The sequence below is a fragment of the Beduinella massiliensis genome (genome assembly GCF_900199405.1).
GTDB classification, from domain to species: domain Bacteria; phylum Bacillota; class Clostridia; order Christensenellales; family Aristaeellaceae; genus Beduinella; species Beduinella massiliensis.
Genome location: NZ_LT963430.1, coordinates 2,538,457 through 2,999,829, shown reverse-complemented (window position 1 = coordinate 2,999,829; position 461,373 = coordinate 2,538,457). Strand labels below are relative to the sequence as shown.

General features: G+C 59.6%; 419 protein-coding genes, 11 tRNA genes, 3 rRNA genes, 4 riboswitches and 1 other annotated feature (2 of these 438 cut by a window edge). Of the genes, 348 read left to right on the top strand and 85 right to left on the bottom strand.

Annotated elements, in window-relative coordinates; genetic code table 11:
* From infA to mreB, 20 genes are all read left to right on the top strand, one after another.
* A protein-coding gene (infA, locus tag C1725_RS14545) for a translation initiation factor IF-1 (RefSeq protein WP_102412287.1) crosses the window boundary here: on the top strand, window positions 1-209 show its 3' portion. The gene continues 13 nt to the left of window position 1, outside the view; only the last 209 of its 222 coding nucleotides appear in the window; the start codon falls outside the window, past its left edge; it ends in the stop codon at window positions 207-209.
* A gap of 31 nt (window positions 210-240) precedes the next feature.
* A complete protein-coding gene (gene rpmJ / locus C1725_RS14540; protein ID WP_025434559.1) occupies window positions 241-354 on the top strand; it encodes a 50S ribosomal protein L36 in 114 nt (37 codons plus the stop codon).
* Between the two features lie 190 nt (window positions 355-544).
* Complete coding sequence (gene rpsM, locus C1725_RS14535; RefSeq protein WP_102412286.1) at window positions 545-922, top strand: 30S ribosomal protein S13; 378 nt, start codon at window positions 545-547, stop codon at window positions 920-922.
* Between the two features lie 15 nt (window positions 923-937).
* On the top strand, window positions 938-1,339 hold the full coding sequence (gene rpsK, locus C1725_RS14530; RefSeq protein ID WP_102412285.1) for a 30S ribosomal protein S11: 402 nt from the start codon (window positions 938-940) through the stop codon (window positions 1,337-1,339).
* 19 nt (window positions 1,340-1,358) lie between these two features.
* Window positions 1,359-1,985, top strand: a complete 627-nt coding sequence (rpsD, locus tag C1725_RS14525) for a 30S ribosomal protein S4 (protein WP_102412284.1) — start codon at window positions 1,359-1,361, stop codon at window positions 1,983-1,985.
* 52 nt (window positions 1,986-2,037) lie between these two features.
* Complete coding sequence (locus tag C1725_RS14520) at window positions 2,038-2,982, top strand: DNA-directed RNA polymerase subunit alpha (protein WP_102412283.1); 945 nt, start codon at window positions 2,038-2,040, stop codon at window positions 2,980-2,982.
* 29 nt (window positions 2,983-3,011) lie between these two features.
* A complete protein-coding gene (locus C1725_RS14515) occupies window positions 3,012-3,524 on the top strand; it encodes a L17 family ribosomal protein (protein WP_102412282.1) in 513 nt (170 codons plus the stop codon).
* Between the two features lie 1,243 nt (window positions 3,525-4,767).
* A complete protein-coding gene (locus C1725_RS14510) occupies window positions 4,768-6,864 on the top strand; it encodes an SH3 domain-containing protein (RefSeq protein WP_102412281.1) in 2,097 nt (698 codons plus the stop codon).
* Window positions 6,865-6,949: 85 nt separating this feature from the next.
* The gene (locus tag C1725_RS14505; protein ID WP_102412280.1) at window positions 6,950-8,875 is read left to right on the top strand and encodes a Cna B-type domain-containing protein; all 1,926 of its coding nucleotides are present in this window, start codon (window positions 6,950-6,952) and stop codon (window positions 8,873-8,875) included.
* Complete coding sequence (locus C1725_RS14500; protein ID WP_102412279.1) at window positions 8,803-13,338, top strand: Spy0128 family protein; 4,536 nt, start codon at window positions 8,803-8,805, stop codon at window positions 13,336-13,338. The genes C1725_RS14505 and C1725_RS14500 overlap by 73 nt, the downstream gene beginning before the upstream one ends.
* 81 nt (window positions 13,339-13,419) lie before the next feature.
* On the top strand, window positions 13,420-15,450 hold the full coding sequence (locus tag C1725_RS14495; protein WP_346026700.1) for an ABC transporter substrate-binding protein: 2,031 nt from the start codon (window positions 13,420-13,422) through the stop codon (window positions 15,448-15,450).
* A gap of 207 nt (window positions 15,451-15,657) precedes the next feature.
* On the top strand, window positions 15,658-17,133 hold the full coding sequence (locus C1725_RS14490) for an alkaline phosphatase (RefSeq protein WP_102412277.1): 1,476 nt from the start codon (window positions 15,658-15,660) through the stop codon (window positions 17,131-17,133).
* Between the two features lie 172 nt (window positions 17,134-17,305).
* The gene (locus C1725_RS14485) at window positions 17,306-18,472 is read left to right on the top strand and encodes a YibE/F family protein (protein WP_102412276.1); all 1,167 of its coding nucleotides are present in this window, start codon (window positions 17,306-17,308) and stop codon (window positions 18,470-18,472) included.
* A gap of 110 nt (window positions 18,473-18,582) precedes the next feature.
* Window positions 18,583-18,699, top strand: a riboswitch (FMN riboswitch).
* A gap of 138 nt (window positions 18,700-18,837) precedes the next feature.
* Window positions 18,838-19,689: an energy-coupling factor transporter ATPase gene (locus C1725_RS14480; protein ID WP_102412275.1), complete on the top strand. Its 852-nt coding sequence runs from the start codon at window positions 18,838-18,840 to the stop codon at window positions 19,687-19,689.
* The gene (locus C1725_RS14475; RefSeq protein WP_102412274.1) at window positions 19,665-20,525 is read left to right on the top strand and encodes an energy-coupling factor transporter ATPase; all 861 of its coding nucleotides are present in this window, start codon (window positions 19,665-19,667) and stop codon (window positions 20,523-20,525) included. Before C1725_RS14480 ends, C1725_RS14475 begins: the two co-directional genes overlap by 25 nt.
* Entirely contained in the window at window positions 20,518-21,333 is an 816-nt protein-coding gene (locus C1725_RS14470; RefSeq protein WP_102412273.1) for a CbiQ family ECF transporter T component, read from the top strand. The genes C1725_RS14475 and C1725_RS14470 overlap by 8 nt, the downstream gene beginning before the upstream one ends.
* Window positions 21,320-22,105 (top strand): tRNA pseudouridine(38-40) synthase TruA, encoded by a 786-nt coding sequence (gene truA / locus C1725_RS14465; RefSeq protein WP_102412272.1) that lies wholly within the window; start codon window positions 21,320-21,322, stop codon window positions 22,103-22,105. Before C1725_RS14470 ends, truA begins: the two co-directional genes overlap by 14 nt.
* A gap of 63 nt (window positions 22,106-22,168) precedes the next feature.
* Window positions 22,169-23,437, top strand: coding sequence for a WG repeat-containing protein (locus tag C1725_RS14460; RefSeq protein WP_102412271.1), 1,269 nt, complete (start codon window positions 22,169-22,171; stop codon window positions 23,435-23,437).
* Between the two features lie 98 nt (window positions 23,438-23,535).
* Complete coding sequence (gene spoIIID, locus C1725_RS14455; RefSeq protein ID WP_102412270.1) at window positions 23,536-23,802, top strand: sporulation transcriptional regulator SpoIIID; 267 nt, start codon at window positions 23,536-23,538, stop codon at window positions 23,800-23,802.
* Window positions 23,803-23,826: 24 nt separating this feature from the next.
* Window positions 23,827-24,843: a rod shape-determining protein MreB gene (gene mreB, locus C1725_RS14450; RefSeq protein WP_102412269.1), complete on the top strand. Its 1,017-nt coding sequence runs from the start codon at window positions 23,827-23,829 to the stop codon at window positions 24,841-24,843.
* Window positions 24,844-24,917: 74 nt separating this feature from the next.
* On the opposite strand, the gene C1725_RS14445 is transcribed toward mreB, so the two are convergent.
* Window positions 24,918-25,658 carry a PP-loop family protein gene (locus tag C1725_RS14445; RefSeq protein WP_102412268.1) on the bottom strand — a complete coding sequence of 247 codons (741 nt, stop codon included), beginning with the start codon at window positions 25,656-25,658 and terminating at the stop codon, window positions 24,918-24,920.
* 128 nt (window positions 25,659-25,786) lie between these two features.
* Between C1725_RS14445 and C1725_RS14440 the strand changes: the two genes are divergently transcribed.
* The 6 genes from C1725_RS14440 (at window position 25,787) to C1725_RS14415 (ending at window position 34,449) form a co-directional block, all read left to right on the top strand.
* Window positions 25,787-26,305: a small multi-drug export protein gene (locus tag C1725_RS14440; RefSeq protein WP_102412267.1), complete on the top strand. Its 519-nt coding sequence runs from the start codon at window positions 25,787-25,789 to the stop codon at window positions 26,303-26,305.
* Window positions 26,306-26,389: 84 nt separating this feature from the next.
* Window positions 26,390-26,494: riboswitch (SAM riboswitch) on the top strand.
* Between the two features lie 81 nt (window positions 26,495-26,575).
* On the top strand, window positions 26,576-27,754 hold the full coding sequence (metK, locus tag C1725_RS14435; protein ID WP_146009259.1) for a methionine adenosyltransferase: 1,179 nt from the start codon (window positions 26,576-26,578) through the stop codon (window positions 27,752-27,754).
* A gap of 180 nt (window positions 27,755-27,934) precedes the next feature.
* Complete coding sequence (gene recD2 / locus C1725_RS14430) at window positions 27,935-30,142, top strand: SF1B family DNA helicase RecD2 (RefSeq protein ID WP_102412266.1); 2,208 nt, start codon at window positions 27,935-27,937, stop codon at window positions 30,140-30,142.
* A gap of 386 nt (window positions 30,143-30,528) precedes the next feature.
* Window positions 30,529-30,813, top strand: coding sequence for a zinc-ribbon domain containing protein (locus C1725_RS14425; RefSeq protein WP_102412265.1), 285 nt, complete (start codon window positions 30,529-30,531; stop codon window positions 30,811-30,813).
* A gap of 466 nt (window positions 30,814-31,279) precedes the next feature.
* Window positions 31,280-31,966, top strand: a complete 687-nt coding sequence (locus tag C1725_RS14420; RefSeq protein WP_102412264.1) for a YjjG family noncanonical pyrimidine nucleotidase — start codon at window positions 31,280-31,282, stop codon at window positions 31,964-31,966.
* 125 nt (window positions 31,967-32,091) lie between these two features.
* Window positions 32,092-34,449 carry a peptidoglycan-binding domain-containing protein gene (locus tag C1725_RS14415; RefSeq protein ID WP_346026699.1) on the top strand — a complete coding sequence of 786 codons (2,358 nt, stop codon included), beginning with the start codon at window positions 32,092-32,094 and terminating at the stop codon, window positions 34,447-34,449.
* Window positions 34,450-34,640: 191 nt separating this feature from the next.
* Here the strand turns inward: C1725_RS14415 and C1725_RS14410 are convergent, their stop codons facing one another.
* Complete coding sequence (locus C1725_RS14410) at window positions 34,641-35,507, bottom strand: hypothetical protein (protein WP_102412262.1); 867 nt, start codon at window positions 35,505-35,507, stop codon at window positions 34,641-34,643.
* 337 nt (window positions 35,508-35,844) lie between these two features.
* Between C1725_RS14410 and C1725_RS14405 the strand changes: the two genes are divergently transcribed.
* Window positions 35,845-36,411 carry a manganese efflux pump gene (locus tag C1725_RS14405; RefSeq protein ID WP_102412261.1) on the top strand — a complete coding sequence of 189 codons (567 nt, stop codon included), beginning with the start codon at window positions 35,845-35,847 and terminating at the stop codon, window positions 36,409-36,411.
* 2 nt (window positions 36,412-36,413) lie between these two features.
* On the opposite strand, the gene C1725_RS14400 is transcribed toward C1725_RS14405, so the two are convergent.
* Entirely contained in the window at window positions 36,414-36,899 is a 486-nt protein-coding gene (locus C1725_RS14400; RefSeq protein ID WP_102412260.1) for a hypothetical protein, read from the bottom strand.
* 138 nt (window positions 36,900-37,037) lie between these two features.
* On the opposite strand from C1725_RS14400, the gene C1725_RS14395 reads away from it, so the two are divergent.
* The 4 genes from C1725_RS14395 to C1725_RS14380 are packed head-to-tail and all read left to right on the top strand — an operon-like array spanning window position 37,038 to window position 40,259.
* On the top strand, window positions 37,038-38,285 hold the full coding sequence (locus C1725_RS14395) for a DNA methyltransferase (RefSeq protein WP_146009257.1): 1,248 nt from the start codon (window positions 37,038-37,040) through the stop codon (window positions 38,283-38,285).
* Between the two features lie 10 nt (window positions 38,286-38,295).
* Entirely contained in the window at window positions 38,296-38,883 is a 588-nt protein-coding gene (locus tag C1725_RS14390) for a hypothetical protein (protein ID WP_102412258.1), read from the top strand.
* The gene (trmD, locus tag C1725_RS14385; RefSeq protein ID WP_102412257.1) at window positions 38,880-39,683 is read left to right on the top strand and encodes a tRNA (guanosine(37)-N1)-methyltransferase TrmD; all 804 of its coding nucleotides are present in this window, start codon (window positions 38,880-38,882) and stop codon (window positions 39,681-39,683) included. Before C1725_RS14390 ends, trmD begins: the two co-directional genes overlap by 4 nt.
* Before the next feature lie 27 nt (window positions 39,684-39,710).
* A complete protein-coding gene (locus tag C1725_RS14380) occupies window positions 39,711-40,259 on the top strand; it encodes a DUF308 domain-containing protein (protein WP_102412256.1) in 549 nt (182 codons plus the stop codon).
* A gap of 65 nt (window positions 40,260-40,324) precedes the next feature.
* Here C1725_RS14380 and C1725_RS14375 read toward each other — a convergent pair whose 3' ends face one another.
* Genes C1725_RS14375 through C1725_RS14365 form a run of 3 tightly spaced genes read right to left on the bottom strand, consistent with a single transcriptional unit; the run spans window position 40,325 to window position 43,234 of the window.
* Complete coding sequence (locus C1725_RS14375) at window positions 40,325-40,675, bottom strand: cupin domain-containing protein (protein ID WP_102412255.1); 351 nt, start codon at window positions 40,673-40,675, stop codon at window positions 40,325-40,327.
* A 24-nt stretch (window positions 40,676-40,699) separates the two neighbouring features.
* Window positions 40,700-42,265 (bottom strand): autoinducer-2 kinase, encoded by a 1,566-nt coding sequence (lsrK, locus tag C1725_RS14370; RefSeq protein WP_102412254.1) that lies wholly within the window; start codon window positions 42,263-42,265, stop codon window positions 40,700-40,702.
* Window positions 42,266-42,301: 36 nt separating this feature from the next.
* Window positions 42,302-43,234, bottom strand: a complete 933-nt coding sequence (locus C1725_RS14365; protein ID WP_346026698.1) for a sugar-binding transcriptional regulator — start codon at window positions 43,232-43,234, stop codon at window positions 42,302-42,304.
* 260 nt (window positions 43,235-43,494) lie between these two features.
* Here C1725_RS14365 and C1725_RS14360 point away from each other — a divergent pair, with 260 nt between their 5' ends.
* From C1725_RS14360 to C1725_RS14335, 6 genes are all read left to right on the top strand, one after another.
* On the top strand, window positions 43,495-45,018 hold the full coding sequence (locus tag C1725_RS14360; RefSeq protein WP_346026697.1) for a sugar ABC transporter ATP-binding protein: 1,524 nt from the start codon (window positions 43,495-43,497) through the stop codon (window positions 45,016-45,018).
* Window positions 45,011-46,018, top strand: coding sequence for an ABC transporter permease (locus C1725_RS14355; RefSeq protein WP_346026696.1), 1,008 nt, complete (start codon window positions 45,011-45,013; stop codon window positions 46,016-46,018). Before C1725_RS14360 ends, C1725_RS14355 begins: the two co-directional genes overlap by 8 nt.
* Window positions 46,015-47,049 (top strand): ABC transporter permease, encoded by a 1,035-nt coding sequence (locus tag C1725_RS14350; protein ID WP_346026695.1) that lies wholly within the window; start codon window positions 46,015-46,017, stop codon window positions 47,047-47,049. The genes C1725_RS14355 and C1725_RS14350 overlap by 4 nt, the downstream gene beginning before the upstream one ends.
* 55 nt (window positions 47,050-47,104) lie before the next feature.
* Entirely contained in the window at window positions 47,105-48,160 is a 1,056-nt protein-coding gene (locus C1725_RS14345; protein WP_102412252.1) for a substrate-binding domain-containing protein, read from the top strand.
* Between the two features lie 103 nt (window positions 48,161-48,263).
* Entirely contained in the window at window positions 48,264-49,148 is an 885-nt protein-coding gene (lsrF, locus tag C1725_RS14340) for a 3-hydroxy-5-phosphonooxypentane-2,4-dione thiolase (RefSeq protein ID WP_102412251.1), read from the top strand.
* A gap of 42 nt (window positions 49,149-49,190) precedes the next feature.
* Complete coding sequence (locus C1725_RS14335) at window positions 49,191-50,123, top strand: AEC family transporter (RefSeq protein ID WP_102412250.1); 933 nt, start codon at window positions 49,191-49,193, stop codon at window positions 50,121-50,123.
* Between the two features lie 3 nt (window positions 50,124-50,126).
* Here C1725_RS14335 and C1725_RS14330 read toward each other — a convergent pair whose 3' ends face one another.
* On the bottom strand, window positions 50,127-51,041 hold the full coding sequence (locus C1725_RS14330; protein WP_102412249.1) for a helix-turn-helix domain-containing protein: 915 nt from the start codon (window positions 51,039-51,041) through the stop codon (window positions 50,127-50,129).
* Window positions 51,042-51,189: 148 nt separating this feature from the next.
* On the opposite strand from C1725_RS14330, the gene uxuA reads away from it, so the two are divergent.
* From uxuA to C1725_RS14295, 7 genes are all read left to right on the top strand, one after another.
* Window positions 51,190-52,242 carry a mannonate dehydratase gene (uxuA, locus tag C1725_RS14325; protein ID WP_102412248.1) on the top strand — a complete coding sequence of 351 codons (1,053 nt, stop codon included), beginning with the start codon at window positions 51,190-51,192 and terminating at the stop codon, window positions 52,240-52,242.
* A gap of 19 nt (window positions 52,243-52,261) precedes the next feature.
* Window positions 52,262-53,113 carry an SDR family NAD(P)-dependent oxidoreductase gene (locus C1725_RS14320; protein ID WP_102412247.1) on the top strand — a complete coding sequence of 284 codons (852 nt, stop codon included), beginning with the start codon at window positions 52,262-52,264 and terminating at the stop codon, window positions 53,111-53,113.
* 1 nt (window position 53,114) lies between these two features.
* Window positions 53,115-53,537: a GNAT family N-acetyltransferase gene (locus C1725_RS14315; protein ID WP_102412246.1), complete on the top strand. Its 423-nt coding sequence runs from the start codon at window positions 53,115-53,117 to the stop codon at window positions 53,535-53,537.
* 221 nt (window positions 53,538-53,758) lie between these two features.
* On the top strand, window positions 53,759-54,697 hold the full coding sequence (rsgA, locus tag C1725_RS14310) for a ribosome small subunit-dependent GTPase A (protein WP_346026694.1): 939 nt from the start codon (window positions 53,759-53,761) through the stop codon (window positions 54,695-54,697).
* 5 nt (window positions 54,698-54,702) lie between these two features.
* Window positions 54,703-55,068, top strand: coding sequence for a DUF4180 domain-containing protein (locus C1725_RS14305; RefSeq protein WP_102412244.1), 366 nt, complete (start codon window positions 54,703-54,705; stop codon window positions 55,066-55,068).
* Between the two features lie 219 nt (window positions 55,069-55,287).
* On the top strand, window positions 55,288-56,076 hold the full coding sequence (locus tag C1725_RS14300) for an inositol monophosphatase family protein (protein ID WP_346026693.1): 789 nt from the start codon (window positions 55,288-55,290) through the stop codon (window positions 56,074-56,076).
* Window positions 56,073-57,017 carry an alpha/beta fold hydrolase gene (locus C1725_RS14295; RefSeq protein WP_102412242.1) on the top strand — a complete coding sequence of 315 codons (945 nt, stop codon included), beginning with the start codon at window positions 56,073-56,075 and terminating at the stop codon, window positions 57,015-57,017. The genes C1725_RS14300 and C1725_RS14295 overlap by 4 nt, the downstream gene beginning before the upstream one ends.
* 75 nt (window positions 57,018-57,092) lie before the next feature.
* Here C1725_RS14295 and C1725_RS14290 read toward each other — a convergent pair whose 3' ends face one another.
* The 12 genes from C1725_RS14290 to polA all read right to left on the bottom strand — a co-directional run bounded on the left by C1725_RS14290 (window position 57,093) and on the right by polA (window position 71,721).
* Complete coding sequence (locus C1725_RS14290; protein WP_102412241.1) at window positions 57,093-58,994, bottom strand: rod shape-determining protein; 1,902 nt, start codon at window positions 58,992-58,994, stop codon at window positions 57,093-57,095.
* Between the two features lie 2 nt (window positions 58,995-58,996).
* Window positions 58,997-60,001: a hypothetical protein gene (locus tag C1725_RS14285; RefSeq protein ID WP_102412240.1), complete on the bottom strand. Its 1,005-nt coding sequence runs from the start codon at window positions 59,999-60,001 to the stop codon at window positions 58,997-58,999.
* Between the two features lie 72 nt (window positions 60,002-60,073).
* The gene (gene asnA, locus C1725_RS14280; RefSeq protein ID WP_102412239.1) at window positions 60,074-61,081 is read right to left on the bottom strand and encodes an aspartate--ammonia ligase; all 1,008 of its coding nucleotides are present in this window, start codon (window positions 61,079-61,081) and stop codon (window positions 60,074-60,076) included.
* Window positions 61,082-61,236: 155 nt separating this feature from the next.
* Window positions 61,237-61,449 carry a DUF6199 family natural product biosynthesis protein gene (locus C1725_RS14275; RefSeq protein WP_102412238.1) on the bottom strand — a complete coding sequence of 71 codons (213 nt, stop codon included), beginning with the start codon at window positions 61,447-61,449 and terminating at the stop codon, window positions 61,237-61,239.
* A 233-nt stretch (window positions 61,450-61,682) separates the two neighbouring features.
* The gene (locus C1725_RS14265; RefSeq protein WP_102412236.1) at window positions 61,683-62,276 is read right to left on the bottom strand and encodes a hypothetical protein; all 594 of its coding nucleotides are present in this window, start codon (window positions 62,274-62,276) and stop codon (window positions 61,683-61,685) included.
* 255 nt (window positions 62,277-62,531) lie between these two features.
* Window positions 62,532-63,797 carry a TRAP transporter large permease subunit gene (locus C1725_RS14260; RefSeq protein ID WP_102412235.1) on the bottom strand — a complete coding sequence of 422 codons (1,266 nt, stop codon included), beginning with the start codon at window positions 63,795-63,797 and terminating at the stop codon, window positions 62,532-62,534.
* Window positions 63,797-64,294 carry a TRAP transporter small permease subunit gene (locus C1725_RS14255; RefSeq protein ID WP_102412234.1) on the bottom strand — a complete coding sequence of 166 codons (498 nt, stop codon included), beginning with the start codon at window positions 64,292-64,294 and terminating at the stop codon, window positions 63,797-63,799. Before C1725_RS14255 ends, C1725_RS14260 begins: the two co-directional genes overlap by 1 nt.
* Before the next feature lie 113 nt (window positions 64,295-64,407).
* Window positions 64,408-65,388, bottom strand: coding sequence for a DctP family TRAP transporter solute-binding subunit (locus C1725_RS14250; RefSeq protein WP_102412233.1), 981 nt, complete (start codon window positions 65,386-65,388; stop codon window positions 64,408-64,410).
* A 721-nt stretch (window positions 65,389-66,109) separates the two neighbouring features.
* Window positions 66,110-67,753 carry an ABC transporter substrate-binding protein gene (locus C1725_RS14245; RefSeq protein WP_102412232.1) on the bottom strand — a complete coding sequence of 548 codons (1,644 nt, stop codon included), beginning with the start codon at window positions 67,751-67,753 and terminating at the stop codon, window positions 66,110-66,112.
* Window positions 67,698-68,399 carry a lytic transglycosylase domain-containing protein gene (locus C1725_RS14240; RefSeq protein WP_346026692.1) on the bottom strand — a complete coding sequence of 234 codons (702 nt, stop codon included), beginning with the start codon at window positions 68,397-68,399 and terminating at the stop codon, window positions 67,698-67,700. The genes C1725_RS14245 and C1725_RS14240 overlap by 56 nt, the downstream gene beginning before the upstream one ends.
* A 113-nt stretch (window positions 68,400-68,512) precedes the next feature.
* Complete coding sequence (coaE, locus tag C1725_RS14235; protein ID WP_102412230.1) at window positions 68,513-69,118, bottom strand: dephospho-CoA kinase; 606 nt, start codon at window positions 69,116-69,118, stop codon at window positions 68,513-68,515.
* 50 nt (window positions 69,119-69,168) lie between these two features.
* Window positions 69,169-71,721, bottom strand: a complete 2,553-nt coding sequence (gene polA, locus C1725_RS14230; RefSeq protein WP_346026691.1) for a DNA polymerase I — start codon at window positions 71,719-71,721, stop codon at window positions 69,169-69,171.
* Window positions 71,722-71,912: 191 nt separating this feature from the next.
* On the opposite strand from polA, the gene C1725_RS14225 reads away from it, so the two are divergent.
* From C1725_RS14225 to C1725_RS14130, 19 genes are all read left to right on the top strand, one after another.
* On the top strand, window positions 71,913-73,637 hold the full coding sequence (locus C1725_RS14225; protein ID WP_102412229.1) for a phosphohexomutase domain-containing protein: 1,725 nt from the start codon (window positions 71,913-71,915) through the stop codon (window positions 73,635-73,637).
* A 132-nt stretch (window positions 73,638-73,769) separates the two neighbouring features.
* Window positions 73,770-74,315 carry a hypothetical protein gene (locus C1725_RS14220; RefSeq protein WP_102412228.1) on the top strand — a complete coding sequence of 182 codons (546 nt, stop codon included), beginning with the start codon at window positions 73,770-73,772 and terminating at the stop codon, window positions 74,313-74,315.
* 259 nt (window positions 74,316-74,574) lie between these two features.
* Window positions 74,575-76,866: an ABC transporter substrate-binding protein gene (locus tag C1725_RS14215; RefSeq protein ID WP_102412227.1), complete on the top strand. Its 2,292-nt coding sequence runs from the start codon at window positions 74,575-74,577 to the stop codon at window positions 76,864-76,866.
* Window positions 76,867-77,182: 316 nt separating this feature from the next.
* On the top strand, window positions 77,183-78,169 hold the full coding sequence (locus C1725_RS14210; RefSeq protein ID WP_102413352.1) for an ABC transporter permease subunit: 987 nt from the start codon (window positions 77,183-77,185) through the stop codon (window positions 78,167-78,169).
* Between the two features lie 14 nt (window positions 78,170-78,183).
* Complete coding sequence (locus tag C1725_RS14200; protein WP_346026690.1) at window positions 78,184-79,917, top strand: ABC transporter permease; 1,734 nt, start codon at window positions 78,184-78,186, stop codon at window positions 79,915-79,917.
* A gap of 178 nt (window positions 79,918-80,095) precedes the next feature.
* Window positions 80,096-81,115, top strand: coding sequence for an ABC transporter ATP-binding protein (locus C1725_RS14195; RefSeq protein WP_346026898.1), 1,020 nt, complete (start codon window positions 80,096-80,098; stop codon window positions 81,113-81,115).
* Entirely contained in the window at window positions 81,108-82,112 is a 1,005-nt protein-coding gene (locus C1725_RS14190; protein ID WP_102412225.1) for a dipeptide ABC transporter ATP-binding protein, read from the top strand. The genes C1725_RS14195 and C1725_RS14190 overlap by 8 nt, the downstream gene beginning before the upstream one ends.
* Complete coding sequence (locus C1725_RS14185) at window positions 82,096-82,380, top strand: hypothetical protein (RefSeq protein ID WP_102412224.1); 285 nt, start codon at window positions 82,096-82,098, stop codon at window positions 82,378-82,380. Before C1725_RS14190 ends, C1725_RS14185 begins: the two co-directional genes overlap by 17 nt.
* Before the next feature lie 144 nt (window positions 82,381-82,524).
* Window positions 82,525-83,361 (top strand): MerR family transcriptional regulator, encoded by an 837-nt coding sequence (locus C1725_RS14180; RefSeq protein ID WP_102412223.1) that lies wholly within the window; start codon window positions 82,525-82,527, stop codon window positions 83,359-83,361.
* Window positions 83,362-83,445: 84 nt separating this feature from the next.
* Complete coding sequence (locus C1725_RS14175) at window positions 83,446-83,925, top strand: TrmO family methyltransferase domain-containing protein (protein ID WP_102412222.1); 480 nt, start codon at window positions 83,446-83,448, stop codon at window positions 83,923-83,925.
* A gap of 17 nt (window positions 83,926-83,942) precedes the next feature.
* Window positions 83,943-84,734: a GNAT family N-acetyltransferase gene (locus C1725_RS14170; protein WP_102412221.1), complete on the top strand. Its 792-nt coding sequence runs from the start codon at window positions 83,943-83,945 to the stop codon at window positions 84,732-84,734.
* Window positions 84,735-84,858: 124 nt separating this feature from the next.
* Window positions 84,859-86,019 (top strand): BMP family ABC transporter substrate-binding protein, encoded by a 1,161-nt coding sequence (locus C1725_RS14165; protein WP_102412220.1) that lies wholly within the window; start codon window positions 84,859-84,861, stop codon window positions 86,017-86,019.
* A 114-nt stretch (window positions 86,020-86,133) separates the two neighbouring features.
* Complete coding sequence (locus tag C1725_RS14160) at window positions 86,134-87,657, top strand: ABC transporter ATP-binding protein (RefSeq protein ID WP_428829603.1); 1,524 nt, start codon at window positions 86,134-86,136, stop codon at window positions 87,655-87,657.
* Complete coding sequence (locus C1725_RS14155) at window positions 87,654-88,769, top strand: ABC transporter permease subunit (RefSeq protein ID WP_102412218.1); 1,116 nt, start codon at window positions 87,654-87,656, stop codon at window positions 88,767-88,769. The genes C1725_RS14160 and C1725_RS14155 overlap by 4 nt, the downstream gene beginning before the upstream one ends.
* Window positions 88,766-89,746 (top strand): ABC transporter permease subunit, encoded by a 981-nt coding sequence (locus C1725_RS14150; protein ID WP_102412217.1) that lies wholly within the window; start codon window positions 88,766-88,768, stop codon window positions 89,744-89,746. The genes C1725_RS14155 and C1725_RS14150 overlap by 4 nt, the downstream gene beginning before the upstream one ends.
* 26 nt (window positions 89,747-89,772) lie before the next feature.
* On the top strand, window positions 89,773-90,627 hold the full coding sequence (locus tag C1725_RS14145) for an orotate phosphoribosyltransferase (RefSeq protein ID WP_102412216.1): 855 nt from the start codon (window positions 89,773-89,775) through the stop codon (window positions 90,625-90,627).
* A 260-nt stretch (window positions 90,628-90,887) separates the two neighbouring features.
* Window positions 90,888-91,424 carry a GNAT family N-acetyltransferase gene (locus C1725_RS14140; RefSeq protein WP_102412215.1) on the top strand — a complete coding sequence of 179 codons (537 nt, stop codon included), beginning with the start codon at window positions 90,888-90,890 and terminating at the stop codon, window positions 91,422-91,424.
* Window positions 91,425-91,480: 56 nt separating this feature from the next.
* Complete coding sequence (locus tag C1725_RS14135; RefSeq protein ID WP_102412214.1) at window positions 91,481-92,350, top strand: pseudouridine synthase; 870 nt, start codon at window positions 91,481-91,483, stop codon at window positions 92,348-92,350.
* Between the two features lie 169 nt (window positions 92,351-92,519).
* Window positions 92,520-93,443: an SH3 domain-containing protein gene (locus tag C1725_RS14130; protein ID WP_102412213.1), complete on the top strand. Its 924-nt coding sequence runs from the start codon at window positions 92,520-92,522 to the stop codon at window positions 93,441-93,443.
* Window positions 93,444-93,531: 88 nt separating this feature from the next.
* Here the strand turns inward: C1725_RS14130 and C1725_RS14125 are convergent, their stop codons facing one another.
* From C1725_RS14125 to C1725_RS14110, 4 genes are all read right to left on the bottom strand, one after another.
* The gene (locus tag C1725_RS14125; protein ID WP_346026689.1) at window positions 93,532-94,965 is read right to left on the bottom strand and encodes an ArnT family glycosyltransferase; all 1,434 of its coding nucleotides are present in this window, start codon (window positions 94,963-94,965) and stop codon (window positions 93,532-93,534) included.
* Between the two features lie 78 nt (window positions 94,966-95,043).
* Window positions 95,044-95,595, bottom strand: coding sequence for a folate family ECF transporter S component (locus C1725_RS14120; protein WP_346026688.1), 552 nt, complete (start codon window positions 95,593-95,595; stop codon window positions 95,044-95,046).
* 61 nt (window positions 95,596-95,656) lie between these two features.
* Window positions 95,657-95,756, bottom strand: a riboswitch (THF riboswitch).
* 77 nt (window positions 95,757-95,833) lie between these two features.
* Window positions 95,834-96,277 (bottom strand): HD domain-containing protein, encoded by a 444-nt coding sequence (locus C1725_RS14115; RefSeq protein ID WP_102412210.1) that lies wholly within the window; start codon window positions 96,275-96,277, stop codon window positions 95,834-95,836.
* A 23-nt stretch (window positions 96,278-96,300) separates the two neighbouring features.
* Window positions 96,301-97,176 carry a zinc dependent phospholipase C family protein gene (locus tag C1725_RS14110; RefSeq protein ID WP_346026687.1) on the bottom strand — a complete coding sequence of 292 codons (876 nt, stop codon included), beginning with the start codon at window positions 97,174-97,176 and terminating at the stop codon, window positions 96,301-96,303.
* A gap of 154 nt (window positions 97,177-97,330) precedes the next feature.
* Between C1725_RS14110 and C1725_RS14105 the strand changes: the two genes are divergently transcribed.
* The 8 genes from C1725_RS14105 to C1725_RS14070 all read left to right on the top strand — a co-directional run bounded on the left by C1725_RS14105 (window position 97,331) and on the right by C1725_RS14070 (window position 106,392).
* On the top strand, window positions 97,331-97,786 hold the full coding sequence (locus C1725_RS14105; protein ID WP_102412208.1) for a MarR family transcriptional regulator: 456 nt from the start codon (window positions 97,331-97,333) through the stop codon (window positions 97,784-97,786).
* Window positions 97,783-99,516 carry an ABC transporter transmembrane domain-containing protein gene (locus C1725_RS14100; protein ID WP_102412207.1) on the top strand — a complete coding sequence of 578 codons (1,734 nt, stop codon included), beginning with the start codon at window positions 97,783-97,785 and terminating at the stop codon, window positions 99,514-99,516. Before C1725_RS14105 ends, C1725_RS14100 begins: the two co-directional genes overlap by 4 nt.
* A complete protein-coding gene (locus tag C1725_RS14095; protein ID WP_102412206.1) occupies window positions 99,513-101,339 on the top strand; it encodes an ABC transporter transmembrane domain-containing protein in 1,827 nt (608 codons plus the stop codon). The genes C1725_RS14100 and C1725_RS14095 overlap by 4 nt, the downstream gene beginning before the upstream one ends.
* 187 nt (window positions 101,340-101,526) lie before the next feature.
* Window positions 101,527-102,696 (top strand): ABC transporter substrate-binding protein, encoded by a 1,170-nt coding sequence (locus C1725_RS14090; protein ID WP_102412205.1) that lies wholly within the window; start codon window positions 101,527-101,529, stop codon window positions 102,694-102,696.
* Window positions 102,697-102,899: 203 nt separating this feature from the next.
* Window positions 102,900-103,775 (top strand): ABC transporter permease subunit, encoded by an 876-nt coding sequence (locus C1725_RS14085; RefSeq protein ID WP_102412204.1) that lies wholly within the window; start codon window positions 102,900-102,902, stop codon window positions 103,773-103,775.
* 13 nt (window positions 103,776-103,788) lie between these two features.
* Window positions 103,789-104,835: an ABC transporter permease subunit gene (locus C1725_RS14080; protein WP_102412203.1), complete on the top strand. Its 1,047-nt coding sequence runs from the start codon at window positions 103,789-103,791 to the stop codon at window positions 104,833-104,835.
* A gap of 50 nt (window positions 104,836-104,885) precedes the next feature.
* Window positions 104,886-105,683 (top strand): ABC transporter ATP-binding protein, encoded by a 798-nt coding sequence (locus C1725_RS14075; RefSeq protein ID WP_428829602.1) that lies wholly within the window; start codon window positions 104,886-104,888, stop codon window positions 105,681-105,683.
* A gap of 7 nt (window positions 105,684-105,690) precedes the next feature.
* Window positions 105,691-106,392, top strand: coding sequence for an ATP-binding cassette domain-containing protein (locus C1725_RS14070; RefSeq protein WP_102413349.1), 702 nt, complete (start codon window positions 105,691-105,693; stop codon window positions 106,390-106,392).
* Between the two features lie 65 nt (window positions 106,393-106,457).
* Here the strand turns inward: C1725_RS14070 and C1725_RS14065 are convergent, their stop codons facing one another.
* Window positions 106,458-107,915, bottom strand: coding sequence for an aminotransferase class I/II-fold pyridoxal phosphate-dependent enzyme (locus tag C1725_RS14065; protein WP_102412202.1), 1,458 nt, complete (start codon window positions 107,913-107,915; stop codon window positions 106,458-106,460).
* Between the two features lie 117 nt (window positions 107,916-108,032).
* Here C1725_RS14065 and C1725_RS14060 point away from each other — a divergent pair, with 117 nt between their 5' ends.
* From C1725_RS14060 to C1725_RS14030, 7 genes are all read left to right on the top strand, one after another.
* Window positions 108,033-108,938, top strand: a complete 906-nt coding sequence (locus C1725_RS14060) for a LysR substrate-binding domain-containing protein (RefSeq protein WP_102412201.1) — start codon at window positions 108,033-108,035, stop codon at window positions 108,936-108,938.
* Window positions 108,939-109,655: 717 nt separating this feature from the next.
* Window positions 109,656-110,324: a thiaminase II/PqqC family protein gene (locus tag C1725_RS14055; protein ID WP_102412200.1), complete on the top strand. Its 669-nt coding sequence runs from the start codon at window positions 109,656-109,658 to the stop codon at window positions 110,322-110,324.
* Between the two features lie 31 nt (window positions 110,325-110,355).
* On the top strand, window positions 110,356-111,174 hold the full coding sequence (gene thiD / locus C1725_RS14050; protein ID WP_102412199.1) for a bifunctional hydroxymethylpyrimidine kinase/phosphomethylpyrimidine kinase: 819 nt from the start codon (window positions 110,356-110,358) through the stop codon (window positions 111,172-111,174).
* A complete protein-coding gene (thiE, locus tag C1725_RS14045; RefSeq protein ID WP_102412198.1) occupies window positions 111,164-111,802 on the top strand; it encodes a thiamine phosphate synthase in 639 nt (212 codons plus the stop codon). The genes thiD and thiE overlap by 11 nt, the downstream gene beginning before the upstream one ends.
* Window positions 111,803-111,921: 119 nt before the next feature.
* The gene (locus tag C1725_RS14040; protein ID WP_102412197.1) at window positions 111,922-113,043 is read left to right on the top strand and encodes an aldo/keto reductase; all 1,122 of its coding nucleotides are present in this window, start codon (window positions 111,922-111,924) and stop codon (window positions 113,041-113,043) included.
* A gap of 253 nt (window positions 113,044-113,296) precedes the next feature.
* Window positions 113,297-114,100 (top strand): ABC transporter permease, encoded by an 804-nt coding sequence (locus tag C1725_RS14035; RefSeq protein ID WP_102413348.1) that lies wholly within the window; start codon window positions 113,297-113,299, stop codon window positions 114,098-114,100.
* A gap of 1 nt (window position 114,101) precedes the next feature.
* Entirely contained in the window at window positions 114,102-114,875 is a 774-nt protein-coding gene (locus C1725_RS14030) for an ABC-2 family transporter protein (RefSeq protein ID WP_102412196.1), read from the top strand.
* Between the two features lie 69 nt (window positions 114,876-114,944).
* On the opposite strand, the gene C1725_RS14025 is transcribed toward C1725_RS14030, so the two are convergent.
* Window positions 114,945-115,895 carry an NAD-dependent epimerase/dehydratase family protein gene (locus tag C1725_RS14025; RefSeq protein WP_102412195.1) on the bottom strand — a complete coding sequence of 317 codons (951 nt, stop codon included), beginning with the start codon at window positions 115,893-115,895 and terminating at the stop codon, window positions 114,945-114,947.
* Between the two features lie 174 nt (window positions 115,896-116,069).
* Between C1725_RS14025 and C1725_RS14020 the strand changes: the two genes are divergently transcribed.
* From C1725_RS14020 to C1725_RS13965, 12 genes are all read left to right on the top strand, one after another.
* Window positions 116,070-117,557, top strand: coding sequence for a type 2 periplasmic-binding domain-containing protein (locus tag C1725_RS14020; protein WP_102412194.1), 1,488 nt, complete (start codon window positions 116,070-116,072; stop codon window positions 117,555-117,557).
* Between the two features lie 166 nt (window positions 117,558-117,723).
* Window positions 117,724-118,770, top strand: a complete 1,047-nt coding sequence (gene tdh / locus C1725_RS14015) for an L-threonine 3-dehydrogenase (protein WP_102412193.1) — start codon at window positions 117,724-117,726, stop codon at window positions 118,768-118,770.
* A 21-nt stretch (window positions 118,771-118,791) separates the two neighbouring features.
* Entirely contained in the window at window positions 118,792-119,982 is a 1,191-nt protein-coding gene (locus C1725_RS14010; protein WP_102412192.1) for a glycine C-acetyltransferase, read from the top strand.
* 100 nt (window positions 119,983-120,082) lie between these two features.
* Entirely contained in the window at window positions 120,083-120,409 is a 327-nt protein-coding gene (yabP, locus tag C1725_RS14005; protein ID WP_346026686.1) for a sporulation protein YabP, read from the top strand.
* Window positions 120,406-120,780 carry a spore cortex biosynthesis protein YabQ gene (gene yabQ / locus C1725_RS14000; protein WP_102412190.1) on the top strand — a complete coding sequence of 125 codons (375 nt, stop codon included), beginning with the start codon at window positions 120,406-120,408 and terminating at the stop codon, window positions 120,778-120,780. Before yabP ends, yabQ begins: the two co-directional genes overlap by 4 nt.
* 105 nt (window positions 120,781-120,885) lie before the next feature.
* Window positions 120,886-121,308 carry an FtsB/FtsL family cell division protein gene (locus tag C1725_RS13995; RefSeq protein ID WP_102412189.1) on the top strand — a complete coding sequence of 141 codons (423 nt, stop codon included), beginning with the start codon at window positions 120,886-120,888 and terminating at the stop codon, window positions 121,306-121,308.
* Between the two features lie 50 nt (window positions 121,309-121,358).
* Entirely contained in the window at window positions 121,359-122,261 is a 903-nt protein-coding gene (locus C1725_RS13990; RefSeq protein ID WP_102412188.1) for a Ppx/GppA phosphatase family protein, read from the top strand.
* Window positions 122,262-122,317: 56 nt separating this feature from the next.
* A tRNA-Met gene (locus C1725_RS13985) sits at window positions 122,318-122,394 on the top strand.
* A 3-nt stretch (window positions 122,395-122,397) separates the two neighbouring features.
* Window positions 122,398-122,474: transfer RNA gene (locus C1725_RS13980), tRNA-Met, on the top strand.
* 154 nt (window positions 122,475-122,628) lie between these two features.
* Complete coding sequence (locus C1725_RS13975; protein WP_102412187.1) at window positions 122,629-123,531, top strand: metal ABC transporter solute-binding protein, Zn/Mn family; 903 nt, start codon at window positions 122,629-122,631, stop codon at window positions 123,529-123,531.
* Window positions 123,528-124,280: an ATP-binding cassette domain-containing protein gene (locus C1725_RS13970; protein WP_102412186.1), complete on the top strand. Its 753-nt coding sequence runs from the start codon at window positions 123,528-123,530 to the stop codon at window positions 124,278-124,280. The genes C1725_RS13975 and C1725_RS13970 overlap by 4 nt, the downstream gene beginning before the upstream one ends.
* Entirely contained in the window at window positions 124,277-125,110 is an 834-nt protein-coding gene (locus tag C1725_RS13965; RefSeq protein WP_102412185.1) for a metal ABC transporter permease, read from the top strand. Before C1725_RS13970 ends, C1725_RS13965 begins: the two co-directional genes overlap by 4 nt.
* A 26-nt stretch (window positions 125,111-125,136) precedes the next feature.
* Here the strand turns inward: C1725_RS13965 and C1725_RS13960 are convergent, their stop codons facing one another.
* A complete protein-coding gene (locus tag C1725_RS13960; protein ID WP_102412184.1) occupies window positions 125,137-125,997 on the bottom strand; it encodes a PocR ligand-binding domain-containing protein in 861 nt (286 codons plus the stop codon).
* Between the two features lie 200 nt (window positions 125,998-126,197).
* On the opposite strand from C1725_RS13960, the gene C1725_RS13955 reads away from it, so the two are divergent.
* The 9 genes from C1725_RS13955 (at window position 126,198) to glmS (ending at window position 135,763) form a co-directional block, all read left to right on the top strand.
* Entirely contained in the window at window positions 126,198-127,433 is a 1,236-nt protein-coding gene (locus C1725_RS13955; protein ID WP_102412183.1) for an extracellular solute-binding protein, read from the top strand.
* Between the two features lie 83 nt (window positions 127,434-127,516).
* A complete protein-coding gene (locus C1725_RS13950; protein WP_102412182.1) occupies window positions 127,517-128,422 on the top strand; it encodes an ABC transporter permease subunit in 906 nt (301 codons plus the stop codon).
* Between the two features lie 13 nt (window positions 128,423-128,435).
* Window positions 128,436-129,338 (top strand): ABC transporter permease subunit, encoded by a 903-nt coding sequence (locus C1725_RS13945; RefSeq protein WP_102412181.1) that lies wholly within the window; start codon window positions 128,436-128,438, stop codon window positions 129,336-129,338.
* 22 nt (window positions 129,339-129,360) lie between these two features.
* A complete protein-coding gene (locus tag C1725_RS13940; protein ID WP_102412180.1) occupies window positions 129,361-130,458 on the top strand; it encodes a phosphotransferase in 1,098 nt (365 codons plus the stop codon).
* 131 nt (window positions 130,459-130,589) lie between these two features.
* Entirely contained in the window at window positions 130,590-131,558 is a 969-nt protein-coding gene (aac(6'), locus tag C1725_RS19440; protein ID WP_346026685.1) for an aminoglycoside 6'-N-acetyltransferase, read from the top strand.
* 10 nt (window positions 131,559-131,568) lie between these two features.
* Complete coding sequence (locus C1725_RS13930) at window positions 131,569-132,045, top strand: GNAT family N-acetyltransferase (protein ID WP_102412179.1); 477 nt, start codon at window positions 131,569-131,571, stop codon at window positions 132,043-132,045.
* Between the two features lie 74 nt (window positions 132,046-132,119).
* Entirely contained in the window at window positions 132,120-132,872 is a 753-nt protein-coding gene (locus tag C1725_RS13925; RefSeq protein WP_102413347.1) for a GNAT family N-acetyltransferase, read from the top strand.
* A 125-nt stretch (window positions 132,873-132,997) separates the two neighbouring features.
* A complete protein-coding gene (locus C1725_RS13920; protein ID WP_102412178.1) occupies window positions 132,998-133,741 on the top strand; it encodes a peptidoglycan DD-metalloendopeptidase family protein in 744 nt (247 codons plus the stop codon).
* 189 nt (window positions 133,742-133,930) lie between these two features.
* A complete protein-coding gene (gene glmS / locus C1725_RS13915; protein ID WP_102412177.1) occupies window positions 133,931-135,763 on the top strand; it encodes a glutamine--fructose-6-phosphate transaminase (isomerizing) in 1,833 nt (610 codons plus the stop codon).
* 105 nt (window positions 135,764-135,868) lie between these two features.
* Here the strand turns inward: glmS and C1725_RS13910 are convergent, their stop codons facing one another.
* The gene (locus tag C1725_RS13910) at window positions 135,869-136,153 is read right to left on the bottom strand and encodes a helix-turn-helix domain-containing protein (RefSeq protein ID WP_102412176.1); all 285 of its coding nucleotides are present in this window, start codon (window positions 136,151-136,153) and stop codon (window positions 135,869-135,871) included.
* A 185-nt stretch (window positions 136,154-136,338) separates the two neighbouring features.
* Between C1725_RS13910 and C1725_RS13905 the strand changes: the two genes are divergently transcribed.
* The 21 genes from C1725_RS13905 (at window position 136,339) to C1725_RS13805 (ending at window position 158,653) form a co-directional block, all read left to right on the top strand.
* On the top strand, window positions 136,339-137,250 hold the full coding sequence (locus C1725_RS13905) for a hypothetical protein (RefSeq protein ID WP_102412175.1): 912 nt from the start codon (window positions 136,339-136,341) through the stop codon (window positions 137,248-137,250).
* Window positions 137,251-137,465: 215 nt separating this feature from the next.
* Window positions 137,466-138,257, top strand: a complete 792-nt coding sequence (locus C1725_RS13900; RefSeq protein WP_146009255.1) for a hypothetical protein — start codon at window positions 137,466-137,468, stop codon at window positions 138,255-138,257.
* 5 nt (window positions 138,258-138,262) lie between these two features.
* Window positions 138,263-139,489 carry a PIG-L deacetylase family protein gene (locus C1725_RS13895; protein WP_346026684.1) on the top strand — a complete coding sequence of 409 codons (1,227 nt, stop codon included), beginning with the start codon at window positions 138,263-138,265 and terminating at the stop codon, window positions 139,487-139,489.
* Window positions 139,486-140,535 (top strand): phosphodiester glycosidase family protein, encoded by a 1,050-nt coding sequence (locus C1725_RS13890; RefSeq protein ID WP_346026683.1) that lies wholly within the window; start codon window positions 139,486-139,488, stop codon window positions 140,533-140,535. Before C1725_RS13895 ends, C1725_RS13890 begins: the two co-directional genes overlap by 4 nt.
* A gap of 158 nt (window positions 140,536-140,693) precedes the next feature.
* Window positions 140,694-140,966: a hypothetical protein gene (locus tag C1725_RS13885; RefSeq protein ID WP_102412171.1), complete on the top strand. Its 273-nt coding sequence runs from the start codon at window positions 140,694-140,696 to the stop codon at window positions 140,964-140,966.
* On the top strand, window positions 140,963-141,208 hold the full coding sequence (locus tag C1725_RS13880) for a pro-sigmaK processing inhibitor BofA family protein (protein ID WP_102412170.1): 246 nt from the start codon (window positions 140,963-140,965) through the stop codon (window positions 141,206-141,208). The genes C1725_RS13885 and C1725_RS13880 overlap by 4 nt, the downstream gene beginning before the upstream one ends.
* 125 nt (window positions 141,209-141,333) lie before the next feature.
* On the top strand, window positions 141,334-142,362 hold the full coding sequence (locus tag C1725_RS13875) for a sugar-binding domain-containing protein (RefSeq protein ID WP_102412169.1): 1,029 nt from the start codon (window positions 141,334-141,336) through the stop codon (window positions 142,360-142,362).
* Between the two features lie 177 nt (window positions 142,363-142,539).
* On the top strand, window positions 142,540-143,727 hold the full coding sequence (locus C1725_RS13870) for a phosphoglycerate kinase (protein WP_102412168.1): 1,188 nt from the start codon (window positions 142,540-142,542) through the stop codon (window positions 143,725-143,727).
* Between the two features lie 93 nt (window positions 143,728-143,820).
* Window positions 143,821-144,567: a triose-phosphate isomerase gene (tpiA, locus tag C1725_RS13865; RefSeq protein WP_102412167.1), complete on the top strand. Its 747-nt coding sequence runs from the start codon at window positions 143,821-143,823 to the stop codon at window positions 144,565-144,567.
* A gap of 85 nt (window positions 144,568-144,652) precedes the next feature.
* Window positions 144,653-146,197, top strand: coding sequence for a 2,3-bisphosphoglycerate-independent phosphoglycerate mutase (gpmI, locus tag C1725_RS13860; RefSeq protein ID WP_102412166.1), 1,545 nt, complete (start codon window positions 144,653-144,655; stop codon window positions 146,195-146,197).
* Window positions 146,198-146,283: 86 nt separating this feature from the next.
* Complete coding sequence (locus C1725_RS13855) at window positions 146,284-147,084, top strand: YdcF family protein (protein WP_102412165.1); 801 nt, start codon at window positions 146,284-146,286, stop codon at window positions 147,082-147,084.
* Between the two features lie 63 nt (window positions 147,085-147,147).
* Window positions 147,148-148,104 carry an NAD(P)H-dependent glycerol-3-phosphate dehydrogenase gene (locus C1725_RS13850; RefSeq protein ID WP_102412164.1) on the top strand — a complete coding sequence of 319 codons (957 nt, stop codon included), beginning with the start codon at window positions 147,148-147,150 and terminating at the stop codon, window positions 148,102-148,104.
* 26 nt (window positions 148,105-148,130) lie between these two features.
* Window positions 148,131-149,171, top strand: coding sequence for a Gfo/Idh/MocA family oxidoreductase (locus C1725_RS13845; RefSeq protein ID WP_102412163.1), 1,041 nt, complete (start codon window positions 148,131-148,133; stop codon window positions 149,169-149,171).
* Between the two features lie 225 nt (window positions 149,172-149,396).
* Window positions 149,397-150,779 (top strand): MATE family efflux transporter, encoded by a 1,383-nt coding sequence (locus tag C1725_RS13840; RefSeq protein WP_102412162.1) that lies wholly within the window; start codon window positions 149,397-149,399, stop codon window positions 150,777-150,779.
* Window positions 150,780-151,154: 375 nt separating this feature from the next.
* The gene (locus tag C1725_RS13835) at window positions 151,155-152,345 is read left to right on the top strand and encodes an aminotransferase class I/II-fold pyridoxal phosphate-dependent enzyme (protein WP_102412161.1); all 1,191 of its coding nucleotides are present in this window, start codon (window positions 151,155-151,157) and stop codon (window positions 152,343-152,345) included.
* 20 nt (window positions 152,346-152,365) lie between these two features.
* Window positions 152,366-153,589: a tyrosine--tRNA ligase gene (gene tyrS, locus C1725_RS13830; RefSeq protein WP_102412160.1), complete on the top strand. Its 1,224-nt coding sequence runs from the start codon at window positions 152,366-152,368 to the stop codon at window positions 153,587-153,589.
* Window position 153,590: 1 nt separating this feature from the next.
* Window positions 153,591-154,241 (top strand): YigZ family protein, encoded by a 651-nt coding sequence (locus C1725_RS13825; RefSeq protein ID WP_102412159.1) that lies wholly within the window; start codon window positions 153,591-153,593, stop codon window positions 154,239-154,241.
* A gap of 354 nt (window positions 154,242-154,595) precedes the next feature.
* Window positions 154,596-155,648: a hypothetical protein gene (locus C1725_RS13820; RefSeq protein WP_346026682.1), complete on the top strand. Its 1,053-nt coding sequence runs from the start codon at window positions 154,596-154,598 to the stop codon at window positions 155,646-155,648.
* A 152-nt stretch (window positions 155,649-155,800) separates the two neighbouring features.
* The gene (locus tag C1725_RS13815) at window positions 155,801-156,643 is read left to right on the top strand and encodes a TraX family protein (protein WP_346026681.1); all 843 of its coding nucleotides are present in this window, start codon (window positions 155,801-155,803) and stop codon (window positions 156,641-156,643) included.
* 4 nt (window positions 156,644-156,647) lie between these two features.
* Window positions 156,648-157,319: a response regulator gene (locus C1725_RS13810; protein ID WP_102412156.1), complete on the top strand. Its 672-nt coding sequence runs from the start codon at window positions 156,648-156,650 to the stop codon at window positions 157,317-157,319.
* The gene (locus tag C1725_RS13805; RefSeq protein ID WP_102412155.1) at window positions 157,298-158,653 is read left to right on the top strand and encodes an ATP-binding protein; all 1,356 of its coding nucleotides are present in this window, start codon (window positions 157,298-157,300) and stop codon (window positions 158,651-158,653) included. Before C1725_RS13810 ends, C1725_RS13805 begins: the two co-directional genes overlap by 22 nt.
* Window positions 158,654-158,838: 185 nt before the next feature.
* On the opposite strand, the gene C1725_RS13800 is transcribed toward C1725_RS13805, so the two are convergent.
* Window positions 158,839-159,033 carry a YlcI/YnfO family protein gene (locus tag C1725_RS13800; protein WP_102412154.1) on the bottom strand — a complete coding sequence of 65 codons (195 nt, stop codon included), beginning with the start codon at window positions 159,031-159,033 and terminating at the stop codon, window positions 158,839-158,841.
* A 391-nt stretch (window positions 159,034-159,424) separates the two neighbouring features.
* On the opposite strand from C1725_RS13800, the gene secA reads away from it, so the two are divergent.
* From secA to spo0A, 21 genes are all read left to right on the top strand, one after another.
* Window positions 159,425-162,175, top strand: coding sequence for a preprotein translocase subunit SecA (secA, locus tag C1725_RS13795; protein WP_102413346.1), 2,751 nt, complete (start codon window positions 159,425-159,427; stop codon window positions 162,173-162,175).
* Window positions 162,176-162,242: 67 nt separating this feature from the next.
* A protein-coding gene (gene prfB, locus C1725_RS13790; RefSeq protein ID WP_102412153.1) for a peptide chain release factor 2 occupies window positions 162,243-163,338 on the top strand; the annotation gives its coding sequence in 2 pieces (ribosomal slippage) (window positions 162,243-162,317 and window positions 162,319-163,338; 1,095 coding nt in all).
* Window positions 163,339-163,414: 76 nt separating this feature from the next.
* Entirely contained in the window at window positions 163,415-164,167 is a 753-nt protein-coding gene (locus tag C1725_RS13785) for a lipoprotein intramolecular transacylase Lit (protein ID WP_102412152.1), read from the top strand.
* A gap of 70 nt (window positions 164,168-164,237) precedes the next feature.
* Window positions 164,238-165,296, top strand: coding sequence for a tRNA (adenosine(37)-N6)-threonylcarbamoyltransferase complex transferase subunit TsaD (gene tsaD / locus C1725_RS13780; protein WP_102412151.1), 1,059 nt, complete (start codon window positions 164,238-164,240; stop codon window positions 165,294-165,296).
* Window positions 165,297-165,661: 365 nt separating this feature from the next.
* Window positions 165,662-166,417 (top strand): N-acetylmuramoyl-L-alanine amidase, encoded by a 756-nt coding sequence (locus C1725_RS13775; RefSeq protein ID WP_102412150.1) that lies wholly within the window; start codon window positions 165,662-165,664, stop codon window positions 166,415-166,417.
* Window positions 166,418-166,510: 93 nt separating this feature from the next.
* Window positions 166,511-166,939, top strand: a complete 429-nt coding sequence (locus tag C1725_RS13770) for a Mini-ribonuclease 3 (protein WP_346026680.1) — start codon at window positions 166,511-166,513, stop codon at window positions 166,937-166,939.
* A 22-nt stretch (window positions 166,940-166,961) separates the two neighbouring features.
* Window positions 166,962-167,735 carry an FAD-dependent thymidylate synthase gene (thyX, locus tag C1725_RS13765; protein WP_102412149.1) on the top strand — a complete coding sequence of 258 codons (774 nt, stop codon included), beginning with the start codon at window positions 166,962-166,964 and terminating at the stop codon, window positions 167,733-167,735.
* Window positions 167,736-167,739: 4 nt separating this feature from the next.
* Window positions 167,740-168,954 carry a 23S rRNA (guanosine(2251)-2'-O)-methyltransferase RlmB gene (gene rlmB / locus C1725_RS19435; RefSeq protein ID WP_346026679.1) on the top strand — a complete coding sequence of 405 codons (1,215 nt, stop codon included), beginning with the start codon at window positions 167,740-167,742 and terminating at the stop codon, window positions 168,952-168,954.
* Window positions 168,951-169,457 (top strand): NYN domain-containing protein, encoded by a 507-nt coding sequence (locus C1725_RS13755; protein ID WP_102412148.1) that lies wholly within the window; start codon window positions 168,951-168,953, stop codon window positions 169,455-169,457. Before rlmB ends, C1725_RS13755 begins: the two co-directional genes overlap by 4 nt.
* Before the next feature lie 142 nt (window positions 169,458-169,599).
* A complete protein-coding gene (sigH, locus tag C1725_RS13750; RefSeq protein ID WP_428829588.1) occupies window positions 169,600-170,223 on the top strand; it encodes an RNA polymerase sporulation sigma factor SigH in 624 nt (207 codons plus the stop codon).
* A 70-nt stretch (window positions 170,224-170,293) separates the two neighbouring features.
* Window positions 170,294-170,367 (top strand) — tRNA-Gly (locus tag C1725_RS13745).
* Between the two features lie 69 nt (window positions 170,368-170,436).
* Complete coding sequence (tuf, locus tag C1725_RS13740) at window positions 170,437-171,651, top strand: elongation factor Tu (RefSeq protein ID WP_102412146.1); 1,215 nt, start codon at window positions 170,437-170,439, stop codon at window positions 171,649-171,651.
* A gap of 204 nt (window positions 171,652-171,855) precedes the next feature.
* Window positions 171,856-172,020 (top strand): 50S ribosomal protein L33, encoded by a 165-nt coding sequence (gene rpmG, locus C1725_RS13735; protein WP_102412145.1) that lies wholly within the window; start codon window positions 171,856-171,858, stop codon window positions 172,018-172,020.
* A gap of 36 nt (window positions 172,021-172,056) precedes the next feature.
* Window positions 172,057-172,326 (top strand): preprotein translocase subunit SecE, encoded by a 270-nt coding sequence (secE, locus tag C1725_RS13730; protein WP_102412144.1) that lies wholly within the window; start codon window positions 172,057-172,059, stop codon window positions 172,324-172,326.
* 89 nt (window positions 172,327-172,415) lie between these two features.
* Window positions 172,416-172,937: a transcription termination/antitermination protein NusG gene (gene nusG / locus C1725_RS13725; RefSeq protein ID WP_102412143.1), complete on the top strand. Its 522-nt coding sequence runs from the start codon at window positions 172,416-172,418 to the stop codon at window positions 172,935-172,937.
* Window positions 172,938-173,089: 152 nt separating this feature from the next.
* Complete coding sequence (gene rplK, locus C1725_RS13720; RefSeq protein ID WP_102412142.1) at window positions 173,090-173,518, top strand: 50S ribosomal protein L11; 429 nt, start codon at window positions 173,090-173,092, stop codon at window positions 173,516-173,518.
* An 80-nt stretch (window positions 173,519-173,598) separates the two neighbouring features.
* On the top strand, window positions 173,599-174,288 hold the full coding sequence (rplA, locus tag C1725_RS13715; protein ID WP_102412141.1) for a 50S ribosomal protein L1: 690 nt from the start codon (window positions 173,599-173,601) through the stop codon (window positions 174,286-174,288).
* A 57-nt stretch (window positions 174,289-174,345) separates the two neighbouring features.
* Window positions 174,346-174,485 (top strand) — a sequence feature (ribosomal protein L10 leader region).
* A 45-nt stretch (window positions 174,486-174,530) separates the two neighbouring features.
* Window positions 174,531-175,034 (top strand): 50S ribosomal protein L10, encoded by a 504-nt coding sequence (gene rplJ, locus C1725_RS13710; RefSeq protein WP_102412140.1) that lies wholly within the window; start codon window positions 174,531-174,533, stop codon window positions 175,032-175,034.
* 66 nt (window positions 175,035-175,100) lie between these two features.
* Window positions 175,101-175,478 carry a 50S ribosomal protein L7/L12 gene (rplL, locus tag C1725_RS13705; RefSeq protein WP_102412139.1) on the top strand — a complete coding sequence of 126 codons (378 nt, stop codon included), beginning with the start codon at window positions 175,101-175,103 and terminating at the stop codon, window positions 175,476-175,478.
* A gap of 138 nt (window positions 175,479-175,616) precedes the next feature.
* Window positions 175,617-177,110 (top strand): glycerol kinase GlpK, encoded by a 1,494-nt coding sequence (gene glpK, locus C1725_RS13700; RefSeq protein ID WP_102412138.1) that lies wholly within the window; start codon window positions 175,617-175,619, stop codon window positions 177,108-177,110.
* 281 nt (window positions 177,111-177,391) lie between these two features.
* Window positions 177,392-178,174, top strand: a complete 783-nt coding sequence (spo0A, locus tag C1725_RS13695; protein ID WP_102412137.1) for a sporulation transcription factor Spo0A — start codon at window positions 177,392-177,394, stop codon at window positions 178,172-178,174.
* 68 nt (window positions 178,175-178,242) lie between these two features.
* Here the strand turns inward: spo0A and cysS are convergent, their stop codons facing one another.
* Entirely contained in the window at window positions 178,243-179,664 is a 1,422-nt protein-coding gene (gene cysS, locus C1725_RS13690; protein WP_102412136.1) for a cysteine--tRNA ligase, read from the bottom strand.
* A gap of 382 nt (window positions 179,665-180,046) precedes the next feature.
* On the opposite strand from cysS, the gene C1725_RS13685 reads away from it, so the two are divergent.
* From C1725_RS13685 to C1725_RS13650, 8 genes are all read left to right on the top strand, one after another.
* Complete coding sequence (locus tag C1725_RS13685; protein ID WP_346026678.1) at window positions 180,047-181,579, top strand: DUF3794 domain-containing protein; 1,533 nt, start codon at window positions 180,047-180,049, stop codon at window positions 181,577-181,579.
* 68 nt (window positions 181,580-181,647) lie between these two features.
* Complete coding sequence (locus C1725_RS13680) at window positions 181,648-182,532, top strand: 4-(cytidine 5'-diphospho)-2-C-methyl-D-erythritol kinase (RefSeq protein ID WP_346026677.1); 885 nt, start codon at window positions 181,648-181,650, stop codon at window positions 182,530-182,532.
* Window positions 182,533-182,600: 68 nt separating this feature from the next.
* Window positions 182,601-183,188 carry a stage II sporulation protein R gene (locus tag C1725_RS13675; RefSeq protein ID WP_346026676.1) on the top strand — a complete coding sequence of 196 codons (588 nt, stop codon included), beginning with the start codon at window positions 182,601-182,603 and terminating at the stop codon, window positions 183,186-183,188.
* On the top strand, window positions 183,185-183,871 hold the full coding sequence (sleB, locus tag C1725_RS13670) for a spore cortex-lytic enzyme (RefSeq protein ID WP_346026675.1): 687 nt from the start codon (window positions 183,185-183,187) through the stop codon (window positions 183,869-183,871). The genes C1725_RS13675 and sleB overlap by 4 nt, the downstream gene beginning before the upstream one ends.
* A gap of 31 nt (window positions 183,872-183,902) precedes the next feature.
* Window positions 183,903-185,225 carry a germination protein YpeB gene (gene ypeB, locus C1725_RS13665; protein ID WP_102412132.1) on the top strand — a complete coding sequence of 441 codons (1,323 nt, stop codon included), beginning with the start codon at window positions 183,903-183,905 and terminating at the stop codon, window positions 185,223-185,225.
* Between the two features lie 118 nt (window positions 185,226-185,343).
* Window positions 185,344-185,772, top strand: a complete 429-nt coding sequence (locus tag C1725_RS13660) for a DUF1934 family protein (RefSeq protein WP_102412131.1) — start codon at window positions 185,344-185,346, stop codon at window positions 185,770-185,772.
* The gene (locus C1725_RS13655) at window positions 185,769-186,359 is read left to right on the top strand and encodes a hypothetical protein (RefSeq protein ID WP_102412130.1); all 591 of its coding nucleotides are present in this window, start codon (window positions 185,769-185,771) and stop codon (window positions 186,357-186,359) included. Before C1725_RS13660 ends, C1725_RS13655 begins: the two co-directional genes overlap by 4 nt.
* Window positions 186,360-186,371: 12 nt before the next feature.
* The gene (locus C1725_RS13650; protein WP_102412129.1) at window positions 186,372-187,043 is read left to right on the top strand and encodes an MBL fold metallo-hydrolase; all 672 of its coding nucleotides are present in this window, start codon (window positions 186,372-186,374) and stop codon (window positions 187,041-187,043) included.
* Between the two features lie 333 nt (window positions 187,044-187,376).
* On the opposite strand, the gene C1725_RS13645 is transcribed toward C1725_RS13650, so the two are convergent.
* Window positions 187,377-187,853 (bottom strand): hypothetical protein, encoded by a 477-nt coding sequence (locus C1725_RS13645; RefSeq protein ID WP_102412128.1) that lies wholly within the window; start codon window positions 187,851-187,853, stop codon window positions 187,377-187,379.
* A 260-nt stretch (window positions 187,854-188,113) separates the two neighbouring features.
* Here C1725_RS13645 and C1725_RS13640 point away from each other — a divergent pair, with 260 nt between their 5' ends.
* The 14 genes from C1725_RS13640 to C1725_RS13575 all read left to right on the top strand — a co-directional run bounded on the left by C1725_RS13640 (window position 188,114) and on the right by C1725_RS13575 (window position 197,308).
* Complete coding sequence (locus C1725_RS13640) at window positions 188,114-190,207, top strand: glutamine synthetase III domain-containing protein (RefSeq protein ID WP_102412127.1); 2,094 nt, start codon at window positions 188,114-188,116, stop codon at window positions 190,205-190,207.
* Window positions 190,208-190,306: 99 nt separating this feature from the next.
* Complete coding sequence (locus tag C1725_RS13635; RefSeq protein WP_102412126.1) at window positions 190,307-190,738, top strand: HutP family protein; 432 nt, start codon at window positions 190,307-190,309, stop codon at window positions 190,736-190,738.
* Between the two features lie 29 nt (window positions 190,739-190,767).
* Window positions 190,768-191,436, top strand: a complete 669-nt coding sequence (gene cmk, locus C1725_RS13630; RefSeq protein WP_102412125.1) for a (d)CMP kinase — start codon at window positions 190,768-190,770, stop codon at window positions 191,434-191,436.
* Window positions 191,433-192,071 carry a 1-acylglycerol-3-phosphate O-acyltransferase gene (locus C1725_RS13625; RefSeq protein ID WP_102412124.1) on the top strand — a complete coding sequence of 213 codons (639 nt, stop codon included), beginning with the start codon at window positions 191,433-191,435 and terminating at the stop codon, window positions 192,069-192,071. The genes cmk and C1725_RS13625 overlap by 4 nt, the downstream gene beginning before the upstream one ends.
* A gap of 95 nt (window positions 192,072-192,166) precedes the next feature.
* Window positions 192,167-194,167, top strand: coding sequence for a bifunctional 4-hydroxy-3-methylbut-2-enyl diphosphate reductase/30S ribosomal protein S1 (locus C1725_RS13620; protein WP_102412123.1), 2,001 nt, complete (start codon window positions 192,167-192,169; stop codon window positions 194,165-194,167).
* A 143-nt stretch (window positions 194,168-194,310) separates the two neighbouring features.
* Window positions 194,311-194,748, top strand: a complete 438-nt coding sequence (gene aroQ / locus C1725_RS13615; RefSeq protein ID WP_346026674.1) for a type II 3-dehydroquinate dehydratase — start codon at window positions 194,311-194,313, stop codon at window positions 194,746-194,748.
* 132 nt (window positions 194,749-194,880) lie between these two features.
* A tRNA-Pro gene (locus tag C1725_RS13610) sits at window positions 194,881-194,957 on the top strand.
* A 19-nt stretch (window positions 194,958-194,976) separates the two neighbouring features.
* Window positions 194,977-195,051: transfer RNA gene (locus C1725_RS13605), tRNA-Glu, on the top strand.
* 19 nt (window positions 195,052-195,070) lie between these two features.
* Window positions 195,071-195,147: transfer RNA gene (locus tag C1725_RS13600), tRNA-Ile, on the top strand.
* Between the two features lie 6 nt (window positions 195,148-195,153).
* Window positions 195,154-195,230, top strand: a tRNA-Asp gene (locus C1725_RS13595).
* Window positions 195,231-195,274: 44 nt separating this feature from the next.
* Window positions 195,275-195,350, top strand: a tRNA-Thr gene (locus tag C1725_RS13590).
* 9 nt (window positions 195,351-195,359) lie between these two features.
* Window positions 195,360-195,444 (top strand) — tRNA-Tyr (locus C1725_RS13585).
* A gap of 4 nt (window positions 195,445-195,448) precedes the next feature.
* A tRNA-Leu gene (locus C1725_RS13580) sits at window positions 195,449-195,536 on the top strand.
* A gap of 731 nt (window positions 195,537-196,267) precedes the next feature.
* A complete protein-coding gene (locus tag C1725_RS13575) occupies window positions 196,268-197,308 on the top strand; it encodes an LD-carboxypeptidase (RefSeq protein WP_102412121.1) in 1,041 nt (346 codons plus the stop codon).
* A 480-nt stretch (window positions 197,309-197,788) separates the two neighbouring features.
* Here the strand turns inward: C1725_RS13575 and C1725_RS13570 are convergent.
* Window positions 197,789-197,875: transfer RNA gene (locus C1725_RS13570), tRNA-Leu, on the bottom strand.
* Window positions 197,876-198,016: 141 nt separating this feature from the next.
* Here C1725_RS13570 and C1725_RS13565 point away from each other — a divergent pair.
* The 5 genes from C1725_RS13565 (at window position 198,017) to C1725_RS13545 (ending at window position 205,886) form a co-directional block, all read left to right on the top strand.
* Entirely contained in the window at window positions 198,017-198,406 is a 390-nt protein-coding gene (locus C1725_RS13565; RefSeq protein WP_102412120.1) for a desulfoferrodoxin family protein, read from the top strand.
* Between the two features lie 186 nt (window positions 198,407-198,592).
* Window positions 198,593-199,462 carry a TolB-like translocation protein gene (locus C1725_RS13560; protein ID WP_102412119.1) on the top strand — a complete coding sequence of 290 codons (870 nt, stop codon included), beginning with the start codon at window positions 198,593-198,595 and terminating at the stop codon, window positions 199,460-199,462.
* Window positions 199,463-199,681: 219 nt separating this feature from the next.
* Entirely contained in the window at window positions 199,682-202,282 is a 2,601-nt protein-coding gene (locus C1725_RS13555) for a family 78 glycoside hydrolase catalytic domain (RefSeq protein WP_102412118.1), read from the top strand.
* 126 nt (window positions 202,283-202,408) lie between these two features.
* Window positions 202,409-204,136 carry an ABC transporter transmembrane domain-containing protein gene (locus C1725_RS13550; RefSeq protein ID WP_102412117.1) on the top strand — a complete coding sequence of 576 codons (1,728 nt, stop codon included), beginning with the start codon at window positions 202,409-202,411 and terminating at the stop codon, window positions 204,134-204,136.
* Window positions 204,117-205,886 carry an ABC transporter transmembrane domain-containing protein gene (locus C1725_RS13545; RefSeq protein WP_102412116.1) on the top strand — a complete coding sequence of 590 codons (1,770 nt, stop codon included), beginning with the start codon at window positions 204,117-204,119 and terminating at the stop codon, window positions 205,884-205,886. Before C1725_RS13550 ends, C1725_RS13545 begins: the two co-directional genes overlap by 20 nt.
* Before the next feature lie 97 nt (window positions 205,887-205,983).
* Here C1725_RS13545 and C1725_RS13540 read toward each other — a convergent pair whose 3' ends face one another.
* Window positions 205,984-207,177 (bottom strand): DNA glycosylase AlkZ-like family protein, encoded by a 1,194-nt coding sequence (locus C1725_RS13540; protein WP_102412115.1) that lies wholly within the window; start codon window positions 207,175-207,177, stop codon window positions 205,984-205,986.
* Between the two features lie 47 nt (window positions 207,178-207,224).
* Window positions 207,225-209,309, bottom strand: a complete 2,085-nt coding sequence (locus C1725_RS13535) for a diguanylate cyclase domain-containing protein (protein ID WP_146009253.1) — start codon at window positions 209,307-209,309, stop codon at window positions 207,225-207,227.
* 241 nt (window positions 209,310-209,550) lie between these two features.
* Between C1725_RS13535 and C1725_RS13530 the strand changes: the two genes are divergently transcribed.
* The 8 genes from C1725_RS13530 to C1725_RS13495 all read left to right on the top strand — a co-directional run bounded on the left by C1725_RS13530 (window position 209,551) and on the right by C1725_RS13495 (window position 219,384).
* A complete protein-coding gene (locus C1725_RS13530; protein WP_102412113.1) occupies window positions 209,551-210,489 on the top strand; it encodes a DDE-type integrase/transposase/recombinase in 939 nt (312 codons plus the stop codon).
* Between the two features lie 103 nt (window positions 210,490-210,592).
* Window positions 210,593-210,675: riboswitch (glycine riboswitch) on the top strand.
* A 159-nt stretch (window positions 210,676-210,834) separates the two neighbouring features.
* On the top strand, window positions 210,835-211,932 hold the full coding sequence (gene gcvT, locus C1725_RS13525; protein WP_102412112.1) for a glycine cleavage system aminomethyltransferase GcvT: 1,098 nt from the start codon (window positions 210,835-210,837) through the stop codon (window positions 211,930-211,932).
* Window positions 211,933-211,988: 56 nt separating this feature from the next.
* Entirely contained in the window at window positions 211,989-212,369 is a 381-nt protein-coding gene (gcvH, locus tag C1725_RS13520; RefSeq protein WP_102412111.1) for a glycine cleavage system protein GcvH, read from the top strand.
* A gap of 1 nt (window position 212,370) precedes the next feature.
* Entirely contained in the window at window positions 212,371-213,684 is a 1,314-nt protein-coding gene (gcvPA, locus tag C1725_RS13515) for an aminomethyl-transferring glycine dehydrogenase subunit GcvPA (protein WP_102412110.1), read from the top strand.
* Window positions 213,681-215,093 (top strand): aminomethyl-transferring glycine dehydrogenase subunit GcvPB, encoded by a 1,413-nt coding sequence (gcvPB, locus tag C1725_RS13510; protein ID WP_102412109.1) that lies wholly within the window; start codon window positions 213,681-213,683, stop codon window positions 215,091-215,093. The genes gcvPA and gcvPB overlap by 4 nt, the downstream gene beginning before the upstream one ends.
* On the top strand, window positions 215,090-216,079 hold the full coding sequence (lplA, locus tag C1725_RS13505) for a lipoate--protein ligase (RefSeq protein WP_102412108.1): 990 nt from the start codon (window positions 215,090-215,092) through the stop codon (window positions 216,077-216,079). The genes gcvPB and lplA overlap by 4 nt, the downstream gene beginning before the upstream one ends.
* A gap of 16 nt (window positions 216,080-216,095) precedes the next feature.
* Window positions 216,096-217,472, top strand: a complete 1,377-nt coding sequence (lpdA, locus tag C1725_RS13500) for a dihydrolipoyl dehydrogenase (RefSeq protein ID WP_102412107.1) — start codon at window positions 216,096-216,098, stop codon at window positions 217,470-217,472.
* 376 nt (window positions 217,473-217,848) lie between these two features.
* Window positions 217,849-219,384: an ATP-binding cassette domain-containing protein gene (locus C1725_RS13495; protein ID WP_102412106.1), complete on the top strand. Its 1,536-nt coding sequence runs from the start codon at window positions 217,849-217,851 to the stop codon at window positions 219,382-219,384.
* Window positions 219,385-219,480: 96 nt separating this feature from the next.
* Here C1725_RS13495 and C1725_RS13490 read toward each other — a convergent pair whose 3' ends face one another.
* Window positions 219,481-220,392 (bottom strand): YARHG domain-containing protein, encoded by a 912-nt coding sequence (locus C1725_RS13490; RefSeq protein WP_102412105.1) that lies wholly within the window; start codon window positions 220,390-220,392, stop codon window positions 219,481-219,483.
* 41 nt (window positions 220,393-220,433) lie between these two features.
* Window positions 220,434-221,537, bottom strand: coding sequence for an ROK family protein (locus tag C1725_RS13485; RefSeq protein WP_346026673.1), 1,104 nt, complete (start codon window positions 221,535-221,537; stop codon window positions 220,434-220,436).
* 168 nt (window positions 221,538-221,705) lie between these two features.
* Here C1725_RS13485 and C1725_RS13480 point away from each other — a divergent pair, with 168 nt between their 5' ends.
* The 7 genes from C1725_RS13480 to C1725_RS13450 all read left to right on the top strand — a co-directional run bounded on the left by C1725_RS13480 (window position 221,706) and on the right by C1725_RS13450 (window position 230,188).
* Window positions 221,706-222,731, top strand: a complete 1,026-nt coding sequence (locus tag C1725_RS13480) for an alcohol dehydrogenase catalytic domain-containing protein (RefSeq protein ID WP_102412103.1) — start codon at window positions 221,706-221,708, stop codon at window positions 222,729-222,731.
* A 15-nt stretch (window positions 222,732-222,746) separates the two neighbouring features.
* Complete coding sequence (locus tag C1725_RS13475) at window positions 222,747-223,784, top strand: alcohol dehydrogenase catalytic domain-containing protein (protein ID WP_102412102.1); 1,038 nt, start codon at window positions 222,747-222,749, stop codon at window positions 223,782-223,784.
* A 144-nt stretch (window positions 223,785-223,928) separates the two neighbouring features.
* Window positions 223,929-224,966, top strand: a complete 1,038-nt coding sequence (locus C1725_RS13470) for a substrate-binding domain-containing protein (RefSeq protein ID WP_102412101.1) — start codon at window positions 223,929-223,931, stop codon at window positions 224,964-224,966.
* Window positions 224,963-227,170, top strand: coding sequence for a TIM-barrel domain-containing protein (locus tag C1725_RS13465; protein ID WP_102412100.1), 2,208 nt, complete (start codon window positions 224,963-224,965; stop codon window positions 227,168-227,170). The genes C1725_RS13470 and C1725_RS13465 overlap by 4 nt, the downstream gene beginning before the upstream one ends.
* 4 nt (window positions 227,171-227,174) lie before the next feature.
* Entirely contained in the window at window positions 227,175-228,071 is an 897-nt protein-coding gene (locus tag C1725_RS13460) for an ABC transporter permease subunit (RefSeq protein WP_102412099.1), read from the top strand.
* Between the two features lies 1 nt (window position 228,072).
* Entirely contained in the window at window positions 228,073-228,900 is an 828-nt protein-coding gene (locus C1725_RS13455) for a carbohydrate ABC transporter permease (protein WP_346026672.1), read from the top strand.
* Between the two features lie 55 nt (window positions 228,901-228,955).
* Window positions 228,956-230,188: an ABC transporter substrate-binding protein gene (locus C1725_RS13450; RefSeq protein WP_346026671.1), complete on the top strand. Its 1,233-nt coding sequence runs from the start codon at window positions 228,956-228,958 to the stop codon at window positions 230,186-230,188.
* Between the two features lie 60 nt (window positions 230,189-230,248).
* Here C1725_RS13450 and C1725_RS13445 read toward each other — a convergent pair whose 3' ends face one another.
* From C1725_RS13445 to C1725_RS13420, 6 genes are all read right to left on the bottom strand, one after another.
* Complete coding sequence (locus C1725_RS13445; protein ID WP_102412096.1) at window positions 230,249-231,580, bottom strand: glycoside hydrolase family 30 beta sandwich domain-containing protein; 1,332 nt, start codon at window positions 231,578-231,580, stop codon at window positions 230,249-230,251.
* 53 nt (window positions 231,581-231,633) lie between these two features.
* On the bottom strand, window positions 231,634-232,287 hold the full coding sequence (locus tag C1725_RS13440; protein WP_487042805.1) for an HD domain-containing protein: 654 nt from the start codon (window positions 232,285-232,287) through the stop codon (window positions 231,634-231,636).
* A 65-nt stretch (window positions 232,288-232,352) separates the two neighbouring features.
* A complete protein-coding gene (locus C1725_RS13435; protein ID WP_346026670.1) occupies window positions 232,353-233,504 on the bottom strand; it encodes a VanZ family protein in 1,152 nt (383 codons plus the stop codon).
* Between the two features lie 219 nt (window positions 233,505-233,723).
* Window positions 233,724-235,385 carry a divergent polysaccharide deacetylase family protein gene (locus C1725_RS13430; RefSeq protein WP_102412094.1) on the bottom strand — a complete coding sequence of 554 codons (1,662 nt, stop codon included), beginning with the start codon at window positions 235,383-235,385 and terminating at the stop codon, window positions 233,724-233,726.
* A gap of 127 nt (window positions 235,386-235,512) precedes the next feature.
* Window positions 235,513-236,883 carry a sodium-dependent transporter gene (locus tag C1725_RS13425; protein WP_102412093.1) on the bottom strand — a complete coding sequence of 457 codons (1,371 nt, stop codon included), beginning with the start codon at window positions 236,881-236,883 and terminating at the stop codon, window positions 235,513-235,515.
* A 30-nt stretch (window positions 236,884-236,913) separates the two neighbouring features.
* Window positions 236,914-237,996: a hypothetical protein gene (locus C1725_RS13420; RefSeq protein WP_102412092.1), complete on the bottom strand. Its 1,083-nt coding sequence runs from the start codon at window positions 237,994-237,996 to the stop codon at window positions 236,914-236,916.
* A 286-nt stretch (window positions 237,997-238,282) separates the two neighbouring features.
* Between C1725_RS13420 and rplU the strand changes: the two genes are divergently transcribed.
* The 4 genes from rplU to C1725_RS13400 all read left to right on the top strand — a co-directional run bounded on the left by rplU (window position 238,283) and on the right by C1725_RS13400 (window position 240,028).
* Window positions 238,283-238,591 carry a 50S ribosomal protein L21 gene (gene rplU / locus C1725_RS13415; protein ID WP_102412091.1) on the top strand — a complete coding sequence of 103 codons (309 nt, stop codon included), beginning with the start codon at window positions 238,283-238,285 and terminating at the stop codon, window positions 238,589-238,591.
* A complete protein-coding gene (locus C1725_RS13410) occupies window positions 238,591-238,932 on the top strand; it encodes a ribosomal-processing cysteine protease Prp (RefSeq protein WP_102412090.1) in 342 nt (113 codons plus the stop codon). The genes rplU and C1725_RS13410 overlap by 1 nt, the downstream gene beginning before the upstream one ends.
* Before the next feature lie 4 nt (window positions 238,933-238,936).
* Window positions 238,937-239,221 carry a 50S ribosomal protein L27 gene (rpmA, locus tag C1725_RS13405; RefSeq protein WP_102412089.1) on the top strand — a complete coding sequence of 95 codons (285 nt, stop codon included), beginning with the start codon at window positions 238,937-238,939 and terminating at the stop codon, window positions 239,219-239,221.
* A gap of 105 nt (window positions 239,222-239,326) precedes the next feature.
* Window positions 239,327-240,028, top strand: a complete 702-nt coding sequence (locus C1725_RS13400) for a DUF554 family protein (RefSeq protein WP_102412088.1) — start codon at window positions 239,327-239,329, stop codon at window positions 240,026-240,028.
* Between the two features lie 57 nt (window positions 240,029-240,085).
* On the opposite strand, the gene C1725_RS13395 is transcribed toward C1725_RS13400, so the two are convergent.
* Genes C1725_RS13395 through C1725_RS13385 form a run of 3 tightly spaced genes read right to left on the bottom strand, consistent with a single transcriptional unit; the run spans window position 240,086 to window position 244,652 of the window.
* Window positions 240,086-240,790: a VTC domain-containing protein gene (locus tag C1725_RS13395; RefSeq protein ID WP_102412087.1), complete on the bottom strand. Its 705-nt coding sequence runs from the start codon at window positions 240,788-240,790 to the stop codon at window positions 240,086-240,088.
* Window positions 240,791-240,802: 12 nt separating this feature from the next.
* Window positions 240,803-241,480: a DUF4956 domain-containing protein gene (locus tag C1725_RS13390; protein WP_102412086.1), complete on the bottom strand. Its 678-nt coding sequence runs from the start codon at window positions 241,478-241,480 to the stop codon at window positions 240,803-240,805.
* A gap of 34 nt (window positions 241,481-241,514) precedes the next feature.
* Window positions 241,515-244,652 (bottom strand): lamin tail domain-containing protein, encoded by a 3,138-nt coding sequence (locus C1725_RS13385; protein WP_102412085.1) that lies wholly within the window; start codon window positions 244,650-244,652, stop codon window positions 241,515-241,517.
* Window positions 244,653-244,929: 277 nt separating this feature from the next.
* Here C1725_RS13385 and C1725_RS13380 point away from each other — a divergent pair, with 277 nt between their 5' ends.
* Window positions 244,930-245,769, top strand: a complete 840-nt coding sequence (locus C1725_RS13380) for a patatin-like phospholipase family protein (protein ID WP_102412084.1) — start codon at window positions 244,930-244,932, stop codon at window positions 245,767-245,769.
* Here the strand turns inward: C1725_RS13380 and C1725_RS13375 are convergent, their stop codons facing one another.
* Complete coding sequence (locus C1725_RS13375; protein WP_102412083.1) at window positions 245,770-247,317, bottom strand: CHAT domain-containing protein; 1,548 nt, start codon at window positions 247,315-247,317, stop codon at window positions 245,770-245,772.
* Between the two features lie 344 nt (window positions 247,318-247,661).
* On the opposite strand from C1725_RS13375, the gene C1725_RS13370 reads away from it, so the two are divergent.
* Complete coding sequence (locus C1725_RS13370; protein ID WP_102412082.1) at window positions 247,662-248,447, top strand: aspartate dehydrogenase domain-containing protein; 786 nt, start codon at window positions 247,662-247,664, stop codon at window positions 248,445-248,447.
* A gap of 86 nt (window positions 248,448-248,533) precedes the next feature.
* On the opposite strand, the gene C1725_RS13365 is transcribed toward C1725_RS13370, so the two are convergent.
* The 7 genes from C1725_RS13365 to mutY all read right to left on the bottom strand — a co-directional run bounded on the left by C1725_RS13365 (window position 248,534) and on the right by mutY (window position 255,239).
* Entirely contained in the window at window positions 248,534-249,742 is a 1,209-nt protein-coding gene (locus C1725_RS13365) for an oxygen-binding di-iron domain-containing protein (RefSeq protein WP_102412081.1), read from the bottom strand.
* A gap of 406 nt (window positions 249,743-250,148) precedes the next feature.
* Entirely contained in the window at window positions 250,149-251,048 is a 900-nt protein-coding gene (locus tag C1725_RS13360) for an NAD(P)-dependent oxidoreductase (protein WP_102413341.1), read from the bottom strand.
* Between the two features lie 88 nt (window positions 251,049-251,136).
* Window positions 251,137-251,310 (bottom strand): hypothetical protein, encoded by a 174-nt coding sequence (locus C1725_RS19430; RefSeq protein WP_346026669.1) that lies wholly within the window; start codon window positions 251,308-251,310, stop codon window positions 251,137-251,139.
* Between the two features lie 188 nt (window positions 251,311-251,498).
* Window positions 251,499-251,777 carry a zinc ribbon domain-containing protein gene (locus C1725_RS13355; RefSeq protein WP_102412080.1) on the bottom strand — a complete coding sequence of 93 codons (279 nt, stop codon included), beginning with the start codon at window positions 251,775-251,777 and terminating at the stop codon, window positions 251,499-251,501.
* Between the two features lie 79 nt (window positions 251,778-251,856).
* Window positions 251,857-252,762, bottom strand: coding sequence for a helix-turn-helix transcriptional regulator (locus C1725_RS13350; RefSeq protein ID WP_346026668.1), 906 nt, complete (start codon window positions 252,760-252,762; stop codon window positions 251,857-251,859).
* 16 nt (window positions 252,763-252,778) lie between these two features.
* Window positions 252,779-254,176 (bottom strand): GNAT family N-acetyltransferase, encoded by a 1,398-nt coding sequence (locus C1725_RS19425; protein ID WP_346026667.1) that lies wholly within the window; start codon window positions 254,174-254,176, stop codon window positions 252,779-252,781.
* A gap of 1 nt (window position 254,177) precedes the next feature.
* Complete coding sequence (gene mutY, locus C1725_RS13340; protein ID WP_102412078.1) at window positions 254,178-255,239, bottom strand: A/G-specific adenine glycosylase; 1,062 nt, start codon at window positions 255,237-255,239, stop codon at window positions 254,178-254,180.
* A gap of 256 nt (window positions 255,240-255,495) precedes the next feature.
* On the opposite strand from mutY, the gene C1725_RS13335 reads away from it, so the two are divergent.
* The 42 genes from C1725_RS13335 (at window position 255,496) to C1725_RS13140 (ending at window position 294,519) form a co-directional block, all read left to right on the top strand.
* Complete coding sequence (locus C1725_RS13335; RefSeq protein WP_102412077.1) at window positions 255,496-255,780, top strand: co-chaperone GroES; 285 nt, start codon at window positions 255,496-255,498, stop codon at window positions 255,778-255,780.
* Between the two features lie 47 nt (window positions 255,781-255,827).
* Window positions 255,828-257,459: a chaperonin GroEL gene (gene groL, locus C1725_RS13330; RefSeq protein ID WP_102412076.1), complete on the top strand. Its 1,632-nt coding sequence runs from the start codon at window positions 255,828-255,830 to the stop codon at window positions 257,457-257,459.
* A 114-nt stretch (window positions 257,460-257,573) separates the two neighbouring features.
* Window positions 257,574-258,728 (top strand): MFS transporter, encoded by a 1,155-nt coding sequence (locus C1725_RS13325; protein WP_346026666.1) that lies wholly within the window; start codon window positions 257,574-257,576, stop codon window positions 258,726-258,728.
* 145 nt (window positions 258,729-258,873) lie between these two features.
* On the top strand, window positions 258,874-259,032 hold the full coding sequence (locus C1725_RS19420) for a hypothetical protein (protein WP_346026665.1): 159 nt from the start codon (window positions 258,874-258,876) through the stop codon (window positions 259,030-259,032).
* A complete protein-coding gene (locus C1725_RS13320) occupies window positions 259,029-259,601 on the top strand; it encodes a stage V sporulation protein AA (RefSeq protein WP_102412074.1) in 573 nt (190 codons plus the stop codon). The genes C1725_RS19420 and C1725_RS13320 overlap by 4 nt, the downstream gene beginning before the upstream one ends.
* The gene (locus C1725_RS13315; protein ID WP_102412073.1) at window positions 259,594-260,001 is read left to right on the top strand and encodes a stage V sporulation protein AB; all 408 of its coding nucleotides are present in this window, start codon (window positions 259,594-259,596) and stop codon (window positions 259,999-260,001) included. Before C1725_RS13320 ends, C1725_RS13315 begins: the two co-directional genes overlap by 8 nt.
* A 147-nt stretch (window positions 260,002-260,148) precedes the next feature.
* On the top strand, window positions 260,149-260,766 hold the full coding sequence (locus C1725_RS13310; protein ID WP_102412072.1) for a recombinase family protein: 618 nt from the start codon (window positions 260,149-260,151) through the stop codon (window positions 260,764-260,766).
* A gap of 493 nt (window positions 260,767-261,259) precedes the next feature.
* A complete protein-coding gene (locus C1725_RS13305; protein ID WP_346026664.1) occupies window positions 261,260-262,174 on the top strand; it encodes an LCP family protein in 915 nt (304 codons plus the stop codon).
* Between the two features lie 90 nt (window positions 262,175-262,264).
* A complete protein-coding gene (locus C1725_RS13300) occupies window positions 262,265-262,840 on the top strand; it encodes a hypothetical protein (protein WP_102412070.1) in 576 nt (191 codons plus the stop codon).
* A gap of 166 nt (window positions 262,841-263,006) precedes the next feature.
* Window positions 263,007-263,798: a YveK family protein gene (locus C1725_RS13295; protein WP_346026663.1), complete on the top strand. Its 792-nt coding sequence runs from the start codon at window positions 263,007-263,009 to the stop codon at window positions 263,796-263,798.
* The gene (locus C1725_RS13290; RefSeq protein ID WP_102412068.1) at window positions 263,795-264,571 is read left to right on the top strand and encodes a polysaccharide biosynthesis tyrosine autokinase; all 777 of its coding nucleotides are present in this window, start codon (window positions 263,795-263,797) and stop codon (window positions 264,569-264,571) included. The genes C1725_RS13295 and C1725_RS13290 overlap by 4 nt, the downstream gene beginning before the upstream one ends.
* Complete coding sequence (locus C1725_RS13285) at window positions 264,568-265,299, top strand: CpsB/CapC family capsule biosynthesis tyrosine phosphatase (RefSeq protein WP_102412067.1); 732 nt, start codon at window positions 264,568-264,570, stop codon at window positions 265,297-265,299. The genes C1725_RS13290 and C1725_RS13285 overlap by 4 nt, the downstream gene beginning before the upstream one ends.
* Window positions 265,300-265,378: 79 nt before the next feature.
* Window positions 265,379-266,059 carry a sugar transferase gene (locus C1725_RS13280; protein WP_346026662.1) on the top strand — a complete coding sequence of 227 codons (681 nt, stop codon included), beginning with the start codon at window positions 265,379-265,381 and terminating at the stop codon, window positions 266,057-266,059.
* 1,359 nt (window positions 266,060-267,418) lie between these two features.
* Window positions 267,419-268,465 carry an NAD-dependent epimerase/dehydratase family protein gene (locus C1725_RS13270; protein ID WP_102412066.1) on the top strand — a complete coding sequence of 349 codons (1,047 nt, stop codon included), beginning with the start codon at window positions 267,419-267,421 and terminating at the stop codon, window positions 268,463-268,465.
* 74 nt (window positions 268,466-268,539) lie between these two features.
* The gene (locus C1725_RS13265; protein ID WP_102412065.1) at window positions 268,540-269,796 is read left to right on the top strand and encodes a nucleotide sugar dehydrogenase; all 1,257 of its coding nucleotides are present in this window, start codon (window positions 268,540-268,542) and stop codon (window positions 269,794-269,796) included.
* A gap of 23 nt (window positions 269,797-269,819) precedes the next feature.
* Complete coding sequence (locus C1725_RS13260; RefSeq protein WP_102412064.1) at window positions 269,820-271,085, top strand: glycosyltransferase; 1,266 nt, start codon at window positions 269,820-269,822, stop codon at window positions 271,083-271,085.
* 14 nt (window positions 271,086-271,099) lie between these two features.
* A complete protein-coding gene (locus C1725_RS13255; protein ID WP_346026661.1) occupies window positions 271,100-272,725 on the top strand; it encodes a phospho-sugar mutase in 1,626 nt (541 codons plus the stop codon).
* A complete protein-coding gene (locus C1725_RS19415; RefSeq protein WP_346026895.1) occupies window positions 272,691-272,792 on the top strand; it encodes a hypothetical protein in 102 nt (33 codons plus the stop codon). The genes C1725_RS13255 and C1725_RS19415 overlap by 35 nt, the downstream gene beginning before the upstream one ends.
* Window positions 272,793-272,808: 16 nt before the next feature.
* Complete coding sequence (locus tag C1725_RS13250; protein ID WP_102412063.1) at window positions 272,809-274,119, top strand: sugar phosphate nucleotidyltransferase; 1,311 nt, start codon at window positions 272,809-272,811, stop codon at window positions 274,117-274,119.
* 15 nt (window positions 274,120-274,134) lie between these two features.
* Window positions 274,135-274,404: a type I phosphomannose isomerase catalytic subunit gene (locus C1725_RS19410; RefSeq protein WP_346026660.1), complete on the top strand. Its 270-nt coding sequence runs from the start codon at window positions 274,135-274,137 to the stop codon at window positions 274,402-274,404.
* A 72-nt stretch (window positions 274,405-274,476) separates the two neighbouring features.
* Entirely contained in the window at window positions 274,477-275,100 is a 624-nt protein-coding gene (locus C1725_RS19405) for a class I mannose-6-phosphate isomerase (RefSeq protein WP_346026659.1), read from the top strand.
* Between the two features lie 10 nt (window positions 275,101-275,110).
* Window positions 275,111-276,253: a glycosyltransferase family 4 protein gene (locus C1725_RS13240; RefSeq protein ID WP_346026658.1), complete on the top strand. Its 1,143-nt coding sequence runs from the start codon at window positions 275,111-275,113 to the stop codon at window positions 276,251-276,253.
* Complete coding sequence (locus C1725_RS13235; RefSeq protein ID WP_102412062.1) at window positions 276,250-277,338, top strand: glycosyltransferase; 1,089 nt, start codon at window positions 276,250-276,252, stop codon at window positions 277,336-277,338. The genes C1725_RS13240 and C1725_RS13235 overlap by 4 nt, the downstream gene beginning before the upstream one ends.
* A 27-nt stretch (window positions 277,339-277,365) precedes the next feature.
* The gene (locus C1725_RS13230; protein WP_102412061.1) at window positions 277,366-278,445 is read left to right on the top strand and encodes a glycosyltransferase; all 1,080 of its coding nucleotides are present in this window, start codon (window positions 277,366-277,368) and stop codon (window positions 278,443-278,445) included.
* A complete protein-coding gene (locus C1725_RS13225) occupies window positions 278,442-279,638 on the top strand; it encodes an O-antigen ligase family protein (protein WP_102412060.1) in 1,197 nt (398 codons plus the stop codon). Before C1725_RS13230 ends, C1725_RS13225 begins: the two co-directional genes overlap by 4 nt.
* The gene (locus tag C1725_RS13220; RefSeq protein WP_102412059.1) at window positions 279,622-280,788 is read left to right on the top strand and encodes a glycosyltransferase; all 1,167 of its coding nucleotides are present in this window, start codon (window positions 279,622-279,624) and stop codon (window positions 280,786-280,788) included. Before C1725_RS13225 ends, C1725_RS13220 begins: the two co-directional genes overlap by 17 nt.
* Before the next feature lie 273 nt (window positions 280,789-281,061).
* Entirely contained in the window at window positions 281,062-281,367 is a 306-nt protein-coding gene (locus C1725_RS13215) for a serine O-acetyltransferase (protein ID WP_346026657.1), read from the top strand.
* Window positions 281,364-281,900: a serine acetyltransferase gene (locus tag C1725_RS13210; protein ID WP_102412057.1), complete on the top strand. Its 537-nt coding sequence runs from the start codon at window positions 281,364-281,366 to the stop codon at window positions 281,898-281,900. Before C1725_RS13215 ends, C1725_RS13210 begins: the two co-directional genes overlap by 4 nt.
* Window positions 281,900-282,349, top strand: a complete 450-nt coding sequence (locus C1725_RS13205; protein ID WP_102412056.1) for a DapH/DapD/GlmU-related protein — start codon at window positions 281,900-281,902, stop codon at window positions 282,347-282,349. Before C1725_RS13210 ends, C1725_RS13205 begins: the two co-directional genes overlap by 1 nt.
* Before the next feature lie 99 nt (window positions 282,350-282,448).
* Window positions 282,449-283,852: an oligosaccharide flippase family protein gene (locus C1725_RS13200; RefSeq protein WP_102412055.1), complete on the top strand. Its 1,404-nt coding sequence runs from the start codon at window positions 282,449-282,451 to the stop codon at window positions 283,850-283,852.
* A 17-nt stretch (window positions 283,853-283,869) separates the two neighbouring features.
* Window positions 283,870-284,289, top strand: a complete 420-nt coding sequence (locus tag C1725_RS19650) for an acyltransferase family protein (RefSeq protein ID WP_102412054.1) — start codon at window positions 283,870-283,872, stop codon at window positions 284,287-284,289.
* Window positions 284,290-284,369: 80 nt separating this feature from the next.
* On the top strand, window positions 284,370-284,855 hold the full coding sequence (locus C1725_RS13190) for a hypothetical protein (protein ID WP_102412053.1): 486 nt from the start codon (window positions 284,370-284,372) through the stop codon (window positions 284,853-284,855).
* 353 nt (window positions 284,856-285,208) lie between these two features.
* Complete coding sequence (locus C1725_RS13185; RefSeq protein WP_346026656.1) at window positions 285,209-285,910, top strand: DUF3990 domain-containing protein; 702 nt, start codon at window positions 285,209-285,211, stop codon at window positions 285,908-285,910.
* The gene (locus tag C1725_RS13180; protein ID WP_102412052.1) at window positions 285,873-286,505 is read left to right on the top strand and encodes a helix-turn-helix domain-containing protein; all 633 of its coding nucleotides are present in this window, start codon (window positions 285,873-285,875) and stop codon (window positions 286,503-286,505) included. Before C1725_RS13185 ends, C1725_RS13180 begins: the two co-directional genes overlap by 38 nt.
* A gap of 40 nt (window positions 286,506-286,545) precedes the next feature.
* On the top strand, window positions 286,546-286,836 hold the full coding sequence (locus C1725_RS19400) for a TnpV protein (RefSeq protein WP_102412051.1): 291 nt from the start codon (window positions 286,546-286,548) through the stop codon (window positions 286,834-286,836).
* A 1,211-nt stretch (window positions 286,837-288,047) separates the two neighbouring features.
* Window positions 288,048-288,329, top strand: coding sequence for a hypothetical protein (locus C1725_RS13170; protein WP_346026655.1), 282 nt, complete (start codon window positions 288,048-288,050; stop codon window positions 288,327-288,329).
* Window positions 288,330-288,385: 56 nt separating this feature from the next.
* Window positions 288,386-289,588 (top strand): nucleotide sugar dehydrogenase, encoded by a 1,203-nt coding sequence (locus C1725_RS13165; RefSeq protein ID WP_102412049.1) that lies wholly within the window; start codon window positions 288,386-288,388, stop codon window positions 289,586-289,588.
* A gap of 389 nt (window positions 289,589-289,977) precedes the next feature.
* Complete coding sequence (gene spoVAC / locus C1725_RS13160) at window positions 289,978-290,409, top strand: stage V sporulation protein AC (RefSeq protein ID WP_102413337.1); 432 nt, start codon at window positions 289,978-289,980, stop codon at window positions 290,407-290,409.
* A 6-nt stretch (window positions 290,410-290,415) separates the two neighbouring features.
* Window positions 290,416-291,465 (top strand): stage V sporulation protein AD, encoded by a 1,050-nt coding sequence (spoVAD, locus tag C1725_RS13155; protein ID WP_102412048.1) that lies wholly within the window; start codon window positions 290,416-290,418, stop codon window positions 291,463-291,465.
* A gap of 6 nt (window positions 291,466-291,471) precedes the next feature.
* A complete protein-coding gene (spoVAE, locus tag C1725_RS13150; protein WP_346026894.1) occupies window positions 291,472-291,828 on the top strand; it encodes a stage V sporulation protein AE in 357 nt (118 codons plus the stop codon).
* Between the two features lie 229 nt (window positions 291,829-292,057).
* Entirely contained in the window at window positions 292,058-293,461 is a 1,404-nt protein-coding gene (locus C1725_RS13145; protein ID WP_102412046.1) for an undecaprenyl-phosphate glucose phosphotransferase, read from the top strand.
* A 104-nt stretch (window positions 293,462-293,565) separates the two neighbouring features.
* Window positions 293,566-294,519 carry a glycosyltransferase gene (locus C1725_RS13140; protein ID WP_102412045.1) on the top strand — a complete coding sequence of 318 codons (954 nt, stop codon included), beginning with the start codon at window positions 293,566-293,568 and terminating at the stop codon, window positions 294,517-294,519.
* Here C1725_RS13140 and C1725_RS13135 read toward each other — a convergent pair.
* The gene (locus C1725_RS13135) at window positions 294,424-294,852 is read right to left on the bottom strand and encodes a GNAT family N-acetyltransferase (RefSeq protein ID WP_346026654.1); all 429 of its coding nucleotides are present in this window, start codon (window positions 294,850-294,852) and stop codon (window positions 294,424-294,426) included. The genes C1725_RS13140 and C1725_RS13135 overlap by 96 nt on opposite strands.
* Window positions 294,853-294,994: 142 nt before the next feature.
* On the opposite strand from C1725_RS13135, the gene C1725_RS13130 reads away from it, so the two are divergent.
* The 19 genes from C1725_RS13130 to sppA all read left to right on the top strand — a co-directional run bounded on the left by C1725_RS13130 (window position 294,995) and on the right by sppA (window position 317,243).
* Window positions 294,995-295,996: a hypothetical protein gene (locus C1725_RS13130; protein ID WP_102412043.1), complete on the top strand. Its 1,002-nt coding sequence runs from the start codon at window positions 294,995-294,997 to the stop codon at window positions 295,994-295,996.
* 39 nt (window positions 295,997-296,035) lie between these two features.
* Window positions 296,036-296,311, top strand: coding sequence for an ACT domain-containing protein (locus C1725_RS13125; RefSeq protein ID WP_102412042.1), 276 nt, complete (start codon window positions 296,036-296,038; stop codon window positions 296,309-296,311).
* An 11-nt stretch (window positions 296,312-296,322) separates the two neighbouring features.
* On the top strand, window positions 296,323-297,672 hold the full coding sequence (locus tag C1725_RS13120) for a DUF711 family protein (RefSeq protein ID WP_102412041.1): 1,350 nt from the start codon (window positions 296,323-296,325) through the stop codon (window positions 297,670-297,672).
* 57 nt (window positions 297,673-297,729) lie between these two features.
* Window positions 297,730-299,538, top strand: a complete 1,809-nt coding sequence (pepF, locus tag C1725_RS13115; protein WP_102412040.1) for an oligoendopeptidase F — start codon at window positions 297,730-297,732, stop codon at window positions 299,536-299,538.
* 32 nt (window positions 299,539-299,570) lie between these two features.
* A complete protein-coding gene (locus tag C1725_RS13110) occupies window positions 299,571-299,909 on the top strand; it encodes a hypothetical protein (RefSeq protein WP_102412039.1) in 339 nt (112 codons plus the stop codon).
* Window positions 299,909-300,400 carry a hypothetical protein gene (locus tag C1725_RS13105; RefSeq protein ID WP_102412038.1) on the top strand — a complete coding sequence of 164 codons (492 nt, stop codon included), beginning with the start codon at window positions 299,909-299,911 and terminating at the stop codon, window positions 300,398-300,400. Before C1725_RS13110 ends, C1725_RS13105 begins: the two co-directional genes overlap by 1 nt.
* Entirely contained in the window at window positions 300,390-301,760 is a 1,371-nt protein-coding gene (locus C1725_RS13100) for an aminotransferase class V-fold PLP-dependent enzyme (RefSeq protein WP_102412037.1), read from the top strand. Before C1725_RS13105 ends, C1725_RS13100 begins: the two co-directional genes overlap by 11 nt.
* A 58-nt stretch (window positions 301,761-301,818) precedes the next feature.
* A complete protein-coding gene (gene tmk / locus C1725_RS13095) occupies window positions 301,819-303,096 on the top strand; it encodes a dTMP kinase (RefSeq protein WP_102412036.1) in 1,278 nt (425 codons plus the stop codon).
* Window positions 303,097-303,120: 24 nt separating this feature from the next.
* Window positions 303,121-304,224, top strand: coding sequence for a tRNA 2-thiouridine(34) synthase MnmA (mnmA, locus tag C1725_RS13090; protein WP_346026653.1), 1,104 nt, complete (start codon window positions 303,121-303,123; stop codon window positions 304,222-304,224).
* A gap of 254 nt (window positions 304,225-304,478) precedes the next feature.
* Window positions 304,479-306,006, top strand: a 16S ribosomal RNA gene (locus C1725_RS13085).
* A 356-nt stretch (window positions 306,007-306,362) separates the two neighbouring features.
* Window positions 306,363-309,265, top strand: a 23S ribosomal RNA gene (locus C1725_RS13080).
* A 150-nt stretch (window positions 309,266-309,415) separates the two neighbouring features.
* Window positions 309,416-309,532: ribosomal RNA gene (gene rrf / locus C1725_RS13075) — 5S ribosomal RNA — on the top strand.
* The 16S, 23S and 5S rRNA genes sit together here, the layout of an rRNA operon.
* Window positions 309,533-309,733: 201 nt before the next feature.
* Complete coding sequence (locus C1725_RS13070; protein ID WP_346026652.1) at window positions 309,734-311,116, top strand: peptidylprolyl isomerase; 1,383 nt, start codon at window positions 309,734-309,736, stop codon at window positions 311,114-311,116.
* Window positions 311,117-311,225: 109 nt separating this feature from the next.
* The gene (locus tag C1725_RS13065; RefSeq protein WP_102412033.1) at window positions 311,226-312,611 is read left to right on the top strand and encodes a polysaccharide biosynthesis protein; all 1,386 of its coding nucleotides are present in this window, start codon (window positions 311,226-311,228) and stop codon (window positions 312,609-312,611) included.
* Window positions 312,612-312,637: 26 nt separating this feature from the next.
* Window positions 312,638-312,793: a hypothetical protein gene (locus tag C1725_RS19395; RefSeq protein ID WP_346026651.1), complete on the top strand. Its 156-nt coding sequence runs from the start codon at window positions 312,638-312,640 to the stop codon at window positions 312,791-312,793.
* 93 nt (window positions 312,794-312,886) lie between these two features.
* Window positions 312,887-313,975: an RNA polymerase sigma factor RpoD gene (gene rpoD / locus C1725_RS13060; protein WP_102412032.1), complete on the top strand. Its 1,089-nt coding sequence runs from the start codon at window positions 312,887-312,889 to the stop codon at window positions 313,973-313,975.
* A 128-nt stretch (window positions 313,976-314,103) separates the two neighbouring features.
* Entirely contained in the window at window positions 314,104-315,609 is a 1,506-nt protein-coding gene (locus C1725_RS13055) for an O-antigen ligase family protein (protein ID WP_102412031.1), read from the top strand.
* A 5-nt stretch (window positions 315,610-315,614) separates the two neighbouring features.
* Window positions 315,615-316,334, top strand: coding sequence for a GNAT family N-acetyltransferase (locus C1725_RS13050; protein WP_102412030.1), 720 nt, complete (start codon window positions 315,615-315,617; stop codon window positions 316,332-316,334).
* A 3-nt stretch (window positions 316,335-316,337) separates the two neighbouring features.
* The gene (gene sppA / locus C1725_RS13045; protein ID WP_102412029.1) at window positions 316,338-317,243 is read left to right on the top strand and encodes a signal peptide peptidase SppA; all 906 of its coding nucleotides are present in this window, start codon (window positions 316,338-316,340) and stop codon (window positions 317,241-317,243) included.
* A gap of 41 nt (window positions 317,244-317,284) precedes the next feature.
* Here sppA and C1725_RS13040 read toward each other — a convergent pair whose 3' ends face one another.
* Window positions 317,285-318,157, bottom strand: a complete 873-nt coding sequence (locus C1725_RS13040) for a polysaccharide deacetylase family protein (RefSeq protein ID WP_102412028.1) — start codon at window positions 318,155-318,157, stop codon at window positions 317,285-317,287.
* Window positions 318,158-318,229: 72 nt separating this feature from the next.
* On the opposite strand from C1725_RS13040, the gene C1725_RS13035 reads away from it, so the two are divergent.
* Both C1725_RS13035 and C1725_RS13030 read left to right on the top strand, forming a co-directional pair.
* Window positions 318,230-318,991: a serine hydrolase gene (locus C1725_RS13035; RefSeq protein ID WP_346026650.1), complete on the top strand. Its 762-nt coding sequence runs from the start codon at window positions 318,230-318,232 to the stop codon at window positions 318,989-318,991.
* Window positions 318,988-319,980 carry a DUF3048 domain-containing protein gene (locus tag C1725_RS13030; RefSeq protein WP_102412026.1) on the top strand — a complete coding sequence of 331 codons (993 nt, stop codon included), beginning with the start codon at window positions 318,988-318,990 and terminating at the stop codon, window positions 319,978-319,980. Before C1725_RS13035 ends, C1725_RS13030 begins: the two co-directional genes overlap by 4 nt.
* Before the next feature lie 29 nt (window positions 319,981-320,009).
* Here C1725_RS13030 and C1725_RS13025 read toward each other — a convergent pair whose 3' ends face one another.
* Window positions 320,010-321,065, bottom strand: coding sequence for a hypothetical protein (locus C1725_RS13025; protein WP_102412025.1), 1,056 nt, complete (start codon window positions 321,063-321,065; stop codon window positions 320,010-320,012).
* A gap of 210 nt (window positions 321,066-321,275) precedes the next feature.
* Here C1725_RS13025 and C1725_RS13020 point away from each other — a divergent pair, with 210 nt between their 5' ends.
* The 9 genes from C1725_RS13020 (at window position 321,276) to C1725_RS12980 (ending at window position 333,409) form a co-directional block, all read left to right on the top strand.
* Window positions 321,276-321,737 carry a MarR family transcriptional regulator gene (locus tag C1725_RS13020; RefSeq protein ID WP_102412024.1) on the top strand — a complete coding sequence of 154 codons (462 nt, stop codon included), beginning with the start codon at window positions 321,276-321,278 and terminating at the stop codon, window positions 321,735-321,737.
* A complete protein-coding gene (locus tag C1725_RS13015) occupies window positions 321,734-324,700 on the top strand; it encodes an acyl-CoA dehydratase activase-related protein (protein ID WP_346026649.1) in 2,967 nt (988 codons plus the stop codon). Before C1725_RS13020 ends, C1725_RS13015 begins: the two co-directional genes overlap by 4 nt.
* Window positions 324,697-326,001 carry a 2-hydroxyacyl-CoA dehydratase gene (locus C1725_RS13010; protein WP_102412023.1) on the top strand — a complete coding sequence of 435 codons (1,305 nt, stop codon included), beginning with the start codon at window positions 324,697-324,699 and terminating at the stop codon, window positions 325,999-326,001. Before C1725_RS13015 ends, C1725_RS13010 begins: the two co-directional genes overlap by 4 nt.
* 255 nt (window positions 326,002-326,256) lie before the next feature.
* Window positions 326,257-326,928 (top strand): hypothetical protein, encoded by a 672-nt coding sequence (locus tag C1725_RS13005; RefSeq protein WP_102412022.1) that lies wholly within the window; start codon window positions 326,257-326,259, stop codon window positions 326,926-326,928.
* 275 nt (window positions 326,929-327,203) lie between these two features.
* Window positions 327,204-328,487 (top strand): HD domain-containing phosphohydrolase, encoded by a 1,284-nt coding sequence (locus C1725_RS13000; RefSeq protein ID WP_102412021.1) that lies wholly within the window; start codon window positions 327,204-327,206, stop codon window positions 328,485-328,487.
* Between the two features lie 13 nt (window positions 328,488-328,500).
* The gene (locus C1725_RS12995; RefSeq protein ID WP_102412020.1) at window positions 328,501-329,076 is read left to right on the top strand and encodes a DUF5317 family protein; all 576 of its coding nucleotides are present in this window, start codon (window positions 328,501-328,503) and stop codon (window positions 329,074-329,076) included.
* Window positions 329,063-329,914 carry a 16S rRNA (adenine(1518)-N(6)/adenine(1519)-N(6))-dimethyltransferase RsmA gene (gene rsmA / locus C1725_RS12990; protein WP_102412019.1) on the top strand — a complete coding sequence of 284 codons (852 nt, stop codon included), beginning with the start codon at window positions 329,063-329,065 and terminating at the stop codon, window positions 329,912-329,914. The genes C1725_RS12995 and rsmA overlap by 14 nt, the downstream gene beginning before the upstream one ends.
* 169 nt (window positions 329,915-330,083) lie before the next feature.
* Window positions 330,084-331,661: a phosphoenolpyruvate carboxykinase (ATP) gene (gene pckA / locus C1725_RS12985; RefSeq protein ID WP_102412018.1), complete on the top strand. Its 1,578-nt coding sequence runs from the start codon at window positions 330,084-330,086 to the stop codon at window positions 331,659-331,661.
* Window positions 331,662-332,029: 368 nt separating this feature from the next.
* Complete coding sequence (locus tag C1725_RS12980) at window positions 332,030-333,409, top strand: MATE family efflux transporter (protein WP_346026648.1); 1,380 nt, start codon at window positions 332,030-332,032, stop codon at window positions 333,407-333,409.
* Window positions 333,410-333,532: 123 nt separating this feature from the next.
* Here the strand turns inward: C1725_RS12980 and C1725_RS12975 are convergent, their stop codons facing one another.
* From C1725_RS12975 to C1725_RS12965, 3 genes are all read right to left on the bottom strand, one after another.
* Window positions 333,533-334,609 (bottom strand): hypothetical protein, encoded by a 1,077-nt coding sequence (locus tag C1725_RS12975; protein ID WP_102412016.1) that lies wholly within the window; start codon window positions 334,607-334,609, stop codon window positions 333,533-333,535.
* A complete protein-coding gene (locus tag C1725_RS12970) occupies window positions 334,606-335,076 on the bottom strand; it encodes a sigma-70 family RNA polymerase sigma factor (RefSeq protein ID WP_102412015.1) in 471 nt (156 codons plus the stop codon). The genes C1725_RS12975 and C1725_RS12970 overlap by 4 nt, the downstream gene beginning before the upstream one ends.
* Before the next feature lie 138 nt (window positions 335,077-335,214).
* Window positions 335,215-335,586 (bottom strand): winged helix-turn-helix transcriptional regulator, encoded by a 372-nt coding sequence (locus tag C1725_RS12965; protein ID WP_102412014.1) that lies wholly within the window; start codon window positions 335,584-335,586, stop codon window positions 335,215-335,217.
* A gap of 262 nt (window positions 335,587-335,848) precedes the next feature.
* Here C1725_RS12965 and C1725_RS12960 point away from each other — a divergent pair, with 262 nt between their 5' ends.
* From C1725_RS12960 to C1725_RS12950, 3 genes are all read left to right on the top strand, one after another.
* Entirely contained in the window at window positions 335,849-336,250 is a 402-nt protein-coding gene (locus tag C1725_RS12960) for a pyridoxamine 5'-phosphate oxidase family protein (protein ID WP_102412013.1), read from the top strand.
* 180 nt (window positions 336,251-336,430) lie between these two features.
* Window positions 336,431-337,222, top strand: coding sequence for a protein-ADP-ribose hydrolase (locus C1725_RS12955; protein ID WP_102412012.1), 792 nt, complete (start codon window positions 336,431-336,433; stop codon window positions 337,220-337,222).
* Complete coding sequence (locus C1725_RS12950; RefSeq protein WP_102412011.1) at window positions 337,167-338,051, top strand: SIR2 family NAD-dependent protein deacylase; 885 nt, start codon at window positions 337,167-337,169, stop codon at window positions 338,049-338,051. Before C1725_RS12955 ends, C1725_RS12950 begins: the two co-directional genes overlap by 56 nt.
* Window positions 338,052-338,175: 124 nt before the next feature.
* Here the strand turns inward: C1725_RS12950 and C1725_RS12945 are convergent, their stop codons facing one another.
* The 3 genes from C1725_RS12945 to C1725_RS12935 are packed head-to-tail and all read right to left on the bottom strand — an operon-like array spanning window position 338,176 to window position 342,757.
* Entirely contained in the window at window positions 338,176-340,644 is a 2,469-nt protein-coding gene (locus C1725_RS12945; protein WP_346026647.1) for a transglutaminase domain-containing protein, read from the bottom strand.
* Window positions 340,641-341,813 carry a DUF58 domain-containing protein gene (locus tag C1725_RS12940; protein ID WP_102412009.1) on the bottom strand — a complete coding sequence of 391 codons (1,173 nt, stop codon included), beginning with the start codon at window positions 341,811-341,813 and terminating at the stop codon, window positions 340,641-340,643. Before C1725_RS12940 ends, C1725_RS12945 begins: the two co-directional genes overlap by 4 nt.
* Window positions 341,810-342,757, bottom strand: coding sequence for an AAA family ATPase (locus C1725_RS12935; RefSeq protein WP_102412008.1), 948 nt, complete (start codon window positions 342,755-342,757; stop codon window positions 341,810-341,812). Before C1725_RS12935 ends, C1725_RS12940 begins: the two co-directional genes overlap by 4 nt.
* A gap of 221 nt (window positions 342,758-342,978) precedes the next feature.
* Here C1725_RS12935 and C1725_RS12930 point away from each other — a divergent pair, with 221 nt between their 5' ends.
* The 16 genes from C1725_RS12930 (at window position 342,979) to C1725_RS12855 (ending at window position 363,367) form a co-directional block, all read left to right on the top strand.
* A complete protein-coding gene (locus tag C1725_RS12930; protein ID WP_102412007.1) occupies window positions 342,979-343,944 on the top strand; it encodes a biotin--[acetyl-CoA-carboxylase] ligase in 966 nt (321 codons plus the stop codon).
* A complete protein-coding gene (locus C1725_RS12925) occupies window positions 343,937-344,866 on the top strand; it encodes a P1 family peptidase (protein ID WP_102412006.1) in 930 nt (309 codons plus the stop codon). Before C1725_RS12930 ends, C1725_RS12925 begins: the two co-directional genes overlap by 8 nt.
* Window positions 344,863-345,231 carry a holo-ACP synthase gene (gene acpS / locus C1725_RS12920; RefSeq protein ID WP_102412005.1) on the top strand — a complete coding sequence of 123 codons (369 nt, stop codon included), beginning with the start codon at window positions 344,863-344,865 and terminating at the stop codon, window positions 345,229-345,231. The genes C1725_RS12925 and acpS overlap by 4 nt, the downstream gene beginning before the upstream one ends.
* Window positions 345,232-345,233: 2 nt before the next feature.
* Complete coding sequence (locus C1725_RS12915; RefSeq protein WP_102412004.1) at window positions 345,234-346,703, top strand: NAD(P)H-hydrate dehydratase; 1,470 nt, start codon at window positions 345,234-345,236, stop codon at window positions 346,701-346,703.
* Window positions 346,704-346,810: 107 nt separating this feature from the next.
* A complete protein-coding gene (locus C1725_RS12910) occupies window positions 346,811-347,164 on the top strand; it encodes a type II toxin-antitoxin system PemK/MazF family toxin (RefSeq protein ID WP_102412003.1) in 354 nt (117 codons plus the stop codon).
* A gap of 57 nt (window positions 347,165-347,221) precedes the next feature.
* Window positions 347,222-348,076, top strand: a complete 855-nt coding sequence (locus tag C1725_RS12905) for a YitT family protein (protein WP_102412002.1) — start codon at window positions 347,222-347,224, stop codon at window positions 348,074-348,076.
* 146 nt (window positions 348,077-348,222) lie between these two features.
* On the top strand, window positions 348,223-349,281 hold the full coding sequence (locus C1725_RS12900; protein WP_102412001.1) for a BMP family ABC transporter substrate-binding protein: 1,059 nt from the start codon (window positions 348,223-348,225) through the stop codon (window positions 349,279-349,281).
* A gap of 156 nt (window positions 349,282-349,437) precedes the next feature.
* Window positions 349,438-350,955, top strand: coding sequence for an ATP-binding cassette domain-containing protein (locus C1725_RS12895; RefSeq protein ID WP_102412000.1), 1,518 nt, complete (start codon window positions 349,438-349,440; stop codon window positions 350,953-350,955).
* A gap of 5 nt (window positions 350,956-350,960) precedes the next feature.
* Window positions 350,961-352,088: an ABC transporter permease subunit gene (locus C1725_RS12890; RefSeq protein ID WP_102411999.1), complete on the top strand. Its 1,128-nt coding sequence runs from the start codon at window positions 350,961-350,963 to the stop codon at window positions 352,086-352,088.
* On the top strand, window positions 352,089-353,048 hold the full coding sequence (locus tag C1725_RS12885; protein ID WP_102411998.1) for an ABC transporter permease subunit: 960 nt from the start codon (window positions 352,089-352,091) through the stop codon (window positions 353,046-353,048).
* A 180-nt stretch (window positions 353,049-353,228) separates the two neighbouring features.
* Window positions 353,229-353,612 carry a BlaI/MecI/CopY family transcriptional regulator gene (locus C1725_RS12880; RefSeq protein ID WP_346026646.1) on the top strand — a complete coding sequence of 128 codons (384 nt, stop codon included), beginning with the start codon at window positions 353,229-353,231 and terminating at the stop codon, window positions 353,610-353,612.
* A 39-nt stretch (window positions 353,613-353,651) separates the two neighbouring features.
* Window positions 353,652-356,894, top strand: a complete 3,243-nt coding sequence (locus C1725_RS12875; protein WP_346026645.1) for a M56 family metallopeptidase — start codon at window positions 353,652-353,654, stop codon at window positions 356,892-356,894.
* A gap of 30 nt (window positions 356,895-356,924) precedes the next feature.
* Complete coding sequence (locus C1725_RS12870; RefSeq protein ID WP_346026644.1) at window positions 356,925-360,464, top strand: M56 family metallopeptidase; 3,540 nt, start codon at window positions 356,925-356,927, stop codon at window positions 360,462-360,464.
* 192 nt (window positions 360,465-360,656) lie between these two features.
* Entirely contained in the window at window positions 360,657-362,321 is a 1,665-nt protein-coding gene (gene pyrG / locus C1725_RS12865) for a CTP synthase (RefSeq protein WP_102411994.1), read from the top strand.
* Window positions 362,322-362,492: 171 nt separating this feature from the next.
* A complete protein-coding gene (locus tag C1725_RS12860) occupies window positions 362,493-363,068 on the top strand; it encodes an ANTAR domain-containing protein (RefSeq protein ID WP_102411993.1) in 576 nt (191 codons plus the stop codon).
* 47 nt (window positions 363,069-363,115) lie between these two features.
* Entirely contained in the window at window positions 363,116-363,367 is a 252-nt protein-coding gene (locus C1725_RS12855) for a glutaredoxin domain-containing protein (protein WP_102411992.1), read from the top strand.
* Between the two features lie 88 nt (window positions 363,368-363,455).
* Here C1725_RS12855 and C1725_RS12850 read toward each other — a convergent pair whose 3' ends face one another.
* On the bottom strand, window positions 363,456-364,181 hold the full coding sequence (locus C1725_RS12850) for a P-II family nitrogen regulator (RefSeq protein ID WP_102411991.1): 726 nt from the start codon (window positions 364,179-364,181) through the stop codon (window positions 363,456-363,458).
* Between the two features lie 8 nt (window positions 364,182-364,189).
* Complete coding sequence (locus C1725_RS12845) at window positions 364,190-365,668, bottom strand: DUF1538 domain-containing protein (RefSeq protein WP_428829601.1); 1,479 nt, start codon at window positions 365,666-365,668, stop codon at window positions 364,190-364,192.
* 231 nt (window positions 365,669-365,899) lie between these two features.
* Between C1725_RS12845 and dapF the strand changes: the two genes are divergently transcribed.
* From dapF to C1725_RS12720, 25 genes are all read left to right on the top strand, one after another.
* On the top strand, window positions 365,900-366,733 hold the full coding sequence (dapF, locus tag C1725_RS12840) for a diaminopimelate epimerase (RefSeq protein WP_102411989.1): 834 nt from the start codon (window positions 365,900-365,902) through the stop codon (window positions 366,731-366,733).
* A 196-nt stretch (window positions 366,734-366,929) separates the two neighbouring features.
* Window positions 366,930-368,552 (top strand): SH3 domain-containing protein, encoded by a 1,623-nt coding sequence (locus C1725_RS12835; protein WP_346026642.1) that lies wholly within the window; start codon window positions 366,930-366,932, stop codon window positions 368,550-368,552.
* Between the two features lie 173 nt (window positions 368,553-368,725).
* Complete coding sequence (locus C1725_RS12830) at window positions 368,726-370,000, top strand: adenylosuccinate synthase (RefSeq protein ID WP_102411987.1); 1,275 nt, start codon at window positions 368,726-368,728, stop codon at window positions 369,998-370,000.
* A 248-nt stretch (window positions 370,001-370,248) separates the two neighbouring features.
* Window positions 370,249-371,310 carry a carbamoyl phosphate synthase small subunit gene (locus C1725_RS12825; RefSeq protein ID WP_102411986.1) on the top strand — a complete coding sequence of 354 codons (1,062 nt, stop codon included), beginning with the start codon at window positions 370,249-370,251 and terminating at the stop codon, window positions 371,308-371,310.
* 16 nt (window positions 371,311-371,326) lie between these two features.
* Window positions 371,327-374,539, top strand: coding sequence for a carbamoyl-phosphate synthase large subunit (carB, locus tag C1725_RS12820; protein ID WP_102411985.1), 3,213 nt, complete (start codon window positions 371,327-371,329; stop codon window positions 374,537-374,539).
* 69 nt (window positions 374,540-374,608) lie between these two features.
* The gene (hisH, locus tag C1725_RS12815; RefSeq protein ID WP_102411984.1) at window positions 374,609-375,220 is read left to right on the top strand and encodes an imidazole glycerol phosphate synthase subunit HisH; all 612 of its coding nucleotides are present in this window, start codon (window positions 374,609-374,611) and stop codon (window positions 375,218-375,220) included.
* Window position 375,221: 1 nt separating this feature from the next.
* Window positions 375,222-376,007: an imidazole glycerol phosphate synthase subunit HisF gene (gene hisF / locus C1725_RS12810; RefSeq protein ID WP_102411983.1), complete on the top strand. Its 786-nt coding sequence runs from the start codon at window positions 375,222-375,224 to the stop codon at window positions 376,005-376,007.
* Window positions 376,008-376,316: 309 nt separating this feature from the next.
* On the top strand, window positions 376,317-376,697 hold the full coding sequence (gene gloA2, locus C1725_RS12805) for an SMU1112c/YaeR family gloxylase I-like metalloprotein (RefSeq protein ID WP_102411982.1): 381 nt from the start codon (window positions 376,317-376,319) through the stop codon (window positions 376,695-376,697).
* 30 nt (window positions 376,698-376,727) lie between these two features.
* A complete protein-coding gene (locus C1725_RS12800) occupies window positions 376,728-377,384 on the top strand; it encodes an alpha/beta fold hydrolase (protein ID WP_102411981.1) in 657 nt (218 codons plus the stop codon).
* Between the two features lie 108 nt (window positions 377,385-377,492).
* Complete coding sequence (gene purC / locus C1725_RS12795; RefSeq protein WP_102411980.1) at window positions 377,493-378,212, top strand: phosphoribosylaminoimidazolesuccinocarboxamide synthase; 720 nt, start codon at window positions 377,493-377,495, stop codon at window positions 378,210-378,212.
* On the top strand, window positions 378,209-379,507 hold the full coding sequence (gene purB / locus C1725_RS12790) for an adenylosuccinate lyase (protein WP_102411979.1): 1,299 nt from the start codon (window positions 378,209-378,211) through the stop codon (window positions 379,505-379,507). Before purC ends, purB begins: the two co-directional genes overlap by 4 nt.
* 154 nt (window positions 379,508-379,661) lie before the next feature.
* Complete coding sequence (locus tag C1725_RS12785; RefSeq protein ID WP_102411978.1) at window positions 379,662-380,444, top strand: response regulator; 783 nt, start codon at window positions 379,662-379,664, stop codon at window positions 380,442-380,444.
* A 67-nt stretch (window positions 380,445-380,511) separates the two neighbouring features.
* The gene (gene trmL, locus C1725_RS12780; RefSeq protein WP_102411977.1) at window positions 380,512-381,027 is read left to right on the top strand and encodes a tRNA (uridine(34)/cytosine(34)/5-carboxymethylaminomethyluridine(34)-2'-O)-methyltransferase TrmL; all 516 of its coding nucleotides are present in this window, start codon (window positions 380,512-380,514) and stop codon (window positions 381,025-381,027) included.
* Between the two features lie 133 nt (window positions 381,028-381,160).
* Window positions 381,161-382,813 (top strand): Na/Pi symporter, encoded by a 1,653-nt coding sequence (locus tag C1725_RS12775; protein ID WP_102411976.1) that lies wholly within the window; start codon window positions 381,161-381,163, stop codon window positions 382,811-382,813.
* Between the two features lie 83 nt (window positions 382,814-382,896).
* Window positions 382,897-383,109: a hypothetical protein gene (locus C1725_RS12770; RefSeq protein WP_102411975.1), complete on the top strand. Its 213-nt coding sequence runs from the start codon at window positions 382,897-382,899 to the stop codon at window positions 383,107-383,109.
* Window positions 383,110-383,308: 199 nt separating this feature from the next.
* On the top strand, window positions 383,309-383,884 hold the full coding sequence (locus C1725_RS12765; protein WP_102411974.1) for a uracil-DNA glycosylase: 576 nt from the start codon (window positions 383,309-383,311) through the stop codon (window positions 383,882-383,884).
* Between the two features lie 11 nt (window positions 383,885-383,895).
* Entirely contained in the window at window positions 383,896-384,480 is a 585-nt protein-coding gene (locus C1725_RS12760; protein ID WP_102411973.1) for a uracil-DNA glycosylase family protein, read from the top strand.
* 103 nt (window positions 384,481-384,583) lie between these two features.
* Entirely contained in the window at window positions 384,584-385,096 is a 513-nt protein-coding gene (locus C1725_RS12755; RefSeq protein WP_102411972.1) for an NfeD family protein, read from the top strand.
* 100 nt (window positions 385,097-385,196) lie between these two features.
* Window positions 385,197-386,195, top strand: a complete 999-nt coding sequence (gene floA / locus C1725_RS12750; protein WP_428829600.1) for a flotillin-like protein FloA — start codon at window positions 385,197-385,199, stop codon at window positions 386,193-386,195.
* 66 nt (window positions 386,196-386,261) lie between these two features.
* Window positions 386,262-386,804 carry a hypothetical protein gene (locus C1725_RS12745; RefSeq protein ID WP_102411970.1) on the top strand — a complete coding sequence of 181 codons (543 nt, stop codon included), beginning with the start codon at window positions 386,262-386,264 and terminating at the stop codon, window positions 386,802-386,804.
* Entirely contained in the window at window positions 386,801-387,568 is a 768-nt protein-coding gene (locus C1725_RS12740) for a response regulator (protein ID WP_102411969.1), read from the top strand. The genes C1725_RS12745 and C1725_RS12740 overlap by 4 nt, the downstream gene beginning before the upstream one ends.
* A 195-nt stretch (window positions 387,569-387,763) precedes the next feature.
* The gene (locus tag C1725_RS12735) at window positions 387,764-388,420 is read left to right on the top strand and encodes a redox-sensing transcriptional repressor Rex (RefSeq protein ID WP_102411968.1); all 657 of its coding nucleotides are present in this window, start codon (window positions 387,764-387,766) and stop codon (window positions 388,418-388,420) included.
* Window positions 388,421-388,446: 26 nt separating this feature from the next.
* Entirely contained in the window at window positions 388,447-389,970 is a 1,524-nt protein-coding gene (locus C1725_RS12730; protein WP_102411967.1) for a VanW family protein, read from the top strand.
* A gap of 203 nt (window positions 389,971-390,173) precedes the next feature.
* Window positions 390,174-390,863 (top strand): TetR family transcriptional regulator, encoded by a 690-nt coding sequence (locus tag C1725_RS12725; protein WP_102411966.1) that lies wholly within the window; start codon window positions 390,174-390,176, stop codon window positions 390,861-390,863.
* Between the two features lie 20 nt (window positions 390,864-390,883).
* Window positions 390,884-392,692, top strand: a complete 1,809-nt coding sequence (locus C1725_RS12720; protein WP_102411965.1) for a hypothetical protein — start codon at window positions 390,884-390,886, stop codon at window positions 392,690-392,692.
* Window positions 392,693-392,770: 78 nt separating this feature from the next.
* Here the strand turns inward: C1725_RS12720 and C1725_RS12715 are convergent, their stop codons facing one another.
* Entirely contained in the window at window positions 392,771-393,643 is an 873-nt protein-coding gene (locus tag C1725_RS12715; RefSeq protein ID WP_346026641.1) for a diacylglycerol/lipid kinase family protein, read from the bottom strand.
* Between the two features lie 231 nt (window positions 393,644-393,874).
* On the opposite strand from C1725_RS12715, the gene C1725_RS12710 reads away from it, so the two are divergent.
* The 5 genes from C1725_RS12710 to C1725_RS12690 all read left to right on the top strand — a co-directional run bounded on the left by C1725_RS12710 (window position 393,875) and on the right by C1725_RS12690 (window position 397,499).
* Complete coding sequence (locus tag C1725_RS12710; RefSeq protein ID WP_102411963.1) at window positions 393,875-394,627, top strand: transporter substrate-binding domain-containing protein; 753 nt, start codon at window positions 393,875-393,877, stop codon at window positions 394,625-394,627.
* Between the two features lie 125 nt (window positions 394,628-394,752).
* Window positions 394,753-395,502, top strand: coding sequence for an amino acid ABC transporter permease (locus C1725_RS12705; protein ID WP_428829585.1), 750 nt, complete (start codon window positions 394,753-394,755; stop codon window positions 395,500-395,502).
* Window positions 395,489-396,211 carry an ATP-binding cassette domain-containing protein gene (locus C1725_RS12700; RefSeq protein WP_102411961.1) on the top strand — a complete coding sequence of 241 codons (723 nt, stop codon included), beginning with the start codon at window positions 395,489-395,491 and terminating at the stop codon, window positions 396,209-396,211. The genes C1725_RS12705 and C1725_RS12700 overlap by 14 nt, the downstream gene beginning before the upstream one ends.
* A 137-nt stretch (window positions 396,212-396,348) precedes the next feature.
* Window positions 396,349-396,651 (top strand): hypothetical protein, encoded by a 303-nt coding sequence (locus C1725_RS12695; protein WP_102410455.1) that lies wholly within the window; start codon window positions 396,349-396,351, stop codon window positions 396,649-396,651.
* A gap of 2 nt (window positions 396,652-396,653) precedes the next feature.
* Window positions 396,654-397,499, top strand: coding sequence for an IS3 family transposase (locus C1725_RS12690; RefSeq protein ID WP_102410756.1), 846 nt, complete (start codon window positions 396,654-396,656; stop codon window positions 397,497-397,499).
* A 124-nt stretch (window positions 397,500-397,623) separates the two neighbouring features.
* On the opposite strand, the gene C1725_RS12685 is transcribed toward C1725_RS12690, so the two are convergent.
* Window positions 397,624-398,628 (bottom strand): hypothetical protein, encoded by a 1,005-nt coding sequence (locus tag C1725_RS12685; RefSeq protein ID WP_102411960.1) that lies wholly within the window; start codon window positions 398,626-398,628, stop codon window positions 397,624-397,626.
* Window positions 398,629-398,674: 46 nt separating this feature from the next.
* Window positions 398,675-399,883 carry a nucleotidyltransferase gene (locus C1725_RS12680; protein ID WP_102411959.1) on the bottom strand — a complete coding sequence of 403 codons (1,209 nt, stop codon included), beginning with the start codon at window positions 399,881-399,883 and terminating at the stop codon, window positions 398,675-398,677.
* Between the two features lie 170 nt (window positions 399,884-400,053).
* Between C1725_RS12680 and pta the strand changes: the two genes are divergently transcribed.
* From pta to C1725_RS12655, 5 genes are all read left to right on the top strand, one after another.
* Window positions 400,054-401,052, top strand: coding sequence for a phosphate acetyltransferase (pta, locus tag C1725_RS12675; protein WP_102411958.1), 999 nt, complete (start codon window positions 400,054-400,056; stop codon window positions 401,050-401,052).
* Between the two features lie 71 nt (window positions 401,053-401,123).
* A complete protein-coding gene (locus C1725_RS12670) occupies window positions 401,124-402,320 on the top strand; it encodes an acetate/propionate family kinase (RefSeq protein ID WP_102411957.1) in 1,197 nt (398 codons plus the stop codon).
* An 85-nt stretch (window positions 402,321-402,405) separates the two neighbouring features.
* Window positions 402,406-402,918, top strand: coding sequence for a YceD family protein (locus tag C1725_RS12665; protein WP_102411956.1), 513 nt, complete (start codon window positions 402,406-402,408; stop codon window positions 402,916-402,918).
* 3 nt (window positions 402,919-402,921) lie between these two features.
* Window positions 402,922-403,119, top strand: coding sequence for a 50S ribosomal protein L32 (gene rpmF / locus C1725_RS12660; protein ID WP_102411955.1), 198 nt, complete (start codon window positions 402,922-402,924; stop codon window positions 403,117-403,119).
* A gap of 77 nt (window positions 403,120-403,196) precedes the next feature.
* Complete coding sequence (locus C1725_RS12655; protein WP_102411954.1) at window positions 403,197-404,231, top strand: alcohol dehydrogenase catalytic domain-containing protein; 1,035 nt, start codon at window positions 403,197-403,199, stop codon at window positions 404,229-404,231.
* A 75-nt stretch (window positions 404,232-404,306) separates the two neighbouring features.
* On the opposite strand, the gene C1725_RS12650 is transcribed toward C1725_RS12655, so the two are convergent.
* Complete coding sequence (locus C1725_RS12650; RefSeq protein WP_346026891.1) at window positions 404,307-405,770, bottom strand: ATP-binding protein; 1,464 nt, start codon at window positions 405,768-405,770, stop codon at window positions 404,307-404,309.
* Between the two features lie 5 nt (window positions 405,771-405,775).
* Entirely contained in the window at window positions 405,776-406,459 is a 684-nt protein-coding gene (locus tag C1725_RS12645; protein ID WP_102411952.1) for a response regulator, read from the bottom strand.
* Between the two features lie 156 nt (window positions 406,460-406,615).
* On the opposite strand from C1725_RS12645, the gene C1725_RS12640 reads away from it, so the two are divergent.
* The 12 genes from C1725_RS12640 (at window position 406,616) to C1725_RS12585 (ending at window position 416,671) form a co-directional block, all read left to right on the top strand.
* On the top strand, window positions 406,616-407,434 hold the full coding sequence (locus C1725_RS12640; protein ID WP_102411951.1) for a hypothetical protein: 819 nt from the start codon (window positions 406,616-406,618) through the stop codon (window positions 407,432-407,434).
* An 82-nt stretch (window positions 407,435-407,516) separates the two neighbouring features.
* A complete protein-coding gene (locus C1725_RS12635) occupies window positions 407,517-408,056 on the top strand; it encodes a hypothetical protein (protein ID WP_102411950.1) in 540 nt (179 codons plus the stop codon).
* Window positions 408,057-408,153: 97 nt separating this feature from the next.
* A complete protein-coding gene (locus C1725_RS12630; RefSeq protein ID WP_102410379.1) occupies window positions 408,154-408,504 on the top strand; it encodes a helix-turn-helix domain-containing protein in 351 nt (116 codons plus the stop codon).
* Entirely contained in the window at window positions 408,501-409,343 is an 843-nt protein-coding gene (locus C1725_RS12625) for an IS3 family transposase (protein ID WP_102411949.1), read from the top strand. Before C1725_RS12630 ends, C1725_RS12625 begins: the two co-directional genes overlap by 4 nt.
* A gap of 163 nt (window positions 409,344-409,506) precedes the next feature.
* Window positions 409,507-409,827 carry a helix-turn-helix transcriptional regulator gene (locus C1725_RS12620; RefSeq protein ID WP_102411948.1) on the top strand — a complete coding sequence of 107 codons (321 nt, stop codon included), beginning with the start codon at window positions 409,507-409,509 and terminating at the stop codon, window positions 409,825-409,827.
* Entirely contained in the window at window positions 409,817-410,437 is a 621-nt protein-coding gene (locus C1725_RS12615) for a DUF1700 domain-containing protein (RefSeq protein WP_346026640.1), read from the top strand. The genes C1725_RS12620 and C1725_RS12615 overlap by 11 nt, the downstream gene beginning before the upstream one ends.
* The gene (locus tag C1725_RS12610; RefSeq protein ID WP_102411946.1) at window positions 410,434-411,264 is read left to right on the top strand and encodes a hypothetical protein; all 831 of its coding nucleotides are present in this window, start codon (window positions 410,434-410,436) and stop codon (window positions 411,262-411,264) included. The genes C1725_RS12615 and C1725_RS12610 overlap by 4 nt, the downstream gene beginning before the upstream one ends.
* A gap of 122 nt (window positions 411,265-411,386) precedes the next feature.
* Window positions 411,387-412,181: a MerR family transcriptional regulator gene (locus tag C1725_RS12605; RefSeq protein ID WP_102411945.1), complete on the top strand. Its 795-nt coding sequence runs from the start codon at window positions 411,387-411,389 to the stop codon at window positions 412,179-412,181.
* 95 nt (window positions 412,182-412,276) lie between these two features.
* Complete coding sequence (locus C1725_RS12600) at window positions 412,277-414,058, top strand: flavocytochrome c (RefSeq protein ID WP_102411944.1); 1,782 nt, start codon at window positions 412,277-412,279, stop codon at window positions 414,056-414,058.
* A 163-nt stretch (window positions 414,059-414,221) separates the two neighbouring features.
* On the top strand, window positions 414,222-414,671 hold the full coding sequence (locus tag C1725_RS12595; protein ID WP_102411943.1) for a MarR family transcriptional regulator: 450 nt from the start codon (window positions 414,222-414,224) through the stop codon (window positions 414,669-414,671).
* Window positions 414,668-415,993, top strand: coding sequence for an MATE family efflux transporter (locus C1725_RS12590; RefSeq protein ID WP_102411942.1), 1,326 nt, complete (start codon window positions 414,668-414,670; stop codon window positions 415,991-415,993). The genes C1725_RS12595 and C1725_RS12590 overlap by 4 nt, the downstream gene beginning before the upstream one ends.
* Before the next feature lie 18 nt (window positions 415,994-416,011).
* Entirely contained in the window at window positions 416,012-416,671 is a 660-nt protein-coding gene (locus C1725_RS12585) for a GNAT family N-acetyltransferase (protein ID WP_102411941.1), read from the top strand.
* Between the two features lie 57 nt (window positions 416,672-416,728).
* Here the strand turns inward: C1725_RS12585 and feoB are convergent, their stop codons facing one another.
* From feoB to C1725_RS12570, 3 genes are all read right to left on the bottom strand, one after another.
* Window positions 416,729-418,864, bottom strand: coding sequence for a ferrous iron transport protein B (gene feoB, locus C1725_RS12580; RefSeq protein ID WP_102411940.1), 2,136 nt, complete (start codon window positions 418,862-418,864; stop codon window positions 416,729-416,731).
* Window positions 418,855-419,124 carry a FeoA domain-containing protein gene (locus C1725_RS12575; RefSeq protein WP_102411939.1) on the bottom strand — a complete coding sequence of 90 codons (270 nt, stop codon included), beginning with the start codon at window positions 419,122-419,124 and terminating at the stop codon, window positions 418,855-418,857. The genes feoB and C1725_RS12575 overlap by 10 nt, the downstream gene beginning before the upstream one ends.
* Before the next feature lie 355 nt (window positions 419,125-419,479).
* On the bottom strand, window positions 419,480-420,061 hold the full coding sequence (locus C1725_RS12570) for an AAA family ATPase (protein ID WP_102411938.1): 582 nt from the start codon (window positions 420,059-420,061) through the stop codon (window positions 419,480-419,482).
* Window positions 420,062-420,262: 201 nt separating this feature from the next.
* On the opposite strand from C1725_RS12570, the gene ylxM reads away from it, so the two are divergent.
* From ylxM to C1725_RS12535, 7 genes are all read left to right on the top strand, one after another.
* On the top strand, window positions 420,263-420,628 hold the full coding sequence (gene ylxM, locus C1725_RS12565) for a YlxM family DNA-binding protein (protein WP_102411937.1): 366 nt from the start codon (window positions 420,263-420,265) through the stop codon (window positions 420,626-420,628).
* Window positions 420,618-421,949: a signal recognition particle protein gene (gene ffh / locus C1725_RS12560; RefSeq protein WP_102411936.1), complete on the top strand. Its 1,332-nt coding sequence runs from the start codon at window positions 420,618-420,620 to the stop codon at window positions 421,947-421,949. The genes ylxM and ffh overlap by 11 nt, the downstream gene beginning before the upstream one ends.
* A 66-nt stretch (window positions 421,950-422,015) precedes the next feature.
* Entirely contained in the window at window positions 422,016-422,264 is a 249-nt protein-coding gene (rpsP, locus tag C1725_RS12555; RefSeq protein ID WP_102411935.1) for a 30S ribosomal protein S16, read from the top strand.
* A 36-nt stretch (window positions 422,265-422,300) separates the two neighbouring features.
* Window positions 422,301-422,528, top strand: coding sequence for a KH domain-containing protein (locus tag C1725_RS12550; RefSeq protein ID WP_102411934.1), 228 nt, complete (start codon window positions 422,301-422,303; stop codon window positions 422,526-422,528).
* 68 nt (window positions 422,529-422,596) lie between these two features.
* A complete protein-coding gene (rimM, locus tag C1725_RS12545; protein ID WP_346026639.1) occupies window positions 422,597-423,148 on the top strand; it encodes a ribosome maturation factor RimM in 552 nt (183 codons plus the stop codon).
* A gap of 65 nt (window positions 423,149-423,213) precedes the next feature.
* Window positions 423,214-424,548: a hypothetical protein gene (locus C1725_RS12540; RefSeq protein WP_102411932.1), complete on the top strand. Its 1,335-nt coding sequence runs from the start codon at window positions 423,214-423,216 to the stop codon at window positions 424,546-424,548.
* A gap of 59 nt (window positions 424,549-424,607) precedes the next feature.
* The gene (locus tag C1725_RS12535; RefSeq protein WP_102411931.1) at window positions 424,608-426,122 is read left to right on the top strand and encodes a hypothetical protein; all 1,515 of its coding nucleotides are present in this window, start codon (window positions 424,608-424,610) and stop codon (window positions 426,120-426,122) included.
* 52 nt (window positions 426,123-426,174) lie between these two features.
* Here C1725_RS12535 and C1725_RS12530 read toward each other — a convergent pair whose 3' ends face one another.
* Both C1725_RS12530 and C1725_RS12525 read right to left on the bottom strand, forming a co-directional pair.
* The gene (locus C1725_RS12530; RefSeq protein WP_102411930.1) at window positions 426,175-427,818 is read right to left on the bottom strand and encodes a CotH kinase family protein; all 1,644 of its coding nucleotides are present in this window, start codon (window positions 427,816-427,818) and stop codon (window positions 426,175-426,177) included.
* A gap of 90 nt (window positions 427,819-427,908) precedes the next feature.
* The gene (locus C1725_RS12525; protein WP_102411929.1) at window positions 427,909-428,322 is read right to left on the bottom strand and encodes a hypothetical protein; all 414 of its coding nucleotides are present in this window, start codon (window positions 428,320-428,322) and stop codon (window positions 427,909-427,911) included.
* A 212-nt stretch (window positions 428,323-428,534) separates the two neighbouring features.
* Here C1725_RS12525 and C1725_RS12520 point away from each other — a divergent pair, with 212 nt between their 5' ends.
* Window positions 428,535-429,449: a TIM barrel protein gene (locus C1725_RS12520; RefSeq protein ID WP_102411928.1), complete on the top strand. Its 915-nt coding sequence runs from the start codon at window positions 428,535-428,537 to the stop codon at window positions 429,447-429,449.
* Window positions 429,450-429,540: 91 nt separating this feature from the next.
* On the opposite strand, the gene C1725_RS12515 is transcribed toward C1725_RS12520, so the two are convergent.
* The 3 genes from C1725_RS12515 to C1725_RS12505 all read right to left on the bottom strand — a co-directional run bounded on the left by C1725_RS12515 (window position 429,541) and on the right by C1725_RS12505 (window position 434,002).
* On the bottom strand, window positions 429,541-430,998 hold the full coding sequence (locus C1725_RS12515) for an SPFH domain-containing protein (RefSeq protein WP_102411927.1): 1,458 nt from the start codon (window positions 430,996-430,998) through the stop codon (window positions 429,541-429,543).
* Between the two features lie 108 nt (window positions 430,999-431,106).
* The gene (locus C1725_RS12510) at window positions 431,107-432,903 is read right to left on the bottom strand and encodes a histidine kinase (protein ID WP_102411926.1); all 1,797 of its coding nucleotides are present in this window, start codon (window positions 432,901-432,903) and stop codon (window positions 431,107-431,109) included.
* Between the two features lie 118 nt (window positions 432,904-433,021).
* Complete coding sequence (locus C1725_RS12505) at window positions 433,022-434,002, bottom strand: uroporphyrinogen decarboxylase family protein (RefSeq protein ID WP_346026638.1); 981 nt, start codon at window positions 434,000-434,002, stop codon at window positions 433,022-433,024.
* A gap of 204 nt (window positions 434,003-434,206) precedes the next feature.
* Between C1725_RS12505 and C1725_RS12500 the strand changes: the two genes are divergently transcribed.
* From C1725_RS12500 to C1725_RS12460, 9 genes are all read left to right on the top strand, one after another.
* Entirely contained in the window at window positions 434,207-435,460 is a 1,254-nt protein-coding gene (locus C1725_RS12500) for an extracellular solute-binding protein (RefSeq protein WP_102411924.1), read from the top strand.
* A 26-nt stretch (window positions 435,461-435,486) separates the two neighbouring features.
* Window positions 435,487-437,067, top strand: a complete 1,581-nt coding sequence (locus C1725_RS12495) for a response regulator (RefSeq protein WP_102411923.1) — start codon at window positions 435,487-435,489, stop codon at window positions 437,065-437,067.
* 20 nt (window positions 437,068-437,087) lie between these two features.
* Window positions 437,088-438,362, top strand: coding sequence for an L-serine ammonia-lyase, iron-sulfur-dependent, subunit alpha (locus tag C1725_RS12490; protein WP_102411922.1), 1,275 nt, complete (start codon window positions 437,088-437,090; stop codon window positions 438,360-438,362).
* A gap of 149 nt (window positions 438,363-438,511) precedes the next feature.
* Window positions 438,512-439,741, top strand: coding sequence for an extracellular solute-binding protein (locus C1725_RS12485; RefSeq protein ID WP_102411921.1), 1,230 nt, complete (start codon window positions 438,512-438,514; stop codon window positions 439,739-439,741).
* A 95-nt stretch (window positions 439,742-439,836) separates the two neighbouring features.
* Window positions 439,837-440,724, top strand: a complete 888-nt coding sequence (locus C1725_RS12480) for an ABC transporter permease subunit (RefSeq protein WP_102411920.1) — start codon at window positions 439,837-439,839, stop codon at window positions 440,722-440,724.
* Window positions 440,721-441,605 (top strand): carbohydrate ABC transporter permease, encoded by an 885-nt coding sequence (locus C1725_RS12475; protein WP_346026637.1) that lies wholly within the window; start codon window positions 440,721-440,723, stop codon window positions 441,603-441,605. Before C1725_RS12480 ends, C1725_RS12475 begins: the two co-directional genes overlap by 4 nt.
* A gap of 34 nt (window positions 441,606-441,639) precedes the next feature.
* Window positions 441,640-442,557: an aldo/keto reductase gene (locus C1725_RS12470; RefSeq protein WP_102411918.1), complete on the top strand. Its 918-nt coding sequence runs from the start codon at window positions 441,640-441,642 to the stop codon at window positions 442,555-442,557.
* 173 nt (window positions 442,558-442,730) lie between these two features.
* Window positions 442,731-443,324, top strand: coding sequence for a TetR/AcrR family transcriptional regulator (locus C1725_RS12465; RefSeq protein ID WP_346026636.1), 594 nt, complete (start codon window positions 442,731-442,733; stop codon window positions 443,322-443,324).
* Window positions 443,325-443,370: 46 nt separating this feature from the next.
* Window positions 443,371-444,021, top strand: a complete 651-nt coding sequence (locus C1725_RS12460) for a CPBP family intramembrane glutamic endopeptidase (protein ID WP_346026635.1) — start codon at window positions 443,371-443,373, stop codon at window positions 444,019-444,021.
* A 98-nt stretch (window positions 444,022-444,119) separates the two neighbouring features.
* Here the strand turns inward: C1725_RS12460 and C1725_RS12455 are convergent, their stop codons facing one another.
* Entirely contained in the window at window positions 444,120-445,484 is a 1,365-nt protein-coding gene (locus C1725_RS12455; RefSeq protein WP_346026634.1) for an MATE family efflux transporter, read from the bottom strand.
* 126 nt (window positions 445,485-445,610) lie between these two features.
* Here C1725_RS12455 and C1725_RS12450 point away from each other — a divergent pair, with 126 nt between their 5' ends.
* Together C1725_RS12450 and C1725_RS12445 are read left to right on the top strand one after the other, a co-directional pair.
* On the top strand, window positions 445,611-447,026 hold the full coding sequence (locus tag C1725_RS12450; protein WP_346026633.1) for a Sapep family Mn(2+)-dependent dipeptidase: 1,416 nt from the start codon (window positions 445,611-445,613) through the stop codon (window positions 447,024-447,026).
* Between the two features lie 233 nt (window positions 447,027-447,259).
* The gene (locus tag C1725_RS12445) at window positions 447,260-449,053 is read left to right on the top strand and encodes a sulfatase-like hydrolase/transferase (protein ID WP_102411913.1); all 1,794 of its coding nucleotides are present in this window, start codon (window positions 447,260-447,262) and stop codon (window positions 449,051-449,053) included.
* 40 nt (window positions 449,054-449,093) lie between these two features.
* Here the strand turns inward: C1725_RS12445 and C1725_RS12440 are convergent, their stop codons facing one another.
* The 8 genes from C1725_RS12440 to C1725_RS12405 all read right to left on the bottom strand — a co-directional run bounded on the left by C1725_RS12440 (window position 449,094) and on the right by C1725_RS12405 (window position 459,670).
* Window positions 449,094-449,777 (bottom strand): DnaJ domain-containing protein, encoded by a 684-nt coding sequence (locus C1725_RS12440; protein ID WP_102411912.1) that lies wholly within the window; start codon window positions 449,775-449,777, stop codon window positions 449,094-449,096.
* Window positions 449,770-450,615 (bottom strand): DUF5685 family protein, encoded by an 846-nt coding sequence (locus C1725_RS12435; protein ID WP_102411911.1) that lies wholly within the window; start codon window positions 450,613-450,615, stop codon window positions 449,770-449,772. Before C1725_RS12435 ends, C1725_RS12440 begins: the two co-directional genes overlap by 8 nt.
* A 3-nt stretch (window positions 450,616-450,618) precedes the next feature.
* A complete protein-coding gene (gene dnaK / locus C1725_RS12430) occupies window positions 450,619-452,253 on the bottom strand; it encodes a molecular chaperone DnaK (RefSeq protein WP_102411910.1) in 1,635 nt (544 codons plus the stop codon).
* A gap of 355 nt (window positions 452,254-452,608) precedes the next feature.
* The gene (locus tag C1725_RS12425; protein WP_102411909.1) at window positions 452,609-453,637 is read right to left on the bottom strand and encodes a hypothetical protein; all 1,029 of its coding nucleotides are present in this window, start codon (window positions 453,635-453,637) and stop codon (window positions 452,609-452,611) included.
* A gap of 107 nt (window positions 453,638-453,744) precedes the next feature.
* A complete protein-coding gene (locus tag C1725_RS12420) occupies window positions 453,745-455,670 on the bottom strand; it encodes a GHKL domain-containing protein (RefSeq protein WP_346026632.1) in 1,926 nt (641 codons plus the stop codon).
* Between the two features lie 80 nt (window positions 455,671-455,750).
* A complete protein-coding gene (locus C1725_RS12415) occupies window positions 455,751-457,058 on the bottom strand; it encodes an alpha-L-fucosidase (protein WP_346026890.1) in 1,308 nt (435 codons plus the stop codon).
* A gap of 45 nt (window positions 457,059-457,103) precedes the next feature.
* Window positions 457,104-459,023, bottom strand: coding sequence for an ATP-binding cassette domain-containing protein (locus tag C1725_RS12410; protein ID WP_102411906.1), 1,920 nt, complete (start codon window positions 459,021-459,023; stop codon window positions 457,104-457,106).
* Window positions 459,020-459,670, bottom strand: a complete 651-nt coding sequence (locus tag C1725_RS12405; RefSeq protein WP_102411905.1) for a DUF6483 family protein — start codon at window positions 459,668-459,670, stop codon at window positions 459,020-459,022. Before C1725_RS12405 ends, C1725_RS12410 begins: the two co-directional genes overlap by 4 nt.
* Window positions 459,671-459,808: 138 nt before the next feature.
* Between C1725_RS12405 and C1725_RS12400 the strand changes: the two genes are divergently transcribed.
* Together C1725_RS12400 and C1725_RS12395 are read left to right on the top strand one after the other, a co-directional pair.
* Complete coding sequence (locus C1725_RS12400) at window positions 459,809-460,663, top strand: AAA family ATPase (protein ID WP_102411904.1); 855 nt, start codon at window positions 459,809-459,811, stop codon at window positions 460,661-460,663.
* Window positions 460,650-461,373, top strand: partial view of a DUF4435 domain-containing protein gene (locus C1725_RS12395; RefSeq protein ID WP_346026631.1) — the 5' portion only. Its footprint extends 95 nt past the window's final position; the window shows 724 of its 819 coding nt (coding positions 1-724); the start codon lies at window positions 460,650-460,652; its stop codon lies off the right edge, out of view. The genes C1725_RS12400 and C1725_RS12395 overlap by 14 nt, the downstream gene beginning before the upstream one ends.

Below are 461,373 nucleotides of genomic sequence, written 5' to 3'. Positions count from 1 at the left end.
ATAATATCGAAGTAGAAGGCACCGTCATCGAAGCGCTGCCCAACGCAGTATTCCAAGTGGAGCTGCCGGGTGGGCACCGCATCATGGCCCATATCTCGGGAAAAATGCGCATGAACTTCATCCGCATCTACCCGGGCGATAAGGTAACCATTGAGCTCTCTCCCTATGATCTGACCAGGGGACGCATCACCTGGCGCAGCAAGGGCTGAGGCTGACACATTGGATTAGGAGGATCTTGGCATGAAAGTCAGACCGTCGGTCAAACCCATTTGCGAAAAGTGCAAGATCATCAAGCGCAAGGGCCGCGTGATGGTCATCTGCGAGAACCCCAAGCACAAGCAGAAGCAGGGCTGATTTCCGCGGCGGACGCCGGAGGAATTGCTTTGCGGCGTACATGATGCACTCGCCGTCACGCGGCGGGCGCATGGTCATGACAGGAAGGATCGCTTGGGCGGCTGCGCAAGCATGAGCTTGTGTTCCATGCGACTTTTCATACATTTCACTGTATTTTAAGAAGCGAACTATCTGGAGGTGCATGTAGAACATGGCACGTATTTCGGGTGTAGACCTGCCGCGCGACAAGCGCGTTGAAGTTGGCCTTACCTACATCTTCGGTATCGGACTGAAGACCGCCCAGGCCACGCTGAAGGCCACGGGCGTGAACCCCGATACCCGCGTGAAGGACCTCACGGAGCAGGAAGTCGGCAAGCTGCGTGAGTATATCGAGCACAACCTCAAGGTGGAGGGCGACCTTCGCCGCGATGTGTCTCTGAACATCAAGCGCCTTGTGGAAATCGGTTGCTATCGTGGCGTTCGTCATCGCCGCGGCCTGCCGGTACGCGGACAGAACACCAAGCAGAACGCGCGTACCCGTAAGGGCCCGAAGAAGACGATTGCTGGCAAGAAGAAGGCCACGAAGTAATAGGAGGGATTCACAATGGCACCTAAGCAGAAGCTGAAGAAGACGGCCCGCAAGCGTCGCGAGCGCAAGCTCGTGGAACGCGGCGCCGCCCACATCCGCTCCTCTTTCAATAACACCATCGTCACGCTGACCGACACGCAGGGCAACGCCCTGTCCTGGGCGTCCGCTGGCGGCTTAGGCTTCCGCGGCTCCAAGAAGTCGACGCCCTTTGCCGCCCAGACGGCTGCCGAGACGGCCGCGAAGGCCGCGATGGAATACGGTCTGAAGACCGTCGAAGTCTACGTCAAGGGCCCGGGCTCCGGACGCGAAGCGGCGATTCGTTCGCTGCAGGCGGCGGGTCTGGAGGTCAACATGATCAAGGACGTTACGCCGATCCCGCACAACGGCTGCCGTCCGCCCAAGCGCAGAAGAGTGTAATTTAGGAGGTATAGACAAAATGGCTAGATATACAGGTTCCGTTTGCCGTCTGTGCCGCCGCGAGGGTACGAAGCTCTTCTTGAAGGGCGAGCGCTGCTTCTCCGCGAAGTGCGCTGTGAGCGCGCGTCCCACCCCTCCCGGCCAGCATGGTCAGGCTCGTCAGAAGAAGATGAGCGAGTATGGCACGCAGCTTCGCGAGAAGCAGAAGGCCCGCCGCGCATACGGCGTGCTGGAAGGCCAGTTCGTTCGCTACTACGAGAAGGCGGCCAGCATGAAGGGCGTCACCGGCGACAACCTCCTGCAGCTGCTGGAGCGCCGTCTGGACAACGTCGTGTACCGCCTTGGCCTGGGCGCGTCCCGCCCGCAGGCCCGCCAGCTTGTCCGTCATGGCCACATTCTGGTCAACGGCAAGAAGGTGGATATTCCTTCCTATCTGGTGTCCGCGAATGACGTGATTACCGTTCGTGCCCGCAGCAAGGAGCAGGTTCACTTCAAGAACCTGCGTGAAGGCACTGGCCGCATCGTCCCGAAGTGGCTGACCCTCGATGCCGAGAACCTGACGGCTACCGTCACTGCTCTGCCGACGCGTGAAGATGTCGATCTCTCCATCGAAGAGCACCTCATCGTCGAGCTTTACTCTCGTTAATGAGAGTTACCTTTCTCCCTCGACGACGGCTATATTGAGGAGGGTTTGTTGAATGATCGAAATCGAAAAGCCCCGGATCGAACGACTGGAAACCGGTGAGAACAATTGCTACGGTAAATTCGTCATCGAGCCCCTGGAACGTGGTTTCGGCCACACGCTGGGCAACTCGCTGCGCCGCGTGCTGCTCTCTTCGCTTCCGGGCGTCGCGGTCTCCAGCATCCGCATCGAAGGGATTCAGCACGAGTTTTCGGCTGTGCCCGGCGTGAAGGAAGACGTGACCGAGATCATCCTCAACCTCAAAGAACTCTCTGCTCGGCTGTATAGCGAAGGCACGAAGCTAATCAGCATCGACGTGAAAGGACCGTGCGAGCTCACCGCCGCCGCGCTTGAGGTGGACGACGAGGTGGAGGTCATCAACAAGGACCTGCACATCGCCACCCTCAACGAGGATGCGCATCTGGTGATGCACGTGACGCTTGAAAAGGGTCGTGGATACGTTTCCGCGGATCGCAACAAGCAGCCCAATACGCCCATCGGCGTCATTCCGGTGGATTCCATCTTCACCCCCATTCGCAAGGTGAACTACGTGGTGGAAGACACGCGTGTGGGTCAGATCACGGACTTTGACAAGCTGACGCTGGAAGTATGGACGGATGGCAGCATTCTGCCGGACGAAGCCATCAGCCTGGCGGCGAAGATCCTTTCGGGCCATCTGACGCTGTTCGTAAACCTCACGGAGCATGTGATGCCCGTCGACTTTAACGAGCCGGAAGATGACAAAAAGGAAAAAGTTCTTGAGATGACCATTGAGGAACTGGATCTTTCGGTCCGTGCCTACAATTGTCTGAAGCGTGCGGGCATCAACACCGTGGCTGAACTGGTTCAGCGCAATCAGGAAGACATGATGAAGGTCCGCAATCTGGGCAAGAAGTCCCTGGAAGAGGTCGAGCAGAAGCTGGCCGCGCTGGGATTGGCCTTGCGTGCCAACGACGAATAAGCACTGTGATTTGAAGGAGGTTTCCACTCATGGCATATCAACGCAAACTGGGCCGGACCGCCGACCAGCGGAAGGCGCTGCTGCGCAACCAGGTCACCAACCTGATCTGGTACGGCCGCATCGAGACCACGCTGGCCCGCGCGAAGGAGGTTCGCTCCGCCGCCGAGCGCCTGATCACGCTGGCCGTGCGCGAGTGCGACAACAATATCGAAGCTACCAAGACCTTCAACAACGACAAGGGTCAGACCGTCACCGTCACGGTGCGCAACGACAGCCCCTCCAAGCTGCATGCCCGCCGTCTGATCATGGCTTACCTGTACAACATGCAGGAGCAGAAGAAGGCGGACGAGAGCAAGTCGGAGTACCGGGAGCGCACGAAGGACGTGAAGTATCCCTGCGTAGAGAAGCTCTTCACCGAGATCGGTCCCAAGTACAAGAAGCGCAACGAAGAGAAGAACTGCGCCGGCGGCTACACCCGCATCGTGAAGAAGGGCCCGCGACGCGGCGACGCGGCCGAGATGGTCATTCTGGAGCTGGTGTGATACGTCAAGCGTCCTTCCGCTGGGAGGGGCGCTTTTCTTGTATGCAATAAATCATATCGCTGTGCCGGGTAAACGCACGGAGCCGTTATGGGGGCAATCCCGTAGCGGCTTTTTTGTATCTCTTCAGAAGAGGGACGTAAATCCATAGTCATAAACCGGCTTGAAGAACTGCGCAATGCTTTCTGTCCAAGCGGATGTTTTCAGATTAAACACAGTTTTGTCCTTAAAGGCAGTCGATAGGGCATCGTTGGTCGCTGGTCTGCGCATACAGACTACTGGTCTTTATGCGCAAACTGCTTTAGACGATAGCTTGTGAAAACAACCCGTAAGGGCCGGAAAGCGTATAAATAACGGAGATTACGAAAGATAATTTTAGTATAGACTTTAGGTCTGTTTGCTGCGCAAACGGGGGGATAAAACGCCAAAAACGTGAAGTATTAAGTAAAAATTAATACCTCCGCAAAGCTGCCAAGCATTGACATGTGAGGAAGCGTTGGGATAAAATAAGATTGGATTGAAATCCATCCATTCTTGCTGCGCTACGAAATATCGCAGCGAGGCTTGGCAATAAAAGCATAAGTTTTGTGATGGGTAAAAAAAGAAATAGCCGGAATTATGCGAAGCAAGTTTGCTTCTCACAATCCCGACTTACGGATCAACACGATACATATGCTTTTTCTGATAAGACGCGAATATCTGGCGTGGATCAGCGGAATGCGGGGAAGATGGAGGTGCGGCGATGAAGGGGACAGGAAAACGATTCTGTGAAGAAACGGCCGGAAGCCATGGATATTGGCGCACCTTTCGCCAAAATATCGGCAGCATTCACCTGCCAGACAGAGACGGGCTGGAATGCATGGCGACGAGAACAGTTCGGAGCATCTGTTCGGGCGGCAGTCCTGGCTTTTATCATGTTCCGCGAGGGGCGTGTTGGCTGTTAAATCAGCCGCGATGCGATAGCCTCGCGATAGGGCGAAACATGAGGAACGAACGACAGCGGCGCATCTGTAAAAGGTCTGCGATTGTCTGCGGCAGCCTCAGCGAGGAACAGGCAGGGCAGACTTTGAGAGAAGAACGGCCAGCCTTTAATAGAAAGGCGGCAACACGCGGACAGCCTCCACAGAAAAAGATAGGGGCGGCAAACGATTCCTTCTCGACGAGCGTATCCGGAAGGATCAGAACAGATTAGACGTAAATCCGCTTTAGAACATACAAATCGATCGCATGGAAGGATGGTCAGAATATGAAAAACAAGAAGTTTTACGAAACCAAGGCGTTCAGATGGATTCTCGCGGGCCTGCTCGCGTTTATCCTGATTTCAAACGACGCCATCGACAAGATGATCCACATCTACGCCAACGAGGACGGTCAGGTGGAAGAAGTGGACAACAGCGCAGCTGAAGAAGCGGCACGCGAGGCCGAGGAAGCTGCGCGCAGAGAAGCTGAAGAAGCTGCTCGCAGGGCCGAGGAGGAGGCCGCGCGTAAAGCGCAGGAAGAGGCCGAGCGTAAGGCTGCCGAGGAAGCGGCCCGCAGGGCTGAGGAAGAAGCAGCGAGAAAGGCCGAAGAAGAAGCAGCGAAGAAGGCCGCCGAGGAGGAAGCAGCTCGCAAGGCTGAGGAAGAAGCGGCGAAGAAGGCTGCCGAGGAAGAAGCAGCGAGAAAGGCTGAGGAAGAAGCGGCGAAGAAGGCTGCCGAGGAAGAAGCAGCAAGAAAGGCCGAAGAAGAAGCGGCGAAGAAGGCTGCCGAGGAAGAAGCAGCAAGAAAGGCCGAAGAAGAAGCGGCGAAGAAGGCTGCTGAGGAAGAAGCGGCGAAGCAGCAGGCAGAAGAGGTGAAACCGACCGATGTTCCGGCGACGGAAGCGCCGGTGACTGAGCCGACGGAAGCGCCGACGGCACCAGCGACTGCGGAGCCTACCTCGGAGCCTACGCCGGAAGCTGCCCCGACGCCAGTACCCACCGAAGCACCGGCGGTCGAACCGACCGAGGCACCCGAGCTGCCGACCGGCCGGGCGATCTTCATGCTGATGATCGACGGCGAGTATGAAGAGATCGGCAAGATGGACATCGAGCGCGACGGCGGCGTCTGCTATGTGAGCAAGGACGACCTGCGCGCGATGCTAAAGGAATACGACCTGAAAGCAAACGACCTGCGCAACGCCTGGAAGTGGTGCGTAGAGAAGGACGACGTAAAGCTCTCCGAAGCCAAGCAAGATTTCAGATTGCAGAACGATCGCTATGAGATCCTCGGTTATGACGGCATCGCCCAGGGCGAGGACATCGTGCTCTTCGCGGACAAGGCGTTCCAGATAAAGACGGAAGAGGAAAAGAACGAAGCGACGATTGAGCCTGAAGCGACGGCGGAACCTGAAGCGACGGCGGAACCGGAAGCGACGGCGGAACCGGAAGCGACGGCGGAACCGGAAGCGACGGCGGAACCGGAAGCGACGGCTGGGCCTGAAGCGACGGTGGAACCGGAAGCGACGGTTGAGCCTGAAGCGACGGTGGAGCCCGAAGCGACGGTGGAGCCTGAAGCGACGGTTGAGCCCGAAGCGACGGCTGAGCCCGAAGCGACGGTGGAACCGGACAAGGTTCTATATCTGGGAAGCATCACTGTGAATGGCGCATCCGTGAATGTGCGCGAGGCGGCCAATTCGGATTCTGCACTCATTGGCCGTATATATGACACGACAGGGATTGAGGTGCTGGGCGAAGCGGACGGCTGGTATCGGGTGCGTGGCATGAGCATCGAACGCGAAGAGATTACGGGCTATGTGGCCGCGAAGTTCGTGAAGTTAGGTGAACTTCCTGCTGCGACTCAGGAACCGGAAGCGACGTTGGAGCCGACGGCGACGCCAGAGGAGCTAGAAGGATATGACGCCATTATTAAAGCGCAGGAGGAAGATGCTTTCGTTAACGTCTATGCTGAACCGGCGGTAGAATCCGAAGTTCTGGCCCAGTTGATGAGTGCATCTGCGATAAAGGTGCTTTCTGTAGAGGGAGACTTTGCGAAAATTTCTATCGGAGATTTAATCGGTTATGTGGAAGCAGGGTTCCTTGGCCATAACGAAACGGGCGCTGAGCGCAGCGCCTATATCGTTATGGACATTCCGCAGGATTTCCGGCTGGGCGACTCAGTCACCTTGCGGTGTATTCTTGGCGGATATGAAGAGGCAAGCTATACTTTGCAATGGCAGTTTGCTGCAACCGATTGGAACGGAAATATTACCGGACACTGGCAGGATCAGCCTGAAGCGAATGCGGATGAATATACCGTAGTACTGACTGAAAGCAATTTGCTGACAGCTTGGCGCGTCAGGATTGATGTGGCGGAGGAACTGAAATAAGAGGATATCGAGGCGAAAGCGAAGGAATCGCTTTTGCCGGTTCCCTGCTCATAAGCTTTACAGTACGCGATAAGGAGGGCTATCCATGAAATATCGTATAAAGCAAATCCTGGCAATCATGACGGCGGTCATGCTATTGCTGAACACCATGCCCGTTAGTGCATTGGCCGATGCAAGCGGTGCCATGGCTATTATGAATGCGCTGAAAGGCGCCGGGGTGACGGTAGAAAAACAATTAACCATTTACAAAAATACCGTTGATTCCGCAAATGCCCAAATAGTAACTGTGCGCGGTGTAAACGGACAGAAGATTGATCCGGGTTCCCCTATTTATGTTACCGACACAGGCGATCTAAATATGGATTGGCTTGTGGCACAGAGGAGCGACGGACAGCAGGTGGGGACTGTTGCGTATTTCGCCATAAAAAACGGTGAGGTTGTTCCTACAGGTAGCGCAGGCCAGGATCTGAGCGGAAACAATCTGGTCGCGCTCGAAGAGCAAACCACCCCAACGGTGGTAGCTGCTGAGATCGGATTGCGAGAGCTCACGAGGGTCACAACTTACGATTATACGAATAATACGAGCACAGACGCTTACCAGCTTTATGATGATTCTGACGTTGTAATCAGCCTCTATGGTCAAGTTGGCGATACTTTTGCGCTGACAAATCTGACGGATGGCTCAAGCTTTATCCTGGTCGACGAGCAGAATGCCTATCAGGGAGCATGCACAAAGGTGCAGGTTGTTCAGGATAATGACGCGTATAAGCTGGCGCCCTTAGATAGCGAAGGAAACGTATCTTCTTATGCAGTCGGCAAGGTGGTCGAGCATAAGTATGCTTTTGAGTTTCCGACGACCAAATTGCCGCAACAGTACGCCGAGGACGACGGCAGCGCGTGGCTCTGGAGAGGGAATACTGAGGCGGAGATCGCCAAGTACGTTTCGTCTGGCAGCATCACGATTCCGGCAAATTATATCGGTCAGATATTCTATGCCAGCCAGTTGACGGGGACAGACCCGCTAGGAATTGTTTATGCGACGAACCAGCCTTTCTACACGGGAGAAAAACAATGGATCGGCCGTTTCAGCAATATAAACGGCCAACGCAACGGCGCGAACCTGACGAATTATCTGCAGGTTAGCGCATACAAGGAAAAAGTGGCATATTACCAAATCGTAAAAGACGGTACGGACGGGGCTAAACTGGTTGCGGTGCGTGCTGACGGAACAAGTGCAGACGTAGCCGACACAGCCATGTATGTCCCCCAAAAGACGACTACGCCGCCGAATCAGAAGCTTACGCATATCAATGTTCGGCTTGACGGCAACGTGGTGTATATTGACGACGAAACAAAGACGATCTATACCGGCCAAGTATCTGTCACCAATCCGGTTCTCAACGTTACAGTTGAGGGTAAGAAGCTTGTTACCAATGATTCGATGAAACCGCAAGACAATAAAGGCGGAATCATGGAATATGAAACAAAATTTTCGACGAGTTTAGACCGAAAGACAGCGATCGATCCAGATAAGACGAAGATTACGCTTCACTTTAACGTAAGCGGCGTGCTAAAGACAAGCAACGGCGATGAATATGCAATCGACAAACCGTTTGACGTATCGCTCAACGGCGCACAGTTGGCTGCGGCGATCGAGGCGTGCCCGAATAACTGGGGCTATGATGTAATCCTTGATATTTCTGAGCTGCTGAATTTGGAACATGAAGAGCAGGATACGGTCATCACCGTAACGAAGATTTGGGATGACGTAAACGATGCTCAGAACAAGCGGCCCGATGCTGTAACCGTAACGCTTAAGAGGACCTCTGATCCTGTAAATCCGAAAGACGATTGGTCTAAGAAAGTTACCCTTTCTAAGGATCAAGCGTCTGATTCCAATGCTAACATTTGGATGCTGAAGGTGTCCGATCTTGAAAGGTGGTATACCTACGAAATTGGCGGCGCCACGAAGCGCGGTATAATTATTATATCGCATCGGAAGATAATGTAAATCCTCAAGGGGAAGCGGTCTATCTTGATCCCGATATTTCGGGTACCAGTGTGACCAATAAGAGCGTATATGATGGCGACCGTACTGTAAAGGTAGAGAAGCTTTGGCGTGACGGCGAGGATAGCACAAACCGCCCAAGCGAGCTGTCCATCTATTTGCTGCGCAATGGCCTAAGATACTCCGAACAGAAAATGAACGCGACGAGTGGCTGGACGGTGACATTTGATAAACTTCCGGCTAAAGACAGAAACGGGAACCCGTACACGTATACCGTAGAGGAACCGCTGGTAGACGGCTATGCAGAGGGGGTAATCAAGCAGACGACGGACGGCTTTGCGATTACCAATGTGCAACTCACGACGATCAACGGAGAGAAAAAATGGGAGGGCGATACGGATCACGAAGATGCACGCCCCGCGTCCATTCAGGTTCAACTGTTGGCTGGCGGCAGCGTCGTTAAAACAACCACAGCCACTGCGTCTGATGAGTGGAAGTTCGTATTTGAAGATGTGCCGAAATACGATAACGATGGCAAGCTGATCATTTATACGGTGAAAGAGGTACGTCCGGACACGGAAGAGTGGACCAAGCTGTACACCACGACCTACAATCAGACGGACTATACGATTATCAATACGTTGACGAATGCTTGGCTTGTATTGACCAAGAAGATCGTTGATCCGACGGGAGAAGATAGCAGCAATATCGCTTTTAAGTTCCAAGTTAGCGGTATTACGACCGACAATACACCGATTAATTTGAAGTCTGGCCAGAGCAGCACTCATTTGGTCAAGATCGGCCAGAGCTATCAAATTACAGAGACCGTGCCCAACGGCTGGACGCTTTCGAAGGTCGAGGGTACAAATGGGAACAGGAACGGATCATCTGTAGCCATTGTACCGGGAACAAATAGGGTGACCTTTACGAATACGCGTAAAACAGCTGATGTGAGGGCCGAGAAGAAGTGGATCCCGGAAAGCCTGTCGCAGGATAATAACTTGAATGTGCAAGTTCAGTTGATGCGCAATACGAACACGCGCGTGGGAGAGCCCAGATTGCTGAATAAAGCAGGTGGTTGGTCGACCACGTGGTCCAGTTTGCCCGCAACCTCTGCAGATGGTAAAACCAACTATACCTATACCGTTAGCGAATTGACGATAAACGGGGTAGCAGTGGTTGGAAATGCGGCGACTGTAAACGGTGTGAAGTATACGGTGGCGGTCAGCGGCAGCGAGAACAGCGGCTATACCGTTATCAACACACAGCAAACCGGCAGTTTGACGATCACCAAGACCATCGGCGAGAATGACGACGGTAGCATCCATTGGCCGCCGGTTGGAAGTAAGTTTGAAATCCAATATGGAAGCACACCTGTATCGGGCAGTCTGTTTGCAGTCTATGAAGGAAATGGTGGATTTTCTTATCAAGACGCGAACGGTAACTCAATATCCAACACGATTGACGGAATACCGATCGGCACCCGTATTGCGGTTACCGAAATACTTCATGGCGGATGGAACGTTGGGTATAAGATTAATGGAGGGACCGAAAGCGGTTCGAACACTATCGAGATCGGAAATGATTCCAATACGGTCGAAGTCGTAAACAGGTATGCTGTAAGCCCGACGACGCTAGGGCTAAGCGGAACGAAGACGCTGACAGGGCGAGCGTGGAAGCCCGGAGAGGAATTTACGTTTAGCGTCAAGGAAAACGGGAATGAAGTGGCGACGGGCGTAGCGAGAGCAAATGGAGCGATAGCATTTACGCCGTCGAGCATCACGTACACGGAAGCGGGAGAGCACACGTATACGGTGACGGAGAACGTACCGGATGGCGTGAATGCGGGGAACCCGCGGAAAGACGGAACGACGTACGACTTGAGCGAGAAGACGATAAGCGTAACGGTAAGCGACAACGGAGATGGGACGCTGACGGCTAACGCGATAGGAAGCGCGGACTTCGAGAATGTGTACAGTGTGGATGAGACGACGCTGGAGCTAAGCGGAACGAAGACGCTGACAGGACGCGAATGGACAGAAGAAGACGAATTCGAGTTCACATTGACAGAGACGACGTCGGGCGAGGTGGCGGATAAGCTGACCGCCCCGCAGAAGACGACGGCGACAGAAGCGAACCGGAATCTGCGCTTCGATCTGGCCTACACGAAGCCGGGAGTGCACACGTATGAAGTGAAAGAAACGAACGTGAACAGAGCCGGCATCACGGTAGACGGGACGGTCTATACGGTGACGGTAACGGTAAGCGACAACGGAGACGGGAGGCTGAGCGTGACGCCGAGCGCGAACTACAACGCGCTGAACTTCACGAACGGGTACGAGGCGGAAGGCAGCCTGACGCTTTCGGGCGAAAAGACGCTGAACGGACGAGACCTGAACGCGAACGAGTTTGAGTTCACGGTAACGGAAGTAGACGCCGAGGGCAACGCCATTGAAGGCGGCTACACGCAGACGGCGGGCCACACGGAGGACGGAGCGATAGGTTTTGCACCGATCGTGTACGACCTGACGGGCGTAGGAACGCATCACTACCGGGTGGCAGAGACCGCGGGAATGCTGGGCGGCGTGACGTACTCCGACGCGGCGTATACGGTAGACGTGGACGTGACGGATAACGGAGACGGGAGGCTGAGTGTGACGCCGAGCGCGAACTACAACGCGCTGAACTTCACGAACGGGTACGAGGCGGAAGGCAGCCTGACGCTTTTAGGCGAAAAGACGCTGAACGGACGAGACCTGAACGCGAACGAGTTTGAGTTCACGGTAACGGAAGTAGACGCCGAGGGCAACGCCATTGAAGGCGGCTACACGCAGACGGCGGGCCACACGGAGGACGGAGCGATAGGTTTTGCACCGATCGTGTACGACCTGACGGGCGTAGGAACGCATCACTACCGGGTGGCAGAGACCGCGGGAACGCTGGGAGGCGTGACGTACTCCGACGCGGCGTATACGGTAGACGTGGACGTGACGGACAACGGAGACGGGAGGCTGAGCGTGACGCCGAGCGCGAACTACAACGCGCTGAACTTCACGAACGGGTACGAGGCGGAAGGCAGCCTGACGCTTTCGGGCGAAAAGACGCTGAACGGACGCGACCTGAACGCGAACGAGTTTGAGTTCACGGTAACGGAAGTAGACGCCGAGGGCAACGCCATTGAAGGCGGCTACACGCAGACGACGGGCCATACGGCGGACGGGGAGATAGAGTTCGGCCCGATCACGTACGACCTGGCGGGCGTAGGAACGCATTACTACCAGGTGACGGAGGTCATAGGAAGTACGCAGGGCGTGACGTATGACGGAACGATGTACACGGTAGAAGCGAGCGTGGCAGACGCCGGAGATGGAAGCCTGACGACGAGCGTGACGAAGATCACGAAGCCGGGAGAAGGCGGAGAGCCGGAGACGGCAGAAGTGATCGAGTTTGCGAACGAGTATGAGGCGGAAGGCAGCCTGACGCTTTCGGGTGAAAAGAGGCTGAACGGACGCGACCTGAACGCGAACGAGTTTGAGTTCACGGTAACGGAAGTGGACGCAGAGGGCAACGCAATTGAAGGCGGTTACACGCAGACGGCGGGCCATACGGCGGACGGAGCGATAGGTTTTGCACCGATCACGTACGACCTGACGGGCGTAGGAACGCATCACTACCGGGTGGCAGAGACCGCGGGAACGCTGGAAAGCGTGACTTACGATCAGGCAACCTATACGGTGGTAGTAAACGTGGCCGACAACGGAGACGGGACGCTGAGCGTAACGCCGAGTGCGAACTACGACGCGCTTAACTTTACGAACGCGTATCTTACAACGAGTGTTTCTGGCCGGAAGACGTGGATCGATGGGAACAACGACTCTCTGACACGTCCGCTGGAGATCACGATTAACCTGCTGCAAAACGGCGTGGTATACGCCGCACAGACGGTGCGCGCGAACCCGAACGGCGAGTGGCTGTATAGCTTTGACGAACTGCCCTTGAATGATGAGGCGGGTGTGGCCTACACGTACGCGATCACCGAGGATCAGGTGGAGGGCTACAGGGCGCCGGAATACGACGGCTACGACGTCACAAACCGCATCGCGCAGGAGACGATCAGCTACACGGCGAACAAGATCTGGGTGGACGACCCGAACGCGAACCACCCGACGATCACCGTAAGGCTGTACCAGAACGGGATCCAGATGGCGAGCGCTGAGCTGCCGAACGGAACGCTCCAGTACACCTTCACGGGTCTGCCGATGTACAATAGCGCGACGGGCGAGCTGTACAACTACACGGTTACTGAAGACGAAGTCGCAGGATATGACACGGCCATTGTGGGCAACGCCATCTACAACTACACGGTGGATAACGGAGGCGGCGCGACACTGTTGAACATCGACGAACTGGCGGTACCGCTCGGATTCGGCGGGACGATCATGAACGTCGGCGACTGCTTCGAATAAACCCACAAGAGACAGCGCCCCCTGACCCGGGCGGTTTCCGCCCGGGTCGGAGGGCCCTTTAAGGAAAGCGAGGGAATGTCCGTGAAGAGGCTTCTGTCTTTGGTGCTGACTGCGCTGCTGCTGGCGCTGCCGGTTCTGCCCGGCCTGGCTGAGGATGAGATCTTGAACCCACTGGCCGGCAAGGAGGCTGCACAGCCGGAGGCGCTGCCGGACGGCGCGGCGCAAGAAGAGATGACAAAATTGGTCGTGGGCTCCACGACGGAAATGAGCGGAAACTTTTTAGGGGATATTTGGGGGAACAATACGGCGGACATCGACGTGCGCACGCTTTTGCACGGATATGACGTGGTGGCGTGGACACAGGAGGCGATGTACACGATCAACCCGTCCGTCGTGCTCAGCGCAACGGTTGTGGACGACCGCGAGGGCAACCGCACCTACGTGATGGAGCTGCGCCGCGGGCTGATGTACAACGATTCGACGCCGATCACGGCGCGGGACTACGTGTTCTCGCTGCTGCTGCGCGGTGCGCCGCAGATCAAGGCGATCGGAGGCGAGACGAGCGGGGTGTCGCACATCCTCGGATACGACGACTACGCAAACGGGACAACCCCGTACTTTTCGGGCGTGCGCTTCTTGAATAACTTCAGTTTTTCGATCACGATCAAGGCGGAATACCTGCCGTTCTTCTACGAACTGACGATGCTCAGCACCGTGCCTTATCCGATCAGCGTGATTGCGCCGGGCTGCACGGTAGCGGACGACGGAAACGGCGCTTACGTGACGAACGCGGACGCGGCGGTCGCAGAGCCGGTCTTCACGCCGGAACTGCTGAAAGAGACGCTCCTCGCGCCGGAAACGGGCTATGTGTCGCACCCCACGGTGTCGAGCGGCCCGTACAGGCTGACAAGCTACGACGAAGAGGCGCGCGTCGCGCAATTTGAAATTAACGAATACTATCTGGGCAATTACGAGGGCCAGAAGCCGGTCATCCCGGAACTGGAATACCGTCAGGTGAGCAACGAGGAAGCGATCGGCAAGCTACTAAGCGGCGAGATCGGACTTCTGAACAAGGGAACGGACAGCGAGGTCATTGCGGCGGGGCTGGAGCAATTCGCACAAGATGCGTTGGGCTCGCAGAACTACCCGCGTTCGGGTCTCGGCTTCATCAGTTTCGCATGCGAACAGGGACCGGCGCAGTTCGAGGCGGTGCGCAAGGCGGTGGCCTACGCGCTGGATCGGGACGCGATGACGGCTGATTTCACAGGCAATTACGGCCAGACGGTAGATGGCTACTATGGCTTCGGTCAGTGGATGGTGCAGATGGTGAACGGGACGCTCTCGCATCTGGCGGAGGGGGAAACGGAAACCGCGGCACAGACGCAGGCATGGGATGAGCTTTCACTGGAAGGGCTGGAGCACTATACGAAGGACCTTGAGAAGGCGGAAGCGCTGCTCGTCGCGGACGGATGGACGCTCAACGAGAAGGGCGAAGCCTTTATAAAGGGTACGGACGCCGTGCGCTACAAGGACGTGGACGGCGAGCTGATGCGGCTGAGCCTGAAGTGGGCGAAGCTGCCGGACAACAGGGCTGCTGATCTTCTGGAAGAGGCGCTGGTGCAGCCGCTCGCAGCGATCGGCATGGAGATTCTCGCGGAGGAGGTGCCGTTCTCGCAGCTCCTGCGCCACTACTACCGTCAGGATGCGCGCACCTACGACATGTTCTACATGGCGACGAATTTCGTGCTGGTCTTCGATCCGTACGCGATCTACAACGCGGGCGAGGACTACAACGGAGCGCTGATGAACACCACGGGCTATGTGGACAAGAACCTGCAGAAGCTGGCGCTGGACATGCGGCAGACGGAGGTGGGGGACTACCTGAGCTACTGCAAGAAGTGGGTGGCGTTCCAGGAGTACTGGAACAGCGTGCTGCCGGCGGTGCCGCTATACAGCAACGTGTACTTCGACTTCTACACGACGAAGCTGCAGGACTACGCGGCGACGTCGAACCAGACGTGGGCGGACGCGATCCTCTACGCCTGGCTGGGCGATCCGGTCGAGACGCCGGAGGATGAAATCACCACGGACGACATCATCATTCTGCCGTAAGGCATTTTGTGGGCCGTTCGCCTGAAAAGGCGGACGGCCCGCTTTTTTAGTTTATGGAGAATTGCAGATACGGACGGGCGTGTATGCGCGTGGCACAGCCTTTACATATAGAGACCCATATTTAACCCATGCTTTACCAGATGCACAAGCAGGGTTCATGCGGCGATGGTATACTCCCAACGAACCGAAATGAGGGAGGAATAAAACATGATGAAAAAGATCTTATCCCTGCTGCTGTGCGCAGCAATGCTTCTGGCGTCCTGCGCGGTCTTCGCGGAAGAGGCGAAGGCAGCCATCCCGAAGTACGTCTTCATGTTCATCGGGGACGGCCAGGGCCTGCCGCAGATCAATGCCACGCAATACTATCTGGGTACTCTTGCCAATCCGGAAGCGGTAATGCCTACGCCGCAGGCGCTTTCGTTCACGCAGTTCCCGTATACGGGGATCATGACGACGTATGACGCCACGTCGTTCTGCCCGGACTCCGCCTCCACGGCCACGTCCATGGCGAGCGGCCAAAAGACGCTTTCCGGCGTCATCAACTACAACACGGAACTGACCGAGCCCTTCAAGCTGATCACGGAATACGCGAAGGAAGCGGGCAAGAAAATCGGCGTCGTGACGAGCGTGTCCCTCGACCACGCGACCCCGGCGGCCTATTACGCCAAGGTGAAGAGCCGCAAGGACATGTACGACATCGCTGTGCAGGGCTTGACTGGCACCACGCTGGACTACCTCGCGGGCGGTTATTACGCGCAGCCGGCCGGCAAGGACGGAGATCAGCAGGACGTGATGGAGGTCGCCAAGGAGAACGGCTGGACGATCGCCAACACCAACGAGGACATCCGCGCGCTGAACGCTGACAGCGGCAAGGTGCTGGCCGTCGTGCCGGACCTTGCGGGTGACGCTGCAATGCAGTACGAAATCGACCGCAGGAACATCGAGGCGGGCGGCGGCGACTCTCTCTCCCTGGCGGAGATGGTCGAAGCGGGCATCCGTGTGCTCGACGGTAACGACGGCTTCTTCCTGATGACCGAGGGCGGCAAGGTAGACTGGTCCTGCCACGCCAACGACGCCATGACGGCCATCGACGAGACGATCGCCTTTGACGACGCGGTGCAGGTCGCGATCGACTTTGCTAAGGAGCACGCGGACGAAACCCTGATCATCGTTACCGGCGACCACGAAACCGGCGGACTTACGATCGGCTTTGCGACCACCGGTTACGACACGCACTTCCAGTATCTCGCAAACCAGAAGATGTCTTATGAAGCCTTCGACGGCGAGATCGCGAAGCTGCGCGAGAATCAGGCGACCTATGAAGACGCGCTGACCCTGATCGAGGAGAACTACGGCCTCACCCAGACGGCGGACAAGGAGCTCACGCTGACGGCGGACGAACTGGCGAAGATCAAGACCGCGTACGAGCTGAGCATGCTGCCGAAGGACGAGCGCGTGATCGGCGACGCGGAAGCGCTTGCCTACGGCGGGTATGAGCCGCTTTCCATGGCGGTCTGCCACATCCTGAACAACAAAGCGGGCGTAGCCTTCACCTCTTATTCGCACACCGGCCTGCAAATCCCGGTTTACGCTACGGGTGTGAACGCCGAGCTCTTCGCAGGCGCATACGATAACTGCGACATCTTTACGCGCAGCATGAACGCGATGGGCCTTGCGCAGTAAGCTGCGGCGGAAAGCGATAGCAGAAAGAGAACAGCCCGGGAACGGGCGGCCCGGGGACCGCGCGTCCCCGGGCCTTTTTACCTCGTAGGAAATTGGAAGCCGCGCCTGCGCACGGAAGCGCGCGATGAAAGCGGCGGGTACGGCCCGCTTTTGGTAAAAGGGAGGAAACGGCATGAATAAGCTGCAAATGCACAAGGACAAGCGCCGCAACTGGATCTTTTGTATCGTCGTAGGGCTGCTCTGTATCGCGCTGGGTTACCTGCCCAGCGGATACCCTGCGCGCATGCCTGCGAATTCCACGCGGGAGCGCGTCAAGGTGCTGTCGGTCGACAACGCCAACCTGGCCCCTCTGGGCATCGTGTACTCCGGCGCGCAGGAGGTGGGGATCGAGATTCTATCCGGAAAATGGAAGGGCAGCGAGATGAACGCGGCGAATACGCTGAATTCCGCGCTGGAAAAGGACAAGCTCTTCGCGGCGGGCGACGAAGGACTTGCGATCATCCATGCGGACGAAGACGGACCGACGAGCGCGACGATGGTGGATCATTACCGACTGGGCAACGAAGGCATGCTCTTTGCGCTGTTCGGTCTACTGCTGATCCTGTTCGGCGGCGTAGCGGGCGCGGGGGCGCTCGTTTCGCTGGTGGCCAGCGTGATGGTGGTGTGGAAGCTGCTGATCCCGGCACTGCTCAAGGGGGATTCGCCCATTCCGGTGGCGCTGGGCGTGGTGCTCCTGCTCACGGCGCTGATCATGTTTCTGGTCGCAGGGTTTACTCCAAAGGCGCTGTGCGCCCTGATAGGCTCGCTGCTGGGCACGTTCGTCACCTGCCTGCTGGCGACCGGCTTTGGTGCGCTTTTAAAGCTCGACGGAAGCAACCTGCCGTACGTCGTGCCGCTTCTCTCGCAGAGCGCGATGCAGCTCGACATCCGCGAAATTTTCCTCGCCATGGTCTTCATCGCGAATTCGGGGTCGCTGATGGATCTGGCGATGGACGTGTCCGCGTCCTGTCAGGAGGTGTGCGTGCACCATCCGGAGATTACGCGTCGGGAGCTCGTCCGCTCGGGCTTTTCGGTCGGCCGCAGCGTCATTGGCACGATGACCACGACGCTCATGCTGGCGTACTCCGGCAGCTATCTTTCGATGATGATGTACTTCATGGGGCAGGGGACGCCCGTGGTCGACATCCTGAACTTCAAGTACGTGGCCTGCGAGGTGCTGACGACGTTGGTGGGTTCCTTTGGCCTGGTGAGCGTCGCGCCCTTCACGGCGTTGATCGCCGGCTTCGTGATGCCGAGGAGGCAGGCGGCGGATACGGGAGCGTTGCCGGAGGTTCGGTAAAGCGGAGAAGCGGACGGAGGCAGTCCGCCGCACCCCTGATCGCGAAATTCCTCGCGCAGGGGATTGTACATGGAAAGGTATCGTGCTATAATAACCGCGGACAACCGAATAAATGTCTTCAGGGCAGGGTGAAATTCCCGATCGGCGGTAAAGTCCGCGAGCGCTGCGCGCAGAATTGGTGTGATTCCAATACCGACAGTTAAAGTCTGGATGGGAGAAGAGCGTTTTTCGCGAAGCGAACAGGCACCTGAAGGGCATTTCCTTTTGGGTGTTTCTTTTATGGCGCTAAGGCTTGAGCCCGCGGCGCATGCTATCATCAGGCAGCGGGCGCGATGCCTGCAAGGCCAAAGGAGAATACAGTCGACATGGAAAGACGCGAAAGCGACAAGATCGTAGCGGAGGGCGTGCACTATACGTACCAGGATGCCGACGGCGCGGCGCTTGGCGGCGTGGATATGTCCGTGCACGCGGGCGAATTCCTCGCCGTGCTGGGGCATAACGGCTCGGGCAAGTCCACCCTCGCCAAGCTGATGAACGCGCTGTACGTGCCCACGCAGGGCAATCTGTGGGTCGTGGGCCTCGACACGCGAAACGACGACCTCGTCTTCGACATCCGCCAGCACGCGGGCATGGTATTCCAAAACCCGGACAACCAAATCGTCGCGACGGTGGTGGAAGAGGACGTCGCCTTCGGCATGGAAAACATGGGCGTGCCGCCCGCGCAGATGCGCATCCGCGTGGACGAGGCGCTGCGCGCGGTCAACATGCAGGATTTTCGCAAGAGCGCGCCGCACATGCTGTCCGGCGGGCAAAAGCAGCGCGTGGCCATCGCGGGCGTCATCGCGATGAAGCCGGACGTCATCATCCTGGACGAGTCGACGGCGATGCTCGATCCTTCGGGGCGGCGTGAGGTGCTTTCAACCGTGCGCAGGCTTCAGCGGGAGGAAGGCATCACGGTCGTGTGGATCACGCATTACATGAGCGAGGCGACGCAGGCCGACCGCGTCATCGTGATGAGCGAGGGGAAGATCGTCCTGTCCGGTACGCCGCGCGAGGTCTTCCCGCAGGTGGAGCGGCTGCGCGAGCTGCGCCTGGACGTGCCGCCCATGACGGAGCTGGCGAAAAATTTGCGCGAGGCAGGCGTCGGCGTGCGTGCGGACGTGCTCACGGTAGAGGAAATGGTGGAGGAAGTATGCCGATTGTCATCGAAAAACTGACCCATACGTACATGCCCGACAGTCCGTTTCAGGCGACGGCCATTCACGACGTCGATCTTACCATCGAGGACGGCGCCTTTATCGGCCTGATCGGCCACACGGGCAGCGGAAAGTCCACGCTGATTCAGCACCTCAACGGCCTGCTGCGCCCCACGTCAGGGCGCGTGCTGGTGGACGGCAAGGACCTGTTTGACAAGGAAACCGACAAACGCGAGGTGCGCCGCAAGGTGGGGCTCGTGTTTCAATACCCGGAAAACCAGCTCTTTGAAGAGAACGTCGCCGCGGACATCGCCTTTGGACCGAAAAATCTCGGCCTTTCCAAAGAGGAAATCGCCGCGCGCGTGAAGGAAGCCTGCCGGCAGGTGCAGATCGATTACGAGGCGTTTAAGGATCGGTCGGTCTTCGAGCTGTCCGGCGGGCAGATGCGCCGCGTTGCGATCGCGGGCGTGCTGGCCATGCAGCCGGAAACCCTGATTCTGGACGAGCCCTGCGCAGGGCTGGATCCGCAGGGACGCGACGAAATCCTCTCGCTCATCCGGCGGCTGCACGAGGAAAAGGGGACGACCGTCATCATGGTTTCCCACAGCATGGACGACGTCGCCGCGCTGGTCGACCGCGTGATCGTGATGAACAAGGGCGGTATCGCCATGGACGGCACGCCGCGCGAGGTGTTTCAGCGCGGCGAGGAGCTGCGCGCGATGGGGCTGGACGTGCCGGAGGCGGCTCAGCTTGCCGCCAGACTCCGCGAAAAGGGCTTTGACGTGCCAGAGGACGCCTATCTGCCCGAAGAGCTGCTGCAGGCCATCCGGCGGATTGTAGGAGGTGCCCATGCTTAAGAACATCACGCTCGGCCAGTATTATCCCGGCGATTCCCCGATACACCGGATGGACCCGCGCATGAAGATTTACCTTACGATCGCCTACATCGTGTCGGTCTTCCTCGTAAAGGACCTGCTTGGCTACGCGCTGGCTTTTGCGTTTCTGCTGGGCATGGCCCGCATCGCCCAGATCAACATGAAGTTCCTGATGCGCGGCATCAAGGCGCTGCGCTTCATCATCGTCTTTACGTTCATCATCAACCTGCTGTTTTCGAGCGGCGAGACGGTGATCTTTGCCTGGGGCTTTATCAAGCTCACGCAGGAGGGGCTGCAAAACGCCGTCTTCTTCTCCCTGCGGCTGGTGTTCCTCGTGATGGGCACCTCGATGCTGACGCTGACCACGTCGCCCGTCGTGCTGACGGACGGTCTGGAGCGCATGATGCGCCCACTTTCGAAGCTGCATTTCCCTTCGCACGAGCTGGCGATGATGATGACCATCGCCCTGCGCTTCATCCCCACGCTGCTGGAAGAGGCCGATAAGATCATGAAGGCCCAGATGGCGCGCGGCGCGGACTTTGAAAGCGGAAATCTGGTGACGCGCGCAAAGGCGATGATTCCCCTGCTGGTGCCGCTGTTCGTGGGCGCGTTCCGGCGGGCGACGGATTTGGCGATGGCAATGGAGGCGCGCTGCTACCGCGGCGGCGAGAACCGCACGCGCATGAAGGAGCTGGGCTATACGCGCGTCGACTTCGCTGCGCTTTTCGTGATGGCCGCCTTCATCGCGCTGATCGTCGTGCAGGGGAGGCTGCTTCATGTCCTCTTCTGAAGCGCGGCGCATCCGCCTGATCCTCGAGTACGACGGCACGAGCTACTCCGGGTGGCAGCGGCAGATCAACGCGCCCAGCGTTCAGCAGACGCTGGAGGAAAAGCTTTCGCGGCTCCTGGGCGAAGCTGTGTCGGTGACGGGCTCCAGCCGTACGGATGCGGGCGTGCATGCGCTGTGCCAGAACGTGCACTTTGACACGACCTCCCGCATCCCGGGCGACAAATTCGCCTTTGCGCTCAATACCCTGCTGCCGGACGACATCCGCGTGCGCGAATCGATGGACGCGCCGCCAGACTTTCACGCGCGGTTTTCCGCCACGGGTAAGGTCTACCGTTACGCCATCCAAAATACGCGTCACGCGCCCGCTGTCGACCGCCTGACGCACGCGCATGTCCCCCTGCCTCTAAATGTAGATCGGATGGACGTGGCCGCGCAGGCCATGGTCGGCTATCACGACTTCGGGGCGTTCGCTGCGGCCGGTTCTGTGGTGCGCGACACGCGCCGCACGATTTACCGCGTGAAGGTGTACCGGCACGCGGAGCGCGTCTACCTGCTGGTGCACGGCGACGGCTTCCTGTACAACATGGTGCGCATTCTCGCAGGCACGCTCATCGGCATCGGGAACGGCAAGCTGCCGCCGGCGGCGCTTTCGCGGGCCATCGAAACGGGCGACCGGCTGGATTTGGGCATGACCGCGCCCGCAAGGGGCCTTACGCTGCTTCGCGTCTTTTACGGAGACGACGAGAAGGCGGCGGTGTATTTCGACGTATAGCCAACCTTTTACCTCCCAATTCGCTCTAACAGATGAAGACGAGGGCGAAAGGGAGGTTTTTTTATGAGGAAAAGGCTGTTCGTTATATTGTTGCTGCTCGCGAGCCTGGCGCCGCGGGCCGTGTCTGCGCACGAGGACGCGCAGGCGTACCTTGCGTGCGGGGCGTACAACGAGGCGTATATCATGGCCCGGGCGTCCGGCGACGAGAAGGTCATGGGCTTGGCGCTCGCGCAGATCGCGGAGCGGCCGGAGCTCTGGCGCGTGCGCTGGGAGGAGGGCAAAGCGGGCTACGCAGACGTGAGCGGTACGTGGCGCATCGCGCCGCAGTTTTTCTTCGCGCGGAACTTCAGCGAGGAAGGCTACGCGCCCGCCAAGCAGGCGCGGAACCGGATGGGTGTAATCGACCGGACGGGCGCGTTCGTCGTGCCGCCCGAGTGGGAGGCGGTAAGGGAGATTCGTGACGGGTACGTTCTGGTGAGCGAGAGAGAGAACGGCCGGGGGCGCTGGGGATGCGGCATCATAGATCTGGCGGGCCGCGTGATCATCGAGCCGAAGTACGAGTATCTGGAGCTTCCGAGCGAAGGGCTCATCGTCGCGGGCAGGCTAGACTACCGCATGGGCTATCTCGATCTCACGGGGAAGTGGGCGATCGGGCAGCGCTTTTCGCGGGTATCCTCGTTCCATGACGGCGTGGCGCGCGCCTGGGAGGCGGGAGCAGAGAAGTACGCCCGGGCAGGAAAGATTGACAGGGAAGGCAACTGGATTGAGCGCCCCAAATGGCAGGATATTACAGAGCCGGACGCCGAGGGAAGGCGCTTTGTGTGCAAGCAGTCAGGGGGACAGTGGGGGCTGATCGGCGCGGATGGACTTTGGCTGATACGACCCCGCTGGGACGTTTTGCACGAGCCGGATGGAATGGGCAACCGCGCCGCGCGTGCGGACGACCTGTGGGGCCTGATCGATGCGAACGGGGGCTGGCTTGTAAAGCCCTGTTGGCTTAATGTAAGCTTACCGGACGATCAGGGCGTGCGCGCCGTACGAGCTGCAGACGGCCTGTGGGGGATGATCGACGCGAACGGGAACTGGCTGATGCAGCCTGGGTTTCACTGTGAATGGCTGAGCGCATTCTCTGCCTACGGCTACGCGCTGTATCGCGATGCGGAGGGCGTCGGCGCGCTGGACCGCGGGTATCAGGAGGTCTGGTACGTTCCCTGCGAATCATTCGGAAAGTTTCAGGACGGCGTCGCTGCTTTCACCCGCGCGCAGGGATGTGAGGAGGGCTGCATCGATTTCCTCGGCAATCTGCTGTGGATGGGCAAAAAAGAGATTTAGGGACGTGCATGGGCTTTCTTTGTGCCCCTGCGGCGTGCTATAATAAGGGAACCCCTGCATAGACTGGCAGCGAAGTGTCAACTATGGAGGGGAGCAGGGTGAAGGATTATATAGAGGAGCGCGTGCTGCGCGTGGCGCAGTATATCGTAGACACGGGGGATACCGTCCGGCAGGCGGCCAGGGTTTTCCGCGTGTCCAAATCGACCGTGCACAAGGACCTGGACGAGCGCCTGCCGGAGCTGGACGCGGAGCTGTTCGAGCGCGCTCAGGCGGTGCTCCTTAAAAATAAGGCCGAACGTCACCTGCGCGGCGGGGAAGCGACGCGGGGAAAGTACATCGAAAAGCGCAGGGCGGCGGAGACGTGAGGCGTACCAAAGGAGAGAAAGACGATGTTTGGATCGGATGATATTGCCATCGACCTGGGCACGGCGAGCGTGCTGTGCGTCATCAAGGGGAAGGGAATCGTCCTGCGCGAGCCCGCGGTGGTGGCGGTGGACAAGGCGACGCGCGGGATCCTCGCGGTGGGCGAGGACGCGCAGCGCATGCTGGGACGCACGCCCGCCGGCATTCTGGCGATTCGCCCCCTCAAGGAGGGCGTCATCGGGGATTACGACCTCACGGAAAAGATGCTGCGCTACTTCATGCGCAAGGTCGTCGGCAAGCGCACGCTGTTCAGGCCGCGCACGGTGGTCTGCGTGCCGGGCGGCGTCACCGAGTTCGAGCGCCGTTCGATGGTCGACATCCTGCTGGACGCGGGCGCGCGCAAGGCGCAGCTCGTGGATGAACCCCTGGCTGCGGCGGTGGGCGCGGGCTTGGATGTGACGCAGGCCTACGGCACGATGGTGCTGGACGTGGGCGGCGGCACGGCGGATCTGGCGGTGCTCTCCCTGGGGCGCGTGATCGTGGGCAACACGGTCAAGATCGCGGGCGACCGCTTCGACGAGGCGATCACGCGTTACGTGCGGCGCAAGCACAACCTGATGATCGGCGAGCGCACGGCCGAGGAACTCAAAATCACCATCGGCGCGGCGATGACGCGCGGCGACAAGCTGACGATGGAGGCGACGGGGCGCAGCCTGATCACGGGCCTGCCCAAGACGATCAGCCTCGGTTCGGACGAGATGGTGGAGGCGCTGGACGAACCGCTGCAGGAGTTCATCGAGAACGTGCACGCGCTGCTGGAGCGCACGCCCCCGGAGCTGGCGGCGGATATCTTCGAGCGCGGCATCACCATGACCGGCGGAGCATCGCAGCTGTTCGGATTCGACCAGTACATCACGAAGTATTTGAAGGTTTCCTGCCGCGTGGCGGAGGACCCCGAAGGGTGCGTTGCCATCGGCATGGGACGCATGCTGGAGGACAAGGATGCGCTGGGCGGCCTGCTCAGCGAGGGGAAGAGAAGATAAAAAATTGCGCGCGGCGTGCGGCGGACGAATCCGCGCGTGCTGCGCGCTTTGCTGCGTGAGGGAGAAAAGGACGCTCATGCCTCCTCCGGTTTTCCGACGATCCGCTTGTCCCAAAGGCCGTACTGCTCCCTGTTTTGCAGGGCCTTGAGCATATATTCCTTCAGGTGCGGATAGGTATGGGAGAGGGTCGCGAGCAAATCCTTCATCTCCTGGCGCTTGGTGTTGCCGTCCGCCGGACAGGGGTTGTGCACGACGGGCAGGGCGAGCTCCCTCGCCATGTGGATGACGTGCTTTTCGGGAAGGTAGACCATCGGCCGGATGGCCGTGATGCCCGTGCGCGAGAGGTACGTATTCGGGTGAAAGGTGTGCAGGCGCGCTTCAAAGACGAGGCTGAGCAGGAGCGTTTCGATGACGTCGTCACGGTGATGCCCCAGCGCAACCTTGTTTGCACCCTGCGCGACGGCTGCGTCGTAGAGCGCGCCGCGGCGCATCTTGGCGCACAGCGCGCAGGGATTGGGCTCTTTGCGAATGTCGAAGATCACCTGCGCGATCTGCGTCTCGACGACGGTGTAGGGCACCTCGATCCGCTCGCACAGAGCGCGGATGCCGCTGACGTCGAATGGACGCAGGCCCATGTCGAGCGTGATTGCTGAAAGCGCGAAGTTTTTATGGCTGAACCTGCGATATAGGGAAAGCGCGTAGAGCAGCAGCAGGCTGTCCTTGCCGCCGGACACGCCCACAGCGATGCGATCGCCGTCCCCGATCAGTGAAAAGTCTTCGTCCGCGCGGCGGATGCAGCCCAGAACGGTCTTCAAATAGCAGTCCCCTCTTCCATACCGTGAAATCTGTCAGGAGAATAGTATAGCAGTCATTGACACCGGGCGCAAGAAATGTTATCCTAAAAAACGTTGTGATTCGATAAAATCATACCGGGAGGAATTGCATGCATCCTGCACTTTATTCGCTGGCCGCCGCCGCGCAGAATACGTTTATCTGGTCCGAGCACATCGGAAAGGTGATTACGACGGCGCTGCTCAGCATGGTGCCCGCTTTCGAGGGCCGTTACGCGATTTCAGTGGGCCTGGCCATCGGCATGCCTGTCGTCTTCACCTACCTGCTGGCGTTCGTCTTTTCGACCCTGCCGATGCCGTTTATCATGTGGCTGCTTCGCCCCATCCTGAAGTGGCTCTATTCCCTGCCGATCAGGCCCCTGCAGCGCTTTGCCGCGTGGGTTGAAAATCGCTCCATGCGCAAGTCCAAGGAGGTTGACACCAAGGGGCTGCTGGGTCTTTTCCTGTTCGTCGCCATTCCCCTGCCGGGCACGGGCGTATGGACGGGCACCGCGATCGCAACGCTGCTTGAGATGAACCGGAAACAGGCGGGCATCGTGATCGTGCTGGGCAACCTGGTCGCCTGCCTGATCATGACGCTTTTGACCACCGGCGTGCTTTCGTTTTTCTGAGCCGGACGGTGACACATGGGGCAACCTGTCACTTGACAGGGCAGGGACCGCCCTGTTATAATGCGAAGCGATGACAAGTGAATAACCTTATCCAGAGTGGCGGAGGGACTGGGCCCGATGAAACCCGGCAACCGGACGGAGACGTTCAGGTGCTAATTCCCACAGCGGTTTTCCGCTGAAAGATGAGGTGTGGGTTATCCGCTAATCCGCCTCGTCTTAGGACGAGGCGTTTCTTATGACCGGCGCTGCAAGGCGCAAGAGCAAAGGAGAATGTACGTGAGAAGACTGTTTACTTCCGAATCCGTCACCGAGGGACATCCCGACAAAATGTGCGACCAGATCAGCGACGCGGTGCTGGACGCGATCCTGGCGCAGGACCCGACTGCGCACGTCGCCTGCGAGACGGCCACGACGACCGGCCTTGTGATGGTGATGGGCGAAATCACGACCACCGCTTACGTGCCGGTGGACGATATCGTCCGCAAGGTGGTCACCGACATCGGTTACGACCGCGCCAAGTACGGCTTTGACGGCACCACCTGCTCGGTGCTCACCGCGCTGCACGAGCAGTCGCCCGACATTGCCCAAGGCGTCAACGCGGCGCTGGAGGGACGCGCGGCGGGCGAGAAGGAAATCGGCGCAGGCGATCAGGGGATGATGTTCGGCTACGCCTGCGACGAAACACCGGAGATGATGCCCATGGCCATCGCGCTGGCGCACCGCATAACCCGCAAGCTGACCGAACTGCGCAAGGACGGCACGCTGCCGTGGCTGCGCCCGGACGGCAAAAGCCAGGTGACGGTCGAGTACGAGGACGACAGGCCCGTGCGCGTGGACGCGGTGGTCGTCTCCACGCAGCACGATCCCGACATCGCCTACGAGGAGCTGCGCGAGGAGATCATCGAGCGGGTCATCCGTTCCTCCGTTCCGGCGGACCTGCTCGACGGCAATACCAAGTTTTACGTGAACCCGACCGGCCGCTTTGTCATCGGCGGCCCGATGGGCGATTCCGGCCTGACCGGCCGCAAGATCATCGTCGATACCTACGGCGGCTACGCCCGCCACGGCGGCGGCGCGTTTTCCGGCAAGGACCCGACGAAGGTAGACCGCAGCGCGGCCTACGCGGGCCGTTACGCCGCCAAAAACATCGTGGCGGCGGGGCTTGCAAAGCGCTGTGAGATCGAGCTTGCGTACGCCATCGGCGTAGCGCACCCGGTGAGCCTGCTGGTGGATACATTCGGCACGGGGGTGATTCCGGACGACCGGCTGGCGCAGATCGTCGCGGAGGCGTTTGACCTGCGGCCCGCGGGCATCATCGAGATGCTCGACCTTCGCCGCCCGATCTACCGCCAGACCGCGGCCTACGGCCATTTCGGCCGCACGGATGTCGACCTGCCGTGGGAGCGCGCCGACAGGGCGCAGCTGCTGCGCGAAAAGGCCGGGCTGTAAAACGGAACAGAAGCCGCGCGGCGGGAAAGAAGTTTCCTGCCGCGCGGCCTTTGAATTTGCCCGCTGGCCCACCGCGCGGTTGCAAGCGGGGAACGGCTTTGGTATAATAGGCATATCGCGGAAACTGCCGCTTCACTTCGCATGGGGAAGCGGCGTTTTCGTTTCGGAAGGGGGATTTGCGTGGAGGACTTCGAGGCCGTCGTGGAGGAGACCGTCTTTCGCAACGAGGAAAACGGCTACAGCGTCCTTCAGGTGCGCGTGGGCAAGGCTCGTACGTCCGCGGTAGGCGTGCTGCCCTCGCTTGGAGCGGGCGAGCATCTGCTGATACACGGGGACTGGGTCGAGCACCCGGTCTACGGCAAGCAGATCAAGATCGCCGCCTGCGAGGTCGTCAAGCCTACGACGATCACCGGCATTGAGAAGTACCTCGCTTCCGGCCTGGTGCACGGCATCGGCCCGGCGACGGCCAAGCAGCTCGTGCAGCACTTCGGAAAGGACACGCTGGACGTGCTGGCCTGCGCGCCGGAGCGGCTGCTGGAGCTGCCGGGCATCGGCAAGAAGCGCGCGGCCATGATCGCGGAAAGCTATCAGGAGCAGGCCCAGCAGCGAGACGCGATGGTCTTCCTGCAGACCTACGGCGTGAGCCCTTCGCTCGCGGTCAAGATCTTCAAGGTGTATGGAGAGCGCGTGCAGGACGTCATCCGCAAGAATCCCTATCGCCTCGTGGAGGACGTGACCGGCGTGGGCTTTAAGACTGCCGACCGCATCGCCTTTTCGCTGGGCGTGGAGAAGGAGAGCGATTCCCGCCTGTGCGCGGGCGTCAAATACGCGCTGGAGGACGCGGCGGGCGGCAGCGGGCACACGTATCTGCCAAGGCCCGTGCTGCTCCAGCGTGCCGCCCGGCTGCTCGAAGTGGAACCGGAGCTGCTCGAGCGCGCGATCGACGCGCTGATCCTCGGTCACGAGCTGGTAGCGCGTGAAATGGAGCAGGACGGGGAGCCGGTGGTGGCGGTGTACCTGCCTTCTTATTACAGCGCAGAGGGGGAGGTCGCGCGGCGGCTGCGCGAGCTGCTGGAGGCGATGCCATCCGGCGGGTTTGAGGACGTGCAGGCGCAGATCGGGGAGCTGGAGCGCGTCGAGGGCATCGCCTTTCACAGCCAGCAGCGCCTGGCGATTGAGACGGCGGTGAGAAGCGGCATGACCGTCATCACTGGCGGTCCCGGCACGGGCAAGACCACGATCATCAACTGCATCATCCGCCTGCTCTCCATCGAGGGCGAGGTGGCGCTCGCCGCGCCCACCGGCCGCGCCGCCAAGCGCATGACCGAGGCGACGGGCGTGGAGGCGAAGACGCTGCACCGCCTGCTCGAATACGGCGGCGAGGAGGGCAGCTTCGCGCGCGGGGCGGACAACCCCCTGGAGTTCGATACGCTGATCGTAGACGAGATGTCCATGGTGGACATCTTCCTGATGCGCTCCCTCCTGCGCGCGCTGATGCCTGGCACGCGCCTCATCATGGTAGGCGACGCGGATCAGCTTCCCAGCGTCGGGGCGGGCAACGTGCTCTCCGACATTCTGGACAGCGGCGTGGTTCCTTCGGTACGCCTGACGGAAATCTTCCGCCAGGACGAGAGCAGCATGATCGTCGTCAACGCCCACCGCATCAACCGCGGGGAGATGCCGCGCCTGAACGTGAAGGGCAGCGATTTCTTCTTCGAGCGCCGGGAGTCGCCCTCCGTCGCGGCGCAGACGGTCGTGGAGCTGTGTGCGCGGCGCATTCCGGGTTTCCTCAAGGTCGATCCGGTGCGCCAGATTCAGGTGCTCGCCCCTACGAAGAAGGGCGAATGCGGCGTATGGGCGCTTAACACCCTGCTGCAATCCTGCTTCAATCCGCCGCGACCCGGCAAACACGAGCGCGTGGTGGGCGAGGTCACCCTGCGCGAGGGCGACAAAGTGATGCAGACGCGGAATAACTACCAGCTCGAATGGAAGAAGGAGGGCGTCTTCGGCTGGGAAAACGGACAGGGTGTGTTCAACGGTGACATGGGATTCGTTCAGCAGGTGGACGAGGAGGCGCGCACGCTGACCGTCTGCTTTGACGACGACCGTATCGCCTCCTACGAGGGCGAGCAGATGGACGATCTGGAGCTGGCCTACTGCGTTTCGGTGCACAAGAGCCAGGGCAGCGAGTTCCCGGTCGTGGTGCTGCCGGTGGTCGGCGGGCCGCCGATGCTGCTCACGCGCAACCTCTTTTACACCGCGGTGACGCGCGCCCGGCGCATGGTGATGCTCGTAGGGCGGGAGAGCGCCATCCGCACGATGGTGGAGAACGCCTATATTTCCAGGCGATACAGCGCGCTATGCCAGCGGCTGCGCCAGGGCGTTTGAGGCCGGCGCAGCCGCGGCGCGAAAGAAGACCTCCTGTTTGCAGAAAACCCATATTTCGCATGAAAAAACAGGAAATATGTCTCCGTTTTTCATGAAAGCTTCTTGCTTTTTTAAGCAAGAGGGACTATAATGACAATGGTTTCAATCTACCGGGTCTGTGGTTGAAAGTCGATGCCAGTCGCAGGCGAAGCGATCCACGTAAACCGGCCAAAGTGCTGGCGAGCATGGTGCGGCTTAGAGGTAAGACCGTCCGGGCGATGTCCGAGAGGCTTAGTAGTGGGGCGCCAAGGCGTAGGAGCGAACGGCCCAGGCGGCGAGTGTGGGGTCAAAGACCAGGTCAGCCGGCGGAACGAATACCTATCTATTTTTGCGGGGGGAAACTATCCATGTATCAAGACAAGACGCTGGTATGCAAGGACTGCGGAGCTGAATTCGTGTTCACCGCAGGCGAACAGGAATTCTACGCGGAGAAGGGCTTCCAGAACGAGCCGTCCCGTTGTAAGAGCTGCCGTCAGAACCGCAAGGCCAGCAGAAACGCCAACAACGGTGAAGCGCGCGAAATGTACGAAACGACCTGTGCTGCATGCGGCGCACCCACGCGTGTGCCCTTCATTCCCAAGAACGACCGCCCCATCTACTGCAGCGAGTGCTTCGCCGCGCATCGTCGGTAATCCCCTCGTGCACTGCATTTGATGAAAAGACCCGCCCTGTCATGGGGCGGGTTTTTTTCCTTGCTGTAAAAGATTTTGCGATCTGTTTTCGCGCGGAAACGGATGTTTGGAAAGGAACGGCGACAGCCCGTTTTTCCGATGCCGGATGGAACAGGTTGTCTTTCGTCGCCGGGGTATCGCCCGTCTTATCGCGCAAACCGACCTTTTAGGGAAGCTTATCCACAGGAAATGTGAAGAAAATATTAAGGAAATAAGACAATCCACGGATTTATCCACAGATTCCACAGGCGGTGTGCAGAATCTCTTTGTGCGTGAAATGTGGAAAAGACGAGCGCAAATGTGCACAAAACGAAAGAGGTTTGTGGAAAACCTGTGCAGAACCCGTAATCCCTGTTCGGATGCTTTACCGGCGGCATGCGGATGTGTTACAATACAATGACTGAAGATAAAAGAGGAGATTACGCGCATGAAAAAATACGGCGTGCTGCTTTGCGACGCGGACGATACGATTTTTGATTTCGGCAGGGCGGAAGTCGCCGCCTTTCGGGAAGCGATGCGCTCCTTTGACTTGCCGCAGGACGATGCGTGGCTCCTGCGCTATAGCGAGATCAACAAGGCGCTGTGGAAGGCCTTTGAGCGCGGAGAGGTGACGCAGCCTGTGCTCCGCGTGAAACGCTTTGAGCAGCTGCTTTACGAGATGCGGGCTTCCCGCGACGCAAAAGCGCTGAGCTATGCGTACTCGGAGGCGCTGGGGCGTTGTCCGGCGACGCTTGCGGGCGCAGAAGAGGCTGTCGAGCGATGGAGCCGCCGGGTGCCGGTCGTCATCGTCACCAACGGCGTCGCTGCGGTGCAGCGCGGGCGCATGGAGCGTTCGCCCGTGCGCCATTGCATCCGGGGAATGGTGATTTCCGAAGAGGTCGGCGCGGCGAAGCCCGACCCCAAGATGATCGAGGAAGCGCTTCGCATGGTGGGCTGCAGCGATAAGTCGAGCGCGCTGATGCTGGGCGACTCGCTTACGTCGGACATCGCGGGCGCGGCTAATGCGGGGGTGGATAGCTGCTGGTTCAACCCGCAAGGTAAAGAAAACGCGACCGCCATCAGGCCGACCTATGAAGTGCGTTCGCTTTGTCAGGTGGACAGCCTTCTGGGATAAATTGTTTGGCGGGTAATTTTTGCCGTGCAGGAACAAAGCGGCATTCTGATGCGTCTTTGAAGGAGAATAAACAGGCAGCGGCGCGGGCCACAGGGCCGCGCTTGCGGAAAGGTGAGGTGCAGGGGATGAAGGACAGGATGAGGCGAAGGGGAAAACGGGCGGCGTTGTGCGCGGGGCTGCTCGTCCTCACGCAGGCGCTGGGCGGATGTTTTTTGGCGCCCGATCCGACGCTTGACCCGCTGGCGATCGATCCGAACCAGACGCCGATCCCGTTCGGCCCAACCGAGACGGCGGGCCCGACGCTCGCCCCGACGCCGCAGCCCTCCACGGGCACGTCCGGCGGATGGGAAGAATGGGCGCCCGTCGAACATCTTCCCACGCCTGGCCCGACGCCCACGCCGGTCGCCGTAAAGCCGACGGCGACGCCGTCGAGTTGGAAGACGAGCACGGACGACTATTACGCGGGCTATCCGGTGCTCAAAGTGGGCTCCTCAGGTTCCGACGTCAGCGACATGCAGACGCGCCTCAAGGAGCTGGGCTATTACACCGGCTCGATAGACGGACGATTCGCGGGCGGCACGCAGGACGCCGTGAAGGCCTTCCAGAGCGCGAATGGGCTCACAGCCGACGGCATTGCGGGACGCGCGACGCAGGACAAGCTGTATTCCACGGGCGCGGTCGCGAAGACAATTACCACTTCCGGCACGTCGAGCGCCTATTCGCTGCTCAAAGACGGCTCTTACGGCACGGAGGTGCGCAAGCTGCAGGCGCGGCTGACGGAGCTCGGCTACTACGCGGGCGGTGTCGACGGCGTGTACGGCTCCTCCACAGAAAGCGCGGTCAAGTCCTTTCAGCGCGCAAACGGACTGTCCGCGGACGGCCAGGCGGGCGAGGCGACGCAGAAGAAGCTGTACAGCTCCTCGGCCAAGTCCAACAGCCGCCCCGTGACTACCGCAGACCCGACGGCGACGCGCTCGCTCTCCGTCGGAATGGAGGGCAACGACGTATACAGCGCGCAGGAACGTCTTATCACGCTGGGTTACCTGTCGGGCGTGGCGGACGGCGTTTTTGGCGCGGAAACCGAAAGCGCGGTCGTTGCCTTCCAGAAGCGCAACAACCTGACGGCAGACGGCGTCGTCGGCGCTTCCACGCTTAAGAAGCTGAACAGCTCCGGCGCCAAGAAGGCGGCCAGCGCGTCGGCGACCGCGACGCCCAAGCCGGGCACGTACGTGGTGATCCGCGAGGGGGATTCGGGCACGCTCGTGTTCGACCTGCAGGAACGCCTGTACGAGCTGGGATATTACTCGGGGCGCGTCGACGGGCGCTTCGGCGCGGGCACGACCTCCGCGGTCAAAGCTTTCCAGGCTGCCAACGGGCTTTCGTCGGACGGCATTGCGGGCCAGGCGACGCAGAAGAGGCTGTACGCATCCGACGCAAAATTCAACCCGGATCTCATTGGAAACGTGACGCCTGTTCAGCCGACCGCGACGCCGGGCGTTTCCACGGACAAGCTGCTCAAGCGCGGCTCGACCGGAGACGACGTGCGCCGTCTGCAGCAGGCGCTGCTCAGCCTCGGGTATTACGAGGGGCAGGTAGACGGCACCTACGGCGCGTCCACCGAGGCGGCGGTTCGTCTGTTCCAAACGTATAACGATATGCGCGCGGACGGCGTGGCGGGCGCGCAGACGCTCACGACCCTGTACGGCGGCCATGCCGCCGCCTACCCCGGCGGACAGGTGAAACCGACGGCGACGCCGCAGGGAAGCTACGCCACCCTCAGGGAGGGCGACGTGAGCGAGCAGGTGAGGCTCATGCAAAAGCGCCTGTATGCCCTGGGATACCTGCCGGAGTATCTGACGGACGGCGACTTCGGTGAGCGGACGGTGGAGGCGGTGAAGAACTTTCAACGCCGCAACGGCCTGAACGACGACGGCGTAGCGGGCCCCGGGACGCTCGCGATTCTCTACGCATCCTCCGCGTTGCCGTACCAGGGCGGCGAGACCTCCTCGGGGGGCGTGGAGCTCGACGCGCTCAAGACCGGCAGCCAGGGAGACGAGGTGACGCAGCTGCAAAAAGCGCTGGCGGACATCGGCTGTTACATGGGCACGGCGGACGGCATCTTCGGCGCGTCCACCGCGACTGCGGTCAAGCTCTTCCAGGCGCTGAACAGCCTGACGCCGGATGGCGTTGCGGGCAGGGAAACGCTCGTGCTGCTCTACAGCGGGGATGGTAAGGGGATCAAGAACCTGACGCTGACCGATCTTTCTATCGGCGCGACGGGCGAAGCGGTCAAGGCGCTGCAGATCATGCTGATTTCGCTCGGCTATTTACAGACGGAGGACATCGGCACGTTCGGGGATTTGACCGCGGCTGCGGTCGTCCGCTTTCAAAATGCCTATGGTCTGGAACAGACGGGCGTCGCTACGGTTGCGATGCAGACGCTGCTCTACAGCGGACAGGCGGCGGGCGGGCCCATAGACTGATAAAAAAGAACAGACACGACAAAGGGGAGGCCTTACGGCATCCCCTTTGTCGCGCCCTAACGATTCGCGTCCTTGCCGGGCGGGGCTTTGTCCGAAGCAAAATGCCATTTGCGGAAAAAGCATTGCCCGCTGTATTCCTCTAAAATGAGCGTTCATTCTGCACGAGGCCATCGGTGAAGCGGCGGCAATATTCAGAAGAAATTACGCCGGGCGGCATAGTAGCTGTCGATTTCTTCCTGCGCGCCGGACATGGGCTCCATCGTGTCGTGCGGCGCATCTTGCGGTATATCCCCCGGCGTAAGCGGTGGCGGATCGACGACGTCTTTGAGCAAAAGGCAGACGGTCGCGAGAAACCATGCTTCCAGCGCGCTGCTGAGCGGAAAGCGCACGAGCCAGGAGACGACGAGCGGCGGCAGCAGTTTGCCAGCCAGCAGCGTGACGAGATGGACGGGCAGGCAGAGCAGCAGCAGCCCGGCCGAAGCAAAGAGCAGCGGGACATAGACGGATTGTTGGGGACACAGCATGTTGCGCACACGGCAGCGCGCTTTCGTACCGACCAGACGTACCGCGGCGGAAAGAACCAGCATGCCCATTGTACAATAAAACAGAATGGAATAGAGGAACTGAACGAAGCTGTTTACTTCGGTCATGATGAAGAAAAAAGCAGCAAATATCAGCAATTCGAGAAGCAGCGCGACGAAGACGAGCAGCAGGCACTTGGGATAGGCGGCGGGCCAGCGAAAGGGCTCGAAGAAGCGCGCGGAACGGAAGCGTTCGCCCTTGATGAAAACGCACACGGCGAGGCGCATTTTTCCCAGCAGGAGGACGAGCGCGAGGGTGAGCACGAGCGGCACGCCCACGTAACCGAGCCAGACGGGCGGGGTTTCAAAAAACAGAGCGGGCAGCACTGCCGCCAAGGTTAGAAGGGAGAGGAGCAGCGACAGCGCGATGTCCAGGACGATCCAGAGGAGCAGGCTCCGCCGGCGGGTGCGCAGAAGATGAAAGGAAAAAGCGTATGTATCCCGGCAGGTGAAAAAGCAATCCTGAAGTCTGTTCATTCCCGCAACCTCCCTGTCTTTTAAAATGAGGAACAAATGTTCTGTAAAGAGTATAGCATAATGCCAGAACTGCGTAAAGAGAGGCAGGCGAAATTTTCCTTGACATGCGCGCCGTCCGGTCATATAATATACAAATCAATCATTCCTGAGCTATGCGGGAGTAGTCGGCGCGGCAGCGCGGCGGGGTCAACACACTGGCGGGCTTGCCCGTCTGGCTTTGCCTGAAACGACGAGACGCTTGAAACGGATGAAGAGGAGGCTTCCTCTGTCCGTTTCGGGCGTCTTTCTTTGTCTCGCGCGACATAAGCTGACATAGACAGGGACAGGAGGAAACGAAATGAGCACGACGATGCTGCTCCTGACGGCGGTAGCGCTCTCCATGGACGCGCTGGCCGTATCGATCTCCAACGGGATGACGATTCACGATCTGAAGGCGCGCGACGCGCTGAAGACGGGTTTCTTCTTCGGCGCATTCCAGGCGCTGATGCCCGCGATCGGATGGCTGGCCGGGACGAGTATACGGGACATGATCGTCTCCGTGGATCACTGGGTGGCGTTTGGGCTGCTGGCGGTCATCGGCGGCAAGATGATCTGGGATACGTTTCACGAGCAGGGGGACGACAGCGTCGCGAACCCGACGGACACGCGCGTGCTGCTGATCATGGCCGTTGCGACGAGCATCGACGCGTTGGCCGTGGGCATCAGTCTTGCGATGGAGCAGGTCGCCATCGTGCCGGCGGCGCTGACCATCGGCGCCGTCACGTTTTCGCTCTCCGCGTTGGGCGTGCTGCTGGGCAAGAAGCTGGGCGAAACCTGCCAAAAGCGCGCTGGGCTGATCGGCGGCATCATCCTCATCCTAATCGGCCTGAAGATCTTGATCGAGCATATCACCCAGGGCGTATAGGCTTAAAGCGAGCAGGCGCGAAAGAGATCTATAAGGTAGGCGCGGTATCCCTCGTCCGCAAAGAGCAGCGCATAGGCATCCTGCCCCGCCTGGATGAAGGCTTGCGAGAGCCCCTTGAGCCCGTAAGCGTAAAGAGGACAGAGCGCGTGCGCGCGGGCGTCCAGGCAAACGGAAAAGCGATCCGCCTCCGCGCGACAAAAGAGCGGGAACAGGCGGCAGGCGAGCGGGCGGTTCTGCCGCGGGCAGGCCCCTGCGCAGGTGAAAAGCCGCGCCCTTTTCCCGCCGAGGTCATAGGGAAGCGGCGTCACGCGGGCCCAGGCGGCTGTCTCGTAAAACGCTTCCTCGCCGGGAAAGAGCAGCATGCCGTTTTCGTCCGCCTGTTCGCCCTGGCAGCATGCGTGCGCGCAGAGCCGCCCGCAGTCCGCCAGGAGAGGCGTCACGCCTTCCAGAAGGTCGCGGGCTTTTGCGAGGACTTCTTTTGAATACATAAGCTTTCTTCCTTTGGGGCAGGGCCCCTTTTTTGTTTGCGCATATACGATTCGCCGTTCGCCGATGCAAACCCTTTATCCTCTTGCACCCTTTGCGCACGTCATGTATAATAAAAGGAAACGTAAGGGGGGAGCACCGTGCAGTTATGTCAGCATGCGTGCACCAAAGAGGTGCATTTGGGCAGCGGGGCCGGCGGCCTGCTGCTGCAGCGCAGATTGCCGGACTGCGTGGACGAGCTGCTCAGGCGCTTCGGCGGTCAGGTGCAGATGATTTACATCGATCCGCCCTTTAACACGGGTCAGCGCTTCGACATGAAGATGCGCGTGGGCGAGGAGGACTGGAAGCGTTCCCGCGCGAGGCTGACGCTGCCGGCCTACGACGACCGCTGGCCGAGTGAAGAGGAATACCTTTCCATGATGCGAAGCGCCCTTACGCTCGCGCGGGAGCTGCTGCGTGACGAGGGCACGATCTTTCTGCATATCGATTCGCGCATGCACGCGCGCCTTCGCCTGATGATGGATGACATCTTTGGCCCCCAGAACTTTTTAAACGAAATCATCTGGGCCTATCAGAGCGGGGGACGGGCGCTCAACCACTTTTCCCGCAAGCACGACATCATCCTCTTTTACAGAAAGAGCCGTCTGTATTACTTCAATATCCGGTCGGTGCCCGTGCCGCGCGCGGAAAACCGTTCCAACCACATGCGCCGCTGCGTGGACGCCGACGGGCGGACGTATCGCACGATCCGTTCCGGAGGCAAGGAGTACGTCTATTACGACGACGAACCCGCCTATCCCGGCGACGTATGGGACGACGTGAGCCATCTGCAGCAGAAGGACCCGCAGCGCACGGGATACGACACGCAAAAGCCCGTCAAGCTGCTGGAGCGGATCGTCCTCTGCGCGTCGAGGCCGGGCGATATCGTCTGCGATCTGTTCTGCGGTTCCGGCACGACGCTGGTCGCGGCGGCGCAAAACGGCCGGCGCTTTCTCGGCGTCGATCAGAGCGTGACCGCGCACGCCGTCGCGCGTAAGCGGCTGCTCGGCCGAAAGCTGGAAATTGAGACGCAGGCCCAGCCCGTAAACGCGGAGGTTTCGGCGACGTTGATGCCGGGTATCGGTTTTTACACGGTGCAGCTTTTAAAGTACGAGATCGAAGCGGAACTGGGGTGCTTTGACGGGCTGGACGCGGTGGATCAATGGTCCGCGGGCTTCCTGCGCGAGGGCGCGTTTCTCTCCTACGCCAACGCGGTGCGCAGCAAGCAGAGCCCGTGCCTCGCGAAGACGCTGGAAATTCCCGTGCTCTCCGGTACGCCGTGCATCGAGACGGTGGACGTGCTGGGGCGGCGCGCGTTTTACTGTTTTACCGAAACGTCGGGTCAATGAGGAGACGCAAATGAACAACGGATATACGCAATACATCCTGCGGCTGATCGCCGCGCAGGGGGCGCTGGCCTCCGTCTACACGGACCCGCGCGACCCGGACGGCTTTTGCGCGGGCTTTGTGGAATGCGTCAGCAGCCGGCACCTGCTGATGGCGGAGGTGACGCCCTGGGGCAAGCTGGACGGATGGTGTCTGCGGCGCACGACGGACGTATACCAGGTGCTTTCAGGCGAAGAGTACGAGCAGCGCCTGGCAATGCTCCTCTCCCACTATCATCAGCAGCACGTGACGTTCTTTGAAGCGCCTCTGGATGAGGAGGACGACATCCTGCAGTGCGCGTTGAAGTGCTGCAGGGAAAAGCAGCGCGTCGTCAGCGTGCTGATCGCGGACGAGATGATCACCGGGCGCGTGACCGACCTCAACGACCTGCGGGTTACGCTGCGCCTGATGGACTTCTTCGGGCGCCCAGCGGAGGAAGAAACGATTCCGCTGCGCGACGTCGAGGTGCTTTCCATCGACACCGAGGAGGAGCGCATGTACGAGCTGCTGGAGCGGTTGGATGCGCAGCGCCCGCAGATTTTGCCTCCGGAGGAAAGATGAAGATCAAGATTTTGACGATATTCCCGGAGATGTTTGCGCCGGTGCTCGGAGCGAGCATGCTGGGGCGCGCGCAGGAGAACGGACTCCTCTCCTTTGAGGTGATCGACATCCGGCCTTTTTCTTTGCGCAAGCACAAGAACACGGACGACGACCCCTTCGGCGGCGGCGCGGGCATGGTGATGCTGGCGCAGCCGATCGTGGACGCGATGCGCTTCGCGATGGGGGAGAGCTTTCGTGGCCGGCGCATCTACATGTCCCCGCGCGGCCAGACGCTGACGCAGCGCAAGGTGGAGGAGCTCGCGAAGGAGGAGACGCTGATCCTTCTTTGCGGCCATTACGAGGGCGTGGATCAGCGCGCGATCGACCTGTGCATCGATGAGGAGCTATCCATCGGGGATTACGTGCTCACGGGCGGCGAGCTCGCGGCCATGGTGGTGGCGGACAGCGTGGCGCGGCTGATCCCCGGCGTGCTCGGGTGCGAGGAGAGCGCGCAGACGGAATCCTTTTCCTCCGGTCTGCTCGAATACCCGCAGTACACGCGCCCTCGGGTCTTCGAGGGGCTGGAGGTGCCGGAGGTGCTTGTGGGCGGAAACCACGCGCTGATCGAGGATTGGCGCTTCGAGCAGGCGCTTCGCCTTACGCTGGAAAGGCGTCCTGAAATGCTGCGGGGGCTCCCCATGGACAAGCGCCAGCGCAGGATTTTCAACCGCGTGATGGCGTCCAGGGAGCAGCTCTCAGACGGCCAGAGCGACAAATCAGCGCTTATCCCTTCTAACGAAGCGGAGAATCGCGTATACTAAAACAAACAAAAGAGGAGGTCTTGTGGTATGTGGGGTGAAGGAAAGAAAGCGAAGGGCGCTTTTATCGCGCTGTCCGTCGGATACATCGTGCTGGGGCTGGTGTTGCTGCTCTGGCCGCAGATATCCATGAACATCATCTGTTACGTGTTGGGCGCGGCGGCGGTAGCGCTGGGCGCAATAAAACTCTGGCGTTACTTTACGGCGGACGGGCTGGAGCTCATCTTCATGGACATGTCCGCCGGTGTAGTCGCCCTGCTGATCGGCCTGGTGCTGCTCATAAAGCCGGCGCTGCTGCTGGGGCTCATCCCGATCATCCTGGGCGTGATGATCGCCGTAGATGGCACGGCCCGCGTCCGCACGGCGCTCGACCTGCGCACCGTGGGATACAACAACTGGGTGATCGAGCTCATCCTGGCGGTCGTGTCGGTCGCGTTGGGCATCCTGCTGATCGTGAACCCGATGTTCTCTTTGGGGCTTGCGACCGCCTTCATCGGCGCCGCGCTGTGTGTGGACGGCATCATCAACCTGTGGGACGTCTTTTACATCTCCCGTCAGCTCAAAAAACTGCGGGGCTGAAAGACAAAAAATGGACGGCTGTAGCATTCAGCCGCCCATTTTTTTGTCCAACGGAAAGTTGCCGCTCAGTAGGTGTAATTTTCCACCTCAACCTTGTCGGGGTCGGTATAGGGGGCGAGCGTCGAAATCATCTTGACCGGCGCGCTTGAGTTGTTCTTAACGTAGTGGATTTCGCCCGGCTCGATGTGGATGAGCTGACCGGGTTTCATAGGATGTACGACGCCGTCCACCACGATGTCCACCTCGCCCTCCAGAACGAAGAAATTTTCTTCCATGACGTTGTGGTAGTGCGCCTTAAAGTCCTCGCCAGCCTGAAACTGCACCACCGCGAAGTTGATACGCGGTCCCTTCATCAGGTACTTGGGGCCGCTGTTCCCAAAACGGTATTCCCGTTCGTTTTCATCGATGATAAACATAGCCTTTTTCTCCCTTCTACTGCCTTAAACGCCCGGAGCCGCCCACAGGAAGCGCGTCACGCGCTCATCCGCCAAGTGCAGCTGCGCGGCGTACATCTCGCGCCAGGTATCGTACATTTGCCTGTATACGCCGTTATTTTCCATGTTGGGCGTGAAGACGCGATCCCATTTCACGAGCCTTCGCGCCGCCGCCGGAATGTCGTCGTAAATGCCCACGCCGTAACCCGCGAGGATCGCCGCGCCCAGCGCGGTCGCCTCCTTAACCACGGGGACCTTCACCGGCACGCCCAGCATGTCTGAGACGATCTGACACCACAGCGCGCTCTTGGATGCGCCGCCCGCAAAGACGATCTCCGTGGGCATGCCGCCGGTTGCCTCGCGCACGAGCTCCATGTGCCCCCGGGTCACCATCGCGGTGTTCTCCATGATGGCCCTGTAGAATGTGTATCGGTTGAAACGTTCGGGATCGAGGTCAAAGTTAGTGAACGTTGGCGCAGCGTGGCGCCAGGAGATATAGTTCATGACGTCCGAAAATGCGCACATCATGCCATAGCAGCCTGCGGGAATCTTTTCCGCCTGCTCGTTCATGACGTCGTAAGTGTCGCGGCCCGTCGCCTTGGCGATTTCATGTTCAGGCGCGCAGAATGCATCCCGATACCAGCGCATGACGAGACCGGGCTTAAAGGCCAGCGCCTCGTACTGCCAGACGCCCGGCACGGCGTGGCAGTTGACGCGCACGCGGCAAGCAGGATCGGTCTGCCCGCTCGTGGTGTTGAACTCGTACTGCCAGAAGCTGCCGCCGAAGACGGCAGCCTGGCCCGCATCCACGACGCCTACGCCTACGCAGCCCAGCTGCGCGTCGCCGCCCCCGGCGACGACGGGCGTGCCCGCGGCAAGCCCTGTCGCTCCGGCGCCCGCCTCGCTGACCGGGGCCACGACGCTGCCGCACTCGTAGACGGGCGGGAAGATGCCCGTCTTGAGGCCCACGCGCGCTGCGATTTCCTCGTCCCATGCGCGTTTTTGCAGATCGAAGATGCCCGTCGTGCAGCCGTTGGAGGGCTCGGTGGACAGGACGCCCGTGAGCTTGTAGATCAGCCAGTCGTTGAACATCGTGACGTAGGCTGTCTTTTCGTACACGTCCGGCATCTTGTTCTTGACCCAGAGGATGCGGGGCAGTGCGCCCAGCGCATAGGTTTGACCGGACCTGCGGTAGAGCTCCTTTTCAAGCTGCGGATCCCTGCGCACGAGCTCGGCGACCTCGTCGTCGCTGCGTGCGTCGACGTTGGCGCAGGCCCAGATTTCGCGGCCGGCTGCGTCGTAGAGCACGATGCCCTCGCGCATGCAGGTCGTGCTGACCGCCGCGATGCTCGCGGGATCGATGCCGCTTTGTTCGATGACGCCCCGAATGCACGCGCGGGCGAGCTCCCAGTTGTGCACCCAGTCAAAGTCCATGCTGCCGGGGTAGCGTGGGTCCTCCTTGTGCTCCCATTCCTGCTGAACACAGCCGATCTGAATGCCTTCCGTGTTGAACAGAACGGCGCGGACGCTTCCGGTGCCTGCGTCCACGGCCATCAGGTGACGCATTGACATAGAGCTTTCCTTCCTTTCCTGATGATGCAAAAAAACTTACAGCGAAGCGCAGGGGGGCTCTTCGCTGACGAGTTGTGAAGCGGTCTGCTCATCCGTGATGAGCACGTCGAGATAGCCCCCGCGCAGCACGGCGCGGATCGCCTCGACCTTGTGCAAACCTGCGGCGACACCGATGACATTGCTCAGCTCGCGCAGGGTGGAGAGCGGCGTAGAGATGAGACGATTCTCCAAAGGGGTTTGAACGAGGTTGCCGTCGCGGTCGATGAAGTGGCTGAGCACATCGCCCACAGCGCCGTTCATCGTGAGGTAAAGGATGTCGTTATGGCTGAGTATGCCGGAACGGATGACGGTCGCGCTCTCGTGCGTCGATCCGATCCCGACGACCGTGAGCTGCGACAGACCGATCATCCGGCTGATTTCCACGATGGAAGCCTCTTGACAGATGGCGTCCGCCATCTCCTTGGTACTGACCAGCAGCGGCGCGGGCATGAGGTAGAGCTTGGCGTTGAAGACATTTGAACGGGTGTTGGGCAGGTAATAGCTGACCCCGCCCGTGAGCGAGACGCAGGTAAGCGGGGTCTCCGCCATCATCGCCAGGTGGTTGAGTACGCGCCCTGGCGTGTCGCCATAGCCCATGTTGATGCACGGGTTGCCCTGCAGACGGTCCGCGATGTACATGGCGGCCGCCTTGGCGATGCTTTCGTTGAGCTCCGTCGCGTCCGGCGTGCTCGGAATGACGAATACGTCCTTTAAATGGAAGCGGTCGATCATCGCGCGCTCCAGTTCCATGCGGCCGATGCCGTCCGAACGGAGACGAAACTGGATGATGCCGCACTGGCGTGCGCGCTCTAGCAGCTTGATGACGCGCATCCGGCTGATGCCCATCAGGTCAGCGATGGTTTGCTGGGTCAGGTTTTCAAAGAAATAGTACCAAGCCGCCTTGACCATCAGCGATTCTTCGTAGTTCATCCGCATCCTGCCTTTATCGCAGCAGGACAAACAATTATTTGCCCCACAAACAAATGTTTTATAAATAGAGTATAGCATCCGCGCTTGATGATGTCAATTCTTTTTAGAAAAGCGTGGTAAATATTCGTGAATAAAGGAATAATTGCGAAAAGATGTGGATAAATAGTTGACAAGTCTGCTGAATTATCGTATGATGGGAATGGGAATAAATTGTTTAGATGATAAACATTTGTTATCGATGGGCAGGTGAATCACGCACCATGGAAAACGACATGCAGGGCGCTTGTCCAAACACCATGATCTCCGTGCGCGGCATCCGCAAGGCCTTCGGGCAAAATGTCGTGCTCAAGGGCATCGACTTGGATGTGCGGGCGGGCGAGGTGCTTGCGCTGATCGGCGGCAACGGCGCCGGAAAATCGACGCTCATGAAGATCGTCATGGGCATTTACCAGCAGGACGATGGGGATATCTACGTCGGCGGGCAGCCCGTCAAGCTGGGGCGGCCGGCGGCTTCGCTGGCACAGGGCATTTACCTCGTGCCGCAGGAGCCGATGCTCTTTCCCAACATGTCCGTAGAAGAAAACGTAACCATGGGTTTTTCGCAGAAGAAGACCGAGCTGCACCGGCGCCTCGTCACGCTGTGCAGCCAGCTGGGCTGGAAGCTCGACCTTTCGCGCCGGGCGGACAGCCTTTCCATCGCGGAACAGCAGCTCGTGGAGATCCTGCGCGGGCTGATGCGCGAGGCGCGCATCCTCATCCTGGACGAGCCGACCAGCTCGCTTACCTTTAACGAGGTGGAGTCGCTCTTTCGCACGATTGAGGATCTCAAAAAGAAGAACATCAGCATCATCTACATCACACACCGCCTGACGGAGGTATTTGAAATCGCGACGCACGTGGCGATCATGCGCGACGGTATCATCACGCTCTCGGGTCCGGTCGCGGATTTTGACCGCGAGATGCTCGTGCGGGGCCTGCTGCCGCCGGATACGAAGGAGCGCGAACAAAAGGAAGCGCACCGTGAGATCGACTACGCAGGCTTAAAGCCCGTCCTGCAAGTGCAGCACCTTTCGGGCTATGGCTTTGACGACGTGAGTTTTGAGGTATATCCGGGCGAGATCCTGGGCCTCGCGGGCGTCGTAGGCGCGGGGCGCACCGAGATCGCGACCACAATCTTCGGCAAGGACATCGTGCGGGGCGGCAAGGTGCTGTTGCTGGGCGAGGACATCACCGGCATGAAGACCAAGCAGGTCATGCGAAAGGGCCTCAGCTACGTGGCCGAGGACCGCTTTCTGCACGGCATCTTCCGCATCAGCGACGTGGCGGCCAACACCTCGGCCTCGAGTCTTTCAAGCATGGGCCGCTTCTTCATGAACTTCGGGCGCGAGAGAAGGCTCACGGACGAATACGTGCGGTCCTTCCGCACGAAGGTGACAGGGTGCGACCAACTCATGGGTTCGCTCTCCGGCGGCAATCAGCAGAAGGTCGTCATCGCCCGCTCGCTGTCGACGCAGCCCAAGCTGCTCATTCTGGACGAGCCTACGCGCGGCATCGACGCTGCGGCGCGCGGCGACGTATACGCGATCATCCAGCAGCTGCGCGAGCAGGGGCTCGCGATTCTGCTCATCTCCTCCGACATGGAGGAAATCGTGGAGCTCTCCGACCGTGCGGTGACGATGTACTGCGGGCGGATCAACCACTGCTTTGAAAAGCACGAGATCAATCAGGACAACCTGATGGCCGCCGCCTTTGGCGTGTACGAGGGAGGGGTGAAGGGTGCTTAAAAAACTCCTGAAATCGCGCGAAATGACCTCCATCGTCTTCATCGTCGTGCTGTTTCTGGGCGTGGGGATCGTCAATCCTGCCTTTCTCTCCAGCCGCAACATCATGCTGTGCTTCAACGGCGGCGTGGTCTATACGATCATGGCGATGGGCATCGCGTTCGTCATCATGACCGGGGAGATCGACGTCTCCGTGGGCGCGACTATGGGCATGGCCGCGGCGGTCTCCGCCACCCTGATCAGGGATGGGGCGCCTTGGACGCTGGCGATCGGTGCGGCGCTGCTCATCGGCGTCGCGGTCGGGCTGGTCAACGGTTTTGGCGTGACGGTGATCGGTATCCCATCGATCATCATGACGCTAGGCGTCAACGGCATCGTGCGCGGCCTCATCTACGTGTACACGGGCGGCAAGTGGGTCGAAAACCTTCCTTACGAGTTCAAGGCGCTCTCCCAGGCGAGTTTGGGCTCGATCACCTACTTTTACCTGTCGGCTCTGGTTGCGATGGTCGTCATCCATCTGGTTCTCACGCGGTCGAGACGCGGGCGCTACCTGGCGGCCGTGGGCGACAACATCGGCGGCGCGACGCTGCTGGGCATCCCGGTCACCGGCACAAAGATCGCCTCGTTCGTGCTGTGCGGCGTGGCGGCGGCCGTGGGCGGCGTCCTGTACGTCAGCCGCGTAGGCTTCGTGACGCCCACGGCAGGCAGCGGATACGAAATGAAGGTCATCGCGGCCTGCGTGCTGGGCGGCATCAGCCTTTCAGGCGGCGTAGGCTCCGTGATCGGCGCGACGGTAGGCGCCGCTATTATGGCCTCTATCAGCCGCGTTCTGGTCTTCCTTGGCTTTTCTTCCGACTATGACGACACGATTACCGGCATCCTTCTGATCACGATCGTCGTGTGCGACGCGCTGCTGCAGCACAGGGCTGCAGAGAAGGCGCGCCGGGAGCGGCTTTCGGCAAAGACGGCGAACGCGGGTGCAAAGGAGGCGGCGGCGCAATGAAACGGATGAAGAAGCTGCTTTGCCGCTGGGAGACGTTCCTCGTCGTCCTGCTGCTGCTGGAAATCGTGGTCTTCGGCGGAATCAATCCCAAGTTTTTAAAGCCGCGCGTGCTGCTGGGCAGCATCAACGACTTCATGTCCATCTGCATCATCTCCCTGTTCGTGACGTTCGTGCTCATCACGGGCGGCATGGACATTCAGGCGGGCTCGATCGTGGGGCTCACGTCTATCTCCATCGGCGTGCTCTGGAACGACGTAGGCATGAACATCTGGGTCGCCTGCGCCGTCGGGCTCGTGATCGGCGCGTTGTGCGGCACGCTTTCCGGTTTCTTCGTAGCCTACGCGGACGTGCAGCCGATGGTCGTCACGCTGGGCGGGTCGTTCCTCTATTCGGGTCTGGCGCTGGCGGTCACCAACCTGTCGGCCACGGAGTCGTACAAGGGCATCAGCGGCTTCCCAGAAGCGTTTACAAGGCTGGCGAAGGGACGCGTCTTCCAGGTCGTTCCCTATCAGCTGCTCATCTTCCTGGGACTCGTGGTGATCGCCTACCTCTTGCTGCACCGCACGACGTACGGCCGCAAGGTGTTCCTGTGCGGCGTCAACCGCCACGCGGCGGAATACTGCGGCATCAAGACGAAGCTCGTCACCATGAGCACGTACACGCTTTCCGGCATGAGCGCTTCGCTGGCCGGCATCCTGCTGACCGCTTACCTGGGCACCTCGAAGGCGGATCTGGGCAAGGAGCTCACGCTGCCGATCATCACGGCCGTCGTCCTGGGCGGTACGTCCAATCTCGGCGGCACGGGCGGCGTCATCGGCACCGCGCTCGCGGCGCTGGTCATCGGCATCCTGCGCTTTGGCATGTCGATGGCGGGCGTCAACACGCAATATCTGGACATTCCGGTGGGCGTGCTTCTCGTCGTATCCGTAGCGCTGCGCTTTGCGGGCAGCAACCCCAGGCTCGCTGCGCTCGTGCAGAAGCTGCGCGCAAAGCGCAGGCGTTCCTCCCCCAAAGGCGGGGTTCAGGCATAAATAACCGGGCAGGCGCAGGGGCTGCACGGTTAAATAATGTAGGAGGTTCCCAATTATGAAAAAGTTTCTCGCTGTCATGATGGCTTGCATGCTGCTCGTCGCCTGCAGCGCTTCCGCTCTGGCGGCCGACATCACGGTTGTTTTCGTACCCAAGCTGACCGGCAACGCGTTCTTCGAGTCCGCGAACGACGGCGCGCAGGAATACGCCTCCAAGATCGAGGGCATGTCCGTCAAATATGACGGCAACCCCGAAGCCTCCATCGCCAATCAGGTTACCGTCATCAACAACGCGATCCAGCAGGGCGCCGACGCACTGTGCGTGTCCTCCGTGGACGCGACCGGCCTGGACGACGCGATGCGCGAAGCCAAGGAAGCCGGACTTGCGGTCGTCACGTGGGATTCCGACGTGTCCGGCGACTGCCGTACCGTCATGGTCTCCCAGGGCACGCCCGAGCAGCTCGGCCAGATGCTGGCCGACATGCTGGCTGAATCCCTGAAGAGCCGCGGCAAGGATCCTGAGAAGGACGCCATCAAGTATTGCTGGCATTACTCCCAGGCGACTGTCGCCGACCAGAACAGCTGGCAGGTAGCCGGCGAAAAGTACATCGCCGAGAAGTACCCGAACTGGGTCAACGTCGCGCCCGACAACTACTACTCCATGCAGGACGCTGAAAAGGCCATCAGCGTGGGTGAGTCCATCCTGACCGCGCATGCGGACATCGACGGCATCATCTGCAACGACTCCACCGCTCTGCCGGGCCAGTGCCAGGCAGCGCAGAACCTGGGCCTCACGAAGGACAACGTCTCCATTACCGGTTTTGCATCCCCGAACTCCATGAAGGACTATTGCCGCGCGGGCATCCTCGAGCGCTGGGGCCTGTGGGATTGCAAGGTGCAGGGCGCGCTGGGTTGCTATCTGGCGTACTACATCGCTTCCGGCAACGACGTGAAGGTCGGTGACAAGATCGACGTTCCGGAAATCGGCACCGTCGAAGTCATGCCCAACACGGTTCTGGACCCGAACGCGTACACGGCGGAGGATTCCGGCGTCGTACTGCTGCCGGAGCGCACCGTCTTCACCGCGGAGAACATGGACAACTATAACTTCTAATATCTTCGGATATTGAAGCCATAAAGCCGAAGTATGGCTGCGGTCCTGCGCCGCAGTCATACTTCGCGTAATGCAGGAAAAAGGAATAAGGAGGAAATCCGCTATGGCAGACAAGGACGGATTGAAAGTCGCAAAGGATTATCACGTAAGCGAACCCTTCGCAAATCAGGGCAGCTTTCACGTCAAGGGCGCGAACAACCTGGATTGGGGGATGAAGAAGCATCTCTCCAATATTTTTGATCCGAAAAGCGGGAACACCGTGATGTTTGCGTTCGACCACGGCTACTTCATGGGTTCGACCGCCGGGCTGGAGCGTCTGGACCTGATCGTGCCCAGGCTCATGCCCTACGTGGACGTGCTGATGGGCACGCGGGGGGCGCTGCGCACCTGCATCCCGCCGACTTGCCGCAAGGCCGTGGCGCTGCGCGTCTCCTCCGGCTCCTCGATGCTGAACGACGATTTGAGCCACGAGGTTCTGGCGGTAGACATCGAAGACGCCATCCGCATGAACGCGGACTGCATCGCCGTCCAGACGTTCATCGGCGCGGACGGGCAGCTTTCCAGCATCGACAACCTCTCCAAGGCGATCAACACGGGCATGCGCTACAGCATCCCCACGCTGGGCGTCGTGGCCGTCGGCAAGCAGATGGAGCGCACGGATCGTTTCTTCAAGCTGGCCACCCGTATCGTAGCGGAGATGGGCGCGAACATCATCAAGACGTATTACTGCGAAAACTTTGAGGAAGTCGTCGCGGCCTGCCCGGTGCCGATCGTCGTCGCGGGCGGCAAGAAGCTGCCCGAGGACGAGGCGCTGACGATGGCTTATCGCTCCATCGCGGGCGGCGCGCGCGGGCTTGACATGGGCCGCAACATCTTCCAGAGCGAGCACCCGGCAGAAATGGCGCAGGCCATCCGCAAGGTCGTTCACGAGGGATACACGGACAAGGAAGCCTACGAATTCTATACGGACGCGATTCATCAGGCATAAAGTCGGAACGGACGGCATCTTGCAGAGGAAGGAGAGAGGCCCATGGCGGAACAAATTCTCAGCCTCGTGCTGCCCGTGCTCGTGATGATCGCGCTAGGGCGGCTGTGCTGCGCTCGCGGCGTTCTAAACGACGAACGGCACCGGGGGCTCAAGGATCTTATTGGGAACGTCCTGCTGCCGGTCGTGCTCTTCAACGCCTTTTTTACGGCGGATTACAGCGCGCGCATGCTGCTCGTGTTTGCCGCCGTCTTTTTAAGCTGCGGGGCCGCGCTCGCGGCGGGCTACGCACTGCGGCGCTTTGCCGCACCGTACGGGCGCTTCATGCCGCTGCTGATGACCGGGTTTGAGGGCGGCATGCTCGGCTACGCGCTGTTCGGCCTGCTCTACGGACAGGGGAGCCTCTCGACCTTCGCCATGGCGGACGTGGGGCAGACGACGTTTGCTTACACCGTGTTTCTGGCGGCGCTCAGGTCGGCGGCTGGGGAACGGACGGACGCAAAAAGCATCATGCGCGGCATGCTGACGAACAGGGCCTTCCTGGGGATGCTGCTGGGCATTCTGCTCGGCGCGCTGGGCGTAGGCAGGCGGCTTCTGCCCACGGCGGCGGGCACCGTGCTGTCCGCGATCATCTCGTTCGTTTCCGCGCCGACCTCCGCGCTGATTCTGCTCGTGGTCGGCTACCAACTGAACCTGTCGCGCGCGCTGCTGCGTCCGGTGCTCACGACCATCGGCCTGCGTCTCGCGGTAATGGCGGCGCTGTGTGCCGTTACGAGCTGGATCATCTTCACGCTTACGCCTTTTGACCATCGCCTGATGACGGCGCTGTTGCTGCTCTTCTCACTGCCCGCGCCATTTATCATCCCGCTTTTTGCTGACGTGGGCGACCAGGGGGAGTACATTTCTACGACGCTTTCGCTATCCACGCTCGTCACCGTGGCGCTGTACGCGCTCATTGCGGCGTACGCGATGGCGTGACGTCTATGCTTCGGGCGCCTGCGGATGCGGGCGCCCGCTTTCTTCCTCCGCGGCGCCCGGCTCCAGGGCGAAAAATGCGCTGGGGCTGATGCCGTATTGCGCCTTGAAGGCGCGGAAGAAGCTGCTGTAATCCGCAAAGCCGCAGGGGCGGCACACCTCGGTGGGCGGCGTCCCGTCCAGCAGCATCTGACGCGCGATAAGCAGGCGCTTTTGCATGACGTAACGATAGACCGACGTGCCGACCGCCGCCTTGAAGGCGTGGCACAGGTGGTACTTGCCCACGAAGAAGCGCGCGGAGAGCGCATCCAGAGACAGCGGTTCGCCGTAGTGCGCGTTGATGAAGTCGAGCACGCGCGCGATCATGGGGTCGGGCAGCGCCTGCGCAGGCGCGCGGCGCGCCAGGTCGGCAAAGAGCCGGTTGACGAGCACGAGCAGCTCCAGCAGACAGCAGCGCGCGGTAATGTCGCAGCCGTACCCGCGCTGGGCCGTCTCCTCGAGCAGGCGCTCCATCAGGTTCGTCAACGCGGCGCGGGAGGCGGCGTCCGGACGGAGCAGGTTGGTGCGGCCATCCCCCTGCGCGCGAAAGCAAGCCTCCAGGTCGGTCTGCCCGGTGGAAAGGCTCTTCATGAACGGACGGCTTACCCACAGAACGATGCGCTCATAGGGCTCGTGGTCAGGGCGGATGAGCGGCTGATGCAGTTCACTGGGGGAGATGAGCAGCAGGTCGCCCGGCTGCAGGCGATAGCTTCGGCTTTCGACGATGTAGCTGACGTCGCCCGAAAGGAAGAGGTACAACTCGTAAAAGTCGTGGTGGTGCAGCGCCACGTCGGCAAGGTAGCTGTCGCGGTAACGAAAGATTTCGTAGGGACATTCCAGCATATACTGGCGCACGTTGAAAGGCTGGGGGCGTTTGGGCATGGCGGCTCCTCCTACCACGGCATCTTTTTTTGCCATCATACGATAAAAACGCAAGATTTGCAATGCGCTGGGCAATGAAAGCGATGGGAATTGCATTTTGTGTGCGGTATAATGCCTGTAAAGAGATTCCATAGGAGGTTGGTTGCCGATGAAAATGTCATTTCGCTGGTATGGCGAGACGGACCCGGTGACGCTTTCGCAGATTCGCCAGATTCCGGGCATGCGCAGCATCGTGAGCGCCGTGTACGACGTGCGCCCCGGCGAGGTGTGGCCGGAGGAGAGCATCGCCCGCCTGAAGCAGCTCTGCGAGGAAGCGGGGCTCGTCTTCGACGTGGTGGAGAGCATTCCCGTACACGAGGACATCAAGCTTGGCCGCGATACGCGCGACCGCTATATCGACGTGTACAAGGAAAATATCCGCCGGGTGGCTCGCTGCGGCGTGAAGTGCGTCTGCTACAACTTCATGCCGGTGTTCGACTGGACGCGCACGCAGCTGGACAAGGTGGGTGCGGACGGCTCCACGAGCCTGGTCATGTACATGGATCAGCTGCGCGGGCTCGATCCCCTGAACGACGGGCTGTCCCTGCCGGGCTGGGATTCCAGCTACGAAAAGGACGAGATGAGGGCGCTGTTCGCGGCTTATCAGGAGGTCGGCGAGGCGGGGCTTTGGCGGAATCTCGAATACTTCCTCAAGGCCGTCATCCCGGTGGCGGAGGCGTGCGGCGTCATGATGGCCATCCATCCCGACGACCCGCCCTATCCCATCTTCGGCCTGCCGCGCATCATCACCTGCGAGGAAAACCTGGACCGCTTCCTGAAGCTGGTGGACAGCCCGGCCAATGGCCTGACGCTCTGCACCGGCAGTCTCGGGTGCGCGAGCAGCAACGACGTCGTGCGCATGGTGAGAAAGTACAGCGCCATGGGCCGCATTCACTTCATGCACATCCGCAACGTAAAGAACATGGAGGACGGCAGCTTCGAGGAGCGCGCGCACCTCTCCTCCTGCGGCAGCCTGGACATGTACGAGATCGTCCGCGCGCTGGTGGAGACGGGCTTTGACGGCTACGTGCGCCCGGATCACGGCAGGATGATCTGGGGCGAGACGGGAAAGCCGGGCTACGGCCTGTACGATCGGGCATTGGGCGCCACGTACCTGAACGGCCTGTTCGAGGCCTGCGAAAAGCAAAAGCGCAGGGATTAAAGAAAGAGGCGATTTGAAAATGATGAAAAATCCGATCAATACCGACCTTCACGGGAAGGTGGCGGTGGTAACGGGCGCGGGCGGCGTGCTTTGCAGCAGCTTTTCCAAGGTGCTCGCGCGCGCGGGCGCGAAGGTCGCGCTGCTCGACCTCAACGAAGCGGCGGCGGCGGGTTTTGCCGCAGAGATCGAGGCGGAGGGCGGCGTCGCGAAGGCGTACAAGTGCAACGTGCTGGACAAGGACATGTGCAAGGCGGTCGCGGAGCAGGTGAAGGCCGGCCTCGGTCCCTGCGACGTGCTCGTCAATGGCGCGGGCGGCAACAATCCGCGCGCGACGACGGACAAGGAATATTACGAGGAAGGCGACCTGGACGCGGACACGAAGAGCTTCTTCGATTTGGAAGCCTCCGGCGTGGAGTTCGTATTCAACCTCAACTTCCTGGGCACGCTGCTGCCCACGCAGGCGTTCGCGGCGCAGATGGTCGGCCGCAAGGGCTGCTCCATCGTCAACGTCAGCTCTATGAACGCCTTCTGCCCGTTGACGAAGATTCCCGCCTATTCCGGCGCGAAAGCGGCGGTTTCTAACTTTACCCAGTGGCTTGCCGTGCACTTCTCCAGGGCGGGCATTCGCGTCAATGCCATCGCTCCGGGCTTTTTCGTGACCAAGCAGAACGAAAAGATGCTCTTTCATGACGACGGCACGCCGACGCCGCGTACGGGGAAGATCCTCGCCGCCACGCCCATGGGCCGCTTCGGCAAGGCGGAGGAGCTCGACGGCGCGCTGCTGTTCCTGCTCAACGAGGAGGCGGCGTCCTTCATCACGGGCGTCGTGCTGCCCATTGACGGCGGCTTCTCGGCCTATTCCGGGGTGTAAAATGCAGGTAAGGATTGCGCGCGAAGCGGACGCGCAGGCGCTGTGTGTTCTCAATCGCGAGTTTAACGGGGAAGGAACCGCGAGCGCACACCAGATCGCCCGCGCGCTTCGGGAAAGCACGGAGGAGATCGCCGTGCTGGCGCTGGAGGCGGACGAACCCGCCGGGTTCCTGTGTGCGCGGTGTATTCGCTCCCTTTGCTATCGCGACCCCAGCGGACAGATCGCGGAGCTGTACGTCCGGGAGGCGTACCGGCGAAGGGGTTTCGCGGCAGAGATGCTGCGCCTGGCGGAGCGGGAGCTGTCGCGGCGCGGCGTCCGCGAAGTCTTTTTGCTCACGGGCGGAAATAACGCGGCAGCCCAGGCGTTTTACGCGTCCAGCGGATACGCGCCGGAGGACGAGCGAATGTTCATAAAGTGCCTGTAGGGACTGGACAACGGGCGATACTTGTGCTATACTGCGTTCCGGTTGAGCCAAATGGACGATGAGAAAGGAGCGGTGGATATGAAGGATTTGGATAGGAAGGCCTTTGAAACACGGCTCCCGGCGTGTTTGGCCCATTAACCGCGCGGCAAGAAATGTGATTGCCCGGGAGAGATCCAACCCTCCCGGGCATTTTTATGCCCAAAATGAAAAGGAGCATCTCTTTGAAGACCATTTTGGGAACAGTTTTAAGCCAGCACCACGAACTCTACAGCGTACTTTGCGAAGAAACCGGGCGCGAAATGCGCGCCCGCGTCGCGGGCAAGCTCGCCCATCGGCTGCGGTCAGCTGCGGATTTCCCCGTCGTGGGGGATCGCGTCGCGCTCGACCGCGATGAGGACATCCAGGGTGACGCCGTCATTTTGGAGATTCTGCCGCGGCGCAGCCTGCTGCTGCGCACGGCGGCGGGCCCGAAGCGATACAGCCAGCCCATCGCCGCCAATCTGGACGTGCTGTTCATCTGTACGTCGCTCAATCAGGAACTGCGCCAACGCCGGTTGGAGCGATACCTCGCCGCAGCGCGCGGTGCGGGCATCGCACCGGTGATCGTGCTCACCAAGGCCGATCTATGCGCGGAGGCAGGCGCGCGACGGGCTCAGGTCGCACAGGACAATCCGGGCGTTCAAATCCTCTGCTGCTCCGCAAAGGACGGGGCAGATGTGCGGCAGGTGCGCGCGCGCATCGGGACGGGGCAGGCGGCGTTCGTCGGCTCTTCCGGCGTGGGAAAATCCACGCTTTTAAACGCGCTGATCGGGGAGGACGCCCTGCGCACCAGCGCCGTCCGCGAGGAGGACGCGCGTGGCCGCCACACCACGACGCACAGGCAGCTCGTTCGCCTGCCGGGCGGCGGCGCGGTCATCGACACGCCGGGCATGCGCGAATTCGCGCTGGACGAGAGCGACGTGGACGCCGCGTTTGAGGACATCGAAGCGCTGGCCGCTTCGTGCCGGTTTGCAGACTGCGCGCACGGGCAGGAACCCGGCTGCGCGGTGCGCCGGGCGGTGGAAAGCGGCGCGATCGAACGCGGACGCTACGAAAATTACCTGAAACTGCGCCGGGAGGAGGAAAGGCGAGGCCGGCGTGGAAGGGAGAAAAGGAGATAAGAAGGATGGAAATAAAGACATTCCCCTGCGGCGGACGTTCGGTTGCCGTCGTAAATGCGGGCGAAGCCGTCATAAAGAGCGGTCAGGACGCGCTTGACCTGATGATGACGGTCAAATATGAAAGCGGGTGTGAGGCGATCGTCCTGGGCAAGGAGGCGTTCGCGCCGGCGTTTTTCACGCTTAGCAGCGGGCTTGCGGGTGAGGTCCTGCAAAAGTTTGTGAATTACAGGGTGAAGCTTGCGATCTACGGGGATTTTACCGGTTACAAAAGCAAGCCCCTGCAGGACTTTATTCGGGAAAGCAATAAAGGCAAGAACATCTTTTTTGCCCCGGACGAAGCTTCGGCGGTCGAAATGCTGGCCGGAGCCTGAGCGAAAGGGGCGAGGCCGCCGCTTGACACGCCCGCGGTTTGTCCGGCGGCGCCCAAAGAAAGGGAAGAATTGGACGCGTCATGCTAAAACGGTTGACGCCGGCCCCGTACCTTGCTAGAATGGCGTATACCCCGCAGACAGGGGCGCGGCGGTCGCGTTCGCGCAGGTACCCTGGTGCGCCTGTTTGGGGCGTTAACGAACGATCGAGGGATGATGTATATGGAAGCACTGCTACAGAAGGTGTGCGCCGTCGCCCGTGCGGCGGGGGCGCGCATGTTGGAAGCCGGAGCGCTCAGCATCCATGAAAAAGAGGGGCACGCGAACTTCGTGACCGATTTGGACGAGGCCGTTCAAGCGCAGGTGATCGAGGCGCTGACCCCGCTCGTACCGGGCGCGCAGTTCGTCGCGGAGGAAAAGCGCAACGAGGCCGTGACGGCGGGCTGCGCCTGGGTCATCGATCCCATCGACGGCACGCAGAATTTCATCAGCGGCCTGCGCCACAGCGCGGTCTCCATCGCCCTGCTGGACGGGGGAAGCCCGGTGCTGGGCGCGGTGTACGATCCCTATGCGGACGAGCTGTTTTCGGCGCGGACGGGCGGCGGCGCATTCCTCAACGGCAGCCCCATTGCCGTGAGCTCGCGCGGGCTTTCCCGCGCGGTGATCTTTTTCGGCACCGCGCCGTATAATCTGGAGCTGACGGATCAGTCGTTTGCGGCGGCTAAAGCGATCTTCCGCGCCTGCTGCGACGTGCGCCGCTCCGGCAGCGCGGCGCTGGACCTGTGCGCGGTCGCCGCGGGGCGGAGCGAGGGGTATTTTGAGCTTCGCCTTTCGCCTTGGGATTACGCCGCCGGGTCGCTGCTCGTGCAGGAGGCGGGCGGACGCGTAGGCGCGCTTTCGCCGGACGTATGGGGCTTTGAGCGGCCGATCGGTGTATTGGCCGCGCCCGCGCAGACATACGGCGCGCTCGAAGAGCTCATTCAAAACGCGCGCGAAGGGGGCGCGCTATGAAGGCGGCGCTGATCGTGCTGGGGGCTTTGCTGCTCTTGTGCTTCGCTGCCGCAGTCGTGCTCTTTCAGACGATGCTGACGCGCCGCAAGACGACCGAGCCCGGCGAGGACGACGAAAAGAAGGAATCGAGCGCGTGGCTCACGTACAGGCGGTACGCGCTTGTCTGCAAGCGGGAACTGCTCAAGAGGCCGCACGAGGAGATCGCGATTACGTCCTTTGACGGGCTGAAGCTGAAGGCGCGGTACTTTCCGGCGGATCGTCCGGACGGGCGCATCGCCCTTTGCATTCACGGCTACACGAGCACGGGGCTCAACGAGTTCGCGGCGTTTTCAAGGTTTTATCTGGATCAGGGCGTCGGTCTGCTGCTGCCCGACGATCGGGCGCACGGCGAAAGCGAGGGAAAGGTCATCGGCTTTGGCTGGCGCGACAGGCTGGACGTGAAGCAATGGTGCGAGCTCCTCGCCGAACGTTTTGGGCCTGAATGCCGCATCCTGCTGCACGGCGTCTCCATGGGGGCGGCGACGGTCATGATGGCGTCCGGAGAATCGCTGCCGCCGGAGGTGAAGGGCATCGTCTCCGACTGCGGCTACACCAGCGCCTGGGATGAATTTGCGACGCAGATGAAGAAGATGTTTCATCTGCCGGTCTACCCGATCCTGCCCATGGCCAGCCTCGTGTGCCGCCTGCGCGGCGGCTATACGTTCAGGGAGTGCAGCGCGCTGAGACAGCTCCCCAAGGCAAAGGTGCCCTTCCTCTTTATTCACGGCGGGGACGACGGCTTCGTGCCGACCGAGATGGTCTACAGGGTCTACGAAGCGTGTCCGACGGACAAGGAATTGCTGGTGGTGAAGGGCGCGGCGCATGCGCTGAGCTATCACACGGATCCCGTTTCGTACGAGGCGGCGCTTGTCCGCTTCATACGGCGGATTGGAATGGAATAAAAATGCGGGCGCCGTCCTGGAGCCGTCGCGGGAGCGTATCTTCCGAAACGGCGCCGGGACGGCGCTTTTTAAGGGCTATTCGAGCTGCATCTGCGCTTCATCCACGAGCCGGGAGATCGCGTCTTTAAGGGAACTCGAAACGGAGGCGCACAGCTTTTGTGCAAAGTCTCCCTGCTCGTCGGAAAAAGAGGCGAGAAGCAGCCTTGTGAGCTCGTCCTGCTTGCCGCGCATCTGCCAGGCCAGCACAGAACGGGGCACGAGCTTGCGCACGGGGCGGGGCAGGTTGGCGTCGCGCAGGAGAGAGCGCGCGCTCGTCCAGCCGACAAACGCGGCGAGCATCGCCAGAATCGCGCCGGCGAGCCAGCCCATGGGACCGGCCGCGACCAGCGCCACGCCGCTTCCGCCGCATAGGGTGCCGGCGATGAGCCCGGCGATCAAGGCGACGAGCGTACCGATGTAGTCGAGCGCAAACGCGCCCGGCATGTCCGGCGTGACGGCAGGGCTCGGCAGAGCGGCGACGTTCGTCAGACGCATGTCTTCCGCGGGCACGCTGTAGCGCGCGCAGATGGGCAGAAGCTGACTTTGCAGGCCCTGCAGGACGCCCTCCGTCCATGTGCGGCTGATGGCGGTGAGCTGAGCCCTGGCTTCCTCCTGCGAAAGCACCTGTTCGATGCGGGCGGCGAGCATGCTGTCCAGCGCGCTCAGACGCTCGATGCGGCCGTTTCGCCATTCATCTATTACGGGCAGGGCGGCGCGTTCGATCATCTCCTGCGACAGCCAGGCGGAAAGCGGGCGCGCGAGGCCGGGCAAGCGCTCCCGAACCGTCCGTTCGACGAGCCCGTCCTCGAGCAGCGCGCCGATCTCCGCGCGGAAAGCGGCCATCATCGCGTCTACGCGGCCCGCATAGGCGAGCCCGCGCGCGATGGAGCATTCGGGCTCTGGACAGCAGACGAGCGCGGCATCCGGAAACGCCTCTTGACAGGCCTCTCGAAAGAAGGTCATGCGGGACGCGCCGCCGGTGAGCAGCAGCAGGCGGGGCGGCGCGTCCTGCGTGATTTGCCGCGCGCCGCAGAGCGCCTCGCCCAGCGTCTGGCGGAAGGAACGCTCGCCCAGCGCCTCGACGGGGGAACCGAGGATGTGCCGGATCGTTCCCGGCGTCAGGCGAAGCGGCAGGGTGAGCGGCGGCGTGTCGTAATAAATGCGCACCGTGCGCGTGCAGGGAGCGTCCTCCGACCAGGCCGATTCGTTTGAAAAGTAGATTTCCTTGAGCTTTCGCGCCTCCACCTCGCAGTAGCTGTACCAGCTTGGGCATTCGCGAAAGACCGCCTCAATGGCCCGCCGGTCAGGACTGTGCAGCAGCGCCTCGCGCAGGATGCAGGCGTCCAGCACGCCGCCGCCGAGCCGCACGTTTCCAAACGTGCCGATGCCCTGCTCGCGTCCCTTGACGATGTAGGCGAAGTCGGTCGTGGAGGAACCGATGTCCACGACGAGCGTATTTTCGCGCAGCAGCGCGGGATCCGCCTGTATGTCCCGCGCGCCACGGGCGTACAGAAACGCGGCGCGGGATTCCGTGACGATGGAGACGCCGGGAAAGCCCGCGCGCGTGAGCAGGCCGCGGTAACGACTGCGGGCGGCGGCGTCCCAGCCTGCGGGGCAGCCCACGATCACCTGTGCGTCGTCCAGGCTGACGCCTGCGCGCACCAGCGCGTCGAGAACGCCGCGCGCGAAGCGTTCCAGGTCGAAGGCCGCCTCTTTATCGTCCAGAAAGCGGCTCTTGAAGCGCACGCAGAGGCTTTGGACACCCTCCGCGAGGTAGGCCGCGTCGCCGATGACGATTTCGCCGTCCAGCAGGCCCACGGCGGAAAGCACACTGTGCGTCCCGCCGAAGTCGAACATGCGCGGCTGCAGGGCGCTGTCCTGCGCCAGCAGGGCGACGGCGCTCTCCCCGTCGCCCAGGTCAAAACCGATCGTCCGCATGCCTACGCCTCCTTTGCGACCGCCGCGACCCCGCGGCGAAGCAGCCTGTCTCCCTCGTACAGCGCCGGGCGCACGGTGCGCGCGCCTGTCCGTGCGGGCTGAATATCGAAGGCCGCACGCGCAGCTTCGCTGTAGCCGACGACGCGCACGCCATGCTGCGTCAGGTATCGGCGCGCGGCTGCGCCGGTGTCCTCGCCACCTTCGAGCGATTCGAGCTCCAAAAGCTCGCTGAGCAGGTCGAGCAGCACGGCGTCGGGCGCGTCCGATCCGGGCGCGTTCTGTTGGGCGTAGAGCGCGTCCAGTTCCTCCAGACGCTTGTCCAGCGCTTCCATCAGGCGATCCATGGCGTTGAGCGCCCGGCGCGGATCGAGACGCGCGCTGGCGCGCACGCGCACCGGAAGCGGGGAGGGCGTGCGCTTTCGCCGATAGAGATGAAAAGCGCAGGAAAGGAGCTGGCAGAGCAACGAGACCGCGCAAAGCGCGGTGGACAGCACGCTCAGCTTCAGGCAGGAAAGCACCAGCAGGAGAAGCGTCGCGGCGGCTGAAAGCAGAAACAGCGCGCCCGGCATCCCGCCCTGTGGCGCGGGCGCAGTTTGGATTTCACAGGTTACGTCGGGCTCGCCCTGTGCGGCAAGCAGCGGCAGCGCGCTGCTTGCGCAGGCGAAGAGCACCCGCGTCTGCTGCACGAGCAGGGAGTCCCGCTGCGGGGAAAGGACGGACTGCTGCACGGCCGACAGCGCGACTTTCGCGGCGGCGAGCGCTTCGTCCTCATTTGACGCGGAAAGCACCTGCAAGGCAAATTCTTCGCGACGGCGCTGCCAGGCGCCTGCGGCGCCCATCGGCGAGGAAATGTCGAGCGGAGAAGCTTGGACGTATTTTTTCACTTCCTCCGGCGTAAGGGCCGGCGGCTTGAGGATTTCGGGCGCAGGCAGGGGCTTGCCCTCCGGCGCGGATTGCAGGGCGGAGAGCTTCCGGCCAAGCGATCGGATCATCCGGTTTTTTCCCATTGTATGCCTCCTGAAACAGCGTGTACGGGGTATGGAAAGGGCCGCCGCCCCACAGGGACGGCGGCCGCGGGATCATAGAAGCGTTACGCCTGCGGCCTCACAGACGCGGTGCGTTTCCTCGTCCCAGATGGAGGACTGCACCTCGCCGATGTGCGCCTTGCCGAGCAGCAGCATGCAAAGGCGGGACTGGCCGATGCCGCCGCCCATGGTGAGCGGAAGCTTTCCTTCCAGCAGCATTCGGTGATAGGTGAGGGAACGGCGCGCATCGCACCCCGCGAGCGTAAGCTGGCTGTCCAGCGCCTGCGGGTCCACGCGGATGCCCATGGAGGACACCTCGAACGCGCAGTCGAGAAGAGGATTGTAGAACAGGATGTCGCCATTGAGCGACCAGTCGTCGTAGTCCGGCGCGCGCCCGTCGTGCGGTTGCCCGGAGCGCAGCTTGCCGCCGATCTGCGAGAGGAAGGTCGTCGGATGCTTGCGCACGTACGCATGCTCGCGCTCCTTGGGCGTTAAATCCGGGTACAGATCCTCGAGTTCCTGCGAGGTGATGAAGGAGACCTCGCGCGAAAGGGAGGTCGAAAGGCTCGGATAGCGCCCGCGGACGATCAGCGCGGCATCGCAGATACACCCGACGATGGCGTTTACCGCGATACGCAGCATGGATTCCGTGCGCATTTCGGCGGAGATGACCTTCTCCCAGTCCCACTGATCGACGTAGATGGAGTGTAGGTTATCCAGCTCCTCGTCGCGGCGGATGGCGTTCATGTCGGTGTAAATGCCCTTGCCCACGTGAAAGTCGTAGCGGTAGAGGGCCATGCGCTTCCACTTCGCCAGAGAGTGAACGACCTGCGCGTCGATTCCCGCGGCGGGCACGTCGAAAGAGACCGGGCGCTCGACGCCGCTCAGGTCGTCGTTGAGACCTGTGGCGGGATCGACGAACAGCGGAGCCGATACGCGTTTGAGCGAAAGGGCGCCGGCGAGGGCGTCCTGGAACGTGCGTTTGATGAGGCTGATGGCGGCCTGCGTTTCGTAAAGGGAAAGCGTAGGCTGATAGCCTGCGGGGATATAGCTTCCGGTCATGCGAAACCCTTCTTTGCAAAAGAATATCTCCAAGTATACGCGCTGACGGCGCTTCTGTCAAATCGCGCGCCATCACAGAAGAAACTGTATGAGTCTGGGGCTTCAAATAGACGGAGCGAAGCGAGGTATCGCATCTGGCTTGCATTGGAAATCGCCTATTGGAGCACGAGAGGGAGAACGATCATCGCAAGACCGAGAAGGATAAATAGGATGCCGCCCAGCTGCGTGCTCTTTCTGTAAAGATCGGAGGGTTCGTCCGCGGCGTAGGATTTCCACCGCTCCGTCAGCATCCAGACGAGATCGGGCTTTATAAAGAGGAAAAGGCCGAGAAGGGAAAAAGCGGCGCCGCTCAGCAAGGTCAGGATCATGCCGTACGCCTCCTTTGAAAGGCATTGGCGGTAATTGAATTCATGCGTCTTTTTTGGGGGCGTAAAAAATCAATACATCTTTTCACAATAATGAATGCACAGAAGAAAGCAACGATGCCGCGGACGAGATTATCCTTTGTGTCTGCGATACCGCCTGCATATCGTTTTGCGTAATAGTAAATTGTCCAGAGCAGCACGAGAACAGAACCGCTGATCCTAAACCATATTTTCTATCAGTCCATAAAACCGAGTTCCTTTATCGCAGCAAAAAACATATCGGCTTCTCCATTTGAATTGGCTTTTTTGGTTGCTTCGATAATATACCACGAATATTCCAAATCATGAATAATAATAGGAATTGGTCTGCCGAATTTATGCTTAACAAAGCCACTATCTTGTAATTTTTTTGCAACATCGGTTATTTCCGAAAGCAACTCATAATATCCGACTGGACCTTTGCCGATATATCGCATTTCATTATCGTAACAGGCGTCATAATTTTCATATCCAATATTATCAACGCCGTTTTCCTCATACCAATTAAAGAGAAATTTTATGCCTTCGTTCTCATTGTCTGCTTCGATTATAGGTGTTTCATTCTGACGCCAAAAAGCATAATTCCAACGTTCCTCAGATAATTCACCCACGCCACTACAATCCTTTTCAGTATTATAGCTCACAGAAAATTGCGTAACGTTTGAATATCCACTATATTCGTACGCCTCATTTGCGTAAACAAAAAATGAAATAGCATAAATGTCATCTTCATTCCAAGCTGAAATGATACCACGTATTTTCTTTTCAAGATATGCCTGTAAATCAATCATTTTATAATACTCCTTATCTTTCAAATTATAAAACAACCCCACACGTGAAAACAAAGCTTATCACCTTAAAAAACACGCCGATTATATTGTACTTGAAAATTTATACAAGCACAATCCGAAAAGGCGGAGTCAATCAATACGCCGCATTCGCCGGGCGTTATGAATGCGGCATGCTTCCGGCTTGAAAAGAAGGGAAAATACGAAATCCGCTGCGAGGATTCCCCTGCGGCGGATTTGCGGCATTCTTTATTTCATTTAAATGAGGCCGGGGATGAGCAGCGGCAGGTAGACGATCAGCAGAAAGATGATGATCAGGCCGATCAGATAAGGCACGACGGCCTTTGAAATCTTTTCGATCGGGAGGCCTGTGATGCCCGTCGCGACAAAAAGGTTGATCGCGACCGGGGGAGTGATCATGCCGATGGCGATGCCCACCACGAAGAGGATGCCGAAGTGCAGCGTTGAAATGCCCAGCGCGCGCACGAGCGGCAGAAAGACGGGGGTGAGGATGATGATGGCAGAGGAGGTTTCCATGAACACGCCCGCGATGAGGATGATGAGCGAAATGAGCAGCAGGATGATGTACTTGTTGCTGGAGACGCTCAGCACCGCCATGGAGATGGCCTCGGGAATCTTCCAGTTGGCCAGCGCCCAGCCGAACGGGCCGCTGCAGGCGATGATGATCATGATGACGGCGGAGGTCTTGGCGCTGCCGAGCATCGTGGAAATCAGGCTCTTCCACGTGAGATCGCGGTATACGAACGCGGAGACGAGCACGGCGTAGACGACAGCGACCGCCGCCGCCTCGGAGGGCGTGAAGTAACCGGAGAAGATGCCGCCCAGGATGATGGCGGGCATCAGGATGCCGCCGATTGCCGGAACGAAGCGGTGCAGGATGTTCTTAATGGAAAAGGGCGCGCCTTTAGGGTAATCGCGCCGATACGCCTGAAACAGCGCGATGCCGATGAGCATGATGCCCATCAGGGCGCCCGGCAGGAAGCCGGCCTTGAACAGACGGTTGACGCTCTCCTCCGCGATGACGGCGTAAAGCACCATGGGGACGGAGGGGGGAATGACGACGCCGATGGTACCGGCGGCGGCGACCAGTGCGGCGGCGGAATCCTCTTGATAGCCGCGCTTTTTCAGCTCCGGCACGAGCGTCGCGCCGACGGCAGCGGTCGTAGCCGCGCCGCTGCCGGAGATCGCCGCGAAGAACATGCCCGCGAGCACCGAGACGACCGAGAGGCCGCCCTTGATCATGCCGAGCAGCGATTCGCAGAACTCCACGAGCACCTTTGAAATCTTGCCCTTGGACAGCAGGTCGCCCGCAAAGATGAAGAAGGGCACCGCGATCAGGCTGAAGGAATCGCAGCTCGCGAACATGCGCTGCACGACGATCATCATCTTCGCGTCGCCAAAGCCCGCGAACATTGTGACCGCCGCGGCGGCGCAGATGGAGAAGGCGACGGGCACGCCGAGCAACAGAAGCAGGATAAACACGCCAAAGAGCAGGAGCGCCATTACGCCTTCACCTCCTTTTCAGGATGCGCCAGGAGCTCGTCCAGCCCCATCACCAGCGCGTGCAGCATCAAGATGACCATGCTGATGGGCACGCAGCTGTAGACGTACTTCATTTTAATCGGCAGACTGGTCGCCGTCTTGTTCAGCCTCAGGCAGTAGCGCGTGCCGAAGTAAAAGAGCACCGCGAAGAGCACAAAGCAGATCGCGTGCACCAGCACGCGCAGCGCCTTTCCGGCGGGGCGGGGCAGCTTTTCCTGAACGAAGGTGATGGAAATGTTGCCGCCATGCCGGTAGACGCACGTGGCGCCTAAAAACGTAGACCAGATCAGCAGGTAGCGCGTCACTTCGTCCGACCAGGTCAGCGCGGTAAACGCGATGCGGCAGACGATCTGCGCGGTGGTAATGAGCACCATCGCGCCCAGCATGGCGACGATGACCACGCCGCAGGCCTTATCCAGCAGGCTGCTGAGCCTGTCCAGAGCTTTCTTTGCTGCCATCGGTGAAACCCCCTGTTCAATCGGTGGTAAGGAAAGGGGAAAGAGCGCGTCCCTTTCCCCTTCCACAGGCGCGCCGCCCTCCTTTTTATTGAAGGGAGCGGACGCGCAAAGGCTTACTTGGAGAGCTGCGTCTGGATGCGGGAGATGTATTCGGCGTACTGCGGGTAGGCGTCGTACACGCTTTGAACCGCCTCGCGGAACGAATCCATGTCCGGGTCCTCGACGACCTCGACGCCCTTTTCCAGGATCGTGGCCATCTGCCCCGCCTCCTGCTCGGCGACCCAGGCGCGCTCGTATTCGGCGGCTTCCTGCGCGGCCTCGACGAAGATCTGCTGTGTCTTTTCGTCCAGGCCGTTAAACACGTCCAGGCTCATGGTGATGATGGCCGTGGAGTAGCTGTGGCGGTCGAGCGTCACGTACTTCTGGTTGTAATCCCAGAGGCCATAGGAGTAGATCACGTTGATGGGGTTCTCCTCGCCCTCGATGGTGCCCTGCTGCATGGCGGTCAGCGCCTCGGCCCAGGCCATGGGAACGGCATTGACGCCCAGTGCGGAGAAGGTCGCGGTGTACACTTCGTTTTCCATCACGCGCAGCTTGAGGCCTGCGAGGTCTGCGGCGCAGGTTACGGGGCGCGTGGAATTGGTGATGTTCCGGAAGCCGCGCTCCGCGTAGGCAAGGCCCTTCAGGCCCGCGTCCTCCAACGTAACCAGCAGCTCCTTGCCGATTTCACCGTCGAGCACCGCGTAGGCTTCCTCGTTGCTCGCGAACAGGAACGGCATGTCCAGCACGCCCATCATCTCGGAGAAATTGACAAAGGGGCCGCTGGTAATGATGCCCATGTCCAGCATGCCCATGGTCATGCTGTCCAGCATCGTAGATTCGTCGCCCAGGGTGCCGTTGGGGTAGATCTCGATCTTGTATTCCCCGCCTGTGCGCTCGGCTACCAGCTCGGCGAACTTGTCGGCCGCGACCTGGAAGCTGTCCTGTTCGTTGACGGTCGTGCCCAGCTGCAGCACGGTTTCGGCCATAGCGGAGCCGGCGAGGCAAAGGGTCAGCGCCAGCGTCAGGGCGAGCAGTTTGACGATGTGTTTCATTGAGTTCATCCTCCATCCAAATCGTGTATTTTCAGCGCCTTGCGGCGTTTGAAACAAAAAAGCGCTTCCGTCTCCTTAGTAAGAGACAGAAGCGAAAACCTCTGCGGTACCACTCTCGTTCCGGCCATTCGGCGCGGCGCTCAGCCCGTCTTGCCGCACAGCGGCGCAACGGCGGGCGGGATAACGGCTGCCTGGCCGTGGAGGCTTACGCAAGGGAGGATCCCTCTTGGGCCCCAAGCTACCGGGAGGATAGGGCATCTGCCGCTGCGCACTGCCTTTCACCGAACGGCAGCTCTCTTTAGCGAGCGCACAGGCCGGGTTCCCGGTCGATGCTTTTCTTCATGAAGTTATTCATTATTATACGACGCTTTGCGGGATTGTCAAGGACGAATTTGCGTTCTGGGGTGAAAAAGGGCGGATTTTGTCCCTGAAATGATCGCGGGATACCGCTTGTCCGGCGAAAACTACATGTTTATGCAATAAAGAAGAGCGGCATGACGCCGCTCTCCGGGGCAGAAGGAGGAAGGTACGCTGTTCCCTTGCGGGAAGATATCGCGTCTTTTCCTCCGAATCCGAATCCGGCCGCGCCCTGACGGTGCGTCCTTCTTCGGGCGCGGTTTTCTCGTTCCGCTTGCCCTGAACGTAATATGCCCGGCAGCGTGCCTCTTCATGCGCAAAAAAAGCGCGCGAAACAAACTTTTTTCGTTCCGCGCGCTTATGTTTAGTAAATCCAGGATTCCAGACCGCGTAGAAGTTCGAGCTCGCGAATGTCGCGTGCCTCGGTGAAGGCTTCGCGGGCGAGCAGCGCGCCGGTGCGCCAGTACAGCGCGGCGAACGGGATGTCGCCTGCGAACTGGTACTGTACCTCGGACATTTTGGCGCTGAACGCGTCCGCGTCGTAGCTTTTACGCAGATCCTGTATCAGCGTGTTCATATCCTTGCTGTTGTAGCGACAGAAGTTCGCGCCGGGATATTTGACGCCCGCGCCGCTCAGCAGCATGAAGCCGGGGTCGGGCACGGTATCCAGGTTGAACGCGCCGAGCACGAGGCTAAAGTTGCCGCTATCCAGATTGGCCAAGACGCTTTCGTACGAACGGACGTTGACGCTGACGTTGATGCCCACGGCCTTGAGCATCTGCGCGATCTGCTCGGCCGCGTTGCGCCGCACGTTGCTGCCGGGCTCGTCGTAGGTCAGGATGGTAAAGTACAGGGCGTCTCCCTGCACGGCGTTGTTCGTCTTGTAGCGCTTGCCGTCCTCCGCCAGCTTCCACCCCAGACCGTCCAGTAGCGCCTTGGCCATATCGGGGTTGTACGTGTCCTGCGCGGCGTTTTCGTTGTACAGCCAGGTGCCCGACATGATGGGTCCGCCCGCGGGCGTCACCATGTTCTGATAGACCGATTTGACGAGCGCGTCGCGGTCGATGGCCATCAGGATCGCCCGGCGCATGTCCAGATCCGCGAGCGATCCGTCTTTCTTTTTATAGCCATGGTTCATGAGCAGCACTTCCAGCTGGCGGGTACGGTAGGTAATCATGTAGCTGTTGAGGCTGCCCGAATAACGCGTCGCGTTGAGCGAACGGGTCATGGCGACGTCCACATCGCTGGATTCAAACGCGTCGAGCACGCTTTCACTGTCCGCATAGATGTTGGCGATCACGTCGGTCACCTGCGGCGTGCGCTGCCACCAGGAGGTGTTGGCGGTCAGCCATAGCTGCACGCCCGGCTGGTACTGGGCGATGCGGTAGGGTCCTGTGCCCGCAGGCGCGGCCTGGTCGACCTCGCTGGCGGGAAGGATCGGAAAGGTAAGCGCGTAGAGCGCGCCGTAGTAGGAGCGCCGAAGCGAGATGGAAAGCTGCAGATCGTCCTCTTCGGACGCGCTCCATCCGGAGATGTAGTACATTACGCTCTGATACAGGCCGCGTTCTTCCGGCGCAATGTCCGTCTCCTGGTCGTCGTTCATGCCGCTGAGTTCCTTGATGCGGTCGAGCGTCGCGCATACGTCGCGGGCCGTCAGCGGTTCGCCGTTGTGAAACGTGACGCCGCTTTGCAGGGTAATGTCCAGACGCTTGCCGCTGTTAGCAAATTCCCAGTACTTTGCCAGCTTGCCGACGGGCTGCTCGTTGTCGTCCAGCGTGAACAGCCCCTCGTAGACGAGCGCGAGCATGCTCACGGGATCGCGCTCTCGCAGGGAGAGGGGGTAGAGCTCGAGCGTGTCGGAGGCGACGATGGCGACCGTGAGCGAGCTGCCCAGCGCGGGCGCAGGCACTGCCGCCGCAAGCAGCAGAAGCGTCAGCGCGGCGCAGCAGATTTTACGCAGCAGGCGCGATGAGCTGCGGGGAGAAGTAGTATTTGCGGTAGATTTCATAGGCTTTCATCACCCTTTGCGCATATGTTGCCGTGCCGCCCTCGGGCACAGTCTGTAGCGTTTTGCCGTCGGCGCTGTACTTGGGATTTTCCAGCCATGCGTCCACGTTTCCCTGGCCGGCATGGTACGCGCACACGACCTTGAGCATGTCGCCGTCAAAGCGGCGGCTGAGATAGCCCAGGTACCACGTGCCGAAGCGCACGTTCGTCTCGGGGTCGTACAGCTTGTCGAACGTGTAGCCGTCTTCCTCGTCGAGCTTGTCCGCGGCCCATTCGGCCGTCGGCTCCATCAGCTGCATCAGGCCGCGCGCGCCCAGCCGGGATTCCGCCGAGGGATCGAAGCTGGATTCGCACAGGATGATCGCGCTGACCAGCGCGGGGTCCAGCTCGTTTTGAGCGGCGTAGCGGTTGATGAGGTCCGCGTAGTAAAGCGGGTGGCTGGCGCGCTCCGCTGCTTCCTGCTCCAACCTGCGCCGCTCCGCCTCATGCGCGATGTAAGCGCGCGTGACCTGCACGCAGGATAACACCAGCACGAGCGCGAGAAGGGTCAGAATGCCGGCGCGAAGCCACAGGGGCACGCCGTCCCAGAAGGCCGCCTGGCGTCGAAGGAAAGCGGAGGGCTGCTGATCCGGAAGCGGCGCGGACATAAGCGGCGCCTGCTGCGGTCGCCTGCGCCTTGGACGCGGCGTTTCCTCCGGCGGGGTTTGCTGGGTCATGCGGGGAGCTCCTTTCTGACGATGCCTTTTGTATAAAGGCGCGATTATCCTTCCCGAAGGGAAAAAAGCGTCTGTTCCCATAGCGCGCGCACCTCGAGGCGCGTTTCCTCGACCGTGCGCAGAGTGGAAATTACGCGGTCCGCGCGCAGCACCTTGCTGCGCAGGGACATCTGACTGGAAATGCGCGCGCGCGCTTCCGGCTCGCTGAGCCCGTCACGCAGCATGACGCGGCGAATCTGTTCCGATTCCGGCACGCAGACGAGCCAGGTTTCGTCGACCTTTTGATCCAGGCCGGTTTCAAAGAGCAGCGGAACGTCCAAAACGACCGCGGGCGCGCCCGTCTCGGCAATTTTCAGCGCTTCCTTTTCGATCTCCCGAAAGACGAGAGGATGCACGATCGCCTCCAGATCCCGCCGCGCGTAACGGTCCGAGAACACGAGCGCGGAAAGCGCGGGGCGGTCGAGCGATTCCCCCTGAAAGACACCGTCCCCAAAGCGCGCGCGAATTGCGGGCAACGCCTCGCCGCCGTCCGCCGTCAGGGCGTGGGACAGGGCGTCGGCGTCGACGACAGGCGCTCCGAGCAGACACAGGTAATGGCTGACCGTCGATTTGCCGCTGGCGATGCCGCCGGTAAGTCCGATGCGGTACATACGATGCCTCCTTTCAAAAGACGTAACAGAAGGGGAAAAGATTGCAAAAACTATTTAGCCTCGTACCAGGTCTTGCCGGTGTGCACATCTGCGACGAGCGGCACGGACAGGGAAGCCGCGCCTTCCATGCAGACCTTCAGCACCTCGACCACCTCGCCCTGTTCCTCCGGCGGGGCCTCGACGATCAGTTCGTCGTGCACCTGAAGAATCAGCCTAGCGCGAAGGCCGCGCGTTTGAAGCTCTTCGTGCACGCGGACCATTGCGAGCTTGATGATGTCCGCCGCCGTGCCCTGTACGGGCGTGTTCATCGCCGCGCGTTCGCCGAAAGAACGGGTGTTGTAATTGGACGAGGAGAGCTCCGGCAAAAGACGCCGCCGGCCGAACATCGTCGTGGAATAGCCCAGCGCCTTTCCCTTGGCCACGGCGCTTTCCATGAAACGGTGAACGCCCGGATAGCGCGCAAAGTAACGATCGATGAACTCCTGCGCCTCGCGGCGGCTCACGCCGATATTTCGCGCCAGGCCGAAATCGCTGATGCCGTACACGATGCCGAAGTTGACGGCTTTGGCCGCCGAGCGCATCGCGGGCGTCACCTCTTCAAGCGGCACGCCGTAGACCTCCGCCGCCGTGCGCGCGTGGATGTCCTGTCCGGAGCAAAAGGCCTCGATCATGCCCTCGTCCTGCGAAAGGTGGGCGAGCAGGCGCAGTTCGATCTGCGAGTAGTCCGCGTCGCAGAGCAGCCAGCCCTCCCGCGCAATAAAGGCGCGCCGGATCTCGCGGCCCAGCGCCGTGCGCACCGGGATATTCTGCAGGTTGGGCTCGTTGGAGGAAATGCGCCCCGTGGCGGTCGCGGTCTGATCGAACCAGGTGTGGATGCGCCCGTCGCGCCCGATCAGCTTCACCATACCCTCCACATAGGTGCCGTTCAGCTTGGAAAGCTGCCGGTAGCTCAGAATCTTGTCGATGGCGGGGTGCTTGTCCGCGATGGCTTCGAGCGTGTCCGCATCGGTGGAGTAGCCCGACTTGGTCTTGCGCCCCGTCGGCAGGCCCAGGCGCTCGAAGAGCACCTCCCCCAGCTGCTTGGGACTGGCGATGTTGAAGCCCTCCACGCCCGTCAGCGCGTAGATCTCCTGCCGCAGACGTTCCAGCTCCTCCGTGTAGCCCGCGCCCAGGCGAAGCAGCTCTTCCCGATTGACGAGGAAGCCCTCCTGCTCCATGGAAAAGAGCGTGCGCATGAGCGGCATTTCAATCGTGTAGTAGAGCGGAAGCATGCCCGCTTCTTCGAGCTTCGCGCACTGCGCCACGTGCAGATCGTACAGCGCGGCAGCGTTTTCGGGCGCTTCATAGCGTTTTTGCTGCGGATCGAGCAGGTACGCTTCCAGCAGCACGTCCGCCTCGATGGCGGTGCAGGCGATGCCCCACTGCGCGAGCTGCGTCAGGAGGCGTTTGGCCCCGTGTACGCACAGGGCGCGCGTGCCCGTGAGCAGAGTCGACAGGGCGCGCATGGCCTCCTGCGGGTCGAGTCCGTCCGTGAGCAGGTCCTGCGCGATGCAGATGCGCGCGCGCGCGCCGTTTTGACAGGCCAGCGTCAGCGCATCGGAAAGGCAAAGGGCCACGGTCGCATCGTGCATATCCGGCAGACCGTCGATAAAGCGGCGGATGTCCTCCGGCGTGTTCAGCGCCTCTTCCTCGCGCCAGGGCGTTTGGGGCGTGCTTTTTGCGTCGGTCTTCGGCTTTTCCGCGTGAAGCGCCTTCAGGCGGGGAATCAGGGATTTCATCTCCAGCTCCTCCAGCACCGCTTCGCCGCCGGATAGGTCGTGCAGACGGCACGCTTCCCAGTCCAGCTCGATGGGCACCTCGCGCGTGATGGTAGCGATCTTCTTGCTCATCAGCGCGCTCGTCCGTCCCTCGATCATCCGCTCGCGCAGTTTGCCCTTGAGGTCCGTCCCGGCGGCGTCGAGCGCGCGCTCCACGCTGCCGTACTCCGTGAGCAGCTTGACCGCCGTCTTTTCGCCCACGCCGGGTACGCCGGGAATGTTGTCCGACGCGTCGCCCATGAGGCCCTTCAGGTCGGGAATCTGCGCGGGGGTGACGCCGAACGTCGAAAGCACGGTTTCGGGGTCGAACTCCACCGTTTCGCTGATACCGCGCTTGGTGTAGAGCACGTGCGTGCGGTCGGAAACGAGCTGCATGGCGTCGCGGTCGCCCGTGACCAGCAGCGCGCGGATCGAGCGCTCCTCGCACAGACGGCTGACGGTGCCCAGCATGTCGTCCGCCTCGAAGGAGGGCAGCTCCAGCTGCGCCACCTGCATGGCGTCCAGCAGCCTGCGCAGCAGGGGAAACTGGGGGCGCAGTTCCTCCGCCGTGGGCTTTCTGCCCGCCTTGTAATCGGCGAAGTCCACGTGGCGGAAGGTAGGGCCGTGCATGTCGAAGGCCACGGCAAGGTAGTTGGGGCGCACCTCGCCCAGGAGCTTGAGCAGCATGCTCGTAAAGCCCATAACCGCGTTGGTGTATTCGCCCGTGCTGGTGGTCAGCGGGGGCAGCGCGTGAAACGCCCGGTGCATCAGGCTGTTGCCGTCCACGACGATGAAGGTTTCCTCCAAATCGATTTCCCCTTCGCAAATTTCTCTTACATTATAGAATACCACAACAGGCCCTAAAATACAAATAGCTGGGCGCAGGGGAAAAAGGGATGCTGCGCACAAAAAAAGATGGAAAATTTGCCCGTATTGTACTATACTATATCTGATCTATCCGCCTGAATGGGGCAATTACGAAAAGGGAGGGAATCTCCATGACGTATAAGGAAACGTACGAAAAATGGCTTCGCGACTTTGCGGATGACCCGGCGACGCTTCAGGAGCTAAAAGCGATCGCGGGGGATGAAAAAGAAATCGAGGACCGCTTCTATACCGAGCTTTCATTCGGCACGGCGGGCATGCGCGGCGTGCTGGGCGCGGGCACCAACCGCATGAACCTTCAGAACGTGCGGCGGGCGACGAAGGGCTTTGCGGATTACATCAACGCGGGCGATCCGTCGTATCCGAAGCGGGGCGTGGTCATCGCTTACGATTCCCGGCGCATGTCCCCGGAGTTCGCCAAGGCGGCGGCGCTGGTGCTGTGCCGCGAAGGTATTCACGTTTACCTCTTCGACGAGCTGCGCCCGGTGCCGGTTCTCTCCTACGCGGTGCGCCATCTGCACGCGGTAGCGGGCATCGTGATTACCGCCAGCCACAACCCGCCGCAGTACAACGGCTACAAGGTCTACTGGGAGGACGGCGCCCAGATGCCGCCGGAATACGCGGATCAGGTGCTCTCGCGCATCCGCGCGTGCACCTATCAGGACGCGGTGGAGATGGACGAGGAAGAGGCCCGCGCGGCGGGGCTTTTGCAGATCATCGGCAACCGCGAGGTGGACGACGACTACATCGCGCAGGTAAAGACCCTGTCCGTGCAGCCGGAGCTCATGAAGAAAGCGGGCAAGGAGCTCAAGATCGTCTACACGCCCTTGCACGGCTCGGGCAACAAGCCCGTGCGGCGGATCCTTTCGGAAATCGGCATTGAAAACGTGCTGGTCGTGAAGGAGCAGGAGCTGCCCGATCCGAATTTCTCCACCATCCGGGTGCCCAACCCCGAGGACCCCGCGGCGTTCAAGCTGGCGATGGAGCTGGCCGACGGCGAGGGCGCGGACTGCATCTTCGGCACGGACCCGGACTGCGACCGCGTGGGCATCGCCGTCAAGGATACCGAGGGCAAGTATTACCTCATGACGGGCAATCAGATCGGCTGCGTGCTGCTTTATTACATCCTCAAGAGCCGCAGGACGCTGGGAACGCTGCCGAAGAACGGCGCGGTCGTCAAATCCGTCGTCTCCACGGAGCTCGCGCGCAAGATCGCGGAAAGCTACGGGCTGACCACGTTCGATACGCTGACAGGCTTTAAGTTCATCGCTGAAAAAATCCAGCAGTTCGAGGATACGGGCGCGTATACGTTCGTCTTCGGCTTTGAAGAGAGCTACGGTTTCCTGTCCTCGACCTTCGTGCGGGACAAGGACGGCGTCAATGCTTCGCTGCTCATCGCGGAGGCCGCGGCCTGGGCGAAGACGCAGGGGAAGACGCTTTACGACATCCTGCTGGAAATTTACGCGACCTATGGTGCGTACGTCGAGAAGGTCGTCTCCGTCACCCTGCCTGGCAAGGACGGCGTAGCCAAGATGCAGGCCATCATGAAGGGCCTGCGCATGAGCCCGCCGAGCGGGCTCGCGGGCCTTAAGGTGTTGGGCGTGCGCGATTACCTGTGCTCCGAGCGCACGGACGCGAAGGGGAACAGGAGCCGCCTGGATCTGCCCAAGTCCGACGTGCTGTACTTTGAACTGGAGGGCGGCGCCTGGGTCTGCATCCGGCCCTCCGGCACGGAGCCGAAGATCAAGCTGTACGTCAATACCAACGCGAAGGACATGGGGGAAGCGCAGGAGCTGAACGCGAAGCTGCGCGAAGCCAGCGAAGCTCTGATGAAGTAAAACCGCATAGCTGCCGCGCATCCGGCGCGGCAGCTAATCTTTTATTTTTTATATCAAACAGGCAGCCGGTAGAATAAGGAAGCATCCTTTTGGGAAAGAACAGACTCTTTTTTAGTGTAGAAGGAGGCCGCAATGGGCGACAAGAAGTACAGAGGCGATTATAAAATCGTAAAGCACATCGATCCCGGTACGGGGAAGGAAGAGAAACGGGCGGTGTATACGGGCGAGTATTTCAGCTTGAACGTGGACGAGCGCCGAAAGCGCCTGTGCAGTCTGTCGCTCGCGGGATGTTTCGCGCTGGGGCTTGCCGGTTTCCTTCTGGCGGGCTTCGTCAACAGCACGGCGGCCCATAACCTGCTCATCTCCATGCCGCACATGTTCACGATGCTGTCCACCGCGTTCCTGGGGGTTTGTGCCCTGCGGATATGGCGGCTCGGCGAGCGCTTCACCAGAAAGGCAAAGGATCAAGCGCTGCAGACGGCGCGGACCGCTTCCTTTACGCAGACGATTCTTTCGGGCGTCGCACTGCTGGGCGACCTTTTTGTGATTCTCACCGGGAGGGGAAGCGCTGTGGAGGGGACGGCGCTCGCCGGCTTTGCGCTGATGCTCTGTGCAGGGATCCTTTCGCTGTTTTTCATGAAAGACGTGAATGCACGGATGGTGGACAAGGGATTATGAAGGATTTCTCCAGATAATTGCATAAATATTACTCTCGGTAACATGCGGACTTTCTCTTGCGGGAAAGGAATCGCAATGTTATAATAAATCTATCTGGGGTTTTATGCCTCGATAGGTAAACGTTCTGTGACAAAGCCCTGCGGGGGAGAAAACACGCCTTTGTGCGTTTTTTCTCCCTTTTTTGTTTCCTGGCAGGAGATGTATCATAACGCTTACCTTTTGGGTCATTCCCCAGCAAACGACAAGGAGGAAAAAACAGATGAACAGCATCAAGAAGTTCCTGTCCGTGCTGCTCGCAGGCGCAATGTGCCTCACCCTGTTCGTTCCCGCGATGGCGGACGACACGGCGGCGGCGACCGAGACCGAAAAGCCCCTGGTCATCGCCACGAGCAACTTCAGCGGCAAGTTCAGCCCCTTCTTCTGCGACACCGTCTACGACCGTTGGATCGGCGAGACGCTGACGCAGGAGCTGGCCATGACGTCGGATCGTCAGGGCGCGCCGGTGAAGAACGCGATCGAGGGTGAGACCATTCCGTACAACGGAACGGATTACACCTATACGGGCATCACCGACGTATCCGAGGTCTACGACGAGGCCTCCGATACGACGACCTATACCATCAAGATCAAGGACGGCGTCAAGTTCGCCGACGGCGAAGTCATGGACGCCGACGACCTGATCTTCTCCTATTACGTGTACGCCGACCCGTCTTATGACGGAAGCGCGTCGCTGTATTCCTACGGCATCATCGGCATGGAGAATTACCGCCAGAACAACTCCATGGCGGAGTCGGTCGAGGTGGACACCGCCAACCTGTCCGACGCGGTCAAGGCGCGCATCGCGGCCGAGCTGGTCGCTCCGCTGCTGACCTCTGAGATGGAGTGGGCGAAGAGCATCTACGGCAACGCCGATTACAAGTCCTACACGGACGCGTACCCGGTGGCCAAGGATCTGTTCGCCTTCCTGTACAGCAAGGATGAGGCGTACGACTCCACCAAGGTGGAGGACGAGGCGCAGGTGCTCGCAGACATCATCGCTCAGTACGGCAGCGACTATGCGGCCGCGGCCAGCGCCTATGGCGACGACGCGATGTTCGACGCGCAGGTGGAGACCATGGTGCTCGAGGAGACCCTTGCGACTGCCGGCGGCGAAGAGGTTTCGCGCATCGAGGGCATCAAGAAGGTCGACCAGAACACCGTCACCGTGACCACCAAGGGCTTCCAGGCCCCGGCGATCTACAATATCTGCGGCATCGCGATCGCTCCGATGCACTACTACGGCGACGTGAGCCTGTACGACTACGAGAACGATCAGTTCGGCTTCACCCGCGGCGACCTGTCCGCCGTGAAGGCGAAGACCAGCGCTCCGATGGGCGCCGGCCCCTACAAGTTCGTCAAGTACGAGAACAAGATCGTCTATCTCGAAGCGAACGAGAACTACTGGCGCGGCGAGCCGAAGACCAAGTACGTTCAGTACAGGGAAACGCTCGAGCCCGATAAGGTTTCCGCTGTCGGCACCGGCACCGTAGACCTGACCGACCCGACCTTCAGCGACACCGCCGTGAAGGAAATTATGGGTTACAACTCCAACGGCGAGCTCGACGGCGACAAGATCGTCGTGAACACCGTCGACAACCTCGGCTACGGCTACCTCGGCATCAACGCCGACACCGTGAACGTGGGCGGCGAACCGCTGAGCGAGGCCTCCAAGAACCTGCGCAAGGCGCTGGCGACCGTGCTGGCCGTGTATCGCGACGTGTCGATCGACTCCTACTACGGCGATCGCGCGAGCATCATTAACTACCCGATCTCCAACACCTCCTGGGCGGCCCCGCAGAAGACGGACGAGGACTACAAGGTCGCGTTCTCCGTCGGCGTGGATGGCGCTGACCTGTACACCGCGGACATGACCGCGGAGCAGAAGTACGACGCGGCCCTCGCGGCGGCTGTCGAATACCTGAAGGCGGCCGGCTATACCTACGACGAAGCCGCCGGCAAGTTCACCGCCGCGCCCGAAGGCGCGAAGCTCGAGTACGAGATCATCATCCCGGCCGACGGCGCGGGCGATCACCCGTCGTTCGGCGTCGTGACCGACACGCGCAATGCGCTGGAGAAGATCGGCATCACGCTGACCATCAACGACCCAGCCGATTCCACCATTCTCTGGGATCGCCTGGACGCCGGCACGCAGGAGCTGTGGGCCGCGGCCTGGCAGGCCACGGTCGACCCGGACCTGTATCAGACCTATCACTCCAGCAATATCGTGGGTCTGCCGGGCAGCACCGAGTCCAACCACTATCACCTGGCGGATCCGGAACTGGATAAGCTGATCATGGACGCGCGCTCCAGCGCCGATCAGGCGTACCGCAAGGCGACCTATAAGGCCTGCCTGGATCGCATCGTCGATGCCGCGGTCGAAATTCCGGTCTATCAGCGCCAGAACTGCATCATCTTCAGCCCGGAGCGCATCAACATGGACACCGTGACCCCGGACATCACCACCTTCTGGGATTGGACGCAGGGCGCCTATCACATGGAAATGGTGAAGTAATCCCCCCACACCGTTTGTAAGCGGCATGGCCGGGCCCCGGCAGGTGAGCCGGGGCCCGGTTACCTTTATGTTTCGATCCAGCGATCTATCATCCGTTTGCAGCGTCCGATGCGCCGACGGAGACGCGCGGATTTGCCGGCTGCTTCCATTAAATTCGGAATATTCCCCGCGCATGCGGGTTATCCGCCTGCAGCCTGAAGCGGGAGGCAGGCAAGCGCAAGCACGGGATTGCGCGTTCGCGGCAGGGCCCGGCGGCCCCGACCGCTAAAATTTGATTCCGGCGCTCGTGCGCCGAGATTTACGGAGGTGTTTGATCGTGCGCAAATACGTCGCTAAGCGCATCGCGCTCAGCATCGTGATCCTCTTCTTTGTCGCACTGCTCATCTATGCACTCATGCGCTGCCTGCCCACGTCATACGTCGAGCGTCTCGCACGCGAGAAGTCGTCCCTGCCGGGCGGCCGCAGCTACGAAGAATGGATGCAACAGCTCAACGCCGTCTACGGCTTTGACAAGGGCATCATCGGCGGTTTCTTCACCTGGCTCAAGACCGCGATTCGCGGCGATTTCGGCGAGAGCTGGTACTTCAACGTGCCGGTGACGGTCAAGTTCAGCCAGGTCATCTGGGATTCGTTCGTGCTTGCGATGGTTTCCCTCGTGCTGCGCGTGGTCATCGCCATCCCGCTGGGCATCGTCTCCGCGACGCACCAGTATTCGAGGGTGGACTATGCGGTCACGATCTTCGCCCTCATCGGCATATCGCTGCCGACCTTCTTCTTTGCAACGCTGCTCAAGTGGGTGTTCTCCATCAACCTGGGCTGGCTGGACCTGTATGGCAAGGTGGGTCGCATGTACGATCAGCTTTCGCCCATGGGGCAGTTCCTGGACGTGGCGAAGCACTACATCATGCCGATCGTGACGCTCACCGTGGTCAGCGTCGGCGACCTGATGCGCTACACGCGCACGAACATGCTGGAGGTGCTCAACTCCGACTTCATCCGCACCGCCCGCGCCAAGGGCCTGCCGGAGCGTACGGTCATCAACAAGCACGCTTTCCGCAACACGCTGATCCCGATCGTCACCATCATCGGCGGCACGCTGCCCAGCCTGTTCGGCGGCGCGCTGATCACGGAGACGCTGTTCCAGATCCCGGGCATCGGCTATACGTCGTATCAGGCGATGATCAGCGGCGACATTCCCTTTACGATGTTCTATTCCGTCTTCTCGGCGATGCTGGTGCTGTTGGGCACGCTGATCGCTGACATCCTGTACGCAGTGGTCGATCCGCGCGTGCGCGTGAGCTGAAAGGAGGAAGCCTTATGCAGGAAAATCAGAAACAGAACGTCGACGACCGGCATCTGGCGCTGGACGACGAGCAGCGCGTCAAGGTCCTTTCTCCTTCCATGCTGGTGTTCAGGCGCTTTGTCCGCAACCGGCTGGCGATCGTGGGCACCGTCATCATCGTTGCGATGTTCATCTTCTCCTTTATCGGCGGTATCATCACGCCTTACGGCGAGAGCGAGCGCTTCCGCGGCTACGAGATGATGGTGAAGGACTACGCCGCCATCACGGAGAACAACGAATACCGCTACGTGGAGGCGGAGGGGAAGGCGTTCCCCAGCGGCGCCAAGTCCAAGATGATCTTGGCGCTCACGCGCGGGGAAGAGATCTTCGAGTATAACGGTCAGAATTACGGCCTCATTCAGGAGGGCGAAAACCTCTACCGCGTCACCGAGCAGGTGCCCGTCGCCACAGCGATCGGGATGAAGGGGCTTTTCAACGTGACGCCCAAGGAGGATGCGGCGCTCCCGGAGGATCTGACCGAAGCGTTCGCAGCCGCCGTGGCCGCGGGCGACAAGACGTTCGCCACCGCGGACGGCTCCATGTTCAGCTATACGATGCTGAAGAAGCAGTACACGATCTACGGCACGCAAAACCTGGCGCTCGCCTCGCACCGCATTTTCACGGAGGCGAACGGACTGGAGAGCAATTTCGATTTCCGCCTCGCTTCTGAGCGTGCGATCGCGGACGGCACGTCCGCCTCGTTCGTCTTTGAGGGGGAAACCTACCAGCTCATCCGCGGCGAGCAGAGCGTGCAGATCGTCGGCGCGGATGGGGCGCCCGTTTGCGAGGTCTCCGATTACGTCATCAAGGCGGTCGAGGTCGGGACGGTCTTCCCGGAAGGCTTCGCGCAGACGGCGCTTACGGCCATCGCGGCGAAGGAGAGCACCTTTGAGATGCCCGGCGAGGACGGCGAACAGGTCGAATACGCGATTGAGCACAGAAACGGGCAGTACATCGTCCGGCGCGATACGAAGACCTATCTTCTTCGCACCTATGAGGGGCCGAGCCGCGAGCACTGGCTGGGCACGGACGGCAACGGTATGGACATGCTGACCCGCTTGATGTACGGCGGACGCATCTCGCTGATGATCGGCTTCATCGTCGTCGTCATCGAGCTGGTGCTCGGCGTGGTGCTGGGCGGCGTTGCCGGCTATTTCGGCGGCTGGATCGACAATCTGCTCATGCGCGTGGTCGATATTATGAACTGCATTCCGGGTTACCCGATTTATATCATCCTGGGTTCCCTGATGGACGTCTATAAGGTAGACCCGACCGTTCGTATGATCGCGCTGATGCTGGTCATCGGGTTGCTTAGCTGGCCCTCCATCGCGCGCCTCGTGCGCGGCCAGATCCTCTCGCTGCGCGAGCAGGAGTTCATGGTGGCTACCGAGGCGACGGGTCTTTCGACCTCGCGACGCATCTTCAAGCACCTGGTGCCCAACGTCGTGCCGCAGCTGATCGTCATGTGCACGATGTCGCTGGGCAGCGTCATCCTGCTGGAAGCGACGCTGTCGTTCCTGGGCTTGGGCGTCAAGTTCCCGTTTGCGTCCTGGGGCAACATCATTAACGCCGTCTCCAACGTGTACGTCATGACGAACTACTGGTTCGTCTGGATCCCGGCGGGCATGCTGATCCTGCTGACGGTGCTCGGATTTAACTTTATCGGCGACGGACTGCGCGATGCGTTCGACCCGAAGATGAAGCGATAAGGAGGGCGAGAGCATGGCTAAAGAGAAAAAGCATCTCTCCGCGAAGGAAGCCAAGAGCGCGGACTACATCTCCGCCGCCGAGGCGCGCGCCATCGCGAAGGAAAACCGGCGCATAACGGACGCCTTTGAAAAAAAGCGCAAACGGAAGAATGTGCCGAAAAGCGAATACATGACGCAAATGAAAAACCCCGACAACATCGTGGAGTTCGACGACTTGCACACCTACTTTTACACGGACATCGGCGTGGTCAAAGCCGTGGACGGCGTCTCCTTCGACGTGCCGCGCGGCAAGACCGTCGGCGTCGTGGGCGAGTCCGGCTGCGGCAAGAGCGTGACGAGCCTTTCGCTCATGCAGCTCGTGCAGCGCCCGCAGGGCCAGATGACGGGCGGCCAGATCCGCTTTAACGCGAAGGACGGCGTCTACGACATCGTGAACACGCCGGACGAGGCGATGCACAGCATCCGCGGCAACCAGATCTCCATGATCTTCCAGGAGCCGATGACCAGCCTGAACCCGGTATTCCGCATCGGTATGCAGATGGACGAGGTCATCGCCCTGCACAACAAGGAGATGGACAAGGAACAGGTCAGGAATCGCTCCATCGAAATGCTGGAGACGGTCGGCATCGCCAACGCGGAGGGCGTCTATCGGATGTACCCGCACGAGCTGTCCGGCGGCATGCGCCAGCGCGTCATGATCGCCATGGCCCTCTCGTGCAACCCCCGCCTCATCATCGCGGACGAGCCGACGACGGCGCTGGACGTGACCATTCAGGCGCAGATTCTGGATCTGCTGCGCGAGATGAAGGAGAAGACGGATTGTTCCATCATGCTCATCACGCACGACCTGGGCGTGATCGCCGAGATGGCGGATTACGTGGTCGTCATGTACTCCGGCCGCGTGGTGGAAAAGGGCACGGCGCACGAGGTCTTTGAAAACCCCAGCCACCCCTATACGATCGGCCTGCTGAACAGCAAGCCCGTCGTCGGCCGGGAGACGGACAGGCTCTATTCCATCCCCGGCAAGGTACCCAACCCCGTGGACATGCCGGATTATTGTTACTTCCGCGACCGCTGCGAGCTGTGCGTGGAGGGCTGCAAGGGCGCTTATCCGCACGAGGTATCTATATCGCCCACGCATGTGGTGAGCTGTTACCGCTGCTATCCTGAGGCAAAGGAGGGAAAACGCAATGGCTGAGACAAAGCCGGTTTTGGAGGTCAGAAACCTCAAAAAATATTACCCGATCAAGAACGGCCTGATGCAGCGCGTTGCGGGCGCGGTCAAGGCGGTGGACGGCGTGACGTTCAAGATCGAGCGCGGCAAGACGATGGGCCTGGTCGGCGAATCCGGCTGCGGCAAGACCACCGTAGGCCGCACGATCCTTCGCCTGACGGAGAAGACGAGTGGAGACGTGCTCTTCAGCGGACAGGAGATCTATGACCTGAACAAGCAGCAGATGCGGGCGATGCGCCCGAAGATGCAGCTCATTTTCCAGGATCCGTATTCCAGCCTGTCCCCCAGGCTTCCGATCGGCGAGATCATCGCCGAGGCGGTGCGCGAGCACGGCATCGTGCCCAGGGAAGAGCTGAACGACTACATCGACGGCATCATGCAGTCCTGCGGCCTTCAGCCTTATCACAAGAACCGTTACCCACACGAATTTTCCGGCGGTCAGCGTCAGCGCATCTGCATTGCGCGCGCGCTTGCGCTCAACCCGGAATTCGTCGTCTGCGACGAGCCGGTCAGCGCCCTGGACGTCTCCATCCAGGCGCAGATCATCAACCTGCTGCGCGACCTGCAGCAGGAGCACAACCTGACGTACCTGTTCATTTCGCACGACCTGTCCGTCGTGGAGCATATCTCCGACGCGGTCGGCGTGATGTACCTGGGCACGATGGTGGAGTACGGCGACAAGAAGGCCATCTTCAAGAACCCGCTTCACCCCTATACGAAAGCGCTGTTCTCGGCGATTCCGGTGCCGGATCCGAACGTGCGGATGAAGCGGATTATCCTGGAGGGAAGCATCCCATCCCCGGCGAACCCGCCCTCCGGCTGCAAGTTCCATACGCGCTGCAAGGAATGCATGGAGTGCTGCAAGCACGAAGCGCCGCCCGTGCGCGAGATAGAGCCCGGTCACGTCGTGGCCTGCCACCTGTACGCAAACGAGGGAAAGCCCTATGGCGAAGACGCGTGATCCGCGGGGCAAGGACGAGGGCGCGAAGGATGAGCTGGAAGAACTGACGGTTGCGGACATGAATGTCGAGGGCATGCCCTGGTACCGGCCGGAGCTGAAGACCGGGGATGCGCAGGGAAAGAAGAACCCGCACCCCACGCGCCTGACGCCGCGCGAAACCTTTCACTGGGCGGTCAGTGCGCTGGGCGCGGGGCTGCTCGTCGTGGCGGCGTTCGGACTTGCAGGTTTTTTGTTCATCGAGTTTTGTATACACGTATGGTTTCGATAAACGTAGCCGTCCGGCCGTCTGGCCGGGCGGTTTTTATCCCTTGGGAACGCGTGGATCTTCGCAAGACGGAAAGAAGAACGCTTTTTACTTGCCGAAACGCGCGCCTTGCGCTATCATGAAAGCCTGAAGAAGGAGGGAGACGCCATGTTCCGCATCGGCGAGTTTTCGAGGCTGACACAGGTTTCCATCCGCATGCTTCGTTATTACGACGAGACGGGTCTGCTGCATCCGGCGCAGGTGGATCCCTTCACGGGGTACCGCTCGTACTCCGTCGAGCAGATGCAGCGCCTGCATCGGATCGTGCTGCTGCGCGACCTGGGGTTTTCCATCGTGGAAATGAGGGAACTGCTCGACGGCTGGAACGACGAGACGCTGACGCGGCGGCTTGAGGAGAAGCGGCGGGAGGCTGAGCGGGCGATGGAGGTGGAACGCGCCCGCGTCGTCCAGATTCAGACCGCCATCGCGGACCTGCGGTCGGAAGCGCTGGACGTGCACTGCAACGTCACGATGAAGCGGATCGAGCCCTTTCACGTGCTTTCCGTGCGTCGGAAGATCGCTCGGTACGACTGCGAAAGCGAGCTTTGGCACGCGCTTTACGCCTATATCGCCCGAAAAGGCATCAGGCTTTCGCCCAACCATGGAAACGTCGCCTTTTTTTACGACGAGGAGCATCGGGATGCCGACGTGGACGTGGAGGCCTGCGTCGTCGTGGAGCAGATGGGAGAGTCCGAAGGGGAGTTCGTCTATCGCGAAACCGCCCCGGTCGGGCGCATGGCCTCGATCATGGTATACGGCCCCTATGAGCGGATTGGAGGCGCGTATCAGGCCTTCGCGCGCTGGCTGTCCCGCCACGCACGATTCGCGATGGACGGGCCCTCGCGCCAAATCTGCCATAAGGGACCGTGGGACGAGGAGGATCCGTCACAGTACCTGACCGAGCTGCAGGTGCCGCTCAGGGCTGTGGATGAAATCCACGCTTGACTCTGACAGCGTGTGAGGGTGTAGGATGAGGCCGTACCCCATCACGCGCGGCAGACAGCCGCGACGAAAACAGGAGGCTTCATCATGGAAAAGACATATGCGGTGACCCCGATCGGCCGAATCTTTACGGAAGCGGAGAAGCCGTACATCGAGCTCCAAAGGGACTACGCCCGAGGGCTCGAAGCGTTCGGAGGGTTCAGTCACGCGGTCGTCCTCTGGTGGTTTCATCAAAGCGACGAAGCGCCCGATCGAAAGGTCCTCGAGGTTCGGAGCCCGTACAGGCGCGGCCCCGGGACCCTGGGCACGTTTGCGACCCGTTCGCCCTTTCGACCCAACCCGATCGCGATGACGGTGTCGTGCGTGCTCGAGGTGGACGAGGCAAGCGGCAGGCTTTACGTCGATTATACGGACGCGCTGGACGGAAGCCCGGTGCTCGATATCAAGCCCTATACGCCGAGCATGGATCGAGTGGAAGCGCCGGCGGTGCCGGCGTGGTGCGCGCACTGGCCGCGCAGCCTGGAGGCGTCGGAAGAATTTGACTGGGAGAATGAATTTAACTTCTGATAAGGCGGGAAGAGCGGATGAGACAGATCACGGCGGCGCAGGCGGCGCCGCTTTTTGCGGGGAGGACGGAAACGACCGTCCGGGCATTTTTGCATCAGGGAATGGGGCACGCATTTGCGGATGCGCAGGGGCGCTGCGCGCAGATCGTCGTGGGCGATCTCTGCTGCTTTGCGGGCGATGCCGACGCGCTGGGCGCGGAAGAGCTTGCGGGGCACGTGCCTGCGGACCATCCGGCCCTCTCCCTTTTGATGGTTCCGCATGACGCGGCGTGGGATGCGCGTATCGGAGCGGCAGGCGGCGCGCGGGCCGATCGCATCACGCGCTGGCGGCTTCATGCGGATTCGCTGCGCGCCGACTTCCTGCGTCCGCTCTCCATGCCGCCGGCGGGTTATCGGATAAGGCGCTTTGACGGCGCGCTGTACCGGCAGGCCTTGAAGGCAGAATGGTCGAGGGACTTCGTATCGCTGTATCGGGATGAGGCGGACTACCTCGCGCGGGGGATCGGCGTCGCGGCGCTGGTGGATGGAGAACTCGTTGCAGGCGCGTCCTCTTACTTTTCTTATGACGGCGGCATCGAAATTCAAATTCAAACGCGGGAGGACCACCAGCGCCGGGGGCTTGCGCGCTGCTGCGGCGCGGCGCTCTGCCTCCTTTGCCTGGAGCGGGGCGTCGAGCCGGACTGGGATGCGGCCAACCTCGAATCCCGCCGCGTAGCGCTCCGCCTGGGGTATCGGGACGGCGGGCCATACAGCGCCTGGGAACTGCGGAAGGAGAATGTGGACGCCTCTAAAAAAGACGAACATTTTTGAAATAGAATAACCTAATATTCGACAAAAAGCGCGAATTTTTGCGTAAAGGCCTTTACAAAAGGGGGATTTTGCGGTACGATAGCAATGCTTCGTTTCTTATGAAGAACATTTAGGAGGAATCATCATGAAGAAGCTTCTTTCTCTGGTGCTGGCAGCCATGCTCTGCCTGGTCTCCTTCGCCGCCATGGCTGACGGCGTGCCTGCCGCTGATCTGAAGGTCGGCTTCATCTTCATCGGCGATGAAAATGAAGGCTACACCGCCGCGCATTACGAGGGCGCGAAGGAAATGATGACCGCGCTCGGCCTCACCGAGGATCAGCTGCTCATCAAGTGGGTCGTCCCGGAAGACGAGACCTGCGAGGACGCGGCGATCGACCTGGCCGACCAGGGCTGCCAGATCATCTTCGGCAACAGCTTCGGCTTCGAGTCCTACATGATGAATGCCGCCAAGGAATATTCACAGGTTCAGTTCTGCCACGCCACCGGTTATCAGGCGGCGAGCAGCGGACTTGCCAACTTCCACAACTTCTTCACCTCCGTCTACGAGTCCCGCTACGTCTCCGGCGTGGTTGCGGGCCTCAAGCTCAACGAAATGATCGAGAGCGGCAAGATCACCGCCGAGCAGGCCAAGGTCGGCTATGTCGGCGCGTATCCGTACGCGGAGGTCATCTCCGGCTTCACCTCCTTCTTCCTGGGCGTGCGCTCGGTCTGCCCCTCCGCCACGATGGACGTGACCTATACCAACTCCTGGGCGTCCTTCGACCTGGAGAAGGAAGCGGCTGAGGCGCTGATCGCCGGCGGCTGCGTGCTGATTTCCCAGCATGCGGACACCACGGGCGCGCCCACGGCCTGCGAGGCCGCCGGTGTGCCGGTCGTCGGCTACAACATCTCCATGATCGCTACCGCCCCCAACTGGGCGCTGACCTCCGCTTCTATCAACTGGGGCCCCTACTACACCTACGCGGTGAAGTCGATCATCGACGGCACGGAGATCGCCGTCGACTGGTGCCACGGCTATGCTGAGGGCGCGAACCGCATCACCGAGCTGAACAAGGCCGCCATCGCCGCCGGCACCGAGGAGAAGGTCGCTGAGGTCGAGACCGCGCTCAAGGATGGCTCCCTGCACGTGTTCGACTGCGCCAGCTTCACCGTCGGCGGCAAGACGCTGACCGATGCGGACAGCGACTACATCTGGGACGGCTACTTCCACGAGTCCGAGAAGGCGTCCGCGCCGTCCTTCGACTTCATCATCGACGGCATCACCGATCTGACTGCCGCGAAGTAAATCCCTGCGCTGCTTTTCGGCGGACGGCTCCCTTCGGTGCCGCCCGCCCTCTTTGCGTTTTCCCATCACTTCCTGAACGGAGGATTGCCTGTGGATAAAGCGATCGCGGTCGAAATGCGTGACGTTACCAAGCGATTCGGAAGCGTCGTCGCCAACGAGAACGCCTGCCTGGACGTGCGCAGGGGAGAGATACTCTCCGTGCTCGGCGAGAACGGCAGCGGAAAGACCACGCTCATGAACATGCTCTCCGGCATTTACTTTCCGGACGAGGGACAGATTTTCGTGGAGGGGAAGCCGGTGACCATCCGCTCGCCGCGTGACGCGTTTGAGCTGGGCATCGGCATGATCCATCAGCACTTCAAGCTCGTGGACGTGTTCACCGCCGCCGAAAACATCGTGCTGGGCCTGCCGGGCCCTGTGCAGCTGAACATGAACGAGGTACGCCGCAAAATTCTGGACCTCGCGAACAAGTACGGCTTTGAGCTGGACGTCAACCAGAAGGTTTACGACATGTCCGTGTCGCAAAAGCAGACCGTCGAAATCCTCAAGGTGCTCTACCGCGGCGCAAAGATCCTCATCCTGGACGAGCCGACGGCGGTGCTGACGCCGCAGGAGACGGAGCGCCTCTTTCGAATCCTCCGCAACATGCGGGAGGACGGCAAGGCGATCATCATCATCACGCACAAGCTGGCTGAGGTGCTCTCCCTTTCCGACCGCGTGAGCGTGCTGCGCAAGGGCCGTTCGGTCGGCACGGTCGATACGGTGGGCGCGAGCGTGCAGTCGCTCACGGAGTTGATGGTCGGCAAGCAGGTGACGCTGGACATCGAGCGTCCGGAGCCCGTGAATCCCCAGCGCCGCCTCGCCGTCAAGGATCTCACCTGCGTGAACCTCGAGGGCATCACGACGCTCGACCATGCGAGCTTCACCGCGCGCAGCGGCGAAATTCTGGGCATCGCGGGCGTCGCGGGCAGCGGACAGAAGGAACTGCTCGAGGCGATCGCGGGCCTTCAGCCGGTGCAGACGGGCGCGGTTTCGTTCTTCCCGAAGGACGGGGACGTGGTGGATACCACGCACATGAGCGCGGAGGAGATCGACAAGCTGGGCATCCATCTGGCTTTCGTGCCGGAGGATCGCCTGGGCATGGGGCTCGTGGGCTCGATGGACATCACGGAGAACATGATGCTGCGTACCTATCGCGAGGGGCGCTCCTTCTTCGCGGACAAGCGCAATCCGCGAAAGCTTGCGGAGCGCATCGTCAAGCAGCTCGAGGTCGTGACCTCCGGCATCGGCGCGCCGGTTCGGCGCATGTCGGGCGGCAACGTACAAAAGGTGCTCGTCGGGCGCGAAATCGCCTCCGCGCCGAGCGTGCTGATGGTCGCCTACCCCGTGCGCGGGCTGGACATTAACTCTTCGTATACGATCTACCGCCTGCTCAACGAGCAGAAGGTAAAGGGGTCTGCGGTCATCTGCGTGGGCGAGGACCTAGACGTGCTGCTGTCGCTGTGCGACCGGATTATGGTGCTGTGCGGGGGCCGGGTGACGGGCATCGTGGATGCGCGCACCGCGACCAAGGAATCGGTCGGTGAACTGATGACGCGTTCGGAAAGGGCGCGGGGGGAGGAGGAGAAGGCAGGATGAGCATTACCGCAACACCGGCTAAGGAGCCGCGGCTGCATATCGTGAAGCGCGACGGCCTCCCGTGGCATCGGGCCCTTCTCATCCGCGCGGCGGCGCTGCTGCTCTCCCTGTGCGTCTGCGCGGTGGTGATCTTCGCGCTGACGGGCATGAATCCGCTGGAGGTCTACAAGGCCTATGTCAGCGGCGCGGTGGGCACGAACCGCCGCCTCTGGACGACGATTCGGGATAGCGCGACCCTGCTGCTGATCGCGCTTGCGATCACCCCGGCCTTCAAGATGCGCTTTTGGAATATCGGCGCGGAAGGGCAGGTGCTCGTGGGCGGCCTGGCGACCGCGGCAGTCATGATCTATGGCGGCGGTGCGCTGCCGACGTGGCTGTTGTTTGTGCTCATGGCGGCGGCGAGCCTTTTGGCAGGCATGATCTGGGGCATCATTCCGGCCTTTTTTAAGGCGAAGTACAATACGAACGAGACGCTCTTTACCCTGATGCTCAACTACGTGGCGATGCAGCTGGTGACGTTCAGCATCGTGTTTTGGGAAAACCCGAAGGGTTCCAACACCGTGGGCATCATCCATCAAGGCACGGAATACGGCTGGTTTGCGCCGCTCTTCGGCCAGAAGTACGGGATCAACGTGCTGATCGTGCTCTCGATTACGGTGCTGATGTTCATCTACCTGCGCTACAGCAAGCCGGGCTATGAGATCGCCGTGGTTGGAGAGAGCGAGAATACCGCGCGCTACGCGGGCATCAACGTGGGGCGCGTCATCCTGCGCACGATGGCCATTTCCGGCGCGCTCAGCGGCCTGGCGGGGTTCATCATCGTATCGGGATGCAGTCACACCATCTCCACCAGCACGGCGGGCGGGCGCGGATTTACTGCGATCATCGTCAGCTGGCTTGCAAAGTTCAACCCCTTTACGATGATCCTCATCGCGTTCTTTCTCGTGTTCATGGAAAAGGGCGCGATTCAGATCGCCTCGCAGTTCAACCTCAACGAGAACGCCTCGGACGTGCTGACGGGCATCATCCTGTTCTTCATCCTGGGCTGTGAATTCTTCATCAACTACAAGGTGAGCCTGCGCCGCCACGGCAGAAAGGAGATCAAGGGATGAATACGATCCTGATCTTTATTCAAAAGGCCATTGCGCAGGGCATCGGCATTCTGTTCGGCGCCTCGGGCGAAATCCTGACGGAAAAGAGCGGAAACCTTAATCTCGGCGTGCCGGGCATGATGTACATGGGCGGCATTGCGGGTCTGATCGGCGCGTTCCTGTACGAAAAGGCCGCGGCCGTGCCGAATGCATTCGTCGGTTTTCTGATCTCCTTCGTCTGCGCATTCCTCTGCGCAGCGCTTGGCGGGCTGATCTACAGCGTGCTGACGATCTCCCTGCGCGCAAACCAGAACGTGACGGGCCTCGCGCTGACGACGTTCGGCGTAGGCTTTGGCAACTTCTTCGGCGGCTCGCTCTCCAGACTGGCGGGCGGCGTGGGCCAGATTTCCGTTGCGGTCACCGCGGGCGCCTACCGCGCGAAGATTCCCTTCCTCAGCGACATTCCGGTCCTCGGCGACATCCTCTTTTCCTACGGCTTTTTGACCTACCTCAGCCTCGTCGTGGCCGTGGTGCTCAGCTGGTTTTTGAATAAGACCCGCCAGGGGCTCAACCTGCGTGCGGTCGGCGAAAACCCTGGCACCGCGGATGCGGCGGGCGTGAACGTCACGCGCTACAAGTACCTGGCGACGTGCATCGGCGGCGGCATCGCGGGCCTGGGCGGTCTGTACTTCGTGATGGAGTACTCCGGCGGCACGTGGACGAACAACGGCTTCGGCGACCGCGGATGGCTGGCGGTGGCGCTGGTCATCTTTGCTCAGTGGAAGCCGGTCAAGGCGATCTGGGGTTCGATCCTCTTCGGCGGTCTGTATATCCTTTACCTTTACATCGCGGGTCTTGGGCGCAGCATGCAGGAAATCTTCAAAATGCTGCCCTATGTGGTGACGATCGTGGTGCTTGTCCTCGCGTCGCTGCGCAAGAAGCGCGAAAACCAGCCTCCGCAGAGCCTGGGCACCGCTTACTTCAGGGAAGACAGATAATTTTTACACGTTAAGGAGGCTTTTTCATGAGCGATTCGGTTCTTTCCTGGCTCTTTGAAACCAAGGCCGTGCGCGTCTGCCCGGAGGGAGCGCCCTTCTGGTACACCTCCGGCAAGCTGGGGCCGTTTTACATCAACACGCACTTTCTTTACGGCAGCCAGCGGGCGGCGGAAGAGCTCCTTTCCGTCATCGAGCAGGCGGCGGCGGGCGACCGCCTTGCGTTCGCGCGCACGGTGCTTGCGCACGTACGCCGTCAATATGCAGAAAATGAGATCTATCGCCGTCTGATGAACCAGATGGTGGAGGCGGCGCGCGCTATGGAATTTGATTTCGTCTCGGGCGGCGAACGTCGCGACTTCTTCTTCTCTCTGCTCATCGCGGACAGGCTGGGCAAGCCGCATGTCTCCATTTTTAAGGACATGGAAACCGTGTACGACGAGGCGGGCTTTGAAACCTCATGCAGGGCGTCGGAGGCGGAGCTGACCGGCAAGTGCGCACTGCACGTCGCCGATCTGGTGACGGAAGCCTCCAGCTACGTGCGGGCGTGGATTCCGGCGGTCGAGGCGCTGGGGGCGAAGATCGCGGCGAGCGTCGCGGTCGTGGACCGCGATCAGGGCGGACGAGAGGTTCTGGCAAACGCGGGCATCCCGCTGACGACGCTGGTGAAGATCGAGCCTTCGCTCTTCGAGACGGCACACCGCTTGGGCGTCGTGACGGAAGAGCAGCTTTCCATGGTGCTGTCCTTCATGAACGACCCGAATCGCTTTATGCACGACTTCTTCGCGGCGCACCCGTCGTTTCTCGCGGAGCAGAAGGCGCTGGGCGGCAAGGCGAAGGAACGCGCGGAACTGTGCATTCAGAAGGGATTTGACAGGCTGTAATGTCCGTTTGGGAAACGGATGATCGACGAAGTGCTGTCATGGGAGGGGAAATGTACGAAGAGAAGCCTTTCCCTTTATTCTGCACGGGGCCATCGGTTTTGCCAATGGCCAGAGGAGGGACGATGCCGGTCCCTCTTTTTTCGTTTCCCAAAGGGATAACACGACCGGCCGCGCGCAGGTTTGTCATTTCCAGCGGGATATGCTATAATTTGCTTCAAACGATGGAATAAAACCGCAGAAACCGGTCTAAGAGGTGGAGGATGGAACGGTTAACTTTGATAAAACCCAACGCCGCTTTTTCCGCAGAGATCGCGTCGTACCGCCGGGCGTTTTTGGAGGATGGAAGCTCCTTGGACGGCTGCGGTTCCCTAAAGCGGATGGAGAATCCGGTGGATTGGCTCGCTCAGGTCGAGAAGATGGCGCGAAAAGAGACGGTTCCCGCGAATGGCGTGCCATCGACGCAGTTCATCTATGTGCGGGAGAAGGACGGCAGAATCGTCGGGATGATTCAGGCCAGACATTGCTTCAACGACTTTCTGCGGATATACGGGGGGCACATCGGCTATTCGGTTCGTCCTTCTGAACGCAGGAAGGGCTATGCGACCCAAATGCTGCAAGACAGCCTGCCGTTTTGCAGGGAAATCGGCCTTGAAAGGGTGCTGATCACCTGTATCGACGCGAATATCGGCAGCAAAAAGGCGATCATGGCAAACGGCGGCGTTTACGAATCCACCGTGTTTGAGCCGAAGGGCCAGGTGCATCTCGAAAGGTACTGGATCGACCTTTCCCAACGCTGAAATTCGGTTGTTCGCGTAGCTGCACGCTGAATGTCCAAGATCGGGAGGGGGCGCCTATGTTGACGCTGCGCTACCGCCTGCGGCCGGAGGACGAATCCTTGACACTGCGCGCCGTGCTGCGCGAGCGTCTGGGCTTGTCCTGCGCCCAGACTGGCGGGCTGAAAGGAAAAGCCGAACTGGACGGACGGACGGTTTACCTGAACCAGCGGGGCGCTGCGGGCAGCCTTTTAACCCTGACGCTGCCGTCTGAAACGACGGCCGTGCGGCCCGTCTGGGGATCTGTGCGCGTGCTTTATGAGGACGACGCGCTGCTGGCGCTGCACAAGCCTGCGGGCATCGAGACGCACCCGCATCGGGGCGGCGTTTCCCTGCTCAACATCGCGCTGGGGTATGTCCGGAAGCGTGAACCGTCGGTCTGTTTGCACCCCGTTCACCGCCTGGATGTGGGAACGGAGGGCGTTTTGCTTTTCGCCAAGCATGGATGCGCGCAGGCATTGCTGATGAAGGAGATGGAGGAAGGCTCCTTTCGCAAGGAATACATCGGCGTCGTACGGGGCAGCTTCATCCCGCCGGCAGGATCGATCCGTCTTCCGATCGCCCACGACCCCGCACGCGGCGCCGCGAGGTTTGTCTCCTCTATAGAGGGAAAGGATGCATGGACGGACTATGAAACCGTCCGCAGCGGCATGATAGACGGCGTAGACGCCAGCCTCGTTCGCTTTCTTCTTCATACGGGCAGGACGCACCAGATTCGTGTGCACGCGGCGGCGCTGGGTCATCCGCTGCTGGGCGATCCGCTGTACGGCGGGGGAGGAAAAGAAGGCATGTACCGGCTGTGCGCGACGCGCCTCGCGTTTCCTCATCCGTTCACAGGCCGTCCTGTTCAGGTCGAAACGGCGCCTTCATGGGATCTGTCCGAGGTATAAAATGGGAAAAAGGGCTGAAAAGGCCCTTTTTGCGTGCAAGAAGGGGTGTTTACCATCCATTGCCAGCCTCCGTAGTGGAATAAATGACGGTCAATGCCCGTTTTGATGTGTGAAAGGCGGTGCGGAAGCGACCCCCGTGCCTGCCGAAAATAAAGAGGAGGTTTTCTCTATGATTACGAAATCCTACAAGTCCGGGTCGTACAAAAGATGCGCGATGTTCCTGATGCTCTGCTTCCTGTGTGTATTCCCTCTGCTGGCGATGGCCGGTGATACGGCGATCGTCAAGGGCGGCGCGCTGAACCTGCGCGAAGAGGCGAGCACGGACGCCAAGGTCCTCGGTCAATATCCGACGGGCACCTGGGTTGACATCATCGAGCGCGGAGACACCTGGCACAAGGTGCAGGTCGGCGGCAAGACCGGCTACATGATGGCCAAGTACCTGTCCAGCGGCAATGACAGCGTGATCGCCACGGCGACGGTCAACACGAATACGCGTGGCCTGAACCTGCGTACCGCTCCGAGCGAAAGCGCCGACATCATCACTTCTTATCCGAAGGGCACCAAGGTCGAGGTGCTGCAGAAGGGTTCTGCCTGGTATCGTGTGCAGGTCGGCGGCAACGTCGGCTACATGTCCGCGAAGTATCTGAGCACCGGTTCTTCCGGCGGTTCTTCCGGCGGCAGCTCCAGCGTCGTCGCGAACGGCGTGGTCAACAACCCCAAGAGCACGCAGGTTCTGATGCTGCGTGAGAAGGCCTCCCAGGACAGCAAGGTGCTCGGCTATTATAAGAATGGCACCAAGGTTCAGATCCTCAAGAAGGGTTCGACCTGGCACGAAGTCAAGGTGGACGGCAAGCACGGCTACATGATGGCCAAGTACGTGAAGATTACCTCTTCGCCGAAGAGTGCGACGCTGTACAACCCGAACGGAAACTCCATCGTCAACTTCCGCAAGGGCCCGAGCCTGAGCAGCACCGTGCTGGCTACCTACAAGGTGGGCACGAAGGTGACCGTGCTCGACAAGGGCACGGACTGGACGCTCGTTGAAATCAACGGCAAGACCGGTTACATCAGCACCTACTTCCTGCGCTTCTAAGCGCAAATGAAAGTCCGCCGAAGCATGCGCTTCGGCGGACTTTTAGGTTGAAACGATGCGCGGGATCCCGCGCATCGACGCGCAGCCGTTACAGGCGTTCGAACAGATAGCAGCTTTCCATCACCGTCAACAGCTGTGAATGGGTGCGCAGCGCCGGCGTAATGTCCTCTTCTTCGCATAGAAGCAAAGCGCCGGCTTCGGACTGCAGAAAACGGTCGATTCCGCCGTCCTCACAGCGGGCGTCCATGCACAATTCGGCCTGTAAAAGCTCCGCCTGCTGCCAATCCCCTGTGCGATAGAGCCTGCGGCCCCTGAAGGCATGATCCTGCAGCGCGCTTTTCATAAAGACCTGCATCATGCTGTCGGAGCGGCTGGACCGCACCCTTTGCAGGTTGCTGCTCAGGTTGGGCAGGAGGAGGGCGGCGCATAGCAGCAGCAGCGCCGCATTGGGCCAGAACGTTTTGAACGTAAGACGGCGCAGGAGCGCGGCAAGCGAAGCGGAAGCGGCGATTATCAAAGGCAAAAAGGCCGGATAAGCGTACCAGGAAATTTTTGTCCGGGGGAAAGAAATGCACAGGAGCGTGACCGTAAACCACAGCAGCAGCGTTTGAGCGCGTGCGGAGAGAGGCTGAGAGCTTGCGGTGCGTTGAGCCAGGCCGTAACAGCATAGGCATATGCAGGCGAAGAAATCGGGTTTCTGCCTGAAAAAATCGACGTAGTAAAGCAGGCCGCCTGGATGCCCCTCCAGCGCTTCGCCGCTGCGCCGAAGGAGATCGTAGCCGATCATCTGTCTGAAAAAGGCGGGGCCGTCCGGCTGAACAAAGCGGAACGCAGCCCAGGCAAAGATGGGGAGAAAAGAGCTGCACAAAAAGAGGAACCACTGACGCGGACGGAGGCGGAAGAACGTCCCTGTAAGCAGGAGAAACAAACCGCCGATGGCCACGATAGAAAGAGCGTGAAAGCTCTTGGACAGAAACGCAAGGCTGAAGAAGAAGCCCGCCGCGTAAAGCGCTTGAGGCTTTTGCGGGATATAGGACATGCTCAGCATGGAAAGGGTAAAGAAGAGGATGTAAATCGCGTCGGGATCGCCCGAGCGTCCCCAGTGGTCGAAGTAAAGACAGGAATAGCATAGCGAGATGAAAAGGCAGCAAAGCGAGGCCGTTTTTCCGTAGTGCTTCAACGTGTAGACCGCGATCAGCAGGATCGTGCAAAAGAGCGAAAGGGCGGAGAAGAAGCGAAGCCCCAGCTCGTTATAGCCGAACAGGCGATACCCGAGCGCGATCGCCCAGGTGACGAGCGGCGGCTTTAGGTTGTACATGTCAGGCGCATAGGCATACGTGTTCACCGCAGGGTTTCCGCCTTGCAGCATTTCGTAGGCGTTGACGCCGTGACGCGCTTCGTCCCAGTTTGCGATAGCGGCACGATCGAGCTTATAAAAGCAGAGAAACGCAGCAATGCAGACCAGAGACGCAAAGCAGAGCGCAAAGAGCGCCTCACGGGAATGCTTTCGAACGGATACCATGTGCATGTAACACTCCTTATCAGCGTGATAAACACCGCCCACCGTCTGTTTCCACGGTGGGCGGATTCGGTTTTATCGCTACCTTTTCAGCGACGCGGGAAGGCGCCGGAGCAGCCGGTGCAGGAAGTAGAGCAGCGCGCAGTTGACCGGATAACACAGCGCATTTTTGAGCAGCCGCACGGGCAGCAGCGCCATCATCGCGCTGCCGCCGGTCATCGAGCGCCAGAGCGTGTTGAGCAGCACGTGGCAAAGCAGGTCAACGACGAGCTGCGCTACGAGCACGTGCCACAGACGCACCTCACGCCGGTAGAAGAACAGGCCGTAAAGCAGGCCGACCAGCAGGGCGGTGAGCGTATAGCCGGGGAAATAAGCTCCCGCGGGGAAGAGGAAGCAGGCCAGGATGTCGGCCAGCGCGCCGTGCACGCCCGCGACGACGGGGCCGAACAGCGTAGCCGTCGCCGCGATGGTGAGAAAGCCGAACGTGATGCGCATGTCCGCGGTGACGTAGACCGCCACAGAGGAAAGAGCGAGCTGCATGGCGATGAGGACGCCCGTGAGCGCGAGCGTGTACGTTCGCCTGAGCGACGAGGCAGACGCGGAGAAGGATGAGCCGACAGAAATATGCTGCATGAAAAAAGCACCTCCCGCAAATCGGAAAGGAACGGATTCGCAGAGGTGCCCGAAACAGAAGGGCAGTCGGGGTCGGCTCAGCCACCGCGAAGCCATAAAGGCTTCTTCGTCCCATGGTATTCCCGTACATGAGCACTTGACGCGCCTGAACCGTCATCGCCTTGGCGATCCCTGCCATCTGACGAATCACAGGAGACAGCCTTATTATAAGGGCAGCGCACAGGAATTGCAATAGAAATCAGCGGTCCGGGCCAAAGCTTTCCAGAAATACGCGCGCCGCGCGGTAGCGCTCCAGCCGCTCAGCCTCCCTTGGACCGATGTGCTCCAGCCGCGTGACGTCCATGTTGTGGCGAAGGTCCGCCAGCTTGACGGCGCGCGCGACGGGGTCCTTGGCGAGCCGCGCCACGTAGTCCGCATAGGGGACGGCCCTGTCGTGCGTGAGCAGGGAAACGGACTCCAGGACGCGTTCGGGAAATCCTTCCGCACGCAGGTCGCTGAGCGTGAGCTTCGTATCCTCGACCACGTCATGCAGCAGCGCGACGGCGGTGGCGGTCTCGTCCTTCATCTGCTCCGCGAGGTGCAGCGGGTGAAAGATGTAGGGCACGCCGTCCCACTCGACCTGCCCGTGATGGGCGGCATAGGCGATGCGCAGGGCCTTGCGCGTCAGCGGAGTGTAGATCATGCTGAAGACCTCCTCGTCTTTTGTTATTCGCGGCAGGGCAGCCCCGAATCGTAGCTCATGGAGCCGAGAATGCCTGACAGCTCCGTCTCCGCCATTTCACCGGCCAGATACGCCCGGCCGGCGGAGACGAACGACGCAGCCCGCGCCTTGGCGGCAGCCAGCAGCTCCGGAACGCTGTCCCTCCGTTCACCGGATTCAAAGGGGCTTTCCCAGGTGTCCCGCGCGAGGTTTAAAAAATCCCCTTCCGGCAGGCGCGTGGGCACCATGTGCGCATGCAGCGTCTTTTTCAGGCCGAAGGGACGGGCCAGCGCGCCGAAGACCGCATATTTGGTGCCGCCTGGGCTGTGCAGAATGCGCGTGAGCGCCGCGCTGTCTTTGAACGCGTGTTGGAAAAAGGCGGGCTGAACGTGCACATCGGAATAGGTTTCAAGCACCGCGGTGCAGAGCAGTTTTGCGATTTCCTCGCATTCGTCGGGGCGAAGCGCGGCGACGCCCGCCATATGGCGGGGTGTGCCGGTTTCGTGCCCCTCTATTCGGTAGAGCCACGCGTCGAGCGCGTGTTCGAGCGTGCAGTGCAGGTTCGTTGAATACTTGCCTTCCGGCGCGTTTGCGTGCGCGTAGACAAAGGGATGAAACGTGGTGTCCGTCGCATAGTGCGTCAGAAAGCCCAGCGCATAGTCACGCTGGGCAGGCGTCTTCGCACTGCGCAGCAGGGAGAGCAGAAATGCGCCCGTGCGCGACTTGTGCAGGCGGCTGCCGAGCGCGAAGGGCAAAGGCGCGCCCTTCGCATGGTGGAAGCAATAGAAGAGGGGGTCGGGTCCCTCGGCGCCGGCGAGCGCGGCGGGGCTGCCGCCAGTCACGGCGCGGGCGACGGACTGATGCAGATAGGATGCGGGCATGCGCTGTCTCCTTTGGTTCATTGACCGGTATGATGTTGAAAACAAGATATAGGTTCGCCTTGCTTGACTTGTTTTCCTGCTTGTGCTACAATGGTGCCCGCTTTTAAAAGTTTGACGGCTAATCGTTGCGCGAAAAACCGGGGAGGAAGACAGTATGGAGGGCGAATATCACGCGCTGCTTCAGTCAATGATGCGATTTAACAGGCATTGCTTTCTGATATCTTATGCGCAGCTGGAGGCGCTCGGCCTGTACCCGGGTCAGCCGCAGATGCTGATGGCGCTCATGCACAGGGAAGACATCAGCCAGCGGGAGCTCGCCGAGGCGATGTCCGTCAAACCGGCTACGCTGACGGTCATGCTTCGCCGCATGGCCGGCAAGGGACTCGTGCAGCGCCACACGGACGAACACGACCAGCGCGTGACGCGCCTGCGGCTGACGCCGGAGGGGCGGGCGGTGGTCATGCGGCTGAAAGATACGATTGAACAGATGGGAAAGGACATCTTCGGGACGCTGACGCAGGAAGAGCGGCGGCAGCTTTCCGACATGCTCGAGCGGCTCAGCGCCGCCATCGCGGGAAAATTGCCTAAGGAGGAATCTTCGAGCTTATGAAACGACTGCTTCATTATTTGCGCCCTTACCTGAAATGGGCCCTTTGCGCGATCGGGCTGGTCGTGGTGCAGTGCCTGGTGGAACTGCTGCTGCCCTCGGTCAACGCGAAGATTACCAACGAAATCATTCGTCCGGAGCCCAGCGTCGCCTTCGTGCTGCAGCAAGGCGGCATCATGCTGCTCTTCGTGCTGCTGTCGGCCGCGGCGACGGTCGTGGCAGGCTACTTTTCTTCGCGCGCGGCCATGGGCTTTGGCAAGGAACTGCGCGGCGCGATCTTTCACAAGGTCGAATCCTTCTCGCAGGAGGACATGAACCGCTTCGGCGCGCCGTCTCTCATCACGCGCACGACCAACGACGTACAACAGGTGCAGAACGTCGTCATGATGTTCATGCGCATGATGGTCATGGCACCGCTGATGTGCCTGGGCGGCGTGGTCATGGCGCTGTCGCAGGACGTGGCGCTCTCCTGGGTCATCGTCGCGGCGCTGCCGCTGATCGCGGGTTTGATCGTGCTCGCGATCAAAAAGGGACTGCCCTACTTCATGTCGATGCAGAAGAAGATAGACCGCATCAATCTGGTGCTGCGCGAGGTGCTCAGCGGCATGCGCGTCATCCGCGCCTTCGGCCGCACGCACGACGAGGAGCGCCGCTTTGAGGAAGCCAACCTTGACCTGAAGGACGTATCCACGCGCGTGGGCAAGCTGATGGGCATCATGATGCCCGGCATGATGCTGATCCTCAATCTCGTCACCGTGGCGATCCTCTGGTTCGGTTCCAAGCGCATCGACATGGGGGCCATGAACGTCGGCGCCATGCAGGCCTTCATCAATTATGCGACAATGATCCTGATGTCTCTGATGATGCTCAGCATGATCTTCGTCATGCTGCCGCGCGCGCAGGCCTCGGCCGAGCGCATCGTAGAGGTGCTCTCCGTGGAGCCGTCCATGGAAGACCCAGAACACCCGGCGGAGCGCCTGCCCGCGCGCGGAGAGGTCGCCTTTGAGGACGTGCGCTTCGCCTACCCCGGCGCGCAGGAGGACGTGCTCTCGCACATCGCGTTTACGTCGCATGCGGGGGAGACGACCGCGATCATCGGCTCGACCGGCAGCGGCAAGTCCACGCTGATCGACCTGATCCCCCGCATGTTCGACGTCTCCGGCGGACGCATCCTGCTTTCGGGCACGGACGTGCGCGACATGACGCAGGCGCAGCTTCGCGCGCGCATCGGCTACGTGCCGCAGAAGGCGTTTCTGTTCAGCGGTACGATTCGCTCCAACCTGAACCAGGGGCTGGAGGGCGCGACGGATGAGCAGATGTGGCAGGCACTGCGTACGGCGCAGGCGGAGGACTTCGTGCGCGCGCTGCCCGATGGGCTGGACGCCCCCGTCGCTCAGGGAGGCACGAACTTCTCCGGCGGCCAGCGCCAGAGGCTGTGCATCGCCCGGGCGCTGATCCGGCATCCCGAGGTGTACATCTTCGACGACAGCTTCTCCGCGCTGGACTTTGAGACGGACGCTCGCCTTCGCAGGGCGCTTGCGGCGCAGACGAAGGAGGCCACGGTGTTCATCGTCGCGCAGCGCATCTCGACGATCCGCCACGCGGACCGCATCGTGGTGCTCGACGACGGCCGCATCGCCGGCATAGGCACGCACGAAGAATTGATGGAGGGCTGCGAGGTCTACCGGCAGATCGCCCTGTCGCAGCATGCAGAGGAGGAGAAAGCCTCATGATGGGACCGGGACGCGGCCATCGCGGCCGCAAAGGAGCGCAGGCAACCGCCCGCGCCAAGAACTTTAAGGGGTCGTTTCGGCGGCTGCTCGGCGAGTTTAAGCCGCTGCGCATGAAGCTGGTGCTGGTGCTGTTTGCCGTGGTCGCGGCGAACATCTTCAACATCACCGCTCCGCGCATGGTGGAGCACGCGATCGACATCGTGACGGACGCGCTGGGCCTGGGTACGGGCATCGACTTTTCCATGCTCGCCCGCGTGCTCGTAGGCCTGCTGTGCCTGTACGTGCTTTCCTCCGTCTTCCGTTACTTTCAGGAGGTGCAGATGGTCGGCGTGACGCAGGACGTCATGTTTACCCTGCGCCGCAAGGTAGACGAAAAGATGGGGCGGCTGCCGCTTTCCTATTTCGACCACAACGAGCGCGGCGACATCCTTTCCCGCGCGACGAACGACATCGACAACGTCGCCAACTCCATGCAGCAGAGCGTCACGCAGGTGCTCAGCGCCGTGGTCACGCTCATCGGCGTCCTGATCATGATGCTTTCCCTGTCGCCGCTGCTCACGCTCATGACCATCCTGATGCTCCCGCTCATCATGGCGGGCACGATGTTCATCACGCGCCGCTCACAAAAGCTCTTCGTAAAGCAGTGGGCGGTCACCGGCGACCTGAACGGCCATATCGAGGAGATGTTCACCGGCCACAGCGTGGTCAAGCTCTACGGTCAGGAGGAGAACTCCATCCGGCGCTTTGAGGAGCAGAACGAGGAACTGTATACCGTCGGCTGGAAGGCGCAGTTCCTCTCCAGCCTCATCCACCCGATGATGAACCTCATCGGCAACCTCGGCTTCATCGGCGTGTGCGTGGTGGGCGCGCTGATGGTCATCTCCGGACGCATGAGCGTCGGCGGCGTGACGGCCTTCATCACCTACAACAAGCAGTTCACACAGCCGATCAGCCAGGTCGCCAACATCATGAACGTGCTGCAAAGCGCCGTAGCGAGCGCCGAACGCGTGTATGAACTGCTCGACGAGCCGGAGGAGATTGAGAGCGAGGACAAGGGCGTCAGCCTCGCGCACGCGAAGGGCGCGGTGACCTTTGAACACGTGGATTTCGGCTATACCGACGACAAGACGCTGATTCAGGACATGAACCTGCACGTAGAGCCCGGACAGATGGTGGCCATCGTCGGCCCTACGGGCGCCGGCAAGACGACGCTCGTCAATCTGCTGATGCGCTTTTACGACGTAAAGGCCGGACGTATCCTGATCGACGGCGTGGACATCAAGACCCTGCCGCGCGAAAAACTGCGCGAAGCGCTGGGCATGGTGCTGCAGGACACCTGGCTCATCAGCGGCACGATCCGGGAAAACATCGCTTACGGCAAGAAGGGCGCGGACGAAGCGGCCATCCTGCGCGCGGCGAAGGCGGCGGGCGTCGATCACTTCGTGCGCACGCTGCCGGAGGGATACGACACCCTCCTGCTGGAGGACGCGCGAAACATCTCGCAGGGCCAGCGTCAGCTGCTGACCATCGCGCGCACGCTGCTTTCCGATCCGCCGATCCTGATTCTGGACGAGGCGACCAGCAGCGTCGACACGCGCACCGAGGTGCTCATCCAGGAGGCGATGCGCAGGCTCATGGCCGGGCGCACGAGCTTCGTGATCGCCCACAGGCTTTCGACCATCCGGGGCGCGGACGTGATCCTCGTCATGCAGGACGGAAGCATCGTGGAGACGGGTACGCACGACGAGCTGATGGCGAAGGGCGGCGCGTACGCGCGGCTTTACAACAGCCAGTTTGCGGGCGAGGAAGAGGCAAGTGCATAATAGAGGACCTTTTCCTGCAAAACAGAGGAAAAATATAAAAAACACTTGATTCAGGGAACCGGGAATTGTATAATAGGCGACATGGATGATGCGGCGGGTATACGCGCGTTTCCATGGAGCGATTGCGACGGGTGCACGCAGCGCGTGCGCCCTTTTGCAATAGAAGGATTAGTAGGAGGAGATCGCCATGAAAAAACTCACCGCCATCGTGCTGTGCGTGGCCATGCTGCTGATGAGCGTTTCCGTCTTTGCGGACGACGCGGCAGGCGAAATCACCATTGCGCTGATCACGAACACCACGGGCGACTATGCCCAGTACGGTATCCCTGTTCATAACGCCGCGATGCTGTATATCAACCAGCTGAACGCGGCGGGCGGTATCGGCGGCAAGACCGTCAAGGTGCTCGAGTACGACGACAAGGCCGACGGCATCGAGACCGTCAACGCCTTTAACCTAGCCATGGACAACGGCGTCACCGCCGTCATCGGCTCCGTGCTGACGGGCGCGACCATCGCGCTGGCCGACGCGACCTATGAGGTGAACATGCCGCAGATCACCGCTTCCGCGACGGCGGCGGGCGTCACCATGATCGACCCGGACGACCCGGAGAGCGAGCTGCGCACCAACGTGTTCCGCTCTTGCTTCATCGATCCGTTCCAGGGCGAAAAGATGGCGGACTATGCGTTTAACAAGCTGGGCGCCAAGAAGGCCGCGATCCTCTTCGAGACGGGCAACGATTACTCCGAGGGCTTGAAGGATGCGTTCGTGTCCAAGGCCAGCGAGCTGGGCCTTGAGATCGTGGCGACCGAGGCGTTTGCCACGGGCGACCGCGATTACCGCGCGCAGATGACCAACATCGCCGCGCAGGCGCCGGACGTCGTCTTCTGCCCCATCTACTACGGCGAAGCGGGCCTGGCCATCACGCAGGGCCGTCAGGTGGGCATCACCGCGACGTTCCTGGGCGGCGACGGCTTTGGCGGCATCAAGGATTACGCCACCGCCGAGGACCTGGAGGGCAGCGTGTACTGCTCCGGCTACGCCCCGGGCACCGAGTCCGTCGCGCAGTTCGAGAAGGACTACGAGGCCGCTTACGGCGAGCCCGTGCCGAACATGTTCGCCCCGCTTGCGTACGACGCCGCGATGCTGCTGTGCAACGCGCTGGCGAGCGCGGAGGAGACGGGCGCTGAGGCTGGCTCCGAGGAGTACAAGCAGGCCGTCATCGACGCGCTGGCCGCTAACGACGGCACGGAGGGCATCACCGGTTCCTACACGTTCGACGAGTACAACAACCCCATCAAGTCCGCTGCGATGATTCAGCTCCAGGGCGGCGAAGAGAAGTTCACCGAGCTGTACTAAGCCTCATATCGGCACCTATTTGAGCGGGGGGAAGTACAAATTCCCCCCGCATTGTCCTTATATGCGGGACGAAATTCCTGCTTCATGAGAGACGGACGTCCACTGGGCGTCTCCGCTTGGCGGGGGCGGCTAATGGACGTCCGTATCGCAGGCGCTGCGGGAGGTTGATTCCGCCGCAAGGAATGAAAGGACGTGACGCACGGATGTCCCTCGTTATCGCCCAGATCATCAACGGACTGCAGTCCGGATCCATTTATGCCCTGGTGGCGCTGGGCTACAGCATGGTATACGGCATTATCCTGCTGCTCAACTTTGCGCACGGCGACATCATCATGGTCGGCGCTTACATGACCTATTACGCAATCACCAGCTTTCACCTGCACCCGCTGCTTTCCGTCCTGCTCGCGGTGCTGGTGAGCACGCTGCTCGGCGTCGTTATCGAGAAGGTGGCTTATACGCCGCTTCGCAGCGCGCCGCGTCTGTCGCTTTTGATTACGGCCATCGGCGTTTCCTTCCTGCTTGAAAACGGTGCGCAGCTTCTGTTCGGCGCGGACACAAAGAGCATGGACACGATGGTAACCGGCAACCTCACGCTGGGCAGCGTGAACATCAGCTATGCCGCGCTGCTTACGATTGTGGTTTCGGTCGTCGCCATGCTGGCGCTCAGCTTCCTCGTGCAGGGCACGAAGCTGGGCAAGGCCATGCGCGCGGTTTCCGAGGACATGGGCGCTGCGCAGCTGATGGGCATCAACATCAACAGGACGATCTCCTTTACGTTTGCCGTCGGCTCGGCGCTGGCGGGGATCGGCTCGGTGCTCTACCTGTGCGCCTATCCGCAGGCCAGCCCCACCATGGGCTCGATGCTGGGTCTGAAGGCGTTCGTCGCCGCCGTGCTGGGCGGCATCGGCTCCATTCCGGGCGCTGTGATCGGCGGCTTCGCCATCGGCATGGCCGAAGCGCTGGTTTCCGCAGCGGGCCTATCCGTCTGGAAGGACGGCGTGGTCTTCGCCATCCTCATCGTGGTGCTGCTGGTGAGGCCGACCGGTATTCTGGGCCGTCCCGTGACGGAAAAGGTTTGAGGAGGTGCGCGATATGACGAGAAAGAAACGGATCTCCATGCCCGTTCGCTACGGCATCAACCTTTTGCTCACCATCGCCCTGTGGGCCGTGCTCTACGCGCAGATTCAAAACGGCGCGATCACCAACTACTGGTCCGGCATCCTGGTGACCGTCGGTATCAACATCATCCTCGCGGTATCGCTCAACATGGCGACCGGCTACCTGGGCCAGCTTCCGCTGGGACACGCGGGCTTCATGGCGGTCGGCGCGTACACGGGCGGCATCTTCATGAAGGCCACCCCCTTAGCTGAATTGCTCAAGGCGGGCGACATGGCGGCCTGCATCCCGTATATCATTCTGGCACTGCTGCTTTCCGGCGTGATGGCAGGCATTTTCGGTCTCATCATCGGCATCCCGGCGCTGCGCCTCAAGGGCGACTACCTGGCGATCATCACCCTGGGCTTTGGCGAAATTATCCGCGTCATCCTCACCAACATCGATTCGGTGTTGGGCTTCAAGTTCACCTACGGCGCGTCGGGCCTCAAGCGCATCCCCAAGACCTCCTCCTTCACGCTGGTGTTCATCTGCGTCGCGGTGACGTGCCTCGTGATCCACATGATCATGAAGTCTCGCCATGGACGCGCGATTCTCTCCATCCGCGAAAATGAAATCGCCGCGGAGGCCTGCGGCGTCAATACCACTTATTACAAGGTCATGGCATTCGTGGTATCCGCCTTCTTCGCGGGGATCGCCGGCTGCCTGTACGCGGGGTACCTGGGGTCCCTGTACCCCTCGACCTTCAAGTTCATGAAATCCATCGAAATTCTGGTGCTGGTGGTGCTGGGCGGCATGGGTTCGATGCTCGGCTCCGTCCTCTCGGCGACGGTGCTCACCATCCTGCCGGAGCTGCTGCGCGGCATCGCGGAATACCGCATGGTCGCCTATTCGCTGCTGCTGGTCGTCATGATGATCTTCCGCCCGAAGGGATTGCTGGGAACCTACGACTTCTCCCTCTCCCGCATTCTGGAGAAGGCATTGAACGGCGGCTTTAAGAAGGGGAAGGAGGCGGCTAAACCGTGAGTTATCGACGCATCCCGGAGCCCAAGCTGGTGCCGGTTCCGAATCCCAACATCATCCCGGAGCGCGACGTGGACAAGGCGCCCATTTTGGAGTGCCGCCACCTCGGCATCGACTTCGGCGGCCTGACGGCCGTGGGCGATTTCAACATGGCCATCGGCCGAACGGAGATCGCGGGCCTGATCGGCCCTAACGGCGCGGGCAAGACGACGGTGTTCAACCTGCTGACCAAGGTGTATCAGCCTACGCGCGGAACCATCTTGATGGACGGCCGCGACACGGCGGGCATGAACACTATCCAGGTCAACCGCGCGGGCATCGCGCGTACGTTCCAGAACATCCGCCTCTTCAAAAGCCTGACCGTGCTCGACAACGTGCTCATCGGTATGCAGGGCGGCATGCAGTACAACCTGGGCAGCGCCATCCTGCGCCTGCCGTCGTATTGGAAGGAAGAACGCAGTGCCCGTGCGCGCGCGCTGGAGCTGCTGTCGATCTTCGACATGCAGAACTTGGCGGATCACGAGGCCGGAAGCCTGCCCTACGGCGCGCAGCGCCGCCTGGAGATCGTGCGCGCGCTGGCGACCCGGCCCAAGCTGCTGCTGCTGGACGAGCCGGCGGCGGGCATGAACCCATCGGAGACGAGCGAGCTGATGGACAACATCGTCAAGATCCGCGATACGTTCCAGATCGCCATCATGCTCATCGAGCACGACATGAACCTCGTCATGGGCATTTGTGAGGGCATCTGCGTGCTCAACTTCGGCCAAATCATCGCCAAGGGCACGGCGGACGACATACAGAACAACCCGGAGGTCATCAAGGCTTATCTGGGCAGCGGCAAGGAGGGATGACGCCATGATGCTGAATGTCGATAACATCAACGTTTACTACGGCGCCATCCATGCCATCAAGGACGTATCCTTCCACGTGGAAGAGGGCGAAATCGTCACCCTGATCGGCGCGAACGGAGCGGGCAAGTCGACCATCCTCAAGACGATGTCGGGCCTGCTGCACAGCAAGACCGGCTCCATCGAGTTCATGGGGGAGAAGCTGGGCGGCGTTCAGCCGCACAAGATCGTCGAAAAGGGGCTCGCGCAGGTGCCGGAGGGCAGGCGCGTCTTCACCCAGATGACCGTGGAGGAAAACCTGGAGATGGGCGGTTACACGCAGCCCGGCGGCCAGATCGCCGCGGGCATTCAGGACGTGTTCAAGCGTTTCCCCCGGCTGGAGGAGCGCCGCAGGCAGATCGCGGGCACGCTCTCCGGCGGCGAACAGCAGATGCTGGCCATGGGCCGTGCGATGATGTCCAAGCCCAAGCTGCTCATGCTGGATGAACCCTCGATGGGCCTCGCGCCGCTGCTGGTCGAGCAGGTCTTCGACATCATCAAGGAGCTGCACAGGGCGGGCGTCACCATCCTTTTGGTGGAGCAGAACGCGCGCATGGCCCTGTCTGTCGCGGATCGCGGCTACGTGCTGGAAACGGGCCACATCATCCTGAGCGGCCCAGGGCAGGAACTGCTGTCGGATGAGGGCGTCAAGCGAGCGTACCTCGGCGGCTGATGCAAAAAGGAATCGGAGAATTTTCCGGTTCCTTTTTGATGTGCCGTGGGGGGAAATCGGCGTATTTACGAAACCTTTTTCTTCGCATGCGCCTCTTCAGAGCCGCGCCCCTTTGCGGCCGCGCGGCTCTTTACGAGGCGTGCGACCGTCGCGCGAATGTCCTCCGGCGTCGTTTCGGGGTTCAGCGTGCACAGGCGTAAGACCTTCCGGCCCCGCAGCTCGGTGGTGAGTACCTGCGCATAACCGCTTTGCGTGATCTCATGGGCGATTTCCTGATTGATTCGGTCGAGCCGATGGGCGGGCACGCCTGCGGGGGCAAAGCGGAAACACACGATCCCCTGCTGCGCGGGCGAGACGATTTCCCAGTCGGGCTGCTGCCGCACGAGCTGCGCGGCGAAATCGGCCATCGCGTATCCATGCTCGATCGCCCGGCCCATGCCCTCGCTGCCTATGACCTGCAGGGTGAGCCACAGCTTCAGGCTTCGCGCAGGGCGCGTCAGCTCGGGACCCAAGTCCCAAAAGTCCGGGCTCTGGTTAAACGCACCCGCGTCCTTCAGGTATTCCGGATGTACGGCAAAACTGCGCAGAAGGTGGGCCTGATCGCGCAGGAGCACCACACTGCACCCGTAGGTTTGCATCAGCCACTTGTGTGCATCCCAGCTCAGGCTGTCGGAAAGCTCGATCCCGGAAAGCAGATGCCGGTAGCGCTTTGACAGCAGGACGGACGCGCCGAAGGCCCCGTCCACGTGCATCCACAGGCCATACGCGCGGCATATCGCGGCGATTTCGGGCAGCGGGTCGATGCTCCCCGTGTTCGTCGTGCCGGCGGTCGCGATCACGGCGAACGGCTTCTTTCCGGCGGCACTGTCTTCCGCGATGGCGGCGCGCAGCGCGCCCGCGTCCATGCGGAAGGCCGCGTCCGAGGGGACCTTTCGCACCTGATCGGCCCGAAAGCCGATGATGTGCAGCCCCTTGGCGATGGAAGAATGCGTCTGATCGGAGACGTAGGCGACGGCGGACGCCCGCTCTGCATCGCTCAGCTTAGCGTCCCGCGCGGCGGTCAGCGCGGTCAGGTTCGCCATGGAGCCGCCGGAGACGAAGAGCCCGCCGCATCCATCGGGATAGCCCGCGAGTCCGCACATCCAGCGAACGAGCGCCTCCTCTACACATCCAGCGGCGGAAGCGTTCATCCGGCACCCTGCGTGCGGGTCGAATGCATTGGTCATGACGTCGCCCATCCAGGAAAAGAGGGAGACGGGGCTGGGGATGCACGCAAAGCAGCGGGGATGCTGCACCAGTGCGTTCTTTGTGTACACGTCGCTGAGCATTTCCCGGTAGACCTCGTCGACCGGACGGCCTTCCCGCGGAATCCCGCGCGACAGGAGACGCTGGAGCGTTTCACCGTCCGCCTGACGGAGAACGTCTTCCTCGCCGATATGCCGGTAAAGCCCGAGAACCGTATCGATAAATTCCTTCATCAGTTCTCCGGCGCTGTCGATCTGTCTTTCCATCGCTGCCTCCATGGTTCTGCCTCCCTCGTACGCTTGACATTGTTCAGGCATTACTGTACCATAAAACCCGTCGATTTGTGAAATTCATTGTTTTTATGATATGGTTCAAAATAATTGATGGGAGAGCTTATGGAAATCAGAAACATCGCGACCTTTGTGCGCATCGCGGAGCTGCAAAATTTTTCCCAGGCTGCGGAGCAGCTCGGGTACTCGCAGTCCGCCGTCACCATGCAGATCAAGCAGCTCGAAAAGGAGCTGCACACGCAGCTTTTTGAGCGCATCGGCAAACACGTCAAGCTGACGCAGGTAGGAGAGCGGCTGCTCCCGCGTGCGCTGGAGATTTTAGACGCGGTGCGCGGGGCCGAAAACGTCACGCGTACGCCGGGGGACGTCACGGGCAGGCTGCGCATCGGCACGGCCGAATCCCTCCTGATCAGCGTGCTGCCGCCGATCCTGATGGAGTTTGGCCGGATTTGCCCGCACGTGGAGGTCAGCACGCACACGGCCCCTGTGTCCGATCTGTTTGACATGGTGCGGCGCAACGACATCGACGTTCTGTACTTTTTGGATCAAAAGATCGACTTCCCGGAGTGGGTGAAGGTAGCAGAACGCCCGGAAGCCGCGGTATTCGTCGCGTCGTCGGAGCATCCGCTGACCCGGGAAAGACAAATTCCCCTGGAGCGCCTGCTCAGGGAACCGTTCGTGCTCACGGAGAAGGGGATCAGCTACCGTTACGCGATGGAGCAGGCGTTGGCGGCGGAAGGCGCCGAGCTGCATCCGTTTCTGGAAACCGGCAACACCGGCGTCATCACGAAGCTGCTGCTGCAAAACCACGGGGTTTCGTTTCTGCCGGAGTTCGTCGTGCGGGATTTTATACGCGACGGCAGCCTTTCCGCGCTGGACACGACGTGCCCTGAAATCTGCATGTACAGCCAGCTCGTCTACCATCGGCACAAGTGCATCACGCCCCAAATGGAACGCTTTTTGGAGCTGATGACAAGGCACGCCAAAGATCCCTCCGCGCCGTGCGCCTGAACAGGGGAAAGAGCCGGGGTTTGCGCACTTTCGCAACTTTGGATAAGAAATCTGTCCGCCGCGTTGTTATACGGGGCGCAGAGGATAAGAACATGAGGGAGCTTAACGCGCAGGGCACCGCCCGCGCGGCCGCTTTTTTAGAGGGCAGTCTGAGGAAGAATCTTCGGCTCGACGACGCGGCGGCGGCATGCGGCTAAGTACCACGTTGAGCGAATGTTCACGGCTAGGGTAGCCTGTGCGGTTTATCTGCAAGTGCGCCGCAGGCCGCTGATGGAGGCGTGCGACGCCTCGTCGGCACGGAGGAGGCGCTCGTTGACGTCGCTGAAAATCAGCAGGCCTTCACGAAAGCGTTTCGCAGCCTGTACGGCGTACCCCGAAAGCCTACCGGAAGAAGGCGCGTTTTATCCGGTTCAGCTCCCCTTTGCGGCGAAGAAAGGGCATGACAAAAAGCGGACTGGGAAGATTCCGAAATGCCCTCTTGACACCGTCCGCCGCCGCATGTTATACTGCCCGCAGGTTCATACAGGATAGGGTTTGACGAAAATTTCATAGACATCGTGTTGCGAGGGAACTGTATAAGTTGAAAAAGGTAAGACCTGACCTCTTGACCTGTCGGTTAATACCGGCGTAGGGAAGCAATTTCTTACGCCGGTATTTTTGTCGCGTATGAAAGAGCTTCCGGGCGGCGGAGGCTCTTTCTTTGTTTGGAGGGTGAATATGTCGTTTATCGAGTGCGCGGTCAGAGATTCACTGCCCGTCTGGAACAGCTGCCTGGAAACGCCGTTTATACAGGGGCTGGCGCGGGGCGATCTTCCGCACGCGGCGTTCAGGCGGTACATGATCCAGGACAGCATCTATCTGAAGCACTATGCCCGCGCGTACGGCAAGGCCATCTATCACGCGCGTACGCTTCGCGAGATTCAGGTCTACTATGACATGCTGAATTTCGTGACGGATCGAGAGTCGGCCGTCCGCCTGAGCTATCTGAGGTGCTATGGACTTACGGACGGCGACGTCGAGCGCATGACGCCGGAACCGGCGGCGCGGCGATACATCCGTTTTCTGTCCGAGGTGGCAGAGCGGGGGGACGGCGGCGAAATCCTGACGGCACTTTTGCCCTGCATGCTCAGCTACAGCTACATCTTTCGCGTTGTCGCGAAGGATGAAGGGGCGAAGGCCTCGCGGTATTGGGACTTCATCGAGGATTACGCGGACGCGCAATACGCCCTGCGGTGCGGACAGTGGAGCGCCTTTGCGGAAGAGCGTTGCTGCCCGCGGGATGCGCGGGAGATGGCGCGTCAGCTTTCCGCATTTCGCAAGGCCAGCCTTTTGGAGTGGGGCTTCTTTCGGATGGCGGGGCCGCGCGAGGCAGATTCAAAAGCGTGATCCATCGCGCAAATGAAAAGGAGGAACCCACATGAAAAAGGTTTTGACCATCGCGGGCTCGGACTGCAGCGGGGGCGCGGGCGTGCAGGCCGACTTGAAGACGTTTTCCGCGCACGGCGTGTACGGCATGAGCGTGATTGCGGCGGTCGTCGCGGAAAACACGTGCCGTGTGCTGGATGTACAGGAGATCACGCCGGAGATGATCCGAAAGCAGATGGACGCGGTGTTCGAGGACGTCGAGGTGGACGCGGTCAAGGTTGGCATGCTCTCGTCCCCTGCATGCATGCGCGCGGTGGTCGCGGGTCTGAAAGCATACAGGCCGCGGCACATCGTCGTAGACCCGGTAATGTACGCGAAGAACGGCAGCCCCCTGATGGAGCCATCCTCCATCGGCTGCCTGATCCGTGAGGTCGTCCCCCTCGCGGAGGTGCTGACGCCCAACATTCCGGAGGCGGAGGCGATCACGGGGATGACGATTGAGCGCCTTTCGGACATGGAGCGGGCGGCCGTTCGCATCCGGTCCATGGGCTGCAGGGCGGTCGTGGTGAAGGGCGGACATGCCTGCGGAGAGGCCGTCGACGTCCTGTTCGACGGCGAACAGATCCATCGCTTTCCCGGCAGACGAATCCGGACGAAGAACACCCACGGCACGGGCTGCACGTTTTCTTCGGCGATCGCCGCCCGGCTCGCCGGGGGATGCACGGTGGTAGAAGCGGTGAGGCTGGCGAAGGAATACGTACAGGGGGCGATCGAACACGCCCTGTCCATCGGTCATGGAAATGGGCCGACGAATCACTTTTATTCCCTGTACAGCGCGGGGATTTCACAGGAGGCGCAGCATGCAGATTGACTATACCCTTTATCTGGTCACGAACAGGGACGTAATTCGGGATGCGACGCTGCCGGATGCGGTGGAGCGCGCGATTCGCGGCGGCTGCACGATGGTCCAGATCCGGGAGCAGGACGCGCCGTCCACGGACTTCCTCAGGCGGGCGCTGGAGGTGAAGCGCGTCACGGACCGATACGGCGTGCCGCTCATCGTCAACAATCGGGCAGATATCGCGCTGGCATCCGACGCGGCGGGCGTTCATGTCGGGCAGAGCGACCTGCCCGCGGCTGCGGCGAGACGGCTGATGGGTTCAAAACGAATTTTAGGCGTTTCCGTAACGACGGTCGAAGAGGCGGTGCGGGCCGAGGCGGATGGGGCGGATTACCTGGGCGTCGGCGCAATTTTTCCTTCGAGCACCAAGCCCGATGCAAAGGCGGTCGGCCTTCAGACGCTTCAAAGCATTTGCGGGGCGGTTCGGCTGCCGGTGGTGGCGATTGGCGGCATCCGCGAAGATACCGTGCCGCTGCTGCCCGCGGGCCTTGCGGGCGTGGCCGTCGTATCCGCGATCCTCGCGCAGGCGGACGTTCGCGCGGCGGCGGAGCGGATGCGTCTTTGCCTTGAGCGCGCGGGTGGACGACGCGGACGCTGACATGGAAGCGAAGAACGCGGCGCGCGCGAAACTTTTTTGCAGATTGGGGAAAACCCCTTGACCTTGAGCGCACTCCAGGGATTATAATAGGTGCAGTATATTGCGGAGGAGGAAGCGACATGGGATACTTAGGAGAAAACATCCCCAAGCTGGGGTTCGGGTTGATGCGCCTGCCGATGATCGGGGAAGAGGTGGACATCGAGCAGACCAAGCAGATGGTCGATCTGTTCCTTTCGAAGGGCTTTACGTACTTCGACACGGCGTTTGGCTATCTGGGCGGCAAGTCAGAGCTGGCCGCGGGGGAGGCGCTGGTGAAGCGCTATCCGCGCGACCGTTTTCAGCTCGCGACCAAGCTGCCGGCCTGGGCGGGCCCCAAGAACGCGCAGGAGGCGAAGGACATGCTCTTCACCTCGCTTAAACGCACGGGCGCGGGATACTTCGACTTTTACCTGCTGCACAACCTTGGCGACAAGCGCACGGAGTTCTTCGACCGCTTCGGCATCTGGGATTTCGTGGCCGAGCAGAAGGAAAAGGGCCTTCTCCGCCACGTAGGTTTCTCCTTCCACGACAAGGCGGACGTGTTGGACGAGGTGCTGACCCGGCACCCGGAGATGGAGTTTGTGCAGCTTCAGATCAACTACGCCGACTGGGAGAGCGAATCGATCCAGTCCCGCAGGTGCTACGAGGTCGCGCGAAAGCACGGCAAGCCCGTGATCGTGATGGAGCCGGTCAAGGGCGGATCGCTCGCCAACCTGCCGGACAACGTGGCGAAGGAGCTGCGCGCGGCGAATGCCGAAGCCTCGCTCTCCTCCTGGGCGATCCGTTACGCCGCCTCGCTGGAGGGACTGGTCACCGTGCTCAGCGGCATGTCGAGCCTCGAACAAATGAAGGACAACGTCTCCTTCATGGAGCGCTTCAAACCGCTGGACGAAGCCGAGCGCGAGGCCGTGGCCCGCGCGCAGCGCGCGTTGGCCACGAGCCCGCGCATCCCCTGCACGAACTGCCAATATTGCGTCAAGGGCTGTCCGCAGGGCATCGCCATTCCTGGCATCTTCAAGGCCATGAACACGAATCTCGTGTACGGAAACAAGGCGGGCGCGCAGGGGGATTACGAATGGGAAACGCGCGAAGGCGGCGTGGCGTCCAAGTGCATCGCCTGCGGCCAGTGCGAGAGCGTCTGTCCCCAGCACATCCACATCATCGAGGAACTGGAAAGGGCGAAGGCGGCGTTTGAAAAGTAAGCCCGGGCGCTCGCCTGCGTTTCGATGCGGATAAACCATGTCAGGTGCGGGGGAAATGTACGAAGAGGACCCCTTCTATGAAATCGAATGGACCGGCTTTGCCGGTGACCGGCGGCGGAGCCTGCGGCTCTGCCGTTCTTTTGTTCCTGCCGCGCAAAGGGGGCGTTCGGGCTTCCCTTCCCGCGCTTTTTACGCTATGATAAAAGCTGAATAAATATGAAATAGAAATGAGCGGGCGGCAGGAGGCATGTGCGTGAAAAAGTATCTTTCCGTGTTCCGTATACGTTTTATCAACAACCTGCAGTACCGCGCCGTCCTCTTTGGAGAGATGGCGGCAAGGTTTGGCTGGGGCATCATGGAGATCCTGGCGTTTGCGGCGTTTTACCGCGCGAGCCCGGAGTCGTTTCCGATGACGTTTTCGCAGACCGTCTCCTACCTGTGGATGCAGGAAATTCTGCTCGTGCTCTTTTCCGTCGTCTTTCAGGACGGCGAGATCTACGCGTCCCTCCGGGACGGGTCGATCGCTTACGAGCTTGTTCGGCCCATGAGTCTGTACGGCCGCTGGTTTTCCCAGTCCGCCGCCAACAGGATATCGTTTACGCTGCTCAACTGCGCCCCCGCATTCCTGCTGGCGCTGGTCGTGCCCGCGCCTTACCGCATGTCCCTACCGCCGGACGCGTTGCAGTTTCTGCTTTTTCTGTTTTCCACCGTGCTGGCGCTGGGCGTGGTGGTCGCGTTTGCGATGCTGATGTACATCTCGCTGTTTTACACGATTTCACAGCGGGGCGTCAAGATCATCGTGAGCGCCCTGACGAGCTTTCTGTCCGGAGCCGTCATTCCGCTTCCGTTTTTTCCCGCCCCGGTGCTGGCCGTTGTGGAGCGGCTGCCGTTCGCGGCCATGCAGAACATGCCGCTCAGAATTTACAGCGGCCATATCGCGGGCGCGGCGGCGCTTCAGGGCATTGCCTTTCAGGTTTTCTGGCTTGCGGCGCTGATGCTCGTCGGGCAGCTTGCGATGCGCAGCGCTCTTCAAAAAGTGGTCGTGCAGGGAGGCTGACATGCTTTACATCAAGATGACCGGCGTTCACCTCAAGAGCCAGATGCAGTACAGGCTGTCGTTCTTCCTGACTACGCTGGGCCAGTTCATCACCTCGTTTACCGCCTTCTTTGGCATTTCCTTCATGTTTTCGCGTTTTCACGCGGTGGAAGGATTCACGTACGAGGAGGTGCTTCTCTGCTTTTCCGTGGTGGTGATGGCGTTCTCCCTGGGGGAGATGGCGGGGGGAGGCTTCGCCGCTTTTCCGAGCATGATCGGAAATGGCGAGTTTGACCGCGCCCTCGTGCGTCCGCGAAGCCTGCTAATGCAGGTGCTGGCGCCTAAGATGGACTTTACGCGGCTGGGCCTGCTCTTGCAGGCGGTGCTCGTGCTTTGCTACGCCGTGCCGAAGAGTGGGGTCGCGTGGACGTGGGGGAAGGCCCTCACGCTTTGCACGATGATCCTGAGCGGCAGCATCCTGTTCTTCAGCCTTTTTTTGATCTACGCCGCCTGCGCGTTCTTCACGCTGGAGGGGCTGGAGTTTTTCAACTTCTTTACCTACGGAGGCCGGAAGTTCGGCAACTATCCGTTTTCGATCTACGGGAAGAACGCGCTGTTCTTTTTGACGTTCGTGATTCCGCTCGCGCTGTTTCAATACTATCCGCTTCTGTACCTGCTGGACAGGGAGCAGAGCGCCTTATTCGCCCTTCTTCCCCTGGTGGGGATGCTCTTTCTCGCACCCAGCTACGCGCTCTTTCGGCTTGGGCTTCGCCATTACAAGTCGACCGGATCGTGAGACGGCAAAACCGTATGCGGCCAGGTCCCCGGAAGGCTTTGCGCCCTTGCCGGGAACCTGGCTGCATCGTCACCTCTCCATCTCGTCCATGCGCTCCATGAAGCGCTCCGCCTGCTTTTCTTCGCAGCCGGGACGGTAGGCGCAGTACCTTTCGAGCGCCTCCTCCGCGTCCCAGACGACGTGCCAGCCGAGCCGCTCGCGCGCCGGCCGGTCGCAGAGCATGGCGGGGTAGGGGCAAAGCGGCAGGGCGTCCTCCGTGATGGCGGAATCGCTCTTCAGCGTGCGCCGCAGCACGCGCACCGCGCCCCGGCGGGAAAGCACGCATTCCGGCGGCGCAGAAAAGTTCCATGCGCCGGTGTAGGCATCGCCGTGTCGCAGCACCATGGCGGCAGCGCTCAGCGCGCCCGCGTAGGCGTTGAGCGGATGCATGAAGACTGCCGCGCAGCCGGAGCCGCCCAGATGCAGCGGCTCGTTCAGGCGCAGGCGGCGCATCCACTCGTCCAAAGGATCGTCGGAGGCGGCACCGTAGAGCAGCGGCAGGTGGCGTGCGCAGACGGCGCTGACCGGATCGCCCATCAGCGCGCGGCTGGCCGCGAGGAGCACCTGCTGCACGAGGCTTTCGCAAAGGCCGCTGACGTTGCGCCCGCCGGTGGCGTCGGTCTGGTCGGGCGGAAAGGCGGGCGGCGAGGCGCTGTACACCCACGCGTCGGAGCAGCGGACGATGAGCCGGACGCCCGCCTCGCGCGATTCCGTGACCAGCGTCTGCGCGCAGCGCACCCACTCCGCCGTGTCCATGCGCTTATCCTGCGGCGGGCGAGAAGCCCAGATGACGAGCTGCGGCCGTTCATGCGTGAGCACGCCGCAGAGCGCGTCGGCGCTGAGCAGCGCGGATCCGGATACCTGAGCCGTCTGTGCGCCCAAGACGCCAAGAAGCGCACGCATCCATACGGCGGGCTGATAGTCCCCGCCGATCACCACGGCGCGCAGGCCGCGGAAGGTTTCCTCCAAAAGTGCACGCATCGTATCCCTCCCGCAGAAGCTATGCGTCGGAGGGTGGAATCATGCGCGCTTGCGGCCGGCGCGGAACGAGCACCGAGAGAGCTTCGGGGGCCGCTGACCGGCGCGGAATCACGTTGGCAGGGATCCCTGTGATGTGTTATAATGAGGCTTAGAACGTGCAGGGAGGATGACTGGATGAAACGAATCTTGTGTCTTTTGCTGATGGCGCTGCTGCTCGTGAGTACGGCGCAGGCGGAAGCGATGACGATGATGGGCTACGACGAGACGAACGGGCGCGATTGGAGCCAAAGCAAGTTCTTTTCCCGCATGGCGGAGCGTACGGGCGTGTCCTTCGAGCTGCGCCAATACACGGAGCGCGAGGAATACGAAAAGGCGCTGCAAAACCTGAAAGCAGACATGCCGGACGTGCTCTTTCGCGCGACGCTGAGCCCCGCGCAGGAGCGGGAGCTGCTGGATGACGGGACGCTGATCGACCTGGCGCCGCTGCTTGAGGCGAACGCGCCGAACCTTTCGGCGCTGCTTGAGCAAAACCCGCAATGGCGTGCGGAGATCACCCTGCCGGACGGGCGCATCGCGGCGCTGCCGATGCTGACGGAGAAGGAGCGGCAGGTGGGCCTGTGGATCAACAGCAAATGGCTGGCCAAGCTGGGGATGAACGTGCCCACGACGCCGGAGGAGCTGAAGAACGCGCTGATCGCGATCCGCGACGGAGACCCGAACGGGAACGGCAAGGCGGACGAGGTCGGGCTGGACGTGACGGGCGTCTGGGCGATGAAGTGGCTGCTGCCGCTCTTCGGCATAAACGCGGACGACTACAACCTGACCACGGTGGACGGCCAGGTCGTCTTTGCGCCGACGCTCAGCGCTTACAGGGATTTTATCGAGTATTTGCACGAACTGTACACGGAGGGGCTGCTTCGCAAGGACGCGTTCACGGGGCTGAACGCCGTGCAGGCGCTGGAGGCGTCCTCCTCATCTTCTCAGAACGCGAACACGGCCGTGACCTCCGGCTGCATCGTGACGCTGGCCCCCTATGCGTCGGTCGGGATCGACGCCAACATGGACTACGAGGTGATCGTGCCCGCGACCGGCCTGTGGCGCGACATGATCGGCACCGTGGCGCGCGGCGCGTTTGCCGTCACCAGCGCCTGCGAGGATCCGGCCGCCGCGCTGCGCTGGGTGGATTATCTCTACAGCGAGGCGGGGGGCATTCTCGCCGCGGCGGGTGTCGAGGACGAGGATTACGTCACGGGCGAGGCGGGATGGACGTGGAAGGTGGATACCTACACGACCATCGACATGCTCAACGCGCAGTCCCTGATGGCGACCTCCGGCGCGATTCCCACGCCGGGGCTGACGCCCTACGACTTCCTCGGCGAGGTGGACAGCGACGTGGACCGCTATAACCGCGCGCAGAGCGAGCGGCTGCAATCGATCGCCACGATGCCGGTTGCAAGAAGCTATCTGACGCGGGAGCAGGCGGAAGAGGTGGAGACGCTGCAGCTTCGCCTGGGCGAAGCGGTGGATCTTGCGATCGGGCGCTTTGCCACGGGCGAAGTAGAACTGACGGACGAAAGCTTCGACGCGTTTGTCCAGAGCGTCCGACCGGACGGCGAGCGCCTCGCCGCCATCTTTAATGAGGCGCTGCAGGCCATACGTTAAAATGCGGGACCGCCGGAACGCGCCCCAATGGGACGCGTTCCGGCGGCTTTTGCGTTCATTGTGCGATGTTGAAAAAAGCGCACAATTATGCTATGATGATTTTGTCGAATGAGGGGCCCGCGCGCAATGCGGCGCATGGCCCTGCGTACAGAAAGAAGGTATCTATATGGCACAAACGATGCCCGCGCTGGTGAAGGCGCAGGCCGGGCCGGGACTTGAACTGCGAAGGGTCGCCATCCCCGACGTCGGCACGAACGACGTCAAAATCAAGATCCACTATACCTCGATCTGTGGGACCGATCTGCACATCTACAACTGGGATCCGTGGTCGCAGGCGACGATCAAGCCGCCGATGACCATCGGGCACGAGTTTGTAGGCGAAATCGTGGAAATGGGCGAGAGCGTGCGCGGCTATCATGTGGGCGACATCGTCTCGGGCGAGGGGCACATCGTCTGCGGGCATTGCCGCAACTGCAAGGGCGGCAAGCGCCATCTGTGCAAGGAGACGCGCGGCGTGGGCGTCAACCGCGACGGCGCGTTCGCCCAGTATCTCGTGATCCCCGACACCAACGTCATCAAGTGCGAGCCGGGCATCCCGGAGGAGCTCTGCTCCTCGTTCGACCCGCTGGGCAACGCCGTGCACACCGCGCTGACGTACGACCTCATCGGCGAGGACGTGCTCATCACCGGCGCGGGCCCCATCGGCATCATGGCGGCGGCGATCTGCTGCCACGTGGGCGCGCGCCACGTGGTCATCACGGACATGAACGACTACAGACTAAACCTCGCGCGAAGCCTCTGCCCCTGCCACACGGTCAACGTCGCGCGCGAGCGGCTGGAAGATAAGATGCACGAGCTGGGCATCTCGGAAGGATTCGACGTCGGCTTGGAAATGTCGGGCAGCGGCAAGGCCTTCAACAGCATGATCGACAACATGTACAACGGCGGAAAAATCGCCGTGTTGGGCATCCAGAGCGGCGACACGGTCGTGCCTTGGAACAAGATCGTCTGGAACTGCCTGGAGATCAAGGGCATCTACGGCCGCCAGATGTTCGAAACGTGGTACAAGATGATGGCGATGCTGAACAGCGGGCTCAAGATCGACGGCATCATCACCCATCGCTTTGGGTATCAGGACTTTGAGAAGGGCTTTGAGGTCATGAACAGCGGCCAGTGCGGCAAGGTCGTGCTCGACTGGACGCACGCTGAGTGACGGAACGAAAGGAAGCGGAGCATGAGAAAGACGGGACTGGATCTCTACCGCCAGGCGGTGGAGCAGAGCCGGGCGGACGGCACCTTTAAGGAAGAGCGCATCATCACGACCCCGCAGGCGAGCCGTATCGACACCACCCAGGCGAAGCACGTGCTCAACATGTGCGCCAACAACTATCTTGGCCTTGCAGACAACGCGGAGATCATCCGGGTGGCCAAGGAAAGCTATGACGTCTGGGGTTACGGCCTGTCGTCGGTGCGCTTCATCTGCGGCACGCAGGAAATTCATAAGCAGCTCGAAAGCAAGATCTCGGGCTTCCTGGGCATGGAGGACACGATCCTGTACTCCTCCTGCTTCGACGCAAACGGCGGCCTGTTCGAGACGCTGCTCGGCCCGGAGGACGCGGTGATCTCCGACGCGCTGAACCACGCGAGCATCATCGACGGCGTCAGGCTTTGCAAAGCCCAGCGTTATCGCTATCAGAATAACGACCTGCAGGATCTGGAGCGCTGCCTGAAGGAAGCGCAGGAGGCGGGCGCGCGCGTCAAGCTCATCGCGACCGACGGCGTCTTCTCCATGGACGGCATCGTCGCCAACCTCGCTGGCATCTGCGACCTGGCGGACCGCTACGACGCACTGGTCATGGTGGACGACAGCCACGCGGTCGGCTTCATGGGCGCGCACGGGCGCGGCACGCCGGAGCATTGCGGCGTCGTGGGGCGCGTGGACATCATCACGGGCACGTTGGGCAAGGCGCTGGGCGGCGCCTCCGGAGGCTACACCAGCGCGCGAAAGGAAATCGTGGATTTGCTGCGCCAGAAGAGCCGGCCTTACCTGTTCTCCAACACGCTCGCCCCCTCGATCGCCAGCGGCGCGCTGCGCACGTTTGAAATGCTCGAGGAGAGCACCGCGCTGCGCGACAAGGTGCACGAGAACACCCGCTATTTCCGCGAGAAGATCCGGCACGTGGGCTTTGACATCATCGAGAGCGATCATCCGATCGTCGCCGTCATGCTCTACGACGCCAAGGTCGCGACAGCCTTCGCCGCCCGCATGCTGGAGCTGGGCGTGTACGTGGTCGGGTTCAGCTATCCGGTCGTGCCGCAGGGAAAGGCGCGCATCCGCACGCAGATTTCCGCCGCGCATACGAAGGAAGACCTCGACTTCGCTGTAGAATGCTTTGCGAAGGTCAAGCAGGAAATGGGCATCTGAAAGGAAGAGCGATCAGTCGTCGCGCGCGGGGTTTCGGCCCCGCGCGCGTCTGTCATATTGGCAAAGGGGCGGGCATATCTTTCCACGAGGAGGGATGACCATGAGCGCTGAAACGCCGAAGGAAGTCATACCGGCAAAGGAAGCCAGGGAACAGCCCAAGACGCCCCGCACGCACGCGGTGACGCTGGAAAACAGGCGCCGCGCAAACGTGACAGGGGTAAATGACGTGGTTCGCTTTGACGAGCAGGAGGTCGTTCTGTCGACGAGCGGCGGGGAGATCACGCTGCTGGGCGACGGCCTGCACATCGCGCGGCTGCATCTGGAGGAAGGACAGCTCATCGTTGAAGGGGACATCACGGGCATCGAATACGGCCAACCGCAGGCACAGGCGGCGCGGGGCGGATTTTTCTCGCGCATGTTCCGATGAAAGAGGCGGCCCGCCAGAGCGGCGTGTTCCTCGCGATGCTGTATGCAGGGCTCGCCGCCGGCATCCTATATGACATCCTGCGCGGTTTTCGCCGCCTTCTTCGCGCAGGGCCCGTGCTGACAGGCGTGCTCGACGTGCTTTTTGGCCTGCTTTCGCTTCTGCCTGCGGCGCTTTTGGTGGGGTCGCTTTCGCACGAGGGGCTCCGTCCGTACATGCTGATGGGCATGGCGAGCGGCCTGCTGCTGTATCTGGCCGGGATCAGCCGGGCGGTTCAGGCGCTGCTGCGCCTGCTCGGGCGAGCCGGACGACGCTTCCTCGAGACCGGGCCAGGACGGGCAATCGCACATATAGGGCAGAAAATCGGGAAGTAAAAAATTTTTCGGAAAAAACGTGGGAACCGCCTGAAGCCGGAAGGAAATTGCCCTTTCGCTGCGAATATAGACAGACATAGTTTCACCGGAAAGAAGGGGACTCCCATGGCTTCCAGCCGTCGCCGCCGCGCACGCTTTGCTCCGAGGTTCTGGATCATCGTGATGGTGCCTGCCATCGCGCTCATCACCTGGCGTTACAGCGCGCGGGAAGCGCGCATCAACGAACAGGAGCTGACGCTCGTGGAGTTGAGCAACAGCTATTACGAGGCGTGCATGGAGGGCGTGCAGATTCGCCAGCAGCTTGAAACCGTCGGCACAGAAGCGTTCATCGAGCGTACGGCCCGCCGCGAATACGGCTATATGATGCCGGGCGAGGCGCGCTTTGTCGTGACCAATCTGCCCGAGCAGACGGAAACCGAACCGGATTTGCCGCTGGCATCGCCTGAGATGGCGGAACCCGCGCCGGATACCTCTGCGCCCGCGCAGCAGGAGCCCAACCCCGACCCGCTCTATGTCCCCGCAGCTTGAGCGGGGTTTTTTGTTCCCCTGAAACCGGCATAACAAAGGAGGAAGACACCATGCGTCTGGCAGCCATCGGAATCGGCTCCAACTCGGTTCGCCTGCTCGTCGCGGACGCCGCGGCAAACGGCGCGATCACCCCGGTTCTGCGCGATCGATGCGGCACGCGCCTTTTCGCGGGCCTCGTCGACGGCGCGCTGACCGAGGAGAGCATGGAGGTATCCGCCTCGGCCTCGCGCGAGCTGGAACGAAAGGCGCGCGAAGCGGGGGCGGGCAAGATTTACATCTTTGCGACCAGCGCAGTGCGCGACGCGAAGAACGGCGATGCATTCATAGAGCGCATCCGTTCGATGACGGGACTCACGCTGGACGTCTGCACCGGCGAACAGGAAGCATTGCTCTCCTACGCGGGCGCGGCAAAGCCCGGGTTGTGCGGCATGATCGACATCGGCGGAGGCTCGACGGAGCTGACCGTGGGGGAGGACGGCGCGGCGATGGCTGCGGTCAGTCTGCAGATGGGTGCGGTGCGGCTGGCACGCCAGCGAAGGATCGCTCATCGGGACGACTTTTACGCTGTCATCGAGCTCGCGCAGGATATCCTCGTGCGGGGCGCGGGCGGTATATTGGCCTGCCCCAGACCGCAGACCTGGGTTGGCGTCGGCGGGACGTTTACGACGCTGGGCGCAATGGATCGGGCGATCACATCGTTCGACCGCGCGCTGGTCGAAGGGCACGCGCTGACGCGGGAAATTGTGCTCTCGTGGGGTGAAAAGCTCTCGCCGATGAGCGTGGAGGAGCGAAAGCGCCTGCCCGGCCTTCAGCCGCAGCGGGCGGATATCGTGGTGCACGGGATCGCCATATTGGCCGCCTGCATGGATTCTCTCGCCATTGAGTCCATCGTCGTGTCGGATCACGGCAATCTGGATGGGTATTTGCGCAAAAAAGTTGCAAAAAAGGGTTGACATTCCACGCAGTATGGTGTATTATAGTCTCTGTCGCTGATGCGGCGCATAAATGACGCGGGGTGGAGCAGTCTGGCAGCTCGTCGGGCTCATAACCCGAAGGTCGGAGGTTCAAATCCTCCCCCCGCAACCATTTGGCGGCATAGCTCAGTTGGCCAGAGCATTCGGTTCATACCCGAAGTGTCATGTGTTCGAATCACATTGCCGCTACCAGCAAGTCCCTTGAAGACAGCAGTTTTCGAGGGGCTTTCTTGTCGTATACGGGGCTTATGCGCATCCGCCGGGCGGCCAGTCTGCGCGTTTGACAAACGTACAATCTACGCTATAATAACGATGCGGGCACTGCCCGCCAAACAGGAGGTTCATCATGCGCAGAAGATTTCAGCTTATCTCTTTGCTTGCGGCCGCCCTGCTCTGCCTCGGCGGATGCGCGGCTGAAGCCCCGGAGAAGACGGAAGAGACTGGTGGCGCGACGCTGGCGATCGTCACATCGTTTTACCCTATGTACGTCTTGACCGCAAACGTCACGGACGGCGTCGAGGGCATTTCGCTGACGAACATGGCCGAGCAGCAGACCGGCTGCCTGCACGACTATCAGCTGCTTCCGGCGGACATGAAGGCGCTTGAAAAGGCGGACGTATTCGTCATCAACGGCGCGGGCATGGAAAGCTTCATGAGCCGCGTGAGCGAGCAGTTCACGGAGCTTCATGTAATCACCGCCTCCGAAGGCGTCGAAATGATTCAGGACGCGTCGGGCGAGGAGAACGCCCACGTGTGGCTGGATCCCGTGCGCGCGGCGCAGCAGGTGCGAAACATCGCGGCAGGGCTGGCACAGGCCGACCCTGAACACGCGAAGGCCTACGAAGCAAACGGTGAGGCCTACGCCTCCAGGCTTACGTCGCTTGGGAACGATCTGCGCGCGCAGCTCGCGGACGTGAAGAGCCGTGAGATCATCACGTTCCACGAGGCGTTCCCGTACTTTGCGGAGGCGTTTGATCTGCACGTCGCGGCCGTCATCGAGCGCGAGCCGGGCAGCGAGCCCACGACGCAGGAGATCGCGCACACCGTGGATCTCGTACGGGAAAAGGGTATCGCAGCGCTGTTCGTGGAGCCGCAGTATCCTGACCGCGCTGCGGAAACCATCGCAAGGGAGACGGGCGCCGGCATCTACACGCTCGACCCGATCGTCACAGGCGACCTTGATAAGGACGCATACGAAAAGAAGATGCGCGAAAACGCGGACACGCTGGCGGAGGCGCTGAACAGATGAGCGAGCATACGGAGCACAAGGCGTGCGGGCTTTGCCGCATCGAGGTGGACGACCTGTCCGTCGTGCGCGACGGACAGACGCTGCTGCACGACGTGAATCTGCACGTGCACTGCGGCGAGCTGACGGCGCTGATCGGCACCAACGGGGCGGGCAAGACGACGCTGATCCGCGCGCTGCTCGAGGAGATTCCCTTCACGGGCACGGTGCGTCACCTCACGCAGGATGGAAAGCCCGCCGCCGCGGTGCGCACGGGTTACGTGCCCCAGCAGCTGGAGTTCGACAGGAGTTCTCCGGTGACGGTTCTGGACTTCATGGCGGCGGCGCTGTCGCGGCGCGCAGTCTGGCTGGGCGTTTCCAAACGCATGCGCGGGACCGCTTTGGAGGCCCTTTCGCGTACGGAGTGCGAAAAGCTGGCGGACAGGCGGCTGGGCGCGCTTTCGGGCGGCGAGCTGCAGCGCGTGCTGCTTGCGCTCGCCCTTTGCCCGCAGCCCGATCTCCTCATCCTCGACGAGCCGGTATCCGGCGTGGATCAAAACGGCCTGGAGTCCTTTTATCAGACCGTCGCTGCGCTGCGCAGCCACAACCACATGGCCGTGCTGCTCGTTTCACATGACCTGGACGTCGTCAGGCGCTACGCGGATCACGTGGTGCTCATGCAGGGCACAGTGCTTCGCCAGGGGAGGCCCAAGGACGTATTCGACTCGCCCGAGTTTGCCCGGGTGTTTTATGCGAGGGGGAATGAAGCGTGAGCATCCTGTACGCGGTACTGGACACGTTGCTCCCGTTCGAGTGGGCTTCGTATGCGTTCATGAAGAACGCGCTGCTTGCGATGCTGCTCATCACCCCGCTCTTCGGCGTGCTGGGCACGATGGCCGTGGACAACAAGATGGCGTTCTTTTCGGATGCGCTGGGCCACAGCGCGCTCACTGGCATCGCGATCGGCGTGGTGCTGGGGGTGTCGAGCCAGCAGGCCTCCATGCTCGCTTTCGGCATCGTCTGGGCGCTGCTCATCACGCGCATCAAGCAGCGCAACACTGCTTCGGCGGACACGGTCATCAGCGTGTTCTCGTCCACATCCATCGCGCTGGGCCTGGTGATTCTGGCCAGGGGCGGCGCGTTTGCCAAGTATTCGAGCTATCTGGTGGGCGACATCCTCGCGGTGACGCCGCAGGATCTCCTGTACCTGGCGGCGGCGCTGTTGGGGACGCTCGCGATCTGGGCCTACGTCTTTAACCCCCTGCTCCTCACCAGCGTGAACGCTTCGCTTGCGAGCAGCCGGGGTGTTCGCGAACGGGCGGTGGAGTACGTGTTCGTCGTGCTGGTGGCGGTGACGGTGATGCTCTCCATTCGCTGGGTCGGCATGCTGCTGATCAACTCCCTCCTGATCCTGCCCGCAGCCGCTTCGCGCAACGTAGCAAAAAACGCGGCCTGGTACATCCGCCTTTCCGTGATCTTCGCGCTCTTCGCGGGCGTGGCCGGGCTGATCGCTTCGTATTACCTGAATACTTCGGCGGGCGCGGCGGTCGTGCTCATCTGCGCCGCCATCTACTTCGTCACCCTGCCGCTCAAAAAGAAATAGAAAAACGCAAAAAAGAAGGTCCAGCTTTACGGCTGGACTTTTTGCGCGCCGGCCCGCTGGCGCTTCTTTTTTCGGTAGGCGCTGGGCGTCACCCCTTCGATGGACTTGAACACCTTGGAGAAGTAGTTGTAATCCGGGATGCCGACGGCTTCCGCAATTTGCTGGATGGAATCGTCCGAGAGCTCCAGCATACGGCAGGCGACCGCGACGCGGCGAGAGGCGATCAGGCGCGAAACGGTCATGCCGCTTTCGCTCGCGGCGATGGCGCAGAGCTTTGTCTTGCCGATGGACAGCGCGCGGGAAAGCGTATCGAGCGAAAGGTCCGTCGCATAATAGCGGTCGATGTAGCCCAGAAGCCGGTCGCCATCCGTCTGAGCAACCTGCTCGAGCAGCCCCTGCAGGCGCACCTCGCTGACGCAGGCGTGGACGATCTCGGCGCAGGCGCGGATCTCTTCGGTCGAAAGCGTTCGCAGGTCGTAAAAGGCAGAGCGCAGCGTGTCGGGCGCCGGATGCCAGCGGCAGCAATCGCGCGTGTGCTGCCACTGCAGCTCCATGGGCGTATTGTCCAGCAGTTGGCCGAACAGGATGGTCGCGACCGTGCGCCCGCCCTCCGTCACCGGTACGGCGACCTCGATGAGCCCCGCGTGACAGCGGTATTGGTACATGCCCTCGCCGTCCGATGCGCGCAGGATCATTTCGCGGTCGCACGTCGTGCAGCGCTGAAACCCGCCCGGCGCACGCTTGAGCTGCATGCAAAAACCCGTTTGATAGCTCGCGGTGTAGATTTCGCGCGCCTGCTCGTCGAGCAGCGCAAACTTGAGCCCGGTGATCCGGTGCATATTGTCCAGTAAAGCGGCGAGACTTTTAAGCCTTTCGTCATGAAACATCGGTGATTTCTCCCACCGTTTCTGAAAACATTTTAGAAGAATTGACCTTATTATAGCATTCTTTCTACATTTTTGAAAGATATTTCTAATTTTCGGAAAAATTTTTCCTAGTCCATCAAAAAAGAAAAGAATACAATGAAATCAACAAAGGAAGCCCCGTGGGTTTTGCCGCGGGGGGACGACGACAGGGAGGTTTTTTCATGAAAAAGCTGCTTTCCATTCTGATTGCCGCGACGATGCTGCTCGGCTGCGTTGCCGCCGCGTCCGCGGACACCGTTGTGTACTGGTCGATGTGGGAATCCACCGAGCCGCAGGGCATGGCCATTCAGGCCGCGATCGACGCGTATCAGGCGGCGACGGGCAATACGGTAGACGTGCAGTTCAAGGGCCGCACGGGCATCCGCGAGGGCCTGCAGCCCGCGCTGGACGCCGGAACGGTCATCGACCTGTTCGACGAGGACATCGACCGCGTCAACAAGACCTGGGGCGCCTACATCATGGACCTGGAGGAGCTCGCCAAGAAGAACGACTACGAGGCGACCGCGATTTCCGGGCTGATGAGCGCCTGCCGCGAGGTTGCGGGCGGGACGCTCAAGTCCATTCCGTATCAGCCGAACGTCTTCGCGTTCTTCTACAATCAGGAGATCTTCGACGAAGCGGGCGTGACCGAGCTGCCGACGACCTGGGCGGAGTTCCTGGATGTCTGCCAAAAGGTAAAGGACGCGGGTTACGTGCCGGTCACGAGCGACGACGCGTACATCATCGAGAACTTTGGCTATCACCTCTCTCACCTGATCGGCGAGGCGGGCACGCACGACGTCGTCATGAACGGCAAGTGGGCGGAGGAGCCGGCGGTGCTGAAGGCCGCGCAGGACTTTGAGGATATGGCGAAGAAGGGCTACTTCTCCCCGACGATCGCTTCCTCCGTGTGGCCGGCCAACCAGAACGGCGAGCTTGCGCTGGGCGAGGCCGCGATGTACCTGAACGGCTCCTGGCTGCCCAATGAAGTCAAGGGCATGACCGGCCCGGATTTCGTATGGGGCTGCTTCGGCTATCCGGCGCTCGAGGGCGGCATGAATGGCCCGGAGGCCGCGAACTACGGCGCACAGGTTTTTGCGATCAACAAGGATTCCAAGGTGGCCGACGCCGCGTTTGAGCTGATTCAGTACATCACCAAGGGCGAGTTCGACCAGAAGCTTTCCCAGGACTCCATCGGCATCCCGGCGGATACCACCAATACCGAGTGGCCCGCGATGCTGGCCGGCGTGCAGCCGGTGATGAACAGCCTGACGACCCGCTATTCCTGGGGCGCGGGCATCGAGGACAACGTCGACATGACCCCGATCATCAAGGCCAACGTGCAGAAGCTGTTTGGCGGACAGATGACGGCGCAGGAGTTTGTCGACGCGATGGAGGCTGCCTCCTCCGCGAAGTAAGCTGAAAAAATGACTGGGCTTTTAGGGCGGCGGGCGTGAGCCCGCCGCCCTTCAAAAAACGTAAACCTCGAAGGGGGATCGACATGAAGAAAAGCAAGACGATGATCGTCGCCTTCCTGACCCCGGCACTGCTCTTCTTTGCCATCATATTCGTCTATCCGATTCTGCGGACGCTCATCATGAGCCTGTTTTACGTGGAAAACGTCACCTCTTCGATGGATCAGTGGCGGTTTGTGGGGTTGGATAACTTTCAAAAGCTGATCGACACGAGCCTCTTCCGTATCTCCATGTACAACCTGCTGCGCATCTGGCTGGTCGGCGGCATCGTGGTCATGGCGATTTCGCTGCTGTTCGCGGTCATCCTCAACAGCGGGATCCGGTTCAAGAAGTTTTTCCGGGCCATCATTTACCTGCCGAACCTGATCAGCGCGGTGGCGCTGGCGACGATGTGGCTTCAGTTCGTGTACGCCGCGCGCTACGGCCTGCTGACAAGCGTGTTTTCCGCGCTGCATCTGGACGGCCTGGCGGCGATTCAATGGACGGATGCGGACCACAAGTTCTGGGCGCTGCTGTTCGCGTATTGCTTCGGCATGGTGGGCTACCACATGCTGATCTTCTCCAGCGGCATCGAAAAGATTCCGCTCGAATACTACGAGGCTTCCACCATCGACGGGGCGAACAAGCCCCAGCAATTCCGCTACATCACGCTTCCGCTGCTGCGCGGGGTGTTTAAGACGAACATCACCATGTGGTCGATTACGTCCGTCGGATTCTTCGTCTGGTCGCAGCTCTTCTCGAACGTGACGGCAGAGGTGACGACGATCACGCCGATGGTCTACATGTACCAGATGATCTTCGGCGCGGGCAATACCGTGACCGAGCGCAACGCGGGCCTGGGCGCCGCGATCGGCGTGCTGCTCGCGATCTGCGTAGTGGCGGTGTTCATCGTGACGAACAAGTGCATCAAGAACGACGAATTGGAATTCTGAGGAGGTGAACAAAATGACGACGGCGAATATCAAAAAACCGAAGGAAAAGAAGATTCACGAGAAGGTCAACTGGAAAAAGGAGCTGCGCCTCGCGCCCGGCTACATTTTGCTCACGCTGTGGATTCTGTTCACGTTCGTGCTGCTGGGGTGGATTCTGGCGGCGAGCCTTTCCACCACGAAGGACATCTTCAAGGGCAACGCGCTGAGGTTTCCCTCCGGCCTGCACTTTGAGAACTATGTGAAGGCGTGGACGAGCCAGAACGTGTCGACGTTCTTCATGAACTCGCTGTTTTACGCGTCGATTTCAACGGTGCTGCTCATCCTCGTCGCGTCGCCCGCCGCATACGTGCTGTCCCGGTTCAAGTTTTTCCTCAACCGACCGGTTCAGAACGGGTTTGTAGCGGCGATGGGCGTGCCGGTCGTGATGATCATCCTGCCGCTCTTCGGCGTCGTGACGCAGATGCAGCTGCTCAAGCAGGACATCACGGTGCGCCTGCTGATGATCTTTCTGTACGTGGGCATCAACGTGCCGTATACCACGATCTTCCTGCTCACGTTCTTTTCCAACCTTTCGCGCTCCTACGAGGAGGCGGCCGCCATCGACGGGTGCCCGCCCATGAAGACGTTTTGGAAGATCATGCTGCCGCTCGCGCAGCCCGGCATCATCACGGTGTCGATCTTCAACTTCATCAACGTCTGGAACGAGTACTTCATGTCGCTCATCTTCGCCAATTCGGACAAGACGCGCCCGGTTGCGGTGGGTCTGTATACGATGATCAACTCCATGAAGTACACGGGCGACTGGGCAGGCATGTTCGCTGCGGTCATCATCGTGTTCCTGCCGACGTTCATCCTGTACCTGTTCCTGTCCGAGAAGATCATCGCGGGCGTGACCGGCGGCGGCGTCAAGGGATAAAGCAAACGGACGGAGAGATGTTATGGAGAACAAAATCATTGAAATCGCGCGCCGGTTTATGCTCCCGCAAGGGGAGGTGCAGGCGGAGCCGTATGGAAACGGGCACATCAACGACACGTTCCGCGTGACGGTGCACCCGGACGGCGGGGTGGATTCGCGTTTCATCCTGCAGCGGGTGAACCGCTACGTCTTCAAGCGGCCTGTCGAGGTGATCGAAAACATCGAACGCGTGACGGATTATCTGCGCAAGGTCATCCTGCGGGACGGCGGGGACCCGGCCCGTGAGACGCTGACGATCGTGCGGACCGTGAGCGGCACCTCCTACGTGGAGGACAGCGAGGGCGAGCTGTGGCGCATGTATCTGTTTATCGAAGACACGATTTCTCGCGACCTGCCCGACACGCCTGCGCTCTTTGAGCTCTCCGGCGTCGCGTTCGGCAGGTTCCAGCGCCAGCTGGAAGGGTTCCCGGCGGAGTCGCTGCACGAGACGATTCACGACTTTCACAATACGCCCGCGCGCTTTTCGCAGCTGATGGACGCTGCGGTGCACGACGCCGCGGGCCGCAAGGGCGAGGTCGCGGAGGAACTGGCGTTCTGCGCGCAGTACGAGCAGGAGGTGCACGCGCTGCTTGACGCGCTGGGCGCGGGCGAAATCCCGCTGCGCGTGACGCATAACGATACGAAGCTCAACAACGTCCTGCTCGACGCGAAGACGGGGCGCGGGGTATGCGTGATCGATCTGGATACGGTCATGCCGGGGCTTGCGGCGTACGACTTCGGGGATTCGATTCGTTTTGGCGCAAACACTGCGGCGGAGGACGAGCAGAACCTGGCGAAGGTGCACTTTTCTCTGGAGATGTTCGAGGCGTTTGTGCGCGGTTACATCCGCGAGGCGGGCGGCGTGCTGACGCAGCGCGAGGTCGAGCTGCTGCCCATGGGCGCGAAACTCATGACGCTGGAATGCGGCATGCGCTTTCTGGCGGATTATCTCAACGGAGACAAGTACTTCAAAATTCACAGAGCAGGCCACAACCTCGACCGCGCGCGCACACAGTTTGCCCTGGTGCGAAGCATGGAGCGGGGCTGGGACGACATGCTGGAAATCGTCAGACGGGCTTGACGAAATACGATGCCGCAGGCGGGCGCCTGCGGCATTTTGCTGCTGTTTCAGCTCGCTGCCTGCCGGACGCGGTGGACTGCCGGGCGTTTTTATGCTACACTGAAGCCAAAAGACGCGAAGGGAGCATTCGGATGGAAGACATACGGCTGCGCGGGATACGGGGTGAAGAGATCACGCCCGCCCTCTTTTCCCACTTTGAGCGCTATCAGGAGGTACGCCGCTGCTGGCGCAAGGAAGGCGGACGCTGGACGCTTCGGGATATCGCCTTTACGGAGCGGTGGAACCGCGCGGACTACGAAGAGCTTGTGCGGTGCCTTACATGCACGGTCGAAACAGGCGGTGCGGTGTTCGGGGCGTTTTCGGGAGAGCGGCTCATCGGCTTTGCCTCCGTGGAAGGGCGTCTCCTCGACCCGCAAGCGCAGTACGCGCAGCTTTCCTGCCTGCACGTCTCAAGCGAAAGCCGCGGCGAGGGACTGGGACGGCGGCTGTTTTCCCGCGCGGTGCGGGAAGCTGTTCGGCTGGGCGCGCAAAAGCTCTACATTTCCGCCCATTCAAGTGAGGAGTCGCAGGCCTTCTACCGGGCGATGGGCTGCGTCGAGGCGGTTCACTACGACAAAGAGCTGCACGAAAAGGAGCCGTGCGACTGCCAGCTGGAATGCGCGCTGCATCCCTGGGTGCGGCGCGCCGGAAGGGCGGATGCGGATACGGTGGCGGATCTGGCGCTGCGCCTCTGGCCCGCACACGAGCGGCAGGCGCTTTGCGAAGAGATGGCGGAATGCATGGCACAGGGCGCGGTCTTCCTGGCGTTTGAGGAGGAATCCCCCATTGGGTTTGCCCAGTGCAGCCTGCGCAGCGATTACGTCGAAGGAACCGATACGAGTCCGGTCGGCTATCTAGAGGGGATTTTCGTGACGGAAGACCTCCGTGGACGCGGTATCGCCCGAGGACTGTTGGAAGCTTGCGAGCGCTGGGCGAGGGATCGGGGCTGCGTTGAATTTGCGAGCGACTGCGAGCTTGGCAATGAGGAGAGCCGCTCTTTTCACCTGCGCGCGGGCTTTGCGGAGGCAAATCGCATCGTCTGCTTTGTGAAAAAGCTCTGAGGAGGGGCCTATGCGCGGAACCATCGTTCCCCTGGGGAAGGACAACGAAGGAGAGGCGGCGCGCGCCTATGCGCTTTCCTGGCAGACGGCGCATGCGGGCGTCGTGAGCGAGGCCTTTCTTCTGGCGCATACGCAGGAGCGCATGCTGCGCGCGCTTCGGGAGGAGGCGGCGAAGCCCGGACGGGAGACATACGTCTTGATGAAGTCGGGGCGCGCGGAGGGCATCCTTATGGTGGATCGGGAACGGGCGGAGATCGTCAAGCTCTACGTCGAGCCCGCGAGCCAGGGGCGCGGCGCCGGCAGCGCATTGCTGCGCTACGGCCTGTCTCGCTTTCCGGAGAAGACGGCCGTGCGGCTGTGTGTGCTGAACGTCAACGCAAAGGCGCGCGCGTTCTACGAACGATTCGGGTTTCGGCCGAATGGCGAGGAAAACGTGCTGAACGCGGCGCGCAATCTGAGCGAATTGACGTATGAATTGGGAAGATAAAAACGGTCGCGTCGGTCCACTTCCGAATGAAACGGGGGCGGATCGGCAAACCGGAAGCTGAAATGAGGCTGTATATGAGCGTGGAATTTATAAACCTGACGGCGGATAACCTCGCAAGCGAACATTTATGCTGCATTATCCGCAGCAAAAAGCCCCATCCCGGGGTCGAGGCAAAGCGGAAGTGGCTATCAGCTCGGCTCGCCGAGGGGCATGTATTCAGGAAGCTGAACGAAAAGGCTACGGTTTTTATCGAATACGCTCCGTTGGAAACGGCCTGGGTTCCTATCGCCGGAGATAATTATTACTATATTTACTGTCTGTGGGTATCCGGTACGCATAAAGGCAAGGGCTATGGAAAGGCGTTGATGGAATACTGTCTGGCGGAAGCCAGGGCGAATGGAAAATCCGGCGTATGTGTGCTCGGCGCTGACAAACAAAAGCATTGGCTGACAGACCAGTCGTTTGTCAAAAAGTATGGCTTTGAGGTCGTGGACACCACCGATTACGGATATGAGCTGCTGGCGCTCTCCTTAGACGGAACAAAGCCGCAGTTTACGCCGGAAGCGAAAAGCGGACGAATATCGGATAAAGAGCTGACGGTTTTCTATGACGTGCAGTGCCCCTATGCCTGGCAAAACATCGAGACGATCCGCGGGTATTGCGAGGTAAACGGCGTCCCCGTATCCTTCCATCAGGTAGACACATTGGAAAAGGCCAAGGAACTGCCCTGTGTGTTCAATAACTTTGCCGTGTTTTACCAGGGGAAATTTGAAACGGTGAATTTGTTGCTGGACGTCGCGAGTTTGAAGAGGATCCTTAAAAAGTGAAAAGGCTTACAGGCGCTTTGTTCTGACATCATTCAGAAAGGAGCGCTTTTTTCACTTTGCATTGCGGCGGCTCGGATTTGTATATCGGCCCTTCGCCGGGGCACAATAGCGGCGGAGGTGTTTAGATGAACAAATGGGACGAGGCCCGCGAGCGCGCGGGCAAGGCGGCGCAGGCGGTGGCCGCGTTCTTTGAAAAAAACGGTTTTTATTGTATGCTGGCGCTTTGCGTGGCCGTCATCGCCGGAACGGCCGTGTACACACGTACGTCGACGCCCGAGGTGACGCCGCCCCCCGGATATGAGGAGCAGAATCTTTCCGAAGCGGGAGCGCGGGACGAAAACGTGCAGACGCTGGACGACGTGACGAAGCCCAGCGCTTCGCCGTCCCAGACGGTGGCGCCGATGCCGACGGTCATTCCGCTCGCGACGAGCGCGCCCGCCGCATCGCTGCTCGCGGACACGAAGCTGAGCTGGCCGATGAAGGGCGAGGTGTCCCGCGAGCACGTCGACAAGAGCATCGTCTATCTGCCGACGCTGGAAACGTGGGGGACACATGCGGGGCTGGATATCGCGGGCAAGGCGGGAGACGCGGTGAAGGCGCCGCTGAGCGGCACCGTGCAAAAGCTTTACGTCGATCCGCTCTGGGGAAACGTCATGGAAATCTCGCACCCCGGCGGGCTGACGACGCGCTACATGGGGCTGGAGACGTTGACGCTGCTGAAGGAGGGCGATCCGGTCAAGCAGGGCCAGATGCTTTCGCCCTTGGGCGCCGCGCCGATCTGCGAGCAGGCGGACGGCGCGCACCTGCACTTTGAAACGCTGCAGGACGGAGCGGCGGTCGACCCGCGCACGCTGCTGGCGGATTCGTGAAGCATTTGCGCGGACGGAAATTGCATGACGCGGCGTTTTCACGTATAATAGGAACCGGACGCCGGCGCGCGGTGCACGAACTGCACAGCCCAACGGCGGCGTCTGAATAACGGTCTGCCCCGGGCGGGGCCGGAGAACCCGGTGCCCGTGAAGCCCGTCGCGCGGACCGAAAGCTCGGAGGAACTGAATATGTGTGGAATCGTCGGAACGGTCGGCAAGGCCGACGCGACGCCCATCCTGCTCGAAGGCCTGTCGCGGCTCGAATACCGCGGCTACGATTCGGCGGGCGTCGCGGTGGTGCAAGATGGAAAGCTCTGCGTCGAAAAGGCAAAAGGGCGCCTGGACAACCTTCGAGGGCGCCTGAAGGAAAGGCCGCTTGGCGGGACGCTCGGCATCGGGCACACGCGCTGGGCAACCCATGGCGAGCCTTCGGACGTTAACTCGCATCCGCATACCGATGTCAAGGGCGAGATCGCCGTCGTACACAACGGCATCATCGAAAACTACGCCCAGCTCAAGCGCTTTCTGGAGCGGGAGGGCTGCGCGTTCGTCTCCTCGACGGACACGGAGGTCATCGCGCACCTGATCAATTACTACGACAAGGGCGACATTCGGCGCGCCATCGAACAGGCGCTGCACCGCATCGAGGGCTCCTATGCGCTGGGCATCATCTGCCAGCGGGAGCCGGACACCCTGTACTGTGTGCGCAAGGACAGCCCGCTGGTCGTGGGCCTTGGAGAAGAGCAGCAGTTCATCGCCTCGGACATCCCGGCGATCCTTTCTCATACCCGCGACGTCTACTTCCTGAACGACCGCGAGATCGCCGTGCTCAAGGCGGACGGCGTCGCCGTGTACGACGCCTATGGGCGCAGACGGACGGATCTGCAGCCCTTTCACGTCGATTGGGACGTGGCGTCGGCGGAAAAGGGCGGTTATCCGCACTTCATGCTCAAGGAAATCATGGAGGAGCCGCGTGCGCTCTCCGAGACGCTTCGCTCGCACGTGGATCTCACAAGCCTTACCATCCAGCAGGAAGGCATGCCGGACGCGGAGGAGGCCCGCGCGCTTAAGCGCGTGTTCATCGTAGCCTGCGGCACGGCCTATCATGCGGGCGTCGTGGGCAAGTATGCGCTCGAGCAGCTCACGGGCCTGTCGGTCACGGCGGACATCGCCAGCGAATACCGTTATCGTCCGCAGAAGCTGGGCAAGGGCGACCTCTTCCTCGTCATCAGCCAGTCCGGCGAGACAGCGGATACCCTGGCCGCGCTGCGCGAGGCCAAGCGCCAGGGCGCGAAGGTGGCGGCAATCACGAACGTCGTGGGCTCCTCGGTCGCCCGCGAGGCGGATCGCGTGCTGTACACCTGGGCGGGGCCGGAAATTGCCGTGGCCTCCACGAAGGCATACATCACGCAGCTTTTGCTTTTGACGCTGCTGGGGGTGGACCTTGCGCTCAAGCGCGGCGAGATGGACGAGAAAGCGGCGCGGGAGCTCCTGCGGGAAATGCAGGCGCTGCCGGAAAAAGCGCAGAAGACGGTGGAGACGCATGAGCGCATGCAGCGCTTCGCGGCGCGACACTTCGATCTGCGGCACGTGTTCTACATCGGACGCGGCATGGACTGGGCGCTGGCGATGGAGGCCTCGCTCAAGCTCAAGGAGATCAGCTACATCTTCTCCGAGGCCTATGCGGCGGGCGAGCTCAAGCATGGAACCATCGCCCTGATTGAACCGGGAACGTTGGTCGTCGCCCTGTGCACGCAAAGCGCCCTGCTCGAAAAGATGCGCTCCAACATCAAGGAGGTGCGCGCGCGGGGGGCGAGCGTGCTGTGCGTACAGCGCGAAAGCGACGGCAAGGCGGAGGCGGACATCGCCGACAAGACCTGGTTCATCCCGGACGCGCCGGATCTGCTGATGCCGATGCTCGCGGTCATACCGATGCAGCTGCTCGCGTATTATATGGCGGTCAGCAAGGGCTGCGACGTCGACAAGCCGCGCAACCTGGCCAAATCCGTGACGGTCGAATAATCCATAAAAAATCCATAAAAGCGCGGGCGGCGCTTCCGATAGGGGAAGCTTGCCGCCCGCGCCCTTTTGCGCGATGGAAAACCATGCCCAAAAGAAGCTGGGCATTCACATTTTTTTGCGCTTCAGACAATCCGCCATCCGTATGAGGATTTCCTGCTCGTCCGGCGCAAGGCCCTCCATGACGAGCACCGCGCCGACCTCGCGGCAGAGGATGTAATCCGTCGTCACGTGAAAAATGTCCGCCAGTTCCATGAGATAGAGAACCGACGGACAGGAAATCCCCATTTCCCAGGCGTTGACTGCGCTGCGCGAGATGCCGAGGCGCTTGGCGAGCTGGGACTGGGTCAAACCGCTCTGCCGGCGCAGCGCCGCAATGCGCTCTGCGATCATGCTGTTCACCTCTCTGCGCTCAGCATACCCAATTACGAATGATATAGCATTATCAAAAATGATATTAAAAATTGACAATCTCCCCAAAACCGTGATAGAATGCGGAAAGAAGACGCAGAAAAAAGGGTTTTCTGCCCAGTTTACAGAAAAAGAACGCATCGGTATGGAGGAGGGGCGTGCGGAATATGCGGATGAGAGTGCTGGCTTCCCTGGCGCTGCTGATGGCGCTGCCCCTTTTCGCGCGGGCGCAGAATGCGCAGGAAGTGCTCAGGCAGATCGAAGAGGCGGACAAAAATACGGTCATCGAGCTGAGCGAGGATCTGGAAATGACCGAGGTGCTGCGAAACGCGCACGGGGCGGAAATCACATTGCAGGGCGTGTCGGACGAGCCTGTGCGCCTATACGGGCTCTCGATCGATCAGGGGACGTTCTACATCGATAACGCGGCGATGCTGCCCTCGCCGGAGGGCGAGGAGGGCAAGACCGCGCTGGCGATTCGCGGGGAAGCGGACGTGACGATCCGGCACAACGCTTTCGTTCAGGGCGATGTTTCGATGGAGAGCGAGGAGACGGCCTTTCTCAGGTGCTACGGCGGCGTGATGGGAACCGTGAATGCCTCAGGCGGCCCGGGCGCGCAGGTCAACGTCGTAAACCCCGGCAGGATCGGCCGGCTTTCCCTGCGCGGCCGGGATGCGTGGATGCGCTTTGCCAATACCGGGCTGGTCGAGGAGGGGGTATACCTTTCCGCCTCCGGCAGCGAGGGCGGCGTGACGCTGAGCAATGCGCAGGAAGCGGTGATTGCGGGCGACGTGATCTGCCGGGCGAACCACTATCGAGGGGATTACGCAGCCGTGACGATTGAAAATGAGGGCCGCATCGACGGCTGTGTGGAGGCTGCCGGAACTGCCGTGCTGGTCGATTACGGCATTGTTCAGGGCGGTATCAGGACGCGGCGGGGCGAGCGGGCGGAAGGTTTTATCTACGTCTACCTTCCGCGGGTGTCCCCGGACGATGCGCGGTCGCGGGCACGGGCCTGCCATAATGCCTATAAGCACTATCAAGCAGATCCAAGGGACGTCTGCTTTCGCTTTGAATAATCCGGGAATCCGATTTACAGAAGAAAACGCCTGTCTTGCTGAGCGGGCGTTTTTTGTATACGAAGCGGCAAAAAACCGGCGATACATGCCGATGGAGGCAGGCACATTTCATAAAAAATGAAAAATCTCTTTACTTTTGACCTGATTCTGCTTATGATAGAGCGTAAATTTGGAAAACATTTGATAAAACCCAGAAAAAGGAGCGTGTTGTGAGGATGAGGAGGCTATGGTACGCGGTCGTGGTGCTCATGTGCCTGCTGACTCCCCTTGACTGTTTGGCGGGCTTTGCGCTGCGCGGGTACGACCGCGAGGACGGGTATCAGTACGTGGAGCTGGGCAGCTTCAGCCAGGACGCGGACGGAACGGAGCGTCCCATTCTATGGCGCGTGCTCAGCGCGGAGCGGGGAGAAGCGTATCTTCTGAGCGAGTACATTCTGTTCAACAACCGGGTGCACCCGGATGACGACGCCTACGCTGCCTCGGGCGGCGCGTGGAATCAGACGGAGCTGTTCGGGCTGCTCAACGGCCCTTTTGTGGGGGACCCGCTGCCTGATGCGGAGCGGGAGGCGCTGCTGCAAAAACAGCGTCTGGGGCGTGTGCACATCGCGGAAACGTGCTTTAAGGACGAGGCCTTCACGCCGCTGGAGCGGTCGATGCTGGAGGAAGACGAGGCTCTCGGCATGATCTTCCTGCCCGCGTCGGACGATTTGAACAACCCGGCATACGGCTTCGGGACGGAGAGGGCGCGCCGGGCCTGCGGAACGCCTTATGCGCTGGCGAACGGGCTCTTTCTTTACGGCAACGGCTCCAGCCCTTACTGGACGCGCACGCAGTCTACGTCCTTTCGGTACGGCACACGCTGCACGAAGGTGGGCGGCAAGATCGGCTACATCCGCTGCGTGGTCATGAACGAAGGCTGCCGCCCGGCAGTGCGCCTGAAGCTTTCGGGCCTTGAACCCATCAGCGGGGATGGAAGCTATGAGTTTCCCTACGCATTTGACAGGTGATGGGAATGACGAAGAGAATACGCGCCTCTTTCCTGTACCTCTTCCTCCTGCTGGGCGTGGCTCTGGCGGAGGGGGCGCTGGCCGAGACGCCCGCGGAGGACATCACGGCGCAATGTGAATTCGCGGGAAGCAGCAAAAACGGCGCGGGGCGCCTGTATGACCGCGATTATACGACATTCTGGAAGAGCGGTGAGGAACGGGGCGCTTCCCTTGAGATCACCTTGCCCGAAGGGCGGGAGGCAGCGTACCTGTACATCTGTTTTGCCGACCTACCGAAATCCTGGGCGGTAGAGGCGCAGGCAGAAGGCGCGGACGGCGCCTGGCGCACGCTGTACGAAGGCGGGCAGGCGTACCACCACGTCGTCGTCGAGCTCGACGGGAAAGGACGCCTTCGCCTGATCGACACGAGCGGCAAGAAGGCCGCCCTGAAGCTTAACGAGATTTTCGTCTTTACGGCGGGCCGGCTCCCGGACTGGGTGCAGCGGTGGCAGCCGGCACCGGAGAAGGCCGACCTGCTGGTGCTTGCCGCGCATCCCGACGACGAAATCCTCTTCTTCGGCGGCGCGATTCCGACCTATGCGGCCGAGCGGGGGAAAGACGTGGTGGTCGCGTACATGACGTACTCCAACACCACGCGCCGGAGCGAATTGCTCAACGCGCTGTGGCAGATGGGCGTTCGGCAGTACCCGGTCATCGGGACGTTTTACGATACGTATACGCGCGAGCTGGAGGACGCTTACGCGCGCTGGCGCAAGACGGATACGCGCGCTTTCGTGATGGAGCTCATCAGGCGCTATAAACCCGACGTCGTGCTCACCCACGACGTGAACGGCGAATACGGGCACGGCGCGCACAAACTCTGCGCGGACGCGGCGCGCTACTGTGTAGAGCGGGCGGGCGACGCTGCGGTCTTGCCCGAACTGGCGGAGCGCTTCGGCGTATGGGAGGTCAAGAAGCTTTACCTGCACCTCTATGGGGAAAACACCGTCGAGATGGACTGGCGAAAGCCGTTGGCGGCGTTTGGCGGCAGGACGGGGCTGGAGGTCGCCCAGGAGGCATACCGGATGCACGTCACCCAGCAGCGGACGGAGTTCGAGGTGACGGACGAGGGAAGGACGAGCTGCGCGCGCTTCGGGCTTGCGTATTCGCGCGTAGGGCCGGACGAGGAGAAGGACGATTTCTTCGAGCATATCGAGGATTGCGAAAGCGGCATAGGAGGCGAGGCAGGGTGAAACAGACGGAATGCAGGCGGCGCATTGCCGCGCTGGCGCTCGCGTTTTCGTTGATCGCGCCGTGCGCGGCGCTTTGCGAGCGGGCGGTTCCCGCGTCAAGCGCCATGGAGGCGACGCCGGCGGAGGCGTCTTCGCTTTATGCAAAGCCCGCGGCAAAGGTGGAATGGCCCGTTTTCGCGCCGGAGCTGGATGCACAGGGGCATCCACTCCGGGGTGAAACTGTGTTTGAGGACGACGAGGCGGGCGTCTGGTTCTACGCTTCTCCTTCGCTCGTCGTGCGCATCGACCGCATTTTTGATCCGGAGGCGGTGATTACCTGGTACGAGGCGCAGGTCTTCTGCGACACGCGGCAGGAGCGTTTCGGCTCCGTGCTCTACGATCCGGAAAAGCCGCAGAAAAAGCACGTGCAGGCGGCGCTGATCGCCCGGGAGAATCAGGTCGTCTTCGCCATGAATACGGACTACTACACCTATCGGATGGGCCGCAAGGCGATCGTCGGCATGGTGATTCGCGGAGGCAGCGTGTTTTTTGACCGCGTGCCGCCCGCTAACCGCAGCAAGTTTCCCAATCTGGATACCCTGGCGATGTACGAGGACGGCAGCTGGGGCGTTTACCATTCGGACGAACTCACGGCTGCGGAATACCTCGCGCGCGGCGCGGTGGACGTGTTTTCCTTCGGCCCCTACCTCGTTCGGGATGGGGAGATCAATCCGGCGCTCGCGGAGAGGGAGGCCAACCTCACGAGCCAGCAGCCGCGCTGCGCGGTCGGCATGGTGGAGCCGGGACACTATTTTGCAATTCTGGGCGAGGGGCGTATTCGTAACGTCAGCGTCGGCGTCACCGTCATGTTCCTGGCAGAGCACATGAAGGCGGCGGGCTGCAAGCAGGCGCTCAACCTGGACGGCGGACAGACCGCGGTCATGGTCTTCATGGGCAGGCAAATCACGCGCATCGGCAAGTACGACGGGGGAAAGACGAACGCGCGGACGACGACGGAAATCATGGGAATCGGCCGTTCGGACCGCATCGTGCCGGACGAAAGGTAACAGAGGGACCGCGGCAGGGGCAATGGGAGCCTGCCGCGGTTCTTTTTTCGCTGCGGCGAAACGAAAGCCGGAAAAGCGCTCGCCTGCGGACGCATTTGTGTCATGCATCCGGCGGGGCGGCGATACAATGGCATATACGGGAAGTGGAGGCGGGAGAGATGCGGGATTTTCTCGATTTGTTCGGGCTGCGCCCCGCGGGCGAAGCGGAAGCGCTGTGGGAAGCCGCACGGCGCGCGGCGGAGGACGAGCGGGAGGCCGAGGACGCGATGGATTGGACGCTCGACCGGGAGGCGCTGGAAATGCTCGCATTGCAGGCAGAGGCCGCGCGGCGGCGCCACGCCTATTACACGCGGCTTTGGCGGGAGATGGACGCGACGCGCGAAGCGCCCGAAGCGGAGGTTGCGCAAAGGAGTATGGAGGAGATCAAATGAACGTTTCAATCGTATGGACGCTGACCTTTGGGCTGGGGATGGCGGCGCTGTTCGCCGCGGGACGGATGCTGGTCGGCGCACGCGGCTGGAGGCGGCTCGTGTACGGCCTGGCGGGGGTCGCGGCGCTGTTTATCGGGCGGGCAGCGGGGTTGGCCGTCGGGCTCAATCTGCTCACGGTGGCTGTGAGCGCCGTGCTGGGCGTGCCGGGGGCGCTGCTGCTCGCCGCGTTCAGCTTCCTGTAGTCTTTTTGTGCGTTTTTCCGCTTGTGCCCTTTTGGAAGCCTATGGTATACTAACGAGTGGGACGAAAATTGGCAAGCGGGACAAATAATGCCCGCGCGACTTCGCAAAGAGGTGCGCAGTTACAGATGGATGTAGAGATGATGGATACGGTCGCGCGGCTCGCGCCGGACCTGTGGCAGCAGATGGGCGTGCGGGCGCTGGTGCTGGAGCGGATTGGCGCGCTGCAGCCGATCGGCAGGCGTGCGCTTGCCTCGCGCCTGAACCTGCCGGAACGCGAGGTGCGGGCCCAGGCGGCGGCGCTGAGGGAGGCGGGTTTCGTCGAGTTGGACGCAGCCGGCATGACGCTGACGCCTTCGGCACAGGGCGTGTTGCCCGCAGCGCGCGAGATCAGCCACGGAATCCGTGCGCTGTCGATGCTGGAGGCATCGCTTTCCAGGCGGCTCGGCGTGTCGCGCGTGGTGGTCGTGCCGGGCGACGCGGACGAGGACGAATACGTTACCACGGAGGTGGGCATCGCGGCCGGGCAGAGGCTGCGCGGGCTGCTGCGGGACGGGGCCGTTCTCGCGGTCACGGGCGGCACGACCATCGCCCAGGTCGCGCGGAACCTGCCGGTCTGCGCGCCGCTGGACGTGCTCGTCGTGCCCGCGCGCGGCGGAAATGGACGAGCCGTGGAGACACAGGCGGGCACCCTGGCCGCGCTGATCGCTCAGCATCTGGGCGGCCACAACCGGCTGCTGCACATCCCGGACCGCGTGGACGGACGGGCGCTGCAGGCCGTGATGGAACTGCCGGAGGTGCGGGAGGTGCTGGAAATCATCGAGAGGGCCGACGTGCTGCTCCACGGCGTCGGGCGTGCGGACGACCTGGCGCACCATCGCCGCCTCAGCGAGGCGGAGGCGGCGGAGATGTTCAGGCGCGGCGGGGTCGCCGAGGCGTACGGCTACTTCTTCAACGCCCAGGGCGAGGTGGTCTACGCGGCGGCGAACATCGGCGTGAGTCTGGAGTCGCTGTCGCATATCCGCGCGATGATCGCCGTGGCGGCGGGCTCCAGCAAGGCGGAGGCGATTATCGCCGTCATGCGCGGACACCCGCACGAACTGCTGGTGACGGACGAGGGCGCGGCCAAACGCATGCTTGCCCTGCTGGCGGATTGACAGTGGCCAGGCTGACCCATTCTAATTGATATTTTTTTAACTGGTTCGCCGCCGGAAAGGGCTCGACAAGACCCCCCGGCGCGTGATAAAATGGAAGAAGAATGGACACAGATGCCTTAGCGTCTGCAACCATAATGTACCATCGTGCTGCGGCATGAAAAATGGAGGAGTGTAATCATGGCCAAGAAGACGATCGAAGACATCCAGGTTTCCGGCAAGAAAGTGCTCGTCCGCTGTGACTTCAACGTCCCGCTGGACGCCAACAAAAACATCACCGATGAAAACCGCATCAAGGGCGCGCTGCCGACGATTCAGTACCTGATCGACCACGGCGCGAAGGTCATCCTCTGCTCTCACCTGGGCCGTCCGAAGGGTGAGTTCAACATGAAGTACTCCCTCGCGCCTGTCGCGGCGCGCCTTACGCAGCTGCTGGGCAAGGAAGTCAAGCTGGCGAAGGACGTCGTCGGCGAGGATGCCCAAAAGCTCGCTTCCGAGCTCAAGGACGGCGACGTGATGATGCTCGAAAACGTTCGCTTCCACAAGGAAGAGGAGAAGAACGATCCGGAGTTTGCAAAGCAGCTCGCGTCCCTGGCCGAGGTATACGTGAACGACGCTTTCGGCACCGCGCACCGCGCGCATGCCTCCACCGAGGGCGTGGCGCATCTGCTGCACCCGGCGGTCGCGGGCTTCCTGATCGGCAAGGAGCTGGCCATCATGGGCAAGGCGCTGGAGAATCCGGACCGTCCGTTCGTCGCGATCCTGGGCGGCGCGAAGGTTTCCGACAAGATCGGCGTCATCAACAACCTGCTGGACAAGGTCGATACCCTGATCATCGGCGGCGGCATGAGCTACACCTTCCAAAAAGCGCTGGGCGGCAAGATCGGCAAGTCCCTGCTGGAGGAGGACAAGGTGGAGCTGGCCAAGGAGCTGATGGAAAAGGCGAAGCAGAAGGGCGTGAAGCTGCTGCTGCCGGTCGACAACGAAGCGGGCAACGACTTCTCCAACGACACGATGCGCATCACCGTGCACTCCAAGGAGATTCCGGACGGCTTTGAGGGCATGGACATCGGCCCGAAGACCCAGGTGATCTTCGCCAACGAGATCGCCAACGCGAAGACCGTCGTCTGGAACGGCCCGATGGGTGTGTTCGAGTTTGAAAACTTCGCCACCGGCACCCGCGCGATCGCCAAGGCCATGGCCGAGTGCGACGGCGTGACGATCATCGGCGGCGGCGACAGCGCGGCGGCTGTGGAGCAGATGGGCTTCGCCAAGAAGGTGACCCATGTTTCCACCGGCGGCGGCGCGAGCCTCGAATACCTGGAGGGCAAGACGCTTCCGGGCGTCGCGGCGCTGGACGACAAGTAAAATACCCCTTCAATCCCCGGACGGCATGAACAGGCCGTTCGGGGGTTTGACATGCACGCAGGCAGGACAAGATAACGTAAAGGAGAAATAAATATGCGCAAGCCGATTATTGCTGGAAACTGGAAGATGAACAAGACGCCCTCTGAGGCGAAGCAGCTCGTGCAGGAGCTCGTTCCGCTGGTCGCGGACGCCAACTGCGACGTGGTCGTCTGCACCCCGGCCGTCAACTTTGCGGCGGTGTACGAGGTCATCAAGGGCACCAACGTCAAGCTCGGCGCGGAGAACATGCACTGGAAGGAGTCCGGCGCGTACACGGGCGAGCTTTCCGCCGCGATGCTCAAGGAGTCCGGATGCGAATACGTCATTATCGGCCATTCAGAGCGCCGCCAGTACTTCGGCGAGACGGACGAGACGGTGAACCTGCGCACGCGCGCCGCGGTGGCGGCGGGGCTGATCCCGATCGTCTGCGTGGGCGAAAAGAAGGAACAGCGCGAGGCGGGCTACACGGACACGCTGGTAACCTATCAGACGCTGACGGCGCTGACGGGCCTGACGGCTGCCGAGGTGGAAAACGTCGTCATCGCTTACGAGCCGGTATGGGCCATCGGCACGGGCCTGACCGCGACGGACGAACAGGCGAACGAAACCATCGGCGTTATCCGCGCGGCGATCCGCAGCGTCTACGGCGACGCGGCGGACAAGGTGCGCATCCAGTACGGCGGCAGCATGAACCCGAAGAACGCGCACGGCCTGATGCAGAAGCCCGAAATCGACGGCGGCCTGATCGGCGGCGCGTCGCTGAAGGCGGAGGACTTTTCCAAGGTCGTTCACTTTGAATAAGGACGGACTTCTGAGGGAATGAAGTCCCTGAAGCGCGAGATTGAGGGCGCGGCCCTCAGCTCCGCACTGTTACAGGAGGAATATCATGGCAAAACCCATTTCCGCGATTATCATCATGGACGGCTTCGGCATCAATCCCGATCCGACCTACAACGCCATCACCAAGGCGGGCACGCCTGTGCTGGACGAGCTGAGCGCAAAGTATCCGCACACGCAGATCGGCGCCAGCGGCATGAACGTCGGCCTGCCGGACGGTCAGATGGGCAACAGCGAGGTCGGCCACCTCAACATGGGCGCGGGCCGCATCGTTTATCAGGAATTGACGCGCATCACCAAGGACATTCAGGACGGCGAGCTGTTCAAGAAGCCGGAGCTCGTGAAGGCCATGGAAAACGCGAAGGAGCCGGGCCATGCGCTGCACCTGATGGGGCTCGTGTCCGACGGCGGCGTCCACAGTCACAACACGCATCTGTACGCGCTGCTGGAGATGGCGAAGCGCTTTGACGTGAAGAACGTGTTCGTTCATTGCTTCCTCGACGGCCGCGACGTGCCGCCGTCCTCCGGCATCGACTACGTGAAAGAACTGGAACAGAAGTGCCGCGAGATCGGCGCGGGCAGGATTGCGACGGTCATGGGACGCTTTTACGCGATGGACCGCGACAACATCTGGGAGCGCGTGCAGCGCGCGTACGACGCGATGGTCTGCGGCGAGGGACTTCAGGCCGCGAGCGGTCACGAGGCGGTGGAGATTTCCTACGCCAAGGGCGAAACGGACGAATTCGTGCAGCCCACGGTCGTCGTGGAGGGCGGAAAGCCCGTCGGCAAGATCGATGCGGGCGATTCCGTCGTCTGCTTCAACTTCCGCCCGGATCGCGCGCGCCAGATCACCCGTGCGTTCATCCTGCCCGACTTCGCGGGCTTTGAGCGCAAGGGCGGCTACAAGCCGGTGTACTACGTCTCCATGACGCAGTACGACGAGACGTTCACGAACATCGCGGTCGTCAACAAGCCCGTGCACCTGACGAACACGCTGGGCGAGTACCTGTCAAGGCTCGGCCTCACGCAGCTTCGCATCGCCGAGACGCAGAAATACGCGCACGTGACGTTCTTCTTCAACGGCGGCGTCGAGGAGGCGAATCCGGGCGAGGATCGCGTGCTGATCGACAGCCCGAAGATCGCGACGTTCGACATGAAGCCGGAGATGAGCGCGGTCGAGGTGACCGACAAGGCGGTGGAGCTCATCAAGGCGGGCAAGTACGACGTGATGATCCTCAACTTCGCCAACTGCGACATGGTGGGCCATACCGGCGTCATGGAGGCGGCGGAGGCGGCGGTTCGTACCGTGGATACCTGCGTGGGCCGCATCGTCGAGGCGATTCAGTCCGTCGGCGGTCGCGCGATCATCACGGCCGACCACGGCAACGCGGATCAGATGGTCGACCCGGTGACCGGCGAGCCCTTCACCGCGCATACGACCAATCCGGTGCCCGTCATCGTGGTGGACGACGCGCTTGTCGGCGCGAAGCTGCGCGAGGGCGGACGCCTGGCGGATCTGGCGCCGACGCTGCTGGACATGATGCACGTCGACAAGCCCGCCGAAATGACCGGCGTGAGCCTGATCGATCGCTAAGCCCGATCGTCCGAAGGAACGCTGACAGACGAGCAAGGCCGCCTTGAATAGAGGCGGTCTTCCTTGTTTTTGAAGGAGGAGAAGCCATGACACCTGCACAGAAGGCAAATTGTCTCAACGTGCTGGGGGCGTTTCTCGGCATGCGGGACGTACCGAAACTGACGCCGGAGGCTTTGCAGCAGAAATACGGGATGCGCCGGGCGGATGTGATGGTCCTGTTTGGCGGGAGCATTCTTTGCGGCGGCGACGTCCTCGCCGAGGCCATGAAGCGCGGCGTCGCCAGGAAATACGTCATCGTGGGCGGGGAGGGACATACCACGCAGACGCTGCGGGATCGGATGCACGGGGCTTTTCCGGACGTTAAGACGCAGGGCCTGCCCGAGGCGCAGGTGTTTTCCGCGTACCTCCGCGAGCGGTACGGACTTGCGCCCGACCTGCTGGAATGCGATTCGACGAACTGCGGCAACAACGTGACGTACCTTCTGCGGCTGCTGCGGGAAAACGGTCTTCATCCGCGCTCCATCATCCTCTCGCAGGACGCGACGATGCAGCGGCGCATGGACGCGGGCATGCGAAGGCACGCGGATGCGGACATGACGATCGTAAACTTTGCTACCTATGCGGTCAGCGTCGTCGCGCAAGGCGCCTCGCTTGCCTACGAGCGCGCGCCCTGGGGCATGTGGAGCGTCGAGCGATACGCCAGCCTGCTCCTGGGCGAAATTCCGAGACTTACGGACGATGCGAATGGCTACGGCCCGAAGGGGAAAGACTTTATCGCCCACGTGGACATTCCGCAGGACGTCAGCACGTCGTTTGAGGCGCTTCGCCGGGAGGGCGTGGGCGAGGTGCGAGACGCCAACCCACTGTACGCCTCGAAGGACGCGTGAACGAAACGTTTACAGCGGCACGCGCTTATGGTATAATCACACGGACAAAAGGGGGGGCGGCGGATGGACTTCTCGGTGATCGGCTGTGGGCGCTGGGGCACCTTTATCGCCTGGTATCTGCATTCGCTGGGGTATCAGGGCGCGCTTTACGGGCGTGCGGGCTCTTTGCACCTGCAAAGGCTTGTGCAGACCCGGACGAACGGCATGGTGACGTTCGACGAAGGCGTCGAGTTCACGAGCGACCTGTCCGGGGCGCTTGCGGCGGAGCTGATCTGCATCTCGGTCGCCTCGCAGGCCCTGCGCAGCGTGATGGCGCAGGTGCGGGCGCTGGGGCCCGTGGGAAAGACGTTTGTGCTTTGCATGAAGGGCATTGAGGTGGAAAGCGGCCTGCGCCTTTCCCAGATTGCAAAGGAGGCCGTCGGCGCGCACAACGACGTCGCGGTGTGGCTGGGGCCGGGGCACGTGCAGGAGTTCGCGCGCGGCATCCCCAACTGCATGGTCATCGACGCGGAAAAAGAAGAGGTGAAATCGCGTCTCGTCGCGGCGCTTTCCGGCGGCCTGATTCGTTTCTACTACGGAACGGATTTGATCGGGAGCGAGATCGGCGCGGCGGCGAAGAACGTCATCGGCATTGCGGCGGGCATGCTCGACGGCTTTGGGCTGTCCTCGCTCAAGGGGGCGCTGATGGCCCGCGGCACGCGCGAGATCGCGCGGCTGATCCGGTCGCTGGGCGGCAGCGAGCTTTCGGCCTACGGGCTTTGTCATCTGGGCGATTACGAGGCCACGGTCTTTTCGCCCTACAGCCATAACCGGCGCTTCGGCGAGGCGTTTGTGAAGGGCGAAGCGTACGACGAGCTGGCGGAAGGCTACTACACGGCGGCGGCGCTTATGAGGCTTTCGCAGCGCAAGGAGGTAGAGCTGCCGATCTGCCGCGCGGTCTATCAGGTACTGTACGAGCAGGCGGAGCCGAGGGAGACGTTGGACGGCCTGTTCTTGCGGAGCATAAAGAGAGAATTTTAGGGACAAAAGACAGGGAGGCATGACGTATGAAGTGGGCTTTGATCGGCTACGGCGGCATGGGCGGCTGGCACGTGGGCAAGGTGCAGACGATGCCGGAATTTGAGGTCGCGGGCATTTGGGACATCGACCCTGCGCGCTGTGAGGCGGCGCGAAAGGCGGGGATTCACGCCTACGGTTCGCAGGAAGAATTGCTCGCGGACGCGTCGGTGGAGCTCGTGACGGTCGCGATCCCCAACGACCAGCATCTGCCGGTGGTGTGCGCCTGCCTGCGGGCGGGAAAGAATGTCATCTGCGAAAAGCCCGTCGCGCTGTCCAGCGACGAGGTGCAGCAGATGATCGACGTGTCGCGCGCGACGGGCAAGCTGTTCACCGTGCACCAGAACCGCCGCTGGGACGAGGACTACCTGACCATCCGGCGCATCCTTCAGGAAAACACGCTGGGCAAGGTCTTTCGCATCGAGTCGCGCGTGCACGGCTCGCGCGGCGTGCCGGGCGACTGGCGCAACACCAAGCGCCAGGGCGGCGGCATGATCCTGGACTGGGGCGTGCACCTGCTCGACCAGATCCTCCAGCTCGTGGACGAGCCGATCGTCTCCGTGCACTGCGAGGTGCAGCACGTGACCAACGACGAGGTGGACGACGGCTTCATCTGCCAGCTCACGTTCGGCAGCGGCCTGGTCGCGCACGTGGAGGTCGGTACCAGCCACTTCATCAGCCTGCCGCGCTGGTACGTTCTGGGCGAGAACGGCTCCTGCCAGATCGACGACTTTGCCCTGAACGGCCGCGTCGTAAAGGTCTCTGACTGGGAAAAGCGCGACGCCGTGCCGGTCGTAACCGCCGCAGGCCTCACGAAGACCATGGCCCCGCGCACGGAGGATACGATCAAGACCTACCCGCTGCCGAAGGTAGAATCCGACGTGCGCGACTTTTACCGAAACGTCGCCGCAGCGGTGCAGGGCAAGGAAGAGCAGAAGATCACGCACGCGCAGGTGCTGCGCTGCATGAAGCTGATGGAGGCGCTGTTCCGCTCTGCGGAGGGCGACTGCGTCGTGCACACGCGCATCTGAACTGAATCTCCTACCGTCTTTTAAGAGGCGTTTTTTGCGGGCACGGGATGTTTTTCCCGGTGCGCTGGAAAAAACGGCCTCTTTTTGTGCCTGCCGCCGTTCCTGGGGGAATGGGCTGCGCTCTGTACGGATCGCTCGAATGAGCGCTGGCCCGCGCCGAAAATCGTCATAGACAAAGCGCGCGTTTTATGCTATATAGGGAGGTGCAAAGGAGCGGATCAACACATGCATAGGCGCGCAGCCATCGAGAGCGGAAACGGCATCACGGATGGCGTCATCTGGCAGCAACTGCTCATCTTCTTCTTCCCCATCATGCTGGGCACGTTTTTTCAGCAGCTTTATAACACCGCAGACGCGATCATCGTGGGCAAGTTCGTGGGCAAGGAGGCGCTGGCCGCCGTCGGCGGCGCGACGGGCACGATCACGAACCTCGTCGTGGGCTTCTTCGTGGGGCTTTCCTCCGGCGCGACGGTCATCATCGCGCAGTTCTTCGGCGCGCGGGAGCGGGACGGCGTAAGCCGCGCGGTGCACACGGCCATGGCCCTTTCGCTGGCCTTCGGCGTACTGCTGACGGTCGCGGGCATCGCGCTTGCGCCCGCGGCGCTTGAGGCGATGGGCACGCCCGAGGATATCCTGCCGTATGCGGTTACCTACATCCGCGTGTATTTCGCGGGCGTCACGGCGGTGCTCATCTACAACATCGGCTCGGGCATCCTGCGCGCGGTGGGCGATTCCAAGCGCCCGCTGTACTTCCTGATCGTATGCTGCGGCGTGAACATCGTGCTGGACATCCTCCTCGTCGTAGGATTGGGCATGGGCGTGTTCGGCGCGGCGCTGGCGACGATGATCAGCCAGGTCGTGAGCGCGGTGCTGGTGATCGTGACGCTGATGCGAACCGGCATGAGCTATCACTTCAGCTGGAAAAAGCTCGGTTTCGATCCGAAAATCCTGGGCAGCATCCTGCAAATTGGTTTGCCCGCGGGCGTGCAGTCGATGATGTATTCGATCTCCAACATCATCATCCAGGTCTGCGTGAACGGGTTCGGCACCGACACCGTGGCCGCGTTCACGGCCTGCGGAAAGATCGACGGCATCGTGTGGATGATCTACGGCGCGTTTGGCGTCTCCATCACCACGTTCGTCGGACAGAACTTTGGCGCGCGCCGGATGGATCGCATCCGCAGGAGCGTGCGCACCTGTATGGCGATGGCCGTCGGCTCCACGGCGCTGCTGGGCGCGCTGCTGCTCCTGTTCGGGCGGCCGGTCTATCGGATGTTCACCAGCGACGAATACGTGGTGGAGCTTGGCATGCAGATTTTGAGCGTCGTCGCGCCGACGTACTGGACCTACGCGGGCATCGAAATTCTGGCGGGCGCGGTGCGTGGCACGGGCGACAGCGTGCGGCCGATGATCATGACCTGCGTTGGCGTATGCGTGATGCGCATCGTGTGGATCTGGGCGGTCGTCCCGCTGCGGCCCGACATGTTTACGGTCATGCTCTCCTACCCCATCAGCTGGGTGCTGACCTCGCTGCTGTTCATCGTCTATTACAAGCGGGGCGCGTGGCTGAAGCGCCGCCTGAAGGCGGCCGGCGCGGAAGCGGACTGAGCGCAGACAAACCGATCAGAAGAAAGTTTGCAAATCCGGGATTGACAAGCACAAAAGGGCGCAGTATAATGCCAACATATACGCGAGGACGGGAAGAAGTACCCGGGCGGCTGGCCTCAAGAGAGCTTTCGGCTGGTGAAAGAAAGCGGCGGCGTCTGGCGAATACATCCCCGAGCGCGGGCCTGAAAGCGTGCGAGTAGGGCTTCGGCGGTGCGCCGCTTACAGCGCAGGCCCGTGTTGGCGGGCGATGAGGGCGCCTTTCGAGAGAGGGCGCTAAACGGAAGTGGTACAGCGGTTACACGCCTTCCGGTACGCAGCAGCGTGCCGGAAGGCGTTTTTTGTTTTACGGCACAGCAGAAGAAGGGAAGTTTTTACATGCCATCGATCGAGAACGTGCAGTTTGCGGAGCGCTTTAACGGCATTACCGGCAGCGCGATCCGCGAAATCCTCAAGTACATGACGCGGCCCAACATGATTTCATTCGGCGGCGGCAACCCGGCCGCTTCCGCGCTGGAGGAAACCGTCATCGCGGACATCTCGCGCGACGTGCTGCTCAAAGACGGCAAGCGCATCCTGCAATACGGCGCGACGGACGGCTACGCGCCCTACAAGGACGCGGTCGCCCAATGGGTGCAGGGGCTGGGCATCCAGTGCGGCCCGGAGGACGTGCTGCCCGTGACCGGCTCCACCCAAGGCATCGACCTGCTGGCCAAGGCGCTGATCAACCCCGGCGACGTGGTGCTGGTGGAAAGCCCGACGTTCCTGGGGACGCTGCAGGCGCTCAAGCTCTATCAGGCGAAGCTCGTGCCCGTGCAGACGGACGAGGGCGGCATCGTGCTGGAAGACCTGGAACGCCTCATCAAGGCGCACCACCCGAAGATGCTCTACGTCATCCCGTCCTTTCAAAACCCCACGGGCCGCACCCTCGCGGCGGAGAGAAGGCAGCCCATCGCCGAGATGGCGGAGAAGTACGGCATGGTCGTCATGGAGGACGATCCCTACCGCGACCTGCGCTACGCGGGCGAGGCGCTGCCCTCGATCAAGAGCTACGACAAGGCGGGCTGGGTCGTGCACATGGCCTCCTTTTCCAAGCTGATCTCGCCGGGCCTGCGCATCGGCGCGGCGATCGTGAAGGAGCCCATCCGCCAGAAGATGATCTTCGGCAAGCAGGCGAACGACGTGCACTCCTCCAACCTGACGCAGGCCATCGTGGCGGAGTACCTGAACCGCGGGCTCATGGCGGAGCACGTGCGGAGCATCTGCCGAAGCTACGCCGTGCAGATGAACCGGATGCTCTCCCACCTGAAGGACTTCCCGGACACGAGGTTTACGCATCCAGAGGGCGGGCTGTTCATCTGGGCGGAGCTGCCGGAGGGCATCGACACCCTGGCGATGATGCCCAAGGCCATCGAGCGGGGCGTCGCCTACGTGCCGGGCACGCACTTCTACTGCGAAGAGGGCACGCACCGGAACACCGTCCGCCTGAATTTTTCCAACAGCACGATTGAAAAGATCGATCAGGGCATGGACATCCTGCGCCAGGTAGTCGAAGGGGAACTGAAATAAAACCAATGGAGGTTTGAAACATGCACATTCTGGACGTACTCAAGGAACGCGGCTTCGTCGCCCAGGTGACCTTTGAAGAGGATTTGTACAAACAGCTGGAGCAGCCCACGACGTTCTACGTCGGGTTCGACCCCACGGCGGACAGCCTGCACATCGGCCACTACATCCCGATTATGGCCATGGCGCACATGCAGCGGGCGGGGCATCGCCCCATCGCCCTGATGGGCGGCGGCACCGGCATGATCGGCGACCCGAGCGGCAAGAGCGACCTGCGCAAGGTGCTCACGGTCGACGACATCGACCATAACGTGGAGAGCATCAAGAAGCAGATGAGCCGCTTCCTCGACTTTTCCGAGGGCAAGGCGATGATCGCCAACAACGCGGACTGGCTGCGCAATCTGAACTACATTGACTTCATGCGCGAGATCGGCGTTTACTTCTCCGTCAACCGCATGCTGACGGCGGAGTGCTACAAGAAACGCCTGGAAAAGGGCCTGACCTTTTTGGAATTCACCTACATGCTGATGCAGAGCTACGACTTCCTGGAGCTCTACCGCCGGTACGGCTGCCGGCTGCAGCTCGGCGGCGACGACCAGTGGAGCAACATGCTGGGCGGCGCGGACCTCATCCGGCGCAAGGAACGTCAGGACGCCTACGCGCTGACCTTCCAGCTGCTGCTCACGCACGACGGGCGCAAGATGGGCAAGACCGAAGCGGGCGCCCTGTGGCTGGACGCGGAGCGCACCAGCCCCTACGACTTCTACCAATACTGGCGCAACGTGGACGATCAGGACGTGCAAAAGTGCCTGGCCCTGCTGACCTTCCTGCCCATGGACGAGGTGCGCCGCCTGGGCGCGCTGAGGGACAGCGGCATCAACGAGGCGAAGAAGGTGCTGGCCTTTGAGGTGACGAAGCTGGTGCATGGCGAGGAAGAGGCCCGGAAGGCGCAGGAAGCGGCGGCCTCCCTGTTTGGCGGCGGCGCGCTTTCGGGCAGCGTGCCCACGACCGAGATCACGGCCGCGCAGCTCGAGGAAGACGGACGCGTCACGACCATCGCGTTCCTGTGCGGGCTTTGCGCTTCCAAGGGCGAGGCGCGCAAGCTGGTGCAGGGCGGCGGCCTCACCATCGGCGAGGAAAAGGTGACCGACGTGAACGCGGTGCTCACGGCGGAACAGATCGGCGGCGAGGGCGTCCTGCTGCGCAAGGGCAAGAAGAGCTACCATCGCGTAGTGCTGAAGGCATAGGATGGAGGCGCTTTCCTACAAGACGCTGCGCGGGCGCGGCGAAAGGGAATTCATCATCAACAAGAGCCGCTTCATCGGGCAGGGCGCGCCCTGTCGGACGGAGGCGGAGGCGCTCGCATTCCTCGCGGAGGTCCGCGAAGGGCACAAGGACGCGAACCACAACTGTTACGCCTATATCATCGGGCGCAACATGGGCATCATGCGCTATTCGGACGACGGCGAACCCGGCGGCACGGCGGGCATGCCCATCATCGAGGTGATGAAGGCGCGCGGCGTGGTGGACTGCGCCGTGGTCGTCACGCGCTACTTTGGGGGCATCCTGCTGGGCGCGGGCGGGCTCACGCGGGCCTATGCGCAGGGCAGCAAGGAAGCGCTCGACGCCGGCGGCGTGGTGACGATGGAGATGTCCCGCCGGCACCTGGCCGAGGTGGACTACGCCACCTGGCAGCGGCTGGAGTACTTCCTGAAAAGCGCGCCCTGCCGCATCGAGGGGACGGAATTCACCGACCGGGTGACGACGAATCTACTGGTGCGAAAGCGGGACGAGGCGCAGCTTCTGGCGGACATCACGCGCGTGTGCGACGGGCGGGTGGAGACGCTGGAGGATGGGGAGTGCTACTTCCCCTGGGACGAAGACGGGAAAACGGAATAAAGCGCACAAACGGAACCTTGTAAAGGCAGGGTTCCGTTTTTACGGGATAATTTTGATGCATAAAAATTTCAAAAATTATGGGAATTGTTGACAATGCAGTGAAGGAAAGTGTATAATCAAGTCATCAAATCTCTTGATGAGGAGGAATGGGATATGTTCAAAAAGATCCTGGCGGTAACCTTGGCGCTCTGTTTATTCGGGGGGGGGGTACTCGCCGCAACGAAGGTGACTTCTTGGCGTGAACTGTGCGATACAGTAAATGCAAGCGAAGCGAACGCGAAGCTTGATTTTGAGCTGTACAGAGGGAAAGACGAGCCAGACGACGCATGGGATGCAGAGGACTCTTATATCCAGGTGGACGATCGCACGATCGTTATTACGAACAAAGACGGCGTCGTGCTCAAAGGTGAATTTAGCTTTTTTTCAGATGGTACGTCAGGCGCCGTCGACCTCAATGACGTGATCGTCAAGTCCGAAGGAACCTATATAAACATTGACGGTGCTGAATGGCCTAATAACGGCCTGTATGCATACGGAATCGCCTTGACGCTTAACGGCGGCAGGTACGAAAGCGAAACAGGCACTGCCGTTACGGTTACGAATAGTGATATCGTTATAGACGGTTCGGTGCTCAAGGGCGGGACGTTCACGTACCCCGACGGTGAGACATATCGATGGGAAGACGTTAGCATAACTAGGTGGGATGTGGACGAATCCGGAAATTACACACCGTCTAAGCTAACGCAAAGCGAATTTGAGGAATACGTTCAGCGTGTTCTGGCCAAGATTAAGCCGATGGAAGGCATCAAGGCGTATATTGATGTAGACGGTTTTCTCGTCGATGAAGCTGGCGAGAGGCTGCGTGACGAAGAGGGTTTCGAGATGAGGCCGGTGTGCATTGTAGAGGTCCCCGGAAACAGCGACCCCTTCGACGGCAAGTACCTGGAGTACTTCTCGGACGAGCACGCGCGGTACCTGCGCGAGGCGCGCCGCCAGCACTTCCGCGGCCTCGCGGGCAGCCCGGAATGGCTGAGGCAGGTGTACCTCTCCTACCTGCCGCTCGACTGCCGCCTGTACGCCGGCGGCAAGCAGATCATGTTCAAGGAAAAGCTGGTCGACGACCCGAATGGCTACGTACAGCTCGTGCTGACCTCCTACGCCTATGAGCAGTACGGCCAGGTGTCGATGAAGATTGGTCAGGATGCGCTGGAGGTCTTCCGCCGCAGCGGCGTAACCAGCATCGTCGTGAAAAACGGAGACACGACGGATACCTACGCGGTGGCCGACATTCTCAAGGTGCTGAGCGCGACGGGCCTGGCCGACGCGCAGGCGATCCTCCTCAACGGCATGGACGGCGACGTGCAGGCGATCGACGCCGCGGGCGCGACCGTTCCCGTAGAAATGTAAATCCCGTTTTCCTCCCTCTAAAGCCCTGGCCATCGGCTTTGCCGATGGCCAGACCGCGCGGGTTTATCCCCGCGCGGCCTTTTTTCGTTCCTTATCGTTTCCTGATAAACGCGCGCTAAGATAGGGGCATAAACGGACAGGAGATGATAGCTTTGGAATCAAGACGCGCTTTCGGGGGACTTACGGGCTTTCAGCTTAAGTGCATCGCGGTCGTGCTGATGGTGCTCGATCACATTCAATACTTCTTTGAGTTTACGGGCGCGGTTCCGCTCGCGTTCAGTTGGCTGGGACGCCTCTCGGGAGGACTTTTTCTCTTTTTGCTGGTGGAGGGCTTTACCCATACGCGCAGCCGCAAAAAATACTTTCTGCGCCTTTACCTCATCGGCGGCGCGATGGGGCTCGTGCAATATGGAATGATCGTGACGGGCTTTGCGCGCCCGGACGGCTTTATCCCCATGAACGGCGTGTTCATGACCTTTGCGCTCCTCATCGTCATGATGCAGGGCGTCGCCTGGCTCGAGGAGAAGCGCTGGCTGCGGGGCGCGATCACGCTGGGTCTCACCCTCGGCTGGCCGTACCTGATGCGCGCGCTGGCCCAGATGGCGCCGGGGGCTGCGAAGTGGCTGCTGCTGCTCAACTACACGCTGCTGCCCATGCATCCGGGCGTGGAGGGCGGCACGGGTTTCGTGCTTTCGGGGCTCGTGCTTTACATCTTTCGCAAACGGCGCGGGCTTCAGGCGGCGGCCTTTGCGCTCTTCCATCTCTTCTGGTACACGGTGCGGCTTTACTTCCTCGTGCCCGGTCTGCCGTTGACGGCCGCGTTCTGGTTTGGCGAGGCGTACGAGTGGATGGGCGCGGGCGCGGCCCTGATCATGCTTCTCTACAACGGAAAGCGCGGGCGCGGCATCAAGAATTTCTTCTATATTTTCTATCCCGCGCACGTTTACATCTTGTATGCGCTCTCCTTCGCGGTGTATCATGTGCTCATGGGGTGATGAAATGGCCTGGATTCTGGCGGTAGACGACGAACCGGCGATGCTCGACTTAATTCGGACGGCGCTGGAGCGCGAGGGGCATACCGTGATGACGGCGGAAAGCGCGGCGGAGCTCTCAGAGGCCAAGCTCCGTCGCGCCGAGCTCATCCTGCTCGACGTGATGATGCCGGGGGAGGACGGCTTTTCGCTCTGCGCCCGATTGCGGGAGCGGGTAGACTGCCCGATTCTTTTTCTGACCGCGCGCGACGACGAGGCGTCCGTCGCGCACGGTCTGGGGATCGGCGGGGACGACTATGTCGTCAAGCCCTTTCGCCTCTCCGAGCTGCGGGCGCGTGTGGCCGCGCACCTGCGGCGCGAGACGCGCGTTCGCAGGCATGCGCTGACGGCGGACGGGCTTCTCCTTGACATCACCGCCCGCGAGGCTTCGTGCGCGGGAACGCCCATCCCATTGACGCGCGGCGAATTCGACATCTGCGTCTTTCTGCTGGAGCACAGGGGACAGGTGTTTTCCAAGGAGCAGATTCTGGAGGCGGTCTTCGGGCTGGAGAGCGCCTCGGACGCGTCGGCCATCGCGGAACACGTGAAGAACATCCGCGCAAAGCTGCGGACGGTGGGCCGGGAACCGATCGAAACGGTCTGGGGGGTGGGGTATAAGTGGAGCGCGGAAAGGGCGTGACGCTTCGGGGGCTCTTCGTGCGCTACCTGATCCTAACGGGCGTGCTGGCGGCGGCCATCGCGCTCGTCTGGTGGGGCTGCATCCTGCACGCCATCGAGGCGGGATTCGTGCTGCCCGCGTATACGGGCGAGCGGGCAGCGCGCGCTGCGGCGGAACGGATGCGGGAAACGGGCGCGCTGGACGAGTCGGTGCATTCGTCGTTCTTTGATTACGTCCTGCTCGACGAATCGGGCGATATGCTCGAATCCTCGCTCACGGTGCGGGCGCAGGAGCGCGTGAAAAAGCGCCTTGAGCAGGGGCGCGAGGCGTCGGATTTCGAGATGCGCGTGCCGCTTGCGGAGGGGCGCGTCTGCCTGCTCCTCTTTGATTACAACACGCCCTACGGAAACGAGGCCCTGCGGGGGCGTCTGCCGAACTTTCAGGTGACGATGTTCGTGCTGCTCGTGGCCGGCTGGGGAACTGTGATCCTGCTGACGGCGCTCTCGTTCAGCCGCAGGCTCAAGCGGCAGATCGACCTGCTCTCCGGCGTCGCCGCGCGGGTCGCAAGGGAGGATCTGGACTTTGAGGTGCCCCGTTCCGGCGTGCAGGAAATCGGCGAGGTGCTCGACGCGATGGGCCGGATGAAGGACGCCTTAAAGGAGTCGCTGAGCCGCCAGTGGAGCCTTGAACAGCAGCGGCGGGAGCAGATGCAATCGCTGGTGCACGACCTGCGCACGCCGCTCACGGTCATCGAAGGGAACGCCGAGCTGCTCCAGGAGGACGGAACCCTGGATGCCGGGCAGCACCGCTGTGCGGAGGCGATCGTGCAGAGCGCGGAGAGCGCGCGGGCGTATGTAAAGGAGCTGCGGGGAGCGCTCTACGAGGAGACGGGCGCGCTGAACCGGCAAAAAACGGAGCTCTCCGGCTGGGTACAGGGCTTTTTGAAGTCGGCCCGGACGCTCTGTGAGGGCGCAGGCCTCTCCTTCCAGGCGGAGGCATCGGGCTTTGCCGTGATGGACGCGCAGGCGATGCAGCGCGCGGTCATGAACCTGATCGATAACGCGGCGCGCTTCGCGCCCGCTGGCGGCCGGGTGCGCCTGAGGGCGGAGCAGCTCGCCGCGGGCGCGGTCTTCATCGTGGAGGATACGGGCCCGGGCTTTACGAAGGATGCGCTGGCGCATGGGCAGGAACGCTTTTTCCGGGACGAGCGGGCCAGAGGGCAGGACGGGCACTACGGACTGGGCCTTTACAGCGCGGCGCAGACGGCGGAGCGTCACGGAGGACGTATGAAGCTGGAAAACGCCGAGGCGGGCGGGGCCCGCGTCACGATATGGATCGATGGAACGGCAGCGTAAACGAAAAAAGGGCCGAATGCGGCCCTGAAAAGAGCGGAGCCCCCTTCACAGAACGGCGTGAGGGGGCTTCGCTTTATTCTTTCGCATCTTCGATATTCAGCAACCAGCTTACGTTGATGTTTATTGCCTGCACAAGCATTATATTTGCAATGAGCGAATGATAAAAGGCTTATTTAAAGCGGATATTAAAGGTCGCTGTCCTGCGCATCACTTTCGTATTCATCCAAACTGTCCAGCGCGACGCGCACGGCTTGTATGACAAAGGCAGAAAAGGTGGTTTCTTTTCCACAGATCATCTTTTCCAGCCGGTCTAATAAATCGTTGGGGAAACGAATGCATTTGTTCGTCGTAACCGATACAGTTGGAATGCTGAACTTCATGTCCGACACCTGCTTACTTTTTGTTATTAGAATGGATGTACACTGTCATAGAGGATAAGGAGATCTGTTCTTCGTGCAGACGACATCATAATTACAAATCTTCAGTTAAGTCCCTCCCATACTTCCTTATTTGTGCAGACGAGAATTTTTCTTAATATTAACACGGGAGCCATCCATAAATGTGTTAAAGATAAGAATGTACATATATTAAGAAAAATGAGGGATAAATTGTGGCCCAAGCCCCCACGGTTCAGCCTGCTTCTATCATCCGGTTTGCGGGAGCGTGGTTGTGTAAGTAAACCGCCGTCCGGCAAACGTCTCCCCTTGCGTCTTATCTGAGAAAATGCTATAATGAAGCGATTGTTGCATTGGGAGGTACACCATGGCTGGAATGGCTGGGTTTCTAAAGAAAATATTTGGCGACGGGAATAGCTCTGAGCTCAAGCGTCTGGGCAAAATCGTCGACGAGATCGATTCCTTTGAGGAAGCACATAAAAAATTGACGGACGATCAGCTCCGCGAAAAAACGCAGGAATTCAAGGATCGCCTGCAAAAGGGTGCGTCGATCGACGACATCCTGCCCGAGGCGTTCTCGGTCGTCCGCGAGGCGACTGACCGCGTGACGGGCAAGCGTCAATTCCGCGTGCAGATGCTCGGCGGCATCGTGCTCCATCAGGGGCGCATCGCAGAGATGAAGACGGGCGAAGGCAAGACGCTCACGAGCACCATGCCCGCCTACCTGAATGCGCTCACAGGCGAGGGCGTGCACATCGTCACGGTCAACGACTACCTCGCGCGCTTTCAGGGCGAGGACATGGGACGCATCCATCGCTTCCTGGGGCTGACGGTGGGCATCATCACCCACGACATGACGAACGAGGCGCGCCGCGCGGCCTATGCCTGCGACATCACCTACGGCACGAATAACGAGTTCGGCTTCGACTACCTGCGCGACAACATGGTCATCTACAAGAAGGATATGGTGCAGCGCGGGCACCACTTCGCCATCGTGGACGAGGTGGACTCCATCCTCATCGACGAGGCGAGGACGCCGCTCATCATCTCCGGCCAGGGCGAGAAATCGACCGACCTGTACGGGCGGGCGGACCGCTTCGTCTGCACGCTGCAGGCGGGCAAGGAGCCGGAGAAGGAACAGCTCGAGCTGATGAGCGACGAGGAAGCGGCGAAGATGCGCCGCGACTACGTCACGGACGAAAAACAGAAGACCTGCAACCTTTCCGAGGAAGGCGTCCGCAAGGCGGAGAAATTCTTCGACATTGAAAACCTTTCCGACGCGGAGAACAACGAGATTCTGCACCACATCAACGCGGCTTTGCGCGCGCACGCGCTGATGAAGCTCGATGTAGATTACGTCGTGCAGAACGGCCAGGTCGTCATCGTCGACGAGTTTACCGGCCGCCTGATGGTCGGCCGCCGCTATTCGGACGGTCTGCATCAGGCCATCGAGGCCAAGGAGGGCGTGAAGGTCGAGCGCGAGAGCAAGACGCTCGCGACCATTACGTTCCAAAACTACTTCCGCATGTACAAAAAGCTGTCCGGCATGACCGGCACGGCCAAGACGGAAGAGGACGAATTCCGCGGCATCTACAACCTGGACGTCGTCGTCGTGCCCACCAACATGCCGATGATCCGCGAGGACATGAACGACCTGGTGTACAAGTCCATCAAGGGCAAGTTTGGCGCCGTGGTGGAGGAGATCATCAAGCGCCATGAAAAGGGGCAGCCCGTGCTGGTCGGCACGGTTTCGGTTGAAAAGAGCGAAATCCTTTCCAATATGCTGCGCCTGCGCGGCATTGCGCACGAGGTTTTGAACGCCAAGCACCACGAAAAGGAGGCGGAAATCGTCGCGCAGGCCGGTCACTACGGCGCGGTGACGATCGCCACCAACATGGCGGGCCGCGGCACGGACATCCTGCTGGGCGGCAATCCGGAGTTCCTCGCCCGCCGCGCGATGCGCCAGAAGGGCTATGAGGACGAGTTGATCGAGGACGCGATGGGGCATAATGAGAACGTGCCCGAAGAGGTCCTCGCCGCGCGCACGGAGTACCGCGCGCTCTACGAGCAGTTCAAGAAGGAAACCGACGCCCAGCACGACCGCGTTGTAGCCGTCGGCGGCCTGCACATCATCGGCACCGAGCGCCACGAGTCCCGCCGCATCGACAACCAGCTGCGCGGACGCAGCGGCCGTCAGGGCGACCCGGGTTCCTCGCAGTTCTTCCTGTCGCTGCAGGATGACCTGCTGCGCCTCTTCGGCTCCGAGCGCATCACGGGCATGATCGACAAGCTGGGCCTGGAAGAGGATCAGCCGATCGAGGCCAAGATGCTGACCGGCCAGATCGAGAGCGCGCAGAAGCGCATCGAGGGCCGCAACTACGAAATCCGCAAGAACGTCCTGCAGTATGACGACGTCATGAACCAGCAGCGCGAGGTCATCTACGGCCAGCGCCGCCAGGTGCTCATGGGCGAGAACATGCGCGAGACGATCATGAAGATGGCGGGTCAGCTCATCAGCGACGCGGTGGACATGCATACTGGCAACGGCGACGCCTACGTCGACTGGGACCTCACCGGCCTCGCGGATTACCTGGAGAAAATCTGCGTGCGTCCCGGCGCCATCGAGACGCACATGGAGCAGATCAAGAACTTCGACAAACAGGCGCTCAAGGACATGCTCACAGAGGACGCCCAGGCGTTTTATCAGGAGCGGGAGCAGCTGCTTTCGGAGCACGGCATCGACATGCGCGAGGTGGAGCGGGTCATCCTGCTCAGCTCGGTCGACCGGCGTTGGATGGATCACATCGACGCCATGGATCAGCTGCGCGATGGCATCGGCCTGCGCGCCTATGGACAGAAGGACCCGGTCGTCGAATACAAATTCGAGGGCTACGAGATGTTCGACGAGATGGTGCGCCTGATCCGCGAGGACACGCTGCGCCGCCTGTATCAGGCGAGGGTGGAGCGCGCGCCGGAGCGCCGCCAGGTCGCCCAGCCGGTGGAGGCGAAGGTGGCCGGGGATGGCCCCCGCCAGCCGCAGAAGTCGGACAAGAAGGTTGGACGCAACGACCCCTGCCCCTGCGGCAGCGGGAAGAAGTACAAACATTGCTGTGGCAAGGAAGCTTAAGCAGCTTTCTTTCCCATACATCCATAAAATTTACTGAGGCCATCGGCCTTCAAAGGGGTGAGTCAACATGATCGAACTGGAACAGTACCGCGTAGACCTGAATCGCATCCGTGAGAGCATCGTTGAGGCAGGTGAGTCACTTTAACTTGGCTCATATGGAAAATGAGCTGGCGGAATTGCACGAGACGATGAACGAACCGGACTTCTGGAATGACCTGGAGCGTTCCACTAAGGTCTCTCAGCGGGTGAAGGTGCTGGAGGATAAGCTCTCCCTGTTCAAAAAGCTGAACGAGCGCGCGGCGGACATCGACACGATGATGGAGCTCGCGGAGGAGGAGGGCGACGAGTCCATGGTCGCGGAGGCCGGGGATGAGCTGAAGGAGCTGGACGAGGACGTCAAGAAGCTGCAGCTGGAAACGCTGCTCCGCGGCGATTACGACCACAGCAACGCGCTGCTTTCCCTGCACGCGGGCGCAGGCGGTACGGAGGCCCAGGATTGGACCAGCATGCTGTACCGCATGTACACGCGCTACTGCGAACGCATGGGCTTTAAGGTCAACGTGCTAGACCTGCTGGAGGGAGACGAGGCGGGCATCAAGTCCGTGACGTTTGAGGCCATCGGAGAAAACGCGTACGGCTACCTGCGCGCGGAAAAGGGCGTGCACCGCCTGGTGCGCATATCGCCCTTTGACTCGGCGGCGCGCCGCCATACCTCCTTCGCCTCGCTGGACGTCGCGCCCGAGATCGAGGACGACATGGAAGAACTGGACATGGAAGACGTGCGCATCGATACCTATCGCGCCTCCGGCGCAGGCGGTCAGCACGTCAACCGCACGGACTCCGCCGTCCGCATGACGCACATCCCCACGGGCATCGTGGTTCAGTGTCAGAACGAGCGCTCGCAGGTGCAGAACCGCGAGGTTTGTCTGCGCATGCTCAAGTCCAAGCTGCTCGAACTGCACGAGCGCGAGCGCGAGGAAAAGATGGCCGACATCAAGGGCGAGATGAAGAAGATCGAGTGGGGCAGCCAAATTCGTTCCTACGTCTTCCATCCGTATACCATGGTGAAGGATCACCGGACGGGATACGAGGTCAACGACGTAGGGGCGGTCATGGACGGCGAACTTGGCGGGTTCATCACCGCTTATTTGCAGATGCAGTAAATTGAAGAGCAAGAAAATCTGCGGGAGCCATCCTCCCGCGGATTTCGTGCGTTCAGCCGCTGGTTGGAGAGGAAAAATGAAGAAGAGGATTGTCATCTGCACGGCCATCGCCGTCGCTTCGCTGATGGGGGTAGTCCTGCTTGCGCTGACGCTGTCGGCGGCGTATGACCCGGCGACCTACGGCGAGGCGGCGCGGGCCGCCTATGGGCTCGCGGATGCAGAGGTGACGCAGGCCGTGGGCCTGACGGCGCAAGCGCAGGAGGCGCTCGCGGAGGAGATTGCGCAATACCTCCGCGGCAAGCGCGCCGAGCTGGACGTGGAGACGGACGTGCTGGATCTGGGCACGGCGGAAACACGGCGTCAGCCAGCGTTTAACGCGCGCGAACGCGCGCACATGGCCGATGTGCGGGGGCTTCTGGACCTCGCCGGGCGCCTGATGGGTGCGCTGGCCCTGACGGCTCTGATCGCCGCTACGGCGGCGCAGATCGCGATGAAAAAGTCGGACGGGCGGGAAGCGGCGCGCGCCTGTTTTACAGGCACCTGGGCGGGCGCTCTGATTCTGGCTGTCCCCGTGCTGGCGCTGGCCGTCTGGGGCGCGGCCGATTTTACGTCGCTGTTTTGGGCGTTTCACAGCCTGGCCTTCACGAACGACCTGTGGCTGCTGAACCCCGCGACGGATCTGCTCATCCGCATGATGCCGGAGGGGCTTTTTGTCGGGCTCGCCGCGTCCATCGCGGTAAAGGCCTGCGCGGTACTGGCGGCGCTGCTGCTGGCGGCGGGTCTTCGGGTTCTGTGGACGCGCAAACGGGGCGGACGCAAGGCCGAGTAAGCGGGCGTTTCAATGGACCGGCCGTACCCCGACGGCGAAGTGGGCAGGGGTTAAAAAAGGGAGAAGGAACATGAGATACATTGAAAACGCCCGTGCGCAGGCGCGGGCGCTGCAAGAGGCCGGGCACGCGACGATTCTTTCGATCGAATCCTCCTGCGACGAAACGGCGGCAGCCGTCGTGCGGGATGGACGCGAGGTCATTTCTTCGATCATTTCCACGCAGATTCCGCTGCACGCGATATACGGAGGCGTCGTGCCGGAAATTGCCTCGCGCAAGCACGTGGAGAGCGTCGATCCCGTGGTGGAGCAGGCCCTTTTGCAGGCGAAATTGCGGCTCTGCGACGTGGACGCGGTCGCTGTTACCTACGGCCCGGGATTGGTCGGCGCGCTGCTGATCGGCGTTTCCGCCGCCAAGGCGCTTGCCTTCGCGGCAGGAAAACCGCTCGTGCCCGTCAATCACATCGAGGGGCACGTGAGCGCGAATTACATCGCCCATCCGGATCTTCAGCCGCCGTTTGTCTGCCTCGTAGCCTCGGGCGGGCATTCGCACATCGTGCGCGTGGAGGATTACGGCGTCTATACCCTGCTGGGACAGACGCAGGACGACGCTGCGGGCGAAGCGTTCGACAAGGCTGCGCGCGTGCTGGGGCTTCCCTATCCCGGCGGTCCTCTGCTCGACAAGCTTTCCCGGGAGGGAAACCCCGGCGCGCTGCGCCTGCCGCACGTGGTCACGCAGGGAAAGTACGATTACAGTTTCAGCGGTCTGAAAACCGCGCTCATCAACCAAGTGCACAAGCTGCGCCAGAGCGGACAGGAAGTGCCCGCGGCGGACATTGCGGCCTCTTTTCAGCATGCCGCGGTGAGCATGCTCGTGGAAAAGGCCGTCCTCGCGGCGCGCGATACGGGCGCGAAAACGCTCGCGCTGGCGGGAGGCGTGGCCTCTAACTCCTGCCTGCGGGAAACGCTGCAAAGCCGCTGCGATGCCGAGGGAATCGCGCTTCGCATGCCCCCGCCCGTGCTCTGCACGGACAATGCGGCCATGATCGGCAGCGCCGCGTTCTACAGACTGATGCGCGGGGAGGTCGCGGACCTCACGCTCAATGCCGACCCGTCCCTGAAATTGGTCTGATTGCACAGCGAAAGCGTTCTCGAAAACAGACTTGAGCAGACTTTTGGTCTGCTCTTTACTTTTGCCCGCTCAAGGCGGTGCAAAAGCCTGTTCGTCTTGTGGATAAATGGCCTTGTTCACAGGAAAATCCTCCTAATACTGTGGAAAAAACGCTTTTTCGACAGAAAATCGTGCTTTTTCCTGTGGATAACCCTGTGGAGTTTGTGGAAACATTTCTGATAGGAAAATCATTTCAAAACAGAATGATTCCGCCCTGCGCCGCATAGGCGTGAACCCATTGCGCCATAAGGAAAAATTCACACGCATGCGAACGGACATTTTCGCATAAATCTGCCTGAAAAGGACTTTAAAAGGGGGCGGACGAGGTGAACGGACGCGGAATCAGGCGGTATACGGCGATGATGCTGGGGATGGCGGGCCTCTGTATCGCGATCTTGAGCATGGCGGCGGGCTCTAACGCGCTGATTGCGACATCGGTGGAGGCGACGCAGGGCGTGCTTTCGGGCATGGTAATCGCGGTGGACGCGGGGCACGGCGGCTATGACGGCGGAGCGGTCGGAAGAAAGAGCGGCGTCGCGGAAAAGGGGCTCAACCTGGACGTCTCCCAGCGCCTCGCCCGTCTGCTTGAACAGGCGGGCGCGAAGGTGGTCATGACGCGCACTGGAGATTACGCGCTGTGCGACGAAAACCCGCCGATTCGCAAAAAGCTGCAGGACATGCAGCGCCGCGCGCAGATCGTCGAGGAAAGCGACGCGCAGCTGCTGATCAGCATCCACATGAACGAATACAGCCGGCAAAATCAGTCCGGTCCCCAGGTCTTTTATCGCGAGGGGTGCGACGCGGGGCGGCTGCTGGCGGGGGTGCTCCAGGAGTCCCTGGTCGAGGGGCTGGCGCCGAAGAAGAAGCGGGAGGCCATGGCGGGGGATTACTACATCCTCACCCTGGGCCTTCCCTCGGTGCTGGTCGAGTGCGGGTTCCTCTCCAATCCGGAGGAAGAAGCGCTGCTGCTGGATGCCGGATACCGCCAACGGATCGCCCAGGCGGTCTTTGACGGCATTGCGGATTGGGCGGCGCTTCCAGGGGACCGTCCCGTGGCACTGAAAAAGCTCGAAAGGTCGTGACAAGGCGGGGGTTGTCTGGTATAATAAATCGAATAGCTAGGAGGCGCGCGCCGTGAGACTGGAAGGCCCGGCGCGCCGAGGGGAGCGAAACGCTTGCAGGATCGTTGGCTGGCGATGATGGGCCTGCCTATGCGCGAAATGGACGTGCGGATGATGAATCCGCTGCAAATGGCATATGTCGGCGACGCGGTGCACGCGCTCTTTGTGCGCACGCGTCTTTTTGCGGGCGGGGAAAACGTCGGGCGCATGCACAGGCGTTCAAACCAGTGCGTGAGCGCGGCGGCGCAGTCGAAGCTGCTGGGGCAGATCGAGCCGCTGCTGACGGAGGAAGAGGCGGAAATCGTGCGCCGGGGCCGAAACGCCCACGCGCATCACGCCGCCCCAAAGCACGCCGACCCCGCCGATTACAGCCGGGCGACGGCACTGGAAGCGCTGCTGGGCTATCTGTACCTTACGGGCAGGGACGACCGGCTGGAGCTGCTGCTGGAGGCGGCATCTGAAAGCGCCGGGCCCGGGGCTTAACCGAAGAAGCAGGAGGAAGTACATGGCAAAGGCACAGCAGAAGGTTTTGCTGCTCAGACATACCTATGACCCGGACGAGATCGTGGCGCTGGGCGCAAGGCTTTGTTACGCGCAGGCGGACGTAGATACGCTCCGGGAGCGCATCGCACGGAAGGATCAGGCGTCGTTCATCGCGGGCGTGATGGCGCGCGGGCATCTGTCGGTCATCGAGCATGCGACGTTCACGTTCGCCATTGAGGGCGTGAGCCGCACGCTGCTCGCGCAGATCACGCGCCATCGCATCGCCTCTTTCAGCGTGCAGTCGCAGAGGTACGTGTCGATGGGGGCGGGGTTTGATTACGTCGTGCCCCCGTCCATCGAGGCGCTGGGCGAGGAGGCGGCGGCGGAATTCGCGCGGCAGATGGAGACGATGGGCGCCTGGTACGCGGCGTGGCAGGAGCGCCTGGGGAACGCGGGGGAACGCAGCAATGAGGACGCGCGCTTCGTGCTGCCCAATGCCTGCGCCACGCGCATGCTCGTGACGATGAACGCGCGCGAGCTGCTGCATTTCTTCGAGCTGCGCTGCTGCAGCCGCGCGCAGTGGGAGATCCGCACGCTTGCTTGGGAGATGCTGGGGCTTTGCAAGCAGGCGGCCCCTGAAATCTTTGCGGACGCGGGCCCGGCCTGCGTGCACGGCGCCTGCACGGAAGGAAAAGCTTCCTGCGGCCGAATGGAGGAAATGCGCGGGCGCGCATCCGCGCTGAATGCCCGCGGCGAAAACGTACAGCAATCGACGGAGAAGAGCGAGAAGGAGTAACAGCATGGCCTATTACGACAAATTTTCGGACAAGCGTCCGAACAAACGGGACGATTGGCGGGATGATGGCAGGACGCGTCGCCCGCAGCGGGATGAAGACGGCGCGGGCACACAGGAAAAGGAGCGCCGTCCATACGGGGAACGCCCGCAGCAAGGGGAGCGCCGTCCGTACGGGGAACGCCCGCAGCAGGAAGAGCGCCGTCCGTACGGAGAACGCCCGCAGCAGGGGGAGCGCCGCCCATATGGGGAACGCCCGCAGCCGGGGGAGCGCCGTCCGTACGGGGAACGCCCGCAGCCGGGGAAGCGCCGTCCGTACGGGGAACGCCCGCAGCCGGGGGAGCGCCGTCCGTACGGGGAACGCCCGCAGCCGGGGGAGCGCCGTCCGTACGGGGAACGCCCGCAGCCGGGGGAGCGCCGTCCGTATGGGGAACGCCCGCAGCCGGCGCGCCCGGCGCCCATCGCCCGTCCTTTTGAGGAGGAGGAGGCGCTGCCGCGCGAGAACCTGCTGGTAGGCCGCAACCCGATCCGTGAAGCGCTGAAATCCGGCCGGGATATCGAGAAGCTGCTCGTCGCTCGGGGCGAGTTGATCGGGTCGGCGCGCGAAATCGTGGCCATGGCGAAGGAGCAGCACGTGGTCGTGCAGGAAGTGGACCGCGCGCGGCTGGATGCCGTGGCGCCGAACCATCAGGGTCTGGTGGCGTTCGCGTCCGCCTACAGGTATTCCTCGGTCGAGGAGATTTTGGAGGCGGCGAAGGCGCGGGAGGAAGCGCCGTTCCTCGTCATACTGGATGGCGTGACGGACCCGCACAACCTGGGCGCGGTCATTCGCAGCGCCGAATGCGCGGGCGCGCACGGCGTCATCATTCCCGAGCGCCGGGCCGTCGGGCTCACCCCGGCGGCGGTTAAGGCGTCGGCGGGCGCGGTGGAATACGTGAAGGTCGCGCGCGTGACGAACATCTCCCGCCTGATCGAGGAGCTCAAAAAACAGGGCATCTGGGTCTACGCAGCGGCCATGGACGGCGAGCGCTACGACCGCTGTGACTTCACAGGCCCGGCGGCGCTGGTGATCGGCGGCGAAGGCGAAGGCGTCTCGAGGCTTGTGCTCGAAAAGTGCGATCGCAGGGTGGCGCTGCCGATGCTGGGCAAGATCGACTCGCTCAACGCTTCGGTCGCGGCGGGCATCCTGATGTACGAAATCGTGCGCTCGAGGCTGAAATGAAACCCCTGCTGCTCGTGGACGGGTACAACGTGATCGGCGCATGGAGCGAGGCGAAGGAACGCGGCTGGACGATGCCGGAGGCGCGCGACCAGCTGCTGCACAGGCTGTGCGACTATGCGGGGTACGCGGATCTTGAAATCGTGCTCGTCTTCGACGGGCACTACCAGGAGAGGCGCCAGCGCTCCACGGAAAAGGTATCCGGCGTCACCGTCGTGTACACGAAGCACGGCGAGAGCGCGGACAACTATATCGAGGCGGCGGCCGGCGCGGCGCCCAAGTACCGGGAGCTTCGCGTAGCGACCAGCGACGGTCTGGAACAGATCGTGACGATGGGGCGGGGCGCGGTGCGCGTTTCGGCCCGGGAGCTGCTGCGGGACATCAGCCAGACGCGGCGCAGCGGAAGGACGATGCACGGCGCTTTTTCCGGCGGGCGCAGCGATATCGGCAGCCGCCTGCCGCCCCAGCAGCGGGAGCAGCTGGAGCGCATGCGAAGGCAAAAATAGTTGACGCACCCGGCTTTTAGGAAGTATAATTATAAACTACATCTTCCGTCTCATACGGCGCGGAGCCAGACGGCGTGTGCCGCCGTCCTCCATGCAGCCAAATGTCCAGGGCGGGCTCGCTTTCGGGCGGGAGGAGGATACGTTGTCATCTCTTGAAAAGCTTGAAACCATGACGGACGAGGAAATCGCCGTGCTCGCGCAGCAGGGAGACGCGCTCGCCAGTGAGTTTTTGCTCAACAAGTACAAAAATTTCGTCCGCTCCAAGGCGCGGAGCTACTTCCTCGTAGGCGCGGACCATGAGGACATCGTGCAGGAGGGCATGATCGGGCTGTTCAAGGCTTTTCGCGACTTCAAGCCGGACAAGCTCTCTTCCTTCCGGGCGTTTGCGGAATTGTGCATCACGCGTCAGATCATTACGGCGATCAAGACCGCGACGCGCCAGAAGCACATCCCGCTCAACTCCTACGTATCGCTCAACAAACCCATCTACGACGAGGAATCCGACCGGACGCTGCTGGACGTGATTACGGAGGGACATACCACCAACCCCGAGGAACTGCTCATCGGTCAGGAAGATCTCTCTTCCATCGAGGGGAAGATCGGCGAGGCGCTATCGGATTTGGAGTGGGAGGTGCTCACCTCCTACCTGGACGGCAAGAGCTATCAGGAAATCGCGGACGATTTGGGCCGGCACGTCAAGTCCATCGACAATGCGCTGCAGCGCGTCAAACGCAAATTGGAACGCCTGATCGAAGAAAAAAATTAAATAAGGAAAATCTATGTTGACAAAACCCGTCTGTTTCGCTAAAATACATGACGTATGGCAGGCGGGGCGTGCGGGTGTAACTCAATGGTAGAGTGTCAGCTTCCCAAGCTGGTTACGTGGGTTCGATTCCCATCACCCGCTCCAATCGGTACAACCGACACGCTCGGCATGGCCGAAACTGTCAGCCGCATATGAATAAAGGAGGACAATCCAATGGCGAAGCAAAAGTTTGAGCGCAACAAGCCGCACGTAAACATTGGCACCATCGGCCACGTTGACCACGGCAAGACGACGCTGACGGCGGCGATCACGATGGTTCTGTCGACGATGGGCGACGCGCAGGCGATGCGCTACGACGAAATCGACAAGGCGCCGGAAGAAAAGGCGCGCGGAATTACGATCAACACGTCGCACGTGGAGTACGAGACGGAGAAGCGCCACTACGCGCACGTCGACTGCCCTGGGCACGCCGACTACGTCAAGAACATGATCACGGGCGCGGCGCAGATGGACGGCGCGATCCTGGTCGTGTCCTCTCCGGACGGCCCGATGCCGCAGACCCGCGAGCACATCCTGCTGGCGCGTCAGGTGGGCGTGCACTACATCGTCGTGTTCATGAACAAGACGGACATGATGGACGACGAGGAGCTGCTCGAGCTGGTCGAAATGGAGATCCGCGAGCTGCTGAGCGCGTACCAGTTCCCGGGCGACGACATCCCGATCATCAAGGGCTCCGCGCTCAAGGCGCTGGAGTACGTGCAGAACGGCGGCACCGACCCGAAGAACGCGCCGGAGTGCCAGTGCATCTTCGCGTTGATGGATGCTGTGGACGAGTACATCCCGTCTCCGAAGCGCGCGACGGACGAGCCGTTCCTGATGCCTGTGGAGGACGTGTTCTCCATCACGGGTCGCGGCACGGTTGCGACCGGCCGTGTGGAGCGCGGCGTGGTCAAGGTGCAGGACACCGTCGAGATCGTCGGCCTGATGGACAAGCCGCGTTCCACGGTTGTCACGGGCGTCGAGATGTTCCGCAAGCTGCTGGATCAGGCGGAAGCGGGCGACAACATCGGCGTGCTGCTGCGCGGCGTGCAGCGCAATGAGATCGAGCGCGGCCAGGTACTGGCGAAGCCGGGCACGATTCATCCGCACACGCACTACATGGGCGAGGTATACGTGCTGACGAAGGAAGAGGGCGGCCGTCATACGCCGTTCTTCAACGGCTACCGTCCGCAGTTCTACTTCCGCACGACGGACGTTACGGGCAACATCAAGCTTCCGGACGGCGTGGAGATGGTGATGCCTGGCGACAACGTGACGATGGAGTGCACGCTGATCACCCCGATCGCGATCGAGGAGAAGCTGCGTTTCGCTATCCGCGAGGGCGGCCGTACGGTTGGCTCCGGCGTCGTCACCAAGGTCATCGAGTAAAATCCTCTTGCGAGGCCAGGCTTTCAAAAGCGTTTAGCAAAGAACGGAGAGCGGGTTGCCGCTCCCCGTTCTTTTCTGGCTGTAAGCATAAAGCGCGCTGCCGATGAAGATTTTGTTGACAGATGCGTAACTTTGTGATAAATTATATAAGCATGTTTAGAGGACAGGAGAATTCTGTCTATTTCGGTCAAGGAGGTGTCTGCTATGGCGACGACTGGCGCGCGTGTGAAGATCACGCTTGCTTGCACGGAGTGCAAACAGCGCAATTACAATACGATGAAGAACAAAAGAAACGATCCCGACCGTATCGAGATGAGCAAGTACTGCCGCTTCTGCAAGAAGCATACCAGCCACAAGGAAACCCGCTAAGCACCGCACCGAGTATTGGCTGAGGATGTGAACAAGATGTCTGAAAAGAAACCCGTTGAAAAGAAGCAAACCGGCAAGCCTTCTTTCTTTACCCGCGCCAAGAACTGGATTAAGGCGCTGCCTAAGCGCATTGCCAACTCCTTCAAGAACATGGTGGCGGAGCTGAAGAAGGTTTCCTGGCCCTCTAAAAAGGAACTGATCAACTACTCTGTGGTTGTAGTCGTGTTCCTGGTGGCCATGGCGATCGTTGTCGGCCTGCTGGACATGGGTTCTAGCTTCCTGATCAAGCAGCTTATCAATCTTTAAGCGCAGCGCCGCTGCGCCGCGAAGAGGGGTGCGCCCCTGCCTGCGCTGCGCAGGCGGCGGGCTCAGGAACAGAGCCGGATGGAGGAACTATGTCTGATACTGCAGCCCAATGGTATGTCGTGCATACCTATTCGGGATACGAAAACAAAGTCGCGACGGACCTGGCCAAGACCGTCGAAAACAACGGCCTTGGCGAACTGATGCTGGACATTCAGGTTCCGGTGGAAGAGGTCGTCGAAATCAAGAACGGCAAACGGCGCGTCGTTCCCCGCAAGGTCTTTCCGGGCTATGTCCTCGTGCACATGGTCATGACGGATGAAACCTGGTATATCGTGCGCAACACGCGCGGCGTGACGGGCTTTGTTGGGCCGGGATCCAAACCGATTCCGTTGACCGAGGAAGAGGTTTCCCGTATGCTGTCGGGCGGTTCAACCGTCAAGATCGATCTGGCCGTGGGCGATCAGGTGCGCATCTTGTCCGGTACGCTTGAGGACTTCGTCGGAACCGTCGAGGAAGTTAACACGGCCACGCAGACCGTGCGCGTCAAGGTAGAAATGTTCGGTCGCGAAACCCCCGTAGAGCTGGAAGTCTGCCAGGTCGAACGGGTCTAAATTATTCGCCATCACCGTCGCATGCTTTTGCATGCGGCGTTGGATTGTGCGGCTTTGCCGTGCAATACAGCCCTGCAAGCGGCGTAAGCTGCCCAGGGAGTGGGAGGAACTGTTGTTCCGTAGGACCACATACCAGTGAGGAGGTGTAATCCATGGCAAAGAAAGTAACCGCTATGATCAAGCTTCAGGTGCAGGCCGCGAAGGCTACGCCCGCGCCGCCTATCGGCCCGGCCCTGGGTCAGCACGGCGTGAACATCCCCGGCTTTTGCAAGGAGTTCAACGAACGCACCGCGAAGCAGGCGGGTCTGGTAATCCCCGTAGTCATTACGGTGTATTCCGACCGTTCCTTTACGTTCATCACGAAGACCCCGCCCGTCCCGGTTCTGATCAAGAAGGCCTGTGGCATCGAGAGCGGCTCCGCCAAGCCCCAGAAGGACAAGGTGGCCCAGCTGACGCTCGATCAGGTTCGCGAGATCGCGACGACCAAGCTGCCTGATCTGAACGCTGCCGACATTGAGGCCGCGATGAGCATGGTGAAGGGTACCGCCCGTTCGATGGGCGTCACCGTCGCCGACGCGTAAGTTCGCCCCTGCCTTTTCACAAAAGGCATCGATTGTGGGAGGATATCACGCCGTTATGACCACAAGGAGGATCATGAAACATGAAACATGGCAAGAAATATCTTGACAGCGCGAAGCTGCTGGACAGCGCCAAGGTCTATGACCCGGCTGAAGCGGTAGCGCTCGTGCTGCAGACCGCAAAGTGCAAGTTCGACGAGACGATCGAGCTGTCTGTGCGTCTGGGCGTCGACCCGCGGCACGCGGATCAGCAGGTTCGCGGCGCCGTCGTTCTGCCGCATGGCACGGGCAAAAAGGTTCGCGTCCTCGTCTTCGCCAAGGGCGACAAGGCGAAGGAAGCGGAGGCCGCCGGTGCTGACTTTGTCGGAGCGGAAGATCTCGTCGCGAAGATCCAGGGCGAGAACTGGTTCGATTTCGACGTCGTCGTCGCGACCCCGGACATGATGGGCGTCGTCGGCCGTCTGGGCCGCGTGCTCGGTCCGAAGGGCCTCATGCCGAACCCGAAGAGCGGCACGGTTACCATGGACGTGACCAAGGCGATCACGGACATCAAAGCCGGTAAGGTGGAGTACCGTCTGGACAAGACGGCCATCATCCATTGCCCGATCGGCAAGAAGTCCTTCACCGCCCAGCAGCTGGAAGAGAACCTGAGCGCCCTGATGGGCGCGATCGTTCGCGCCAAGCCTGCCGCCGCGAAGGGCATTTACCTGCGCTCCGTCGTCATGTCTTCGACGATGGGCCCGGGCGTCAAGCTCAATACCCTGAAGTTCTGATTGTGGGGCCGGGCCTGCGCTTGACAAAGTCTATCGTGCATGCTATAATAAACCGTCAATTGAATGAGTACTGTGCCGTAGACAGCGGGTGCTTTGCGTAATGGGATTTTTCCCGCCCGCCGAGGTGTAAGGTTTGGCTTTGTCCAGCAGAATCTTCTGCCCTTGCGCCTGTGCGCAGGGGCTTTTTTCATGGCCGCCGCCTCGAAGGGGGCTGCGATCCTGAAAAGAAGGAGGATAAAATAGTGTCTAAGAATTTTGAGCTCAAAAAGCAGGCCGTTGCGGAAATCACCGAGAAGATCAAGAACGCCAAGAGCCTCGTGATCGTCGAGTACAAGGGACTCACGGTGGATGAAGCGACCCAGCTGCGTGCGAAGTGCCGTGCCGCAAAGGTGGATTACTGCGTGCTGAAGAACACGCTGGTACGCCGGGCGCTGGCCGATCTGAACATCACCGGTTTGGACAGCACGCTGGAAGGCCCGAGCGCCTTCGTCTTCTCCACGGAGGATCCGGTTTCCGGCGCGAAGATTCTCAAGGAATTCATGGAAGCCGACAAGAAGGAAGCCATCAAGGTCAAGGCTGGCCTGCTCGACGGCGAGGTGCTCGATGCCGCGGGCGTGAAGAAGCTGGCGGATCTGCCTTCCCGCGAGGCGCTCCTGTCCATGCTCTGTCAGGTGCTTTCCGGAACGGTTCGCTCTCTGGCCTGTGTGCTGGAAGCCGTCCGCAAGCAGAAGGCTGGCGAAGAGTAAGCCGCAAGCGGCCTGAGGCCGCGTAGCGATCCCAAACGACAAGAATAACCATGGAGGTATAGTGTTATGACTCACGAGGAATTTCTTACCGCGATTGAATCCATGACCGTTATGGAACTGGCCGATCTGGTGAAGGCCATCGAAGAGAAGTTCGGCGTTTCCGCCGCCGCCCCTGTTGCCGTCGTCGCCGGTGGCGCCGCCCCCGCTGCTGCCGCTGCCGAGGAGAAGACCGAGTTCGAGGTCGTCCTCAAGGAAGTTGACGCGTCCGCCAAGATCAAGATCATCAAGGCTGTGCGCGAGGTCGTCGAGGGCCTGGGTCTGAAGGAAGCCAAGGACATCGTCGAGGCTGCTCCGAAGACGATCAAGGAAGGCGTGTCCAAGGAAGACGCCGAAAAGATCAAGGCCAAGTTGGAAGAGGCTGGCGCGAAGGTCGAAATCAAGTAATTTCGCCTGCAAACAGCACCGCGTATACGGTGCTGTTTTTATGTCTGCGGGTACAGTCGAAGCTCCTTTTCCGCAGGTTTGTTCTCTAGTCATCGCCTTTAAACTATGTTATAATGAGGACAAATTGGAGGGAGCGACATGAAGAAATATGTGATTGCCCTGGATCAGGGTACCACGAGCTCGCGCGCGGTCATTTTCGACAGCAAGGCGCGCGTCATCGCGGTACACGGCATCGAATTTCCCCAGATCTACCCTCAGCCCGGATGGGTGGAGCATGACCCGGACATGATCCTCAAGACGCAGGTGGAGGCGCTGCGTCAGGCGGTCAAAATTTCGCGCGTTCCGGTTGAGGAGATCGCAGCGATTGGCATCACCAACCAGCGCGAAACGACCCTGTTGTGGGACCGGCGGACGGGCCGTCCCCTGTACAACGCGATCGTCTGGCAGTGCCGCCGCACCGCGCCCATCGTGGAGCGGCTGCGCGCGCAGGGGCTGGAACCCTATATCCGTGAGACGACGGGCCTCATTCCGGACGCGTACTTTTCGGGGACGAAGCTCGCGTGGCTCTTGAATGAGCTGAACCTGCACGAGCGCGCGGAGCGCGGTGAGCTCTGCTTCGGCACGGTGGATAGCTGGCTGGCCTGGAACCTGATCGAGCGTCGTCCGCACGTTACGGATGTTTCCAACGCCAGCCGTACGATGCTGCTCGACATTCACAGGATGGAGTGGGACGACAAGCTGCTGGAGGCGCTGAACATTCCGCGTGCCGTCCTTCCGGAAATTGTAGACACCTCCGGCATCATCGGCATGCTCGACCCGGAGATTTTGGGCAGGCCGATCCCCGTCGCCGCGATGGCGGGCGACCAGCAGTCCGCGCTTTTCGGACAGGCCTGCTTCGATCAGGGCATGATGAAAAACACGTATGGGACGGGCTGCTTTCTGCTGATGAATACGGGCACGCAGGCGGTGGAGAGCAAGAGCGGCCTGGTGACGACGGTCGCCTGGCGCATCGGAGGCGAGGTTCATTACGCGCTGGAGGGCAGCGTCTTCGTTGGCGGCGCGGCAGTGCAGTGGCTGCGCGATGAGATGCACCTGATCGAGCGCGCCTCGGACAGCGAAGCTGTCGCCACCTCCGTGCCCGACAACGGCGGCGTATACCTGGTGCCGGCATTTACGGGCCTTGGAGCGCCCTACTGGGATATGTACTCCCGTGGCATGCTGATCGGGCTGACGCGGGGAACGGGCCGGGCGCACGTCGTTCGCGCGGCGTTGGAATCCATCGCGCTCCAGTCGGCGGATCTCGTCGCCGCGATGGTCAAGGATTGCGGCTTCACGCCGAAAGGGCTGCGCGTGGACGGCGGCGCCAGCGCAAATAACTTCCTGATGCAGTTCCAGTCGGACGTGCTGGACATTCCGGTGGTGCGTCCGGCTGTCATCGAGACCACCGCCTTGGGCGCGGCGATGCTGGCGGGGCTCGCGACGGGCGTGTGGAAGGACATGGACGCACTGTCAGCTATCTGGAATGCCGACGTACGGCTTATTCCGCAGATGGAGGACGAGAAACGCGTGGAAATTCTTCGCCAGTGGCACCGCGCGGTCGAGCGCTGCAAGCGCTGGATTGAGACGGAGTAAAGTAGCACAATTTGATTCGGATTTTTTACCCCGAAACCGCCGGGCGTGATTGCCCGACGGTTTTTTAGTGGGAAAACCTCTCTTTTTCAAGCAAAAACTTACGAATATTAGAAGTAAATGCTACAAATACACTTCTTATGTCTTCACAAACCAGGAATAATGTGCTATACTTTAAACGATGATGAATTAATAACCAATTCGACAAAAGGTGTCAATTTTCGTCACGCGGTATACGCGGCGTGTCGAAAAAAGATAAATGAAATGGAAGATGGAGGAGAACAATGGAGACGGTAAAACTTCTGATCGTAGATGACAACGTAGAGCTAAGGCGCGTGGTGGCGGACTACTTTGCCCAGCGCGAAGGGGTAAGCGTTGTGGGTCAGGCCAGCAATGGGGTAGAGGCCCTCGAACTGATCCGTCAGACGCAGCCGGACGTCCTTTTGTCAGACATCATTATGCCGCAGATGGATGGTTACACGATGCTTGAACAGCTTCTGCGCATGGATATCGCGCGCAAGCCGGAGGTCATCGTGCTGACGGCGCTGGGCAGGGATGATTTTATTACGCGGGCGGTGCAGCTCGGTGTGCGCTATTACATGATCAAGCCCTTTGACTTCCCGGTTCTCTATCAGCGCGTGATGGAGGTCGCCTCGACGCGCGGAGCAAACCAGGAGACCCTGATGATGACGCCGCCGCCGCCCGCGGTCCCCGCGCGCTCGGTAGAAGAAAAAATTGCAAGCCTGTTTTTGACGGTCGGCATCCCGGCGCACATCAAGGGCTATCAGTTCCTGCGTGAGGCGGTGAAGATGGTGATGGACCAGCCGGAGCTCATCAACCGCATCACCAAGGAGCTTTATCCCGGCATCGCGCGTAAATTCTCCACGACGGCCAGCAAGGTGGAGCGCGCAATTCGACATGCGATCGAAGTGGCCTGGAGCCGCGGCCGCGTCGAGGTGCTCAATCAGGTCTTCGGCGCTAACGTGTGTTCTCCGGACGACAAGCCCACGAACGGCGAGTTCATCGCGCTGGTCGCGGACAAGATGCGCGTGGAGCGCAGCGCCTGAAGCGAATTTTAAGAAGGTCTGAATATAAAAACGGCCCGGCATTTGCCGGGCTATTTTCATAGGCGCCTTTACAGGCGCTTCCACCGAGTCCCTTCCTTCGTGTCGACGAGCTCGATGCCGCGCGCCTTCAGATCGTCTCGAATCTGGTCGGCCAGCGCGAAGTTCCGCTCTTTCTTGGCCTGCGCGCGCGCCGCGATCAGCGCCTCAATTTCCGGGTCGGCCTGCGGCGCGGCTTCCTCCTGCTGCTTTTTAGAGAGCGCCTCCGCCCCCGAAAGCAGGTTCAGGGAGAGCACCTGGTCAAATTCGTCCAGCAGGGCGCGCTTCGTCGCGTCGCCGATGTCGGCCTTGAGTACGTCGTAGAGTACGGTGACCGCGAGCGACGTGTTCAGGTCGTTGTCGAGCGCGCTCTGGAAAGCCTGACGCAGCGGTGCGGCGCCTTCCGTGTCGATCGCTTCGCCCGCCGAAGGGGAGAGCGAAGCGATGCGCGCAAGAAGCTTTTGGTAAGCGGCGGCAGCGTTGTCCAGGTTCTCCCACGTGAAGACGAGCCCCTTGCGGTAATGGGATTGCAGGCAGAACAGCCGGTAGACGAGCGGATCGTAGCCCTTTTCTTCCAGAAGCGATACGGTCAGGAATTCCCCCTTGGACTTGGACATCTTGCCGGTGGAGGTGTTCAGATGGTGCACGTGGAACCAGTACTTGCACCAGGGATGCCCCAGATACGCCTCCGACTGTGCGATCTCGTTGGTGTGATGGGGGAATGCGTTGTCGATGCCGCCGCAGTGCAGGTCGAGGCGCTCGCCCAGGTATTTCAGCGAAATGCCGGAGCACTCGATGTGCCAGCCCGGATAGCCTACGCCCCACGGAGAATCCCACTTGAGCTCCTGATCCTGAAATTTGCTCTTCGTGAACCACAGCACGAAGTCCGCCTTGCTTCGCTTGTTGTCGTCCTCCTCGACGCTGTCGCGTACGCCGACCTCCAGGTCCTCCTCGTCGTGTTCGTTGAAGATGTAATACTTTTCGAGCTTCGACGTGTCGAAGTAGACGTTGCCGCCTGCAAGGTAGGCATAGCCCTTCTCCAGCAGGCGCGAGATGATTTGGATGTACTCGTCGATGCAGCCGGTGGCGGGCTGCACCACGTCCGGCGTCTTGATGTTGAGCTTTTTGCAGTCGTCGAAGAAGGCGTCCGTGTAAAAGCGCGCGATCTCCATGACGCTCTTCTTTTCACGGCGCGCCCCTTTGAGCATCTTGTCCTCGCCGGTGTCTGCGTCCGATGAAAGGTGGCCGACGTCCGTGATGTTCATTACGCGCTTCACGTCGTAGCCTGCGTAGCGCAGGTATTTTTCGAGCACGTCCTCCATGATGTAGCTGCGCAGGTTGCCGATGTGCGCGTAGTGATAGACCGTCGGGCCGCAGGTGTACATGCTCACCCTGCCGCTTTCGTGAGGGATAAAGTCTTCCCTGAGATGGGTCGCAGAATTGTAAAGTTTCATGTCGAATCGCCCTTTCCTGAAAATAAAAATTCCCCTCATGCCCGAAGGCACAAGAGGCGATGGCTTCGCGGTTCCACTCTTGCTTTATGCTCTTGCGGCGCGCGCCGCGTGCCGGATATCGGCGGCAGCCGGAGGGCGTTACCCCTCGCACTCCCGGGCGCAACCGATCAGGTCTGGCCGAAGCGCGCTTCCAGCCTATGGCGCGCCCTCTCTATACGACCGCGATATGCCTGACCGCTCCCGTTCAACGTGTTTCTTTCATCCTACCACGCAAAAAAGCCGCTGTCAAGAGAGGCGAAGCGCGCGCCGCTCATTTTGGCATAACCCTGTCCGAGCGCGCATAGGGTGGAGCGTGCAACAGCATCAGGGGAGGGACATGCGGATGGATTGGCAGATTGAGCGCGAAAGCGTTGAAGCGGAACGGCTGGTGGCGAACCTGCAGCAGCAGGCAATGATCGACGGGGAGGTCGCGCTCCCGGGAAGCATGCGGGATCCGGTGACCGTGCTTAGCGTGCAGGCGCAGGCGGTTCCGGGCACGGCGGAGGTTCAAAACGACAAGCTCACCCTTTCGGGTCAGGTCGTGTTTCACGTCCTTTACACGCAGGGGGATCTGACGCGCGTACAGGTGATTGAGACGGGATGCGACTTTCACCAGATCATCGAATCCCCGGGCGTCACGCCGCGCATGCAGCTCGACTGGAGCGTCGGCGTGGAGGACGCGGGCGCGAAGGCAAACGGCGGCAGGCTCGCGCTGACGGCGGCGCTGACGTTCTCGGCGGTCGTGACGACCGCCGCTCCCGTCGATGCGATCACCGATATCACAGGTTCCTCCGTGCTCAAGACGAAGCGCCAGCAGCTGCATCTGTGCCGCACGACGGCGACGGGAAGTGAAAAGGGACTGATCCGAGAGGAGTTCGACCTGCCCGCAGCCCTGGGCATCGAGGACACGCTCTACGCGACGGCCAACGCACGCGTTGAGGACGTGGTCGGCGGGGACGGCCGTGTGACGGTGACGGGTACGGTCGAGCTGACCGTCTACCACGCAGGCAAGACGGGGCATCCGCTCGTGGTGACGCGCCACAGCACGCCCTTTGAGCAGGCCGTCACACTGCAAACGGGCGACGACGACGAGATCGACGCGCGCGTACAAATTGTGGACGTCATGGTCGATTCCATGGAGGCGGGGGAGGACGCGCGCATCCTGCGCGCGGAGGTGGAACTGCTCGTCAGCGTCCGGGCGACCGAACGGTCGGAATGCACGCTGCTCGACGACGCCTACACGACGGAGGGGGAGCAGGTGGTGCCGCAGCGCCGGACGGTGGAGATACACACCGACGACCTGACCTGCGCCGCGCGGGAGAGCGGCAAGCTGATGATCGCCATGCCGGACGACGCACAGCCGATCGGCACGATGCTGGCGGCCTTCGTGCAGCCGGCGGTGGGCACGCGCGAAAACGTGAACGGACGCCTGCGGGTGGATGGTATGCTGGGGGTGACGCTCTGCTACCTGCCGATGGATTCCGACGTGCCTGTGTCGGTTCATCAGGACGTGCCGTTTTCCATGCAGTTCGTCTGCGACCTGCCGTCGAGCGCGGCAATCACCTTGGAATGCGTCGAAGCGGTGGCGTCGGCCATCACGTCCGACCGGGCGGAGGTTCGCTTCATACTGGCCCTGGAGGGCATGGAATACTGCGCGCAGCCCTTTGGCATCATCACGGACATCGAGACCATGCAGGTGCCAGAGGAGTCGGGCGGTATCATCCTGTACTACCCTAAGGACTGCGAGACGTCCTGGGACGTGGCCAAGCGCTACCGCATCGGGGAGGAGACGCTGACGGCTTTCAACCCCAAGCTGCAGGACGTGCGTCCAGGCGAGCCGATCGTCATCTTAAAGCGCGGCGCGATGGAGGCTTGAGGAGGCTCCCTCTTGCCGGAACGCGCAAAAGGAAGTACAATAGAAAAAAAGGCTCGGAGGACGCGATGATGCTGCGCATACAGGCCCGCGCGAAGATCAACTGGACGTTGGACGTCCGGGGAAAACGCGAAGATGGTTACCATGAACTGGATATGCTGATGCAGTCCGTGACGCTGGCGGATACGCTCACGATCGAGGAAGCGCCGGAGCTGACGCTCGAGGTGGGCAGAGGCGGACGCGTGCCGTCCGACAAGGGAAACCTCGTGCTGAAGGCCGCGCAGCAGCTTCTCGCCGCGACCGGCACGCGCCGGGGGGCGAGGCTCTGGCTGGGAAAGCGCATCCCGGTCGCGGCGGGCATGGGCGGCGGCAGCGCGGACGCGGCCGCCGTGCTGGTGGGACTCAACCGTCTGTGGCGCTGCGGTTTGACGGAGGCGGAGCTGGAATGCATCGGCCTTGGCGTGGGCGCGGACGTCCCCTTCTGCGTGCGGGGCGGTCTGCAGCGCGCGCGGGGGGTGGGGGAGAAGCTCACCCCGCTGCCCTGCGCGCGCCAGATCTGGCTGGTCGTCATCCAGCCGTGCCGGGGTCTTTCGACGCGCGATGTGTTTGGCAGGCTGCACGAGCAGGACGGCGCGCAGATGCGGCGGCCGCAGACGGATCGGGCGCAGCAGGCATTGGCCTCAGGTGACCTGCGTATGTTGTGTCAGTCGCTGGGCAACACGCTTCAGCCCGTCGCGCAGGCGCTGCGCCCGGAGATCGGGCTGGCGATTGAGGCGCTGCGGGCGCAGGGAGCAGTCGCGGCGCAGATGACGGGCAGCGGATCGGCGGTCTTCGGCGTCTTCCTCAACGCGCGCACGGCGCGCGCCGCCTGGCAGAAGCTGCGCTTTACCTATCGCGCGTGCTATATGACGGCCAGCGCGGACGCCGGCATGGAAATTCAGGAGATACGCCCCTGAATCGGGGCATAGCCGCATAAAAAATGTTCGTTTGGACGACCCTGTTGCCATCACGAGGGGGTGGCATCATGGGTCGTCTTTTGTGTGCGCTCAGTCTGGCGGCAGCGCTATGCCTTACGCCGCTGCATGCGCCGAAGGATTCCGCGCTCGGGCTGGCGCTTTCAAACAACGAGCTGATTCGCATTCACGTCATCGCGAGGAGCGACGAACCGGCGGATCAGGCTGTCAAGCTGAAGGTGCGCGACGCGGTGCTCGCGTCGTTCGGCACGGCGCTTTCAAAGGAGACCTACGAAGCGGCGAGCAGGGCGATCGAGGAGAATCTGGCGGCCATCGAACAGACCGCACGGGAAACGGCGCGCGCGGAGGGCTTTGACGGGAGCGTCGAAGCAAGCTTTGGACTGTGCGATTTTCCTACGCGCGTGTACGGCGGGGAGACGGTGCCCGCAGGCACATATCCGGCGCTGCGCATCGTGCTGGGCGGAGGCGGCGGGCGCAACTGGTGGTGCGTGCTCTATCCGTCGCTATGTCTGATCGAGGATGGCAGCGACGCGGCGGCGGACACGGCGCAGCCGCTCGGCGAGGGGGCGCCCGACGAACCCGTGCACTGGACGTCCATTCTGAAGCGGATCTTTTGCGGGGAGGATGAATCGATATGAGCAGGCAAATGAAGCGCATGCGCATGGGACTCCTGCTGTTGGTGACCTGCATGGTCGTCTGCGCACAGATCGCGGAGGCGGCGACGGTCGTCGCCTGGGGCTCACGCGGCGACGAGGTGATGCGCATTCAGCGCAGGCTGAAGCAGTGGGGCTATTACGACGGCGCGGTGGACGGTGTATACGGCGAGGACACGTATCAGGCAGTCGTCCGTTTCCAGAAGAAAAACGGCCTGAAGGCGGACGGTGCAGTCGGACAATCGACGGCGAACGCGATGGGGATTTCGCTTTCCGCGGGGGGCGGACAGAGCGTGACGGTTTCCGCAGGCTACAGCGAAAATGAGATCTACCTGTTGGCTCGCGTCATCCACGGCGAGGCGCGCGGGGAACCGTACGTCGGCAAGGTGGCCGTCGGCGCGGTGGTGCTCAACCGGGTGCGCCATCCCTCCTTTCCCAACACCATTTCAGGCGTCATCTATCAGGCGGGCGCGTTTGACGCGGTTGCGGACGGCCAGATCAACCTGACCCCGGACAGCGAATCGCTGCGCGCCGCGCGCGACGCGATGAACGGATGGGATCCGTCCGGCGGCTGCATCTATTATTACAACCCTGCGACCTCCACGAGCAAATGGATTTGGACGCGCGAGGTGCAGCTGAGCATCGGCCAGCATAACTTTGCTATATGAGCGCGGCCGGGATGATGGAGGAGGCTAAAGCGTGAAACAGAAGGGGATCATAGCGGCGCTTGCGGTTGCGCTCGTCGTTTCAGTGGGATTCGGCGCCTGGCAGTGGCAGGCGCGCAGGACGCTCACCCTGCAGGCCGCAGCGGTGCGTCAGCGCGCGCTGCTGGAGGTCGCGGGGGCGCTTTCGGATATGGAAATTCGCATCGAGAAGCTGCTTGTGGCCTCCGGACCGCAGCAGACGGTGTCTCTGCTCGGGGAGATCGCGCGCCAGGCGGAATCCGCTCAGGCCAGTCTTGCGCAGCTGCCGCTTCGCCACACGGCCGTTTCGAACACGACGAAGCTCGTGGGTCAGGTAGGCGACTACGCGCTCACGCTGTCGGGCCGCGTGGCGGGGGGAAGCATGCTCTCCAGTGACGACCTGACGCAGTGGGAGGCGCTGCTCAAGACCTGCGACGGCCTGAACGAGCAGCTGACGAACCTGGGCGATGTGCTTTCACGAGAGGACATCGTCCTGGAATCGGCGGAGATGTGGGCTGACGAGGGGGATGACGCGCCGCAGCTGGAGCAGATCACGGGAAGCGCCAGCGGCATCGAGTACCCGAGCCTGATTTATGACGGGCCTTTTTCGGACGGGCGGCACGACGCGCAGCCCAAGGGGCTGACCGGGGAGGAAATCTCCCTGGAAGAGGCCATGGAGCGCGCTAAGGCGTTCGTGGGGCCGGAACGCGTGCTGAGCGTTCGTGCCGCTGTGGACAGTGGGGGCGTCATCCCTGCATACGGACTGGCGGTTGAAACGCAGGCGGACGGTACGCTGGACGTGCAGGTGACCCGGCGCGGAGGGCACGTGCTGTGGATGATGCCGGAAAGCGCGCAATATGCCCAGCAGATGACGGTGGCGGACTGCGCGCTCAAGGCGTACGAGTTCCTCTCTGCGCGGGGATATGGACACATGGAACCGAACTACTGGCAGCTTTACGATGGTCTGGCGGTCATCAACTTCGCGGCCGTGCAGGACGGCGTGCTGCTTTACCCGGACCTCATCAAGGTGCAGGTGCGCGCGGATACCGGGGCGGTCGTGGGGATCGAGAGCAATAACTACCTGATGAACCATACGGCGCGTGTTCTAAACGACCCCGCGCTCAGCCAGGAAGAGGCGCAGGAACGCGTAAGCGCGCGCCTGGAAATCAAGCGAAAGCGCCTGTGCGTCATTCCGACAGAGGGCGGCGAAAAGCTGTGCTATGAATTCTCCGGCATGTTCGGCGGCGGCTATTACCTGGTCTACATAGATGCAAAAACGGGCGAAGAATTGGAGATTTTAAAGCAGATTGACGCAGAAAATGCAAAATTGACGGCGTAAAAGCTGTGAAACCCTCTTGAAAAATGGGCTTTATGGCGCGCTGGTCGACACGGATGCTTGCAAATAGGCGGCTGAATGGTTATAATGAGGTACACGATTTGACGATGGAGGAATAAGGATGTCCGAGGCTGTTGCGGTGTTGATCCAAGTCGTCAGCGTGCAGGAAGACGCGCAGAAGGAGCGGCAGACCCTGCGGCGGACGTTCAGCGGTGAATTGCGCAGGCTGCCTCAGGGCCCCGCGCTGCGATACGTCGAGCGGGACGAAGAGGGCGCGGAGACGGACGTGGAGATCAGAATCGAGGAGAGGGGCGCGCGCCTTTTGCGGCGGGGAATCTGTGCGATGGAGCTGACGCTCGTTCCGGGTGAAACAAGCCGGAGCGTCTATCAGACGCCCTATGGCGCGATGGATCTTACCGTCAGGACACAGGAAGCGTCCTTCAGCGAGACGGGTGCCGGTGCGAAGGTGGGCCTGCGGTACGACGTGTACGTTCAGGCGGAGCTGCTCTCGCGCAATACGGTACAGGTCACGTACCGGGTCAAGCCATGAAGCGCCTTGCCGACTATAGAAACGAGGCGCGTGAAGCGCTGATACCGGCGCTCGGCGGACGCGGATGCTTCGTGCGCGTGACGCGGGAGGGGCCGCTTTTCCTCACCGATGCGCCGCGCCGAACCGAAACCCCTGAGGCGCTGAATAGAGCGCTCGAAGCGGCGGGGTTTCGTCCTGTCGGCGGACGGAAGGGGATGCTGCATTTCGGCTTGCCGGATGCGGCCTACGCGGTTCCCGAGGATGCGGCGCCCAACGCAGGGCTTTGGAATCAGGCGGCCTGGCGGCGGCAATCGCTTTGCCGGCAGCTGCTGCTTTTCAGGCAGCCGGGCGGGCCGGTCGAGGTACAGGGCCGTCCGCTGGTGGACGGAATGCTCCGATTCCTCGCGGGCGCGGGCACGCTGGAAGGGTTTTTGCAGCAGGCGGCGGCGGCGCAGAGACGGGCTCATCGCAGGGCGCTGTACCTGTGCGGGTTGTACTTGTCAAACGATCTGGCCGGGGACGGCATCGGCGTGCCCTCGGGCGCAAACGCGACCGGCCTGTTTGGGATAGATGGATCAGGAGAAATAAAACCTCCGACCGATTCATAAGGAGGATGAAGTATGAACATTCGATGGCTTGGACATTCTAGCTTTTTGCTGACTGCGGACAACGGACTGCGGCTCGTAACGGATCCCTACGACGAATCTGTCGGTTACCCCTTGCAGAAAACGGAGGCGGACGTCGTGTGCATCAGTCATGAGCACCACGACCACAACAACCGCTTTGGCATCGAGGGGAACCCGATCATCGTGGATCAGACGGGCGAGCACGACGTCTGCGGCGTGCGCATCACGGGCTATTCAACCTGGCACGACGACGTGCAGGGCAATGCGCGCGGCAAGAACATCATGTTTTCGTTTCAGATCGACGGGCTGCACGTGCTGCACATGGGCGACCTGGGCTGCATGCTGGAGGAAGCGCAGATCAAGCAGATCGGCGCGGTAGACGTGCTGATGGTGCCCGTCGGCGGCGTGTACACGATCGGCCCCAGGGAAGCCTGGACGCTGTGCGAACGGATTCATCCCCGGGTGATTCTGCCGATGCACTATAAACTGCCCTGCGTGCAGTACGGCCTTGAGCCCGTGGAGAACTTCCTCGAATGCGCCGGGGTGAAGGACATAAAGCGCGTGGAGTCGCTGTTCATCAACCCGCTGAACCTCTCGCGCCTGGACCCGATTGTGCTGATGCAATACGGCGACGAGGTGCGCGCGAACCGCTACGCCTCTGCGTAAGCGCCCTTGCAGGAGCGTAAAAATAGAAATAAAAAGCAGGCGTGATGGAAGTCATGCCTGTTTTGCCGTTCGTTTGTTCGTCTGCAAATGGAGAAGGGCTCCAGCCCCAGCTGCTGGCGGTACGTGTGGCGCTTTGCATGAAAAAATCCGCCCGGCTTTCATGTCAGAGCGGATTTTTTTTGTGCGAACCTTGCATGATGCTTTAAAACATGGTACTATCCTAAAGAACGCGGCGTTCGGATTTTCTGCTGCATAGCAGGAAGAATCGACTTAAAACGCCGCCCGATGGGCAAAATGAACGGACATTACTTTGGTTATTTTTTAAATTGTGCGTCATGCGGCGGCGCTGGAGATGCTTTCGTACAGGGCGTCAATGGCGTCGCGCAGATTGACGAAAGTGACCGACAGCGAGGAGCCGCCCTGTATCCGGGCGTCGCATTCGTTTAGGAATTCGTCGCACGCGGAGAGCAGCGCTTCGTCGATGAACACCTGACGCCCGCCGTAGATGCCGGTCGTGAGTTCGTTGATCTGGTGCAGAGCGTAGACGTGCTGGCGCACCTGGGCGACCATCGCCGCAACGCTTGAGCTGCTGGCCTGCGTAAGCTGGTAGGCACGCGTCTTTGCGTTGGAGACCTCGTTTTGCGCCTTGGCCACCAGAATCTTGGACGTATTCATGTTTGCGCTTGCCGCCCGGCTATAGGCGATGCCCAGACTGATGCAGGCGATGGCAAGAACCAGCGTCAGCACCAGCAGGATGGACATTCGCTTGCGCATTTTGAGCGAGCTGGTCGATGTGGGATAACGGTACATGACCTAAACCTCCTTTTTTCTCCGGCGTCCGCCGGAGGGCGAACCTACGAATCAGGCGTTCGTGCAGTTCTCAATGACCTGGACGCGCGCAGAGGCGGCGTCTGGAAGGCGGAAACTGTTCCTCCTGTCAGGATATCGTCTTCATTTTAGCACAAAAGCGCAAAGTGGTAAAGGGGAACACAAAATGGCAGATTTTCCAGCCGAAAGTGGTTTTTAAGTGGCGGATTTTGACGAAAAATCGCACGAAGGAGTTCGGAAAGATGAAGAAAAGCCAGGAAATGCTCGCGGACATGTTCGGTCAGAACGTATTTTCCGATAAGGTGATGCAGACGCGCCTGCCGCAGAACGTCTACAAGACGCTGCACCGCACGGTCGACGAGGGCGCTGAGCTCGACCCCGCGATTGCGGAGGTAATCGCCGCGGCCATGAAAGAGTGGGCTGTCGAGCGCGGAGCGACGCATTACACCCACTGGTTTCAGCCGATGAACGGGCAGACCGCCGAAAAGCAGGACGCTTTTCTGACTCCGCACGCGGGCGGCGTGCTGCTCGAATTCACCGGCAAGGCGCTCATCCGCGGCGAGGCGGACGCTTCCTCCTTTCCATCAGGCGGCCTGCGCGCGACGTTCGAGGCGCGCGGTTACACCGCGTGGGACTGCACGTCGCCCGCCTTCATTCGCGAGGATCCGGACGGGGTCATCTCCCTTTGCATCCCGACGGCGTTCTGCTCCTATGCGGGCGAGGCCCTCGACACGCGCACGCCCCTTCTGCGCGCGCAGGAGGCGCTTTCCCGCCAGGCGGTCCGCGTGCTGCGCTGCCTGGGCGATACGCACACCCGCCGGGTCAAGGCCAACGTCGGCCTCGAGCAGGAGTACTTCCTCATCGACCGCGAGCTCTACCGCCGCCGCCGCGACCTGATCTATACCGGCAGGACGCTCTTTGGCGCACGTCCGCCCAAGGGACAGGAGATGGAGGATCAATACTACGCGGCGATCCGCCAGCGCGTTTCCGAGTTCATGGCGGAACTCAACGAGGAGCTGTGGAAGATGGGCGTCGCCGCAAAGACGCAGCACAACGAGGTCGCCCCCTCTCAGCACGAGGTGGCGGTGCTCTTCGACGACGCGGTCGCGGCCTGCGACCAGAATCAGCTGACGATGATGCTGCTGCGCAAGGTGGCGGCACGCCGGGGCATGGCGGCCCTGCTGCACGAAAAGCCCTTTGAGGGCGTCAGCGGCAGCGGCAAGCACAATAACTGGTCGCTTTCCACGGAGGATGGCAGAAACCTGCTGAACCCGGGCAAGCATCCGGAGGAAAACATCGTCTTCCTGCTCTTCTTCATGGCGGTCATCGCTGCGGTGGACGAGCACGCGGGCCTTTTGCGCATGGCTGCGGCGAGCGCGAGCAACGACCACCGGCTGGGCGGCCACGAGGCCCCGACGCCCATGCTCTCCGTGTTCATCGGCGAAGCGCTTTTGCAGATGGTCGAGCACGCCTGCGGTCTTTCCGAGCGCGTATTCAAGGGGCACGGCGAGATCAGCACGGGCGTCACGACGATCCCCAAGCTCTTTGCGGACGATACCGACCGCAACCGCACATCGCCCTTCGCGTTTACAGGCAACAAATTTGAGTTCCGCATGCTCGGATCGTCGGAATCCGCCTCCACCCTGAACACCGTGATGGCGACCGTCGTCGCGGATCAGCTCGCCCAGGTGGCGGACCGCCTGGAAGCGGGGGACGAGCCGGTTGCCGTGCTGCGGGACCTGTTCACGACGCACCGGCGCGTGATCTTCAACGGCAACAGCTATTCGGAGGCATGGCGCGAGGAGGCGAAGCGCCGCGGCCTGGTGGAGTACCCGACGACGGTGGAGGCAATCGAGACGCTGACGACGGAAAAGAGCATCGCGCTCTTTGAGCGTCATGGCGTGCTCACGCGCACCGAGGTGATTTCCCGCGCCGTCGTGCGAGAGGACGCGTACATCAAGACGCTGCGCATCGAAGCGCGCACGATGGTCAAGATGATGCACGAGCTGGTGTTGCCCGCGGCGATGCGCTGGCAAGACGAGCTCGCCCAGCAGAAACGGCATATCGAGGCGGCCGGGCTGAAGACGCCGGTGCAGACCGGGCAGCTTGCCTTCGTGAGCGGGCAGGTGGAGGCGCTCGCGCGGCACCTGGCCGAATTGGAAGAAGCGCTCCGGCGGCTTCACAGCACGGTTTCCTGCGAAAACGCCCGCGAATGGCGGGACGCGGTGCTGCCTACGATGGCGGAAATCCGCGCGGCCTCGGACGCTTTGGAGACGGTGCTGCCACGCGATCTGTGGCCTGTTCCGACCTATGGCGAAATGCTCTTTCACGTATAAGACGAATGCGCGCGCCGCTTTCATTGAAACGGCGCGCGTTTTTTGGTATAATGCCCTACGACAAAGAGAAATCGGGCTCGCCCGAAGATGGAGGCTATCATGGATAAGGCACAGCGCGTGGACGATATGGGCAGCCGGGACGTGGCGCGCGCGGCCGTCATGCTCGCGATGACGCGCACGCGCGAAGAAGAATACCGCCTCAAGGAAGAGTATGCGAAGGAAAATATCCGCACCGCCGCGGTGGACTTCGGCGGCGAATTTCTGACCTCCGTCTCGCGCATGGTGGAGCGCGCGGTCATCGCGGCCAAACGGGAGGGCGTCATCGCCGATACCTCGCATGAGGAGGGCGTCGTCGCCGGGGCGACGCACGAGGCGCTCATGCAGATATCGGACAAGGCGCTGGGGCTGAACGTCGGCGGAAAGATTGGCGTCGCGCGCTGTGAGCAGCACGTGGTCGTCGCGCTCTTCCTCGCGATCGGCCTGGTGCACCTGAATGAAATTTGCCTTGGCATGGGCCATCGCTCGGTATGAGCAGGACAGAGGAAAAGGGGTATGGAAATATGCCGATCAACATCGCTATTGACGGGCCGGTAGGCGCGGGCAAGTCGTCCATCGCCGCCCGGGTCGCGGAAAAACTGCACATTCTGCATCTGGATACGGGCGCGATGTACCGCGCGGTGGGCCTGTACATGCTGCGCCGGGGAATCGATCCGCAGGACGAGCGGGCAGTACGCGAGGCGCTGCCCGGCTGCCGTGTGGACGTCCGCTACGAGGCGGGCAGACAGCGCACGCTGCTTGGCGGGGAGGACGTTTCGGAATTCATCCGCACGCCGGAGGTCTCCGCGGCGACCTCGGCGATCTCCCAATGGCCCGCCGTCCGCGAGCAGATGGTCGCCATGCAGCGGCAGATCGCCCGGGAATGCGACCTGCTCATGGATGGACGGGATATCGGTACGAACGTGCTGCCGCAGGCGACGCTAAAGGTTTTTCTGACGGCGGATCCGCGCGAACGTGCGAGGCGGCGCTATCTGGAGATGCAGGAGAAGGGGATGCCGGACACCTATGAGGAGGTGCTCGCGGCGCTCATCGCCCGGGACGAACAGGACTCCGGCCGCAAGGTCAACCCGCTGCGGCAGGCCGAGGACGCGGTGCTGCTCGATTCGACCCGCATGACGCTGGAGGAAGTGGTCGAGGCGATCACCGGCATGGTAAAGGGGGCGCAGGCATGAGCAAGGATGCGCAGGCCATGGCGAAGCCGCGCCACACGTTCCTGTACAGCTTCGTAATGGCGTTGTACGTCGTGCTCGCCAAGCTGGTGTTCTTCATGCGCTTTTATGGGCGGGAGAACATTCCAAGGGACGGCAATTACATCATCATGGCCAACCACGTGTGCATGCTCGATGCGCTGACGCTGGCCATGTGCAACCTGAGGCGCGAGATTCACTTCATGGGCAAGAAGGAACTGTTCAACAACAAGTTCATGGCATGGGTCTGGACGCAGGTACATGCGTTCCCGGTGGACCGCGGCAATATGGACATGGGTGCCATGCGGACTGCGATGAAGGTGCTGAAGGAAGGCGAGACCCTCGGCATCTTTCCCGAAGGGACGCGCAGCAGGACGGGCGAAATGCTGCCGCTCCTGTCCGGCGCGTCGGTTCTCGCGCTGCGCAGCGGCGTTCCGGTGATTCCGGTGTACATTGCCGGGAAGTACCGGCCTTTTCGGCGCATGCGCATCATGGTCGGCCCCGCCGTGGAGCTCGCGGATCTGCGCCAAAATGGGGTGGATAAGGATGCCTGCGATGTGTTTACGCATCGCCTTGAGGCGTCCTTTGCCCAGCTTCGTGCGCAAAGCGAAAATTTTTAAGGGAAAATTGCTTTTTTTGCAGGAAAAACAAGGGGAATCGCGAATAATTAACGGTATTCGCTCTGAGTGGAGGATGGCGGAGCGATGGGAGGACTATGCAGCTGACGATTGGTAAGCACGCCGGCTTCTGTTTCGGCGTGAAGCGAGCGGTCGAGGCCGCCTTCGCGCTGGCGCAGGAGGGAAAGCCCTGCTATACGCTGGGGCCGCTGATCCACAACCCGCAGGCGGTTCGCCGCCTGGCTGAGATGGGGGTTCGCCCGATCGAATCGCTGGATGAGATCGAGCGCGGCACGGTCATCATCCGTTCGCACGGTGTTAGGCCCGAGGTCTACGCCGAGTGCCGTAGGCGCGGGCTGAACATGGTGGACGCAACCTGCCCGCATGTGGCGCGTGTGCACGAGCTGGTCGAACGCTACAGCCAAACCGGCGATCCCGTCGTCATCGTGGGCGAGGAGGATCACCCGGAGGTCGTGGGCATCGCAGGCTGGGCGCACGGGGACGTATACATCGTGGAGCGCGCTGAGGATGCAAAGAAGGTTCCTCTCCTTGCGCGCGCACTGGTCGTCGCGCAGACGACGATTCGCTCCGACCGCTTTGCGGAGGTTTCGCGCTCGCTCAAAGGCCGCGTTCAGGAACTTACCGTGGAAGACACCATCTGCCGCGCGACGGCGCTGCGCCAGCAGGAAGCCGCCGCCCTCTCCAGGCAGGTCGACGTCATGCTCGTGGTAGGCGGAAAGAACAGCTCCAACACGCGGAAGCTGTTTGAAACCTGCCTCGCGCACTGCAAAAGATCGCTGCTGGTGGAGAGCAGGGACGATATCCCGACGGGTTATTTTAACCCGCGAGATCATATAGGGATAACCGCCGGCGCATCCACGCCGGAATGGTCACTTAAGGAGGTTGTAACCCGCATGAACGACATGGAAAAGGATCAGGTTCTCGAGCAGGCCGATAGCGATTTCATGGCTGATGTCGAGAAGACACTGGTCAAGATCCGCACCGGCCAGACAGTTACCGGCACCATCGTGCAGATCACGGACGACGAGGTTTGCGTCAACATCGGCTATAAGTCCGATGGGCTGATGAAGAAGAGCGACATGATCAATCCCGACGAGTGCAAGATCGGCGATGAGATCGAGGTCGAAGTCGTCAAAGTAAACGACGGCGAAGGCAATGTGGTGCTCTCTCAGCGCAACATCGTGAACCGCAAGAACTGGGACGCACTGATGGAAAAGTACGACGCTGGCGAGTATGTGGAGGGCGTAGGCAAGGAGGCCGTCAAGGGCGGCCTGATCGCAAACGTCATGGGCGTTCGTGCGTTCATCCCCGCTTCGCAGCTTTCTCAGCGCTACGTCGAAAAGATCGAAGAGTTCGTGGGCAAGCCCATGCAGCTCAAGATCATCGAAGTAGACAAGCAGAAGAAGCGCATCGTCGCCTCCCGCAAGGCCTTCCTGGTGGAGGAAGCCGCCGCGAAGAAGAAGGAAGTCTGGGAAAAGCTGCATGAGGGCGACGTCGTTAAAGGCATCGTCCGCCGCCTGACCGACTTTGGCGCGTTCGTCGACATCGGCGGCGTGGACGGCCTGGTGCACGTCACCGACCTGAGCTGGGGCCGCGTAAAGCATCCCTCCGACGTCGTGACGCCGAATCAGGAAATCGATGTGGTTCTCCTTTCGCTCGATCCGGAGCGCGAGCGCATTCAGCTCGGCTACAAGCAGCTGCAGCCGCGTCCGTGGGATGTTGCCGGTGAAAAGTATCCGGTGGGTTCCATCGTCGAGGGTAAGGTCGTGCGCATCACCACGTTCGGCGCTTTCGTCGAGCTGGAGCCGGGCCTGGACGGCCTGGTGCACATCTCCCAGTGCGCGCTTACCCGCATCGCGAAGGTCGAGGACGCCGTTCAGGTGGGCCAGATCGTGCGCGTGAAGGTGCTCAGCGTGGACAGCGAGGCGAAGCGCATCAGCCTGTCCATCCGCGAGGCGTTGGAAGAGGAAGCGTTCAACTACTCTGACGAGATCCCGGGCACGGATCTGGGCTTTGAAGAGGCGCAGCCCGTCGACATCGAAGCGGCCGTTGCCGCGCAGGAAGACGACGCGGAGTAAGGAACATAGCCTGGGGGCTTTCCCATGTGGAGAGCCCCTTTTTCGTTCCGGTAAGAAGAAATAGGTCCCGACCGCGAGGTGCGCAAGCAGGCTTCGGAGAAGGCGTCGGGAATCGTCCGTTTGAGATAAAAGGAGGTATCGTAGTGCGGCGTATTCTTGTGATGAATGGTCCCAATCTGAATTTGCTGGGCGTGCGGGAGCCTGGCATCTACGGCGACGTATCCCTGGAGACGATCAACGCGCGCCTTGAGCGCGAGGCGCGGGCGCTGGATGCGCAGATAGAATTTTATCAGTCTAACCACGAGGGAGACCTGGTGGACTGCCTGCATGCGCACATGGGGCGTGTAGACGGCGTTATCCTCAACGCCGGAGCGTATACCCACACGAGCGTGGCACTGCGCGACGCGATTGCGGCGACAAAACTGGACGTCGTCGAGGTGCACCTTTCCAACGTGCACGCGCGGGAGGAATTTCGGCATCATTCGTACCTGTCACCCGTCTGCAAGGGCGTCATCTGCGGGTTCGGCTGGAAGTCCTACCTGCTTGCCTTGCAGGGCTTGCTGCTGGACGGGCGCTGCTGATCGCGGTGCGGTGGCGGGAGGAGGGGACGCTGCCGTGTTGCCGCCGAAAAAGGACAAAAAAGTTTCAAAAAGTAATTGACAAGTACGCTCTGAACGTGTATAATAATTTACGTTGCTTGAGACATTGCTCGACGGGGTGTAGCGCAGTTTGGTAGCGCACGTGCTTTGGGAGCATGGGGCCGGGGGTTCGAATCCCTTCACCCCGACCATTTACTCAAGAGGCATCGTGGCCCCGTGGTCAAGCGGTTAAGACACCGCCCTTTCACGGCGGTAACAGGGGTTCGAGTCCCCTCGGGGTCACCATTTCATAGGTGTGCCATGTGGGCCTTTAGCTCAGTTGGTTAGAGCGGCCGGCTCATAACCGGTTGGTCCTGGGTTCGAGTCCCCGAAGGCCCACCACATTGTGGCGCGGTAGTTCAGTTGGTTAGAATGCCAGCCTGTCACGCTGGAGGTCGAGGGTTCGAGCCCCTTCCGCGTCGCCACCTTTTTCTGTAAGGGCCGCAACCGTCTCGGTTGAGCAAGCAATGCCGGTGTAGCTCAATTGGCAGAGCAACTGATTTGTAATCAGTAGGTTGCGGGTTCAAGTCCCTTCACCGGCTCCAATTTAATATGGATGGGTTCCCGAGTGGCCAAAGGGAGCAGACTGTAAATCTGCCGTCACAGACTTCGGTGGTTCGAATCCACCCCCATCCACCAATTTGCGGGAATGGCGGAATTGGCAGACGCGCTAGATTCAGGTTCTAGTGAAGATTTCCTTCATGCAGGTTCAAGTCCTGTTTCCCGCACCAATGTAGAAAGAAGTCGATTGCTATAAAGTGATTGACTTCTTTTATTTTTTGTAGCTGTGTGATAAAATAAACCATATAACGTGGGGTGATATTATAGTATGGAAACAGTACCGGCAATTCAAGGGAAACGAATTGCTCTAAGGAAAATACAAGAAAAAGATATCGATGATAGGCTGGTGCTTGAAAGACATCATGAATTTGTACACATGTGCGGATGAGAAACACTAACCGAACCGGAATATCCGGACCGTGACACGTGGGTTAATTGGTATAACAGCACCAAAGTTGCGGATTATTCCTGGGGTATAGACTTAGATGGCCATTGCATCGGTACAGCAGGATTTCATCACTTTTTAGCGGACTGAAAAAAGATAGAATTTTGCGAAAAAGTGCATTTATTGAAGGCAGATACTATTCGGATATAATTATGAGTATTTTAGACTACGAACATGATTGCGATAGTTCAGGTTTCTCCTACAATTAGGGAAAGCAAGTTTTTTGTCTCATCCTTACACATCTTCGGTGAGCAAGTCGCACCCAGCAGGTTTTTTTTATTGTTCAAGCCTATTGCCCACGCTGGCATCTATTTTGTCGCTATAACACATGATAGTGTGGCAATAAAGGTATCAGCCATTTTTCCTTAGTATCCATGCGAGTTTTTCGGGATTTCTAAAGTGCGTTTTGGAAGTCTACTATTATTATGAATTTTTTGTATAAGGAGATTAGATGCAATGAAGTCCTTAATGAAACCTCGTACATTACATAAAGGCGATACAATTATTACTATAAGTCCGTGTAATGGTTGGGCCGGGGATACTGATGTCAGATGGAAATATGAGCTTGGTGTAAAAAGGCTCCAAGAAATAGGTCTTAACGTTATTGCTGCACCGAATTCGCTTAAAGGTACTGATTATTTATCAAGAAATCCGCAGGCTCGGGCAGAAGACTTTATGTGGGCGTTTACAAGGCAAAACGCAAATGCGGTTATAGCAAATATGGGGGGGAATGACAGCATACAGGTTATACCCTACATTGACCCGAAATGTATAGAAGAGAATAACAAAATATTTGTTGGGTATTCTGATGTTATGAATTTACATGTCCTTTGTTATAAGCATGGGCTTTCGACTTTTTATGGCGACAATTTGTTAAATCCCATCGCTGAAGCACAGGGCTGGCATGATTACAGTAAAAAATGGTTTATAGATGTGCTCTTCAGTCATAAAGTTATTGGTACTATACCTCCTGCAAAAGAATGGACATATGAACCTATAAACTATACGGATCCCCAATATATAAGGAAATATTATAAAAATTCTTCGCCTTCTTATGATCTTATACAGGGAAATGGTATTGTACAAGGCAGACTTTTCGGTGGCCATACCGGGCTGATGGAATTAAGCGGAACAATATTAGACTTGTCTCAAAAGGACTTTGAGAATAAAATTTTGTTTCTTGAAGGCATACCCCGGTTCTATACCAAAGATGCTTTATCAAAATTTTTCGATTGGCTGGGGCAGATAAATGCTCTTCAAAAAATCAATGGTGTTATTTTGGGCAAAGCAAATCAAAAAAGCCTATTCCAAGAAGAAAAAAAGGAAATTGTCAGGATAATAAGTGATAAATACGGGCTAAGTAATCTTCCTGTTCTATATGGCTTGAATTTCGGACATTCATCTCCAATCTGTATGCTTCCATATGGGACAATGGCCGAAATAAACTGTGATGAGAAAACTTTTTCTGTTTTGGAAAGTGGAACAATAGAGTATTAGCTTTTTTATCAAGTATCTTTTTTGTCAACGCTTCCCTGCAACCGGAGTTATCGGAATAGATAATTCCGGTTTTTATATTTTGTAATGTATAACGAAAGAAGTTTCCGTATGCAAATATATCTAAATAAGCTTCGCATGATATCGTTCTTTCATGATGTTGTCCGACATTGTTTGAAAGCCTCTATGGTGCAGGCTATATATCTACGCCGCATTTGCTTTCGGGCATATGCTGTCTGGGGAAGGGCGAGTTCATTTGAGGAGAATACGCCGCTTTCTTCATTTTTCTTCGGCTAAAAGTAGATGAATGCCTTTCCGAATTGCTTCCCCTTCGTTATTTCATATTTTTTATAATTGTTGTCACGCGAGGAATAAAGCTAAAAGTATAGGATTTAATGGCTCGTAAAGACACTCCACATTAAAAAATCCGAACCATTCGCTAACAAGTATTACTTGCTGCAAATAATTCGGATTATGTTTGTTTGGTGCGGGAAACAGGACTTGAACCTGCATGAAGTTGCCCTCACTAGAACCTGAATCTAGCGCGTCTGCCAATTCCGCCATTCCCGCATGTCTTTTTTGAAGACGCATTATATTATAACATCGATTTCGCGTCTTGTAAAGATTTTTTTGCTATTCGGTGCGGGCCAACATAAAATGATCGGGCGCGTGTTAAGATAAAAGATGAAGGACCGTAAGGAGGAAATTTTTATGGAGAAAAAGCTGCGGTTTTACCGGTGTGAAGAATGCGGGCATATGGTCGTATCCGTGGACACGACGGAACACCCAATCAGCTGCTGTGGTGAAAAGCTTAAAGAGGTGACGGCGCTGGAGCACGACGGCGCGGTAGAAAAGCACCTGCCGGTCGTTGAAAGGGAAGCAGATGCGGTGAAGGTACAGGTGGGCTCGGCAATCCACCCGATGACGCCGGAACACCATATTGAGTTCATTCTTCTGGAAACGGACAGAGGTTTTACCATGCGCCGCCTCTCTCTGGATGAGGAGCCTGTCGTGCGTTTTGCCCTCAGCGAGAAGGAACACCCTGTCTGCGCCTATGAATACTGCAACCTGCACGGCTTGTGGAGGACGGCTATAGACTGATCGGGCTGCAAGGGGTTTTCGTAAAAATCAGCAGTAAAAAGTGACGAAAGTCACTTTTTTTGTTGCAAAAAGCCCGTTCGGCTGGGCTGGGGAAGCGAGATACTTTATAGGGCGCTTCCGATTCGTTGACAGCGGTAGCCGCGCGTGCTATGCTGTGCCCATAGATCAAACTTCAGGAGGGATTGCATGGACAAGCAGGAAAGGCAGACTTCCGGGGAAAGAAAGGTTCTTTCCATTCTTGAAACGCTGGATACCGTAACCGGGGAGCGGACCGTCCTTTGTGAAAGAGAAGGGCGAATTGAGGCGCCGAATTGGACGCGGGATGGAAGGCTTGTCTACAACGCGGAGGGCTTCATTTGGCTCTTCGATCGGACGAAGGGGACGCATGAACGCCTTGCGTCTGGTTTCGTCGATCGCTGCAACAACGACCATGTGCTGTCGCCGGACGGGACGAAGATCGCCGTCAGCCATCATACGGCGGAGGATGGGCGCTCGCGTGTCTACATCCTGCCGCTGAGCGGCGGCTCGCCAGCGCTCATAACGCCGATGGGGCCCAGCTATCTGCATGGCTGGTCGCCGGACGGAAAGACGCTTGCGTACTGCGCGGAGCGCGGCGGAGAGTACGACGTCTACACCATCCCCGCCGTCGGCGGCGTGGAAACACGTTTGACGGATGCGCCGGGCCTGAACGACGGCCCGGAATACGCGCCGGACGGTAAGGCAATTTGGTTCAATTCCGTGCGCACGGGGCTCATGCAGGTGTACCGAATGGACGCTGACGGAGCGAACCAGACGCAGATGACGTTCGACGAGGACGCGAACAGCTGGTTTCCGCACGTCTCGCCGGACGGCAAGTGGGTCGTCTACATCGCTTACCGCAAGGGCGACGTACAGCCGGGCGATCATCCGGCGGACAAGGACGTGGAGATTCGGATGATGCCCGCGGAGGGCGGGAGACATCAGACGCTGGCCCGGCTGTTCGGCGGTCAGGGAACGCTGAACGTCAATTCCTGGGCGCCGGACAGCCGGCATATCGCTTTCGTCAGCTATCGGTAAAGGCAATGGCAGGCGGCCGATTCTTCTCGCAATGCGCGCGTGCGCGAAACGCGGAAGGCTTGGTCGCCTGCCTCGTCCGTCTGATGTCGGCAGGCTTCCTACGCAGGACGTAAGCCCGTGAAATCAGTTGCGTCAGGACGCAGCCATTGCTATAATGGAGGCAAATCAGCGGACGCCGGGGCGACACTGCGGCGTCCGCAAGAAAGGCGAATCCTGGATATGAAAATTACGCATCTTCGTACGGACCACCTGACGTCGCCGCTTGGAACGCGCCTCCTGGCGCCGAGCCTTTCCTACGTCGTAGAGGCGTCGACCGGAAAGAGCCAGCAGTCTGCGCGCATTGAGATCAGCGACACGCCGGACTTTGAAAGGCTTCTCTTCGACAGCGGACGCTGTGAGTCGATCTCTTCACTCGGGTTTGTGCCGCCCATAGCGCTTTCCCCGCGCACGCGCTATTACTGGCGCGTGAGCGTCTGGGCGGACGACGGGGACTTTGGCGTAAGCGAGACCGCGTGCTTTGAAACCGGCAAGCGGGACGAGCCGTGGCAGGCATCCTGGATCTGCGCGCCTTTTGAAAAGGACGTGCATCCTGTCCTGCTGCGCCGCTTTGAGCTTGGGCAGCGTCCGGTAAGCGCCCGCGTCTACATGACGGGTGTCGGCCTGTACGAGCTGTACGTCAACGGCGTTAAGGCGGGGGACGAATACCTTGCGCCGTTTTACACGGACTACGAAAAGTGGATTCAGGTGCAAACCTACGACGTCACGTCCATGCTGCGGGCGGGCGAAAACGAGCTGCGCGTGATGCTCGGCAACGGCTGGTACAAGGGGCGCATCGGCTTTGACGGCGGCAGGACGGACGTCTACGGCGACACCCTCCAGGCGATCTGCGAGCTGCGTGCGTGCCTGCCGGATGGGGAATACGTGCTGGGCTCGGACGAACGGTGGCTGTGCCGTCCCTCCCCGGTGCTGGAGAGCAGCATCTACGACGGCGAGACGTATGACGCGCGCATGGAAACCATGGAGACGCTGCTGTCCGCCGTCCGAACGGACGCACCGGAAGGAAAATTGTGCGACCGCATGAGCCCGCCGCTTCGCATCTGCGACCAAAGAAAGCCGCTGTGCCTGCTGCATACGCCCAGGAACGAGTGGGTGCTCGACTTTGGTCAGGTGATGACCGGCTGGGTGGAGTTTGAAACCGACCTGCCTGCGGGTGCCGCGGTCAAGCTGGAGTATGGCGAGCTGCTGCAAAACGACTGCTTTTATCAGGAAAACCTGCGTACGGCGAAGCAGGCTTACACGTTCATATCCCGCGGAAAGCCCGAACACGCGCGCCCGCACTTCACGTTCTATGGCTTCCGCTTCGTGCGTGTGACGGGCCTGGAGGACATTTGCGCGGAAAACTTCACCGCCTGCGTGCTGCATTCGGATTTGGAAAGGACCGGCTCCGTTGAAACCTCGAACGAGAAGGTCAACCGCCTCATTCAAAATGCGTACTGGGGGCAGATCGGCAACTTCGTGGACGTGCCGACGGACTGCCCGCAGCGCGACGAGCGCATGGGTTGGACGGGCGACGCGCAGGTGTTTGCGCCGACCGCGAGCTTTAATCAGTATACCCCGGCGTTCTACGCGAAGTTTTTGCAGGACATGGTGCAGGAACAGCGGACGCTGAACGGCTCGGTGCCGTTCGTCGTTCCGGACGTCATCAGCAGACTGCGGCGCGTGATGGACAAGGCGACCGCCTTCTCGAGCGACCATGGCTCCTGCGCCTGGGGCGACGCTGCGGTGATGATCCCCTGGACGCTCTATACGTTCTTCGGCGACCGCGAGCTGCTTTCGCGCCAGTTCGAGAACATGACGCGCTGGGTGGAATATATCTACGACCAGGACGAGCGGCTGTGCGGCGGATCGCGCCTGTGGGCCTGCGGCTTTCACTTCGCGGACTGGCTTGCGCTGGACAACCCCGACAAGGATACGAGCTTTGGCGGGACAGATCCCTACTTCGTGGCATCGGCCTACTACTACTATTCCACGCATGTCACGGCGCAGGCGGCGGCCGTTCTGGGGCGGGAGAAGGAGCGGGAGCGCTACGAGAAGCTGGCGCAGGAGATCAAGCACGCGCTGCAAAGGGAATACTTTACCCCGACCGGGCGCATCGCCGTGCCCACGCAAACCGCGCTCGTGATGGCGCTGTTCATGGATTTTGCGCCGGAGGAGCACCGGGAACGCCTGATCGCCGACTTAAAGGCGCGCCTGGAGGCGCGGGATATGCACCTGGACACGGGGTTCGTAGGCACGTACTATCTGCCGCGCGCGCTCACAAAGTGCGGCCTGTCCGACTGCGCGTATACGCTTCTGCTCAAGGAGGATTACCCGAGCTGGCTGTACGAGGTGAACATGGGCGCTACGACCGTGTGGGAGCGGTGGAATTCCGTGCTGCCCAGCGGCCTCGTCAGCGACACGGGTATGAACAGCATGAACCACTACGCCTACGGTTCGGTGGTCGAGTGGATGTACCGGTGCATGTGCGGGCTGAACCCCGACGCGCCGGGCTTCAAGCGGGCGGTGATCGAACCGCACAGCGACGAACGCTTTGACTTTGTAAAGGCGGTCTACGATTCGGCCTCGGGCCGCTACGAATGCGGCTGGCGGCATACGGCGCAGGGCGTGCTGTACAGCGTGCGCGTGCCGTTCGACGCACAGGCGCGCTTCGTGCCGGAAAAACCGGATGCGCGCCTCTGGCTGCACGGCGAAGAAGCGGAGCTGGTGGACGGCGCGCTGCCCATCGGCCCGGGCGAGTGGGAAATCCTCTGGAAGAAATAAGCCCCTTTTGCCGGCGGGAGCGTTGTCTCCCGCCTTTTTTGTGTGCATTCCGTTCGGATAGATTGACATTTGTAAATACACGGCGGTATACTGAATCCATCTTTGATTTTCGTGGAGGATGGAGCGATGCGGAGGATTCTTTCGTATCTCCGGCCCTACGTAGGCGGAATGGTGCTCGGGCTCGTCATCAAATTTATCGGAACGATCATGGATTTGCTCCTGCCCTGGATTCTGGCTCACATGATCGACGACGTGGTGCCTACGGGCGAACGGCAGGTCATCTACCTTTGGGGGCTTGCGATGCTCGGCTGTTCGGCCGTCGCCGTGATCGGCAACATCGCCGCCAACCGCATGGCCTCCCGTGTGTCGCGAGACGCCACGCGCGCCATCCGGCGCGACCTGTTTGCGAAGGTTTCCTGCCTTTCGAGCCGGCAGATGGATGCGTTCACCGCGCCGAGCCTGATTTCCCGCCTCACGAGCGACACGTACAACATGAACGCCTTCTTGGGGCGCATTCAGCGTCTCGGCGTGCGCGCGCCGATCCTGCTGCTCGGCGGGGTGACGGTGACGCTGATGCTGGATGTGCACCTGAGTCTCGTGCTGCTTTCGACCCTGCCGCTGCTCGCCGCGGGTATCGTTCTCATCTCCCGCAAGGGTATTCCGCTTTACGGCGAGCTGCGAGAGGCCGGGGACCGCATGGTGCGCATCGTGCGCGACAACGTGACAGGCATCCGGGTCATCAAGGCGCTTTCCCGCACGGAATACGAAAAGCGACGCTTCGGTGGCATCAACGCGGAGGTGTCGGAAAAGGAGACGCACGCCTCCTCGGTCATGGCTGCGACGAACCCACTGATGAACCTCCTGTTGAACCTGGGCCTGACCGGCGTCATCGTCGCGGGCGCGTTTCTGGTGCAGGAGGGCCGCACGGAGCCCGGCAAGATCATCGCGTTTCTGACGTACTTTACAATCATCCTCAACGCCCTGCTCTCGGTCAACCGCATGTTCGTGCTCTATTCGCAGGCCAGCGCCTCCGCCGCGCGCATTCAGGAGGTGCTGGACGCGCCGGAGGAGGAAGAGACGTCCACGGAGGACGTGGTCGCGACGGACGATCATATCCGCTTTGAGGACGTGAGCTTTTCCTACAGCGGCCAGGGCCAAGCCCTGTCGCACGTCAGTTTTTCGCTGCGGCGCGGCCAGACGCTCGGCGTCATGGGGGCGACGGGCAGCGGCAAGACGACGCTCGTGCAGCTGCTGCAGCGCTTTTATCCTGTGGACGAGGGGCGCATCCGCATCTGCGGGCGCGACGTTCGCGGCATCCCACAGGGCGAGCTGCACCGCATGTTCGGCGTGGCGTTTCAAAGCGACGCGTTCTTCGCGGACACGATTCTGGAGAACATCGATCTGGGGCGCGGACTTTCCCGCGAGCAGATCGAGCGCGCGGCGAAATGCGCGCAGGCGGCCTCGTTCATCGAGGCCTTTGAGGACGGCTATGCCCATCAGCTGACGGCGAAGGGGACGAATCTGTCCGGCGGGCAGCGCCAGCGACTGCTCATCGCCCGCGCGCTGGCGGGCGATCCCGAGATCCTGATTCTGGACGATTCCAGCAGCGCGCTGGACTATCGGACGGACGCGGCCCTGCGCAAGGCCCTGCGCGCGCATTATCCGGATACGACGACGATCCTCATCGCGCAGCGGGTTTCGAGCGTACGGCGCGCGGATGTCATCCTCGTGCTCGAGGAGGGAGCGGTGCTCGGCGTCGGTACGCATGAGGAATTGATGCGCACGTGCGCGGCCTACCGGGAGACGGCGATCATTCAGATGGGAGGCGAGGACGATGCCGCAGCCCAGGGGTAATCTGGAGCGTCCAAAGGACCGGCGGGGCGTCATCCTGCGCCTGACGCGGTACCTGCTGCGCTACAAGGGAATGGTCGTACTGGCGATAGCACTGACGATTTCGAGCAACCTCTTCCAGCTCGTCGGCCCTACGCTGTGCGGGCTTGCAATCGACGCGGTGGAGCCCGGCCCCGGGCGCGTGGACTTCGCGCGCGTGTTCACCTATGCCGGATGGATGGTCGCGTTCTACGCCGCGTCTGCGCTGCTCTCCTACGCGCTTTCCATCCTGATGATTCGCATCAGCCAGCGGATCACGCGGCAGATGCGAAAGGACGTCTACGACAAGCTGATGGAGCTGCCCATCGCCTACTTCGACCGCACGCAGACGGGCGACATCCTCAGCCGCATCTCCTACGACATCGACACGGTGAACGCCTCGCTCTCCAGCGACCTGGTGCAGATTCTCACCAGCGTGATAACCGTCGTGGGCGCACTTGTCATGATGGTGCGCCTTTCGCCGGCGCTAGTGCTCGTCTTTTGCGTGACGGTGCCCGCCTCCGTGCTGCTCACGCGCTATATGACCGGTAAGGTTCGTCCGCTGTTCCGGCGGCGCAGCGCAAGCCTGGGCGAGCTCAACGGCTTTGTGGAGGAGATGGTGTCCGGCCAGCGTACGCTGCGCGCCTACCGGCGCGAGACGTACGTCCAGCAACAGTTCGCGGAGAAGAACGAGGACGCTGTGCAGTCCTATTACCGTGCGGAGTATTACGGCAGCATGACGGGGCCCTGCGTCAACCTCATCAACAACATTTCGCTTTCACTCATCAGCGTCATGGGCGCGCTGCTATACCTCGCGGGCGGCATCACGCTGGGCAACGTCTCCTCCTTCGTGCTTTACTCGCGCAAGTTTTCAGGGCCGATCAACGAGGCGGCAAACATCCTGAGCGAGCTGCAGAGCGCCTGTGCGGCGGCCGAGCGGGTGTTCCGCCTGCTGGACGAAGCGCCAGAGGCGGCGGACGCCCCGGACGCCCCGCCGCTCGCCTGCGGGCAGGGGGAGGTTCGGGTGTCGGATCTCTCGTTCGGCTACGACCGCGACCGGATGATCCTTCAGAACGTGAGCCTCGTCGCGCGTCCCGGCAGCCTGGTGGCGATCGTGGGCCCGACGGGCGCGGGCAAGACGACGCTCATCAACCTGCTGATGCGCTTTTACGACCCGCAGGCCGGTTCCATCGAGATCGACGGCCAGGAGACGCGCCGCGTGACGCGAAGCAGCCTGCGCGGATCGTTCGCGATGGTGCTCCAGGATACCTGGCTCTTCGGCGGCACGATTTATGAAAACATCGCTTACGGCGCGGGCAGCGCTACGCGCGAGCAGGTCGTCGCGGCGGCCAAGGCAGCCCACATTCACGGAGCGATCATGCAGCTGCCGGAGGGCTACGACACGGTTCTGCGCGAGGACGGCGCGAACATCTCCAAAGGCCAGAAACAGCTGCTCACCATCGCGCGGGCGATGCTGCAAAGCGCGCACATGCTGATCCTGGACGAGGCGACCTCCAACGTCGATACGCGGACCGAACTGCACATTCAGGCGGCCATGCGCAGCCTCATGCGGGACAAGACCTGCTTCGTCATCGCGCACAGGCTTTCAACCATCACGAGCGCGGACGTCATCCTGGTCGTTCGGGACGGCAACATCGTGGAGCAGGGCTCACATGGGGAATTGATGCGCAGAGGCGGGTTCTATTCGGAACTGTACCGCGCGCAGTTTGAATGAGAGGGCCCACGCTCCGGTTACAAAAGGACGTCCTCCCGCAGAGCGCGTAGGAACTCTGGGGGAGGACGTCCTGTATTTGATATTTCTGGGAAAATGGTCAGACTTCGCGGGCGTCGACGATTCTGGCGCAGCCATTGAAGCGCGAGAATCGCTTTAGGCACCCTTCCAGCGCCGCGGCGAGCTTTTTCGTCTGCCTGACGCCGTCTTCATACCAGATGTTTTTGACGGTCAGCGTCTGAGATTTGCGATCCACGGCAGCCTCTACGCGTCCGGCAAAGCGCTCGCCAAAGAGCAGGGGGAGGACGTAAAAACCGTACTTCCGTTTTTCGGCGGGCGTGTAGATTTCCCACGTGTAATCAAAGCCGAACAGCGCCCGGATCAGCCTGCGGTCCCAAAGAAGGCAGTCCAGCGGAGCGATCAGCTCGCAGCGCGGCTTATGCGGTGCATCCGCCAGGACGGTATCCAGAAGCGCCGCGTCCTCCGCGCGGCAGTACAGCACATCGCGAAGGCCGTCCACGCTGACGTCCAAAATGCTCCCTTCCAAGAGCAGCTGATTAAAGGCGGCGCTTCGCTGTGCGGATTTCAGCCCCCAGATGTTGAGCCACGCGTCAGAGGGGCGGTTCCAGAGCAGCCCTACCGCCCCGATGCGCCTGAGAACACGCCATTTTTGGTGTTCCGCCTCGTCGCCCAGCGGATCCGGCGCATGCAGCAGCTCCGACGGCAGGTGCCTTTCCGACAGGTCGTAATACTTGCGCGTGCCCCTCTTGTGGTGAATGACGAGATCGCCGGAAGAGTACATCTGCTCCAGCACCGAGCGCGCAAGGTGGGTGCCGCCGCTCCAATGGATGGCCGAGCGCCAGAAAAATGCGCCGTCAAGGGTGAGATCGTCCGAACAGAGCGGGCCTCTTTCTTCGATCGCCGCGCGTACCTCGCCGCAAAGCGCCCGCATCTGCGGATAGCTCTCGCCGTGGAGGCGCGCCGCCTCCCGGTAGCGTTCAAAGTACGGCCAATCCTCGACCGGGAAGATGGAGAGGTTTTTGTCCGGATAATCCACGAGGCGGCGGTCGACGTACAGGAGCTGATAGAGGTCGTCCTTCTGAAATCCCTTCACGCGGGATTGGAGGACGAGTTCCGCGTTTTTTCCGCAGGCGTCCACAGGGTCGAATTGAATGCAGCCCGCCTGCCGGATGAAGTCGAGGACGCCCTGCTTGCCCGTAAAACGATGCCCGCCGAGCAGGCCGTGCTTGAGCAGCAGGAACCGCCTCGCCTGAAGGGGAGTCAGCCTTATCATACAGATCCTCCGGGTGATTGAAAGGTGAGCCGGCGCGCCGGGGAGGTCTACGCGCCCGTACAGGCGCGGTTTTTGCCCTCTTTTTTTGCCCTGTAGAGCAGGCTGTCCGCAGAGGCAACGGCTTCGGCGAGCGGCTGATCCGGGGAAAGGGCGTACGCGCCGACGCTGATGGACAGCGGAAGTCCATCCGGGCGGCGCACACGCCCGGCAATCATGTCGCAAAGCTCCTGCGCGCGCTGGGACAGTGCGCCTGCCTCTATAGCAGGCAGCAGGACGAGAAATTCGTCGCCTCCGTAGCGGCAGGCGACGCCGTCCCCCGCCCAGTCGCGCAATGCGGAGCCGACCGCTTGCAGCACCTGATCGCCCCCCTCATGACCGCAGGCGTCGTTGATTTGTTTGAATTCGTCGATGTCCAACAGCAGCACCGCCGCCTGCCCTCCGCAGCGCGCGCGCAGATCCGCCTCGTGGCGAAAGAGACCTGCGCGGTTGTGAATGCCCGTCAGCGGGTCGGTCAGGCTGGTGAGGACCGCATTCTGGTATTGGTCGATGATGTGCAGCGCGATGCCCAAGCTGGAACAGAGGGTTTCCACGGTGTCCTGATGCTCCTGCTCGTAAAAGGCGGTAACGTGGTGGTACAGGTAGAGCATGCCCAGCACTTGCGTCTGATAGCGGATGGGGACGAGCAGGATGGAACCGGTGGTGGGCGCGCCGATTTCGGGAAGCGGCGGCAGCGTGTCCCGCTGCGCGGAGACGTCCGCCATCTTGAGCGGCGCGCTTTGCGTGAGGCACTGAACGACCGTGCCGTAATGGTCCCAGGACGCGCGTTCCTCTTCGCGTCCGGCGCTGAGCTGCTCTGCCGGATAAAACCGGCCTGTCCGTTCATTCCGCACTGCGAGCTCCAACGCGTCAAAGGGGCAGATATCGCCGAGTTCCTCCACAAGGCAGACGCGCACGCCCGTATAGTCGAGGCACGCGGTGATCCGCTGCCCCAGCACGGACAGCCTGCGGATGCGCCGGTAGAGCGCCGCGCTCGCCCGGCTGAAGGCGTTGCGTCCGCCCGCCTCGTCCTCAAAGGCAAAGATTTCGTCTGCCAAGGACATGGCGTGCTGGTGCATATCGTCCAGCATACGGTAGTAGGTGCAGGCCTTTTCGGGTTTGCCCCAGCGGCTGTAGAGGAGAGCCGCCTCGCGCACGAGGTCGTATTGGCTCATCATCGCGGCGCCGCCGCTTTCGAGCACCTGCAAAAAGACATTTTCGGCCTCTTCAAAGCGGCCGTGAAATACGTGGCGCAACGCGACGGCAAAGCCGGCGTTTCGCTGGTCGAAGCTTTCCTCTCCGTCAAAGGGGTTTTGGCGGATCATGCGCTCATACCAGCTGTCCAGCGCGTTTCCGTCGCCGCGCATGTAGGCGATGCGCATGAGACTGGGATAGATTTGCCAGGGAAAGATATCGCTATGCCGCTCAATCAGCTTTTGAAAGAGCGCTTCCGCTTCCTCCAGACGGCCATTTTGGGCAAGCGCGTCCGCATAGCGAAACTGAGTGACCACGCGTGTGGCGGGCGGGAGCATGGAAAGATACTCCATGCTCAATTCCAGTTGACGAAGCGCCTTTTGATGCAGGCCGATCTCCGAGAGGAACGCCGCCGTATTGTTGAGCAGCGCGCAGTAGGTGCGTGCGTTGTGCTCGGGGTCGACGAGGGTGATGCCCTCGGCGGCGTTTCGGTAGGCGCCGATGTAGTCGTGGCGCAGGCTGTAGCCGAGCACGGCGTTGTTGAGGATGGAAAGATACGCGGGCGTGTGCTCGTAGCCCGGAACCGCGGCGATGACGCGGCGCGCCTCTTCGTTCGCATCCATGGCCGCGTCGAGCTCCGAAATGTATAAAAACCAGAAACGCATGACGAGCGACACGGCGAGCGCATACACGAACCCGCGCCTGCGTGCGATTTCCTCGACGCGGTCCACATACGTAAGCCCAAGCGCGGGATGCGACACGTTGGTCAGAACGAACTGACGGATGGACTCCGACGCCTGCTCGTCCGTTTCCAACTGGCGCAGGAGCGTTTCAGAGGCATCCCGGAGCGTCTGGTCCTCGCCGGGCTGCGCGCCGTCGCGCATGTTTTGTTCATCGGGCACCGGGGTCACCGTCCTTTGCCTGCTGCGGCAGGAGCGCTTTTGAATATTGGTGAAAGTCAATAAATGATTATACCATCCTTATGTCCTCTTTTCAAGCACAACGGCGGGAGATGCGGCGCGGGCGGTGTAGGAGTACAATACATATTGGACAGTAGAAGAAAAAAAAGGATGAAGGATATGGCCTCATCGGTTATAGTTGGAGTTGCGGACAACAACTATACGAGAGGGGGCCACATCCTTCATGAGCAAGAGTATAACACAGGACATGGCATATCGGCAATCCCTGATGAAGTATGCGGAGAAATACGGCGTGAGCCGGGCCAGCCGGAAATACAACAAGAGCCGGTCGTATATCTACTTCTGGAAAGCTCGCTGGGATGGGAGCATGGCCTCCCTGGCCTGCCAGTCTCGGCGTCCCCACAGTCATCCCAACCAGCATACCGAAGCGGAGCTGAAGCTAATCCGGGATATGCGCCGCAGAAATCCCAAACTAGGTATGGTGGAACTGTGGCACCGCTTACGCCGACGAGGATATAACCGTCGCCCGGAGAGCCTCTTCCGCGTGATGCGGAAACTAGGGTTATTCCCACAAGCAGAGAAGAAGCCGGCTTATAGGTCCAAGCCTTATGAGCAGATGACCTATCCTGGACAGCGCGTTCAGGTGGATGTGAAGGTGGTGCCTCACCGCTGTATCGCGGACCCGGAGCTGCGCCTGTTTCAGTACACTGCCATGGATGAGTTTACCCGACTGCGCTTCCTGGCCGCTTACCCTGAGCAGTCCACCTATTCTTCCGCTGACTTTCTCAAAAGGCTGTTCAAGTGGTATGCCCGCCGGGGTATCCGGGTAGAGTGTGTCCAGACCGACAACGGCTTTGAATTCACCAACCGCTTTTCCAACAGCAAACGCAATCAGGTAACTCTGTTTGAGAAAACGGCTGCTGATCTGGGAATTCGGCATAAGCTCATAAAACCATACACACCTCGCCACAACGGTAAGGTTGAACGCAGTCACAGAGAAGACCAAAAGCTATTCTACAATACCCACTCTTTCTTCTCGCTCGATGACTTTGGTGGGCAGCTAGCTGTCCACCAAGCTCGCACCAACAACAGACCGATGCGCTCTCTCCTTTGGGCTTCGCCTAGAGAGTTCCTTCTTGCTTTCACTGTCCAAGATGTTTGACAAACCTACAAACGGCGGGAGATGCGGCGCGGGCGGGGAAAAGAAAAGGATTGACAGACGCGCGGCGGAATGGTATAAACAGGGTAGAAAGCTGAATATCGGACGATGGAAATGGGGAGAGACCGCCTATGCGGCGCCGAAGGGGAAGCGCAACAAACTCTCAGGCAAAAAGACCCGTTCCGGACGAAACTCTGGAAAGCAGCGATGCACCGAAGAAGCAACCCGGCGCTCGTCGGGGAATCTTTCAGGTAACAAAACAGAGGCGTACGACTTCTATGTCGTGCGCCTCTTTTGTACGGTTTAAGGATCGAACTGATAAAATTTAAACGAACGGAGGGTGAACCCATGGAACGAAGGACGCCTCTATACGAATGCCACGAGCGTGCGGGAGGCAAAATTGTGCCCTTTGCGGGGTATCTGCTGCCGGTGCAGTACAAGACGGGGGTGATTGCGGAGCATATGGCGGTGCGCACGGCCTGTGGTCTGTTCGACGTGTCGCATATGGGCGAGGTCGTCGTCAAGGGCGCGGATGCGCTGGACAATTTGCAGCGCCTTTTTACGAACGACATGAGCGGCATGCAGAATGGACGCGTGCGGTACAGCCCGATGTGCAACGAATCGGGCGGGGTGGTGGACGACCTGATCGCCTACAAGCTGTCGGACGCCTGCTATCTCGTGGTGGTGAACGCGGCCAATCGGGAAAAGGACGTCGCCTGGATGCGGGCACACCTGCAGGGGGACGTCGCGTTGACGGACATCTCAGATGGGGTAGCTCAGCTTGCCCTGCAAGGGCCGAAGGCGCGCGGCATCCTTGCCCGTTTGACGGAGGAGGAAAACATCCCGACGAAGTATTACAGCTTTGTGCCCAGAAAGAACGTGGCGGGCATTCCCTGTCTGATTTCAAAGACCGGCTACACGGGCGAGGATGGCTTTGAGCTGTACTGCGCAAACGAGGATGCGCCGAAGCTATGGGACGCGCTGCTCGAGGCGGGCGCGGCGGACGGGCTGATTCCCTGTGGGTTGGGCGCGCGCGATACGCTCCGGCTGGAGGCCGCGATGCCCCTGTACGGGCACGAGATGGACGACGAGATCACCCCCTTGGAGACGGGGCTTGCCGCGTTCGTAAAGCTCGGCAAGGAAGCGCCGTTCATCGGGCGGGAAGCGCTGCTTCAAAAAGGCCCGCCGCAGCGTACGCGCGTGGGCCTTCAGATGACGGGGCGCGGCATCGCGCGCGAGCACTGCGCCGTATACATCGGCGGAGAGCGGATCGGCGAGACGACATCGGGCACGCATTGCCCGTATTTGCAGCAGGCGGTCGCCATGGCGCTCGTGGAGGTCGAGTGCAGCGCGCCGGGCACGAAGGTCGAGGTGGACGTCCGCGGACGTCGGATCGAGGCTGAAGTCGTTCCGCTGCCGTTTTACAAAAAGCCCAGGAAGGCGTAAAGGCCTGAGCTAGGCCTGCGATAGATAAAGAGACCGATTAAGAGGAGGATATTTTCATGAACGTTCCGTCTGAGCTTCGCTACACCAAGTCCCATGAGTGGGTGCGCACGCTGCCGAATAACGTCGTCGAGATCGGCCTGACCGACCACGCGCAGGAGGCGCTGGGCGATCTGGTCTTCGTGAACCTGCCGCAGGAGGACGACGAGGTCTCCACGGGCGAGACGCTCGCGGACGTGGAGTCGGTGAAGGCCGTCAGCGACGTGTACAGCCCTGTGAGCGGTCGGGTGATCGCTGTGAACGAGGAACTGCTCGACGCGCCGCAGCGCATTAACGAGGATGCCTACGCGGCCTGGATGGTTCGCGTGGAGCTGTCGGCCGAGCCGGAGGGGCTGCTGGGTGCGGAAGAGTACGAAAAGGCCGTGGAGGAGGAAGCGTAATATGGGCAGTTATGTTCCCGGCAACGCGCGGGAGCAGGAGGAGATGCTGAATGCCATCGGCCTTGCGCAGATGACCGATCTGTACAGGGATGTGCCGCGGGAGGTGCTCCTCACGCAGCCGCTGAAGCTGGCGGAGGGCATGAGCGAAATGCAGCTGCGCGCGCGCATGGAGGAAGTCGCGGGGAAAAACCGCGTGTTCCCCGTCATCCTGCGCGGCGCGGGCGCTTACAGCCACTACATCCCCGCCATCGTGAAGACGGTCGCCTCCAGAGAGGAATTCGTGACCGCCTACACGCCCTATCAGGCGGAGATCAGCCAGGGCATTTTACAGTCGATTTTTGAGTACCAGACGATGATGTGCGAATTGACGGGCATGGACGTAAGCAATGCCTCCGTGTACGACGGCGCGAGCGCTGCGGCAGAGGCCGCCGCCATGTGCCGCGACCGCAGGCGTGCGGTGACGCTGATCTCAGCTACCGCGCATCCGGACACGATTGCGACCGTGAAGACCTATTGCGACGCGGTGGGCGCGCCCGTGCGGGTGATCCCGGAACGGGACGGCGTGACCGACCGGGAGGCGCTGCTCGGCATGCTTTCGCAGGATACGGCCTGCGTCATCGTGCAAAGCCCAAACTTTTACGGCGCGTTTGAGGATGCGCAGGCGATCGTCGATGCGGCGCACGGCGCGGGCGCGAAGGCCGTGCTCTCGTGCAACCCGATGGCCCTCGCCCTCATGAAGACGCCCGGCGAGATCGGGGCCGACATCGCCGTGGCGGAGGGACAGCCCCTAGGCCTGACGCTTTCCTACGGCGGTCCGTACCTGGGCATCATGGCGGCCAAGCAGGAGATGATGCGAAAGCTCCCCGGCCGTATCGTCGGCGAGACGACGGACGTGGACGGGCAGCGCGCCTACGTGCTGACGCTGCAGGCGCGCGAGCAGCACATTCGCCGCGAAAAGGCGAGCAGCAATATCTGCTCCAACGAGGCACATTGCGCGCTGACGGCGGGCGCATACCTGACGGCGATGGGACCGGAGGGCCTGCGCGAGGTGGCGCAGCGCTGTATGGACAACGCGCACTATTTACAGGAGGCGCTGGCCGCAGCCGGCCTTGCGCGCGTCGGTAGCGCGCCGTTCTTCCACGAGTTCGTGACGGTCTGCCCGAAGGAGCCGGAGCGGCTGCTCAGCGCGCTGGAGGCGGAAGGAATTCTGGGCGGCCTGCCGGTACAGGACGGCATCCTCTGGTGCGCGACCGAGCAGGTGGACAGAAAAAAGATGGATCGGGCGGCGGCCGTCGTACGGGAGGTGCTGGCATGAAGCTGATCTTTGAAAAGAGCCGCGAGGGAAGGGGTATGTCGATTCTGCCGCCTTCCGACGTGCCGAAGACGCAGGTGCCGGACGAACTGGCCAGGCAAGCGCCGCTTCGCCTGCCGCAGATGGCGGAATGCGACATCGACCGCCATTACGCGTCGCTTGCGCGCAGAACGCACGGCGTTTGCAACGGCTTTTATCCGTTGGGCTCGTGTACGATGAAGTACAACCCGCGCATCGACGAAGAGATCGCCGCGCTGCCGGGCTTTACGGGCGTGCATCCGCTACAGAGCCCGGACACGGCTTGCGGCTGCCGCGAGGTGCTCGCGCTGCTGGAAACCTCGCTTTGCGAGATCACGGGCATGGACGCTATGACGTTTCAGCCCGCGGCGGGCGCGCACGGCGAATTTACGGGGCTGCTGCTCATCAAGGCGTACCACCGCAATCGCGGCGACGCGGCGCGCACGAAGATCATCGTGCCCGACTCCGCGCACGGGACGAACCCGGCGAGCGCGGCGATGGCGGGCTACACGGTGGTGAACATCCCCTCCGCGCCGGACGGCTGCGTCGACCTATCGGCCCTGCGCGCGGCGGTCGGGCCGGACACGGCGGGCCTGATGCTCACCAACCCGAACACGGTTGGGCTGTTTGACGAAAATATATTGGAAATTACGCGCATCGTGCACGAGGCGGGCGGTCTTTGTTATTACGACGGCGCGAACCTCAACGCGATCATGGGCGTGGTGCGTCCCGGCGACATGGGTTTTGACGTGGTGCACCTCAACCTGCACAAGACGTTTTCCACCCCGCACGGAGGCGGCGGGCCGGGAAGCGGCCCCGTGGGCTGCAAGGCGTTCCTTCGTCCCTTTCTGCCGGACAGCCGTCTCGGCGGGCGTCCGGGCGAACAGAGCGTGGGGCAGGTACGCGCTTTTTACGGCAATTTCGCCGTCGCCCTCAAAGCCCTGTGCTACATCCTGACGTTGGGGGCGTCGGGCATCCGCGAGGCGGCGGAAAACGCCGTGCTCAATGCCAACTACATGATGCACGGCCTGAAGGACGCCTACGACATGGCGTATGACCGCGTCTGCATGCACGAGTTCGTGATGACGCTGGAGCGCATGAAGAAGGAGACGGGCGTGAGCGCGCTGGACGTCGCCAAGGGACTGCTCGACGCGGGCATTCATCCGCCGACGATGTACTTCCCACTCATCGTGCACGAAGCGCTGATGGTGGAGCCGACGGAGACCGAGAGCCGCGAGACGCTGGACGAGGCGGTCGGCGTGCTGCTCGCCCTCGCACAGCAGGCGAAGGACGCGCCGCAGGCTCTGCACGACGCGCCGCTGCACACGCCGGTACGCCGCCTCGACGAGGTCACCGCCGCCCGGAATCCGAAGCTGCGGTACGACTTCCCATGATCCGGCGGCTTCGCACCCTGACGGCGGACGGTACGAACCCCGTGCGCAACCTGGCGATGGAGGCGTACCTGCTGGAAACCGTACCGGAGGACGCCTGCGTCTTCTACCTGTGGCAGAACGCGCACACGGTCGTCATCGGACGCAACCAGAACGCGTGGAAGGAATGCCGCGTCGCGACGCTGCGGGAGGACGGCGGACACCTCGTTCGCCGTCTTTCGGGCGGCGGCGCGGTTTACCACGACCTGGGCAACCTGAACTTTACCTTCCTGCTGCCTGAAAGGGAGTACGACCTCGCACGGCAGCAGGAGGTCATCCTGCGCGCGGTGCGCTCCTTCGGTTTGGACGCGCGCGTCACCGGGCGCAACGACATCGAGATCGACGGGCGTAAATTTTCGGGCAATGCGTTTTACAGGCACGCCGGGCGTGCCTATCATCACGGCACGCTGCTGCTTCATGTGGATACGGAGCGAATGGGCCGCTACCTGAACGCCGACCCGGCAAAACTGGCGGGCAAGGGCGTCGATTCGGTGCGCGCCCGCGTGGTAAACCTGTGCGATTTGCAGCCACGAATCACGGTCGATGCGATGCGGACGGCGCTGATACAGGCCTTTGGAGAGGTTTATGGCGGACGACCGCGGGACGTGGACAGAAACCTGATGGACGAGAGCCGCCTTCGGGCGCTGGAGGCGCGGTTCGGCTCTTGGGATTGGAACTTCGGGCGGCCCATCCCGTTTACCTGGAGGGCCGCGCGGCGCTTTGCTTGGGGGGAGCTGGAGATCTGCTTTGAAGTCGAGGGCGGCCGAGTGAAAAGATGTGCCTGCTATTCGGATGCGATGGACGAGCGGTTGGCTCCCCGCATTGCGGAGCGGCTGACCGGTTGCGCGCTTTCCGGGAAGGCGCTCTGCGCAGCGCTGGACGGCCTCTTGGGAGAATGCGCCGGGCCCGTCCGAGACGTGCAGAGGTTTCTAAACGAACAGGAATTATAGGGCGGAGGGAAACGAAATGTATCAACTGGCGGTGATCGGCGCGGGACCCGGCGGCTACGAAGCAGCGATCCGCGCGTCGCAGCTGGGGCTCAGCACCGCGCTCGTCGAGCGGGACGCGCTGGGCGGCACCTGCCTCAACCGGGGGTGCATTCCGACGAAGGCGCTTCTGCACGCCGCGGAGGTATATCAGGCGGCAAAAGAGGGCGAAGCGTTCGGCGTCTGTGCGAAGGAGCTGTCGCTGGACGAGGCGGTTGTTTTTGCGCGCAAGGACGCGGTGGTGGGGAACCTGCGGCAGGGAATCGCGCAGCTCGTCAAGGTGAACCGGATCGATCTGTACGAAGGTACGGGCTGCATCGAAGCGCCGCACCGCGTGCGCGTGGGCGAAGCCGTAATCGAAGCGGAGCGCATCCTCATCGCGACGGGTTCCGTGCCCGCGCTGCCGCCCATCGAGGGCATCGAGCTCGCCGCCACGAGCGACGACCTGCTCGGCGCAAAGGCGATTCCGCAGAGCCTCGTCATCGTCGGGGGCGGCGTGATCGGTGTGGAATTCGCTTCGCTGCTCACGATGCTGGGCCGCAGCGTATCGGTGATCGAGGCGCTGGACAGACTGCTGCCGCCGCTCGACCGCGAGTTTGGACAGAGCGTCTCGATGAACCTCAAAAAAGCGGGCGCGCAGGTGCATACCGGTGCGCGGGTGACGCGCATATGCCGCGCGGAGGCCGGCCTGCGGATCGAGTTCGAGGCCAAGGGCAAGCCGGGCGCGTGCGAGGCAGAGGCGGTGCTCGCGGCGGTGGGACGCAGGGCGAATACGGCAGGGCTGTTTTCCGAGGGGTTCACCGTCGCGACGGAGCGCGGACGCATCCTCGTGGACGAGCGCTTTGAAACGGACGTCCCGGGCGTCTACGCGATCGGAGACGTGGCGGGCGGCATACAGCTCGCGCATGCCGCGTCTGCGCAGGGCATCGCCTGTGTGGAGGGCATCGCCGGACAAAAGAGCGGGCTGCGGCTGGATCTCATTCCCTCCTGCGTGTACACGAACCCGGAAATCGCGAGCGTCGGCCTCACGGCAGACGAGGCAAAGGCGAAAGGGCTCGAGGTAAAGATCGGCAAGGTGCCTATGGGGGCGAACGGACGCACGCAGATTGCGGGCGGCGCGCGAGGCTTTGTGAAGGTAGTCGTGGATGCGCAGACGGACGTGCTGCTGGGCGCGCAGATGATGTGCGGGCGGGCTACGGACATGATCGGCGAGATGAACGCGGCGATTGCGAACGGTCTCACGCGCGCGCAGATGCTGCGGGCCGTGCGGGCGCATCCGACGTTTGAAGAGGCGATCACCGAGGCGCTAGAGGCAGTGGAGGGGCGCGCGATTCATGCCGCGCCGGTCAGGCATTAAGTTTTGCTTGACAAACAACTCGTAAGCTGTTATGTTGTTAGGCATGCAGGCGGCGAAGCCGCGGGAAAGGATGACGTGCGATGAACCGCATCGTGCTGGATCAGATGACGAGAAGAATCAGCTCCGCGCAAATGAACTCGATGAAGCGTTGTGCGGAGCCTAATGGGGGTCTGTGACCCCTAATTCATCGGAAGACAGGGTGCGTGGGCGTTAGCGTACGCTTGGTTTGTGTACCCTGTTTCCCGATGTGGGCTGTGGATTTGTAGCCGCGGACGTTTCGTCCGCGGCTTTTTGCATGCCTATATACGGGAAATGCAGAGGGGAGGCCGCGCTTTTGCGGCCTCTCTGTTTTATATCGAGAAAGAAAGTGATTAAAATGAGTCTCTTGGAAGTGACGAACCTGTCGCACGCCTATGGCGACAAGGTGTTGTATGAAGATGCGTCTTTCGCGCTGCAGCGCGGAGAACACATGGGCGTCGTCGGACAGAACGGCGCGGGCAAGAGCACGCTGCTCAGCCTGCTGACCGGGGAGATCGTACCGGATCAGGGGGACATTCGCTGGCAGGCGGACGTTCGCATCGGTCATCTGGATCAATACGCGAAGACGGACGATGCGCTTACCATCGAGGACTACCTGAACACCGCCTTTTCCGAGCTGTTTGAGCTGGAAAGGCGCATGAACGGCCTGTACGAGCGCTACGCGTCGTCGCTGGATGAACGCGATTTGGAGCGTGCGGAGCACTGCCGCGCGCAGCTGGAGTCGCGCGGGCTCTATGAGGCCCAGACGCGCGTCGCGCGGGTGAGCGAAGGCCTGGGCCTTTCGGCCCTGGGCAAGGAACGAAGGCTCGGCGCGCTCAGCGGCGGGCAGCGGGCGAAGGTCATCCTGGCCAAGCTGCTGCTCGTGCAGCCGGACGTGCTGCTGCTGGACGAGCCGACCAACTTTCTGGACAAAGAGCACGTGGCCTGGCTGTCCGGCTACCTTGGCACGTTTCCCGGCGCGTTCATCGTCGTCTCGCACGACGACGCTTTCCTCGCCCGCATTTCTGCGTGCATTCTGGACGTCGAGGGGAGAGCGCTTCGCAAGTATCACGGCCGCTACGGGGAATTCCTCAAACAGAAGGAACATCTGCGCGAGGATCATATCCGTCAGTACAATGCGCAGCAGCAATATATCCGGCGCACGGAGGAGTACATCCGGCGCAACATCGCCGGCGTCAACACGCGCATGGCGCAGGGTCGGCGAAAACAGCTGGAGCGGCTGGAGCGCATCACGCCGCCGACCTACGCCGAATTGAAGCCCACGTTTTTATTTCCTGAAGCGCCTCTTTCGGCGCAGCAGGTGCTTTGCGCGCGCGGTCTTACCGTTGGCTACGCCTACCCGCTTCTGCCGCGGCTCAATTTCACGCTGCAGCGCGGTCAAAAGGTCGCCGTCACGGGCTTCAACGGCATCGGCAAGACGACGTTGATCAAGACGCTGATGGGCGAGCTCCCGCCGCTCGGCGGCAGCGTCGCGTTTGCGCCGCAGGTGAAAGCCGCCTATTACGCGCAGGCGCTGCGATGGGATGCGCCGGACCGCACGCCGGTCCAGCTTCTCATGGAGCAGGATACACGCATGACGCAGAAGGACGCGCGCAGGCGCCTGGCTCAGTGCGCCATCGGTTCGGACCACGCCCAGCAGCCGGTCGGCACGCTCAGCGGCGGCGAGCAGGCGAAGGTGAAGCTCTGCCTGCTCACGCTCAGGCCGTCCAACCTGTTGATTCTCGACGAACCGACGAACCATCTGGACGCTCAGGCCAAGCAGGCGCTTTCGCAGGCGCTGGAGCGCTTTTCCGGCTGTGTCCTCCTCGTATCTCACGAGGAGACCTTCTACAGGAGCTGGGCCGACCGCGTGCTGGCGGTGGATAAAATGTAAGACGGCCGGGCTGCTCCCGAAACGGAGCAGCCCAGCCGTCAGAAGCGCGGGACAGCGTCGGTCACGCTAAAGGAACGCTCTTCGCGGAATGTTTTTTTAGTGCACGTCCTTGTCTTCTTCCATGAAGAGGCGCTGCACGCAGTCCGCAGGGACGAACCCGCGCGCGGGCCTGCCCTCCACGGTCGTTTCGATGTAGGCCCAGCGCTGCTCGTTGACGTATTCCGAAAGGTAGGTGACGGAGACGCCCTCTTCGAGCTGCGCCATGCTCTGATAGGTCGCTACCGGGTCGTCCGTCAGCGTACAGCGGCGGACGACCGCCGCCTCCGCGTAGTCGAAGGAGAGCATCGGCGCGTTGACGCGGTCGGAGAAGTCCGCGCTGCTCGCGTAGCCCACGCGCACGTTGCCGCCATTCGTCCAGTACATGACCATCAGCCAGCCGTTTTCCCAGCCGCCTGCGTAGATGGCGCCGTTGGTGCTGGCCATGGCCTTGCCGCCCGCCGCACGGTAGTACCCCGTGCCGGGGCCGGAGTAGACATTCAGACGCTGGTCGGGCGAAAAGGCCATCTGAACGAAGGAGGAGAATGCGCCGTCGAGCGGCGGCTCATAGGACACGGGCGGCAGGGGCTTTCCCTCGGGGTTCGTCGTGCCCAGCGCGCGCATTTCCGCGCGCACGTCCTTCACAAGGCGTTCGTTGCGCCACTCGACGTCTGTCATCAGACGCTTGTAAATGCCCTGATTGGAGTCGTACTGCTCGTTTTCGCGGTACCAGGTCTGCGCGCGGAAGTAATTGTCGTATTTCTGTCCGGGAATGAAGTGATAGCCATGGCGCGCAAAGATTTCGTTGAGGATGTACCCCAGCGCCTCGTACTGCCATTCCCAAAGCTCGTCGCGCGTGAGCTCGCGCGTGTCGCTGTCCGCAATGAGGTAAAAGTTCGATGCGGACGCGGCAGACAGCGCGGAAACGAACAGCAGGGTCGCGCAGAGGAAGGCTGCCAGCTTTTTTCGCATGGTCGAAAGCTCCTTTTTTGACTGTGTTTGAACGTGCCCGGTCAGACGCCGGAGATGAACGCGTCGATGAAGTGCAGCGCCGCGCCCAGCGCGGAGGCTTCGTAACGATGATGGCAGGGGAGGATATAGTCGCAATCGGTTTCAAACGTGTTGAGCGCCGCGGCGTCAAGGCGGATTTCGTCCATGCGCCCCGCGAGCTGCGCGCCGACGTAGCCGCCGAGGACGATGGGGCAGTCCAGCACCATGCGCAGGCTGTTGATCGCCGTTAAGAGCGCCTTTTTATACGTCAGCCACGCGTCCTGTGCTTCGGGCACACCGGCGTCGAGCAGGGAGAAGAACGTTTCGAGCCTGCCGTCCGGCGCGTGCGAGGAGAGCGCATGCGAGGAGCAATAGGCGTCCAGGCAGCCGCGCTTACCGCAGTAGCACGCCTTGCCGTCGGGCTGCACGCACATATGGCCGAACTCGCCCGCGCGCTGGTTTTGCCCGCGATACGGGCGGCCGTCCACGTAGACGGCCCCGCCGACGCTGCCGCTGAGCGAGAGGTACACCAGGTCGGTCACCTCGCCCTGACCGTGCACCTGCGCGGCGGCCGCGGCGTCCGCGTCGTTGAGCAGCGTGCAGGGATAGGGGAGCGCGCCGACGAGGCGCTCGAGCGGGACGTCCGCAAGAGAGAGGACGTGCGAATCCTCGATACGGCTGCCCTGTGTGTCCACGATGGCGGGGACGGAGACGCCTACGCCGAGCACAGAGCTGCCCGGCGTCCGGGATTCTCGCAGCAGGGCCTTCACCTCGCGGGAAATTCCTTCGGCATATTCCGCGCCGAGCACGAAGGGGCGCTGTATGCGCCTTGACTGAACGATCTGCCCTTGCACATCCACCAGCACGAAGCTGATGTGCCCGCGCGTCACATCGACGCCGACCGCGTGGCGGCATCGCCCGCGGCAGGACAGCGCGCGCGCCTTTCGTCCGCCTGTGGAGGCGAGCTCGCCCGCTTCGTAAATCAGGCCTCGATCGAGCAGCTCGCGCGAGGCCTTGAGCACTGTCGGCATGCTGAGCGACAGGGCCTGCGCAATTTCCGGTCGGGAGGATTGATCGCGCCTGCACAGAAATGAGAAAACCCGGTTGCGCGCGGAGCATCCCTCCATATGTCCCCTCCCCCTGTTCAGCCGGACGGGACATAAGGCCCGCGGCAGGCGCATAACGCCGTTTTTTTCATTATATCGCATGCGCAGGGGATTGACAAACCCTTTTTTCTGCTGCAAAATATACTTACATAAAGCAATCTAACAAAGTAAATCCAAGGAGGCGGTTCCATGCTGCAGCAGGTCATGACGGAACCCGGCGTCATCGTGTTCCAGGAGGTTGAAACGCCGAAGGCGGGCGCGGGACAGGCGCTCGTGCGCATCGAGAAAATCGGCATCTGCGGTTCGGACATTCACGTCTATCACGGCGAGCACCCGTTCACCCGCTATCCCGTGACGCAGGGGCACGAGGTGTCCGGCGTCGTGGAGGCGCTGGGTGAGGGCGTGGAGGGCCTTCGCCCGGGGCAGAAGGTGACGATTCAGCCGCAGGTCGTCTGCGGCAAGTGCTATCCCTGCCGCCACGGCAAGTACAACCTGTGCGAGGAACTCAAGGTCATGGGCTTTCAGACGACGGGCGTGGCCTCGCACTACTTCGCGGTGGAGGCCGAAAAGGTGACGCCGCTGCCGGAAGACATGTCGCTGGACGACGGCGCGATGATCGAGCCGCTCGCCGTCGCGGTGCACGCGGTGCGCCAGGCGGGCGACATGCGGGGCCTCAAGATCGTGGTGCTCGGCGCGGGGCCGATCGGCAACCTCGTGGCGCAGACGGCCAAGGGCATGGGCGCGGCGGACGTGATGATCACGGACGTGAGCGACTGGCGGCTGCAGAAGGCAGCGGACTGCGGCGTGCAGCACTGCGTCAACACAAAAAAAGAAGATCTGGGCGAAGCGATCCTCGCGGCCTTCGGGCCCGACAAGGCAGACGTGATCTACGACTGCGCGGGCAACAATGTTACCATGGGCCAGGCGATTAGGTACGCGCGCAAGGGATCGACCATCATCCTGGTGGCGGTATTCGCGGGGATGGCGCAGGTGGATTTGGCCGTCCTGAACGATCACGAGCTCGACCTGAACACGACCATGATGTACCGCAGCGAGGATTACTTGAAGGCGATTGAACTCGTGAACGAGGGCAAGGTGCGGCTGGCGCCGCTGGTGAGCCGCCACTTCGCGTTCAGGGACTATTTGGAAGCGTACCGGTACATCGACGAGAACCGTGAAACGACGATGAAGGTCATCATCGACGTGCAGAAGTAAAGAGGAGATGCGACGATGAAAGGCAGCTTTTTTCTGGGAAACGGCCGGTTTGAGGTTCGGGAAAAGGAAATTCCGGCGTTGGGTGCCCACGACGTGCTGATCCGCAACATGGCAGCGGGCGTTTGCGGCACGGACGTGCACATCTATCACGGCGAGGAGGGGTCCGCAGCCGTGACGCCGCCGGTCATACTCGGTCACGAGTATGCTGGCCTCGTCGAGGCGGTGGGCAGCGAGGTGACCGCCGTGGCGGCGGGCGACCACGTGACGGTCGATCCCAACATGTACTGCGGCCAGTGCCCGAACTGCCGCGCGGGCAAGAAGCAGCTCTGCGAGCGAATGGTCGCCGTGGGCGTAAACTTCGACGGCGGCTTTGCCGAGCACAGCGTGGTGCCGGAGGGGCAGTGCTTCAAGCTCGCCCCGAATTTGCCCTACGAGGTAGGCGCGATGGCGGAGCCCATCGCCTGCTGCCTGCACGGCATCGACCTGGCGGAAATTCGCCCTGGCCAGCGGGTGCTCGTCATCGGCGGCGGGGCCATCGGCCTCATCATGGCCCAGCTTGCGCGCCTTTCGGGCGCGGCCAGCGTCGTCGTCAGCGAGCCGATCGAAATGCGCCGCAAGATCGCCGTGCAGGTGGGCGCGGACGGCGTCATCGATCCGATCCACGAGGACGTGCGCGGGCGCTTTCAGGAGCTGACCGGGCGGGACGGCGCGGAGGTCGTGATCGAGTGCGTCGGCAAGCCGGTTGCGGTGAAGCAGGCCGTCGAGGCAGCCGCTCCGGGCGCGATGCTGATGCTCTTCAGCGTACCCAGCGTCGGCGCGACGTACGAATTGCCGCTGTTTGACATCTTCAAGAAGGAACTGACGATACGCGGCTCCATGGTAAATCCCGATACCCACGCGCGCGCGGTCGCCCTGCTGAACGCGGGCAGGCTGCAGATTGAGCCGCTCATCACCCACCGCTTCCCCCTTACGGAGGTGGAGGGCGCGATCAAGATGCAGATGAGCGCAGAATCGATCAAGGTGCTGGTGAAGCCCTGGGGCGACATCAAGTAATTCTTTCGGCTGCGCGGCTTTGTGCCGCGCAGTTTTTGATTGCAGAAAAATACCGTTCGCCTATTGACAAAGGAACCCAACGCGTTTATACTTGGCTTAAAGGTTTAAGTTACAGAGAAATGATCGGAATTTTGAGGGAAATGCATGAAGAGAGTCAGCATCAAGGACGTGGCGAAGGAGGCGGGCGTCTCCACCTCCACGATTTCCTACGTGCTCAACAACAAGGAGAGCGAGTCCATCAGCCCGGGCACACAGCAACGCGTATGGGCAGCGGTGGAAAAGTTGGGCTACGTGCCGAACCTGAACGCGCGCAGCCTCATCAGCCGCCGCTCTAACCTGATCGGCGTCATCATCCCGCAGACGGAGCCGGGCAAGGAGTTCATGTTTAGCAATCCCTTTTACGGCGAGTTCCTATCCAGCGTGGAGTACACGGCAAGGCGGAATGGCTATCACCTGCTCATCTCGGGCACCGAGGCGAACGACGGGTACCTGCGCATCGCCCGCAACCGCGGCGTGGACGGCATCATCCTCGTGGGCACCTACCCCAGCGGCTTCATCGAGGAGCTCAAGCAGCTCAGCATTCCGGTGGTGCTGGTCGATGCCTATATCAAGGACGCCTACTTCCACACCATCGGCATCGACGACGAGCGGGGCGGTTATCTCGCCACGCGCTATCTGCTGGAGCGGGGCCACCGCGAGATCGCCTTTGTTTCCGGCATCATTAAAGAGCATGGCGTCAACGACAAGCGCTATCAGGGGTATCGCGCGGCCTTGCAGGAGGCAGGGATAGATCCGCTCGCCCGCCGCGTGTACGCAGGCGAGGTCGATTACGCCTACGGCATCCGCGCCGCGCAGGAGATGCGGGAGCGGGGCTTTGCAGAGACGGCGGCGATCTGCACGGCGGACATTCTGGCAGTCGGTCTGGTGAAGGGCGTGCGTGCGCAAGGAAGACGCGTACCGGAGGATTTGTCCGTCATGGGCTTTGACGACGTGTACCTGGCGGAAATCTGCGATCCATCCCTGACCACCGTGCGCCAGGACATCCGACTCAAGGGCGAGCGGGCGGTCGAGCTGCTGCTGCACGCGCAGGAGAGGGAAGAACGCGAAACCATTCTGCTGCCGATCTCCATCGTGGAGCGCGATTCGATCAAAACCTTGACAAAAGAGGAGGCACGGGAATGAAGCATCTGCCGGAGGGGATGGTGCCGCACGAGGCGTGTGGCTTTGACCGCAGGCCGTATGCGCCCCTCGTGGGCGAAACGATCGCGATACGCGTACGCACAGAGGCGTCGGAGCCGCCGGTGCTTTGCTGGTGGGTGGATGGTGCGGCGCAGCCAGAGCGCCAGGCCATGCGCGAGGGGGAGCGGCAGTACCGGTTCGATCTGGAGGCATTTTCCCGAACCTGCCGCGTAACCTATCGCTTTCGTGCGGGGACGGAGCGTTCACGGACGTACGCCTTTGACGTTGAAAGAATCGTCGAGGTAAGCCCCATAAGCCCGGCGCTTAGGACAAAACGGGGCTACGGCGTGCAGCTCACCTGCGGGCTTGTGCTGGAGGTTGAAACCTCGCCGCTTGTGCTGCGCGTGCGCAGGGGGCAGGCAGCGGGCGCGGCGACACGGAGCGCCTCCTTTGACCTGAAAGACGATTTTTTGCTCGACCTCGACGCTCTTTCTTTTACCCTTTTACTTAAACGTTCAAGTCTTCCGATCTTTACCCTGCGTTTTCCCTGGGAGGCGCGCCTGAACGCGGCGGGAGAGGTGCTCGCGCTGACGCAGCGCTTTGATCTGGCGGCGCGCTGCGTGTTTGGCCTCGGGGAGAAGTTCGACGCGGTGAACCAGCGCGGCCGCAGACCGGAGGCCAGGGTCGTGGAGCGCTTCACGCAGCAGGGGGAGCAGACCTACCTGCCGGTGCCGTTTTTCTTTACGGAGACGGGCGTGGGCTTCCTGCGCCGGACGGCGCGCAGCGTAGAGATGGACTTCACAGAAGGATTTTCGATTGCTCAGCGGACGGAGGGGCTCGACGTGCTTTGCGAAGACAGGCTCTTCCTCGGCAGCCCGGCGCAGATTCTGAAAGACCTGCAGCAGGAAACGGGCCCTGCCGCGCTCCCGCCGGAATGGGCGTTCGGCGTGTGGATTTCGGCCAACGGCTGGAACTGCGACGCGGAAGTTGATGCGCAGCTCGCGGCGATGAAGCGTCTGCACTACCCTGCCTCCGTGATGGTGCTGGAGGCGTGGAGCGACGAGCAGACGTTTTACCGCTGGAACGATTCGAAGCATTGGAAGAGCCCGGCAGCGCTCATACGCCGCATTCGGGATGCGGGGCTTCACCCGGTGCTTTGGCAGATTCCGGTCATCAAGGCGGACGAGGCTGCGGGGGAGGCGCTTCGCGCGGACGAGGCGGAGGCCGTCGCGCAGGGTTATTGCGTCAGGAACGCGGATGGAACGCCCTATCGCATCCCGGAAAACTGGTTTAAAGACAGCCTGCTGCTGGATTTTACGAATCCCCGGGCGCGGGCCTGGTGGTTTGAAAAGCGCCGCTATCTGCTGGAAATGGGCGTGGAGGGCTTCAAGACGGACGGCGGAGAGATGGTCTACGACCGCACGGCGCGCCTATACGACGGCACGGGCGGTGATGAGGCGCGAAACCTTTACCCCCTGCGCTATGTCGGCGCGTATCAGGAATTCCTGCGGGAAAACGGCGTGCGGGGCGTGACCTTTTCGCGCGCGGGCTATACGGGCGCGCAGCGTATGCCCATTCATTGGGCGGGCGACCAGCTGAGCCGCTTTGGCGAACTGCGCGCGCAGCTCACGGCGGGCTTGTCCGCGGGGCTGTCGGGCATTCCCTTTTGGAGCTTTGATATCGGCGGCTTCGCGGGCGAATTGCCGGATGCGGAACTGTACCTTCGCGCGACGGCAATGGCCGCTTACTGCCCCGTCATGCAGTGGCACGCGGAGCCGCGCAGCGGGCAATTTTACGCGACGCACGAGGACGGCTTCAACAACGACCGAAGCCCCTGGAACCTTGCGGCCTACTGGCAGGATGCGCGCATCGAGCAGATCGCCGCGGAGTTCGCGCGAAGGCGCGAGGCGCTGCGCCCTTACCTGTACGAGGAAGCGCGGCACTGCGCGAAGAGCGGGCGGCCGATGATGGCGCACCTGTGCTACGACTTTCCGGAGGACGCCGCCGCGTGGGAAATCGACGACGAATACATGCTCGGGCGCAGCCTGCTCGTAGCGCCGGTGCTCGTTCCGGGCGCGAAGGGCCGCAGCGTGTACCTACCCAAGGGGCGCTGGCGCGCGCTGTTTGACGGCGGCCTGTACGAGGGCAAGACGGAAATCGACGTTCCCTGTTCGCTCGAGCAGGCGATCGTCTTTGAAAGAGGATGAGGGGATGTACATTCCAAAGCAGGCGGGGCGGCGCTCGACGATCGCGCTGTTCCTGACGCCCGCGCTGGTGGGGCTCGTGGTCTTCTGCCTCGTGCCCATCGCGGCCTCGATCGTGTACAGCTTTTACGATTACGACATTTTGGTGCCCTTTTCTCAGGCGAAGTTCGTAGGCGTAAAGAACTTCGCCCGCATCCTGACGGGGCGGGAATTTCCGCAGGTGCTCAGCCACACGCTGACCTACCTGCTTCTCTACCTGCCGTTCATCCTGCTGCTCGCCCTGCTCGAGGCGCTGGCGCTGAACCGGGGCTTTCGGGGGCGGGCGGTTTACCGCGTGATCTTCTATACGCCGGTCATCACCTCCTGGGTGGCGGCGGCCGTCGTGTGGAAGTGGGTGCTTTCGGGCAAGTACGGTCTGCTCAACCAGATGCTCGCGGCCGTCGGCATCAGCGGTCCGGCATGGCTTTCCAGCCCGGCCTGGGCGATGCCGGGCATCGTCATCGCCGCGCTGTGGAAGGACATGGGGTATTACGCGCTGATGGTGCTGGCGGCGCTCAAATCCATCGATCCCGCCTATTACGAGGCGGCGGACATCGACGGGGCGGGTTTTTTCAAAAAGCTCACCTCCATCACGCTGCCGCTGATCTCCCCGACGATGTTCCTGCTGCTCGTCATCAACGTGATTTATGGCCTTCAGGTCTTCGATTCGGTATTCGTGATGACCTCCGGCGAGCCGATCGCCATTCATACGACGGTGTTTCTGGAGCGCATCTACAACTATGCCTTCAAGCAATACAAGATGGGCATGGCCTCTGCGTACTCGTGGATCCTCTTCGCGCTGATTCTCGTCTTCACGCTCCTTCAATTCAGGCTGCAAAACAAGTGGGTGAATTACGATGCCTAAGATGATGAGACAAAGGCTGAAAACAGGCCTCTTCTACCTGGCGGTTACCCTGCTCGCGGTCGTGACGCTGCTGCCGTTTGCGTGGATGCTCTCCTCATCCTTCAAGAGCGCGGAAACCATCCGCACCCTGCCCATCCGCTGGATCCCAGAGCACCCTTCGCTGGAGGGCTATCGTCAGGTATTCCAGATGACGAGCTTTTCGTTCCCGCGCGCGGCCTTCAACAGCCTGTTCCTCGCGCTCATGTGTACGGCGGTCTCCGTCGTTTCGGCCTCTATGGCCGCGTTTATCTTCGCCAAGGTGCCCTTTAAGGGAAGCGGCAAGCTGTTCGGCCTGTTCCTCGCGACGATGATGATCCCGGGCACGGTGACGATGGTGCCCAATTACATCATCCTGCGCTACCTGCGCCTGCTCGATACGTTTACGGGGCTCATCCTGCCGTCCCTTTCCAACGCGTTCGGCGTGTTTCTAATGCGTCAGGCGATGATGACGATTCCGGATTCCTACCTGGAATCCGCCTTTCTGGACGGGGCGACGCTCAGGCGCATCTTCGCGCAGATTCTGCTGCCCATGGTCATGCCGACGCTGGCGACGATGATTCTGCTGAGCTTCATGGGTTCCTGGAATTCCTACCTCTGGCCGCTCATCGTGCTCTCCAGCAACGAGAAGCAAACGCTGCAGGTGGTGCTGGGCAACATGAATGGGCAGTACAAGAGCAAGGAGCACGTGATGATGGCGGGCGCGGTGCTCACCATCCTGCCGGTGCTCGCCGTATACCTGTGCGCGCAGCGCTATGTCGATGCGGGCATCGCGGTCGGCGGGCTCAAGTGAATTCCTGCGGGCGGGAAGTACGCCCGTGAGAATAAAATGTTGGGAGGTATCTTTCATGAAAAAGGCTATGGCACTGTTTCTTTCGCTGCTGCTTGCGCTGGGCATCCTGCCCGCGCTTGCGGAGGAGCCCGTCACCCTGACCTACGCGACGTTCTCTGCGGCGGGCGCGCAGGAGGAGACGCTCGCGAAGATGATCGCCGTCTTCGAGGAGAAGAACCCGGACATCAAGATCGACGTGCGGCTTACCGGCTTTAACGACTACTTCACCCAGCTCGCCACGCAGATCGCGGGCGGAAACCCGCCGGATGTATTCGAGATGAACATGGAAAACTTCCTCGCTTACATGCTGCGCGGGGCGACGGCGGACCTGACCGGCCTGATCGCGGATCGCAGCGCTTACAGCGAGGGAACGCTCGCGGCCTGTTCCAAGGACGGCAAGCTGTACGCCGTGCCGATGAGCTTTTCCACGGTCGTGATGTTCTATAACAAGGCGCTCTTCGATCAGGCGGGCATCGCCTATCCGACGGACGAATGGACTTGGGCGGATGAGCAGGCTGCGGCGGAAAAGATCGTCGCTGCCGGCGGAGAGGATGTCTGGGGCATCTACCAGCCCATTACCTACAACGAATTTTATAAGACCGCAAAGGCGAACGGCGGCAGCCTGCTAAACGGCGACATGACGGCCTTCACCCTGAACACGCCTGAAAACGTGGAAGTGCTCAGCCAGATGATCGACCGCGTGCGCGTGTCGAAGGTCATGCCCACCACGGAAGCCATGGCGGGCCGCGGAGACTGGGACCTCTTCACCGAGGGCAAGCTGGCGATGATCCACACCGGCATCTGGGCGTTCCCGACCTTTACGGAAAAGTGCGCTTTTGACTGGGACATCGTCGTGGAACCGGGCATTCAGCAGAAGGCGACGCACTTCTTCGCCAACGTGAACTGCGTGTCTGTGGACAGCAAGCAGAAGGAGGCTGCCGCGCGCTTTATCGATGCGATGGGCTCCGACCACGACATCGTGCAGCTGCGCCTCGACGCGGGCTGGGAGCTGCCGACGATCGCCGATCAGGCGATGCTTTCGCAGTACCTCGAGGTTACGCCGCCCGCCAACCGCAAGGCCGTGTTCGAGAGCATGGACTATGCGGCCACGCCGCCCGCGCTGAAGGAGCAGGCGGCTGTCGCGGAGATCATCGATTCGTACCTCAAGCCCATGGAGATGAACGACATGAGCGCGCAGGACGCGCTGGACGCCTGCCAGAAGCAGCTGGAGGAAGAAGAGCTGCTGTAAGACGGACATGGAAGGGCCGTGGAGTTTTTTGCTCCACGGCCCCTTCCTGTTTTGCGGCTGTTACGCTTCGATCAAGAACGTGTGCAGGCTGTGCGCGGGAATGCGGGCGGAGAAGCGAACGTCTCCGTCCTCGAATGAAAAGGTTCGCTCCCTATCCATATTGCTGCCGACGAGCAGTACGCGCGAGCCATCCGGGTTTTCAAAGGCGAGGGTGTTGCTGGTCCAGTGTCCCTGCGTGACGAGCATCCGCGCGCCCGGGCGCACGAAGTGCGCTGCGTGCTTCATCAGGTAAAACTCGGGCTGCAGCGTCAGCGCGCCCGTCTGCGGGCAAATCGTGCACAGGGAGTTCTGCGCCCAGCCCCACGTGGACACGCCGCCCTCCAGGAGCGCCATGTTCCAATAGGTATAGCGCTCGGCGCCGTGGCGCAGGTAAAACCACATCTGCCGGAAGATGTACTCCATGTGCGTCCAAGTATTCCGCCCATCGCCGCATTCGCTTTCCGTCTGCATGTAGCGCAGCTCGGGATAGCTGGCGGTGATCTCTTCCATGACGTGCTTGCCGCCCCACTGCAGCCCTACGCCCGTGATGTAGCGCCGGGCACGCTCGTCCGAGAGCACCGTGCCTGCGAACTGGTCGTAGAATTCGGAGAACGGGGCGGAGCTGCCAGGCAGCATGAAGTCGGAAAAGGGGCCGTTGATCGTGCCCAGCCAGATTTCCGTGTCCAATCCAGAGGCTTCCATGGCCGGGCCCAGGTAATCGCGGATAAAGCGACGCATGTCTTCGCCGCGCCAGAGGCAGGAGGGGAACTTTTGATCCGCCATGGGCTCGTTCTGTACGTGCACCTGCGAGACGCGGACGCCTTCCGCCGCGTAGGCTTTGACGAAGCGGACAAAGTAGTCGGCGTAGGCGGAAAGCACCGCATCCTCCATGCGGAGCCTGCCAAAGTTGTAGGCGCGCTTCGTCTTCATCCAGGTCGGCGGGCTCCAGGGCGAGGCGAAGAGCGTGAAGTCGCGCTGGCGCTTCTGCGCCTCGCGCACATAGGGCAGGGTATACTGCCTGTCGCGCTCGATGGTGAAGTGATCGAGCGCGAAGTCGCCGTCCGTTTCGTCACAGCTATACCACTCCAGGATGAAGTCGTTCGCGCCGATCGGCACCCGGCCGTAGTTGAAGCCGCAGCCGCCTTCGCTGAAGAGCTCGTCCAGAAAGGCATCCCGGTCCGCTGGCGCAGCCTTTTGAAGCGCCTCCCATCCGAGCTCGTTGAAACAGCCGCCGAATCCGAGCACCTTCTGGCGCCTCTCTCCGGTGAGCGTAAGGGCGTCCTCATCGAGCGCGGCGATGGGGGCCTGCGCCCAACGGCGCTGTTCGGTGCTTTCGATGTGCGTTACGTGCATGTATGTTCCTCCTTCGTGCGAATGAAAGCCCGACGCGCCCGCGCGGTCGAACTTTAAATGACCTTGCTGCCGTTGACGGTAAACTTAAAGCGCACGCCCAGCAGTTCTGCGGCGCGCCTGCACATCAGCATGCGCTGCAGGAAGATTTCAAAGTAATCGAGCATGGAGCAGATGCTTTCGTCCAGCGTGATATTAAGGTGCGCGGTATCCTTGGTGATTGCGAGTTCTGAGGCAATGGCCGCGTAGTTGACGCGGTCGTGGATGTCGAAAGCCGACATGTCCTTGTTGCGAACACGGCTGCGGCGCACGTCCGCCTTGTCGGCAAGAATCAGCGCGGCGGAGATGGGCGTGACGGCGGTGCCCGTCTTTTCGTCGTGATTGCCGATGGCGGCCATGACCGCGGCGATGTCCGCGAAGTCCATGCCAAGCCCCTTCAGGATTTCCCGTGCCATCAGCGCGCCGCTGTGCGCGTGATCGGTTCGGTTGACCGCGTTGCCGATGTCGTGCATGTAGCCCGCGATGCGGCAAAGCTCGATGTCGTGCGGCGGGTAGCCCAGCGCCGTCAAGATCGCGCCGCCCTCCTCCGCGACCTTCGCGGCATGCGCGCGAGAGTGTTCGGTGTAGCCAAGCACGCCTAACATGGCGTTTCCGGAGTCGATATAGGCGTTGATTTCCAGGTTACTGCGAATGTCTTCATAACGAATCAAGGCGTTTCACGTCCATTCTGCTTCAATCATACGCCTTAGTATATCACACGGATATGAAAAACAAATCAGGCCTTTGTAAATTGCCGCGCTTTTCTTCGGCGGCTCGGAAGTGCGACCGTGCTTTGGTTGACCGTTCGGCTCAGCTTGTCGTGGGGCAGGTGGCTTTGGTGCGTAAAGCCGTAGAGCGCGACGCAGTAAAGAAAGGCGGCGAATACGGCGAAGCACAGAGCGCTTATGCAGTAGGAGAGAATCATGTGCAGCCCCGGTTCGCTGCCGGCGAGGACAAAGGCGTCCAACGCATAGGAAGCGGAGGGAAGAAAGATGTAGTAAAGCGAAAGGTAGCGCAGCGCGTAGCGAGGCAGGGAGGGGACGCTGCCGCCGTCGGTGACGACGCGCAGCTTGACCACCCATTTGCCGGGCGTATAGCCCCGGGACAGCGTGGGGATGAGTACGAACCAGAGCACAATTACGACGAAACGCCCGGGTTCGCGGTCGATGTGTACCGGCAGGATCGCCACAATCAGCAGGATAAGCGTCCAATCGATGAGATAGGCGAGGCACCGGCGCGTAAGCGAGGGTCGCGTGCCCTTTTTGTAGGACTTTCGGTCCATCGCTTCCACGCTGGGCAGCACGCGCGCGCCCAGCGCCCCCAGCAAATACCCGGCGCACGCGCCCAGGGTATTGATCATCAGGTCGTCCACGTCAAAGAGACGGTAGGGACGCGGGTAGAGAAAAAAATCGCCCGTCAGTTGCGTGATTTCGATGAACAGGCTGAAGCAGAAGCCGAGTAAAGCGGTTTTCTTCAGGCTGCAACGAAAGTAGTACTTCAAATACGCGCCCAACGGCACGAACATGATCAGGTTGGCGGCTATCTGAAACAGCGCCGGAGAGCGCAGCGCAAGCGCGTAGGTGCCGGGGCTTGATATGTCGAAGCCCTTCGTCTTGCCGATGTCGAGGATTGCCTGAAATGGGACGAGCTGAACCACTGGTCCGGTCATGCTGCGAACCTTTTCCGGGTCGGGGAGCGGCAGAACCGCGAGAAAGAGCGCGCACATCAGGTAGAGGATAAACGAATACACGATGAAGATGCGAAAACCCAGCAGTGCGCCATAGCGCCGGTATTGCACGATGACGTAGGGCAGCGTGAACAGCGCTGCGATCAGGGGGAAAAGGATCAGCGCGGTTTTGATCGGGTCCCAATACGCGTTCAGCGACATATCGTCTTCATCCTTTGCGGGGAGGCGGCGAAAGGGTCGCTCTCCATGAGGTCGTCTGTTCCATTCAGACGGAATCGTCGCAGCGATTCGCCGCGAGATGATTTTCATTATACTGTGCGGGTGGAGCGGCGTCAAGAAAGAGCCCGGTTTTTAGCGGTGCAAAAGAAGAAACGAGCAAAAAGCGGCCGAGGCGCATCATGCGCCGCGACCGCCAAGCCTTCAGGGCGTCGTTTTGATCTTCTTGGGGTCCAGATGGCTATAGACGACGCCGGCCTGCGCGTCGCCTTCGCGGAGAGAAAAGAGCTCCGAAAGCGTCACGAGCTGATAGCCGCGCCTTGACAGCTCGGGGATGACGCGCTTCATCGCCTCGGCTGTCGGCGCGTGGATGTCGTGCATGAGGACGATGCTGCCGTTTTTGACGTTATCCAAAATGGCTTTTTCCGTCTTGCGCGCGCTGAGGGTGCGCCAGTCCTCCGTGTCGATGGACCACTCGGCGATCGGCATGCCGAGCCGCCGGGCCACCGCGCGCACATCGTCGTTCACCGAACCATAGGGAGGACGGATGAAGCGGACGGGCACGTCCACAATTTTCTGCACAGATTCGACCGCCTGCATGATCTGCCGCTCCATTTCCGATGCGGAAAGGGTCGTCAGCTTCTTGTGGCTCCAGGTGTGCGTGGCGATTTCGCTCCCCTGCGCGGCGATGGCGCGAATTTGATCCTCATAGTTGGAGACGCGGTTGCCCACGACGCAGAACGTCGCGGCGCCGTCATAGGCGGTGAGCAGTTCAAGGATGCCCTCGGTATACTCGCTGGGCCCGTCGTCAAACGTGAGCGCGACGACGGGACGCGAGGGGTCGATCACCCGCGTGCCGGGCTGCGCCGTGCCGGGGCGCGGCGTCAGGTGCGGCTGCACGATTTGCTGCGGCATGGGTATGCGCAGGTACGGTTCAACTTGCGCGTAGGGAAGTTCGATGAGCTGCATGCCCATGGCTTCGGGCAGGTAATCGCCGCGCGTCAGGGCGATCGCGACGCCCGTATCCGTGAGCAGCGCGTTGTCGAGCCAGCTGGCGTCCACGGGAACGGTGCGCGCCGGCAGCGTGCTTTCGGGAATCTGATCGAGCTTCGCTTCGATCAGGGCGTACACGTCCGGCAGGTGCTCGGGCAGAAAAAAGTCTTCCCCCGCGATCAGCTCCCCGGTCGCAAGGTCCGCATTAAAGGCGCGTAGAATATCGAGACTTCGCGCAAAGAACGGGCTGTCGTACCAACCGGCTTCCAGGACGCCCACGTAGCGATCCGTCAGGTAGGAGCTGTAGTGGACGGTCAGCTCGCTCTCGGCGTCTTCCGCCGGATTTGTGTACACAAGGTCTTCCAGCTCGGAGAGAAGCTGCGCATGAATGTCCTTTGCCCACTTTGAGATCGCCTCGTCCATCCGGGGGATGCCGGTGACGGGATAGGAAATCGAGGTGGAAAGGTGCACCTGATAGTCCACCAGAGACTCGCCGTAGCCTACCTGCTGCGTAAGCGGCGTATCCCCTATGGAAAAGAGGTAAGGGTTGCCGGGCGCACTGAGAGGCGCTGCGGTCGGCGCAAGCACGGCTTCCCCCGACGCCTCGAGCATGTCCGCGTGGACGTACCCTTCGAGTGGACCGAACGCCACGTGAACCCATTCCCCGTCCGAGTCCAGCACGCGAAGCCTTGAGCCATTGGCGATTCGGGCAATAACGCGCGCATCCTGCGATGGCGCGCTGCGCAGGTTCGCGTATTCTACCCCGCGGTCGACGACGGCGTCGTCCGCCCGGGCGGATATGCTGGCCGCCAGCAGGCAGAAACAGAGCAATATGGAGAGCACCGTCGGAAGGCGGCGCAGGGAAAAAGGCATGGGATCCCTCCTTCATCACATGTGACCCATCTGCCATTAGGACGAATGAGCGCGGCGATCCGTTGCAGATTCTGCCGCAATATGACAAAAAAGGGCGCGGATGCGTTCCGCGCCCCTTGACGAATCCTTAGGCTGTAAACTTTTGCACGTAGCCTACGATCAGGATGAAGAGCACGATCGCAGGCAGGATGTAGCTGACGTAGACGCGCAGGCCGCGCGGAAACTTGATCCCCTCGCCTGCGTTGGCCTCCTCCAGAAAATTGTTCCAGCCCCAGCCGTAGCGGGAGGTGCAGAACAGCAGATAGATAAGCGAGCCCAGCGGCAGCAGGTTATTGGAGACGATGAAGTCTTCCAGGTCCTGAATGTTGCCGATTTGGGGGATCGAAAGGCCGCTCCACACGTTGAATCCGAGGATGCAGGGCATCGACAGCACGATGATGGCCACCAGGTTGACGCACACCGCTTTCTTCCGGCTCCATCCCCACAGGTCGATGGCGAAAGAGATGATGTTTTCAAAGACCGCGATGATCGTGGTCAGCGCCGCAAAGGACATGAAGATGAAGAAGAGGGAACCGAAGAACCTTCCGCCCGGCATTGCGTTAAAGAGGTTCGGCAGCGTCACGAAGACGAGGCCGGGGCCTTCGCCGGGGCTGACGCCGAAGGCGGAGCAGGCGGGGAAGATGATGAGGCCCGCCATGATCGCCACGAACGTATCCAGACAGGTGACGCTGACCGCCTCGCCCATCAGAGAGCGGCTTCGCCCGATGTAGCTGCCGAAGATCGCGATCGCGCCGATGCCCAGGCTCAGGGTAAAGAACGCCTGCCCCATGGCCGCAAACACGACCTCAAAAGCGCCCGCTTCCATCATCTTGCCAAAGTCGGGCATCAGGTAAAAGCGAAGGCCGTCCCCAGCGCCGGGAAGCGTGACCGATCGAACGACCAGCACGACCATGACCAGCAGCAGGCAGGTCATCATGACCTTGCTGACCTTTTCCACGCCGCCGCGAAGGCCGCGCGAGCAGACCGCAAAGCAGGCGAGCACGACCACGACCATCCAGAACGTCATCGGCCCGGGGCTTGCCAGCATGCCGTAAAAGACGTCGCCCACACCCGCGGCGTCAAGGCCCGTGAACTGGCCGGTCGCCATCTTGAAAAAGTAGCTGAGCATCCACCCGCCGACCGTGGTGTAGAACATCATCAACAGGTAGTTGCCGGCCATGGCGCCGTATCCGTACCAGTGCCACTTCGTGCCCTTGGGCTCCAGCACGTTAAAGGAGCGCGCGGCGCTTTGCTGGCTGGCGCGGCCCACGGAAAATTCCATGACCATGATCGGCAGGCCGAGCACCAGCAGGAAGAACAGATAGACCAGCACGAAGGCGGCGCCGCCGTACTTGCCCGTGATGTAGGGGAAGCGCCAGACGTTTCCGAGCCCTATCGCGCATCCTGCGGAGATCAAAATGAAGCCCAGACGCGATGCAAAACGTTCTCTTTCTTTCATCGGAATGTATGCCCCTTTGTATTTGTTGTATTACAACGACAGATCAAACGTGACGGAGGAGACTGCGTCCTCATAGGTGTAAATCTCGATGGAGCTCCTCTCGCCCAGGGAGATTTCGTAGCTGGAACCGCTCTTTTCAAACGTCACGCCGGACAGCGCGTTTTCCAGGTCCGCCGTGGACATGCCCACCTTGATGCCGCCCGGCAGCTCGAAGTCCACCGTCGTGCCATCCACGCGCAGATGGGTGACGAAGCAATACTCGCGCGGCATGGCGGTTTTCTGAGGGTTCTTGAGATAAACGTCGAGCGGATAGCCGCCCAGCAGCAGCGTGGGGCCGCCCATGATGTCCGAATCGCCCGCCGCGATTTTGGCGGCGCTGTTTTGACGCAGGACGGTCAGGCCGTTTTCAAGAAACACCTTATAGGGAACCGGCATCTTGTAGAGCACGCCGTTCAGGCGGAACACGCCGCTGGTCAGATCGGTGCCCAGCGCTTCGGGCGCGGCGTAGGATGCGATGTCCGCAGGTTCAGAGACCTCGGCGGCGTAGGCCGCGTCGTTGTAGCCCTCCGGCGTCACGCGATAGCTGAACTCCAGAGAGGTGAGAACGCCGTCTTCAAACTGCGTGCCCATGTCCACGAGGCTGCCATCGCCAAAGTCCAGGCTCGTGTAGCTCGTTCCCTCGTACAGTCTAGCGGCAGGGCCGACGGCGGCCAGCGCCTCGTCCTGCGTGGTCTTGCCCAGCTCCAGCGTCCCAGCGATGAGGGTTGCGCCGTTCTTCATGTCGGAGGCGCTGACCCGAACGCCGCTGACGAGGCAGTCGGACACGGTCTTGACGTCGATGCCCAGGTTGATGACGTCCAGTGTCACGCGCACCCCGTCCAGCTTGGCGGTCAAAAGGGTATAATAGTTGGGCCCGAGTTCTTCCGCAAGGTCGCTCTCCTCGAGCACGAAGCCGTCGCTGATGAGATCGCTCAGCGGCACGGGCAGGGAGTATTCCTTGCCGCACAGGGTGATGGGCGCCTGAAACCAGGGCGTCGCCGCGTCCTCGCCGAACGCGGGCAGCGCAAAGCAGAGCAGGGCCAGAGTGAGCATGCAGGAAAGCAGTCTTTTCATCGGTTTTTTCCTCCTCATTGTCTTCGCACAGATGGCACGAAATGTTGGCGACCGCGCCATTGGCATCAGTTTAGCAAACCGGCGGGATGGTGTCAATGCATCCTGAAAAATCCTGCCGGTAGTTCCCAAAGCTGCGCAAAAAACGGGGCGGAAAAACAGGGGTTTGTCTTGACAGAACAGCGCCGGTTTGTTATCATATATCGGTAAGCCGCTCGGGATAGGTCTGTCTAAATGCCATTTTCGGCTGCCTTTATCCCGGCGAGTCCATAATTGGGAGGTGCTATCCGTGTACGCTATTATCGCTACCGGTGGCAAACAGTATCGCGTTGCGCAGGGCGACGTCATCTACGTGGAAAAGCTTGACGCTGCCGAGAATTCTTCTGTGAGCTTTGACGTGCTGCTCGTGGAAAAGGACGGCGACCTGAAGGTCGGAACGCCCGTCGTCGAGGGCGCGAAGGTCGAGGGCAAGGTCCTTCAGCAGGGCCGCGGCGAGAAGATCACCGTCTTCAAGTACAAGTCTAAGAAGAACTACCGTCGCAAGCAGGGTCACCGTCAGCCGTTCACCAAGGTGGAAATCACCGGCATCAACGCCTGATGACCACCGTTGAGGTTTACCGCGGGGAAGACGGACGGCTGTGCGGGTTTCGCGCGGCGGGCCATGCGGACGCTGGGACGTACGGGCACGACATCGTCTGTGCCGCCGTCTCCGCGCTGACGCAGACTGCGGTAAACGCCCTGGAAACGGTCGCGGGCGTTAAAACCCGCCCGACCGTAGACGAGGAAGAGGGTCTGCTCGAATGCCTTTTGCCGGGTGGGCTTGAGGCCGCGCAGGCGAGGACTGCGGACGTCGTGCTTCGCACGGTGACGCAGGGACTGATGGACATCCAGACAACCTACCCGAAGCATGTACGGGTACTGTTTAAAGAATGGAGGTAAGACAATGCTTACGATGAATTTGCAACTGTTCGCCCATAAAAAGGGCACCGGTTCTTCCCACAACGGCCGCGACAGCGAGGCCAAGCGCTTGGGCGCGAAGCGCGCGGACGGTCAGTTCGTTCTGGCGGGCAACATTCTGTACCGTCAGCGCGGCACGAAGATCCATCCGGGTCAGAACGTCGGCCTCGGCAATGACGATACGCTGTTTGCGAAGATCGACGGCGTGGTGCGCTACGAGCGCCTTGGCCGCGACAGGACGCAGTGCAGCGTCTATCCGAAGGCGCAGTAACAGAAGACGTAAAGCAGGGGTTGTCATGGTGAAAGCTGAAAGGGCGTTCATGCGTGATGGCCTCTCTTTTTTATTTGTGCGCGGGAGTAAGGGAGGAACGGCAGGATGGTAGGAACGCTCATTAACGTGGCGGCGATCCTCGCGGGCAGTCTGATCGGGCTTTTGCTGCGGGGCGGCATCAAGCAAAAATTTCAAAACACGGTCATGCAGGGGCTTGCGCTTTGCGTAATGCTGATCGGCGTCAGCGGCGCGCTCAAGACGATGGACAGCATGATCGTCATCGTCAGCGTCGTGCTGGGTGCGCTTGCGGGGGAAGGCATCGACATCGAGCGGCACCTGGAAAACCTGGGCGCGCGCGCTCAGCGCATTTTTTCCGGGAACGGCGGGGATCAGAGCTTTGCGCAGGGGTTTGTCACGGCGAGCCTGGTGTACTGCGTGGGGGCGATGGCGATCGTGGGCGCCATGGATTCAGGCCTTCGGGGCGATCACAGCACGCTGATCGCCAAGTCTGCGCTGGACGGCGTCAGCGCGGTCATCTTCGCCTCCACGATGGGGCCGGGCGTGATGCTTTCCGCCCTGGCGGTCTTTCTCTACCAGGGAATGATTGTGGTGCTCGCGCAGTACGTCGCGCCGTTTCTGACGGAGCTGGTCATCTCCGAAATGGCGGCGGTCGGCGGCCTGCTCATCCTGGGGATCGGGCTGAACATGATGAACCTGTGCAAGGTGCGGGTGGGCAATCTGCTGCCCGCGATGTTCATGCCCATCGTCGTGGTGCCGCTGATGCACTGGATCGAAGGAATCCTATAACCAAAGGGCTTCGCGCTAATTCTTGCGCGAAGCCCTTTGGTTTAGGAAGACACACCGTCAGTATTCCTTTTCTTCGTACCGCCTGCAATGCACGTACTTGGAAACCGCGCTGCGCTCGGCGGTTACGCCGGAGAGAACGGTTTGCAGGTACGCGGGCAGGAACTGGTCGAACTTGACTTCAAGCACTTCCTTGATGTCGTCGAAGACCGGGTAAGTGGGCAGGTTAGGATTAAACAGATCGTCGCTGTAAAGGCCCGTGCGCAGCTGCTTGTCGAACGTGATGCGCACCTCCTGCGCGTCCGTGATGTAAGCCTCGCGGATGTAGTCCACGATCACGACGGGATGCAGAAGGCGGGTGCGCATCTGTACAAACATCTCGCGCAGCAGCGGATGGCGCATGTATTCCAGGCCGGAGGGATCGCCCGCGATGATCTGCTCGGCCAGGTCGCGCGGGATGCGCACCGACTGCTTGGAGATCAGATCTCCGATCTTCTGCTTGCACTCCAGACGGATCAGGCGGTCGGAGAAGTTGTAGATGCGGATGCGGTACTTCTTGCGGTTGCCCACGCCGGCGATTTTCTCGTACAGCGCGTCGTCCTTGTAGGTGTCGAAGTAGAGCGAACGAATGTGGTATTCGTTGTCCGCGTTGCCGTTCGGATCGCGCATCAGCATGCCGTCCAGCACCGAACGCAGGTATACGAGCTCCGCCGGGTTGATGAGGTATTTCAGCTCGTGACGCAGGGGATAGGTGGTGATCGCCATGGCGGGCCTCCGTTAATTGCCCGCTTCGGACTGGCAGGCGATCAGTGTGGCGTTGTGCACGCCTTCGATGTCGAGCATCCGGTTTACGATGTCGCTGCGCTCGCCGAGCTGCACCTCGACCGTCAGCTCCACGCCGCCGCGGCTGACGACCTTGGAGCGCAGGCGGCGGTTGCGAATGCGCGAAACCGTGCCGTTGACATCCTGCTCTACGTCCTCGTCGTAGTGCACCACCAGCAGATAGGTGTTGGGGCTCTTCATCCGCACGAACGAGAGGATCAGCATCGCCAATGCGATGCCCGCGACGACGACGAGCGCGATCATGTACAGCTCTGCGCCCAGCAGGATGCCCATCGTCAGCGCCCAGAACATGTAAGCGGTGTCCATGGGATCCTTGACCGCGGTGCGGAAGCGGACGATGGAAAGCGCGCCGACCATGCCCATCGAAAGGGCGATGTTCGACTTGATGCACATCACGACGGGCGTCGTGATCATGGTGAGCATGATGAGGGTCGTCGCGAAGCTGGGGCTGAACAGCACGCCGCGATAGGTCTTGCGGTAGACGAAGGCGATGATCAGACCGACCAGTAGGCCCATCGCCAGCGCGATGACCATCTTGAGCGGGGTGAGCTGAGCGAACTGGTCGGAGAACCAGTTCAGCACGCCGGCGTCGGATTGGATGATGCTTTTCATTGGGGTTCCTCCTCGTGTCGTAAGATAGTGAATTTTAGATGGCGTCTGCGGGCATCTCAGGCCGCGGCCCGAAGTATTCCGTCATCTTTGTTTCGGAAAGCTGGAAATACTCCTGCACCATGCCCCAGAAGATGTTCGGACGCTTTTTCATGACGTTCTTGGCGCGCGCGATGCGCGTCTGCCAGTAGGATTTTGCGCCCGGACCGTTCTTGGGCTGGTCGAAGCTTATTTTAGGGTGCATTTCCGCGGCCCAGCGGTCGAAGTGCATGTCCATCTCTGGCGCAATCTCGGCGGTCATTTCGTCGAGCAGGGAGATCATATTATCCGTCGTCAGCACAGATTGAAAGACATCCCCGGCGCGGCGTAGGAATTGATCCTCTATTTCTGGAACTTTCAGTAGGTTGTAAATAAGAACATTTGATTTGATTTTAAAAGAGCCCATGCCCTTTTCATTGAGCACAAAAGATGGGCCGCCTGCTTGGGAATTGTAGAGCCCCCAGTCCACGTCGTAGAGCACGTAGCGCCACTTGCCGTCCTCCTCGTCGCTCTTGTAAAAGCGGATGTTGCCGGGGTCGGTGTTGCCGAAGAACATCTCGAAGAAGAAGTAGTCGATCATGTTGTCCAGATCCACGCGGTCGAGCACGTATTGCAGCGCCTCGGGGTCGCTTGCGAGGTCGTGGTTTTTCACGTATTCCACGAGGTCCTTGTAATCCTTGTTGGACCCCTGGTTGACCTGCGAGGAGCTCGTGCCGTCGGATTCCAGAATGTCGATGGCGTCCGGATTCGCCCAACCCTCGTGCTGCGCGATCATCGCCGCGCCAACGCGCTCACGCATGTTGTAGTGGCCCCAATATTCGCCGTTCAGATAGACGATTACCGGACGCCAGGCCTGCGTGACGACGGAGGAGCCGGATTGCTCGACCAGACGGGCCTGCAGGCCATCCAGCACGCGGGTGTAGAGGCCGTCCTGCCCGCCGTTTCGAAGGACGAACGCGTGGTAGGAGGTATAGGGCCTGTCCTCGAAGAACGCGTAATTGAACGCGTCCACGCCGAACTGCGCGTCCGCGCGCACGGCGAAGGACTTCTGCGGCATGTCCAGGGAGAATTGCCCCATGACGTGGAAGTTCATGCCCTGGGAAATCTGCTGCACGCCCTCCGTGTCGTAGTATTCGACGTAGCCCGAATAGTGAGGCTTCTTCCAATACGTTGCTTTTTTCCACGGGGTTTTCTGCTCTTCGCGATTGAGTTCGGGTCCGTCCGCCAGCATGCCGGTTTCCTCGTTCCAGACGTTGTCCGGATCGGTCACCAGCGAGACGACGGGCATGGAATGGTAGGTCGAGATGAAGAAGGTCTGCGTCTCGATCTGCGAGCCCTCCAGCCCCGGCTGATAGGCGCGGGCGCGGATGACCGTCGTCTGCGAGACGGGGATCGGCCCTTCGTAGAGCGTGGAATACTGGTTGGGATCGGAGCTGTCGGTCGTGTAATACACGCTCGCCCCCTCCGGCACCTTGATTTCCACCTCGATCGGGCGGTCGTTCATGCCGCCGCGGGTTATGAACTCGGGCGCTTCGCTGAACCCTTCAAAGCCGCCCTGGTTGGGCTCGCCGGGCGTGGGCGTGCTGTAATAAAAAAGGCCGTAGCGGCCGAGCGTTCTACCATAAGACACGTCACTGTAGAGCGGCGGCGTCACAATTTTATCCAAAACCTTGCCTTCGGGGGTCGAGAGGACGACCGTTTCGCCGCCGACGTTCAAATTGAAATTCGCGTAGAGAACCGTATCGGTCGCGAGCGACAGGTTCGCCTTTTCACAGTAGACGAGCACATAACCGTTCGCGGGAATCGTGATGTCGGGGAAGCGCCACTTGCGCGGCTTCTTCACGTTGTCGGACAGGCCGTAATCCTTGAGGTTCACGGCCTGTCCGCCCATGTTGTAGATTTCGATGTAGTCGTACTTGCCCTGAACGCCGGGCAGCGAGGTAGTCCGGTTGGAGGACATGACCTCCGTGATGAAAAGGCCGGATGTATTCGCAGCGATGAGGCGCTGATCCATGATCAGCGCGCTCTCCTGCGTATTGGATAGTCCGGGCGTGGGCTGGCGGAACGTCCTGAAGTTGCCGGTGCCGTCAGGGCTGCGGCCCCAAGAGGTATCCGCTTCGAGCAGATCGTAGGTCACCTTGTCGAGAAGCCTGCCCTGAATGTCGGAAAGCACCACCGTTTCCCCATTGGAACGCAGCTTGAAGCGCGCGTGCGGCCAGCCTCCCTCGACCGCCTCGCGGTCTTTTCCGGAGGCATAGACGACGTAGTAGCCGTGCGGCTCGATCACCGTTCCCTGCGGGAAACGGAATTTGAGCGGGCTGGCCGGGTCGTCGGACAGCGCGTAATTTGACAGGTCGATCGTGCGGGACGAGGTGTTGTAGATCTCGATCCAGTCAGGGAAATCGCCGTCTTCATCCTGCAATACGCTGACGTTGGAAGCGACGATTTCGTTGATGACCAGCACGCCTGTTTCAAGGTACGAGGAGGCGAGAAACTGAGCATACCCTTCCTGCGTATTCTCATACCCCGGGGTGTACATGTCGGTGATGATGAAGCCCTCGTCCGTTTTCGCGTAGGAGGTGTCCGAATCCATCGCGGGAATCTGAATGCTTTCCATCACAACGCCGTCCGGGCCGAAGAGCACGACGCTGTCGCCTACTGAGGAGAGCTTGAACTTGGCGTGCAGGGGCTTTCCCGCTTCAGAACGGGTTTCGTCCGACGCGAAGACGACGACGCGTCCGCCGGGCTCGAGCGTCATCTTGGGGAAGACAAAGGCGATCTTTGTTTCCCTGTCGGAAAGGCCGTACCCGTCCAGGTCGATCGGGGCGTCGCCCTCGTTCGTCAGCTCGATCCAGTCGGGAAAGCTGCCCGTTTCATCCGGATACGCCGTCCTGTTGGAGGACATCGCCTCCGTGATGTGCAGCGACGGATCGCCGGTGCTGGCCGCCGCGTCGGTCTCCGTGCCGGACACGTTGGCGGAGGCGACCTTCGTCGGCTCCTTCGGCGCGACGATGACGAATACCGCCAGCACGGCAGCAAACAATACGATGCTCAGCACGATGCCCCTGGGATGCTTCGCCCGCGCGCCGCGTCTGCCCTTTGCGGGCGGCGAGGTCTGAGAGCGGTTTGATCGCATGTGAAAAATTCCACCTTTCTGAGGTCCTGAAAGCGGCGCAATCCCGCCGCTTTCTGTCGTAAGCTCAAGACCGCGGGAAGCCGCCTGCCGAACTTCTAACTTCTATTATACCACACAACAATAAGACGAGCCAATACCTCGATGCGTTTCACATGAAAAGAATCTTTTTTGTCCTTTTTGGCCTTCGGATGCATAGGCTGAAAGGACGGTGAACCGCCGCGCGGGGCGTGGGGCGCAAACGCGCGGCGAAACGCCGGATGGTGGGAGGGGATAGGCCTTGCGTTTGGGGCTCGTGCTATGCGGAGAAGGGGTCGCGGCGGCGGCGAACGCGGGCGTCCTGCGGGCGCTCTCGGAGCGGGCGGTCGACGTGCACGCGGTCAGCGGCGCGGGCAGCGGGTCCATCGCCGCCGCGTTATTCGCGATGGGACTTTCGCGCGATGAAATGCAAAACGCCGCGCGGCGCGCGGCGAAGGAAAAAAGGCGGCTTCTGGATTATCCGCTGCCCGGTTCGGGACGGACGGACGGCATGCTGCAGGGACGGGGAATCTCCCGATTTCTGCTCTCCATCACGAAGGGCGCGGCGATGAGCGATTGCGTACGTCCGCTCGCGGTGCCCTGCCTCGCGGCGCTGTCGGGCAAGACCCTCGCCTTTACCTCGCTGCCGGGCATGCGTTCACGCAGCGTGGTCTTCACGCGGGAGGCACCGCTCTGGTTTGCGGTACGGGCGGCGATGAGCACGCCGGGGCTCATCGCGCACGTGGAGTGGATGGAGGTGCCTCTCGTGGCCGTTCAGGAGGCATCCGGCTGCGTTCAAGCGCTCCTTTCCATGGGTGCGCAGGAGATTTTGCTCGTTTCACCGCGATATCAGGCGCCGCGGACGTGCGACGCCTTTACGCTGAGCGCCCTGTGCAAGGCCCACTGTTTTGAACGGCCGGCGGAGGAACGCGTGCATGTGATCGCGCCGGAGCTGCCTCAGGGGATCGGCGCGCTGTCACTGGACGCTTCGGACGCATGCGAACAGGCCGGATATGCGGCTGCGGCACAGGCGCTGGACGGGCTGCTCGAAAGCTGGGGTATGCAGGGCGCGCGCGTACTGCCCTTTCGGCGGCGTGACTGATCAGCCGACGGGCTGCACGGGCTCGGTAATGACGCCGTCGCGTACGTAGACGTATTCAAACACGGCGCCGTACTCCCGGCCGCCCACGCGTGTGGACAGCCGCAGGGCGTACTGCCCGGCGGGCACAAAGTCGCCCGAATCGTCCTTGCCGTCCCAATAGAAGAGGGACGCCTCCGGGTCGAGCGAGATCGGCCGTGACGAGGCGGAGCGCGCGAGGCGGCGCACGCGTTTGCCGCCGACGGTGTATACGTCCAGCGTGAGCGAGACGGGGAAGTCATGACGCGCCTCCACGGTCAGCTCGCGCCCGCCGCCCAGAATGAGGGACAGCGGCGCGTACAGCGAAAGCTGCGGGTTGCCGACGATGGGCTGCACACAGAGCAGCCGGCTTTCGTAGACCTCGGGGCCGCGGTCGGACTCCGCGATCACCTGCAGCAGCGCGTAGCCCGCCGCGTCCGACGAGAGCGAATCGACGGAGAGCGAGAGCGTGCGTTCCTTGCGCCCGGCGCTGACGAGCCCGTCCTCATTTTCCGTGCTGTCCAGAATGCGCTGGGCATTTTCCCACATCCAGCGTCCCTGCTGATGATAGACGATCTGATAGGAAACGCGCATGTCTTGCGTGGCGGTGAAGGAGAACGTGAGCGTGGGGTCGTCGAAGGAAAGGATGGGGTTGCCGAGCGAAAAATGGGAAATAAGCGGCGAACGCGCGTCGGCGGGCTCATCAGGGTCGTAGGCGACCAGGGCGAAGTCGTCGGATTCAGGGAAAAACTGCGCGGTGGAGGTGCCGTTGCTGCGGAGCAGATAGTCGTGCAGCTCGCGCAGCGTGATGATTCCGTCGCGGTTTTGGTCCGCGCCGTATTGCCCGTGCGGCGTCAGCGCGCGGGAAAGGGCCAGCGCAAAGTAGGACGAGCCCAGAAGGCCGTATTCGTCGCTCGCGTTCCAGTAGAAGGCGTCCTCATTGCCGCCGCTGGACGTGATGACCTTATATCCTTCCTTGTTGAGCGGCAGGGTCATCGAGCGTACGACGCTGACGGGCATGCCCTTGCCGATGAACGCGCCCGAATTGCAGGCGTCCAGAATGACGACTTTGGTGCCGGGCACCCTGTCCAGAAAGGCGGCGAGCTGGCCCGCGGTGATCGAATCCTCGCTTGCGCCGTCGCTGAGCAGCAGCCGGGCGGGGTCGTCGGGGCGCGCCGGGTCGTAGATGCCGTGCGTGCTCAGGTAAAAGAGCGACGTATCGCCTTCTTCCGCGTCGGCGAACGCGTTTTCGATCGCTTGACCCAGCGCGGTGACGGACGAGATCGTGCCGTTTTCGATGGAGATGGATTCAGGGGAGGCGCTCTGCGCGAAAGCGCCGGAGAGCAGGCGCACGTTGTTGCTGGCCGACGGGGCGATGCTGTCCGCCGAGAGAAAGTTTTCGCAGGCCACGAAGAGCGCACGAAAACCGCCCTCGCCCAAGGCGGACGCGGGCAACAGCAACAGCACCACGAGCAGCGAGGCACAAAAAATATGACGCAGGAGCGTTTTTGTTCGTATGACGCGTTGCGGCATGCTTTCGCTCCGATCTTCCGTTTGTTAAACAGACAACATTATATCGTATTCCATAGAATGTTGAAAGCGAACATCCCATAAAAAGAACATGAGAAAAGAACCCAGCGTATCTCCTATATGTTATACGCTCGAAGGGGCCTAAAGGTTACATCAATTTGAAAAAAATGTGTCGATCTTTGCGGCAGGCGCGTAATCTTCGGTCAAAATATGGTATAATTAAAAAAATGTGCCGCGGGAAAAGTCGGACGGTTCGCCGCGGCGCAGGCGTCTTTGTAGGGCTGCCCTTGATTGCCCCGCAGGACACCATGGCGCCGTTTGGCGTCTGAAACGAGGGAGGAAGCAGGATGAATCAGGAAAAGAAGCGGCTTGCCATGGCCGGATGCGGCAAGCTGGCAGGCATCGTGGCGCAGGCGATGGAGCGTGGGCTGCTGGATGACTATACGTTTGTCGGCGCGATGAGCAGAAGCCGCGCGTCGGCGGAAGCGTTCGCATCGCGTGTCGGCTGCGAGGTGGCGGACGGACTGGACGCGCTGATCGATACGCGGCCGGAGATCGTCGTGGAATCGGCATCGCCCGCGTGCGTGCGGGAAATCGCCCTGCCGCTGCTCAAAAAGGGCGTCAGCCTCGTGGTGCTTTCCATCGGCGCTTTTGCGGACACGGCTTTTTACGAAGCCTGTCAGCAGGCGGCGAGGGAGAGCGGCGCGCGGATTTATATCGTTTCGGGCGCGGTAGGCGGTTTCGACGTCCTGCGCACGGTTTTGCTGATGGGCAATGTCGAGGCGTCCATCTCGACGGAGAAGGGGCCGAATTCGCTCAAGGGGACGCCCCTGTACGAGGAGGCACTGCAGCGGGAAAAGAAGCAGGTCTTTTCCGGGACGGCGCGGGAGGCGATCGGGCTGTTGCCGACGAAGGTGAACGTGGCGGTCGCTACCTCGCTCGCCAGCGCAGGCCCGGAAGAGACGCGCGTTTCCGTCACCAGCACCCCGGGCTTTGTCGGGGACGACCATCGCATCGAGGTGAAGGGCCCCGGCGTGCGCGCGCTCGTCGATATATATTCCGAGACCAGCGAGATCGCGGGATGGAGCGTGGTGAATACGCTGCGCAACATCGTGTCTCCCGTGGTGTTTTAATCTGAATCACAAAAGGCGCTGCGCAGACTTTTTCTGCTGCAGCGCCCTTTTCGCGTTATGCGGCGAAATCTTTTTTCTTACGTCCTTCAGGACGCTTGGAGGGAGGAGAGGATGCCGGCGCAAAGCTGGTCGAGCGCGCCCTGCGCATCCGCATTCAGCGAGGATTTGATCGTGACCGTGGGCGAGAGAATCCGCATGTTCTTCATTTCCTCCAGCATCGCGCGCATTTGCTTTGCGCATGCGGGGGCCCAGGTGCCGTTTTCCATCAGGGCGACGGTACGGTTCTGCACGTTGAGAGCCTTCATGTCGTGCAGAAAATTCAGCATCGCCGGATAGACGCCATTGTTGTAGGTGGGCGCGGCCAACACCAGATGGCTGCAGCGGAAGGTTTCCGAGATCAGCGTGGATACGTGGGTGCTGGACACGTCGTACACGGAAACGTTTCGCACGCCCGCCTTTGCCAGTTCGTTCGCCAGCACGTTGACGGCGTTTTCCGTATTCCCGTACATGGAGCCGTAGAACAGCGCCACCGCCTTTTCCTCGGGCTCATAACGGCTCCATAGGTCGTATTTGCCCAGGAAGTAGTCGATGTTCTGGCGCCAGACCGGCCCGTGCAGCGGGCAAATCATTCGGACCTCCGTCCCGGCCAGCTTTTTGAGGGCGCTCTGCACCTGCGGGCCGTATTTGCCGACGATGTTGGCGTAATAACGCCGGGCGTCTGCGAGCCAGTCCTTTTCAAAGTCGAATTCGTCGCTGAAAAGGTTCCCGCTCAGCGCGCCGAACGTGCCGAAGGCGTCCGCAGAAAAGAGCAGATGCTCGCTCTCTTCGTAGGTCATCATGACCTCCGGCCAGTGCACCATCGGGGTCATCATGAAGCGCAGGCTGTGGCTCCCGAGGGGGAGCGTGTCGCCGTCCTTGATCTCGATGGCCCGGTTCCCGGGATCGAGCGCGTAGAACTGACGCATGAATGCAAAGGTCTTGGCGTTGCCGACGATCTTCAGGCCGGGGAATCGGAGCATGAGCTCCTCGATGTTGGCGCAGTGATCCGGCTCCATATGGTTGACCACCAGATAGTCCAGCGGCCGCCCATTCAGCGTGCCCAGCACGTTTTCCAGAAACTGACGGGAGACCGAGGCATCGACCGTATCGATCAGGGCGGTCTGATCGTCCAGAATCAAGTAGGCGTTATAGGTGACGCCGCGGGGGATCGGAAAAAGGTTTTCAAACAGAGAAAGCCGACGGTCGCAGCCGCCGACCCAAACGACGGAATCGCTGATATTCCGCGTGCAGCGCATCGAGTATCGCTCCTTTCTAAAAGCCGGAATCCCGACGGAATCCGGCTGTCCGGCATACCCGCCCTTTGCGGGCGCATACCAACGGCCTTCAAGCGCAGTTCAATACACGCGGGGACGCGGCGGAGTGCCGGAAGCGTCTTTCTTCGTTCGGTTAATGTGAGCATTTGAGGGCGATCGTATCCGCCGCGCAGGTTTCAAAGGGCAAGCAGTTGCAGAATGCTCTGCCGGGAAGGCGCCCTGCGGACTCACTTTATGACCAGATCGAGCTAACCGTAGAAAGGATACACCATTTTTTTGCGAATTTCAAGTGTGGACGGTATTTGCACACTCAAAATACGATCTGAATTGCAGACCGTATTTTTTATTGTTAGCCTCACGCGGAGGGGGCGCCCCGCCGGGTTCTGCGTCACTTCTCGATCTGTGAGAGCGTCGTTTCGATATTGCGCAGCACCTTCTCGCTGAGGCGCGCGAAAGCCTGACGCGTGCGCCCGGCGGATTTGCGCATGCAGCGGACACGCGGGTGGTTCAGCAGCTCGGGATCGCCCAAAGCGCCCTCCGTGTCGCAGAGAAAGAGATTTCGCTCGCAAGAGAGCCAGCGCTTGAAGGGCTCCCTATCAAAGGAGGGACTGAGCCCCGTGTTAAACAGCATCTTGCCGCTGCCCAGAGCCTCAAATTCCGCATCGTGCAGCAGCACGACGAACTTGTTAAGGCAGGTGAAGACGACCTCGCTGCGCGCAAGTAGCTCGCATAGCGGCAGATAGCGCATGCCGCAGGCCTCTGCGTCCGGTTTGGGCGCGCGCGCGTAGTAGGCGATATCCGCGCCGAAGTACCTGAGCGCATCCGCGACCATGCGTCCGCTCGCACCCAGGCCCACAAAACCAGCCTTGATCCCCGTCAGCTCTCGCTGCTCGCCGTCCCAGGGCGCGCAGCCAAAGCCGTGCAGCACCGCGCAAAGCTCGGAGACCGCGTATTCCGCGACGCCCTCGTCGCCATAGTCGCGGATGCCCGTTACGGCGATGCCGTGCGCACGCGCATAGCGGATGTCCACGTTGGCGCTCTCTTCCCCGTAGAGCGAGCAGCACATGCCCACGTAGCGAAGGTTCGGCAGGCGGGAGAGGATGTCCGCGGAGATGGTAGAGGTGGTGGAAATCAGCATAGCGTCCGCGCCTTCGGCGCGGCGGACGATTTCGTCCGGCGTCGCGGGCACGTCACGGTAAAGCATTACTTCCTTGGCGTAACGGTGAAGCGCCGCTTCGGCGCTTTCGATCAGGCTTACCGGCTCGATGGCGACCAGCTTCTGAAACATGGAAAGACTCCTTTGCCTTTTGTTGATGCCCATAGGATACCATCTTTTTCCCTGAACGTAAAGCCATTTCCACTTCAGCCACCGCGTCCTAATCGGTGAAATGACCGCCCTTGTGAAACGCATACCACTTCAAAATGTCCTCTTCCGGGACGGCGCGTAGCGCAAGAAGCGCCTCCCGCGCGGATTGAACGCTGCAGTCCGGCAAGACGCCAAAGCCATCGAGAGAACGATTCTTTTGCTCCGTGAACGATACGGTTTTCACGCAGAACTGCCCCCCCGGCCGAGCGTAAGCAGCGCGGAGGAGAGGTGGGCGCATATCCTAATCCGCATAGGGGTCCAGCAGAGCGGACAGAATGGTTTGATTCAAGCGCATCTCCTCTTTGTTTTGGAATAAACAAAGCGGTCTCGCGCCTGCGACGCGGTACCGCCCTGCGTTGATAGATTTCGCCGTTACGCTTTTTTCCAGCGCTTGAGTTCGGGGAAAAATGCGTTCATCTGCTTGCGCGCTTCCTCGGGCGTCGTGCCGGGGCAAGATTCCACGACAAAGGGGATGCACGTCTCGATCATCGTTTCCATGGTCGTGTCTCCGCCGACGAATGAGCCGTCCTTGTAGCAGTAAGCGCAGTAATCGGGGCTCTTGCTGCCGTCCTTTTCCGTTCCGTATTCGTATTCGTTTCCGGGAAGGTTCATGGGCATGCCGCAGCTCTGGCAAAACTTTGTCTCCGTCATCAGGGGTTCCTCCTTTAAAAATGAATTGAAGGTACGCCCTTATGATACGGGGGTTAACTGGACACCTGCGTGTCAGGTTTTACGATTCCTCATAAATTTTTGCCGTGCGCAACGCGGCGTCTCTCATGAGCTGCCGCGCGGACTTGGGCGAGAGCACCTCCAGCGCGTCGCCGTAGGAGAGCAAAAAGGCAAAGAAGTCGTCGCAGATCGGCGTCTGGGTGTGAACGGTCAGGGAGCCGTCGGGGTTTTCGTGGATCTGCTCCGCCGCAAAGTCGTCCATTGCCCGGAAGGCGGAATCCGCCTGTACCCGCAGGACGACGGGTTCGAGGGGGGCCTTGCCCCAGTAAGCGACGTCGATCGCGGGGAGGTCCGCCATGTCGTCCGGAAAGCTATCCTCCGACATGCGGAGGGCCGACATACGCGAAAGCTTAAACGTGCGGTAGGCATCCTTTTCGCAGCACTTCGCCTGCAAGTACCACGCCGCGGACTTGAAGGCGAGGCGGGCGGGCTTGACGCGGCGTTCGCGGCGAAGCCCATAGGCGCTGCAATAGGTGAACGCGACGACGCGCTTTGCGCGGATCGCCTCGCGCAGGAGGGCGAAGCGCTCGTCCTTTTGTCCGGCTGCGCCCCAGGCGGAGAGGTCCACCTCCAGCCAGTCCTTCGCGCCGCGTTCAAACAGGCCCGACAGCTTGGAAAGCGCCGTGCGCGCGTCTTCTTCCGACGCGGCCAGCCCCTTTACGGCCATGAGCAGCGCGTCCTTTTCGCCGTCGGAGAGCGCCGCGCGGGAGAGCGTGAAGCCCTCCATCAGGGCGATGCCGCCGCCGCGTCCCTGCGAGGCGTATACCGGAATGCCTGCTTCGCTCAGCGCTTCCACGTCGCGGTAGACCGTTCGCACGGATACCCCCAGACGCTGCGCAAGCTCCGGGGCGCTGACCTGCCTGCGCTCGAGCAGCACGTAGAGGATTTCAAAGAGACGGGATGTCATAGCGCTCCTTTCCGCCCTACAGCCGGGCGAGCGCATCCTGCGCGCCCAGAAGCCTGCCGATCAGTTGATGGGTGATGCAAGCGTCCCCGACGTCGCCAATCTCTTCAAAATAGGCGAGAAAGCAGAGCTCCACGTAGAGGCAGCAGCCGGGCAGCGCCGCGCGTTCATCGCCGCTCAGCGGCGAGACGGCTTCGTACCCGCGCAGATATGCGCTAAAGAGCGAGAGCCATGCGGAAAGATTCGGCACATCGCCGCCTTCGTGTGCGAGCACGGCGAGCAGCATGTAACAGATGTCGTACAGCCGCGCGTTCACATGCGCGTGGTCGTTGTCGATCAGGCCGGAAAAGTGTGTTCCTTCGAACAGAACGTTGCCAGGATGCAGATCGCGGTGAATGACCTGGCGCGGAAGCTTCGCGTACAGCGCGCATAGGGCGTCCATGAGGGGTGGCACGCGCGCGTCCACGCCCTGTAAGCGGGAAAAGCGGCGGATTTCGCCCTCCGCGTCGCAGCGGCGGAAGCCGTGCGCGCAGCAGGTTTCCAGCGCCGCGTGAATGCGCGCGCTGACCTCGCCGAGCAGCCGCAGCTTTTCCTCGCCGCCGGGCGCAAAGAATCCGCACAGCGGCGCGCCGGGCAGACGCGCATACAGCGCGTAGGCGGTACCGTCCGGAGCTGTATAAAACGCGTCACCCGTCCGCGTCGGCAGAATCGGAGCGGCCGGCAGTCCGGCCTCCCGGAAAGCCTGAGAGGCGTCGGCAAACGCTTTTGCGTCCTGCAAGCGAGCGAAGGATTTGAGCACGCGGACGCCATCCACGGAAAAGACGCCGTCCGCCAGGGCGTCCATATGTTCGCAGGAAACGTCCCAGGCATTCCCGGGCAGCGCCTTGAACGGCGCGCGGGGATCGCGGCGGCGCTCAAAGACGATGTGCGGCATGTCCACCCCACGATAATGTTTCGTGAACGTAAAAGTGGGGACGAGGCCGTTTCGCCGCGCGACGGCCTGCGAGGCTTCGTTCGTGTCCCGAATGATCGAGCAAATGCATTGCACGCCCAGCACGTCGAACGCGTAGCGCATCGCGCCGGCGGCGGCTTCCGTCGCGTAGCCCTGATGCCAGCAGGCGTATTTGAACAGGTAGCCAATCTCGACCTTCCTGCCCTGCGGCGTATCCTGCAGGGTAAGGCCTGCCTGGCCGACCAGGAGACCATCCTGTTTGCGAACGACGGCGCAAAGCCCGAATCCGTCGCGCGCGTACCGCTCCTGCTGGCGGGAAAGCCAGGAGTGAACCTCTTCGATCGGGAAAGGCCCCTCGTAGGCGGTCATCACGCGCGGGTCCTGCAAAATCTCGCAAAGGTCGGGCAGATCGGCTTCCGTCATCTCGCGCAGGAGAAGGCGTTCGGTTTCAAGAAAGACGTTCAATTTAAATTTCCTCCTCTTGCCTTGACAGCAGGCGCAGCGCATCCTTTCGCGCGGCCTTTACGGCGGTGGGCAGCGGCAGCGCTCGCAGCTCGTCGGCCGTCGCCCAGCGGCAGCCGTCCGGCGCGGGCACGTTCTCCGCCTGAAAGGCGTGCAGCGTCATCTCCCAGATGATGTGGGTAAAGACGTGGCGCGCCGTGCCGAGCGGCGCATCATAGATGGCGGGCACGCCCAGCGCCTCGAGGCGCGCGCAGAGCGCTCTGTCCGTGACGGCGTCTTCAAAGAGCGGAAAGACCCACAGCCCACCGAGCAGGCGTTCGCTTCGCCTTTGCAGCAGCACGCGTCCACCCGAATAGACGACGGCAACGCCCACCTGTATCGAGCGCTGAGGTCGCGCCTTCTTCTTAACCGGGAGCTGTTCCGCGTCGCCCGTTTCGAACGCGTCGCACAGCGCGCGCACCGGGCACAGCAGGCATCTGGGCGCGCCGGGCGTGCAGACGGTCGCGCCCAGCTCCATCATCGCGTTGGTGAAGTCGCCTGTGCGAAGGGACGGCACGAGGCTTTGCGCGCGATCTGCAACCGCGCGCTTCACAGCGGGCTGCGTTACGTCCTCCCGCACGCCGAAGACGCGGGCGACGACGCGCTCTACGTTGCCATCCACTGCGGCCACCCGTTCGCCATAGCAGATCGAGGCCACGGCGCCTGCGGTATAGGGGCCGATGCCGGGCAGTTTTCGCAGCTCTGCGCAGGTGTCCGGCAGATTTCCTCCGTATTCCTGCACGATTTTGCGCGCCGCTGATTGCAGATTGCGCGCGCGGGAATAATATCCCAGGCCCTCCCACGCCTTGAGCACGTCCTCCTCCGGCGCCTGCGCTAACGCGCGCGCGTCCGGAAAGCGGGCGAGAAACCGCTCATAATAGGAAATAACCGTCTCGGCACGCGTCTGCTGCAGCATGATTTCGGAAACCCAGATGGCGTAGGGATCGCGCGTTTCGCGCCAGGGGAGCGGGCGATGCTCCGCGTCGTACCAGGAGAGCAGCGCCTCCGAAAATTCCGTCTTGTTCATGGCAAACCTCCGTCCTGCTATTGTAGCATAGCCGCGCGCGCTGCGCTACGCGGATTTTCGAACGTAGCATGTCGCTGGCAGAAGGAAGCGGAGATCCGGAAAAACGAAGATAACAAATTTCTTAAAAATTTGTGCAATTTTCCCACTTGTCATGAACGGGAGAATGGCTTAAACTATCAGCATGATTTAGCACTCACCTATTGAGAGTGCTAACAACCCCAAACAAGTTTATCATTCCATCAAGGAGGCATTGATTATGAACGTGAAACCGCTTTTTGACCGCGTGGTCATCAAGAACCTCGAAGCTGAGGAGACCAGCAAGGGTGGCATCATCCTGACGAGCAGCGCCAAAGAAAAGCCCCAGACGGCTGAGGTGCTCGCTGTCGGCCCGGGCGGGCTGGTGGACGGCAAGGAAGTTTCCATGCAGGTGAAGGTCGGCCAGAAGGTCATCTACTCCAAGTACGCGGGCACCGAGGTTAAGATCGACGGTCAGGAGCTGATCATCGTTCGCCAGAGCGACATCCTCGCGATCGTGGAATAAGCCTGAACATCCTTGAGTTATAACGAGTGGGAAAGGAAGTAATTATCATGGCGAAGCAGATTATTTTCGGCGAAGAGGCCCGTCACGCGCTTGAGCGCGGCGTCAACGCGCTGGCCGATACCGTGAAGATCACCCTGGGCCCGAAGGGCCGCAACGTGGTGCTGGACAAAAAGTTCGGCGCGCCGCTGATCACGAATGACGGCGTCACCATCGCCAAGGAAGTCGAGCTGGAGGACGCCTTTGAAAACATGGGTGCGCAGCTCGTGAAGGAAGTCGCCACCAAGACGAACGACGTCGCGGGCGACGGCACCACCACCGCCACCCTGCTGGCGCAGGCGATGATCCGCGAGGGCCTCAAGAACCTGGCGGCGGGCGCGAATCCCATGGTGCTGAAGGCCGGCATCGAGGACGCGACGGCGGCCGCCGTCGAGGGTCTCAAGGAGCTGTCCAAGCCGATCGAGGGCAAGGACGCCATCGCGCATGTCGCGGCGATTTCCGCTTCGAGTGACGAGGTCGGCGTGCTGGTTTCCGACGCGATGGAGAAGGTCGGCAACGACGGCGTCATCACGGTCGAAGAATCGAAGACCATGAAGACCGAGCTCAATATCGTGGAAGGCATGCAGTTCGACCGCGGCTACGTCTCCGCCTACATGGCGACCGACACGGATAAGATGGAAGCCGTGCTGGACGATCCGGTCATCCTCATCACCGACAAGAAAATCTCCAACATCCAGGAGCTGCTGCCGCTGCTCGAGCAGGTCGTGCAGTCCGGCAAGAAGATGCTCATCATCGCTGAGGACGTCGAGGGCGAAGCGATGACCACGCTGGTGCTCAACAAGCTCCGTGGAACGTTCACCTGCGTCGCCGTCAAGGCGCCGGGCTTCGGCGACCGCCGCAAGGCCATGCTGGAGGATATCGCCGTGCTGACGGGCGGCACCGTCATCACCGAGGAGGTCGGCCTAGAGCTCAAGGACGCGACCATGAACATGCTGGGTCGTGCGCGTCAGGTCAAGGTCGACAAGGACAACACCACCATCGTCGAGGGCGCGGGCGACAAGGCCGCTATTCAGGCGCGCGTCAACTCCATCCGCACCCAGATCGGTGAGACGACGAGCGATTACGACAAGGAAAAGCTCCAGGAGCGTCTGGCGAAGCTGGCGGGCGGCGTAGCCGTCATCCAGGTCGGCGCGGCGACCGAGATCGAGATGAAAGAGCGCAAGCTCCGCATCGAGGACGCGTTGGCAGCGACCCGCGCTGCCGTCGAAGAAGGCATCGTCCCGGGCGGCGGAACCGCGCTGCTGAGCGTGCTGGGCAGGGTGGCCGCCGAGCTGCCGAAGCACAGTGGCGATGCGAAGACGGGCGTTTCCATCGTGCTGCGCGCGCTGGAGGAGCCGGTTCGTCAGATTGCTGCGAACGCCGGCATCGAGGGCTCCGTCATCGTGGAGACCATCAAGAAGTCCCGCAAGCCGGGCTACGGCTTCGACGCACTCAAGGGCGAGTACTGCGACATGGTTGCACGCGGCATCCTCGACCCGACGAAGGTCACCCGCAGCGCGCTGCAGAATGCAGCATCCGTCGCGGCGATGGTGCTGACCACCGAGTCCCTGGTGGCGGACCTGCCGGAGAAGAACCCCGCGCCCGCAGCGGCCCCGCAGGGCGGCATGGGCGGCATGTATTAATAGCTCATCCCTTCCGAAAATTAGCAGCTTTGTGCCCACACAGCGATCCTGTGTGGGCACTTTTTCCTTTCTATGCTATACTGGGTTTCAGCTTGTATTTGGGGGGATTATGAAGTGGGTACGCTTCTCGTCGTCATCTATCTCGCCTTCATCAGCCTGGGTCTGCCCGATTCACTCCTCGGCGCGGCTTGGCCCGTCATGCGCGTGGACCTGGCGGCGCCGCTTTCTGCCGCAGGTGCCGTCTCGATGATCGTAAGCTTCGGCACGATCGTCTCCAGCCTCATGAGCAGCCGCGTCATTCGCCGCTTTGGCACGGGGAAGGTGACGCTCGTCAGCGTGCTTATGACGGCGTTCGCGCTGCTGGGCTATTCGTTTGCACGCTCCCTATGGTGGCTTTGCCTGCTCGCCGTGCCGCTGGGGCTGGGCGCGGGGTCGGTGGACGCGGCGCTCAATAATTTCGTGGCAATGCACTACCGCGCGCAGCATATGAGCTGGCTGCACTGTTTCTGGGGCATCGGCGCGACGGCGGGGCCGATCATCCTTTCGGCCTGCATGCTGAGAACGGGATGGGCGAGCGGCTATCGCGTCATATCGGTGCTTCAGTTCGCGCTCTGCGCGGTACTGGCCTTTTCCATGCCGCTCTGGAAGCGGGGAGAACAGCCGGAAAAGGCGCAGGGGGAAGAAGACGTCCACTTCGTTTCCAATCGGGAAGCGCTGCGGCTGCCCGGCATGCCGTTTGCACTTCTGTCCTTCCTGTGCTACTGCGGCGTCGAGGTGACGGCCGGGCTGTGGATGCCCAGCTACCTCGTGGAGATGCGCGCACTCGATACGGCTACGGCTGCGGCGTGGGGTTCCTGCTTTTACGGCGGCATCACCATCGGCCGCGCGCTTTCCGGTTTTTTGAGCATGCGACTGGAAGCGCGGCGGATGATCCGCATCGGCTGCGCAGGCATGCTCGGGGGCGCGCTGATTCTCATCCTGCCGCTGCCGGCGCTGTTTTCATTGTTCGGTCTGCTGCTGCTGGGCGTCGGCTGCGCGCCGATTTATCCGAGCCTGATTCACGAGACGCCGCGCCACTTTGGGAAGCGCGCCTCGCAGGCCGCGATGGGGCTGCAAATGGCGGTGGCCTACGTGGGCTCGACCTTCGTGCCGCCGCTCGTCGGCGCCATCGCGGGGAAGGCGACGCTTGCGGTCGTGCCCGCGGCGCTGCTGCTTTTGACGCTTGCGCTGCTCGGGTTCAGTGAAGCGATTGAGCGTAAAATTCGATGATGGAGCGCATGAAAGGCTCCTCGCTGTCAAGCGAGGGGCCTTTTTACATGGTTTCTTTCGGCAATTCCGACATGATCCGCGTGCCCGGCAGCATAATAAGCCCAGAAAAACAGGCGGCCGGGAAGCATGGAGGAGGGACGCGGCAATGGAAGAAACGCGGGAGAAGGTCATCGTGACGGCGCTTATCGCGGCGCTTTTGGCGGCGCTGGTCTTTATCGGCGCGCTCGTGCAGGAACGCACGGCACGGGGAAGCCGCAGTTTTGTGGATGCCCAGTGGGTATTTGAGCAGGAGGCGCTGCAATGATATATCTTCGCATGATGGAAACGGTGGAATGCGGCGTGCGGGACGAACTTCGCGTGAAAGACGTCTGCGATACCCTCTGCGACGCGCGGATCGACCTGGAAGATGTGACGGTTTCCGTTCCCAAGGAAGCGGGCGTCTACTGCGTACAGGCGATGCAGGTCGTGCGGGCGATCAGCGCGCGCTATCCGGGAGAACAGGTTTCGCTGATGGGGACGGGTACCACCCTCCTGACGCGCAGGCGCGACAAGCGGAAAAAGGGATTGGCGCTGCGCACAGCCGCCGCGTTTCTCGTCTTGCTCGCGGGCAGCGCGCTCGCGATCATGTGGTTCCACGCGGACGTCAACATGTTCGAGGCGCAGAAGGAGATGTACCGTGCGATCACCGGCGGAGGCGAGCCCTCCGCGCTGCTCGTAGCGCTGCCGTATGCGCTCGGCGTCGGCCTCGGCGTCGCCTTTTATTATGCCCTGATCGGAAAGAAAACCATCTCCCCGCTGGATGTCAAGCTCTCCGAATACAAGATGTCCATCCTGAAGGAGCGCGCGGCCAAGGAGGAACAGCGCGGTGAATGAGGCGCTGGCGCTCTTTTTAGCGGTCGTCGCGGGCGGAATGGTGGGGCTTTGCAGCGCTGCGTTTTACACGGTGCTCAAGCTTCCCATGCGGGTCATGCACGTATGCGGCGTCGAAGGGGACGCGGTCAGCGCCTGGGCGCTAACGCTGGGCATCACCGGAGCGACGCTGCTTTCCGCTATGCAGTGGTCGCTTCACCTTCCGTCCCTGGCCTTTGGGGTCGCGATGCTCCTCGCGGGCCTCTTTACGGGCGGGCTTGCGGCGGCGCTGAGCGAGATACTGGACGTGCTCCCTTACACATTGGACCAGCTGCACCTGGGCAGATCGGTGACATGGCTGCTCTGGGCTCTGGCAATCGGAAAGATGATCGGGGCATTTTGTGGGACCGTGTTCGTGAAATAAACAAAATTCCACTCGAAAAGAGACGATTTCGAGTGGAATTTTTAGAATATGCAATATGTTTTGGAGGGATTCGGCGGCGGTTCATGAAAAATGCAATCAAAGGGAATCCTTTTTCTATCCGTGCTAAGCGAGAAAGGAAGGATTGACATGCCGCAAATATTCGGGTACGTGCGCGTATCCGCCAGGGATCAGAATGCACAAAGGCAGCTGATCGCACTGGAGCCTTACAAGATCCCCGGGAAGAACCTGTACCTCGACCAGGCCAGCGGAAAGAATTTCGACAGGCCCGCCTATCAACGTCTGCTGAAGAGGATCCGGGAGGGCGACCTCGTTTACGTCAAGAGCATCGACCGGTTAGGGAGAAACTACGATGAGATCATCGAGCAATGGCGCTATATCACAAAAGACAAAAAAGCAGACATCATGGTCATCGACATGCCTCTTTTGGATACGCGCCGGGGGAAGGATCTCATCGGGACGCTCATCTCCGACATCGTACTGCAGCTGCTCAGCTACGTGGCGCAGACCGAACGCGAGTTTATCCATCAGCGTCAGGCAGAAGGGATCGCGGCTGCCCGCATGCGTGGGAAGAAATTCGGGCGTCCACGGGTATCGATGCCGGAAGAATTCTGGCGTTTGAAAGAGGAATGGGAGGCTGGCAGGATTTCGGCCCGCCAAGCGGCGAGGTGCATCGGCGTTTCCCACATTACGTTTTTGAATAGGGTTCATGAACAAAATGCTCAAATTCAGGAAATTGGTAAATAAAGTAGACATTTCTTATGTATGCAAGAAAGTGAGTTGGATGTAATGGATACACAAACAAAATACCAAAAATACAGATCATTTACTCGATAAATGATGTTTTCTTATTCTACCACAGTTTGGACAGAAATGTCTACTTTTTGAGACAAAGGACAAATGATAAGCATGGCTGAGAGGACTAAAGAGACGACAAGAACATGCGGTGCGGGTATTTTACCCCCCTTTAAGGGCTTACGCCCCATCTATTGTCGTACGGTTGTCGCAGTCAGGCAGGGCTTATGCTCGCCATCGCGACAAAGGGAACGATGGGCGGGCCTGTTTTAGCGTTAAAAAACATCCGATGAGGAACACGCCGGAAGATTCGCATGGGGGAAGTACGATGAGCAGAACAGAGCACCGGCCGCATTCGAGGCACGCCGCATTCAAAGCGCTGTGTGCCTTGCTGGTTCTTGCGTTGATTTGTGCCGCCGCGTACTGGGGCGGAAGACGCCTGGAAATGTCGACCTACAAAGGTAAAGAAGTGCGCGGCGATCTTTCGATGCACGATGAGGATCTCCGCCTCGTCACCTATGGAGACCGGCAATATGCGTATAACGAGCGCCTGACGACGGTGCTCTTCATGGGCATCGATCGGGGGGCTTCACGTCCCGGCTCGACCTCGGGCTTTCGCAACGGCGGCCAGGCGGACTTCCTGATGCTCGCGATTATCGACCCGGTGAACAAGACGCTCACACAGCTGCACATCGACCGCGATACCATGGCGCCGATTACAGTGTTGGGCGTCTTGGGCAACGAAGCGGGAACCAAGGACGCGCAAATCTGCCTCTCTCATGGCTTTGGAGACGGCAAGGCGCAGAGCTGCGCCTTTACGGTCAACGCCGTCAGCAAGCTGCTTTGTGGCGTCGACATCGATTTTTATGTCGCGATGGACATGGATTCCATTCCGATTTTGAACGACGCGGTAGGCGGCGTGACCGTAACGCTGGATGAGGACTTCACCGCTTTTGATCCTGCGATGAAGCTCGGGGAGACAGTCACCCTGTATGGGGAGCAGGCCGAGATGTTCGTGCGTTGGCGCACAGACGTGGGCGACGGCACGAACGCGTCCCGTATGCGCCGCCAGCGTGCCTACATGAGCGCCATTTCGGATGTGCTCAGTAAGCGCATTGAGGATAACGCAAACTTTGTAGGCCATCTGTACGACGAGATAGGCGATCACCTGCTGACGAACATGAGCCGAGGCAGAATGATAAACGAAGCCAATCGGGCCGTTCAATACGCGCAAAGGCCGACGCTTGAGATCGAAGGAGAGCACGGCATCGGCATCGACGGGTTTATGGAATTTCACGCCGATCAGGCGAAGCTGGAGAAGCTCGTGCTCGATACGTTTTATCTGCCGCATGACCGATAAACAGCCCGAAAGCCGCAAGGCTTTATGATAAATTTCAGTTTCTTGATTCGTATGGTTGGCTAGCCGCCATGCGGAAAGGAGGAGATACCCATGAAAAAGAAGATTGTTGCGCTCGCTCTTGCCCTTGCAATGGTATTTTGCATGGCAAGCATCGCTTATGCGGTTCCGAGCAAGACCACTCCGGATATGGTAAAGCCGGTAGAGGTAAAGTCCACTACAGGCGTGCAGATCAAGCCGGATTTCGCGCTGAACACGGTTCAGGACGAAAAGACCGACAAGATCCTTGCGGAAATCCAGACCTTCGTTGCGACGGTTGCCGCTGCGCCCGTCAAGTACTTTGATGCAGACGTGCAGCAGGCCATCGCCGAGAAGCTGCCCGCGGGCACGAACCTGAACTACCTGAAGATGAACGAATTCGTGGCGATTGAAACCAAGAATTTCGATACGTCTTACGGCGATGTGGAAACGAAGATTCAGGTCGCGTCCACCTATACCAACGGCCAGAAGGTCGTCGCTGTCGTCGGCTATGTCGGCGCGGACGGCAAGATGGTTTGGGTTCCGATCGACGCGGAAGTTGAGAACGGCCTGGTAAAGGTCGTGTTCCCGGCTGACGTGCTCGAAGCCATCAACAATGGAACCGCTTCGCTCGCCATTCTGAGCGAGTGAAACGTGGGCGCGGGTTTCACCGCGCCGCGTCCGGACGGCAACGCTGACATGTCGCCTGCCGTAAGAGGGACGCATTCATAAACCTTCGCAGTTTTCGGGTCTGCCGCCATTCCGTTTCAGCGGAATGGCGCAGAGCATTTACAATTTTCAGATGTTGGGGGAGCATATGGCTGCTATGGAGAATGGGCAAAAAATCAACAGGCAGGAACCGTTTTTTGAGGAAGGCGGCGACGGCGAGCAGGAAATCGATCTGATCGAGCTGTTCTACCGGCTGCTGGAAAAGATGAAATATATCGTCCTCGCTACGCTGAGCGGCGCGATTCTGGCAGGCGTCATTTCCATATTCCTGCTTACACCGATCTTTGAATCCACGGCGAAGCTGTACGTGCTCAACTCCAATGATTCAGCCGTCAATTTATCCGACCTTCAAATCGGTACCTATCTGACCAGCGACTATCAGGAGGTGTTCAAGACCTGGGAAGTCCATGAACGCGTGCTGGAAAAGCTAGGCCTGGATTACACCTACAAGCAGCTAAATGAAATGCTGACGATTACCAATCCGAACAATACGCGCATTCTTTACATCACCGTCAAATCTCCCAGTCCGCAGGAGGCGGCACTTATCGCCAACGCGTATGCGGACGTGGTGCGCGAATATATCGCGGAAAAAATGGCTACGGAAAAGCCCAATATCCTGTCGAAAGCTCTGGAACCGACCCTTCCGGTCAGCCCAAACAAGACGCGCAACGTACTGCTGGGCGCTCTGCTGGGTGCTCTGCTGGCCTGTGCAGTCATCACCGTGCAATTTATCCTGGACGATAAGATCAAGTCGACGGACGACATCATGAAGTATGCCGGCATGCCGACGCTCGCGGTCGTTCCGGTTCTCAACGATAAAAGTCTGCGCAGTGCGCAGAATGGCCTCTCCGGCAAGAAGAAAAAGGCGGTGAAGAAATGAAGACGCTTGAACTGACCCGCTTTGCCGGCTTGGATTATTCCTGCAACGAAGCGCTCAATACCCTTTGCACCAATTTATCGTTCGCAGGAAGCGACGTAAAGAAGATCATGATGACGAGCTGCCATGCGCAGGAGGGCAAGAGCTTTTTGACGATGGCCCTGATGCGCTCTCTCGCCAATATCGGCAAGAATGTCGTGCTCGTGGATGCCGACCTTCGCCGTTCCATGCTTGCCAGTCGCTATGGCGTCAAGACAGACGGAAAGCCGCTGGGGCTGACACATTATCTGGCCGGTATGTGCCCGATGGACGACATCCTGTACAAGACGAACATCGAAGGGGCCTATATGATCCTTTCCGGCCGCGACGTGGCAAATTCCCTTACGTTGCTCAGTACAGAGCGCTTCCCGAATCTCCTGGACGCGCTTTCCAGAATGTTCGACGTCGTTCTCGTGGATTGCCCTCCGGTCGGCGTGATCATCGATGCCGCGCAGATCGCCAAGTCCTGCGATGGCGTGGTCTTCGTCGTATCGAACGACAGCGTTACCCGCAGGGAACTGGCAGATGCGAGGCATCAAATTGAAAAGACCGGTTGCCCGATTTTGGGTGCGGTTCTCAATAAGGTCACCTTTGATACGCACAGCTCGAAGAAGTATTATTACAAGACCTACTATAACCATTATGCGGATGGATATTATGAGAGCGCGCAGACCAAAATCCGCCGCAGCAGTGCAACGGTAAAGAGCAAAGGGATTAAAGGAACGAACGCAAAATGAATCGGTTTACCGATATCCATCACCACCTGACGTACGGCGTCGACGACGGGCCCTCCGCGTGGGAAGGAACGGAACGAATGCTTCTGGCAGCCTACAAGAATGGCATCGGGAAGATCATCGCAACGCCTCACGTGAGCCCCGGACGCAGGGAATTCGATCTGCCGGATTATCTATCCAAAGTAAAACAAATGAATGCGTATTGCGCACAAAAGGGGTTGCCCCTTTCGATCTATTCCGGCGCGGAGATTTTCTATACGGAAGCGACGCTTCGCTTTCTGGATGCGGGCAGGATTCCAACCCTCGCGGGGACGCGATATGTCTTGCTGGAATTCAAACCGGATGTAACGTTTGACTGGATATACGCTGCGGTTCGAACGCTCATGAACGAGGGATACTATCCCGTTCTGGCGCACATCGAGCGTTATGACTGCCTTGTGCGGCATGTCGAACGGGTCTACGAGCTGCGGGATTTTCCAAACCTGCGGCTGCAGATAAATTGTTCAACCGTCATCAAACCTCATGGATTCTTCTTTGTCAAGAAGTTTTGTGAAAGACTCTTTCACGAGCAGATGATCGACTACGTGGCCACGGATTCTCACAATACTCACGCTCGTGCCGTCAATATGCGCGAGGCTTATCGGGTATTGCGGGAGCGATATGGCCTTCGCTATGCCGCGCAGCTGACGGACCTCAACCAGGAAGAGATTCTCAACCTATCTGTACAGTAGAAAAGACAGAATGCCAAGACTGTTTGAGGGGAAAAGAAGAACGCAAAGGGTGTGCAAAGTGCAGAAGAGGGAAGATAGAATGGAGCGAAGTTTGCAGGCCGAAGCCATGGAAAGCCCGGTGGTGATCCATCGGGAGCATGAGCTTAAAAGTCATCGCAAATACTGGCGCGTCAAGCGATTCCTGGACGTAATGCTGTCAGGAACGGCCCTGATCGTGTTATCTCCAATACTTCTCGTCATTTCGCTCGTGATCGTCCTTGACGATCCCAAGGGCGGGCCGATCTTCAGCCAGAAACGTTGCGGACGAGACGGTGTGCTCTTCGATTTTTATAAATTTCGCACGATGGTGGTGGATGCGGAGGAACGACTGTTGGAGCTTCAGCACAAAAATGAAATGGACGGTCCGGTTTTTAAGATCAGGGATGATCCGAGGATTACCCGCGTGGGACGCTTTCTACGAAGGACGAGCCTCGACGAGCTGCCACAGCTTTGGAACGTATTTCGGGGCGACATGTCGATCGTCGGTCCGAGGCCGGCGCTGCCGCGGGAGGTACAGAAATATAACGCCTATCAGAGACAGCGGCTGTATGTAACGCCGGGGTTGACGTGTTACTGGCAGGTGACGCCGCATCGGAATGACTGCACGTTCGACGAGTGGGTAGCGTTGGATGTGAAGTACATAAAGGAGCGGACGCTTTGGATCGATTTTAAGCTGGTTTGGAAGACGATCCGCGTAATGCTGACGGCGGAGGGGGAATAGAGCGCTGGATGCTGGTTTGTAAGGATGAAGTATGGGCTGGTCATTTAAGAAGCGGTGCGGATAATAACAGGAAGAAACGTGAAGAAAATATTGAAACCGAAATGGGACAGAGAATTACATGATATCTCAAATGAAACCGCACGCTGGATAATCGCCTTAAACAGCTGTGCGGTTTTCGGCGTTTATGGGGGGATATGGAATAGGGCATATCGATAGTTGTTCATGATTTCGTAAATGTGTGGGAAGTTAAAAATTATGGGCTAAGATGCTTACCTACTCATATTAATGCGGAAAGGTTAAAAGAATCTTGGAAAGCAAGAGAAGCAGGTTTTTGGGGGATGAGTAGATTTTGAGTTCAGATGAAAGATACGCTGTGACAATAGAAAATATTAATTGCCAAAATGATGATCACGTGGAGGACCAATCAACGGAAGCCTCCGATTTGGGACAATATATCAAAAAATATTTGGTGGAAAAGAATTGAATTGGACAGCAACGCTTGACGCAGAGGTTACGTATAGAGTTGCGGTTTTTGTTGTAATTGCGGGGCCTACAAATGTCTACCCTTTATAAAGTGTTTTGAATTAAGGCTTGTTTTGTACATAGGGGAAAATATTTTGGTGTTGGGCAGACCTGTATAGATGCTGCTATCATTGGGAAAATTAAAACATTTTCGTGAAGTGTACACCTACATAATAGTGGTCAATCAGAACTTGGCAAGAAAATATGTACAAAACACGATTGAAATCCACAATGTTTCTCCGACCTTTAGGGGCAGAGGGGATTAAGGGATTCAATGTTTCTCCGACCGTAAGGGTAGACCTAGGATGATGAGGTGTAGAGTTGGAACAAATGCACAGTTGGAATGGCCGGTAGATGGATGATTTATGTGCAAAGTGACTATTAAGGATAATGCTTGAAGAATCTGTTCGAAAAGCAACAGATTTGTGTACACCTTGACGGGTCTACACGACAGGAAAATGTTTTAGAAAATGTTGATTGCGTGGTCTGGGCAGGTGTAGACGATAAGGAAATGTTTTACGCATTGCTTGCTCTAAGCAACTGCTTAGTGATGAGTAAAGAATGGAAGTCTGCACTACACGAAAATGTTTTGAACATAAGCAATAGATGAACTTGTACAGGTATAGGCGAAATGAAAATGCTTTACTCATTCACACGCTTTGTTAGATACCGTCAGACACAGCAGTTAACCACACAATTTTGAAAACTGAAATTAAACCGACAATCGTAGAGTTATTGGGCATTGTCGGTTTTGAATATATATAGGCAATTGAAACAATTACAGATAACATAACCACGCAGGTTATGACTTGTGTTCAAGAAAAAGGAGCAATACTTATGAGTATCGTGAACTTAGAAAATAAAACCGTTCTGGTAACTGGCGCAGCAGGATTTATTGGCAGTAATCTTGCACTTCGCCTTTTGAAAGAGATTAACGGCGTAAAAGTCATTGGTATCGACAATATGAACGACTACTATGACGTTTCGCTGAAGGAATATAGATTGAAACTGCTGGAAAAGTACGAGAACTTTGTTTTTGTGAAGGGCAGTATTGCGGACAAGAGCTTGATTACTTCTATCTTTGAGGAGCATAAGCCGGAGGTTGTGGTGAATCTGGCGGCGCAGGCTGGTGTACGCTATTCCATCACCAACCCAGATGCCTACATTGAGGCAAACCTCATCGGTTTCTACAATATCCTAGAGGCCTGCCGACATTATCCGGTGGAACATCTTGTGTATGCCTCCAGTTCTTCTGTTTATGGAAGCAATAAGAAGGTGCCATACAGCACGGATGACAAGGTGGATAACCCAGTATCTCTTTATGCCGCTACCAAGAAGAGCAATGAGCTGATGGCTCATGCTTATTCCAAACTCTACAACATCCCGTCCACAGGTCTGCGTTTCTTTACAGTATATGGTCCTGCAGGTCGCCCGGACATGGCTTACTTTGGCTTTACGAACAAGCTACGTGAAGGAAAGAAAATCCAGATCTTCAACTACGGCAACTGCATGCGTGACTTCACCTATGTGGACGACATCGTCGAGGGCGTCATCCGTGTGATGCAGAAGGCTCCCGACTGGGCAACTGGCGAAGATGGTCTGCCGCTGCCGCCTTATGGGGTATACAACATCGGCAACAATAGCCCAGAGAACTTGTTGGAGTTCGTGGACATTCTGCAGCAGGAGCTGATCCGCGCGGGTGTTCTACCGGAAGATTACGATTTCGAAGCTCACCAAGAGCTGGTTCCGATGCAGCCTGGTGACGTGCCAGTGACTTATGCAGATACGACTGCACTGGAGCGTGACTTCGGATTTAAGCCGAGTACCAGCTTACGGGATGGCCTGCGGAAGTTTGCAGAATGGTACAAAGAGTTTTATTTGTAAATGACACATTTTGAAATAAGCACATCGAAGCAGATGACTTCCTGAATCATGGTAGTCAGAGAGTGAGGATACATATGAGTGATTATAAAATCGCAGTTGCAGGTACCGGCTATGTAGGTCTGTCCATTGCCACGCTGCTTGCACAGCATAATAAAGTGACTGCTGTAGATATTGTGCCTGAAAAGGTTGAAATGATCAATAACAGAAAGTCTCCTATTCAGGATGACTATATTGAAAAATATCTGGCAGAGGATGTGGCGGGAATCAGAAAATTGGAGTTGACAGCCACATTGGATGCGGAAGCCGCTTACTCTGACGCAGATTTTGTGGTCATCGCTGCACCTACAAATTACGACAGCAAAAAGAACTTTTTTGACACATCCACAGTTGAGGCAGTTATCAAGCTGGTGATTCAGTATAACCCAGATGCGGTGATGGTGATTAAGTCCACGATTCCTGTTGGATTCACTGCATCTGTGCGTGAGAAGTATCACTGCGATAATATCATCTTCAGCCCGGAGTTCCTGCGTGAATCCAAGGCTCTGTATGACAACCTTTATCCGAGCCGCATTATTGTGGGAACGGATGTGGAGAACGCAAGACTGGTGAAAGCTGCAAACACATTCGCTGCATTGTTGCAGGAGGGTGCAATTAAAGAAGATATCGATACCCTCATTATGGGATTTACTGAGGCAGAGGCAGTAAAGCTGTTCGCTAATACCTATCTGGCACTACGTGTAAGTTATTTCAACGAGCTGGACACTTACGCTGAAATGAAAGGACTGGATACGCAGCAGATCATCAACGGCGTGTGCCTTGATCCACGTATCGGTAGCCATTATAACAATCCGTCTTTCGGTTACGGTGGATACTGCTTACCGAAAGATACGAAGCAGCTGCTTGCTAACTACGCAGACGTTCCTCAGAACATGATGTCTGCTATCGTAGAGAGCAACAGAACGAGAAAAGATTTTATTGCCGACCGTGTGCTTGAGATGGCTGGCGCATATGAGGCGAATGATGACTGGACGCAGAGCAAAGAAAAAGAGGTTGTCGTTGGCGTTTACCGCCTGACTATGAAGAGTAACTCCGATAACTTCCGTCAGAGTTCTATTCAGGGCGTTATGAAGCGCATTAAGGCCAAGGGTGCGACGGTGATTATTTACGAACCGACTCTGAAAGATGGAGAGACTTTCTTCGGAAGTAAGGTCGTAAATGATCTGGAGAAGTTCAAGGAACTGAGCCAGGCGATTATTGCGAATCGATATGATAAGTGCCTGGATGATGTGAAAGAAAAAGTGTACACAAGGGATATTTTCCAGAGAGACTAACGAGATAAAGAGGATTTAAAATTGTGATTGAAAAGAAAAAGCTGTTGTACATCAGTAATCGAGTTTTTTGGCCTCCTATGGGAGGACACGAAGTTGAAATTTTTCACTATTGTAGAGGACTTCATGAAAAATATGAATATGAAATTGACGTTTTCGTGTTTGATGATTCTCATAAAGCTGAACCATATGAACGTCCTTCTTTTTTGAAAAATGTATTTTTTGCAGATAAAATTTCACGAAAAACACAGGCGATTAATATACTTCTTAAGTCCTTTTTATCAAGTGAAAAATGGCCGATACAGAATTCGTTGTATTATAGTAATTCAAACGCGCTTAAAATTAGTTCGTTGATAAAAGCAAATCAATATGATGTAGTAATAGTTGACATGATTAGATTGGCTACATATTATCCTGCGCTAATGAATTACGATTGTAAGAAAATCCTGGATATTGACGACACACTCTCCAAACGCTATAAGAGACAGCTTGATGCCATTACAGGGAAAACTACAATAGCAGGACAGTACAATGATAAACTTCCTGAATTTTTACAGAAATTGCTACAAGCATCATCTGTGAAGAAAATTGTATTGAAAACCGAAATACCTAGAATGGAAATGGCGGAAAAAAGATATTCTGAACTATTTGACCGCGTTATTTTCGTGTCACCAATTGAAACAGAAGAATTTAATCGAAAATATAAAACAGATAAGGCTGTAACAGTAGGATTAGGAGTCGATTATCCGTGTTTTTCTGAAAAGATTTCTGTTAGGAAATGTGACGGGAAAGTGACATTTGTAGGGAATATGGCAACACCAGCAAATGCGGATTCGGTTAGATATATTATTGATCAAGTGTTACCACACTCAAAGAATATAAAAAGCTTGGTGTTGGTGGGAAATTGCCCGGATTCATTACGTGAAGAATACAGTAGTAATAGTAAGGTCTTTTTTACTGGAAAAGTAGAAGACTTGCGTGTCGATGTGGAAGAAGGAATGGTGTTTCTTGCACCTATTGCATATGGTACCGGCATCAAAACAAAAATATTGGAAGCAATGGCAATGGGATTGCCGGTAGTTACTAATTCTATTGGTGCTGAAGGTATACCAGGAATAAATGGTGAGCAATGGTATGTAAGTGATGATCCTCAAAAAATTGCAGAATATACAGATGAATTGCTTTTATCACAGCAAAAATGTGACGAGATAGGCGAAAGAGCAAGAGCATTTGTCGAGAAAACGTACCAATGGGATATTATATTTGAGCAATTCAATGCTTTGAATCTTTAACGAGGTTAATATTTATGAATTATAAAGGAAGATATGAATTATGGTTAAATGACAAGTTTTTCGACGAAGCAACCAGAAAGGAACTTGCTAATTTAACTGATGAAAAAGAAATTGAAGATCGATTTTATCGCGACTTGGAATTTGGCACAGGTGGCTTGCGCGGCGTTATGGGTGCTGGAACCAACCGCATGAATAAGTACACCGTTGGTAAGGCGACATCTGGTCTTGGTAAATACTTGCTGGACACTTATGGCGCAGATGCTTGCAAGGAACGCGGCGTGGTAATTGGTTACGACACCCGTAATAATAGTGAATTTTTCTCCCGTACTGCTGCAAATGTGCTGAGCGGTATGGGTATCCGTGTTTATCTCCATGCTCACGCTAGACCGACACCGCAGCTCAATTTCTCTGTGAAATTCTGGAATGCACTGGCTGGCGTGGTCGTAACTGCAAGTCATAATCCGAAAGAGTACAACGGTTACAAAGTATATGACGAGTTCGGATGCCAGCTTGTTCCCTGGCAGGCGAAACAAGTCATAAGCTATGTTGATGCCATAACAGATTATCATACCATTAACTTCAAAGGAAATGATTCACTGGTATCTATGGCTGATGTAACTGATAACTTCGTCATGGCTGTTATGAAGCAGAGCCGGTATGGAAATTCTGCTGATAAAGCAAATTTGATGATTGTTTACACACCGTTACATGGCACAGGACACGTTCCGGTTCAGAAAGCACTGCGTCTGGATGGATTCACACAGGTTGAAGCTGTAGCAGAACAGGTGGTTCCTGATGGAAACTTCCCGACGGTCGTTTCTCCAAATCCGGAAGATCGCCGTGCGCTGGAACTGGGCATTGCACAGGCAAAACGCACGGATGCAGACATTGTTCTTGGAACTGATCCAGACAGTGACCGTGTGGGTATTGCAATTAAAACTGCTGATGGATATCAGTTGATGACTGGAAATCAGGTTGGAGCACTTCTGATGAATTTTATCCTGAACCACACGGATGTGAGCAAGTATTCCCATCCCGCTGTAGTTAAGACTGTTGTGACTTCCGAACTTGGTGCAGATATTGCCCGTAAGCACGGTATTACAGTGTTCTCTACATTAACTGGTTTCAAATTTATCGGCGAGAAGATTACACAGTTTGAGCAGGCAAAGATCAATGGAAACAGGAAGCAGGACTACGATTTCCTGTTTGGTTATGAGGAATCTTATGGCTATCTTGCAGGAACACACGCCCGTGATAAGGATGCGGTTGTTTCCAGTTTGCTAATCTGCGAGATGGCTGCGGAAGCAAAGGCAAATGATAAGACGCTGTTGGATGAGATGAATGACATTTATGCAGAATACGGCTATTACCGTGACGCACTGGATAGCTTTACCTTGAAAGGTAAGGATGACCTGGGAAAAATCGCTTCTATGATGATGGAACTTCGTATTTCCGGCTCCCCATTTGAGGGGACAAAATCTGTGACAGATTTCAGTAGTCCGGTTGTAACGGAAGAAGGATTTGGAACGTTGCCGACTTCAAATGTCCTGAAATATGTTCTGGAAGATGGTTCCTGCGGTTCGTCCGTCCGGCACAGAGCCGAAGATCAAAATTTATTACAGCATCAAGGGTACAGATAAGGCTGAAGCAGAAAAGAAATTGGAAGAAGCCCAGAATACGATTCAGACAAAGCTGGGGCTGAAATAAGAGGAGGATAAGACGTATGAATATTATTTTACTTTCTGGCGGAAGCGGGAAGCGTCTCTGGCCTCTTTCCAACGATGTCCGCAGCAAACAGTTTATCAAGTTGTTTAAAAACGGTGATGAGTACGAATCTATGGTACAGAGGGTCTATCGTCAAATCACTACAGTAGATGACGATGCCAAAATTACCATTGCAACCAGCAAATCACAGGCCAGCGCCATCAAGAACCAGCTCGGTGAAAAAGCATCCATCTGCGTGGAGCCGTGCCGCCGTGATACGTTCCCAGCAATCGCTCTGGCAGCAGCTTATCTCCACGATGAACTTAGTGTTGGAACGGATGAGGTGGTTGTGGTTTGCCCGGTCGATCCGTATGTGGATAACACATATTACGAAGCGGTCAAGACTTTACAGGAGCTAGCAGAACAGGGCAATGCAAATTTGACCCTGATGGGAATCGAGCCGACGTATCCGAGCGAGAAGTACGGTTATATTATCCCGGAGAGAGGAGAGAATGTCAGCAAGGTCAAGGAATTCAAGGAAAAGCCTGACACTGAAACCGCTAAGAAATATCTTGCCCAGAGTGCTCTTTGGAATGCCGGCATTTTTGCTTTTAAGTTGGGCTATCTGCTGGACAAAGCCCACAGCATGATTGATTTTGAGGATTACCGTGATCTTTTCAATAAATATGACACACTGACGAAAATCAGCTTTGACTACGCGGTGGTTGAGAAAGAGCCGAGCATTCAGGTGTTGCGCTATAGTGGCGACTGGAAGGATGTCGGCACTTGGAATATGATGGCCGAGGTTATGGCTGACAAGACCAAAGGCAAGGCAATCCTCGATGAAACCTGTGAGAACACCAATGTGGTGAATGAACTGAATATCCCGATCCTCTGCATGGGCTGCAAAGACCTTATCGTCGCCGCAAGCGGCGATGGCATTTTAATTTCTGATAAGGAACGTAGTGGATACATGAAACCGTATGTGGAAAAAATCGAAACAGAGGCAATGTATGCAGAGAAGTCATGGGGGACATATACGGTCATGGATGTGCAGCCGGGGTCTATGGCGGTCAAAGTGTCTATGAAAGCCGGGGAGAGAATGACCTACCATATGCACAATTACCGCGAGGAAGTCTGGACTGTTGTTTCCGGTAAAGGCAGGGCTGTTGTGGACGGCATAGAACAGATGCTCCGCACCGGCGATGTGATCACTATTGCAGCGGGCTGCAAGCACATGGTGGAAGCCATTACCGCTTTGGACATTGTAGAGGTTCAGATAGGTGATGAAATCAGCGTTGCAGACAAAATAAAATTTGAATTGAAATGACAGGCGGTATAGCAAATGGAAATATTGAAATTACTGCCTGCTGGAAAGGATTATTTGTGGGGTGGCACAAGGCTGCGGGATGAATATGGAAAGAAAATCGACCTGACTCCTCTGGCGGAGACGTGGGAATGTTCTGTTCATCCTGACGGGCCAAGTACCGTAGAAAATGGTGAATTTAAAGGAAGAAATCTGGCAGAGGTGTTGGAGGAACATCCAGAATATCTTGGGAGCAAGGTTCAGGACGGGAAATCGCCTGTGCTGGTGAAATTTATTGATGCGAAATAGGATCTGTCCGTACAGGTACATCCTGATGACGAATATGCAGAGGTACACGAGCATCAGAATGGCAAAACAGAAATGTGGTATGTCATCGATGCAGAGGAAGGTGCAGAACTTATCTACGGATTCCAGCACAAGGTTACACCTGAGATATTGAGAGATGCTGTTGCAAAAGGAACACTAGACAAGCACCTGCAGAAAATAGAAGTCCACAAGGGCGATGTATTCTACGTCCCTGCAGGAACGGTACATGGCATAGGAGCAGGGATATTGATTGCAGAGATCCAGGAAAGCTCTAACGTGACCTATCGTGTTTATGATTACGACAGGATTGATAAAAACGGTAAGAAGCGGGAACTGCATTTTGACAAGGCCGTCCAGGTCATGGATATGGGAGCTGCACCAGATATAAAGCAAAAGGCCAGGATGGTGAAGTATTATGCTGGATGTTCAAGAGAGTTACTGTGCCGCTGCAAATATTTTGAAGCTGAACGCATCCAGGTAACGAAAGGATTTTCATTTTTTGTGAGGGAAGAATCATTCCAGATACTGATGTGTTTGGACGGATATGGACAGGTGGAGACGATGAATGCGGAGTTGAAACCAGTAAGATTCAGCAAAGGCGAGACGGTGTTTATCCCAGCCGGAATCGGGAGATGCATGGTGATTGGGGAAGCGGATCTGATTAAAGTGAGATGTTAAAAAGCTAAGAATGAGGGAATTGGTTATGCACATTGGTGTAGATGGGAATTTGTTATGTGGAAAGAAAACAGGCATGGGAACTGTTGTGTTTTATGTTCTTAAATATTGGAAGGCTGATGGAAATACCAGAATAACGCTATTCTCTCCGGAGCCTTTAGATAAAGCATACCAGAAACTGTTAGAGGAAAATGGAATCTCAATTAAAGTCTGCGGAAAAGCAAATTATTTTAAATGGGAACAGATTGTGCTGCCAAGAAGTGTCAAAAAGGAGAATATTGATATATTGTGGTGCCCATATAACACAGCACCGATCAAAGTTTCCTGTTCTACTGTTGTTACGGTTCATGATTTGATTTATATGACAGCGAAATTGGGAGCAGCTCCTTCACTGTATAAGAAAGCTGGAATCATCTATAGAAGATGTATAGTTCCAATTGCAGTGAAAAAAGCAAAAAGAATTATGACAATATCTCAATATGCGAAAAATGAAATATGCAATCGGTTCCCACAAGAGAGAAATAAGATTGATGTCGTTTACAATAGCACGGAGATCAATAAGGATAAGCTCAATCAGGCGGAAGAAAAAGAATTTTTTAATAAGATGGGTATAGAAGAAAATTATCTCTTAGGGTTTGGTTCTTGTGAAAGAAGGAAAAATTCATTAGGGCTTATTAAGGCATATGAGAGTTTGTCTGATAATTTAAAAAATAAATACCAGCTTGTTCTTTTTGGATTTAGAGATTATGAAAATTCTGATGATTATAGATATATCGTGGAGCATAAACTACATAATATAGTTATTTTAGGGTATATATCTGAAAGAGAAAAGGCTTCACTTTATAGCAATTGTAGAATGTTCGTTTTTCCTACTTTTTCAGAAGGGTTTGGTATTCCTATACTTGAAGCTTTTTCATATAATGCACCAGTTATAACTTCTAATGTAACAGCAATTCCTGAAGTTGCAGGGGATGCTGCTATTTTCATAGACCCAAACAATATATCTCAGATCACTTCTGCCATTAATGAATTGCTTACTAATTCATATCAAGCGGAAGCAATGAAAGCAAAAGGAAAAGCACAGTTACAGAAATTTGACTGGAAAAAATCCTCAAAGCAGATTTTTGATATTATAATTGGGAAAGGCATAAAATGAAAAAGATATTGATTACGTTTTCGGAATTGTTCTATGGTGGAGCAGAAAAGCAGTTCAGAGAATTAGTAGAACGTATAGACAAAAAGGAATTTGAAATAGTTGTGGTCGTGTCCGGCGCAGCTTTGTGTGGAAAGAAATCTACAGGTGTAGATGAATTTGTAGAGAGAAATTCAGATATCCGTTTTTACTTTATGAAAGGAATGTCAATTCCGAAGAAAATTACAAAAAAAATAACGGTTGCCATATCTTATAGGAAACAGATGAAGGAAATCCTGAAAAAGGAAAAGCCAAATACCGTTTTAGTATATAGTGGTGTTGAACTAAGTGCGGCTTATTTATATAAAAAATATGGAGCAAAAGTCATATTTAGCGAACGTGAGTCTGGTAATCGCGGCAAGCTAAAATTCATAAGATATAAATTCCTTTTCAGAGGTGTCGATAAAATAGTGTGTAATTCGCTTGTTGCGAAAAGATTTTATAAAGAACATGGGATTGAAGCAGAGTACATTCCAAATGGTATTGAAGTGAATGAAATGTTTGATGAACAAACTATCAATAAACATATTGTTGTACCAGCAAGAATAGCAAAGGTCAAGAATCAGGAAGTTGTTATTAGGGCGATTGCCCTTCTGAATGATTGCGACGTTAAAGTTACTTTTATTGGCAATCAAGAGGATAGGGATTATTTGTCGTATTTAAAACAACTTTCAGTAGAAAAAGGTATAGACAGACAAGTGGAATTTTTGCCTTTCACAAGCAATATAAAAGAGATTTACAGAGAAGCAAGAATAATTGTTCTTCCATCTAAAATGGAAGGATTTACCAATATTCTTTTGGAAAGCTTTATGTTTGGCAGAGTTTGTCTTGTAAGCGATATTGAAATGAACAAAGATGTCGCAAATGAGGGGCAACGTTTTTTTAACCCCGATAATGAGAATCAGTTGAGTTGTTTGATCCAAGAAGTGATGAATTTAGACAATGAAAAATTAAAAAATGAAATCAAAAGTAATTATGAATATGTAAATAAAAAATATACACTTGATGTTATGGTAAATTCTTATAGACGCCTGTTTGAATTATTTTAATGGTATCTGGGCTAAAAGGAGTAGTACATGAGTAGAAGGGTTATGTTTGTCGGGGCTTCCCTTGGTGGTGGCGGTTCAGAACGGGTAATGTCAATTATTGTAAATGCTTTTTATACCCAGGGTGATTCCGTAAAAATTATTCGACTTTTTGATGATAAAATAGACTATAAAATAGAGAGTGGAATTGAATCGAAGTATATTGGAAATGACTTAGAAAATCCGATTATTAAAAAGGTAAAACTGGTCAAAGAATTGAGATGTGAGATAAAAGAATACAAACCGGACACGATTATTTCGTTTTTGACTACTTGCAATGTTATTTCGATATTAGCTGCAAGAGGTTTGAAAATAAACATGATTGTTTCGGAGAGAAATGACCCGAATAATAATGTCAAAACAAGATTTGCTGCAAAGGTAAGGAACGCTGCTTATGCTCAGGCAGATTGTCTTGTATGTCAAACGCCAGATGCTGTTAAGTATTTCCCGGTTTATATCCAGAAAAAATCTGCTGTAATTCCGAATCCAATTAGTGAATCTTTACCGGATCCTTATCAGGGAAAAAAGGATAATAGAATAGTTATGGTGTGTAGGTTGAATAAGCAGAAGAATTTACCGATGGCATTGAATGCGTTCGAAGAATTTCATAAAACACACAAAAGTTGGACCTTAGATATTTACGGCGAGGGTAATGAAAAGGAAAAACTACTTCAGATTGCTTCTAAGTTAGAATCTAGGGATAATATAAAGTTTCACGGATTCACAAAAAATGTTATAGAGGAAATAAAGACGGCGGGAATTTACCTGTCTACCAGTGATTATGAGGGCATCTCAAACTCAATGCTGGAGGCATTGGCTATGGGAATACCTTGTGTTGTGACAGACTGTCCCATAGGTGGCGCACGAATGGTTATTGATAATGGGAAGAATGGTGTTTTGATTCCCGTTAATAATGAGAGGGCCTGCAAAACTGCATTAAGAACTATGGCAGATGATAGTGAGGCTAGAATGTCCATTGGAAGAAAAGGAATTGAGATAAGAAAAAAGTATGATAAAGTAAGCATCATGAAAGAATGGAATGCAGTTGTTTCCAGAGGTGAAAATAAATGAGGATTAGCATTAATAAGACAACAATATATAAAATTCTAATGCTGATTTACGCATTTATGGTGTACCCACCATATATCCTTTCATTACTGCCAGAGTGGAATTCTTTCTATACTAATGTCGGCAAAATGGCTTTTTATTTTGGTGTGATATTACTATTTATTCGGCTTTTGAATGGCCGAATCCCGAAAATATTTCTTGCGATTTTGGGCTTCACAGGATGGTTGCTTTTATGCGATCTGCTTAATGGTATAAGTGGTTTGCCTCCGGCTTTATTTGAAATGGTTAAAATACTTGGAGTAGTATGTGCGATTTCTATATTATACAAGAATGGAAAAGAATTGGTTTTTTTTGATTCTTGGAGCTTATACTTTGATATTTTGGTTGTAACAAATTTAATTTCACTTTTTGCTTGTCCAAATGGCATAGTATATGATAAAAGTATAGGCTGGCAGCCGTATTTCGTTATAGGGAATGCAAACAGATACGTATTTACCTTTATCATAGATTTCTATCTTAACGCAATAAGAACACTTAAAGAGAAAAATAAGATAGGGCTTAAATTGTATATATTATGCGTGGTTTACATTGTATCGTCTATAAAGGGCGGGTTGAGTACAACAGCATTATTCATATCTGTTTTACTGTTTGTCGCGTTGGCATTGAATAATGAAAAAATTCAATATTTGGCAAAAAAATATATAAAATATATAGTTGGAATTGTTATTACTTTGGTGTTATGCATGGTTGGGGGTCTTTGGAGAACAGAATTTGTCCAAGAAACATTGAAAGAGATAACAGGAGAAACACTTAGCTTTTTGGAAAGGGGCTATATATGGTCAAATGCGGTTAAGCTAATAGGGCAATCGCCGATTTTTGGACACGGTTCAGTCGTCTCAAGTTATGCACTGGGATATGGGGGAGCATATAGAAGTTCTCACAATACGTTTTTGCAGTTGATGATTTATGGCGGAATTCCGACAATCTTAGTTTTCTTTTATTGCATTTTTAAGACCATTAAAACTTCAATCCGAGGTTTGAGAAAAGACTTGAGTTATATAAGTACAATATGCGTACTTTTGATTATATTATGTTTTGCATTTGAACAATACCCTTTCTATATTGGAATTTTTATCTTTATGGCAGTCGTTTTTCTTGAAGCACACGGAGGAAATATACATGAAAATACTATTTGATTTGTTGTGTGCACAGCCAATCGGAAACAGCAAGTTTCATGGTGGCGGTGAGTATATAAAATCTGTTTTCCAGTATCTGGCGGAGAACTGCACAAATAAAGCCGAGATCGTTGTTTTTTATGATTATGATAGATTCATAGATGACTGGATAAAAGAACAAATAGAGTTCTATAAAATAAGAACGTATGAAGTAAAAAAAGTTCAGGATGTACCTATTTTGCTTGGAGCGGAAAGCTTCGATGTCTTTTATTCTGGATTGGCGTATTCATATGATAGCGTTCATTTTCCGGATAATGTAAGAAAAATTGGCACAATTCATGGTTTAAGAACATTAGAGATGCCTTGTGATAAGTATACGTCTATATATAATGATCAAGGGTTAATCCGCTATCTCAAAGATGGTTTGAAATGGAAAATAGTACAAAAGCCTGATAGTCCGTTTGAGAAAAAGGAAAAAGAAAAGTTTGAACGAATAATTAATAATTTCGATTCCATCGTAACGGTTTCAAATCATACTAAATATGCAATACAAAGTTGGCTGCCTGGTGTAAAATCGGAAAAGATTCATGTTTTTTATACCCCCGCAAAATATGTAGCCAAACAAAGAAAAGACTTTGCTGTAAATGATAAGGGTAAATATATTCTTATGCTGGGTGGAAACAGATGGATAAAGAATAGTACTAGGTGTATTCTGGCATTAGAACAATTATTTGATGCAGAGAAACTGAGGGACTATTCTGTTGTACTTTGTGGAAAGATTCCAAAGAAAGTAGAAACTATAATTCACCATAAAGAAAAGTACCATTTATTAGATTATGTAAAACCGGAAGATTTGGAAAACTTATACGAAAATTGTGATTTTTTCTTATACTTATCTCTGAATGAAGGGTTTGGTATGCCTCCGCTTGAAGCGATGCAGTATGGGAAAACTGTCATTACGTCTCCTATATGTTCAATACCAGAAGTGTGCGGAGAAGCAGTTTATTATGCGAATCCGTATGATTTGAAAGAAATTCAAAATAGGATTCTTTGGGCATCAGAAACAAAAAAGCCAGAAGAGAAAGTCGTAGAACATTTTAATGTTGTAAAAAACAAGCAACTCCTGGATTTAAAGGGATTGTGTGATTTTATTTTAGGAGATAATCAATGAAAACATATTTTTTGTGGTGGAGATGCGTTTGGGCTGATTTGGCTTATTTTTCAATGCCTAAAGAAGGGAAAGCGGTTATTAAAGAAGATGTAATAATACATCGGAATAAGTACATTAAAAGAGAGTGTGGTTTTCTCTACGCTTTGAATTATTCCTTATTAAATGTTCAGCCTTTTCGCTCCATATATGAATATCGTGTTAGGGAAGGTGGCAATCCTATCGGGAAAGCTCTGATCAAGATGAGCAATTTATTTATTCCGAAGATTTCATCTGTTGAAATCACAGGTGGAACGTTCGGGGGGGTTACATATAGCACATAATAATTGTGTAATTCATGTAGAAAGTGCAGGGAAAAATCTTTCGATTGGGCCAGGGGTTGTAATTGGGAAGAAAAAAGATGAGCGTCCTGTTATTGGAGATAATGTGACAATTAACGGTAACTCATGCGTTATCGGTGGTGTTAAAGTAGGAGATAATTCAATTATTGGAGCAGGATCAGTTGTGACAAAGGACGTTGCAGATAATAGTATTGTTGTTGGAAATCCAGCACATTTATTACGGATGAGGGATGAACTATGATAACAACTAAACAGCAGCTAAAAGAATGGTTGGAGTATGAAGAAAAGATATATAATCCGGGAAAGAAAAAATACATTCCTGTTTTATTCAATGAATTTCAAATTATATATAGAATGCTTTATTTTCTTCGAAAAGCTGAATATGCACATAATTTCAAATCAAAAATTATGGAAATATATTACAGATTTAGGTTGAACAGAATTCAGAATAAATTTGCACTACATATTCCTATGAATGTTTGCAAAAAAGGGTTGAGTATTGCCCATTTGGGTCCCATTATTATCAATAAGGAAACAAAAATTGGTGAAAATTGTCGAATACACGTTGGAGTTAATATAGGAGCAAATGGGGGGGGAAGCCCAGTGATTGGAAACGATGTGTATATAGGTCCTGGTGCTAAAATCTTTGGAGATATTACGATTGCTGACAATGTGAGAATCGGAGCAAATGCAGTTGTCAATAAATCGTGTGATATTGAGGGCTGTACCTTGGTTGGAGTTCCTGCAAAAGCCGTTATACGAGGAGAAAGATAATGTTCAAAAGGATCATTAGAAAAATTGAGTTTTTATACTATTCCAGATTTGATAGAATCAAGCTTGCGAGAAAACTTGGTGTTAAAATTGGAGAAAACTGTAGGCTTATCTCATTTCCGCAGTTTGGCTCGGAACCATATCTGATAGAAATTGGCGATCATGTTACGGTCTCGTCTGATGTATCCTTTGTCAATCATGATGGAGGAACCTGGGTTTTCAGAGAGCATGATCCATATAAGAATGTAATTAAATTCGGCAGGATTAGGATAGGAAATAATTGCTTTATTGGTATGAGGAGTACAATTATGCCCGGTGTTTCTATCGGAGATGATTGCGTGGTGGGAGCCTGCAGTTTAGTAACGAAGAGCATTCCACCCGGGGAAGTCTGGGGGAGGGGGTACCAGCTCATTTCCTCTGTACAACAAAAGAGTATGCTGATAAATGTCTAAAAAATACGCCGGAGTATGATAGAGATAGATTTGAAAAGAGTAAAATGGAAGAACTAATGACCATATACAAATAAGTAAAGGATGGGTGAATGCTGATAAATGTCAAAGGGGAAGGAACTTGTAAAAAATACGGGAATATTGTTTATTGGGAAGATATCAACACAGTTTGTTTCTTTCTTGCTGTTGCCTTTATATACGGCGAAGCTGACAACAGAGGCCTATGGAACACTTGATTTGTATACAACGATTGGCAGTATTCTGATACCTTTTCTTAGTTTACAATTAGAGCAGGCAATTTTTCGTTACTTGCTGACAGCGGAAGAGGACGATAGAACGGTTCTTTCGACGACGACTGTATTTCTTCTATTGTCATCTATCATTATGACTGTAGTTTATTTACCCTTGACGCAGGTCGTTGAACTGGAGTATTCCGTGCTAGTCCTTCTATATTATATATCACTTCTGTTTAGCACCGTGTTTTTTCAAGTGCCCAGGGGATATGGAAACAATACACTCTACACAGTAGTCTCGTTTAGTTCTACGCTGGTTTCAATTGCATTTGCAATCTTGTTTATCTGCGGATTCAACACCAGTATAGAAGGAGTTCTTCTGGCTAGGGTGATATCGGGATTATTTACAGTTGTTTTTATTTCTTTTGGATCACAGCTTTTCTCAAGGATTCGATTGAGATATTTTTCGTTTAAATGTTTGAAAGCGATGTTAAAATATTCCGTACCATTGGTATTCAATCAAATTGGAAGCTGGGTTGTGAACTATTCAGACCGGATTATCATAATTGCTGTTCTTGGTATTGGAACAAATGGTGTGTATGCAATAGCAAACAAATTCTTTTCAGTAATAACTACTACCTTAAATGTTTACAATATGGCTTGGACCGAGTCCGTGACTAAGGCACTTAATGATTCGGAGAGAAATGCATATTATAACAGAGTGTTTTCAGTGACTGTCAAGCTATTTGTCTTAGTAGCGGCCGGCATAACTGCAGGCGTTGGGGTGGTGTTTAAATACTTTATCAATGAGAGCTATGGGGAGGCGTATAATCAAATTCCAATTTTGGTATATGCTGCAATGTTTTCTGGTTTGTGTGCCAATGTGGGCAGCATATATATTGCACATAAGAAAACTAAGGAGATTAGTTCGACCACATTATTTACAGCAGTGATTAATCTGGCAGTCCATTTTGGACTCATCAAATTTGTCGGTTTATATGCAGCAAGCATTTCGACACTGGTAGCTTTCTGTTCTATGTTTATATATCGAATTATTAAGCTAAAAAATGTGGAACCGCTAACGGTCAATGTGAAGCAAATGATACCGGGAATGCTTGTAAGTGCTGTGATTTGTACAATATATTACATTCGGATTGAGTGGATGCAAGTTGTGTCGTTGCTTGTTCTTGCCATATATGTAGTGATTAATATGTCAAGAGAAGAAGTACTAAAGATACCTCTGACTAACTTAAAAAACCGAATGAAAAAATAAAGAAGGAAGGCGAGAATATGAAGCGGGCAAAGCAACTTGATATAGTTAAAGGAATTCTGATTTTTCTAGTTGTGTTTGCACATTATTCCAGAGGCATAGCACATAACATAATATTCTTGTTTCATATGCCTCTTTTCTTCGTATTGTCGGGATATTTTTATAAAAGTAATACAGTTTTTGATTTATCTTATGTCAAGAAGTGTACCGGTCGTTATCTGCTTCCTTATTTAGTCTATTTGGTTGTGATATTTTTAGTATTCGACCATAATTTTTCAATAAAGTACATAGCAAAACAGATATACGGTGGTAGAGCAATTGGAAATACATACTGGTACATGACCTGCTTTGTATTTACACTTTTCCTATTCACCTTTATCAGAAGCAAATTCAGTGATAATACGACGAAGCTCCTAATTCTTGCGGGGGGGGGGGTATAGCGGTAATTGAATCTCATTTAATAGAGCATATTAGATTTCTGAACAATCCTGGAGTCCCGTGGAATTTGGATGTTTCGCTGATGGCACTCGTGTACATTGCGATGGGCTACTATAATAAAGATAGAATTCGGAAGTTATTACATTGTGAAGATAGACAATTGGACTTAACGGTAGCCTTTATTACTGCATTATTGATTGTATTCTGTTTCTTCAACTATAGGAGTGGAAAGGCATGGTATTACTTCGATATGAAGCCGGTCTACTATAAAGAACTTTTTTCTGCCATAATAATTCCATGTTTATTTGGTGTTGTACTATGTAGAATTGTTTACTGGATTGGTCAGGTCAGAATACTTGGAGATGGGCTGGCTGTATTGGGTAGGATGACGATTCCGATTATGTTTCTGCATGTACCGTTGAACCAGTGGAAAGATACATTGTACTATGGAAGAATTATGTATGTAGTGATTGGCATTGGCATTCCAGTGGTTTTTACAGTCGTATTCTGCAGATTTAAGGCAATGAGAAAACTATTTGGGTTGCCTGACTTGTTTGAAAAAGAATAATTCTATTTCTATCATCTTTAAGAAGCCGCCAAAGTGCAAAAATGAAATAACAGCATTTGAGGAAATGATAAGCAATCAACCGGAGAAAAACAAGTATGGATAAAGCCTGTTCACAGAATATTGGAGAAAATCACAGTGCTTATATACCAACGTTGACCTATGATGTATAATTGATATGAATACAAAATAGCGTTCCAATCTAACTGTTTTGGGGATGCGGGTATTACAATATCAGAAAGAAATGGGCTAAATGTATATTTTTTGTGTCTTTTTCCGCTACCCTATTGACAAACTAATACCACAGTATTATAATGCGCTTGAATTGATACCGCAGTATTACTTGGGGGCGGCATATGAAGCAAGATTTGATTATTTACCACGGCTCTCAGCAGATCGTTGAAGTGCCGAAGTTCGGTATAGGAAAGAAATATAACGATTACGGACAGGGCTTTTATTGCACGGAAAGCATAGAGCTTGCAAAGGAATGGGCTTGCCCGATTAAGAATGACGGTTATTCCAACAAGTACATCATGCACTTTGACGGGATGAATGTGATGCACCTTACCAAAGGCGAATTTAATATTCTGAACTGGCTCGCTATTTTGCTTGAACACAGAAAGTTTGACATCACATCTCCTGTAGGAAACAACGCAAGGGATTTTATTCTCTCTCGGTTTATGCCCGACACCGCGAATGTTGATGTGATGATCGGCTACCGTGCAGATGATTCTTACTTTTCCTTTGCAGAAGATTTTGTGAACAATACAGTCTCTCTGCGAGATTTATGCCTTGCCATGCAGCTCGGCACACTCGGAGAGCAGATAGTTCTTCTCTCCAAGCGGTCTTTCGGACAGAGTGAATTTGTCGAACATGAAGTAGCCGATTACCGTGAATACTACTATAAGAGAGCTGAACGAGACCAAAACGCAAGAGCCGCTTACGCAAGCAGAAAGAAGAATCTACAGCAGCTCATGGGAGATATTTTCGTTCTCGATATTATGAGGGAGGATATGAAGTATGATGACCCACGCTTACAGTCAGTTATATCTGAGTAAAGCCTCCCGGGCTGTCGGTAATATGCTCCACGATGCAGTAGTGGAATTTGGAATGAACGGCACGGATTTTCTGAAACGGTTTATTCAATCTGATGTTGCCGAACAGTTTGAAAGCGGCAACCCGAAATACATCGCAGGAAAAAGCGGTATGGAGCTTTTCTTGGGGGTCATGGAAAAAACGACGGGTGAAAGCTACAATGCCGAACTCGTAGAGAGCTATGATAGAAGTCCTGTTTATTGGGTCGGCTGGATGCTGGTACATTATCAATGGCACTCCGGCAGGACCTTCAAAAGCATTCTCGATACAGTACCTTATGATGAACTTCTCGGTCTTTACGGAACCCTGCACGAAGCAGATATTCAAAAGAGCTATGAAGTGATGGATGCTCACTTCGCAAACAGCGAAAGCAAGCTGAAAACCATAAGAAAGCATTGTGGCTTAACACAGGAAGCACTTGCCAATGAATCCGGTGTATCCTTAAATACCATTCGTGCTTATGAGCGTAAAAGCAAGGATTTGAACAAAGCACAATTTGATATTGTTATGCGTCTTGCAAAGGCTCTAAAATGCGAAGTGTCCGATTTGCTTGAATAAGCTGAGAGATAACCTTATCCGTCGCAGGATAGGTTATTCTATGGGTACCCTCGCCAGAAATATGTCCCAATCACGTGTACATGTTAGCGAACAGATTTTACGGCAGATCGCTATTACCGTCAAAATTATGAGCGAGAAGCAAGTCTGCAGCAGCAGGCGGAAAGGACACAAAATGACACAGAACACATTGACCTACACTCAGAACGGAGATTATCAGATTCCGAACATGGTTTCTGAGCGAGACGGAGACGAAGCCCTCGGCAAGTACGGCAGGATGCGGAAGAAACGGTTGTTTGATGGAGCATTCTTAACCTCTTGCGAGTCCGTTTAGGGCGAACGATTAAGAAAACAGAACAATAACGGTTTACTGCGGTATAGACTATGAAAAGATCGGTCTATACCGTGGTAAACAAACAGAAAGACCAGGCATACAAAAGTCATGTCTGGTTTTTTGTGTTTTTTGGGACCGGGGGCGGGTCAAAATCGCTAAAAATATGAAAAATGGAGACCGGTGGCCCCCTTTCTAGTTCATGAAGAAAGGAATGCCTCACAGACAGGAAGCGGGGATCTATTAGGATGAGTTCAAGAAAAAAACAAGTGTAAAAAGGAATTTAACATCAGGAAGAGAACTATAATAACATTCAGTGTAAGTAGGTAAGCGGTTAAAGCAAGGAAACAACTTCTGTCCCCTTGCAACGGGGATGCTGCCGGGGAACAATACCTGACCGCTTATGGGAAAGCATTGCGGGAAACTGGCACTGTCCACAATTTGCGGCCAGGAATGATTCATTGCCAGACCGTGCGAAATGCTCAGTTTGATCGCATGGTGAAGCTGAATAGGATCGCCTCGATTTTTGTGAGACATGTTTTTTACTGGGGTGAGGTTCATCTCCGCAGTTTTGGAGAAAAGAGCGGCAATCATATCAGTCTCCGTAAAGGATGCGTTGGACAGGAGTATTCCGATTAATCTCCATCAGGACTCTTCGTTAATAAAGCCAAAGTTGCTGCATTCAGTTTGGTGCGCAAACCGCCTTATGCTTGAGAAAAAACGGGAAAGTAATCGGCGAAGATCAGAAAATTTCTGTTTTTGAGGTTATGAAGGCAGTTCCGATAGAAGGAACCTATGCTTACTTTGAAGAAAACCCTAACGCAAGCATTAAGCCTGGCAAGCGAACAGATTGGGTCATTTTAGGTAAACCGCCGTTTGAAGCCGTACCGATGGGAATCAAGGAATCGGCGCGTTGCAGACAATTAAGGATGGGAATACAGTATATATAAAGACAATTAATTTTGCTTATCTTTTGCTGGGTATATTCAAATCGAACGCCGAAACAAGAGGTGCTTCTCTTTCATTGCGTCTTGGGCGCGGCCTGAAAGGAATGTCAGAACGGCTGACGGCTTTCCTTTTCTAAATTGAATAATCTAGGAGATGATTTTATCAATCGCCTTTCAAACGCACCGCCTGAATATGAGTCGCCGCATGCACAAAGCCCGAGGACGTCGACGTCGTTATCTTTTGACGCGCTATGGAACGAGATCGTCTTGCATCAGGGGGAGATGTTCCATACAGCCAAACAGCTTCCTTTTACCTATACCGTGCGCGGCGGAGAGCTCTTTGTGGACCGGCGGCAGAAATCCATCACACGCGCGACGATCGAGGCAGCGTATCAAAAAGTAACGATGGATAACACCTTTCAAATTACCGGACCTAAGAAGCTTTGCGTGTTCGGCGCTCCCTATGTATGGGCGCTTTTTAAGGCGCTGCACGTTGTGACGCAGGAACAACCCAAAGGCGAAGCTGAACAGATGACTTTTATGATATAATGAACCATAGCGTATTCTGCATATAGGCAGGAACACGGGAACGGAGTGTGAAACCTTTGAAAATTGCTGTCGCTGGAACAGGATATGTCGGCTTATCGAACGCGGTTTTGCTCTCGCAGCACCATGATGTAACGGCGGTAGACCTCATCTACGAAAAGGTGGAGATGATCAACGCACGCAAATCGCCGATCGTGGATAGGGAAATAGAGGAATACCTGGCGAATCGGAAGCTTTCGCTTACGGCGATGACGGACGGCAATGCGGCCTACCGGGACGCCAGCTACGTCATTATCTCGACGCCTACCAATTACGATCCGGAGAAAAACTACTTCGATACGTCGTCTGTGGAGTCGGTCATCGATCAGGTGATAGCGGTCAATCCCGATGCGGTGATGATCATCAAGTCCACCGTGCCGGTGGGATATACGGAAAGCGTCCGCAGGCGTTTTAGCTGCGAGAACATTTTGTTCAGTCCGGAATTCCTGCGCGAGGGACATGCGCTTGAGGACAACCTTTACCCCAGCAGGATCATCGTGGGCGTGCCGGACAAGGACGCTCGGCTTAATCGGGCGGCAAAGACGTTTGCGGGCCTGCTCCAAGAAGGCGCGATCAAACCGGATATCCCGACGCTCTTCATGAAGCCGACGGAAGCTGAGGCCGTTAAGCTGTTCGCAAACACCTATTTGGCGCTTCGCGTCAGTTTCTTTAATGAACTCGATACGTATGCGGAGGTGCGCGGTCTCGATACGCGGTCGATCATCGAAGGGGTGGGGCTCGACCCGCGCATCGGCACACACTACAACAACCCTTCGTTTGGCTATGGCGGTTATTGTCTGCCCAAGGACACCAAGCAACTGCTGGCAAACTACGATAACGTACCCAACAACATCATCGGTGCAATCGTCGAGGCTAACCGAACGCGCAAGGATTACATAGCGAAAAGAATTCTGCAGCTGGCGGGATTTCCGGAAAAAGTACACCCTGTGGTGGGCATCTACCGGCTGACGATGAAAGCAGGCAGCGATAATTTCCGTCAAAGCAGCATTCAGGGGGTTATGAAGCGAATCAAGGCAAAGGGCGTTGAGGTGGTCGTCTACGAACCCACGTTAAAAGACGATACGTTTTTCAACAGCCGCGTCGTCCGGAGCCTGGAGGTTTTTAAACGTCAGTGCGACGTTATTGTTGCCAATCGATACAGCGACGAGATCGCCGACGTCCTGAACAAGGTTTATACGCGCGATTTGTATTTCAGAGACTGATTGCTTCAGGCATGGAGAAGAGAGAAGCGGAACGTCCTATGCGAAGGGGCTGTACAAAGCAATCAGGAGACGGTGCAATCTTGGCAAGGGAATAATTTCAAATTTTGACCTCGAATTTTACGCGTCCGGCGCCATGTGCGCCGGATTTTTGTATGTTTTCTTCGCGGCAGGCCATACTAACCTCACGCAAGATGGCGTCAGTTGCCGCTTAGGCGGATAAAGGAGAGGATGAACGGTATGGAAGGGAAACATACCATTCCGACCTATGCGCTGGAGGCGCAGCCGAGGCCGGGCGCACGGGAGACGCGGATGCGCCCGCCGCGCGCAGAAAATCCAATGCGGAATGAACGGGGGGAACAGGCGTGAGCCAGTCGAATCAAAACCATAAGATGAAGGAATACGCACAGCTCGTCATGCGGCTTGCGCCTAAATCCGATATGGGCAAGGGGCTCCTGCGCGCATTTTGGGTCGGCGGCTTGATCTGCGTGCTGGGTCAGGGAATAACAGACTTCGCGAAAAACGTCCTGTCGCTCGACCAGCAGGCGGCGGGAACGGTCTGTTCGATTACGCTCGTCTTTTTGAGCGCATTGCTGACGGGACTGGGCGTATACGACCGCATTGGCAAGTACGCGGGCGCCGGGTCTATCGTCCCCATTACGGGCTTTGCCAATTCTGTCGTCGCGCCGGCGATGGAATTTAAGCGCGAGGGTTACGTCATGGGTGTGGGAGCGAAGATGTTTTCCATCGCAGGGCCGGTACTGGTGTACGGCATCGGGTCATCCATCATCGTGGGACTCATCTACTTCTTTATCGGGAGGTAGCGGAAGATGGCAGGAAAGCGTGTAGGCGCGCAGACGATTGAACTTGGAACCCGACCGCGCATCGCGGCGTGGTCGGCGATTGTCGGCCCCAAAGAGGGGGAGGGGCCGCTCGGCGGCTGCTTTGACCGGGTGGAGCAGGACGATATGCTGGGGCAGAAGAGCTTTGAAAAGGCGGAATGCAAGCTGTTCGAATCCTGTGTGCGTCTGACCATGGAGAAGGCGAAGGTGCTTCCAAAGGATGTGCATGCCCTGCTTGGGGGAGATCTGCTCAACCAGATCATCTCCGCAGGATTTGCGGCCAGACAGCTGGCGATTCCGTTTTACGGGCTGTACGGCGCGTGTTCGACGATGGCAGAGAGCCTCGCAATCGGCAGCATGCTGGTGGATGGGCAGCACTGTGCGCGCGTGCTTTGCGCGACGAGCAGTCACTTTTCTACGGCGGAGCGCCAATACCGCACCCCTTTGGAAATGGGCACACAGCGCACGCCGACCGCGCAATGGACGGTGACTGGGGCAGGCAGCGCGCTCGTGTGCGAGGCGGCGGCGGCCCAAAGCGCTCGGGTTTGCATTACTCAAGTGACGACCGGCAAGGTCATCGACCTGGGCGTCAAGGACGCCAACAACATGGGCGCGGCGATGGCGCCCGCTGCGACGGACACGCTGTTGGCGCATTTCCGAGATACGGGGCGTACGGATAAGGACTATGACCTGATCGTCTCCGGCGACCTAGGCAGCCTGGGGCGTGAGCTGATGCTCGAGCTTTTGCGCAGGGAGAAGCACCCGATATCGCCGGAACGCAGCATGGACTGCGGCATGCAGATCTACGCGCCCGAGCAGGACGTACATGCAGGCGGAAGCGGGTGCGGCTGTTCGGCCTCCGTGCTCTGCGGAAAGCTGCTGGGCGAACTCGCCAGCGGCCAGCTCCACCGCATTTTGTTCATGGCAACCGGGGCGTTGCTCAGCCCTACGACGACCATGCAGGGCGAGAGCATTCCGTCCATCGCGCAGGCGGTGGTGCTGGAGCATATCGAAGAGAGCCGGAAAGGGGGGAATTAGCGCATGCTGATGTACATCAAGGCGTTTATCGTCGGCGGCATCCTGTGCATGATCGGTGAAGCGCTTCTGCTCAGGACACAGCTCACCAGCGCGCGCATCCTCGTAGGCTATGTGACTACGGGCGTCATCCTGGGGGCGATCGGCATCTATAAACCGATTGCGGAGTTTGCGGGCGCGGGCGCAACCGTCCCTTTGACCGGGTTTGGGTATGCGCTCGCGAAGGGCGCAATAGAAGGCATTCAAAAAGACGGACTGCTCGGCGCGTTTACCGGGGGGATCACCGCGTGTGCGGGCGGCATCGCAGCAGCGATCCTGTTCGGCTACTTAGCCTCGGTGATCTTCAGTCCCAAGACAAAAAAATAGCAAATTTTACGCCACTCGCTTTTGCGGGTGGCGGCTTCTTGCTATCAGGAACAAATTCGGCTATAATAAATGATAATGTCTGTATGTAAATGCTGCTGAAACTATTTTAAGCGGAACATTGGCATGAAAATAAAAGCGCGGTGAAGCAAAAGACGTAGCACCTTCGTTTTCATGATGTAAAGCATTCAGCGCGAAGGGCACAGAAGCGGCAGGGAGCGGAGATAAAGAAATGATCAAGCAAAACCAGCGTCAGCTCAATCAGTTGAACGGCGTGCTGGATGCGTTCGTCGCGTTTCTTGCGATGATGCTCGCCTTTGTCGTACGTTTTTACTGGATGGACGACGGGGTCATCAGCTACGGCGTGGCGTTTCATGTGCTGCTTGCGCTCGTGAACGCTTTGCTGCACGTGGTTGTCTACGCGGCGATGGGCTTTTACAAGTCTATGCGCAGTACGCGGTATTATAAGGAAATCTGGCATATCGTCGTGGCGGAAAGCCTTTGCTACGCGTTTTTAATGAGCGTCTTTTACATCGCGCGCCTGGCGGATTTCTCCCGCGCAATGCTGGGATACAGCTACCTGTTCGGCACGGCGCTGTGCATCGGCAAAAGGATGACGGTACGTCTGGCGCTGCGCGCTTACCGCAGGCGCGGGTACAATCAGAAACACGTGCTGCTCATCGGAAGCGGGCATGTCGCGTCGGATTACCTAGACATGATCGATAAGCACGAAGAATACGGATACCGCGTGATGGGCTACGTTTCGTGTGACCCGGGTTGGCAGCAGGCGGGGTACCTGGGTTCCTATGGGGAACTGGAAGGCATCCTGCAGCGCGAGCAGCCGGACGAAGCGGTCGTGGCGATGCGGGCGGAGGATTACGTGCACATGGAAAGCGTGATTCAGGCCTGCGAGAAAACCGGAACGCACCTGTCGATCATCCCCTGTTACGACCGCTACATCAGCTCGTGCATGCAGGTGGAGGAAGTCGACGGCCTCAACATGGTGGGCATTCGTTCGATCCCGCTCGACAACCTGATGAACGCGGCGGTGAAGCGCGCCACGGATATCGTGGGAGCGCTGATTCTCCTCGTCCTGACTTCGCCGCTGATGCTTCTCGCCGCGGTCGGAATCAAGTTGACCTCGCCGGGGCCGGTGATCTTCAAACAGAAGCGGGTGGGCAAAAACAAGCGGGAATTCGTCATGTACAAGTTTCGCTCCATGTGCATGAACGCGGAGTCGGACTCAGCTTGGAGCAAAAACGAGGATGTCCGGAAGACGAAATTCGGCGCGTTTCTGCGGAAGTTCAGCATCGACGAGCTGCCGCAGTTCGTAAACGTTCTGAAGGGAGATATGAGCCTCGTAGGACCCCGCCCCGAAATCCCTTTTTATGTGGACAAGTTTAAAGAAGAAGTGCCCCTTTACATGATCAAGCACTACGTGCGTCCCGGCATCACCGGATGGGCGCAGGTCTGCGGGTATCGCGGCGATACCTCGATCGCCAAGCGCATTGAGCACGACATCTACTACATCGAAAACTGGACTTGGGGATTTGACCTGAAAATACTCTTTTTAACGCTTTTTCGCTTTGCGAACAGCGAGCGCATCAGCCCCTCCGGCGGAGCGCGTCCTCTGTAAAAGATGCCACGGCGAAGCGGTATGGTTTTCCTGATCGAAAATTGAAAGCCATGGAGATTCTCACCACGGGTACATCGCGCCTGCAAAAGAAAGGATGATCAAGAATGAAAGATGAAAAGACGCTTTACATTGTCGTTCCCTGCTACAAGGAAGAGGCGGTGCTGCCGGAAACGTCGAAGCGGCTGCGTGAGAAGATGCACGCGCTGATGGAAACGGGCAAAGTATCGGAAAAGAGCCGGATCATGTTCGTCAACGACGGTTCCAAAGACAAGACCTGGGAGATCATTCAAAGACTTCACGAAAAGGACAAGCTCTTTTCCGGCGTGAATCTTTCGCGCAATCGGGGCCATCAAAACGCGTTGCTGGCGGGGCTGATGACGGCGGTAAACTATGCCGACATGATCATTTCCATGGACGCGGACCTACAGGACGACGTGAACGCGGTGGACGCGATGGTCGACGCGTATCATAACGGCTACGACGTCGTATACGGCGTGCGCAGCGCGCGCAAGACGGATACGTTTTTTAAGCGCTTTACCGCCGAAGGGTTTTACAAGGTCATGCAGCATTTGGGCGTCGACATCGTGTTCAACCACGCGGACTACCGGCTGATGTCAAAGCGCGCGGTGGAGGGCCTTTCGCAGTTTAAAGAGGTCAACCTGTTTTTGCGCGGCATCGTCCCTCAGATCGGCTATCCGTGGACGACGGTGGAATACGAGCGCGCGGAACGGTTCGCGGGCGAGAGCAAGTATCCGCTGAAAAAGATGCTCTCCTTTGCCTTTGACGGCATCACGTCGTTCAGCGTGAAGCCGATCCGCATGATTCTGACGGTCGGCTTCGTCATCTTTATCGCGAGCATCATCGCGCTGATCTGGGCGCTGGTTTCCAAGCTGATGGGGTCCGCGCAGGCCGGCTGGACTTCGTTGATGGCTTCGATCTGGATGATCGGCGGCATTCAGCTTTTAAGCCTGGGCATCATCGGAGAGTACGTCGGCAAGGTATACAACGAGACGAAGGCGCGCCCGCGGTTCATCATCGAGCGGGTGCTGAACGACTGACGGGCCAGGGGCGCGTTTTTCAAAGATAAGCGCAGGCTTTCCGTCGATGGAAGCGCTGCCTGCACGGGCAAAACCTGCGCGCTCGTGCAGCCGGATCGACGCGGCATTTTCGGGCGCGACGAAATTGCGGCACAGCGCGAAGCCGGCGTCAAAGTACGCCGCAGCGATTTGCCGCAGCGCCTCGAGGGCAAGCCCTTGCCTTCGTTTGGCGGGAACGATCAGGATGCCGATGGAAAAAGCGTCATCCGTGCGATAAACCGTAACGCCGCCTGCATAGGCGGCGTTTTCGTATAGGACGAAGCGGTCAGGGGATACGGGTCTGATGTCGAGCAAGAAAATCACGCTTTCTGGGCTGGTTATAAAGGCAGTATAGCGCTGCCGTCCGCCGAACGCAACGCTTTTTGGATGGAAAGCCCGCAAAAGCTTGCGGCTGGCGTACAAATACGCTACAATGATACGCTAGGAGGTCGATTCGATGAAAAGAACGTTTCGGCAGGCAGCGGGCGACGCGTGGTCGTGCCTGAAAGAGGCGCTTGCGCTGCTGCGGGAAAACGCAGCGAGCGCCTTTGCGCTTTGCGCGCTGCTGTATTTGCTGCCCGCACTGCTCTCATCCATTTCCGCGTGGCAGGTCACCGCACCGCTCTTTGCGGCATGGGAGGACTTTTTGCACGGCATGACGGCGGGCACTGTGGGCGCGGAGGAGCTTACGGAGCTGCTGCTTCGCACGATGGAGGGCTCTTCGGAGACGATGCTGCGGACAGGGCTTCTCTCGCTGCTCTCTTCCTTCTTTCTCGTGCCGCTGCTGCAGGCGTCCCTTGCGCGCATGAACCTGGCGCAGCTCAACGCGCGCACGCGCCTGTCCGCGAACGACGCGGCGTCGGAGACGCTGCACAGCTGGAAAAGCCTGTTGTTCCTGGCGTTTATCAGCATGGTCGTCACGCAGCTGCTATCCTTTTTGCCGTACTTTGCGGCGATGGTGCTTTCGTTTGTGAGCAATCTGCTTGCGATAATTCCGGGGCTTGGCAGCGCCGCGCCGCTGATCGGCATGCTGCTGGTGATGGTCGTGCGCGCGGCCTTTGACTTCTTCGTGACGCTGATGCTCTCCTTCATCTGGCTTGCGGCCGTGGGAGAAGGGGCGCGGGGGATGGCGGCTGTGGCGCGTTCCGCGCAGATTTGCTTTCGCCGCATCGGCGTCGTAGCGTTAGCCAATCTGGCGCTGTCTGCGGTGGGTTTTGTGCTGTCGGCGTTGATTGCGATCCTCTGGTCCGTCGCATTCTTCCAGGGCGGCGCGCCGATTCGCGTGCTGCAGCTCGCCGAACCGGTCATAGGAGCGATTTTCCTGCCGGTGACTTGCGCGCTCAGCGCGGTGCTGTACGTGCGCGCGGGCGGCCAGGGCATGGGAGGAAGCGATCCCTACGGCGCGCCCGACCACGTGCATTCGATTAAGTCCGCCAATATTCGGGACGGGCAAGAATAAGAAAACACCCTGAAGGCAGAAAATAAGGAGGGCATTCCCATGGACAAGAAAAATACCGCCGTCGTGACGGTACTCGGGCGCGACCGCACCGGCATCATCGCCGCCGTGAGCGCCGTGCTCACGGATAGGAAAGCGAATATTCTGGACATCGCGCAGACCGTTCTCACCGACATGTTCAACATGGTGATGATGGTGGACATTTCAGAGGCGGACTTTGGGGTGCTGGCCGACGCACTGAAAGAGCTGGAACAGAAGATCAACGTGCAGATCCTGATTCAGCGCTATGAGATTTTCGACGCTATGCATCGGATATAAGGAGGAACATCATGCTCAATACGTCTGACATCCTCCAAACGGTGCACATGATCGCCGAGGAAAAGCTGGACATCCGCACGATCACCATGGGCATTTCGCTCTTTGAATGCGCGCACCCCGATCCCAAAGAGATGGGACGCCGCATCTATGACCGCATCACGAAGAAGGCGGAGCATCTCGTCTCGGTCGGCGAGGCGCTGGAGCGGGAATACGGCATTCCGATCGTCAACAAGCGCATCTCCGTCACCCCCATCGCCCTGGTTGCGGCGGCGGCGGGCGATCCGCTGCCTGCGGTGCGCGCTATGGACGAGGCGGCGAAGGCAACGGGCGTAAACTTCATCGGCGGCTACAGCGCGTTGGTGCAAAAGGGCATGACCCCTTCGGACAGGGCGCTCATTCTCTCGCTGCCGGAGGCGCTGTCGACCACGGAGCGCGTATGCGCCAGCGTGAACGTAGCGTCCACGCGCGCGGGAATAGACATGGACGCCGTGCGCATGTGCGGCGAGGTCATCAAGCGGATCGCCGCCTGCACGCCGGACGGCATGGGCTGCATGAAGCTCGTCGTCTTTTCCAACGCAGTGGAGGATAACCCCTTTATGGCGGGGGCTTTCCACGGCCCAGGCGAGGGAGATTGCTGCATCAACGTGGGCATTTCGGGACCGGGCGTCGTGAAGCGCGCGCTGGAGATCAGCGCCAAGGACAAGCCCTTCGACGTGGTGGCGGAGACGATCAAGCGCACCGCCTTTAAGATCACGCGCGTGGGGCAGCTCATCGCGCGCGAGGCGTCCGCGCGCCTCGACGTGCCGTTCGGCATCGTGGATCTCTCGCTCGCGCCGACGCCCGCGATGGGCGACAGCGTGGCGCACATCCTGGAGGAAATGGGACTGGAGCGCTGCGGCTGCCACGGCACGACGGCGGCGCTGGCGCTGCTCAACGATGCGGTGAAGAAGGGCGGCGTCATGGCTTCTTCACACGTGGGTGGCCTTTCCGGCGCGTTCATCCCGGTGAGCGAGGACATCGGCATGATCGAGGCGGCGGAATGCGGAGCGCTCTCGCTGGAAAAGCTGGAAGCGATGACCTGCGTGTGCTCCGTTGGACTGGATATGATCGCGGTGCCTGGCGACACGCCCGCTTCCACCATTTCCGCGATCATCGCGGACGAGGCGGCCATTGGAATGGTCAACAGCAAGACGACGGCGGTTCGCGTGATTCCCGCCCCCGGCAAGCAGGTTGGGGACGGCGTGGAGTTCGGCGGTCTCTTTGGCCGCGCCCCCATCATGCCGGTAAGCCGCTACTCGGCGGAGACGTTCATCGCGCGCGGCGGGCGAATCCCCGCGCCGCTGCAAAGCCTGAAAAACTGAGGAAAGCGAACGCTTTCCCCGTGCAATATTGGATAGACAGAAAGGAAGGTTCGCTTCATGGGACAGACCAAGATGCGCACGCGCGCCGAAACGGAAGAGCGCTTCAAGTGGAACCTGAAGGACATCTACGAGACGAATGACGCGTGGGAGCGGGATTTTGAAAAGGCGAAGGCACAGGGGGAGGCCTTTGCAGGCTTCGCGGGACGCCTCGGCGAGGGAAAGGCGGTTGTGCTGGAGGTGCTGAACGCCTACTTCGACGCGGCCAAGCGCATGACGCGCCTGTTCTGCTACGCCTCCATGAGCCGAAACGGCGACAACGGCGACCCGGTCTATCAGGCACTGCAGGACCGCGCGATGACCCTGTGGACGAAAAACGCGACGGCGAGCGCTTTCCTGAGCCCTGAACTGCTCGCGCTGCCAGAAGAAACGCTGGTATCGTACGCTGCGGATCCCGCATTTGCCGATTACGACGTGTTTTTGAAGGATCTGCTGCGCCAGAAGGCCCATACGCTTTCAAGCGAAATGGAGCAGCTCGTCGCGGCGACGCAGGACATGGCGCAAGGGGTAGAAAACACGGTCGAAATGCTCACCGACGTGGACATGCGCTTCGGCACAATCCGGGATGAGCAGGGCGAGGAGGTCGAGCTGACGGACGCGAACTATCGCGCGTACATCGAAAGCCGCGACCGTGCCGTCCGTAAGGCGGCCTTTGAGCGCATGATGAACACCTACGGGGGCTTTGGCAACACGTTTGCCGCGGCCTATGCGGGCAACGTGAAGAAGGATTTGTTCTTTGCCACGGTGCGGCACTTCCCCTCCGCGCGCGCGGCGGCACTGTTCCCGGACGAGGTGCCGGAAAGCGTGTACGACAGCCTGATCGACGCGATGCACGCGCATCTGCCGGGGCTCGCGCGTTACGTCGCGCTGCGCGGCGAGGTGCTCGACCTCAAAGAAGTGCACATGTACGACCTGTATACGCCGATGGTAAAGGATTTTGAGCTGGAAGTTCCCTACGATAAAGGCTTTGAAATCATCAAGAAGGCGCTTGCTGTGCTGGGCGACGACTACGTGCAGGTGCTCTGCCGCGCGAAGGACGAGCGCTGGATCGACGTGTACGAAAACCGCGGAAAGACGAGCGGCGCATACTCCAACGGCGGCGCGTACGACGTACACCCGTACATCCTGACCAACTACGTCGACACGCTGGACAGCATGCTGACCCTTGCGCACGAGCTGGGGCACACGATGCATTCGTACTACTCGAACAGGGAGCAGCCCTTCGCCAAGAGCGACTACGCCATCTTCGTGGCGGAGGTAGCCTCCACGGTCAACGAAGTGCTGACGATCGAATACCTGCGCGAGACGTACAGGGACGATCAAAAGGCGCAGACGGCGCTTTGCAACCATCTGCTCGAGAACTTCCGCACGACGGTCTTCCGTCAGACGATGTTTGCGGAGTTCGAACATAAGGCACACCGTATGGCGGAGACGGGTGAAGCGCTGACGCGTGAATCGCTGTGCGCGATGTACAAGAGCCTGAACGACCTTTATTATGGTCAGCAGGCGTTCGTAGACGCAGAGATCGCGAACGAGTGGATGCGCATTCCGCATTTCTACAACGCGTTCTACGTCTACAAGTACGCGACCAGCTTCTGTGCGGCGGTGGCGATTGCGCGCCGCATTCGCGAAGAGGGTGAGAGCGCCGTGAAGGCCTATCGTCATTTCCTGACGACGGGCGGCAGCATGCCTCCGATCGAGGAGCTGAAGCTGGTGGGCATCGACATGTCCACCCCGGCGCCGGTCGAGTCCGCGCTCTGCTACTTTGAAGAGCTGATTGACAGGCTTTCCGCGCTGCAAAAGGCGTAAGCGGCAGCCTCTTTCACAAAGGAGTGAAGAAGATGCAGGGATACGACGAAAAAGCGGCCGAGAAGTATATCCTTTCTGCGATCGACCGCTTTGACCATAAGGAATTCATGGACGTTCTGGACGTGCTCGTCCGGGAGGCGATCGCGCTCGACCTGCGGTTCATGCGTGAGTCCGGCGCGGTGGCGGAGGACGGCATGAGCGGCGAAGCCTTTTACGACGACGACGAAGCCTTCGAGTATATTCTGGATGGGCTCGTGAAGCAGCACGGATACGATGAGGAAAAGGCGGTGCGTCTCGGCGCCTTTGTAGACGACTACATGGACGCACAGCAGGGCTACATGGAGTCCGCCGGTCTCCTGGAGTGGGAATGATGGTGCGGGAGAAGATTTCGCCGGCAAAGGTGACGGGCGCGCGTTTCGTTTGCATCGTGGCCCTCGTCATAGGATTGCTGGCGGCCTCGCTTTCCGTGAGCCGTCTGCTGGCGCGGCTTACGGGCATCGGCGCATTTGACGCGATCTTTCTTCTCTGCGCGGTCTGCGTCATCCTGATGCTGATGCGCGGAACGGTCGTCGGATATGCCTATACGCTGCGAGATGACGGAGTTCTCGTGCTGGAGAAGGATTACGGCGACAAGGTGAATTCACTGATCGAGGTTCGGACGGAGGACGTTTCGGGCGTTCGCGCCTTTACAAAGGGCGAGCGCCTGAAGAAGACGTATCGGACGGTCACCCGTTTTTGCCCGGCGAAGCGCGCTTCACACGTACTCGTCTACCGGCAGGAGGGAAGGGAGCACGCGGCGGTTTTCGCGCCTTCGGCAGCGCTCTGCAATCGAATCGAGGAGGCTGTGCGGCATGCGAAGTGAGACGCCGATGCTCGACATGCTGCATAGGGCATCGGGGCGCGTTCGGCTGCACATGCCTGGACACAAAGGACGCCTGCCTGCGGAATGGGTGAATAGCGCCCTGGATACGACGGAGATCGGCCCGACGGACGATCTCTTTTCGCCGTGCGGCGGCATCGCGCGCGCACAGGCCTTGTACGCCGCTTCCTGCGGTGCGGCGCACACGATTTTTTTGACGGGCGGATCGACCAGCGGCATGCTCGCGATGCTGCTCTACGCTGCGGCGCCGGACGGCGAGGTGATCCTGCCGCGAAATGCGCACCACAGCGCGATTTCCGCGTGCGTATGGGGCGGCCTGCGGCCGGTCTTCGTCGAGCCGAGGCTGACGCGGGACGGCGCCCCCTTCTTTTTGCCGGAAGACGTCGTAAAGACGATGCGCAGCCACACGGCGGCGCGTGCGGTCTTGCTCACGCGGCCGGATTATTTTGGGATCTGCGTGGATGCCGTGCCTATCGCGAGGGCATGCCGCGAATTGGGAATGCTGCTGTGCGTAGACGAGGCGCACGGGGCACACCTGCCCTGGCAAAATGCGCCGCAAAGCGCGGGCGCGCTGGGGGCGGATCTTTGGGTGCAAAGTGCGCACAAGACGCTGCCCGCGCTGACGGGAGGCGCGGTGCTTCATGCCGCGCAGACGGTGGACGCGAACCGTCTGCTTCGTACCCTGCGCATGGTGCACTCGTCCAGTCCGTCCTTTCTCATCATGGAGACGTTGGACAGCGCCCGGGCGATGATGGACGAGCGCGGATTTGCAGAATTGACGGAGCTCAAAGGGCGAATCGACGCATTTTGGGAGCTCCTGCGTGCCGCGGGCTATGAAAACGCGCAGGATGGCTGGCGGGCGGCGGGAATCACCTGCGACCCGCTCCGGGTCGTCGTGGATTGCGCCGCACATGGGCGCACGGGCTGGGAAGTGCAGGAAGCGCTAACAGAACAGGGGATCGATGCGGAGATGGCGGACGACCGGCGCGTCGTGTTCATCCCATCGATCCTGGACGCAGCGGATTGGCTGACGCGCGCGGCGCGGACGCTTAGCGCGCTGCCGCGCGGCGCAGCAGCGTTATCCGACGTGCCCACGCTGCCGATACCGCCCCGGCGCGCGCTTTCGGTGCGGGAGGCCGCGCTCTCCCCGCAGGAGGCGGTGTTGCCGCAGCAGGCGGTCGGGCGTATCGCGGCCGTCAGCGCTGGGCTTTATCCGCCGGGCGTGCCGCTCGTGACCCCCGGGGAGATCGTCGACGAATCCGTTGCGGAGGCATTGCTGCGCGCTGCGCCGCGCTGGCGCTTTGGGCTGGAAGAGGGGAAACTGCTCTGCGTGCGCGCGTAAAAGCCGAAACGCGATGGCCTTGCCGGCGGATTTGAACGAATGCTGAGGAGAAAAAAGTATGTTTCCATATGACGCTGTGTTGTTCGATTTGGATGGTACGCTGACGGAGTCTGCCCCGGGGATCATGCGTTCGGCGGGATATGCAGCCCGAAAGATGGGATACGCGGATTTCGATCCGGAGGTGCTGCGGCGGTTTATCGGCCCGCCGCTCTTTGAGTCGTTTCAGCAGATTTTCGGGATGGACAACGAGCAGGCGGCCCAAGCCGTCGAGTATTATCGGGAAGACTTTGACGCGGTTGGGTGGTCGGTGAACGCCGTTTATACGGGCATCCCGGTTCTGCTTCGCTCGCTGAAGCGCCAGGGAATTCGGGTTTGTCTGGCCACGGCGAAGCCGATCGTGTTTGCCGAACGCATTCTGAGATATTTCGGCCTGTGGCGCTTCTTCGATCGCGCGGTCGGCATCACGATGAGCGATCATCACGCGGATAAGGCAAGCATCGTGCGCGATGCGCTGCCGGAGGGCTGTGAGCGGCCGGTCATGGTCGGCGACCGCCATTACGACATCACGGGCGGCAGGCAGAACGGGATCGACACCATCGGCGTGCTGTATGGGTACGGGTCGAAGGCGGAACTCGTGAACGCGGGCGCGACGCATATTGCGGAAAACGTGGACGCGCTGCAAAGAATTCTGCTGCCTGGCGTCAAGGCGGAAGCGGGTTTTTTTCTTTCCATTGAAGGGCTGGATGGATCAGGTAAATCCTCTCAGATTGAAAGGCTTTGCGAACATCTGCGCGCGCGCGGCTACGATGTACTGCGCTCGCGGGAGCCGGGTGGATGCCCGATTGCGGAGGAAATACGCAGGCTCGTGCTCGACCCAGCTTACGGCGAGATGTGCGCGCAGACGGAAGCGCTGCTCTACGCGGCGGGTCGGGCGCAGCATGTGCGCCAGGTCGTCCGTCCGGCGCTTGAGGCGGGCAAGGTGCTGGTCTGCGATCGGTTTGTAGATTCCAGCGCGGTTTATCAGGGAGCGGCGCGCGGCTTGGGGCTTGACGCGGTGATGGAGATGAACGCGCCGGCGATCGACGGCACGATGCCGGACGCGACGCTTTATTTCGCCGTGGAGCCGCAGACAGCGATGACGCGGCGCAGCAGTGAACGGGCGCTGGATCGAATCGAGCAGGAAAAACTGGGCTTTCACACGCGCGTATACGAAGCCTATGAGGAACTTGCGCGCCGCGCGCCAGCGCGTATCGTGCGCATCGACGCGTCGCAGTCCATCGATGCAATCGCGCGCGACGCGGCGGCAGCGGTGGATGCAGTCATGGACCGACTGTAAAGGATGAAGGAAGGGTACAAGGATATGGCGCGCATCGTGGTCGGCATGTCGGGAGGCGTGGATTCGTCTGTCGCGGCCCTGCTGCTCAAAAGGGCGGGGCACGAGGTGATCGGCGTGTTCATGAAGAACTGGGAAGAGCAGGACGAAAACGGGGTCTGCACGTCGGAGCAGGATTGGGCGGATGTGCGGTCTGTCTGTGAAGTGATCGGGATCCCTTACTATTCCGTGAATTTTGCCAAGGAATACAGGGATCGCGTGTTTTCGTATTTTCTGGACGAGTATCGCGCGGGACGTACGCCGAACCCGGACGTGCTGTGCAACCGGGAAATAAAGTTCAAGGCGTTTCTGGATTTCGCGATGAAGCTCGGCGCGGACAAGCTGGCGACGGGACACTTCGCCAACCTGCGGGAGGCAGACGGGCAAATGCAGCTGCTGCGCGGCGTGGATCCCAACAAGGACCAGAGCTACTTCCTTTACATGCTGACGCAGCCTCCGCTGCAAAGGGCCCTGTTTCCGGTGGGAAATTTGACAAAGGGACAGGTGCGGGCGCTCGCTGAGGAGGCGGGGCTGCCCACGTATGCCAAGAAGGATTCTACAGGCGTGTGCTTTATCGGAGAGCGGCATTTTAAACCGTTTTTGCAGCAGTTCCTGCCCGCGCGTCCTGGGGAAATGCAGACGCTGTCCGGCAAGGTAGTAGGCCGTCACGATGGACTGATGTACTATACGCTGGGACAGCGCAGAGGGCTCGGCATCGGAGGCGGCGGCGATGGGCGCCGCTGGTTTGTGCTGGCGAAGGATTTGGAGCGCAACGTGCTGATTGTCGAACAGGGCGAGGATCACCCCCTTCTGTATGCGCACACCGCGAGGGCGGAGCAGGCGACGTGGGTTGCGGGCGAGGCACCTCGACAGAATGGAACATGTTTCGACTGCACGGCGAAGTTTCGCTATAGGCAGCCGGATCAAAAGGTGAACGTTCAAATAGAAGCGGATCATCTGATTGTGCGGGCATATGAGCCGCAGAGGGCGATAACGCCGGGTCAATCCGTCGTTTTTTACGAAGAAGAGGTTTGCCTGGGCGGGGCTGTTATAACGGACGTTATGGATAGCGGCGCTGTAATCGTTCGATGATTGAAAGGACGGTGCAAAATATCGATTTTTTTGTGAAATAGCGGTTGACAGAATCGATTCCGCATGGTATACTAATCAACGTCGCCGCGAGAGAGCACGTTTTGTGCGCTCAAAACGGCGGGAACGATCCTTGAAAACGATACAGAATAGAGAAAAGAAACGCAAACGCAAGGAAAAGACAGTTGATTCTGAGAAGAGTTTTGAATCTTTTGTGAGCCGGTGCAAACCGGAACACCAAGAGAAGATAAAGGATTGAACATAAGAGTTTGATCCTGGCTCAGGACGAACGCTGGCGGCGTGCCTAACACATGCAAGTCGAGCGGGGATCAAGGAAGAGCTTGCTCGGAAATGATTCTAGCGGCGGACGGGTGAGTAACGCGTGAGCAACCTGCCTTTCACAGGGGGATAACGCATCGAAAGATGCGCTAATACCGCATGAGACCACAGTGCCACATGGCATAGGGGTCAAAGGAGCAATCCGGTGAGAGATGGGCTCGCGTCTGATTAGCTAGTTGGTGAGGTAACGGCCCACCAAGGCGACGATCAGTAGCCGACCTGAGAGGGTGATCGGCCACATTGGAACTGAGAGACGGTCCAAACTCCTACGGGAGGCAGCAGTGGGGAATATTGGGCAATGGGGGAAACCCTGACCCAGCAACGCCGCGTGAGGGAAGAAGGCTTTCGGGTCGTAAACCTTTGTCCTATGGGACGAAGCAAGTGACGGTACCATAGGAGGAAGCCCCGGCTAACTACGTGCCAGCAGCCGCGGTAATACGTAGGGGGCGAGCGTTGTCCGGAATGATTGGGCGTAAAGGGCGCGTAGGCGGCCTGGTAAGTCTGAAGTGAAAGTCCCGCTTTCAAGGTGGGAATTGCTTTGGATACTGCTGGGCTTGAGTGCAGGAGAGGAAAGCGGAATTCCCGGTGTAGCGGTGAAATGCGTAGAGATCGGGAGGAACACCAGTGGCGAAGGCGGCTTTCTGGACTGTAACTGACGCTGAGGCGCGAAAGCGTGGGGAGCAAACAGGATTAGATACCCTGGTAGTCCACGCTGTAAACGATGAATGCTAGGTGTAGGAGGTATCGACCCCTTCTGTGCCGGAGTAAACACAATAAGCATTCCGCCTGGGGAGTACGGCCGCAAGGTTGAAACTCAAAGGAATTGACGGGGGCCCGCACAAGCAGCGGAGCATGTGGTTTAATTCGAAGCAACGCGAAGAACCTTACCAGGTCTTGACATCCAGGTAAAGCCGTAGAGATACGGTGTGAGCTTGCTCAATCTGAGACAGGTGGTGCATGGTTGTCGTCAGCTCGTGTCGTGAGATGTTGGGTTAAGTCCCGCAACGAGCGCAACCCTTGTTTCCAGTTACTAACGCGTAGAGGCGAGGACTCTGGAGAGACCGCCGGGGACAACTCGGAGGAAGGTGGGGACGACGTCAAATCATCATGCCCCTTATGACCTGGGCTACACACGTGCTACAATGGCCACTACAAAGAGGAGCGAAACCGTAAGGTAGAGCGAATCTCATAAAAGTGGTCCCAGTTCAGATTGTGGGCTGCAACCCGCCCACATGAAGTCGGAGTTGCTAGTAATCGCGGATCAGCATGCCGCGGTGAATACGTTCCCGGGCCTTGTACACACCGCCCGTCACACCATGGGAGTTGGGAGCACCCGAAGCGGGTGAGATAACCGAAAGGGGTCAGCCTTCGAAGGTGAGACCAATGACTGGGGTGAAGTCGTAACAAGGTAGCCGTATCGGAAGGTGCGGCTGGATCACCTCCTTTCTAGGGAGAAAGCGAGGATGGAAACATCCGAGCTCATCTTTAGGTCGAAGAAGCACAGGAGACTGTGTGGAAGAAGAAAACAGTGCAAAGCACTGAAGACGCGAGAGCGTCAAAGAAGAGACTGCCGGTTGCGGATGCGGAGAAATCTCTAAGCTGTATCGTTTTCAGGGATTGAAGAACCCCTGAAGCGCACACACCCTGGCAAAGGGTGGGTCTCGCGAAGCGAGACGGTGCGCAGCGCACCTTGAAAACTGCACAACCAGATGGAAAACATCTTGTGAAGAAAACAACCAGTTGCGAAACAATTTTGCAGTTGGTCTCAGGAAAGATTCTCAACATACGAGAGTATGAAAGACGATCAAGATACTAAGGGCACAGGGTGGATGCCATGGCACTGGAGGCCGAAGAAAGACGTGGCAAGCTGCGAAAAGCCACGGGGAGCCGCAAGCAGGCTTAGATCCGTGGATATCTGAATGGGGAAACCCGGCGGGAGCAATGTCCCGTCACTCCCAGGTGAATACATAGCCTGGGGAGAGGGCACCCGGGGAACTGAAACATCTAAGTACCCGGAGGAAAAGAAAGAAACATCGATTTCCTAAGTAGCGGCGAGCGAACGGGAAAGAGCCCAAACCAGCAGACTACGGTCGGCTGGGGTTGTGGGCCGGCGACATGTACGTGAAAGCTTAGAAGAAGAGCGCTGGAAAGCGCCGCCAGAGAGGGTAAGAGCCCCGTAAGCGAAAGGCAGACACGGCTAGCCGGTACCAGAGTACCGCAGGACACGAGAAATCCGGTGGGAAGCAGGAGGGACCACCCTCCAAGGCTAAATACGATCCAGTGACCGATAGCGCATAGTACCGTGAGGGAAAGGTGAAAAGAACCCCGGGAGGGGAGTGAAAGAGAACCTGAAACCCTGTGTTTACAAGCAGAGAGAGCACGATAAAGGTGCGATCTCGTACTTTTTGTAGAACGGACCGGCGAGTTACGTTATGCAGCGAGGTTAAGGACTGAAGGTCTGAAGCCGAAGCGAAAGCGAGTCTGAAGAGGGCGTCGAGTTGCATGACGTAGACCCGAAACCGGGTGACCTATCCATGGGCAGGTTGAAGTGGAAGTAAAGTTTCATGGAGGACCGAACCAGACGTCTGTTGAAAAAGGCGGGGATGACCTGTGGATAGCGGAGAAATTCCAATCGAACCCGGAGATAGCTGGTTCTCCTCGAAATAGCTTTAGGGCTAGCCTCGGATTAGATTGACGGAGGTAGAGCACTGAATGGGCTAGGGGGCCACAAAGCTTACCGAACCCTATCAAACTGCGAATGCCGCACAATTGATGTCCGGGAGTCAGGCCGCGAGAGATAAGTTCCGCGGTCAAAAGGGGAACACCCCAGATCGTCCGCTAAGGTCCCAAAGTATACGTTAAGTGGAAAAGGATGTTGGATTGCAGAGACAACCAGGATGTTGGCTTAGAAGCAGCCACACATTTAAAGAGTGCGTAATAGCTCACTGGTCGAGTGGTTCAGCGCCGAAGATGTAACGGGGCTAAAACGTAACACCGAAGCGGCGGGATGCGTAAGCATCGGTAGAGGAGCATTGCATGCGGGCGGAAGCTGGAGCGGGAGCACCAGTGGACTGCATGGAAGAGAGAATGCCGGTATGAGTAGCGAGACCCATGCGAGAAACATGGGCGTCGAAAGCCCAAGGATTCCTGGGGAAGGTTCATCCACCCAGGGTAAGTCGGGGCCTAAGCCGAGGACGGAAGTCGTAGGCGATGGACAGCAGGTTGAGATTCCTGCACCACCGACAGGCGATTGAGCGAAGCAGTGACACAGAAGGATAAGACGAGCGCGGTGATGGTCAACCGCGTCCAAGCGTCGAGGTTGGGCTGTAGTGAAGTACGCAGTCCTAAAAGCTGAGGCGTGACGGGGAGCGAAAATAAGTAGCGAAGCGTCTGAGTTCACGCTGGCGAGAAAAGCTGCTAGTGAGCCTGAAGGTGCCCGTACCGGAAACCGACACAGGTGGGCGAGGAGAGAATCCTGAGACGGACGGGAGAACCCCTGTTAAGGAACTCGGCAAAATGACCCCGTAACTTCGGGAGAAGGGGTGCCTCGAAAGAGGTCGCAGAGAATAGTCACAAGCGACTGTTTAGCAAAAACACAGGTATCTGCGAAAGCGAGAGCTGACGTATAGGTGCTGACGCCTGCCCGGTGCTGGAAGGTTAAGGGGAAGTGTTAGGGGAAACCCGAAGCAGAGAACCGAAGCCCCAGTAAACGGCGGCCGTAACTATAACGGTCCTAAGGTAGCGAAATTCCTTGTCGGGTAAGTTCCGACCCGCACGAATGGCGTAACGACTTGTGAGCTGTCTCAACAGGGGGCCCGGTGAAATTGAAGTATGTGTGAAGATGCACATTACCCGCGACTGGACGGAAAGACCCCGTAGAGCTTTACTGTAACCTGACATTGGATTTTGATAACGGATGTACAGGATAGGTGGGACGCTAAGAAGCGAGGACGTCAGTCTTCGTGGAGCGGCCGTTGGGATACCACTCTTCTGTTATTGAAATTCTAACTTCAAGCCGTGAACCGGCGGAAGGACAGTGTCAGGCGGGCAGTTTGACTGGGGCGGTCGCCTCCGAAAGAGTAACGGAGGCGCTCAAAGGTACCCTCAGAATGGATGGAAACCATTCAAAGAGCGTAAAGGCAGAAGGGTGCTTGACTGCGAGACTGACAAGTCGAGCAGGTACGAAAGTAGGACTTAGTGATCCGGCGGTATAGAGTGGAATTGCCGTCGCTCAACGGATAAAAGCTACCTCGGGGATAACAGGCTGATCTCCCCCAAGAGTCCACATCGACGGGGAGGTTTGGCACCTCGATGTCGGCTCGTCGCATCCTGGGGCTGAAGCAGGTCCCAAGGGTTTGGCTGTTCGCCAATTAAAGCGGCACGCGAGCTGGGTTCAGAACGTCGTGAGACAGTTCGGTCCCTATCCATCGTGGGCGTAGGACACATGAGAGGAGCTGCTCCTAGTACGAGAGGACCGGAGTGGACGCACCACTGGTGCAACTGTTGTCGTGCCAACGGCACAGCAGGGAAGCGAAGTGCGGACGGGATAAACGCTGAAGGCATCTAAGCGTGAAGCCCCCCTCAAGAAGAAGTGTCCCATTCGAAAGAAGTAAGACCCCTGGAAGACTACCAGGAGATAGGTCATCGGTGGAAGAGCAGTAATGTTTGGAGCTTGATGATACTAATCGGTCGAGGGCTTGATCTAAGAAGCGGCTGGAAAGAGCTGTGAGAGAAACTTAGAAGAGGCCAACGTAAAAGAGCGTACGAGAGTACGGAAAAGCGAGATTGGTTGAAGAGCGCAGGATGTTGGAAGGCTGGGTGTGCAGTTTTCAAGGTACGAAGACCTTGAGAGATTTCCGGTGGCAATGGCGAAGGGGATCCACCTGTTCCCATACCGAACACAGAAGTTAAGCCCTTATGCGCCGATGGTACTTGGCTGGTGACGGCCCGGGAGAGTAGGTCGCTGCCGGATTCCATTCAGAAAAGAGAGTCGAAAGTGGCTCTCTTTTTTGTCGTTGTGGGAAGTTCGCGGCGCGAATGGAGCGGCGCAGCGCGGGGACGGTCGTTCGGCGTACAGAAAGATTCCATAAAATCAAGGCTTGCGTCTTTATCGCATCTTGTATATAATAGAGAGCAGAATGTTTATGCGCACTTCGAAAGGAAGAGAATGACGATGAACAAGTGGCTGAAACTCACGGCGATGCTGATGGCTTTGCTGATGTTGGCGGGCTGTAACCTGATTGCGACCGATCCGGTGCTGGATGCCCAGCAGACTGTTGCACAGGTTGGCAATACGAAGATTACAAAGGGCGAATGGCTCGAACAGGCCGACAACATCCTTTACAATACACAGATGATGTATGAAGTGTATTATGGAATGCAGTATGACGTCACCAACAGTCAGTACATCGCGGCGGCACGTGCGCAGGCGATCGAAAACCTGATCACCCAGGAAGTCATCATGCAGAAGGCGGCTGCCGAAGGACTGGACGTGCTGAGCGAGGAAGAACAAAAACAGCTCGACGAAGACGTGGCCAGCAACATGGAATCCTATATAGAAGGCTACAAGAGCCTTTACTTTGCGGACACCGAGCTTGAGGGCGAGGCGTTGACAGAAGCCATTGCTGCGCGCATGGCGGAAGATGGCATTAAAGAAGCCGATTTTGCCGATGCGCTCAAAAAGCAGATGATCTCTGAAAAAGTATATAACTTCGCGATCGAGGGCGTCGAGGTGACGGAGGAAGAAGCGAAGGCCGAGTACGAGGCACAGCTGGCCTCGCAGCAGACGACGCTTGAGGCGACGCCCACGCTTTACGCCAGCTACGTGTCAAACGGCACGACGCTGTATTTCGTGCCGGAGGGCTATCGCGGTATCAAACAGATTCTGATCAAGCTGGACAGCGAAAAGGCCAGCGAGATCAATTCTTTGCAGACCACGATCAACACGAACACGACGGCGCTCACGAGCTTGCAGACCCAGCTGGACGAGCTTAAGAACCCTGCGGAGGGATCGGAGAACACCGCAACTCCGGGCGAGATTGAGGCGAGCGTTACGACCCTGGAGGAGCAGATTGCCCTAAATCAGGCAGAGACGGCCGACGCGCAGGCCAAGCTGGATGCGCTGAAGACGGAAGCTTATGCGGCGATTCAGGATAAGGCGAACGAGGCGCTCGAAAAGGCCAAGGCCGGCGAGGACTTCGATTCTCTGATCGAGACCTACAACGACGATGCGGGCATGACGCAGGAGCCCTATAAGACGACGGGATACCCGGTCTGCGAAGGCCTGACGACGTACGTAACCAGCTTCCAGAACGCGGCGATGGCGTTGGAAAACGTTGGCGACGTTTCGGATCTGGTAGAGTCCAGCTACGGTTATCACATTCTCCAGTACACGACGGACATTCCTTCCGGACCTGTAGCCTTTGAAGAGGTGGCGGAGACGATCCGGGAGAGTCTGCTTAGCCAGAAGCAGAACGATACGTATACGGCGAAGCTGGACGAATGGACAAAGGCTTCGAAGGTTACGAAGAATAAGAAACTGCTCGAAAGCAAGTAAAACCGGCCGGCGCGGCCCGCCGCACACTCGTGCGGCGGGCTTTTCAATCGTTTCGTAAAGGAGGAGGAGCACGATAAAGAAGGTAAAAAAGGAGGGCCTGTCCCATCGGTTGGGCCTGTATTTTCTGGGAAATTTGTCCACGAGAATCCTGTCGACGCTTCTGGTTCCTCTGTACGCCTTTAAGATCGCAGCGGGCGACCTGGGAGATTACGACTTTGCCCAGACGCTGCAAAATATCATCGTCCCCATTCTGTACATGACCATCTGGAACGGGGCGCTTCGCTTTATGCTTATGCGAAAGACAGAAGCGGAGCGCGAACATACCGCGGCGATCACGGTTCGCTTTACGCTCGTCATGAGCCTTGTGGGCGCGCTGCTGCTCTATTCTCTGCACTTCCTGGGCGTGTTCAGGATTCCCTATATCCATGCACAGGTGCTGATGATCGTCACGTTCGGTATGGCGCACACCTGGCTGCACATGGCGCGTGGGCTTGAAGAGAACAACACGTTCGTCATCGCGAGCGTACTGGGGACCAGCGTGAACCTCTCTCTCAACTTTTTCCTGATCTTTTTCTTAAACCGAGGTTTGGACGCGCTTTTTACAGCCTCCATCCTGAGCAACGTGTGTTCTTTTCTGACCGTGGAATTACGTCTTCGAATTATCCGCAAGACGCGCGGCGCGGCTTTTTCCAAGAACCTGTTCAAACGAATGGCAATCTACTGCGTTCCCCTTATTGCGGGGGAAATATCCGCCTGGTTCATTTCCGGCTTTGGAAGGATGCTCGTGCGTACGGAACTGGGGGCTGAAATGGCGGGGCTTTATGCTTTTTCCAATAAATTCAGCAATTTGGTCACGATCCTGGGTTCCGTCGTCACGATGGCGCTCACGGAGGAAGTATTCGTGCGCTCCCGCACGGAGGAAGAACGAGTTGGAGGATACCTGTCGGAAAAAAGCACGCAGGTGTTTTGCGTCTTTACCGCGATGCTCATGGTGATGGCACCCTGCCTAGCCGCATTTTACAGGATCATCGCCGCCACGGCCTACGCACAGTCGCAGGAAATCACGTTCTGGCTCGTCGGTTATGCCGTGATGATGGCGATGGCAAACAACATAGAGGGCTGCTTTTGCATGCAGGGAAAAACACAATATTCCCTCATTACATCGCTTATTGGAGCAGGGACGACGATTCTTTTGTCGAACTTTTTAATAGCAAGCTGGGGAATGACCGGCGTTGCGGTCGCACAATTGGTAGGAGCGACGGTTATGTTCGGGCTTCGCTACTGGATCGCCCGAAGGATAGCCCGTTTTTCACTTCGTTTTGCTATTCCTGTGCTGCAAAGCGTTCTCTTCGCGGCAAGCGGAATGGCCTGTATGCGTTGGGGGTGGGCGGCGATTGGAACGAGTCTTATCATCAATGGCGGTGCTGCCCTGGCGGCGAATCGCGCGCTTATCGCCAGCGTTTGGAGCGCGCTGAAAGGAAAGCTGCGCCGCTGAGCGAAAAGCCGTAGGGGACATATTTCGTGCCGGTTAAATTCTATCGGGCATTTGAACGTGCCGCAGCCCATATTTTATGGGCGATCGCGAAAAAGGGCTTAAAGGATCGTTTTATTTTTATTTTTTTGTTTTCAGGGCAGGAAAAAGCGCGAATCGTGTTGAAAAACGAATGGCTAGTTTAAAGAATTTATGAAGACGCGGAAAGCGGCCGCGAATAGATTCCCTGTGTCCCTGTGGGGACGGGGACCGGCGGATGAGAAAGAGGAAGTGACGTAATGACGGACAAGGAGCAGGTCATCAACGAGTTGGTGGAATCAGGAAAGCGCAAGGAGAAGCTGACCGTTAAAGAGATAAATGACGAGCTCGAAAAGGGCGAATTCGACGCTGCGGAAATCGATAAGCTGTATGAATTGCTTGAGGCAAATCACATACCGGTGGTCGACGAGGGGCAGACCAGCACGGACGAGGTCGTGCTTACGCAGGATTCGATCGAGGTATTCGAGACGAGCCTGTCCGCGGCCGGCGTGCCGGTGGACGATCCCGTCAAGCTCTATTTAAAGGAGATCGGCGCGGTGCCGCTGCTCACGAGCGAGGAAGAGCGCGAGCTTGGCGCGAAGATTTTGGAGGGCGGCGAAGAAGGCGCCCTGGCCAAGCAAAAGCTGATCGACGCGAACCTCAGACTGGTAGTGTCCGTCGCCCGTCGGTACGTGTGCCGCAGCATGCAGTTTCTCGATCTGATTCAGGAGGGCAACCTCGGCTTGATTAAGGCTGCCGAAAAGTTCGATTACACAAAGGGTTTCAAGTTCTCGACCTATGCGACATGGTGGATTCGTCAGGCGATCACCCGTGCCATCGCAGACCAGGGACGCACGATTCGTATCCCGGTTCATATGGTCGAAGCGATCAACCGGGTGAAGAAGGCCAGCAATCGGCTGCTGAACGCGACGGGCCGTGAGCCGTCGAGCGAGGAGGTGGCGGCTGAACTGGGCATGCCGGTGGAAAAGGTTCAAGAGATCATGCGCGCTTCGCAGGAGCCGGTGAGCCTTGAGACGCCGATTGGGGACGAGGGCGACAGCCACTTGGGTGACTTTATTCCGGACGACGACGCGCCGCCGCCTCAGGAAGCCGTATCGCGCACGCTGCTGCGCGAGCAGCTTTCCAGCGTTTTAGACACGTTGACGCCGCGCGAAGAAGAGGTGCTTGCGCTGCGCTTCGGTCTCAAGGACGGACGCGCGCGCACGCTGGAGGAGGTTGGACGCGAGTTTAACGTGACCCGCGAACGCATCCGTCAGATCGAAGGAAAGGCGCTGCGAAAGCTGCGACATCCCAGCCGCAGCAAGAAGCTGCGCGACTTTCTGGACTGAATCTACCAGGGAGCGGCAATGAGCCGCTCCTTGATTTTTTATACCGGGGATGGTAAGATAAAGCCATTGTGTGATCCCGTGAAAATAAACGGCTTTATCGCAGAACAGCGGAAGAGAGGAATAGAGGAATGGATGGATATAAAAAGGTAAGGGCGGCGCTTTCGATGAAGCGCGTGCTGCTTCCGATGCTGACGGTTTTAGCGCTCTGCTATCCGGTGCACGCCGCGGTGAGCTACCTTACGGCCGCCGCCATCGTCGCGATCTGCGCGTTGTGCGATCTGCCGGCGGTGCTGTACGGCTACGTCTTCCTCTTTTGGATGGACGAGGTCATGCCCTTCGCCCCTTTGGGTGGGTCGATCGTGCGCGTTATGCAGCTTGCCTTGGGCGTGCGCCTGATCGTCACCTTTTTCCGCAAGCGCCTGTGGATTCAAAAGAGCGACGCTGCCCTTGCGGCTTTCGGCGCGGTCGCCTGTGCGGTCGGTTACATTTCCCATGGATTGACGGGTGAGATGCTGAGCTTTGGCCTTAATATGGGGCTGTTCTGGCTTGTGCGCATCGTGCTGCGCGCGCGGGCGGACGCGCCCTCGGTCGTGCGCGGCATGCTGCGAACCTATACCTATGGTGCGTTGGCGGCGATTGCGGTCGGATTCACGCAGCAGCGGTTCGTGACGCTGCTGCTGGAGGACTTCACCAGCAGTTACGCCCGCTTTATGGGGACGTTTGAACCGAATTTTATGGCGGCGTTCCTCAGCGCTTCAATTTTGATCTGGATGGCGCTGGATTGGGAGCAGTCCGTGGTGGACATGGCTGTCCTGGGTGTGATGGGCGGCGCGTTGGTTTCCACCTTCTCGATGACCGGCATGCTGTGCTTTGCGCTTGCCTCCCTCTTCATGCTGATCCGCATGCGCAGGGGGATGCGCAGGGTGTTGATCCGAGTCGGGCGCGCGCTGCCGGTGGCTCTGGCGGTCGTCGCGTTGTTCTCGGGCTTCGTATCCCTGAAGGGCATGGACTACTTCGCCCGCGGCATCATCACGGAGGACATGCACGAGCACGCGTATAAGCTGACCTACGAGGACTACGTCTACGCACGCGACAATGGGATCGACTTTTTGTCGGTTTCCAAGCCTGCCAGCGAGCTCCTCAGCGAGGAAGAGCGGGTGGCGGATGTCGAAAAGCAGATGGGGGCGCTCTCAAATCCCGTTCAGCAAAACGCGCTGCTGACCCGCATTCGGGAAGCCTTTGAACGCATCGCAAGCGGAGATTTGGATGAGCTTACCTCCGGCAGGTATGGCCTGGCGCGTATGAAGCTGAATGACTTTGCGGCGCTTGCGCCTTGGCAGAAGGCCCTGGGGGCGGGCCCGGACGCGGTGATGACCTATCAGGTGAACGTAAAGCAGCGAAATTACACGCACAACAGCTGGTTGGACGCGCTGTACAGCTTCGGCATCGTAGGCTTTGCGTTCCTGATCGCGTGGATCGCCCTGGCGATGAAACGCAGCACGCTCGCAGGTGTACAACTGACAGGGAGTACCGCGTTGGCGGCCCAGCTTGGGCGGGTGGCGCTGATGCTCAGCGCGATGACGCTCTCCATACACATCAACCGAACGTTTCTGTTCTTCTTTTTCATGGGGTGAGCCACTTGGAAAAATTGGAAGGACTTGCGCCGTTTCTCGCCCGGGAGCCGGCGCTGTATATAGACATGCTGGAAGGCCTGCGGCGCAGGACGGCGGTATCCCTTCGAGCGGATGCGCAGGGCGCTCTGGTGTACAATGCGCAGGCGGACGTCCACATGCTCTGCTCCGAGAGCCTGGAAGCGGCGGAGCGTCTGCTTGAAGGTATGGCGATACGCAACCTGGTGGTGCACGAGATGCACGCGCTTGGCGCGGCACAGCGGAGGGGATTGCAAGGGACGCTGCGCTATCATCACGCCGCTTACCTTCAAGCAAACTTTCCCCCGGCAGAAGGTGGAGCAGCGCAATGCAGGCTTCAAGCGCTGGACGAGCGGCACGCGGCATTCGTAGCCTCGCATTATCACAGCCTCGACGGGACGGAGTACGTGTACGAGCGCATCCGCGCCGGGATGATGACCGGCGCCTTTTGGTACGACCAACTCGCCGGCTTTATCGGGGAGCACGATGAAGGGGCGATCGGCATGCTGGAGGTGCTGCCCGCGTATCGAAGGGGCGGCGTCGCCTATGCGCTGGAGCGCGACGCGATCTGTCGGGCGCTGAATGCCGGAAAATGGCCGTACTGTCAGGTGGTGGAGGGGAACGAGGCCTCGCTTCGCCTGCAGGGAAAGCTTGGTTTTACGATTTCGGCGCCTGTGGTGACCTGGATGGTGAAAGAAAGGGAGCATTAACGGATGAACAGGAAAATCGCCTTTATTCTAGTCTGCTGTCTCGCCCTGTGCTGCTTTGGCAGCGCGCATGCGGAGCGGGCGCCTTACGTCGCGCAGATCGTCATCGACGATACGATTTCGGAGTACAGTTACTACTACGACCACGCGGCCGTGCTCGACGCGCTCGACGATTTGATCGACGATCCGGCGAATCGCGCGGTCTTCCTCTATCTGAACACGCCGGGCGGCAGCATGTACGAGGTGGACGAGCTGTACACCAAGCTGATGCAGTACAAGGAATACACGGGCAGGCCCGTGTACGCCTTCGCGGCGCAGCGTGCGATGTCGGGCGGGATGTACGTCGCGATGGCCGCGGACAGGATCGCGGCCGCGCGCATGAGCGAGCTGGGTTCTATCGGCGTAATCGTCTCGCTGACGAGCGAGGCAGGGCTCTACGAGAAGCTGGGAATTGAGGAATACACCGTCACATCGGGCAGAAACAAGGACTTCGGCTGGCCGGAGCTGACGGAGGAGCAGCGCGCGTTCCTGCAGGACATGGTGGACGAATCGTTCGACATCTTCGTGGAGATCATCTGCGCGTCGCGAGGTCTCACGAAGGAGCAGGTGCTCGTATTTTCGGACGGGCGGGTTTTTACGTCGCGCATGGCCCGACAGTACGGCCTGATCGACGAGGTGCTTTCCTACGAGGAGGCGCTGGACGACCTGTACGACACGTATGGTCTCGACGATATAAAGCTTGTCGACTATCCCAAGGCGGACGTCCATACGCCGGGCGCGGAGGATGACGGAGACGAAGCGGGCGAGGACGGGAACCTGCTGGACTGGCTGCAAAACCGCCTTTCGCTGAATCTGCGGGGACGCTTGGCGGCCATCTCGCGCATGCCGAGGCGCATGGCGATTGCCCGCTGAAAATTTTGGGCGCACAGCAGACATTGTGCGCCCGATTTCGTCTAATCTGTGGCGAGCTTGCGCAGGAAGGAGTCCGTCGTAACCAGACCGGAACGGTTGAAACGTCCCAGATGATAGAGGGTATCCGGATCGCGCGTTACGCGGTTGACGCGCTCCTCGCAGGACAGGGCGGCTTCAAAGCCCATGTCGCGAAGAAGCCCGGGCGCCTGTTCGGAAATGAGGCCGAAGGGGTAAGCGAACGCGGTAGCGGTGACCCCGGCGCGTTTGAGGAGCTGCTCCTGCATCCGCGTCAGATCTCCCCGAAAGGCCGCTTCGTATTGCGCTGCGGTTTCGCCCTGCTTGCGGCCGCTGCCACGGCGGGCGGAGAGCGCGTGCATGTCGTACGAGTGGTTTTGAATTTCGACAAATCCGGAATCGGCGAGCGTGCGGATGTCCTGCCAGGTCAGGTAGGCGTATTGAGGGTTGGGGTCGCTCTGCGCCTCCGCCATGTCGGCGTAGGCTCCCACGACGGAGACTACGGCGCGAAGCCCGTACTGCTTTAGCAGCGGCAGTGCGTAGGCGAGCACCGCGAGCTGACCGTCGTCAAACGTGATCATCAGGGGTTTGGGCGGCAGCTTCGTGCCAAAGCGCACGTAATCGACCAGGTCGGATACGACCACCGTTTCATAGCCTGCCGCCTGATAGGCCGCGAAGTCAGCCTCAAGCTGTGCGACGGAGACGACGTAGGGGCCTACATGCTTGGACCCCTTCTGCACCCCGTGATACATGACGACGGGCAGCCGCACGGATTCCTGTGAGACGCTGGTGGAATCCACGGGTTTTACGCCGGATGGCAGGTAAAGAAATAGGACGAGCGTCAGCGCCCATACGGCACATAGCGCCTGCCAATGGCGCCTGTAAAAAGCGACGAGCAATGAAATCGCCTCCGCTAAACGCTATGCCGGATGGCAGGGGCGCATGCACCAGAGGAAAGGATGCGAACGATTTTGGAAATTAAAGAAGCGCTGCGCGCGCTTCCGGGCAGCATTTCGTATTATTACGAGGACCTCATTACGGGCGCGGTGGAAACATTCGAGGCGGAGCGTCCACAGGTAGCGGCAAGCGTCATCAAGCTGCCGATCCTGGTCGAGGCGATGCGCCAGATAGACGCGGGAGAGGCGAATCCTGACGAGCGGTTCATCGTCACGGGCGAGCAGAAGATGCCCTCCTGCGGCGCGCTCAGCTACATGCACGACGGTCTCGCGGTGACACTGACGGATCTGGCGACGCTGATGATCATCCTGAGCGACAACACGGCGACGAATCTTTTGATCGACAGGCTGGGCATGGAAAACGTCAATCGAACGGCAGGGGCGCTCGGACTGGAGCAGACCTGTCTTCGCCGCAGGCTTTTTGATGCGGAGGCCAGCGCAAGGGGCATTGAAAACACGGTGAGCGCGCGCGACATGGGGCGGTTGCTTTCCGGAATGTACCGGGGTCAGGTCGCCTCGGAGCACGCCTCGGCGGCGATGCTGAAAATGCTCGCCAACCAGAGGCTTAACGGCAAGCTGCCCTTCTACCTGCATGCGCTGGGGATTCCTGTGGCGCACAAGACCGGCGAGGACAGCGGCATAACGCACGACGTGGGAATCGTCTATGCCGGGCGTCCATTCGTCGTGTGCATCCTGACAAGCGGAACGGACGTCGCCCGGGCGGAACGCACGATGCAGGACGTCGCCCTGGCGCTTTACAGGAGGGCGGAAGCTTGAAGAAAATCGCATTTTTCAAAAAAGGCGCCGCGTGCTTTGCGCTCGCCTTCGCGGCGGTACTGGGACTGGCGATCCCCGGAAACGGCGAATCCTTGTCCCTCACGACGGGCATGCCGACGGATAAGCCGTACAAGCCCGTGATGGTCAATCTGGACAACGAACCGGCGGCACGCCCGCAGATCGGCCTGGCGGCTGCGGACGTCGTCTACGAGATGGTTCTCTACGAAGGCGGGTATACGCGCTATACCGCGGTCTATAACGACCGCATGCCGGAGTACGTGGAGGGCGTGCGCAGCGCGCGAATCTGCCATGTGGACCTGTACAGCGACTGGGGCGGCGCATTTGTCTTCAACGGTGTGCAGGAAAAAGCAGGCACAGACACGTACGAGTACATCAAAAAAGGCCATCCGATCCTGCAGGAATGGGATGGCATCAAGAGCACGGCGTATTATTCACGCGACGAAAGCCGCGAGAGCCCGCACAACGTACGCTTTGCGCTGGCGCAGGCCATGGAAGCAACGAAATTTGAAAAGAAAGTGAAGGCGCGTTCCCCGCTGCGCTTTGACGCGGAAAACCCGACGCGCCAGGGAGACGACGTGACCGAATTCGCGATCCCCTACCGCGTGGGCAGCTACCATCCTTCCTACCTGTACGACGCGGAAAAGGATTCCTATAGACGCTATTATAACGGGCGGCCCATGAACGACGGCATCAGCAAAACGCCCATCACCTGTCAGAACGTGATCGTGATGACGGCGAAGCTGGAATGGTACGACGAAGACGACGAGCGTCCGCTTTACACCCTTACGGGCGGCGGCGCTTGCACCTACTTCACGGGCGGAAAGCGCTTTGAGGGATCCTGGAAGCGGGACAAGGGGGCGGATGTGACGCAATTCCTGGATGCAGAGGGAAACGAAGTGCGATTCACTCCGGGCAAGACGTTTATACAGATCGTGCCGGAAGGACAGCGGATCGACATTCTGGGATGACGCGCCGCCCTCAAGGAAGCAACGGAAAATCAATACGGCCGCTCAAAAGCGGCGACCGCTTCGCGCAGAGCCTCATTGGCCTGCGCGATTTTTTCTGTGCTGGTGACCCGTCCCTCATCTTCCGCCATCGCGCGCACGACCTGCTCGTTCATCTCGGGATCGTGGTGGGAGTAGTCCGTGTAGCGGTTCAGGTCGAGAATCCACTCTTCGCGCGCCGCAAAGTCGTAGAGACGCACATTTTCGTAGGCGAGCAGCCGCGAGGCGAGCTGCTCGCGGGCCCAAAGCTGGGTTTCAAGGTTGCCCGCATCGTGTTGGAGCACCCAGTAGACCACGCTATAGGGCGGAAAGTACACGTAGAAGGTCGTCTGCGGATGTTCGGCGATATAAGGTTCCAGATGCCGCGCCCAGTTCGTAAGCACGCGCTCGGAAAAATAGTCCGGGGACTTCATTTCGTATTGATAGGCGTTAAAGTCGTAGGAGGCGAGTGTGCTTTCACGCGAGAAGTGCACGTCCGACCAGGCGAACATGGCGTCCCGCGGATTTTCGGGCAGGCCTCCGCGCAGATTATAGCGCAGCGTAGAGCCGATCTCGTCCACGAGAACGCGCAGGTTGAGCACATAGCGCACGTCGTCCAGGGGGTCCGCGTTCCAGAGGTATTCAGGCAGCGGGCTGGAGGGACGGTCGTACGGCATCGCAAAGCTGGTGACGTCCAGGCAGTAGAAGACCGCCGCCATCGAATGGTTTTCGAAGGCCAAATCCATCACCCGGGCGTAATTGTAGGGATAGCCCCCCTTGAAGGGCAGTTTGACGGACCGAACGCCAAAGTGCTCGTCCAGCGATGAGGCGCGGGTATTCTCGACCATGGAGGAGCCGAGCAGCACGGCGTCGTAGTCGTAATGGCGGGCGATGCCGCTGTTGCAGTAAACCTGGTTGTCGTAAAGCGGCGTGTAGAAAGACGCCTGCCGGTAGTGCTCGAAGGGGTCGACGACGTAGACCGTCCCGGCCGACAGAAGCAGGAGCAAAAGCAGGGAGAAAAGCGTGATGATCGTCCAGTGCTTAAAGCGCAGGGCGGTACCCTCTGTCATAAAATGCAGCCTCTTTACAATAGATTTGTTCTATTATAGCGCACGCGGCGCGCGCGGCGCAAGGGCGGCGAAGGCTTGACAGATTGCATATAAAATCTGTGTCGAATCTTGTCAGATCACCGCTTGTATTAAGGGAGCATGAAGCTGTATAATCATGAAACGACGATCATCAAGTTTTATGAACAATTTTGCGGAGAGAAGGCGTTTTGATTGCCCACCCAGATGGAAGACCGGGAGCTTTTGCTTTCCTTTACGCAGTCCTTTATCGAATCGGTGCTGATTCCCTTTCAGACGATGTTCAGAAAGCGGCTAAGCAGCATGCAGCTTCGGGTGATGCTCTTTCTTTGCAGAAAGGGCCCCAGCACGATGACGGAGCTGTCGGAGGCGATGTCCGTTCCGCGCCAGCAGACGACGCAGATCGTGGACCGGCTGCACGAGATGGGGCTGGTGGAGCGCGTGCGCGAGGAGAGCGACCGGCGGGTGGTGCGCATCCGCTGGAGCGCGGAAGGGCACCGCTATTTCGACCCGATTTGTGACCGTTTTTATGAGGACATGAGCGCGCGCGTGCACGCGCTGGCGCCCGAGGAGGCGGAAGCCTTTCTCGAAGCGGTGCGGACGCTGGTGCAGCTGCTGCCCCAGATGGGAGAGGAAAGAGAGGACTTGGCCCAATGAACGAAAGAAACATGCTGCACGTCGGTCTTGACGTGGGCTCTACGACGATCAAGTGCGTCGTGCTCGACGAGCGCGAGCAGATCGTCTATTCTTCCTATGAGCGGCACTTTGCGCTCATCACGCAAAAGACGTTGGAGCTGATCGAAACCGTCAACCGCGAGGTCGTGCACGGCGCACCGGTGACGCTGACGGTTTCCGGCTCGGCGGGCATGGGCATGGCGCAGGGGGCCGGTCTTCCGTTCCTGCAGGAGGTGTACGCCACCAAGCTGGCCGCAGACCGGTGGCTTCCGGGCACGGACGTCATCATCGAGCTGGGCGGCGAGGATGCGAAAATTCTCTTTTTGCAGGGCTGCATGGAAGTGCGCATGAACGGTTCGTGCGCGGGCGGAACCGGCGCATTCATCGACCAGATGGCGACGCTGCTGGGCGTGACGCCGGCGGTCATGGACGAATTGGCGGAGAAGGCGGCACGCACCTACACCATCGCTTCGCGCTGCGGGGTTTTCGCCAAGACGGATATCCAGCCGCTGCTGAACCAGGGCGCGGCGCACGAGGACATCGCCCGTTCGATTTTCATGGCGGTCGTCAATCAGACGATTGCCGGGCTTGCGCAGGGCCGTCCCATCGAAGGAAAGGTCGTCTACCTGGGCGGCCCGCTCACATTTCTGCCGCAGCTGCGCGCCTGTTTCGATCAGGCGCTCGGGCTCAAGGGGCTCAGCCCGCAAAACGCGCTTTACTACGTCGCGCTGGGGGCCGCGAGCCACCACGAGGAGCCGCTGCGGCTGGAGGAGGCCATCGGGCGGCTGAAGGCATTTCATGCGGGGGAGGCGTACAACGCCCTGCCGCCGCTCTTTGAAACCGAGGCGGAGTATCAGGCGTTTGAAGAGCGCCACGCGAAGGACGCCGTTCCCATTCTCGACCCCGGCACCTACGCGGGCGACGCCTTCCTGGGAATCGACGCGGGCTCCACGACGCTCAAGTGCGCCGTGACGGACGGGGATGGACGATTGCTGCTGACGAGCTATCAATCGAACAGCGGCGACCCGGTGCCGCTCATCCGCGACTTCCTGCTGACGCTCTTCACGAAGTATCCACGGCTCAACGTGAAAAAGGCCGCGGTGACCGGGTACGGCGAGGAGCTGATCCAGCAGGCGTTCGGCGTCGATTACGGCCTGGTGGAGACGGTCGCGCACTTTACCGCGGCCAAGGCGTTCATGCCGGACGTGGACTTCGTCATCGACATCGGCGGGCAGGACATCAAGTGCTTTAAGATTCACGGCGGCGTCATCGATAATATCTTCCTCAACGAGGCCTGTTCCTCTGGGTGCGGTTCGTTCCTGCAAACCTTTGCGAGCGCTCTGGGCTATTCCATCGCGGATTTTGCAAAGCTCGGGCTCAAGGGACGCAGGCCCGTCGATCTGGGCTCGCGCTGCACGGTATTCATGAATTCTTCGGTCAAGCAGGCACAGAAGGACGGTGCGGACGTGAGCGACATCTCCGCCGGGCTTTCCATTTCCGTCGTAAAGAACGCGCTGTACAAGGTCATCCGCGCGACGAGCGCGGAGCAGCTGGGGCGGCGCATCGTCGTGCAGGGAGGCACGTTCCTCAACGACGCCGTCCTGCGCGCCTTTGAGCAGGAACTGGGCGTACAGGTCGTCCGCCCGGACATCGCGGGGCTGATGGGTGCTTACGGCGCCGCGCTGCATGCCCGCACGCTCCATGCTCTAAAGGGCGGAGAGACGACGCTCTGCACGCAGGAGGAACTGGCGCATTTTGCGCACGAGACGCGCACATCGCAGTGCGGTCTGTGCGAAAACCATTGCCGCCTGACGGTGCACACGTTCCCCGGCGGGCGCCGGTACATCGCGGGCAACCGCTGCGACCGGCCGACGACGGGCAAGGCGCAGGATCTGGCGGACATGAACCTGTACGCCTACAAGCGCGAGCGCCTTACGCAGATGGCGGCAACGGCGGACACCGCGCAGGGCGGCCGGCCGCGCATCGGCCTTCCGATGGGCCTGAACATGTTCGAGATGCTGCCGTTCTGGACCGCCTTCTTTGAAAAGCTCGGCTTTGAGGTCGTGATTTCGCCGCTCTCCAGCCGCAGGCTGTACGTGGCGGGGCAGGCGACGATCCCCTCGGATACGGTGTGCTTCCCGGCAAAGCTCATGCACGGACACGTGGAGGCGCTGGTCGCCGCGGGGGTAGACACGATCTTCTACCCCTGCATGAGCTACAACTTCGACGAAAAGCTGGGCGACAACCACTACAACTGCCCGGTCGTCGCTTACTATCCCGAGGTGCTTTCCGCCAACATGCCGCACCTTTCGGGCATCACGTTCATCAAGGATTACGTGGGCATCCATCGCAGGCGTGATTTCCCGCGCAAGATGACCGAGATCCTGACACGCTATTTCCCGAACCTCTCCCTGAAAGCGGTGAAGACGGCTTCGGACGCGGCCTACGCGGCGTATGAAAGCTACATGCGGGACGTCCGGGAAAAGGGCGAGGAGATCGTGCGCCGGGCGCGCGCGGAGGGCAAGCCCATCATCGTGCTGGCGGGCCGTCCCTATCACGTGGATCCGGAGATCAACCACGGTATCGACCGGCTGATCGCGGGCTTTGGCGTCGCGGTGGTGACGGAGGACGCGCTCGCCTGCCACATGAAGAAGGAAGCGACGGGCGTGCTCAACCAGTGGACGTATCATGCGCGGCTCTACGCGGCGGCGCGCTATATCGCAGGGCAGGAGGACATGAACCTCGTGCAGCTCGTGTCCTTCGGGTGCGGTGTAGATGCGATCACGACCGACGAGGTTCGCGAAATCCTGGAGGGGGAAGGCAAGATCTATACGCAGATCAAGATCGACGAGATCACGAACCTGGGCGCGGTCAAGATCCGTCTGCGCAGCCTGTTCGCGGCCATCGAGCAGCAACAGCTGGCAAAGGGGAGGAAAGCGGAATGAGCACCACCACCAAGCACGCGGTATACACCAAGGAGATGCATGAGGAGGGTTACACCATCCTCATCCCCAATATGGCTGAGATCCACTTTGAGCTCGTCCGAAACGTATTCGAGCTGTACGGCCACAAGACGGTGCTGCTGACGAACAGCGGCCCGAGCGTGGTGCAGGAAGGTCTCAAGTACGTGCACAACGACACCTGCTATCCCGCGCTGCTCGTCATCGGGCAGATGATGGACGCGCTGCACTCCGGCAAGTACGACCTGCACAAGGTCGCGCTCATCATTACACAGACGGGCGGCGGCTGCCGCGCGAGCAACTATATCCACCTGCTGCGCAAGGCGCTGAAAAAGGCGGGGCTGGAATACATTCCGGTGATTTCGCTCAACCTCTCCGGCCTGGAATCGTCCAGCGGCTTCAAGCTGACGATCCCGATGCTCCGCCGTGCGATCGCCGCGCTGGTTTACGGCGATTGCCTGATGCACCTTGCGAACCAGACGCGGCCCTATGAAAACAAGAAGGGCGAGACGGACGCGCTGATTCAAAAGTGGATAGGGGAGCTGACGGATCAGTTCGCCAAAGGGCGCGGCATGCGTTCAGGCCCCATGCGCCAAAACCTGGAGCGCATCGCGGACGAATTTGACGCCATCGAGCGCGAGCACGAGAAGAAGACGCGCGTGGGCATCGTGGGCGAGATCTACGTCAAGTATGCGAGCCTTGGCAACAACAACCTGGAAGCTTTTCTGCGCGAACAGGACTGCGAATACATGGTACCGGGGATCATGGGGTTTGCGCTCTTTAAGACCGACAACCGCCTGGAAGACATCAAACTGTACGGCGGCAATCCCCTGAAATACGCGGTTTGCTCGATCCTCAAGCGTTTCCTGACGCACATGGAAACGATTCTGATCGAGACGATCAAGAAGCATCCCTCGTTTGTGCCCCCCTCTTCCTTTGAGCACACGAAGAGCCTCGTCAAGGACGTGATCGGCTACGGCAGTAAGATGGGGGAGGGCTGGCTGCTCACGGCGGAGATGATCGAGCTTACGGAAAACGGCTATGCCAACATCGTCTGCACGCAGCCGTTCGGCTGTCTGCCCAACCACATCTGCGGCAAGGGGATGATCCGAAAAATTCGCGAGCTGTACCCGAACGCCAACATCGTGCCGATCGATTACGACCCCAGCGCGACGCGCGTCAACCAGGAAAACCGTATTCGTCTGATGCTCTGCGTCGCCCGCGGCGAGCAGGAGAGCGGCGAAAACGTCCAGCCGGCTATGGCTTCCGGCGGGCTGGGGGATTAAGGCCGCGGCCGTTTTACAAAAATCCTCCTCAGCTCTAGGTCAGCCGCATTGGGCGGCCGCCTTGCGAATGATTTCGCAGGCGGCCGCTTTTCCGTTCGCTAAAAGGAGGCAAAAAGCGTGAGGATACGCACGTTCTGATTCAAAAAATCCTCATTCTTCGCATGAACCTGAGAAATAAATCTTGCGATTTAGGGCCTGATGTGGTACGCTAAAGACGGTTTTATTTGGGAGGACGAGGGATGGAGGATGACGAGCATGCCGGAAAATGAAGTACGTGTGGAAGAACTGAGCAGAGAGGCGGTATGGAAGAGCCTGATCTGCAAAATTGACGGCGTGCAGTCTGCACGCGTGGTCTTTGGGCCGCGCGGAGAAGCGGCGGAAATCCACGTGATCGCCGATGAGCGCCGCGGCGCCAAGCAGGTGACGCGCGACATCCAGTCCGCCCTGATGGCAGCCTTTGACGTCGAGGTGGACTACCGCGTGATCAGCGTCGCGCGCATCCCCGTGGAGGATAAGGCGCCTGAGATCGTTCCTCTGCACCGCGAGGTGCGCCTGTTATACGAAGGAATCGACCTTCACACCAAGCGCGACAGCATGTCGATCAGCGTCCGCCTTGGATATGAAGGAAAAGAATTTGAGGGGCTGGCATCCTGTCAAAATGGGGTTTTTTCGCGCCAACGCATGGTTGCGATGGCGACGGTTTGCGCGATCAATGAGTTCGCGGCCGACCCCGTCTTTGAATTGGTGGACGTACAAAGCGTGCTGATGAGCGGGCGCACCGCAATCCTGGTGAGCGTCGATTGCACGTGGGGCCACGAGCTGCTGTTGGGCAGCGCGTTCCTGCGGGACGATGCAGACAGGGCTGTCGTGAAAGCGACGATGGATGCGGTGAACAGGCGCCTGAGCTATCTGAAGCGTTCCCTTTGATGAAACAGATCCGGCGGCATACGGCATTCTTTAGCGTAGCGGATATAGCCTGCTGAACTAGCGGTAGGCAGAGCCTGTATAACAGGAGGCTATATCATGAAAAAGATCATGCTGGCCGTTTCAGCAGTGGCTTCGTTCCTGCTTTCTTCCGGCGCTTTCTTCGGCTGGAGATTCTAAGATCCCCATTCGGTTGACCTAAAAGCAACGCGCTGCCGGATCTGTTTCTCATATCGATTCCTGCGTGCGCCGTTTCCGTGAGCGGCTAGAGGTACATCATGAAAAAATGTCAGAAGGCCTATATCGCGTTTATCTTTATCATAGGTCTTGTCATAACGGCGGCGAATAGTCCGTCGATTCTTCTCGCCATCCGTCAGGCCGGGCTCCTTCAGGCTCTGCCGCGCATGATCGTCATGCTGGCGCTGATGGCGCTCTTTCGTTCCATGCCCTTGCAGCTTTCCAGCGAGCATATCGTCGATGTCTCCTTCATCATCGTGCTGACGGCTGTGCTGACGATGGGCGCGCCGACGGCGCAGCTGCTCTACGCGCTGAGCACGCTGCTCATGTTTTCCCGCGACGAAACGACCAAGCGCCACGGTCTCAGTATCCTGCACAAGCCGGTGCAGCTCACGTTTAACACCTGTATCGTCCTGATTGCTCTCTCGTTTGCGAACGTCGTGTTTATGTATCTGGGCGGAAACGGCGCGGATTTCCGGCTGCCGTATTCGATATTCACCAGCTTTTTGTACTCCGTCGTCGTCATGGTCGTCAACCTGATGCTTTTGATGGTGCTCTTTGCGCTGGGCGGGGAAGACGTGCGCGGGAGCGTGCGCGAGAACATCATGGGCATCCTGCCCAACGTGCTGGCGACCATGCCGATCGGCATTCTGCTCGCTTACCTCCTGCAGCTTCCGGGCGGCGAGTACATGCTGGCGATCTTCATGCTGCCGCTGATGCTGGCGCGCTATTCGTTCAAGCTCTATATCGACAGCAAGGAACAATACGTGCGAATGATTATGGCGCTTTCCAGCGCCATTGAAGCCAAGGATCCCTATACGGAGGGTCACTCGCGCCGCGTCAGCGAATACGCGGTGCGCATCGCGCAGGAAATGCATCTGTCCAGCGGGCGGGTGGACAACCTGCGCGTGGCGGCGCTCCTGCACGACATTGGCAAGATCGGCGTCAACGATCGGGTGCTCAACAAAAATGGCCCGCTCGATCCCGATGAGTGGAAGATCGTCCGTCAGCATCCGGAGACGGGCTATCGGATTGTCAGTCAGCTGAACCTTTCGGAGACGGCCAAAAGCGCGATTTTACACCATCACGAGCGCTTTGACGGGAAAGGATATCCGTCTGGGATTCCTTTGAGCGAGCTGCCGCTGGAGGTTGCGATTCTCTCCATCGCGGACGCCTTTGACGCCATGACGAGCGACAGGCCGTACCGCAAGGGGATGACAAAGCAAAAGGCGCTTTCGATTCTTCAGGAGGAAGCGGGAAACCAGTTTCACAGCGACGTGGTCAAGGCGATGGAGCGAATCGTTCAATCGATCGACCTTCCATAAGGGAGGAATACACATGATGCTTGTCTTTGCGCTTCCGCTGTTCCTCATGTGCGTGCTGCTCGCGCGCCGCAGGGGCGGCGGGCTTTCCAACCTGTCTGGAAGCGATGTCGCCTGGTTGGCGCTGCCCATAGGATCCTTCTTGCTGGAGGCTGCCTTTCAGGCGGCCTCCAGGTTTATCTTGATCCCTTCTCCGGTTCGGGCGGCGCAGATTCTCCTGCAGTACGCGGGACTCTTCGCCTTCGCCCTGCGCAACGCGAGATGGGATGCGGGCGCGCTCGTCGCGGGCGCAGGCGCGGCGATGAATTTTCTGGTCATCGCCTTAAACGGTTTTCAAATGCCCGTTTCACAGGCAGCGGCTATGGCCGCCGGGCAGGAGGCGGGGATTGCGAAGCTGACCGGCGGGGAAATATACGGGTACACGATGCAGAATGCGGCCACCCGCCTGCCGCTGCTCGGCGACATCATCCCGCTGGCGGGAGGATTTGCGAGCCTGGGCGACCTCGTGCTGATCGCGGCGGTCGTGCGCATCTTTTACGCCATGATGCTGCCAAACAAACAGAAGGGGGAGAGCGCGCATGAGAAAGCCTGAGGAGGCCGTATCCAAGCATGGCTTTCGCTTTAAGCATAGCCTGGGGCAAAACTTTATCTTCGACGAAACGCTGCTAAAGAGCCTGGCAGACGCCGCGGAGGTAACGCGGTCGGATGACGTGCTGGAGATCGGACCGGGCGGCGGCTCGCTGACGGCGTGCCTGGCCGCGCGCGCGCATCGCGTGGTGGCGCTGGAGCTGGATCGGGAGCTTTTGCCCGTGCTGGCGGAGGTTTTACGGGGTTATCCCAATGCCTCCGTCGTGCAGGGCGACGCGATGAAAGCCGACCTTGGCGCGCTTACGCGCGATGCCTTTGGAGAGAACGCTTCCTTTTTGGTCGTCGCGAACCTGCCCTATTATATCACTACGCCCGTGCTGACGCGTCTGCTCACGGAAGGACTGCCCATCCGGCGTGTTGCGGTGATGGTGCAGCGGGAGGTGGGGGAAAAGATGCTGGCAGGGCCAGGGGAAGAGGCTTACGGGATGCTGGCCGTGCTCTGCGCATACTACGCCGAGGTGAGCGAGGCGGCGCGCGTACCTGCGGCGTGCTTCACCCCGCGTCCTAAGGTCGATTCTTCCTTTATGGTGCTGCGGATGCGAAAGGAGCCGCCGGTGGCCGTTCCTTCCCAGGCGCTTTTTTTCCGCGTGGCGCGAGCGGCGTTTGCCATGCGGCGAAAGACGATCAGAAACAACCTGCAGGCGTCGCTGAACCTGTCGCGGGAGGAGGCGGACGCCTGCTTGGCGGCGGCGAAGATTTTGCCCACTGTGCGCGGAGAAACGCTTGCCTTGGAAGATTTCGCGCGCATCGCGTGGAAAGTCGAAGAAATAAAGAAAAAATAAAAAATATTTGATTTCTATTTAACGAGCGGCAGGAGAAATAGGAATTCCGTCGAAACGATAAAATAAGGGTAAGGATTGGATTTTCTGTAAGGCCGTTCCTTACCTGTCCAAACACTTCACTAGTCTGCGCTGCGGCACGGACGTATCATGAACGATGGAGGGATACCCAATGAACGAAGTAAACCTCGCAAAGTGGGGCATTATCAACCCCACGAAAGTCTATCACAACCTGGCTGTTGCGCGCCTGACCGAAAAGGCCCTGGAGCGCGGCGAGGGCGTCCTGTCTGAGACGGGCGCGCTGACCGTCATGACCGGCAAGTATACCGGCCGTTCCCCGGAAGACCGTTATGTGGTCGATACCCCCGCGATTCATGATGAGATCGCTTGGGGCAAGATCAACGTGCCGATGACCGCGGAGAAGTTCGACAAGATCCTGACCCGCGTGGCCACGTATCTGCAGAACCGCGAAGTGTTCGTGTTCGACGGCTTTGCCGGTGCGGATCCCAAGTACCGCCGCAGCATCCGCGTGATCAACGAACTCGCCTCGCAGAACATGTTCATGCATGACCTGCTCATCCGCCCGACGGCGGAGGAATTTGATAGCTTCTCGGAGGACTTCACCGTCATCTGTGCGCCGGGCTGCAAGTGCATTCCCGAGCTGGACGGCGTGCATTCCGAGGCTGCGATCTGCGTGAACTTCGAGAAGAAGGTCGTCGTCATCGCCGGCAGCCAGTACGCGGGTGAGATGAAGAAGTCCGTCTTCTCCGTCATGAACTTCCTGCTCCCGGCTGACGGCGTGCTGCCGATGCACTGCTCCGCCAACATCGGCAAGGACGGCGACACGGCTGTCTTCTTTGGCCTTTCCGGCACCGGCAAGACCACGCTGTCCGCCGATCCGAACCGCATGCTGATCGGCGACGACGAGCACGGCTGGAGCGATAACGGCGTCTTCAACATCGAGGGCGGCTGCTACGCCAAGTGCATCAACCTCTCCAAGGAGAACGAGCCCTTCATCTGGAACGCCATCCGGTTTGGCGCGCTGGTCGAGAACGTCACGATTGACGAGAACGGCGTGTACGACTTCAACGACGGCTCCGTGACCGAGAACACCCGTGTGGGCTACCCGGTCGATTACATCCCCAACGCCGCGATTCCGGGCGTGGGCGGAATTCCGAAGACCGTCATCTTCCTGACGGCGGACGCGTTCGGCGTGCTGCCCCCGGTCAGCAAGCTGTCCAAGGAAGCGGCGATGTATCACTTTGTGACCGGCTACACCGCGAAGCTGGCCGGCACCGAGCGCGGCGTGACCGAGCCGCAGGCGACCTTCTCCACGTGCTTTGGCGCGCCGTTCCTCCCGCGTCCGGCTTCCAAGTATGCCGAGATGCTGGGCGAGAAGATCGAAAAGTACGGCACGAACGTCTACCTGGTCAATACCGGCTGGGCCGGCGGCCCCGCCGGCAAGGGCGGCAACCGCATGAAGCTGCCCTACACCCGCGCGATGGTGACCGCCGCGCTCAACGGCGACCTGGAGAAGGCCGAGTTCGTGAGCGACCCGATCTTCAACGTGCAGGTTCCGACCTCTTGCCCGGGCGTGCCTTCCGAGGTGCTGATCCCGCGCGACATGTGGCAGGATAAGGCCGCGTACGACGAGCAGGCCAAGAAGCTGGCCGCGATGTTCGTGAAGAACTTCTCCAAGTACGAGGGCATGGACGCCAAGATCGTCGCCGCAGGCCCGAAGGCTGAGTAAGCACTTACCGACAAGCGGATAAAACCCTCAATCGCGCCCCTTTGGCAGCTGCCGGAGGGGCGCGATTTTTTTGCAGCAGCATGATTGCGGAGCAGAGGCAGACATGTCCGCCTTCTGTGCCTGATCGCTGGCGCTTGCCGGGCGAGGCGGGGCAGCGTTTGGGTTTAGCGCGGAAGCAAAAAACACGAATCAGCCTCTGGATCTTTAAAACGGCTTTGCGCCGTTTTCTTTTTGTGGTATAATCAGAAAATAGCTGTAAAGCGTCGGCACTATGAAAACGGGCGGCGAACCTGAACATGCGCGAAGACGCGCCGAAGAGCCGAACGTTCGCGCTGTCACAGGCGCATCAAAGGGCGGGAGGGAACCCCATGCAAATGGTTCGGGATGTGCGGGAAAACAAGACGTTCTATCTGCACGCGACGGCGATCATGCTGCCGGTCATCGCGCAGCAGTTGATTTCCGCGCTCTTCAACTTCGTGGATAACTTCATGGTCGGCCAGCTTGGCGCGGCGTCGTTAGCGGGCGTGTCCGTCGCGAATAAGCCGTACACGGTGTTCATGTGCCTGTTTTTTGGATTCACAGGCGCGGGCGGCATGCTGATCGCGCAGTATTACGGCGCGCGGGAACGGCGCACCATGCAGCAGCTTTTCGGCCTGCAGATCGCGGGCTCGCTGGTAATCGGGGCAGCATTTTTTCTGGTACTGCATTTTTTCCCGCACGTCATCATGGGCGCGTTCGTCACGGATCCGGAGACGATGCGCGCGGGGCTGGATTACCTGTCTATGATCAAGTACAGCTACATTCCCACCGCGATATCGCTGACGTGTATGCATTCTCTGCGTGCGCTGGGCAAAAACCGCATGCCGATGGTCGCGGGCTTTGTGACGATGCTGGTCAACATCGCGCTCAACAGCCTGCTCATCTTCGGCCTGTTCGGCTTTCCGCGCATGGGCGAACGCGGCGCGGCGCTGGCGACGCTGATCGCCCGCACGGTGGAGATGCTGTTTTACCTCTACGTGCTCTATCGGGAACGCACGCCTTTTACGTTGGACATCGCCTGCTTTCGGAAGCTGCCGCGTCCGGTACTGGGCATGTTCGCCCGCAAGGGTTTTCCGCTGACGATGAACGAGGTGCTATGGACGAGCGGACAGATGATCTTTTTCTGGACGTACGCGCACGTACAGGAATACGCGCTGCCCGCGATTTCGCTGCTGGATCAGACGACGACGATCATCTACGTGCTGACGGCAGGCATGTCCTCGGCCGCGTCCGCCATCATCGGGCAGACGCTGGGCGCGGGGCAGATCGCCGAGGCGAAGGCGAAAGCCGGGCGCCTGCTGCGGTTGGCGTTTATGTTGGCAGGCGTGTGCCTGGTGCTGGGCGTCGGTCTTTCGTTCGTCATCCCCGCGATGTACGGAAACCTTGCGGCGGATCTTCGCGCCATGGCGACGCAGATGATCTTGGTGCAGTCTGTGCTGGTCATTCCCAGTGCGCTGTATTCGACGACGTTTTCCGTGCTCCGTGCGGGTGGAGATACCCGCTCTGCGGTGATGCTCGACTCCGGTTACATGTGGGCGGTGATCGTTCCGGCGTCTCTCCTCTGTGCATTCCTGCTGCCTGCGATGGGTCATGCAGACGTACGCATCGCCTTCGTGATCGTGCAGGTGCTCATGAATCTGAAGGTCTTCTGGGGGCTGGCGATCATAAATCGCGGCCAGTGGGCGCGCAACATGACGATCGGCGCGTAGAATTATAGAATAGAATTGAAAAACGCGCTTCCAGATTCATGGAAGCGCGATTTTTCACCGTAGGGATTTAAGAACATAGTGGACATAGCCGCCGCGGCGAATCGTCTTTACCCCCAAAGCCCGTCACTTCACCGCAAAGGCCGTAACGCCGTATACACCGTTTTCGACCGGCACGTCTCCGATGCTTTTGCAGTAGACGTACATCGTTTTAGGCAGCGGTTCAAGGGGCCTGAGCGTACCGTGGTGCAGCGCGCGTAAAGCATCGAGTTGTTCGGTATACCCCCCGCCGCCCGTGGGACTTCCATAGGTCCAGTCGCCATTTTCATCCACAAAGGAAAGCGTGAACCAGCCCTCCTGAAAGTCGGCGCGCTGCCAGTCCAGGGCGTCCGGCGCGAGCGAACAGGCGACGGCATAATACGTCGCCAGGGGCGTCGTCGTAAAGTCGGCGTATTCGAGCCATACGCCCGAGCCCTCGACTTCCTTCCCGATCTCGACGCGCCGGGTTTGCGCACCCTGTGAGATGAGCAGCGTGAAAGGAATGGATTGGCGCGTCTTGGACGTTTCGTCAGCGTTCCCGGTCACGCCGTAATCCGTCAGCACCAACAGGAGGGAGAGCTGCACGGCGTCCGCCTGCGTAGTGAGCTTTCCACTGAGGACATAGACGAGCGTTCCGTCGTCTTCTGTTTTCCACTCGATACCCTGGTCGCCGTCGGGGTCTGCCCCTTCGACATAGAGCGAAGCAGCGAGAAGGCGTCTGCCGCCGGCTTTTCCAAGTTCATCCTCCATGGAACCGTCAAGCATGGGGGGAAGCAGACAAATTTCTTCAGGCGGCACGGGGCGAACCTCTGCCGTGATGTGATAGGAAAAGCTGTCCGCGACCGCTTCACGCAGGACGACGACGACCTCGCCCGCATCGTATTCGGCGGCGACCTGGGATACAATTTTCACAGCGCTTTGCGGCATGCCGCCGTACAGATCAAAGAAATCGACGAGTCCCCAGCGCGCGGCGGCATAGACCGTGCCGCAAATCAGCAGAAGAAGGGCGGCAAGCAGAAGCGCGATCCGCCGCTTTGCGATGCGCGCGCGCTGCGTCTGCGAAGGCAGGCGGCTTAACGTGCGGTGAACGCGTTCGGAATAGGCTTCGGGGATCTCGCCGTACAGACGACGAAAATCCTCGGGCTTCAGCGTATCGAGGTTCATTTTTTTGCCACCTCCTTCAAATCTTCGCGCAGTCTGCAACGGGCCTGATACATGCGCCATTTGACGGTTGATTGCGGCAGGGTGAGCGCGGACGCGATTTCTTTTTCTGTAAAGCCCTCCATGTAGTGCAGCAGCAGCGGCGTGCGAAGCGCATCCGGCAGTCGATCCAGCGCGTCGCGCAGGCTGAGATCCGGTCCCGAGAGAGGCGGACGTTCAGGAAGAATGGCCGCGGGCTCGACGCGGCGGCGTCTGCGCAGGATGTTGCGGCACTCGTTGACAGCGATTTGCGTCAGCCAGGCGCGGATGCGGTCGGGCCGCGCGGACTGCCTGTGCGCCCATGCGCGCTCCAGCGCCTGCTGAACGGCGTCCTGCGCGTCCGCGTCGCGCCGCAGGATGCTGAGGCATACGCGATAGAGCATTGCGGCGTCGGCCTCCACCTCACGCACGAAGGCTTGCTCGTCGATCATGGATCCTACCCCTTTCCTTTGAAGCGCTCCCGGGGATGCGCCCCTTTACCTGTATAACGTTTGTGGCTTGATAAAGGTTAGTGGGAAAATAAAAAGAGTTCCGGCGTGGGGGAACCCCATGCGGGAACCGTACAGCGATTATTCGTGCAGAACGGAGCCGAGCGCTTCCGCCAGCTCGCTGGAAGAAGAACCGTTTTTTTGTTTGTAGCTCATGCCCCAGTCGAACAGGGCCGCGAGCACGGGTCTTAAACTTTCGCCGGTTTCGGTCAGCGCGTACTCGACGCGGGGCGGTACTTCCGGATAGACGGTGCGGACAAGCAGGCCGTCGGACTCCATGTCGCGCAGGTTTTGCGTCAGTACCTTTTGCGAAATGCCGGAAAGCGACTTTTTGAGCTCGCCAAAGCGCTTCGTTCCCATGAAGAGATCTCGCAGGATCAGCACTTTCCAGCGGTTGGAGATGAGTTTCAGCGTCGTTTCAACAGGACAGGCGGGAAGCGTGAAATCAGCCATGGGACACCTCGCTTTGACGATATGTTAAAATAGCGGCGGTTGGACGGTTCTTTAATTCGATTGTATACCGGAACGGAGCGGGCGTCAAGCATGGGTACGGTATCCCTTCACAGGCACCTTCGAGTAACTATACCACATAAAAGTGCGTACTTTTCATAGCCCTCCGTCTGTGCTAAGATCAATCTGCAAGCGGAAAGGAAGGGCCCAGGGCCCTTCAGCCGCAGGGCGCGCGTAGCGCCAGAATCTACAGGAGGGTACCCCTATGAATGAAGTCGTTAAGTTCCTCACCGAAAATCCCGTACAGTATCTCGCGACCGTAGGCCGCGACGGCAAGGCCAAATGCCGCCCCTTTATGTTCTGCTTTGAGCGGGACGGGAAGCTTTGGTTTTGCACGAACAACCAGAAGGCGGTCTACAAGGACCTGCAGCAGAATCCTTATGTCGAAATCTCCGTTTCCAGCCCGGCGTTTGCCTGGATTCGCCTGAACGGCAAGGCCGTGTTTGAGGAGAATCTGGCGGTGAAGGAGGGCTGCATGAACAACCCCATCGTCAAAAGCCAGTATCAGACCGCCAGCAACCCCATTTTCGTGGTATTCTACTTGCAGGACGCAAAGGCTGTAATCGCTGATTTTTCTGGAAATCCGCCGAAGCAGTTTGAGCTTTGATTGAAGGGCACACAGCGGACGTAAGAGATTGCCGCCGCGCGGGAAAGCGGCAAAGAATCCTGAAAGGGCTTCGCAGCAGGTACGGATCAGGAGCTTTTGTCTGCGAAGAAAGTGCAGGAGAGACGCACGCCTGCGCGCCAGGCGATGCGGCTGAAGCGAAATCAATCTGGAGGAAAAAGCATGGAAAGAAGCGAATGCGTTCAGCGGCTGATCGGCATGCTGCTCTCGCAGATGCCGGAGTATCGGGCGGCGGCGGAGCACTTCCCTGGGGAGGATGCAGCAGCCCAGCGGCGGTTGCTTCGCAGCCTGATGAACCTTTGGCCGGTGCTGCCGCTGAGCGACGACTATTTGGAGCTACAGGATGAGCTGCTTTCGGCGGAGCGGGAGGAGCGGGGCGTGGTCGATGTACAGGCATTGCCTCGAATCCCAGGAGAGTCTGTCTCGCTCTGGCGGGGAGACATAACCCGCCTGAATGCGGGCGCGATCGTCAATGCGGCGAACAGCTCGCTTCTCGGCTGCTTTTGTCCGTGCCATGGGTGCATCGACAACGCCATTCACTCGGCGGCAGGGCTGCAGCTGCGCGCGGAGTGCAGCCGTCTCATGGAACGGCAAGGACACGAGGAACCGCCCGGAGGAGCGAAGATCACCGGCGCGTACAACCTGCCGTGCAGGCATGTGATCCACACCGTCGGACCGACCATTACAGGGCCGCTTCGCCAGGCGGATCGGGAGCTGCTCGCCGCCTGTTATCGGTCCTGTCTGGCGCTCGCGATGGAACGCAAGCTTCCATCCATCGCCTTTTGCTGCATCTCCACCGGAGAATTCCATTTTCCGAGGCAGGAGGCGGCGGAAATCGCCGTGAGCACGGTGCGCGAATGCCTATCGGCGGATAAAACAGGAATTCAGGTGATTTTCAATGTCTTTCAAGAATCGGATGAAGCGGCCTACAGAAGCCTTCTCTGCCCAGATTGACAGGTTAAAGGAAGCCATCAAATCGGCGGACGCCGTCCTCATCGGAGCAGGAGCCGGACTTTCGTCCGCGGCGGGGCTCAGCTATTCCGGAGCGCGTTTTACCCGCTATTTCGGGGATTTTGAAGAAAAATACGGCTTTCATGACATGTATTCAGGCGGGTTTTATCCGTATCGGACGCCAGAAGAGCATTGGGCCTACTGGAGCCGCTTTGTCCTCCTGAACCGCTACGACGCAGCCCCGGGACAGGTCTATTTGAACTTGCTGAAGGTCGTGAAGGATAAGGATTTTTTTGTGCTCACGACCAACGTAGATCATCAGTTTCAACGGTCAGGCTTTGATAAGACGAGGCTGTTCTACACGCAGGGGGATTACGGGCTGCTGCAATGCGCAAAGCCCTGCGCGCAAAAGACCTATGAAAACGAAGCGCTTATCCGCAGCATGGTGGAGCGGCAAAAGGACATGCGAATTCCGGCCGAGCTCGTGCCGAAGTGCCCGGTGTGCGGCGCGCCGATGATGATGAACCTGCGCTGCGACGGCCGTTTTGTGGAGGACGACGGATGGCGCCAGGCGTCGCGGAGATACGACGCCTTTGTCCGTGAGCAGCAGACGAGTCGCCTGCTGCTGCTGGAACTCGGAGTCGGATACAACACGCCGGCCATCATCAAGTATCCCTTCTGGAAGCTGGCGGCACGAAACGAGCGCGCGATCTACGCCTGCCTGAACCTGGATGAGGCGGAATGCCCGCCAGAGATCGCGGAGCGATCGATCTGCATACAGGAGGACATCGGAATCGTTCTGCAAAAGTTGCTGAATTCCGGTCAAAATTAAGGAAGGCCGCCCCTCGCAAACGCGAAGAGCGGCCTTTTGCGCAGCCCAGGCTTGTTGGGGGCCTTACCACCATGAAGATGCAGCCGAGAGCAAAACGCACGAGGCGCAAGCGCAAACCGCCCGATCACAGCGTTTTCAGACTGCCGAGCCCTTTTATCATGCGGCGAAGGAGCATCTGAGCGCGCTGCGTAGGCGTAAGCCGTCTGCAGAGGGCGCGGTACGCGCGCTCCGCACGCCGCAGCCAGTCGGAAGAAGCCTCGCGCCCGCCGTATTGCATCAGGCAGACCGCGCGGATAAAAGGCGTGAGGCGAGTGTCCTTGCCGAGCGCCCGTTCCGCACGCTGCGCAAAGGCGAGGAGCGATTCAGAGGCGCTCCGCGTATAGCCCAGCGCGCGCAGCGCGGATTCCACGCCGCGATACCAGCAAAGCAGGCGAGCGCCATCGTCCTTTTGCCGGGAGGCGGCCTGCGCGGGATCCGTCCAGTACAGGCGGAGGCAGGCCGCCGCGAGCAGCAGGAGCGGAAGGAGCCACAGCAGAAAGCGAGGCGGATCTTTGGGGGGCGGATTCTCCGGCGGCGGGGTAGGCGTGGGATCGTGTTGCCCGGGCGGCTCCGGGGACGGCGTGGGGGAAGGCGTTGGAATATCTTCGGGCTCCGGCGTTTCCTGCGGCTTGTCATCCGGCGGAACAGCGGTAGGCGTGGGCGTAGGCGTCGGAGCTGTATCGGACGCAGAACCTTCCTCGGGCGGTTCGGTCTGATCGTTCGGCTGTGGGGTCGGGGTCGTCCCCTGCGCGCCGTCGGAGGACTGCGAAGGGTCGGGGGAGGGCGTCGGAAGGTCCTGTCCGTCGGATGGATCGGCCGCGCCCTGCGCGTCGTCTTCCGGAGGTTCGTCCTCTGGATGGGCGGGCAGATCGCCGCCTCCCTGAGACGAGCTCCGGCTGGGGGTGGGATCAAACGTCAGCCAGCCGAATCCCTTGAAGTAGACCTCGACCCATGCATGCGCGTTTTGCTGCGTGACACGCGCGACGCCATCCGCGTCCGGGCGCGCGAGGTACCCTTCGACGTACCGGGCGGGCAGCCCGGCGATGCGGCACATGACCGCCATGGCGGAGGCGAAGGAGGTGCAATACCCCTGGCGCTCCGAAAGCAGGAACCAGGATACGAAATCCCTGTCTGCCGGCGGCATGCTTTGCTCAAATGTGTAGGGATAACTCGAACGGAGGTGGCCCGCGATGAGCTGTGCGCGCTCGTAAGGCGAGGCGGCGCCCGCCGTTATCTGCAACGCGAGCTGAACGACGCCGCTTTCGACCGTCTCTGGAAAGGCCGTGTACGTAGAAAAGACGTCGTTCCACTCGGCTTCAGCGGCTTCATCTGCCTCGGCGTCGGCACTTTGAAGCACCTCCGCGAGCCCAGCGCTTCCCGCCGTGGGCAGCGCGGCGGTGACGCTGTAGGCGTCGCCCGCGACGGTATCCCGCGTGATAAAGACCTCGGAGCTCGAGCCAAAGTAGGGCACAAAACCCTCTGCAGAGGAAACGGAGGTCAGCCGCTGGGGCACAAAGAGCGTGGAGACGCCGTCCGCCAGCAGCGAAATGGGCAGCGTATGTTCTTCAAATTGGCCGCTCGCGTCACGAAGAGACTGCGAAGGCTTCTTCACATCGAAGAGCACGTCGCGAAGGTTGCGGTACCGGGGATCGACGAAGAGATAACGCCGCCCCGCCGTCGAGTCGCGCCAGGCACGGCCTGTATACTCGTTTTTCAGGGAGCCGCGCAGGTAAACGGGCTGAACGGTGGCGACCTCGAGCACCGGATCGTCGGGCGGATCGACCGGGCCGCCGAGCTGGTCCAAGCCGAGCGGTTGATAGCCGCTGAGCTGCAGGGAATAGACCGAGCGCGGTTCGGTAAAGAAAAAGTAATCGTAAACCGTGCTGCGAACGCGCTCCGCGAAATCGGTCATCGCAGGCGTCGTAGGGATGACGGACGGCAGCAGGAGCGCCGCCAGCAGCGCCGCGCACAGCGCTGTGGGCAGCGCGCGGGACACGGACGCGCCGTGTTCGCCCGAGTGCGCGTAAAGGAGGAGCAGCGCGGCGAGGGCGGGCAGGCAAAGCCGCGCGTCCGAACGGCCGCCGTAAAACCAGGATGACAGCAGCACGAAAGCGGCGAGCGCAAAGGCCGGATAAAAGCCGCCGTTTCCTTGGGAAAGCAAAAAAGCGACCAGGGTGAAGAGCAGCGTGAGGAGCAACGAAAGCGGCTGCGAATAAAGCTGGAGCGCGAGCGGGCTTCCCTGCATCGCGAGCGCGAGCGCAGCCTCCATGCCGGAAAGCTGCGGCACGAGGCCGATGACGTAGGGGATGAAAAGGCAAAGCCCGCCCGCCAGGCCTGCGGCGGCCGTGAGCGGGGAAATGGAAAGAAGCGCCCAAAACAGAGAAAATCCGGCGCTTTGCAGCAGGAGGTGCACGCCGCCGACCGCGAGGTCCAGCGCGCCCCGTAGCGGGAGCATCAGTCCGGCGGAAAACAAAAAGGCGGTCAGTGCGCCTTCCAGCGCGTGGGGAACACGCCTTCGCGCCGCCAGCAGCCATCCTGATATGCGTTTCTTCATGCGCTTGCCGCCTCGCTTTCGTCGATCAGCATGACGGTTTCCACTTCGACGTCCGCGCATTCGACCCGGCTGAGCAAAAGCGCGGTTTCTTCCGCCAGGTCGTTCACATGCACGAAGATGAGGCGCACCTGCGGGCCCATGCGGCGAATTTGAATGACCATATCCGCGATGCGGCTGGACATGTGCGTGGTGAGGATGGCGGTCGACCCTGTGCGGCGCATGCGGCGCGTTTCGAGCATGAGCACCCGCTCGAAGTGATCCGTTCCGTCGAACGTCACGCCCGCCAGCCCCTCGAGAATCAGCGGCAGCTGGGCGCTGTGATCGCCCATGAGCTCGCGCGGCTGGCGGCAGGAGAGCGGAATGCGCACGATATGCGAGGCGGCCAGCTGCACGGCCGCGACGGCAGCCGCGCTTTCACACAGGGCGTCCTGCATGTACAGCGCCGTCTCGCCGCGCGCAGCGGGGGGCGAACAATCCATGAGCACGAGCGCGTCCGGGCGGGCGGGCTCTTCAAACGTGCGCACCAGCAAAGAGCCGCGGCGGAGGCTGAGCTTCCAATGGACGCGCCGCAGCTCATCTCCCTCCTGATAGGCGCGCGTATCCGCGGGGGACGTGGCGTCGTCGCGCGCGCGGGCCATCTTGTCGTCGCCCGAATCGTCCGGGCTGAAACGAAGCGGGGGCTCCTTGAGAACGTCGGGGAGAACGAAGAGCGTCAGCAGACCGTCCTCGCATTTTTTCTTGAGCGCAAAGAGGCCCAACGCGTCGGAAAAGACGACGTATTCGACGCCGCAGGCGTACGTGCCCACGTGAACGCAGGCAAACTGATGGCGGGTGACGCTCGCGCCGAAGGAGCGCACGTTCGCTGTGACGGCGTAGCTTCCGCTTCCGTCCGGCGGGACGACCTCCAGGCGAAGCGGGGCGATGGGCAGGGGAATGCGCAGATGCAGGGTACAACGCAGGACGGCGTCGTCTCCGCGCGTGACGCGGGAGCGCTCCAATTCGCAGGAGAAACGGGCGAGCGCGCAGGCGCAGGCGACGCTCAGGAGCGACAGAGCCCCCGCAATCACGAGCAGGAGAAAAAAGAGATAGTAAAAGGCACCGCCGGTCGAGAGCGCCGCAGCGAAAAGGGACAGCGCGGAAAGCAGCAGCGCCGCAAATCGCCCCGTCACGGCAGCTTCACCGGCAGCTTCACCCGCGCAAGGATGTCGGAGAGCACCCGCTCCGTCGACTGGTCCTTCATGCGCGCCTCGGGCGAAAGGATCATGCGATGACAGAGCACCGCGTGCGCCATCTGCTGCACGTCGTCCGGAAGGATGAAGTCGCGCCCGTCGAGCAGGGCGGTCGCCTGCGCCGCGTGGATGAGGGCGATGGCAGCGCGCGTGGATACGCCCAACTGCAGCGCGGGGTGATTGCGCGTCGCGGCGCAGAGATTCGCCACGTAAGAGCGCACCTCGCGCGAGCAGTAGATGTTCTTCACCTCGGCCTGCATGGCGATGACGTCCTCCGCGTAGCAGACAGGCTGCAGCGCGGAAAGCGGCGAGGTCGGCAGGCTGTAACGCTCCAGAATTTCCATCTCATCCTCCACCGAGGGGTAGCCGATGGCGATGCGCATGAAGAAGCGATCCATCTGTGCCTCCGGCAGCGGATAGGTGCCGACAAAGTCGACGGGGTTCTGCGTGGCGAGCACCATAAAGGGCTCAGGCAGGCAGTAGGTGGTGCCGTCCACCGTCACCTGATGCTCCTCCATGACCTCGAGCAGCGCGCTTTGCGTCTTGGGCGAGGTGCGGTTGATCTCGTCCGCGAGGACGATCTGGCTCATGACCGCGCCGGGGCGGTATTCCATTTCGCCAGTCTTCATGTTCGCCGCGGAAAATCCTGTGATGTCGGAGGGGATGACGTCGGGCGTAAACTGGATGCGCTTAAAGGAACAGGCGAGCGAGCGGGCGAGCGCGCTGCAGAGCGTGGTCTTGCCCACGCCCGGCACGTCCTCGATCAGCACGTGGCCGCCGCACAGCAGCGCAATGAGCGCGAGGTGGACGACCTCGTCCTTTCCGACGATGACCGTCGCAATATTCTCTTTGAGCGCCTGTATGATCCTGCTTGGCTGAGGCATAGCGCAAATTCTCCTTTGTTTATTTTAAAGCGATAAGGGAATCGTAGGGTGAGTATCACAACCTAATCTTAAATTATACGGAAAAGAGATGGCTTTGACAAGCTTCGTTCCCGCTATTCAACGGATTGAAGGAAGAAATCCCTGCTTTTTCCGGCGCAGGTTTGAGGTTCCATCCCAACTGTGTTATAATAGAATGTACATTTCGTGAGGGAGGCGTCAAAATGGAAGAGGTGCTTCGCCTGCTGCTTTCGGGCGGCATCGTGTCGGGCGCTGAAATCAGCGAAAGGCTGGGCGTGACGCGGGCGGCGGTGTGGAAGCGGGTAGAACAGCTGCGCGCCGCGGGCTATCAGGTCGAAGCGGTGGGACGGCGCGGCTACAGGCTGCTTTCCTGTCCGGACGCGCTGCATGCGCCGCTGGTGGAGCGGGGGCTTCGGACGAAATGGGCCGGGCATCCGGTCTGCTACCAGCAGAGCGTGGATTCAACGAACCTTTGGTGCAAGCGCCTGGCCGCGCAGGACGCCCCGCACGGCGCCCTCGCGCTTTCGGGCACGCAGACCGCGGGAAGGGGCAGGCGCGGGCGCGTGTGGGAGTCGCCGGAGGATGCGGGCATCTTCATGACGCTGCTGCTTCGCCCGAAGGCGCACCCGTCGCAGGTCGCGCAGCTCACGCTGCTTACGGCGCTTTCCGTAGCCGAGGGCATCGAAGCGGCCACCGGCGCGCGGGCCGGCATCAAGTGGCCCAACGACGTGGTCATGAACGGGAAAAAGGTCTGCGGCATCCTGCTGGAGATGAGTGCGGACGAGGCGCAGGTGCAGTACATCGTCGCGGGCGCGGGCATCAACGTTCATGCCTGCCCGGCTGATCTTGTAAAGACGGCGACCTGCGTGGACGAAGCATGTGGAAGGCGGGTGCTTCGCGCGGACCTGACGCGGGCTTTTCTTGAAAGCTTTGAGCGGCGATACGCGATGTTTGAACGATCCGGCGAACAGGAATGGATCGACGATTACCGTGCGCGCTCCGTGACGCTGGGACAGCGCGTATGCGTCGTCGGGGCGGATACGTCGTTTACCGGCACGGCGCAGGACGTGGACGCCCTGGGCGCGCTGGTCGTCGAGACGGAGGACGGCGAAAGGCGCACGGTGCTCGCGGGAGATGTATCGGTAAGAGGAGTGATGGGTTATGTATGAAGGAAGCATTACGGACGTCATCGGCATTACGGTCGGTCAGGTTGAAGTGCGCGAGGCGCGCACGGGCGTGACGGCGGTGCTTTGCCCGCCGGAGACGGTCGGCGGCGTGGATGTGCGCGGCGCGGCGCCGGGCACGCGCGAGACGGATCTGCTGCGCCCGGGCAACCTCGTGCAAGGCCCGAACGCTGTATTGCTCTGCGGCGGCAGCGCTTACGGGCTGGCGGCGGCGGACGGCGCGATGCGCTTCTTTGAAGAGCTTGGCGAGGGCATGGACGTAGGCGTATGCCGCGTGCCGATCGTGCCCGCGGCGGTGCTTTTCGACCTGGGCGTCGGGCGTTCGGACGTGCGGCCGGGCCCGGACATGGGCTACGCGGCGTGCCGGGTGGCCGGAAACGTCGTGCAGCAGGGCGCTTACGGCGCGGGCTGCGGCGCGACGGTGGGCAAGCTGGTGCCGGGGGCGAAGCCGGCGCGCGGCGGTACCGGCACGGCGAGCATCACGCTCGCCGACGGGGTGCATGTGGGGGCGATCGTCTGCGTGAACGCATGCGGCGACGTGTACGACCCACAGAGCGGCGCGATCCTGGCCTGCGGACATCTCGGCGGCAGGCCGTCGCCCGCACAGGCGGCGCTGACGGGCGCGCGGCTGGAAGGGCATATCGGCGAAAACACGACCCTCGGCGTCATCGCAACGGATGCGAAGCTGAGCAAGGAGGAGGCGAACCGCCTCGCGCTCTCGGCGCACGACGGCTACGCCCGCGCGATCCGGCCCGTCCATACGATGATGGACGGCGATACGATCTTTTCGATGGCGACAGGGCAGCAAAAGGGCAGGCTTCCATTCCTGATGCTCTGCGCGGCGGCGGCGGAAGCCATGGCGCGCGCCATCGCCAACGCCGTGACGGCGGCGAAGGAAGAAGCATGATCGTAGGCGTCGGGGTGGACATCTGCGAGGTGGAGCGCATCGGCCGGGCGGTTCAAAAGGGCGCCTTTTTGGAACGCTATTTCACGGAAGAGGAACGCGCTTACCTCGCGGAAAGAGGGAGCGTGCGCGATCAGAGCGCGGCGGGAATCTTCGCGGCCAAAGAAGCGATGCTCAAGGCGCTGGGCACGGGGCTTTTAATCCCCCTGCGCGACGTGGGCGTTTCGCACACGGAGGCAGGCGCGCCGCAGGCTGTCCTCGTGGGGGCGGCTGCGGCGCGCCTGAGCGAGCTGGGCGGCGCGCGAATGCACCTTTCCATATCACACGACGGCGGCATGGCGGTAGCCATGGCGGTTGCGGAGGGATAAAGATGTTGCACACGGTCACGCCCTGTGCGATGCGGGCGCTGGAGCAGGAATTCATGAAGGAGACGGGCTATCCCTCGCTTTTGCTGATGGAGCACGCGGCGCAGGCGGTTGCGCAGGCGCTTCTTCGGCACGTGCCGCAGGGAGCGCGCGTGCTCTTTGCCTGCGGCGCGGGCGGAAACGGCGGCGACGGCTACGCGGCGGCGCGCCTCTGGCGTCAGATGGGCGGCGGGGCGGTTTGCTGCACCGCAGCGCCGGTAGAGACGCTTTTAGGTGACGCAAAGATCAACGCGTCGCTTTGCGGACGGCTCGGCATACCGATCGTTCCGGCAGAGCGGGGCATACCGCTTGGGGACGCCGCTGCGGTGGTGGACGCGCTTTTCGGCACGGGGCTTTCGCGGGACGTCGAGGGCATTTGCGCCGAAATGATCGCGCAGATGAATGCCAGCGGACTGCCGGTGGTCGCTGTGGACATCCCCTCCGGCGTGGACGGCGCGGCCGGGCGCGTGCGGGGCTGCGCCGTCAGCGCCCGGGAGACGGTGACGTTTCACCGGCCCAAGCCGGGCCACTTCCTCAGCCCGGGCCGGGAACTCACGGGCAGGCTCACGGTCGCGGATATCGGCATTCCGCCCGCGCTGGATCGGGCGGAGGGAATGGACGTGCTGGAGGACGGAGACGTGCTGATCCCGCCCCGGGCCGCGGACGCGCACAAGGGAACCTGCGGTCATCTGCTGGTGGTCGCGGGTTCGCGCGGCATGGCGGGCGCGGCGGTGCTGTGCACGCTGGGCGCGCTGCGCGCGGGCGCGGGACTCGTGACGGCGGCCTGCGTGGGCGATGTCTTCAGCGCGCTGCAGGCGCAGGCGTTTTGCGCTATGGCGGCACCGGTGCCGGAGGAGGACGGAGCTTTGGCCGCGAAGGCGGAGTCGCGAATCGAATCGCTTCTGCAGGGAAAGCAGGCCGCCGTGGCGGGGCCGGGTCTGTCGCAGCGGTCGGGCGTGGGGGAGGCCCTACGCGCGCTCATTCAGAGCGACGTGCCGAAGGTGCTGGATGCGGACGCGCTGAACGTCATGGCGGCGGCGAGGCTGCTTCCCGGCAGAAACACCGTCGTCACGCCGCACCCCGGCGAAGCGGGGCGTTTGCTTGAAACGGATGCCGCGCAGGTGCTGCTGGATCCGGTAGAAGCGGCGAAGGCGCTGGCCCAAAAGACCGGCGCGGTCGCGCTGCTCAAGGGAGCGACCACCGTGATCGCGGGCGAAGAGGGCGTGACGCTGATGCCCAGGGGTACCTGCGCGATGGCGACAGGGGGAAGCGGAGACGTCCTGTCGGGCGTCGTAGGCGCGCTGCTCTGTCAGGGCATGGCGCCTTACGAGGCGGCGCGGGCAGCCGCACTCTGGCACGCACAGGCGGGACGGCGCGCGGAGGGAGCGTTGGGCACGCGGCAGGTGACGGCGCTCGACATCGCGGGTTGCCTGTAAGCGGTGGATCGGCCCCAAAAAGATTGGGTCGAACCGCCGTGGCGCGCGCACATAGAATATAAGGCAGGGGAACGGGGCCGAAGCATGCTTTCGGAGTGTGGTAGGCCATGTTCAAACGCGGAGAAATCTACTTTGCCGACCTGGACCCCGTGGTGGGGTCGGAACAGGGCGGGGTTCGCCCCGTGCTGATTATTCAAAATGATATGGGGAACCGCTACAGCCCGACGGTCATCGTGCTGGCGATCACCTCGCGCCTGGGCAAGACGAAGCTGCCCACGCACGTCGTGATTCCGGCAGGGGAAAGCGGGCTGCTGAAGGATTCGCTGATTCTCGCCGAGCAGGTGCGCACGCTGGAAAAGCGGCGGCTTGGACGCCGCGTGGGTCAGCTCCCGGAGGAGCTGATGCGAAGCGTTGACGACGCCATGCGCGTATCGCTCGGTTTTTCGCCCAAAGAGGCATAAATTGCGGGCGCGGACTTTCCGCGCCCGCCCTACCTGATTTTAAAGGAGACAACGCGCATGCAGGACAAAAAGAAGCTCGTCAACATGGGAAAGGCCTACGCGCAGATGCTGCTCGGCTGCCTGATCGCGGGCATCTCGTTTTCGCAGTTTTTCGTTCCCAACGACATCGCGCCCGGCGGCGTGACGGGCATTGCGACGCTCATCGCCGCGGGCACGCACTGGCCGGTCGGCCTGCTCAGCGCCGCGCTGAACATTCCGTTGTTCCTCGTCGGCTACAAGGCGGTAGGACGAAGGTTCGTCTTCCGGTCATTCCTGTCGATGCTGGGGCTCTCTCTTTGCATCGATATTCTGCCGCAGCAGGCCGTCACGAACGACATGATGCTTTCCAGTCTCTACGGCGGCATTTTGCTGGGCATCGGTTTGGGGCTTGTGCTGCGAGGCGGCGCGACGACGGGCGGCACAGACCTGGCTGCGCAGCTGGTACATAACCGCTTCCCCGTCATCTCGGTAGGGACCTTTCTGTTCGGAATCGACTGCGTCGTGGTGTGCGCGGCGGGCGTGGTGTTCGACCCGCAGGCGGCGCTTTGGGCGCTGATCGCCCTGTTTATCTCCACCAAGGTGATGGACATCGTGCTGCAGGGCTGGAATACCGCGCACCAGTTCTTCATCATATCGGATCAGGCGGCCCGGATCGCCCAGCGGATCAATCAGGAGATGGATCGGGGAGCCACGCTGCTTTCCGCCCGCGGAAGCTACAGCGGCGAGGACAAGGGCATGGTCTTTTGCGTCATCAACAAGAATGAAATGACGCAGCTTAAGGAGATCATCGCCTCCGAGGACGAGCGTGCGTTCGTCACGGTCAGCGAGGTTCATGAAGCGATGGGCGAAGGATTCTCCGGGCTCAAAAAATGAGCCTGCATTTGTGAAACTTGTTAAAATATTTTCATTTTTCCATTCAAAATACGCTTCCAAAAGGGATAAAAACCTGCTACAATACAAAGGGACAGGCTGCTGGACACCCGTTCGGCGGCGCATTATTCTAAGGAGGTTTTCTCGTTATGAAGAAACTTGCTTCTATGTTCTTGGCGCTCGTCATGGTGCTGAGCATGGTTTCCTTCGTCGCGGCGGAGGACACCTACGATCTGGCGCTGATTACCGATATCGGCACCATCGACGACAAGTCCTTCAATCAGGGCGCGTGGGAAGGCGTCGTGGCGTATGCCGAGGCCAACAACGTCACGCACAAGTACTATAAGCCGACCGAAAAGTCCACGGACGCGTATCTGGCCGCGATCGACCTGGCCGTGAACGCCGGCGCGAAGACGATCGTGACGCCGGGCTTCCTGTTTGAAGAGCCGATTTACATCGCGCAGGACATCTATCCCGAAGTCAACTTCATTCTGCTGGACGGCGAGCCGCACAGCGCGGACTATGCGGATTACCGCACCGAGAAGAACGTGATGCCGATCCTGTACGCGGAGCAGGAAGCCGGTTTCCTCGCCGGTTACGCGGTCGTCAAGGCCGGTTACACCAAGCTGGGCTTCATGGGCGGCATGGCGGTTCCCGCTGTGATTCGCTATGGCTACGGCTTCGTACAGGGCGCTGAAAAGGCCGCTGAGGAGCTGGGCATCTCCGAAATCACGATGAACTATCACTACACCGGCGGCTTCGACGCGACCCCCGAAGCCCAGACGCTGGCGGCTTCCTGGTACAACGACGGCGTCGAAGTGATTTTTGGCTGCGGCGGCGCGGTCGGCAACTCCGTCATGGCGGCGGCCGAAGCGGCCGGCAAGTTCGTGGTGGGCGTCGACGTCGACCAGAGCAGCGAATCTGAGACGGTCATCACCTCTGCGATGAAGGGCCTCTCCGCTTCCGTTGAAGCGGCGATCGCGTCCATCTACGCCGGCGAGTTCAAGGGCGGCGAGACCGCCGTGTTCAGCGCTGCCAACAACGGCGTGCAGCTGCCGATGGAGACCAGCAAGCTGAACGACTTTGACCAGGCTGCGTATGACGAGCTGTTCGCAAAGATTGTTTCCGGCGAGTACGTCATCAACGCGGACACCGCGGCGGACGTGACCACGCTGGGCACCATCGTGAAGGTGACCGTCGTCGAGTAAGCCTTCCGAAAAAAGGTCCGAATAAGCGGGCGGGCGTTGAACGCCTGCCCGCTTTTTTAGGGAACACCGTTTCCATTTGTTGACGCTTTTGCCGTGCAATGCCGGACGCACTGCAAAAGCGCCGGCCTGAAAACAAGTTACTGAAGGAGTGAGAGCATGGACTACGTCATCGAGATGCTGCACATCACGAAGGTCTTCCCGGGCATCGTGGCCAACGACGACGTGACGCTGCAGCTTCGGCGCGGCGAGATTCACGCGCTGCTGGGCGAGAACGGCGCGGGCAAGTCTACGCTGATGAGCGTGCTGTTCGGGCTGTATCAGCCGGAAGAGGGCACGATCAGGAAGGATGGCAAAGAGGTCAAGATCAAGGACCCGAACGACGCCAACGCGCTGGGCATCGGCATGGTGCATCAGCACTTTAAACTCGTGCATAATTTCACCGTGCTGGAAAACATCATTCTCGGCGTGGAGACGACGCAGGGCGGATTTTTAAAGATGGACGATGCGCGCAAGAAGGTGGTCGCCCTCTCCGAACAGTACGGCCTGAAGGTCGATCCCGACGCGCTGATCTCCGATATCACCGTCGGTATGCAGCAGCGCGTCGAAATCCTCAAGATGCTCTACCGCGACAACGAGGTGCTGATCTTCGACGAGCCGACCGCCGTGCTGACGCCCCAGGAGATCGACGAGCTGATGCACATCATGAAGCACCTGACGGAGGAGGGCAAGTCGATCCTTTTTATTACCCATAAGCTGGAGGAGATCAAGAAGGTCGCGGACCGCTGCTCGGTGCTCAGAAAGGGCAAGTACATCGGCACCGTGGACGTGCAGACCACGTCGAAGGAAGAAATGAGCGAAATGATGGTCGGCCGCAAGGTGAACTTCGCCGTGGAGAAGACGCCTGCGCAGCCCGGCAAGCCCGTGCTCGTCGTGCAAAACCTGACGGTGCGGGGAAAGCACCACCACAAGGCGCTGGTGGACAACGTCAGCTTCAACGCGCGTCGCGGGGAGATCGTCTGCATCGCGGGGATCGACGGAAACGGCCAGTCCGAACTGGTATATGCCCTGACAGGGCTTATGCCCGTGGAGAGCGGCAAGGTATATCTGGGCGAACGGGAAATCACACACTTCTCCGTTCGCGAGCGCAACGTCGCGGGCGTCAGCCACATCCCGGAGGACCGGCACAAGCACGGCCTGGTGCTCGACTATTCGCTGGCGGAAAATCTGGTGCTCAAGCAGTATTTCACGCCCCGCTTTGAAAAGCGCGGATTCCTTAAGTTTGCGGATATCGAGCGTTACGCGGACAAGCTGATTGCCGATTACGACATCCGCAGCGGCCAGGGCGCGCAGACCTCCGCGCGCAGCATGTCCGGCGGCAACCAGCAGAAGGCCATCCTCGCGCGCGAGATCGATTTGGGCAACGACCTGCTGATCGCGGTGCAGCCCACGCGCGGACTGGACGTGGGCGCGATCGAATACATTCATAAGCAGCTGGTAGCCCAGCGCGACCGGCAGAAGGCGGTGCTGCTCGTGTCGCTGGAGCTGGACGAGGTGCTCAACGTCGCCGACCGCATCCTCGTCATGTTTGAGGGACGTATCGTGGCCGAGCTGGAGGCCAAGAACACCACCGCGCAGGAGCTTGGCCTGTACATGGCCGGCAGCAAGAAGGAGTGAGAAGCATGCGAAAAATACTAGAATCTAAAGGATTTTCCAGCGTCGCTTCGTCCCTGATTGCCATCGTCGTAGGCCTGCTGTTCGGCTTTGTGATCCTGCTCATCTCCAATCCGCAGCAGGCGGTGCAGGGGCTTGGCATCATCATGGCGGGCGGCTTCACGGGCGGCATGAAGGGCCTGGGGCAGGTGCTCTACTTTGCGACGCCCATCATCATGACCGGCCTATCCGTGGGGTTTGCCAACAAGACCGGTCTGTTTAACATCGGCGCGGCGGGTCAGTTCATCGTGGGCGCGTTCGCGGCGGTGTACGTCGGCGTGCATTGGACCTTTCTGCCCGGCGCGACGCACTGGATCGTCGCGCTGCTCGCGGCGATGGTGGCGGGCGGCATCTGGGGGGCGGTGCCCGGCATCTTCAAGGCGCTGCTGAACGTGAACGAGGTCATTTCCTCCATCATGATGAACTACATCGGCATGTACGGGGTGAACTACCTCGTCAAGCAGACGGTGTATAACCAGCTCAAGAACGAGTCGATGACCGTCGCCGCGAACGCCGCGCTGCCCAAGGCGGGGCTGGACGGCATCTTCAAAAACGTGATCGCAGGCGGAAAGCGGTTGGACATTTCCAGCGTCAACGCGGGCATTCTGATCGCTATCGCGATGGCGGTCGTCATCTACATCCTGCTCAATAAGACGACGTTCGGCTATGAACTGAAGGCCTGCGGCTACAATCGGTTTGCGAGCCAGTACGCGGGCATCAACGAGAAGCGAAACATCGTCCTATCCATGGTCATCGCGGGCATGCTCGCAGGTCTGGGCGGCGCGCTGCTTTACCTCGCGCCCGGCAGCGGCAAGCACATCGTCGTCGTGGACGTGATCGCGGCGGAGGGCTTCAACGGCATCCCGGTCGCGCTGCTCGGCATGAACAACCCGATCGGCATCATCTTCTCGGGCATCTTCATCTCTTACATCACGCTGGGCGGCAACTATCTGCAGCGGCTCAACTACATGCCGGAGATCATCGACATCATCATCGCCGTCATCATCTATTTCAGCGCGTTTTCGCTGCTGGTGAAGCAGTTCATCGCCCGCACCGTGCAAAGGCGCGAGATGCACGAGGAAAAGGAGGTCAAATAAATGGAGATTCTGTACTTCCTCGTTCAGCAGACCATGTTCTTTTCCATTCCGCTGCTGATCGTCGCGCTGGGCGGCATGTTTTCCGAGCGCAGCGGCGTGGTGAACATCGCCCTGGACGGCATCATGATCATGGGCGCGTTCTGCGGCATCTTTTTCATCAATCGGATGCAGGGGAGCATGAGCGGTCAGGGACTTCTCATCCTGGCGATTCTGGTTTCCATGGCCTCCGGGATGATTTTTTCAGTGCTGCACGCCTATGCGGCGGTAAACCTTCGGAGCGATCAGGTCATTTCGGGTACTGCGCTGAACATGTTTGCCCCGGCGTTTGCCATTTACATGGCGCGTTCGCTACAGACAAACGGCGTGCAGCAGGTGCAGTTCACCAATACCTTCCGAATCGAAAAGGTGCCGGTGCTTGGCGATATCCCCGTGCTCGGCAACCTGTTCTTCCGCAACTGCTACATTACGACCTACATCGGTTTTGCGATTCTCATCATTTCGGCGGTCGTGCTGTACAAGACGAAGTTCGGCCTTCGCCTCCGCGCTTGCGGTGAGCATCCGCAGGCGGCGGATTCGGTCGGTATCAACGTCTACCGGATGCGCTACGCGGGCGTGCTGATCTCCGGCGCGCTGGGCGGTTTGGGCGGCCTGGTCTTCGTCATCCCGACCTCCACCAACTTCAACGCGACGGTGGCGGGCTACGGCTTCCTGGCGCTGGCAGTGCTGATCTTCGGTCAGTGGAAGCCGGTGCGCGTGCTGCTGGCGGCGCTCTTCTTCGGCTTGATGAAGACGCTCGCTTCGGCCTACTCGGGCATTCCGTTTCTCGCGTCGCTTTCCATACCCAGCGACTTTTACAAGATGTTCCCTTACGTCGCCACGCTGGTCGTGCTTGCGTTCACCTCCAAGAACTCACAGGCGCCTAAGGCGAGCGGCGTCCCGTACGACAAAGGCGGAAGGTAATTTTCTCTTTTCCGGAAGGCGTTTGCCTTCCGGATTTCTTTATACGGTCGGTACACATTTGTATACCGATATTGCTTGACAAAATGGGTAGACACTTGTACAATGATGGTGGACGGATTATTACCGACGCTCCGTGAGGTGTGCTGCGCGGGCTTCGGACGGAGAGGAGGAAAATGCTCTATGTTGGAAGAGAGAACGCCGCTGACGGACGCGGAATGGAAGATTATGACCCTGCTTTGGGAACGCAGCCCCCTGACGATGCCGCAGATTACCCACGCTCTGGAGGCGGAGACGGGGTGGACGAAGCATACGGTCATCACCCTGCTCAAGCGGATGATGCAGAAGGGAACCGTGCGCATGGAGGAGGCAGAGCCTGCCCGCCGCTACTACCCCTGCGTGGAAAAGGACAAGGTTGCGCGTGAACAGACGCAGACGCTGCTTTCGCGGCTGTTTGAGGGGCGCGCGTCGCTCCTGGTAAGCAACATGGTGGAGCAGGGCGAGCTCACGGACGACGAAGTGGACGAGCTGATGGACATTTTAAAGCGGGCGAAGGATCAGCTATGATCGAAAACCCCGTCTGACAGGACGATGAGGAGGATAAGAATGTTCACATCATCTTGGATGCATCATCTTTGGGATGCGAGCATCAGCGCGACGGTGTTGATCGCGCTGCTCTTGCTTGCACGCCGATTTGTGCGTACGCGCGTGGGCGGCGGAGCGGTCTATGCAGCCTGGCTGCTGGTTGCGCTACGTCTGCTCATCCCCCTGTCGCTACCCAATCCGCTGCTGACGAAGGCACAGCCTGCGCAGGACGCGTATCGGCGGCCAGTGACGATGGCCGCGCCAGCGGATGCAGCGGCGGATGTGCCCGCTATCACGCACATCGCTTCGCCGCAGAGCGTAAATGCGATGCTTCCGGCTGACGATGGAGATATGCAGCGAAAGCCGGAGAAGATGCCTGCGGATGCAGCTGCGCGCACGCGCGAGCAGGTACTTTTCATCTGCTATTTAATCGGAATGCTGGCGACGGCGGGGTATTTTGCCGCGGTCAACATACGCTTTCATGTTAAAACCCGGCGCGCGCGGGTCGGCTTGCTGGAGGGCGAGGGGGCGGCATCCTACGCGGCGCTTTGCCGGACGCTTCACATAAAACCTCTGCCCGTATGGAACTGCGATCCGTTGCCCGGCGCGTGTCTGGCGGGCTTGGCTCGCCCGTATATCGCCCTGCCGCTCACGGTGAACCGAAACGATCAGCGCCTCATGCTGACCCATGAGCTATGCCACGCGAAAAACCTCGATCCTCTTTGGGGGCTCGTGCGAAATCTCTGCTGCGTGCTGTTCTGGTTTCATCCGCTGGTCTGGCTGGGGGCGCACGCATCGCGCCTGGACGGCGAGATCGCCTGTGACGAGCGCGTAACGCAGTCGCTGACGAGCACGGAACGGGTCGAGTATGCGGACATGCTGGTGCGTCTGGCGCTTCGGCGGGGCACGCCACGGCTCGGCGTGCTGGCGACCGGCATGTCGATGAACGGCCGGCGCATGAAGGCGCGCGTTTGCTGCATCGTGCAAAACCGCAGGGTGCGTCGCGGCGCGATCCTGTCTTTAGCGTTGCTGGGCACTGCGCTGCTGACGATGACCTTCGCGACGGCGGAGGTGGAGCGGGTGGCAAAGCCTGAAGATATTCCCACCGAAGACGTGGAGGCGTGGACAGTCGTAAACGCAGAGGTGCTGGACGCGCTGGGATACCCGGCAGCGGAGGTTCGCGTGCGAAGGGACGCGTGCGAAGCGGACTATCCCGCGCTCGACGGGGAATGGGCGGTCACTGCGACGGCGGAGCATGCGCAGTTTAAAGACGGCACGATGCGCTACGAAACATCTGGCCCTTGGGTGCTCGAGGTGCAGCGGGTGGACGGCAGCGAGCGCTACGCCCTGACGGTAAACGCCGCGGGCGAGGTGCTGGAGTTTGAATTTGAGGCGGCTGAAGGGCTGGACGAAGTGGTCAGGACGGAACGGGTCGAGTCGATTTTTACGCCGCGCGAGCTGCGGTCGGAAGCTTGGAGGTTATCGCCCTTATGGGCAGAAGAGGATACGGAGGCGAGCGCGCTCGTCCGCCGGTCGGCCGGGCCAAACGAAGCAAAAACCAGCATCTTTGGCAGCGTATACGCAGAGGTCTATGCGGACGGAACGCGCGTGCGCAAGTTCTCCATGCGTCACAATGTTCCAGGAAGTCTGCTATGGCGTGTGCAGATGGAGCCGCTGCGCATTCTTTCCATGAAGTACTTCCAAAGCGGGATCCGGAGCACCGATTACGCGGTGCTCGAAACGGAGGAAGAGGCAAGCGCTTCCGTGAAGGCGTACTTGGAGAATGCGGGGTGGACGCCCGAGGAGATCGACAGACCGTTCATACGCACGGAGGGTGACTTCAGCTTTTATGGCGAATCTCAGCCAGAGGCGGAGGATGGGTGGTACGTGGCCTATCAGAGGCCGGGACGGCACGGCAACAACTTCTGGCGCATGGACATGCTGCAGGACGCGCCGCAGCAGCGAACGATCACGGAATCGGAACGCGGCTGGGCCTCGCAGAGGGCAAGAGCGTTTGTGCAGGAAAATCGCCTGAAAAAATATAATCTTACGATCGGGGAAATCGTGGTCGAGGACGCGGTGCAGGTTTACCCGGACGGCGAGGTCGTTCGCGTGACGGTGCATTATCAAGATGAAGATTACGAGCGCATGGATGAACTGAGCATCCGGCTGAGCCCAGAGGCTGTTCTCAAGATGAACTACACCTTCAAGCGGATTCGCTGGGACGAGGACGATGTCAAGCTGGAAGTCCTGGGCTCTCTAAAGATTTTTACGGGCATCGAGGCGGACGCCACTGAGGCAGAGGTGGTGGAGGGGGCGCGTAAAATCCACGTCTTCGGCGGCACGCGGCAGGGCGCGCGGGATCTGTGGACAGCGGTGTACGACAAGGAGACGAACTGCGTGGAGTCCTTCTGGACAGCGGACGCGATAGCGCCTGCGGGAGAGGCAGGACTCCGGCGTCTTGAACCCTGGGAAGAAAACGCGGTTCAAGCGTGCGCGCACACGTTTGGCGCGGCCTGCGGGCAAGAAGTCCAGGCTGCGACCATTCTGGGGCCCGCACGGTGGGTTGACGGCAGGGAATTCGTGGATGTGGACGTCCTATTTACAGATGGCTCCGCCGAAAGCGTGACGATATCGGTGGGAGAAGGGGCCGTGCGCGCATGGGGAAGGCGGGCGGAGGAGCAGAAAGCGAATCCTCTCTACGACGAAGCGGCAGCACGGCAAACGATGGAAATGTATCAGCAGGCGAGCGGCGGCACCTGCGGTATGGCAAACGAATGCGATGCCACGATTGAACGGGTGGACGACAAGTTCGTCTGCCGCTGGATCGATCGAAAGACGGGGGAAGTCTTCGCGTACTTCACGATGGAGGCGGAGAACTGCCAGCCCATATCCCTTCACGACCTGCGCGGCGAGGCGGACACGGCGGTTCAGATTGACGAGACGCTCTCCGAAAGCGCCATTGCGCTTGGAAAAGAGCACTTGATGCGATATTACCTTAACGACGCAGGACCTGAGATCGTGAAAACCCAGGTTCTGGGGGCAAAGGGGCGGGCGCGTTCGGCGCAGGTCTATAGCCTGCCTTTGGCACCTGAATCATTTATAGAGGCGGCTCGGCGGGAGCAGACGGAGAACGCGAAAGCGGATTCCTGTGTCGAGGTAGACCTGCAGATCGATGTAAGCGACGGACGTACGTACCGGCTGCGCGTAGATGCGAGACACGGCGGCGTTTTCGCGTGCTATGCATTGGCCGGGGGCGAATGAGCATTGGCCATGAGATGGAGGGATTGGGAGATGAAAGTCATTGGATTCTTAGAATATCTGCTGGAGGCAAGCATCGGTGCGGCGGTGCTGATCCCACTCGTATTGATCGCGCGCCGTTTTTTTCGGGTGCGCGTAGGCAGCCGCGCGATCTATCTGGCGTGGCTGCTAGTAGCATTGCGGCTGCTCATTCCCCTATCGCTGCCCAATCCGCTGCTGGTGAAGGAGGCCGACGCGTCGCGGAGGGCGCCGGCGACGGAGCCTGTAAGCGGCGCCATTCCGGCCTCCATGGGGGGAGCGGCCGGGCAGAATGCGGACATAGACGGCGGAGCGCCGTTGGATTCCGTGCTCTTTGACACGGCATGGATGAACGGCCCGACAACGGAAGCGAGGAAGCTGAACACGCAGCCTGCGGCGTCCGATGTGCCCGACATGGCTGTACGCGCGCCGCTCAGCGTGGAGCAGCGGCTCTTCTGCGTGCATGCGGCCGGGGCGGCATCGGCGGCGCTGTACATGCTGATCGCCAACCGACGCTTTCGGCGGCGGATCGTCCGGGCGCAGGCGGGCGGCCTGACGGGCGATGCACAGGCCACTTACGAGGAACTCTGCGGGGCGCTGCGCATGCGCCCTCTGCCGGTCGCCTATGCAGACCCGCTCTCAGGGGCGTGCCTCGTCGGCGCCTTGCGCCCGCGCATCTTCCTGCCGCTCGCCATGCGCAGAGAGGACGCTCGCTTCACATTGCTGCACGAGCTCTGCCACGCCAAGGCAGGGGACGGTCTTTGGGGGCTGCTGCGAAACGTCTGCTGCGTGCTGTTCTGGTTTCATCCGCTGGTCTGGTTGGGTGCGCACCTGTCCCGGCTGGACGCGGAAATGGCCTGCGACGAACGAGTGACGGAGCGGTTATCAGCCTTGGAACGCGTGGATTACGCAGAAATGCTCGTGCGGGCGACGGTCGGGCACGGAACGCCTGGCATCGGCGTGCTGACCACGGGCATGTCGATGAACGGTAAGCGCATGAAGGCCCGCGTCGCAGGTATCGTGCGCAGCCGGGGCGTGCGCCGGTCAGCGCTTGCCGTGGCTGCGCTTGCAGGCGTCGTCCTGCTCGTCGCGACGTTTGCCACGGCGGAGGTGGAGCCGCATACCCTCGACGGCATCCCGGCGCACGGCGATTCCTCTACGGGCGGTGCAGCCTTGCCCGTCGCGGACGCGGAGGGCGGGCTCGTCAGCCGTATGGAGGAGCAGGGCGCACCGTCGCCTTCCGCCGCGCAGAAGCTGAAGGCTATCGAGGCCAAGGCGTCCGTGCTGGAGGCCCTGCAGCTTCCCATCGAGGGCATTACCGTCGCGGAGGGGGCTTGCGAGATCGACTGGAAGCTGCCCGAAAGCGGGCTTGCGCGCATGCAGATTCACGATGCGAACGGCAACGTCCTGACGGATGAGGCGGTGGCGGTCGGAACGCACAGGGGAACGTACCCCGCGCTCTATGGATTTGCAGCGCCCTGGACGTTTACGCTGACCGGGAACGACCTGTCGGTCACGACTTTTTCCATGGATGCGGCGGGGGCAATCACGAGCTACGACGCGGGCATCCGCCCGGACGAGGCGCTGCGCACGGAGCAGCTGTTCGTGGAAGGCGTGACGGAGGCTTCCATGTTTTCAGATGCTTTCGAGCGGAACCGTGCGATTCAGCTCGCGCGCCATGTGGGGACGTATTATGACGCGGATGGCGAGGAGGCGCGAAGAAGCCTGGTGCTCCGGGCGACCGGCAGCGGCATCGCCGGAATCGGCGGCACGGACGATCGCTGCGAGGTCTACGATGCATTTGGGCGCGTGCGCAAGTATTGGGTCATTTCGCGCGAGGGAGAGCAAAAGCATTGGGCCTTCCGGGTACAGGTAGACCCCCCGCGCATTCTGAGCATGCAGCAAAGCATACAGGAAGCGGGCGAGGTTCGCGAAATGAGCGCGTACATCGTCTATCCCACGGCGGAAGAGGTGATTGCGGATACGCGAAGTTTCCTGAAGGAGAAGGCTGGATGGAGCGAGCAGGACGTGGAAGCGCCAATCCTCTCCTACGTCCGCAGCGAGGAAGGGGCGCGCACGGCGCTTTACGGTGAAACCGCCGAGAACGCGCGCGATCTGTGGCATGCGGAGTACATAGGCGTTCATCGTCATCTCAGCGATTTCTGGCGCATGGATGTGATGCAGGATTCGGCGGAGCAGCGCCCCGTTACGGAGGCGGAGCAGGCGCTGGCCGCGCGGCTGGCGCGCGAATTGGCCGGGAATACGAGAGCATTCGATTACGGGGAGGTGGAAAGCGCCGAAGTAGAGGCGCAGGTGCACGTCTATGGAACGGAGGAAATTGCGCGCGTTTGGCTCAGTTACCAGCACGGGGAGCACTACGACCGCGCATGCGTGAGGCTGAATCCCCCGGCGGTGCTGGCGCTAACGCACGATCCGGACGTAAAAGGGACGGCGGATTGGCCGGACGCGGAGGTGCCGCCGGAAATCCTTTCGGCGTTGGGCCTGCCGATCACCGGCCTTCGCCTTACGTCGTCGGCCTGCGAGATGGACTGGAAGGAGGTCAGCGGCTGGACGGCCCGGTGGGCGGATGCGGAAGGGCAGCAATTCGAGCTGCTGGAAGGGACGCGCCTGCTGCGCCATAGCACCCCCTTCGGCAGGCCGGCGCCCTGGACGCTGACGATCGAGCGCGATGGGATGGTGCTGCACACGCTCGTCCTGAGCGAGGAGGCGCAGGTTCTATCCTACGCGTACGGCGGCTACCCGGACGACGTGGCGCTGAAAACAGAGCCTGGGCTGGGGCGCAGCGGGTTCGAGGTAGAGCCTGAGGTTCTGGAGCAGCTGCTCCGCGCGGCGGGCGCCGCCAGCGGGCAAGCCGTCGGTTCGCAGTTTACGGAGGTGCGCGCGCTCGCGGGTGAGGTGCGAAAGTACGACATAAGCACGGACGTTGGACGGTACTGCGCGACCGCGCAGACGAACGGGGAGCGCATCCTGTCATTCTATCTGAAAAACGATGAGGATGCACATTACATGGACATGATCTTCGCGCCTACGCGAGAGGAGGCGGTCGAGCTCACGCGGACGTTCCTGATTGAGACGGCGGGATGGCTTCCCGAAGAGGTCGATTCGCCGCAGCTTACGGTTATCGACCGCCCCTTCGCAGGGGAAAGGTTTGGCTACGATTTTTACGGCGAATCGGAGGCGGGAGTACAGGACCTTTGGTACGGCAATTTCCTCGGCGGCTGGCGGCACCTGAATGCCTTCTGGATGCAGGCGGTGCTGAAGGATGCGCCCGCTGCGCGTGTGATTACGGAAGCGGAACGCGCGGACGTCGAGGCATATGCCCGCGAATTCGTGGAAAAGACGCGTGAGATGTATACGTTGCCGAAGCTCACGGCGAAGGCTGAGGATTCTGTGCGAATCTACGACTTCGGCGAGGTGGTGCGCGTGGACGTTGACGGCGCGGACGGCGTCATCGATACGCTGCACGTCCGTCTGACGCCCCGTTCGGTGCTCTATCAGAACAGGGGCGACAACGTAAAGAAGACGTCGCCTTGAATGGATAAATGAAATAGTAAGTTTGATTTACTTCAATTTTGAGGTTAAATCCTGGATAAATCGAAAGATTTATCCGGGATTTCTTGCAAATTTAAAGAAAAATGACAAAATACACTTGACGATCGTATGCTGATGCGGATATAATACACCGTTGATTTTTTACTGTGCGCCTTTGAGAACGGGAGTGAGCGGATGAACACCAAATTTGTATTCGTCACCGGCGGCGTCGTGTCCTCGCTGGGCAAGGGCATTACGGCGGCATCCCTCGGGCGGCTGCTGAAGTGCCGCGGCCTGAGCGTCTCCATTCAAAAATTCGATCCGTACATCAACGTCGATCCGGGAACGATGAATCCCTATCAGCACGGCGAGGTGTTCGTCACGGACGACGGCGCGGAAACCGACCTCGATTTGGGTCACTATGAGCGCTTTATCGATGAATCGCTTACGCAGGCGGCGAACGTGACGAGCGGACGCGTGTACTTTACGGTGATTTCCAAAGAGCGCAAGGGCGAATATCTGGGCGCGACCATTCAGGTCATACCGCACATCACGAACGAAATCAAGCGCCGCATCCTGGAGGTGGCGCATCATGAGCCCGCGCCGGACGTGGTTATCACCGAAATAGGCGGCACGGTTGGAGACATCGAATCACAGCCTTTTCTGGAGGCGATCCGCCAGCTTCGCGCGGAGCTGGGGCGCGAGAACACGCTGTACCTGCACGTGACGCTCGTGCCCTACATCGCAGCAGCGGGAGAGCTCAAAACCAAGCCGACGCAGCACTCCGTTAAAGAACTCGCAGGGCTCGGCATTCAGCCGGACGTTATCGTCTGCCGTACCGAGCACGACATTCCCCGCGAGGTGCGCGAAAAGATCGCCATGTTCTGCAACGTCGAGGCGGGGAGCGTGTTTGAAAACCAAAACGCGCGCTCCATCTACGAGGTGCCGCTGCTGCTGCACGCGGAAGGTCTGGATGCACAGGTGTGCAGGTTGCTTCACATCGATGCGCCCGAAGCCGATCTTACGCAGTGGCGCGCCATGGTTGAACGGCAGCTCACCCCCCTGCGCACTGTCCGCATCGCGCTGGTCGGGAAGTATGTGGAGCTGCCGGACGCGTACCTGAGCGTCGTGGAGGCGCTGACGCATGGCGGCATCGCCCATCACGCAAAGGTCGAGATCGACTGGGTGCCTGCGGAAGCTCTGACGACGGAGAACGTCTCGGAGCGCCTGCGGGAGGCGCAGGGAGTGCTCGTGCCCGGCGGTTTCGGCTCGCGGGGACTGGAAGGAAAAATTGCGGCCATTCGGTACGCGCGCGAGCAGCGCAAGCCCTTTCTGGGCATCTGCCTGGGCATGCAGATGGCGGTCGTGGAGTTCGCGCGGAACGTGCTGGGCATGACCGGTGCGAACACCAGCGAGGTGGAGCCGGATACTCCCTATCCGGTCATCGACTTGATGCCCGACCAGCAGAACGTCGATGAAAAGGGAGGGACGATGCGCCTGGGGCGGTACCGCTGCCGGATCGAGCCGAACACGCTCAGCAAGACGGCTTATGGAGAGGCGGAAATTATGGAACGGCATCGCCACCGCTACGAGTTTAACGACGCTTTCCGCGCGCGCTTCGAGGAGGGCGGCATGCGCGTCGCGGGCGTCAATCCGGAAAGGGGGCTCGTGGAAATCGTAGAAATAACCGGCCATCCGTGGTTTGTGGGTGTTCAATACCACCCTGAGTTCAAAAGCCGGCCCAACCGTCCGCATCCGCTGTTTCGCGACTTCGTGGGCGCGGCGCTGAAGCTGAAACCGTCCGCCGCACAGGAAGCGAATCAGGGAGGATGTATTCAGATCAAAAACAGACAAAAATAGTTCCTGCATGAAGGGAAAACGACAAAAATGCAAGTATCAACATAAAAAGTTTCATAAAGCGCTTGCAATCGACCGGGATGGATGATATAATTCGACCATTCAAAACGGAAAAAGCTTGTGCAGACGCCGGAGCCGGCGCCCGCAGCCTACGGATCAGGGGGGCGATGAGAGATGGCCGAGTTTGCCGTTCACACTATCATGCTGGCCGCGCCGGAGACGGTAGCGGTGCGCCTCAAGGGCATCCTGGAGGATGCCGGGTATGCCCTGGATATCATCGCGCATACCGGTGAGCAGGCGATTCGGGCGGCGCAAGATGGGCATCTGCCCGGGCTATTGGTCACGACCTATCGTTTGCCGGACATGACGGGTCTTTCCCTCATCCGCGAACTGGGCGAGCTGGGCGGCGCTTTGCTCATTGCGCCCCAAGGCGTTTCGCAGGAGGGGCTGCCGGAGTGCGTGGTGCCGCTGTCAAACCCGATCAACCGCGAGGCGTTTTTGCAAAGCGTAGCGGTGCTGCTGCGCATGAACGAACGGATTTTGCGCCTGGGGCGCGAGGTCAACCGGTTGACCCGCACACTTGACGAGCGAAAGGTCATCGAACGCGCGAAGGGGATGCTGATGGATTCGATGCACATGAGCGAGGCGGAGGCGCATCGCCGCATGCAGAAGATCAGCATGGACAGCGGCAAGCGTCTGTATGAGGTAGCCTGCGGCATCCTTGAGCCGCAGGCATCGCAGGCGGGTTAAAGTTCTGCAGGCGGAAGGGGCTCACGGATAAGGGAGGGGGACGATGCATGCTGACGATGTACGGGACGCCGCTTTGCCCGGATTGCGTGGAGGCAGAGGCGGCGCTCAAGGCGAAAAAAATTCCGTTTGACTACGTCGACATCACGGAGTCCACCGCAAACCTGAAGGCGTTCCTGAAACTGCGGGATGAAAGCCCGTTATTCGACGAGGTCAAGGCGGCAGGCGGGATCGGCGTTCCCTGCTTCATCCTGCCTGGCGGGCGCATGACGCTCGACGTCCAGGAAGCGCTTTCTTTGTAAGACTCTTTGTTAGGTTTCTGCATTTAAAATCAGCCCTGCCTCCGCATTTGCGTGCGAAGACAGGGCTGATTCATCTTTGCGCCGGTGTTCACTCGCCCGCTGGCGCATCCTCGGCGTCGGGTTCGCCCTGGAAGGAGGCGAGCCCGGCGACGGCACTGACCGGCAGGGAAAAGACGATGGACTGGGCCTTGCTCTGAGCGCCGGCCCCCTCCATAATGGCGCGCATAATGGGGGTGCGGTCTCCGGCGCGGCAGACGATGAGCACGAGTTCCTTTTCGGCGGCAATGGATACGCCAAAGAATTTTTCGGCCAACCCGGTTCCCGTGCCCTTGGCGTGGACGATCGTGCCGCCGCTGGCCTTGGCTTTGCGTGCGGAGGCCATCACCAAATCCGTGTAGCCCGTATTGGCGATCGCGACGATCAGCTCGTGATCCTGTTTTTCCATGCGTCTTTCCTCCTTGGCCGCCTGGCGGGCGGTATCGTCTATCGATTGGCCGATGAGCACCTGCGCGGCGGTTTGGCCGCCGAGGCTGGCGATGGGAACGGAGACCGCAATGCCGTTGCCCGCGATGTCGATGTGCAGGGTGTGCACGAGGGAATGCAGCAGCTTTTTTTCGGCGCGGGCGTCGCATGCGCATACCAGCACCGTCTTTTCGCTCGCTTCCAGCCCCAGAAAATGCAGCATGCTGCGGGTCGCGGTGCCGCTGGCGGGGATACCCAACACCGTCTGTACGCCGAGCTCGCGGTACAGGCGGAGGTAAGCTTCCGTGTAGTCACGGTTTACGATGGTCAGAAGCAGGTTATACGTACTCATGTTTCACCTCACGACAGGTCGATGATGTCTTCGACGATCACAGCCGCGTCGGACGCCGGACGATGCGCACTCTTGTACTTGAAGTACAGCCCCATGATCTGAATGGTGATGAGCGGCGTCATCGCGACCATGGCAACCACGCCGAACGCATCGGCGACGATGTTGCCGCCGACCGCGTCGCAAGCGCCCATCGCGAACGGAAGAAGGAATGTCGCCGTCATGGGGCCGGAAGCGACCCCGCCGGAGTCGAAGGCGATGGAGGTAAAAATCTTGGGTACAATAAAGGAAAGCACGATGGCGGCGGCATAGCCGGGAACGAGATACCACATGATCGAAATGCCGGTAAGCACGCGGGTCATGGAGAGGCCGAGGGAAATAGAGACGCCCACAGCGAGGGCCGTGTTCATCGCTCCCTGAGGGATCGCGCCGGAGGTGATTTCCTCCACCTGGCGGTTGAGCACGTGTACGGCGGGCTCGGCGGCGACGATGAAGTAGCCGATGACCATGGCAATGGGAATGAGAATCCACCGGTAGGGGAGCTCTGCGATCATCTTGCCCAGGTAGTTGCCGGCGGGCATGAAGCCGACGTTTACGCCGGTCAGGAAGAGCACCAGCCCGACGAAGGTATAGAGGAAGCCGATACACATGCGCACGAAGTCCGCGGCCCCCAGGCGCATCGACAGCAGCTGGAACGCGAAGAAGAAGAGCACGATGGGCATCAGGGCGGCGAATACCTCGTGCAGATAGGTGGGCAGGGCGGCGGTGAAGAGCTGCATCAACCCGCGGGAATCCGCCACGTCCGGTACGGTGACCGGCACGTAGCTGCCGCTGCCCGTGTTGTAAAAGATGCCAAGCAGCAGCGTGGCCAGAATGGGCCCGACGGAGCAGAGCGCGACGAGGCCGAAGCTGTCGTTTTCCGCGTGCTTGTCAAAGCGCATGGCGGAAACGCCCACGCCCAGCGACATGATGAAGGGGACCGTCATGGGCCCTGTCGTGACGCCGCCCGCGTCAAACGCGATCGCCCAGAAATCGGGGGAAACAAAAAAGCAAAGGGCGAATACGATCCCATAAAAGAAGACGAGCATCGTCCCCAGACGTATGCCGAACAGCACGCGCATGAGCGCGGCCACCAGAAAGACGCCTACGCCCAGCGCGACGGACCAGATGATGACCGCGTTGGGGATGGAGGGCACCTGATTGGCGAGCACCTGCAGGTCGGGTTCGGAAATGGTGACGATGACGCCGATCAGGAAGCCGACGACGGCGACGATGAGGAGCCGCCGGGATTTGGTGATGGACGCGCCCAGACGCTCGCCCAAAGGCGTCATGAACAGATCCGCGCCGAGCGTGAAGAGGCTCATACCCAAGATCAGCATCGCCGCGCCGATGAGAAAAGCCGTCAGCGTAGCGACGGGAATGGGCGAAACGCTGAAGCACAGCAGCAGGACGATGAGCGTGATGGGTATGACCGAGGTCAGAGACTCCATCAGCTTTTCCTTCAGGACGCTGCGGTGCTGGTAAAAAAACTGGACTTTCTTTCCATGCTTTCCGATCAATGTCATCCCTCTCTTGCCGTTCTATATCTACAACCATTATATCATAAAGATTGTCTTTATACTATTCGCGGGAATGACAAATCGGCTGCATCGTGTGCAAAAGCAGGATTTTCAGGCGGCGCGTAGAAATGTGAAAACAGGCAAAGCGAGAGGGGCGAGAGAATGCATTTTACCAAAATGCAGGGCCTTGGCAACGATTACGTCTACGTGGATCTGACGCGCGAGCGCGTGGAGAATCCGTCTGCGCTGGCTGTCGCGGTCAGCAGGCCGCACTTTGGCGTCGGCGCGGACGGGCTGGTGCTCATCGGTCCTTCCAGGTGTGCGGACTTTTCCATGCGCATCTTCAACGCGGATGGTTCGGAGAGCGAAATGTGCGGAAACGCGACGCGGTGCGTGGGCAAGTACGTCTACGAGCGCGGGCTTGCGCGCCGGGAGCGCATTACCCTGGAGACGCTTGCGGGCATTAAGACGCTGTACCTCACGGTGGAAGACGGCGTTGTATCCCGTGTACGGGTGGACATGGGCGCGCCCGTGCTCGACGGGAAGGAGATTCCCACGACGCTGGGGACCGGGCGGGTGCTGCGTCAGCCGCTGGAAGTGGACGGCCGCGCGTTCGAGGTAACCTGCGTGAGCATGGGCAATCCGCATGCCGTCATCTTCCTGAATGAGGACGTGGAAACCTTCGACGTCGGTCGCTATGGCCCCCTGATCGAGCGGCACGCGGCCTTTCCCCATCGCACGAACGTGGAATTTGCGCAGGTGAAGGAAGAGGGACGCATCCGCATGCGCGTATGGGAGCGGGGAAGCGGCGTGACGCTGGCCTGCGGAACGGGCGCTTGCGCTACGGCGGTCGCAGCTTCGCTGTGCGGACTGGCCGGACGCAGGGCGATCGTGGAGCTGGACGGCGGAGAGCTGCTCGTCGAGTGGGAGGAGGACACGGTTTACAAGACGGGCCCCGCCGCATTCGTCTTTGACGGGGAGTGGACGGATCCCTGATCGGCGCATGACGGCGTTTCTTTTGAAAGGGACGCGGAGTCTTTTTCATCCGCACGTTTTTGTGATCCTGTATGGAAGATTTCAGTGCGGTCAAGCGTTCAGATAGTAGAACGATTTACAGTGTCGCGCGGCCTGCGCGGCGTTTCACCGCCGCTTCATGCGTCAAGGCGGAGAAGATACGAAGGGGGAGAACATCATGAGGAAAAGTTGGTGTGCATGCGCGCTGGGACTGCTGCTTTGCATGGTAAGCGTCTTCGCGCTTGCGGACGCCGCGGTCATCGACAACAAGAACGCGGCGGGCGGCAACAAGCGCCTGAACCTGCGCACGGACCCTGCGACGACTGCGGGAACCCTGGGTCTGCTCTATGACGGCACGCGGGTAGAGCGCCAGGAGAATGCGGGCGAGTGGTCCAAGGTGGAATTCGGCGGACAGACGGGCTACGTGCTTTCAGAATACCTCATCACGCCCGACGAGGCGGAGACGAAGGGCCTGGCGGAGGGCGGCTCCGGGGAGGTAGACGTCGCCTTGCCGCAGGAGATGCTGCAGCTGCGCGAGGAGCCCTCGGTCAAGGCCAAAGAGACCGCATCGCTTGAAAATGGAACGAAGATTCGCATCCTCGCCTTTATGGACGACTGGGTTTACGTGCGCACGGAGCAGGAGCCGGCGCTCGCCGGATATGCACTTTCAAAGTACGTGACGGAGAGCGAGCATCTCAAGTACCTGCTGGTTTCGGCGCCTGACCCGCAAAAGCCCGCCAAGCTGCGCGCGGATGCGAGCGCCAAATCCAAGGTCATCGGGAGCTACTACAACGGCGTGCAGGCCGTGAAGCTGTTCTCCTATCAGCGCGACGGCTGGGCGCGCGTGCGCATCGGGGACGTGGTTGGCTGGATGGAGGAGGGCGATCTGTCTGCCGAAACCGCGGAAAGGATTGCTTTTCCGTACTATCCGCCGGTCACGAGCATTTCCGCCAAGCGGACGGAGCTGCGCGCGCAGGCGGCGGAAAAGTCGGACGAGCTTCTGATCTGCGAAAAGGACGAATCCATCGAGGTGCTCGGCGAAAGCGGGAACGGCAAATGGCTGCATGTGCGCGTCTACGACGGCAATCCCTACGCGCTGACCGGACTGACGGGCTATGTGAAGGCTTCGTCCGTCGGAAAGCTCGCGCCCAATACCGACGGCATGCACGGCCTGTACGCGGTCGTCGCCCCGGACGAGGCGGGCAGCGGCCATACCAGCCTGCAGCCCATCTATAAGGAAGCGAAAAAGGACGCGGACGAACTGGGACTGTACTACCAGGGCGTAGAGGTAGAGCTGCTGGACCTGACGCTCAGCGCCTGGGCCAAGGTGCGCGCGGGCGGCCAGGAGGGCTTCATGTTGAAGGAAGACCTGCTGATCCGCAGCGGCGATTCCACGGCGGCGGCGATTTCGCCCGCGCCGCCGGAAGTGCAGGTGACGGCGCCCGGCGGTGTCACGATGCGCGCGCAGACCAAGTCGGATTCCAACGCAGTGCGCAGTCTTGCGGACGGCAGCCGCGTGACGGTGCTCGGCGTGCTGGGCTCCTGGTGCTGCGTGCGTTCGGAGGATCAGGCGGGCTTTGTGCCGCGGGCGCAGCTCTCGGGCGACATCGGCGGCTACGCGCGCACGAAGGAAAACAAGCTTGCGATGCGCAAGGACGCCACGAGCCAGAGCGATGTGCTGCTGCGCGTACCGCAGGGACGCCGCGTGCTGGTCATCGCGACCAACGGTGAATGGAAGTTCGTCGAATACGAGGGACAGCGCGGCTACATCATGAGCCAATACCTCGAGTTCGTCTACTGACGGCAGAAAAGACAAAAAATTCGACGCGATTTGTCGCGAGCCCGCACAATTCGCGTCGATTCGCTTTGCTTCCCTTGACAAGCGCGCGCAAATGGGGTATAAACTAAAAGGTATGTGCCTGCACAGGCTGCGCGAGATGCGCGGCGCGTTGCGTTTAAGAAAGGGGCTGCAAAATGGTTCGTACAATCGTCGGCGCGAACTGGGGCGACGAGGGCAAGGGCAAGATTACGGACATGCTCGCGGGTGAATCCGACATCGTCGTCCGCTTCCAGGGTGGAGCAAACGCGGGTCACACGATCATCAACGATTATGGCCGCTTTGCGTTGCATCTGCTGCCTTCCGGCGTTTTTAACCCCAACGTCGTCAACATCATCGGCCCGGGCGTGGCGCTGAACATCGAAGCGCTGCTCAGCGAGCTGGATAGCGTCGTAAAGGCCGGTGTGCCTGCGCCGAAGCTGCTCGTATCCGAGCGCGCACAGGTGATGATGCCCTATCATGTGCTGCTGGACTGCTACGAGGAAGAACGCCTGGGCGCGAAGAACTTCGGGTCCACGAAGAGCGGCATCGCGCCGTTTTACGGCGACAAGTTCCAGAAGATCGGCCTTCAGCTCTGCCAGCTGTATTATCCGGAGGTGCTGCGCGAAAAGCTTACGCACGCGCTTTCGATCAAAAACGCGCTGCTCGAGCATCTGTATCACAAGCCTCAGATCGATCTGGAAGAGTTGATCGATAAAATGACGGCGCTGGCGGAACGCATCCGCCCATACGTCTGCGATACGAACCTCTACCTGCACGAGGCGTGCAGGGCGGGCAAGCGCGTTCTGCTGGAGGGCCAGCTCGGCACGCTGCGCGACCCGGATCACGGTATCTATCCGATGACCACCTCCTCCTCCCCGCTCGCGGGCTACGGCCCCGTCGGCGCGGGCGTTCCGCTGTGGGCGATGAGCGACGTGATCGCGGTGACGAAGGCGTATTCCTCGTGCGTGGGCCGCGGGCCGTTTACGACGGAGCTGTTCGGCGAAGAGGCGCAGGAGCTGCGCGTGCGCGGCGGCGACAAGGGCGAGTTCGGCGCGACGACGGGACGTCCCCGCCGTGTGGGCTGGTTCGACGCGGTGGCAACGCGCTACGGCTGCATGATGCAGGGCGCGACGCAGGTGGCGCTGACGAATATGGATGTGCTGGGTTATCTGCCGGAAATCCCGGTCTGCGTGGCCTACGAGATCGACGGCGAGCGCACGGAAAACTTCCCGGTGACCCCGCTGCTGGAGCGCGCGAAGCCTGTATACGAAATGCTGCCGGGCTGGATGTGCGATACGCGAGGCATCAGAAAGTACGAGGATTTGCCGGAGAACGCGCGGCGCTATGTGGAGTTCATCGAAGCGCGGATCGGCGCGCCGGTCAGGTTCGTATCCAACGGACCGCGCCGCGATGAAATCATCATCCGATAAACGAACTATGCAGAAGGGAGTACAAGGCGATGGAGCTTTTTTGCATGATGGTCGGTTTGCCCGTCGCGTTTCCGGTTTCGTCCTTTGGATTTTCTTTTTAAGGCGGATTATTTCCGCCTTTTCTTTTTGCCTGCCGCGGCAGATGGGAGCCCGTTTGCGCCGCTTGACGCGGCGGGGAGAATCGGTGTATAATATTTGAGATGCATAAATACACGACAAATAATCAATAAATATACGGATGTGAGCGCATGGCAACTTTGATCCTGGAAGATGGCGCCCGTTATGAGGGCGAATTGTTTGGACATAAGGCCGACGTGACCGGCGAGGTCGTCTTCACCACGGGCATGACGGGCTATCAGGAGACGCTGACCGACCCTTCCTACTGCGGACAGATCGTCTGCATGACGTACCCGCTGATCGGCAACGTCGGCATCAACGATTTGGACAGCGAGTCCGGCGGCGTGGCGATGAAGGGCTTCGTGGTGTCGGAGCTTTGCGACCTGCCGAGCAACTGGCAGATGAAGAAGGACCTTTCGGCCTATTTGGACGAGCAGGGCGTGACGGGCCTGACCGGCGTGGACACGCGCGCGCTGACGCGGCGCATCCGGGTGTACGGCACGCTGCGGGGGAAGATCGTGTCCGGGGAACCGACGCAGGCGGATATGGACGAGGTAAAGGCCTGGGCGCTGCACGACCAGGTGTCGCGCGTGACCTGCAAGGAACCCTACGAGATTCCGGGCGACGGACCGACGATCGCGGTAATGGACTTTGGGCTCAAGCGGGGCATTCTCCATTCCCTGTCTGAACGGGGCTGCCGTTTGAAGGTCTACCCCGCGCAGACGCCTGCGCAGCAGATTCTCGAGGCCGGCTGCGACGGCGTGATGCTGACCAACGGCCCCGGAGATCCCGCGGACAACCGCGAAGACATCGAGACGATCCGCGCGCTGATGGAAAAGCGTCCGGTCTTCGGCATCTGTCTCGGGCATCAGCTGATGGCGCTGGCGATGGGGGCGGGTACGATTCAGATGAAGTACGGCCACCATGGCACGAACCATCCGGTGAAGGACCTGCGGCGCGGCACCTGCTCGGTGACGTCGCAGAACCACTGCTTCATGGTGGATCCCAGCACCCTGCCCCAGACGGCGGAGGTCAGCCACCTGAACTGGAACGATCAGACGGTCGAGGGCGTGCGCTATCTGGACAGACCCGCTTTCAGCGTGCAGTTCCACCCCGAGGCGTGCGGCGGCCCGCGCGAGACGGGCTATCTGTTCGACGATTTCCTCACCATGGTTCGCGAAAATACGAAGTAATCGAGGGATTTACGATATGCCGAAGAAGGAATGGATTCAAAAGGTGCTCGTGATCGGCTCCGGCCCGATCGTCATCGGCCAGGCCGCGGAGTTCGACTATGCGGGCACGCAGGCCTGCCGCGTGCTGAAGGAGGAGGGCATCGAGGTCGTCCTCGTCAACTCCAACCCCGCGACGATTATGACGGATACAGACATCGCGGATCGGGTTTACCTGGAGCCGCTGAACTGCGAAACCATCGAACGCATCCTGCAAAAGGAGCGTCCGGACAGCCTGCTCGCCTCCCTGGGCGGTCAGACGGGCCTGAACCTCGCCATGGAGCTGGACGAGCGCGGGATCCTGGAAAAGTACGGCGTGAAGCTGCTGGGCACGAACATCGCCTCCATTCGCCGCGCGGAGGACCGCGAAGAGTTTAAGGACATGATGCTCTCCATCGGGGAGCCCTGCATCGACTCCGTGATCGTGCACGACGTGCAGGCGTCCGTCGATTTCGCAAACGAGATCGGCTATCCGGTCATCGTGCGTCCCGCCTACACGCTGGGCGGAACGGGCGGCGGCCTGGCCGACGACGAGGAGGAACTGCGCGAAATCTGCGCGGACGGCCTCCGCGCCAGCCGCGTCCACCAGAACCTGATTGAGCGTTCGGTCGCCGGCTGGAAGGAGATCGAGTACGAGGTCATCCGCGACGGCGCGGGCAACTGCATCACGGTCTGCAATATGGAAAACTTCGATCCGGTCGGCGTGCACACGGGCGATTCCATCGTCGTCGCGCCCAGCCAGACGCTGCGCGACGTGGAGCACCAGATGCTGCGCACCGCTGCGATTAACATCATCTCCGCGCTGGGCATCGAGGGCGGCTGCAACGTGCAGTACGCGCTCTCGCCCGACAGCATGCAGTACTACGTCATCGAGGTCAACCCGCGCGTGAGCCGCTCCTCGGCGCTCGCATCGAAGGCGACCGGCTACCCCATCGCCAAGGTGACCACGCGCATCGCTCTGGGCTACACGCTGGACGAGATCGTCAACGGCGTGACGGGCGAGACCTACGCCTGCGCAGAGCCGACGCTGGACTACTGCGTGCTCAAGTTCCCGCGTTGGCCGTTTGATAAGTTTGTCTACGCGGACAAGCGCATCGGCACGAAGATGAAGGCCACGGGCGAAATCATGGCCATCGGCACGAACTTTGAAAGCGCGCTGCTCAAGGCCGTGCGCTCGCTGGAAATGGGTTTTGATTCGCTGGTCAGCCCTGCGCTGGAGCAGCTTTCGGACGAGGAGATCGAGCGCAGGCTGCACGAGATCAACACCGAGCGCTCCTTCGTGGTGGCGGAGGCGCTGCGCCGCGGCGTCTCTATGGAACACATTCACGAAATCACGAAGATCGACCTGTGGTTCCTGCGCAAGGTGCAGAAGATCGTTTTGAAGGAGCAGGAGCTTCGCTCCATGAAAGCGGAGGAGCTAACGAAGGAAACCCTGCTCGCCGTCAAAAAAATGGGCTTCGCCGACAAGGCGATCGCCCGCTGGCTGAACGTTTCGGAAGATGAGATTCGCAGCCTGCGCAGGAAGCTGGACGTGCTGCCTGCTTTCCGCATGGTCGATACCTGCGGCGGCGAGTTCGCGGCTGTCAGCCCTTATTTTTACAGCACCTATGGGGCTGAGACGGAGGCGGAGTACAGCGGCCGAAAGACCGTGGTGGTGCTTGGCTCCGGCCCGATCCGCATCGGCCAGGGCATCGAGTTCGATTACTGCTCCGTGCACTGCGTCTGGGCGCTCAAAAAGGCGGGCTTCGACACCGTCATCATCAACAACAACCCGGAGACCGTCTCTACCGACTTTGATACCTCTGATCGTCTGTACTTCGAGCCGCTCACCGCGGAGGACGTGTGGAACGTGCTGGAGATCGAGCGTCCTGTCGGCGTCGTATGCCAGTTTGGCGGCCAGACGGCCATCAAGCTTGCGAAATTTGTGAAGCAGGCGGGCTATCCCATCCTGGGCACGGACCTTTCCGACATCGACGCGGCGGAGGATCGCGAGTTGTTCAACGAGCTGTTGAGCTCCCTTTCGATTCCCCAGCCCAGCGGCACCACGGTATTTACCGCGGAGGAGGCGGTCGCGGCTGCGGAACGGCTTGGCTACCCGGTGCTGGTGCGTCCCAGCTACGTGCTCGGCGGCCAGGGCATGGAGATCGCCTACGACGAACAGTCCATCCGCGAGTACATGAAGATCATCAATCTGAACGTACAGGAGCATCCGATTCTGGTCGACAAGTATCTGCTGGGCCAGGAGATCGAGGTAGACGCCATCTGCGACGGCGAGGACGTGCTGATTCCCGGCATCATGGAGCACATCGAGCGCGCGGGCATTCACTCCGGCGACTCGATTTCGGTCTATCCGCCGCAGACGCTCGCCCCGCGCATCCAGCGCATGGTGACGGACTACACCGTCCGCATCGCGCGCGCGCTGCACGTGAAGGGGCTGGTGAACATCCAGTTCATCCAGCACGCGGGCGACCTGTACATCATCGAGGTCAACCCGCGCTCTTCGCGCACGATTCCGTACATCAGCAAGGTGACGGGCATTCCGCTCGTCGAGCTGGGCGTTCGCGCCTCGCTGGGCGAGAAGGTGCCGACCTTCGGCTTCGGCACGGGCCTTTACCCGCCCGCGCCGAGCATTGCGGTCAAAATGCCGGTCTTCTCCTTTGAAAAGCTGCCGGAGGTCGAGGTTTCGCTCGGGCCGGAGATGAAGTCCACCGGCGAGGTGCTGGGGCTGGCAAAGACGGCGGAGGAAGCGTATCTGAAGGGCTTCCAGTCCACGAAGATGCTGATCCCGCAGGAAGGCGGCGTGTTGCTTTCCATCTCCCGCCACGACAAGCAGGAGGTGCTGGGGCTGGCGGAGCGGCTCGATCAAATGGGCTTTGACCTGTACGCGACGGCCGGCACGGCCAACCACCTGAACCACAACTACATCGCGGCGAGCAAGGTGCCCAAGCCCAGCGAGGATCACGAGGCGCTGAGCAAGCTGCTGGACAGCGGAAAGATCAAGCTCATCATCACGACCCCCACGCACGGGCGCGCCCCGCAGCGCGACGGCTTCCGTCTGCGCCGCATGGCGGTGGAGTATGGCGTTCCCTGCATCACGAGCTTGGATACGGCGACCCTGCTGGTGAAGTGCGTGAAGCTTTCCAAACAGGGCCGCGAGGTCGAGGCGCTGGGCCTGCACGAGCTGATATTGTAAGACGCTTCGGAGAGGGCGCTTTTCGCCAGGCGGAACTCGGGTTTGGGCCCCAAGAAGGAGGTGCGGCGCATGATCGCCATCATCGATTACGGCATGGGCAACCTGCGCAGCGTGCAAAAGGCACTGGAATTTCTCGGGCATGAGGCGGTCATCACCGACGAGCGCGCGGCGCTTTCGGCGGCGGAGCGTATCATCCTGCCGGGCGTCGGGGCGTTTGGCGACGCCATGGCGCAGCTCAAGCGCCGGGAACTGGATAAGGCGGTGTTGGAGGCGGCCGAGACAGGCAAGCCGCTGCTGGGCATCTGCCTAGGCATGCAGCTGCTCTTCGCCTCCAGCGAGGAGGGCGGGCGCTTTGAAGGGCTGGGTATCATCCCCTCGACGATGACGCGCTTTCCGGACCGGGGGCTTAAGGTGCCGCACATGGGCTGGAACAGCTTGAATCTGCGGCCTTGCCCGCTGTTCGAGGGACTCCCCGAATCCCCTTACGTGTACTTTGTGCATTCGTATTACGCATCCGAGGTGTCGGACGCGTGGACGGTCGCGACTTGTGATTACGGCGCGCCCTTTACGGCTGCGGTGCGCAGGGGAAACGTTTACGGCACACAGTTTCACCCGGAAAAGTCCGGCGCGGCGGGACTTCAGATGCTGCAAAACTTCGCCGCGCTGAAGGAGGGCTGCTGACATGCTGACCAAGCGGATCATTCCCTGTCTGGACATCCGGGATGGGCGCGTCGTCAAGGGCGTCAACTTCGTCTCCATACGCGACGCGGGCGATCCGGTGGAGTGCGCGCGCACCTACGACGCGGCGGGCGCGGACGAACTGGTGCTGCTGGACATCAACGCCTCGCACGAGGGCAGAAAGACCCTGCTGGACGTGGTCGCGCGCGTGGCAGAGCAGGTCTTCATCCCCTTCACCGTGGGCGGCGGCATCACGAGCCTGGAGCAGATTCGCGACTTGCTGCGCCTCGGCGCGGACAAGGTGAGCGTAAACTCGCCTGCGGCGCGCAATCCTGCCTTCATCAGCGAGGCGGCGGGCCGTTTCGGCAGCCAGTGCGTGGTCGTCGCCATGGACGTAAAACAGCGGTCGGACGGCAGCGGATGGGACGTCTACGTCAACGGCGGGCGCGTCAACACCGGGCTCGACGCCGTGGAATGGGCAGCCAGGGTCGAACGGCTGGGCGCGGGCGAAATTCTGCTCACCAGCATGGACGGGGACGGCGCGAAAAACGGCTATGACCTGCGCGTCACGCGGGCTATCGCGGATGCGGTGCGCATTCCGGTCATCGCCTCGGGCGGCGCGGGCAAGCTGGAGCATTTTTACGAGGCGATCGATCAGGGGCATGCAGACGCGGTGCTTGCGGCCTCGCTCTTTCACTTCGGCACCTACAAAATCGCGGACGTCAAGCGCTATCTGGCGCAGCGGGGCATCCCGGTTCGGATGACGCCGGACGGGGCGACCGTGCGATAAAAAATCTCATACGGCAGCAGCAAAGCGCGATGGGCTTTGCTGCTTTTCTTTACAGCGCCGCACAAAACCCGTATAATGGGGCTCAGCACGGGGAGCTGGAAGAGGGCGGAAGGAGACGCGATGAACAAAAAGCGCATTTTTTTGTCCGCAGCGCTTTTGACGCTGGCCTTGAACGCGTGGTTCCGACGCTGCGCGGGCCGGAGGGGTCCAGCGCGTTCATTGCGCTGGGCTGCACGGCATGGACGCATACGACGGGTGCGCGACGGCCGCCGCCGTTTATTATGAACAGGAAGAAGCGAGGGAAGCCATATGAATTTGAACGCCATTCATCACGTCGCCGTGATCGCGAGCGACTACGAAAAATCAAAGCATTTCTACGTGGAGCTTCTGGGCTTTGCCGTCGTGCGCGAAAACACGAGACCGGAACGGGGCGACGTCAAGATCGACCTTGCGTTGGGCGACTGCGAGTTGGAGCTCTTTTGCGTGCCGAACGCGCCGAAGCGCCCGAGCTACCCGGAGGCCTGCGGGCTTCGGCATCTGGCGTTCCGGGTGGAAGACGTGGAGGAGACGGCGGCGGAGCTTCGGCGGCTGGGAATCGAGACGGAGCCCATACGCGTGGATTCCTATACGGGCATGCGCATGACGTTCTTCCGCGACCCGGACGGGCTGCCGCTGGAGCTGCACGAATAATTGGAATGGATGGGAAAAGGGGGGACGATCATGCCCTACGTATTTGTGCATGGGCTGGGACAGAATGCGTCCAGCTGGGAACGTACGCTTTCCTGCCTGGCGCTGCGCGAGCCTGCCGATTGCCCGGAGCTAAGCGCATTCCTGCAAGGCGGGGAGGTTTCCTACGGGCATCTGTACAGCGCGTTTTCCGCGCACTGCGAGGGGCTGTCACAGCCTGTAGATTTGTGCGGCCTGTCGCTTGGCGCTGTGCTGGCGCTGCAATACGCGATTCAGCGCCCGGAGGGCGTGCGTTCGCTCGCGCTGATCGCCCCGCAGTACAGGATGCCGAAGGCCCTTTTGAAGATACAAAACGTTGTCTTTCACTTTATGCCGGAGAAGGCCTTCCAATCGACGGGATTTCACAAGACCGCGTTCATGGAATTGACGCGCTCTATGATGGACATTGACCTGAGCGCGGGGCTGCGCAGGGTGACCTGTCCTACGCTGGTGCTCTGCGGAACGAAGGACAGCGCGAACCGGAAAGCGGGCCGCCAGCTTGCCGAGGGGATCAGCTCTGCCCGGCTGCAGTGGATCGAGGACGCGGGGCACGAGGTAAACCTCGAAGCTCCCGAAGCGCTGGCGGAACGGCTGAAGCGTTTTTACGGGGAAGAGGGAGGAACGCACGACGAAAAGACGAACGTTCCATAAAATATCGGGAAAATTGTTCAATATCTCTCTTGAATGCGCTGGGAAAGTCTGATACAATAACCCGTGGAAGCCACAAATCACCGCATGAATGCTGGAGGATGATAAAACATGGCACAGATGCGCGAAATGATGTACGAAGGCAAGGCCAAGCAGGTCTTTGCGACGGACGATCCGACGCTCGCGATTATTCACTATAAGGACGATGCGACCGCTTTCAACGGCCTGAAGAAGGGCACGATCGTGGGGAAGGGCGTCATCAATAACGTGGTTAGCAATCATCTGATGACGCTTCTGAAAGAACACGGCGTGGAAAGCCATCTGGTGGAGCAGCTCAGCGAGCGCGACACGCTGGTTCGCCGCGTGCAGATCGTGCCGATCGAGGTCATCGTGCGCAACATCGCCGCGGGCAGCCTCTCCAAGCGCATCGGCTATCCGGAGGGCACGAAGCTGAAAAGCACCGTGCTCGAATATTGCTACAAAAACGATGATCTGGGCGATCCGATGATCAACGAGACGCACATCGCGGCGATGGGGCTGGCGACGAAGGAAGAGATGGACGATATCGCTTCCATGGCGCTGAAGGTTAACGAAGTGCTCACCGATTACCTGAAGGACCTGAACATCGAGCTGATCGACTTCAAGCTAGAGTTTGGCCGCTTCGACGGGCGTATTGTCCTGGCGGACGAGATTTCGCCCGACACCTGCCGCTTCTGGGATTCCAAGACCGGCGAAAAGCTGGACAAGGATCGCTTCCGCCGCGACCTGGGCGACGTGGAGGAGGCCTATCAGGAGATCCTGCACCGCCTCATGGGAGGAGAAAAGAAATGATCGACCGCTACACCCGGCCTGAAATGGCGGCCCTGTGGACGAAAGAAAGAAAATTTCAGACCTGGCTGGAGGTCGAACTGAACGCCACCGACGCATGGGTGCAGCTGGGCAAGGTGCCGCCGGAGGCGGCGCGCAGGATGCGCGAAAATGCGAAGTTTACGGTGGAACGCATCGAGGAGATCGAAGAGACCACCCGCCATGACGTGGTCGCCTTCACGCGTTGCGTGGCGGAGAGCCTGGGCGACGAATCGAAGTACCTGCACTTTGGCCTGACCAGCACGGACGTGGTGGATACCGCGCTCTCCTCCCTGCTCAGCAAGGCCTGCGGCATCCTGGAAGCGGATATGCGCGCGTTCATCGACATGCTCGCGCGCCAGGCCAAGAAGTACAAGATGACGCCCTGCATGGGCCGCACGCATGGCGTGCACGCAGAGCCGACGACGCTCGGACTCAAGTTCGCGCTGTGGTATGCCGAAATGAAGCGCAACCTTGACCGCCTTGAGCACGCGCACAGGACCATTGCCGTGGGCAAAATTTCCGGCGCGGTCGGCACCTATGCCAACGTTGACCCGTTCGTGGAGCAGTACGTCTGCGAGCACATGGGGCTTTCTGCGTCGCCCATCAGCACGCAGGTGCTACAGCGCGACCGCCATGCGGAGCTGATGACGACGTTTGCGATCATCGCCTCCAGCCTGGAAAAGTTCGCCACTGAGGTGCGCGGATTGCAGAAGACAGAGCTGCGCGAGGTGGAGGAGCCCTTCCGCAAGGGCCAGAAGGGTTCTTCGGCGATGCCGCACAAGCGTAACCCCATCAACTGCGAGCAGATCTGCGGCCTTGCGCGCATCATCCGCGGCTATTCCGTGACCGCGCTGGAAAACATCACGCTGTGGCACGAGCGGGACATTTCGCACTCCTCGACCGAGCGCATCATCCTGCCGGACGCCACGGAGCTGCTCGACTACATGCTGCACAAGCTGTGCGGCATTCTGGGCGACCTGTTCGTGTATCCGGAGAACATGCTGAAGGATATGGACAAGTCCATGGGCCTGATCTTTTCCCAGCATGTGCTGCTTACCCTGATTGAAAAGGGCATGCTGCGCGAGACGGCGTACGACGTGGTGCAGAAGAATGCGATGCGCGCCTGGGAAGAACAGGTGCCTTTCAAATCGCTGATCGAAAAGGAGCCGGTAGTGCAGGAACGCCTCACGCAGGCGGAGCTGGACGACTGTTTTAACCTCGCCTATCACTACACGCATGTGGACGACATCTTCCACCAGCTGGGCCTTGATGATTGAGCATAATTCCTAAAGGGGATGCATGAAAGTGCACCCCCTTTCTTGAAAAAAAGATTTTACCTTGTTTTTGCAGAAAGAGTGAGGTACAATAAACAACGGTGCAAGCTGGCCTAATGGTACTGACATGCCCACTTGAAGGTTATGGAGGGAATCCATGTACAAATTGATGCTCGTAACGGATCAGGAAGACGTCCGCGAAGCGTTTAAGAGCTTCCCAGAATGGGAGCAGTTGGGCTTTGAAGAACCGCTGTTGCTGAGCGATGTCGAAGAGGCAAAGCGGCGCCTGAACCGTCAGGAGGCTGATGCCGTCGCGTACCTGCTGCCCAAAGACGCGGGGCAGGATTTTTTCACATTTCTATCGACCCATCAGGAGATCGTCGGCATGGAGGCCGCCGGGGATCACGCGCGGTTGCGCCGCGAAATCGGCATCACGCGCCGAACGCTCGTCGAGCGCGAGCAGGAAACGGATCTGGACGACGTCCTGCCCATGCTGCAGGCGGATTTCTTTCACACGATTTTGCAGGGAACGCATTTTGAGACGGCCGATCTCGATCGCCGGGTGGAGATGCTTCGGCTCCAGATCAGGCCGCAGTGGCCGGTTTGCCTCATCTCCATGCGGATGCCGCAGGGCGAACGCTTTTTGGATGAGGTTTGGCGCTACGGAAGCGAGCGGCTGGAAAACGCGCTGCGAAATATCTTCGAGCGCGACGAACCGGATATGAGCTACGTGCTTCAGGTGCTCAACCCCCATCACATGCGCCTGCTGGCGTACCCCAAGACGCGGATGGTCTCGGGCGAAGTGGAGCTGCACACGAAAAATCACATGCTCGTCGCCAAGGAGGATCTGAAGGAATTCTTCGATCTGGACATGGAGATCCGCAAGTGTATCGTCTACGAATCGCTTTATGCGCTTTGCGCGCAGGAGGGCGAAAACTAAGAGACCTTACCGGCGCCCGGCTTCTGGCCGGGCGTCGCTTTTGTAAGCTGAATAGGAGGAAAAGATTTTGCATATCGTTTTGGTTGAACCGGAGATTCCGCAAAATACCGGCAATATCGCGCGTACCTGCGCGGCGACGGGGTGCACGCTCGACCTGGTGGAGCCCCTCGGATTTAAGCTCGAGGACAAATACCTGAAGCGAGCGGGGCTGGATTACTGGCCCATGGTCGAGGTCAGGGTGCACGCGTCTTTTGAGGCGCTGCTGAAGTTTTATCCGGCCGCGTCGTTTTTCTATGCGACGACCAAAGCGCCGCACGACTATGCGTCCGTCGCTTATCCTCAGGACGCGTTCCTCGTCTTCGGCCGTGAATCGCGCGGCCTGCCGGAAAATCTGCTTTCCTGCGTATACGACCGCTGCATCCGCATACCGATGGTAGAGGGGGCGCGTTCGCTCAACCTGTCCAACTCGGTGGCGGTCATCGTATACGAGGCGCTTCGCCAGCAGGGCTTTCCGGCCATGCGGAGCGCCGGGCAGCTCACCGGCCGGGAGGAGCCGGACGCGCCGTGGCTCGATTACCTTTGATGGGGCGAAGTGTAAAATGTTCGTAAAATTTCGACATCCCTTGACAAGGTTTGCAAAGCCCCTGTAAAATATTTATATCGATTAAGTAAGATGGGAAAAACGCGGGGGAACGGTCTCGCGTGGGAGGTCGAATATGCTCAGCATGATCGCAGGCTTAATGGGGGGCTTGGGTCTTTTTCTCTACGGCATGAAGATGATGGGCGACGGACTGGAGCGCGTCGCGGGGGACCGCATGCGCCGCCTGCTCGAAATCCTGACGAAGAATCGCCTGATGGGCATTTTGGTCGGCGCCGCCTTCACGATGATCATCCAATCCTCTTCCGCCACGACGGTCATGGTCGTCGGCTTTGTCAACGCGGGGCTGATGGATCTTCTGCAGGCCAGCGGCGTCATCATGGGCGCAAACTTCGGCACGTCCATCACCGCACAGCTCGCTGCGTTTAAGCTTTCTGAAATCGCGCCGGTGATTCTGCTCGGGGGCGTCGTGATGTTCATGTTCATCAAGCGTCCCGCCGTGCAGAAAATCGGTATCGTCCTGGCCGGATTCGGTATTTTGTTCGTCGGAATGGACATGATGTCGGAGGCCATGGGCCCCATGCGCACGAACGAGACCTTCATCCGAATGATCCATATAGCCGCCTCCACGCCGGTGACGGCGATGCTGATCGGCGTGGTGGTCACGTGTATCATTCAAAGTTCCTCCGCGTCCGTGGTCCTGACGCAGCTGCTCGCAGCGCAGGGGTTGGTGACGCTGGATATGGCGATTTATATTTCCCTGGGCTGTGCGATCGGCACGTGCATCACCGCCGTGCTCGCCTCCGTCGGCACCACGCCGACGGCACGCCGCGCCGCGATGATCCATCTGCTCTACAACGTGATCGGATCGACGATCATGCTGATTGCCTTGCAGTTTATCCCGCTCGCGGATTGGATGCGCGCGGTGAGCGGCGGGGACATCAAGCGTGAAATCGCGAATGCGAACATGCTGATCAAGCTGGTCGAGATTGTCGTGCTCTTTGGCGCGGCGCCGCTGCTGGTTCGGATGAGCGGGGCGCTCGTCCATGAGGAGGACAAGCCCGATGAAGACGTCGAGAGGCGCGTGAATTTCCTGGATCCCCGCATGCTCGCCACGCCTTCGATTGCCGTGGCGCAGGCCGTCAAGGAGACGGAGCGCATGGGACAGATTGCGGTGGAGAACATGGAGCGCTCCATGCGCGCCTTTATCGATCAGGATAGCGGCAGGGCGGCGGAGGTCGCGCAGCACGAGGACACGATCAACTTCCTCAACCACGAGATCACGACCTATCTCATCCAGATCGGCCAGCAGGACATCACCGGCTCGGATGCGGCGCTCGTGGGTTCGCTGTACCACGTGATCAACGACATCGAGCGCATCGGCGACCATGCGGAGAACATGGCCGAGTTTGCCCAGGCGCGTATCCGCGACGGTATCCCGTTTTCAGAGCAGGGCATTTCGGAGCTTGAGGACATGTGGGGACGGGTTCTGCAGCTCCTGACGCTTTCTCGCGATATCTTCCATACGCGCACGCGCGAGCATCTGGCAGACGCGCTGGAGCTGGAGGATGAGATCGACGACATGGAAAAGGAGCTCCAGCAGAGCCACATCGACCGTCTTTCCAAGGGGCTGTGCACGCCGCGGTCGGGCATGCTGTTTTCGGATATCCTTTCCAATCTGGAGCGCGTAGCCGACCACGCTACGAACATCGCGTTCTCCATCGCGACCGACGAACCGCCGGAGGTACCCAAGGATTGGTCGATGCACTGATAAAGAAAGTGCAACAAACCGGAGGGGCGAGGCGTCTAGTATGTGAGGAAACCATGGGCGCATGACCTAAAGGAGTGAAGCATATGACCGAGCATAAGCCGCATACGGGGTTTAAGATCGCGGCCAGCGTGCTGGATTTTTTCGGCGTCGCCGCGGCGTCGCTAGCGATCGTCATCCTCATGCTGCTGCTTTCCAGCCTGTATACCTGGCTGCGGCAGGATCTGCAGACGACCTTCGCGGGCATCAGCGAGAACATCACGGAGGCGGTCGTCGTAGACGCGACGGACAACCGATAAGCGAACGGTACGGCGGCGGGGCGCGCCATTTTGCCGCGGCGGGCGGGACGAAAGCATCCGTGTCTGTACGAATCCGGCGAAAAAATGAAGACAATTTGGCCGGGCAGCGAAGAATTTCTTTCGCTGCCCGGCGGTTTTGTTTACGGGGCATGCCAGTTGTGTTATACTAATACACAACCGGAGCGCGGAGGGGATACGAATGAAGACCTCATGGCCAACGCTGATGGATCAAATCTACGGCTGTAAAGCCTGTGGCCTTTCAGCCGGGCGAACGAATGTCGTGCCCGGGGAGGGCAACTTGCACGCGCGCCTCATGTTCATCGGAGAAGGCCCCGGCGCGCAGGAAGACCTGACGGGAAGGCCCTTCGTCGGCGCGGCCGGACAGCTGCTGGACAGGATGCTCGCGGCCATCGGCCTTGCGCGGGAGGATGTCTACATCGCAAACGTCGTCAAGTGCAGGCCGCCGCAGAATCGCGTGCCCACGCCGGATGAGGCTGCGGCCTGCATGCCCTACCTGCGCGCACAGGTGGCGCTCGTCCGTCCGCAGGTCATCGTTTTGCTGGGCGCGACGCCCGCAAAGGCGATCCTGGGCGAGGAGACGCGAATCACGCGCGACCGGGGTAAATGGGTCGAGCGCAAGGGCGTGTGGATCATGCCAACATTTCATCCCGCGGCCCTGCTGCGCGACGAGAGCAAAAAACGGCCCGCCTGGGAAGACTTTCAGGCAGTGCGCGACAAGCTGAACTCGCTGAAAACGCAGAGCACGGAGCAATAGGGAGGGCTTACATGGCGGACAGCATGGCGAAATACCGCGACGAGCTGCTGCACTTCGTGCGCTCGGTATACGTGGGCGACGAGCGGCGGATCGTATACGGGGAGGGGGCATCCGGAGCGAAGCTGATGCTCGTAGGCGAAGCGCCGGGCGAGCAGGAAGCCATGCAGGGGCGTCCCTTCGTCGGAAAGGCTGGGAAGAATCTGGACGTCTTCCTCGCGATGGCGGGGCTTTCGCGCGAGGCGCTTTACATCACGAACGCCGTAAAGTTCAGGCCGACGAAGATGTCGCCAGCGGGCCGCGTGTCCAACCGCCCGCCAACGAAGGAGGAGATCGCGCTGATGCGTCCCTGGCTGCTGCGTGAAATTGCGCTCGTGAAGCCCAAATGCATCGCGACGCTGGGCAACGTGCCGCTGGGGGCAATCACCGGCGGCAGGCAGACGATCGGCGCGGTGCACGGTACGCTGGTGGAAGCGCGGGAGGTTCCGTGTCCCGTATTTGCGCTTTATCATCCGGCGAGCCTGCTCTACAACCGAAGTCTGGGGCCTGTGTACGAGCAGGACGTGGCCGCGCTGGCGCAGGTCCTCCCCGGCCTGTGAGGTTTTGAACGTCAAAGTGTATAATTGAGCGCTTTCTTCTTTGCTTCTGCAAAAAAGCATGCTATACTCTGGCTAACGCAATAGCTGAAAGGTGTGCATAGCGATGGTAGATTTTCTCGTAACCAACCTGCCGATTCTGCTTTGCCTCGTGGTAGGGACAGGGCTCGTGATTTTAGAGGTTTTTCTCCCTGGGTTCGGCGTGCCGGGCATTTCAGGCCTGGTGCTGCTGGCCATCGGCGTGGGCGTGACGATCATGACCCACGGCATGATGGCGGCGCTGGGGGTGCTCATCATCATCATCGCGATCGTGGCCATTGCCATATCGCTCTCCCTGCGATCGGCGGCAAAGGGGGCTCTTTCCAATTCGCCGCTGATCCTCAATAACACCGCCTTGGACGAGGGCGGCGAAAACGGGTACGAAGATATGCAGGTACTGCTGGGCAAGGAGGGCAAGGCGCGTACGGTGCTGCGCCCGTCCGGTATCGGCGAATTCGAGGGCGTCCGTCTCAACGTGGTGACGGAGGGCGAGTTCCTGGAAGCGGACAGCGACATTCAAATCGTGTCCGTGGAAGGAAGGCGCATCGTGGTGCGCAAGGCCAAGGAAAAGGCCGAATGAACAGGGCGACGCGAATCGCCTGCGTCTAGAGGGGTAGTGCCCGCCAAAGAGGCGTGCATATAAAGGACTCGTTGGGAAAAAAGGGGGTTGACCTATGGAAATGGTCTGGATGGTTCTCTTGATTGTCCTGGTAGCGGTCGTGGTTATCACGTTCCTGAGCTTTGTACCGCTGGGACTGTGGATATCTGCCCGTGCGTCGGGCGTCAAGGTGTCGATCGGTACGCTGGTGGGCATGCGCTTTCGCCGAATCGCGCCGGCGCGCATCGTGCAACCGCTGATTATGGCCGTGAAGGCCGGTCTTCAGCCGGACATCGGCGAAATGGAAGCGCATTTCCTGGCGGGCGGCAACGTGGATCGCGTGATCCGCGCGCTGATCACGGCGCAGGGGGCGAATATCGATCTGAACTTTGAAGAGGCGCGTTCCATCGACCTGGCTGGACGCGACGTGCTACAGGCTGTGCAGATGAGCGTCAACCCCAAGGTCATCGAAACGCCGATCGTCGCGGCGATCGCCAAGGACGGCATCGAGCTTCGCGCCAAGGCCCGCGTGACCGTGCGCGCGAACATCGAACGCCTGGTCGGCGGCGCAGGCGAAGAAACGATCGTCGCCCGTGTTGGCGAGGGCATCGTAACGACGGTCGGCTCAGCCGAATCGCACAAGTCCGTCCTGGAGAACCCCGACCTGATCAGCCGTACGGTGCTTTCCAAGGGATTGGACGCGGGCACCGCGTTTGAGATCCTCTCGATCGACATCGCGGACGTAGACGTCGGGCGCAACATCGGCGCGCAGCTGCAAATGGATCAGGCGGAGGCCGACCGGCGTATCGCGCAGGCAAAGGCCGAGGAACGCCGCGCGATGGCTGTGGCGCGCGAGCAGGAAATGAAGGCCGCCGTGCAGGAGATGCAGGCGAAGGTCGTCGAGGCACAGGCGGAAGTGCCGCGCGCGATGGCGACTGCGCTTCGCGAGGGCAAGATGGGCGTCATGGATTACTATCAGATGCAGAACACCATCGCCGATACCACGATGCGCGACGCGATCGCCAAGATCGGCAAGCCCGAAGGCGGGCAGGCTGAGCCGCCGCGCCCGAGCAAGAAGTAATCGTCTAAGACGAAGCTTGAGGACCGGGGCCCATGGGCCCCGGTCTGCCAGAAAGGGGGACCGCGCGTGGATGTTTTAATTGTCATCGGCCTTGTCGTGTGGGCGATCGTTCGTGCCAGCCAAAAGCAGGTGAAGAACAGCGCGGGCCAGGCCGCAAAGGCGATGCCGCGCGCGCCTCAGGGAGAGTGGCAGCAGATGCTGGGACGCTTCGCCGAGGCGGCCAAACAGATCAGCGAAGACCCCGAAGAGATGCCGAAGGTGGAAGAACAGCCTGCGCCTTCGCATAAGCGGATGCACAAAAAAGAAGGTGGCGCCCCGATTTTGCGGGAGGCCTCGGCGGTCGAGCGCTCCGCACGCGTGGAGCATCGCTTGGATGCGGAGCGGATGAGCCGCATGCAGCCGAGAACCGTGACGCAGGAGGAAATGGAACAGGCGGGCGAGGGGGAAGACCCATGCCACGAGCTTGGTACGCCCTCCTACGCGGCGCCGCAGCCTCGCATGCAGCATGCGCAGGACGTGCAGGATGAGGCGCAGGAGCTGCTTCGGGGCATTATCCTCTCTGAAATTCTCACAAAACCTCAGGACAGGCGAAGGATGCGGATGCGATGAGTGAAAAGATACCGGTGGTCATTGCAGACGACGACGCGGGCATGCGGACCATCATGCGTAAGATGATCGAGCGCGTAGAAGGCTTTGAACTGCGCGGAGAGGCGACGAACGGCAGGGAACTGCTCGAAAAAGTGGAGCAGGAAAAGCCGCAGCTCGTCTTTCTGGACGTGGAGATGCCGGAAATGAGCGGTGTGGAAGCGGCGCGCGTCATTCAGGATACGGATCCTTCCATTATTCTGGTGTTTGCAACCGCGCACGATCAGTACATGGCCGATGCGTTTGAGGTGTATGCATTCGACTATCTGGTCAAACCGTTTAAACTCGAACGCGTGATGAAGACGCTGGAGCGCGCGCAGGACGTGTTGCTGAGGCGCGCGCAGGATGATCCGGTGCCTAACCCTACGCAGAATGCCGCGCCTCGGGCGAGGGTGGCGGCGGGAAGGCTCATGCTCCGCCACCGGGAGGGCGTCAACTTCGTCGCGATGGAAGATATCCTGCTCGTTCAGCGCGAAAATCGTGCGACCGTCCTTTACATGAAGGGTGGCGGCCGATTCGTGACGAGCGAGTCGCTGGGGGACATCGAGGCGCGGCTGGATCCCGAAATTTTCTATCGCTGCCATAAGTCCTACATCATCAACTTGCACGAAATCGACAGCATCACGCCATATGGACGATGGACCTATGTGGTTCGCCTTTGCGGCACGCAGCAGGACGCGCTCATCACGCACGAACGCTATGAAGAGCTGGAACGCCTGTTTTCGTGAATACAATCCGCCGGAAGCAACGCTTCCGGCGGATTACTGCATTTGGGGCGGTGCTTGTCCGACAAAATTTTGTGAAATCGGAGACGGCTCCGATGGATTTTCCCCTTGCGCACAAAAAAGGAAGCTGTTATACTAAACAGTACGGATGTCATCATAACAGCCGGAATGACAATGAAGTGAGTGGGGTGCAAGCAGATGGCCTACCGTTCCCGCGTCTCCGACGCCGTTGTCCGCCGCCTGCCGGGCTATTACAGGCACCTGCGTGAATTGGAAAAAGCAGGCGTTACCCGAATTTCGTCTCAGGAGCTTGGCGAACGAATGGGATTAACTGCCTCGCAAATTCGGCAGGATATCAACTGCTTTGGCGGTTTTGGCCAGCAGGGGTTTGGGTACCATGTATCTGAACTGAAGATGCGCATCGCGGAAATTCTGGGAATTACGCGCGAGTATCACGTCATCATCATTGGCGCGGGCAATATCGGCCGTGCGGTGGCGAACTACTCTTCTTTTGCGCGGGAAGGCTTCAAGGTACAGGCGATGTTCGATGTATCCCCCGCGCTCGTCGGAATCGACGTGCATGGCATCGTCGTGCAGCCGATTGAAAAGCTGGATGGATGGCTCGCTTCGCACGGCGTCGACATCGCCGTGCTCGCCGTGCCCCATGCGGCGGCGCAGCAGATGTGCGACCGACTGATCCAGGGGGGCGTGCGCGCTATCTGGAATTTTGCGCCGGTCGATTTGAGTACCCCGGAAAATTTCCCCGTCGTCAATGTTCACCTGAGCGATACCCTGCATATCCTTTCCTACAGGATGCACGAGCAGGAGCTCTTGGCTGAAAAGGGCGATCAATAAACGCATCGAGAAGGAGACCCCGCGACATGCCGAGCCAGAAAACGCCGGGAAGGCCGGGCGGCGACGTCAGCCGCTTTCAGCGTCCGGGCAGCGAAACGAGCCAAAGAAACACGCAGGTGCGGCGCATGCCGCCTCCGCGGAACGCGTACGAAAGAGAAGAAAAGAAGGTCTTTCCCTATTGGACGATTCCGGTCGTCTTCGTGTGCGTAGGGCTCCTTTCCCTGATATCCTGGTGGGTCGCGCAGGAGTATCAGGTTTATCAGCAGTTTCAGGAGGTATCCCGGCAGGTGGCCGTCGATACGTTCTATCCGGGCATTCGCGTAAACGGCACGGATATCGGCGGCATGACGATGGGAGAGGCCCAGGCTACCCTGGAATCGCATACCAATCAGCAGAGCGAGGCGTTCGCCATCGGGATCACGTATGGCGACAAAAAATGGCGGATCACGTCCGAAGAGGTTCCTATCCGCTTCGATACGCAGGAAGTGCTCGCCAGAGCCTATGCGCTGGGAAGGCGCGGAAGCCTGAAACAGCGCTACAGCGACGTTCAGATGCTGAAAACCGGCGGAGCGTCCTTTGAAACGGGACTCGGATACGACAAGGGAAAGGTACGCGAGCTGACGGACGTAGTCGTCGCCCGCATCGATCAGCCTGCGACGGACGCGACGCTGTACGCCTTTGACCCAGTGACGAAGACGTTCGTCTTTACGCCGGAGCAGGTAGGTTATGCCGCAGACGCGGATAGGCTGTATCGCGACGTGGTGGAGGCGCTGGATGCCGGACGTTACGACGCGGTGGTCGAGGTTACGGGAGCGCCTGTTCAGCCAGCGGTCACCCAGGCGATGCTGACCCCGATGTTCGGACGCGTTTCCTCCTTTACGACGGAGACGACGAAGGACAACAACCGCAACACGAACATCGCGCTTTCGTCCGACGCGCTCAACGGCCGGGTGGTCATGCCCGGCGAGACGCTCTCCTTTAACGAGTGCACCGGCCAGCGCACCAAGGCCAAGGGCTACAAAGAGGCGGGCGCGATTTCCGGTGGACAGCTGATCGACGACACGGGAGGCGGCGTGTGCCAGACTTCCTCGACGCTCTTTAATGCGGTTGTCCGCGCAAACCTGGAAATCGTGGATCGTTCGCAGCATTCTTGGCCGAGCACGTATGTGCCTAAGGGCGAGGACGCGGCGGTGGACTGGCCGAGACTGGACTTCGTCTTCCGCAACAATACGGATTTCCCAGTCTTTATTCTTGCGTGGTACGAGGATCAGAAGGTCACGGTCGAGGTGTACGGCAAGATGCTGGAAAACGGCACGACGATCAACCTGTACTCCGAAACCATACGCACGCTGACGCCGTCCGACGAGGTGATTTATACCCGCGACGAGTCGATGGCCAGAGGTGCGAGCAAGGTGGCGAAGAAGAAGCGCACGGGCTATGTCGTAGATACTTATAAGGTGTTTTACGATGTAAACGGCATCGAGCTTCACCGCGAAAAATTATGGCAGACGACGTATAGAGCCGTTCAAAAGGAAATATACTATAATTAAGTCAGAGACCGCTTCATCTCCGATGAAGTAAAAGGCTTTTTTAACAGTCAGAGGCCGCCGGAAATATCGGCGGTCTGTTTTTCTATGCTTGACGCGGCGGCGGGTTCCACGTATAATAGGAACATAACAGACTATAAGTCTGTATACGGCCCGGGAAGGATGCTGCATGAAGCACCAGGCGATGGCGGGGAGGGAAGTCACGCATGCGTAAAGGCGACGACCGCAGGCAGGCGCTGCTGGAAACGGCGGAGCGGCTGTTCTATGCGCGCGGTTATGAACAGACATCCGTACAGGATATTCTGGACGAGCTGCACTTTTCCAAGGGCGGCTTTTACCATCACTTTGAGAGCAAGCTTGCGCTGCTCGAGGCGATCTGTGAGGAGCGTGCGCGGACTTCCTGCCAAGCGGCGCAACATGCGGTGGACGCCTGCAGCGGCAGCGCGGTGGAGAAGCTCAATGCGTTTTTTCAGCGCTCCGGCATTTGGCAGTCGGATTCGACGGACTTCATCAGCTTGCTGGTGCGCGTAGCTTACCGCGAGGACGGCGCTTTAATGCGCGAGAAGATGAAGCAGCGCCAGCTCGAGCTGACGCTGCCCATCCTGCGGCGCATCGTGCGCGAGGGCGTCGCAGAGGGCGTGTTCTTCACCCCGGCGGGAGACGGGATGGCGGAGCTCGTCCTGCGCCTCGGGCTGCAGCTGACCGATGAGATCGCGTTCCTGTTATCCGCGGGCTCGGACGAGAGCGACGTGCTGAACGCGATCGTGGACAAGCTGGAGATTTACCGCTACGCGATCGAACGCCTGCTGGGCGCGCCGTTTGGCTCTGTCACGCTGCTCAGCGTCACGGACATGGCGAAGATCTGCCGTTCGATGATGGAGGAGAGGAACCCGTAGACGGAAAGGGGGACTGCAGGATGCTGGTGCCATGGCTTGCCCTGGCTGCGCTCGCGCTCGGAGCGTCTTCTCTCCTGCGCGTGCGCGCGGCACGCGCTTTTCCGCTGGCGCTGGGCGTCGTGGTCGGCGTGCTGTACGTTCCGGCGCTCTTCGGGGGACTTTACGCAGGGGTTTACGCTGTGTATCTTCTGGCATTGGCCGGGCTCGGCTGCTTCATCTTTCTAGCGGTCAGGCGCAAAAATGTACCCGAAGGAACCTTTGGCGCGTTGCTCGTCTGGCTGCTCTTTTTTGTCTTCGCGCTCGTTCAGAACAGAGGGCGCATGTTGGTCAACTGGGACGAATTTACTCACTGGGGATTGACTGCGAAGACGATGTCGGTCCTGAACGTCTTAAATACCGATCCTGTCTCGAACGCAACGTTTAGGGATTATCCCCCGGCGATGTCGCTGATTCAGTATTTCTTTGCACGAACCTATCCTGCGTTCCGGGAGGATGCGACGCTGATCGCCATGAACGCGGCCTACTTTGCGCTCGTGATGCCGGTCTTTTCGCTGACGCGCAAACGGCATTGTCTGACGGCAGGTACGCTGTTTTTCCTGAATGCCCTTCTGCTGCCGACGGCGTTTTACCCTTCGTTTTTCAGCGAACTGTACGTCGACGCAATGCTGGGACTGCTGCTGGGCGGGGCGCTCGCGACCTACTTTTCGGACGACAGCCTGTGCGGCCGGTTCTGCGTTCTTTCGCAGCTCTGCCTGCTCGCGCTGACGAAATCGTCCGGCGCGGGGCTGGCGGCGATCGCGCTGGTCGTGATGGCGGTGGATGCGCTGCGCTTTTCGCACGGAAACCGCAGGGCGGTCTTCATGACTGCTGGGGCGGTGCTGATCGCGCTGCTTTCGTGGAAGGCGCACACGACGCTGGCCGGAGTCGGTTCCTCCTGGACGATGGACGGCCTGAGCCGCCTTGCGGGCCTGAGCGGCGGGAGGAAGAACGCGGTGCTCTACTTCCTGAGGGCGCTGGGTGAATTCGAGCTCACGGGTTATCTGATGCCGGTCACATGCTTTACGGCGCTCATCCTCTTCCTGTGCGCGGGCTGGGCGCTGCTGAGAAAGCGGCCCTTGGCGGAGCAAAGGCGTATGAGCATGGCGTTTGGCATGACGGCGATAGGCGCCGCCCTATATGCCGGAACGCTGCTCGCGCTCTATCTTTTCGCATATTCGGAATATGAGGCGGAAAACCTGGCCTCTTTTGGCCGATACATGATGACCTACGCCCTGGCGATGCTGTTTTTCACAGCGGGCATTGGCTGCGTTCAAGGCGCACGGCGCGGCGGAGGGGTCAAGGCGGCGGTGTGCGTCTTTTTGAGCCTGTGCGTGCTGCAAAACGTGGGATTGACCCTCTATCACGAGGCGACCGCGCCGCTTCAATCGAGAGAGACGGCCAACGCAAGGGAAAGCTATGCTCCGGCGCGGAATGCGAAGAGACTCATGCAGGAGGGGGAACGCCTGTACATCCTCTCGCCCGTGGGCGGGGATTACGACTGGTGGCTCGTGCGCTACGACCTCGGGCTGCCGGACGACGCGCTCAATCCATCGGACTGGACGAGCGTCGGCACCGCACCCTATGCGGAGGGTGACATCTGGACGCGCGTCATGGCCCCCGAAGATTGGGCGTCGGAGGTAGCGGCGCATTACGATTACCTGTATCTTTGCTGGACGAAGGAAGCGTTTGAACGGGATTTCGCCGCGTTTTTTCCGCAGGGGCTCACGCAGCAGACGCTTTACCGCGTCACGCAGGAAAATGGCAAGCCTGCGCTCCTCCCCGTTCAATGAAACAGGATGAAAATTCGTTTCCGAGCAAAGCAGATCCCCCGGCGCGCGCCGGGGGATTTTGAAAAACCTGTGCAGGCATTAGGGAACCTGAAGCAGCAATCGTGCGGGCGTCAATGAAAACGAAGCGCTGTCCAGCGTTTGCAGCTCGCCGTCGCATTGCATGAGCATGCCGGGGCAGTCGATGCGTACGCTCCGGCAGCGGATGTGATGAACGATTTCTGTAAAGCGCATGTGTTTTCCACGGATCATTTCTGGCAGGAGACGAACGATTTTGCGGCGAGGCAGCGGATCGACGTAAAGGAGGTCGAACAGCCCGTCGTCAAAACGCGCACATGGGGCGATTTGCATACCGCCGCCGATGAATTGCCCGTTTGCGACGATGCACAGCAGGCAGGGCTGCGTGAAGGGCGGGGCGTCGTCCGCCTGGATCGTCATTTCGCGCGGTCTGTAGTGAGCGAGCGTGTCGAACACGCCGTAGAGGTAGGGGAGCATGCCACGGCCGAGAAATTTTGCTTTCTGTGCCGCCTGTACGGTTTGGGCGTCAAACCCGGCTCCGCAGGAGTTGAGAAACAGATGCCCATTGATGTAGCCCACGTCGATCGGTTGGGCGTGGCCTTCGAGCAGCGCGAGAGCCGCCTCCTCGGGTTTTGAGGGCAGATGGAGCATGCGCGTGAAGTCGTTGCCCGTGCCGCAGGGGAGGATGCCGAGCGCCGTCTTCGAGCCGATCAGGCCGTGCGCGGCCTCGAAGGCGGTTCCGTCCCCGCCAGCGCACAGCACGAGCGGCGCGCCCGTCTGTGCGACGCGCCGGGCGAGTTCCTCGGCATGCCCGGGCCGGAGCGTCCGCTGCGTTTCAAAGACATGGCCTTTCGCCCGGAGCGCTTCCTCAATACGCCCGGCAATGGCGGCGCACCGTCCGTTTCCGGCGATGGGGTTGACGATCAGGTGAAGCAAACGAGATCCCTCCGGCAATCAAACTGTTACCATTATACCGCCTTTGTCGATTTTTGCAAGCCCAAAGGACGCCGCCTCGTCCCGATTGCATAGAAGTTGCTTAAATATTCGCCGCTTTAAAAATCATACTCATTTTTATGCAGAAAAAAGCGAAATTGGCCTTGACACATTCATGATTATGCGATATAATTCAGCCATTCTCAAAAAACAAGCAAGTATGGGGGAAGAAAAATGAAAAAGCTGATTTCCTTTGCTCTTTGTATTGCGATGCTGACGATGGCGGTTAGCGCCTTTGCAGCGGACGCCGATACGCTCACCATGGCGACCAACGCCTCCTTCCCGCCCTATGAGTTCCGCGAGGGCGAGGACGTCGTGGGCATCGACGCCGACATTGCTGCCGCGGTCTGCGAAAAGCTCGGCTACAAGCTCAAGATCGACGACATGGAGTTCGATTCCATCATCGCCGCCGTGCAGTCCGGCAAGGCCGACTTCGCGATGGCTGGCATGACCGTGACCGAAGAGCGTGCGCAGATGGTCGATTTCTCCGACAGCTACGCCACCGGCATTCAGGCGGTCGTCGTCAAGGAGGGTTCGCCGATCACCACCGTCGACGACCTGTTCGTAGAAGGCGCCAACTACAGCGTGGGCGTGCAGCTCTCCACGACCGGCGACATCTACGTAACCGGCGACATCGAGGAAGCGGGGCTGGGCAAGGTCATGCGTTATCCCAACGGCAACGAGGCCGTGATGGCGCTGAAAAACGGCAAAATCGACTGTGTCGTCATCGATAACGAGCCCGCGAAGGCTTATGTAGCCGCTAACGAAGGACTGAAGGTGCTCGACACCCAGTATGCCGTCGAGGACTACGCCGCCTGCTTCGCCAAGGACAGCGAACTGGTCGCCAAGTTCAACGAGGCATTGAAGGGGCTCATCGAGGACGGAACCGTCAAGGCTATCGTAGACAAGTACATCAGCGCCGAGTAAAGCTAGGACTGATGGATCCCAAGTCAGAACATATAACCGGGGCATTTCCCCGTCCATGGGCTGCGTAACGCGCGGCCCATGGACGGGTTATTTCGGAATTTGAATGGAAAATGGAGGTCACCTGCGTGACGATTTTCAACAGCTTAGCGGCGTGGTTCGACGGCGTAAAGGCTGAATTTATTTTGAACTTTATACAGAAGGATCGCTGGAAGCTGCTGTGGAACGGCCTGCAGAACACGCTCCTCATCTCCTTTTTGGCCTGCCTGCTCGGCATCGTCATCGGCGTTCTCATCGCTATCGTCCGCACCACCTGGGAGAATAACGGCGCTGCGATGCGCAAGGGGCCGGCACGGTTCGTGCTGTCGCTGCTCAACCGCATTTGCCGCCTTTACACCACGGTGATCCGCGGCACGCCCGTCGTGGTGCAGCTGCTCATCATGTACTACGTCATCTTCGCGTCCTCCGACAACGGCCTGATGGTGGCGGCGCTGGCGTTCGGCATTAACTCCGGCGCATACGTGTCCGAGATCATCCGCGGCGGCATCCTGTCGGTGGACAAGGGGCAGATGGAGGCCGGGCGCAGCCTTGGACTGAACTACCTGCAGACCATGTGGCTGATCATCGCGCCGCAGGTGCTCAAAAACGTGCTGCCCACGCTGGCCAACGAATTCATCGCCCTGCTGAAGGAGACCTCCGTCGCCGGTTACGTAGCGGTGGCCGATTTGACGTTCGGCGGCAACCGCATCCGCGGCGTCACCTATTCGGCGTTCATGCCGCTGATCGCCGTGGCGTTGATTTACCTCATGGTGGTCATGTTCTTCACGTGGCTGGTCAGCAAGCTGGAGAGGAGGCTTCGTCAGGGTGATAACCGTTAAGGATTTGCATAAGAAATTCGGCGACCTGGAAGTATTAAAGGGCATCCATCAGCACATCGCCCCCGGAGAGAAGGTCGTCGTGATCGGGCCCAGCGGCAGCGGGAAAAGCACCTTTCTGCGCTGTCTGAACCTGCTGGAGACGCCCACGAGCGGACAGATTCTCTTTGAGGGCACCGACATCACCGATCCCAAGTGCGATATCAACCGGATTCGCAGGCGCATGGGCATGGTCTTTCAGCAGTTCAACCTCTTTCCCCACCTGACCGTGCTGCAAAACCTCACCTTAGCGCCCGTCAACACCGGCCTCATGAACAAGGACGAGGCCGCGAAAAAGGCAGAACAGCTCCTCGCGCGCGTTGGGCTTAAGGACAAGGCGAATACCTACCCGAATCAGCTTTCCGGCGGGCAGAAGCAGCGCATCGCCATCGTGCGCGCGCTGGCGATGAACCCGGACGTCATGCTCTTTGACGAGCCGACGAGCGCGCTGGATCCGGAGATGGTCGGGGAGGTGCTCGACGTCATGAAGCAGCTTGCAAAGGACGGCATGACGATGGTCGTCGTGACGCACGAAATGGGCTTTGCCCGCGAAGTGGGTGACCGCGTGCTCTTCATGGACGAGGGCATCGTCATGGAGGAAGGCACGCCCCAGCAGATTTTCGGCAACCCGCAGAACCCGCGCACGCAGGACTTCCTGCGCAAGGTGCTGTAATCATAGAAGGGGCCGTTGCACAAAAAGACCGTAACAAGAAAATGAAAAAATGGACTGTATCCCGATAAACGGACAATGAAATAAGAGACCTCCTGTTGTAGAATGTAAGAAGCAAACTACGACAGGAGGTTTATTGTATGAGGCAAAAATACACGAAGGTACAAGGCCTTATTGAAACAATACGCGAGCGGAAAATCACGGGCGAAACGAATCGTGAAATCGGAGCCAGCCTTGGGCTAACGAAGAAACAGGTTGAGCAACTAGTCAATCGAGAAAACCGTAGAGAACGATTAATCGCAAAGGGCGATGTACCTCGCCCTAAAGGCCGTCCGCGTAAAATGCCGGAGAACGAGGAAATCCAGCAGAATAATGAATTGGTAAAACTGCGTATGCAGGTGGAACTGCTGCGAAATTTTCTGTTAGAAGTTGGAAGGAGGTGAAATTGAAATATCGAGTTATAGAACGTTTTCGCAACATTTATCCTATCGTCACAATGTGTGAAGTATTTGAAGTTTCCCGAAGTGGGTATTATGCTTGGCGTAAAAAGCAAGAAAAAACGCCGAAAGATCAGTGGTTGGTCGATCTGATTGTGGAATGTCAACAGCAGTGCAACCAGACCTACGGCATCCGCCGTGTTCGTCTCTGGATCCAGCGGAAGAAAAGAAAAAATGTAAATCTTAAAGCACTTCTGCGCGTCATGCGCAAGACCAATCTGCTTGCACAGATTCGGCGGCAAAGAAGATATACTCAACATCAGCAAAACGTGTACAAATACCCAAACCTATTGCAGCGTGCCTTTGAACAGCAACGGCCCAATCGTTTCTGGTCAACAGATATCACCTATATCCCCACACCACAGGGAATGCTGTATATGTGTGCGGTGATTGACCTTTGTGGTCGAATGGTGTTGGCCTATCGCATTGGTGGCGACATGGCCGCATCGCTGGTTACTCAGACGATCCGAGACGCTATGATAACAGAGAAGGTCACTGATGGACTCGCGCTCCACAGTGACCAAGGGTCTCAATACACCTCCGAAGCATACTTCGACCTAAGCAAAGAATATCACTTTCAACCCTCTATGTCCAGTCCCGGTTGTCCATACGACAATGCTGCTATGGAGAATTTCTTCGGAACGCTTAAATCGGAATGCCTTTATCGTGCCCATTATTCTACTCGCGCAGAGGTAGAGGAGTTGGTTGCACAATATGTCCACTTCTACAACTTCGAACGCATTAACCTGAAATACGGCCTTACTCCCTATGAAATCAGGAGCAACGCCGCGTAAGGTTGCGTAATTCTACAATATCCTTTTATTTTCCTGTCCGTTCAACCGGATACAGTCCAGTGCCGCAGATTTTTTAATCTGCAACACCGCCTTGCATTTTGGATGCCGCGCCCAGCTTGAATGTCTATTTTGCCGGAAGGCCCTTTGCCTTTCCGGAACGCCTGAACAGCATGACGAGCGCAGCGGCCAGCGCGAGCGATGTAAAGAGCGCGGCCATCAGAAGCGGGGAGGGAGCGGTGGGCGCTAGCGAGGCGGCCGGAATAACGCGGGCGCAGAGGGGATAGAGGGCGTAGACCAGCGCGGCGGAAAACAACGCGTGCAGCGCCCGGCAGCCGCACAGAAAGACCGCGGGCACACCGACCGGCCGCAAAAAGGAAAGGTTTTGCAGCAGAATGCTGACGCCGCCGAACGAGATAGCCGCGCACACGCAGACGGCGGCTTCGCGCGGGGGAAAACCAAGGGAAATGATGGCCCGGGAGCCGCCAGCCATTTCGAGCGCCGCGTGCAAAAAGGCCTGTGCCGTGCGGGTAAAGACCGGAAAGGCACAGCCGCACAGGCAGGCGGCGACGCTCATGAGCACGATGCACCCGCAGACGGTGAGCATCGCCAGGGCGCTGCCCTGCACCGCCTTGGCGAACGAAACAGGTTCCACGGCGGCAGGGGCTGACGATTTTGGGACGCTTTCCGGCTTCAAAAATGGCCAGATGCACAGCGCGCACAGCGCCGAGCCGAGCCAATGTGCGGCGAGCACGGCAACCCCCAGCGCGCGTGAGGAAGCCCATACGCTTACTGTTCCGAGCAGGAACATGGGGCTGCATGTGCCGGTGAGCGCCGCGAGCAGGCGCGTCTGCCGCGAGTTCAACGCCCCCTGCTCGCGCAGAAGCGAAATGAGCCGAGCGCCGCCGGGTGAACCGCCCATAAAGGCGAGCGCGGCGACAGGCAGCGCGCGGGGAATGCGGCGCATGCGGCAGAGGGCGGGCGTAAGAAGCTGGCAGAGCACCATGTACGGAAAAAGCGCGGGCAAAACCCCCTGCGAAAACACGCGCAGGCCGCTGGCAGCGGCATCGAGAGCCTCAAGCGGAAAGCGCAGCATGAGCGCGAGCAAAAAGCCGGCAAAGACGGCGGCCATGGAATCCCCCCCTGTTCTGAGGCATCGTATGCGCGGGGGACGGGCTTCATGACCGGAGGATGACGGGGGAAGTGCGCGCATCCCGCCGCCCCAGACGCGCGTCAGGAGCGGTGCAGCAGAGGGCCCAGACGTCGGTCGCCCGGACGTCCAGGCAAAAGAGGGGATCAGCCTGCCGCTCAAAGGGCGCGGCGCGCAGGACGAGCGGAACGGAGGAGGAACCCTTGAGATGGCGAAGCAGGGGAGCGGCATCCTCGCGAAAGCCGAGCACGCGCGCATAGCTTGGCAGCGGGGATGCTTGCGCCTGTTCGCGCGTGAATCCCACGAGCGCGTGCAGCAGCATGCGGGTGATACGCGCGCGGGTGTAGCGCTTGGACTTGATGCCGGTAACGAGCTGCTCATACGCCGCCGCATCCTGCGCGCAGCGCAGAATGCGGTTTTCGAGCCCCTCCGGCATATCGTAGAGCGCGCGCAGGTCGCAAAGCCGCATCGTGCGAAGCCGGTAGAGCAGCAGATTGGAAAAAGCATCCAGGTCGGCACAGCGACCTTCTGCAAATGCCGCTTGCAGCAGGTCTGCGTCCGGCATGGCGGCATGGAGTGCCTGCCACTCCCCGCGCCGCGCGGCCAAGCGGATGGCGGTCGCGGAGGCGAGAGGGGAGAGCGCTTCCTCGTGATAGCCGCTTCCACTGCGCGCGACGGGGAGCGCCTTGACGGCGGGCGCGAGCTCTCTCAGCGCGCGTTGGTATTCCGCAGCGAGCGAAAAATTCGGCTGCGCGAGCGCAGGCGCGTCCTCTTCATGGAGCCCCAGCGTCTCACAAAGCGCCTGCGCGCGGGCGCGTGGGAAGGAGCAGCCCCGCGCGAGCGCGCGAGCGAGGGCGGCGCGAAAGGCGGGCGGCTCCTCGCCCAGCAGCTCCGTAGCCTGGCGCAGATACGGCAGGCTTTGTTCCTCACAGCCGAAGGAGAGGTGGGTGACGGCGCCGAGGGAAGCGAGCAGCGCCACGCCGCCGCGCGCAAAGCGTTCCGCCTGCGCGCAGGCGAACGCAAAGGGCAGCTCGAGCACGAGGTCCGCGCCGCCGGACAGCGCCATGCGGGCGCGGATCCATTTATCCAGCAGCGCGGGCTCACCGCGCTGCGTAAAGCAGCCGCTCATGACGCAGACCACGTAGTCCGCGCGGGCGCGGGCGCGCGCCTGCGCGAGATGATAGGCGTGGCCGTTATGAAAGGGATTGTATTCGCAGATGACGCCGACGACGCGCATAGGGCCCTCCTGACTGCTGCGGACGCTCTCAAAGCCGCCCTTTTTCCGAAAAATACGGCAAAAGCGGCCGTATTGCCTTTTCAAAAAACGCTTTTTCCTGTATAATATAGGATGATTTCTACAATGAAACCAACTCTTTACTATAGTACCACGTCGAGGAGGATTTGAACATGTCTGTCATTGAAAAGATTAAGGCGAAGGCGGCTGCCGACATCAAGCACATCGTGCTGGCCGAGGGTACGGAGCCCCGTACGGTGCAGGCGTCCGCGAAGATCGTCGAGCAGAAGCTTGCGAAGGTGACGCTGGTCGGCGCCAAGGCCGAGGTGGAGGCCAAGGCACAGGAGCTGGGCGTGAACCTGTCGGGCGTTTCCATCGTCGATCCCGCTACCTGCGAGAAGACCCCGGCTTACGCGCAGAAGCTCTTCGAGCTGCGCCAGAAGAAGGGCATGACGCTGGAGCAGGCGACCGAGCTGGTGACGAAGAACACGCTTTACTTCGCTACGATGATGCTGAAGATGGACGACGCGGACGGCATGGTCGCGGGCGCGATCAACACCACCGGCGACGTGCTCCGCCCGGCGCTGCAGATCGTCAAGACGGCCCCCGGCATCAAGGTCGTCTCCTCCTGCTTCCTGATGGACGTGCCCAACAAGAAATACGGCGACGACGGCGTGATGGTCTTTGGCGACTGCGCGGTCATCCCCAACCCCACGGCAGAGGAGCTGGCCGCGATCGCGGTTTCTTCCGCGCAGACCGGCAGGGCGCTGGCGGACCTCGACCCGCGCGTGGCGCTGCTTTCCTTCTCCACGAAGGGTTCGGCCAAGCACGAGAACGTCACCAAGGTGCAGGAAGCGACCCGGATTGCACATGAGATCGCCCCCGACCTGAACGTAGACGGCGAACTGCAGGCAGACGCCGCGCTGGTAGAATCCGTCGGCCAGCTCAAGAGCCCGGGCAGCCCCGTCGCCGGCAAGGCGAACGTGCTGGTCTTCCCGGACTTGCAGGCGGGCAACATCGGCTACAAGCTGGTGCAGCGCTTGGCGGGCGCAGAGGCGGTCGGCCCGATCATCCAGGGTCTGGCCAAGCCCGTGAACGACCTTTCCCGCGGCTGCTCGGTAGACGACATCGTCTCCGTCGTTGCAATCGCGGCGGTCAAGGCACAGGGCTGAGATACAGGCAGCGGGGCGCACGCCGTGCGCCCCGTCGTATATGAAATACGTATTGGGTAGGAGAGTTGTACATGAAAATCTTGGTTATCAACGCGGGTTCTTCGTCGCTCAAGTATCAGTTGATCGACATGGAGGGCGAGACCGTCGAGGCGAAGGGCCAGGTCGAGCGCATCGGCATCGAGGGCACGCACTTCAAGCAGAAGGTCGCAGACAAGGTCATCGACTATGAACGCAACATGAAGGATCACGTCGAGGCCATCGAAGCGGTCATGGCGGCGCTGACGGACGCGGAGAAGGGCGCCATCAAGAGCATGGACGAGATCTCGGCGGTCGGCCACCGCGTGCTGCACGGCGGCGAGACGTTCAAGGAATCCGTTCTGGTGACGGAGGAGACGATGAAGGGCATGAAGGAGCTCGTGCCGCTGGGGCCGCTGCACATGCCCGCGAACCTCATGGGCATCGAGTCCTGCCAGAAGGTCATGCCCAATACGCCCAACGTCGCGGTGTTCGACACGGCGTTTCACCAGACCATGCCGCCCAAGGCGTTTTTGTACGCGATTCCCTACGACTACTACAAGCGCCTCAAGATTCGCCGGTACGGCTTCCACGGCACCAGCCACCGCTACGTCGCCAGCATCGTGCCGGACATGTTGGGCAAGAAGCCGGAGGACTGCAAGTTCGTCATCTGCCACCTGGGCAACGGCTCCTCGCTTTCCGCCATCAAGGGCGGCAAGTGCGTGGATACCTCGATGGGCCTGACGCCGCTGGAAGGCGTCATTATGGGCTCGCGCTCGGGCGACCTGGATCCCGCGGTGCTCGAGTGCATCATGGAAAACGACCACATCACCGACATTCACGAGATGCTGAACATCCTGAACAAGAAGTCCGGCCTCGCGGGCCTCTCGGGTCTCAGCAGCGACATGCGCGACGTGCGCGGCGCGTCGGAGAAGGGCGATCCGATGGCCATTACGACGATGGAAGCGTGGGGCTATCGCATCCGCAAGTACATCGGCGCTTATGCGGCGGCGATGGGCGGTCTGGATGCGATCGTGCTGACGGCCGGCATCGGCGAAAACGACGCCGTGGCCCGCAGCTACGTCATTCAGGATCTGGAGTTCCTGGGCGCGAAGCTCGACCCGAAGAAGAACGTCACCGGCGCTTCCGGCGTGATTTCGACGGACGATTCCACCTGCAAGGTCATTGTGGTGGCGACCAACGAAGAGCTGCCGATCGCACGCGATACCAAGGCGATCGTCGAGGCGCTGTAAAGCGCGCTAAAAAGCCGCACAGGTATTGACAAAGAAGAGGACAACCGTTATAATATCGGATGGTTGACTTTTCGAGGTGAAACGTATGCAGCTAGACATCAGCAAGGCGCTTAAAGCCCCGGGCGAGGAATTCGACTTCGCGGTCGTGGAGTCGCACGCGCCGGAAGAATGGCACGGAGACGAGCTCGTCTTCACGTCGCCCGTTTCTTTATCGGGTGTGTTTGCTGCTGCGGGGGAATCCATTCTGTTGCGCGGCGAGGTGAAGGCCACGATCACCGTTCCCTGCGCCGACTGCCTTGAACCTGCTGTCCTTCCGGTCAGCGCAAAGGTAGACGAGGTCTTTACGCGCGAGGAAGATCCCGACGACCCTGACCGGTTTACGTACGAGGGGCATGTGCTGCATCTGGACGACCTCGTGCTCGGTGCCATTCTGTTGGAATTGCCGATGCGCATTCTGTGCAGGCCCGACTGCAAAGGCCTCTGTCCCGTGTGCGGTGCAAACCTCAACCAGACCCAATGTTCATGCCAGAAAGAAATGCCATCCAAACAGCCCTTTGCGGCGTTGGCATCCTTGCTGAATCAGGATGAGGAGGTGTAAGTCATGGCTACTCCGAAGGGGAAAATTTCTAAGTCTCGCGGCCGTATGCGCCGTGCTAACTGGAAGCTGTCCGCGCCCGGCATCGTCAAGTGCCCGCGCTGCCAGCAGATGAAGCTCAGCCACCGCGTGTGCAAGCACTGCGGCTACTACGATGGCAAGCAGGTCATCGCTGTGGAAGCTGAAAACGAGAAGAAGGCGTAAGCTTTCTCCAATCAGGCGGCAACCCCGCGTCCTTGAGTGGGCGCGGGGTTTTGCCGTATCAGGGAGGGGGAGAATCGATGAAGGCTGTCGTCTACAAGCAAAAGGGCGTATTCGAGCTGGAAGAGCGCCCGATGCCGCGCATCCTCGATCCCCGGGACGCCATCGTGCGGGTGACGCTGTGCTCGATCTGCTCCAGCGACCTGCACATCAAGCATGGCAGCGTGCCGCGCGCCGAGCCCGGCGTCGTCGTAGGCCATGAGATGGTCGGCGTGGTGACCGAGACGGGGGAAGCCGTCGCGGGCTTCCGGGCAGGCGATCGCGTCACGGTCAACGTGGAGACGTTCTGCGGCGAATGCTTTTACTGCAAACGCGGCTTTGTGAACAACTGCGTATGCGGCGGATGGGAACTCGGCGGCCGAATCGACGGCGGACAGGCGGAATACGTGCGCGTGCCTTTTGCGGATTGCGGGCTTGATCGCATCCCGGAGGGCGTAAGCGATGAAGCGGCGCTCTTCACCGGCGATATCCTCGCCACGGGCTACTGGGCTGCGAAGATCGGCGGAATCGGCGCAGGCGATACGGTGGCCGTGCTGGGGGCCGGGCCGACAGGGCTGTGTGCCATGGCTTGTGCAAAGCTGTATCATCCCGCGCACGTCGTCGCGGTGGACTTGCGCGAGGATCGGCTCGCGCTGGCACAAAGGGAGGGCTTTGCGGACATCGCCCTGAATGCAGCGCAAACGGACGTAGCGGCTGCTTTGCGGGAAATGACGGAAGGACGCGGCGCGGACGTCGTGATAGAGGCTGCAGGCGGCAGGGATACGCTGCAGACCGCCTGGCAGGTCGCCCGTCCGAATGCGACGGTCTGCATCGTCGCGCTGTACGAATCCCCGCAGGCGCTGCCCCTTCCGCAGATGTACGGCAAGAACCTGACCTTCAAGACCGGGGGTGTGGATGCCTGCGACTGCGGAGAAATTCTGCGGCTCATCGCTGCGGGAAAGATCGACATGCGGCCGCTGATTACCCATACCTTGAGCCTGGATCGGGCGATGGAGGCTTATGACCTCTTTGAACAGAGACGAGACAACGTCATTAAGGTGGCATTGAAACCGTAAACAAAAGACAAAGGCCACCGGTAGCGAAAACGCATGCGTTTTCGATCCGGCAGCCTTTGCTTGCTTAGTCCTTCCTTACGCGGCAGGAAAATGGAAACGGAAGGACGTTCCCCCGCCCAGCTCGCTTTCCACTTCAATTTCGATGCCGTGCCGGCGGGCAATTTCGCGTACGATCGCGAGGCCCAGGCCTGTGCTTTCACCGCTGCGGCCTTGCTGGTGATGGAATCTGTCGAAGATCTGCCCTAGATCGCCGGGGTCGATGCCCACTCCGTCGTCCTTTACGATCAGGATGGGCTCATCGGCGAGCAGCGAAAGTTCGATACACCTGCCCGGCGGCGTAAACTTGACCGCGTTGTCGATGACCGCCATCAACATCTGGCGAAGCCGGCTGTAATCGCCCGACATCGTATAGGTTCGCTCGGGTTCCTGACAGGAAAAGCGCAGCCCTTTGGCGCTGCACAGCGTGGTGGCGCTCATCGCGACGTCGCTGAGCAGCTCGCTGAGGTCTACGGGCGCAATTTCGAGCGCGTAATCCGGGCTTTGCAGGCGCGAGAGCTCGAGCAGATCCTGAATCAGCCGCTGGAGCCAGCGGCTTTCCGTGAGCATCTGGCGATAGTAGGCCTGCACGTCTGCGGGCTCGGTCAGGACGCCGTCGCACAGCGCCTCCAGCGAGCCGCGGATTACTGTGACCGGGGTCTTCAATTCATGCGAGATGTTGGAAAAAAAGACCTGCTGCTGCCGGTGCAGACGTTCGTCCATGCTGCGCGCCTCTTCAAGCCGCTGCGCGAGCACGTCCATCGATCTCGCCAGGTTACCGATCTCGTCGTCCTGATGAAAGGTGGTGCGCGTCTCGTACTCTCCCTTAGCGAGCCGCAGCGCGACCTGTTCAAGGGCGGAGATGGGATGGGTGAAGGCATGGGAGAGAAGAAAGGCGAGCAGGGAGGCGACCAGAAAGGCGATGAGGCAGCTGATGATGAGGATGGTATAGCTCGGCACTTGCGCAAAGCCCAGATCGAGCAGGTTGGATTCGAGGACGACGACGCCCAGCACGCGTCCCTTGGCGTTCATGACGGGCATAGCGGTAGAGACGTGCACCTCGCCGTCGCGCCGGGTCTGCAGAAAAGGCGTCTTGCCCATGAAGCCCAGAGCGATGGTCTGTTCCAGATAACCGGCCAGCAGCGGGCGGCGCAGCGTTTTGATGACGCCGTCGAAATTGGCGGTCACGTCGTGGTGGTCGTTGACCAGGTAGATATTGCAGCGCGTGATGTGCTCGAGCAGCGCTAGGTAGGCGCAGAGCATGTCCTCGCGCACGATGAAGGGGTTCTCGTCCAGCGAGGCGTAGTCCGAAGGGGCGATCAATTCCGAAAGGCTTTGGGAGATCGCGTAGGCGTCGCGCTGCATCGTCTTGCTGTAGTGCGTGAGGAGCTGGCGCTTTAAAAGTGCGTTGTACAAGAGCCCCACGAGCAGCGTGAAGACGGCGAGGAGCAGGGCGATCAGGCACATGAGCCGGGCGGTGATGCTGCGGCGCGGCGTCCGCATCCTTTTCACGGCAGGAGCCTTTCAAATTTGTAGCCCGCGCCCCAGACCGCGCGGATGGCGAAGAAATCGTGGGGACAGGCGTCGAGCTTGGCGCGCAGGCGCTTGATGTGCGAATCCACCGCGCGGTAATTGCCCGCGTACTCATACCCCCACACGAGGTTGAGCAGGTTTTCGCGGGTGAAGACGCGGCCGGGAGAACTGGCGAGCGTCCACAGCAGCTCTAGCTCGCGGCGCGTCAGGTTCAGCGGCACGCCGTTCAGCGTGGCGCTGAGCGAAGGCAGGTTCAGGACGAGGCCCCCGATGACCAGCGTTTCATTTCCTTTTTCCGGTGTGATGCGCCGCAGCACCGCGCGGACGCGCGCCATGACCTCGCCAGGGGAAAAGGGCTTGACGATGTAATCGTCCGCTCCAATGTCAAGCCCCAAGATGCGTTCGGCATCCTCGTCACGCGCGGTAATCATCAGGATCGGCACATTCGACGTCCGGCGGATGCGGCGGCAGACTTCCAGCCCATCGATGCCCGGCAGCATGATATCCAGCAGAATCAGGCAGGGCGAAGCTCCGGCAAAGAGGGCGAGCGCTTCCTCGCCCGACTTGGCGAGAATCGCTTCCATGCCGTCCCTGCGGATATACTGCGCGAGAATCGAACAAATCTGTTCGTTGTCGTCTACCACGAGGATAGGGTTCATGCGATGCGCCTCCTGCCTGTATTGATGACGGTCTTATTGTAGAGGGACTGGAATGCTTTGTCAAGAAATTCACTTACGGATCACTTTTTTTCCCAAATGCCATCATTTTGACATAAAACAGAGATAGACTGAACAAGCGGTCGGGAGGATGAAGGAATGAAACGCTGCATCGGAATCGTGCTGGCCTGGATTCTCGCACTGACGCCGGGCGCCGCCGTGCTGTCCGAGGAGGAAATCTGCGACGGGATTTACCGAGGTTTTTACTACGACGGCGGTATCGAACAGATCGCGATTCAATTCGAGCTCAAGGACGGTCTCTTTGACTCCATCGTGTACAGAGGTATCAAGTATAAGGACGGCGACTACCTCTCCGAGGACGCGAGCGACGCGCAAAAGGCGATTCGTAAGCAGTACATGGAACTGGCCGATTATCTGATCGGCAAAGGGGTCGAGGCGATCGACGACCTGTACAGCCCCTATGGCTTCGTGGAGGACGTGGACGCGGTCACGTCGGCAACCTTCAAGTCCTCCAAGCTGATCTCCGCCCTGTGGGACGGCATCAAGCGCAGGCCCTACAAGATCGTTGGAGAAACGAAGCTTCCGGAGGCGCCGCCCTGCCAGGACGGCATCTACCGCGGCTCCTATATGGAGGACGGGGTGGAAGAGGTCAACGTGGAGTTTGAGGTACGCGACGGACGATTTGTTTCGTTATCCTATCGCGCGCTGCAGTATAAGCATGTCAATTATCTCTCGCCGGATGCGGATGCGCGCGCGCAGGCGGTCGCGTCCCAGTTTCGGCAGGTACTCGGATATCTCGAGGGCAAGGAAATTGCCTGCGTCAACGACCTTTATCAACCGGGAGAGATCGCGGACGACACGGACGCGACGACCGCCGCGACGCTCCGCACGCCGAAATTGATCTCCGCTCTGTGGGACGGCATCAGCCGAAACGCTTACGAGCGCATTGCCGAATAGTGATTCTTTGCTTCCCAAAGCCGCGGTTTGGGGGCAATGAACGATAAGCACCTCAAAGCGATCTGAAAGGAAGAGGAAAACTATGAAAAAGATGATGACGGCACTGCTGGCGGCAGCGATGGTAATCGGATGCATGTCCGGCGCGATGGCGGACAAGACGGGCTTGGGCATCGTGACGGAGGCCGCTTCTTCGGCATCCGCCGCAGAGGGCAAGGACGGCAAGGCCAGCGTGAACTCCACGATTTGCGCGGTGACGCTCGATGACGAAGGAAAGATCGTTTCCATCACCTTCGACGTGGCGCAGACGGCGGTTGCCTTCGACGAAAAGGGCGAGATCAAGACCGACGTGACGGCGGAAATCCCCTCCAAGCGCGAACTGAAGGAGGGTTACGGCATGAAGCCTGCCTCCGCGATCGGCAAGGAATGGTATGAGCAGATGGACGCCCTGGAGGCCTGGTGTGTGGGCAAGACCGTAGAGGAAGTGCTGGGCATGCCGACTTACGACAAGGGCGACGGCCACCACGATTGCGTGCCGGACGACGTGGATCTGAAGACGAGCTGCACCGTCAGCATCGGCGATAACCTCAAGGCGCTGCAGAAGGCTGCCGCGAACGCGAAATAAGCATCGGACGCAAGAGAAGAACGCTGCAAAGGCAATGCTGAACTGCACCCCCAATGTTAGACAGTATGGTATACTGAAAACGTTGGGGGTGCTTTTTATGCCCAAAGGGAAACCAAACAAGCGATACACGCCAGAGTTTAAGACGATAGTGGTAGAAACAATGCAACAGGAAAGGTTGAGTTACAAGGAAGCAGCGCGACAATTCGAGGTTGGAGACGACAAGCGGGTCGCGGCGTGGGAGCGTATTTACCTAACAGAAGGTCCGGAAGGCTTTTGCGTGGAGCGTCGTGGACGCGGGAGTAAGGGACGCCCACCAAGGCTACCTGAAAAAACAGAAGAAGACTTGCTTGCAGAAGTGCAGCGGCTACGAGCGGAGAATGCGTACCTAAAAAACTTGCAAGCCTTGGTTTTGGAAGACGAGCGACGCCAGCACAAAAAACACTGGTGATTCAAAAACTGAGGCAAGATTTTCGGCTGGATCTGCTCCTTTCCATCGCTCAACTCCCGCGTGCCACTTACTATTACCACATAAAGCGACAGGCCGCGCCAGACAAATACGAATTGGAAAAAGAGTTGATATCGGCCATCTATCATGAGCACAGAGGTCGCTACGGCTACCGCCGTATCACAGACGAATTGCGTGACAAAGGTTTTGTCCTCAACCACAAGACGGTACAGCGACTGATGCGTGACCTGAAACTCGTTTGCCGCGTCCGGATGAAAAAATATCATTCCTACAAAGGAGAAATTGGCAAAATCGCTCCAAATCTGCTGGAGCGCAAATTTGAAGCAGAGAAGCCGAATCAAAAGTGGGTGACCGATGTCACAGAGTTCAGTCTCTTGGGGCAAAAACTCTACCTGTCGCCAATCCTCGACCTGTGCAGCCGGGATATCGTCAGCTACACCATTTCGGACAGGCCAGCGCTGTCTATGGTGACAACTATGCTGAACAATGCCTTTGCAAAAATTCCGGATGGAACAAATCTTATCCTACATTCCGACCAAGGCTGGCAGTATCAGCACAAGCAGTACCAAAGAATGCTCAAAGAAAAAGGAATTTATCAGAGCATGAGTCGCAAAGGCAACTGTTTGGACAACGCGGTGATTGAAAGCTTCTTTGGCCTGCTCAAGAGTGAGCTGCTGTATTTGCAGACGTTTCATTCCATGGAACATTTTAAGAATGAACTGACTGACTATCTTGATTACTACAACAACCGTCGTCGCAAGGCAAAGACAATGGGCTTGCCACCTGCGATGCACAGACAGCAAGCCCTTGCGGCTGCTTAATTAAACTATTTGTCTAACTTTTGGGGGTCACTTCATGCCTTTGCGGCGTTTTTTGCGTTCTTTTTTCTTGAATGGAGGTTCTGAAGAAAATCAGATAATATAGTTGACAAGACTATATTATACGGATTATAATATTGAAAAGAAAAAAGATTGGAGGGATCCGATGGCGATTCCGTTGAGCGCCGGTCTGCTGGATGCCTGTGTGCTGGCGATGCTTAAGCATCAGGACCTGTACGGCTACGCGCTGACACAGAATGTGCAAAGCGTCGCGGAAATTTCCGAATCTACGCTGTATCCAGTTCTCCGGAGGCTGCAAAAGGAAGGGTGTCTTTCCACGTACGATCGGCCCTATCAGGGCCGCAATCGCCGTTACTATGCGATAACCCCCCAGGGAAGGGAGAGACTTTTGCAGGCGAGAGCCGAATGGGAGCGTTTTAAGGAGCACATCGATGCATTGTTGGAGGGGAGCGAGGATGTTGAATAAGGATCAGTACCTGAACGAGCTGGAGGTACGTCTGCAGCCGCTCGGGCGGCGGGAACGCCTGAGCGCAATGGAATATTGGACGGAGTACATCGAGGATGCGAGCGCGGAAGATTGGCAGGAGGTGGCGGAGCGGCTTGGTTCGCCGCGAGAGCTGGCAGCTCGGATTTTGCGGGAAGCGGGCGTTCCCAGGGAGGAATCGTCAGGACGGCGCGTCGCGCTGTGGACGCTGACAATTCTCGGTTCTCCGCTGTGGCTGAGCCTGCTGGCGGCGGGCATCCTGCTCGTGGTGGCCGCCGCCATGGTTGCGCTTTGCGCGGTGTTCACGTTTATGCTTGCGCTGGGATGCGGCGTGCTGCTTTTGGCGGTGCTGATGCTCGGCGGGGTGCTCTGCGTGATCTGCGGCGCGGCGGTTTTCGCGCAGCACATCCCGACTGCAGCGTTTTTTATCGGCGTGGGGTTGGTGCTGGCGGCGGGCGGTACGGCGGGCATGCTGGCGTATCTGCCCCTCATCTCCCGCCCGTGGCACGCCTGTCTGCATGCGTTCGAGCGGATTGGGCGGGGACTTAAGGCGATGAGGCGCAAGGTCATGGAAAGGTGGGCGAGAAGATGAAAAAGAAGGCTTTGTGGGCCTGTCTGGCCGCGTTTTTGCTGGGCGTGGCGCTGCTGGTCACGGGGATGAAGTTCGGCGCTGAGCGCACGCTTACGATCGACGGAGACGGCGTACATGTCATAGGGGATATGGTTCGGGATATCCCGGTCGAGCCCTTCCGCTCTCTGGAAATCATGCTGGAAGGATCGCCGGATCAAATTGCCGTCGTACAGGTCGCGCAGGGTACGGAATGGAAGCTTTCGGTATCCGAAACCTTGGACACGGTCTTCGACATCACGCAGGACGAAGGGACGCTGCGCATTCGGCAGGCGCCGGGGAAGGGGAAAATGCAGATCAACCTTGCAGGCTGGCGCGTAAAATCCCCGGAGGTCTGCATCACCGTGCCGGAAGCGCTGGAGGACGTGCGTATTCGGACGTACGGAGCCATCGAGATGGATCAAATCGAAGCGCAGAACATCGATATTATGAACCGGAAGGCACAGGTTTGGCTCCACGAGGTGAAGACGGACCGGTTGGTCGGCAACCTGACCCAATGCTTCATCGGCTTGGATCGGTGTGACGTCGCCTTCAGCACGCTGTACGTTTATGGGGACAAGGAAAAGGAGCTGGAAGGCGTATATGCGGAGGAGCTGGGCGCGGGTGAGCACAACTGGTACGTCTACGACAGCAGCGTCCGTGCCGTGCTCGGCGGCGACCCCGCGAGCTGGTATCTGAATGTCGACGCCAAAGAACAGACGGAGACGATGGTTCACGGCGGTATCGAATCGCCCAACCGCCTGATCCTCGTCTGTCCGGACGGTACGGCGGACGTGCAATTCAAGAAATAGGCGAACACATTGCGGCGGGGCGAAATGGCCTCGCCGCATTCGCCGTATAAAAAGAAGGATTTGGTCGAAGTACGGCGAAGTTTGTGAATAAAATCCCATAGTTGCTATAGGTTGGTGATAACATGCGCTATTACATCGGGGACGTCTCGCGCATCCTCGGGCTCACGCCGGGCGCTCTGCACTACTTTGAGCGCGAAAGCGTCATCGAGACACCCAAGGAAGAGAACGGGCGGCGTTACTACTCCACGGAGGACATCATCCGGCTGATGTCCTATAAAAAATACCGTTCTATGGGCGTTCCGCTCAAGCAGATCGCCCGTCAGTTTTCGCGCGCGGGCGACCCGATAGAGGACATCGCCGACCGACTCGCCCATAGGCGCGAAGACGCGGCGCGCATGGCCGCGCACTACCGTGCGCTTTGCGAGGACATCGGCGAGTTTGAACAGGCGGTCCGCAGCATCTCGGGTCAGCTCGGGCGCTTTAACGTGCGCTCTTCACCGGAGGTATTGCTGCTGCAGCACGAGCCGGATGGGCTGATGACGCACGACAAGCGCGAGCAGGAGCGCACGCAAGAATGGCTGGAGAACATGCCGGCGACACGGCTGGCGGTGACGCTGGACGAGGCCGGGGAACGCGCGTGCTTTGGCTACGTCCTCATGAAGGAGCGGGCGGCAGGTCTCGGTATCGGAGCCGAGCCGCCGGTCGTGCGCGAGTTGCCGGAGCAGATCGCCCTGCACACGATCGTCCGCTGCGACGACCTGTACAGGCAGCCCGCACAGGCATTCGAAGGCGTCCTCTCCTATATGAAGGAACACGGCTTCAAGCGAACAGGTACGGCCTGGGGCTACATCGTGGTGGTGGACTGCAGCCATGGCATCCGGGAAACCTATGTGGAGCTATGGGTTCCCTTTAACTAAAAAAAATGGAAAATAGGGCTTGAAACAATAGCTGCTATAGGTGCTAGAATAGGGTCATCATCATTGACAATCCGTTGTCAAGAAGGAGGAAGAACATGAAGAAATTCCTGAGCGTGCTGATTGCGCTTGCGATGTTGCTGACGATGTTTGGCGCTGTCGCGATCGCGGAAGCCAAGGAAGGCACCTATGAGGGCACCGGCGTCAGCCAGATCGGCGGCGAGCTGAAGGTGGCCGTGACGGTCGGCGAGGATGGAACGATTGCGGACGTGCAGGTCGTCTCCCATAACGACACCCCCGGCATCTGCGATGCAGCGGTCAGCGGCATTCCGTCCGAGATCGTGGCCCAGCAGAGCCTGGCGGTAGACGCGGTGGCGGGCGCCACCATGACCTCCAACGCAATCCTGGAGGCTGCGACCGCCGCGCTGACGGCCGCGGGCGCCGACATCGACGCGCTGATGGTCAAGAAGGAAGTGGTCGTCGAGCAGGCCGCGGACGTGGAGCTCGAGGCGGACGTCGTGATCATCGGCGCGGGTGGCGCAGGTCTTGCGGCCGCGGTCACCGCGAACGAGGCGGGCAAGACCGTCATCGTGCTGGAGAAGATGCCGAAGGTCGGCGGCAACACGATCCTCGCGGGCGGCGCGCTGAACGCGGTGGACGACCGCAGCGAGACGGCGATCGCCAACAACGACTCCGTCGAGTGGCACTATGAGCAGACGCTCTCCGGCGGCGACTATCAGGGCGATCCGGAGCTCGTGCATACGTTGGTCGCCAATGCCTGGGACGGCGTGGAATGGCTCAAGGGCCTTGGGATGGAATTCATCGAGGGTTCCACGTTCACCGTCACCGGCGGCATGTGGCCGCGCGCGCATAAGCCCGTGATGCCCGTGGGTACCGGCTTTTTCGATACCTACATGAAGTACATCGACAGCCATGACGGCGTGGACGTCATGCTGAATACCCGGGCGGAAGAAATCACCGTGGGCGAGGACGGCCGCGTGAACGGCGTCATTGCCACGGGCGAAACCGGCAACAAGGTCACCGTAAAGGCGAAGAACGGCGTCATCGTCGCGACCGGCGGCTTCTCAAAGAACGTCGAGCTGCGCCAGGCCTACAACATCCAGTGGAAGGATCTGGGCGAGAGCGTCAAGTCCACCAACCACGAGGGAGCGACCGGCGACGCCATCAAGATGCTGATGAAGCTCGGCGCAGACTTCGTACAGATGGGCAACATCCAGCTTCTGCCGCTCGGCGACCCACAGACGGGCAGCCTGTCCGGCAATATCGAGATGAACGTGGAGACCCGCATCTTCGTCAACAAGGAGGGCAACCGCTTCGTCAACGAGGGCGGACGCCGCGACGAGATGACCGCCGCGCTTTTTGAGCAGACGGACAACTGGATGTGGATCATCATGGATTCCGACAAGTATCCGACGGGCGACGAGAAGAACAACTTCAATGAATCGGTCAACGAGCTGATCGCCGCGGGCCGCGCCTATAAGGGCGAGACGCTGGAGGAACTGGCCGCGCAGATCGGCGTGCCCGCCGAGAACCTGGTCGCGGCGGTAGAGGACTTCAACGCGCACGTGGCGAGCGGCGAACCGGATGCTTTCGGCCGCACGCTCTACGAGACCCCGATCGACGACGGCCCGTTCTACGCGGCGGCCCGCGTTCCCACCGTGCACCACACGATGGGCGGCGTGCGCATCAACACAGACGCGCAGGTCATCGATGAGAACGGCAACGTGATCCCCGGCCTGTACGCGGCGGGCGAGGTCACGGGCGGCATCCACGGCAGCAACCGCCTGGGCGGTAACGCGCTGACGGATACCGTGGTGTTCGGACGCATCGCGGGCGCCTCCGCAGCTGCGGCGAAGTAAAACAGGTTAGAATCTCCATGAGCGGCGCCGGAATTCCGGCGCCGCTTTGACGCGGAGGATGCAGCGCTTGGCAAATGTGAGAAGAAGCGCTTGACATCCTCCGCTCTTTTTGTTAAATTAGTTAAGTAAATGAAATTATAATAGCTAAACGAGTGGAGAAGTTATGGATCTGAAGCAAAAAATGAACAGGCTGTATCTGGATCGAGTGATCAACGAACTGCGGCTGGCGAATTACAACAGCTATCAGCACGTCACCTATAACAGCCTTCTGTATCTGGACATCATCGCGTACAGGGAGAACTGCACGGTCAGCTACATCGCGCAGGTGCTTCGGGTTGCGAAATCGGCCGTGACGTTAAAGGTGAAGGAGCTGCAGCGTCAGGGGCTGGTGGAGAAGCGGCAAAGCAGCGGAGACCGGAGAATCTATTATTTAAAGGTCAACGAGACGCTGCGCGAGGAGTACAAGGCGTACGATCGGGTGCTGTACGACGCGCTGGATGAACTCGAACGGACGTATTCGCCGGATCAGGTAAGGCTGCTTTGCGACATGCTCGATTCGATCAACAAAAGGTTTCAAAAAGAAAACGATCAAACGGAGAGGAATTCGGAATGAACGCGCTGGAAAGAAAGATTACCCCCTTGTTTCTCGTAAAATTTACGCTGCCGACCATCGTCATGATGGTCTTTAACTCCTTTTACACCATGGTGGACGGCGGCTTCGTCTCTAATTTTGTCGGAACGGACGCGCTGTCCGCAGTCAACATCGTCTATCCGGTCATAAGTCTCGTACTGGCGGTGGGCATCATGCTGGCAACCGGTGGATGCGCCGTCGTAGCCAAGCAGATGGGCGAGGGGAAGGAGCGCGAGGCCCGGCAGAGCTTTTCCATGCTGTCGGCCGTCGGGGCGGCGTTCGGCATGGCGATTGCCCTCACAGGCGTCGTATTCACAGAGCAGATCGTCGTCGCGCTCGGCGCAAATGAGAGCATTTATGCGTACTGCTACGACTACGCCTTTTATACCAGCCTGTTTTCGCCGTTTGCGATCCTTCAGATCCTGTTTCAGTATTTTTTTGTGGCTGCGGGGCAACCCAATCTGGGGCTCGTCTCCACCGTCCTCGGCGGCATCGCCAATATCGTGCTCGACTATGTCTTCATCGTGCCCCTGGACATGGGCATCAAGGGTGCGGCCATCGCGACGGGAATCGGTTTTGCCATTCCGGCGTTCCTCGGCCTGTTTTACTTCGCGGGCAGGATCAATCCGTCGCTGCATTTCGTCAGGCCCGTCCTTCATGTAAAGACGCTGTTGCAGGCCTGTGCGAACGGTTCCTCGGAGATGGTCTCTAATCTGTCGGTCGCGGTGACCACGTTCCTGTTCAACGTCATGATGATGAGGTACATCGGGGCTGACGGCGTGGCGGCCATCACGATCGTGCTGTATGCGCAGTTTTTGTTTACCGCGGTCTTTCTAGGTTATACCTCCGGCGTGGCACCGCTCATCAGCTTTAACTACGGCGCCCGGAACACGCGCCGGCTGAAAAAGATCTATCGCATGAGCCTGATGTTTACGGCGGCCTGTTCCGCAGTCGCAGCGGTTTTATCCGTCGCACTGGCGGGAACCGTCGTGCGGTTATTCGCGAAGCCGGATACCGGCGTGTATGAACTCGCGATTCACGGCATGTACCTGTTCGCGACCGGATTTCTCTTTATGGGGCTCAATATCTTCGCTTCCGGGCTTTTTACCGCCTTGTCCAACGGCAGGGTATCCGCTATCCTCTCTTTTTTGCGGACCTTTGTGTTTATTGTGGCGGCGGTTTTGATTCTGCCCGCTCTGCTGGGGGTGGATGGCATCTGGCTTTCCATTCCCGCGGCGGAAGGGCTTGCGCTGATTATCTCCGCCGGATGCATGATTCGATTCAAAAAAGTATACGACTATTGAGAAAACGGAGGAAAAAAGATGAACGATATTTCATTTCGCCGTGAACAACCGGCGGATTACCGGGCAGTGGAAGAATTGACGCGGGCGGCCTTCTGGAATCACTACGCGCCCGGCTGCGACGAGCATTATCTCGTGCACATCATGCGGAACGCGGCAGACTTTATTGCCGATTTGGACGTGGTCGCCATGGTGGACGGGCGAATCGTCGCCAGCATCCTGTACACGAGGGCCGCTATTGCGTGCGACAGCGGAGAAAAAAAGGAAGTCCTCTGTTTCGGACCGGTTTCCGTTTCGCCCAAGGTTCAAGGACGGGGAATCGGAACGCGCCTGATCGAGCACACCCAGGCGCTCGCACGGAACATGGGGTATCGCGCCATCCTCATCTACGGCGATCCGGAATTTTATAAAAGGGTAGGCTTTGTACCGGCGGAAACCTATCGCATTGGCACGGCGGACGATACCTATGCCGACGCACTGCTCGCCTGCGAATTGGCGCCGGGCGCGCTGTCGGAATGCGCAGGGCGCTTTATCGAAAGTCCTGTATTTCAAATCGATCCGCAGAAGGCAGCGGCCTTCGACGCACGCTTTCCGCAGCGGGAAAAACAGGAGGGCCTTGTCTCGCAGAGGCGCTTTTTGGATCTGGCCCAGAGGAGAAGGCCGCGTGAAAGGACGACGTAATTACAAAACCGTCCAAGGCTCCCCCAAGAGGCCTTGGACGGTTTTGTCCATATCAGCTTATGAAATCAACCCAGCGAGGCGGGCGAAGCCGGCTACGAGCATGCACAGCACCATGCCGATGACGGTCGGCAGGAGAAACGCGATAGCCGTCCATTTGACGCTGCCCGTTTCCTTGTGAATGGTCAGAATCGTCGTGGAGCAGGGCCAGTGGAAGAGCGAGAAGAGCATGGTACAAAGCGCGGTGACCCAGGTCCAGCCATTTTGCACGAGCAGCAGGCGCAGCGCGTCCAGACTGTCCATTTCGGCCAGCACGCCGGTTTGCAGATATCCCATGATCGCCAGCGGCAGCACGATTTCGTTGGCCGGGAACCCCAGGATAAAGGACGTCAGCAGTACGCCGTCCATGCCCATGAGGCGTCCCAGCGGATCGAGAAAGCCGTTCAGACGCGCCATCAGCGACATGCCGCCGACGGAGACGTTCGCCAGAAACCAGATCAGCAGTCCGGCAGGCGCAGCGACCGCGGCGGCGCGGCCCAGAACAAAGAGCGTGCGGTCAAAGACCGAACGGACGATGACGCGGCCGATCTGCGGGCGGCGGAAGGGCGGAAGCTCCAGCGTGAAGGAGGAGGGAACCCCCTTGAGCACCGTCGCCGAAAGCAGCCGGGACGCCAGAAACGTCACCAGCAGGCAGAGCACGATCAGCGCGGTGAGCATGAGGGCGCTCGCGGCAGACCCGCCGAGGAAGGCACCGGAGCCCAGAAAGAACATCGTGATGAGCTGAATGAGGGTGGGGAATCGCCCGTTGCAGGGGACGAGCGCGTTCGTGAGAATCGCGATCAACCGCTCGCGGGGGCTGTCGATGATGCGGCAGCCGATGACGCCCGCAGCGTTACAGCCAAATCCCATGCATACGGTGAGAGCTTGCTTGCCGCAGGCGTGACAGCGCTTAAAGCAGCCATCCAGGTTGAACGCGATGCGCGGCAGGAAGCCGACGTCTTCCAACAGGGTAAAGAGCGGGAAGAAGATCGCCATGGGCGGCAGCATAACGCTGACGACCCATGCCAGCACGCGGTAAACGCCGAGTACTAGCAGCCCGTGCAGCCATTCGGGCGCATTCAATGCGTGAAAAGCGTCCGTGAGGCGATCCTGTACCCAGAAAAGTCCGTCCGCCAGCATCTGCGAGGGAACGTTGGCGCCCGAGATCGTGAGGTAGAAGACGAGCGACAGCAGCAGGAGCATGATCGGGATGCCGGTTAAGCGTCCCGTCAGAATGCGGTCCAGCGTCAGCTGACGGCGTCCGTACTGCGCGTCCCCGATATGTACGGCCGATGCGCACACGCGCTCCGCCTCGCGATAGACGGCTCCGATGAGCGCGCTCTCGATTTGCGGGCCGGTCAGACAAAGCGTGGAGCGGGATTCTGCCGCCGCCGCGAGCAGCTCCGGCGTGCGGATGGGCCCCAAGTGCGCTTCCAGCGCCGACAACACGGACTCGTTGCCCTCGAGCAGGCGAAGGGCCGCCCAGCGGACATCTACCCGGCCTTGCAGGGAAGGTTCCAGCATACCGGCGAGCTTATGAGCTTCGGCCTCAATGGCGTCAGGATAGACGGCGCGGTGCACCTCCCGCGGAGCTTCTTTGACGACTTCGCCCACGCGATCCATGAGCTTTGCCAGCCCTCGGCCGCCGCGCGCGCTGGTGCCGACGACGGGGATGCCGAGCTGACGTTCTAATGCCGCCGTATCCACGTGGATCTGCTTCTTCGCGGCTTCATCCATGAGGTTGATACAGGCGACGACGTTCGGCGTGAGCTCCATCACCTGCAGCAGCAGGTTCATGTTCCGTTCCAGGCAGGTTGCGTCGCAGACGACGACCGCTGCGTCCGCCCCGCCGAAGCAGAGGAAGTCACGGGCGACTTCCTCTTCGGCGGAGTGGGCGGTCAGGGAATAAGCGCCCGGTATGTCCACCAGCGCATACGCTCGGCCCTTGTGCCGGCAGATGCCCTGGGCACTGGCGACCGTCTTTCCGGGCCAGTTTCCCGTATGCTGGTGCATGCCGGTCAGCGCGTTGAAGACGGTGCTCTTTCCGACATTGGGATTTCCGGCAAGCGCGACGACGGCCGTATCCTCATCCGGGCGCAGGACCGTCAGCATCTCTTCGCGTGCGTGGGTTCCGGTCGATGAAGCCGTCAGGCCCATGCGCTCACCTCCCGGAGGATCGGGCTTTCGTCCGGTTCGATTTCTACGGCGCGCGCATCTTCGCTCCTGAGGGCGATCACTGCGCCGCGCACGAGGTAAGCGCGCGGGTCGCCGCCGGGCGCTTTGTATAGGCAGGTCACGGAAGTACCGGGGGTGAAGCCGATGTCCAGTAAGCGGCGGCTCATCGCGTCCCCTCCCGGCACGCGCAGAATGTGCGCGCTTCTTCCTGTGGGAATGTCATATAAGCTGGATGTGTTCATTCTGCATCCCTCCAAGCGGAAGTATCGCGGGGGCGTACGCCTCCTGCTTTTACTGTATGTGAAAGGCGCAGAAGCGTGAGAAAAACGGAGCAGCAAAACAGAGCCGCAGTACCGTTTGATATAATTGACAAAGTATCGTCGTGTAAGAGGAAATGCATGAAGAGGAAACGCCTCTTTAGATGAAATCAAATCGACCGGCTTTGCCGGTCGGGAGGGCGTTTTTCAGAGCCAGTGCGCGGCTTCTGCGGAGAAAAACTTTTTACGTGACCTTCGCGCAATCGGAGTTTTCATTTTGCACAAGGTCATCGGCGAAGTCGATGGCCGGAAACGAAGCCGCAGTTCCCTTAACAAGTTCTTATTGAAGCAGGCGCACCGTCCGGCTCAGCGAGCGCTCGAATTGCTCAGACGTGGAGTTTTCAAAGATGATGAGATCGCTGGGGTCATCCGGATCGTCCAGCTCCAGGGGTACTTCAAAGTTGACGCGGCGGATGTATTCGTCCCAATTCGCCAGCTTCCAGGTGTCGCGGTCGCTGGCGCGCTGAATCATGCGTGCGTGTACGACCTCGACATCCGTCTGCACCCAGACGACGTACAGCTTCGCGCCCTTTTCAGCGAGGCGCCTGCGCAGGGCGGCGATGTAGACCCTATCGCGAATCTCGCGCGAAAAGGGCGCGTTGATGAGGACGGCGTCGTCATAATCCAGCGCTTCCATCGCCAGGTCGACGATGGCTTCGTACTCGTAATCGCGGATGTTTTTCTCAAAAAAATCCGAGCTGCGGTTATACGGCTCCCCGGCGACAGCAAAAATCTGGCTGGACAGGACGATCAGCGTATCCTTATCCAGATAGGCCACATGGGGCAGCGCCTGCGCAAGCTTTTTGGAGACGTACGTCTTGCCACAGGCCGGCGGCGAGACGACGAGAATGAGCTTTTTCATCATTAACCTCCCGTATGAAACGCCGGCAGCGTGCCGGCCGGATTGTAAAAGTCCATCAACAGGCAAGATGTGCAGAAACGAGCCGTTTTACACTGGAAAAGAAACTTGAACGGCATGACAAGGAGAAATGCTTGACAACAGCCAGATACTGCGGTATAATATCCCGCGTGCCAAGAGACCTGGCTTTACGAGGAAAGAAACGTGGAAAAACGCATTGAAACGGCGTGGCTGCTGGAATTTTACGGGCCGTTGCTGACCGGGCGTCAGCGGGAGCTGCTGGCAATGTACTGCGATGAAGACTTATCTCTGACCGAAATCGCCGCGCAGGAGGATATATCCCGCCAGGGCGTGTACGACGCCGTGCACCGCGCACAGCGCCAACTGGACGATTATGAAAAACGACTGGGATTGCTTGCGCGCTACCGGCGAATGACGGATGGGCTTGGGCAATGCCGAAAAATATTGGAAACGGTTTGTGCAACCCAGGGGAGCGAAGAGGCGCTTGCGCAGGCAAAACGCACCATCGAAGCGCTGCTCGCAGACGAGGAGGGACAGAATGGCATTTGAAGGGCTTACGGACAAGCTGCAAAATGCGTTCCAAAAGCTAAAAGGCAAGGGAAAGCTAACGGAGGCCGACGTCAAGGAGGTCATGCGCGAGGTGCGCATGGCGCTTCTGGAGGCCGACGTCAACTATCTGGTCGTTAAAGACTTCATCAAGCGGGCGACGGAGCGCTGTATCGGGCAGGAGACGCTCGAAAGCCTGAGCCCTCAGCAGCAGATCATCAAGATCGTGAACGAAGAGCTGACGGCGGTGATGGGCGGCACGAACGCCAAGCTGACGTTCTCCTCTTCCCCGATCACGGTCTACATGCTCTGCGGCCTGCAGGGCGCCGGCAAGACGACGATGGCGGGCAAGCTGGGCGCGTACCTGAAGAAGCAGGGGAAAAAGCCGCTGCTCGCGGCGTGCGACATCTACCGCCCGGCGGCGATTAAGCAGCTCCAGGTCGTGGGCTCTCAAGTGGACGTACCGGTCTTCGAGCACGGCACGCAGGATCCGGTTAAGACCGCGCGGGAAGCGATCGAGCGCGCGCAGTACTACGGAAACGACGTCATCATCCTGGACACCGCGGGCCGCCTGCACATCGATGAAGCGCTGATGGACGAGCTGGCGCGTATCGAGAAGTCCGTAAAGCCGCAGGAGATCCTGCTGGTGGTCGATGCGATGACCGGTCAGGACGCGGTCAACGTCGCCAAGTCCTTTAACGAAAAGCTGGAGATTTCCGGCGTCATCCTCACGAAGCTGGACGGCGACACCCGCGGCGGCGCGGCGCTGTCGGTGCGTCAGGTGACGGGCAAACCGATCAAGTTTGCGGGCACCGGTGAAAAGCTCGGCGATATCGAGCCCTTCCATCCGGAACGCATGGCCTCGCGCATCCTCGGCATGGGCGACATGCTCTCCCTGATCGAGAAGGCGCAGGAGACGTTCGACGAGGAAGAGTCCGAACAGCTTGCGCGCAAGGTGAAAAACGCCGACCTCACGCTGGAGGACTTTCTCAGCCAGATGCAGCAGATCAAGAAGATGGGCCCGCTTTCCAAGGTGCTCTCGATGCTGCCGGGCATGGGACAGATTAAGGATATCGACATACCGGACAACGCGATGGCCAAGCCGGAGGCGATCATTCGATCCATGACACCGCGCGAACGGGCGCACCCGGAAGTGCTCAACGCGAGCCGCAGGCGGCGCATTGCCGCAGGATCCGGCACCACGGTGCAGGACGTCAACCAGCTCATCCGCCAGTTTGAAAACATGCGCCAGATGATGAAGCAGGCCATGAACGGCCGCCGCGGCAGCAGAGGCCGCATGCGCAAGATGCCCCCGATGGCCTAAAGCTCTCAATCATCACGAGTGATTGCAGATAGATTTACCTTTCTAACATTAAAGGAGGAAAAACAAATGTCCGTTAAGATTCGTCTGAAGAGAATGGGTATGAAGAAGAAGCCGTTTTACCGCGTCGTCGTCGCCGACGAGCGCTGCCCGCGCGATGGCCGTTTTATCGAGGAGATCGGCTATTATAACCCCATCTCCGATCCGGTCGACCTGAAGATCGACAACGAGAAGGCGGCGCAGTGGATGAAGAACGGCGCGCAGCCCACCGACACCGTGCGTGCGCTGCTCAAGAAGACCGGCGCGATTGCGAAGTAAGATTTCCGACCGCCTGAAGAAAAGAGGGCCTGACACATGGAAGAACTGGTACGCTACGTCGCCCGCAGTCTGGTGGATAACCCCGATGCGGTCGATGTCCGCGAGGTGGCGGGGCCGGAGTCTACGATTATCGAGCTTCGCGTCGCGCCCGAAGACATGGGCAAGGTCATCGGCAAGCAGGGCCGCATTGCCAAGGCAATCCGCGCGGTTGTAAAGGCCGCGACAGCCCGCAACGCAAAGCCGGTCTTTGTGGAAATCCTATGAGAACAGCCAAAAGGGGCTCGAGCCGTTCGGCTTGACGCCCCTTATCTTTATCATCGGGCATGAAAGGGATGAAGACGATGCTGAGCAACTATCTGGCCGTCGGGGAGGTCTTGAAGCCGCAGGGCGTACGCGGGGAGGTTAAGGTACAGCCCCTTACGAACGACCCTGACCGTTTTTTTGACCTGAAGGAGGTCTACATAAAGCAGGGGGAGGCGTATGTTTCCCAGAGCGTTTCCTGCCATCGTGTACATGAAGGCTATGCCTACCTGAATTTTGAAGGGGTGGAGGATCGCGACGGCGCAGAGCGCCTGCGCGGAGCGGTGCTCTACGTGGATCGCGCGCATGCCGTCCCCTTGGGCGAGAATGAAAATTTCATCTGCGACCTCATCGGGTGCGAGGCGTTCGACCGCGAGGGGAATCCGGTCGGCATGCTTCGCGACGTGATGCAGCCCGGCGCGAACGACGTGTATGTCTTTCAGACGCCGCGCGGGGAAATGCTGCTGCCTGCGCTCAAGGAGGTCATCCTCAGCGTGGACGTGCAGGAAAAACGCATGGTTTTGGACGAAAGCGCGCTGCCGCGTCTGGCCGTCTATTCGGACGATTCCTCCAGTATCTGCTGATCTATGCAAGAAAAGGCGGCGCGAGCGCGTTTTTTAAATGGATTCAGACAGGAACAGGAGGACTTATGAAGCATCTAAAGCAGATTCTGTCCGCAGTCTTCTGCATGGCTCTGCTGCCCATAGGCGCTGTGCGAGCGGAATTTTCGCAGGGCCTTTCGCGTCTTGAGCAGTTATGGAAAAACGGCGGGCGAATCGAAACACAGATGACGTTTTCGCCGGAGGATTTCCTGTCCGTCGGCGACGAAGGCATGCAGACGCTGCAATCGCTTTTCGAGGGACTGACCATCCGTTATGTGTCGCAGCAATCGGCCGATCGAAGACTGGACGCCTGGACGCTGGCGTACGGCGGTGTGGACTTTGCGGACGCTGAACTGATCAGGACGCCGGACGGCGCGTCGCTTGAAAGCAATCTGCTTCCGGCAAGCGTTCGCGCCCAGAACGAGGCGCAGCTTTGGGAGACGTTGGGCGTAAGCGATGTCTTTCAGATGCTCTTTGCTCTGCGCGCACAGGGTACGCAGGATGCGATGCCCTATGCGGCGGCTACGCCGGGGCAGGCCTACGAGATGCAGATGAGCCTGACGCAGGAACAGATTGAGAACCTGTTCGTCCTGATGTCTCCCCAAATGTCCGAACCCTTCCGGTCGTCGGCTGAGGCCTTGTTGGGCCAATGGACCCTGACGCGCCCCCTGCAGCTCGACTGGACGGCATCGGAGACGGGGGAGCTCGCGCGGCTCAAGGCGAACGCTGCGGCGTCCTGCTCCGGTGGCGATCCGTGGACGCTCAGGCTGGATGTGCGGGTGAAGAACGGAAACGTGGACGCGGAGCTGAATCTGGAGCAGGATAAGCGCAACACGCTTCAAGCCGTATTAGCGGTCGACTCGACGAGCGCGAAGGCGACGCGCAGCAAAGAGGCCGCGAAAACGCAGAAAATCCGCCTGAACGTGTCGGGAAAGCTCGGCGGGTATTCGCGGACGTTCCGTCTCAGCGCGAGCCTAGGCAACACCTACCGGACGAATGACGCAGGGAAGCTTTCGGAAATCCTGAAGAATACGCTGACGATTGGGTATACGGACAAGGACCCCGCGGTACAGATGCTGGGGCTGGGCGATGTCAGCCTCACCGTGAAGGAGCGCGCGGAAGCCGTATCAGGCGAAGCGGCCGAGGACGTCCGCCTGAACGAAACCCTGGACGTTGACCTTTCCTGCGGGGGAAAGCGCATCCTGAAGGGTACGGCGCAAATCGACGTCGCAGGGGCGGAGGCCGTGGAAATCGAGCTTCCGGAATCGACGGGCGCGTCGGGGATGGGCGCGTCGTTGAACGAGCTGCCGCAGCGCCTGCTCGAGCGGCTCTTTCCGCTCCTTCCGGAGGACACAAAAGCGCGCCTTGCAGGCGCAGAATGAATTGCGTTTTGATTTTAAATGCGCTATACTGTTGAAAACATGGATTGGAGGACTGTGTAATGCAAAAAAACAAGCTGCTGGCGCTCTTGCTGGCGCTGCTGGTAATGGCCCTGCCCATGGGGGGGATGGCCGAAGAGGCCGCCGAGCCGGGCACGCTGATGAAGACGCTGATTCCTGAAGGTTATGCGAATGGCCGCGAGATCGTCGCGGGTCTGGGATTGAGCGTCGACGCGCTGCCGGACCTTGCGGCGGAGCAGATGGAGGCGATTTCGCAGATCGCCAGCGCATTGAAACTATACGTTACCGCTGCACAGACAGATGGCGGCGCGACGTTCTATTTTTCTTTGCAGATGCAGGATCAGACAGTTGTGGACGCGCTGCTGTGCGTGACGGAAAGCGACATCGAGCTTTCGACGAGCCTCGTGCCCGGAAAGACGTTCGTGACCACGCTGGAAGAGTTTGAGAAGGCGAGCAGCGCGACCCTGAACGGAGTCAACCTGACCAGCCCTGAGATGATGGATTTGCAGGAAATGCTGATCAACGACTACGTGACCTATTTTTACAAGGTTGCGAACTGGGTGTCCGAGGTGCAGTACGAGCATGAAGACCTGTACCAGTACACCGACGATTACATCGACGAGACGGAGACGCGCGATGGCGTGGCGACGCAGATGCACGCCCGCGTGCGCAACGACGACTTCCGCAAGCTGATCCGCTCGCTCGCGGATACCTTTTATGAGGACGCGGAATTGCAGGAGTATATCGTAAACGCTTTTAAGGAGCAGGGCGCGACGCCGGAGAGCGTCTTTGAGGCGGGCAAGGCGGTCTGCCTGGCGATTGCGGCGCTGGAGCCCAACGAAGGCGCGACGGAATTTGTCGTCTCCTACGGCGACGATTACGAGACGGTCGGCTTTGACGGCACGATGCCCGCGATGTGGAAAGGCTTCCCGTTTGACGTGGGAACGCTCTCCTACAGCCGCAAGACGCTGGACGAGAGCGTCCGCCATACCGCGCAGGGACATATGACCCTGCCGGAGGGAAAGGGCAGCGTGGATGGGACGCTGGCGGTCGAACTGGGAAATCTGCTGGATACGGGGCGCACGAATAAGCTCGACCTGAATCTGCTCGTCGGCAACAAGTACGACGAGGTGGCGTCGTTCACGATTGCGGCGCAGAGCGACGCCTATCAGGAGGACGAGATCGATTATCTGGCTGGCAACGTGCAGGCGAACGTATCGCTTGCCGACAAGGCTGGTAATTCGCAGATGGCCTATGCCCTTCAAGGGCGCGGCGTGAGCGGCACGTGGGTAGAAGGAGAGGACGTTTACAGTCAGTCCTCCGTCAATCTTTCCGTCAGCGACCTGCTGGACGTGACGCTGAACCTCGACCTGTATTCACAGGCGTACGTTGCACTCGATGTGAGCGGGTATGAGCGCGTGAACGTCGTCGGTCTGACGAACGGCGAGATGACGCAGCTTGAAAATGAGCTGCAGGCGGGCGTCATGCAGGCGATGTATCAATTCATGAGCCTGATTCCGCAGGAAGCGTTGACGACGCTGATGCAGGCGGAATAAAGAAACAAAAGAAGGCCGGCCTCCGAATGCGCTTCGGGGGCCGGCCTTTTGCTTATGCGTCGGGCCACTCGCCGTTCAGAAAATCGCGGCGTTCGCGGATGAATTCTTCCAAAATGGAGACGTTTCCTTCAAAGGTGGAAGATAATTTTACGCCCTTGCTGGATTCTGTGGAGAACGGCCAGCGAACGAAGTTCATGGCGGCAGAGGCGGCGATCTCGTCGCGGTAATCCGCAAGCGAACGCAGTCCCTCGCCGTCGGCTTCGCCGAGCAGTCCGGCGATCAATGGAGAGAAGGTCTCCTGATAGACGCGGACGGTCTCCTGATGAAAGTCCTCCTGCTTATAGAGCGCGGGCCACCAATGCTTCTTCTGACTGGAGGCGGCGACGTAGAGCCCCGTGGGCTTCAGCACGCTCATGCCCGCCTCGCGCGCATAGGCGCCATACGCGCTGTCGTAATCCCACGCAGGGCCGGCATAAAGCAGGGTGCTTTCGCTGTCGGCGGGCTTGTAAAAGAACTGGCTGGAGGTGTTTCCATCGTAGTTTTTGGAGATTTCCTCGATCAGGTACTTTCGCACCAGAGAGCCTAGATCCGCGATTTGTGTGTAGTGCCGTCCGGTGTCCGGGTCCACGCCGTCCTGAGCGTAGATGGCGTTTTCAAAGCTTTGAATCAGACTTGAGATGTACGCCATCTGCGCTTCGGACGCGTATTCGGGACTTTTGACGACGACGGTCGCCCCTTTCTTCGTACCGTATGCGCTGGGTTCCTGCGCGTAGCGGGCGGCATAGGCTTCGTATTCCAGAAGGTAGCCTCCCGTGATGTCCTGCGGATCGTTGGGAATGGCGTAGGCCTTGCCGGTTCCGTCTGAACGCTCTCTGGAACCGACGCGGTCATATATGGAGAGGTCGCCGTCATTGAGTTCCTCGGTAGCCTTTTCCAGATCGGCGATGTCGACGCGCCCTTCATTGATCTCTACCTTTTCGGTGAGAAGGTAATTGCCCAGGTATTCCCCATTGACGTACAGATCGACGGACGCGCATTCCGGGGTGCTGATTATGCCTGCGGCGCGCGCCATGTCGAGGGTGATTCTGTTTCGCAGCAGGGATTTGTCGCGCGGATTGCCGATCAGAATCCACCGCTTTGCGCTGTCCGGCCCGCACAGCGGCGCGGCGTGCGCCAGCTTTATCTGGTACGATTTTTTTTCAAAGTTGAAGGACGCGTTGCCGCGCGACTTGACATGGTCGAGCGCGCCGCCGTATAGAATTTCTCCCTCGGCGGAGAAGAAGGTCATTGTGCCCGGTTCGCTGTTTCCCTTCTTGGCGTGGATGTGATTAAGACTGCCGGACTGCGTATCGATAAAGAGCGCGGGAATCTTGGCGGAGCGCATGACGTTGATGCGGTAGGTGTGCTTTCCGGAGGAGAGCGTGTGTTCACCCTCCGTGAAGCCCGCCGCGCGATCCCCGGGCGAGAGCGGCTTTCCGTCCAGCGAAAGATCCCCTTCCCCGTCGAAAGCTACGGTCATCTCCTCGGCGGACAGACCGGCGGGCAGAAACAGGTAGTAGCCGTCCCCGCGTTTGTACCCATCGATTCGGACACCGGACTCCTCCTGCGCGAGCGAGAGGGACTCCGAAAGTGCGAGCGCGGGCAGCAGCATCAGCGCGACCGCCATCAAAAAAAACACTTTTTGATATTTAGACATCCTGGAAGCCTCCTTTGCGGATCTCCCCGGCGTTTGCCGGGAGAAGGTACACAAAATGGTATGCTTCCCCTTCCCATCTATGCGAATAGATCAGGCCTTTTCCGTAAAGGCGTGGTGGCATTTCCCGCAGGTGACCGTGACCTCGCCGACGCCGCGAGGCAGGCGCAGGATGGCTTTGCACTTCGGACATTTGAAGTACTTAAACTCCTTGCGCTTTTGAAAGCGCACGCGCGCCTGACGGAATTGCAGCTTGATTTCTCCTGTTTTTTGCACATAGCGCGCGTTTTCTGACCGGCGCTTTTCAACATTTCTGGAGAACAGACGGAAGATCGCGTAGACGTACGCCGCCATGCCGAGCAGCGAGAAAATGCCCGTATGCGTAAAGGCATCCAGCAGGTACAGAATCAGGCCCGCCCAGATAAGCGCGAGCGAAAGCTGATCGGGGCCGTTGCGCCCGGTCATGAAGCTGCGAAAACCAGCCTTTATTTTTTCCCAAAGCGACATAATCATTCCTCCTATGGCAAATCTGATTTATCCTCTATTAAAGCACTTTTCGGGGTGCGAAATGTGAACGGAGTGTGAAACGTCCCCGGGGTCAATGGAAAAGCGGAGATGCTGGCGCGTCTTGCCAGAGATGCCGTTTTTGCGTATAATGGACGTATCGGCGCGAAAGAAGGTACGCGCTGCAAGCGACCATCAATACGGGAGGAAAGAGCATGAAACTTGGATTTGTCAGCGCCATTCTTGATCAGAGCACGTTTGAAGAGATGATCGATACGGCCTCGGACCTGGGCTTCCAGTGCGTAGAGGTCGCGTGCTGGCCGGTCGGCAAGGCGGAGCGGCGCTATGCGGGCGTTTCGCATATCAACGTGGACGAATTGGACGACGCGCGCGTCGCGTACATCAAGGATTACTGCGCGAAGAAAAAGGTCGAGATCTCTTCGCTGGCTTACTACCCCAACACGATGGACGGCGATCTGGAAAAGCGCGCCGTGGCGGTGGAACACCTGAAAAAGGTGATCGTCGCCAGCAGGCGGCTGGGCGTCGGCATGGTTACGACGTTCATCGGCCGCGACCAGGCGAAGACCGTGGAGGAGAACCTGGAGCTGGTGCGCGAGGTCTGGCCGCCTATCGTTGCGCTGGCGGAAGAACAGGGCGTTCGCATTGCCATTGAAAATTGCCCGATGCTGTTCGGCGCCGACCAGTGGCCGGGTGGACAGAACCTGATGACGACGCCCGCGATTTGGCGCAAGGTGTTCGAAATTTTGCCCTCGAAGAACCTGGGCATCAACTACGACCCGTCCCACTTCGTCTGGCAGATGATCGATTATATCAAGCCCATCTACGAGTTCAAGGACAAGATTTTCCACGTGCACTACAAGGACATCAAGCTCTATCCCGACAAGCTGAACCAGGTCGGCACGATGGCGTATCCGCTTGACTACATGAGCCCGAAGCTGCCGGGGCTGGGGGACGTGGACTGGGGAAGGTACGTCTCCGCGCTCACAGACATCCGTTATGACGGGTACACCTGCATCGAGGTGGAGGACAAGGCTTTTGAAGGCTCCCCGGAGAAGGTGCTGGATTCGCTCCGGCTTTCCAAGCGCTACATGGAGCAGTTCGTAATCTGAGGTTTTCGCTTGACGCCGATCGTTTTTCAGGACGCAAGCGCGCGAAAGGGCCGCCGCAGGAATTTTCTGCGGCGGCCCTTTTACGCTCAAGTCAGACGTTTTTGTCGTCCTTGTCGGACGGTTTGCCGCTCGACGCGGCCAGCTTTCCGCCCGCAAACCCTGCGAGCAGGCCTGGCAGGTCGATACCGGTAGATTCCTTCAGCGCTTCTACGACCTGGCTGCTCGAAGCCATGACGTCCTTCACCATCTTGGTGGAGTTCCCCTCGCCGTACATGACGATTTTGTCGGTTTGTGCCAGCGGCGCGGCCGCGTTCTTGACGACCTCCGGCAGCGCGGAAAGGTACATCTCGAGCACGGAGGCTTCGCCCATCTTACGCTGGGCCTCCGCCTTCTTTTCGATGGCTTCCGCTTCCGCCAGCCCCTTCGCCCGGATGCCCTCCGCTTCCTGCTCCATCGCGTAGCGGGCCGCGTCCGCCTGCGCCTTCTGCGCCTCGGCCTCCATCAGGGCCTCGTATTTCTTGGCGTCCGCGTCGCGCTGACGGCGGATGAGATCGGACTCAGCCTCCTGCTGCGCCTGATACTTCATCGCGTCGGCCTGCTTGCGCACCTCGGCGTCCAGCTTCAGTTCCTTGATGGCAATCTCCTTTTCGGCCATCTCAGCTTCCTTTTCACGGCGGGCGATGTCAGCGTTGGCACGGGTGATCTCGATGGTCTTGCGCTGGCTTTCCTGCTGGATGGAATAGGCGGCGTCGGCGTCCGCTTTCTTCGTGTCGGCGAGCACCTTCATTTCCGCCTGCTGCACGAGCAGCGCGGCGTTCTGCTCCGCGATCTTCTTTTCCGAATCGACGCGGACCGCGTTTGCTTCCTGATCGGCCTGCGACGCGGCGATGGCGATGTCGCGCTGGGCATTCGCCTTCGCAATCTGGGCGTTCTTTCGGATCTGTTCGACGTTGTCGATGCCCATGTTTTCGATGGTGCCGGCGTTGTCGCGGAAATTCTGGATGTTGAAGTTGACGACCTCGATGCCCAGCTTGCACATGTCGGGCACGACGTTTTCGGTGATCTTCTTAGCGACGCCCTGGCGGTCCTGCACCATTTCCTTGAGCCCGACGCTGCCGACGATTTCACGCATGTTGCCTTCCAGCACCTGCGTGACGAGGCTGATGAGCTCGTTGGAGCGCATGCCCAGCAGCGATTCAGCCGCCCGTTCGAGCAGCGCGGGGTCGGAGGATATTTTGATGTTGGCCACGCCGTCGACCATGACGTTGATGAACTCGTTTGTGGGTACGGCCTCGCTGGTCTTGACGTCCACCTGCATGACCTGCAGGGACAGCTTATCCACGCGCTCGAAGAAGGGCATGTGCCACCCGGCCCTGCCGATCAGGATGCGCTTCTTGCCCAGGCCGGAGATGACGAACGCCATGTCCGGCGGAGCCTTTAAATATCCGGCGACAAAAAGAATGACGATGAACGCTACGACGCCGACCGCCCACCAGACGGCGGCGGGCTTCTGTAAAAAGGTTACGAATCCCCCAAAGGCTTCCTCCATTGACTGCGCCCCCTTAAACTGATATTGTGTAGAAATATGAAAGCTACATATTGATTATACCTCATGTTCAGTGGGGGTTCAAGGGGAAGCTGAGCATGGGGGCGCGGCTCAAATTTTGAGCTGAGCGCTTAAAAGCTCCGTCGTGCGGGGCAGGAGGATGCTGATCGTGCAGCCCTGGCCGGAGCTTTCGATCGTGACGCCGTAGGGCTCTCCGTAGCGCGCGCGTACGCGCGCATGCACGTTCATAAGGCCGATCGAGCGCGCCTGCTCGTTTGCGCTCGAATCGCCCGGGCTGTATTGCGCGATGCGCTCGCGCAGCTCTGCCAGCTTGTCCTCCGGAATGCCGGGGCCGTTATCCGCGACCATGACCAGCAGGTTGTCCGCCTGCGCGCGCACGGTGATCTCGATGACGACCATCAGCGCCGCGGATTCCGTGCCGTATTTACAGGCGTTTTCAAGAAGCGGCTGCAGCAGCAGCTTGGGAACGTAGCAGGGGAGCAGGTCGGGATCGACCTTCTGCCGGATGACGATGCGGTCGGGGAATCGCAGCTTGATGATGTTGATGTAGTGCTTGGTCTGCATCAGTTCTTCCTCGAGCCGGACGATGGAGCCGCCCTTAATCGAATAGCGCAGCATCGCGGCCAGGCTGATGGCGACGGAACGCAGGGTCTCCTGATGCGCGAGCTGGGCCAGGGAGGCGATGAGATTGAGGGAATTGTACAGAAAGTGGGGGTTGATCTGGCTTTCCAGCACGCGCATGGCGATGTTTTTCTGTTCGACGCGCGCCTCGTATTCCCGCTGGGCGCTCGCGGTGATGCGGTTGATCATGGAATTATAGCTGCTGCGGAGCTGATCCAGCTCGGACTTGACGAGCGCGCTTTGCGTGACGGGCAGCAGCTCGTTCTGCCCGTGCTGAGCATTGTCCATGGCGTAGGAGAGCTCGTTGATCGAGCTGCCGATCTGCCGGGCGATCATCCAGCTGAAAAGCAGGTCGATGCAGAGCATCACGGCCAGAATGACGAGGCAGGCACCGATGCGCTGCATCGCGGGATGCGAGCGAAGCTGCAGGGGCTGATAGGCGACGATACGCATGCGCGTGTTCTCGTGATACCCCGAACGCAGCGCGCACGTACAGCCGCCGAGGTCGAGCTGCACCACGTCGTCCCGAATCGGGCGTGCCTGTTCCAGGGCGCTGCCGAGCGACTGAAGGTCCTGAATGCGTCCGCCGGTGTCGAGCAACAGCGTGTCGTCCTGAAAGAGCGCGACGGATACGCCTGCGCTGAGCTGACGCAGCGCGCCGGACAGGTGCCTGTTCAGATCATAGTCGATGCGGACATAGCCGATGCAGGCGTTGTCCAGCGAATTGTTCAGCGCGTAGACGACGGGCAGGACGCTCAGGCTCATGCCGTCCTTCTGTACGGGCGTGACGTAGTACCCGTCCGCAGAACGGGCGGCGAGGTCAAACCAGCTCTGTTCCTCCACGAGATGGACGTTCGTGATGTGGTTGACCTGATAGGTCGTGCCCAGGGAGGAATAGAACGTTACCGCCAGCATGCTGGTGTTCAGGCTGGTGGCATGCTTGATGGCGCTTTGCATGGTGCGCTCATCCGTATAATAGGCCAGATCGTACTGCTGGTGCGGCGTTTGCAGGATGCGCGCGATATCCTGATCGACCAGGTGCAGGTAGGCGACCCGCTGTGTCTCGCTGAGGAGCGTGTCCAGGCTGTAAAGCATCGTATTGGAGTCCGCGGCAAGCGTGGAGGCCGATTCGTACTGAATTTGCGAGCTCATGCTGAGGGTAAAATAGACGCTCGTAATGAGATAGGGCACGAGAATGAGAAAGAGGAACGCCAGCATGAGCATGTGGCGCACGGAAAAGAAGACGGGCCTGATGCGTGCGGACATACGGTTGCTCCTTTAAATCAAAGATGGGACGTCAGCGAATGCTGCCGTCCCGAAGAGCGCGTGCCTGCCGCCACAGGGCGGCAGGGAGATGGCGCGCTGGCGGGAAGTCTGGTGCTTCTCAGCCGCGCAACGCTTCCATGACCCACTTCAGATGCTGGCGGTCGGTATCCGGCGGTACGGTGCAGTCCGCCCCCAGAATGAACGGCTTGCCTTCCATTTCCTTGAGGACGGCGCGCACGGCGGCTTGAATTTCCTCTTTGGTGCCGGCGAAAAGAGGATGCGTCCTGCGGTTGTCCATGCCACCGAGGAGGATGGTTCCCTTGGGGAAGAAATCCTGCGCCTGCGTGAGAGAAAGGCCCTCGATGCCGATTCCCCAATTCTTCACGAGCACCGGATAGTCCTTCCAGTATGAAAGGTGGTTGGGGTTTCCGGCCCAGGAACACATGTGCAGGATGTTGTGGCTTCGCACGGCGTTTGCGGCGTGAATGATCTTGAGCTCGGAAGGAGCGACGATGCGCGCATACTCTTCCGCGCTCATGCGGCCGACCTCCGCCCCCTGAACGCTTTGATAGATGCCTTCACAGCCCGTTTCGCGCAGGATGCGCTCCGCGAGATAGGCGAGATCTTCGCCGATGACGTCCATCGCGTGCTTGAGCGCTTCCTCGTCCTCGCGCAGGTGCGCCATGACCGTCTGGTCCCAGGTACGGCCGGCGAGCGCGTGCTCGGTGAAGACGTCGCGCTCACGGACGATGTTAAAGGGAGAAAACATGTTATAAAACGTGCAGCATTCGCCGTTAAGCTCCTCGTTTATGCGGCAGCAGCGTTCGAGCGTCCCGGTAAAGAACGCGTGATCACGGGGCAGGGGCTTAACCTGATTCCAGTCCGCCGCGCAGTCGATCTTGACGGACAGCGGATAGTTCAGGCCGTCGGACATGATCTTGATGAAATCCAGATCCACGTCGCGATAGTAATCGAGGTGCGCCTTGACGCACGCCTCGCCCTCGGCGTTTTCGCCGCCGAAGTGGAACCAGAAGGAAGCCGGCACGCGGTCAGCGCATTTTCCATCCAGGACTGTGAGAAGACGTTCTCGTTTGTTCATGGTTGTAACCTCGCTTTTCCTGATATAATAGGTCCTCTTCATCTCATATGCCCGACGGGGCTTTGCAGGTCTAGTATAATCGCCCACACCGCGGGAGCGCAAGCGATTCGGGCAGGTTGTCATAAACGGCACATGGAACAGGTCATGATTGTTCTATTCGCGCATGGAGCCGGGCTTCTATAATACAAAAAGGGGGACAAAGCAATGAAGAAATACTGGATCAAGTTCTGCGCGTTTTTCGCTCTGAGCGCGGCGGTCTGCGCGTTTGCCGTCTTTATCTCCAACATGTGGGACACCCCCGCGGTTCCCGCCGTCGCCCAGACGACGGAAATCGAATTTTACCAGCAGCGGGAAGAGGCGATGGAAGGGTTCAGCCAGGTAATCGCGCGTTACGAAGAGGAGCACCCCGGCGTCAAGATTCGCCAGCAGAACATTCCCAACGCCCTGGAACTGCTCGTGGCACGGATGCAGCGCGGGGACGTTCCGGATATCTTCACCAACTGGCCGACGCAGCTCAGCTTTATCCGTGCGGCAGAGCGCGGGCTGCTGCTCGACCTGAGCGAACAGCCGTTTTTGGAGGCGATCGATCCCGCTACGCTGGAAATGTCGCGCGCCCCGGACGGTAAGGTATACGCGCTGCCCATCAACCGCAACTGCATGGAGGTTTATTACAACGCCGATATCTTTAGAACCTATGGCCTCAAGGAGCCCCAGACGATCGACGAGATGTTTTTGCTCTGCGATCGGTTGCAGCAAAGCGGAATCGTCCCTATGGTCTTTTGTGTTCGGGACAGCCGCATCGGCCATGTGGCGCAGATCGTCCTTTCCGTGCTCGTAGACGACTACCTGACGCAGCTCGGACGGCTGGGCAACGGAACGATCAGCCCGCAGGCGCGGGAACAGATGGAGGCCGCGTTTGATGTCATGCTGCGGCTGGGCGGTTACGGCGGTGACTCCCCCAATGCGTACACCTACTACGAGGCGTGCGAGCGCTTTGCGAGCGGGAAGGCGGCCATGTACATCTCCGGCAGCTATGCGCTCAACGCGATCGAAAACTTCGATCCCGAGATCGAAATCGACGTGTTTCCGCTGCCGGGTTACACGGCGGACCGGCGCGTGATGCTGACCAGCGTGGATACGGCGCTGTGCATCTCCGCGCAGACGCCTCTGAAGGAGGAGACGCTGCAGTTCCTTTCCTACATGACGCAGCCGGAGATCGCGACGCTGTATGCGGCGCACGACGTCGCGCCTTCGTGCATCGTCGGGGCGCTTCAGGAGAACCCGATCACCCTCAAGATGCAGGAGCACATCGAGACGTTTGAACACACCGAGTGGATTAAGAGCCGATATTCGCTCGAGAGCGCCATGGCCTTTGAGGATGCGGTGTGCGCCTATATGATCACCGGCGATTTAAAGACGCTGATGGACACGCTCACGCGCGCGTTTGCGGGCGCGTGAGCGCCGCGCGGCAAAGGAGGAGAGGCATGCGCTTTTTAATTGCAGAGGATGAATACTACGCCCGCAAGGCACTGGTACTCAGCGTACAGACGTGGCAGAAGGACGCCGTCATCTCGGAAGCGGAAAACGGCATGACTGCGCTGTCGCTGATGCGCGCGCAGCCCTTCGACGTGCTGCTGCTGGACATCCGCATGCCCCAGATGGACGGGCTGACCCTCGCGGCACAGGTTAACGCCGAGTACCCAGACGCTTACAAGATCATGATTACGGGCTATGGAGAGTTCGAGTACGCGCAGGCCGCGCTGAAGAGCAACGTGCGCGATTATCTGCTCAAGCCCGTGGACGACGACAAGCTCTGCGAGGCGCTGGAGCGTGCGCGGGAATGGCACGGACAGCGCCAGCGGGAACGCCTGGAGCGGGAAAACCTCAGGAGCGACGGCGAGCAGATGCGCCGGATGCTCGCCTATCATCAGGTGCGCACCTGGCTTACCCAGCCTTTGGGTGCGGCAAGGCCGGCTTATGTAACAGCGCTCGCGCCCACGGCGCAGCGTTGCCTGGTGTTTTTCGCCTACGAACGAAACGGGAGGACGCGGGAGATGGAAAACGCCCTGCAGGCGCTGCTCTTGGAGGGCGAGGAAAAACAGGAGGGCGTCCGCTACGTGCGCCTGCCCACGCAGGGCGGGACCGTATGCGTGCTGGCGCTGTATGGGCCGGGGCTATCGCCTACGCGGGAAGCGAGGCTGTCGCAGCTGCGAACCTGGCAGCAGGCGATGGGCGGACAGGGACTGCGCGTGCGGATGGCGATGAGCGGGCTGAGCGACGTGGCGCGCGCTCCTTACGCCTTTCGGCAGGCGCAAAACGCGCTGGATTACAGGCTGCTGCGGCCCGACCTGCTGCTTTCGTACGGAGCGCTCAAGGAGCAGACGCGCTATGTGAGCGCGCTGGCCGTCAGCGAGGAGGCGGAGCTTTCGTCGTGTCTGGAGCAGGGACGGGCGCAGGAGGCGGAGGTCATCGCGCTCGGTGCGGTCGAACAGGTTGCCGCACAGCCGGACGCCTCGCTCGTGTCGCTTCAGGACGTGCTGGGGCGCATCTGCGGGCGCATGAACCGGGCCATCGCACAGACGGTCGCGGACGTGCCGGACGAGGAGCTGTTTCAGGTTTCGCTCGCGACGGAAAATTTTTCGACGATGGAGCAGCTGAAAGAGGCGGTCTCGGCCGCGATACGGCAGGTCTGCGCGCTCAAGGAACGCGTGGCCGTATCGGGCGCGGACGAGGCGGTGGAGTACATCCGCCAGCACATCTTCGAGCATTACAGCGAGAACATCTCGCTCAAGGAACTGGCCGAAACGCGGCTGTACCTGAACGCTTCCTACCTGAGCCGGTTGTTTAAGGCCAGGACGGGCGTGTCGTTCCGTACGTTTCTCACTGGGGTGCGCATGCAGAAGGCGTGCGATATGCTGAAGACCCGGGACATGAGCGTCATGAGCATCGCGGCGGAGTGCGGCTATGCGGACGCGTCGCAGTTCATTCAGCTTTTTAGGAAGCATTACGGCGTGACGCCGAGCGTTTGGCGGGAAAAAAATGCGGGCTTCGGAACGGAGCTTTGATAAATTGGGAGGGAAAATACATGACGGATTACGCAGCGATTTTGAAAAAAGAGGTGGTTCCGGCGCTGGGCTGTACGGAACCGATTGCGGTGGCTTACGCGGCGGCCTGTGCCGCGCGCGCGCTAAGCGAGCCGGTGGAGGAAATCGAGGTGCTGGCCAGCCGGAATATCTTGAAAAACGCGATGAGCGTCGGCATTCCCGGCAGCGACATGGCAGGCATCCCTATCGCGGCGGCGCTGGGCGCGCTGGGCGGAGATGCGGATGCGGGGCTCGAAGTGCTGCACACGGTTTTGAAGGAGCACGTGGAGGCCGGCAAGCGAATGATCGGCGCAGGAAAGGTCCGTGTGAGCCAGAAGAGCGGCTGCGAAAGCGTGTACGTGGAGGTTGGCGTCAAGGGAAACGGTCACAGCGCGTCGGCGGTCATTCAGCGCACGCACACGAACGTGACGGATGTCGTCCGAGACGGCAGGACGCTTCGCCACGAGGCGCTTACAGGCGGCGCGGGCACGGCTGCGGACGAGCCGGAGATGACGGTCGGCGGCATCTGGCGCTACTGTCAGGAGGCGCCCGTGGAGGAGCTCGCCTTTTTAAAGGAGGGCGTTGAAATGAACCTGAGCGCTGCGCAGGTCGGGCTCAAGGGCGGATACGGCATGTCGGTAGGGCATAATATCGCGCAAACCGGCGTACATACCAACGTGCTGGGAACCGATATGGGCACCTGCGCGGTGGCGACGACGGCAGCCGCCTGCGACGCGCGCATGGCCGGAGCCCCGGTTCCGGTGATGAGCGTGGCGGGCAGCGGCAATCAGGGGCTCGTCTGCACGCTGCCGGTGGCGGTGTTCGCCGACAAGCTGCACAGCAGCGAAGAAAACCTGCTGCGCGCGGTCGCGCTTTCGGATCTGGTGACGGTGCACATCAAGCAGGGCATCGGACGGCTCAGCGCCCTGTGCGGGTGCGGCATCGCCGCGGCGGTCGGCGCCTCCTGCGGCATCTTGTACCTGCTGGGCGGAAACGAAAAGCAGGTGCAGTACACGATCAAGAACATGGTCGCCAACATTACGGGCATGGTCTGCGACGGCGCGAAGAGCGGCTGCGCGGTCAAGGTGGCGACGGCGGTGAGCGCCGCGGTGCAGTGCGCGGTGCTCGCGATGAACAACGTGCACGCGCCCTCCATTGACGGCATCGTCGACCGGGACGTGGAAAAGACGATCGACAACCTCGGCAGCGTCGGCCGTGAGGGCATGGCGATGGCGGATCAGCTGATTCTGGACCTGATGACGGCAAAGACGGTGTGATTTTTAGGCACGATGTCATAAACTGCGTATCGGGAATGTCATATTCGCTACATGGATTGCACGGCGCTGCGCTGTACAATAAGGGAAGCAAACGGACGAAACGTCCGGCCGCGGATGCGGTACTATCAACAAGGCAGGAGGATACCCAGATGAAAAAGACCCTAGCGATTCTGATGGCCCTCGTCCTGACGCTGACGGCTGCGATGGCCCTGGCGGAGACGAAGGTCGAATTCTTCCAGCAGAAGATGGAAGAAGGTCCCCAGCGCGCGTACGCGCAGGTCATCGAGAAGTTCCAGGCGGAAAACCCGGACATCGTAATCGACCTCAACACCATTCCGGACGCGGGCACCGTGCTGATGCAGCGCATCTCCACCGGCGATATCCCGCCGATCTTCTCGGACTATCCGACGCAGACGCAGTTCAAGCAGAAGATCGCGAACGGCTACATCGAGTGTCTGGAAGGCCAGGACTTCATCTCCCGCGTGAACCCGGGCATGCTGGCTCTGGGCGCGAATACCGACGGCAAGACCTACGCGCTGCCGCTGAGCCAGAACTACATGGCGATCTTCTACAACGGAGACATCTTCGAGCAGGTCGGCATTACCGAGCTGCCCACGACCTGGGATGAGCTGATGGCCGTTTGCGACAAGCTGGTCGCCGCCGGCATCACGCCGTTCGCCTTTGGCGACAAGGACCCGGGCCGCGTCGGCCACTGCTTCCAGGCACTGTCGCAGGCGACCTATCCTGAGACGGTCGATTATATCGTCAAGGTCGTTAACGGCGAAGCGAAAATCGCTGACAACGCGGAGCCCTTCCGCAAGATCGGCGAGCGGCTGATCAAGCTGCACGAGTATGCGCTGCCTGACCCGCTGGGCACCTCCGACACCGCGATGTGGGAGAACTTCGCCAACGGCAAGTCCGCCATGTGCATCACCGGCTCCTATGCGCGCGGCACGCTGCTGATCGCCAACCCCGACCTCAACCTGTGCGCGTTCCCGATTCCCGGCGACGTGTACGACGAAAGCCCGCTGCTGACCGGCATCGATGCAGCGCTGTGCATCAGCGCCGAGGCGACCGACGAGCAGAAGGAAGTCGGCCTCAAGTTCCTGGAATTCATTTCCCGTCCGGAAAACGCGCAGCTCTGGTCCGACATCGACGGCGCGCCTTCCTGTCTGCTGGGAACGACCTATTCCGACCCGCGCGTCTCGCCTGTCATCGATAAGGCGGCGACCGGCGTGGTTTGCGACTGGTTCGGCTCGAAGGTGACCACGCAGGTGACGACCGAGCTCTACCAGGTCGTGCAGGGCCTGCTGCTCGACGGCGATCTGGATGCCTATATCGCAGGGCTGGACGAAGCGATCGAAGCCGCTGCCATGTAAGCGAATCTGCTTTTTCCTATCAATTTGGGGGCGGCATGGGGAAGCCTGTGCCGTCCCTTTCCCTAAGGGCAACACAGCGTTAAGAGGTGGAGCAGATGCAGGCAAAAAAGATCAATTCCGACAGGTTCTCTTTTTTCATGATTACGGTGCCGGCGCTAGCCCTTTATACCTTCTTCTATATTTACAGCGTAATCATGGGCTTCTATTACAGCATGACAAACTGGGACGGCCTTGCAAGAAATTACGATTTCGTAGGCTTCACCAATTATCTGCGCGTGCTCGGCAACAAGCGGTTCTACGATTCTACGTTCATCACGATCCGCTACGCGCTCATCATGGTCGTCGGCACGATCGTACTGGGCGTGCTGCTTGCGGTAGCGCTGAACTCTGTGAAACGCTGCAAGACGTTCTTCAAGTCCGTGTACTTCTTCCCGGCGATGATCAGCTCGGTCGCGGTCGCGCTGATCTGGGATCAGGTGTTTTACCGCGCCCTGCCCACGGTGATGAACCTGCTGGGCATGGGGGAAGGCTTCAAGTCGCCGCTGGGCGACAGGACGCTGGCACTGTATGCGGTGCTCTTCGTAAACCTCTGGCAGGCGCTCGCCATGCCGACGGTGATCTTTCTGGCGGGCATGCAGTCGATTCCAGACGAGCTGTACGAATCGGCGGTCATCGACGGAGCGTCCCTGTTTGAGCAGTTCCGATTTATCACCCTGCCGCATCTCGTGCCGACCATCACGGTCAACGCCATCCTGGCGCTCAAATCCGGCATTACCGCGTTTGACTACGCGTTCGCGCTTACCAAGGGCGGCCCGGCAAGGTCGACGATGCTCATCGGCATCAAGATCTATCAGGACGCGTTTGGCGATACGCCTAATTTCTGCATCGCCAATACCGAGGCGGTGCTGCTCTTCCTCGTCATCGCGGCGCTTTCCGCGGTGCAGATCTACGTATCCTCCAGAAGCGGGGTGAACAAGGCATGACACAGGCGGCAAGACAAACACGAAAGCCAGGCGCGGGCATGGTGCACAGCAGGGGGGAGACGTTCGTCTGGCACAGCCTGCGCAACGTCGTGCTGGCAGCGGGCATCCTCCTCATCCTCTTCCCGATGTATCTGGTCGTCATCAACTCGTTTAAGACCCTGGAGGAAGCGGGGCAGAACTTCTTCGCGCTGCCGCACACCTTTACGCTGAACAACATCCGCGAGCTTCTCAGCAGCCAGAATTACTTCCTGTACGTCTTCAACAGCCTCTTCGTGTCGGTCGTCTCCATGGCGGTGGTCGCGGTATTCGTGCCGCTGGTGAGCTACGCTTTGGCGCGGAACCTGCAAAAACGCTACTATAAGTTTCTCTATACGTACATCCTGCTGGGGCTGTTCATCCCCTCACAGGTCGTGCTGCTGCCGATCGTCAAGCAGATGAGCGCGCTGAACATGATGAACCAATGGGGCCTTATCCTGCTGTACATCACCTTCAGCCTGACGCGCGGCGTGTTCCTGTTCGTCAATTACATCCGTGCGCTGCCCATCGAGATCGAGGAGGCTGCGCAAATCGACGGGTGCAGCGTCATGCAGACGTACTTTCGCATCGTAATCCATCTCATTCGTCCGATGATCTCCACGCTGGTGATCATGGATATCCTGTGGTACTGGAATGACTTCATGCTGCCGCTGTTCATTCTGAACAAGTCCCGCGAGCTTTGGACGCTGCCGCTGTTCCAGTATAACTTCAAGACGGAGTATTCCTTTAACTATACGATGGCGTTTACGGCGTATCTGCTTGCGCTGATCCCCGTGCTCGTTGTATACTGTGCTTGTCAGAAACACATCATCAACGGCCTCACCGCAGGCGCGGTGAAGAGCTGATCGATGCCGAACCATCACAAGGAGGACAAACAAGATGAAGAAAATTGCACTGGGCAGCACCGTCCTGCGCTCCGCGCCGATCGCCTTCGGCTGCATGCGCATGGCGGGCCTGGAGGTGGAAAAGGCGGAGCGGATCGTGAACCTCGCGGTGGAGCAGGGCATCGATCTGTTCGACCACGCGGATATCTACGGCGGCGGCGAAAGCGAGCGCCTGTTTGCAAAGGTGCTGAAGCGCAATCCCGGCCTTCGCGGCAGGATGCTCGTGCAGAGCAAATGCGGCATCTGCAAGGGCTACTACGACGCGTCCAAGGAACACATTTTGGAGGCGGTGGACGGCATTCTCTCGCGGCTTGAGCTCGACCACATCGACATCCTGCTGCTGCACCGCCCGGACGCGCTGATGGAGCCGGAGGAGGTCGCGGAGGCGTTTGGGGAGCTGGAGCGCACGGGCAAGGTGCGTTACTTTGGCGTCAGCAACGAGAACGCGGCTCAGATGGCGTTTTTGCAAAAGCACATGCCCCAGAAGATCGTCATCAACCAGCTTCAGTTCGGCATGGCGCACACCGGCATGGTGGACGCGGGCGTCAACGTCAACATCCACTCCGACCACGCGGTCGTGCGCGACGGCGGGGTGCTCGACTATTGTCGCCTGAACGACATTACCATTCAGGCATGGTCTCCCTTCCAATACGGCATGTTTGAGGGCGTATTCCTCGGCTGCGAGAAGTACAAGGCCCTTAACGAGGAGATTCAGAAGATCGCCGCCGAAAAGGGCGTGACGGACAGCGCCATCGCCGTCGCCTGGATCATGCGCCACCCTGCCCATATACAGACCATCGTGGGCACGATGAACGAAAAGCGGCTTGCGGATATCTGCAAGGCGTTTGACGTGGAGCTCACCCGCCAGGAGTGGTACAGGCTTTACCTGGCCGCGGGGAACCCCCTGCCGTAAAAACGGGCGGGTTCATCGTCAAGCGGGCTTACCGCCGGTGACACTGCAAACGCAGTTCACCGGCTCTTTTGATTGCAGGCGGCCAGTCAAAAAGCGTTGACAAACATCTGGCTTTGCAGTATTATAACGATTGTTATATAATTTGCGTTATAAATTGCGAAAGGAAGATGGGCGTGGCGCCAAAGCAAAAAGTGAGCCGGGAAATGGTTCTGGACGCAGCCTTTGAAATTGCCAGAGGAGAGGGGGCGGAAGGGATCAGTGCACGGGCGGTAGCGAGGAAACTGGACTGCTCGACGCAGCCGGTCCTCTATCACTTCGCGACGATAGAGGACTTGAAAAGCGCGGTATATGAGAAAGCGGATGCCTGCCACACGGCGTATATTCTGCAGGGGCGCGATGGCTGCGCCGCTTCCATGCTCGAGATCGGGCTTTCGTACATCCGCTTCGGAGCCATGGAACCCAACCTGTTTCGTTTCCTGTTTCAGTCCAACCGATTTTCCGACAGGAAGCTTTCAGACCTGACGGGCGATCCGGCGTTGGAACCGGTGATGCAGGCGCTTTCGCGCGATATGGAGATGGACCGGCGCCAGGCGCGCAGTGTTTTTACGGCCGTCTTCTTGCTTGCGCACGGGATGGCCAGCATGCTGGCCAACAATGCGATGGAGTACGACGAGGCGCAGACGGCTTGCCTGCTCCGCGGCGCGATGCGCGGGATGATCCATGCTTTTTTTGAGGAGGGCGTTTCGGATGAAGCGGCAGAGGAATGAGCAGAGGCTAGCGCTTGCGTGGATTGCCCTGTACGTCTTGGCGGCAATGCTGGCGGATGCGGTGTCCGAAAGCCTTGGCATGATCAAGTGCATCACGGTGCCGGTATGCGCGCTTTTATCCGCAGCCCTTTATGTGCAGATACGAAGAGACGGTCTTCAGGCGTATTACGGGCTTGGAAGAGGCGGGGGAGTGAAGGGGAAGGACGTCCTTTTCTACCTTCCGCTGCTCGCGCTGGCGAGTTCAAACCTTTGGAATGGCGTGACAATCAGGTTCAGCGCGGTTGAAACTGCGCTTTATGTGGTCAGCATGTGCCTAGTCGGCTTTCTCGAAGAGGTCATCTTCCGGGGACTTTTGTTTCGGGCGCTATCTCCAAAGGGCTTGAAGCAGGCGATCGTGATTTCCAGCCTGACGTTTGGCATGGGACACATTGTCAATTTACTGGCCGGTGCGGAACCGATAAGCACCTTGCTCCAAATCTGCTATGCGACGGCGATTGGCTTCCTGTTCACGACGATCTTTTTAAAAAGCGGCACGCTGCTGCCTTGTATCCTGACGCACGCGGCGGTAAACGCCGCGAGTGCGTTTGCGGTTCCGGGAAGCCTGGCCGGTCAGACCTTCGCCAGCGCTATTCTGACCGTGGTTTCCCTGCTTTACGCGCTGTTCCTTTTAAAAAGGCCGAGTAAGGCGCCGGCTTAAAACGGGCGTGACGCGCGCCGTGTTCTGAATGACTATGGCATGTGATTTGCGAAGAAAAAAGCAGGGCGCTGCCCTGCGATGAAAGGGGGAAGGACGGGTCAGGAGGGGCCCTGCGTCATTTCCCGCCGCAGAAGAATTTTCTTCATGACCAGCGCGTAGACGATCATGGAGGCGAGCGGCCCCAGAACGTCGGAGATCGGCTCCGCGTAGAAGGCAGCGTCCGCGCCAAAGACGGCAGGCAGCGCGAATAAAGAGACGAAGTAAACCGCCTTGCGCCAGAAGGAGAGGGGAAGGGAATAGCGCACCTGACCGATGGCCGTGAAGCCGTCTACGATTTCATACTGCACGCCCAACGGGATCAGCCCCAACGTGCAAACGCGAATGGCCCAGAGCGCACGCTCGCTGAGCGCGGGGTCGGTCGTAAACAGGCGAACGAACAGCGGGCCGCAAAGGCGCGCCAGCACGAACATCGTCGCGGTGTAGGCGATACAGAAGAGGAAGATGTGCCGCTGCGCCATGCGCACGCGCTCCGAACGGCGTGCGCCGTAGTTGAAGCTCAAAACCGCCTGCGTGCCGCCGCTGATGCCGCCCAACGGCATGGTGACGACCAGCATGAAGCTCTGCACGATGGTCGCGCAGGTGACGAGCAGGTCGCCCTGCCCTAGCCCGCCGTATCGCTGGAGCACGGTATTCATGGCGATGATCATCACGTTGTCGACGGCGATGATGCAAAAAGGCGTAAAGCCGAGCGCGAGAATGCGCAGGGCTGTGCGGGGAGAATAGCCTGAAAACGTGATGCGCACACCGGCGCGCCTGCCCAAGAGAAAGAAGAGGACATAGGCACAGCTCGCCAGCTGCGAAAGCACGGTCGCCAGCGCCGCCCCCTGAACGTTCATATGGAAAAGAAAGATGAAGACAGGGTCGAGCGCGATGTTCAGCACCGCGCCAAGTACGACGGACTTCATCGCCGTCTTGGCATATCCCTGCGCGACGACGAAGGAATTGAGGCCGGTCGCCAGCAGGGCGAAGAGCGTGCCCGACAGATAGAGGGTAAAATATTCCTCGGCATAGGGAAGCGTGATCTCGCTCGCGCCGAAGAGCAGCAGCATAGGCCTGCGCAGCGGCAGAATCAGAGCGACGATCAGGAGGGAGAACGCGCAGAGCATCAGAAAGGCATTTGCCAAAATAGCCTGCGCGCTGTTGCGGTCGCCTTCGCCCATCTTGATGCTCATCAGCGGCGAACCGCCGATTCCGACGAGCGAAGCGACGGAACCGATCATCGTGACGACCGGACCGCAGACGCCCACGCCCGCGAGCGCGAGGTCGCCCACGCCCGCGATATGCCCGATGTACATGCGGTCTACGATGCTGTACAGGACGCTGACAAACTGCGCAAGCATGCTCGGCACAGCGATGGAGCGGACGAGCCGGCCGACGTCATCGCGTCCCAAATCGTTTTCCACGTGTATTGCCCCCTCAAACGCGAAATGCGCATAGATGTTTCATGGCTGCGCGGCGCAGCCGCGCATCATCATACAACAAGTGCGGACGAATGTCAATTCTTCCGTATCGTAAAAGGAGATGGACGTATGAAAGAAAGAATTGCAGCCTGGATCGACGCTCATGAGGAAGAAATGCTGGCCTGCCTCGCAGAGCTGATCGAGGTGCCGAGCGTGAGCGACAGCGGAGCCTCTGCGCCGGGCGCGCCGTTCGGCCCCGAATGCCGACGGGCGCTGGACAGAGGACTCGCGCTCGCGAAAAAGCTGGGCTTTGAAACGCAGGATGTGGACGGATACTGCGGCGTCGCGTCGATGGGCATCCCGCATCCCGCGATCGGCATCGCCGCACACTTGGACGTCGTGCCGGCGGGAGAGCATTGGATTTACCCGCCCTTTTCGATGACGCGCGCGGGCGAATACGTAATCGGCAGGGGAAGCCAGGACAACAAGGCCTCCGCTGTGCTCGGCCTTTACGCGATGAAGTGCCTGCGGGATCTGAACGTCGAGCTGCCGTGCGGCATCAGGCTGCTGATGGGCACCTCCGAGGAAACGGGAATGGAGGACATGCGCTACTTTGCACAGCATGGGGACGCGCCGGAGCTCACGCTGGTGGCGGACTGCGACTACCCGGTGTGCTACGGGCAAAAGGGGCACTACAACGCCTGGGTCGGGGCAAAGGTGCAGGGCATCCGCGCCTGCTGCGGCGGACAGGCGCCTAACCTGATTCCGGATCACGCATGGATTGAGGTCGCGGGCCTGCGGGAAGAGACGGTCTGCGAGGCCCTGCGAGGCGGCATGGATATATGGACGGAGCCCTGCGAGGGCGGCGTGCGCGTGCATGCCAAGGGCAAGAGCGGCCATGCGGCGTTTCCGCAGGGGGCGGACAACGCGGTGCGTCGGCTGCTCTTCACGCTGAGAGACGCCAAAGTGCTGGATGCGCAGGACCAGGAGGCCGTCGAGGCGCTCGCGAGCCTGATGAAGGACGACTTTGGAAGCGCCTGCGGGCTGAACGTGGACGACCCGGTCTTCGGTCCGTTGACGCTCGTAGGCAGCATGCTGAAGGTAGAGGATGGACGCATGGCGCTTTCATTGGACGGTCGGTTTCCGCGCATGCTGTCGGGCAGTCAGGTAGACGACCACATTCGCGCCTTTGCGTCCGCGCGCGGCCTTGCGGTGAGCGAAGCGTCGTCAAGGGAGGCGTTTTACATCGACAAGGACGACCCGCTCGTTCGCTGCATGATGGACGTCTACCGCGAGGAGACGGGCGACGCGCGGGAGGCATTCGTCATGGGCGGCGGTACGTATTCACACGTGCTTGCGCGCGCGGTGACGTTCGGCGCTTCCATGCCGGGTGCGGGCGCGGGGCTTGCCTCGATCCTGCCGCCCGGGCACGGCGGCGCGCACCAGCCCGACGAAGCGCTGCATGTGCCTTCCTTTAAGCGCAGCCTCGCGATTTATGTGCAGACGCTGATGCGCCTTTCGCCCCTGGTTTCAGAAAATAAATAATTGTGTCAAAGCCCAGAGCCGCCGGAAAACCGGCGGTTTTTGGCGTTCAAAAGAACGCGGGCACGCTCTGAAATCGCAAAGAGAGCTTGCGTTTACCGCATGATTTGGCTACAATAGGGACGCGGAAGGACAAATTCTTTGAAAGAGCTTGACGGCATGAGCGGATGGGCGTTCTGTTTCGTCTATTATAGTATAGAGGCCCATTACGATGTAAAGCAGAGGATATTATTCAAATGAGCGAAACCAAAAAGCGCCTGCCAGGAGCTGCGGACATGACGTCCGCAATTCTCGTCTCCATCTTTTGCGGCGCTGTACTGGAGTACATGGCCGAGGCCATCGCGCGCGACGGGTTTTCCCAGGCGTTTCACTGGATCGTTACGGCGCCGGGCGCTTTTGTTTGCAGCGCTGGTCTGATTGCCTGTACCTTTTTGACATTTCTTTGTCTGGCAAGGCGCATGTCTTCTGCCTTCGGCGTGACGGCGGCGCTGACGCTGACCTGCGCGGGCGTGCAGTACTATAAGCTGTTGCTCAAAGGCGATGTGTTTCAATTTGGCGACGTGCTGCTCGTCAGGGAGGCCGTTCAAATCACCGATCACTTTCAGTTGATCCCCACGGTCACGCTGATCGCCTGTATCGCCGTCTGCATCGCGCTGGTGCTGCTGCTTCGCAGACGCAGAATTCGCATTCACCTGGCCCTGCGCGCGGTGCTCTGCGCCCTGATGGCGTCCGCGACGATCTTTGCCGCGCAGGGGCTGCCGGACCGCATCGCCCGCATGACGGGTACAGCCGAAGTGGTCATTCCGCAGGACTACTACGAGACGAACGGGCTGGCCGCCGGGCTCATCAAGACGATGCCGCTGCCGCCAGAGGAGCCGGAGGGATATTCGGAAGCGTCCGTATGGGAAGCGCTGAATGCGCTTCCGGCGCCGGAAGCGGACGCTGCGCAAAGCGTGCTGCCGGACATCTTCTTTATTATGAACGAGACGCTGTACGACCTTCAGAATATCGACGAAATTTCGCTTACGGAGGATCCACTCGCCTATCTTAAGACATGCCAGGCATCGTACGCGGGCGCTGAATTGCTTTCCCCCTCCTACGGGGGAAACACCTGTCAAGTGGAGTATGAGGTGCTTACGGGCTATCCGGCGCGCAACTCGGTCGGCATGGCCTATCAGACCGTGCCGCTGGAGGGGGCGGCGAGCGTCGTCGGCGCGCTTGACGCCAGCGGTTACTACACGCTGGCTCTGCACCCCTATACGCGCACGTTTTACGAGCGCGACCGCGTGTATGCCCAGATGGGCTTTGACGACATGGCCTTCGAGGATGACATGGCCCAGCCGCTGCGGCGCATCTCCTGGCAGGTGACGGATGACTGCCTGTACGACGAATTGATCGAACGCTATGAACATCGGGATAAGAGCAGACCGTTTTTTGCACACGTCGTCACCATTCAGAACCACGGCGAGTACGACTTTGAATGGTCGGGCGCGGGCAGCGTCCGTTCTGCCGACGAGACGCAGGACCCGCAGGCACGTGCACAGCTCGAGACGTATGCGAGTCTTTTGCGGGAAAGCGACGCGGCGCTGAAAAAGCTGATTTCGTACTTTGAACGCCAGAAGCGGCCGGTGCTCCTCGTGCTGTGGGGAGATCACGCGCCGAATCTTTCGCTCTTCGGAGTAGACACGTCCTCCTACGAGGAAGATGCGCAGCGCTACGGGCGGCTGTACTGTACACCGCTGCTGATCTACAACAATTACGGTCTCGACGTAGAGTTGCCGGAGGTCATGTCGTCTTATCGGCTGGGCGCGTTTGCGCTGCGATTGGCGAACGTGCCGTTGGACGCCTATCTCACGCGCATGGGCGCGGCGGGGGTGCCGGATTCCAACGACGCGCTGGTCTTCGAGGCGGATCACTTTAGGTGGAAGCCCGACGCATCGGAAGAAGCGAAGCGAACGTTCGACGCGATTCGCCTGTGCCAATACGACCGGCTGTACGGAGAGCGATACAGCGAAAAGCGTGTAGAGTGACGCAGCACAAAAAAAGATGCCAAGCGGCATCTTTTTTGTGTCAGCAGTAAAAACCCCTCACCCCACAAGGACAGCAGCAGTTGCAGAAAAGATTGAGAAACAGGCAGGACGCGCACGGGTCGGAGCACATGCCGGTCGGCATATGAAATTGCCTGCCGTACTCCTGATAGGCGCTGCCGCCGTTTTCGAGCTGAGAGAGGAACTGGCGGTATTCGTAGTTCCCAGGCTCCATCTGTGCAGCCTGACGCGCGTGGTTAAGCGCGGCGACGCGGTTACCCAGGCCGTAGTTGGCTTGGGCGCTGAGGAAGTACCACGCGGCGTTGTGATTGGAGATGCCGTTCAGCACGTTCAACGCTTCCTGATAATAGCCGGAGATGATGTAATTGCGAGCGGCGTTCAGTTCGGAGGACTGCTGCCCGCGCTGCTGATTGCCGTAATTGCCGTAAGGCCCGTTTCCGAAGGGGTTGTAACCACCGCCGAAGGGATTTCCATATCCCTGCTGGCCGCCGTATCCCTGGCTGCCGCCGGTATAGTTTGTCCCCTCACGGCGCATTTTCGTGATGAGGGAATAGGCTTCGTTGATTTCCTTCATCTTTGCCTCGGCCTCAGGAGAACCGCCGTTCAGGTCAGGGTGGTATTTACGGGCGAGCTTTCTATACGCGGTCTTGACTTCGTCGTCCGTGGCCGTCGGGGCTACGCCCAATACGCGATAAGGGTCATCCATGGTTCTCCTGCTCCTTTCCGCCGCGTTTTTGCTGTATGAGGGCATACCTGCACCAGACCCCCGAATACAGGACGTTTCGCAAGAGGCCGATGTCCTGAACGAGGGGCAGCTTTTCAAATTCCTGCGTGCAGCCCGCGATCATCATGGTCAGCATTTGGCGGCAAAAGTCCTCGTAATCGTCCTGCCCGCGCATCTGAAACAGGGGATTGTAGCGCCCCCTCCGTTCGTCCTCCGGCAGGTCGTCGTAAGCGTCCATAAGATAGATGAAGCGCCCCAGTGCCTCGCCCATCGCGCGAAGCACTGGCCCCCAAATGTCATCTTTATAGCAGAGCACTTCGCCCAGCATGCGTCCCGTTTCGTTGGCGAGGGCATCCACGTCGGCCGACTTTTCGCGCTCCAGATTCGCTGTGCGCTCAAGACAAGCCGCGACCACCGCGCATTTCTCCGGCCAGTCCCGCTCGACGCGCCGGTAGGCCTTTTGCAGCAGTTTTCCTTCTGCCGCGGCGCCGAGGTTCCTGTCGTCGTGCCAGTTATCGCGGCACTTGTGGAAGGCAAGCAGGACGTTCATGTCCGCGGCGTAATCCGCCGCGGCGTTTTCGATAAAGTCATGGCGCTTGAGTGGGTGCAGCGCGCAGCGCGCGGGCACACAGCGCTCTTCCGGCTCGTACAGGGAACTCAGGAGCAAGTAAAGGAACGTCATATCGTAGGTTAGCGTCAGACGGCCGATCTGGCCGTGACGGCGCGAAAGCGCCCGGCAGAGGCCGCAGTAGAATGCGCGGTAGCGTGCAAAGTCCGCGTCGGATAATTCCGCACGGTTGACCGCGATATAACCAAACATGGTTTACTCCTTTTGTCCGCCGCCCGCGGCGCCGTCGTTTTTGGGCGTAAATTCCGCGTCGGCAGCGCCGTCGGCCGGTGCGTCGTCTGGGGCCGCCGCTGCGGCGCCGCTGCGGTATTGCCGTTCCGCTTCCTCCCTGCGCTGCTGATCCTCGGCGGCGTAGGTCTGTGCATCCCGTACCGCGCGGTCGATTTCGGCCTGGCTCATGTTGGAAGAGCCGGTGATGGTGATCTCCTGCTGCTTTCCGGTGCCCAAATCCTTGGCAGAGACGCTGACGATGCCATTCGCGTCGATGCTGAACGTCACCTCGATCTGCGGTACGCCCTGCGGCGCGCGGCGAATGCCGGTCAGCTTGAACTTGCCGAGCGACTTGTTTTGCGAGGCCATCATGCGCTCTCCCTGCAGCACGTTGATTTCCACCGACGACTGAAAGGGGGCGGCGGTGGTAAAAATCTGGCTTTGACGGACGGGCAGCGTGGTGTTTCGGTCGATAACCTTGGCGAACATGTCGCCCACCGTCTCGATCCCCAGGGAAAGCGGCGTCACGTCCAGAAGCAGCAGGCTCTTCACCTCGCCCGCGAGCACGCCGCCCTGCAGCGCCGCGCCCATCGCGACGCACTCATCGGGGTTGATGCCCTTAAACGGCTCCTTACCCGTAAAGCGGCGAACCGCTTCCTGCACCGCCGGGATGCGGCTGGAGCCGCCGACGAGCAACACCTTGGCGATGTCCGATACGGAGAGGCCCGCATCCTGTATCGCCTGCCGCACAGGGCCCATCGTCTGTTCGACGAGGTGTGCCGTCAGTTCGTTGAACTTCGCGCGGGTGAGCGTGATTTCCATATGCTTGGGGCCGTCCTTGCCCGCCGTCAGAAAAGGCAGGTTGACGCTCGTCGCCTGCGTGCCGGAAAGTTCGATTTTTGCCTTTTCAGCGGCCTCACGTACGCGCTCAAGCGCGGTAGGGTCGCGGCGAAGGTCTATGCGCTCCGTACGTTTAAACTCGGCAATCAGATAGTCACTGACGCACTGGTCGAAGTCGTCGCCGCCGAGACGGTTGTTGCCTGCGGTCGCGAGCACCTCGATGACGTCCTGGTTGATGTCCAGAATGGATACGTCGAACGTGCCGCCGCCCAGGTCGTAGACCATGACCTTTTGCGCGGTTTCCTTGTCGATGCCATAGGCGAGCGCGGCGGCGGTCGGTTCGTTGAGGATGCGCTGAACGGTCAGGCCCGCGATCCGTCCGGCGTCCTTCGTCGCCTGACGCTGCGCGTCTGTGAAGTAGGCAGGAACGGTGATGACCGCCTGCGTGACGGATTCGCCTAAATAGTCTTCCGCATCCGCCTTTAATTTTTGCAGGATCATTGCGGAAATTTCCTGCGGGGTATACGCATGGCCATCGATTTTGACGCGATGGTCGGTTCCCATCTCCCGCTTGATCGACTGGATGGTGCGTTCGCTGTTGGTGACGGCCTGACGCTTGGCGATTTGACCGACGAGCCGCTGCCCATCCTTGGTGAAGGCGACGACGGAAGGCGTCGTTCGCCCGCCCTCCGGGCCGGGAATGACGACCGGATCGCTGCCCTCGATGACGGCGACGCAGCTGTTCGTCGTGCCAAGATCGATGCCGATGGTTCTGCTCATAAAAGTATTTCCTCCTGCGCCGGTTGCGCCTTTGGTTCCGTGCAGGACAGCATAGCGCAAAAAGATGAACGGAATGTTAACGTAAGAAGGCATTTTTTCATATTTTTACTCGAATGCGCCCGCAAAAAAATGGATACGCGATATTATACCATGAACCGTATAAAAGAAAAAGGAAAAACGCGAAAACGGGCAGCGGAAACCGAGGCGGGTCAATGCGAAAGGCCCTGGTTCCGCTTGACGGATGCGAATAGGAAAGAAAAAGGGCCGCTGGGGGGCTATCCCCCTCAGCGGTCAGAACATGTGCCGGGCTATAGCGTCAGCGCCGGAAGCGGGGGGAGCGAAGGCTCCGCGCCTTTTATCGCGCCGACGAGAAGATCTCTTCCAGCAGGGCATCCAACGTCTTCTGCCAGCGCGAAAAGTCCATGGCGGCGATGTAGTAGGACTCCAGGTCATCGTGCAGCGCCATCGCCGCTTTGAGCTCGGCGATCGCCTGCGCGATGAGCGAGGCGCAGGTCTCCTCGTCGTGCGGACGCATGGCAGCGCTCCTTCCATAAAGCGCCCCGGCGTCGACCTGCTCAGCGCTGTCTTCCGCTTCGTCGGTCGTGAAGAGAAGACCTGCGGAGGGCACATACAGGTGCGCGAGGAATTCGGGCTGCAGCGGATCGCGCAGGGCGACCGCGTCGTGCCCACGCAGCGTCGCTTCTTCCAGCAGGCGTTCGAGCAGCGGGCTGGCCGTGTGTCCAAAGGGTGAAATCAGGCTGACGCTCTGTGTCTTTGGAAGCTCCTTTAAAAAGCTGACGTACCCCAGCGGCGTGTAAGCCGCGCCGAACAGATCGCGTTTGTGTCCGGCATGCCGCACGTCGGGAAGGTAGCGGCTCGCAAGAATGCGCGCCATTTGGGCAGCCCTGACGGGATCGGGCTGCGCCGATTCTACGGCGCGACGAACCTGCGCGGCGGCACTCAGATAGCAATAGGCGCGGCGGAATCGCTCGCTGACAGCTGAAAACAAGTCCGAGATGCGCTCCCTGTCCCTTTGCAGGGACGCTTCGTCCAGATCGTCGCCCAGGCTTACCAGCGTATCGCGCGCTCCCGGCACGGCGGGGTCGTAATGGTGCGGCGCGGTAGCATCCATTATCGTGATGCCCAGCGAGGGCGCGCAGACCGCGTCCAGACTGTTCGGATCGCTGGAGCAGGGAAAGAGCTCGTAGTCGAGCCCGGCGTCATCCAACGCATGCGCCACGCGCTTCATCATGCTGCTTTTGCCTACGCCTGGCCCGCCCTTGAGCAAAAAGAGCCGCGTCTTTTCTTCCATGACGCTCGGAAAGCACGAATAAAAGCCCTGGCTCGTATTGCCGCCGGGAAATAGCTTCATCGTCAATGCCATCTGGGTACCTCCTTTAAGGAAAATGATTCACAGGGGCTGCTTCTCTAAAGAAAAACCCCACGCATCATTCTATGCGCGGGGGGCGGGCGCGGATACCGAAGAGGAGGTTAGGAATGAAGCGGCAGGATTGCCTCCGCGCGGACGGATGATTCGCGCACCTTCAGGTCGAGCTTCCCGCCGTATTGAAGGAGTGTGCGCTCGACGATTGCCAGCCCGCTTTCCCTTCCGTCCGGATGCCTGCGTGCGGCGGCATTCGGAAGTGTGGGATGGTCGGCGGAGTTTTCGCATACAAAATGGAAGCTGTCCTCCTGCGTCCAGAGCTGCAGCACGATCATGCGCTCCGGCTGCTCGCACGACCGCAGCGCGGAGAGCGCATTATCGAGCAGATTGAGCAGGATCAGGCACAGGTCCGAATCGAGGATGGGAAGGTTTTCGGGCGCGGACGCTTTCTTGACCTCCACGCGGATGCCCGATGCCCCGGCCGCGCCGAGCCTGTCTCCGAGGACCATGTCTACGAGGGTGTTGCCTGTTTGATAGACGGATAGCCCGTCGATTTCTTCAGCCAGCTCTCGGGTGTAGGCTATGGCCTGTGCCGTGTCGCCCTTTGCCAGCAGGGCGGAGAGCGACGAAATGTGCAGCTGCAGCCTGCGGCGAAGCGCCATCGTCTGCTGCATGGAGCGCGTCAGATTGTCCAGGTTGCTCTGCGAGAGCTGCGCGCGCAAGGAAGTGGTGCGCGCCTGCGCTTCATGCTTGACAAGCTGAAGGGCGAATTGATGCAGGGTGATGGCGACACATGCGCAGGCCGAGAAGATGCGGAACAGGTAGAGCGGATAGATAAAGTGCAGGTCGACGACGCTGGAGACAAGCCTTTGAGACATATCGCGGTAATAGGGGAGATCGGCGGCCCAGGCCGCGACGAAGAGGCACGCATAGGCAACGACGGCGACGAGAAGCGTTTTCCCAAAGGTGCGGTAAAAGCCGTTTTGAGCCCGCGCTTCCGGCCAGGTCAGCGCGCAGACGGCGGCGACCGCGAGAAACTCCATCGTGCGGGGGAGAAACAGGATGGAGACGTAGAAATCTCCATAGGGAATCAGGTATCCGGCCTGCACAAGCAGGCTGATGGGAATGGAGAGCAGGTACAGCAGTATAAAAGGGACCAAGGAGAGGCGGAAGCGGCGCATGCGTGAAAGCAGAAAGAGCAGCATAAAGGCGTCGCTCAGGTAGTCAAAGGCCTGCTGCAAAAGATTGTGAACGCCGCCAAAACGGTCGAGAAAGAGAGCGGAGCGGGCGCATTCATTGAACAGCCAACACAGGGCGAAGAGCGACAGAAAGAGCAGTCCGGCATCCGCCCTTCCTCTATACAGGGTAAGGAGAAACAGCGCGAGCATGGCAAACGTCAACAGGCTGAGTAAAAACATCGGCAGCACCGAGCGCGCTGCCGGCGCGGCAGCGCTAGCGCGGAGAGAAGTTCCGGTATAAAACGTCAGATCGAAGGGACAAGCGAGCAGATGATCAAAATTTCGCTGGGCGATGGTCAACGTCTTTCCGACGCAGTCTGCGGGCAGCGTCACATAGGTCGAGACAAATTCGCTTAAAAACGTGTCGGGATAGTCCACCCCGCCGATGGTATCCCCGGAGCCGGGCGCGTTGGTGTAAAACAGCACGCCATCCAGAAAAACACTCACGTGGTACTCGCCCAGAAAGATTTGCAGAACCGAGGGTGTCAGGCGCTCGTCCAGCTCTCCTTCGAGATAGAAGACCTGCCCATCGTAAGCGAGCCCCTCGTACTGTCCGTTTTCCATGCGTTGGAGCGGGCGCTTTTCTCCGTCTTCGACCACGTAAACGCGCCAATCCGGCAGATCAGCCAAGTAAACGGTTTCCTCCGGCTGGACGGTCGTCATCAGGTCGAACACATGCAGGCAGAAGACGGCAAGCGCGGCAGACGCGATGAGGGCGAGTGCAAAGAACGCGCGGGAACGAGCGGTGCGCCCGTTCATAGATGGTTTTGTACCGGAAAGAGACGGTTGATTCATAAAAAACAACGTACCTTTCAAGCGAAGATTCAGGGGGGGAACGCAAAGGCGCCGGGGCCCTGCCACCGGCGCCTGGCCGATCATTTCAGAAAGAGTTCGATCACGGGCACGGGTACGTCCGGCTTGACGGGCGGCAGCTCGATGACCAGCAAGCCGTCCTGCCGCGCCGCGCCGACGCTGAAGTGCTCTACGTGCCCCTCTGTAAAGCGCAGTTCGCTGCCGTCGTGCAGAAACTGTGCGTATTCGACCTTTCCGGCGAGCCCCGGAAGCTGCACGTGCGCGTAAGGGTAGGCAAAGAGATGCAGATAAAGGCGGGTGCCATCTTCGCTTTGGGTAAAGCGGCAGTCCGCGGGCAAACAGTTTAGGAGCTCCGGCTCGGCCATCGTGCATCCGTAAATGCTCCGGGCGTTATACCGCATCCAGTCGGCGTAAACCCTGAGCGCGGCCTCGGCACGACGGTCGAAGTAGCCGCGCGCGGTGGGGCCGACGTTCATGAGCAGGTTACCGCCGAGCGCTACGGTGTTTACAAGCATGCGAATGAGCATTTCGGGCGACTTCCAGGAGGATTCGTCGCGATGATACCCCCAGGAGCCGGAGAACGTCTGGCAGGCCTCCCAGGTGACGTATTCGCCCGTTTCGGGGTGACGAAGCCACTCCAAAGGCTGGTACTGCTCCGGCGTCCACAGGTCCTGCTCGACGTCGGCGCGGTTGTCGATGAGAATTTCCGGCTGCAGGCTGCGGGCAAGGGAGATGAGCGCATCGGCTTCCCAATCCGCGGCGCCCTTGCCACGCATCCAGGCGTCCTTGCCCTCTCCCCGGCGCTCGCCGTAGGAGAAGTCGAACCAGAGAATATCGATCTTGCCGTAGTTTGTCAGGAGCTCCCGCACCTGATCGCGCATGTACTGCGCGTAGCGGCGCATGTCGCGCCCCTCGCTCAGCCGCCTTGCGTCCGGGTCGTCGCGGCGGGGGTGCAGCATGTCGATGGGGAAGTCGGGGTGATGCCAGTCGATCAGCGAGTAGTAAAAGCCGACGCGCAGCCCCTCCGCGCGGAAGGCTTCGACGTATTCGCGCAGGAGGTCCCGCCCTGCGGGCGTATGGGTGCTCTTGTAGTCGGTGTACTGCGTATCCCAGAGGCAAAAGCCCTCGTGGTGCTTGGCTGTAAGCACCGCATAGCGCATGCCCGCAGCCTTCGCCTGCCGGGCCCAGTCGCGCGGATCGTACAGGTCGGGATCAAAATGGCGAAAGTATCGGTCGTAATCCGCCTCGGAGATGCGCTCGTTCGTCTTCACCCATTCGTGCCGCGCGGGCATGGCGTAGAGGCCCCAATGGATGAACATGCCGAAGCGAGCGCTTCGAAACCACGCCGTGTCGCCCGGCGTCCTGCGAATTTCGTAGCTGGACGTAAAAATCCCCCCTTCCTGAAATAGGTACGTCTATTCCGCCTCGTTGACGGCCTGCTCGGCTTCCTCCCAGGCGTCGTACAGACCGGGAAGCGCCTGCTGCGCCTGCTGATAAGCGCGCGTCGTCTCGGCGGCGCGGTCCGGGTCGGCGTAAAGCGCGGGATCGCTCATCTTTTCTTCCAGCGCGGCGATTTCGGCCTCCTGCCGGGCGATGGCGGCCTCCGCCTCCTGCGCGCGCTGACGAAGCTGCTTTAACAGCAGCTTGCTCTGGCGGTCGCGCTTTTTTTCCTTGTCCAGCTCGGTGCGGGTCTTGCCGCCGCCCGCTTCGACGGGCGCCAGAGGCCGGTTCTTCTTTTCGACGTAATCGTCGTAATTGCCCAGATATTCCGCTACGCCGTCCGGCTGCATCTCGACGACGCGGTCCGCGATGCGGTTGATGAAGTAACGATCGTGCGACACGGTCAGGATGGTGCCCGGGAAATCCGCGAGCGCGCTTTCGAGCACCTCGCGCGAATCCATGTCCAGGTGGTTCGTCGGTTCGTCCAGCAGCAGCAGGTTATCCTCGCGCAGCATCAGGGCGGTCAGGGCGACGCGGCCCTTTTCTCCGCCGGACAGCGTGCGGATGGGTTGGAAGACGTCGTCCCCCGAAAAGAGGAAGAGGCCCAGCGCACCCCGGACGTCGGATTGCTCCATGCGGGGGAAGCGGTCCCAGACCTCGTCCAGCACGGTCTTTTCCTCGTGCAGCGACGCCTGATGCTGGTCATAATAGCCGATATCCACGTTCGAGCCGAAGCGGATCGTGCCTTCATCCTGCGTTTCCTCACCCACGAGCAGACGAAGAAGCGTGGACTTGCCCACGCCGTTGGGGCCGATGAGCGCCACGCGGTCGCCCGCGCGCAGGTGAAGGTTCAGATGCTCGAAAAGCCGCTTCCCGTTAAAGCCCTTGGCAAGGTCGGTCAGGAAGAGCACGTCTTCGCCCGTACGTCTGCGCGCGCGGAAGCAAAAGCGGATGGAGCGCTCGTCCACGGGCTTTTCCAGGCGGTCCATGCGTTCCAGCGCCTTTTCGCGGCTTTCCGCAGCGCGGATGGACTTCTCGCGGTTGAACATGCGGTAGCGCGCGATGATCGCCTCCTGCCGCTCGATTTCCTTTTGCTGCAGTTCGTAGGCGCGCATGCGCGCTTCAAAGCGTTCTTCACGGGTGCGCATGTAGCGGGTGTAGTTGCCGTCGTATTGCTCCACGGTGCCCATGAGCAGTTCGGCCATGCAGGAGCACACCTTGTCCAAAAAGTAACGGTCGTGCGAGATGACGAGCACGGAGCCGCGATAGCTCTGCAGGTACGCTTCCAGCCATTGGGTCGTCTCCAGGTCCAGGTGGTTCGTCGGCTCGTCCAACAGGAGAAGATCGGGACGCTGGAGCAGCAGCCGTGCGAGGCTTAACCTCGTGCGCTCGCCGCCGCTGAGGGAGTCGACGCTCTGCTCGTATTGGGCGCTGGTGAAGCCGAGGCCGGTAAGCACGCCGGTGACGGCACTCTTCCAGCCGTAGCCGTTCGCGTCCTCAAAGGCAGCGGTCAGACGGTCGTATTCACGCGAAAGACGCTCAAAGGCGCCGGCATCCTCGTGCGCGTCCGCCATTTCGTGTTCGAGCGCCCGCAGCCGCTTTTCCATCTGGAAGACGGGCTCGAAGACCTGTTCGAGCTCGCCGAAGACGGTGTTGCCCGAGGTGACCATGCCCTGCTGGGCGAGGTACCCTACGCGCAGACCGCGCGAAAGGTTCACGCTGCCGCTGTCCGGCGCGTCAAGCCCGGCGATGATCTTCATCAGCGTGGATTTGCCGCTTCCGTTGACGCCCACAAAGCCCATGCGGTCGCCCTGCTGCAGCGTCATGTTCACGTCCTTCAGCACGACGTTGACGCCGAAGGATTTAACCAGGTTCTGTATGGAAAGAATAATCATGTGTTCCAATCCTTTTTTGAAATGATCCGTTCGATGGCCGCGCGTCCCTCTGCGACCTCGCTTTGCGGAAGTCCGCCGGCATCCAGCCGCTCAGGCGGGAGCGCGGCGAGGCGGTCGTATAGCTGGAGGCCGAAAGCGCACAGCTCGCGCTGCTTTTCGGGAAAGGGATAGCTTTCAAGCGCCTCGAAGAGGACGTCCTCAGCGCGGTCATACGCGCGGGCGCACACGAAAAAGTGAACGATTTGTTCCTCGTCGGCGCTCGTAAGGCGCTCCGAGCAAAGACCACGCAGTTCGCACATGCGCTCGATCTGGCGCATGGCGATGTCCTCGTCCTCCACACGGGCGAGCAGGCACAGCGCGCGGTATTCGACGTCAAGAAAGACGTCCGTATCGAGCGAAGCCTCGAACCGAACGGCGCGCAGATGCGTCAACTCGGCGAGCGCGAACAGGCGGTCTGGCGGAAGCAGCTCGTACAGGGATTGAACATCCATTCCCTCCGCGACGCCGCGCTCCAGACCGCAGAGCGTGCGGTAGCAGTCTTCCAGTTCCTCTTCGGCATCGCCGTCCTCCAGCATCGCCAGAATGCGCCTGAAGGCGGCGCCGAGCTGCGCGATCATGCGCAGAATCGTATCCTGCTCGTAAAACATGGCTGTTCTCCCTTTTGCTGCACCTTTTTGCCTAAGCTTTATTTATTATAGCGTCTTGGGGACGGACACGCAAGAGAATTGCAAGACGTGGCCAAAAAGGGTATACTATTAGGAGGATTCAGGAACGGAGGGGTCGCTATGAAGCTATGCGCCTGCTGCTTTGAAGACGTACCACCGCTGACGCGGGAGGGCAAACCCTATACGCTTTTTATGACGGACGAATGGAAGGAGCCCTCTGAGCGCGTGCTGCTCACCGGCATCAGCGGCACGGGCAAGAGCACCGTGCTCGCTTGCATTCAGGATACGTTCGACGCGATCGTTTTGGGCAAGCGCGCGTCCATCCGCGGGGATGTAGCGTTGCTGGTTCGCGGGCTGCTTCCGCAAAGGGACGCGCTGCTGGTTCGCGGGCGCAGCGCCGCATTCCTCAAGCGCATGCGCGCCCAGTTTCCGGAGGCCGCACCGGTCGGAGAGGCGGGCGGGAAGCGGATCGGGGATGCTTCTATGTGGGGGAACAATCCGCCCAACACGCTGCTGTGCGACGTGTACGGCGCGCATTCCATGACGATTCGGGAGACGAAAACGGAGCTGCAGACGCTCTATCGAGAGGATGAAGCGAGGTGCCGGGAACTGCTTTCGTCGCTCGCGCTCTTCCTCGTGGGCAAGCGCGTACAGATGGAGGCGGGCGCGCCCTACGTGTCGCTTGAGGACGGGGGACGTCATTCGCTCAGCGGACTGTCCGCGGGCGAGCTACGCGCGCTGACGCTGCTCATCCGCATCGCGCGCGGCCTCAGACCCGGTGGGATCCTGCTGCTCGACGAGCCCGAAATGCACCTGCATCCTGCGCAGCTTTTAGGCTTTCTGGAGATCCTGGAGCGTCTGGTGCTGGACGACGGGGGACAGGTCATCCTAAGCTCACATGCGCCGCAGGTATGGAACCGGTATCGCAGCTTGGGGCTTTGCGTGGAATTGGGAGGCGGCCATGAGCGGATTTGACGATGCCTATCGGTCGATACGGGAAGAGGCCGCCGCCGCGAGAAACAAGCGCGTCCTGCTGGTCGAGGGCAAGGGGGACGTCGATTTCCTGACCTACATGCTCGACAAGCAGCCGCTGCGTTCGCGGGGATTTTACTCGCACTTCGTGGTCGGCCCGGCAGGCGGCAAGGACAACGTGCTGCGCATGCTGGAAAAGGAACCGGACTGGCTCGGCATCGTGGACCGCGACGCCTGGAACGAAAAAACGCGCGCATCGCAGGCGGAAAAATTACGAAATTTATATTTTCTGCCGCGTTATTGCATCGAAAACTACCTTGTGGACGTCAATATATTGGAAGAAATCTTTTCATCCGAGCGTTTCTGCGCTTATGCCGGGCTGGGACGCGCGTTGCTGGACATTCGTGCGCAGATTCCCGGCGCGGTGCGCCACGCGAGTCTCTGGCGAGCGGTGCAGCCTCTTTACGACGAGCTGATGCGCCTTGGGTTTAACGGCGCGCTTTTGCGCTTCGACGTGCCCAGCGACAGCGAGATATACGATACGCTGAGATCGTGGGACCGCCTGCTCGACGCGGAGCGAATCTACGAGGATTATCGCGCCTTTGAGGAACAGGGCGGCATGCTTAGCGAGGGGGAAGCGCTTCGCGTGTGGGTGCATGGCAAGGTATTTTGGCGAAAATCGGTCGCGCCTGCCTTGCAGGAGGCGTTGGACG

Excerpts from the sequence above, each read along its gene's own strand:
- rpmJ (WP_025434559.1), top strand. The coding sequence starts at position 241 with ATGAAAGTCAGACCGTCGGTCAAACCCATTTGCGAAAAGTGCAAGATC.
- rpsM (WP_102412286.1), top strand. The coding sequence starts at position 545 with ATGGCACGTATTTCGGGTGTAGACCTGCCGCGCGACAAGCGCGTTGAA.
- rpsK (WP_102412285.1), top strand. The coding sequence starts at position 938 with ATGGCACCTAAGCAGAAGCTGAAGAAGACGGCCCGCAAGCGTCGCGAG.
- rpsD (WP_102412284.1), top strand. The coding sequence starts at position 1,359 with ATGGCTAGATATACAGGTTCCGTTTGCCGTCTGTGCCGCCGCGAGGGT.
- C1725_RS14520 (WP_102412283.1), top strand. The coding sequence starts at position 2,038 with ATGATCGAAATCGAAAAGCCCCGGATCGAACGACTGGAAACCGGTGAG.
- C1725_RS14515 (WP_102412282.1), top strand. The coding sequence starts at position 3,012 with ATGGCATATCAACGCAAACTGGGCCGGACCGCCGACCAGCGGAAGGCG.
- C1725_RS14510 (WP_102412281.1), top strand. The coding sequence starts at position 4,768 with ATGAAAAACAAGAAGTTTTACGAAACCAAGGCGTTCAGATGGATTCTC.
- C1725_RS14505 (WP_102412280.1), top strand. The coding sequence starts at position 6,950 with ATGAAATATCGTATAAAGCAAATCCTGGCAATCATGACGGCGGTCATG.
- C1725_RS14490 (WP_102412277.1), top strand. The coding sequence starts at position 15,658 with ATGATGAAAAAGATCTTATCCCTGCTGCTGTGCGCAGCAATGCTTCTG.
- C1725_RS14485 (WP_102412276.1), top strand. The coding sequence starts at position 17,306 with ATGAATAAGCTGCAAATGCACAAGGACAAGCGCCGCAACTGGATCTTT.
- C1725_RS14480 (WP_102412275.1), top strand. The coding sequence starts at position 18,838 with ATGGAAAGACGCGAAAGCGACAAGATCGTAGCGGAGGGCGTGCACTAT.
- C1725_RS14475 (WP_102412274.1), top strand. The coding sequence starts at position 19,665 with ATGCCGATTGTCATCGAAAAACTGACCCATACGTACATGCCCGACAGT.
- C1725_RS14470 (WP_102412273.1), top strand. The coding sequence starts at position 20,518 with ATGCTTAAGAACATCACGCTCGGCCAGTATTATCCCGGCGATTCCCCG.
- truA (WP_102412272.1), top strand. The coding sequence starts at position 21,320 with ATGTCCTCTTCTGAAGCGCGGCGCATCCGCCTGATCCTCGAGTACGAC.
- C1725_RS14460 (WP_102412271.1), top strand. The coding sequence starts at position 22,169 with ATGAGGAAAAGGCTGTTCGTTATATTGTTGCTGCTCGCGAGCCTGGCG.
- mreB (WP_102412269.1), top strand. The coding sequence starts at position 23,827 with ATGTTTGGATCGGATGATATTGCCATCGACCTGGGCACGGCGAGCGTG.
- C1725_RS14440 (WP_102412267.1), top strand. The coding sequence starts at position 25,787 with ATGCATCCTGCACTTTATTCGCTGGCCGCCGCCGCGCAGAATACGTTT.
- metK (WP_146009259.1), top strand. The coding sequence starts at position 26,576 with ATGTACGTGAGAAGACTGTTTACTTCCGAATCCGTCACCGAGGGACAT.
- C1725_RS14425 (WP_102412265.1), top strand. The coding sequence starts at position 30,529 with ATGTATCAAGACAAGACGCTGGTATGCAAGGACTGCGGAGCTGAATTC.
- C1725_RS14420 (WP_102412264.1), top strand. The coding sequence starts at position 31,280 with ATGAAAAAATACGGCGTGCTGCTTTGCGACGCGGACGATACGATTTTT.
- C1725_RS14415 (WP_346026699.1), top strand. The coding sequence starts at position 32,092 with ATGAAGGACAGGATGAGGCGAAGGGGAAAACGGGCGGCGTTGTGCGCG.
- C1725_RS14410 (WP_102412262.1), bottom strand. The coding sequence starts at position 35,507 with ATGAACAGACTTCAGGATTGCTTTTTCACCTGCCGGGATACATACGCT.
- C1725_RS14405 (WP_102412261.1), top strand. The coding sequence starts at position 35,845 with ATGAGCACGACGATGCTGCTCCTGACGGCGGTAGCGCTCTCCATGGAC.
- C1725_RS14400 (WP_102412260.1), bottom strand. The coding sequence starts at position 36,899 with ATGTATTCAAAAGAAGTCCTCGCAAAAGCCCGCGACCTTCTGGAAGGC.
- C1725_RS14390 (WP_102412258.1), top strand. The coding sequence starts at position 38,296 with ATGAACAACGGATATACGCAATACATCCTGCGGCTGATCGCCGCGCAG.
- trmD (WP_102412257.1), top strand. The coding sequence starts at position 38,880 with ATGAAGATCAAGATTTTGACGATATTCCCGGAGATGTTTGCGCCGGTG.
- C1725_RS14380 (WP_102412256.1), top strand. The coding sequence starts at position 39,711 with ATGTGGGGTGAAGGAAAGAAAGCGAAGGGCGCTTTTATCGCGCTGTCC.
- C1725_RS14375 (WP_102412255.1), bottom strand. The coding sequence starts at position 40,675 with ATGTTTATCATCGATGAAAACGAACGGGAATACCGTTTTGGGAACAGC.
- lsrK (WP_102412254.1), bottom strand. The coding sequence starts at position 42,265 with ATGTCAATGCGTCACCTGATGGCCGTGGACGCAGGCACCGGAAGCGTC.
- C1725_RS14365 (WP_346026698.1), bottom strand. The coding sequence starts at position 43,234 with ATGAACTACGAAGAATCGCTGATGGTCAAGGCGGCTTGGTACTATTTC.
- C1725_RS14360 (WP_346026697.1), top strand. The coding sequence starts at position 43,495 with ATGGAAAACGACATGCAGGGCGCTTGTCCAAACACCATGATCTCCGTG.
- C1725_RS14350 (WP_346026695.1), top strand. The coding sequence starts at position 46,015 with ATGAAACGGATGAAGAAGCTGCTTTGCCGCTGGGAGACGTTCCTCGTC.
- C1725_RS14345 (WP_102412252.1), top strand. The coding sequence starts at position 47,105 with ATGAAAAAGTTTCTCGCTGTCATGATGGCTTGCATGCTGCTCGTCGCC.
- lsrF (WP_102412251.1), top strand. The coding sequence starts at position 48,264 with ATGGCAGACAAGGACGGATTGAAAGTCGCAAAGGATTATCACGTAAGC.
- C1725_RS14335 (WP_102412250.1), top strand. The coding sequence starts at position 49,191 with ATGGCGGAACAAATTCTCAGCCTCGTGCTGCCCGTGCTCGTGATGATC.
- C1725_RS14330 (WP_102412249.1), bottom strand. The coding sequence starts at position 51,041 with ATGCCCAAACGCCCCCAGCCTTTCAACGTGCGCCAGTATATGCTGGAA.
- uxuA (WP_102412248.1), top strand. The coding sequence starts at position 51,190 with ATGAAAATGTCATTTCGCTGGTATGGCGAGACGGACCCGGTGACGCTT.
- C1725_RS14320 (WP_102412247.1), top strand. The coding sequence starts at position 52,262 with ATGATGAAAAATCCGATCAATACCGACCTTCACGGGAAGGTGGCGGTG.
- C1725_RS14315 (WP_102412246.1), top strand. The coding sequence starts at position 53,115 with ATGCAGGTAAGGATTGCGCGCGAAGCGGACGCGCAGGCGCTGTGTGTT.
- C1725_RS14305 (WP_102412244.1), top strand. The coding sequence starts at position 54,703 with ATGGAAATAAAGACATTCCCCTGCGGCGGACGTTCGGTTGCCGTCGTA.
- C1725_RS14300 (WP_346026693.1), top strand. The coding sequence starts at position 55,288 with ATGGAAGCACTGCTACAGAAGGTGTGCGCCGTCGCCCGTGCGGCGGGG.
- C1725_RS14295 (WP_102412242.1), top strand. The coding sequence starts at position 56,073 with ATGAAGGCGGCGCTGATCGTGCTGGGGGCTTTGCTGCTCTTGTGCTTC.
- C1725_RS14290 (WP_102412241.1), bottom strand. The coding sequence starts at position 58,994 with ATGCGGACGATCGGTTTTGACCTGGGCGACGGGGAGAGCGCCGTCGCC.
- C1725_RS14285 (WP_102412240.1), bottom strand. The coding sequence starts at position 60,001 with ATGGGAAAAAACCGGATGATCCGATCGCTTGGCCGGAAGCTCTCCGCC.
- asnA (WP_102412239.1), bottom strand. The coding sequence starts at position 61,081 with ATGACCGGAAGCTATATCCCCGCAGGCTATCAGCCTACGCTTTCCCTT.
- C1725_RS14275 (WP_102412238.1), bottom strand. The coding sequence starts at position 61,449 with ATGATCCTGACCTTGCTGAGCGGCGCCGCTTTTTCCCTTCTCGGCCTT.
- C1725_RS14265 (WP_102412236.1), bottom strand. The coding sequence starts at position 62,276 with ATGATTGATTTACAGGCATATCTTGAAAAGAAAATACGTGGTATCATT.
- C1725_RS14260 (WP_102412235.1), bottom strand. The coding sequence starts at position 63,797 with ATGGCGCTCCTGCTCTTTGGCGTGTTTATCCTGCTTCTGTTGCTCGGC.
- C1725_RS14255 (WP_102412234.1), bottom strand. The coding sequence starts at position 64,294 with ATGGCAGCAAAGAAAGCTCTGGACAGGCTCAGCAGCCTGCTGGATAAG.
- C1725_RS14250 (WP_102412233.1), bottom strand. The coding sequence starts at position 65,388 with ATGAAACACATCGTCAAACTGCTCGCCCTGACGCTGGCGCTGACCCTT.
- C1725_RS14245 (WP_102412232.1), bottom strand. The coding sequence starts at position 67,753 with ATGAAATCTACCGCAAATACTACTTCTCCCCGCAGCTCATCGCGCCTG.
- C1725_RS14240 (WP_346026692.1), bottom strand. The coding sequence starts at position 68,399 with ATGTCCGCGCCGCTTCCGGATCAGCAGCCCTCCGCTTTCCTTCGACGC.
- coaE (WP_102412230.1), bottom strand. The coding sequence starts at position 69,118 with ATGTACCGCATCGGACTTACCGGCGGCATCGCCAGCGGCAAATCGACG.
- C1725_RS14225 (WP_102412229.1), top strand. The coding sequence starts at position 71,913 with ATGACGTATAAGGAAACGTACGAAAAATGGCTTCGCGACTTTGCGGAT.
- C1725_RS14220 (WP_102412228.1), top strand. The coding sequence starts at position 73,770 with ATGGGCGACAAGAAGTACAGAGGCGATTATAAAATCGTAAAGCACATC.
- C1725_RS14215 (WP_102412227.1), top strand. The coding sequence starts at position 74,575 with ATGAACAGCATCAAGAAGTTCCTGTCCGTGCTGCTCGCAGGCGCAATG.
- C1725_RS14200 (WP_346026690.1), top strand. The coding sequence starts at position 78,184 with ATGCAGGAAAATCAGAAACAGAACGTCGACGACCGGCATCTGGCGCTG.
- C1725_RS14195 (WP_346026898.1), top strand. The coding sequence starts at position 80,096 with ATGAAAAACCCCGACAACATCGTGGAGTTCGACGACTTGCACACCTAC.
- C1725_RS14190 (WP_102412225.1), top strand. The coding sequence starts at position 81,108 with ATGGCTGAGACAAAGCCGGTTTTGGAGGTCAGAAACCTCAAAAAATAT.
- C1725_RS14185 (WP_102412224.1), top strand. The coding sequence starts at position 82,096 with ATGGCGAAGACGCGTGATCCGCGGGGCAAGGACGAGGGCGCGAAGGAT.
- C1725_RS14180 (WP_102412223.1), top strand. The coding sequence starts at position 82,525 with ATGTTCCGCATCGGCGAGTTTTCGAGGCTGACACAGGTTTCCATCCGC.
- C1725_RS14175 (WP_102412222.1), top strand. The coding sequence starts at position 83,446 with ATGGAAAAGACATATGCGGTGACCCCGATCGGCCGAATCTTTACGGAA.
- C1725_RS14170 (WP_102412221.1), top strand. The coding sequence starts at position 83,943 with ATGAGACAGATCACGGCGGCGCAGGCGGCGCCGCTTTTTGCGGGGAGG.
- C1725_RS14165 (WP_102412220.1), top strand. The coding sequence starts at position 84,859 with ATGAAGAAGCTTCTTTCTCTGGTGCTGGCAGCCATGCTCTGCCTGGTC.
- C1725_RS14160 (WP_428829603.1), top strand. The coding sequence starts at position 86,134 with ATGCGTGACGTTACCAAGCGATTCGGAAGCGTCGTCGCCAACGAGAAC.
- C1725_RS14155 (WP_102412218.1), top strand. The coding sequence starts at position 87,654 with ATGAGCATTACCGCAACACCGGCTAAGGAGCCGCGGCTGCATATCGTG.
- C1725_RS14150 (WP_102412217.1), top strand. The coding sequence starts at position 88,766 with ATGAATACGATCCTGATCTTTATTCAAAAGGCCATTGCGCAGGGCATC.
- C1725_RS14145 (WP_102412216.1), top strand. The coding sequence starts at position 89,773 with ATGAGCGATTCGGTTCTTTCCTGGCTCTTTGAAACCAAGGCCGTGCGC.
- C1725_RS14140 (WP_102412215.1), top strand. The coding sequence starts at position 90,888 with ATGGAACGGTTAACTTTGATAAAACCCAACGCCGCTTTTTCCGCAGAG.
- C1725_RS14135 (WP_102412214.1), top strand. The coding sequence starts at position 91,481 with ATGTTGACGCTGCGCTACCGCCTGCGGCCGGAGGACGAATCCTTGACA.
- C1725_RS14130 (WP_102412213.1), top strand. The coding sequence starts at position 92,520 with ATGATTACGAAATCCTACAAGTCCGGGTCGTACAAAAGATGCGCGATG.
- C1725_RS14125 (WP_346026689.1), bottom strand. The coding sequence starts at position 94,965 with ATGGTATCCGTTCGAAAGCATTCCCGTGAGGCGCTCTTTGCGCTCTGC.
- C1725_RS14120 (WP_346026688.1), bottom strand. The coding sequence starts at position 95,595 with ATGCAGCATATTTCTGTCGGCTCATCCTTCTCCGCGTCTGCCTCGTCG.
- C1725_RS14115 (WP_102412210.1), bottom strand. The coding sequence starts at position 96,277 with ATGATCTACACTCCGCTGACGCGCAAGGCCCTGCGCATCGCCTATGCC.
- C1725_RS14110 (WP_346026687.1), bottom strand. The coding sequence starts at position 97,176 with ATGCCCGCATCCTATCTGCATCAGTCCGTCGCCCGCGCCGTGACTGGC.
- C1725_RS14105 (WP_102412208.1), top strand. The coding sequence starts at position 97,331 with ATGGAGGGCGAATATCACGCGCTGCTTCAGTCAATGATGCGATTTAAC.
- C1725_RS14100 (WP_102412207.1), top strand. The coding sequence starts at position 97,783 with ATGAAACGACTGCTTCATTATTTGCGCCCTTACCTGAAATGGGCCCTT.
- C1725_RS14095 (WP_102412206.1), top strand. The coding sequence starts at position 99,513 with ATGATGGGACCGGGACGCGGCCATCGCGGCCGCAAAGGAGCGCAGGCA.
- C1725_RS14090 (WP_102412205.1), top strand. The coding sequence starts at position 101,527 with ATGAAAAAACTCACCGCCATCGTGCTGTGCGTGGCCATGCTGCTGATG.
- C1725_RS14085 (WP_102412204.1), top strand. The coding sequence starts at position 102,900 with ATGTCCCTCGTTATCGCCCAGATCATCAACGGACTGCAGTCCGGATCC.
- C1725_RS14080 (WP_102412203.1), top strand. The coding sequence starts at position 103,789 with ATGACGAGAAAGAAACGGATCTCCATGCCCGTTCGCTACGGCATCAAC.
- C1725_RS14070 (WP_102413349.1), top strand. The coding sequence starts at position 105,691 with ATGCTGAATGTCGATAACATCAACGTTTACTACGGCGCCATCCATGCC.
- C1725_RS14065 (WP_102412202.1), bottom strand. The coding sequence starts at position 107,915 with ATGGAGGCAGCGATGGAAAGACAGATCGACAGCGCCGGAGAACTGATG.
- C1725_RS14060 (WP_102412201.1), top strand. The coding sequence starts at position 108,033 with ATGGAAATCAGAAACATCGCGACCTTTGTGCGCATCGCGGAGCTGCAA.
- C1725_RS14055 (WP_102412200.1), top strand. The coding sequence starts at position 109,656 with ATGTCGTTTATCGAGTGCGCGGTCAGAGATTCACTGCCCGTCTGGAAC.
- thiD (WP_102412199.1), top strand. The coding sequence starts at position 110,356 with ATGAAAAAGGTTTTGACCATCGCGGGCTCGGACTGCAGCGGGGGCGCG.
- thiE (WP_102412198.1), top strand. The coding sequence starts at position 111,164 with ATGCAGATTGACTATACCCTTTATCTGGTCACGAACAGGGACGTAATT.
- C1725_RS14040 (WP_102412197.1), top strand. The coding sequence starts at position 111,922 with ATGGGATACTTAGGAGAAAACATCCCCAAGCTGGGGTTCGGGTTGATG.
- C1725_RS14030 (WP_102412196.1), top strand. The coding sequence starts at position 114,102 with ATGCTTTACATCAAGATGACCGGCGTTCACCTCAAGAGCCAGATGCAG.
- C1725_RS14025 (WP_102412195.1), bottom strand. The coding sequence starts at position 115,895 with ATGCGTGCACTTTTGGAGGAAACCTTCCGCGGCCTGCGCGCCGTGGTG.
- C1725_RS14020 (WP_102412194.1), top strand. The coding sequence starts at position 116,070 with ATGAAACGAATCTTGTGTCTTTTGCTGATGGCGCTGCTGCTCGTGAGT.
- tdh (WP_102412193.1), top strand. The coding sequence starts at position 117,724 with ATGGCACAAACGATGCCCGCGCTGGTGAAGGCGCAGGCCGGGCCGGGA.
- C1725_RS14010 (WP_102412192.1), top strand. The coding sequence starts at position 118,792 with ATGAGAAAGACGGGACTGGATCTCTACCGCCAGGCGGTGGAGCAGAGC.
- yabP (WP_346026686.1), top strand. The coding sequence starts at position 120,083 with ATGAGCGCTGAAACGCCGAAGGAAGTCATACCGGCAAAGGAAGCCAGG.
- yabQ (WP_102412190.1), top strand. The coding sequence starts at position 120,406 with ATGAAAGAGGCGGCCCGCCAGAGCGGCGTGTTCCTCGCGATGCTGTAT.
- C1725_RS13995 (WP_102412189.1), top strand. The coding sequence starts at position 120,886 with ATGGCTTCCAGCCGTCGCCGCCGCGCACGCTTTGCTCCGAGGTTCTGG.
- C1725_RS13990 (WP_102412188.1), top strand. The coding sequence starts at position 121,359 with ATGCGTCTGGCAGCCATCGGAATCGGCTCCAACTCGGTTCGCCTGCTC.
- C1725_RS13975 (WP_102412187.1), top strand. The coding sequence starts at position 122,629 with ATGCGCAGAAGATTTCAGCTTATCTCTTTGCTTGCGGCCGCCCTGCTC.
- C1725_RS13970 (WP_102412186.1), top strand. The coding sequence starts at position 123,528 with ATGAGCGAGCATACGGAGCACAAGGCGTGCGGGCTTTGCCGCATCGAG.
- C1725_RS13960 (WP_102412184.1), bottom strand. The coding sequence starts at position 125,997 with ATGTTTCATGACGAAAGGCTTAAAAGTCTCGCCGCTTTACTGGACAAT.
- C1725_RS13955 (WP_102412183.1), top strand. The coding sequence starts at position 126,198 with ATGAAAAAGCTGCTTTCCATTCTGATTGCCGCGACGATGCTGCTCGGC.
- C1725_RS13950 (WP_102412182.1), top strand. The coding sequence starts at position 127,517 with ATGAAGAAAAGCAAGACGATGATCGTCGCCTTCCTGACCCCGGCACTG.
- C1725_RS13945 (WP_102412181.1), top strand. The coding sequence starts at position 128,436 with ATGACGACGGCGAATATCAAAAAACCGAAGGAAAAGAAGATTCACGAG.
- C1725_RS13940 (WP_102412180.1), top strand. The coding sequence starts at position 129,361 with ATGGAGAACAAAATCATTGAAATCGCGCGCCGGTTTATGCTCCCGCAA.
- C1725_RS13930 (WP_102412179.1), top strand. The coding sequence starts at position 131,569 with ATGCGCGGAACCATCGTTCCCCTGGGGAAGGACAACGAAGGAGAGGCG.
- C1725_RS13925 (WP_102413347.1), top strand. The coding sequence starts at position 132,120 with ATGAGCGTGGAATTTATAAACCTGACGGCGGATAACCTCGCAAGCGAA.
- C1725_RS13920 (WP_102412178.1), top strand. The coding sequence starts at position 132,998 with ATGAACAAATGGGACGAGGCCCGCGAGCGCGCGGGCAAGGCGGCGCAG.
- glmS (WP_102412177.1), top strand. The coding sequence starts at position 133,931 with ATGTGTGGAATCGTCGGAACGGTCGGCAAGGCCGACGCGACGCCCATC.
- C1725_RS13910 (WP_102412176.1), bottom strand. The coding sequence starts at position 136,153 with ATGATCGCAGAGCGCATTGCGGCGCTGCGCCGGCAGAGCGGTTTGACC.
- C1725_RS13905 (WP_102412175.1), top strand. The coding sequence starts at position 136,339 with ATGCGGATGAGAGTGCTGGCTTCCCTGGCGCTGCTGATGGCGCTGCCC.
- C1725_RS13900 (WP_146009255.1), top strand. The coding sequence starts at position 137,466 with ATGAGGAGGCTATGGTACGCGGTCGTGGTGCTCATGTGCCTGCTGACT.
- C1725_RS13895 (WP_346026684.1), top strand. The coding sequence starts at position 138,263 with ATGACGAAGAGAATACGCGCCTCTTTCCTGTACCTCTTCCTCCTGCTG.
- C1725_RS13885 (WP_102412171.1), top strand. The coding sequence starts at position 140,694 with ATGCGGGATTTTCTCGATTTGTTCGGGCTGCGCCCCGCGGGCGAAGCG.
- C1725_RS13880 (WP_102412170.1), top strand. The coding sequence starts at position 140,963 with ATGAACGTTTCAATCGTATGGACGCTGACCTTTGGGCTGGGGATGGCG.
- C1725_RS13875 (WP_102412169.1), top strand. The coding sequence starts at position 141,334 with ATGGATGTAGAGATGATGGATACGGTCGCGCGGCTCGCGCCGGACCTG.
- C1725_RS13870 (WP_102412168.1), top strand. The coding sequence starts at position 142,540 with ATGGCCAAGAAGACGATCGAAGACATCCAGGTTTCCGGCAAGAAAGTG.
- tpiA (WP_102412167.1), top strand. The coding sequence starts at position 143,821 with ATGCGCAAGCCGATTATTGCTGGAAACTGGAAGATGAACAAGACGCCC.
- gpmI (WP_102412166.1), top strand. The coding sequence starts at position 144,653 with ATGGCAAAACCCATTTCCGCGATTATCATCATGGACGGCTTCGGCATC.
- C1725_RS13855 (WP_102412165.1), top strand. The coding sequence starts at position 146,284 with ATGACACCTGCACAGAAGGCAAATTGTCTCAACGTGCTGGGGGCGTTT.
- C1725_RS13850 (WP_102412164.1), top strand. The coding sequence starts at position 147,148 with ATGGACTTCTCGGTGATCGGCTGTGGGCGCTGGGGCACCTTTATCGCC.
- C1725_RS13845 (WP_102412163.1), top strand. The coding sequence starts at position 148,131 with ATGAAGTGGGCTTTGATCGGCTACGGCGGCATGGGCGGCTGGCACGTG.
- C1725_RS13840 (WP_102412162.1), top strand. The coding sequence starts at position 149,397 with ATGCATAGGCGCGCAGCCATCGAGAGCGGAAACGGCATCACGGATGGC.
- C1725_RS13835 (WP_102412161.1), top strand. The coding sequence starts at position 151,155 with ATGCCATCGATCGAGAACGTGCAGTTTGCGGAGCGCTTTAACGGCATT.
- tyrS (WP_102412160.1), top strand. The coding sequence starts at position 152,366 with ATGCACATTCTGGACGTACTCAAGGAACGCGGCTTCGTCGCCCAGGTG.
- C1725_RS13825 (WP_102412159.1), top strand. The coding sequence starts at position 153,591 with ATGGAGGCGCTTTCCTACAAGACGCTGCGCGGGCGCGGCGAAAGGGAA.
- C1725_RS13810 (WP_102412156.1), top strand. The coding sequence starts at position 156,648 with ATGGCCTGGATTCTGGCGGTAGACGACGAACCGGCGATGCTCGACTTA.
- C1725_RS13800 (WP_102412154.1), bottom strand. The coding sequence starts at position 159,033 with ATGAAGTTCAGCATTCCAACTGTATCGGTTACGACGAACAAATGCATT.
- secA (WP_102413346.1), top strand. The coding sequence starts at position 159,425 with ATGGCTGGGTTTCTAAAGAAAATATTTGGCGACGGGAATAGCTCTGAG.
- C1725_RS13785 (WP_102412152.1), top strand. The coding sequence starts at position 163,415 with ATGAAGAAGAGGATTGTCATCTGCACGGCCATCGCCGTCGCTTCGCTG.
- tsaD (WP_102412151.1), top strand. The coding sequence starts at position 164,238 with ATGAGATACATTGAAAACGCCCGTGCGCAGGCGCGGGCGCTGCAAGAG.
- thyX (WP_102412149.1), top strand. The coding sequence starts at position 166,962 with ATGGCAAAGGCACAGCAGAAGGTTTTGCTGCTCAGACATACCTATGAC.
- rlmB (WP_346026679.1), top strand. The coding sequence starts at position 167,740 with ATGGCCTATTACGACAAATTTTCGGACAAGCGTCCGAACAAACGGGAC.
- C1725_RS13755 (WP_102412148.1), top strand. The coding sequence starts at position 168,951 with ATGAAACCCCTGCTGCTCGTGGACGGGTACAACGTGATCGGCGCATGG.
- tuf (WP_102412146.1), top strand. The coding sequence starts at position 170,437 with ATGGCGAAGCAAAAGTTTGAGCGCAACAAGCCGCACGTAAACATTGGC.
- rpmG (WP_102412145.1), top strand. The coding sequence starts at position 171,856 with ATGGCGACGACTGGCGCGCGTGTGAAGATCACGCTTGCTTGCACGGAG.
- secE (WP_102412144.1), top strand. The coding sequence starts at position 172,057 with ATGTCTGAAAAGAAACCCGTTGAAAAGAAGCAAACCGGCAAGCCTTCT.
- nusG (WP_102412143.1), top strand. The coding sequence starts at position 172,416 with ATGTCTGATACTGCAGCCCAATGGTATGTCGTGCATACCTATTCGGGA.
- rplK (WP_102412142.1), top strand. The coding sequence starts at position 173,090 with ATGGCAAAGAAAGTAACCGCTATGATCAAGCTTCAGGTGCAGGCCGCG.
- rplA (WP_102412141.1), top strand. The coding sequence starts at position 173,599 with ATGAAACATGGCAAGAAATATCTTGACAGCGCGAAGCTGCTGGACAGC.
- rplL (WP_102412139.1), top strand. The coding sequence starts at position 175,101 with ATGACTCACGAGGAATTTCTTACCGCGATTGAATCCATGACCGTTATG.
- glpK (WP_102412138.1), top strand. The coding sequence starts at position 175,617 with ATGAAGAAATATGTGATTGCCCTGGATCAGGGTACCACGAGCTCGCGC.
- spo0A (WP_102412137.1), top strand. The coding sequence starts at position 177,392 with ATGGAGACGGTAAAACTTCTGATCGTAGATGACAACGTAGAGCTAAGG.
- cysS (WP_102412136.1), bottom strand. The coding sequence starts at position 179,664 with ATGAAACTTTACAATTCTGCGACCCATCTCAGGGAAGACTTTATCCCT.
- C1725_RS13685 (WP_346026678.1), top strand. The coding sequence starts at position 180,047 with ATGGATTGGCAGATTGAGCGCGAAAGCGTTGAAGCGGAACGGCTGGTG.
- C1725_RS13680 (WP_346026677.1), top strand. The coding sequence starts at position 181,648 with ATGCTGCGCATACAGGCCCGCGCGAAGATCAACTGGACGTTGGACGTC.
- C1725_RS13675 (WP_346026676.1), top strand. The coding sequence starts at position 182,601 with ATGGGTCGTCTTTTGTGTGCGCTCAGTCTGGCGGCAGCGCTATGCCTT.
- sleB (WP_346026675.1), top strand. The coding sequence starts at position 183,185 with ATGAGCAGGCAAATGAAGCGCATGCGCATGGGACTCCTGCTGTTGGTG.
- C1725_RS13660 (WP_102412131.1), top strand. The coding sequence starts at position 185,344 with ATGTCCGAGGCTGTTGCGGTGTTGATCCAAGTCGTCAGCGTGCAGGAA.
- C1725_RS13655 (WP_102412130.1), top strand. The coding sequence starts at position 185,769 with ATGAAGCGCCTTGCCGACTATAGAAACGAGGCGCGTGAAGCGCTGATA.
- C1725_RS13650 (WP_102412129.1), top strand. The coding sequence starts at position 186,372 with ATGAACATTCGATGGCTTGGACATTCTAGCTTTTTGCTGACTGCGGAC.
- C1725_RS13645 (WP_102412128.1), bottom strand. The coding sequence starts at position 187,853 with ATGTACCGTTATCCCACATCGACCAGCTCGCTCAAAATGCGCAAGCGA.
- C1725_RS13640 (WP_102412127.1), top strand. The coding sequence starts at position 188,114 with ATGAAGAAAAGCCAGGAAATGCTCGCGGACATGTTCGGTCAGAACGTA.
- C1725_RS13635 (WP_102412126.1), top strand. The coding sequence starts at position 190,307 with ATGGATAAGGCACAGCGCGTGGACGATATGGGCAGCCGGGACGTGGCG.
- cmk (WP_102412125.1), top strand. The coding sequence starts at position 190,768 with ATGCCGATCAACATCGCTATTGACGGGCCGGTAGGCGCGGGCAAGTCG.
- C1725_RS13625 (WP_102412124.1), top strand. The coding sequence starts at position 191,433 with ATGAGCAAGGATGCGCAGGCCATGGCGAAGCCGCGCCACACGTTCCTG.
- C1725_RS13620 (WP_102412123.1), top strand. The coding sequence starts at position 192,167 with ATGCAGCTGACGATTGGTAAGCACGCCGGCTTCTGTTTCGGCGTGAAG.
- C1725_RS13575 (WP_102412121.1), top strand. The coding sequence starts at position 196,268 with ATGAAGTCCTTAATGAAACCTCGTACATTACATAAAGGCGATACAATT.
- C1725_RS13565 (WP_102412120.1), top strand. The coding sequence starts at position 198,017 with ATGGAGAAAAAGCTGCGGTTTTACCGGTGTGAAGAATGCGGGCATATG.
- C1725_RS13560 (WP_102412119.1), top strand. The coding sequence starts at position 198,593 with ATGGACAAGCAGGAAAGGCAGACTTCCGGGGAAAGAAAGGTTCTTTCC.
- C1725_RS13555 (WP_102412118.1), top strand. The coding sequence starts at position 199,682 with ATGAAAATTACGCATCTTCGTACGGACCACCTGACGTCGCCGCTTGGA.
- C1725_RS13550 (WP_102412117.1), top strand. The coding sequence starts at position 202,409 with ATGCGGAGGATTCTTTCGTATCTCCGGCCCTACGTAGGCGGAATGGTG.
- C1725_RS13545 (WP_102412116.1), top strand. The coding sequence starts at position 204,117 with ATGCCGCAGCCCAGGGGTAATCTGGAGCGTCCAAAGGACCGGCGGGGC.
- C1725_RS13540 (WP_102412115.1), bottom strand. The coding sequence starts at position 207,177 with ATGATAAGGCTGACTCCCCTTCAGGCGAGGCGGTTCCTGCTGCTCAAG.
- C1725_RS13530 (WP_102412113.1), top strand. The coding sequence starts at position 209,551 with ATGAGCAAGAGTATAACACAGGACATGGCATATCGGCAATCCCTGATG.
- gcvT (WP_102412112.1), top strand. The coding sequence starts at position 210,835 with ATGGAACGAAGGACGCCTCTATACGAATGCCACGAGCGTGCGGGAGGC.
- gcvH (WP_102412111.1), top strand. The coding sequence starts at position 211,989 with ATGAACGTTCCGTCTGAGCTTCGCTACACCAAGTCCCATGAGTGGGTG.
- gcvPA (WP_102412110.1), top strand. The coding sequence starts at position 212,371 with ATGGGCAGTTATGTTCCCGGCAACGCGCGGGAGCAGGAGGAGATGCTG.
- gcvPB (WP_102412109.1), top strand. The coding sequence starts at position 213,681 with ATGAAGCTGATCTTTGAAAAGAGCCGCGAGGGAAGGGGTATGTCGATT.
- lplA (WP_102412108.1), top strand. The coding sequence starts at position 215,090 with ATGATCCGGCGGCTTCGCACCCTGACGGCGGACGGTACGAACCCCGTG.
- lpdA (WP_102412107.1), top strand. The coding sequence starts at position 216,096 with ATGTATCAACTGGCGGTGATCGGCGCGGGACCCGGCGGCTACGAAGCA.
- C1725_RS13495 (WP_102412106.1), top strand. The coding sequence starts at position 217,849 with ATGAGTCTCTTGGAAGTGACGAACCTGTCGCACGCCTATGGCGACAAG.
- C1725_RS13490 (WP_102412105.1), bottom strand. The coding sequence starts at position 220,392 with ATGCGAAAAAAGCTGGCAGCCTTCCTCTGCGCGACCCTGCTGTTCGTT.
- C1725_RS13485 (WP_346026673.1), bottom strand. The coding sequence starts at position 221,537 with ATGGAGGGATGCTCCGCGCGCAACCGGGTTTTCTCATTTCTGTGCAGG.
- C1725_RS13480 (WP_102412103.1), top strand. The coding sequence starts at position 221,706 with ATGCTGCAGCAGGTCATGACGGAACCCGGCGTCATCGTGTTCCAGGAG.
- C1725_RS13475 (WP_102412102.1), top strand. The coding sequence starts at position 222,747 with ATGAAAGGCAGCTTTTTTCTGGGAAACGGCCGGTTTGAGGTTCGGGAA.
- C1725_RS13470 (WP_102412101.1), top strand. The coding sequence starts at position 223,929 with ATGAAGAGAGTCAGCATCAAGGACGTGGCGAAGGAGGCGGGCGTCTCC.
- C1725_RS13465 (WP_102412100.1), top strand. The coding sequence starts at position 224,963 with ATGAAGCATCTGCCGGAGGGGATGGTGCCGCACGAGGCGTGTGGCTTT.
- C1725_RS13460 (WP_102412099.1), top strand. The coding sequence starts at position 227,175 with ATGTACATTCCAAAGCAGGCGGGGCGGCGCTCGACGATCGCGCTGTTC.
- C1725_RS13455 (WP_346026672.1), top strand. The coding sequence starts at position 228,073 with ATGATGAGACAAAGGCTGAAAACAGGCCTCTTCTACCTGGCGGTTACC.
- C1725_RS13450 (WP_346026671.1), top strand. The coding sequence starts at position 228,956 with ATGAAAAAGGCTATGGCACTGTTTCTTTCGCTGCTGCTTGCGCTGGGC.
- C1725_RS13445 (WP_102412096.1), bottom strand. The coding sequence starts at position 231,580 with ATGCACGTAACGCACATCGAAAGCACCGAACAGCGCCGTTGGGCGCAG.
- C1725_RS13435 (WP_346026670.1), bottom strand. The coding sequence starts at position 233,504 with ATGTCGCTGAACGCGTATTGGGACCCGATCAAAACCGCGCTGATCCTT.
- C1725_RS13430 (WP_102412094.1), bottom strand. The coding sequence starts at position 235,385 with ATGCCTTTTTCCCTGCGCCGCCTTCCGACGGTGCTCTCCATATTGCTC.
- C1725_RS13425 (WP_102412093.1), bottom strand. The coding sequence starts at position 236,883 with ATGAAAGAAAGAGAACGTTTTGCATCGCGTCTGGGCTTCATTTTGATC.
- C1725_RS13420 (WP_102412092.1), bottom strand. The coding sequence starts at position 237,996 with ATGAAAAGACTGCTTTCCTGCATGCTCACTCTGGCCCTGCTCTGCTTT.
- C1725_RS13410 (WP_102412090.1), top strand. The coding sequence starts at position 238,591 with ATGACCACCGTTGAGGTTTACCGCGGGGAAGACGGACGGCTGTGCGGG.
- rpmA (WP_102412089.1), top strand. The coding sequence starts at position 238,937 with ATGCTTACGATGAATTTGCAACTGTTCGCCCATAAAAAGGGCACCGGT.
- C1725_RS13400 (WP_102412088.1), top strand. The coding sequence starts at position 239,327 with ATGGTAGGAACGCTCATTAACGTGGCGGCGATCCTCGCGGGCAGTCTG.
- C1725_RS13395 (WP_102412087.1), bottom strand. The coding sequence starts at position 240,790 with ATGGCGATCACCACCTATCCCCTGCGTCACGAGCTGAAATACCTCATC.
- C1725_RS13390 (WP_102412086.1), bottom strand. The coding sequence starts at position 241,480 with ATGAAAAGCATCATCCAATCCGACGCCGGCGTGCTGAACTGGTTCTCC.
- C1725_RS13385 (WP_102412085.1), bottom strand. The coding sequence starts at position 244,652 with ATGCGATCAAACCGCTCTCAGACCTCGCCGCCCGCAAAGGGCAGACGC.
- C1725_RS13375 (WP_102412083.1), bottom strand. The coding sequence starts at position 247,317 with ATGCCGCAACGCGTCATACGAACAAAAACGCTCCTGCGTCATATTTTT.
- C1725_RS13370 (WP_102412082.1), top strand. The coding sequence starts at position 247,662 with ATGAATCAGGAAAAGAAGCGGCTTGCCATGGCCGGATGCGGCAAGCTG.
- C1725_RS13365 (WP_102412081.1), bottom strand. The coding sequence starts at position 249,742 with ATGCGCTGCACGCGGAATATCAGCGATTCCGTCGTTTGGGTCGGCGGC.
- C1725_RS13360 (WP_102413341.1), bottom strand. The coding sequence starts at position 251,048 with ATGTTTCAGAAGCTGGTCGCCATCGAGCCGGTAAGCCTGATCGAAAGC.
- C1725_RS13355 (WP_102412080.1), bottom strand. The coding sequence starts at position 251,777 with ATGACGGAGACAAAGTTTTGCCAGAGCTGCGGCATGCCCATGAACCTT.
- C1725_RS13350 (WP_346026668.1), bottom strand. The coding sequence starts at position 252,762 with ATGACATCCCGTCTCTTTGAAATCCTCTACGTGCTGCTCGAGCGCAGG.
- mutY (WP_102412078.1), bottom strand. The coding sequence starts at position 255,239 with ATGAACAAGACGGAATTTTCGGAGGCGCTGCTCTCCTGGTACGACGCG.
- C1725_RS13335 (WP_102412077.1), top strand. The coding sequence starts at position 255,496 with ATGAACGTGAAACCGCTTTTTGACCGCGTGGTCATCAAGAACCTCGAA.
- groL (WP_102412076.1), top strand. The coding sequence starts at position 255,828 with ATGGCGAAGCAGATTATTTTCGGCGAAGAGGCCCGTCACGCGCTTGAG.
- C1725_RS19420 (WP_346026665.1), top strand. The coding sequence starts at position 258,874 with ATGGAAGAAACGCGGGAGAAGGTCATCGTGACGGCGCTTATCGCGGCG.
- C1725_RS13320 (WP_102412074.1), top strand. The coding sequence starts at position 259,029 with ATGATATATCTTCGCATGATGGAAACGGTGGAATGCGGCGTGCGGGAC.
- C1725_RS13310 (WP_102412072.1), top strand. The coding sequence starts at position 260,149 with ATGCCGCAAATATTCGGGTACGTGCGCGTATCCGCCAGGGATCAGAAT.
- C1725_RS13305 (WP_346026664.1), top strand. The coding sequence starts at position 261,260 with ATGTCGACCTACAAAGGTAAAGAAGTGCGCGGCGATCTTTCGATGCAC.
- C1725_RS13300 (WP_102412070.1), top strand. The coding sequence starts at position 262,265 with ATGAAAAAGAAGATTGTTGCGCTCGCTCTTGCCCTTGCAATGGTATTT.
- C1725_RS13295 (WP_346026663.1), top strand. The coding sequence starts at position 263,007 with ATGGCTGCTATGGAGAATGGGCAAAAAATCAACAGGCAGGAACCGTTT.
- C1725_RS13290 (WP_102412068.1), top strand. The coding sequence starts at position 263,795 with ATGAAGACGCTTGAACTGACCCGCTTTGCCGGCTTGGATTATTCCTGC.
- C1725_RS13285 (WP_102412067.1), top strand. The coding sequence starts at position 264,568 with ATGAATCGGTTTACCGATATCCATCACCACCTGACGTACGGCGTCGAC.
- C1725_RS13280 (WP_346026662.1), top strand. The coding sequence starts at position 265,379 with ATGGAGCGAAGTTTGCAGGCCGAAGCCATGGAAAGCCCGGTGGTGATC.
- C1725_RS13270 (WP_102412066.1), top strand. The coding sequence starts at position 267,419 with ATGAGTATCGTGAACTTAGAAAATAAAACCGTTCTGGTAACTGGCGCA.
- C1725_RS13265 (WP_102412065.1), top strand. The coding sequence starts at position 268,540 with ATGAGTGATTATAAAATCGCAGTTGCAGGTACCGGCTATGTAGGTCTG.
- C1725_RS13255 (WP_346026661.1), top strand. The coding sequence starts at position 271,100 with ATGAATTATAAAGGAAGATATGAATTATGGTTAAATGACAAGTTTTTC.
- C1725_RS13250 (WP_102412063.1), top strand. The coding sequence starts at position 272,809 with ATGAATATTATTTTACTTTCTGGCGGAAGCGGGAAGCGTCTCTGGCCT.
- C1725_RS19410 (WP_346026660.1), top strand. The coding sequence starts at position 274,135 with ATGGAAATATTGAAATTACTGCCTGCTGGAAAGGATTATTTGTGGGGT.
- C1725_RS19405 (WP_346026659.1), top strand. The coding sequence starts at position 274,477 with ATGTGGTATGTCATCGATGCAGAGGAAGGTGCAGAACTTATCTACGGA.
- C1725_RS13240 (WP_346026658.1), top strand. The coding sequence starts at position 275,111 with ATGAGGGAATTGGTTATGCACATTGGTGTAGATGGGAATTTGTTATGT.
- C1725_RS13235 (WP_102412062.1), top strand. The coding sequence starts at position 276,250 with ATGAAAAAGATATTGATTACGTTTTCGGAATTGTTCTATGGTGGAGCA.
- C1725_RS13230 (WP_102412061.1), top strand. The coding sequence starts at position 277,366 with ATGAGTAGAAGGGTTATGTTTGTCGGGGCTTCCCTTGGTGGTGGCGGT.
- C1725_RS13225 (WP_102412060.1), top strand. The coding sequence starts at position 278,442 with ATGAGGATTAGCATTAATAAGACAACAATATATAAAATTCTAATGCTG.
- C1725_RS13220 (WP_102412059.1), top strand. The coding sequence starts at position 279,622 with ATGAAAATACTATTTGATTTGTTGTGTGCACAGCCAATCGGAAACAGC.
- C1725_RS13210 (WP_102412057.1), top strand. The coding sequence starts at position 281,364 with ATGATAACAACTAAACAGCAGCTAAAAGAATGGTTGGAGTATGAAGAA.
- C1725_RS13205 (WP_102412056.1), top strand. The coding sequence starts at position 281,900 with ATGTTCAAAAGGATCATTAGAAAAATTGAGTTTTTATACTATTCCAGA.
- C1725_RS13200 (WP_102412055.1), top strand. The coding sequence starts at position 282,449 with ATGTCAAAGGGGAAGGAACTTGTAAAAAATACGGGAATATTGTTTATT.
- C1725_RS19650 (WP_102412054.1), top strand. The coding sequence starts at position 283,870 with ATGAAGCGGGCAAAGCAACTTGATATAGTTAAAGGAATTCTGATTTTT.
- C1725_RS13190 (WP_102412053.1), top strand. The coding sequence starts at position 284,370 with ATGGCACTCGTGTACATTGCGATGGGCTACTATAATAAAGATAGAATT.
- C1725_RS13185 (WP_346026656.1), top strand. The coding sequence starts at position 285,209 with ATGAAGCAAGATTTGATTATTTACCACGGCTCTCAGCAGATCGTTGAA.
- C1725_RS13180 (WP_102412052.1), top strand. The coding sequence starts at position 285,873 with ATGATGACCCACGCTTACAGTCAGTTATATCTGAGTAAAGCCTCCCGG.
- C1725_RS19400 (WP_102412051.1), top strand. The coding sequence starts at position 286,546 with ATGGGTACCCTCGCCAGAAATATGTCCCAATCACGTGTACATGTTAGC.
- spoVAC (WP_102413337.1), top strand. The coding sequence starts at position 289,978 with ATGAAGGAATACGCACAGCTCGTCATGCGGCTTGCGCCTAAATCCGAT.
- spoVAD (WP_102412048.1), top strand. The coding sequence starts at position 290,416 with ATGGCAGGAAAGCGTGTAGGCGCGCAGACGATTGAACTTGGAACCCGA.
- C1725_RS13145 (WP_102412046.1), top strand. The coding sequence starts at position 292,058 with ATGATCAAGCAAAACCAGCGTCAGCTCAATCAGTTGAACGGCGTGCTG.
- C1725_RS13140 (WP_102412045.1), top strand. The coding sequence starts at position 293,566 with ATGAAAGATGAAAAGACGCTTTACATTGTCGTTCCCTGCTACAAGGAA.
- C1725_RS13130 (WP_102412043.1), top strand. The coding sequence starts at position 294,995 with ATGAAAAGAACGTTTCGGCAGGCAGCGGGCGACGCGTGGTCGTGCCTG.
- C1725_RS13125 (WP_102412042.1), top strand. The coding sequence starts at position 296,036 with ATGGACAAGAAAAATACCGCCGTCGTGACGGTACTCGGGCGCGACCGC.
- C1725_RS13120 (WP_102412041.1), top strand. The coding sequence starts at position 296,323 with ATGCTCAATACGTCTGACATCCTCCAAACGGTGCACATGATCGCCGAG.
- pepF (WP_102412040.1), top strand. The coding sequence starts at position 297,730 with ATGGGACAGACCAAGATGCGCACGCGCGCCGAAACGGAAGAGCGCTTC.
- C1725_RS13110 (WP_102412039.1), top strand. The coding sequence starts at position 299,571 with ATGCAGGGATACGACGAAAAAGCGGCCGAGAAGTATATCCTTTCTGCG.
- C1725_RS13105 (WP_102412038.1), top strand. The coding sequence starts at position 299,909 with ATGGTGCGGGAGAAGATTTCGCCGGCAAAGGTGACGGGCGCGCGTTTC.
- C1725_RS13100 (WP_102412037.1), top strand. The coding sequence starts at position 300,390 with ATGCGAAGTGAGACGCCGATGCTCGACATGCTGCATAGGGCATCGGGG.
- tmk (WP_102412036.1), top strand. The coding sequence starts at position 301,819 with ATGTTTCCATATGACGCTGTGTTGTTCGATTTGGATGGTACGCTGACG.
- mnmA (WP_346026653.1), top strand. The coding sequence starts at position 303,121 with ATGGCGCGCATCGTGGTCGGCATGTCGGGAGGCGTGGATTCGTCTGTC.
- C1725_RS13070 (WP_346026652.1), top strand. The coding sequence starts at position 309,734 with ATGAACAAGTGGCTGAAACTCACGGCGATGCTGATGGCTTTGCTGATG.
- rpoD (WP_102412032.1), top strand. The coding sequence starts at position 312,887 with ATGACGGACAAGGAGCAGGTCATCAACGAGTTGGTGGAATCAGGAAAG.
- C1725_RS13055 (WP_102412031.1), top strand. The coding sequence starts at position 314,104 with ATGGATGGATATAAAAAGGTAAGGGCGGCGCTTTCGATGAAGCGCGTG.
- sppA (WP_102412029.1), top strand. The coding sequence starts at position 316,338 with ATGAACAGGAAAATCGCCTTTATTCTAGTCTGCTGTCTCGCCCTGTGC.
- C1725_RS13025 (WP_102412025.1), bottom strand. The coding sequence starts at position 321,065 with ATGACAGAGGGTACCGCCCTGCGCTTTAAGCACTGGACGATCATCACG.
- C1725_RS13015 (WP_346026649.1), top strand. The coding sequence starts at position 321,734 with ATGAACGAAAGAAACATGCTGCACGTCGGTCTTGACGTGGGCTCTACG.
- C1725_RS13010 (WP_102412023.1), top strand. The coding sequence starts at position 324,697 with ATGAGCACCACCACCAAGCACGCGGTATACACCAAGGAGATGCATGAG.
- C1725_RS13005 (WP_102412022.1), top strand. The coding sequence starts at position 326,257 with ATGCCGGAAAATGAAGTACGTGTGGAAGAACTGAGCAGAGAGGCGGTA.
- C1725_RS13000 (WP_102412021.1), top strand. The coding sequence starts at position 327,204 with ATGAAAAAATGTCAGAAGGCCTATATCGCGTTTATCTTTATCATAGGT.
- C1725_RS12995 (WP_102412020.1), top strand. The coding sequence starts at position 328,501 with ATGATGCTTGTCTTTGCGCTTCCGCTGTTCCTCATGTGCGTGCTGCTC.
- rsmA (WP_102412019.1), top strand. The coding sequence starts at position 329,063 with ATGAGAAAGCCTGAGGAGGCCGTATCCAAGCATGGCTTTCGCTTTAAG.
- pckA (WP_102412018.1), top strand. The coding sequence starts at position 330,084 with ATGAACGAAGTAAACCTCGCAAAGTGGGGCATTATCAACCCCACGAAA.
- C1725_RS12980 (WP_346026648.1), top strand. The coding sequence starts at position 332,030 with ATGCAAATGGTTCGGGATGTGCGGGAAAACAAGACGTTCTATCTGCAC.
- C1725_RS12975 (WP_102412016.1), bottom strand. The coding sequence starts at position 334,609 with ATGAACCTCGATACGCTGAAGCCCGAGGATTTTCGTCGTCTGTACGGC.
- C1725_RS12970 (WP_102412015.1), bottom strand. The coding sequence starts at position 335,076 with ATGATCGACGAGCAAGCCTTCGTGCGTGAGGTGGAGGCCGACGCCGCA.
- C1725_RS12965 (WP_102412014.1), bottom strand. The coding sequence starts at position 335,586 with ATGGCTGATTTCACGCTTCCCGCCTGTCCTGTTGAAACGACGCTGAAA.
- C1725_RS12960 (WP_102412013.1), top strand. The coding sequence starts at position 335,849 with ATGAATGAAGTCGTTAAGTTCCTCACCGAAAATCCCGTACAGTATCTC.
- C1725_RS12955 (WP_102412012.1), top strand. The coding sequence starts at position 336,431 with ATGGAAAGAAGCGAATGCGTTCAGCGGCTGATCGGCATGCTGCTCTCG.
- C1725_RS12950 (WP_102412011.1), top strand. The coding sequence starts at position 337,167 with ATGTCTTTCAAGAATCGGATGAAGCGGCCTACAGAAGCCTTCTCTGCC.
- C1725_RS12945 (WP_346026647.1), bottom strand. The coding sequence starts at position 340,644 with ATGAAGAAACGCATATCAGGATGGCTGCTGGCGGCGCGAAGGCGTGTT.
- C1725_RS12935 (WP_102412008.1), bottom strand. The coding sequence starts at position 342,757 with ATGCCTCAGCCAAGCAGGATCATACAGGCGCTCAAAGAGAATATTGCG.
- C1725_RS12930 (WP_102412007.1), top strand. The coding sequence starts at position 342,979 with ATGGAAGAGGTGCTTCGCCTGCTGCTTTCGGGCGGCATCGTGTCGGGC.
- C1725_RS12925 (WP_102412006.1), top strand. The coding sequence starts at position 343,937 with ATGTATGAAGGAAGCATTACGGACGTCATCGGCATTACGGTCGGTCAG.
- acpS (WP_102412005.1), top strand. The coding sequence starts at position 344,863 with ATGATCGTAGGCGTCGGGGTGGACATCTGCGAGGTGGAGCGCATCGGC.
- C1725_RS12915 (WP_102412004.1), top strand. The coding sequence starts at position 345,234 with ATGTTGCACACGGTCACGCCCTGTGCGATGCGGGCGCTGGAGCAGGAA.
- C1725_RS12910 (WP_102412003.1), top strand. The coding sequence starts at position 346,811 with ATGTTCAAACGCGGAGAAATCTACTTTGCCGACCTGGACCCCGTGGTG.
- C1725_RS12905 (WP_102412002.1), top strand. The coding sequence starts at position 347,222 with ATGCAGGACAAAAAGAAGCTCGTCAACATGGGAAAGGCCTACGCGCAG.
- C1725_RS12900 (WP_102412001.1), top strand. The coding sequence starts at position 348,223 with ATGAAGAAACTTGCTTCTATGTTCTTGGCGCTCGTCATGGTGCTGAGC.
- C1725_RS12895 (WP_102412000.1), top strand. The coding sequence starts at position 349,438 with ATGGACTACGTCATCGAGATGCTGCACATCACGAAGGTCTTCCCGGGC.
- C1725_RS12890 (WP_102411999.1), top strand. The coding sequence starts at position 350,961 with ATGCGAAAAATACTAGAATCTAAAGGATTTTCCAGCGTCGCTTCGTCC.
- C1725_RS12885 (WP_102411998.1), top strand. The coding sequence starts at position 352,089 with ATGGAGATTCTGTACTTCCTCGTTCAGCAGACCATGTTCTTTTCCATT.
- C1725_RS12880 (WP_346026646.1), top strand. The coding sequence starts at position 353,229 with ATGTTGGAAGAGAGAACGCCGCTGACGGACGCGGAATGGAAGATTATG.
- C1725_RS12875 (WP_346026645.1), top strand. The coding sequence starts at position 353,652 with ATGTTCACATCATCTTGGATGCATCATCTTTGGGATGCGAGCATCAGC.
- C1725_RS12870 (WP_346026644.1), top strand. The coding sequence starts at position 356,925 with ATGAAAGTCATTGGATTCTTAGAATATCTGCTGGAGGCAAGCATCGGT.
- pyrG (WP_102411994.1), top strand. The coding sequence starts at position 360,657 with ATGAACACCAAATTTGTATTCGTCACCGGCGGCGTCGTGTCCTCGCTG.
- C1725_RS12860 (WP_102411993.1), top strand. The coding sequence starts at position 362,493 with ATGGCCGAGTTTGCCGTTCACACTATCATGCTGGCCGCGCCGGAGACG.
- C1725_RS12855 (WP_102411992.1), top strand. The coding sequence starts at position 363,116 with ATGCTGACGATGTACGGGACGCCGCTTTGCCCGGATTGCGTGGAGGCA.
- C1725_RS12850 (WP_102411991.1), bottom strand. The coding sequence starts at position 364,181 with ATGAGTACGTATAACCTGCTTCTGACCATCGTAAACCGTGACTACACG.
- C1725_RS12845 (WP_428829601.1), bottom strand. The coding sequence starts at position 365,668 with ATGGAGTCTCTGACCTCGGTCATACCCATCACGCTCATCGTCCTGCTG.
- dapF (WP_102411989.1), top strand. The coding sequence starts at position 365,900 with ATGCATTTTACCAAAATGCAGGGCCTTGGCAACGATTACGTCTACGTG.
- C1725_RS12835 (WP_346026642.1), top strand. The coding sequence starts at position 366,930 with ATGAGGAAAAGTTGGTGTGCATGCGCGCTGGGACTGCTGCTTTGCATG.
- C1725_RS12830 (WP_102411987.1), top strand. The coding sequence starts at position 368,726 with ATGGTTCGTACAATCGTCGGCGCGAACTGGGGCGACGAGGGCAAGGGC.
- C1725_RS12825 (WP_102411986.1), top strand. The coding sequence starts at position 370,249 with ATGGCAACTTTGATCCTGGAAGATGGCGCCCGTTATGAGGGCGAATTG.
- carB (WP_102411985.1), top strand. The coding sequence starts at position 371,327 with ATGCCGAAGAAGGAATGGATTCAAAAGGTGCTCGTGATCGGCTCCGGC.
- hisH (WP_102411984.1), top strand. The coding sequence starts at position 374,609 with ATGATCGCCATCATCGATTACGGCATGGGCAACCTGCGCAGCGTGCAA.
- hisF (WP_102411983.1), top strand. The coding sequence starts at position 375,222 with ATGCTGACCAAGCGGATCATTCCCTGTCTGGACATCCGGGATGGGCGC.
- gloA2 (WP_102411982.1), top strand. The coding sequence starts at position 376,317 with ATGAATTTGAACGCCATTCATCACGTCGCCGTGATCGCGAGCGACTAC.
- C1725_RS12800 (WP_102411981.1), top strand. The coding sequence starts at position 376,728 with ATGCCCTACGTATTTGTGCATGGGCTGGGACAGAATGCGTCCAGCTGG.
- purC (WP_102411980.1), top strand. The coding sequence starts at position 377,493 with ATGGCACAGATGCGCGAAATGATGTACGAAGGCAAGGCCAAGCAGGTC.
- purB (WP_102411979.1), top strand. The coding sequence starts at position 378,209 with ATGATCGACCGCTACACCCGGCCTGAAATGGCGGCCCTGTGGACGAAA.
- C1725_RS12785 (WP_102411978.1), top strand. The coding sequence starts at position 379,662 with ATGTACAAATTGATGCTCGTAACGGATCAGGAAGACGTCCGCGAAGCG.
- C1725_RS12775 (WP_102411976.1), top strand. The coding sequence starts at position 381,161 with ATGCTCAGCATGATCGCAGGCTTAATGGGGGGCTTGGGTCTTTTTCTC.
- C1725_RS12770 (WP_102411975.1), top strand. The coding sequence starts at position 382,897 with ATGACCGAGCATAAGCCGCATACGGGGTTTAAGATCGCGGCCAGCGTG.
- C1725_RS12765 (WP_102411974.1), top strand. The coding sequence starts at position 383,309 with ATGAAGACCTCATGGCCAACGCTGATGGATCAAATCTACGGCTGTAAA.
- C1725_RS12760 (WP_102411973.1), top strand. The coding sequence starts at position 383,896 with ATGGCGGACAGCATGGCGAAATACCGCGACGAGCTGCTGCACTTCGTG.
- C1725_RS12755 (WP_102411972.1), top strand. The coding sequence starts at position 384,584 with ATGGTAGATTTTCTCGTAACCAACCTGCCGATTCTGCTTTGCCTCGTG.
- floA (WP_428829600.1), top strand. The coding sequence starts at position 385,197 with ATGGTCTGGATGGTTCTCTTGATTGTCCTGGTAGCGGTCGTGGTTATC.
- C1725_RS12740 (WP_102411969.1), top strand. The coding sequence starts at position 386,801 with ATGAGTGAAAAGATACCGGTGGTCATTGCAGACGACGACGCGGGCATG.
- C1725_RS12735 (WP_102411968.1), top strand. The coding sequence starts at position 387,764 with ATGGCCTACCGTTCCCGCGTCTCCGACGCCGTTGTCCGCCGCCTGCCG.
- C1725_RS12730 (WP_102411967.1), top strand. The coding sequence starts at position 388,447 with ATGCCGAGCCAGAAAACGCCGGGAAGGCCGGGCGGCGACGTCAGCCGC.
- C1725_RS12725 (WP_102411966.1), top strand. The coding sequence starts at position 390,174 with ATGCGTAAAGGCGACGACCGCAGGCAGGCGCTGCTGGAAACGGCGGAG.
- C1725_RS12720 (WP_102411965.1), top strand. The coding sequence starts at position 390,884 with ATGCTGGTGCCATGGCTTGCCCTGGCTGCGCTCGCGCTCGGAGCGTCT.
- C1725_RS12710 (WP_102411963.1), top strand. The coding sequence starts at position 393,875 with ATGAAAAAGCTGATTTCCTTTGCTCTTTGTATTGCGATGCTGACGATG.
- C1725_RS12695 (WP_102410455.1), top strand. The coding sequence starts at position 396,349 with ATGAGGCAAAAATACACGAAGGTACAAGGCCTTATTGAAACAATACGC.
- C1725_RS12685 (WP_102411960.1), bottom strand. The coding sequence starts at position 398,628 with ATGGCCGCCGTCTTTGCCGGCTTTTTGCTCGCGCTCATGCTGCGCTTT.
- C1725_RS12680 (WP_102411959.1), bottom strand. The coding sequence starts at position 399,883 with ATGCGCGTCGTCGGCGTCATCTGCGAATACAATCCCTTTCATAACGGC.
- pta (WP_102411958.1), top strand. The coding sequence starts at position 400,054 with ATGTCTGTCATTGAAAAGATTAAGGCGAAGGCGGCTGCCGACATCAAG.
- C1725_RS12670 (WP_102411957.1), top strand. The coding sequence starts at position 401,124 with ATGAAAATCTTGGTTATCAACGCGGGTTCTTCGTCGCTCAAGTATCAG.
- C1725_RS12665 (WP_102411956.1), top strand. The coding sequence starts at position 402,406 with ATGCAGCTAGACATCAGCAAGGCGCTTAAAGCCCCGGGCGAGGAATTC.
- rpmF (WP_102411955.1), top strand. The coding sequence starts at position 402,922 with ATGGCTACTCCGAAGGGGAAAATTTCTAAGTCTCGCGGCCGTATGCGC.
- C1725_RS12655 (WP_102411954.1), top strand. The coding sequence starts at position 403,197 with ATGAAGGCTGTCGTCTACAAGCAAAAGGGCGTATTCGAGCTGGAAGAG.
- C1725_RS12650 (WP_346026891.1), bottom strand. The coding sequence starts at position 405,770 with ATGCGGACGCCGCGCCGCAGCATCACCGCCCGGCTCATGTGCCTGATC.
- C1725_RS12645 (WP_102411952.1), bottom strand. The coding sequence starts at position 406,459 with ATGAACCCTATCCTCGTGGTAGACGACAACGAACAGATTTGTTCGATT.
- C1725_RS12640 (WP_102411951.1), top strand. The coding sequence starts at position 406,616 with ATGAAACGCTGCATCGGAATCGTGCTGGCCTGGATTCTCGCACTGACG.
- C1725_RS12635 (WP_102411950.1), top strand. The coding sequence starts at position 407,517 with ATGAAAAAGATGATGACGGCACTGCTGGCGGCAGCGATGGTAATCGGA.
- C1725_RS12630 (WP_102410379.1), top strand. The coding sequence starts at position 408,154 with ATGCCCAAAGGGAAACCAAACAAGCGATACACGCCAGAGTTTAAGACG.
- C1725_RS12620 (WP_102411948.1), top strand. The coding sequence starts at position 409,507 with ATGGCGATTCCGTTGAGCGCCGGTCTGCTGGATGCCTGTGTGCTGGCG.
- C1725_RS12615 (WP_346026640.1), top strand. The coding sequence starts at position 409,817 with ATGTTGAATAAGGATCAGTACCTGAACGAGCTGGAGGTACGTCTGCAG.
- C1725_RS12610 (WP_102411946.1), top strand. The coding sequence starts at position 410,434 with ATGAAAAAGAAGGCTTTGTGGGCCTGTCTGGCCGCGTTTTTGCTGGGC.
- C1725_RS12605 (WP_102411945.1), top strand. The coding sequence starts at position 411,387 with ATGCGCTATTACATCGGGGACGTCTCGCGCATCCTCGGGCTCACGCCG.
- C1725_RS12600 (WP_102411944.1), top strand. The coding sequence starts at position 412,277 with ATGAAGAAATTCCTGAGCGTGCTGATTGCGCTTGCGATGTTGCTGACG.
- C1725_RS12595 (WP_102411943.1), top strand. The coding sequence starts at position 414,222 with ATGGATCTGAAGCAAAAAATGAACAGGCTGTATCTGGATCGAGTGATC.
- C1725_RS12590 (WP_102411942.1), top strand. The coding sequence starts at position 414,668 with ATGAACGCGCTGGAAAGAAAGATTACCCCCTTGTTTCTCGTAAAATTT.
- C1725_RS12585 (WP_102411941.1), top strand. The coding sequence starts at position 416,012 with ATGAACGATATTTCATTTCGCCGTGAACAACCGGCGGATTACCGGGCA.
- feoB (WP_102411940.1), bottom strand. The coding sequence starts at position 418,864 with ATGGGCCTGACGGCTTCATCGACCGGAACCCACGCACGCGAAGAGATG.
- C1725_RS12575 (WP_102411939.1), bottom strand. The coding sequence starts at position 419,124 with ATGAACACATCCAGCTTATATGACATTCCCACAGGAAGAAGCGCGCAC.
- C1725_RS12570 (WP_102411938.1), bottom strand. The coding sequence starts at position 420,061 with ATGAAAAAGCTCATTCTCGTCGTCTCGCCGCCGGCCTGTGGCAAGACG.
- ffh (WP_102411936.1), top strand. The coding sequence starts at position 420,618 with ATGGCATTTGAAGGGCTTACGGACAAGCTGCAAAATGCGTTCCAAAAG.
- rpsP (WP_102411935.1), top strand. The coding sequence starts at position 422,016 with ATGTCCGTTAAGATTCGTCTGAAGAGAATGGGTATGAAGAAGAAGCCG.
- C1725_RS12550 (WP_102411934.1), top strand. The coding sequence starts at position 422,301 with ATGGAAGAACTGGTACGCTACGTCGCCCGCAGTCTGGTGGATAACCCC.
- rimM (WP_346026639.1), top strand. The coding sequence starts at position 422,597 with ATGAAGACGATGCTGAGCAACTATCTGGCCGTCGGGGAGGTCTTGAAG.
- C1725_RS12540 (WP_102411932.1), top strand. The coding sequence starts at position 423,214 with ATGAAGCATCTAAAGCAGATTCTGTCCGCAGTCTTCTGCATGGCTCTG.
- C1725_RS12535 (WP_102411931.1), top strand. The coding sequence starts at position 424,608 with ATGCAAAAAAACAAGCTGCTGGCGCTCTTGCTGGCGCTGCTGGTAATG.
- C1725_RS12530 (WP_102411930.1), bottom strand. The coding sequence starts at position 427,818 with ATGTCTAAATATCAAAAAGTGTTTTTTTTGATGGCGGTCGCGCTGATG.
- C1725_RS12525 (WP_102411929.1), bottom strand. The coding sequence starts at position 428,322 with ATGTCGCTTTGGGAAAAAATAAAGGCTGGTTTTCGCAGCTTCATGACC.
- C1725_RS12520 (WP_102411928.1), top strand. The coding sequence starts at position 428,535 with ATGAAACTTGGATTTGTCAGCGCCATTCTTGATCAGAGCACGTTTGAA.
- C1725_RS12515 (WP_102411927.1), bottom strand. The coding sequence starts at position 430,998 with ATGGAGGAAGCCTTTGGGGGATTCGTAACCTTTTTACAGAAGCCCGCC.
- C1725_RS12510 (WP_102411926.1), bottom strand. The coding sequence starts at position 432,903 with ATGTCCGCACGCATCAGGCCCGTCTTCTTTTCCGTGCGCCACATGCTC.
- C1725_RS12505 (WP_346026638.1), bottom strand. The coding sequence starts at position 434,002 with ATGAACAAACGAGAACGTCTTCTCACAGTCCTGGATGGAAAATGCGCT.
- C1725_RS12500 (WP_102411924.1), top strand. The coding sequence starts at position 434,207 with ATGAAGAAATACTGGATCAAGTTCTGCGCGTTTTTCGCTCTGAGCGCG.
- C1725_RS12495 (WP_102411923.1), top strand. The coding sequence starts at position 435,487 with ATGCGCTTTTTAATTGCAGAGGATGAATACTACGCCCGCAAGGCACTG.
- C1725_RS12490 (WP_102411922.1), top strand. The coding sequence starts at position 437,088 with ATGACGGATTACGCAGCGATTTTGAAAAAAGAGGTGGTTCCGGCGCTG.
- C1725_RS12485 (WP_102411921.1), top strand. The coding sequence starts at position 438,512 with ATGAAAAAGACCCTAGCGATTCTGATGGCCCTCGTCCTGACGCTGACG.
- C1725_RS12480 (WP_102411920.1), top strand. The coding sequence starts at position 439,837 with ATGCAGGCAAAAAAGATCAATTCCGACAGGTTCTCTTTTTTCATGATT.
- C1725_RS12475 (WP_346026637.1), top strand. The coding sequence starts at position 440,721 with ATGACACAGGCGGCAAGACAAACACGAAAGCCAGGCGCGGGCATGGTG.
- C1725_RS12470 (WP_102411918.1), top strand. The coding sequence starts at position 441,640 with ATGAAGAAAATTGCACTGGGCAGCACCGTCCTGCGCTCCGCGCCGATC.
- C1725_RS12460 (WP_346026635.1), top strand. The coding sequence starts at position 443,371 with ATGCTGGCGGATGCGGTGTCCGAAAGCCTTGGCATGATCAAGTGCATC.
- C1725_RS12450 (WP_346026633.1), top strand. The coding sequence starts at position 445,611 with ATGAAAGAAAGAATTGCAGCCTGGATCGACGCTCATGAGGAAGAAATG.
- C1725_RS12445 (WP_102411913.1), top strand. The coding sequence starts at position 447,260 with ATGAGCGAAACCAAAAAGCGCCTGCCAGGAGCTGCGGACATGACGTCC.
- C1725_RS12440 (WP_102411912.1), bottom strand. The coding sequence starts at position 449,777 with ATGGATGACCCTTATCGCGTATTGGGCGTAGCCCCGACGGCCACGGAC.
- C1725_RS12435 (WP_102411911.1), bottom strand. The coding sequence starts at position 450,615 with ATGTTTGGTTATATCGCGGTCAACCGTGCGGAATTATCCGACGCGGAC.
- dnaK (WP_102411910.1), bottom strand. The coding sequence starts at position 452,253 with ATGAGCAGAACCATCGGCATCGATCTTGGCACGACGAACAGCTGCGTC.
- C1725_RS12425 (WP_102411909.1), bottom strand. The coding sequence starts at position 453,637 with ATGGCATTGACGATGAAGCTATTTCCCGGCGGCAATACGAGCCAGGGC.
- C1725_RS12420 (WP_346026632.1), bottom strand. The coding sequence starts at position 455,670 with ATGAATCAACCGTCTCTTTCCGGTACAAAACCATCTATGAACGGGCGC.
- C1725_RS12410 (WP_102411906.1), bottom strand. The coding sequence starts at position 459,023 with ATGATTATTCTTTCCATACAGAACCTGGTTAAATCCTTCGGCGTCAAC.
- C1725_RS12405 (WP_102411905.1), bottom strand. The coding sequence starts at position 459,670 with ATGTTTTACGAGCAGGATACGATTCTGCGCATGATCGCGCAGCTCGGC.
- C1725_RS12400 (WP_102411904.1), top strand. The coding sequence starts at position 459,809 with ATGAAGCTATGCGCCTGCTGCTTTGAAGACGTACCACCGCTGACGCGG.